This window comes from Roseateles sp. So40a (assembly GCF_048081605.1).
Lineage (GTDB): Bacteria > Pseudomonadota > Gammaproteobacteria > Burkholderiales > Burkholderiaceae_C > Roseateles.
Window position 1 is genome coordinate 3,497,151 of the sequence record NZ_CP182288.1, and the last position, 453,803, is coordinate 3,950,953.

Sequence of the window (453,803 nt, forward strand, 5' to 3'; positions counted from 1 at the left end):
CAGATGGTCTCGTTCACCCTCAAGAATGCGGGTTTCAACGTCGTGGAGGCGGTGGACGGGCAGGACGCCTGGGAGAAGTCGACGCAACGCGATTTCGACCTGGTGCTGACCGACCAGAACATGCCCCGGATGGACGGCATCAGCCTGACCAAGAAATTGCGCGACAACCCGAAGTTCAAGACCACCCCGATCCTGATCCTGACCACCGAGTCCAGCGATCAGATGAAGCAGGCGGGCCGCGCCGCCGGTGCCACCGGCTGGCTGGTCAAGCCCTTCGACCCGGCCAAGCTGATCGAGGTGATCGGCAAGGTGATCCGCTGACGTCGAGCTGGAGAGATTCATGGGAGATATGACCTCCGAAGGCGCAAACCTCGGCGCAGGCATCGACCTGAGCCAGTTCTACCAGGTCTTCTTCGAGGAAGCCGGGGAGAACCTCGACAACATGGAACAGCTGCTGCTGAACCTGGACATCGACAACCCGGACGATGAGCAGATGAATGCCATCTTCCGCTGCGCGCACTCGATCAAGGGCGGCGCGGCGACGTTCGGCTTCAACGACGTGGCCGAGCTGACGCACCAGATGGAGACGCTGCTGGACAAGCTGCGCCGCCATGAACTGGCGCCGACCTCGCCGATGGTGGACGTGCTGCTGCAGTCGGGCGACGCGCTCAAGGCGCAGCTCGCGCGTCACCAGGGCTCCGGTGCCGACGCCGTCGACACCTCGGACCTGCTGAGCAGCATCCGCACGCTGGTGGACGGCGGCACGCTGGATGGCACGCGCGCACCCGCGCCGGCCCCCGCGGCCGCGGCCCCTGCCCCGGCAGCCGCCCCCACGCCCGCGCCCGCGCCGCTGAAGTCCAGCGTGCGCCAGCTCGAGCTGCTGGTGGGCCCGCTGAGCGACGCCGCGCAGGCCGACAACCTCGTCGAGCTGTTCAAGGAAATCACCGACCTGGGCACGATCGAGCCGCTGGACGGCGGGATCCCCGCCGACGGCATGCGCCGTTTCAAGGTCCTGACCAGCAGCACCGACAACGACTTGCTGGACCTGTTCACCTTCCACGTCTCGCGCGAGCAGGTCAAGATCCTGCCGCTGGGCGAGGGCTTCGGCTTCCATGAGGGCGCGCCCGGCGCGCCGCCGGTGGAGGCCAAGGTCGAGGACCCGGGTTACGGCTTCTTCGACGATGCCCCGGGCGTGCCCGAGGCGACCGCCGCCGAGGTCAAGGCCGCGGAAGCCGCCGCTGCCGCCGCGCCCAAGGCCAACGTGCCGGCGACCGCGGCCAAGCCCGCCGCGCCGGCCCGCAACGAGGTCGCCCCGCGCGCCGCCGCGGCCGGCCCCGACCAGTCCACGCTGCGCGTGTCGGTCGAGAAGGTCGACCAGCTGATCAACCTGGTGGGCGAGCTCGTCATCACGCAGGCGATGCTGGCGCAGAACAGCCGCAACTTGGATCCGGGCCTGTATCAGCAGCTGGCCTCGGGCCTGGCCGACCTGGAGCGCAACACGCGCGACCTGCAGGAATCGGTCATGTCCATCCGCATGATTCCGATGTCGGTCGTGTTCAACCGCTTCCCGCGCATGCTGCGCGACCTGGCGGCCAAGCTCGGCAAGAAGGTCGAGCTGGTCACGCAGGGTGAAGCCACCGAGCTGGACAAGGGCCTGGTCGAGAAGATCACCGACCCGCTGACCCACCTGGTGCGCAACAGCTGCGACCACGGCATCGAGTCGCCCGCCGACCGCCTGGCCAAGGGCAAGCCCGAGCAGGGCACGATCACGCTGGTCGCCTCCCATCAGGGCGGCTCCATCGTCATCGAGGTCCGCGACGACGGCCGCGGCCTGAATCGCGAGAAGCTGATCCGCAAGGCCCGCGAGAAGGGCATCGACGCGCCCGACACGATGACCGACCAGGAAGTCTGGGGCCTGATCTTCGCGCCGGGCTTCTCGACCGCGGACCAGGTCACCGATGTCTCCGGCCGCGGTGTCGGCATGGACGTGGTGAAGAAGAACATCACCTCGCTGGGCGGCACGGTGGAGATCGACTCCGCCGAGGGCTACGGCATGAAGGTCTCGGTGCGGCTGCCGCTGACGCTGGCCATCATGGACGGCATGAGCGTGGGCGTGGGCGAAGAGGTCTACATCCTGCCGCTGTCGTCGGTGGTCGAGTCCTTCCAGGTCCAGTCCGACACGATCAAGACCGTCGGCGGCTCGGGTCGCGTGGTCGAGGTCCGTGACGAGTACATGCCCGTCGTGGAGCTCGAGCAGGTGTTCAACGTGCCCCGCTTCGACTTCGAGCACGTCAGCTCGATCATGGTCGTCGTCGAGGCCGAGGGCGGCCGCGTCGCGCTGCTGGTGGACGAGCTCCTCGGCCAGCAGCAGGTCGTGGTGAAGAACCTGGAGGCGAACTACCGCAAGGTCACCGATGTCTCCGGCGCCACCATCATGGGCGACGGCCGCGTCGCGTTGATCCTGGACGTGGGCAGCCTGGTGCGTCGCTCGCGCCATTGAGCCCCGCTGTTCGAGGGCAGGCGCCGGCCGCGCGGTCGGCGCCGAATGCATAAGAGGTAGACATGAATTTCAGCGCATTGATGCGGCAATTCAGCATCCGGACCCGCATGATCGGGGCCATCGGCATCGTGCTCGCACTGCTGATGGTGGTCGGCAGCGTCGGGCTTTTCGGCATGCAGTCGATGCGCGGCCAGACGCAGGAATTCCTGGAGAAATCCGCGACCCGCGGCCAGCGCGTGGGCGCCCTTCACGGCGCGATGGGAGAGATCCGTCGCTACGAGAAGGACATGATCATCAACTACGAGAAGCCCGAGGCCGTGAAGCAGGCCCACGCGAAGTGGGATGCATCGCGCAAGGCCGCGGCCGAGCACCTGGAAGCCGTCGCGGCGCTGAGCCCCGACGAGGACAAGGCGGTACTGCAGCAGATCAAGGCCTCGCTGGAGGGCTACGCGCAGAAGGCGTCCAACGTCGTCACGCAGCTCGAGGCGGGCGCCTATGACCATGCCGCCGTGGCCGACCGCCTGCTGGGCGCGGCCAAGGACCAGGTCGCGCAGGCCGAGAAGCAGCTCGACGAGGTCGAGAAGCGGATGCAGGTGCAGGCCGACGACATGCGCGCCGGCATCGAGAAGACCCAGGGCGGCGTGTTGTGGACCTTCGGCCTGGTGCTGGTGTTCGCCGCGATCGTCGTGGTGCCGCTGACGCTGCTGAACATGCAGACCATCTGCGCGCCGCTGGCCGAGGCTGAGGCGCTGGCCGAGGCGATCGCCGAGGGCGACCTGTCCCGCGCGATGAAGCCGGTCGAGGGTGTCGATGAAGCGTCCAAGCTGATGCGCTCGCTGCACCACATGCAGGAAGCGCTGCAGGCGATGGTCACGCAGCTGCGCACGGCTGCGGACTCGATCCGCACCGCGTCGGTGGAGATCGCCACCGGCAACCAGGATCTGTCCAGCCGCACCGAGCAGACCGCGTCCAACCTGCAGGAGGCTGCCTCCTCGCTGGTGCAGCTGACCGGCACCGTCAAGCAGACCGCCGATTCGGCGCGCACCGCCAACCAGCTGGCCTCCTCCGCCTCGGGCGCGGCGGCCAAGGGCGGCGAGGTGGTGAGCCAGGTGGTCTCGACGATGGACGAGATCAACGCCAGCTCCAAGCGCATCAGCGACATCATCGGCACGATCGATGGCATCGCGTTCCAGACCAACATCCTGGCGCTGAACGCGGCGGTCGAAGCCGCCCGCGCCGGCGAGCAGGGCCGCGGTTTCGCGGTCGTGGCCGGCGAGGTCCGCTCGCTGGCCCAGCGCAGCGCCGAAGCGGCGCGCGAGATCAAGACCCTGATCGGCGCCAGCGTCGAGCGCGTCGAGACCGGCTCGCGCCTGGTGCAGGAAGCCGGCACGACGATGAGCGACATCGTCTCCAGCGTGCAGCGCGTGACGGACATCATCGGCGAGATCACCGCCGCGTCCAGCGAGCAGAGCGACGGCATCAGCCAGGTCAACCAGGGCGTGAGCAACCTGGACCAGATGACGCAGCAGAACGCCGCGCTGGTGGAGCAGTCCGCCGCCGCCGCCGAGAGCCTCAAGGACCAGGCCGAGCGCCTGGGCGGCGTGGTCGACCGCTTCCGCGTGTCGGGCAACGCCGGCGCGCTGTCGGCCACCGCGTTCACCGCGAAGTCGACGACCCCGGCGGCCTCGTCGAGCACCGCGTCAGGCAACACGTCCTTCTCGGCCAAGCCCGCGTCGTCGCTGTCGTCATCGACGTCGTCCGCCGCGAGCTTCAAGCCCGCCGCGCCGAAGCCGGTCACGACTCCCGTGAAGTCCGCCGCGCCGAAGGCGACGGCGTCCAGGGCCGCGACGACGGCGAGCGCCAAACCGGCGGTCAAATCGGCCCCCAAGCCCGCGGCCAAGGCCGCTGCCCCGTTCACTCCCCCGCCGGCACAGCCGGCCACCACCGCCCCCGATGGCGACTGGGAAACCTTCTAATCAGCCGCACGAGGTCAAGCACATGGAAATCGTTCAACAAACCGGCACGCAAGTCGCCCACGCGAACTCCGGCGCTCTGGTCCCGCAAGGTGCCAGCGCCGCGCCCGCCAGCGGCGAGTACCTGACCTTCCGCCTGGGTCAGGAGGAATACGGCATCGACATCCTGAAGGTGCAGGAAATCCGCTCGTACGAGCAGCCGACCCGCATCGCCAACGCGCCCGACTTCATCAAGGGCGTGGTCAACCTGCGCGGCGTCATCGTCCCGATCGTGGACCTGCGCCTGAAGCTGGGTTGCGCGACGGCCGAGTACAACGGCTTCACCGTCGTCATCGTGCTGAACGTGAAGAACCGCGTCGTGGGCGCGGTGGTGGACTCGGTGTCCGACGTGCTGGAGCTGAATCGCGACGCGATCCGCCCGGCGCCGGAGCTGAGCGCCAGCACGGTCAACACCAGCTTCATCATGGGCATCGGCGCGGTCGCCGAGCGCATGCTGATCCTGATCGACATCGAAGGGCTGATGTCCAGCGCGGACATGGGCCTGATGGATGCGATGACCACTGCCTGATCGAACGAACGCCCGGCCTGACCGGGCGTTTCTTTTGATCGGTCCGCATCGGCCTGGGATCAGGCGGCGATGCGGCGGCGCGAGAGAGCGTCGTGAGAGCGGGAACGCGGGGGGAAGGTGCCGAGAGCGGGAATCGCCCGGCATGAGCCTAGGAGTCCGTGCATGTTCGACTCGATCAAGACCCGGCTGATCTCGCTGGGCGTGGGCATCGTGGCCCTGACGCTGCTGGCGATCACCATCGCCAACTACGTGACCGTGCGGGGCCACACGCGCCAGCAGGTCTCGGAGGCGCTCGATGAGCTGGCCGCCGCGCGCGCCGACGCCATCCGGCAATGGGTGCGCACGCAGCGCGACATCGTCGCCTCGCTGCAGCCCGCCGTGGCCGCCGCCGATCCCGTGCCGCTGCTGCAACAGGCGGCGAAGTCCGGCCGGCTCGAGGCCGCCTACGTCGGTTTCGCCGACAAGAAGATCGTCTTCAACACGCCGCAGAACCTGCCGGCGGATTACGACCCCACCAGCCGTCCCTGGTACACCGGCGCCGCGGGCGCCTCCGGCACCGTGCTGACGGCGCCCTACATGGACGCGTCCAAGGGCCGGCTCGTGGTGACCTTCGCGGCGGCGGACAAGAGCGGCGGCGGCACCAAGGCGGTCATCGCCACCGACGTGTTCCTGGACGACGTCGTGGCCACGGTGCAAGCGATCAAGCCGACGCCGGGCGGCTTCGCGTTCCTGATGTCCAAGGACGGCAAGATCGTCGCGCACCCCGATGCGAAGCTCGCGCTCAAGGGCGCGACGGCGGTGTCCGAGCAGCTGACGCCCGAAGGTCTGGCCACGGCGCTGGATCCGAAGGCCGGCTGGGTCGAGGCGCAGGTCGGCGGCGACGCCTTCCTCATCAGCGGCACCCCGATTCCCGACACCGACTGGCAGCTGTTCGTCGCGGCGAAGAAGGACGAGGCGCTGGCCTCGCTGAGCGCGCTGCTGCGCACGGCGGTGATCACGGCGCTCATCATGATGGCGGTGGCGGCGCTGGCGATGACCGGCACGATCACCGCGATGCTGCGCGGCGTGGACCAGGTGCGCGTGGCGCTGGACGACATCAGCGCCGGCGACGGCGATCTGACGCAGCGGCTGCCCGCGGGCGGGCGCGACGAGGTCGGCCGGATCGCGTCCTCGTTCAACGTCTTCGCCGAGAAGATCCAGCGCATCCTGCTGGACGTGCGCGCGGCCAGCAACTCGATCACGACGGCGTCCAGCGAGATCGCCATCGGCGCGCAGGACCTGTCGCAACGCACCGAGCAGACGGCCTCGAACCTGCAGCAGGCGGCGTCGTCGATGGAGGAGCTGACCGCGACGGTGCGTCAGACCGCCGACGCGGCGCAGACCGCCAACCAGCTCGCCTCCAGCGCCTCGAGCGCCGCGGCGCGCGGTGGCGAGGTCGTGGGCCAGGTGGTCTCGACGATGGACGAGATCAGCGCGAGCTCGCGGCGCATCAACGACATCATCGGCACCATCGACGGCATCGCGTTCCAGACCAACATCCTGGCGCTGAACGCGGCAGTGGAAGCCGCGCGTGCCGGCGAGCAGGGGCGTGGGTTCGCGGTCGTGGCGGGCGAGGTCCGGACGCTGGCGCAACGCAGCGCCGAGGCAGCCAAGGAGATCAAGTCGCTGATCGGCGCGAGCGTCAACAGCGTCGAGGCCGGCACGCGGCTGGTGCAGGCGGCGGGCGAGTCGATGAACGACATCGTGCACAGCGTGCAGCGGGTGACGGACATCATCGGCGAGATCACCGCGGCGTCCACCGAGCAGAGCAGCGGCATCGCGCAGGTCAACGACGCGGTGGTGCAGCTCGACCGGATGACGCAGCAGAACGCGGCGCTGGTGGAGGAATCGGCCGCGGCGGCGGAGAGCCTGAAGGATCAGGCCCACAAGCTGACCGAGATCGTGTCGGTGTTCCGGCTCGGGCAGGAAGGGCATGGCGCGCCGATGAGCGTGGTGGCGAAGAGCCACAAGCCGGTGAGCGCGCACAAGACCGCAGCGACGCCGGCGGCCGCGCCCGCGAGTCACGCGCCGATCGCGGCACATGTGGCGGCGCCGAGCCCGGCACCGAAGGCCACGCCGAAGCCGGTGGCTCGGGCGGCGTCGAATGGCGCGGCCAAGCCCGCCAAGGCAGCCGCGCCGAAGCCGGCACCCAAGCCGGTCGATCCGCCGCCGCCCAAGGCCGCTCCGTCAGCCCCGGACGGCGACTGGGAAACTTTCTGATTGCAGCGCCACTGGAAGCCCCCTCGCCCGCGGAGCGGGAGAGGGCGGGGGTGAGGGCTCTGCGCAGGGCACTTTGCCTCACCCGAGCCCTCACCCCACCCTCTCCCGCTTCGCGGGCGAGGGAGCAAGAAGACCATCGCGCGACCTCGGTGGCCGCCGCAGGACAATCCCGCCTCGTGATGGGGAAGCCCCGGACTTGATAGTCCGGGCCCTGTCCCCACGATAGAAAGCTCCCGCGCTCACGCGCGCGAAAGGCTGAGACACTGTCCCGGACTTTCGCCAGACTCACGAGGCCTGCATGACCGACACCTCCGCCGCAGCGAACCCGCTGCTCTCCCAAGCGTCGCTGCCCGACTTCGCCGCGATCGACCCGTCGCACATCCAGCCGGCGATCACCGAACTCCTGGCCCAGGCCCAGCAGGCGCTCGACCAGGTCACCGCTCCGGACGCCCCCGCCGACTACGACTTCCTCTCCCGCACGCTCAACGTCGCCTCCGAGCGCATGGGCACGGCCTGGGGCGCCGTCGGCCACCTCAACGCCGTCGCCAACACCCCTGCCCTGCGCGAGGCCTACAACGCGATGCTGCCCGCGGTGACCGAGTTCTCCACCGCGCTGGGCGCCAATGAGGCGCTCTTCGCCAAGTACAAGGCGATCGCCGCGCAACCGGGCCTGTCGCCCGAGCGCGCGCAGCTCCTCAAGCACGCCGTGCGCGACTTCGTGCTCGCCGGCGCCGAGCTCGAGGGCGAGGCCAGGGAGCGCTACGTCAAGATCCAGGAACGCGCCGCGGAGCTGGGCCAGGCCTTCTCCGAGCACGTGATGGACGCCACCGACGGCTGGAGCTACCTGGCGACCGCCGCGGAGCTCAAGGGCGTGCCGCCGGACGTCATCGCCAACGCGCGCGCCGCCGCCGAGAAGGACGGCCAGACCGACACCGACCTGCACAAGCTCACGCTGCACTTCCCCGTCTACATGCCGGTGATGCAGTACGCCGAGGACCGCGCGCTGCGCGAGCGCCTGTACCGCGCCTACGTCACGCGCGCCAGCGAGCTGGGCGACAAGCCCGACTGGGACAACGGCCCGCTGATGCAGGAACTGCTGATGCTGCGCCAGGAAGAAGCCAAGCTGCTGGGCTACGCCAACTTCGCCGAGGCCTCGATGGTGCCCAAGATGGCGAGCTCCCCGGCCCAGGTGATCGAGTTCCTGCGCGACCTCGCCGCCCGCGCCCGCCCCTACGCGCAACGCGACCTGGACGAGGTGCGCGACTTCGCCAAGGCGGCGCTGCAGCTCGAGGATCCGCAGGCCTGGGACCTGCCCTATGTGTCGGAGAAGCTCAAGGAGGCGCGTTACGCGTTCTCCGACCAGGAGGTCCGGCAATACCTGACCCTGCCGCGCGTGCTGGACGGCCTGTTCCGCATCGTCGACAAGCTCTTCGGCGTGCAGCTGGTGCCTGCGAAGGCATCGGTGTGGGACGAGTCGGTGCAGTTCTGCGAGCTGCGCCGCGACGGGCAGCTGATCGGCCAGGTCTACCTCGACCTGTACGCGCGCCCGGGCAAGCGCCCCGGCGCGTGGATGGACGAGGTGCGCAGCCGCTGGGCCCGGCCCGCGGCGTCGACCGGCGGCGCCGGCACCGAGCAGATCCCGGTGGCGCACCTGGTCTGCAACTTCCCGCAGGGCGCCGACGGCAAGCCCGCGCTGCTCACGCATGACGACGTCACGACGCTGTTCCACGAATGCGGCCACGGCCTGCACCACCTGCTCACGCGCGTGGCGGAGCTGGGCGTGTCGGGCATCTCCGGCGTCGAGTGGGACGCGGTCGAGCTGCCCAGCCAGTTCATGGAGAACTTCTGCTGGGAGTGGGAAGTGATCCAGCAGCTGTCCTCGCATGTGGACACCGGCGAGCCGCTGCCGCGCGCGCTGTTCGACAAGATGCTGGCCGCCAAGAACTTCCAGGCCGGCCTGCAGACGCTGCGCCAGATCGAGTTCGCGCTCTTCGATATGCGGCTGCATGCCGAGCCCGGCGCCGAGACCCGCATCCAGGAGGTGCTCGACGAGGTGCGCGCCGAGGTCGCGGTGCTGCCGCCGCCGGCATTCAACCGCTTCCAGCACAGCTTCTCGCACATCTTCGCGGGCGGCTACGCGGCGGGTTATTACAGCTACAAGTGGGCGGAGGTGCTCTCGGCCGACTGCTGGAGCGCGTTCGAGGAGGAAGGCGTGTTCAATCCGGCCACGGGCCGGCGCTACCTCGACGAGATCCTGTCCATGGGCAGCGTGCGCGACGCGATGGACAACTTCAAGGCCTTCCGCGGCCGCGAGCCCACCATCGACGCGCTGCTGCGGCATCAAGGGATGGCCTGAGCCCTCCGGACCCCGGCCGCGCTGATCACAGCGACGGCCGCGGCGACGGCGTCGCCGTGGGCACGATCACCATCAAGTGACCGGAGGCGGCTTCTTCCAGGGCACCGTCTGGATGAGCCGCTTCGCGTCCTCGGCCGGCAGGGCCTTGGCGAACAGCCAGCCCTGCGCGACCTGCACGCCGAGCTCTTCCAGCATCGCCGCCTGCGTCTCGTCCTCGACGCCCTCGGCCAGCGTCTGCTTGCCCAGCGCCCGCGCCAGGCCCACGATCGTGCGCACGATCTCGAGGGCCTCGCGGCCCGCGGACAGGCGCATCACGAAACTGCGGTCGATCTTGAGCGTGTCGAACGGGAAGCGGTGCAGATACGCCAGCGACGAGTAGCCCGTCCCGAAATCGTCGATCGAGAGCTTGAATCCCATCCCCGCCAGTTCCTGCAGCACCTCGGCGCTGCGCTGCGGATTGGCCATCGCCATGCTCTCGGTGACCTCGAACTTGAGCTGCGAGGCTGGCACGTCGCCCAGGGCCTTGAGCGTCTCACGCGCGTCCTCGAGCAGCTCGACATCGCGCTCCAGCTGCACGCCGGAGACGTTCACCGCGATCTCGCCCTTGAAGCCGATCTCGCGCCAGCGCCGCAGTTGCAGCGCGGCCTCGATCAGCGTCCAGCGCCCGATCTCCACGATCTGGCCGCTCTCCTCGGCCACCGGGATGAAGTCGCCCGGCATCACCATGCCGCGCGTCGGATGCTGCCAGCGGATCAGCGCCTCGAAGCCGAGCAGCGCGCGGTCCGACAGCCTCACGAAGGGCTGGTAGTGCAGCTGGAACTCGCCGGCCTGCAGTCCGCGCGCGATGTTGTCGCGCACCCAGCGGCGTGACTGCTCCACCAGCTGCTGCGCCGGATCGAAGAGCTTCGCATGGCCGGCACCGGCCGCCTTCGCCCGCGCGAGCGCGCTTTCCGCGGCGGCCAGCAGATCGTCGGGGCTGAAGTTGCCCTGACCGGTGAACGCCCAGCCCGCGCAGGCCGACAGGCGCTGCGGGCCGATGGACTCCGACGGGAACGGCTCCTCGATGCGCGCCAGCGCCCATTCGGGCACGCGATCGACCAGCGCGCCGGCCTCGATGCGGGCCTCGAAGAGCAGCCCGAACAGATCCGCGCCCAGCCGCGCGACCACGCGTCCGCCGCGCGTGTTGCGCGTCGTGCCGCCGGACAGGCGCCGCGCGCTCTCGACCAGCACCGCGTCGCCGGCGACCAGCCCATGGCGCTCGTTGAACGCGCGGAAGTCGTCCAGGCCCACCAGCGCCAGCCCGATCGGCACGCCCGGCGTCGGATGCGCGAGCCGCTGCGCGACCAGCTCCATGAACAGCGCGCGGTTGGGCAAGCCGGTGAGCCGGTCATGCAGCGCGTCATGCGCGACCTGCTCGTGCAGGCGCTCGTTCTCGCTGATGTCGGTGAGCGAGCCCGCCATGCGCGCCGGCTTCGGCGGATGGCCGGGCGTCGCGGGCTTCGCGCGCATACGCCGGCGCTTGCCGCCGCGAGCGAGCGCCTCGTCGGGCACCGCCACGCCCCGCGCCAGCAGCGCGCGCCGCTGGCCGCCCTGCTCGAAATGCAGCACATGGTGGAACTGCTGGCTGCGCCCTTGCAGGTGCGCGTCCAGGTCCGCGCGGAACAGCGCCGCGGCGGCCTCGTCCAGCGGACGCGTGAAGCGTGCCATGCCCGTGGCCTCCGCGGCCTGGCGTGCGCGATCGTCGTCGGGCATCGGCTCGCCCATCAGCGCGAGCCAGCGCGCCGAGACCTCCAGCCGGTCGCCGCCGATGTCCCAATCCCAGAGCCCGTCGTTGGCGCCGCGCGCGGCCAGCGCGTAGCGTTCCTCGCTGACGGTGAGCCGGCGCAGCGCCTCGCGCCGCCGGGATTGGTCCGCCAGCGCGCGCAGGCTCAGCGCGCCCACGCTCGCCCCGGCCACCGCCAGCAGCGGATAGGCCAGCGAGAGCACGAGGAAGAGCTCCTCGAAGGCCCACTGCGCGGCGGCGAGCCCGCCACCGATCAGCAGCGCCACGCCCAGCAGCCCGCGCCACAGCGCACCGCGCGCGAGCAGCGCCGCGCACAGCAGCGGCAGCAGGATCAGCGCGCCGAGTTCCGCCAGTGACGCCCACGCCGGCCGCGTCAGCGTGCGCCCGGTGAGGATGTTGTCGACCACCGTGGCCAAGCGCTCCATGCCCGGCAGGCCGGCATCGAAGGGCGTGGAAACAGGGTCGCCCGCGCCCTGCGCCGACACGCCCAGGATCACGATGCGGTTGTGCAGCGCGTCCTCGGGCACGCGGCCGTCGATCAGGTCGGCCAGCGAGACCGACGCGAAGGTGCCGGCCGGCCCGTAGTAGTTGACGCCCTGGCGCGAGAGCAGGTCCAGCGGCACGCGCAGCGAGCCCCAGCGCACGTCGCGGCTCCAGCGCAGCGTGGCCTCGGACCAGGGCTGGCGCATCGCGTCGCCGGCGATGTGGAGCGCGAGCGAGGGATAGACCTCGCCGTCCAGCGCCAGCGCGGGCAGGTCGTGGCGCAGGCTGCCGTCGACCTCGCGCTCGGCCTGCACATGACCCAGCGACTTCGCCGCCGACAGCAGCGGCTCGGGCGGCGCCTCGGCGCGCTCAGGCTGCAGCGCGCTGCGCGGCGCGCCCTCCGCGCGCAGGTAGGCCTGCGCGAGCAGCGCGGCCGGGACCGGCGCGCTCGCGGCCGTGCTCCCCGGGACTCCATTGGCCGGCGGCAACGCGAAGGGCAGCAGCACCGGCACGCCGCCGCGCATCGCCGCGGCGAGCGCGGCGTCGCTGTCGGGCTTGGCGTCGAGCAGCAGCATGTCCACGGCGATCAGCCGCGGCTTGGCCGCCTGCAGCCGCGTGATCGCGTCGGTCAGCAGCGGCCGGCCCGGTGCCATGCCACCGAAGCGCGCGGCGCTGGCGTCATCGAATCGGACCAGCGTGATCGGATAGGTCGTGCCCGGCGCGAGCCGGCCCCGCCATTGCGCTTGCGCGTCCTGCACGAGGCCATCCAGTCGCGCCAGCGGCCCGGCCTGCCAGCGCGAGAACCACAGCATCGCCACGGCCGCCGTGACCAGCAACGCGAGCAGCACCTGCGCCCAGGCCCAACGGGACGGCCACCGTCCTCCGGCGCTCTTCTTCGCGTGCATGCGGAACTCCCTCCTTCCATTCACGGCGGCCATCGTAGGCGATGGGACGGCGCCTGCCGCGAGGGCTTGCGAGCGATTGCGAGGCCTTGTCCGACACCAGGCCCCGACACCCGCCGACGCAGGCACGCGATTCGCCCGCATAAGCTGAAGAGAACGCTCAAAGAACGCTCAAGACAACGGCTTCGGCCTCCCGGCCGGGCGCTGGAGATCGACATGCGAGCTCATCCTCATTGGCACCTCCCTCCTTTCGGCAGGAATTCCCGGTCGGCCCACCAGGGCCCCGCTCATGGTCACGGGCACCATGGCCCCCTCTTCTGGCTGAGCCACGCCGCGCTGCTGCTCGGCCTGCTGCTGATCGCCACCGAAGTCTCCGCGCAGCAGGGCGCGGGCCTGCGCGCCCAGTACGAGCAGCTCGCCCCGCAGCTCACGCGCAGCGCCTTCCAGCGGCCCATCGTGCTGAAGTCGTTGGATGACACCGAGCGCCCCACTGGCGAGATGCATGCCGTCGTCGAGCACCCCTTCGGCACCTTGTCCGGCGCGCTGCGCAGCGCCGAGGCCTGGTGCGACCTGCTGACGCTGCCGGCCAACGTCAAGCGCTGCGCCGTCGAGGACGACACCGCCCCGGGCGCGACCCTGCACATGGCCGTCGGGCGCAAGTTCGATCAGCCCATCGAGGATGCCTACGCACTGGACTTCCGCTACCAGGTGGTGGCCGCGCAGCCGCAATACCTGCTCGTCGAGATGAGCGCGTCCAAGGGACCGATGGGCACAAGCAACTACCGCCTCACGTTCGAAGCCGTGCCGCTGGATGCGAAGCGCAGCTTCGTGCGGCTGCGGTATGCCTACGTGAACAACCTCGCCGCGCGCGTGGCCACCAGCGCCTACCTGTCGACCTCGGGACGCGACAAGGTCGGCTTCACCGTCGTGGGCCGCGACGACGCGGGCAAGCCGCGTTATGTCGGCGGCATCCAGGGCATCGCGGAACGCAACACGATGCGCTACTTCCTCGCGATCGAGTCCTACCTCGACACGCTGCCCGCGCCCTCGGAGCAACGCCTGGACCGGCGCCTGCGCGACTGGTACGCGGCCACCGAGCGCTACGCGCTCCAACTGCATGAGCAGTCGCTGGACGAGTACGTGACGATGAAGCACAAGGAAGCGCGGCGACAGGTCGCCGTGGCGCCGGGCGAGTGACGCGGGAGGCTCAGCGCGAAGGCGGCGCCTCGATCTGACGCGCGGCCCACTGCGCGCCCACCAGCACCGAAGCCATCAGCCACAGCGGCGCCGCCGCCACGCTGGCCGTGGCCAGCACGCCGAAGCCCAGCGGCATCGCCACCGTCGCGCCGTTGGCCGCGAGCATGCGCAGGCCCAGCGCCTGACCGTGGCGGTCCGGCGGCGTCACCTGGTGCATCGTCGCGAGCACCATCGGCTGCACGGCGCCCAGGGCCAGTCCCAGCACCGCCGACCCGAGCATCAGCCCGAGCGTGCCCGGCAGCCACGCGTAGACGATCAGCGTCAGCGTGGCCACACCCATCGCCGCGCGCAGGGCCTTCACCTCGTCGATGCGATGGGCCCAGCGCACGATGGCCAGCCGCACCAGCGTCGCCGCCGTGGCGAAGCTGCCCAGCACCAGCCCGATGCTGGACGCCGACAGCCCCTTCGCATGACCGACCACCGGCACGACGAAGCTGTGCGCGTCCCAGCAGGACGACATCGCCACGTTGACGATGAGCAGGTTGCGCAACCCCTTGTCCTTGAGCAGGTCCCAGGCCGGCCGCGGCTTGGCGCCGCCGACGTGGTGCGCGGGCGGATGGCGCGGCACCCGGCGCGCAACGGCCCAGGCCGCCAGCGGCAGCAGCGTCGACAGCACGAGCGCCGCGGTGAAGCCGGCCGTGTCGATGACGATGCCGGTGATCACCGGCGCCAGCGCGTTGGACAGCGCCGGCCCGAGCGCCACCCAGCTGAACACGCGCTTGAGCTGCGACGCGTCGTGCGCCATCAGGCCGGCCTCGCGCTGGATGGCGACGGCCGACACCGCGACCGCGCCGCCGCACAGCAGGCAGCCCAGCGCGAGCAGCCACAACGCGCCCAGCAGTTGCGCGACCAGCGCGATCACCGCGCCGGCGAAGGCCATCGCGACCCCGATGCCCACCGGGCGGTGGAAACCGTGACGATCCGCCAGACGTCCCGCCCACATCGACAGGCCCAGCGGCGCGACCGCGAACAGGCTCAGCAGCACGCCGACGTAGCCGCCGCCGTAGCCCTGATGCAGCACCCACAGCGTGGCCGAGACCCGCGTCGTCGCCATGCAGGCATGCACCGCCACCAGCGACGCGATGACCGCGGCGAATCCGGCGCTCAGTCCGGTGTAGCCGCCACGGCCGCTCTCGCTCGCTGGGGCGTCGTCGCTCATCCGGCCGGGCCTTCCTCATCGGCGGCCTGGCCCAGTTGCAGCACGCGCGACATCTGGTCCTCGGGCAGCGCCTCGACGGTCTTGAGCCGGCGCGTCATCGCGCGGGTGCGGACCTCCGCGGCGTCGATGGTGTTGCTGGCTTCCTCGAGCTTCTTCTTCGTCTTGGCCAGCACGTCGCCGAACTTGCCGAACTCCGTCTTCACCGCCGACAGCACTTCCCACACCTCCGCCGAGCGCTTCTCCAGCGCCAGCGTGCGGAAGCCCATCTGCAGGCTGGACAGCGTGGCCAGCAGCGTCGTCGGGCCGACCAGCATCACCTTGTGCTCGCGCTGCAGGGCTTCGGTCAGCCCGGGGCGACGCAGCGCCTCGGCATACAGGCCCTCGGTGGGCAGGAACAGCAGCGCGAAGTCGGTCGTGTGCGGCGGGCCGAGGTATTTCTCGCGGATGGACTTGGCCTCCAGCCGCAGGCGGGTCTCGATGGCCCGGCCGGCGATCTCTGCGGCCGGCGCGTCCGCGCGTTCCTGCGCCTCGAGCAGCCGCTCGTAATCCTCACGCGGGAACTTCGCGTCAATGGGCAGCCAGATCGGCACGCCGTCGTCGCGCTGACCGGGCAGCTTGAGCGCGAACTCCACGCGCGCGCCGGTGTGGGGCACGGTCTCGACGTTGGCGGCGTACTGCTCCGGCGTGAACACCTGCTCCAGCAGCGCGGCGAGCTGCACCTCACCGAAGATGCCGCGCGTCTTCACGTTGGTCAGCACGCGGTTGAGCGATCCCACGTCGCGCGCCAGCGTCTGCATCTCGCCCAGGCCGCGGTAGACCTGCTCCAGCCGCTCGGCGACCTGCTTGAAGCTCTCGCCCAGGCGCTGTTCCAGCGTCGCGTGCAGCTTCTCGTCGACGGTCGCCCGCATCTGCTCGAGCTTCTTCTCGTTGTCCTGCTGGATGGACTGCAGCCGCGCCTCGACGGTGCGGCGCGTCTCCGCGAGGCCCGCCTCGTTGCGCTGGGCCAGCGCCTGGAGCTGCTCGGTGAGCACGGTGGTCGTGCGCGAGGCCGCGGCGTCCTGCGCCTCGCGCGCGCTGGCGGCCTGCTGCGCCAGCGACTGCTGCAGCTGCGCGAGCTGCACGCGGAAGGCATCGATCTGCTCGTTCTGCGAGCGCGCGGTGTCGCCGCCCTGCGCCATCAGCGCCTGCTGGAACTGCGTGAGCGTCGCCAGCGTCTCCTGGCGCAGCCCGGCGTTGCCGCGGCCGACTTCCTCGCGCAGACCGGTGTTCACGCGGCCCAGTTCATCGCGCAGTCCGCGCTCGAGCCGCTCGAGGCGCTCGTTGGACTGCTGCATCAGCGGCTCCAGGCCGCCGGACGAGTCGCTGCGCGAGAGGCGCCGCATCACGACGGCCACCAGCACGATCACGAGGAGAAGCATCAGGGCCATGGCCACCAGGACCACGACCATCGGGAAGGACAGATTCATGCGCCGGATTCTCTCAGCGCTTGAGCACCTCGGGATTGAGCGCCGTGGGCGGCACGCCACCGGTGAGCGCGGCGATCAGGTTGTCGACGGCCAGGTCGCTCATCGCGCGGCGCGTGGCGATCGTGGCGCTGGCGATGTGCGGGGTCAGCACGACGTTCGTGCACGTCAGCAGCTCGGGATGGACGGCGGGTTCGCCCTCGAAGACGTCCAGGCCCGCGGCGGCGATCGTGCCGGCCTTGAGCTCGGCGGCCAGCGCCGCGTCGTCGACGACACCGCCGCGCGCGATGTTGGTCAGCGTCGCGGTCTTCTTCATCAGGCGCAGCTCGCGCTGGCCGATCAGGTGGTGCGACGACGCGCTGTAGGGCACGACGATGACGAGGTGATCGGCGCGCTGCAGCAGCTCGTCCTTCTCGACCCACTGCGCGCCCAGCGGCGCTTCCTGGTCGGCGGGCAGGCGCGAGCGGTTGTGATAGATCACGGGCATGCCGAAGCCGAGATGGCCGCGCCGCGCGATCGCCGCGCCGATGCGGCCCATGCCCAGCACGCCCAGCGTGGCGCCGTGGATGTCGGCGCCGGCGAACATCCGCACCGACCACTCCTTCCACTCGCCCCGGCGCAGGAAGTGTTCGCTCTCGGTGATGCGGCGCGCGGTGGCCATCATCAGCGCGAAGCCGAAGTCGGCGGTGGTCTCGGTGAGCACGTCCGGCGCGTTGGTCGCGAGCACGCCGCGCGCGGTGCACGCGGGCACGTCGATGTTGTTGTAGCCCACGGCCATCGTGCAGACAGCCTTGAGACCGGGGCAGGCGTCGAGCAGCTTCGCGTCGATCCTGTCGCCGCCGGAGATGTACGCGCCGGCCTTGCCCTGCAGGCGGCGGATCAGCTCGTCCTGGGACCAGCCGGTGTCGCTGGGGTTGACCTCGACCTCGAAGTGCGGGCGCAGCCGGTCGACGATGTCGTCGAAGGTCTTGCGGGCCACCAGGACGCTGGGCTTGCTCATGGACGCATCTCCTTGCAGGGAAGCGCCAACTGTAGGACGGCGCCCCGGGACCGCGGCGCGCGGATCGCCCACGCGCGCGCCGGCGTGTCACCTCATCGCGTCACGGCGGACCTCACTCGATGAAGCGCGTGAACGACGCGACCGGATCGCGCTCGGTGACCAGCGTGTTCTCGACGGCCGCCGGGTCGGCGTACCCCAGCGACATGCCGCACACGACCTGCTGGTCCGGCCCCAGGCCGAGCTCCTCGCCGATCACGCGGTGGAACTGCGTGAAGGCCGCCTGCGGGCAGGTGTGCAGGCCGCGGCCGCGCGCCGCGATCATGAGGTTCTGCAGGAACATGCCGTAATCCAGCCAGCTGCCCTGCTGCATGACGCGGTCGATGGTGAACATCAGCCCGACCGGCGCGTCGAAGAAGCGGTAGTTGCGGCCGTGCTGCTCATGCATGCGCAGCTTGTCGCCCTTGGTGATGCCCAGCAGGCCGTACAGGTCCCAGCCCACCTTGCGGCGGCGGTCGATGTAGGGCGAGACCCATTCGCGCGGGTAGTAGGCGTATTCCTCGATGTGCGTGGCGAGTTCCTCGGGGTCGTCGTAGACGGACTGGATGCGCGCGACGAGCCGGTCCTTGGCCGCGCCGGTGAGCACGTGCACCTGCCAGGGCTGCGTGTTGGTGCCCGAGGGCGCGCGGGCGGCGACGGTGAGCAGCTCCTCGATCAGCGCGCGCGGCACCGGCGTGGGCAGGAAGGCGCGCATCGAGTGCCGCGTGACGATGGCGGCGTCCACGGCGGCGGACTGCTCGGGCGTGGGCGCGGTGAACGGATTCAGGTGCGGATCGGGCGAGGTCATGGGAGCTCCAGCGCGCGCAGCGCGGTGACGTAGGAATCGGGCAACGCGGCCACGGGCCGGCGGGTGTCGCGGTCGACGTAGACATGGACGAAGTGGCCGCGCGCGGCGCACAGCGCTTCGCCCTCGGCGAACAGGCCGATCTCGTAGCGGACGCTGGAGCGCCCGCGGCGGGTCACGCGCAGGCCGGCCTCGACGTGCTGCGGGAAGGCCAGCGAGGCGAAGAAGTTGCAGTGGGTCTCGATGACGAGGCCGATGACCTCGCCCTGGTGCAGGTCCAGCGCGCCCTGCTCGATCAGGTAGCGGTTCACCGCGGTGTCGAAGAGGCTGTAGTAGACGACGTTGTTCAGGTGGCCGTAGACGTCGTTGTCCATCCAGCGCGTGGGTACGGGCACGAACCGGGCGAAGGCCTCGCGCGGCTCGGGCTGGGGGCGGTCGGTCGGTTCAGCGCTCATGGACGCGGATTCTTCCATCAGCGCGCGGGGTCAGGTGTCGCCCGCGCTACTGGCCTGCCAACGCGTCCAGGCCTGCTCCGCCGCGGCGAGCGTGCGCCGCTGGACCTCCACCGTCACGGCGAGGTCCTCGCCGTAGCCGCCGGCCATGCTCAGCGCGACCGGGATCCGGCGATCGCCCAGCGCGCGCAGCACGCGTTCGTCCCGGCGCAGCAGCGCGTCTGCGCTCAGCTTGAGCCGGCCCAGCCGATCGCGCTCGTGCGGATCGGCGCCGGCCAGGTAGAACGCCAGCCCGGGCGGCCGATCGGCCATGCGGCGCCAGACCTCGTCCAGCGCCTCGTCCAGCGCGTCGAGGTAGACCGCGTCGCCGCAAGCGTCCGGAAGGCCGACGTCCAGGTCGCTCGCTTCCTTGCGGAACGGGAAGTTCTTCTCGCCGTGGATCGAGAGCGTGAACACGCTGTCGTCATCGCGGAAGATGCTCGCGGTCCCATTGCCCTGGTGGACGTCCAGGTCCACGACCAGCACGCGCAGCGCGGGGCGCTCCGGATGGGCGCGGTGCCATTCGGCCTGCATCAGCCGCGCGGCCACCGCCACGTCGTTGAAGACGCAGAAGCCGCTGCCCTTGTCCGCGTACGCATGGTGCGTGCCGCCCGCCAGGCTGGCGGCGACGCCCTCCTCCAGGGCGGCGCGCGCCGCGGCGATCGTCGCGCCGACCGAGCTCAACGAGCGCCGCGGCAGTCCCGGCGCCCAGGGGAAACCGATCTCGCGCTGGGCCGCCTCGCTCAGCGTGCCGTGCATCACCGCGTCGATGTAGTCCGGCGTGTGCGCCAGCGCCAGCGTGGCGGGATCGGCCGGCTCGGTCACGCGCAGGCGCATCCGGCCGGGCTCGCGTTCCACGCGCTCGCGCAGCATCTGGTACTTGGACTGCGGGAAACGGTGCCCCGGCGGCAGGGCCAGCGTCAAATGGTCGTAATGGAAGGCGAGCATGGTGCGAGACCGTAGCAGAGCCCGCCGAACCCGTTGAATCCTCGCCGCGACGCTCCCAAAACGTCGTCTGAAGAGCGCATTTCGTACTTTTGCTGCAATGCACAAAAAGTGCTTGCAATCATGGGTGGCGGTCCTATACTGATTCCATGCTGCACCGCAACAAACGCGATGCGCCGGCGCTCAGCCTGCCGAGTGTTCCCTGGCTGACCCCCTCACACCTTCAAGGAGATCTCTCAATGCTGACCGCTGACCAAGTGCTCGACCAACAAAAGAACCTGCAAGCCTCTCTCTTCGGCCTCACCGCCAAGGCCTTCGAAGGCTACGAGAAGCTGGTCGAGCTGAACCTGCAGGTCGCCAAGACCGCGCTCGGCGAAGCCGCCGAGACCGCCCAGCAGGCGATCGCGGTCAAGGACCCGCAAGAGTTCTTCGCGCTGCAAGCCGCGCTGCTGCAGCCGTCCGCTGAAAAGGCCGTGGCCTACAGCCGCCACCTGTACGACATCGCCACCGCGACGTCCTCGGAATTCGTGAAGCTGGCCGAGTCGCAAGTCTCGGACGCGCAGGTCAAGTTCGGCGCCGTCGTCGACAACGCGACCAAGAACGCACCGGCTGGCACGGAAAATGCTGTTGCTTTGGTGAAGTCGGCGGTTGCCGCGGCCAACAACGCATACGAAAGTCTGCACAAGGCCGCCAAGCAAGCCTCCGAGATCGCGGAATCCAACTTCAACGCCGTGACCAGCACGGCGGTGAAGGCAACCCAGACCGCTTCCCGCACCGCCAAGCGCGCCGCGGCCTGAGCGATTCGACAGTTGCCGTATCGGTTGTCTCCTCGGTACCCAAGGAAGCTCGGCTTCCCAAGTGCCCTTCAAGCCCAGCATCACGCTGGGCTTTTTTTTTGCCTGGACGGCGCCGGGCCCCGCAATCCGATCAGCTGATCAGTTGATCAGTCGATGGCCCTGATCAGTCCGTCGCCCCAAGCGGGGACACGGGCACCGAGCCGGTGCTCCGCTGTTCGCCCGGATGCCCCGAGGCGACACCCGCCAGCCGGGCGTACTGGTCCGCGACGTCGCGCAGCACGCCGGTGACGGTGAACTCGCGCAGCGCCTCGCGGTCGTACAGCGGGTAACGCGGCAGCCCGATCGTCATCATCAGGAAGCCCATCGTGCGCACCGACATCTGGTCGCACATCGAGCGGATCGCCACCTCGTCGGGCTCGAAGCCGTCCGGCGCGCAGGCCGCGACCCGTTCGCGCATCAGCCCCAGCAGGCGGTTGTAGACCGGCTGCTGCGCCTGCCCGATCTCCTCGAGCGTGCCGGTCTGCGTCAGCGACATGTAGATCATGCGGAACTGCTCCGGATGGCGCTCCCAGAAGTCCAGCAGGCAGCGGGTGTGGGCCTCCAGCACCTTGCGCGCGCCGCGCTGGCCCTTGGACGCGTCCAGCAGCTCATCGGTCAGCGACTCGAAGACCTCGATCCACAGCCCGTCCAGCAGCGCCTTCTTGCTCTCGAAGTAGCTGTAGATGGCCATCGTCGAGATGCCCAGCTCCTGCGCCAGGCGTCGCATGCTGAGCGCTTCCACGCCCTCGTCGCGATAGATCTTGCGGGCGCGCTCCAGCATCTCGCGCTTGAGCGCCGCCATCTCCGCGGGGCCGCGACGCAGCCGGGGCCGTTCGCGGTCGGGGTCCTGATCGTTGTTTCGCACGGCTTGCCTGTATCAAAAGGTTATTGTCGGCGTACGTTATCTCATGCAGGGGGTCTCGTTAAATAGTCACGAACCCTGGTTGAGAGCTTCTTTACCTTCTCCGTACACGTACGACAATCGGTGCAAACGGCATGCCCGAGCCGGATCTCGACCGGGCCAACCCCCTGAAAAAGACTCCGTCATGCTCGATCGTCTGTCCGTGGGCGCCAAGCTCAGCCTGGCTTTCTGTTCCGTTCTCCTGATCACCGCGCTGCTGGGCGTGATGGCCAGCTTCCAGCTGGGCCGTGTCAACGATACCGCCACCGACATGGCCGAGAACTGGCTGCCGTCGTCGCGCGCGGCGCAGGCGATCAACCAGGACGTCACCCGTTTCCGCACCCGCGAATACCGGATGTTCCTGTCCGAGGGCAATGCGCGCGCCGCGGATGCCGACAAGATCGCGCAGAGCCGCGATTCGATCGAGCAGCGCCTGAACGGCTACGAGAAGCTGGTGTCCTCGCCGGCCGAGGGCGAGAAGCTGCGCCAGATCCGCGGCCTGTGGTCGGACTACCTGGCCCACAGCTCGAAGATGATCGACGCCGCGCGCGGCGGCGACGAGGAAACGGCCAAGCGCCTGCTGGCCGTCGAGGGCCTGCCGAAGTACGAAGCGCTGGGCAAGGCGCTGGACGAACTGGTGCAGATCAACACCGACGGCGCGAACGCCGCCGACGCGCTGGGCGACGAGATCTATGCGCGCAGCCGCTGGATGATGGCCGGCCTGAGCCTGCTGGCCGTGGCGATCGGCGGAGTGCTGGGCTTCGTCATCACCCGCAAGATCACGCGGCCGCTGGAAGCGTCCGTCCAACTGGCCGAGGCGGTGGCCGGCGGCGACCTGACGCGCTCGCTGCAGGTCCAGGGCCGCGATGAGGTGGCCCAGCTGCAGACCGCGCTGCTGCGCATGGTCGGCCAGCTGCAGTCGGTCGTGGCGCAGGTGCGCGATGGTGTGGAGTCGGTGTCCAGCGCGTCCTCGCAGATCGCGGTGGGCAACCAGGACCTGTCGGCCCGCACCGAGCAGACCGCGTCCAACCTCGAGGAAACCGCCTCTAGCATGGAACAGCTGACCGGCGCGGTCGGCCAGTCCGCCGACACGGCACGCCAGGCCAACCAGCTGGCCGGCAGCGCGGCCGAGAGCGCCACCCGTGGCGGGCAGGTCGTGGGCCAGGTCGTGACGCGGATGCAGGAGATCAGCGCCTCGTCCACCCGCATCGCCGACATCATCGGCACCATCGACGGCATCGCGTTCCAGACGAACATCCTGGCGCTGAACGCGGCGGTGGAAGCGGCGCGCGCGGGCGAGCACGGCAAGGGCTTCGCGGTCGTGGCGTCGGAGGTTCGCACGCTGGCGCAGCGCAGCGCCGAGGCGGCCAAGGAGATCAAGACGCTGATCACGCGTTCGGTGGAGACGGTCGAGGCCGGCTCGTCGGACGTGGCCGAGGCTGGTCGCGCGATGGATGAGATCGTGCAGGGCGTGCGCCGGGTGACCGACCTGATGGGCGAGATCGCCGCCGCCTCGACCGAGCAGCGCGATGGCATCGCGCAGGTGAACCAGGCGGTGGCGCACCTGGATCAGATGACGCAGCAGAACGCGGCGCTGGTCGAGGAATCGACCGCGGCCTCGAGCTCGCTGCGCGAGCAGGCGCAGCGCCTGGCGGAAGTGGTGTCGGTGTTCAAGGTGTCCTGACCGCGGACTGCACGGAGCCCTCACCCCCCGCCCTCTCCCGCTTCGCGGGCGAGGGAGCCATGCGGGCGCTGCTCCCTCGCCCGCGAAGCGGGAGAGGGTTGGGGTGAGGGCTCGCCCCTGACAGCGAGGCCCTTGGAATGTCTGCGGGCATACTCGCGCTCCATGGCCACTCGCACCCCGATCTTCTTCGCCAGCGCCGCCGAGTTCCGCGACTGGCTGGACCAGCATGCCGCCACGGCGACCGAGGTGCTGGTCGGTTTCCACAAGCGCGCCACCGGCGAGCCCAGCCTCGCCTGGCCCGAGTCCGTCGACGAGGCGCTGTGCCACGGCTGGATCGACGGCGTGCGCACCCGCATCGACGACAGGCGCTACAAGATCCGCTTCACCCCGCGCAAGACGATCTCCATCTGGAGCGCGGTCAACATCGGCCGCGCCGAGTTCCTGATCCAGGAAGGCCGCATGAAACCCGCCGGCCTCGCGGCCTTCGAGCGCCGCCAGGAGGAACGCTCGCGCGTCTACGCGTTCGAGCAGCCCAAGGAACTCGTCGAGCTCTCCCCCGCGCACGAGGTCATCTTCATGCGCAACGCGCCGGCCTGGGCCTTCTTCCAGCAGCAGCCCGACGGCTACCGCCGCACCAGCATCTGGCACATCCTCAGCGCGAAGAAGCCTGAAACGCAGCTCGCGCGGCTGGACAAGCTGATCGAGGCGAGCGCGCGCGGCGAACGGCTCTGAGTTCGCCGACCTGACGAGCAGGTCGGACCGACGGGCAGGTTGCCGCGAGCAACGACTGACCAGACCTCCCCACCACCTGGAGTTCTGATCTTGCCAACCCGCTCTTCTCCCGCATCCTGGCGCCATGTCGCGATGGTGGCGATCGTTCTTTGCGCATCGCGTGCGGCGCTCGCGGAACCTTTGGCGCTGCCGACCGAGTGGAAGCCATGGAACAGCCACCACTACCGTCTGGAAGCAGATGGTCACCTCAGCTGCTACAGGGAAAACAAAAACAAATCCTCCTGCAGCATCAACGCGCCGGATCCGGCCAAAGCCCAGCCGCTCAAGTGCAACGATCCGCGCTGGGGTGGCAAGAATCGCAAGCGCACCGGCTATGAGGTGCCGGGGCACTGGTGCAACAAGGCCTTCGCCGTGCTGTTCACGGAGTGGCGCGTCCACCCCTATCAAGACCAGAAGATTGAACTGGCAGTCCTCCCCAGCGGCGACATCATGTGCCGGTCCATGGATAGCACCACCTGCCAGGCCGCCGGCACCGCCACGCCGGGCGGGCCGGTCGATCCGCTGGTCTGCGGCCGCGCGCACAAGAAGCGTCACCAGTTCACCGGATACGAAGCGCAGCACGCGGAACACTGGTGTCAGACACCGTTCGAGGAAGTCGTCTTCAACGACATCAAGCCGACCGCGAAGCACACTGGCAGGGAAGAGGATGTCTTCAAGCTGCAGCGGCAGCCACCCAAGGAAGGAGAAAAGCGCGGGAAATCTGTCCCCGTCAAGGTTGGCAGCGTCGAGCGCCACGCATGGACCTTCGAGGGCGTCACTCCCGGTTGGGGGCCCGGCGATCAGGTCGACTGGATACTGGAATTCAATGCCGCGCAGGCGGACGGTCGAATGGGCTCGCGCCCGGAAGTCACGTTCGAGGTGTCGGGTGGCGCATGGTCCGCGACGATGCGGCAAGACGCCAAGACAGGTTTTCTCGGGGTCCGCGGCGCGGAGGACGACATCCTGCTCCCCGCGGACAAGGACAACATCATCGGGAGCGATGGCCGGTTCGCCCTGGGCATCCGCATCGATGGTGGATCCCGTGTCCGTTACTTCGCCACCGCCGGCGACGTGGAACAACTGTTCGCGCCGGAGCATGAAATCATGGACCAGCCCGACAGCATGTTGGCGGACATTCGCCAAATCACGCACCGCCAGCGTCCCGGAGCGGTCGGACAGGGGCGCGTATCGGTGATGTACAAGCCAGCCTACGGCGAGTCCGCATCCGAGCACACGATCGAACGGGTCAAGATGATCCGGCGCGCACCGGCGAGACGCGCGGCAGCAGGGACAACGCCCTGAGACCGCCGGCTTCGGAGGCTCGCGCCAGGTGCCTCAGCGCGTTTTCGCCGCGATCTTGCGCTTGATCTCCGGCAGCATCGCCGTCGCCACATCGCGGCCCAGCGCGATGGCGCGACGGCGCGTGGTGAAGTCCGACCCGCTGAAGCCGTCCAGCTTGGGCCGCAGCACCACGTCCGCGCCCTGCAGCTCGTACTGGTTGATGGACTTGCCCATGATCGAGAAGGTCTGCAGCAGCATGCGCATCGCGTCGCCGGGAATCTTCGGATCGGGCGGCTCGCCGATGTCCACGGCGATGACGAACTCCGCGCCCATCTGACGCGCGAAACGCACCGGCACCGGGGCGACCAGCCCGCCGTCCACGTACTCGCGGTTGCCGATCTTCACCGGCTGGAACACCGCCGGCACGGCGCTCGACGCGCGGACCGCGGTGCCCACGTCGCCTTGCCGGAACAGGATGGGCGCGCCGTCGCCCAGGTCCGTCGCCACGATGCCCAGCGGCAGCGGCAATTGCTCCAGGCCGCGATTGCCCGTCATCTGGCGCACGTAACGCGCCAGCGCCTCACCGCGGATCAGCCCGCGCATCGGGAAGGTCCAGTCGGTGATGGCGCCCTCGTCCATCTGCTCGGCCACGGCCTGCAGCTCCTTGCCGGTGCGCCCCGCCGCGTACAGCGCGCCCACCAGGCTGCCGGCCGAGGTCCCGCAGACCAGGTCGACCTTGATGCCGTTCTCCTCCAGCACCTGGATGACGCCGATGTGCGCGAAGCCGCGCGCCGCGCCACCGCCCAGCGCCAGGCCCAGCCGGGGCGGCTTGGGCACGGGCTTGGGCGTGACCGGCGTCGGGATCTCGGGGTCGGGCGTGGTCACCACCTGGGGTGTCGTCGGCGCCGAGCCCGGCAGCGTCGAGCAGGCGCTCAGCGCCGTCAGGCCCAGCGCGCCGGCGGCGGTCAGCCAGCGGCGTCGGGACGCCTGCGCGGGCGCTTGGAGGGCAGGCTTGGTAAGGTCGCGATCTTCTCGGGGCATGGCGCGGGATTCTAGGGAAGCTCTGTAGCAGTCCTGTTGCAAGCCGCACGCACAATCGCCGCCCGGATCTGGAGGGGACATGAAGGGAAAGAGCGCGCTTCGGCGCTGGACCGTGCGGGGCCTGATCGGGCTGCCGTTCCTGCTGGTGGCACTGGCGATCGCGATCTGGGCCGGCGTGCGCGCCAGCCTGCCGCAACTGGACGGCGACGCCGAGATCCCCGGCCTGAGCGCCCCGGTGAGCCTGGGCCGCGACGCGCTGGGCACGCTGGTCGTCGAGGGCCGCACGCGGCTGGACGTCGCGCGCGGACTCGGCTTCGCGCATGCGCAGGAACGCTTCTTCGAGATGGACCTGACGCGGCGTTCGGCCGCGGGCGAGCTCTCCGCGCTCTTCGGCGACAAGGCGCTGGAGCGCGACCGCACGCGCCGCGTGCACCGGCTGCGCGCCCGGCTGACCGATCGCTTCGAGCAGCTCTCCGGCGAGGACCGCCTGCTGCTGCTGGCCTACACGGAGGGCGTGAACGCCGGGCTGCACGGCCTGTCGATGCGGCCCTGGCAGTACCTGCTGCTGCGCGCCAAGCCGGAGGACTGGACGCCGGTGGACTCGCTGCTGGTGATCTCCGAGATGTACTTCATGCTGCAGGCCGGCAGCTACGAATCGGGCTTCGACCGCGCGCAGCTGCGCGAGCGCGCCGGCGATGCGGTCTTCGACTGGCTGAGCCCGCGCGGCGGACGCTGGGACGCGGCGCTCGATGGCAGCCAGTCGCCCGCGCCCGCGATGCCCACGCCCGCGCAGCTCGACGTGAGCCGCGCGGCCAGCGCGCCGGCGCCGTCCTCGTCCGCACCGGCCCCGAGTTCCAGTTCGCCGGCGAGCGGCGTCCAGGCCTTCCTGCGCGACGTCGCCCCGGACGCGGTCCTGGGCAGCAACAACTGGGCCGTGGCGGGGTCGCGCTCGACGCACGGCGGCGCGATCCTGGCCGATGACATGCACCTGGGGCTGGGCGTGCCGAGCATCTGGTATCGCGCGCAGTTCCAGATCGGCGCGGGGCCCTCGGGCCTGCGTGCGGCCGGCGTGACGCTGCCCGGCCTGCCCGCGCTGGTGGTGGGCAGCAACGGCACGGTCGCCTGGGGCTTCACCAACGCCTACGGCCAGTGGTTCGACTGGATCGAGGTGCCCGCCGACGCCAAGCTGACGACGCGCACCGAGACGCTGGAGGTCCACGGCGGCCCGGCCGTCACGATGGAGGTCCACGAGCTGGGCGGCGATCCGATCGTCGCCACCGAGGGCGGGCGCCGTTTCGCGCTGCACTGGATCGCGCACCAGGGCGCGGCCTACAACCTCGAACTCGACCGCATGCTGCAGGTGCGCCATGTCAGCGAGGCGCTCGCGCTGGCGCAGCGGGCCGGCATGCCGCATCAGAACCTGCTGGCCGCCGACAAGGACGGCCAGATCGGCTGGACCATCGCCGGCCGCCTGTGGGCGCAACCGGGCCTGCCCGGCGCCTACGCGCGTTTCGTCGCGCCATCGGCCGCGCGCCGCGACTGGCTCGATCCCGACCGCGCGCCGCAGGTGCTCTCGCCGTCGCAGGGGCAGCTGTGGACCGCCAACAACCGTCAGCTCGACGGCGCGCCGGGCGAGCTGCTGGGCGACGGCGGCTTCGACCTCGGCGCCCGCGCGCAGCAGATCCGCGATCGGCTCTCGGCGCGGGACAAGCACGACGAGGCCTCGATCGGCGCGATCCACCATGACGACGAGGCGCGGTTCCTGAAGACCTGGAGCGCCCGGATGCTTGCCGCGGCGCGCACCGACGCGGCCACGACTCCGACGCATCGCGCCTTCGTGCAGTTGCTGGAGAACTGGAACGGCCGCGCCGACGCCGACAGCGCCGCGTACCGGCTCGTGCGCCAGGCGCGGCTGCGCGTGCTGGACACGCTGTGGGACGCGTGGACCACGCCCGCGCTGGGCGAGCGGCAAGGCGATCCGAAACGCCGCATGCGCTGGCGCAACCAGTTCGAGTACAGCGCGGCGCGCGCGCTCGACGAGCGTCCGGCGCACCTGCTGCCGGTGGCCTATGCGGACTGGGACGCGCTGGTGCTGGCGCAGCTGGACGCGGCGGCGCGCGAGATCGCGCCCGACGGCAACCTGGGCGCGGCGACCTGGGGCGCGCAGAACGCCAGCCGCATCCAGCATCCGCTGGCCAAGGCGATTCCGGCGCTGTCGCGCTGGCTGGACATGCCGTCGGTGCCGCAATCGGGCGACAGCAACCTGCCGCATGTGGCCGGGCCGGCGTTCGGGCAGTCGGAGCGGCTGGTGGTGTCACCCGGCCGGGAGGATCACGGCTGGTTGTCCATGCCCGGCGGCCAGAGCGGCCATCCGATGTCGCCGTTCTACGGCGCGGGGCATCAGGACTGGGTCGAAGGCAAACCGACGCCGCTGCTCGCCGGTCCGGTGATCCACCGCATCACCGCGCATCGGGACTGAAAAGCCCCTCGCCCGCGAAGCGGGAGAGGGGTTGGGGTGAGGGCTCGTGTGAGGGCACGGAGCCCTTCGCCGAGCCCTCACCCCCGCCCTCTCCCGCTTCGCGGGAGAGGGGGTTATTCAGCGCGGTGTCGGCACGTTGAAGACCTGACGCAAGTACGCCAGGAAGGTCTGGTCCTCGCACATGGTCTTGCCGGGGCTGTCGGAGAGCTTGGCCACCGGCTGACCGTTCACGTGGGTGAGCTTGATGACGATGTTCAGCGTCGGCAGGCCCATGTCGTTGCTGAGCTTGGTCCCGATGCCGAAGCCCAGCTGCACGCGGTCGGCGAAATGCCGGTACAGCGCCAGCGCCTTGGGCATGTCCAGCGCGTCGGAGAACACCAGCCGCTTGGTGTTGGCGTCGATGCGCAGCTGCTCGTAATGCGCGAGCGCCTTCTCGCCCCATTCGACCGGATCGCCCGAGTCATGCCGCAGGCCGTCGAAGAGCTTGGCGAAGTACAGGTCGAAGTCGGCGAGGAACGCGTCCATGCCGATCACGTCGGTCAGCGCGATGCCCAGGTCGCCGCGGTACTCCTGCACCCAGTCCTCGAGCGCGGCCTTCTGATGGTCGCGCAGCCGCACGCCGGTGGCCTGGTAGGCCTGCAGGTACTCGTGGGCCATCGTGCCGATGGGCACCAGGCCGAGCTCCTTGGCCAGCAGCACGTTGGACGTGCCGCGGAAGGTCTCGGGCAGCTCGTCGCGCAAGGTGCGCAGCACCTCCTCATGCCAGGCGCCGGAGAAGCGCCGGCGCAGCCCGAAGTCGAAGAACTGGAACGGATGCCGGCGCGGCGCCTCGTCGCGCGAGAACGCGCGGATCGCCTCGATCTTCTGCGCCAGCCGGCGCCGGCCCTCCTCGATCGCGCTGTCCTGATCGAAGCGCCGGAAGTACAGCTCGTTGACCATCGCCAGGACGAAGATCTCGAAGGCCATCACGTGGACCTGCGGACCGCGCACGACGATCTCGAGCTTCTCGCCGTCCGCGCGCACCGTGATGAAGGCGCGCTGGAAGCGGAAGATGCGCAGCAGGTCGATGAAGTCGGGCTTCATGAAGCGCAGGCCGGCGAGATAGGCGAGTTCGTCGTCGCGGAAGGTCAGCGCGCACAGGTGGTCGATCTCGCGTTCCAGGTCCTCGACCAGTTCCGCCAGCGGGTACTGCGGCGTGTTGCGGCAGGCGAAGCGGTACTCGGCCTGCGCCTGCGGATGGCGATGCAGCATCGCCTGCCACATCGTGAACTTGTAGAGATCGGTCTCCAGCAGGCTGCGGATGACCGGAGTGGAAGGCGCGGAACGGCTCATGGGCGGGGACTGTACCCCTTGCCTCGGCGATGATCGGGGCCCGCCGAGCTCAACCCCACTCCCCGTGACCCCACGACCCTCCCTCGCCCGTCGTGCCGCCGCCGCGCTGGCGCTCGCCGCCGCGGGCGCGCATGCGCAGGTCCCCGTCGCCATCGAGCAGCCGCCCAAGCCGGACGTCGCGATGAAGATGGTCTACGGGGGCAACACCTGGCGCCACGAACGCGCCGCGGCCTTCTTCGGCGGCCGCGCGCCGACGCTCCGGGCCGAGGTCCGCGAGGTCTTCCGCCAACGCTACGTCGAGTCCGACGTCGACAAGCTGATGCTGGTCTACCAGCTCACGCCGGGCCCGCGCGACCAGTTCCGCTGCCCGGCCTGCGTGCCCGCGCTCGGCGCGGCCGTGCTGGCCGCCGACGCGCAGGGCCGATGGAAGCTGCAGGCGAAAGGCCTGCTGCTGGTGCCGGGCTCGCCGGGCTCGGGCGACGAGGACCTGCAGATGCTGCAGATCGATGAGCAGCGCTGGGTGCTGCGCAGCCGCCGCCACGATGTCGACCGCGGCCGAGAGAGCCGCAGCGAGCGCCTGATCCTCGAGCGCGACGGCGAGCTGCGGCTCGGCGCGGAACTCGGCTTCGACGACAAGCCCGGCCCGGCCGCCTGCGGCGCGGGCGCGGCCCCGCAGACCTCGGGCGTCAGCGTGCTGAGCCCCGGTCGCGGACCACGCGTGGAGATCGTGCTGCGCTTCAACGAGGGCGAGTGCCCCTCGCCGCGCCCGGTGGTCCAGCGCACGCGGCTGGAACTGCGCGACGGCACCTTCCACCTCGAACCCGACGCGCCCGAGCCGGACGACTACACGCCCGCGAGCCCGCCCGCGCCCAAACGCTGACCGCTGCGAGCCGGGGGCCGCCGCTGGCCAGGACCGCCCGTCAAGCCAGCTTGTAGGTCTGCAGGTGGATGCTGGTCTCGGTCGCGCCGATGCCCTTGATCAGGCGCACGCGCTCCAGGATCTCGGCCAGCTCGTTGAGGCTGTCCGCGCGCAGTTCGGCCAGCAGGTCCCAGCGGCCATTCGTGTCGAAGAGCCCCGCCACGCCGGGCTCGCCGGCCAGGATGCCCACGACCTCGCGCGTGCGGTTGCCCTCCACGGCGATGCTCATCCATGCGGTGATGTGCGGCGGGGCCACGTCCGCCCGCAGCTTGACCGTGTAGCCCACGATCTGCCCGCTGTCCTCCAGCCGCGTGAGGCGGTTGGTCACCGTCCCCCGCGACACCTTCAGCTTGTGCGCCAGCGTGGCGATGCTCGCCCGCGCGTCCTGGCGCAGCAGCGCGATCAGTTGATGGTCCAGCGTGTCCATGTTGGTGCACCTTGGGTCCACCCGCGCGCACAGCGCCCAGGGTTAACCCGAACATCACGTCATTTCGTCAATCGACTCTGACGAAATGCACAAGAGGCTTTGATTATTGATCAGTTGGCTGGCTTCCTGCTGACACGCCGATCCGAAGAATGGAGCCATCCCGACTGCCATGAGATTGCCGATGACGACCCGCCTGCTCCTCACCGCCGATGTCGCCCGCCTGGTGCGACATGACGGCATCGCCGAGAGCTTCCGCGCCCTGGCCGGCCACATCGCCGCCGACTATGTCCGATGGGCCGAGTTCGACAAGACGCCCCGCGTCGCCAACCACTCCGAGGACGGTGTGATCGAGCTGATGCCGATCTCCGACGCCGCGCTCTACAGCTTCAAGTACGTCAACGGTCACCCCAAAAACCACCGCGTGGGCCTGCCCACCGTGATGGCTTTCGGCGTGCTCGCCGACGTCGCCACCGGCACGCCGCGGCTGCTGTCCGAGCTGACGCTGAGCACCGCGCTGCGCACCGCGGCCACCTCGGCGCTGGCCGCGCAACGCCTGGCACGGCCCGGTTCGCGCGTGATGGCGCTGATCGGCAACGGCGCGCAGAGCGAGTTCCAGGCGCTCGCCTTCCACCACCTGCTGGGCATCTCCGAGATCCGGCTGTTCGACGTCGATCCGGCCGCCACCGACAAGCTGGTCCGCCATCTGTCGGGCATCGCCGGGCTGGCGCTGGTGCGCTGCCGCGACACCGCCGAGGCCGTGCGGGGCGCCGACATCGTCACCACCGTCACCGCCGACAAGCGCAACGCCACCATCCTGACGCCCGACATGATCGTCCCCGGCATGCATGTGAACGGCGTGGGCGGCGACTGCCCGGGCAAGACCGAGCTGCATCGCGGCGTGCTCGAGCGGGCCAGCGTGTTCGTCGAGTACGAGCCGCAGTCGCGCGTCGAGGGCGACGTCCAGCAGATGCCGGCGGACTTCCCGGTGACCGAGTTCTGGCGCGTGCTGCGCGGCGAGGCCCCGGGCCGCCGCTCGGACGACGAGATCACCGTGTTCGATTCGGTCGGATTCGCGCTGGAGGACTTCGCGACGCTGCGCTGGCTGGATGAGCGCGCCCAGGCGCTGGGCCTGGGCCAGCCGCTGGCCCTGGTGCCGGCGATGGACGATCCGAAGGACCTGTTCGGTGAACTGGCGCTGACGACGGGCACCCCGGCAGATCAGGTGGATGAGGCCGCCCTGCCCGTGGCCATCCCCGCCGGCCTGAGGGCCGCGCTCTTACACTGCGCGCCTCACCGGAAGGACGCATGGACTACGCCCCCCTCATCAAGGAAATCGGACGAGGCGCTCGTGGCGCCCGCGACCTGACGCGGGAGCAGGCGCAGGCGCTCTTCGCGGCGCTGCTCGACGGCACGGTACCCGACCTGGAACGGGGCGCGATCCTGATCGCGATGCGTATCAAGGGGGAGAGCCTCGAGGAGCTCCTCGGGTTCGTCGCGGCGATGCAGGCCGGCGCAGCGCGCGTCGCGGCTCCGGCCGGGCCGCGCACCGTCGTGCTGCCGACCTTCAACGGCGCGCGCAAGCAGGCCAACCTGATGCCGCTGGTGGCGCTGCTGCTGGCGCGCGAGGGCATCCCCGTCCTCATCCACGGCCGGCATGACTTCGACAGCCGCGTCAGCCCCTTCGAGCTGTTCGACGCGCTTGGGCTGCCCGTGGCGGCTTCGACGGCGCAGGCGGGCGAGCAGCTCGCGGCCGACCGGCTCGCCATCCTGCCCACCGCGGCCCTTCATCCGGGGCTGGACGCGATGATGGCGCTGCGCCCCCGCCTGGGCCTGCGCAACAGCAGCCACAGCGTGGCCAAGCTGCTCGATCCGATGCCCGGCCGCAGCGTGCGTGTCGTCGCGGTCACCCATCCCGAGTACGTCGACAGCATGGGCCAGGCGCTGCCGGTGCTCAGCGCCGAGGGCGGCGCCGCGCTGCTCATGCGTGCCAGCGAGGGCGAGGCTTACCTGCACCTGCGCCGCAAGGCTCATCTGCAAGGCTTCGCGGACGGGCAAGCGTTGGATCTCAATCCGGCAAGCAATGAGGATCTGGACTGGCCGCTGTCGCTGGCCTGCGAGCCGGCGGAGAACGCCGCGCTCATCCGCGCGATCCTCGCGGGGACCGCGCCCCTGCCGCCCCGGATCGCCGACCAGATCGCCGCGTTGCTGCCCCTCGCCCGCGGAGCGGGAGAGGGGTTGGGGTGAGGGCTCGGGGCGGACCACGGTGCCCTGCGACGAGCCCTCACCCCTCCCTCTCCCGCTCCGCGGGCGAGGGTGTCCGACCGAGCCTCATCGCGCTTTCCCGCTCCGCGGGCGAGGGTGTCCGACCGAGCCTCACCGTCCTTTCGCGCTTTGCAGAATCCTTCATATGCTTATCTGGCCATAAGCAATCTACGAATTTGTAGTTCTCATATATATAAAGCGTTCATAGAGTCCAGACTCCCGGCCAGCCCAGGGCGCCAGCCGCGGTGTCAGATGACGCGGCGGGCCCTTCTTGAAACCCGGCCGGATCAGCTGACGCCATGTACGCCTACACCGATTTCGACCGCCAGTTCGTCCACGCCCGCGCGGCCCAGTTCCGCGACCAGCTCGAGCGCCACCTCGCCGGTCAGCTGCCCGACGACGACTTCCGCGCGCTGCGCCTGCAGAACGGCTGGTACATCCAGCGCCACGCGCCGATGCTGCGCATCGCCGTGCCCTACGGCGTGCTCGACAGCCGCCAGCTCCGCCAGCTCGCCCGCATCGCCCGCGAGCACGACCGCGGCTACGGCCACTTCACGACGCGCCAGAACCTGCAGTTCAACTGGATCCCGCTGCCGCAGTCGGCCGACGTGATGGACCTGCTGGCCGAGGTCGACATGCACGGCATCCAGACCAGCGGCAACTGCATCCGCAACATCACCAGCGACGTCACCGCCGGCGTGGCCGCGGACGAACTCATCGACCCGCGCCCCTACGCCGAAGTGCTGCGCCAATGGTCGACGCTGCACCCCGAATTCGCCTTCCTGCCGCGCAAGTTCAAGATCGCGATCTCCGGCGCCGCCGAGGACCGCGCCGCCATCGGCTGGCACGACATCGGCCTGCAGCTGCGCAGGAACGACGCGGGCGAGGTCGGGTTCCAGGTCCTGGTGGGCGGCGGCATGGGCCGCACGCCGATCGTCGGCCAGGAGATCAATCCCTTCGTGCCGTGGCAGCACATCCTGCTGTACCTCGAGGCGATCGTGCGCACGTACAACCGCTTCGGCCGCCGCGACAACATGTACAAGGCGCGCATCAAGATCCTGGTCAAGGCCGAGGGCCAGGCCTATTTCGATGCCGTCAACGCCGAGTACCAGGCCATCCTGTCCGATGACGCCGGCAGCCACGAGCAGATCATTCCCGAGGCCGAACTCGCCCGCGTCGCCGCGAGCTTCGTCGAGCCGCAAGGCGTGACCCCGGTCCCCGCGATCGACATCTTCGACGGCGCCTCGCCGGCCTACCGCCGCTGGCTGGAGCGCAACGTCCACGCGCACCGCGTCAGCGGCTACCGCTCGGTGACGCTGTCGCTCAAGCGCGTGGGCCTGCCGCCCGGCGACATCACCGATGCGCAGATGGACGCCGCCGCCGCGCTGTCCGACCAGTTCAGCCACGGCGAGCTGCGCGTGTCGCATGACCAGAACCTGCTGCTGCCGTGGGTGCGCGAGAGCGACCTGCCCGCGCTGTACGAAGCCGCCAAGGCCGCGACCTTCGCCACGCCCAACATCGGCCTGCTGACCGACATGATCGTGTGCCCGGGCGGCGACTTCTGCGCGCTGGCCAATGCGCGCTCCATCCCCGTCGCCGCCGAGATCACCGAGCGCTTCCAGGACCTGGACGAGCTCTGGGACATCGGCGACATCGACCTGCACATCAGCGGCTGCATCAACAGCTGCGGCCACCACCACAGCGGCCACATCGGCGTGCTCGGCGTCGACAAGGACGGCAGCGAGTGGTACCAGATCACGCTGGGCGGCTCGGACGGCTCGACGCTGTCGGGCGCGGCCGTGCCGGGCAAGGTGATCGGCCCGTCCTTCGCGGCCGACGAGGCCGCCGACGCGGTCGAGGCCGTGATCGCCACCTACCGCCGCGAGCGCGCCGCCAGCGAGCGCTTCATCGAGACGGTCCGCCGCATCGGCCTGGACGCCTTCAAGCAGGCGACCAACGGCATCCGCCGCACCACCGCCAAGCAAACCACCGACTGAGCGCCGCCGCACCATGAAGTTCGTTTCCAAGGCCCAAGACCCCTGGCACACCTGCGCTGGCGAGGACGGCCCGCAACCGCATCCCGCCGCCGCCGACCACAAGCTGCTCACGCTCGAGCAATGGCACGCGGTGCGCGACACCTGGCCCGAGGGCCTGGCCACCGGTGTGATCCTGCCCAACGACATCGACGTGCTCGAGCTCAAGGCCGACCTGCCGCGCCTGGCGCTCGTCGTGCTGCAGTTCCCCAAGTGGGTGGACGGCCGCGCGTACAGCCAGGCCCATGTGCTGCGCTCGCGCCTGCGCTTCGCCGGCGAGGTCCGCGCCATCGGCGAGGTGCTCGTGGACATGCTGCCGCTGCTGCAGCGCTGCGGCGTCGACGCCGTGCAGCTGCGCGGCGACCAGAACCAGCAGGCCGCCGAGCGCGCGCTGGGTTTCTTCGCCGGTCATTACCAGGCCGACGTCAACGAGACGCGCCCACTGTTCGCTCGCGCCGGCGACAAGACCGAGGCCTGACATGGGCGCGATCGACCTCTATGCCCGCAAGACCGCCGGCTTCGACGAGCGCCTGGCGCGCACCGTCGAGGTCCTGCGGCAGGCCGCCGCGGACTTCGGTCCCGGCGCGCTGCAATCGACCTCGCTGGGCGTCGAGGACATGGTCATCACTGACCTGATCGCCCGCCACGGCCTGCCCATCGCGCTGGCCACGCTGGACACCGGCAAGCTGCACGCCGAGACGCTCGCGCTGATCCCGCGCATCCAGGAACGCTACGCGCTGGAGGTCGAGGTCTTCGCGCCGGTCCATGAGCAGGTCGTCCACTTCGTCCGCGCCAACGGCGAGGAACCGATGTACCGCAGCGTCGAGCTGCGCAAGGCCTGCTGCGGCGTGCGCAAGCTGGAGCCGCTCGCGCGCATGCTGGCCGGCCGCACGGCCTGGATCACCGGGCTGCGCCGCGAGCAGAGCGCCAACCGCGCCGACGTCCCCTTCCGAGAGGATGACGGCCAGGGCCGCGTCAAGCTCAACCCGCTGGCCGAATGGACCTGGGCGGACGTCTGGCACTACGTCCAGGCCAACGACGTGCCCTACAACCCGCTGCACGACCAGTTCATGCCCAGCATCGGCTGCGCGCCCTGCACCCGCGCGATCGCGGTGGGCGAGGACTTCCGCTCGGGCCGCTGGTGGTGGGAGGACTCGTCCAAGGAATGCGGCCTGCACGCGACCCACGGCACCGAGGACACCGCCACGGCCGCCACAGCCGCCACGTCCGAATCTGAATCCCAAGCGTCTCCCCTGACGTTCAACGCGACCACCGGAGCCCCGGCATGAACGCCCCCGTGAACCTCGAACAACTGCTGCCGCTGGCGGACCATCGCCACCTGGACCACCTCGAAGAGGAAGCGATCTTCATCCTGCGCGAGGTCGCCGCGGCCTTCGAGCGCCCCGCCCTGCTGTTCTCCGGCGGCAAGGACTCCTGCGTCGTCCTGCGCCTGGCGGAGAAGGCCTTCAAGCAGCGCATTTCGGGCAACGAGTTCAAGGGCAAGCTGCCCTTCCCGCTCGTGCACGTGGACACCGGCCACAACTTCCCCGAGGTCATCGAGTTCCGCGACCGCCGCGTCGCCGAGATGGGCGAGCGCCTGGTCGTCGGTCATCTGGAGGATTCGATCGCCAAGGGCACGATCCGGTTGGCGCATCCGCTGGAATCGCGCAACGGCCACCAGACCGTGACGCTGCTGGAGACCATCGAGGAGCACCGCTTCGACGTGCTCATCGGCGGCGCCCGCCGCGACGAGGAGAAGGCGCGCGCCAAGGAACGCATCTTCAGCCACCGCGACAGCTTCGGCCAATGGCAGCCCAAGGAGCAGCGCCCCGAGCTGTGGAACCTGTTCAACACCCGCATCCGTCCGGGCGAGCACTTCCGCGCGTTCCCGATCAGCAACTGGACCGAGCTGGACGTGTGGCTCTATATCGCCCGCGAGAACATCCCGCTGCCCTCGCTGTATTTCGCGCATGACCGCCAGGTCATCCGCCGCAAGGGCCTGCTGGTGCCGCTGACCGACGTCACGCCGCCCGAGGCCGGCGAGACCGTCGAGACCGCGCAGGTGCGTTTCCGCACCGTCGGCGACATGACCTGCACCTGCCCGGTGGAGAGCCCCGCGGCCAACGCCGCCGACATCGTCGCCGAGACGCTGACCGTCACCGTCTCCGAGCGCGGCGCCACGCGCATGGACGACCGCACCTCCGACGCCTCGATGGAGCGTCGCAAGAAGGAGGGCTACTTCTGATGTCCGCCGTCCTGAACGACCCGAGCCTGTCGAGCCCCGTGAACCCTGTGAGCGCCGTGAACAAGATCCATCAGTCCGACGTCGACACCACGCATCGCGCGCTGCGCTTCCTGACCGCCGGCAGCGTCGACGACGGCAAGAGCACGCTGATCGGGCGCCTGCTCTTCGACAGCCGCGCCATCCTCGCCGACCAGCTCGACACGCTGGCCAAGCGCGCCGCCGGCCAGCCCATCGACCTGAGCCTGCTCACCGACGGCCTGGAGGCCGAGCGCGAGCAAGGCATCACCATCGACGTCGCCTACCGCTACTTCGCGACCAAGCAGCGCAAGTTCATCATCGCGGACGCTCCGGGCCATGAGCAGTACACCCGCAACATGGTCACCGCCGCCGCCGGCAGCGACGCCGCGGTCGTGCTGGTCGACGTCACCAAGCTGGACCTGACGGTCGACGATGTGCCGTTGCTGCCGCAGACGCGCCGCCACAGCCTGCTGGCGCACCTGCTGCGCGTGCCGAGCATCGTCTTCGCGATCAACAAGATCGACGCCGCCGCCGATCCGGGCGACGCCTTCCGCAAGGTCTCGGCCGCGCTGGAGAAGTTCGCCGCCGCGGCCGGCATCCGCGTGACCGCGGTGGTGCCGGTGTCGGCGCTGCGCGGCGACAACGTCACCCAGCCGCTCGAGGCGGACTGGTACGACGGCCCGTCGCTGCTGCAGGTGCTGGAGTCGCTGCCCACGGTGCAGGAGACGGTCGAGGCGCCGCTGGCGCTGCCGGTCCAGTACGTGGCCAAGGACGGCGACGGCACGGGCAACAACCCCCGCGTGCTGTGGGGCCGCATCGCGCAAGGCCAGGTGCAGGTGGGCGATGAAGTCCAGATCCTGCCCAGCGGCCAGACCGCGATCGTCGGCGAGCTGCGCCGCGCCGGCGAGCCGGTGGCCGCCTCGGTCGCCGGAGAGTCGGCCGGGCTGCTGCTGGACCGCCAGGTCGATGTGTCGCGCGGTGACTGGATCGTCGCGCCCGGCACCGCCGCGCCCCGCCGCGCCTTCGAGGCGACGCTGGCCTGGCTCGACACCGAACCCGCCGTCATCGGCCGCAAGTACTGGGTCCGCCACGGCAACCGCTGGGTCCAGGCCCGCATCGCCGCGATCGACCACCGGCTGGACATCCAGACCCTGGCCGAGACCGAGGCGCACGAGCTGTCCGTCAACGAGATCGGCCATGTCACCCTCGAGCTGCAGGCCGAACTGCCGCTGCAGCCCTACGCGGACAACCGCGTGGGCGGCGCGCTGATCGTCGTGGACCCCACCAGCAACCGCACCAGCGGCGCGCTGCTGGTCCGCTGAACCCAGCCCTGGACATCGACCGGGAGACCGCCATGGGACGCGTCCTCTTCGTCAGCGCCGGACCCGGCGCCGCCGACCTGATCACCCTCCGCGGCGCGCGCGCGCTGGCGCAGGCGGAGGTCGTGCTGTTCGACGCCCTGACCGATCCGGCGCTGCGCGAGCTCGCGCCGCGGGCCCGGTGGCTGGACGTCGGCAAGCGCGGTTTCTGCCACTCCACCAAGCAGACCGCGATCAACGCGGCGCTGGTGCGCGAGGCGCTGGCGCATGAGGTCGTGGTCCGGCTCAAGGGCGGGGACGCGAGCGTCTTCGGCCGGCTCGAGGAAGAACTGCAGGCGCTGGCCGAGGCTGGCATCGGCTACGAGATCGTGCCCGGCGTGACCGCGGCGATCGCGGCGGCCGCGCAGACCGGCCGGCCGCTGACGCGGCGCGGCGCGGGCCGCAGCGTCGCGTTGACCACGGCGATGACCCGCGAGGGCGAGCTGCAGGCGGCCCGGTCCGCCGACACCGAGGTGTTCTACATGGCCGGGCAGCAGCTCGCGGCGCTGTCGCGCCGGCTGCTGGCCGCGGGCTGGGCCGGGGACGCGCCGGTGAGCGTCGTCTCGCGCGCGGGCTGCGCCGATGCGCTGGCCAGCGAGCACACGGTGGTGGCGCTGGGCGCCGCGTCGATGCTGCACCAGGGCCGGCCGACGGTCGTGATCGTCGGTGCCGGGGCCTCGCCGCTGGGTCAGGCGCGGGCGCTGCCCCAGGCATCGGCCACCGATCCGGGGGTGGGTTTGGGCGAATATGCGACGGATTCCGAGGCCCAAGACCTTGGGCCGCGCGGGCCTCAAGCCCAGGCGCAAACCCTGAACGTTTAAAATCTTCCGTTTTCCGTCAGCGCCGACCGAGCCGATCTGCCAGGGCAACGCTGAATTTCGAGGGCCCCAAGTCGGCCCCGCCACTAGAAGAGCCGCTATGACCCACGTCGTCACCGAAGCCTGCATTCGCTGCAAATACACCGATTGCGTCGATGTCTGTCCCGTCGACTGCTTCCGCGAAGGTCCGAACTTCCTGACCATCGACCCCGATGAATGCATCGACTGCGCGGTCTGCATCCCGGAGTGCCCGGTGAACGCGATCATGCCGGAGGAAGACGTGCCCGGCGATCAGCAGATCATGATCAAGCTGAATGCCGACCTGGCGAAGAAATGGCCCAGCATCACCAAGCGCAAGGCCGCCCTCCCGGACGCCGAGGAGTGGAAGGACAAGACGGGCAAGATCGATCAGCTGGTCCGCTGACCGATCTCCTCATCCCGCGGCGCCGCAGCCTGCCGGCGACCGCCCCACACAAGAATGGAAACGCAAGTGACTGAAGCGACCTCCGCCCCGCACGCGGGCGTGATCGAAACCGATGCCGTCATCGTCGGCGCGGGCCCGGTGGGCCTGTTCCAGGTCTTCGAGCTGGGCCTGCTCGAGATCAAGGCTCACATCATCGATTCGCTGGCCTATCCCGGCGGTCAGTGCATCGAGCTGTATCCGGACAAGCCGATCTACGACATCCCGGCGCTGCCGGTGGTGACGGGCAAGGAGCTGACCGACAACCTGATGAAGCAGATCGAGCCGTTCGGCGCGACCTTCCATCTGGGCCAGGAGGTCACGACCGTCGAGAAGCAGGAAGACGGCCGATTCTTCGTCGCGACGAGCAAGGGCACGCAGTTCCTGACCAAGACCATCTTCATCGCGGGCGGCGTGGGTTCGTTCCAGCCGCGCACGCTGAAGGTCGAGGGCATCGACAAGTACGAGGGTTCGCAGGTGCATTACCGGGTGCGCAACCCGGCGCAGTTCGCCGGCAAGAACCTGGTGATCATCGGCGGTGGCGATTCGGCGCTGGACTGGGCGCTGAACTTCTGCGGCGGCAATGCCGACGGCAACCCGCACAAGGCCGAGAGCGTGATCCTGGTGCACCGTCGTGACGGGTTCCGCGCGGCGCCGGCGTCGGTGGCCAAGATGAAGGAGCTGTGCGACGCGTACGAGATGCAGTTCATCGTCGGTCAGGTCAACGACCTGGACGAAGGCGAGGATGCGCTGAAGGGTCTGAAGATCACGGGCGGCGACGGCGTGACGCGCGTGGTGCCGGCGGATCAGGTGCTGGTGTTCTTCGGTCTGTCGCCGAAGCTGGGCCCGATCGCCGAGTGGGGCCTGGCGCTGGAGAAGAAGCAGATCCAGGTCGACACCGAGAAGTTCCAGACGAGCGTGCCGGGCATTTTCGCGGTGGGTGACATCAACACGTACCCGGGCAAGAAGAAGCTGATCCTGTCGGGCTTCCATGAAGCCGCGCTGGCGGCGTTCGGCGCGATGCCGATCATCAACCCGGAAAAGCGCGTGCACCTGCAATACACGACGACCAGCCCGAAGCTGCACAAGGTGCTGGGCGTGGAAACGCCGGTGTTCGACTGAGCGCGACAGAGCGTTCTCGCACCCGACAAAAAAGCCCGCCTGGCGCAAGCCGGCGGGCTTTTTCCTTGCGGGGTTAGCCGCTGCGGCTCAGCGCGGTGCGGAGGCGCCGGGCAGCGGCGCCGGAGCGACCGTCGTCGTCGCGGCGGGAGCCAGCGCGGCGCCCAGGCGCATCAGGTCGACGTGTTTCAGGAAGCCGGCCATGCGTTGGCCGACCGCGGGGTTGTTGGTCAGCTCCTGCATCGCGAGCTCGCCGAGCTGGCCGAACGCCGTCTCGATGCCGTTGCCGCCCTCGCGCGTCACTTCACGCGTCTGCTTCAGGCAGGACTCGGCCATCAGGCGCGTCATCAGCTGACCCATCGTGCGGTCGATGTCCGTCAGGTCGGCGTCGCTGGCCGAGGCCAGGCGCTTGATGTCAGGGTGCGCGCCCATGCCGACGAAGACCCAACGCGCCAGGTCCTTGCGGTCCTTGCCGGTGGTGTTGTCGGCGAGGCAGGCCGACAGCGCGGCCACGGCCGGGGTGGTCATGCGGGGCGTCGGCGCGGCGTGGGCCAGCGTGGCGCCGCCGATCAGCGCGGTCAGGAACAGGGCACGGGACAGGGGGCGGATCGAGATCATGGCGGTGGGCAGTTCGTCTTCGGTGAAGGCCGCGACGTTAACCGGATCCATCGACCGAATCGGCCCCGATGCGGCGCGCGCGCCACACCCTGAGGGGCTAGAGGCCCTCGCCCGCCGCGCTCCCGCCAAGGACATCACGCCCCATCAGGTGATCGACAGCGGCCACGGTGGATGCCGCCTGCAGGAAGAACGCGGTGCGCGGATGCGGGTCGAGACAGGTCGCCCGGATCGCCTCGGGGTCGCGGTGCCGCTCGAGGTAGGGTCGCACGTGGTCCTCGACGAAGGCCTGGATCTCCGGCAGCGCGAGCGCCAGTCCCTCGTGGCCGAGCACTGGCCAGTCCACGCGGTAGGACAAGGGCCACGACTTGCTGAAAGGACCGATGTTGGCGGACCACATGGCGATGGTCTGGGGCGCGTGAGGGGATGGCGTGTCCGCCGGGCCGAAAAGCGCGGCGCGGCTGCGCTCCACCGCATGGTGGGTCAGGCCGAACTCGAGTGTGAGGATGTTCTTGCCGCGCTGGACCTGGACGAAGTGATCGGCGGTCGGGTCGGCAAGATGGAAGAGGTGTTTGGCGCGCAAGTGCCGATAGCGCGGCAGCAGCGGCTGCAGGGCGTGGGCGACGGCGGCGTGGATGTCCGTCGCGCTGACGTGATCGCCGGCCGCGTAGGCGTCGCTCCATGCGACGAGGTCGTCGCCGCGATGGGCGAACGCGGGCGGCGCGGCGTTCACGGGAAGCCGGCTCAGTTCGGCTTGTTCTTCAGCTTGCCCTTGGGCATGACGGCCGTCATGGGAGCGACGGGCCGATCAGAGACGGACGAAGAGGATTCCTTGGAAGAACCGCTGTCCTTCTTCGGCTTCATCTTGGCCTTGTCGTTGCGTTGTTCACCCTTTGGCATGTTGCTGTTCCTTCAGAAGTCGATGACGTCGTCGGCCGACACCGGCGCGCGACAGCGCGGACTCTACTACCGGGCGAGCGCGCGTGGCGCGTCCTCCCACTTCCGGAGGCCTGGATGCAACGCCCCATTGGGGGAGTCGAGGCGGCAGGACGGGGACGCGCGGCTAGACTCGCGGCCATCTTTGATAGACCGATGCGCCATGGCTGGGATCTTTGCGTTCAAGTGCCGCAGCTGCGGCGATGTGCATGAGGGCTCGCCCTCCTTCGCCTTCCGCGCGCCGGATCCGTATGTGAACCTGAGCGCCGAGGACAAGGCCAGCCGAGCCACGCTCGACAGCGACGTGTGCACGATCGCCTACGAAGATCAGACGGATCGATTCATCCGGGCGGTGCTGGAGGTTCCCATCCATGGCCAGGAGGATCCCTTCCTGTGGGGGATCTGGGTATCGGTGAGCGAGAAGAGCCTCCAGCGCTATCTCGACACGCTGGATGACCCGGTGCCTGGCGATGGGTTCTTCGGGTGGCTGTCCAATCAGATCGGGATCTATCCGAGCGCGGACATGCGGCCGGCCAATGTGTTCATCCAGCAGGAGGGGGACCGCCCGAAGGTGGTGATCCACACAAACGGGCGAGAGAACGACCCGCTGGTGATCGATCAGCAGAACGGCATCTCCGTTGAGCGCGCGCAGGAGCTGGCGGAGTTGGCGATGCATGGGCAGGGGCGCGAGGAGTGAATCAGCTCATGCCAGCCTTCCAGATCGCCATCGACGGCGAAGACCTCGCCACCGTCAGCACCGACGGGCTTCGTGTGCTTGCCGTTCATCTACGCGGGGACAGGTCGGACGACGCTTTCGTGACGGTGCGACTCGACGGCACGACAACAGAATCGGAATCCCTGACGTGGCTTCACGATCTGGAGATTCGAACGGCCCAGACCGTCACCCTGCGCTTCCTGGAGACGGGTGAGACCTCGGCGCGCGGCAAGACGATCGACGAGCTGTACCCCGACGACGAGGAGGATGTCGACGAAACGGGAGACGGCGAGTCTGACGAGGAGCTCTCACCAACCGCGATGCTGGCCGATCTGCAGGCGCGACCGCTGCTCCGCGACGGATACGGTCTGAAGCTTCAGCTGGCTGAAGGCCAGTCGGTGGAGAGTCGCACCACAGCCGAGGAACACGGTTTTGGTCTGACCGTTCTCTGGAATCAGATGCGCCCGGAACGGGTCAGCGTCGCGCTGAGTTGCCACACCCTCGAGCAGGCGGTCCATCGCTCCCCGAGTCGTGAACTGGCGCGGGACTACGTGAGCGCGCCGGGGGAGATTCGGCTGCAGGTAAGAGGCCCCTGCTTGGCCTGACCGCGGAGCACATTTCGCTCAAACCCCGCTGTACTTCGATCTCGACTCAAATGGGCCTCGCATTTCTCCCGTGGGAACGACTGCCCGCCTACGTGCTGGGCGGGTTGCTCATCGCGCTGGGCGTCGTGGGATTCTGGCCCTCCGAGAATTCCGCCAAAGGCGACTGGATACTCGCCGGCGCGATGACCGTGGGCGGATGCGCGCTGATCTGGCGTCGCTATGTCACGGGCCGAGAGCCGCTCTGGAGCGACGAGCGCAATGACGCGCGATTTGGACCGATCAGGTCAGAGCAGACGCCCTCCGATCCGCAGTGAAATCACCGCGCAACATCACGCGACGCGCTCAAACCTCATCTCCCAATTCGTCTCCCACGTCTCGCCGCCATTGGCGGAGAAGGCTTGGGCCCACGTCGGCGATTCAAGATCGCGCTTGTCCCAGATGAACCGGATGCGGATGGGACGTCCATCCAGCACGTCCTCGGCGAAGAACTGGCCGACGCCATTGTCAAATCGCCCTCGCACTGGCACATCCAGCGCATGCGGCGCGCGGCCGTCGAGCCACCAGATGGCCCACTGGCCCGACGTCGGATCGAACGACCGGATCGCCGCGGCCCGATAGAGCCCGCTGGGCAGGTCGAGCTCGTTGTCCTCCACATTGCCCGCGCCGCCCAGGATGGGCCGCGTCGAGCATCGACCCTTGAAGCTCGTCCAGGTCTCGCACCCGGTCAATCGGCTGTCGAGCCGGCGGTGATGAACGATCCAGTCGCCGAATTCGAAATCGAAGTCGGCGGCGCCTGCGGAAACAGTGGTGGACATGGGAGCCTCGCGTCGTTCGTGGGAACGAGGCGAGTGTCCGGACCGTACGACCGAGTCCTGGCAGTAGGACGAAGTCTTCAAAGCGGCTTGGCGCAGCGTCAGAGGCGCGCTCTTTGGCGCCCTGCCCACTTGGCCTTAGAAGGGCGTGCGATCGAAGTTGGCGACACCGGGACCGAAGACCTCCACGGCCTTCGTCTTCACTGCTTCCAACGTCATGCGAAGCTCGATGAGGTCATTGCCATAGTCGGCGACCTCGTCTTCATCGTCCGAGGTCTGGCAGATGTTCGCCCACTTCGCGTCGAGCTCTGTGAGCGCTTCCAGAATCCGCTGCGCCTGCCAGTGCGTGAGTTCCAGCCCTAAAGTCTTCATGCTTGCTTGCCCTGCTTGAAGAAGACGCGGAATGCCTTCACGCCGACTTCCTCCAGTAGCCCCTTGAACTTGTCCATGGGCATGTTAACGGCGGGGCAGATCATGTAGTGGCCCTCGTAATCGCTGACCAGCTTGAGTCCGGAAGGCATCGGCGTGGTGGCATTGAACTGCCATACCCAGCCGCTCATGTCCCTTTTTTCCAGCTCTTTCTCGCTGAACACGCTGACACCGCGACCATTGGCGACAACGACGATGATGTCGTTGACCTTCGTCCAGTCAACGTCGCTTGGCCGCACATTCGCGATCTTGGGACTGCTGGAGTTCCCGAGCCGGAACACGTCTTCTGGGCAGATGTAGAACGATTTGGGGAACACGGGCACCTCCTTGAGGCCGCCGAGTTGATCGCTCGCTCCGATGGGAAGCCAGTGACCTAGGTCAAACGTATCTGCCTGTCACCGTAGGCTTGAGAGCACCGACCCAGCATCCAGTGAGCTGACTCGGTCAGGACCGGCGTCAGCACGGCCCACCCCACTGCGAGGATCAGCAGCGCCGATGTCTGATCGGTGAAGTTGCCGGCGCCCAGCCGAACGGCGGCGAGGTAGGACAACGGGCCGCCCACCGCCCCAAGAACCGCGGCCAGGAACGGTCTCCCGTGCAACCACGAGAGCGGCGAGCAAAGCAGCGTCGCGAACAGCGCCCAGAGCGCCAGGATCCACAGCGGCGCCAGCCATGGGAACGCACCGGGCGACGCATAACCCACGACGCCAAAGGCGATCATCGCGGTGTCCCATCCCAGCCCGAGAATCACGGCCATTGCGATCAGGGCGCACTCGATCGCTCGCGCATCGCTGAGCGCGAGATGCAGGCCGACCACCACGCCCACGCACGCCACGCCGGCAACGACCTGGCCATGCGCCGCCCCCAGCACACAGGCCAACCACGCCAGCTGAAAGACGGCGAACTGAATCACGATGCGCAGGGCGGCTCGTGCACGCATGGGCATTTCCAATCGACCTGTTCCAGGCTTGCTGAAGGACCTTCTTCTACGCATCCATGCGGGGATCGGTTCACTGCTTCTCGAGGGGGTGCGGAGGCTCCATCGCCCAACCGCTAGAATCCACAACGCTCGCCGGCCCGTCCGGCGAGTTTCGCTAGGGGTGCTGCGCCTTCGATTCATCGACGCGCGGCTGAGAAAGTCCCTTTGAACCTGTTGAGGTAATCCTCGCGCAGGGAAGCATGCCTTCGACACGCCCTCGTGTCCTCGCACGCCGCCTTCTCATCGGCGTGCCCGGTTTGCCGACCTGCCATCGTCTTCCTGGCTTCGGCACATCGATGGCAACTTCGTCCACGCTCCACTCCTTCCCGCTGCATCGCCTCGCGACCGCGCTCGTCGCCGGCGGCCTCGCCCTGCACGCGTCCGCCCAGTCGACCCCGCCCTCCCCCGCCGCGGCAGACTCCCCCTCGTCCACGCCGGCCACCTCCCCCGCCCTCCCCAGCGTGGTGGTCAAGGGCAGCGCTGACGCCCCCGTGATGGTGGGCGGCTTCGGTGACACCCCCATCGCCAAGCTCCCCCTTCAGGCGAGCGTCGTCAGCGCCGAGCGCCTTACCGACCGCGGTCTCATCAGCCTCGCCGGGCTCTCCGTGATCGACGCGAGCGTCGGCGACTCGTACAACTCGGCCGGCTACGTCTCCTACCTGAAGATCCGCGGCTACGACCTCGACAACCGCTTCAACTTCCGCCGCGATGGCCTGCCCATCAACGCCGAGACCGCCCTGCCGCTGTCCAACAAGAGCAGCCTCGAAATCATGAAGGGCACCTCCGGCATCCAGGCCGGCACCAGCGCCCCGGGCGGCCTGGTGAACCTCGTCGTCAAGCGCCCCACCGTCGAGCTCACCAGCCTGACGCTCGGCGTGAGCGAACGCGGCACCGTCGAGACCGCCATGGACTGGAGCCGCCGCTTCAGCGACGGCCACGGCAATGACAAGGCCTTCGGACTGCGCGTCAACGTCGCCGCCGCGAAGCTCCGCCCCGAGTTGCGCGACGCCGACGGCAACCGCTGGATGATGGCCGTCGCCGGCGACTGGCGCGTCACGCGCGACACGCTGGTCGAAGCCGAGGTCGAGGTCTCGCGTCAATCCCAGCCCAGCCAACCGGGCTTCAGCCTTCTGGGGGATCGCCTCCCCAATGCGAAGGACATCGACCCGCGCATCAATCTGAACAACCAGTCCTGGAGTCAGCCGGTCGTCTTCGAAGGCCGTACCGCCTCGCTGCGCATCCAGCATCAGCTCAACGCGGACTGGAAGCTGCAGGCGCATGGCGCGATCCAGCGCCTGGTCACCGATGACCGCCTCGCCTATCCGTTCGGCTGCACCGCCGGCGACGGCACGTATTACCCGAGCACCTACTGCCCCGACGGCACCTTCGACCAGTACGACTTCCGCAGCGACAACGAGCACCGCAACAGCGACGCGCTCGACCTGTCCGCGCAAGGCAAGCTGACGCTGGCCGGCATGCAGCATCAGGTGAGCACCGGCGTGCTGTTCTCGCGCTACAAGAGCCGGCTGCAAGGCCAGGCCTACAACTGGGCGGGCACCGGCAACATCTGGGGCACGCTGCCCACGGTGGCCGACCCGACGCTGGGCTCGACCAACACCAACCGCACCGAACGCAGCACCGAGTTCTACCTGCGCGACGCCGTGCAGCTCAGCGCGCAATGGCAAGGCTGGCTGGGCGTGCGCCACACGCGCCTGGATCGCGACTCGAAGCTGGTCAACGTGCAGCCGGGCAACGAGAACGCGCCCACGAGCTATCGCCAGTCCTTCACCACGCCGTGGCTGGGTCTGAGCTACGCGATCAATCCGGACCTGCTGGCCTACGCAAGCTGGGGCCAGGGCATCGAATCGGCGGTCGTGCCCAACCTGCCGGTCTACGTGAACGCCGGCCAGCCGCTGCAGGCGATCCGCAGCCGGCAATGGGAGATCGGCCTGAAATCGGGCAGCCGCACGGTGGATTGGTCGGTCAACTACTTCGACATCAGCAAGCCCGCGACGAGCGATGAGGATGTCGGCAACAACCGGCTGCGCGCGCGCCTGGATGGGGAGCAGAACCATCGCGGTGTCGAGGCGCAGGCCGATCTGAAGTGGACCGGCGGCGGCCTGATGGCCAGCGCGATGAAGCTGCATGCGCGCCGCGAGCGCGCGAGCGATGCGTCGATCAACGGGCTGAAGCCGACGAACGTGCCGGAGACGACGATCAAGCTGCAGGCGCGGCAGAGCGTTGGCGTGCCGGGGCTGGACCTGATGGCGGGCGTGGTCTACGAGGGCAAACGGATGGTGCTGCCGGACAACTCGCTGTCGATCCCGAGCTGGACGCGGCTGGACCTGGGCGCGCGCTACGAGCAGAACGTGGGCCGGCAATTGCTGATCTGGCGTGTGGGCGTGGACAACGTGACGGACCGTCGGGCGTGGCGCGAGTCGCCTTACCAGTACGGTCATGTGTACCTGTACCCGCTCGCCAATCGCACATGGCGTGCTTCGGTGGAGTGGGTCTTGTGAGCCTCTAGTTTTTCTGTGTATACTCTTAGGCTCTGATCCCCGATAGCTCAGTCGGTAGAGCGCCGGACTGTTAATCCGTAGGTCCCTGGTTCGAGCCCAGGTCGGGGAGCCAAGATCAGATGACGAAGGTCTTCGGACCTTCGTTCTTTTTAAGCCAGAGTCCGACCGAAGACACTGGCCCAAGAATTCAGATCGATAGGATCTGAGCAGACTTTTCCTCGATAGCTCAGTCGGTAGAGCGCCGGACTGTTAATCCGTAGGTCCCTGGTTCGAGCCCAGGTCGAGGAGCCAAAACTGAAGCCCCGCATCGCAAGATGTCGGGGCTTTTTCTTTGGGCGCGTCAGAGGAATCGCCTCATTCATCGAATCAACGGGACAACTGGAGAAAATCAGCGCAAACGCCAGCCGGCGCCGATCCTGCAGAAGATACGTTGATCCAGACGACCGAGCAGTCAATTCGTCGTCGCGACGACGATCAAAGGTGCAGCATCACTGCATATAAACCTTGACTGTGAACTTAACGCCGAAAGGCCCAAAGTCCGGCAGCGAAGACAACTTCACACTTTTCTCAGAATCCACTGCCGTAGCGGGATAAAGGGAGACTTTACAACCGCCATCCGCAGTTGCTCCACGCTCGACTTGTACATTCACCTGCGATGGCTGTCCATTCGACTGATCCTCGACCACCCATGCCGCAGAACACGCCTTCGGTGGTAGCGACCTGAAGAGGACGTCGTATCCGCTCCCAATCCTTACCGGTGGATCGTGCCTCGCGTTGTTAATCAGATACTTCAGATCATCGACAATCTTTGAAATATTCCTTTTAACCGGATCAAGAACATCACCAATAATATAGGTATCGAATGAGTCAAATGAGGCTCTATACGCCACCGAGGTCGACGCGTCACCAGAAGTTCTAACTGATACGACGCCGGCGCCAAGGGCAGAATCTCCGGAGATATCCGCCTTCCCTTGCATTGAAGAACTGCTGCTACTGGCATACCAAAGCATGTCCAACTCCCGAGCCACAACCGCTTCGGTGGCGCCAGAAACTCCAGACACGAGACCAGCCTCCGCAACAATTGCCCAGAGAATATCCGCTCGTACTGAAGAAGACTGCGGCAAGACTCCAGCAGGTGAGATATTCGGGTATAGGGCGATCGCTACTGGCGAGAACACCGAAGCACGCGCAACCATCATGGACTGCTTCTTATCCAGAGCACTTGAAGCGTCGACTTTCAGATTAACAACCGGAGCCCCGGCCGCCACTGCGAAATTCAAGTACCACGCGCAGTTTAAGTTGTACGCCCCGCGTGGAGATTTACTCGAGTCGACCCAGGCCAATGGAGATTCCGCCACATACCCGAGAGCCCCCACGAGCGGCTTACCAACATAGGAAGACTGACTGGCATCATTTGGATTCTTGATCACAAAAGAAACCGTATGGAGCACTGCCTGAGCCTTGGTCCCTCCTACCTTTACGGGCTTTATGGAGGAATCGATTTCAGCAAGCCTTATGACGTCTGCAGGAACAATAATCTTCTTGTCTTCCAGAAACCTCTTCATGGCGTCACTGGAAATGCAGCCATTCTTTTTGAAGAAATCAACTAGATCCGTATTAAGATTGGCTTCCTTGGGAGTTGGTTCGTTCGGTGAAGGTTGACGGACTAAACTTCGAAAGAAGTTCTGGTAAGTCGCCAAGCTAAACAGATCCACTTGGCAGAACGCTGGCTGCGACCATGCAGTCGCACACATGACCACCGCAAGTCGAAAAGCCGAATGGGCACGCATCATTACCCTCCATAGAGCGATCGCTCGATTCTTGGGGCAGGTCCGGCCAGCGCCCATGTAGGTATTCCCCGAGTTCTACGTCTCCCATCATCAATACTGATGACGAAACTTGAGTGAGGCTGATCGCCGCCAAGCCTTCTCCAAACGCAGCATCCAGCGCGCCGCCCTCGATGCCCAGACCGCAGAGACACAAGCAGTTGAACGCGCCTACGCCATCCAGAAGGTGCACCCACTGATGGCCAACATAGACCTGACGGTCGAAGACCTGTCCATGAGCGCTCTCCTAAGGCAGGCAAGAGCGCACAAGCCCATAGCCGGGGGCCACGACCACAGCGACTCTTGGAGCGGCGTGAGAACCTGACTGCGCTTAGCCTTCGATAGAGAAGGTCAGAACAGCAGCAGCTGTGCCGTCGGGTCGTCCAGCAAAGCAAGAGAGCAGCTAGAGGACGTAGGAACTTCTACCTTTAACGCCGATGAGCATTCGGGGGAACTGCTCGATCATCGAGCTCCGCTCGTTCGGCCGCAGCTAGTGCAATGCCAGCAACAGGGCGGCAATTTGCTCATCCTCGCAATAGAAGTACGCAGGCGGCGCGCTCAGCGCTTGTGCGAGAGCCTGCACTGTCTGAACCGGCGGCTTATGGGCGTCTGACTCGTAGTAGCTGATCCGCGCCCTGCTGGTCTCGGCGAGGCGAGGCGAGCACTGCCTACGCGGCCGGGGCTACGAGCGCTACCTATCCCACCGACTCAGGTCCTCGTGGTTGGCAATCTCCTTGTGAACCTTCTTGGGGATATGAGGCATCTCCGCCGAGAGCGCGTCGAGCCGCTCTCGGATCGGCGTGAGGTCCAGGAGCGTTGGCTCTGCTCCCATGGTCATTTGCTCAAGTTGACGGCCAACCGCGTTATATCTCGCGCCGGCGATTCGATGACGTTCGGCGCGATCCTGAAGCCCCATATTCGAGGCCAAAACGGCAAGTACTGCCGAGACGACGCTTAGCAGACCGGTTCCCACCTTCATCCAAAGCTCCGTCTGTCCCTGCAGCGTCACAAACACGGTCGTTCCCACAATCGCTGACAGAGCGGCAGCGCAATTGGATAGAAGCCGATGACGAGAAGCCAACAGCTCGGCCATTTTGTAATGCCCCACCGCAACGGCGGAGCTGCGCCGATACCACTCGTCCAACACGTTTGCTGGCGTTCCCAATGGCTGCTTATGTTCCGTCATGCTATGTCGCTCGGATGTTTCTATGGTCAGGATTTTGCCGTTGCGTGCAATGCAGTCAGCGAGCGAGCGACGGGAGGTCTGTTTGGCGAGGAGGTCGTCGAGTCGTGCGTTCTCGCCCTCCGCTCACCACTCGACCCAGCAAACCACACTGGCGACGACCAGCATCAGCACGCTCCACGCAGTGACCGTGATCCAGCGATACCAGAAGCCGCCGGGATCATGTGATCGCCGCACCACCCGGCCAAAGCCGGTGCCGAACTTTCCCCGCACCCAGCCCCAGAGCGGCAACAGCGCGCAACTGCCCGCCCACAGCAGCCAGATCACCGCGATCGCCGGGCGACGCCACATCCCCGCCGTCAGGCCGAACGTCACCGCGATGAACGTGGCGACAGCAGTCAGCGCGATGCAGGACATCGCAGCCCACTGGGATGCCGTCATCGCGACCGGCGAATCCAACAGACTTGGGAGATTGCTTGGTGGACGTTTCCAGGCCCTCACCGCCAGGAAGACGATGGCGCTCAGGAGAGCGAGATGCGCGAGCGCATGAGCGACCACCATCCCCGGCGCATCGGCCCAGGTGTAGGACCGTCCCGCGGAGAACCTGCCGAACTCGACCATGCGACCGTCCGCCAGCCCCATCAGCAAAGCCAGTGCGTAGACCAGCGCCAGTCCCGCGAGAGCGGCGGCGCAGAGCATGGCAAGCAGGCGACCGTGGCGCATCGCGGCGAAGCGCTTCAACCCCGCCACGCCCGCGTGACTCTCACCTGCTGAACCGCCAGCACCGCCAGCGCCAGGACATTGCGTCCCAGTGCCAGCCCATGCAGACCTCGCGCGACAAGGCCGATCAGCCCGACCCCGCCGCCCACGCGCACCATCGTGACCTGCCAGGCCAGCTTGAGGTAGCCGTTGATCGTGAGCAGGATCAAGCCCAGGCCCAGCGCGTCGCCAAGCATGAGCAAGGCGCGCAGTTCCGGGTTGGTCACCAGCAGCAACACGCCCAGGAGTGCCATCTGCGCGGATCGCGTGCGCATCAGTTGGAGGAGCTTGCGCATCACGGCCTCACCCCTTCACCACGCCCGCGTCGCGCAGCGCTCGCACCAAGCTTTCACCGAAGATCTTCCGCTTCTCAATCTTGTCCTTCTCCTGGGCTTCCTTCGTGAAGCCCGAGCCGCCCGGATACAGCCGCGTGCGGCCCTTCCACAGCGTCTCGCGCGTGGCGAGCTCGGCGATCTCGATGTTCCAGAAGAACTCCGTGCCCGTCGTCGTGCCGGACTTGGCCGACTCCATGCTCACGATCACCAGATGACTCGGCCGGATCGGCGCAGGACTGAACTCGCCGCGCTCGGACATCAGCCGGGCGCGTCCCGGAATGCCGTGCGCCACGAGCGCCTCGGCGGCGGCTTGTCGCATGTCTCCCATCGCCGACTTCAGCGCCATTTCGACGCCGTACATCGCGCCGACGTTGGTGGTCGTTGGGCCAAGAAAACCGCCCAGCCCTTGCTGCATCAACTGCGGCTGATCCGCGAAGATCACATCCACCGACTGGAATGCCACCCGCTCGCCGGACACCACCGTGCGTTGACCCGTGACTTCATTGAACGCGCAGCCCGACAGGCCCATCGCCACGACCAGCGCGGCCGCCATCAGTTTCCGAAACATGAACACTCCCTCGAGATTTGTGGGCGCGATTTTCTCAAGGGCGATGGGATTGGCCGTGTGCAGGACTGCCCACTTGAGGGGGCCCACTCCAGGGGCGTTGCGTGCTGGCGACTAGCGTTCGATCGGGGAGCCGTCAGCGCGTGTGAATCGCCGCGCTCCCCCCTCGTGATGCATCACCACGTCGTGATCGGGATAGTGGACGGTCCCTGACGAGGCTCGATGGCCGACGACGAGAACCACCGCATCGATCGCGGAGCGATTCTCCAGGCAGTGCGCCACCGGCGCCCTGGCCGCCCAGGCCGCGGCATCGCCGGCATGAAGCAATGACTCCTCATCCTCCACGAGGACCAGCTCACCGGCGAGCACGTAGACGAATTCATCCTCGGTCTCATGCCAGTGCCGATGCGAGGACCGCGAGCCCGGCGGCAGCCGCTCGAGACGAACGCCGAGTTGCGTCAAGCGCGCTTGGTCACCAAGCACCAGCTCGGCATACGGGCCATCGTTCTGCCCGGTCAGGCGATTGGCAGCACCAGGGTGCTCGGCCCAGCACGCAATGTTGAGCTTGGGCATCGCGCTTGGCTCATCGCGCTTCGATCACATCGAGCATCAAGTCGCCAAGGTGGCGCTGGGCGATCGGTATCGCCAAGCCCCGCCGAGCGCCGCCAGCCCCAGCACGAGCAGCACCGCCGAAGCGGGCTCCGGCACCGGCGGCGGCGCGACGTAATGGATGTTGGGCCCGATCACCATGCCGAAGTCCAGCGGCAGGTTCTCCGGGCCCATGGTCGTCGAGGCCCAGATGAAGTAGTTGTTCTGCCCCGACGTGTCCGGCGCCTCGGTCGACGTGAACCAGAAGTCGTACTGCGCCACCCCGGTCACCGGCGTCAGCCCCGACCACATGTAGAAGGTGCCGTTGACGTTGATGTCTTCCCGATACCAACCGCCTGACGCGATCTGCAGACGCCACCCCGTGTTGCTTCCATACGAGGGCGGTCGGGGCAGGAGCGGGTCACCGCCATGCTCGGCGAGGATCGCGAACTCGACAAAGTCCGGCGACGGCAGATCCGTCGCGTCGATCGAGTAGCGGTAGGTGTAGAGCCCGCTCTGCTGATCGAAAGTGACGCCGCTCGTCACCAGCGAGGCGGCAAACACGCTGCTGCTCAACCAGAGCAGGCCAGCCACGCAGGCACGCAGCAAGGTCATCGCGATCTCCCGAGGTTATGCGGACACTAGCGAGGCACGACTCCGGCTTCAAGCACTCGCGCGCGTGGCCGCCATGAGCAGGGCTCAAGCGGGCGGGAACAGGGGACAGGCGCGATGCCATGGGCCGATTGGCGCCTCAGCGGGCACGTGGCTCGCCCTGCCCGCCGCCGGCGATCACTCCGGTCTGAGCTCGCTCGGCGGCGTGAACGTCAGGATCTCGCGATCATCCAGGCCCACGGAGACGTTCTGAACGCCCAGCCGCTGCGCGGCGGCGAGCACGGCCATCAACGCACCGTAGTCGGTGGCCTGCGCCGGCATCACATGGACATCAGGCTGATCGCGCGGCGGCATTTCACCGATGACCTTCAACCGGGCCTCGACCGCAGCGCGGCCGACCTGCGGCTCACCGTCCCACGTCACCATGTTCTCGCGATCGATGCGCACGGTGTGGAGGGGCGGCGGCACGTAGTCGCTCGGTCGAAGCGTGCAGAGGATCAGGTAAGCCACCTCGTGCATCGGCCGCGGGATCGCGGAGATCCACACCGCCGCCAGCGCGAGCGCCACCGCGCACAGCGGCGCCATGACGACCGACGACAGCTGCATCGGCTCTGCTGAATCCGGGATCTTGATCGCGTGCATGGCGGCCCTCCCCGAGCGCTCGTGGCAATGGCCACGATCTTCTTCGAATGCAAGCGCTCTTCGCCTCCGCAGAAACCTGAAGGGATGGAGCGCGCCTGCGGTCGGTTGCTCAATGCGACAACCGACTCTTCCTCCACGCCAGGTAGCTGCCCAGCTCCTTGAATGGGAGGAAGCCCTCGTCATCGGGATCTGCGGGCGGATCGATGACCTCGACGAGGTCCACCTCCGTCGCCGCGCTCTTCTCACCGAGCGCCACGTCCAGCATCAGCAGCAGCCCGTTGGCGAAGTCCTCTTCCTGGTCGTCGTTGAATCCGGCGATCGCCATGCGCAGGCCCAGCACCTCGGGCGCGTCGGGGTCGACCAGCGGCTCGAACCAGATCTCCTCCGGGTCCAGCTCCAGACCGCGGTAGCTGATGCTGAACTCGAAGCCCATCGGCGGCTTCAACGCCACCGGCGTCCAGCCCGGCAGCTCCGGCGCTACGGCCACCATCGCCTCCACCAAAGGGAACAGCGCCCAATCGCCCTGCGCGGTGATCACCAGCTCACGTTCGGGGTCTTCCTCGCGCTTGGCGGAAACCTCGAACCATAGGCCTTCGTGCAGCGCCTGGAGCCGCGCCAGCAACTCGTCCCAGAACGGATCGTCCGGGGTCTCGAGCGCATCGAGGGACTGCTGGTGCGCGGTCAGCCAGTTCCAGAAAGCCTGGATCTGCTGGGGATTCAGGTCGACGTCGAGGGGGTCTTGCATCCCGACACTCTATAGCGGCGCACGGCGATCAGCGCGATCAGCCCCGCCACCAGCAGCGTGACACCGGCCGGCTCGGGCACCGCCGACGTGTCGGTGATCGTCAGACGGGCGCTGCCGCCGAAGGCCCAGCGATTGACGTCGTTGCCGCCGACGGTGCCGTTGTAGACACCGGCCTGCGTGAAGAAGCCGCCATCGGGCTTGCTGGCCGGCGTGAACAGCAGCGAGGAGCCATCGAAGACGAAGCGGTTGTCGGCGACGAAGCGGGCGTTGCCCGTGTCGTCGTTGAAGGCCCACCAGCCGCCGTTGCTGTTGCCGACCTTCGTCACCGAATAACCCAGCGACGTCAGCTGAGGATCACCGGCGATGGGAACAAGCGTGAACGCCGAGGCGGTGACGTAGTCCGCGAAGCTCAGCGAGATCGAGAAATCCTCGTGCCGGTCGAGATCGAAGAAGTCAAACACGTAGTTGACCGCCGCCTGCGCGGGGATCGCGGTGGTCAGCGCCAAGGCGGCGGCAAACGTCGAGAGGGCAGTCTTGAGGGTTGTCATCATTGGCGGTGGGGAAATCCAGCGGCGGAGTGTCCCCGCTCCCGGGCGACTTCCCGCGGGGGAACGCCACTCGGATGGGGGATCGCCGCCATCAAGCCCTGGCCCGTGGCTTTTCCTGTCGCGTCATGGCATCGTCTCGATGTCGTTGCCATTCGTTGCCACCGGTCTGTCAACAAGGACCGGCCCCAACGCGTTCGACGGGATTCAGGGAGACAAGCACATGCACAAGATCCATCTCGGAATGGCAGCGCTGCTGCTGGCCTTCGGCGCGACGGGCAGCGCGCAGGCGCAAGTCTGGAAATGCACGATCAACGGCAAGGTCCAGTACTCGGACCAGCCCTGCCCCACCCAGGGCGAGCAGCTCAAGTCCCACGCGCTGCAGGGCAACGTCATCGACACCTCCGCCGACCGCGCCGCCGCTGAGCGTCAGGCCGCCGAGCGCACGAAGGCCGAGGCCGGCGCCAATGGCGACCAGCCCGGCCGGCCCGGCACGGCGCAGGCGCCGGCCAACGTCTGCCCGAGCGACCGCGACCTCACGGCGATGGAGACCAAGGCGAATTCGATCTCGCTGAGCCCCGAGGCCAAGCGATTCATCCAGGACGAGGTGCGCCGCGCCCGCCAATGCCAGAAGGGCAAGGGCGTCTACACGGCGGCCGACTGGGACATCAGCAAGCAGGCCGTGGACGCGCAGGGCAACCTGACCGGCAGCGCCGACGCGCGCAGGCGCGCCGAGGGCATGCACAGCGCGGCCGATGCCGCCGAGGCCGACCGCATCGCCCGTCAGCGCGAGGCCGATCAACGCGATGCCGCCATCCGGCGCGCTCGCGGGGAGACGACGATGGGAAGCTCGCGCTGAGCCTCGCTACCCCCCTCTCCCGCTTGCGGGAGAGCAACCGTGTCAATCGGTGCGCCTCAGGCCCCCTCGCCCGCGAAGCGGGAGAGGGCGGGGGTGAGGGCTCGGGGCAGGGCTCGCTGTCGATCACGAGCCCTCACGGGCTCGCCGCCACCCGCCCGAATAGCCCGCGCCATCGCCCCCAATCCTTGACCACCGGCGGCAGCGCGAGCACGAACAGCACCGCCGCCAGCGGGATCACGCAGCCGAAGCCCAGGTGCTTGAACCCGAGCGCCCCGGCCACGCCGCCCAGCACGAAGGCCGCGAGCAGCCCGCCCGCGCGCATCGCCCGCTGACGGTCATGCCGCACCGCCACGCGCTGCGGCGCCGGATGGCGATTCCAATAAAGCATCTTGCCGAGCTCCATCCCGAGGTCGGTGATGTTGCCGGTCATGTGGGTCGTGCGCACGCTGCCGCGCGAGGTCTTGGACCCCACCGCGTTCTGCAGACCCATGATGAACGCCAGCAGCAGCACCGTCAGCGGCACCGCGAACGGCGTGTGCCAGCTCAGCGTGATCGCGCCCATCAGCCCGAACGGAAACAGCAACGCAGCCTCCAGCATCAACGGCAGCGCGTACACGCTGCGCAGCCCATGCCGGCGCGCCCAGTTCACCAGCACCGCGCACACCGCCGCGCCGGTCAGGAAAGCCAGGATCGCGCCCAGGGCATTGAGCACCAACGTGCCCTGCCCCAGCACCGCGCCATCCGCGAGCTGCGAGGCGAAGCCGGTCATGTGTGACGTGTAGCGCTGCAGGACCAGGAAGCCGCCCGCGTTCACCGCGCCAGCGTTGAACGCGAGCAGCAACCCGAGCGCGCGATTCGTCGACGGCGCGCGATGCCGGCTCGTCAGGTGCAGCAGGCGCCTCACCGGGCTGCCGTCAGCGCCCAGCGGCCCTCCGCGGACTTGCAGGCCATCCAGACCGAGGACTTCTCGGCCCGCTTCTTCGACGACACCCAGACCCGCACCCGCTTGCAGGCGCGGCCATCGGCGGTCTGGCTGCGGTTCAGTTCCTGGAAGCGCCCGGCGGCGCCGGTGGCCGGATTGCTCCAGCTGACGAGCTCCGGCGGGCCTTCCGCGTTCAGCGTCTTGCCGGCCGCGGTCAGGAACATCTGGAGGTCTTCTTCATCGAAGGATTCGGCCGGCGTGTTCTTCAGCGCGGCCACCCAGCCCGCGGCCTGCGCGGGCGCGAGGGACACCGCACCCCACATCAAGGCAGTGGCGACGGCGACGGACGGGAACGAAAACAGGCGACGTTTCACGGCTCCTCCCGGTGGCAATGGCAGTGCGGGCCATGATACGGTTCATCCATCGTTCCAGGGAGGACACGATCATGCGACTCCAAGCTTGGATGACGGCGCTCGCGGCCACCGCGGCGCTCCTGGGCACCTCGCTCGATCAGGCCGCGCTCGCCTGCACCCGCGTCGTGTACCTCGGCCCCGACGGCAACGTGATGACCGCCCGGTCCATGGACTGGAAAGTGGACGTCGCCACCAACCTCTGGATCTTCCCGCGCGGCATGCAGCGCAACGGCGAGGCCGGGCCCAACTCCCTCACCTGGACCTCGCGCTACGGCAGCGTCATCGCCAGCGGCTACGACATCTCCACCACCGACGGCGTCAACGAGGCGGGCCTCGCCGCCAACGTGCTCTGGCTGGTCGAGTCCCAGTACCCCGCCTACGACGGCAAGAAACCCGCGCTGACGCTCGCGGCCTGGGCCCAGTACGTGCTGGACCGCTTCGCCACGGTGCAGGAGGCCGTCGACGCGCTGCGCCAGGAGCCCTTCATCCCCGTCACCGACAACGTCCCCGGCGAGCAGCGCATCGCCACGCTGCACCTGTCGCTGTCGGACGCCAGCGGCGACAGCGCCATCGTCGAGTACATCGACGGCAAGCAGGTCATCCACCACGACCGCAGATACCAGGTCATGACCAACTCGCCGACCTTCGATCACCAACTGGCGCTCAACGCCTACTGGCAGCAGATCGGCGGCACGGTGATGCTGCCCGGCACGAATCGCGCGTCCGACCGCTTCGCGCGGGCGAGCTTCTACATCCACGCGATCCCGCAGTACCGCGATCCGGACCTCGCGCTCGCCGCCACCTTCAGCGTGATCCGCAACGCGTCGGTGCCCTTGGGCATCACCACGCCGGATGAACCCAACATCTCGTCCACGCGCTGGCGCAGCGTCGTCGACCACAAGCGCCGCCTGTACTTCTTCGAATCGGCGCTCACGCCCAATGCGTTCTGGGTGGACCTGCGCAAGGTCGACTTCTCCGCGCAGACGGGCCGGGTGAAGTGGCTCGCGCTCGGCGAGCATCAGAAGAACGTCTTCGCCGGCGAGGTCTCGGCGCAGTTCAAGGAGAAGGCGCCGTTCCGCTTCCTCGGGCTCTCCAAGCCGCCGGGCGCCTGAATCGGCCCGGACGATCGACCTGCGGCAGGCTCAGCTGCCCAGCGGCGCGGGCGCGCTCGACGCACCCATGAGCTTCACGCCCAACCGCGTGAGCGTCGTGTGCAGGCGGTTGAAGTCGATCGGCTTGACGAAGTACTCGTCGAAGATCAGGTCCTGCGAGGACTCGAAGTCCGTGTTCAGCGGGGTGCCGCTCACCGCGATCGCGACCAGCGCGGGCAGGCTCACCTTGAGCCGCCCCGCCAGGTGACGCCCGTCGGCATGCGGCATCGCGATGTCGGTGATGAGGATGTCCGGCTCCCATTTCAGTCCGATGCCGATCGCTTCCAGGCCGGTGCGCGCGGCGCGCAGTTCGACGTCGTAGACGGTGAGCAACTCGCTGAGCAGGTCCAGCGAGTCGGGGTGGTCGTCGGCGACGAGGACCTTCAGGCGGGACGACATGGGCAGGTTCGGGGGGCGAGGATCATGGGTCGGGCGCCGGAGGAGCCGGCGGGCGATTCTGACGTCGCCCGGGCGGAGCAATCGGCGAGCCCGGCCCCGGGAGCGTGAAATCTGCCGCTCGCGCTACGGGCAAGCCCTGCCCTGGGGCGGATGGGCGATGCTCGCGCGCTCGCGAATAATCGCGCCCATGACAAGACTTCGAATGATCGGCAGCCTCGCGCTGCTCGCAGGGATGGGGATGATGACGGCCGCGCAGGCCGAGTCACCGATGGTCGAGCAGAGCGGCCGCACGGCGCTGCGGACCTTGCAGCTCGTGCTGGCGCCCATGGCGGGCGGCAAGATCGAGGCGGCGGGACAGGCCTGCATCAATGCATTGCCCAAGGACGCTTATTACGGTCCCATGCGCCAGGCCTTCGATCGCTACAGCCTCGAGGACCAGGCCCAGCTGGACGCCTTCGCGGAATCGCCTATCGGGCGCAAGGTCGCGTTGCTCGGCGAGCTCAGGGCCTACGAGGCCATGCGCATCCCGCTGCCTGAGCCGATGGTCCCGTGGACCGCGGCGGACAAGGCCGCCCTCGAGGAGGCGCGCAAGCAGCCGGCGGTGAAGACCTATCTGGAATCGGGCGGATTCACCAACGCCCCGGACGCGAAGACGACGATCGACGCCAAGACCCGGGAGCTGGTGCGGGGGTGCAACGTGCGTGCGATCGCAGCGCCCAAGCCGGCACCGGGCGCGTCGGCGCCGAAGTATGTCGTCGCGAGTGAAAGCCGCGATGCAGCCACGGGCGCCATCGGCACCGCCAACTTCATCCAGGGCCGCCTCGCCGCGCAGTGCCTGAAGCTGCTCAATCGTCCGGAGACGCCGGAGCAGTACGTGCTGGCGTGGCGCAAGCGCAATGCGCCCTTCCCCGATGCAGCGGCGCATTACATGGACAAGCGGCTGGCGGAAGCCAAGGCGCTGGAGGGTGACGGGAAGGCCGATGCGGTGATGCGCGAGCTGATCATGTCGGTGCGTTCCAGCGGGACCAAGACCGTGGACGACATGCTGAACAGTGATCCGGATCGCACGGCCGCGTGCAAGCGGGCGATCGACCTGGCGGACGTGGGCGCGTTCGACCTCAACCAGAAGCTGCCGATCTACATCGAGCTGCGCGCGTTGGCCGAGTGGGTGAAGGCGAATCCGTGAGGGATGTCGCGGGGTGGTGATGCCAATCGCCCACGTGGTGATTGAGGCGTGAAGGCCCTGCCTTTCGTCAAGAAGCCGTCACACGAGCTGGGCAGAATGCAACGCATCCGAGGCAAACAACCGGCTGCGACATAGGGCAGAAAGCTGGAACCCGTCACCAGCGTCGCGGATACCCTCTTCCGAAGGCCACCCGATGGGTGGCCTTCTTCATTGCGGATTCCGCGCAGTAGCCGGCAATCCCCCGCCCGCAGGCTTTCGATCAGGGTTTCCACCCAGGCGCGTCGCGCCCGCCCATCACCTTCGGTAAAGAAGATTGAAAGTCAGCGCCTGCCTTCGTCACGAAACGTACAGCGTGCGATCCTTTCGTCCATTCCGCGATGTGTCCGCCTCGACACGCCCCGCGGCTCCCCCCATTTCCTCTTTCGCGCTTCCGTCCCAGCCATCGCCAGATCGGCCGCGCTTGCCCTGCCATTGCCTCACCGATGACACGCATTCGCCCCGCCCTGCATCCGCTTTCCCTCGCCCTGATGGTCGGCCTGAGCGCTCCCGCCTGGTCCCAATCCGCCCCGCCTGACTCGCCGCCCGCCAAGGCCCCGACGCCCGCGCAATCGCCGCAACGCGCGCGGCCCGCGCCGCCGCCGGCCAGCAAGGACAACGCCGACTCCCCCACCCAGCTCGACCGCGTCGAGGTCCAGGGCACCTCCCGCGACGACGACCAGCGGCGCGCCTCCACCGCCTCCAAGATCATCATCGGCCGCGATGAGATCGAACGCTACGGCGACTCCACCATCGGCGAAGTCCTCAAGCGACTGCCCGGCGTCACCACCGGCGGCCGACCCGGCCGCGGCGGCGAGGTCCGCATGCGCGGCATGGGCGGCGGCTACACCCAGATCCTCGTCAACGGCGAACGCATGCCCCCGGGCTTCTCGCTCGACGAGCTCCCGCCCGAACAGATCGAACGCATCGAGGTCATGCGCGCCCCCACCGCCGAATTCGGCGCGCGCGCCATCGCCGGCACCATCAACGTCGTCCTGCGCGAAGCCCTCCAGCGTCGCCTCAACGAGGTCCGCCTCGCCTCCACCATCGAGCGCGACCGCGTCACCCCGCACTTCAGCTGGACCCGCAACGACAAGCTCGACGACAACGGCGGCGCCTACAACCTCACCGTCAACGCGATGCAGCACAAGCGCGTCGATGACATCGACTCGCGCTCCCTCACCCAGGTCTTCGACAGCAACGGCGTCCAGACCCGCCAGACCCTGCTCACCAACCAGGGCCAGAACCGCGACGAGCGCAAGTCGCTCAACCTCACCGGCCGCGTCCAGCTGCGCCTGGACGGCGGCGACACGATCGCCATCCAGCCCTTCCTGATGGCCAATCGCGGCGAAGGCGCCAGCGCCTTCCGCCAGACCCAGACCCCGCCCATCCTCGACGACCGCGATCCGGAAGCGCTGCGCTACAACAGCGCCACCACCGACGGCAGCAGCCGCTCCAACATGGCCCGGCTCAACGTCCAGTGGAACAAGCGCATCGACGACAAGTCGCGCGTCGAGACCCGCGTGGGCATTGGCCGCATGACGATGTTCAGCAGCAGCCACCGCGAGGAGGACAACGTCGGCGCCACCTCGACGACCTTCTTCCGCACGCAGGACGACACCACCCGCAGCCGCGACACCAACTGGAGCTTCAACACGAAGCTGACCCACCAGATGGACAACGAGCACAACCTCGTCGCCGGCCTCGAGGGCGAAGGCACCAAGCGCCATCAGAACCGCGCCTGCCTGCAGAGCTACACCGAGGGCAGCCCCGGCACCGCCTGTTCCTTCCTCGCCGACTTCGGCGACAACGTCGACGCCTCCACCCGCCGCCTGGCCGCCTACGCGCAGGACGAGTGGAACGTCGGCAAGCAATGGGGCTTCTACGCCGGCCTGCGCTGGGAAGGCATCACCACCGACAGCAGCAACAACCAGGGGCCGGTGAGCAACACCTCCAGCGTGCTCACGCCGCTGCTGCACGCCGTCTACAAGCTCGACGAGAAGAGCCGCGAGCAGATCCGCGCCAGCCTCACGCGCAGCTACAAGTCGCCCAACCTCAACGACGTCATCGGCCGTCTGAGCATCAGCAACCGCTTCCCCTGCGACGACCCGCGCCTGCCCTGCAGCTACAACACCATCGACTCGCCGGACCGCCTCGGCAATCCCGACCTCAAACCCGAGATGGCCACCGGCGTGGAGATCGGTTACGAGAAATACCTTTCGAAGGGCGGCCTGCTGAGCGCGAATTTCTTCTATCGCCGCATCACCGACCTGATCCGCAGCCAGGCCGTGCTCGAGTCCGTGCCCTACGCCCCGGTGCCGCGCTACGTCGTGCGCCCACGCAACATCGGCAACGCCAAGACCTACGGCGTGGAGCTCGAGGCCAAGTTCCGGCTCGACGAATACTTCACCGACGCGCTGCCCATCAACGTGCGCAGCAACCTGTCGCTGTTCCATTCCGCGGTGGACGGCATCCCCGGCCCCAACAACAAGCTCGACCAGCAGCCTCGCTACACCGCCAACCTCGGCGCCGACTACCGCCTGCGCGCGGTCCCGCTGACGCTGGGCGCCTCGCTGAACTACACGCCCACGACGCTGCTGCAGCAGAGCGACCAGGTGCTCAGCGAGATCGACAAGAAACGCGTCATCGACGTCTCCGCGATGTGGACCTTCTCGCCCACCGTCGCCGTGCGCGTGGCCGCGAGCAACCTCGTGCCGCTGAGCTTCGGCAATGGGAGTATCGCCACCACGCCGGGCCGCATCGTCACCAGCGAGAGCACCGGCCGCAGCTTCACCGTGTGGACCGTGCGCCTGGAACTGAAGGTCTGATCGCCGCAGACGGAGCGCCACCAGGGCGCAAAAAAGGCTGCCCGAGGGCAGCCTGAAAGGTTGCGGAGCAAGAAGCCTCCGCGAGGGCGACGGGGCCGCGGATGCCGGCCCCTAGGAGTCAAACGGTTCAGCGACGCGCCTGGGCGGCCGCCTTCGAGTTGCCGAGCGCATGGCTCGCGGGGGCCCAGACCGTCGCGCCGACGCCCAGCGCCAGCAGCACCAGCACCATCCACGTCAGCGGCGAGGTGCGGCGGCGCGCGATCGGCCGCGGCGGACGCGAACCCGTGCGCGCCGGACGCAGCTGCGACGGCAGCCGGAACGCTTCCAGGCGCTGCAGCCGCACCGCCTGTTTGGTGCCGTCACTCTTGGAAACAACCTCGAAGCTCAGCCGCTCGCCTTCCTGCGGCGTCTGACCGTCCAGCGGGAAGGACGACACGTGCACGAACACGCGGTCTCCGCCCTGCTCCGGCTTCACCAGCCCATGGCCGCGCTCGGCGTACCAGCTGTCCAACGTCCCTTCGAATCGCATCTCTTGGGTCCCCCATCTTGTCGAACGCCCGGGTGCGTCGCGCCGGCTCGTGGCCCACGGAACGCGCGCCCCGGGGCGCTTCTCTCATCCGGATCAAACCGGGACAAAAGAGCCCGGCGCTTGGCCGGGCTGCTGGGGATGGATGCTGCCCAAGTTGACACGGCCCACGGCAACAGCCTGTAAACCGTGCAACTTCACACGTTTTTAATTCTTCAACCCGGGCTTCAAGTACTGGTCGAGGAATGCCAGCATGCGGCGATTCGCCTCGATCTGGTTCTTCTTCTTGGAGAAGCCATGGCCCTCGTCGTCGAAGACCACGTACTCCACCGGCACGCCGTTCTTCTTGACCGCCTCGACGATCTCGTCGCTCTCGGGCTTGATCACGCGCGGATCGTTCTTGCCCTGGATGACGAGCAGCGGCTTGCGGATCTCCTTCGCGTGGAACAGCGGCGAGGTGGCGATCAGGAAGTCCTTGTCCTTCACCGGATCGCCGATCTCCAGGTACAGCGCCTTGCGGAAGCTCTCCCAGTACGGCGGGATGGACTCCAGCGTGCGCAGCCAGTTGGAGACGCCGAAGATGTCGATGCCGACCTTGAACGCCTCCGGCCGGAAGGCCATCGCCGCCAGCGTCATGTAGCCGCCGTAGCTGCCGCCCGCGATGCCGATGCGCTCGGGGTCGATCACGCCGGTGGAGGCCAGGTAGGTCTTGGCCTCGATGCAGTCCCACAGCGGCTCACGGCCGTGCTTGCCGTCGTCGGCGGTGAAGAAGGTCTTGCCGTAGCCCGAGCTGCCGCGGTTGTTGATGCCCAGCACCGCGTAGCCGTGGTTGACCAGGTACTGGATCATCGCGGAGTAGCCCCGCGTGGTCTGCCCGCCCGGGCCGCCGTGCACCAGCACGATCGCGGGCACCTTGTTGGTCGGCGACGCTTCCTTGGGCTCGTAGTAGACCGACGGGATCACCATCCCGTCGAAGGACTTGAAGCGCACGATGCGGGCCTCGACCAGTTCCTCGGGGTCGATGTCCTTGGACAGGCTGCGCGTGAGCTGCTTCGCCTGCTTCGTGCCGAAGTCATAGACGAACAGGTTGCTCGGCGAGCGGTCGCCGTTCAGGTAGAAGGCCATGCGCTGGCTGGTGCGCGAGAAGCTCACCCCGCGCAGTTCGCCGCCGGGCAGCCGGGGCAGCGTCACCGGCTTGCCGTCGGCGGTCTGCACGATGCGCAGCTCCAGGCTGGCATCGGCGTTCACGCCGGTCACGCGATAACGGCCGTCGCGCGAGTAGCTGCTGTAGTCGATGTCCCAGTCCGCCTTCTCCAGCTCGCTGGTCTTGCCCGAGGCCAGGTCGTAGGACAGCAGCCGCTGGAATTCCGCGCCCTCGTTGGACAGCAGCAGCAAGGTCTTCGACGCCGGATCGAAGCCCGACGCGCTGAACGCGGCCACGCCCTGATGCGGCGTCAGGTGCTTGGTCGACTGGTCCTGCGTGTCGTAGAGGTAGACGTCCGAGTCGGCGGTCGTGTTGGTCTTGCCCAGCGCGATCCAGCGGCCGTCGCCGCTGACGTTGAACACGGCCATGCCGTTCTCGTTCTTGTAGACCAGCGTGCGCGCGTAGGTCTTGGCGTCGTAGCGGTAGACGTCGATGAAGCGCGGATCGCGCTCGTTGGTGGAGACGTAGAACGCGTTGCCGTCGGCGGCCCAGCCGGTGAAATCGGCCTTGACCTTCTCACCGGGCGTGAGGTCGCGCTCGGTGCCGTCGAGCTCGCGCACGATCAGGTGGAAGTTCTCGTTGCCGCCCTGGTCGCGGGTGAAGAGCACGCGATCGTCGTTGCGGAAGTAGCCCACCGCGTAATGGCTGTCGACGGTCGACGAGGTCAGCGTGACCGGCTCGCCGCCGTCCACGGAGATGCTGTAGACGTTGAAGATCCCGGTGGCATTGCTGCTGAACAGGATGCGGCGCTCGTCCTGCGAGAACGAGGCCCCGCGGATCGAGGTCGTCGCCATGAACTGCTCGATCGTGTAGGGCTTGGCGGCGCGCTTCGCTTCGGTCTTCGTCGCGGCCGCGCTCTTGGTCGAGGCCTTGGTGGAAGGTTTGGCGGCGACATCAGCGGCCATCGCGGGCGCGGCGAGCGCGGCGGCCAGCGCCAGCGTCAGCACGGAACAGGCGGCCTTCGGGAACAGCGTCGTCATCGGGGTTCTCCTCTCCTGTGGGCCCGGGACGGCCCCGGGATCCGCGGACTGTAGTCGCGGGGGTCAGCCCTTGCCCATCCCCCGAAGGATGCGCCGCAGGAGGCCGCGACGAAGCGGCGATCCCGCGGGATGGACGGTGAACCGGCTCACTTGCCCGCCGGCACCTGTCCCTCGACGCCCTTCACGTAGAACTTGATGTTCTGGAGGAACTTGTCGTCGGCGACGGCGTCCTTGGCCAGCACCTCCTTGCCGTCCTGGCCGGCGATCGGGCCCTTCCAGATCACGAAGCTGCCGTCCTTGAGCCCGGCCTTGACCTGATCCAGCTTCGCCTTCACCTCGGCGGGCACCGCCGCGTTGAGCGACACCAGGTCGATCGCGCCTTCCTTGACGCCCCACCAGCTGTGCTTGCCCGGACCGGCCGACCACGTCCCGTCCAGCGCCGCCTTCACCGTGGCGATGTAGTACGGCGACCAGTCGATCACCGCCGAGCCCAGATGCGCCTTCGGCCCATACGAGCTCATGTCAGAGTCCCAGCCGAATGCGTACTTGCCGTTCTTCTCCGCGGTCTGCAGCACCGCGCTTGAATCGGTGTTCTGCATCAACACGTCGGCGCCCGCGTTGATCAGCGTCTGCGCGGCGTTGGTTTCCTGCGGCGGGTTGAACCACTCGTTGACCCACACCACCTTCACCGTCACCTTCGGGTTGCTGCTCTGCGCGCCCAGCGTGAAGCTGTTGATGTTGCGGATCACCTCGGGAATGGGGATGGACCCGACCACACCGAGCGTCCCGGTCTTCGTCATCGCGCCCGCGACGACACCGGCCATGTATGCGCCCTCATAGGTCCGCGAGTCGTAGCTGCGCAGGTTGGCTGCCTGCTTGAAGCCGGTGGCGTGCTCGAACCTCACCTGCGGGCTGTCCGCCGCGACCTTGAGCATCGGCTCCATGTAGCCGAAGGTCGTGCCGAAGACCAGCGTGTTGCCCTGCTGCACGAGGTCGCGGAACACGCGCTCGGCATCGGCCGCCTCGGGCACCTTCTCGACGAAGGTCGTCTTGATGCGGCCGCCGAATTCCTGCTCGAGCTTCTTGCGCGCGTTGTCGTGGGCGAAGGTCCAGCCGCCATCGCCCACCGGGCCGACGTACGCGAAGGCCACGTTCAGCGGCGCGCCGCCCGTGGATGCAGCGCTGCCGGCCTCGGGCGCGGATGCGGCACCGGCGGGCGCCTCGTCCTTCTTGCCGCAGGCGGACAGCGCCAGCGCGGCGGCCGCGGTCGCGGCCAGCAGCAGGGATCGACGGAGCATCGGAACAGCGGGAGACAGGGTCATGGCAACGCTCATGAATGAGGATGGAAAGGACGCCCCAGCGAGGCCGGCATGTTGGCGCGGATGAAGCTCTCGTTGCGCGAGATCAGCACCAGCACCACGATGGTGGCCAGGTAGGGCAGCATGCTCAGGAACTGGCTGGCGACCTGCACGCCCTGCCCTTGCAGGTGGAACTGCAGCATGGTGACGCCCCCGAACAGGATCGCTCCAAGCAACACGCGTGCCGGGCGCCAGGTCGCGAAGCTCGTCAGCGCCAGCGCGATCCAGCCCTTGCCGGCGATCATGCCCTCGACCCACAGCGGCGTGTAGACCACCGAGCAGTACGCGCCCGCCAGCCCGCACAGCGCGCCGCCGGTCACCACCGCCATCAGCCGGATGCGGCGCACCGGATAGCCCAGCGCATGCGCCGATTCGGGGGATTCGCCCACCGCGCGCAGCACCAGACCCGGGCGCGTGCGCGTCAGCGCCCAGGCCAGCAGCGCGGTCAGCGCGATCGCGCCATAGACCAGCGGATGCTGGCGGAACAGCGCGGGCCCGATGAAGGGCATGTCGGCAAGACCCGGCACCGCGAAGGACGGCCGCGGTCCGAGCTTGGCCTGCACGTAGTTCTGACCGACAAACGCCGAGAAGCCCGCGCCGAAGAGGCTCAGCGCGAGCCCGGTCGCGTACTGGTTGGTGTTCAGATAAACCGCAAGCAGTCCGAAGGCCAGCGCCATCAGCGCGCCCGCGCCGATGCCGGCGAGGAAGCCCACGACATCGCTACCGCTGTGCACCGCCGCGGCGAAACCCGCGATCGCGGCCACCAGCATCATCCCCTCGGCACCGAGGTTCACGACACCCGCGCGCTCGTTGATCAGCAGTCCCAGCGCCGCCAGCGCGATCAGCGTGCCCGCGTTCAGCGTCGCGGCGATGAGCAAGGCCCAGGCTTCCATCAGCGGGCCTCCTTCGTGTCCGCGCTGACGCCTTTCATGACGCCCGCGACCCGCCGCACCCGGTAATGGATCAGCGTGTCGGAGGCCAGCAGCGTGAAGAGCAGCAGGCCCTGGAACACGCCGGTGATCGCCTTGGGCAGGCCGAGCCGCGACTGCGCCAGTTCCCCGCCGATGTAGAACATGCTCATCAGCACGCCCGACAGCACGATGCCCACCGGATGCAGCCGGCCGACGAAGGCCACGATGATCGCGGCGAAGCCGTAGCCCACCGGCACATGCGGCGTGAGCTGACCCAGCGGCCCGGCGGTCTCCAGCGCGCCGGCCAGGCCGGCGAGTCCGCCCGACAGCGCCATCGCGCCCCACAGCGCGCCGCGCGACGAGAAGCCCGCGTAGCGCGCCGCCATCGGCGCGATGCCGCCGGTCTGCAGCGCGAAGCCCGCCATCGAGCGCATCAGCAGCCACCACACGCCCGCGACCGCCACCAGCGCGATCCACACACCGATGTGCAGCCGCGTGCCGGTGAACAGCTTGGGCAGTTGCGTGGCCGGCAGGAAGGTGATCGTCTGCGGGAAGTTGTAGCCCGCCGGATCCTTCCACGGGCCGTAGACGAGGTACTGCAGCAGTAGCTCCGCGATGTAGACCAGCATCAGGCTGACGAGGATCTCGTTGGCATGGAAGCGGTCGCGCAGCGCCGCCGCGATCGCGGCCCACGCCGCGCCGCCGAGCATGCCCGCCAGCAGGATGGGCACGACGATCAGCTTCGTGCTCGACGCGTCCGCCTGCATCGCCACCCAGCCCGCAGCCAGCGCGCCGGCGATGAACTGGCCCTCCGCGCCGATGTTCCAGACATTGGCGCGGAAGGCCACCGCCAGCCCCAGCGCGATCAGCACCAGCGGCGTGGCCTTCAGCCCGAGCTCGCCCAGCGCGTAGCTGTTGCGCAGCGGCTCCCAGAAGAACATGCGCAGGCCCTGCACCGGGTCCTTGCCCAGCGACAGGAAAATGGCCACGCCGATCAGCGTGGTCAGCGCCAGCGCGATCAACGGCGAGGCGAGCGACATCGCCGTCGACGGCTGCGAACGCGGTTCAAGCCGGAGCATGGGTGTTCTCCGCTTCGGTCCACAGCCCGCTCATCCACTGGCCGATCTGAGCGACGCTCGCCTCTGCGATCGGCACCGCTGGCGACAGCCGCCCGCGCGCCATCACCATCAGGCGGTCGCTGAGCTCGAAGAGCTCGTCGAGCTCCTCGCTCAGCACCAGCAGCGCGCAACCGGCCTCGCGCAACGCGAGCAACTCGGCGCGGATCTGCGCTGCCGCGCCGACGTCCACGCCCCAGGTGGGCTGCGCGACGATCAGCGCCCTGGGCGCGGCGTCGATCTCGCGGCCCATGATGAATTTCTGCAGATTGCCGCCGGAAAGGCTGCGCGCCGCGGCCTGCGGGCCAGCCGCGCGCACGCCGAAGCGCTCGATCAGCCGGCGCGCCAGCGCGGCGGCCCTCGTCGGCGACACATGGCCGAATCGCCCGACCGCGTCACGCCGCGTCAGCAAGGTGTTCTGCGCCAGCGACATCGACGGCACCGCACCACGCCCCAGCCGCTCCTCGGGCACGTGATGCAGGCCCAGCGCGCGGCGGCGCGCGGGTCCGAGCGGGCCGAGATCGACCTCATGGGGCTGCTCGCCACCGGCACCACGGCGCAGCGTGGGATCGTCGTTGAGCCAGACAACCGTGCCAGGCGGCGCGCGCCGGTCCTCGCCCGACAGCACGCGCAGCAGCTCCTGCTGCCCGTTGCCCGACACGCCCGCGAGTCCGAGGATCTCCCCCTGGCGCAGCTCCAGCGCCAGCGCCGACAAGGCCGTGCCGTGCGGGTCCTCGGGCGCCAGGCTCAGACCACGCACGCGCAGCCGCAGCGGCGCATGCGGTCGCGCGGCGCGGGTCGCGCGGTCCTCCAGCGCCGGGGGCTCCCCGCCGATCATCAGGCGCGACAGGCTGGCGTTGCTTTCCTCGCGCGGATCGACCTCGCCGGTGACGCGCCCCGCGCGCATCACCGTGCAGCGATGGCACAGCGCGCGGATCTCGTCGAGCTTGTGGCTGATGTAGAGGATCGCGCAGCCCTGCTCCGCGAGCTGGCGCAGCGTGCCGAACAGCGCCGTGACTGCCTGCGGCGTCAGCACCGAGGTCGGCTCGTCCAGGATCAGCAGCCGCGGCGCGGTCATCAGCGCGCGCAGGATCTCCACGCGCTGGCGCTCGCCCACCGACAGCGCATGCACGGGCCGCTCCGGATCGAGCGGCAGGCCGTACTCGGCCGAGAGCCGGCGCACGCGCTCGCGCACCTCGTCCAGCGTCATCGCCTGGTCCAGGCCCAGCCAGATGTTCTGCGCCGCGGTCAACGAGTCGAACAGCGAGAAGTGCTGATAGACCATGCTGATCCCCAGCGCGCGCGCCTGCGCGGGCGAACGCACCGCCTGCGCCGCGCCGTCCCAGCGCAGCTCGCCGGCATCGGCCTGCACCGCCCCGGCGATGATCTTCATCAGCGTGGACTTGCCCGCGCCGTTCTCGCCGAGCACCGCGTGGATCTCTCCCGGCGCCACCGCCAACGACACGTCGTCATTGGCCTTCACGCCTGGGTACTGCTTGCTGATGTGGCGAAGTTCCAGGCGCGGTGCGGTCATGGGCGTGCGAGCGTCCTTACGGTCGGCGGTAGCGCGCCCGTCCCGCGACGTAGCTGGCCACCAGGTATCGATCGTCCGAGAGCGTCATCCAGGCGAAAGCCCGTTCATGCGGATCTCGCGCCAGGGCCATGCGGGCCTCGGCGACCGGCCCCGCGGCCCAGTCCCAGACACAGACGTCGGCCAGTGTAGCCACGCCGAAGTGGCCCAGTTCCTCCGACAAACCCAGGGCCTCGGCCGCGCCGCGCGTCGCCGCGTGCAGGCCCGCCCAGGCGGTCAGCCGGTGGCCCTTGAGCGCCTGCACCTTGTAGCCGTCGGCCAGCGTGCGCTGCGCCGACAGCGAGGTGCCGCCGCCCACGTCGCTCGCCGCGCTCACGCGCACGCCCGCGTCGAGCGCGCCGGGCCAGTCGAACAGCCCGCTGCCCAGGAACAGGTTGGACGACGGGCAATGCGCGATGTGCGCGCCGGTGCGCGCGAGCACGCGCCGGTCCTCGTCGTCCAGCCAGATGCCGTGGGCCAGCACCGCGCGCGGATGCAGCAGCCCGACGCGGTCATAGACATCGAGGTAGCTGCGCGCCTCGGGGAAGAGCTTCGCGACCCATTCGACCTCGCCGCGGTTCTCCGCGACGTGGGTCTGCATGTAGAGGCTGGCGTCGGCACGGCACAGCGCGCCGGCCATCGCGAGCTGCTCCGGCGTGCTCGTCGGCGCGAAACGCACCGTCACCGCGTAGGACAGCCGCTCGCGGCCGTGGTGGCGGGCGATCAGGTCCAGGCAGTCGCGCTCGGCCTGGACCACGTCGTCGCGCAGGCCGTCCGGCGCGTGGCGGTCCATCAGCACCTTGCCGGTGATCAGCCGCATGCCGCGCTCGGCGGCCGCATCGAACAGCGCGTCGGCCGAGACCTTGTGCACCGTCGGATACACGACCGCCGACGTCGTCCCATGCGCCAGCAGCGCGTCCAGGAAACGCGCCGCGCCGGCGCGCGCGACGGCGGGGTCGGCGTAGCGCTGCTCGGCGGGGAAGGTGTAGGTCTCGAGCCAGTCCAGCAGCTCCGTGCCGTAGGACGCGATCACGTCCAGCTGCGGGCTGTGCACATGCGTGTCGACGAAGCCCGGCAGGATCAGCCGGCCTGAATGGTCCTCGCGCACCCAGCCCTCGCCCGGAGCCTCGGCCTGCGCGCCGACGATGCGGCCGTCCTCGATGAGGAGCCAGTGATCGGGGCGGAAACGCACGGCGGGGTCGTCCACGCGCGCCCAGTGCGGCGTGGCGGTGAAGTCCAGCAGGTCGCCCTTCAGGGCCAGGCGTACCGGAGCGGCAAATCGGTCTGTCGTCATGCGTTCAGGAGAGAGGAAGTCGGAACCTTACTTCACGAGCTCGCGCGCGACCTCGCGCACCTGCTCGCGCAGCCAGCGCAGCGGCGCGCTGTTGTGGCTGACGTCGTGCCACAGCTGGTAATACGTCATCGGCGGGAAAGCGACCGGGCAGCGCAGCACCGTCACCGGCAGCTGGTCCAGGTAGCGGTTGCAGAACAGCCGCCCGGTGGTCAGCACCAGCAAGCTGCGCGCCACCATCTGCGGCAACTGCCCGAAATGGGCGCAGCGCACCGCGATACGGCGCTCCAGGCCCAGCGAGGCCAGATGCTGCTCGATCACGCCGGGCTGCCCCCGGCTGAGCGGCATCGGCGCGAGATGCTGCGCGTCCAGGTAGCGCTCCTGCGTCCACGCGCGCGGCGACATCCGCGCCGCCGGGTGATCCCGGCTGACCAGGCAGACGACCTCGTCCACCAGCAGCCGGCCCATGTGGAGCTCGCCGGGCGGCTCCAGCCAGTTGCCGATGACCAGATCGACCTCGCCGCGGGCCAGCGACGCGCGGTAGTCGAAATCGGCGTTCAGCGGCTGCAGGTCGAGCTGCACGCCCGGCGCCACGCGCTGCAGATGCGCCACCAGCAGCGGCAGGAACAGCGGGTCGAGGTAGTCGCTCGCGGCAATGCGCAGCTGAAGCTCGGCCGTCGCGGGATCGAAGCCGGTCTTGCGCAGCCGCGCGCCGAAGAGCTCGTCGGCCTCGCGCAGCAGGCGCTCCGCCGGGGCGAGCAGCTCCAGCGCGGTGGCCGTCGGGGTCATGCCCGCGCCGCTGCGCACCAGCAGCGGGTCGCCGGTCAGGGTGCGCAGACGCCGCAGCTGCGCGCTCAAGGCGGGCTGCGTGCTGCCGAGCCGCATGGCGGCCCTGGACACACTGCGCTCGGAAATCAAGGTATGCAGGACCCGCACCAGAAGGAGGTCGATCTTGTCGAAATTCAGCGCGTCCGACATGTGCAATAGCATATAGAGGTTATTCACTGCATCGTATAACCAGTTGCCCATCGCAGGAGTACCGTTCGGAGTAATTGCATCCTCGGGCGAACCGTGCCCGTTTCTTGCTTCCTCGCCAGCGTCTGGCCAGCTTCCGATCCGCTCTCCGCATGACTGCTCCCCGTCCGATCCGCTTCTTCCACCGAGGCCAGCTGACGTCCGTCGCCGGACTGCCGCCCACGACCACGGTGCTCCAGTACCTGCGCGAGCACGCCCACTGCGCCGGCACGAAGGAAGGCTGCGCCGAAGGCGACTGCGGCGCCTGCACGGTGCTGGTGGGCGAGCTCGACGCGGACGGCCGGTCCGTCGCGCTGCGCAACGTCAATGCCTGCATCCAGTTCCTGCCGATGCTCGACGGCAAGGCGCTGCTGACCGTCGAGGACCTGGGCACCAGCACCGATCTCGGGCCGGTGCAGCAGTCGCTGGTGGACTGTCACGGCTCCCAATGCGGCTTCTGCACGCCCGGCTTCGCGATGACGATGCAGGCCATCTACGAGCGCCATCAGGCCGAGGGCAGCCGGCCGGACCGTCAGGCGCTCGCCGACGACCTGGCCGGCAACCTCTGCCGCTGCACCGGCTACCGGCCGATCCTGGACGCCGGCGAGCGCATGTTCGACGCGCCGGCCCGGGTGATCGATCGCGCGCCCCTCGTCGAGGCGCTGCGCACGCTGCGCGACGATCCGCCGCTGCATTACGAGGCCGCGTCGCGCGCGGGCACGCCGCAGCGCGTCTTCGCGCCGCGTTCGATCGACGACTTCGCCGCGCTGCGCGAGGCCCAGCCCGAGGCGCGCCTCGTCGCCGGCGCCACCGATGTCGGCCTGTGGGTCAACAAGCAGCAGCGTGAGCTCGGCGATGTGATCCTGACCGGGCAAGTCGACGCGCTGCGCCGCATCGAGGTCTTCGACACCTCGGAGCTGGACAGCGCCCACGGCTCGCCGGCCACGCTGCGCATCGGCGCCGCGGTGACGCTGGAGGACGCCTGGGCCGCGCTGAGCGCGCGTGTCCCGGCGCTGCGCGAGCTGTGGCTGCGCTTCGCCTCGCCGCCGGTGCGCCACGCCGGCACGCTGGGCGGCAACATCGCCAACGGCTCGCCGATCGGCGACGGCGCGCCCGCGCTGATCGCGCTGGGCGCGCGCATCCGGCTGCGTCGCGGCACCGAGCACCGCGTGATGCCGCTGGAGAGCTTCTACCTGGACTACATGAAGAACGCGCTGCAGCCCGGCGAGTTCGTCGAGGCGCTGGATGTGCCGATGCCCGCGCCCGGCACGCGGCTGCGCGGCTACAAGCTCGCCAAGCGCTACGACAGTGACATCTCCGCCGTCTGCGCCGTGCTGAGCCTGCGTCTGGAAGACGGCGTGGCACGCGACGCGCGATTCGCCTTCGGCGGCATGGCCGCGATCGTCAAGCGCGCGGCGCGCGCTGAAGGCGCGGTCAATGGCCGCGCCTGGGACGAGGCCGCGTCGCTGGCCGCGGCCGCCGCGCTGGCAGAGGACTTCACGCCGATGACCGACCTGCGCGCCAGCGCCGGTTACCGCGCGCGCGCCTCAGCCAACCTGATTCGACGTTTCTGGCTGGAGACCCGCGCCAACGCGCCCGTCGCGGCCGAGTCCGCCAGCGTCTGGCAGGCGATCAACCTGCAGCGGAGCGTCGCATGAACAAGCCCGCGGACTTCCCACTGCCCCTCGATGCGGCGACGCCCGCGCTGCAGCCCCAGGTCGGCGTCAGCCGCGCGCATGAGGCTGCCCATCTGCATGTGAGCGGCGAGGCCGTCTACATCGACGACATCGCCGAGGCGCAAGGCACGCTGCACGCCGCGCTGGGGCTGTCGCCGGTGGCGCACGGCACGCTCGTGTCCATCGACCTGGACCTGCTGCGCCGCCAGCCCGGCGTCGTCGCGGTGCTGACCGCCGCGGACTTCCCCGGCGAGAACAACTGCGGCCCGCTGATCCACGACGACCCCATCCTGGCCGAGGGCACGCTGCGCTACGTCGGCCAGCCGGTCTACGCGGTGATCGCGACCGATCGGGAGCTGGCGCGCCGCGCTGCCGCGCTGGCGAAGCAGGCCGTCGTCAGCACGCCGCTGCCCGCGGTGCTGACGGCGCGCGAGGCGCATGCGATCGGCCAGTACGTGATCGCGCCGATGCACCTCACGCGCGGCGATCCGCAGGCCGCGCTGGCCGGCGCGCCGCACCGGCTCGAGGGCGAATGGGCCGTCGGCGGCCAGGAGCAGTTCTACCTGGAGGGCCAGATCAGCTACGCGCTGCCGCAGGAGAACCAGGCGCTGCTGATCCATTGCTCGACGCAGCATCCGTCGGAGATGCAGCAGCTCGTCGCGCATGCGCTGGGCTGGCAGGCGCATCAGGTCACCGTGCAATGCCGGCGCATGGGCGGCGGGTTCGGCGGCAAGGAATCGCAGTCGGCGCTCTTCGCCTGCGTCGCGGCGCTGGCCGCGCATCGGCTGCGCCGCCCGGTCAAGCTGCGTGTGGACCGCGATGACGACTTCCTCGTCACCGGCCGCCGCCACGGCTTCGATTACCGCTGGTCCGTCGGCTTCGACGACGAGGGCCGCATCCTCGGCGCCGAGATCGACCTGATCTCCAACTGCGGCCACAGCGCCGACCTGTCCGCGCCGGTGATGGCGCGCGCGCTTTGCCACTTCGACAACGCCTACTGGCTGCCGCATGTCGCGATGCACGGCTACGGCGCGAAGACCAACACGCAGAGCAACACCGCCTTCCGCGGCTTCGGTGGGCCGCAGGGCGCGCTGGCCATCGAGATGATCATGGACGGCATCGGGCGGCGGCTCGGCCTGGACGCGCTCACGGTGCGTCAACGCAATTTCTACCGCGATGGGCAGGACATCACGCCCTATGGGCAGCGCGTCGAGGACAACCAGATCCAGCCGCTGACCGATCAGCTGATCGCGTCCTCCGAGTACCACGCGCGCCGCGCCGAGATCACGGCGTTCAACGCGACGAGTCCCGTGCTCAAGCGCGGCCTGGCGTTGACGCCGGTGAAGTTCGGCATCTCGTTCAACGTCGTCCACCTGAATCAGGCCGGCGCGCTGGTGCATGTCTACACCGACGGCTCGGTGCTGGTGAATCATGGCGGCACCGAGATGGGCCAGGGGCTCAACACCAAGGTCGCGCAGGTGGTCGCGCACGAGCTGGGCGTGCCCGCGTCGCAGGTGCGCGCCAGCGCCACCGACACCAGCAAGGTCGCCAACACCTCGGCCACGGCGGCGTCGACCGGCTCGGACCTCAACGGCAAGGCCGCGCAGGACGCGGCCCGCAAGATCCGCGCGCGGCTCACGCCGCTGGCGGCGCGGCTGCTGGGCTGCGCTGAGAGCGACGTCGTCTTCGATGGCGGCGAGGTGCGCGCCGGCCACGGCGATCCCGCGGTTCCGTCGACCGCCGCCGCGATCAGCTTCCAGGAGCTGGTCGGCAAGGCCTATCTGGAGCGCATCCAGCTGTGGAGCGACGGCTTCTACGCGACGCCCGGCCTGAACTGGGACCGCGCGAAGCTGCAGGGCAACCCCTTCTTCTACTACGCGTTCGGCGCGGCGGTGGCGGAGGTGCTGGTGGACACGCTCACCGGTGAGACCCGCGTGCTGCGCGCCGATGTGCTGCATGACGTGGGGCGCTCACTGAATCCGGCGCTGGACATCGGCCAGGTCGAGGGCGCCTTCGTGCAGGGCCAGGGCTGGCTGACCAGCGAGGAGCTGGTGTGGCATCCGCAGTCCGGCCTGCTGCTCACGCACGCGCCGAGCACCTACAAGATCCCCACCGCCAACGACATGCCGCGCGACTTCCGCGTGGCGCTGTTCGACGCGCCCAACGCCAAGGACAGCATCCATCGGTCCAAGGCCGTGGGCGAGCCGCCGCTGCTGCTGCCGTTCTCGGTGTTGCTCGCGATCAAGGACGCCGTGGCCGCCTGCGGCCCCGAGCGCTGCGATCCGCCGCTGCGCGCGCCGGCCACGCCCGAGGCGGTGCTGGACGCGATCGAGGCGGTTCAGGCGCGGATGGCCGGCTGACCCTCGCCGCCTCGGCGATGATGCGAGCCCTCATGGTCTTCGCGCCCGCCGCATGCACATCCTTCTCATCGAGGACGACCTCGATCTCGGTCGCGCCCTCCAGGCCTCGCTCCGGATCGAGGGACACAGCAGCGAATGGCTGCGGCGCGCGGCCGATGCGCCCGTCCAGCTGGACCCGAACGCGCAGGACGCGGTGCTGCTCGATCAGGCCCTGCCGGACGGCGACGGCCGCCAACTGCTGACGCGCTGGCGGCGCCAGGGCAGCACGGTGCCGGTGATCGTCATCACCGCGCGCGCCGCCTTGCAGGACCGGCTCGCGGGCTTCGACGGCGGGGCCGACGACTACGTGGTCAAGCCCTTCGAGATCCCCGAGCTCATCGCCCGGTTGCGGGCCGTGCTGCGGCGCGGCGCGCAGCAGGCCGATGACTGCTGGCGGCTGGGGGCGCTGACCATCGAATCGAGCCGGCGGCGCGTGCTGCTCGAGGGCGAGGAAGTCTCGCTGTCGCCGCGCGAGTTCCAGCTGCTGCTGGAGCTGGCGCGCGAGCGCGGTGGCGTCGTCGCCAAGCATGCGCTGGCGCAACGCCTCGCGCCGCTGCACGAGCCGATGGACTTCGGCACGCTGGAAGTGCACCTGGCCAACCTGCGCCGCAAGATCGGCGCGGCGCGCATCGGCACCGTGCGGGGCGTGGGCTACTGGCTGGCCTGCACATGAAGACTCGCGTGCTTCCGGACAGCCTCGCCAGGCTTCGACACTGGCTGCGGCCCACGCTGACGCGTCGCCTCATCGGCGCGCTGCTCGTGGCGATCGCATTGCTCGCGGCCCTGGTGCTCGTGCAGGACCAGATCGACCTGCGCGAGCAGATCGCCACCAACCCCGGGATCCGTCAGATGGGGCTGCAGCTGGCCGCGGGGCTCGATGAGATCGACGACCCGGCGCAGGCGGCCAAGCTCATCGCCGGCCATGCGCGCTTCATCGAGCGCCAGCGCGAGTTGCAACGCCGACACTCCGACCTGCTGCGCGGCGAGGTGCTGCTGCAGCTGTACGACCGCGCCGGCACCCTGCTGTATGCCTCCGCCCCGACCGAGGCGATCGCGCGCGTCGGCGTGGGCGAGCAGGTGCTGCTCGGCGAGCGTCACTGGACCTGGCGCGTGGACGGACCGCGCTGGTCGCTGCGCCTGGCCGAGCCCGCCATCGACAACACGCGGCTGCTGGGCTTCGCGAGCTGGGAACTGTCCAAGCAGCTGCTGCTGGCACTGCCGCTGATGGTGCTGCCGCTGTGGATCGCGGTGCGGACCGGCCTGTCGCCCTTGCGTCGGTTCCAGCGCCGCATCGAGCGCATCGACACGGACGCCACGCTGGCGCCGCTGGACATGGACCTGCGCTACGGCGAGTTGCGCCCGCTGGCACAGGCTTTCGACACCCTGTTGCGGCGGCTGCGCGAGCGGGTCGCGCGTGAACAGGCCTTCGTCCACGACGCGGCGCATGAACTGCGCACGCCGCTCGCCGTGATCGCCGCCCAGGCCCACGTGCTGGTGCACGCGCAGACGCCCGCGGCGCGCGCCGAGGCGTCCACGGCCATGCAAGGCGCCATTGAACGCAGCGCGCATCTGTCGCGGCAGCTGCTCGACCTGGCGTCGCTGGACCCGCGCGCCGCGACCGGGATCGAGGCCGTCGATCTGGCCGCCTTGTGCGCGAACCTGCTCGCGGAGCGCGGCGCGGAAGCGCGCACGCGTGGGCTGGACCTGTCGATGGAGGCACCGGACCACCTGCCGCTGCGGCTGGATCGCGTCGCCCTCGAATCGATCCTGCGCAACCTGCTCGACAACGCGCTGCGCTACGTGCCCGCGGGCGGCCGCGTCGAGATCGGGCTGGCCGCCGACGCGTGCGACGGGCTGCGGCTGAGCGTCGCGGACGACGGCCCCGGCATCGCGACGGAGCACCGCGAGCGCGTCTTCGACCGCTTCTGGCGCGGCAAGGACCACGACGTGCCGGGATCGGGTCTGGGGCTGGCGATCGTGCGGCAGGCCGCCGAGCGCCTGGGCGGACGCCTGACGCTGACGAGCGGCCTGGACGGACGCGGCGTCCGCTTCGACCTGACCGTGCCGGTCGAGATCTTGGGCATTCCTTAAGGTTGGCGTTTCCAGAATGGCGCGGTCAATCTCGACAAGCCTTCTGAAAGCCGCAGTGAAGACGCTCCCGCACCGACTCCTCGTGACGATCCCGCTGGCCTGGATCACCTCGACGGCGCTTGCCGCCGACCCCTACGTCGGACTCTCGTTGGCCACGCCCGGAGAAGCCCGCCTGAGCGCGGGTCCCTCGCTCACGGTCAAGAACGACAACCACCCGACGGCGTTCCGGCTCTACGCCGGGGTGAGCCTGGACCCCAACTGGTCACTGGAAGCCGGCTACGGCGCCTTCGGCAGCTGGCGGTTCAAGGACCCGACGCCCGGGTCGCGCGACACGGCGCGCCTCTCCTCCAACGTCCTCACGCTCGCGGGCCGCTACACGCTGGCGTTGGACGACACCTTCTCCGCGTTCGGCAAGGCGGGGGTCGCGGTCAACCACTTCCGCTACCGCGACTCGCTGGGGCAGTCGGAGAAGGACCGGCTGGTCCGCCCGATGTGGGGCCTGGGCATCGAGGCCAGGCTCAGTCCCCAGCTGTCCGTGCCGCTGGAGTTCGAGTCCTTCGGCAGCGGACGCACGCAGCTGGGCCAGTTCCATCAGCGCAAGCTGGAGATCGGTCTGCGGCTCAGCTTCTGACCCGCGCCGGGGGCTGAGGCGCGAGGTAACCCGCCAGCAGGAACAGCGCGCCCATGCCCAGCAGGCTGCCGACGATGCCCATCGGCGACAGCGCCCAGCTGCCCAGCGACAGCAGCAGCTTGAGCATCGCGACGACGCACACCACCGCCGACACCTGCCAGGCCAGGCGGCGGTGCGCGCGGGTGCTCAGGAACAGGAAGCCCACGCCGACGGCGGCCAGCGCCACGGGCAGCAGGTAGCTGCGCCAGGCGAGCTCGAAGGCCAGGGCCGGCGACTGGATCACGCCGCGCGCGACGACGTAGGCGACCGCCACGCCCGCGCTCGCGACCAGCACCTGGCGGGCCTCGGTGGGCACGCCGTCGCCGAGACGCCACCACGTGAGCAAGGCGACATAGAACGCGCCGGCCGCGAGCAGCCAGACAGCGGTCGTCTCCGAGAGCTCCGCCGCCCACACCATCGGCACGATCGCGCAGAACATCGCGGCATGCGCCAGCAGCGACGGCGTGAGCCGAGGCTCGGCGGGCACCGTTGTCATGAAGCGCGCATGCGCCAGCACCCACGCGCACACGGCCGTGCCGGTGACCGCGAGCAGCGCCACGACAGACCATGACGACACCACCGTGTAGGCGATCAGCGCGGGCAGCAGCAGCGCGACCCAGATCCGGACCTTCGCGCCCTCCGCCGCATCCGGCGACATCGGGCGACGCATCGCCCGCCACGCGCTGATCACGCCGAAGACGACCGGTGTGATCAGCGCGGTCAGCGCCAGCGGCCGGTTGATCTCCGGCAACACCGGCAGCATCACCACCCACGCGACGGCGAGCACGATCGCGTACAGACGCCTCACCGTGAGCGGGCTTGGCTTGGCCGCGGTGGCGGCGGTGGAATCCGTCGCTGGCGTTGAGCGATCCAGCAGGTAGGCCAGCGCCGCGGCTCCCAGCATGACGAGCGTGAAGACCGCCGCGGTGGCCTCATCCCCGCCCGCGAAACGCGTCGCGCAGCGATAGGCCAGCGTCGCGGCGGCCACGACCGTCACGGCGACGGTGAGCCTGGCGTCCACGGCGCGCTGCGCGCGCGCCATCGCCAGTGACAACGCCAGGCTCGCCACCACGAGCACCGCGACCGGCCACAACACCGCGTCCGCGGTGCTGCCGATGACCGCGATCGCGCCCACGATCACGATCAGGCGCGACACCGAGCGGCGTAGCACCGAGCCCGTTGGCGTCGACAACATCAGGATCGCGCCCTCGGCGAAGAGGCTCAGCGAGGACACGGTCTCAGGCAGATCGCCCCGCTCCAGGCCGGCGGCCACGCTGAACGCGGCGAGGACCCACGCGGTCTCGCGCAGGCCGTGCGCGGGCAGCCGTCGCGCACCGAGCGCGCCCAGCACCGCCGCCGACACGAATGCCACCGCCATGAACGCGTTCCCGTCCAGCAACCACGCCTGCATCGCCAGGAAGCCGATCACCGTCATCGAGAAGCAGGCGCACAGCACCGGGATCTCGCGCGCCTGCCACCACGAGGTCGCGGCCTGGGTGGACGTCGATGGCGCATGGCGCGCGGCCCAGGTGGTCGTCCAGCCGGCGAATTGCACCAGGTAGATCGCCAGCAGGAGCTGCTGCTGCCACGCGGGCAGCCCGGGCTCGTAGCGCGACGCCGCGTAGGCGAGCACGGCCAGGCCCGCCGCGCAGGCATGCGCGTGCACGCCGATCTCCAGCCAGCGCCGCGACAGGCTCACCCACAGCGCGAAGCCGGTGACCACGACGCCGTAGCTCAGGTGGAAGAGCAGCCCCGCATGCCCGTAGAGCGCCAGCAGCGGCGCGGCATAGGCGCCCAGGAAGCCGATGGCGACCAGCACCTTGGCGTCTTCCTTCAACGCGCGCAGCACCAGCACCGCCGAGATCGCCGCGAACACCGCCAGCGACACCGTCGGTGACAGCAGCGCATAGGCGGAGCTGGCGACGTAGGTCGCGAGGTAGCCGATCGCCGCGCCGCCGCCCTGGGCCATCTGACCCCACAGCGCATTGCGCGCGCTGAGCCGCACGCCCGCCACGCCCAGCGCCACGGCCGCCGCCCACGCCAGCGACACCTTGGCCAGCGGCGACAGCAGCTGGCCCCACTCGATCGAATGGAACAGAACGACGAAGCCCAGCAGCAGCAACGCGATGCCGGCCACGGCGAACAGGTTCTTGCGCATCAACTCGACCAGCGACGCCTGCCAGGACGGGGTGGATGGCGATGGCGTCTGACGTGTGAGGGTCTCGATCGTCTTCACGGGCGGCACGGGCGGCGCGGGCGGCACGGGCGGCGGGATCGGCGCGGCGCTCACGGGCATCGACGGCGGTGCAGGCACCGCGGCCTCACGAGGCGCGGTCGTGGTCGCGGCTTTCGTCGTCGCATCGACCGCCCAGCGGGCTTCGAGATCGCGGACGCGGTCCTGGAGCTTGGACACCCGGGACCAGAGCGTGGCCACCACGGCGAGCAGGCAGAGCGTGACGAGGAAACCCATGTCGGGGAGCGCGAGACGCGCGGCGATCGAGAGGCCCGCAGTGTCGGCGAGGCACCCGCCGCGTCAAGCCGCCCGAACGGTGGGTATCGCCGCGCGCTGCCGCCGCGTCCATCCACCGCTACCGCATGCTGCGCCGCGGCATGACAGCGTACGGGACGCAGGCGTAGCATCTCCCGTCATCGCTCCCGACGAGCTTCGGTCATGGCGCTCTGGCAATTCGAGATGGCCCTCGCGCACGGTGCCGCGGCAGCCTCGTGGCAGGCGGCCTCGCGCACCGACGTCATGCACTACCTGACGGGCCGGCTGGGCCCCAGCACGCCGATGCTCGAGGGCTGGCGCTACTTCGGCGACGAGGCCGGCAACTGCATCGACATGGTGTCCGACCCGGACGGCAGCTACGAACTTCACGTGCGCCTGGACGCCGGCGCCACCGCCACCGACCGCTTCATCGACGTCGTCTGCGACGTGGCCGCCGCGCTCGGCTGCGAGCTCTTCAGCGACGAGCTCTCCGTCATCCTGCAGCCCCAGTCGCGCGCGCTCAAGGACGCGCTGCAGCGCTCCACCGCGTGGCGCTTCGCGCTGGACCCGGAAGGATTCCGGCCGCACGCCTGAGCGAAGGCCGGTCCGGGCCGCGCCCACGCGCGCCGGCCCGTGCACGTGGCGCTCAGCGCGACGGCTGCTTCAACTCCTGACGCGCGATCAGGTACTCGCGGAAGGGCACGGCCTGCGTGTCGATGACGCGCTCGAACCAGGTCTTGGCGTCCTGGCGCTTGCCCTGCGTGAGGAAGTGCTGTCCGATGTAGAAGTAGGCTTCCGCCAGGCGCAGCCGCTCGGCGTCGGCGTCGGCGCGCGCAGCCTTGAGCAGCGCATCGCGATCCACGCGGCCGGCCATGAAGCCCACGAGCGAGCCCACCCAGCTGGTGTCGCCCTCGCGCGTCTCCGACGCCAGCACCGCGCGGCCCGCGCCGGCCTGACGACGCTCCGCCGCGATCGCCAGCCACACCAGGCCGAAGCTGCGCTGATCCCCGCTGGTCGCGTCGACGTAGCGGCGCAACGAGCGCTCCGCGTCGTCATAGCGTCCGGCCTGGATCTGCGCGATGCCCAGCCACGACTCGGGCGACTTGCGCGTCGCGGACTTGTCCGCGCGGTCGAAGGCGGCGATCGCGTCGTCCAGCCGGCCCAGCCCGAACAGCGCCGCGCCGCGCGCCTGCAGCGCCGTGTCATCGTTGGGGTCGATGGCCAGCGCCGCGTCCGCGTCCTGCAGCGCGACTTCGGACTCGGCCAGGTGGTTGGACAGCGCCGCGCGCTCGGCCAGCGTGGCGCCCGCCATCGCGCTGCCCTCGGGCACCTTGGACAGCAGGATCGCGTCGCGCGCCCGGCTCGCGTTGGTCAGCAGCGCCATGCGCGACAGGCCGTCGGGCTTGCCGTACTTCTTGAGATCGGCGCCGACCAGCGCCGCCACGCGCGACTGCTCGGCCTTGCTCAGCAGCGAGAAGTTCACCGTCGAGCCCACGCCCTGGCGCGCGCGCAGCACGGCTTGGCGATATGACTCCATGTCGCCGGGCAGCACCTGATCGGCGCGGCGCTCGTAGCGGCTGGTCAGCGTCAGCACGCGGTCGGCGATCTCGGACTTCATGGTCAGACCGAAGTGGTTGTCCCCGGCCTGGCGCGTGGGCGACGGCGGAAAGTCCAGCAGCACCGGCGCGGTCACCGTGACGCGCGACTCCGCCACCAGCGGCTGATCGATCAGGAAGGGCGTGCGCCGCGTGGCCTCGGGTGGGCCGGTCATGAAGTCGAGGAAGGCCAGCTGCGGCAGGTTCAGCCGCATCGACGCCGAGCGCAGCTCGCCCGGCATCGGCGACTCGAAGCGCAGCTTGATGGCGAGCTCGTTGAACTCGCGGCTGTCGCTGAGCTCGGGCTGACCCACCGGCTTCAGGCCCGGGTACTGGCGCACATAGGCGCCGCCGAGCATCTCGCCGATGCGCTCCATGCCGGCGTTGGCGACGTAGGCGCGCCAGCGCTCCGCGCTCAGGCCCAGCATCGTCATCGACACGGTCAGCGCGGGCGTCTTCTTCAGGTCGGACAGGTCCCAGTCCTCGCGCTGACGGACCTCGTCGCGCGCGAAGGCCGGCACGACCACCGGCTGCGGGCCCTTGCCGTCGCCGACGATCAGCGCCTGGCCGTACGGGAAGAAGCCGCGCTCGCGCAGGCCGAAGCCCTGCCCGTTCATCGTGCCGTCGAGGAAGTACACCTGATCGCCGACGACCACGCGCGTGATGACGTGGTCGAACTGGTCATGCGTGGGCAGGTAATCGCCGACGCCTCGGTTGCGATGCATGGACACCAGCGCCGGCTTGGCGTCGAAGCCCAGCGCGGTCAGCAGCGTGTTGAGCAGCAGCACCTTGTCCTTGCAGTCGCCCAGGCGCTCGGCCAGCGTGCGCGCTGCGGGCTTGGGCCGGTGCGAGCTCTCGCCCAGGCTCATGCTGAAGTAGCGCACGTCGTCCTGCACGAAGCGCAGCACCTCGGCCACGAGCGCCTCGGGCGCCAGGTTGCGCGCCTTCCAGGCGGCGACGCGCTCGGCGAGCTCGCCGCTCGGCGGCACGATCGTGAACAGGCCCTGCGCCCAGCGGTCCACTTCCTGCCAGTCCCGGTACTCGCTGATCTGCAGCGCGGGGAACACCTTGAACCAGGGCGGGGTCGCGACCTCCTGCGGCACGGCGGGCACGCGCTCCTGGAACACCGTCAGCACCTCGCCGCCGCCCGGCTGCGGATCGCGGCGCACGGTCGGCGGCGTGATGGCGCCGTAACCGATCGCGCGCGTCTGCAGCACCCGCCCCTTGGGGCTGGACACGCGCACGAACGCGCGGTCGATGGGCACCTCGCGCGACAGCTGGATCAGGTCGGCGAAGCGGCCCTCGAAGATCGGGTTCTGGCCCTCGATCGAATAGGACAGCTCGACGATGTCGCCGACGCGCACGTCGTTGAGCATCAGCAGCGCCGTGCGCAGTCCGTTGAGCATCAGCTGCTCCAGGCCCTGCTCGCGGCGCATGGTCTCCACGCGCAGGCCGCGCGTGCGGTCCTGCCGCTGGCCGTCACGGATCACGACGACCTGATGGATCGCGACCTTCTGGTACTCGGGATTGAAGACGATCTGCGGCTCGGAGACCTCGCGCAGCGTGGTGCTGTCCAGCGCCTGCAGCTGCGAGCGGTAGAAGCTCACCGGGACAGCGCCGGCCAGCTGGATCTGCGTGTCCGCGAGCGGCATGCGCAGCGCCTTGCCCGGCGACACGGCCATGGCGCCCTGCCCGCCCTGCCCCACCGGCGCGGCTTGAGCCGCAGCCCCCGGCCCCCCGGCCGGCAGTCCCGCGCTGGCGAATCCGCCCAGGCCCGGCGGCGGCGCCTTGAGCGCGGCCGGCGCGGCGTCCGCCGCGGAACCGGCGGGCACGTCGACGACCCAGCTCGGGAACGGCGCGATGCGATAACCCTGGTCCGCGGCGGCCTTGTCGTTCTTCTCGCCCTTCTTGCCCACGGGATTGGCAGCGGGCTTGGCGGCCGGCTTGGCCGCCGGGGTGGTCGACGCCGCCGCAGGAGTCGCAGACGTGGCCGGCGTGGCGGCGAAGGTGGCCAGCGGAGCCAGGCTCAGGCTCACGGCCAGGGACATCAGGCCGGCGCGCGCCGGCAGGCGCTTGGAGCGCAACTGCATGGTGAGAACTCCCTCGGGATCGTCTATGGGTCTTTGGGCGCGATTGTGCGCCCGCCCAACGAGGGGAGCCTCAGGGTTACCGCCGCACCGCGCTCACTTCAGCATCAGCGCCACGTCCTGCCCCGGATCGCCGCAGCCCTCCAGCCGCAGTCTGAGGAACTCCAGGTCCATGTGCAGGTGCTCGACCAGTTCCGGCACCGCGACCTGCAGCGCCGCGATCGGATCGGCGTTCTGGTCGTTCGCGTCGGCGATGACCTCCGCCAGGTGCAGCACCGCCGCGAGCATCGAGAAGGGCTTGACCTCCAACGGCGTGTTGGCGTCCTTGAAGGCCTCGACCAGGTCGGCCGGGAAATGCCAGTGCGACGCGAGCGCCGCCGTCACGTCGGCATGCGTGCAGCCGAAACGATGCATCTCCAGCGAGAACCGGCTGCCGGGCTCGGCGGCGTGGGCCTCGACGTCCGCGACCTGTTCGGGCTCGCTCATCGCCATCATCAGCTGGCCGGTGCGCAGCATCAGCCCGGCGAGGTAGGCGGTGTCCACATCGCCCTGCAGCAGCTTGGCCAGCAGCCGCGCGTAGCCGGCCGTGCGCACGCTGTGGCACCAGAAACGCTGCCGGTCCAGACCCTTCACGTCGGGGAAGCTCGCCGAGATGCTGGCGGCCATGGCCAGGTTGCGCAGCGTCTCCAACCCAAGCGCCATGGCGGCGTCCTGCAGGTTGGCGATCGAATGCGAGGGGCTGTAGCGCGCCGAGTTGGCCAGCCGCAGCACCTTGGCGGCCAGTGTCGAGTCCTTGCCGATCAGCTCGGCGATCTGACCCAGCGAGACGCCGTCGTCGTCCAGGCTGCGCAGCAGCTTGCGGCCGACCTCGGGCATGACCGGAAGGCTGGCATGCCCTCCGAAGAATCGCTCCGCCTGGGAGCTGACAGCGGTCACTGCGGGCATGCGGGCAATCGTCACGGCGGCCTCCTCTGGACGCGACGGGGGGGTGGAGGCGAGTCTATGCCGCTCAGCGGCAGCGCGCCAGCGCCAGCAGCGCCACCCGGTCCAGCAGCACGATGCGGTAGCCCTGAACCGCCAATACGCCACGATCGGCCAGCTGGCGCAACGCGCGCGAGAAGGTCTCGGGGGAGATCGACAGCTGCGCCGCGACGTCGCGCTTGCGCTCGGCCAGCCGCAGCTCGGACGCGGCCCCGGCCTGCGTCAGCAGCCAGGCGGCGACCCGGCCGGTCGCATCCTGCGTCGTCAGCGCGTGGATGGCGTCCTGCGCGTCGCGCATCTGCGCCGAGACGGCCCGCACCAGCGCCTCCAGCACCAGCGGCTGCGATCGCAACCACATCGCCGCCACCGACATCGGCCATTCCATCAGCAGCGCCGAACCTGACCCCACCCGCACGTCGTCCTCGTAGCGGCCTTCGAGCCAGGCGGTGTGCAGGTCCAGCCAGAGCGGCCCGGTCAGCGGCCCGCGCGCGACGACCTTGCCCTCGCACAGCGCGCGCATGGCCACGGCCGCCTCGCCGCGCTGCCAGACGAGATCGCCGGCCCGGCATCGGCGCAGCCGGGTCATGCTGGTCAACGCGGACCAGCTCTCGCCGTCCAGCAGCACGTCGCCGAGCAGCGCGCGCCACGGCACGGGCGCGGTGGGCGGGGGGACCAGGCCGGAGGAAGGGACCAGCGCGGGCGCGAGCGGAGAAGAAGCGGTGGGAGCAACCGAGGGCGGAAGTGTGGGGGGCGGGTGGGCGATCACGGGGCAGTCTCGAAAGCCGGGGATGGCGGACTGTCCTCGCCCTCGAGGGAAATTGCCTTGCGACCCGTCAACATCCGATCACGCTCGGCCCCTGCTCGCCCGAGGGAGGGAGACAAGAGGGAGACGCTCCGCCTCATGACGGCGCCATGACCCCCTCCCCTCGCCCGAAAGAGCGAGATGGCAGACGCAAACGCGCACCGCTTGGTGGATCAGCAGATCAGCGGATCAACGGATCAGCAACGCGCGGAAGTCGTTGACGTTGGTCTGCGTCGGTCCGGTGATCAGCAGGTCGCCCAGCGCCTCGAAGAGCGCGTAGCCATTGTTGGCCGCGAGCAGCTCCGCCGGCTTGAGGCCCAGCGCGCGGGCGCGCTGCAAGGTGCTCGGGCTGAGGAAGGCGCCAGCGTTGTCCTCGACACCATCGATGCCGTCGGTGTCCGCCGCCAGCCCCCAGACGCCGTCCTCGCCGTCGAGCGAGATCGCACAGCCGAGCACGAACTCGCCAGCGCGGCCGCCGCGTCCGGGCTCGGGAACGAGCGTCACGGTGGTCTCGCCGCCTGACAGGATCAGGCAGGGCTTGGCGAAGGGCTCGCCGTGACGCGCCACCGAGCGCGCCAGCGCCGCATGCACGCGGCCGACCTCGCGCGACTCGCCCTCGATCTCATCGGACAGCACGTGGGCCGTGATGCCCAGCGCGCGCGCCGCCTCGGCCGCGGCGAGCAGGCTCTGCCGCGGCGCGGCGATGATGCGCTGCTCATGGCCATCGAAGCAGGCGTCGCCCGGCTTGGGCGTCTCCCACTCGCCGCGCTCCAGCGCATCGACGGCCACCTGCGGCAGCGCGATGCGATAACGGCGGCAGATCGCCAGCGCCTCGGCGCAGGTACTCGCGTCGGGCACGGTCGGGCCGGACGCGATGACCTGAGGGTCGTCGCCGGGCACGTCCGAGATCATCAGCGTCAGCACCTTGGCCGGCGCGCACGAGGCCGCGAGCCGGCCGCCCTTGATCGCGCTGAGGTGCTTGCGCACGCAGTTCATCTCGACGATGTTGGCGCCGCTGGCCAGCAGCGCGCGATTGACCGCCTGCTTGTCGGCCAGCGTCAGTCCGGGCGCGGCCAGCGGCATCAGCGCCGAGCCGCCCCCGGAGATCAGGCAGATCACCTGGTCGTCGGCGGTGGGCTGGAAGTCGCGCACGAGCTGCATCATCCGGGCCGCGGCGCGCTCGCCGGCGGCATCGGGCACCGGGTGCGCGGCCTCCACCATCTCGATGCGGCGGGGCCGGTAGTCCGGCGGGATGTGGCCGTAACGCGTGATCACCAGGCCCGACATCGGCGCCGACGCGGGCCAGGCCGCTTCCAGCGCCTGCGCCATCGATCCGCCGCCCTTGCCCGCGCCGATCACCAGCGTGCGGCCCTTGGGCGGCGGCGGCAGGTGAGCAGCCAGGATCTTGCCGGGCAGCGCGCGGTCCACCGCCACGCGATACAGGTGCTGGAGCAGCGCGCGCGGGTCGGCGCGCAGCGCGTCGTCGGGAGAAGGGCTCATGCGGCGATTGTGGGCAGGCGCCGCTCAGCCGGCGTCCGTAGTGCTACCGACCTCGTGGTTGCCCATGACTTCCAGGGCGCGCACCAGCGCCGAGTGGTCGAGCTGGTCCCAGCCCTGCGCCGCGGCGGCCTGCATCAGCTGCGCGGTGTTGGCGGTGTTGGGCAGCGCCAGGCTCATCGCCTTGGCGCTCTGCAGCGCGAGGTTCAGGTCCTTCTGATGCAGCGCGATGCGGAAGCCGGGATTGAACGTGCGCTTGATCATGCGCTCGCCATGGACTTCCAGGATGCGGCTGGAGGCGAAGCCGCCCATCAGCGCCTCGCGCACCTTGGCCGGATCGGCGCCGGCCTTGGACGCGAAGACCAGCGCCTCGCCGACGGCGGCGATGTTCAGCGCCACGATGATCTGGTTGGCGACCTTGGTGGTCTGGCCCGCGCCCGCGCCGCCCACCAGCGTGATGTTCTTGCCCATCAGCTCGAACAGCGGCTTGATGCGCGCGAAGGTCGCTTCCTTGCCGCCGACCATGATGGACAGCGTGCCGGCCTTGGCGCCGACCTCGCCGCCGGAGACCGGCGCATCCAGCCATTCGGCGCCGAGCGCCTCGATGCGTTCGGCGAAGTCCTTGGTCGCGATGGGCGAGATCGAGCTCATGTCGACCACGGTCTTGCCCGCGCCCTTGCCACCGGCGAAGGCCGCGGCGATGCCGCCCTCGCCGAAGAGCACGCGCTCGACGTCCGGCGTGTCCGGCACCATCGTGAAGATCACGTCGGCCTGCTCGGCCACGTCCTTCGCGCTGGCGCAGACGGTGGCGCCGGCGGCGGCGACTTCCGCGCGGACCTGGCTGCGGGTCTGCACGAAGAGCTGATGCCCGCCCTGCGCGAGGCGCACCGCCATGGGCGCGCCCATGATGCCCAGGCCGATGAAGCCGATCTTGATGCTCATGAGGTTCTCACTTTCATTTCATTGAAACTTGTCGCGCAGTGCCTGCGTGGCCGAGCGGAACACGCCGAGGTCGCTGCCCACGGCGACGAAGGTCGCGCCCTGCTCGATGTAGCGGCGCGCGTCGGCCTCGACCGGCGCGAGGATGCCCACGGGCTTGCCCGCCGCGCGGCACGCGTCGTAGATGGTCGCCATCGCGGCCTGCACGTCGGGATGCTGCGGGTTGCCGAGGTGGCCGTATCCAGCGGCCAGGTCCGAGGGGCCGATGAACACGGCGTCCACGCCCTCGATCGCGGCGATGTCCGCGACCGCGGCGACGCCGGCCGGGCTCTCGATCTGCACGATCACGGCGATCTGCTCGTTGATGCCCTGGAAGTAACCCGGCACCGTGCCGTAGCGGTTGTTGCGCTGCGAGACCGACACGCCGCGGATGCCCTGCGGCGGATAACGCGTGGCGGCCACGGCGGCGGCGGCCTGCTCGGCGGTCTCGACGAAGGGGATCAGCAGGTTGGAGAAGCCCGCGTCCAGCAGCCGCTTGATCTCCACGGCGTTGTTGCTGCTCGGGCGCACCACCGGCGCGCTGACGCTGTCCTTGAGCGCCATGAGCTGCGGCACGAAGCTGCTGACCTCATTGGGCGAATGCTCGCCGTCCAGCAGCAGCCAGTCGAAACCAGCCACGCCCAGGACCTCGGTGCTGATCGGGTTGGCCAGCGAGCACCAGCAGCCGATCAGGCGCTCGCCGGCGCGCAGGCGCTGGCGCAGCGTGTTGGGAAAACTCGAATAGGGCGTGGTCGGCGTCGGCATGGCGTGCTCCTGGGGGCGTCTTCAATCGAGCTTGAGGCCGCTCTTGCTGACCACGGCGGCCCACTTCTTGCGCTCGGCGTTGAAGAAGGCGTCCATCTCGGCCGGGTTCATCGTGCTGACTTCCGCGCCCTGCGCGGCCAGTCGCGCGCGCACGTCCGGCGAGCGGATGATGGTGATCAGCGCCGCGGAGAGCTTGTCGATGTGGGCCTTGGGCATGTTGGCCGGGGCGAGGATGCCCTGCCAGGTGCCGGACTCGAAACCGGTGGCGCCCTGCTCCGCGAGCGTGGGCACGTTGGGCAGCAGCGGCACGCGGGTGGCCTTGCTCACGCCGATGACCTTGAGCTTCCCCTGCTGCACGAAGGGCAGCGTCGCGAGCATGCCGTTCATGAGCACCTGCGTCTGACCGGCGATGGTGTCGGTGACGGCCTGCGAGCCGCCCTTGTACGGGATGTACTCCCACTTGGCGCCGGTCAGGCTGGCGACCTGGAAACCGGCCAGGTGCGGCGCGCTGCCCATCGCCGTCACGGCGAAGTCGATCTTGGACTTCTTGGACAGCTCGACCAGTTCCTTGAGGTTGTTGGCCGGCACCGACGGGTGGACGACCAGCATGTGCGGCGAGTACGCCAGCATCGCCACGCCCTTGAGGTCCTTGGACGGGTCGAAGGCGAGCTTGGTGTACAGCGACGGGCTGATCGCCAGCGCGCTGACGTCGCACAGCATGATGGTGTAGCCGTCGTTGGCCTTGGCGGTCTGGTCCGCGCCCATGTTGCCGCTGGCGCCGGGCTTGTTCTCGACGATGACGGTCTGCTTGAGCTGCTCCGACAGCAGCGGCGACAGGATGCGCGCGATGATGTCCGAGGACCCGCCCGGCGTGTACGGGACGATGATCTTCAGCGGCTTGCTGGGCCACTTGTCCTGGGCGAAGGCGCTCGGGGCGAAGCCGGCCATCGCGGCGGCGGCCACAGCCACGGTCAGGACGGCGCGGCGGGGAATCTTGTTCTGGGGCATGTCTCTCTCCGTTGCTTGGGAATGTCGTGGGATCTCAGCGGACCATGCAGGGCCGCTTGGGATCGAACTTCCAGTTGGGGATCAGGTGTTGCATGGCGATGGCGTCGTCGCGCGCGCCCAGGCCGTGCTTGAGATAGAGCTGATGAGCGGCCTCCACGGCCTTCATGTCCAGCGTCACGCCCAGGCCGGGCGCGGTCGGCACGGCCACCTCGCCGTCGACGATCTGCAGGGGCTTCTCGGTCAGGTATTGACCGTCCTGCCAGATCCAGTGCGTGTCGATGGCGGTGAGGCGCCCCGGCGCCGCGGCGGCCGCGTGCGTGAACATGGCCAGCGAGACATCGAAGTGGTTGTTGGAGTGCGAGCCCCAGGTCAGCCCGAAGTCGCGGCAGGTCTGCGCGACACGGACCGCGCCGGACATCGTCCAGAAGTGCGGGTCGGCCAGCGGGATGTCCACCGACTGCAGGCTCAGCGCGTGCGTGAACTGGCGCCAGTCGGTGGCGACCATGTTGGTGGCGGTGGGCAGGCCGGTGGCGCGCCGGAACTCGGCCATCACCTCGCGGCCGGAGAAGCCCTCCTCGGCACCGCAAGGATCCTCGGCATAGGCCAGCACGCCGCCGAGGTCGCGCAGCAGCCGCACCGCGTCCTTGAGCAGCCAGCCGCCGTTGGGATCGAGCGTGACGCGGGCGTCGGGGAAGCGCGCCTTCAGCGCCTGGATCGCCTCGACTTCCTCCTCGCCGCGCAGCACGCCGCCCTTGAGCTTGAAGTCCTTGAAGCCGTAACGCGCCTGCGCGGCGACGGCCTGCTCGACGATGGTCTCGGGCGTCATCGCGACGTGATGGCGCACCTTGAGCCACGCGTCGGCGGCCGCATCGCTGCCGGCCTCGTCCTCGGGCGTCTGGTAAGGCAGACCGGTCTTCGTGCGGTCGCCGACGAAGAACAGGTAGCCGAGCATCGCGACGCTGTCGCGCTGCTTGCCCTCACCGAGCAGCTCGCAGACCGGCACGCCCAGGTGCTGGCCGAGCAGGTCCAGCAGCGCGCACTCGACGGCGGTCAGCACGTGGATGGTGGTGCGCAGGTCAAAGGTCTGCAGGCCGCGGCCGCCGCTGTCCAGGCCCTTGAACTTCTCGCGGACCTGCGCCAGCAGCGCGTTCCACTTCGCGACCGGTTGGCCGACGAGCAGCTCGCCGGCCTGTTCCAGCGTCTTGCGGATGGGTTCGCCGCCGGGGATCTCGGCGATGCCGACATGGCCGGCGTCGTCTTCCAGGATCAGCAGGTTGCGGGTGAAGAACGGCGCATGCGCGCCGCTCAGGTTCATGAGCATGCCGTCGCGACCCGCGACGGGGATCGCGCGGGCGGACGTGACGAGGGGACTGCTTGCGCTCACGGAAGAACTCCTGATCGGGGATCGTTGAACGGGGCGCTCAATCGGCGGTGATCTTGCGGGTCTCGATGACCTGCTTCCAGCGCGCGAACTCGGTCTTCTGGAAGGCCTGCGCCTGATCGGCGGTATTGGCCACGGTCTCGATGCCGATATCGGTGAACTTCTGCTTCACCGAGGGCTCCTGCAGCGCGGCGGTGATGTCCTTCTGCAGCTGGGCGCGCACGGCGGGCGGCAGGCCGCGCGGCGCGGCCACGCCCTGCCAGGAATAGACGTCGGCGCCCTTGATGCCGGACTCGGACAGCGTGGGCACGTTGGGCAGCACGGCGGAGCGCTTGTCGCCGGTGACCGCGAGCGCGCGCAGCTTCCCGCCGACGATGTGCGGGAGCACCGCGTTGACGTTCTGGAACGAGGCGTCCACCTGCGCGCCGAGCAGGTCGGTGATCGCGGGCGAGCCGCCCTTGTAGGGGACATGCAGGCCGTTGGTGCCGGTCTGCAGCCAGAAGAGCTCGGCGGTGAGGTGGTCGGAGGAGCCGTTGCCGGAGGACGCGAAGGTCATCTTGCCGGGGTCCTTCTTGAGGGTGTCGACGACGTCCTTGACGCTCTTGAGCGGCGAGTTGGCGGGCACGACGAGCACGTTGGGCGCCTGGATGGCGACGGTGAGGAGGTCGATGTCCTTGAGCGCGTCGTACTGGACGGCCTTGAGCAGATGCGGGGCGATGACGAACGGGCCCAGGGAGGACACGAGCAGCGTGTAGCCGTCGGCCGGGGCGCGCTTGACCTGGCCGGTGCCGAGGGTGCCGGTGGCGCCGGGGCGGTTGTCGACGATGACGGTCTGGCCCCACTTCTTCTGGAGCTCGGCGCCCATGGCGCGGGCGAGCATGTCGGTGGAGCCGCCGGCCGGGAACGGCACGACGAGGGTGACGGGGCGATCGGGGAAGCCGTTGGCGAGGGCCAGGGGGGCGGCGCAGAGGGACAGGACGGCGGCGCCGAGGGCGGCACCGGCCTTGACGGCCAGGCGGCGGGTGAGAACGGTCATGGTTTGTCTCCGGGAAGGAACCGTGGAAGCCGCTCTTGGTGCCTCCCGGGTCTCAGCCCGGGAGTGCGTTGGCGACCTTGTTGTCAGTCATCATACAAGTTCAATCGCGGCGATGACAAGGCGGTCCGTGAGCCGTTCAGATCGGGGAAAACGCGAACAGGCGGATGCGCCTCAGCGCCGTTCCTGCAACGCCAGCGCCGCGCGGCGGCGGCGTTCGCGGCTGTTGGCCAGGTGCGTCCGCATGGCGGCGCGCGCCGCTTCGGTGTCTCGCGCCGCAATCGCGTCGAGGATGCTCTCGTGCTCCGCGTTGACCCGCAGCAGGTACTCGCGCTGCGCCAGCGGATCCTCATCCCCCGCGGCCTGCAGGCTCGCCAGACGCGCTCGCGGAATGCTCGGCGCGCCCAGCGTCGCCATCAGCTGCTCGAAGTGCGGATTGCCCGTCGCGCGGGCAATCTCCAGGTGGAACTGGAAATCGGCCGCCACCGCGTCCCGCCCGCCCTCCGCGGCCTCGCCGAAAGCCACCAGCGCGGCACGCATGTTGCGCAGCTGATCGTCCGTGCGCCGCTGCGCGGCCAGCGCGGCCGCCTCGGTCTCGATGCCGATGCGCAGCTCCAGCACCGCCACCACATCGTGCAGCGTCGCCATCTGCTCCGCACCGATGCGGAAGGGCCCGCCCTCCCCCAGCCCCAGCACGAAGGTCCCGATGCCGTGGCGCGTCTCCACCAGACCCGCCGCCTGCAGCTTGGAGATCGCCTCCCGCACCACCGTCCGGCTGACCTCGAACTCGGCCATGATCGCCGCCTCGGTCGGCAGCTTGTCGCCGTTGGCCAGCGCGCCGGCACGGATCCGGTCCTCCAGCGCCCGCACAAGGCCAAGCGCTAGGGATTTCGGGCGGGAACGGGTCAGCGAAGGATTCATCACGGGGTCAGTTGTACGACAACATCGAGGCTCACGACAACCGCGTTATCGCGGAGTCGCGTTCAAGCCGCGTGAAGCCGGGCGCGCGTCGGAGCGCGCGGGGACCGGGATTGTCCCGGATCCCCGAGGCCCCGCCGATCAGCCGCCGATCAGCCCAGGTCGAGCGGAAATCGCGTGCAGCCCAGCCGCGCCGAGATGTCCCGGCTGGCCGCCTGCAACATCGCCACGACCTCAGGCGCCTTGGCGTCGTCGTAGCGGAAAGTGGGGAAGCTCACGCTCATGCCGGCGATCGGCTGTCCCAGCCGGTCGAAGATCGGCACGCCCAGGCAACGGATGTGATCGTCGAATTCCTCGCGGTCCTCGCCGAAGCCCTGCGCCTTCACGCGTTCGAGCTCGGCCTGGAACGCGCCCGGCTCGGTGATCGTCTTGTCGCGGAATCGCTGGAACTCGGCGCCGGCCAGCACGCGGGCGCGGCGCTCGGGATGTTCCCAGGCCATCAGCACCTTGCCGATCGCCGTGCAGTGCAGCGGCGCGCGGCGGCCGATGCGCGAGTACATGCCCAGCATGTGCTTCGAATCGACCTTGTGGACGTAGATGATCTCGCTGTCGATCAGCGTGCCCAGGTGGACCGTCTCGCCGGTGGCGTCGGCCAGCATCTGCATGTGGTGCTTGGACAGGTCGACCAGGTCCGGGTACTGCAGCGCCTTCGCGCCGATCTCGAAGACCTTCATCGCCAGCCCGTAGCGCTCGCTGTCGCTCTCCTGGCGGACGTAGCCCAGCGTCTTCATCGTCTGCAGGAAGCGGTAGACGGTCGCCTTGGGCATGGCCAGGCGGACCGACAGCTCCGAGATGCCGGTCTCGCTGCGTTCCGACAAGGCCTGCAGGATGGCAAAGACCTTGAGCACCGCGGCCACCGACTCGGGCTGCTGCTTGCCATCGTTCAGATCGTCATCCATGCGCAACGTGTTCTTGTAAAGGGAAGATTTCACCACAGCCGGCCCGGGCCCGCGCCCAGGCGAACCCGGGCGGGCAGATCGGCGGCGGCATCGATGGACAGGCGGTAAGGCGGCGTCCAGCCGGCCTCCCCGGCGATCGTCCGGTCCGGGTTGGCGGCGCGCAGCAGCGCCACCAGGTCAAGGGGCTCGCCGTTGAAGCGCGAGCCGCGATCCTCGAGGCGCTCGCCCTTGAGCAGACGCACCACGCGCCCGGGCGCCACACCTGGGACGGCCTCCCAGGCGTTGGCCTCGCTGAGCACCCGGGCCTCGAGCCCGATGCCGATCGAGTAGCCGTAGGGATAGTCCCCGCCCGGCACCGCGGCGAAGACGTTGTTGGCGACGTGGACCTGGCCGAAGCGCACGCGCGGCGTCCGCTCCTTCACCTGCTCCCACAGGTTGTGGTGCAGCGTGACGCGCAGGTGGCCGCGGTCGTCCCGATGGTTGTCGCTGCCGCCGATCAGCATCGTCTTGTCGTGACGGCGGAAGACGCTCCACGACACGGTGACGAAGTCCGAGCGCCGCGTGATGTCCAGCAGGCCGTCGTGACGCTGCATCCGCTGGCCCAGCACGACCGGCTCGGCGGGATCGGGGCGCCCGCCGTCGTCGAAGGCGCAATGATCGATCCAGACCTGCGTGGCCTCGCGCAACGAGACAGTGTCGTACTCGGAGTTCCACTCGCCGTGCCCGTTGTCGTTCGGGTCCCAGGCCGGGAAGAAGTCGTAGGCATCGGAGAAACGCAGGTTCCGCAGGATCACCTGCGAGACCTTCTCCAGCATCAGCGATCCGCCGTCGAATCCCGCGTCGGGCGCGACGCCGACGATCGTCGTGTTGGACGGCACCTTGACGACGACCTGCGCAGCCTGGCGTCGTGCCGAGCGTTTGCGGGCCTCCTCGAGCGGCCCCTCGGGCGCTCGCCGTCCCCAGCTCGCCGGGTCGTACTGGCGGGCAAAGGCTGCGAGATCGAAGGCCGGATCGCGGAAGTCCTCGATGCCCAGTCGCTTCCCGCTCGCATCGGCGGCGAGGTCGATGCGCCCAGCCACCGCGATGAGCTTGGGCGTATCGCCGAGCGCGAGTGCCGCGTCCAGCTCCGCACGCGTGCGCACGACGCGGACCGCGCCGGGCGCCGCCTGCGCGCCGCCGACGGTGCCGCCGTTCATCGAGCCCCAGCCGTCGCCGGGTGCGATCGCATCGAACGCGGCGGCGGGCACGCCGACAGGCAGCCAGACGTTGCGGACTTCGGTCATGCGGTTGGCCGCGTCGCCCTCGGTGCTGTAGGGACGTCGCGACGTGGAGGCCGACCAGGTCGCGAGGTGCGGACCCAGCAGGTTCTCACGGACCAGCGCCTGTCCATTGGGCACCGACGGCGAGGCCCGCCATTCGCCGCGCGCCACGCCGCGATCCCACGCACGGCCCAGGCTGACGCTGCCCGGGGCCACGCCAGGCTCGGCCAGCCAGCGCGAGCGCTGCACCAGGAAGCCGTTCGCCACGGCCTGCGGCGTGCTCGGCGCGAGCACGTGCCCGCCATGACCGGGCGTGCGTCGGCCGGCGCGGCTGACGATCAGGCTGTCGTCGATGAGCAGCGTCGCGCCGCCGAAGATGAAATCGACATCGCCGCGGATCTCGCTGCGGCGCACGAGCACACGGGCGGCCCGCGCCGGATCCTCGCTCGCGCGCTCGGCATAGAAGGTGTCCTGATGCCCCAGCAGCCGGACCTGCTCCAGCTGCAGCCGGTCGCCGCGCGTCATGAGCGCGACCGCCTGCGCGCCGCCGCTCTCGCCCACGCCAGCGGGATAGCCCTGCCCATCGCGCACGCGGTCCATCGCATCGTTCACGACGGTGAGCCGCGCCAGCTGCGCGTCATCGCTGAACAGCATCACGCTGGCGCTGCCCGGCGTCCCATGGGTCTCCGCGTCCAGCAGCGGGAGGCACCGATGCGCGGGCTCGCCCCGGCGCTTGGGCAGCGCGTTGTAGCGGCCCTCGACGATGACGACCTCGCCCGGATCGCCCGCGCCGTAGAGCGCGAATGGCGCCTTGTCCTGGATGCACAGCGGCTCGCGGTAGGTGCCGGGCTTCACGAGCACGTAGCTGCGCACCGCACTGCCCTTCCCCATGCCCGTGCCCTTGCCCGGCAGCGCATCGATCGCCGCCTGCAGCGTGCGATGCGTGCCGCTGCCATCGGCCGCGACGACGAAGGTCGGCGTCCAGCGCGACGGGTCCAGCGGCGCGGGCGTCCAGTCGCCGAGGTGGTCCGCGCCGAGGTGTTCCGCGCCGGACGGCAAGGACATCGCGGCCAGGCCCAGCATCATCAGCACCCGCGCGACACGCATGCCTGCGCTCACAGGTCCGCCAGGTACAGGGCCGGTTCGCCCTCGGCGTCGGCGCTGAACAGCACCTGCTTCTCATCCGGCGTGAACGACGGATGCGGGTGCGTGACCTGCCGGTTGCCCTTGTAAACGCGCCACGAGCTGTCATGCCGCGCGACCCGGCGTTCGGTGCCGGCCTTCAGGTCGAAGAGATGCAGGAAGGGATCGGTCGCGATCTGATGGCTGCCGGTGTCGGCGACATCGGCCGGCGAATCGCAGCCGTCGCCGATCAGCAGCGTGCCGTCGTGGTTGCTCATCAGGTGCGAGCACGGCGGCATCCGCGTCAGCCGCCGGGACTCGAGCGTCACCGGATCGAGCGAGCAGATCCAGCGGTCCCGCTGCCCCTTCAGGTAGGACACATAGATCATGGCGGAGCCGTCCGGCACCCAGAACTCGTGCGTGCAGCTCTCGCCCGGATCGTGCCGCCGGCCGCAGCGCACATTGCGGCCGTCCTCGTCGATGAACCACATGCGCGCGTCGACGAGGTCGTGCGGTCCCTCATGGCAATAGGCGACCGTGTGGTCATCGCCCGGGCGGTACTGCGGATGGCCCAGCCAGCCCTGCTGCTCGAGGATCACCTCGCGCGCGCCGGTGGCCAGGTCGATGCGGATCAGCCGGCAGCGCGGCTTCGCATGGAACATCTGGTGGAACTTCTGCCAGTCGCTCAGCGGGAACCAGTCGCTCGCGGCGATCTCGATGCCGACCATCTTCGTGCACGCGCTGTTGGAGACCCAGGTGCCGTAACCGACCCAGCCCTCGGGCACGGTGTAGACGACCTCCTCGCTGAGGTCGGCCAGCGACAGCCGGATCAGTCGCCGTTCGGCGCGCACGAAATACAGATGGCGATCGTCCGGGCTCAGGAATCCGCCGAAGGTGTTCTCGCCGGCCTGGTCGGTGAGCTGCGTCGCGACCTGCGACTTCAGATCGAGCAGGTGGTAGTTCCAGCTGCTGCCCGGTCCGAACTCCGCGCCGAAGATCAGCCGCTCGCCGTCGTTGGTGAAGCACTTCTGATAGAAGTAGTTGCGATGGCAGGTCACGTCGGTCGGCGTGAGCCGCGTGACGCGCGCGCCGGTGTCGGGATCCTCGCGGGTGACGAATCGGAGCTGTCGTTCGTTGGATTTCATGGTCGCTTTCACTTGATCCGCTGCAGCAGCGCCTGGCCCTCGCGGACCAGACGCCGCGCGGCGTCGATGTCGGTGGTCTTGCCGTAGGCGACGGTCTCGAAGACCTCGCGCATGAACTTGTGCAGCCGCGCGTGCTCGAACAGCGGCGCCGGCCGCTTCAGCCGGCCCGACGCGCGCTGCACGCGGATCTGCTCGTGCGCCGCGACCTCCAGCGGCGGCAGCGTGCCCGCGGCCTTCAACTGCTCGAAGGGACCGCGCGCCGACGGCAGGCCGCGTGTGCGTCCGAGCAGCCGGGCGGCTTCGGGGTCGGTGAGCAGGAAGTTGACGAGCTGTGCGGCCAGCTCGGCGCGGCCGTTCTTCTCGGCATGCCGGCTGACCGCATACATCACGGTCGGTCGACCGAACATGCCGCTGTCCAGCGCGCCGGGCAGCGTCGGGAAGTCGCCGAGCACCAGCCGCTGCTGCTTGTCCAGCGTCGACGCGCGCAAGCCGATGACCGAGTCCCAGGTGTAGTTGCCCGCCCAGCGGCCGACGACCCAGTCGGGCTGCTGCTCGGTGGGCTTCTCGGCGCCGCCCAGGCTCGCGCGCAGGGGCAGCGGCGTGGCGACATGCTCGCCCACGAGCCGCTGATAGACCCGCACCCAGTCGAGCGCCGCCGACTCGCTCATCGCCACGCGCGGCTGCGCGGGATCGACGTAGGGCGTGCCGTGGCGCTGCTGCACCCAGGCCTGCGCGAGCAGCATCATGTCGTAGAGCTCGCCGTCCAGCGGATACGCCTCCTCGCCCAGCACGCGGCGGAACACGGGGCCCGCCGCGAAGAGCTCATCCCAGGTCCGGGGCAGCGCCAGGCCGGCACGCTCGAACGCGGCTTCGTTCCACAACATCACCCGCGCGCTGAAGGACACCGGCAGCGCGTTGAGCTTGCCGGCGACATCGCCGTAAGCCAGGTCCTCGCGGTCGAACTGCGCCAGGTCCAGCAGCGCCGCGTGCCGGTGCAGGTCGGCGAAGCCGTTGCCGCGCTTGCTGAACATCGCCAGCCACGCCCAGTTGATCTGCATGACCTCGGGCTCGGAGCCGCCGGCGATCTGCGTCGTCAGGCGCTCCAGGTAGCCGTTGAAGCCCATGTACTCGGCCTTCACGCGCACGCCATGGCGACGCTCGAAGAGCGCCAGCGCCTTGAGCGTGGCCTCGTGCCGGCCCGCGCCGCCCCACCACGCGAAGCGCAGCACGGCGTTGCGATCCTGCGCGCGAGGGACCGACGGCGCCGTCAGCGCGGCGGTCACGCCGGCCGCGGCGGCCACCGCGCCCGCGCCGGCCGCCAGCCCGAGCAGCTGTCGTCTCGGCAGGCTCATGCGTAGGCTCCGCCCATCGAGACCGACAGCAGGTTCACGCCGCTCGTCGCATCGAAGAGATGACAGGCCGAGAGCTGCGCGTGCAGCGTGACCGCGTCGCCGCGCGTCAGGCCATTCAGCGCCAGGGCCTGCTCGGCCGGGATGCGCGCGGTGATCGGCAACGCGCCGAGCTCGGCATGCAGGTAGACCTCCGAGCCCATGTGCTCGGTGAAGCGCAGCCGCGCCTCGAGGCGGACGCTGTCGCCTTGCGCGCGCGGCGCCAGGTGCAGGTGCTCGGGCCTCAGCCCGAAGGTCACCGCGCCATCGGCCAGGCGAGGCAGCGCGGCCAGGCCCGCCGCCTTGTCCGACGGCAAGGGCAGCCGCGCGCCGCCCACTTCCACCGCCAGCCCCGCGTCGGTGGCCAGCAAGCGCGCGTCGAGCAGGTTCATCTCGGGCGATCCGATGAAGCCCGCCACGAACGCATTGGCCGGCCGGTCATAGAGCGCGGTGGGCGTGTCGACTTGCTGGATCACGCCTTCCTTGAGCACGCAGATGCGCTCGCCCATCGTCATCGCCTCGACCTGGTCGTGCGTGACGTAGATGGTCGTGGCCGGCTGCTGGCTCTCGCGCAAGGTGCGGTGCAGCTCGGTCAGGCGCACGCGCATCGCCGCGCGCAGCTTGGCGTCGAGGTTGGACAGCGGCTCGTCGAAGAGGAACACGTCCGGCTTCTTCACGATCGCGCGTCCCACCGCGACCCGCTGCGCCTGACCGCCCGAGAGCTGCTTGGGATAGCGGTCCAGCAGGTGCTCCATCTCCAGCAGCTTCGCGGCATGGCGCACGCGCTGGTCCAGCTCGGCCTTCGGGGTCTTGGCCAGCTTCAGTCCGAAGGCCAGGTTGTCGTAGACCTTCATGTGCGGGTACAGCGCGTAGTTCTGGAACACCATCGCGATGCCGCGCTGCTTCGGCGGCAGCGTGTTGACGGGTCGATCGCCGATGCGCAGCTCGCCGCCGGTGATGCTCTCCAGCCCCGCGATCATGCGCAGCAACGTGGACTTCGCGCAGCCCGAGGGGCCGACGAACACCATGAACTCGCCGTCCCGCACCTCCAGGTCCACGCCGTGCACGGCCTTGAAGCCGTTGGGGTACACCTTCTCGACCTTGTCCAGGCTCAGTCTTGCCATGTCGTCAACCCTTGACTCCCGAGGACGTCGCGCCCTCGATGAAATGCTTCTGCGCCGCGAAGAACACGGCGATCGATGGGATCAGCGCCACCACGGAGATCGCGATGACATTGGCCCACTCGACCTCCTCGGTCGCGCCGATGCTCATCTTCAGCGCCAGTGAGACGGGGTACTTCTCGACCGACGCGAGGTAGATCAGCGGACCCATGAAGTCGTTCATCGTCCAGATGAACTGGAAGACCACCACGGAGATGATGGCGGGCTTGAGCAGCGGCACGATGATGTGCCACAGCAGCTGCAGCGCGTTGCAGCCGTCGATCTGCGCCGCCTCCTCCATGTCCCGCGGAATGCCGCGCAGGAACTGCACCAGCATGAAGACGAAGAAGGTGTCCGTCGCGAAGGCCGAGGGCACGATCAGCGGCAGGTAGGAATCGAGCCAGCCGATCTCGCGGAAGACCAGGTACTGCGGCAGCCGCAGCACGATCAGCGGCAGCATCATCGTGGCGATCATCACGCTGAAGAGCAGCTTGCGACCCCAGAACTCGAAGCGAGCGAAGGCGTAGGCCACCATCACGCACGAGATCACCGTGACGACGATGCGCGGGATCGTGATCAGGAAGCTGTTCAGGAAGTAGGTCGCGAAGGTGTACTCGGTGCTGGTCTTCCAGCCCTTGGCGTACGCGCCGAAGTCGAAGCGGTCCGGCCAGAAGCCCGCGGAGCTGAAGATCTCGGCGTTGCTCTTGAAGGACGCGCCCACCAGCCACAGCAGCGGGTAGAGCATCACGATCGCGACCGCGGCCAGCGCCAGGTAGCGCAAGGGGCGGTTGCCTCGGTCTCGGCCCAGTGTCAGGCTTGCCTCACTGCCGCGTCCGCGGCCCGTGCCCTCTCCCGCAAGCGGGAGAGGGAGTGAGTCGCGCGCCGCGTCGTCGCGACGGGCGGGAAGCGGAAGACGGCTCATCGCTTCGTCTCCTTCTCACCCGAGTAGAAGACCCAGTACTTGGAGCTCCAGAAGGACAGCGCCGCCAGGCCGCCGACCAGCGCGAACAGCACCCACGACAGCGCCGCGCCGTAGCCCAGGTTGAAGAAGCGGAAGCTCTGGTCGTAGATGTAGAGCGCGAGCACGTAGGTCGAGTGCAGCGGGCCGCCTTCGGTGATCATGTACGGGCCGTTGAACTCCTGGAACGCGTGGACCATCTGCATGATCACGTTGAAGAAGATCACCGGCGTGATCAGCGGCACGGTGATCTTCCAGAACTGCTGGGCCTTGCTCGCCCCGTCGCATTCGGCGGCCTCGTACAGCGAGATCGACACGTTCTGCAGCGCCGCCAGGAAGATCACCATCGCCGATCCGAACTGCCACGTGAACAGCAGCACGATGGTCCACATCGAGTAATGCTCGTCGGCGAGCCACGGGATGGGCTCCATCCCCAGCTTCACCAGCACGAGGTTCACCAGCCCGTGGCGCGCGAAGACGAAACGCCACAGCACCGCCACCGCGATCGATCCGCCGAGGATGGATGGGATGTAGAACGCGGCGCGGAAGAAGTTGATGCCGCGCAGCTTGAAATTGAGCACATGCGCGATGAACAGCGCGAAGCCCACGCGCAGCGGCACCGCCAGCAGCGCGAAGAGCAGCGTCACGCCCAGCGACTGCCGGAACAGCGGATCCGCGGTGGCGAGCTCCTCGTAGTTGCGCAGCCCGACGAACTGCGGCGGGTCGATCAGGTCGTATTGCGTGAAGCTGAGCGCGAAGCTCATCACGAAGGGAAAGAGCTTGAACAGCAGCACGCCCAGCACGAAGGGCAGGACGAACAGGAAGCCCAGGCGTTTGTTCTCGTACATGTGCCGTGTCTCCGTCGGCGAGCGCGCGCGGTCTCTGCGGACCGCGTCGCGCCGGATGGGCGAGGTCGGAAGGAGCCGCGCTCAGCGCGCGAGCCAGCCTCCATCGACCGCGACGGTATACCCGTTCACGTAGTCCGACGCCTTGGACGCCAGGAACACCACCGGCCCCGCGAGATCGTCCGGGTTGCCCCAGCGCCCGGCCGGGATGCGGTCCAGGATCGCGGCGTTGCGCGTCTCGTCCTGGCGCAGCGCGGCGGTGTTGTTGGTGGCCATGTAGCCGGGCGCGATCGCGTTGACGTTGATGCCGTGCGAGGCCCATTCATTGGCCATCAACCGCGTGATGCCCATCACGCCGCTCTTGCTGGCCGTGTACGAGGGCACGCGCACGCCGCCCTGGAAGGACAGCATCGAGGCCACGTTGATGATCTTGCCGCCGCCGCCCTGCGCGAGGTACTGCCGCGCCACGGCCTGCGAGAAGAAGAACACCGTCTTCAGGTTGAGGTCGACGACGTCGTCCCAGTCCTTCTCGCTGAAGCGGATCGCGTCCTCGCGCCGGATGATGCCGGCGTTGTTGACCAGGATGTCCACGCGGCCGGTCAGCGACTTGGCCTCGGCGACCAGGCCCTCGATGCAGCTGATGTCGCCGAGGTTGGCGCGCAGGTCGAGGAAGCGCCGGCCCAGCCGCTCGACCTCGGCGCGGGTCTCGGCCGGGTCGGACACGTTGACGCCGACGATGTGCGCGCCGGCCTGCGCCAGCGCCACCGCCATGCCCTGCCCGAGGCCGGTGTTGCAGCCCGAGACGATGGCCACGCGGCCATCGAGTTGGAAGTTGTCCAGGATCATCTCGTTCGTTCCCTTGCTTGGCCCCGCGCCTCAACGCAGCGTCGTCATCGGCACGTGGTCCATGTCCTTGAAGACCTGGTTCTCGCCGACCATGCCCCAGATGAAGGTGTAGGCCTGCGTGCCCACGCCCGAGTGGATGGACCAGCTCGGGCTGATCACCGCCTGCTCGTTGCGCACGACCAGGTGACGCGTCTGCGTGGGCTCGCCCAGCATGTGGAAGACCACCGCGTCGGACTTCATGTCGAAGTAGAAATAGACCTCCATGCGGCGGTCGTGCTGGTGGCACGGCATGGTGTTCCAGAGGCTGCCCGGCTCGAGCTGCGTCATGCCCATCAGCAGCTGGCAGGTCGGCAGCACGTCGGGCACGAGGTACTTGTAGATCGTGCGGCGGTTGCTGGTCTCGGGCGCGCCCAGCGTCTCGGGCGAGGCCTCGGCCAGCGTGACCTTGCGCGTCGGATACGCGGTGTGCGCCGGCGCGCAGTTGAAATAGAGCTTGGCCGGGTTGGCGGCATCGACGCTCTTGAACTCGACGATCCGCGCGCCCTGCCCGACGTAGAGCGCCTCGCGGGGGCCGATGTCGTACTGGGTGTCGTCGACGAAGACGCGGGCCGCGCCGCCGATGTTGATCAGTCCCAGCTCGCGGCGCTGCAGGAAGAAGTCGGTGCCGGTGTGCTTGCCCAGTTCCGCCGAGAAGGTCACCGGCCGGGTCACCGGCATGATCCCGCCGACGATGATCCGGTCGATCTGGCTGTAGGTCAGCGTCGCCTGATCGGGCTGGAACAGGTCCTCGACCAGGAACTGGCGGCGCAGGCCTTCGGTATCCAGCGTGCGGGCGTGCTCGCTGTGGATGGGTTGGCGGATTTCCATGTCGTCTCCTGGCTGTCCTGTGGCTTCACGAGCTCTGATGGGGTCGCAGCGTACGGGTCTGCGGACTTTCCCGGAACTATGGTTTCTATGTAGTGAACCACTGTTTCATTTTTCAACGACGTCGTTATAGTTGCTCGCAACGACGGCCGAGAACCGTCCTGATTCCAGGAGACGCCCCGATGAGCAGCCCGTACTTCCTGAACGACGCCGAGCCGTGGACCGAGCTCGGCGACGGCATCCGACGCAAGATCGTCGGCCACACGCCCGAGCTGATGTCGGTGCTGGTGCAGTTCGACCAGGGCGCGATCGGCACGCCGCACGCGCACGACGCGCATGACCAGATCGCGTTCGTGATCAGCGGCGCGTTCTCGTGCGAGGTCGGCGGCGTGAAGCGCGTGCTCAAGCCCGGTGACGCCTTCGTCGCGCCACGCCTGACCTCGCACGGCGTGGTCGCGCTGGAGCCCGGCAGCACGCTGCTGGACCAGTTCTCGCCGCGGCGCGAGGACTACCTCTAGCCCGCATTTCCCAAGGTCCGCGCGCGACGCGGATCGCAGCAGTCCGCAGTACCGAGGCGGGCGCCGCACTGCAGCGGCTCCGCTCCCTACCCTGCCGGCGCCCTGCGCGCGCCTGCGACCCCATGCCGCGAGAGCGACGGGCCAAGATCCCGCGCCCGCGGCCGCAGAAGAACCTTGGAGACAACGTCATGCCCCAACGCCATGGGACTCGCCTCGGGACGTCCGCGACGCCCCGCCTGACCCGCCTCGCCGCCTGCCTGCTGGGCACGGCGACGCTCACGCTGCCCGCCTGGAGCCAGGACCAGGCCGTGCCGGCCCCCGCTCCCGCGCCTGCTGCGTCCGAGCCCACCGGCCCCGCCGCCGAGAAGTCGCTCGAGACGGTCGTCGTGACCGGCATCCGCGCCTCGCTGGCCGCGGCGCTGAATGCCAAGCGGCAGGACCGCGGCATCGTCGACGTGATCAAGGCCGAGGACATCGCCAAGTTCCCCGACACCAACCTGGCCGAATCGCTGCAGCGCATCCCGGGCGTGGTCATCGACCGAGACGCCGGCGAGGGTCGCAACATCACCGTGCGCGGCCTGGGCGCGGACTTCACGCGCGTGCGCATCAACGGCATCGAGGCGCTGGCCACCACGGGCGGCACGGACAGCTCCGGTGGCGCCAACCGATCGCGCGGCTTCGACTTCAACGTCTTCGCCTCCGAGCTCTTCAACACGATCACCGTGCGCAAGAGCAGCTCGGCCGAGGTGGACGAGGGTTCGCTCGGCGCGACCGTCGACCTGCAGGCCGCGCGGCCTTTCGACTTCAACAAGCGCGTGATCACCGCGTCGGTGAAGGGCCGCTTCAACGACCTGTCGCGCGAGACCGATCCGCGCGCGGCCTTCCTGCTCAGCGACGTCTTCCTCGACAACAAGCTGGGCGTGCTCGTGTCGGGCGCGTACTCCAAGCGCCGCCTGTATGAAGAGGGCTTCTCCACGGTGCGTTGGGACAACGGCGCGTCCTCCGGCGGCTGGTGCTCACCGCAAGGCGTGACCCCGGGCAACCCGACGACCACTGCCACCACCTGCGGCCCCGCGGCGCAGGGCGTGCCACGCCTGCCCGCCTCGCCAGGCGCGACCACGGCCTACAACGACGCGAGCAGCTCGGCCAACTTCCACCCGCGGCTGCCGCGCTACGGCCGGCTCACGCATGACCAGGACCGGCTGGGCCTGACCGGCTCGATCCAGTTCCGCCCCAGCGACCGCACGCTGCTGACCTTCGACATGCTGTACTCGAAGCTCGACGCGACGCGCCAGGAGGACTTCCTGGAGGCCATCTCCTTCAGCCGCACCGCGAGCCAGGGCGGCAAGCCGCAGACCAGCGTCGTGGAGGCGCAGTACGCGCCCAACGGCGCGCTGCAATACGGCGTGTTCAACGGCGTCGACATCCGGGCCGAGTCGCGCTACGACGAGCTCTCGACGACCTTCCGCCAGCCCAGCCTGACGCTGGAGCAGGAGATCACCGATCACCTGAAGTTCAACGCCAAGGTCGGCCGCGCGGACTCCAAGTTCCGCAACCCGGTGCAGACGACGGTCACGCTGGACGCGCTCAACGTCAACGGCTACACGCTGGACTTCCGCGGCAATGACCGGCTGCCGGTCATCAAGTACCCCTTCGATCCCACCGCGCAGAACGGCGCGCTGCAGATCGTGGGCGTGCCGCAGGTCACGACGGGCACACAGCCCACGACGGTCACCAACACGACGACCAGCGAGATCCGCATCCGGCCGCAGGGGGCCAACAACCGCAACGACATCGCGCACCTGGACCTGGCCTGGGAAGTGATGCCTGATCAGCTCACGCTGAAGGCCGGCTACGACTACAAGAAGTACAGCTTCGACACCTACGAATTCCGGCGCATCAACCAGAACGACACGATCTTCTCGCCGGCGGCGGGCTCGGGCGTGCTGACGACGATGCTGACCAACTTCGGCCGCGGCCTGAGCCTGCCCGCAGGCACCCCGACCTCGTGGGTCATCCCCGATCTCAACGCGATCGCCGCGGCCTACGACATCTACTGCAACTGCCTCAAGAGCGGTCCTGCGGGTGGTCCGGGCGACTTCACGCTGTCCTCGATCACCAACGGCAACGCGCGCGGCAACAACCGCGCGGTGATCGAGCGCGACCGCGGCGGCTTCGTGCAGGCCGACTTCGAAGGCCGCGTGATGGGCCTGAAGATGCAGGGCAATGTCGGCGTGCGCTACGTCGTGACCGAGCAGGACGCCACCGGCTACCTGGCCACTGGCGGCGGCACCGAGGTGGTCATCGGGCAGAAGTACAAGGACTGGCTGCCGGCGCTGAACCTCTCGGCCAACCTGACCAAGGACCTGGTCGCGCGTTTCGCCGCGGCGAAGGTGATGGCGCGTCCTCAGCTCGGCAACCTGAACCCCGGCGGCACGATCAGCACGACGGGCACCTTGTCGATCACCACGGGCAATCCGTACCTGAAGCCCTTCCGCGCGAAGACCTTCGATGCCAGCCTGGAGTGGTACTTCGGCCGCAACGCCTTCCTGGGCGTGGGTCTGTTCCAGAAGAACATCAGCACCTACATCCAGAGCCTGCGCACCAACGCGCCGTACAACCAGACCGGCTTGCCGCTGTCGCTGCTGCCGTCCAACTTCACCGGCGAGGAAGTCTTCCAGCTCACCACTCCGATCAACACGCCCGGGGGCAAGCTTCGCGGGATCGAGCTCAACTACCAGCAGCCGTTCTCCTTCCTGCCGGCGTGGGGCAAGAACTTCGGCACGGTGCTCAACTACACCTACGTGAAGTCCAAGATCACCTACCTGATCTCGCCAACCAGCGATGCGGTGATCACGGACGACCTGCTGAACATGTCGCCCAAGTCGTGGAACGCGACGCTGTACTACGACGACAACACCTTCAGCGCACGGGTGTCGGCGTCCAAGCGTTCCTCGTTCCTGACGCGGGTGCCGGGGCAGAACAACAACGACGTCGAAGGGAAGAACGCCACGCTCAACGTGGATGCGTCGATCTCGTACAAGGTCAACGACCGGCTCACCATCACGCTGGAAGGCGTCAACCTCACCAACGAGGCCAACGACCAGTTCATCAGCCGCGCTCGCAACAGCCCCGTCGTCTATCACGTCACCGGACGCGAGTACCTGCTCGGGGCGAGCTACAAGTTCTAAGCTTCGGCTCATGAGAACTTCCTGGCTCGTCGCGCTGGTCGGCACCTTTCTGGCCAGCACCGTTCAGGCGCAGAGCGCGCCGCCTGCCCTCCGCGTGATCCTTGTCGGCGATTCGACGATGGCCACGAAGAGCGGCTACGGCGACGCGCTCTGCGCGCGCTTCAAGCCCGAGGTGCGCTGCGTCAACGCGGCGCGCGGCGGCCGCAGCACGAAGAGCTTCCGCGCCGAGGGCCTGTGGGACCAGGTGATGACGCAGTTGCAGGACCGCCCGGCGGGCCAGGTCGACGTGGTGCTGATGCAGTTCGGCCACAACGACCAGCCCGGCAAGCCGGGCCGCTCGACGGACCTGCAGACCGAGTTCCCCGCCAACCTCACGCGCTACATCGAAGAGGTCGCGCCCACCGGCGCGCGCTTCGTGCTGATCACGCCGCTGACGCGGCGCAGCTTCGATGCGCAGGGCCGTCTGGACAACGCACTGCGTCCCTGGGCCGAAGCGACGATCCGTGTCGCCAAGTCGCATCGCGTCCCGCTGATCGATCTCAACGCGATCAGCCACGCGGCCGTGCAGGCGATGGGCGAGACCGAAGCGGACACGCTGGCGATGGCGCCCAAGCCCATCGATGCGCCCGCGCAAGGCGCCTCCGCGCCGGAACGGGCCGGGGCGGCGAATCCCGTCTTCGACCGCACGCATCTCGGCGCCAAGGGCGCGCAAGTCTTCTCCGCGATGGTCGCTGAGCAGCTCGTCATCGCGATGCCCGAGCTGCAGCGCTGGATGCGCTGATTCGACGGAGTGACAAGCCGGGATCGCTTCCCGGCATCGATGTCAACGCAGATCGCTCATCGCCTCGATGGGCACGATGGCTCCCGGATGCTGGATCACACGCGCGGCGACGCGGTTGCCGAAGGTCGCCGCGGCGACTGCATCGCTGCCGGTCAGCCTCCGCGCCAAATAGCCCCCGGCAAAGGAATCCCCCGCCGCCGTCGTGTCGACGACACGATCCACCGCCTGCGTCGGTGCCTCACGCCAAGCGCGCTCGGCCCCCTCGCCCGCTTGCGGGAGAGGGTGGGGGTGAGGGCCAGCGGCCGCCGCACACACCAGTGTGGAAAGGGCCCCGCGCTTGATCACGATCTCAGGCACGGGCAGCGCTTGCGCATGCGCGATCGCCGCGTCGATATCGGGCAACGCGAAGAGCGCCTGATGATCGTCGACCGTCACCAGCGCGATGGTCGATAGCGAGAACGCGCGCTCGAACTCCCGCTGCGCTGCGGCCCGATCCGGCCAAAGCCGCGGCCGATAGTTGTTGTCGAAGATGACCTGGGCGCCCTGCTCTCGCATCGCCGCCATCAACGCATAGAGCCGCTCACGCCCCGCTGCTGGCAGGATCGCCAGCGTGATGCCGCTGAGATAGAGCGCATCGAACTCCCCGCGACTCGCCTCGATCGGCGTGAGCTCGATATCGAAATACGCCTTCGCCGCCGCCGTCTCCCGCCAGTAATGGAAGCTGCGCTCCCCACGCGCGTCGACCTCGATCATGTACAGCCCGGGCATGCGCCCCGCGATGCGCCGCACCAGGCGCGTGTCGATGCCCTGATCGCGCCAGCGCTCGATCAGGCCGGTGCTGAGGCTGTCCTCGCCGAGCGCGGTCGCATACGCGACCTCCACGCCGGCCGCCGCGCCGCAGCGCCGCAGGTACACCGCGGTGTTGAAGGTGTCTCCGCCGAAGCCCTGCGTCATCGACCCGAAGGCCTCGCCCTTGAGCTCGAGCATGCATTCGCCGATCACGGCCACGCGCTTGGTCATACCGGTCCTTCTTCCCAGCTATCCCTGCTATCCCTGCTCATTCCAGCAGCTTCGTCTCACTCTTGAAACGATGTTCCGGATTTTGGAATCAGAGGAAGAAGCGCGCCACCGGGCTGACCCGGAGACGTGTCAGGACCGACCTGCAGCGGACAGTGCCCACTGCTGGCAGTTCGCCGTGTCGAGCGCCGCGAAACGGCCCTCGTCATCGAAGACCATCCAGACGCCGCGGAAGAATCGCGCTCGCGGCGGCTGCGTCGACGTCCACGGCCAGCGGGCGTGCAGGCGCCCGGTCTCCAGGCAGACCAGTTCCACGCGCTGGGGCAAGGCCTCGCCGGTGGCCTCGTCCTGCTCGACGACCCAGCACGCCAACCAGCGTCCACCCAGCCCGATCACGTGACGATCCGCGAGCAGCAGTTCCGGGTATCGCTGCTTCGGATTCGACGGATTCATCGGCTGAAGCACGCGTTTGCCCGCGTCGTTGATGCCGGGACGGAAGTCCAGCAGCTCGCCGTTGCTGATCGCGACGCGATGCACCCGATCGCTGCCGTCCTTGGTCGGCATCGCCAGCGTCAACGGGTCGCGGACGAGCAAGCGGCGCGTCGGCAGGCCATAGCGCCAGTGTTCATCGGCACTCTTCGTGTCCGCACCGTCAATCCACCAGTGCTCCTGCTCCTGGCGCGTGTCGATGTCGCGCACCCGCCCCGGCAGATCCGCGACCTGCCACAGCACCTCGCCCAGCATCGGCGACAACACATCGAGCACACGCACCCGGCGGCCCTCGGCGACCGTCCACGTCTCGCCGTCGAATTGCGTCGAGAACGCATCGAATCGATGCACGCCCAGATCGACGAGCCGCTCTTCCGGCACCACCAGACGCGTGACGCGCCAGTCCTGCGCATCGCCGGATGGACGAGCCGCGAGCAGCAAGGCCGATCCGCCGTCGAAGGCGCCCACCAGCCGATCCGCTGGCACCGGCAGATGCGCGCGACGACGGCCCCGCGCATCGAGCCGCACGACGCCGGACTCGCCCAGCGCCAGCAGCCATTCGCCATCGGGCAGCGGCAACGCATCGCGCACGGGCAGGCCGCCCGCGTCGGGCATCGTGCCGAGAAGCGGCGAGGACCGCGTGCTCAGCACCTGCGGCTCGCGATCGACGATGGACCTCTTGATCGGCGGCAGGTCGGCCGCGAACGAAGGATCCCCGGCCATCCGGGTCAGCCGTGCGATCTGCTCGAAGCGCAGCGGCGGGGGATCGAGCCGGACCTGGTCCTCGAGCATCGGTCCCACCAGCATCAGCGCGAGGCGATGCGTCCAACGGCCCGTCTCGCTCAGACCCAGCAATTCATCGGCCATCGCGGCGCGCTCGACGGTGCGATCGGGCTCGTAGAGCCACTGCTCGAGCGCGTCCTGATACGCCGCCAGCGTCTCCGGCCAGCCCTGCGCGCGCCAGACGATCGCCCGTGCGGCCTCGGCCCCGCCCGCCGCTTCGACGGCTGTCAGCCAGATCGCGGCGCGCTCGCGTGCCTCGGCCTCCTGCACCGGCCAGATCACACGGATCGCCTCGCGCAGTTCGCCGCGCGCGGCCAGCGACTCGGCCCATTCCACGCGCAAGCGCCGCGCCGGATCGGGCCAGCGCTTCTCCAAGGCCACGACGGCATCGGCGAACGCGCGATCGCGCCGCGCCACGCGCACCGCCTGGCGCCAATCGCCGGCCAGCGCGTAGTAGCGCACGATCACCGCCGCGGGCATGTCCCAGCTCAGCGCGAGCTCCGCGGCCTTGGCGAGCTGCCCATGCCGCTCGAGCATGTCCAGCGCGCCTTGCTTCTCGCCGAGCAGCACCGCATGCACATAGGCCGCCTCGTCGAAGCGGCCTTGCGCCTCCAGCCGCTCGGCGGTCTTGCGATAGAGCTGGCGCAGATGCGACATGAGCTCGTCGCCGAAGACCATGCCCGCGGTGGCCGGCGTGTTGGCCGCGTTCAGCGACAGGCTGTGGCGCGCGCCGAGCAGGAAGGCCTGCCCCAGCGCGCCGTCGCCCGGGCCACCGCCCAGCGGCGGCGCATGACGCAGCGCGTCCTTGAGCTGGTCCTCGTCGAACATCCGCAGCACACGCCGCATGTAGGCCGCGTTGCGCGCGCCGATCATGGACATCAGCCCCGAGGTCGCAGCCACGCGCGCGGCCCATTGCCGCCAGGCCTGCGGACGGATGCCCGCGCGGTTCAGCCGCTCGGGCAGGCCGGTCGCGGCCAACGCGCGCGCCGCGCGGTCCACCACGCGCGCGGCCGCGCCCGCCGCGGTGCCCAGGATCGAGCGACCGCCACCACTGATGCCGACACCTCGCCCCGATCCCGCGCCATTTCCGGTCCCGGTCCCGGTCCCTGTCCCCGTCCCTGTTCCCGGGCGAACGCCTTTGCCGCGAGCGAGATAGGCGATCAGCCCGAAGAACGCCGCGCAGACGAGCACCGTGATCAGCAAGGTCCAGTCGGTCTTGAAGCTGGCGCTCGATTGACGATCCTCGGCGCACATGCGCATCACCGTGATGACCGCGGACGCGCTCAACACGATGCGCAAGGTGGTCCACCCGCCCTCGGCGCCACCGCCGTTGAACGAGCTCGGCGAGGCGCCACCGCGATCACCTGATGCGGCTGCTCCGCGGCGCGCCGACGCCGCCCCGGCCTTGCGCAGCGCCTCCAGCATCTCGCGCGTGGCGCTCGCCGTCCCACCGGGCACCTCCGGGCCGAGCACTTCGCGCAGATCGCGCGGCGCCAGCACGAACGCGGCTTCCCGCGCGGGCTGCGTCAGGTCGAAGGGCTCGATCAAGGGCGTGTCCGCGTCCAGCCATTCCGACGGATCGACGCGTCGCGCGTCGCTGAAACGCAGCGGACGCAGGCGTCCGCCTTCGGCCAGCCAGGCGTCGGCGACGAGCGGTCCATGCCCGGATCCATGGGATCCATCGGCCCCGGCGGCGCGATCGCGCCATTCCTCGCTCGACACCTGCGCGCTGCACAGCACGCCATGCTGGCGCCGCAGCGGCCACGCGCCGAGCGCGCCGCAGTCCGCCCATCGCGAGGCCGGCCAGATCAAGAGATCGCCGTCCTCGAAGCGATGCAGCGCCGCGCCCTCGCACCAGGACGCGAGCACGATCTCGCGACGTGCCGGCTCGTCATGCCACGCCGCCGGCCACCACAAGGCGTCGACGGCCTGCCGGCCCGCGAGCACCGGACGCTGGATTTCCGCGCCGCGCGTCATCGATTGCTCCCCTGCCCGGCCACGGATGCCCCGGTCGCGTGGGACGCGTCGGCCGGCTTCTCGTCGCGCGCGATCATCAGCGGCTGCCCGCTGGATCCGTCGATCACGACGAGCTCGCGGTCCCGCGTGATCACCGCGACGCGCCCGGACCACGGGCAGACGCTCGCCTGCACGATGTCGGCGTCCGCCTGGAAGATGGCTTCGGTGACGTTCACGGACACGCGCAGCAAGGCGCGCTTGCCCACGAGCACGATCAGCGACGGCGATGCTTCACCGTCCACCGTCGTGAGGCCGATGACCCGGCCACCGCTCGGCGCGCGCACCGTGGCCTCGGGCAGTTCGCCGCCCTTGTGCTGGAAGAAGAGATCTTCCTTCTCGGACGACCAGCGCATCCGCCAGGTCTCGGTGTCCGCGTCGACCCGCGCTGCCACCGCCACCGGCAGGTGCAACCAGCCCCATCGAGGCTCGAGGGGCGGCCGCACGCGCAGGGCGAGGAAGACGCGATCGGGCTGCTCCGGCAGGTCCAGCACGGCGATGCCGCCGCGATCCGGCGGGTTCAGGCCGACCTCCCAGAGCCACAGCCGTTCCTGCTTGTAGCTGAGGACGATCGCGAGGTCATCGGTGGACGCGGCCATCGCCAGCACCTCGCGACCGACGATGCGCAGATGCGCCTCCTGCGCCGTGCGCCTGCTGGGCCAGAACGACAGCTGCCGCGCGTCATCGAGCAGGAGCAACGCGCTTTGCTGCTCGTGCTTGAGCACCACCAGCGGCATCCATTTCGCCGTGCCCGGCGTGGCCTTGAACTCGTCGAGATCGGTCAGCCGACGCCCCCCGAAATCCGGCAGATGCCAGCCCTGATGCACGTCGCGGTCCGCGGCCACCTGCATCAGTCCGAACGAGGTCAGCCCGTCCACGCCGAGCGCGACGGGCGACTGCCGAGCTGACCATTGATGCGCGCGACGTTGCACGCCGCGCTTGCCGTCGGCCGCCGGTACCGAGAACACCAGCGCCGTGTGAGAGCCGTCGATCCCGGGCACCATCAGGTGATCGCCGCCCCGCGCGAATCGCGGCGCCTGCGTCATCGCCATCAAGGGCGCATGACCGCGCGGCGGTGCGCGCCGGGCCGGCCGCGCGTGGTTCACGCCGCCCGGCGCCGTCAGGGCCGGGACCGGCGTCTTGAAATCAGCCCGCAGCAGGCGCGCGGAGATGCGCTCATCGGGCAGCGGCAGTACCGCACGCCGCGTCACGCCCGGCGCCGCCAACGCGACCTCCAGCTCCGGCGTCATCAGCCGCAGTCGCAGGCTCAGCGCGCGCTCCTGTCCCGTGGGCGCTGCGAGCGCCGGCGTCGGCGCGCCGATCCACCACAGCTCCGCCTCACGCAGATCGGGGCATTCGCGGCGGCGCTTGTGCGCCGCGAGCGCGGCGATGGCCGCGCCGACACGCAGCGACGCGGACGCGTCCGGGTCACGGACCGTGCCCGCCGGCCCCTTCGCCTCCATTGCCGCAGGGTCCTCAGCGACCTCGAGCGAGACCTGCATGCCGGCGATCGCCTCGCGCCAGGCACTGCGGTGCGCATCGCTGGCGGCGACGAAGGTCCGAGCGCGCATCAGACGCGCGAGCTCGCGCACGCCGGACGCTTCGTGCAATTGCCCGGGCTCCTGCACCACGCCCCAGAACAGCGACCCGCCGAGTTCCTCGGCGCGGCGCGCCAGCAGCACCCACGCGGCCAGGTGCGCCAGTCGCGGCGCGCCCAGCTGCAGCGGGCCGGCGTCGAACAGCGCGACCACCGCGCGATCCGTCGGCGTCGCCCGCAGCGTCGGCGCGAGGAACAGGTGTTCCTGCGAGGCTGCGCGGCGCAGGAACTCCTCAGGGAGTTCCTCGGCCAGCAGCCATTCGGTGGTCAACAGCCGGTCGTACGGCCCGCGCGAGCGCAGATCCCCGAGCCCCTCGGGCTCGACGGGCGACCGTCCGGAGCGCGCCTTGGCCGGCCCGGCCAGGTCCTGCAGCCGGCGCACCAGCTCGCCCAGCGACTCGGCCAGCATCGGATCGAACCAGGCCAGCCAGCCGTGCCAGCGCTGCAACGGGGCGGGCAACGCGAAGGCCGTGCTCATGCCACGCCCTCCGCCGCAACCGTCACCTCTGTCGCGTCCTCCGTTGCCACGGGGAATGCTGCCGGCAGCCCCCAGCGCGCGGCGATGGCGCGCAAGGTCGCCTCATCGGCGGGCTGAGCGCGGTCCAGCGGCAGCACCGCCTCGGGCGCGGCCCACAGCAGCAAGGGCGTGCGCCCGTGCCGGCGCTTCAGGGCATTGAAGACCAGCCCCGCGTCGACATCGGGCGAGACATGCGTGGGCAGCCACAGCATCGGTGCCTGCGCGGCGGGCGCGGCATAGCGGATGCCATCGACCCAGGGCATCGTCGCGGGATTGCCGAGCACGACGAGCCAATCGGCCGCCGCGCTCAGGCGCAGGTCCGCGCGGCGAGCGGGCGGCAAGGCGGCCAAGGCCACCAGCAACGCGCGCGCCGGCTCGCCATGGGCGATCGCCGCCTGCGCCGCCGGAATCGGCTCCGCTGCAGCCCGCCACGCCCAGCGGCGCGGCGTCAGGGCCGCGTTGATCGCGCTCATTGCAGCGTGGTGCCGATCGTGCCGATCGTGCCGCTCGCACCCTCGACGCGCAGCCGCGCCAGCAGCTGCTCGCGCGCCGCCGCCAGCTCGGCCGGCAATTGCTCGGGGGCGAAGTTGGCGTCGATCTCACGCAGCACGCTGGTGATGGCCGGATGGCCGTTCGCCGCGTCGACCGCCGCGCTGAGGCAGGCCTGCGCCTGCGCGATCAGCCGGCCCACGCGCGACAGCGGCTGCATCGCGGCCTCCTCGACGGCGTAGCGCAGGTGCGGGTGCTCCGCGTGCGCGAGCTGCGCCTTGAGCACGTCCCGCGCCTGCAGTTGCGCCTGCTGCGTGGGCAGCACGTAACGCAGCGGCCAGAGATCCGCGGGCAGCGCCTCGAGCCGGCCCGCCAGCACGGCGGCCGCGGCGATCAGGCGCTGCGCCTTGACGATGCGCCGGTCCGACAGCCGCAGTCCCGCAGCGCGCAGCTGACGGATCGCCTCGGCCAGCACGGGCCGCACGGCGTCCATGCGGACCTCCTTGAGATGCTTGCCCAGCAGATCGAGGTGGACCATCGCGCCCGGGCCGTCGACGGCCTGGAAGTCGCTGCGCCAGCCGCCCTCGAGCAGCGATTCCAGTTGCTCATCGGGCACCGGCTCGACGAAGGCGTGCAGCAGGAAGCGATCGGCGAAGGCGGCGAGCGCCTCGTCCTCGGGCAGGCCGTTGGCTGCACCGACACACACGCGCAGCGGGCAGGCGAGCTGCGTGTGGCCGCGGCGGAAGCGGCGCTCGTTGAGCACGCCCAGCAGCGTGTTGAGGATGGCGGTGGATCCGAGGAAGACCTCGTCGAGGAAGGCCACGTCGGCCTCGGGCAGCATGCCGGTGACGTCGGTCTCGACAGTGCCCTCGCGCAGCTTGCGCAGGTCCACGGGGCCGAAGAGCTCGGTGGGCTCGGTGAAGCGGCCCAGCAGGTATTCGAAGTAGCGGCCGCCCAGCGCCTGCGCGACGCGTCGCACGACGGCGCTCTTGCCGGTGCCGGGCGGGCCGACCACCAGCAGGTGTTCCTGGGCGACGGCGGCCAGGACGATCAGCTCGGCGAGCGGCTCGCGGCCGACGAGCCCGGTGGTGGCGGCATGGAGCGCGGCGCGCAGCTCGCGCGCGGCGTCGGAAATGGCGGTCATGTCAGGTCGGCTCTGCGGCCGCGTGGGGTGGTCCCGGCTCGACGCAAGCGTCCTCCCTCCGGGCTAGGCGCGGATTATCACGTTTACAGTCGGCCACCCCGCCTCGCTCAAGGACTTCGCCATGGCATCTCCCACACCGCGTTCATCGCCTTCATCGCCTTCATCGCCTTCATCTCGTTCATCGCGTTCGCTGCGCCCGCACGCCCTGGCCCTGACCCTCGGGCTCGCGACTGCCTTCGCCGCACCGGCCCGGGCCGAAGTCGAGATCCCCGATCGCTTCCCCGAGCTGAAGATGCTGTCCGCGCCCGACGCCGCGGCGGGGATCGTGCGCTGCACGGGCCAGTCCGCGCCAGCCGAGGCGCAGGCGTGGATCGCCGCGCTGCTGGGCTCGGCGGACCCAGACGACGCCCGCGAGTTCGCACCGGCCCAGGCACCCGCGGTCGCCATCGCCGCGCGCGGCTGGTGGACCTGCGTGCAGCTCAGCCCGACGCGATTCCCGATCTATCCGCTGGAGGTCCTGTCCGAGACCATCTCCGTCGACGGCGTGGCCGCGCCCGCGATGGCCGACTTCCACCGCCGCCTGCTGCGCGCCCTGGCGGAACGCGGGCAGGCGCTCGGCCTGGTCGTGTTCCCGACCGGTCACGGCAATCAGCTGAGCTTCAAGGTGGCGCCCAACACCGCGCTGTACCTGGGCTTCACGAAGGAGTTCCTGCGCGCGGGCACCTACGTCGACAACGGCATGACCGCCGTGCTGCGCGATCCGGCGATCGGCACGCTGCGCATCACCAACATGGTCGAGGCCTCGCGCGACAACGTGAAGGGACAACTCGCCTTCCCCGCCGAGCGCGTGATGTGGCCCATGGACGGGGACTACATCCAGCCCGCGCCCGGCCCGGTCAACACCGCGCAGGTCTTCGAGGGCACCCGCTGGACCTCCACGCAGCAGACCGTCATCGCCTTCCAGCCGGGCGGTGTGGCGACGATGACCTCGCCGCGCACGACGTCCACCGGGACCTGGGAAGCGCGCGACGGCGTGGTCCGCATGAAGATCGGCAGCGGCACCTTCTACACGCTGCGCGCCTCGGCCGACGGCAAGACGCTCGCGGGCCGCGCCCGCAACACGCCTCGTCCCGCCAAGGACATTCCGCCCGGGATGGAAGCCGTCATGGGCAAGATGCGGCACTGGACCATCACGCTGACGCCGGCACCCTGACCGGCGGGGAACAGCTCGCGTCACGGCGCTTCAGATCGCTTCGGCGTTCCTCAGGGCGCGTCCTGATTCCACCCGCGGATCACGAAGCGCAGTCGGCCCTTGATGCCGGGGCTGCTGGGCTGGCGCGTGCCGTCCGCGGCGATGGTCGCGCTGTCGACCTCCACGTTGACCTCGACCGCTTCGCCCGCGATCTGCTGCGGCGTGAGCGCCGTGTCGGCCAGCGACACGCCCGCGTCCTGCCACGCGTACTTCACCTTCCACGGCGTGCCGTCCGCGCGGGGCGGCTCCATCTCCAGGATCAGCGCGTTGCGGAACAGATACCCGCCCTCGAAATGCTGGTTCAGCCACAGGCGCTGGTCGATCTCGTAGTCCGGCACCTTCACGCCCAGCGTCAGCCCATACGCCAGCGATCGCCGTCTGGGATTGACCTTCGCGCGGTTGGCCAGGAACACCGTCGACAGGTAATGCGAGCTGCTGCCGCCGCACTGCAGCCAGTCCGCGTGCGTGAGGCAGGCCACGGAGTCCTCCTCGGCCGTGCGGCGCGTCAGGTACCAGAGCTTGCCGCGCGGCGACGCCAGCATCTCGATCTGGTACAGCGCGTTGACGCGCGCCTGCTGCCCGTCCGCGGCCTTGAGCACGTCGGCCGGCAGCCGGATCTCGTCGATGTCCATCCACACGTCCACGCGCACGTCGCCGAAGAGGAAACGCGTGAGGTTCTGGAAGGCCTCCTCGCTGTTGACGATGCCGTAGAAGCCCGAATGCGAGCGGTAGGCGAAGGCCTTCGCGCAGGGCGAGCCGACGCTGCCGTCCTCGTTGAGCCCGCGCAGCGTGGCGTTCTCGATCTTCACCAGCCCGTCGCTGCCGTTGCCGACGAAGGTGCGCGACAGGCCGGCGGCGGCCTCGTAGTCCAGCCGGTTCGTGCCGACCATCGTGAACACGTTGCGCGACGGGAAACGCGACTCCGGAATCAGGTCCACCGCGTCATGGCGCGCGAAAGCCGCCTTGAGGTCGAGGTAATCGGCCATGCGCTGGCCGCGGTTGAAGTTGCTGATGTCCATCGCCGCGAACCACGACGGCACGTTCAGCCCCAGCATGTCGATGCCGTTGTGCGGCGTGGCGTAGGTGAAGAACTTGTCCACGCAGCCCGCCACCTGCTTCGGGTCGAGCGCCGCGTTCTGCAGGAAGGCCCGGCACACCAGCCCGCCCATCGAGTGCGCGACCAGGTGGCAGCGGAAGTCCTCGGGCTTGTCCACGCCGCTGCGCGGATTGGCCAGCAGCAGCTCGCGCACCTTGGCCACGAGCTCGGAAAGCCCCTTGGCGAAGTCCTCGATCGTGGGCGTCTTGCCCGTCCCGAACAGCGTCGAGGCCGGGTCGTAGTAGCGGTAGATGACGATGGACTTGCTGCCCAGCACGTTGTCAGTGGGCTTGCCGCTGGCGTCGAATTCCCAGCCGGGATCGACGATGTCCAGCCCGTCCTCGTAGACGTCGCTGTAGCCGAATTCCGAGGCGAGCCGCACGACCGGCGATTCGAAGACGAACTTGCGCGGCCGCTCCTTGTTGCTGGCCGACGCGCGCATCGTCGTCGAGCCGAGGTTGAAGCCGCAGAACGGATCGGCGGTGGTCTCGTCGATCTCGCCGCGCGTCATCGCGAAGCCGCGCACGTAGATGATCGGATGGAACGGTGCGTTGTTGTTGGCCATCAGCCGCCTCCCCGCCCCGCGCGTCAGGCGAGGCCGCGCGCAGTCTGGCGCGCGGGCGGCCAGCCGTCATTCCCACGTTCTAGGTCGGGGTCAACGCTGCTTGAACCAGCGGCCCAGCGTCGCGCGTTCCTCGTCGGTGATGCCGGTCGCGTTGTTGAGCGGCATGCTCTTTTGCACGACGACCTGCTGGTAGATCTCCGCGGCGTGCTGCTCGATCAGCTGGGGCTCGTGGAACTGGATGCGCTTGGGCGCCAGCGCCGCGTTGTGGCAGGCCAGGCAGCGCGCGTCGACGATGCGTTTCACGGTATCGAAACTCACCGGACCGGTGCCGTCGACGACGGCGGCAGTGCCTGCGGCAGCGCCGGAGGCCGGCGTGCTCACCGTGGCCGGCGCCGTCGTCACCGGCACCATCGTCGGGGTCGGCGCGAGCCAGGAGATCAGCACCGCCAGCAGCATCGCCACCGCAACCAGCAGCGGCCACGCGTCCACGCCCTTGTGGCGTTTCACGAACCAGGTCCGCACCAGCGCGCCCGCCAGCATCAGCATCACCAGCACCAGCCAGTTCTGCGGATGGCTGTAGAGCATGCCGTAGTGGTTGGACAGCATCGCGATCAGCACCGGCAACGTGAAGTAGGTGTTGTGCACGCTGCGCTGCTTGCCGCGCTGGCCGTGGATGGGATCGACGGGCCGGCCCGCGCGCATGTCCGCGATCACCTGCTTCTGGCCCGGGATGATCCAGAAGAACACGTTGGCGCTCATCATCGTGGCGATCATGGCGCCGGTGATCAGGAAGGCCGCGCGTCCGGCAAAGAGCTGGCTCGCGCCCCAGGCCGCGGCGACGATCACCGCCGCGATCAGGCCGAGCACCACGCCGTCGTTGCCGATCGAGCCATCGGCCTTGCGCCCGAAGCGCCGGCAGATCTGGTCATAGATCAGCCAGCCGCCGGCGAGGAATCCGAGCGCGCCCGCCACCGCCGCCGGCGCGCTCCAGTCGAAGACGCGCTTGTCGATCAGGTAGGTGTCGGCGTTGAAGAGATACAGCAGCGCGAAGAGCGCGAAGCCGCTCATCCACGTCCAGTAGCTCTCCCAGTAGAACCAGTGCAGGTGTTGCGGCAGGTGCGCCGGCGCGACCATGTACTTCTGCGGGTTGTAGAAGCCGCCGCCGTGCACGGCCCACAACTCGCCGTCGACGCCCTTGGCGCGGAGATCGTCGGCCTGCGGCTTGACCAGGTGGTTGTCCAGCCAGACGAAATAGAAGGAGGCGCCGATCCAGGCGATGGCCACGATCACGTGCAGCCAGCGCAGCAGCAGATTGGCCCAGTCAAGCAGGTAGCTGTCCATCAACGAACGTTGAGCAAGTTCCGGACCACCACTGCGGGCGCTGTGAACCGGCGAGCGTCGCGCTGAAGAAACCTGGGCGCCGCGGCGACGTCAAGGCGCGGAGTGTATACAGTCCTGCATCACCTGCGCCACCACCGCCAGCGCCACCAGCTCCGGCTGCTTGCCCGAGATGCCTGGAATGCCGATCGGGCAGGTCACGTGCGCCAGCTCCGGCGCGCTGAAGCCGCGGGCCTCGAGCCGGTGCTGGAAGGTCGCCCACTTGCTCTTGCTGCCGATCAGCCCGATGTAGGGCAGGTCGCGCGCCTCGCGCTGGCGCTTGAGGCAGGCGGCCAGGATGTCCAGGTCCTCGGCGTGGCTGAAGCTCATGATGAGCACGTGCGATCCAGGCGCCAGCGTCGGTACCGCGCCCTGCACCGGCTCGGACTGCTCGGCCCGCACGTTGTCGGGCAGCGGCTCAGGGAACATGCCCTCGCGGCTGTCGATCCAGTGCACGCGCGCGGGCAGGCGGGCCAGCAGGTCCACGATCGCGCGGCCCACATGGCCGCCGCCGAAGAGCGCGATCCGCCGCCAGTCGTCCTGCACGCCGAGCAGGTCCGCCAAGCCGGCGATGCGTTGCGCGTCCAGCAGGTCGAAGCTCAGCCAGACCACACCGCCGCAGCATTGCCCCAACGAGGGTCCGAGCGCGAAACGCTGGCGGGCGTCCACCACCCGGCCAGCGGCCAACGCGGCGCGCGCCTTGGCGATGGCGTCGAACTCCAGCTGGCCGCCGCCGATCGTGCCCACGACGTCCGACGCGGTCACCGCCATCCAGGCGCCGACCTCGCGTGGGCCGCTGCCCCGCAGCTCATCCACGCGCACCAGCACCGCGGGCTCGCGCGCGAGCCTCAGGGCCAGGGTCTGCCAGGGACGCATGGGCGGGGTCTCAGCTGCCGCGGTAGGTGGAGTAGGCCCACGGGCTGGCCAGCAAAGGCACGTGGTAATGCGCGCTGGCATCGGCGATGCCAAAGTCCAGCGGCACCTCGTCGAGGAAGGCAGGCTCGGGCAGCGTCACGCGACGGGCGCGGAAATAGTCGGCGACCTCGAACACCAGGCGGTAGCGGCCGGTCAGCAGCGAGGCGCCCTCCAGCAGCGGCGCGTCGGCGCGGCCGTCGGCATTCAGCGTGAGCACCTGCAGCAGCTTCGGCTCGCCGCCTTCGATCCGGTAGAGCCGGACCGCCATGCCCCCGGCCGGGCTGCCATGCATCGTGTCCAGGACGTGGGTGGTGAGTTTGCCCATCGGGATCTCAAGTGATCGGAGAGTCGAGGGGCAAAGTGTATACACTCGCGGGCACACTGAGTGCCCTGCCATGAGCCCTCACCCCAACCCCTCTCCCGCTGCGCGGGCGAGGGGCTCAAGATCACCGCCGCTCAACCCATGAACGCCCGCGACCTCGACGCCAACGCGTCCGTCACCCAGCGCATCACCGCCTCGATCACGCAGGCGATCGTCGAGCGCCGGCTGATGCCGGGCACCAAGCTCGTCGAGCAGCAGCTGGCCGACATCTTCGATTGCTCCCGCACGCTGGTCCGCCAGGCGCTGAATCAGCTCAGCCGCGACCGGCTGGTGCGGCTCGAGCCCGCTCGTGGCGCCTTCGTCGCGCAGCCCAGCGTCGAGGAAGCCCGCCAGGTCTTCGAGGTGCGCAAGATGCTGGAAGCCGCCATGCTCGCCGACCTCTGCCAGCGCATCACCCCCGCGCAGATCAAGCAGCTGCGGGCCCATCTGAAGCAGGAACGCGAGGCCATCGGACGCACCGACGTGCCCGGCCGCACGCGGCTCCTGGCGGACTTCCACGTCGTGCTCGCGCGCATGCAGGGCAACGAGGTGCTGGCCCAGCTGCTGACCGATCTGCTCTCGCGCAGCTCGCTGATCGCGCTGATGTACCAGAGCTCGCACTCCGCCGCCGAGTCCCAGGCCGAGCACGAGGCCATCGTCGACGCGCTCGAAGCGCACGACAAACGCGCCGCGCTCAAGCTGCTGGACGCGCACCTCGGCAACGTCGAATCCAACCTGCGGCTGGACCCGCGCGTGCAGGACCTGAAATCGGTCCTGCAGCCCTGAGCCTCGACCCGCGTCCGGCTCGTACTGCCCTGTCCTGCCCTGTCCCGACCCGACCCGCATCACCTGCCATGAAGCCCGTCCTCTCCCCCGGTTATCCCCGCGACCTCATCGGCTACGGCGAGCATCCGCCGCACGCGAACTGGCCGGGCCAGGCGCGCATCGCGCTGCAGTTCGTCCTCAACTACGAGGAGGGCGGCGAGAACTCCGTGCTGCACGGCGACGCCGGCAGCGAGCAGTTCCTGTCCGAGATGTTCAACCCGGCCGCCTATCCGGCGCGCCACCTGAGCATGGAAGGCATCTACGAATACGGCTCGCGCGTGGGCGTGTGGCGGCTGCTGCGCGAATTCGAGAAACGCGCGCTGCCGCTGACCGTCTTCGGCGTGTCGATGGCGCTGGAGCGGCATCCGGAGCTGGCGCACGCGCTGGTGCAGCTCAACCATGAGATCGCCTGCCACGGCTGGCGCTGGATCCATTACCAGAACATGGACGAGTCCATCGAGCGCCAGCACATGGACATCGGCATGGACATCCTGCAGCGGCTGACCGGCGAGCGGCCCTCGGGCTGGTACACCGGCCGCGACAGCCCGCACACGCGCCGCCTGGTCGCGGACTTCGGCGGCTTCGAGTACGACAGCGACTACTACGGCGACGACCTGCCCTTCTGGCTCAACGTCCGCAAGACCGACGGCGCGCTCACGCCCCACCTGGTCGTGCCCTACACGCTGGACTGCAACGACATGCGCTTCTCGCTGCCGCAGGGATTCAGCCACGGCGACGAGTTCTTCGAGTACCTGCGCGACACCTTCGACGTGCTCTACGCGGAGGGCGCCGAGTCGCCCAAGATGATGAGCATCGGCATGCACTGCCGGCTGCTGGGACGCCCCGGCCGGATGCGCGCGTTGCAGCGCTTCCTCGATCACGTCGAGCGCCACGACCGCGTCTGGATCGCACGCCGCGTCGACATCGCCCGCCACTGGCGCGCCACGCATCCGTTCGATGCGGACAAGGCCTTCGTGTGGGGCTGAGCATGATGACCCTCGATCAACTGAACGCCGCCGGCGAGGACGCCCTCGTCGCGCTGCTGGACGGCATCTACGAGCACTCTCCATGGATCGCGCGCCGCGCCTTCGCGGCCCGGCCCGCCGACGGATTCGCCAGCCTCGCGGCGCTCAAGCACGCGCTGGCGCGCGTGGTCCGCGAAGCGTCGGTCGACGAGCAGCTCGGCCTGATCCGCGCGCACCCGGAGCTCGCCGGCAAGGCGATGGTCGCCAAGACCCTGACCGCCGAGTCGACGAACGAGCAACGCACTGCCGGCCTCACCGACTGCAGCCCCGAGGAATTCGCCCGGCTGCAGCAGCTCAACGCCGACTACAACGCGCGCTTCGGCTGGCCCTTCATCCTGGCCGTGCGCGGCCCGCGCGGGCTGGGACTGACGCGGCACCAGATCATTGACACCTTCGCGCGCCGACTGAACGCGCATCCCGACATCGAGCGCGCCGAGTGCCTGCGCAACATCCACCGCATCGCCGAGATCCGGCTGAACGACAAGTTCGGCATCACGCCCACGCTGGGCAACCAGGTCTGGGACTGGGCCGAATCGCTGGCGCGCTTCTCGGATCCGGGGTTCGCCGAGAACGGTCAGCTCACCGTGCTCTACCTGACCGACGCGCATCGCGCGGCGGCGGCGCAGCTCGCGGACTGGATGCGCGAATGCGGCTTCGATGAGGTCGGCATCGACGCGGTCGGCAATGTGGTCGGCGTCTATCACGGCACCGACGCCGACGCGCCGCGGCTTCTCACCGGCAGCCATTACGACACGGTGCGCAATGGCGGCAAGTACGACGGCCGGCTCGGCATCCTCGTGCCGATGGCCTGCGTGCGCGAGCTGCATCGCCAGGGCCGGCGCCTGCGGCACGGCCTGGAGGTCGTCGGTTTCTCCGAGGAGGAAGGCCAGCGCTACAAGGCGACGTTCCTCGGCTCCAGCGCGCTGGTGGGCCGCTTCGATCCGACGTGGCTCGATCAGGCCGATGCCGATGGCGTCGTGCTGCGCGACCTGATGCGCGAGGCCGGACTGCCCGCGACGATGGACGCGATCCAGGCGCTGCGCCGCGATCCCGCGCGCTACCTCGGCTTCATCGAGGTCCACATCGAACAGGGCCCGGTGCTCAACGAGCTCGACCTGCCGCTGGGCATCGTGACCTCGATCAACGGCAGCATCCGCTACGTCGGCGAGCTGCGCGGCCTGGCGTCGCATGCGGGCACGACGCCGATGGACCGGCGCCGTGACGCCGCTGCCGCGGTGGCCGAGCTGATCCTGTACGTCGAGGAACGCGCCGGCGCGGTGCCCGAGGTCGTCGGCACCGTGGGTCAGCTGCAGGTGCCCAACGGCTCGATCAACGTCATCCCCGGCCGCTGCCGATTCAGCCTGGACCTGCGCGCCACCACGGACGAGGCGCGTGACGCGCTCGACGCCGACGTGCGCGCACGCCTGGCCGCCATCTGCGAGCGACGCGGCCTGAGCTTCACGCTGGAGCGCACCGAGGCCGCGGCTGCCGCGCCCAGCGATCCCGCCTGGCAGGCGCGCTGGGAGCAGGCGGTCGCCGCGCTCGGGCTGCCCGCGCACCGCATGCCCTCGGGCGCCGGCCACGACGCGATGAAGCTCCATCAGGCGATGCCGCAGGCCATGCTGTTCCAGCGCGGCCTGAACCTGGGCATCAGCCACAACCCGCTCGAGGCCATCAGCAACGACGACACCGAGCTCTGCGTCCAGGCCTTCCAGGCACTGCTGGACCGGCTCTGAGCCGCTGAGCACCTTCACGCCCGCTGAGCGCCCTCTTCAAGCATTCCGAGATCCCACGCGCATGACCACCTCCCGACAAGCCTTCTACGACGCGCTCGACGCCTGGATCGACGCGCACTTCGACGACGAGGTCCGCTACCTGCAGGCGCTGGTGCGCGTGCCCACCGACACGCCGCCCGGCAACAACGCGCCGCATGCCGCGCGCACCGCCGAGCTGCTCGCCGAGATGGGCCTGCATGCCGAGTCGCATCCGGTGCCGCAGGCGCAGGTTCGCGAGTACGGGCTGGAATCGCTGACCAACCTGATCGTGCGCCGCCGCTTCGGTCCCGAAGGCTCCGGCCCGGTGATCGCGCTGAACGCGCACGGCGATGTCGTGCCGCCCGGCGAAGGCTGGACGCACGACCCCTACGGCGGCGAGATCGCCGAGGGCCAGCTCTACGGACGCGCCTCGGCGGTCAGCAAGAGTGACTTCGCGAGCTACACCTTCGCGCTGCGCGCGCTGGAGTCGCTGCAAGCGTCGCTACACGCGGCGGGCACGCCGCTGGGCGGCGGCGTCGAGCTGCACTTCACCTATGACGAGGAATTCGGCGGCGAGCTCGGTCCGGGCTGGCTGCTCCAGCAGGGACTGACCAAGCCCGATTTCCTGCTCGCCGCCGGCTTCAGCTATCAAGTCGTCACCGCGCACAACGGCTGCCTGCAGATGGAGGTGACGGTGCACGGCAAGATGGCGCATGCCGCCATCCCCGACACCGGCATCGACGCGCTGCAAGGCGCGGTCACGCTGCTCAACGCGCTGTACGCGCGCAACGCGGTCTACCGCGGCATCACGTCGCAGGTCGAGGGCATCAAACACCCCTACCTGAACGTCGGCCGCATCGAGGGCGGCACCAACACCAACGTCGTGCCGGGCAAGGTCACGTTCAAGCTCGATCGTCGCATGATCCCCGAGGAGGATCCGGTCGTCGTCGAGGCCGAGATCCGCGACACGATCGCGCAGGCCGCCGCCGCCTTCCCCGGCATCACCGTGGACGTGCGCCGCCTGCTGCTGGCGCGATCGCTCAAGCCGCTGCCCGGCAACCGGCCGCTGGTGGAAGCGCTGCAGCGCCACGGTGAGGCCGTCTTCGGCGAGACCATCCCGACCTCCGGCACGCCGCTGTACACCGACGTGCGGCTGTACGGCGAGCACGGCATCCCCGCCGCGATCTACGGGGCGGGTCCGCGGACCGTGCTGGAGTCTCACGCCAAGCGCGCCGATGAACGCGTCGCGCTCGACGACCTGCGCCGCGCGACGAAGGTCGTCGCACGCACCCTGCTGGACCTGCTGCGCACCGAGTGACCGCAGCGCGGGCACTGAACTTGTGCGCGCAGAACTGTATACATACGAATGACCCGCCTGCATACATTGCGCTGAACGCGTGAAGACGGCCTCGGCCTTGCCCGACGCCGTCGCGCATACGCCGTTCGGCGTATGCGGTCGCGAAATGGCATGGTCGTTGCGTCGGTGTTCCTGTTGATTCCCAGGAGACACCAATGACGCTTCCCCGCCGCCGCGCCCTCACCGCCCCCCTGAAGGCCGCCGCGCTGACGCTGGCCCTGCTGGCCGGCGCGACCGCCTCGACGCTGGTCCAGGCCCAGGCCTCGGCCGCCGCCGTGACCCCGATCAAGTTCCAGCTCGACTGGCGCTTCGAGGGTCCGTCCGCGCTGTTCCTGCTGCCGGTGGCCAAGGGCTACTTCAAGCAGGAGAAGCTCGACGTCAGCGTGGATGCCGGCAACGGCTCGGGCGGCGCGGTGATGCGCGTGGCCTCCGGGTCCTACGACCTGGGCTTCGCCGACATGGCGGCGCTGATGGAGTTCCACGCCAACAACCCCGACGCGCCCAACAAGCCGGTGGCCGTCATGATGGTCTACAACAACACGCCTGCCGCGGTGCTCGCGCTCAGGAAGAGCGGCATCGCCTCGCTGGCGGACCTCGGCGGCAAGAAGCTGGGCGCGCCTGTCTTCGACGCCGGCCGCCGCGCCTTCCCCATCCTGGCCAAGGCCAACAAGATCGGCGCGGCGCAGTGGATCAGCATGGATCCGCCGCTGCGCGAGACCATGCTCGCGCGCGGCGATGTGGATGCGATCACCGGGTTCTCGTTCACCTCGCTGCTGAGCCTGGAGGCGCGCGGCGTGAAGGCGGGCGACGTGGTGGTCTTCCCCTACGCCGACCATGGCGTGAAGCTCTACGGCAACGCGATCATCGCGTCGCCCAAGTTCATCAAGGAGAAGCCCGAGCAGCTCAAGGCCTTCCTGCGTGCCTTCGCCAAGGGCGCCAAGGAGACGATGGCCGCGCCGGACGCGGCGATCGCCTTCGTCAAGGAACGCGACGGCATCATCAACGTCGAGCTGGAGAAGCGCCGCCTGCGCATGGCCATCGACGCGGTGATCGCCAGCCCCGACGCGCGCGCCGAGGGCTTCGGCCAGATCGCCGCGCCGCGGCTGAGCCTGATGGCCAGCCAGGTGTCCGATGCCTACGGCACCAAGACCCGCGTCGATCCGGTCGCGGTGTGGAACGGGGCGTTCCTGCCGAGCGCGGCGGAGCTCAACGTGCTGCCGCCCCGGAAGTGAGCGCCATGCACACCGCTGCTGCCGCAGATACAGGGAATGCCGTGAATGCCGTGGATGCCGCGGCCACCGCGCCCTTCGTCGAGTTCCGCGATGTCTGGCTGGCCTACAACGAAGACCTGCTCGCGCAGGGCCGCTTCGCGGTCGAGGCCATCGACCTGAAGGTCGCACGCGGCGAGTTCATCGCGATCGTCGGCCCGTCGGGCTGCGGCAAGTCGACCTTCATGAAGCTCACCACGGGGCTCAAGGCGCCCTCGCGCGGCGAGATCCGCGTGGACGGCCGCACCGTGCACGGGCCGCTGAAGATCAGCGGCATGGCCTTCCAGTCCGCCTCGCTGCTGCCCTGGCGCACGACGCTGGCCAACGTGATGCTGCCGCTGGAGATCGTCGAGCCCTACCGCTCGCAGTGGAGGACGCATCGCGCGGACTTCGAGGCGCGCGCCCGCGCGCTGCTCGCGCGCGTCGGCCTGGCGGGTTACGAGGACAAGTTCCCCTGGCAGCTCTCGGGCGGCATGCAGCAGCGCGCGAGCATCTGCCGCGCGCTGATCCATGAGCCCCAGCTGCTGCTGCTCGACGAGCCCTTCGGCGCGCTGGACGCGTTCACGCGCGAGGAGCTGTGGTGCATCCTGCGAGACCTGCAGGCCACGCAGGGCTTCAACGTCATCCTGGTCACGCACGACCTGCGCGAGTCGGTGTTCCTCGCCGACACGATCTACGTGATGAGCAGGGGCCCGGGCCGCATGCAGCTGCGCCGCGAGGTGGATCTGCCGCGTCCGCGCGATCTGGAGATCACCTACACGCCGGCCTTCGGCGAGATCGTCCACGAGCTGCGCGGTCACATCGGCGCGCTGAAGAAGCAAGGCATGGAGATCGCGCAATGACCGCCGCCGTGCCGGGCTCCCCCGTCCCCCACCGCGGCCGCCGGCTGCTGCGTCGCAACGCGCACTGGCTGCTGCTCATCGCCCTGCTGCTGGGCTGGCAGTGCGTGTGCGGGCTCTTCGACATCTCCGAGTACCTCTTCCCCAGCCCCTGGGCGATCGCGCGCCAGCTGTGGGAGCACCACGCGACGCTCCTCGCGCATGCATGGCGGAGCTACTGGGTGACGATGGCGGGCTTCTCGATCTCCATCGTCGTCGGCGTCGCGCTGGGATGCCTGATGGGCAGCTCGCGGCTCGCGTACGAGGCGATGTATCCGCTGATGACCGGCTTCAACGCGCTGCCCAAGGCCGCGTTCGTGCCCATCCTGGTGGTGTGGTTCGGCATCGGCGCGGGCCCGGCGATCCTGACCGCCTTCCTGATCAGCTTCTTCCCGATCATGGTCAACATCGCCACCGGCCTGGCCACGCTCGAACCGGAGCTCGAGGACGTGCTGCGCGTGCTCGGCGCCCGCCGGCGGGACATCCTGTTCAAGGTCGGGCTGCCGCGGTCGATGCCGCATTTCTTCGGCGCGCTCAAGGTGGCGATCACGCTGGCCTTCGTCGGCACCACCGTGTCGGAGATGACCGCCGCCAACGAGGGCATCGGCTACCTGCTGATCTCGGCGGGATCGTCGATGCAGATGGGTCTCGCCTTCGCGGGGCTGGCCGTCGTCGGGGCGATGGCCATGGCCATGTATGAACTCTTCGCCGCCGTCGAGCGCCGCCTCACCGGCTGGGCCCATCGCGGTCAGCCGTCATGACCGGCCGCGCCTGACGCCCCCAGAACCCGGGCCACGTGTCCGGGTTCCCCAGGTTCCCTTTCAGCAGTACTCCCACAACCATTCGAATCCAACCCGGAGCACTTTCATGACGCATTCCCCCCTCGCCCTGGCCCGATCGATCCTGCCTCGATCGATGACGGCCGGACCGCTCGCGGTCGCCGCCGCGCTGGCCCTGGCCGGTGGCAGCGCGCAGGCACAGAGCAGCGTGTCCCTGTACGGTCTGGTCGACATGAGCGTCGGCAGCACCAAGGCGGCCGGCACCGCGTCCTCGATCCAGGGCGTCGAGAGCGGCAAGATGAGCACCAGCTTCCTCGGCTTCCGAGGCAACGAGGACCTGGGCGACGGCCTGAGCGCCTTCTTCCAGCTGGACGCCTTCCTGCGCGCGGACGGCGGCCTGAACGGCCGTTTCAACGGCGACGCGTTCTGGGCCCGCAATGCCTTCGTCGGCCTGCGCAACAAGGCCTGGGGCGATGTGAAGCTCGGCCGCAACACGACGCCGCTGTTCGTCGCGGCGCTGAGCTACAACCCCTTCGGCGACAGCTTCGGGTACTCGCCGACGATCCGGCACATCTTCACCAACGGCACCACCACCGGCGATTCGGGCTGGAGCGATTCGGTGCTGTACACCACGCCGCTGATCGAGGGCTTCAGCGGCACGGCCTTCATCGCCGCGGGCGAAGGCGCCGGCGGGCGCAATACCGGCGCGAGCGTGCAGTACAACGCCGGCGGTCCCTTCGCGGCGTCGCTGGTCTATCAGAAGGTCGGCAAGGATGGCGCCACGCCAGTCGACGATTCCAAGACCTGGCTGGGCAGCGTGTCCTACGACGCGGGTGTGGTGAAGCTGTTCGGCCAGTACGGCAAGGTCGACAACACCACGCGGAACATCGACTACAAGCTCTACGAGGCGGGCGCGTCCGTGCCCATCGGCAACGGCAAGGTGCTGGCGCAGTACGGGCAGATCTCGCCGAGCGCCGGAGCCAGGCGCAAGACCTTCACCGTGGGTTATGACCACTGGCTGTCCAAGCGCACCGATGTCTACGCGATGGCGATGAGCGACAAGCTGACCGGTCAGGCCAACGGCAACGGCAACAGCTTCTCGGTCGGCGTGCGTCACCGGTTCTGACGATCGTCTTGTCGGAATCGGGGCGAGGGCCGCGGTGCCCCGCCTAGAATCCGCCGCATCATGCGCCCGCAGATGCCCTCCCTCGCCGCCCGCTGGATGACCGTCCTGGTCTTCTGGCTGGCGGCGTTGCTGCCCGCGGCCTCGATGGCCGCGCAGGCGCTGAACGGGGATCTGGCGCCGTGGACGCAGATCTGCCGATCCAGCGTGGTCGGCCCCCGCGCCGCGGAGCTGCGCGCGGGACTCGCGGACAGCGGCGTGGACGATCAGGATCACGCGCTCTTCCAGCACTGCGCGTTCTGCCATCTGCATCAGGACGCCCTGGCCTTCCCGCCGACGGCGGCTGCGGCGCCGCTGCGCACCGAGTTGCGCCACGGCCTGCCCGAGCGCTTCCTCAGCGCTTCCACCACCGCCCATGCGTGGCGGCACGCGCTCGCGAGAGCGCCTCCTCTGACGGTCTGAAGCCTGTCGCATCGGCCCCGCGCCGGTGCTCCCTTCTTCCGTTGGAGTTTTCCCATGCTTTGCACTTCCCGTGCGCGCAGGCTTCGTGCCGGCGCGCTGACGGCGATCGCGGCGGCCAGCGCCGCGACCACCTTCGCCGCTGTCGCCAACACGGCTTCCGATAATGCGGCTGCCAATAACGCGCCCTCTGATTCCCCTGACCGCGTCCACACGCTGGGCATCGTCCGCGTGGACGGCGCGTCGCCGACCTCGCTGCCCAGCCGCATCCCCACCTCGATGGAAGGCGTCACCGGGGAGGACATCGCCCGCGACATCAACGCCACCGACGCCGAGGACGCGCTGAAGTACTTGCCCAGCCTGCTCGTGCGCAAGCGCTACATCGGCGACTACAACCACGCGGTGCTGTCCACGCGGGCCTCGGGCACCGGCAACAGCGCGCGCTCGCTGGTCTATGCGGACGGCATCCTGCTGTCCAACCTGCTGGGCAACGGGGCGAGCTTCGCGCCGCGCTGGGGCCTGGTCTCGCCCGAGGAGATCGCTCGCGTCGACGTCATGTACGGGCCGTTCTCGGCGGCCTACCCGGGCAACGCGGTCGGTGCGGTGGTCGATTTCCAGACGCGCATGCCGACACGGTTCGAAGCCCACGCGCGCATCGGCTACAGCCATCAGGCCAGCGGTCTGTACGGGGCCCGCGCGGATGCGCGTCAGGCCAGCGCGTCCATCGGCAGCGCCGAGGGTGCGTTCTCGTGGTGGCTGCATGCCGGACGCACCGACAGCGAGGGCCCGCCGCAGACCTTCGCCAATCGGGCGTTGAGCACCACCGCGCCGGCTGCCGGTGCCGTGCCGGTGACCGGCGCGGAGACCGGCTTGAATCGCAACGACCAGCCCTGGCTGCTGCTGGCCAGCGGCACGCAATACGACACCGTGCAGGACCAGGCCAAGCTCAAGCTGGCCTATGACATCGATCCGGGCCTTCGGCTGCTGTATGTCTTCGGGCTGTGGAGCAACCGCAGCGACGGGCAGTCACGCAGCTTCCTGCGCGATGCCGACGGACGCGTGGTCGACCATCGCTACAGCGGCGGACTCACGCAGCCCATCAGCATCGACGGCAAGGGCTATCTGCTCAGCGCCAGCGACTTCCCGCAGACGCGGGACGAGCTGGAGCACCGCATGCACGCGATCTCGCTGAAGCGGCGGGTGCGCGACGGCCTGGGCTGGGAGCTGTCGGGCAGCGTCTACGACTACCTCGCGGATCGCGCGCGGGCCTATGCGCCGACCACGACGGCCACCAATGGCGGGCGATTGACCGACCAGTCCGGCACCGGCTGGAACACGCTCTCGGCCAAGCTCACGTGGACGCCGGAGGGCAGTGAACACACGATCGACGCCGGGCTGTCGCAGGAGCAGTACCAGCTGCGCACACGCGTCTTCGGATTGAGCGACTGGCGAAGTGGCGCGGCCGGCGCGATGAGCTCGCGCTTCGACGGCGACACGCGCGTGCGCGCCGTCTTCGCGCAGGACGCATGGACCTTCGCACCGGACTGGACGGCGGTGCTGGGACTGCGCGGCGAGCGCTGGTCGGCCTTCGACGGCGTGACCCAATCGACCGCGGCCACGCAGCAGCATCCCGCACGGTCGCAGACGGCCTGGTCGCCGAAGGCGGCGATCTCCTACGGGGTCAGCGATCAATGGGTGCTCAAGGCGAGCACCGGCCGCGCGGTGCGTTGCCCGACGGTGAGCGAACTCTTCCAGGGTGGCTTCAACGCGGCGGGACAGTTCATCAACAACGACCCGAACCTCAAGCCCGAGCGCAGCTGGACCAGCGAGCTCAGCGCCGAGTGGACCGGCGCCGATCGCGATGCGCTGCGGGTGACGCTGTTCCACGAGGACAGCCGCGATGCGCTGTACTCGCAGCTCAACGTGGCGACGAACGCGAACACGGTGCAGAACATCAATCGCATCCGCACGCGCGGCGTGGAGCTGAGCGGTACGGCGGGGTTGCCTCAGCGCGTGACGCTGACGGGCAGCGTGACCTTCGCGGACTCGGTGATCCTGGCCAACGCGGGCTATGCGACGAAGCCGGGCGACACGGTCGGCAAGTGGCAGCCGCGCGTGCCGCGCTGGCGGGCGACGATGCTGGCGCAATGGCAGGCGCGGGACGACGTGAGCGTGAGCCTGGGCGCGCGCTACAGCGGCAAGCAGTTCAGCACGCTGGACAACAGCGATGTGAATGGCTTCGCGTACATGGCGGCGAGCAAGTATTTCACCGTGGACACGCGGGTGCAGTGGAAGGTCGACCGTCAATGGACCTTGTCCGCGGGCATCGACAACCTCAACAACTACCAATACTGGAACTTCCACCCCTATCCGGGACGGACGTTCCAGGTGGAAGCGAGGTGGGATTACTGACCTCGACGGTCAGGCAAGCCGGCTTCGGGCCAGTGACGTGCCGAATGGATCACTCGTCGAATGATCAGGCACGGGGGCGGCGACGAATAGACCACCTTGTAGCTGCGCTTGATGGGCAGCACGCGCACGTTCTTGTTCTGCGTTTGAGAGCCGATCCCGGGCTGCAACGCAAGCAACTTGAACTTGCGGTAAAGCTCCTTGAGCAGCTTCTGTGCAGCAAACGGGTTCTCGGCCCTGATCCGGGCCACGATCTCAAGGAGATCCTGCTGCGCCCGAAGGGAGATCGCGGCGTTCAAGCTTGGGCCGGCGGTTCATCCGAACCGTCCGCTCCGAGTTCGTCCTCGATCTCCTTCATCACCTGAGCCAGCGGACGGTCTTCGCCACGAGCGCTCGATTCGAGCGTCTCGCGAATCATCCGGTACTCGTGTGCCTCTTCATTGTCGGGATCGAAGAACGCTGGACTGTTGATGAAGACAGCTTCCTTGATGAGCCATGCGACATGTTCATCAAGTGTCAGCCCCGACTCGATGGCCCCGGCCTCCAGCGTGCGCATCAAAGCGGTGTCGATGCGGATGGTCAACGTGGAGGTGTCGGGCTCAGCCATCGGCGGATTGAAATAGATCGGATCCAGAAGTGCGTTCATTCTGCACCTGCGCTTTCCAAGCCCGGTCGTTGCCGAGCCGTGTGATCGACGCGCACGATCCAGAGGACCGCCCCTTCGTTTCGGTAGACGATGCGATAGCTTCCCTTCACGCACAGCTCGCGCGTCTCTCCGTCCTCGCCCAGCGTCCCGATGCCCGGCTGGAATTCGAGCAGCGAGAACTTCTTGAAGAACTCCTCCCGCATCCTCAGCGCGGCCAGTGGCTTGTCCGCATGGATACGGCGAAGGATGTTGGAGAGGTCGGTGCGGGCGGCTTGGCTGAAAGCGACCGTCAAGGCTTGGTCGGGAAGTCCTGCGTCTTCTCCGCTCCAAGCTGATCGTCGATCGTGCGCATGACCTCCTCGAGAGACACCGTGTTCCCGAGGTGGATGTCCCTCAGCCCTTCCTCGACTCGACGAAGGTGTTGTGCGCGCTCGTTGTGCGGGTCATGGTAGTCAGGCGAGTTCCGGAACAACGCGGCACGCACCATTTGCTCCACCAGCTCGTCCACCGAGAAGTGAACTTCACGAGCACGATCCTCAAGTTCGCGCTTGAGATCGGCGGCCATGCGGACGGTCAACGTGGTCAGATCGGACATGAGGAGGCTGAAGTCGTAAGGCTCTAGAAGTGCGTTCATTCTGCACCTGCGCTTTCCAAGGAAGGGAATGCAGGATTCTGAGAACGGCTCGCCTCCGGCGGATCGAGCCAACCCGCAAAACGACTTGGACAAGTCAGCATCGGCAGTCATCTCGACCACTTTGTGCGAGCCCTTCTCGCCACACGCCGACCACGTTCGACCACGGCCTTCCCTTCGCGTTCTCCTCCGTGTTTCCCCGCCCTGACCAAAGGCACCCCCGGATCGCCCGGGCACAATCCGCGGCCACCGCCTTTCGGCTCGGCCACAAGCCCGGCGCGGGCGGGTTCCCGACTCTCAGGAGCACACCGCATGCATTCCCGTCTTTCGCTGACCGCCGCGCTGGTGGTCGGACTCGGCGCCGGCGCGGCCGCCACCGCCCAATCGACTCCGCCCGCGACCGCCCCGGCCACCGCCGCCGCCTCGCAAGGCCTGAGCTACCCCGTCACCCGCAAGGTCGACCACACCGACAGCTACCACGGCACCACCGTCGCCGACCCCTATCGCTGGCTCGAGGACGACAACGCCGCCGACACCAAGGCCTGGGTCCAGGCGGAGAACGCGGTCACCGACAAGTACCTCGCCGCGATGCCCCAGCGCCTGCCCACGCGCAAGCTCTACACCGACCTCTACAACTTCGAGAAGTTCGGTGTCCCCTACAAGGAAGGCGGCCGCTACTTCTGGACCCGCAATGACGGCCTGCAGCAGCAGGCGGTGCTCTACACCGCCCGCAGCCTCAAGGACACGCCGCAGATCGCGCTCGATCCCAACACGCTGTCCAAGGACGGCACGGTCGCGCTGACCGGCGGCGCCGTGTCGCGCGACGGCAAGCTCATGGCCTACGGCACCGCCGGCGCAGGCTCCGACTGGCAGACGTGGAAGGTCCGCGACCTGGAGACCGGCAAGGACCTGCCCGACACCATCGAATGGGTGAAGTTCTCCGGCGCGTCCTGGACGCCCGACGGCAAGGGCTTCTTCTACTCGCGCTACGACGCCCCCAAGGAAGGCGCGGCCCTCACCGGCGCCAACTACTTCCAGAAGGTCTACTACCACCGCCTGGGCACGCCGCAGTCCGAGGACGCGCTCGTCGCGCAGAGCCTCACCGAGAAGGAATGGGGCTTCAACGTCGAGGTCACCGATGACGGCCGCCTCGCGCTGATCAACGTCTGGAAGGGCTCGGCACGCAAGAACGGCCTGATGCTGCTGCCGCTGGACGACAAGGGCGGCTACGCCGGCGCCAAGGCGATCCCGCTGACCCTCGCCTTCGACGCCGAGTACAGCCCCGTCGTGCTCGACGGCCAGCGCCTGATCGTCAAGACCGACAAGGACGCGCCGCGCGGTCGGCTGATCGCCATCGACCTGGACAAGTCCTGGCAGGCCAAGGACGCCAAGACCTGGACCACGCTCGTGCCCGAGACCAAGGACGCGCTCACCGGCGCCAGCGGCGTCGGCGGCCAGCTGATCCTGAGCTACCTGCAGGACGCCTCGACGCTGGTGCGCGTGCACGCGCCCAGCGGCAAGGCCCTGCGCGACGTCAAGCTGCCCGGTGTCGGCACCGCCGCGGGCTTCGGCGGCAAGTGGAACGACCCCGAGACCTTCTTCAGCTACACCGGCCTGACCACTCCCGGCGAGATCTGGCGCCTGGACGCGAAGACCGGCCAGGCCGAGCTGTTCAAGCGCACGAAGACCGCCTTCGACGCCGACCAGTTCGAGAGCAGGCGCGTCTTCGTCACCAGCAAGGACGGCACGAAGCTGCCGATCTTCATCGCGCACCGCAAGGGCCTGAAGCTCGACGGCAGCAACCCGACGCTGCTCTACGGCTACGGCGGCTTCAACGTGCCGATGACGCCGGGTTACGGCGTCACCGCCGCGACGTGGATGAGGATGGGCGGCGTGTACGTGCTGGCCGTGCTGCGCGGCGGCGGCGAGTACGGCGCCGCCTGGCATGAGGCCGGCACCAAGCTCAAGAAGCAGAACGTATTCGACGACTTCATCGCCGCGGGCGAGTACCTCGTCGCCAACAAGTACACCCAGCCCGCGAAGCTCGCCATCAACGGCGGCTCCAACGGCGGTCTGCTGGTGGGCGCGGTGGTGAACCAGCGTCCTGACCTGTTCGGCGCCGCGGTGCCGCAGGTCGGCGTGATGGACATGCTGCGCTTCCACAAGTTCACCATCGGCTGGGCGTGGACCTCGGACTACGGCAGCTCGGAGAACGCGGACGAGTTCAAGGCGCTGCTGGCCTACTCGCCGCTGCACACGATCAAGAGCGGCCCCGACGTGCGTTACCCGGCGATCCTGGTGACCACCGGCGACCACGACGACCGCGTCGTGCCGGCCCACAGCTTCAAGTACACCGCGACGCTGCAGGCCGCCCAGACCGGCCCCGCGCCCAAGCTGATCCGCATCGAGACGCAGGCGGGCCACGGCGCCGGCAAGCCGACCTCCAAGATCATCGAGGAGCGCGCGGACATCCTGGCCTTCATCGCCAACACGTTCGGGATGGACGTGAAGTAAGGCACCGGCGTCCCAGGACGCCGCCCACGCCGGCCCGGCCCGTCATCGACGCGCCGGGCCTTTTCATGGGCGAGCGTCGCGGAGCGAACTCGGCGGGTGTCGATCGGCAACTGACTGGCCTTCCACTCGAACCTCGCGCCATGACCGGACCCATCGCCCCTTCGCCCCTCCAGATTCCTCAAACCATCGCCCGAACCGCCTCGGAGGCCGCATCGCAGGCCGATCTCGAGGACGGCTACGACCGGCTCGACGACCTCGAGGACAGTCCTTCCGGCCACTCTCCCGATGCCGAACTGGGCAAGTTCCTCGCAGCCCGCGCCCCGGGCCACGTCCTGGCCCTGAACAACGACATGAAGGCCCAGGTCCTGCGCCGCGAGATGGACGCCAGCACCCATCTCGACCGGCTGCTCGGGGCGCTCGGGGACAACGATCTGGGCTCGACCAACAACGCCGCGCCGATCTATCTGCAAGCCCTCCACGACCTGAAGGCCAGCATGCCCCGGCGCCGCCTCTTCGGCGCCCGCCCCTGGCCGGAACGCATGGTCGCGGTCGCGCTCACGTCCACTCGTCCGGCGCAGTTGACCGATTCCCTCTGGCCTGAGAGCCCGACCCGAGCGGGCGCGATCGATCGCTGGCTGTCGCGCGTGACCCAGTTCGCCTCGTTCAAGCTCATCACGCGCGACCGCGCCGTCGCGCTGATGACGGACAGCGGCTCGGCGATGCCCCTGGCGCGCAAGACGCTCGAACAGGGCGGTGCCGGACACGCCGAGTTCGCCGCCGTCCTGGACGGCTACGTGGCCGCGGCCCGGGCCGGCGTGCTCACGCACGGGGATCTGGTGCGGGTGCTCCAGTCGCCGGTGAGGCAACTCTTCCACACGGACCCGGCAAGCCAGGCCAAGACCAGGCTGACGGCCCAAGGCCAGACGATGCTCGGCGCCGTGCGGGAGACGTCCTCCCACGCGCAGGACCTCTTCCAGGCGGCCGCGCAGGCATGCCGCGTCTGCGAAGCGCTCAACGAGCGCGAGTTCCAACGCGTCATGGAGGACACCCAGGTCCCGATGCCCGCGACACCGAAAGTCCGGAAATAGGCGTGAAATCCGGCCACTTGTTTGGCCGGATTTGGGCCCTGTTCTCCGCGCCTCGGCCCGCGCCGCCGCGGCGAAGATGCGAAGCATGACGACACGCCGCACGCCCGCCTTCATGCAGACCACGCCGCCCTCGCGCCGGCGTCCCTGCCCCGGAAAGCCTGCCCCGGCGCTGCCGCTGCTCAGCGGCTGACGTCCCGCCCAATCCTCGCGCCCAGGCCGCGTCCCCTTGCGGGTCGCCCGATGGCCGGCGCACCCGCGCTTCACATTCGCAACGCCGCAGCGCCACGCCCCCGCAGTCGGGGCGTTCAGGCGGCGTCCCAGCGCTCTTGCCCGACCTCTTTCGCGAGGGGTCGGGCTTTTTTTCGTGCGGGCTGTTCGGATGTCACACGCGAACTCCGGCTCGGACGTTGGCAACTGACCTGGCTTCGCCGCCGCGCGGCGCCAGCCCTGTCCCCCATGAACCTGTTCTCCTGCCTGCCCCGGTTCGCCGCGAAGGCGCACGCCGCATCCGGCCCCGCCGATGTGCCCACCTCCGGGCCCATGAACGATCCGAACGACCGCGCCCACCGCGAGCGCATCACCACCCAACTGTCCGGTTGTCGCAAACTGGCGAGTCGTCATCCTGACGCGCGGATTCGCGAGGAGCTGTCCGCACTGCTGGGCCGAGCCCAGGATCGATTCACCCAACCCCCGCCGGACTACGGCGACGCGAGTCGCCAGATCGAGGTGGAGGAGGTCCGCGCCTACAAGCTCCAGCGAGACCTCGCGCCCCTCCTTGAACGAATCGCGCCGAAACTCGCGGATGAAGAGATCCCCCTGGAGAGCCGGATCGATGCGGCCACCGGGATCGCCGTCGTGCTGGGCGATTGGTGCCTCTACGAGCCCATCCAGAGCGCTCTGCAGGCTGTGCATGACATGATCCCCGCGCCAGATCGCCATCGTGCGGTCCGGCAGGCCGTTGCCAACGGCGACGCGAAGGGCCTGGCCGCGCGTCTGGACGACCTTCAGCGACGCAGGCCCCGGCCCGACCCCCGCGAGCTGCTCCGCCAGACCCTGCGCGGCGATCGCGACGAGAACCCGACCGTCACCTTGCTGACCCACGCCGTCATGCACGGGAACGCGGAGGTGGCGGAGGTGTTGACCAGGAAGCTGGTGTCACTGCGCCTGGCGCGGGTGATCGATGCCCGCGATCAGATCAACTACCTCAAGCAGGCCCTTCAGCCCGAGGTGCTGCACCGGGCCGCCAGTTCCGCCCACGTGGCGCTGGGCGTCAGGGCCTGCGTGGACGCGATGTGCATGGACAAGGGCCTGCAAGCCACTTTGAGACGGGCCATGCCGTCGATCATGACCGCGACGATCCAGGCCTCCGACAGCCCGGAGGGCTTCTCTTCGCTGATCTCCCAGATGAGTCAGACCCGACAGGGCCGTGCCGTCGCGGCGCATGCGCTGGAGGACCTGTCCCGCGGAGGCGTCTTCACGCGCTTGTGCCGCGGCGATGCGTCCGTGCAAGCGCTGGACGCCTACCTGCGCGGCCTCACGGTGGCCGCCAGGACCGGCGCCGTATCGGGCAAGGCGCTCGGCCGCCTGCTGCTCACGCCCGGTCCGACGGGCCGGCCCGCGATCGCCGATGCGCGGGGACAACTGCGCGCCAGCATGCGCCGAATGCTGGACAACATCGAGCCTCATCGCCTGCTCGGCGCCCAGGACCTCCGCCTCCTGCGCGCGGCCGTCGGCCCCGCCTGAGCGGGACGAAGTCGATCGCCTTCAGCGCTTGTCCAACGCATAGGCCAGCACATGGTCCCCTGGCCGCGTCCCGGTGGAACCATGCCCGCCCGCGATCACCAGCAGATACTGCCGCCCGTCCGCGCCCAGATAGGTCATCGGCGTGGCCTGGCCACCGGCGGGCAGCCGCTGCTCCCACAGCACCCGCCCATCGTTGACGTCGTAGGCGCGGACATAGTCGTCCATGCTGCCCGACAGGAAGGCCACGCCGCCGGCGGTCATCATCGGACCGCCCAGGCTCGGCACGCCGAGCTTGAGCGGCAGCGGCACCGGTGAGAGATCGCGCACGGTGCCGTTGCGGTGGCGCCAGACCACGCGCCCCTCGTTCAGGTCCACACCCGCCACCGTGCCCCAGGGCGGCGCCTGGCAGGGCACGCCCAGCGGCGAGGTGAACGGCTTCATCCGCGCCGCGAAGGGCGCGCCGAAGTTCTCGTTGAGCGCGGGCAGCGCGCCCTGCGGCGGTCCCTTGTCCTGCACGAGCAGGGCCTTGTCGTCGGTGCGCGGCACCAGCGTCGAGGTGAACGCGAGCACCGCCGGCGTCGTGAAGGCGATCCCGTGGACCGGATCGACCGCGATGCTGCCCCAGTTGAAGACGCCGAAGTTGCCCGGGTTGATCAGCGAGCCCTGCGTCGACGGCGGCGTGAAGCGGCCGTCATAGCGCAGTTGATGGAACGCGATGCGGCACCAGAGCTGGTCGAACATCGTCACGCCCCACATGTCGCGCTCGCGCAGCACCGGCGGGTTGAACGAGATCGCCGAGACCGGCTGCGTGACCGCGGTGAAATCGCCCGCCGCCGCCCCTTGCGGCGCCGGTGTCTCGGTGACGGGGAACACCGGTCGGCCATCGCGGCGGTCGAGCACGAACAGCTCCCCCTGCTTGGTCGCCTGCACCAGCGCCGGCACGCGCTGGCCCTTCACCGTCAGGTCCACGAGCACCGGCTGCGCGGGGACGTCGTAGTCCCAGAGGTCGTGGTGGACGGTCTGGAACACCCAGCGCGAGCGCCCGGTCGCCAGGTCCAGCGCGACCACCGAGGACGAATGCCGCTCCACCGCCGCCGAGCGCCGCCCGCCCCATTGGTCCGGCGGCTGGTTGCCCATCGGCAGGTAGACGAGGCCCAGGTCCTCGTCGACGCTCGCCACCGACCAGCTGTTGGGCGAGTTCGCCTTGTACTGCTGGCCCGCGCCGATCGGCGCGGTCGCCTCGGGATTGCCGGAATCCCAGTTCCAGACCAGCGCGCCGGATTCGATGTCGAACGCGCGGATCACGCCGGATTGCTCCTTCGTCGACGCGTTGTCGAGCACCGTCCCGCCGACGATCACCAGGCGCCGCGTCACCACCACCGGCGAGGTCGAGTAATACGCGCCCGGCTGCGCGTTGGGCATGCCGGCCATCAGGTCCACTGCGCCGTCGCGTCCGAAGGCGGGACAGGTCTTGCCGGTCGCCGGGTCCAGCGCGATCAGCCGCGCGTCGGCGGTCGGCATGAACAGCTTGGCCGCGCACGGCGCGGGCCGCGCGCCCGCGGCGGCCATCGCGTCCGGCGGCGGCTGGTAGGACAGTCCGCGGCAGGTCAGATGCTGCAGCGCGAGCTCGCCGCGCACCTTCGGGTCGTAGCGCCACACTTCCCGCCCGGTGGTCGCATCCAGCGCCAGCACCGTCTGATGCGGCGTGCACAGGAACAGGCGCTCGCCGACCTTGAGGGGCGTGACCTCGAAGGTGGTTTCCTCCGGATCGCCGGGGCGGCCTCGGACATCGCCGGTGCGGTAAGACCACGCGAGCTTCAACTCGCCGACATTGGCCGTCGTGATCTGCGCCAGCGGTGACCAGCGCTGGCCGAATCCGGTGCGGCCATAGGCGTGCCACTCGCCGTCGGGCAGCGCCGCGGCGCCGGAGGCCGGCGCGCCGGGCGGGCGCGCGGCGCCGTTGGCGGGCAAGGTGCCGGGCTGCGCGTGCAGGTCGCGGGTCCAGCTCACCGCTGCCACCACCACGAAGGCGCCCAGCGCCGCGGCGAGCAGCAAGGCGGGCGGACTGCGCCAGGCCACGCGGCGCGGATCGTCCAGCGGCAGATGGCGGCGCATCGTCGGCACCAGGACCAGCAGCAGCGCGCCGATCACGAAGGGCACGCCCAGCCGCGCGCCCAGCGGCCACCAGTCCAGGCCCACTTCCCACAGACTCCACCCGAGCGTGGCGAGGAAGTACAGCGCGTAGCCGATGACGGCCTCGCGCAGCCGGCCCCACATCAGCGCGCCGATGACCGCCCAGGCCAGGCCCGACAGCGCGTAGAACCAGCTGCCGCCCAGCGAGGCGAGCCACCCGCCCGCGGCGAGCATCACGAAGCCCAGGATCAGCAGCGCCGCGCCGAGGACACGAGCCAGCCATGGGACTGGTGCGGGAGAGGGAGCAAGGAGCGTCGACATGCGCACGCTCTGGCAATCCACATGCCGATTGCCCACGGCGTCTGTGGACAAGTCGTGGGAAAAGCTGAGGTCGGCGCGCCCAAGCCGTTGATCCGTCAGGACCTTTGTTGGACTGCCTCATCCTGAGGCAGTCCAGGGAGGTTCACGTGACGCTCACGCGGCGCATGGGGTCTCAGGCCGTGTCAAGCGGTCTCAGGCTGTCTCCAGCCGGCCTTCCACCCGCAGCAGCGTCTCCAGCGCCTGCGCGCGCAAGCCGTAGAAGCGCTTGATCTCGTCCAGTTGCGCGAGCAGCTCGGCGCGCCGCGCCGGGGTCGGGTCTTGCGGGCGCTTCACGGCCAGCACCATCTTGTTCTTGCTCGTGTGCTCCAGCGCGATGAACTCGATCACCTGCGTGTCGTAACCCATCAGCTCCAGCAGCAGCGCGCGCAGCGAGTCGGTCACCATCTCCGCCTCCTGGCCCAGGTGGATGCCGTGCTGCAGCAGCGGCCGCAGCGCCGCGGGCGTGGTCATCTGGGGCCGGATCTCCTTGTGGCAGCACGGCGCGCACATGATGATCCGCGCGCCGCTGCGCAGGCCGAAATGCATCGCGTAGTCGGTCGCGATGTCGCAGGCATGCAGCGCCACCATCACGTCCAGCGGCTGGTCGCCGCGCTCGCGCACATCGCCGTGCTCGAAGCTCAGGCCCGTCAACGCATGCCGCGCCGCCGCCGCGTTGCCCAGCGCCACCATGTCCTGCTTGAGCTCCACGCCCTGCACGCTCGGCGCCAGGCCTTGCGCGCGCAGCCAGTCATGCATCGCGAAGGTCAGGTAGCCCTTGCCCGAGCCGAAATCGGCCAGGCGCACCGGCGTGCCCGGCGCGTCCAGCCCGGCCTTGCGGACCGCGGCACCGAAGATCTCGATGAACTTGTTGATCTGCTTCCACTTGCGCGCCATCGCCGGCACCAGCGCGGCGTGGCCCTTGAGCTCGTGCGTCACGCCCAGATCGCGCCAGAACGGGCTCTCCACCGAGAGCTCCCGCGGCTTGGCCCGATCATGGCCCGTCGGGCCGCCCGGTGCCGCCGCGCTGTCGTCCGTCGAAGCCGTCGTCGCCGCAGTCGCCGCGCCCGCCGTGCCCGCCGTGCCCGCCCTGCGGCCCACCTGCAGCAGCGGCTTGCCCTTGCGGCTGAAGCGCAGCTGCGCTTCCTCGGCGAGCGTGTCCAGGTGCGCCTGCTGGAAGTCCTGGCCGAGCAGCTGATCGATCAGCGCGAGGCCCTCGTCCAGCGGATGGTTCTTGGTGACGTCCTTGGTTTTGTGCCGCCACAGGAAGCTCAGCGCGCGTTCGCCGCGCAGCTCGATGTCGCGCACCGTCAGGCGTTCGATCGAGGCGTCCTCGCCCTCATGCCGGTTCAGCAGCAAGCGCTGGAACTTGCGCTCCGCGAGCGCGGTGCGCAGCAGGCGCAGGAAACGCGCGCGCGCGTCGGGCGGGGCGGCGCCGGCGTCGCCGGAGGCATCGGGAACGAGGGAACTGAACATCGGACTTCCTGTGGAAGCCGCGATTGTCCCGCCAAACCGAAAGCCGGACGCCCTGTCGGGCGACGGGCCGGACCTCGCCTCAGGTCTCCGGCGCTTCCAGCAGCATCAGCATCCAGTGGCCGTCGCCGACCACCTCGGGGTCCGCCGCCACCAGCGTGAAGCTCAGGCGATGCCGGGGCGATCCCGACATCGGCGCCACGGTCAGGGACGAGGGCTGGGCCCCGGCGCGCAGCCGCAGCGCCTCGCGGTGCAGCCAGGCCAGCACCTCCGGCGGCAGCCGCGCGTGCTCCGCCCACGGCGGCGGGAAGTAGGCCGCCATCAGCGCCCGCGCCTGCGGGGTCTGCCAGACGCAATGCCCGTCGCGTTCCCGCACCGCGATGCTGGCGGTCGGCTGGCGCGGCTCGGCGGCCTTCACCGGCTGGGCGGGACGGGTCAGGCGCTCGATGCGCGCGAGCAGGTCGCTCATGCGCACCGGCTTGAACAGGCATTCCCGGGCGCCGGCCGCCACCAGCATGCCTTGCCGCACCGCGTCCCGGGGCCGGCTCAGCGTCAGCACCGGGGCGCCGCTGCCGGCCAGGCGTCGCAGCAGCTCCAGCGGCCCGTCGCCGGGCAGCTCGGGCAGGTCCATATCCATGACCACGAGCGCCGGACCGGCGTTCATCCCGTCGATCGCCGCGAGCGGATCGGCCGCGCGCAGCAGCTCGTAGCCGCTCTCCTCGAGCACCGCGGCCAGCGGCTGCACCGACAGCGCCTGCACGACGAGGAGCCGGGTGCGGGCGTCGGCGCGGGGGAGGGTCCTGTCGGCGTGCGTCGATGTCGGCATGTCGATCAACATACAAATCCCGTGCCCGCTTCTCAAGGACCATCGCGGGAACTCCCGGGTCTTCGCCCCGGTCCTGCGCGCATGGCCCGCCGCGACGCTGACGCACAATGGCCGTCGCCATGGACGATACCCCCGCCACGCCCGACGTCGACCTGTCCGCCGCGCCCACCGCCGGCGACGCGACGCTGCCCGTGTCCCCGCCCACCGCCCCTCCGGCAGCCCCCGCCACGCCGGCTGCACCCTGGGAGGGACCGTCGCCCGACGTGGTCGCGTGGCTGCTCGTGAACTGGCACAACAAGCACCCGCTGGCCCGGCGCATCGGCATCGCCGACGTGCACACGGTCGGCGCCGTGGCCCTGCCCTTCATGGCGCAGGCGCTGCCCAAGGAACCCAGCCTGGAAGGCGGCTCGCCCGCCGAGGCCGCTCCCACCCCGCCCAAGCGCCGCTGGCCGTGGCAGCGCAAGGCCGCGGCTTCGGGGCCCCGGCCGGCCTGGGTCGACGATTTCATTCCGGGTCTGAAGCGCTCCGCCGTCGCGGCGATGGCCCTGGACCACGGCTTCACCACCGGTCCTGACGAGCTGCCCCTGCGGCGCGTGGACATCGACGAGCGCGCGCTGGGCGGAGACGCGAACCAGGCTGGTGCATGGCCGATGGAATTGGTGCTGCTGAGCGCCGCCTTCGACGCCGGTCCGGCCCGCCGACGCGTCCTCGTGGGGCGCCGGGACCGCGTCCTGGGGCGCCGCGCGATGGACCCGGCCCGGCTGGGCGTCGTGGCCAGCATCGGCGCGCTGGTGCTGATCGTGGCGACCTGGGCGCTCTGGCCGTCCGGTCCGTCCAAGGAGGCGCTCGCGGCCCAGGCCGCGGCGGAAGCAGCCTCGGCGGCCTCAGCCGCTCAAGCGGCGGAAGCGGCATCGGCGGCAGAAGCCGCGCTCGCCGCCAAGGCGCAGGCGGCGTCCGAAGCCGCAGCCGCGGCATCCGCGGCGGCATCGGCAGCCTCCGCCGCGGAGACCGAAGCCTCCGCCCCATCCGCTTCGGCCAGCGCCGCCGTGCCGGGCGCCTCGGCGCCGGCGGCCACCGCCATTCCCAGCATCCGCCCCACGCTGCAGAGCGGCGTGGAGCGCGCCACGCGCGAGAAGGAAGCCGCTGCCGTGGCCGCCGCCACTGCGGGCAAGGACACGCCAGCCGCCGCGGGCAAGGACGCATCCGCCAAGGACGGCAAGGCCGCCGCGGCCTATTCCCCCACGGCCGACGAGCGCCGCGTGCCGGTCGATGAGGCCGGCCTGAGCAGCCTCATGAAGCGCGATGGCGCGCCGGCGGGCGGCAAGGTCGTCGCGCTGGTCGGTCAGCCGCACAAGACCAAGGCCGATGCCGAGGCGCAACTCGGGCGCATGCGCGAGATGATCGGCGCCACCACCGGCAACACGCCCAACGGCGAAGTCTTCCAGACCAAGGACGGCTGGCGCGCCGCGGTCTGGCCCTTCGGCACGCGCGAGGAAGCGCAGCTGATCAACGCGACGCTGCTGGCGCGCGGCATCCGGGGCACGCGCGCCGTCGACTTCTGATCAGGCGCCTGGGCCCCTCGGCGCCCTAGCGCTTCAGGAGCGGTAGTCCGCGTTGATCGTCACGTACTCGTGGCTGAAGTCGCAGGTCCAGACGGTGGTCTCGGCCGGGCCGCGGTTCAGGCCCACGCGCACGGTGATCTCGGCCTGCTTCATGACGCGCTGACCGTCTTCTTCCTTGTACTCGGGACGGCGGCCACCCTTCGTCACGACATGCACGTCGTCCAGGAACAGGTCGATCAGGCCCTGATCCAGATCGTCGATGCCGGCGTAACCGACCGCGGCCAGGATGCGGCCCAGGTTGGGGTCGCTGGCGAAGAACGCCGTCTTCACGAGCGGCGAGTGCGCGATCGCGTAGGCCGCCTTGCGGCATTCGTCCTCGGTCTTGCCGCCCTGCACCACCACCGAGATGAACTTGGTCGCGCCCTCGCCGTCGCGCACGATCGCCTGCGCCAGCTGCTGCGACACGGCCACCACCGCATCGCGCAGCGCGCGGCCCTCGGCGCTCGTCAGCGAGGTGATGCGCTCATGGCCCGCCTGGTGCGTGGCGATCAGCACGAACGAGTCGTTGGTCGAGGTGTCGCCGTCGATGGTGATGCGGTTGAAGGACTGGTCGGCGGCTTCCTTCACGAGCGGCTGCAGCAGTTCCGGCGCGATGACCGCGTCGGTGGCGACGAAGCCCAGCATCGTGGCCATGTTCGGGCGGATCATGCCCGCGCCCTTGGACACGCCGGAGATCGTCACGGTCTGGCCGCCGATCGTCAGCTGCCGCGAGCAGGCCTTGGGCAGCGTGTCCGTGGTCATGATGCCGGCGGCGGCCTCGCCCCAGTTGTCGGCCTTCAGCGCGGCGATCGCGGCCGGCAGGCCGGCGACGATGCGGTCGACGGGCAGCGTCTCCATGATCACGCCGGTCGAGAACGGCAGGATCTGCTTCGCGTCGAGCTTCAGCTCGGCGGCCAGCGCGTCGCAGGTCTGGCGCGCGCGGGCCAGTCCGTCGGCGCCGGTGCCGGCGTTGGCATTGCCGGTGTTGATGACGATCGCGCGGATCGGCTGGCCCGAGGCCAGATGCTCGCGGCAGACCTGCACCGGCGCGGCGCAGAAGCGGTTGGCGGTGAACACGCCGGCGACGCTGGCGCCCTCGTCGAGCGCGATCACGGTCAGGTCGCGGCGATTGGCCTTGCGCACCCCCGCCATCGTGACGCCCAGGCGCACGCCGGACACGGGCAGCAGGGTTTGCGGATCGGGAGCGGTCAGGTTGACGGGCATGGTGGTCGCGGAATCTGAGGGGATGAAGCCACCGGGCAGTCGACGCGCCCGGGACGAATGGGCGCGATTGTAGGAGCCTCCCTCTTCACCCGGCGCCATGAAGAACGCCCCGCGAGCGGGGCGTTGTGTCATCCATGGATCAGCGCGGGATCACCGCGGAATCAGCGCGGGATCAGCGCGCGTTCAGGGCTGGCGCTGGCGGCGCTTGCTCAGCATGAAGGCCATCAGCGCCAGGCCGCCCAGGAACATCGCGTAGCCCTGCGGCTCCGGCACCGCGCTGGCGGGCAGCACGTTGAAGGTGCCCGAGTAGCTCGCCGAGATGCCGGTCGTGCCCGCGGCCAGGTTGCCGCCGGCGTAGCCCTTGATGACCAGCGTGTAGTCGCCGGGCACCAGCTGGCGCGGCAGGCTGGCGCTGATCCAGTTCGTGCCGGCGCCGTCGCCCTCGATCGAGCCGACGCCCAGCGAGCGGCCGTTCAGCGTCGCCTCGGTGAAGCTGATCTGCTGGTTCTGGCCCGCGTAGACGGTGATCAGCGACGCGTCGACCCAGCCGGTGCCGGTGAACGTGAAGCGGAAGGTGTCGACGAAGCTGCCGGCCTCGGTGTGGATCGCGAAGGGCGCGGCGGTCAGGCCGGCGCCCGCGCCGCCCAGCGCGATGTCCTGGTCCCAGTTCGCGGCCTGCGCACCCGTGGCGGCCATGGCGAGCAGCGCCGCGGCGGCACCGGTGCGGGCCAGCGCCGCGCGACGGCGCGCCACGATCAGGCTGACGCCCAGCAGCGCGAGCACCGCCAGGGCCAGCGTGCCGGGTTCGGGCACCTGCGTGACGTTGATCGTGCCGGAGTAGCTCGCGCTGATCGGCGTGCCCGCGGTCAGGCCCTGGCCGGCGTAGCCGCGCACGGTCAGCACCAGCGGGCCGCTCAGCCGGATGTCGGGCAGCGCGGCGATCTCCAGCGCGTTGCGGTAGCCGCCCATCGTCGTGCGCGTGAAGCTGTAGGTCGCGCCGTTGAGCACCGCGCTGACGAAGTTGATATCGAACGCCGTGGACATGCCGATCGTCGTCAGGCTGGCGTTGACCACGCCCCAGCGCTCGATGTCGCTGAAGACGAAGGTGTCGATGAACTCGCCCGCGACCGAGTGGACGATGCTGAAGCCCGCCGTCTTGGTGTCGGCGTTGCTGCCTTGCTGGAGCGCGACGGATTGCTGCGCGGTCACCGGCGCGGCCACAGCGGCGGTCAGGCCGGCGGCGGTCAGGGCGAAAGCGGCGAGGAGGCGTGTCGTGAACGTCATGGCAAGGGTCCTTGGACCTCGATGACCCGCGGATGCAGGTCGATGGAGCGGACTCTATCGATGGGCTCGCGTACGGTGTCCCCCGCGCCACGGGGGTAAAAACAGCCGTCCCGGCCCTTCGCGTGAGATACCTCACAAAGAAAAACGGCGCCTCGCGGGGCGCCGTTCGTGCCAGTCCTTGCCTGGCGGCCTGGTGGCTTGATTGCCTGGAATCAGGCCAGCTTGCCGTGGCAGGCCTTGAACTTCTTTCCGCTGCCGCACGGGCAGGGATCGTTGCGACCCACATGGCCCCACTCGGCCGGAATGTCGCCGGCCACGGGCGCGGCCTCCTGCGACACCGAGCCATCCTCGTTGGGATGCGTGTAGGTCACGTTGCTGACGTTCTCGGCGCGCTGCTCGATCGCGTCGGCGGCCGCGGTGGCCTCGGCCTCCGACTGGATGCGCACGTTCAGCAGCACGCGCGTCACTTCCAGCTTCACCGCGTCCAGCAGTTGCGAGAACAGCTCGAAGGCCTCGCGCTTGTATTCCTGCTTCGGGTTCTTCTGCGCGTAGCCGCGCAGGTGGATGCCCTGGCGCAGGTAGTCCAGCGAGGCCAGGTGCTCGCGCCAGTGCTGGTCGATGCTCTGCAGCAGCACCATGCGCATGAACGGCGTGAACTGCTCCAGGCCGACGCGGTCCAGTTTGTCCTGGAACGACGCATCACCGGCCTTGAGCACGGCGTCCAGCACGTCCTCGTCGGTCAGCGTCTCGCTCTTCTTGAGCATGTCGCCCAGCGGCACCTCGAGCTTCCACTCGTCGCGCAGCACGCGCTCCAGCGCGGCCAGGTCCCACTGCTCCTCGAGCGTCTCTTCCGGCACGAAGCCGCGCACAACGTCGGTCAGCGTGCCGGTGCGCAGGTGCGAGATCTGCGCGAGCAGCTCCTCGGCCTCGAGGATCTCGTTGCGCTGCTGGTAGATGACCTTGCGCTGGTCGTTCGACACGTCGTCGTACTCGAGCAGCTGCTTGCGGATGTCGAAGTTGCGGGCCTCGACCTTGCGCTGCGCGCTCTCGATCGAGCGCGTGACGATGCCGGCCTCGATGGCTTCGCCCTCGGGCATCTTCAGGCGGTCCATGATCGCGCGCACGCGGTCGCCGGCGAAGATGCGCATCAGCTGGTCGTCCAGCGACAGGTAGAAGCGCGACGAGCCCGGGTCACCCTGACGGCCCGAACGGCCGCGCAGCTGGTTGTCGATGCGGCGGCTCTCGTGACGCTCGGTCGAGATCACGCGCAGGCCGCCGGCGGCCTTGACCTGCTCGTGCAGCTTCTGCCAGTCGGCCTTCAGCGCGGCGATCTTGGCGTGCTTGTCGGCGTCGGAGAGCGCCTCGTCGTTCTCGATGGCGACGACGTCCTTCTCGATGCTGCCGCCCAGCACGATGTCGGTGCCGCGGCCGGCCATGTTGGTCGCGATCGTGATCACGCCCGGACGGCCGGCCTGCGTGATGATGTCCGCCTCGCGGGCATGCTGCTTGGCGTTGAGCACCTGGTGCGGCAGCTTGGCCTTGGTCAGCAGCTCGGCGACCTTCTCGGAGTTCTCGATCGAGGTCGTGCCCACCAGCACCGGCTGGCCGCGCTCATGGCAGTCGCGGATGTCCAGCGTGACGGCGTCGTACTTTTCCTTGGTCGTCTTGTAGACCAGGTCCAGCTCGTCCTTGCGGACCGTCGGCCGGTTGGGCGGGATCACCACGGTTTCCAGGCCGTAGATCTCCTGGAACTCGTAGGCCTCGGTGTCGGCCGTGCCGGTCATGCCCGACAGCTTGCCGTACATGCGGAAGTAGTTCTGGAAGGTGACCGAGGCGAGCGTCTGGTTCTCGGCCTGGATCTGCACGCCTTCCTTGGCCTCGACGGCCTGGTGCAGGCCGTCGCTCCAGCGGCGGCCCGTCATCAGGCGGCCGGTGAACTCGTCGACGATGACGACCTCGCCGTTCTGCACGACGTAATGGGTGTCGCGGTGATACACGTGGTGCGCGCGCAGCGACGCGTACAGGTGGTGCATCAGCGTGATGTTGGCCGCGTCGTACAGCGACGCGCCCTCGGCCAGCAGGCCGGCCTGGCCCAGCAGGCGCTCGGCGTTCTCGTGGCCGTCCTCGGTCAGGTAGATCTGGTGGGACTTCTCATCGACGGTGAAGTCGCCGGGCTCGACCACGCCCTCACCGGTGCGCGGGTCCAGCTCGCCGATCTGGCGCTTGAGCTGCGGCGACACGGCGTTGATCGCCACGTACAGCTGCGTGTGGTCCTCGGCCTGGCCGGAGATGATCAGCGGGGTGCGGGCCTCGTCGATCAGGATGGAGTCCACCTCGTCGACGATCGCGTAGGCCAGGCCGCGCTGCACGCGGTCACGGACCTCGTAGACCATGTTGTCGCGCAGGTGGTCGAAGCCGTATTCGTTGTTGGTGCCGTAGGTGACGTCGGCGCCGTAGGCGGCCTGCTTCTCGTCGCGCGCCAGGCCCGAGTAGTTGATGCCCACGGTCAGGCCGAGGAAGCGGTACAGGCGGCCCATCCACTCGGCGTCACGACGCGCGAGATAGTCGTTGACCGTCACGACGTGGACGCCCTTGCCGGTCAGCGCGTTCAGGTAGACCGGCAGCGTGGCCATCAGCGTCTTGCCTTCGCCGGTGCGCATCTCGGCGATCTTGCCGGCGTTCAGGACCATGCCGCCGATCAGCTGCACGTCGAAGTGGCGCATCTTCAGGATGCGCTTGCTGCCCTCGCGGCAGATGGCGAAGGCCTCGGGCAGGATGTCGTCGACGGTCTCGCCGGCGGCCAGGCGCTGCTTGAATTCCTCGGTCTTGCCGCGCAACTCGTCGTCGCTCAGGCTCTCGAACTTCGGCTCCAGCGCGTTGATCTGCTGGACGACCTTGCGATAGGTCTTGAGCAGGCGCTCGTTCCGACTGCCGAAAATCTGGGTCAAAAGCTTGGGCAACATGCGGCTTGGTGATGTTCTGGATGGGGCCCGGTCGACCGGGCTCTGAGACCCGGCGGACCGCCTCGTGGGCGGGCTGAAGGGACAGCGCCGCGTGAGCGGTGCAAGTGAGGACGTCAGCCTCGGTTTGCAAGCGTCAGCGCGGAAAAAAACCGGCGGAGTTTAGCACCGGGGCCTCGTCCGACCTGTCGGCGGGCTGAGGGCCGGATCGCCGTCGGACTCCGGGTTTTCCAGCGCCGGGACTACACTGGCCGGCCATGCCGCCCCGCTACCTGCCCCCCCGCGCCAAGCCCGAGACGCCCGATCCGCTGGATTTCGGACGGGCGATGTCGCAGCACGGGATGCTCGCGCGGCTGGGTCAGCAGCTGGCGCTGTCGCAACGGCATCTCGCCGCGGTCAGCGTGGCGCTGCCCGGGGCGATGAAGCGCTTCGTGCAGGCGGGCACCCTCGACGAACAGGGCTGGACGCTGGTGGCGGACAACGCCGCCATCGCCGCCAAGCTCCGCCACCTGCAGCCCACGCTGCTGCGGCTGCTGCGCGAGGAGGGCCTGCTGCTCGAGGGCGAACTGCGGATCCGGGTGCGGCAGTCCTGAGCGACGCGCCGAGCCCGCCTCCAATGGAACAAGGGACCGCCGAGGCGGTCCCTTCGCTTTTCTGACTCTTCCGACGCGGCCCGTGAGCCGCCCGGGGTCAGGCCTTGCGACGCAGGCGGCGCGCGCCGCCCAGGCCGGCCAGCGCGATCGCGGCCAGCGCGAGCGAGCCCGGCTCCGGCACGTCGTTCTGCTGCGCGCCCTCGACGTTCAGGATGTCGAACGCCCACAGCGACGTGCGGCTGAAGCCGGCGTTGTCGCAAAACACGCCGTTGGCGCACTGGCCGACGAGGAAGTTCGGGTTGCCGTCGTGGCGGAAACCATTCGACAGGTTGGGGCCGACCGAGAAGTTGTCGAACTGCATCACCGACACCGTGTACACGCCAGCGCTCAGCGTCAGGTCCAGGCAAGTGTCCCAGGCACGGCCGCTGACGGCGTCGGTCGGCACGCTGAAGCCGCCGCAGGAGCTGCTCGTGGCGTCATCGTTCTCGCCGACGCGCTGGCCGGTCGCGTCGAACAGCGCCAGGATCGGATCGAAACCGCCCGCGGCCACGACGTTGCCATTGCTCTGCGTGCCGCCAGCGTAGCTGTAGGTGATCAGGCGCACCGACGACGAGCCGTTGGCCGTGAAGGTGAAGGTCTGGACGTCGTTGGACTGCGTGAAGCTGCCGTCGAACGAGAAATTGGTCGGGGCTGCGTGCGAGACGGCGGTCGCGCCCAGGGCGGCGACGGCGGCCAGAGCGGCGAAGCCGCGACGGAACAAGCTCTTCATGAACACTCCCGTGAATGCCGGCTTGAAAGGGAGACCGGCGTGTTGAACACGGGGGCGGCTAGAGCAAACCCTATGCCAACAGGGATTCTTCTTTCAAATCAATGACGTACGTCTGGTTACGCGATTTTGTTCACGCATCTGTCAAGCGGGGCGACACCTCCTTTGGGGGGAAGCGGCGGCGATTCGACGGCTCGGCGCCTCGGCGCCGTGGCGCTGAGCAAGCGCGAAAAGACCGAAGCCCCGGCTCGCCGGTGAGGGCAAGACGGGGCTTCGAGGGATTCGGTGGTGCCGGCTATCGGATTCGAACTGATGACCTACCGCTTACAAGGCGGTTGCTCTACCAACTGAGCTAAGCCGGCACACGGAAAACGTTGCGCCGCTGAGAGGCGGCGCGGGCTGCATTCTAGACGCAGATCCGGGTCACTTTCCCGGACATCGCCAGGTCACTTGATCCGCTTCAGCGCCGGACGCCCGCCCGAGGGGCCCGCGCCCGGATCGTCGTCGTCCGGAGACGTCGACGTGGGCGGCGCGGACGCCGGATCGGGCTTGCTCGGCTCGGTCGGCGCCGGGGCCGGCGCGTTGCCGTCCGAGGCCAGACGCAGGCCGCGCGGCGCGTTCGCCGGAGCGGGCGCGCTGCGCAGCGCGTTCGTTTCCTCCGGCGTCGGCGGCGGGAAGGCCATGCCCTGCCCGTTCTCCCGCGCGTAGATCGCCACGACGTGATCGACCGGCACGATGATCTCGCGCGCGACCCCGCCGAACCGGGCCTTGAACTGGATCAGTTCATTGCCGAGGTCCAGGTTGCTGGTCGCGTCGAAACCGACGTTCAGCACGATCTCGTTGTTGCTCACGTACTCGAGCGGCACCTGCACCATGCGATCGACGTGCACGGCGATGTAAGGCGTGAAGCCGTTGTCGGTGCACCACTCGTGCAGGGCGCGGATCAGATACGGCCGCGTCGAGCTGGCGGCGAGACCGCCGCCGTCCTTGCTGTCATCCATGGCGGGGCAGTGTATTACTTGCGCATCACCTTCTCGGACGGGGTCAGCGCCTCGATGTAGGCCGGACGCGAGAAGATTCGCTCCGCGTACTTCAGCAGCGGCACCGCGTTCTTGGACATGTCGATGCCGTAATAGTCCAGGCGCCACAGCAGCGGGGCGATCGCGACGTCCAGCATCGAGAAATCGTCGCCCAGCATGTACTTGTTCTTCAGGAAGATCGGGGCCAGCTGCGTCAGGCGGTCACGGATCTGCGAACGGGCCTTCTCCAGTTGCTTCTCGGTCGGCTTGACCGATTGGCCGCGGTTCTCCAGCACATTGACGTGGGCGAACAGTTCCTTCTCGAAGTTGAACAGGAACAGGCGCACGCGGGCGCGGGCCACCGGGTCGCCGGGCATCAGCTGCGGATGCGGGAAGCGCTCGTCGATGTACTCGTTGATGATGTGCGACTCGTACAGGATCAGGTCGCGTTCCACGAGGATGGGGACCTCGTTGTACGGGTTCATCAGCGCGATGTCTTCGGGCTTGGCGAACAGGTCGACGTCACGGATCTCGAAGTCCATGCCCTTCTCGAACAGCACGAACCGGCAACGGTGCGAGTAGGGGCAAGTGGTTCCGGAATAAAGCACCATCATGGCAGTGGACTCCTGATCGAAAGCCTCTCGGCTTCCTCGTTTTCTACAAACAACACCAGCGAAACGCTGGCGCGGTCAAAGACCGAACAAACAAACGACAACGCAGTGGGAGCCTGTTCGGCGCCCCACTGCGCTTGAGGACCCGGCCTCGGCCGAGCCATCGGTTCTTACTTGATGTCCTTCCAATAGGAGGCATTCAAGCGCCAGGCGAACACGGTGAACCCCAGCAGGAACAGCACCACGATGATGCCGAGCCGGAAACGCTGTCCTTGCGCCGGCTCGCCCATCCATTGAAGGTAGGCGACCAGATCGGCGACGGACTCGTCGTACTGCTGCGGTGTCATCGTCCCGGGCGTCACCTGGACGAAGTCCTTGAAGACATGCGTGACCTTGCTCGGGTCATGCGGGTCTTTTTGTTCCTCGAACTTGGCGGTGCGGACGCCCTGGAGTTCCCACAGCACATGTGGCATGGCCACGCTGGGGAAGGCGAGATTATTCCATCCCGTGGCCTTGGTTTCGTCGCGGTAGTACTTTCTCAAGTAGGTATACAGGTAATCCGCCCCTGTTCCCTTGGCGCCATCGGCCCGCGAACGGGCGATGACGGTGAGGTCCGGCGGGGTTGCGCCGAACCAGTCCTTGGCCTGTTTCGGGTCCAGCGAGACCTTCATCGTCTCGCCCACCTTCTCCGAGGCGAACAGCAGGTTGCCCTTGATCTGCTCCTCGGTCAGGCCGATGTCCTTGAGCCGGTTGTAGCGCATGAAATTCGCGCTATGGCAGTTCAGGCAGTAGTTGACGAAGATCTTGGCGCCGTTCTGAAGCGCGGCCAGGTCGTTCATCTTGTGCGTCGGGAAGCGGTCCCACTCGATCCCGCCTTCCGACGCGAGCGCCGTCGACGTCAGACCCGCGCCCAGGCACAGCGACGTCAGCAGCGTGGCGATGATTCTCTTCATTCGTTCGACTCCGTGACGTTGGCGGTTCAGTGCGGGTGGAAGGTGACGCGATCGGGCACCGGCTTGAACTGGCCGGCCTTGCTCCACCACGGCATCAGCAGGAAGAAGCCGAAGTAGTACAGCGTGCCGATCTGCGACACGATCGTTCCCGCGTCCGACGGCGGCTTCACGCCCAGGTAGCCCAGCACCAGGAACAGCGCCACGAAGATGCCGTAGAGGTACTTGTGCCAGTCCGGCCGGTAACGGATCGACTTGACCGGGCTGTGGTCCAGCCAGGGCAGGAAGAACAGGATGATGACCGCGCCGCCCATGACGACGACGCCCCAGAACTTCGCGTCGAAGGTCAGCAGCAGCGCGATGCCGACCACCGCGCCCACGACCACGATGCCCTTGCCCAGCGTCGACAACCCGCCTCTGAGGAGCGTGATGATCGCGGAGATCGCGATCACGCCGCACAGCACCTGCACCATCACGTCGGTGGTGGCGCGCAGCATCGAGTAGAACGGCGTGAAGTACCAGACCGGCGCGATGTGCGGCGGCGTCTTCAGCGGGTCGGCCGGGATGAAGTTGTTGTACTCCAGGAAGTAGCCACCCAGTTCCGGCGCGAAGAAGATGATCGCGGAGAAGGCCATCAGGAAGAGGCCGACGCCGAAGATGTCGTGCACCGTGTAATACGGATGGAACGGGATGCCGTCCAGCGGATGGCCGTCGGCGCCCTTCTTCGCCTTGATCTCCACGCCGTCCGGGTTGTTGGACCCCACTTCGTGCAGCGCGATGATGTGCGCCACCACCAGGCCCAGCAGCACCAGCGGCACCGCGATCACGTGGAAGCTGAAGAAGCGGTTCAGCGTCGCGTCGCCGACGACGTAGTCGCCGCGGATCAGCAGCGCCAGGTCGTTGCCCACGAAGGGCACGGCGGCGAACAGGTTCACGATCACCTGCGCGCCCCAGTACGACATCTGGCCCCAGGGCAGCAGGTAGCCCATGAAGGCCTCGGCCATCAGGCACAGGAAGATCGCGCAGCCGAAGATCCACACCAGCTCGCGCGGCTTGCGGTACGAGCCGTACAGCAGGCCTCTGAACATGTGCAGGTAGACCACGACGAAGAACGCCGAGGCGCCCGTCGAGTGCATGTACCGGATCAGCCAGCCCCAGGGCACATCACGCATGATGTACTCGACCGACGCGAAGGCCAGCGTCGAGTCGGGCTTGTAGTGCATCACCAGGAAGATGCCGGTGACGATCTGGATCACCAGCACCAGCAGCGCCAGCGATCCGAAGATGTACCACCAATTGAAGTTCTTCGGAGCGTAGTACTCCGACATGTGCTCCTTGTAGAGCTTGGATGCGGGGAACCGGTTGTCCACCCAGGTCATCAGCCGGACGCCCATCGGAGCGCCGGCGGGTGCTTCCTTGAATTCAGCCATGTCGTGGATCTCGCTCCGGGTTAAGCCTTCTTGTCCTCACCGATCAACAGCTTGGTGTCCGACAGGAACTGGTAGGGGGGCACCTCAAGGTTGTCGGGCGCGGGCTTGTTCTTGAACACGCGGCCGGCCATGTCGAAGGTCGAGCCGTGGCAGGGGCACAGGAAGCCGCCATGCCAGTTGTCGGGCAGCGAGGGCTGCGGCCCGGTCTGGAACTTGTCGCTCGGCGAGCAGCCCAGGTGGCTGCAGATGCCCACGACCACCAGGTACTCGGGTTTGAGCGAGCGCCACTCGTTCTTGGCGTACTCGGGAATGGGGAAGGCCTTGCGGTCCGACTTGGGATCGGCCAGCTCGGCATCGTTGCCCGGGAGCGCATCGAGCTGCTCCTTGGTCCGGCGGACGATCCAGACCGGCTTGCCGCGCCATTCGACGGTCAGCTTCTGACCGGGCGACAGGTTGCCGATATCCACCTCGACGGCGGCCCCGGCGGCCTTGGCGCGCTCGCTGGGATTGAAGGTACTGACGAACGGGACGGCGGTGGCCACGCCGCCTACTGCTCCCGCGCATCCCGTGGCGATGAGCCAGGTGCGCTTGCCTTGGTCCACTTGTGGGTCACTCATGAGGGTCCTTACAGGGAACTTCTGATCAGGGGGCAACCGAAGATTCTAGGTAAGAAAGTTCAGACCTGCCCCTAGGCGCTCTACCGATGTGCATCGATGCACCACGTTGACATTTGTCGTGGCGCAAACGCCGCTAGGATGCTTGCCCGGAGGCCGAACACGCCCCCGGGAAAGCGCTTGGTAGTGGGCGCCTTCGCACACGTGGAGCACAAGGAGCATGCGATGGGTTTTCTGACCGAATTCCGCGAGTTCGCCGTCAAGGGCAACGTCATGGACCTGGCGGTGGGGGTGATCATCGGCGCCGCCTTCGGCAAGATCGTCGACTCGGTGGTCAAGGACCTGATCATGCCGATCGTGGGTCGCGCGGTGGGGGGGCTGGACTTCAGCAACTACTTCATCAAGCTGGCCGACCCGCCGTCCAACTACACCGGGCCGATGACCTACGAGGCCCTGACCAAGGCCGGCGTGCCGCTGTTCGCCTACGGCAGCTTCCTGACCGTGCTCCTCAATTTCGTGATCCTGGCCTTCATCATCTTCATCATGGTGAAGCAGGTGAACCGCCTGAAGCGCGACACCCCTGCCGCGCCGGCCGAGCCCGCGGCGACGCCCGAGGACATCCAGCTGCTGCGCGAGATTCGCGACGCGCTGAAGCGTGACAAAGCGTAAAGGTCGGATCTTTCGTCATCTTTTGCGCACACGTCGGGTGGGTCCCACCCGGACGAGGGATGGCCATCGCCGATACTTGTCATGTGGTGCTGTCACCACATCGTGCTCCATGCTTCGATGAACCGTCTGAATCCCCACGTCGACGCGGCGCTGCAACGCGTGCGCCTGGCGGCGGAACAAGCCGCCGAGCGCGGCGCTGAAGGTCTGGGTCTCGCCGCACTGTCCTCCGGGCAGGCCAAGCGGCGAGATGCGCTGCTGTCCGCGCAATTCCTGTTCCGCAAGCACCAGGCGCTGTTCTCGCAGCGCTTCGACCAGTCCATGCGCCAGCAGGCCGCCGAGGCGCCGTCGGCGGGCGGAGCCACGGCCCCGTCGGCAAGATCCGCGCCCAAGGCGACCCAGTGGGACGAGCTCTCGCTGATGGACGACGACCAGGTGAACACCATGGTCGCGACCGACCGCATCGGGTTGGCGCTGGGCCACCAGAGCGAGTGGGAGCTGCGCGAGGTCAATTCCTACATGGGCGACATCCCCGGCATCGCCGAGGACCGCCACCCGCTGCGCCCGCAGGCGATCGCCCAGGCGCTGATCGAGTCGGTCAACGCCGTCACCGACGACGCCGACACCCGCCAGCTCCTCACCGACGAGCTGACCCGCGCGCTGGCGCTGGAGATGCGCGCCTGCTACGCCGACATCGCCGGCCTGTTCCGCAGCCGCGGCCTGCGGCCGCAGGACCTGCGCGTGCGGGCCACCGGCGGCGCCGGCGGGGCCCGCGGCGGCGCCTCCCACGGCGGCACGACCTCGGGCGTGCCGCTGCATGACAGCCGCTACGCCACGATGCCGGGCGCGCTGCACAGCGTGCACGGCAGCCGCTCCGGGGCGCTGCACAGCGTGGCCGGTGGCTTCCACGGCAGCGGTCACGGCGGCTACGCGAGCACCGGCGGCGGCATGGTCGGCGGTCATGGCGGCGGTCACGGAGGCGCCCTCGGCGGCTTCGGCGGCGGGACCGTCGATCCCCAGTTGATGGACCTGATGCGCCGGCTGGCCCAGAGCCCGGCCGGCGGCGGTGGTGGTGGCGGCGCTGGCGGCGGTTTCCCGGTCAACAGCCAGTGGCAGGGCTGGGAGACCGATGGCTCCTACGTCGAGGGCGGCGCGATCGCGCTCCCGCCCAACCTGATCCATCTGCACCGTGACGAGCTGCGGCAGGCCGCGACCGGCTCGCTGGACCACATGGTCATCGACGTCGTCGCCGGCCTGTTCGACCAGATCCTCGCCGACGCCAAGCTGCCCCCGCTGATGGCGCAGCAGATCGCCCGGCTGCAGCTGCCGGTGCTGCGCGCCGCGCTGGGTGACCGTTCCTTCTTCTCCTCGCGCCGGCATCCGGTGCGCCGGCTGGTCAACCGCATCGCGACGCTGGCCGCGGCCTACGACGACTTCACCGAGGATCCCGGCAAGTCCTACCTCGCGCTGGTGCGCGAGCTGGTCCAGGACGTCGTCAGCGGCGATTTCGACCGGATGGACCTGTACGAGTCCAAGCTGGACCAGCTCGAGCAGTTCATCTCCGAGCAGACCGCGCAGACGCTGAAATCGCAGGGCGACGCCGCCGCGCTGCTCGAGCGCAAGGAGACCGAGCTCCGTCTGCAGCGCCGCTACATGCAGCAGCTGCAGCAGGCGATGGCCAACGTGGACATGCGCGATTTCCTGCGCGACTTCCTGACCCAGACCTGGAGCGAGGTGCTCGTGCACGCGTCGCGCCATCCGGACCTGGACGCGGGACTGGTCGAGCGGCTGCGTCAGATGGGCCGCGACCTGGTGCTGTCGGTGCAGCCCAAGACCACGCCGCAGCAGCGCCAGGGCTTCCTGGCGTCGCTGCCGGTGCTGATGCGCACGCTCAACGAAGGCCTGGACCTGATCCGCTGGCCCGAGCCCGACCGCAAGAAGTTCTTCGCCGAGCTGCTGCCCGCGCATGCCGAGTCGCTCAAGGGTCAGGCCTTGAGCCCGCTCGAGTACAACCTGCTGGCCAAGCAGCTGGAATCGGTGTTCGGCATGGCCCCGCCGCGCGAGCAGGACCTGCCCGCGCCCAATGCGCCGGGCGCCGCGCCGCTGGACCTGGACCTGACCGAGAAGCTCTCCGACGAGGAGGCCAAGCGGCTGGGCCTGGTCGAGGAGGAGCACGTCGACTGGGACGGCCAGGTCGACATCGACCTGAGCGCCGAGGAGCAGCAGCCGCTGCAGGCCGTGGACATCAGCATCGACGGACTGCCCGCGGCCGAGGAAGCGCCGTCTCCGACGGCCGGCGAGCTGCTCATCGACCATCTGCAGATCGGCACCGCCTACCGCATGCACCGCGACGGCGACTGGATCAAGGTGCGGCTGGCCCACATCAGCGCCACGCGCAGCTTCTTCATCTTCACGCACGGCACCAAGCATCAGGAGACGCTGACGATGACCGCGCGGATGCTGCACAAGCTCTGCGAGGCCGGCCGGCTGCGGGCCTACGAGCACGCCCACCTGCTGGAGCGCGCCACCGCGCGCGCGCGTCAGCAGTTGGCGGCGCTGGGCGCCAAGGCCTGAGCCTTCCCCCTCGCCCGCTTCCGGGAGCGGGAGGGGTGAGGGCCAGCGGCCATGGCAGCCCCACAGCCCCGGGGCACGAGCGACCCGCCTGATTCCTAGCTCGCCAGCACCCGCGCCATCCGGACGGCCGCCAACATGCTGGCCGGATCGGCCCGCCCGGTGCCCGCGATGTCGAACGCGGTGCCGTGATCGGGACTGGTGCGCACCAGCGGCAGCCCCAGCGTCACGTTGACGCCCTCCTCCACGCCCAGGTACTTCACCGGGATCAGCCCCTGGTCGTGCGTCATCGCCACGACCACGTCGAACTCGCCCGGATGACGCGGCGGCGCATGGCGCGCCCGCATGAAGACGGTGTCCGGCGCGTAGGGACCACTGGCATCGATGCCCAGCTCGCGTGCCTGCGCGATGGCGGGCGCGATGTGCTCGATCTCCTCGACGCCGAACAGCCCGCCCTCGCCCGCGTGCGGGTTCAGGCCCGCCACGGCGATCCGCGGCGCGGCCAGGCCCGCGCGCCGCAAGGCCGCATCGGCGATCCGGATCGTCTGCAGGACCCGGCCCGTCGTGATCTGGTCGACCGCCTCGCGCAACGCGACGTGGATGGTCACGAGCACGACCCGCAGCTCCTCGTTGGCCAGCATCATCCGCACCGGCGGCAGCCGGCCCTGCGCGTCCGCGCACAGCGCCTGCAGCAACTCGGTGTGGCCCGGATGGTCGACCCCGGCCGCGTGCAGCGCTTCCTTGTGGATGGGCGCGGTCACCAGCGCGCGCGATCGCCCCGCCTGCTGCTCATGCACCGCCGCGACGATGCAGCGCGCCGCGGCCAGGCCGGCCTGCGCGTGGATCTGCCCCATCGGCAGCGCCGCCAGCGCCTCAGGCAGATCGGCGGGCACCCAGACCGGCAAGGCATCAGGCGGCGCCAGATCGTCGCTGCGCTCGAGCACCGCCACGGGCAGGTCCAGGCCCATGACACGCAGCGCGCGGCGGAAGACCTCAGGATCGCCCACGAGCCGCAGGTCCGCGCCGCGATCGCGGGCCCAGGCGCTCACGGCGATCTCGGGACCGATGCCGCAGGGGTCGCCCATGGTCACGAGGAGCGGACGCGAGGCAGCCGAAAGGTCAGGTGATGTGGACGCCGGGAACGTCGGGGACATCGGAGTCATCGGGGACATCGTGCTCAGGCGGGATTGGGAATGTCGATGAAGCGGACCTGCAGGCCGAGCTGCTCGCCGACCTGACGGCCCAGCGCCTGCACGCCGTAGCGCTCGGTCGCATGGTGGCCAGCGGCGATGAAGGCCACGCCGGTCTCGGCCGCGTAATGCGCCTGCGGTTCGGAGATCTCGCCGGTGATGAACACGTCGGCGCCGGCGGCGATCGCGGCCTCGAAGTAGCCCTGCGCGCCGCCGGTGCACCAGGCCACGCGCTTGAGCGGCCGCCCGTCGCCCGCGGCTCGCACCGTCGCGCGGCCGAGCCGGTCCTCGACGTGTGCGCCCAGCGATTCGATCGTGCCCAGCGCGGCCGGCAGGTCGCCGATGAAGCCCAGGTCCTGCTCGCCGAAGCGGCCATCGGCGGCCCAGCCCAGGTGTTTCGCCAGTTGCGCGTTGTTGCCGAGTTCGGGGTGCGCGTCCAGCGGCAGGTGATAGGCGAAGAGGTTGATCTCGTGCGTGAGCAGGCGCGACAGGCGCTGCTTCATCCAGCCGGTCACGCGCCCGTCCTGGCCGCGCCAGAACAGGCCGTGGTGGACCAGGATGGCGTCGGCGCCGCTCTCGATGGCGGCGTCGATCAGCGCGAGGCTGGCGGTGACCCCGCACACCAGTTGCCGGATCGTGTCGCGGCCCTCGACCTGCAGACCGTTCGGCCCATAATCCTTGAACCGCGTGGGCTCCAGTGTGGCGGCGAGCAGCCGCTCCAGCTCCGTGCGATGTGCCATGACAGGATCTCCCTTGCGTCAAACCTGGCTGATTTTCTCCCAGGCCACCACCGTGGCGCTGGCCGCCTACTTCGTCGTGGCCACGCTCAAGCCGCAATGGCTGCACGAGGCCCCTCGGGTCTTGCCCACGCTGCCTGCCGCTGCCGGCGCCCCGCCGCGCGCGGCCGTGCAGTTCAGCTTCGCCGCGGCGGCCCAGGCGGCCTCGCCCGCGGTCGTGGCGGTGCTGGCCAACAAGCCCGCGCCCAGCCAGCGCGAGATCGACGCCGACCCCTGGCTGCGCTTCCACTTCGGCAAGCGCGGCCCGCAGCAGGCGCCGCGCCCGCAGACGGGCCTGGGCTCGGGCGTGATCGTCTCGCCCGAAGGCTACGTGCTGACCAACAACCATGTGGTGGCCGGTGCGACCGAGATCCGTGTCCAACTCGCCGACGGGCGCGACATCGCCGCGCGGCTGGTGGGCACCGATCCGGAGACCGACCTCGCGGTGCTGCGCATCGCGCTGGAAGGCCCGCTGCCGGTGATCCATCCGGGCAAGGCCGGCGAGCTGCAGGTCGGCGATGTCGTGCTGGCGATCGGCAACCCGTTCAACGTCGGACAGACGGTGACCTCGGGCATCGTCAGCGCGCTCGGGCGCACGCAGCTCGGCCTGAGCACCTTCGAGAACTTCATCCAGACCGACGCCGCGATCAACCCCGGCAACTCCGGCGGCGCGCTCGTGGACGTGCAGGGGCGGCTGGTGGGCATCAACACCGCGATCTACTCGCGCACCGGCGGCGGCAGCCTGGGCATCGGCTTCGCCATTCCGGTGGACGCCGCCTATCAGGTGCTGGAAGCGCTGGTGAAGGACGGCAAGGTCTCGCGCGGCTGGCTGGGCGTGATCACCGGGGACATCAACCCCGAGGTCGTCGACACGCTCAAGCTCGCCGTCGATCACGGCGTGCTGGTCAAGGAGGTGTTCAAGGCCAGCCCCGCCGCCAAGGCCGGGCTGGAGGCCGGGGACGTGGTCACCGAGGTCGCCGGCCAGGCCGTGCGCACGCCGCGCGAGCTGGTCAACGTGGTGGCCGGGCTCAAGCCCGAGAGCCAGACCGTGATCGAGGTGCAGCGCGGCAAGAACGTGCTGAAGCTGCCGCTGCAGGTCGGCCTGCGCCAGCCGCAGACCAACGACGACACGCAGCCGGAGTGAGCCATGGATGACGATCAGCTGCTGCGCTACTCGCGCCACATCCTGCTGGACGACATCGGCGTCGAGGGCCAGCAGCGGCTGCTGGACGCCCACGCGCTGGTGATCGGCGCGGGCGGACTCGGGTCGCCCGCCGCGTTGTTCCTGGGCACCGCCGGCGTGGGCCGCATCACGCTGGTGGACCACGACCAGGTCGACGTCACCAACCTGCAGCGACAGATCGCGCACAGCCTGGCGCGCGTGGGCGAGCCCAAGGCCGTCTCGGCCGCCGCGGGCATCGCCGCGATCAATCCCGAGCCGCGCGTCCACGCCGTGACCGAGCGCGCCGACGCGGCGCTGCTGGACACGCTGGTGCCGCAGGCCGACGTCGTGCTGGACTGCACCGACAACTTCCCCACGCGCCACCTCGTCAACGCGGCCTGCGTGCGGCACGGCAAGCCGCTGGTGTCGGGCGCGGCGCTGGGATTCGACGCGCAGCTCAGCGTCTACGACAGCCGCGAGCGCCGCTTCCCCTGCTACGCCTGCCTCTTCCCCGCGGACCAGCCGCCCGAGGAGCAGCGCTGCGCGGTGATGGGGGTGTTCGCGCCGCTGGTGGGCATCGTCGGCAGCATGCAGGCGGCCGAGGCGCTCAAGCTGGTCACGGGCATGGGCTCCACGCTGCCGGGGCGGCTGCTGATGCTGGACGCGCGCCGCATGGAGTGGACCGACCTGCAGGTCGCCCGCGATCCGCGCTGCCCGTGCTGCGGCGACCGCTGAGCCTGCCGAGCCCGCTGAGCCCACCCTGCGGCCGATCACGCAACAAACCGCCGTTCTCTCCCCGCCGCGCGCAATGAGACGAACAGAAATTAAGTGCCAACGCCCCTAGAGTTCGGGGCCATCCGACCATGATCAGTACCGACAAGCTCACCGCCCGCAACTTCCCCAGCGCCCAGGAGGAAGCCGCGCAGCAGGACGCCTTCGACGCCGCGTTCGACGCCAATCCGCCCAGCGCCTACCGCCTCGCGTTCACCGACACCGACTTCCTGGTGCGGCCCGAGCTGCGCCCGGTGCGCATGCAGCTGGAGCTGCTCAAGCCGGAGCTGGTGCAGCAGGAGCTCGACATCCAGTCGACGGTGGTGATCTTCGGCAGCGCGCGCATCGCCGACCGGGAATCCGCGCAGGCGGCGGTGGACGCCGCGCGCGCCGCCAAGGACGACGCGGCGCTGCAACGCGCCGAGCGCCGCCTGGTGATGAGCGGCTATTACGAGGAAGCCCGCAAGTTCGCGCGGCTGATCACCGAGCACACCAAGGACTTCGCCCATCCGCTGTACGTCGTCACCGGCGGCGGCCCCGGCATCATGGAAGCGGGCAACCGCGGCGCGCACGAGGCCGGCGGCCGCAGCATCGGGCTGAACATCGTGCTGCCCCACGAGCAGCGGCCCAACCAGTACATCACCCCGGAGCTGTGCTTCCGCTTCCACTACTTCGGGCTGCGCAAGATGCACTTCCTGATCCGGTCGGTGGCGCTGGCGGCCTTCCCCGGCGGCTACGGCACGCTGGACGAGCTCTTCGAGACGCTGACGCTGATCCAGACCGGCAAGTGCCGCCGCCGTCCCATCCTGCTGTTCGGACGCGACTTCTGGTCGCGCCTGATCGACTTCGAGCTGCTGATCGACACCGGGATGATCAGCCCGGGCGACGAGCAGCTCTTCCATTACGTCGAGACCGCCGACGAGGCCTGGGCGCTGCTGATGAAGGAATACGACATCGGCGCGGCCCCGAACGGCAACGGCAGCGGCCACGGCGCGCCGAACGGTGCCGCGAACGGCGCCAAGCACAGCGCACAGAACGGCGCCACTGGCGACTCGACCTGACCCCCGCCCCGCCGGGCGATCCGCATTCCCAAGACCAGAGAGGTTCGACCATGACCGCAGCACGACACGTGAGCCTGATCGGCGCCCCCACCGACGTGGGGGCCGGCGCCCGGGGCGCCAGCATGGGGCCGGAGGCCCTGCGGGTGGCCGGCCTGGCCGAGGCGCTGCAGGCGCACGGCGTCGAGGTCAAGGACTGCGGCAACCTGGTCGGCCCTTCCAATCCCTGGCTGCCCCCGACCGAGGGCTACCGCCATCTGGACGAGGTCACCCACTGGAACCAGGCCGTGCACGACGCCGTGCACGCCGAGCTGAGCGCCGGGCGCATGTCCATCCTGCTGGGCGGTGACCATTGCCTGGGGCTGGGCTCAATCTCGGCGGTCGCGCGCCACTGCCGCGACACCGGCAAGAAGCTGCGCGTGCTGTGGCTGGACGCCCATGCCGACTTCAACACCAGCCAGCTCACGCCCAGCGGCAACATCCACGGCATGCCGGTGGCCTGCCTGTGCGGCTACGGCCCGCAGCAGCTGATCGAGATCGGCGGCAAGGTGCCCGCGATCGACCCGAAGTGGATCCGCCAGATCGGCATCCGCAGCGTGGACCCGGGCGAGAAGCGCTTCGTCCACGAGGTCGGCCTGGAGGTCTTCGACATGCGCTACATCGACGAGATGGGCATGCGCCACACGATGGAGCTGGCGCTGGCGACGATGGACGCCAACACCCACCTGCATGTGAGCTTCGACGTGGACTTCCTGGACCCGGACGTCGCGCCCGGCGTCGGCACCACCATCCCCGGCGGTCCGACCTACCGCGAGGCGCAGTTGTGCATGGAGATGATCGCGGACACGGGCCGTCTGGGCTCGCTGGACATCATGGAGCTGAACCCCGCGCTGGACGTCCGCAACAAGACCGCGCTGGTGGCGGTGGACCTGGTTGAATCGCTGTTCGGCAAGTCCACGCTGATGCGGAAATGATCGGCCGCTGAGCCCGTTAAGCGCCAAGTGAGCGCGGGCTAGCCGTCGACGGCAGCCCGCTGGTCAAGGAACGCGGTGGGAAGTCCAGCGATTTCTGTCACGGTTGCGACAGCGGATCACTTCCCGACACGATGGTTGCGATACCAATCGGCGAAGGGGTGAAATGAGGCAGAAATCTCCCCTATTTGGGGGAACTCTCTAGGCCGATGCCCACGATCCGTGAAGTGGCGCACGGGGCGAAGTGCGAAATTCGTGTCCAATTGATACCCAGGGACAGGCAATAGAGGCCGACGGCGGGGCGCATCGCACCGATGGTCAGCAGAGCCCGCCGAACCTGCGATGCGAAACGCTCGAAGCCTTCCAACCATGTTGTTCCGTTTGTTGTCTGCAGTTCTCGCGCGCACGGCCCTGGCAACAGGCGTCCTGCTCGCATCGATCACCACGGCCCAGGCCGCCAATCCGACCAGCGCGTCCGGCACCTTCCAGGTCGGCGCCACCATCCTCGTCGCCTGCAACGTCACCGGCAGCACGCTGACCTTCGGCGGCGCCCTCGACCCGCTGCAGACGCCCGGCCCGGTGGACGCGTCGACCACGCTCAACCTGACCTGCACCAAGACCACGCCCTACAGCATCGCGCTGAGCGCGGGCGCCAACGCGGGCAACGCATCGGCCTTCTCGTCGCGCGCGATGAAGAGCGGCAACAACAGCCTGCCGTACCAGCTCTACCTGGACTCGGGCCGCACGCAGGTCTGGGGCGACGGCAACAGCTCCGGCGTCTACACCGGCACGGGCACCGGCAGCCAGCAGCAGCTGACCGTCTACGGCCGCCTGCCCTCGCTCAACGGCATCGTGCCGGGCAACTACGCCGACACGGTCACGCTGACGATCACCTACTGAACCCGCTCACCCGCTCACCCGCGGCTGAGCTCGGCCACGCGCACCAGCGTGTGCAGCACCCGGTTGGCCGGCGTGGGAATGCCCAGCGCCTCGCCGCGCCGCACGAGGAAACCGTTCAGGTGATCGATCTCCGTGCGCTTGCCCCGGCCCAGATCCTGGGCCGTCGATGAGAACTGACCCGGCATGGTCTCGGCGATCTTGCGCACGGCCTGGCGGACGTCCCCCATCAGCGTGACGCCATCGGCCGCGGCCACGGCCAGGCCCTCGTCCACGAGCTGGTCCATCACGGCCCAGACGCCCTCCCCCTTCACCAGCTCGCCGTAAGGCTGCTGCGTCAGCGCGGACAGCGCGTTGTAGGCGCAGTTGATCAACAGCTTGGACCAGAGCGCGCCGCGCACGTTGTCCGAGATCTCCACCGGCACGCCCGCGGCGACCAGCGCCTGCGCCAGCCGCTCGGCGCCGGCGGCCGGCTCGATCACCAGCTCGCCGCGGCCGTGGTGCTTCACGTGACCCGGCCCCGCCATCTCGGTGGCGACGTACACCACCGACGCCGACACCGGCTGCGCCAGCGTCTCGCGCAGCCGCTCCGCGTTGTCCACGCCGTTCTGCATGGACAGCAGCAGCGTGTCGGCGTTCAGGTGGGGCCGCAGCGACTCGGCGGCCGAGACCGTGTCGGTGGACTTCACGCAGAACAGCACCACCTGCGCACCGCGGGCGGCGGCGGGTTCGGTGTCGGCGCGCAGGCGGACCGACTCGTCGAACATCCGCGTCTCCATGCGCAGGCCGTGCTCGCGGATCGCCTCGACATGCGCCGGCCGGCCGATCAGCGTCACGTCATGGCCCGCACGCGCGAGCATGCCGCCGAAGAAGCAGCCCACCGCGCCGGCGCCCATCACGGCGACCTGCAGCGCGGCGCTCGTGCCGAGCGAGGGAGCCACAGAAGCGGCGGTCGAAGGGGCTTCGGATCGGGTCATCGGGGTCTCCTGGAGATCTGATTGGAGCGCGGGTTGGAGCGGCTTGCCGCGGATTGGAGCGCTTCAGGCGCCGACGATCCAGCCCTCGAGCGGATCGATCGTGGCGGGCAGGCCGTAATCCGCCCGCGCGTCGGCCCAGGCCGCCAGCATCAGGCAGAGCGCGGCATCGAGCTTGTCGCCGGTGGCGTCGTCGGCGAGTTCGTCGCGCTGGGCGTGGCTCAGCTTGAGCCGCAGCCCGAGCCGGCCGCGGCCCTGCTCCAGCGCCTCGATCAGGTCCTTGCGCGCGATGAAGCGCTCCGGCGTCTGCTTGGCCCGGTCGTCGCTCTTGTAGCTGCGCGCGCCCAGCAGCTCGCGGGCGAGCAGCCCCGGGTAGGCCTCCAGCGCGACGCGGCCGGGGTCGCCCGCGTGCAGCCCGGGCAAGTGCACGCCGGCGGCCACGAGGCGCGGCACGCCCGCATGCAGCATGTAGGCGACCGGCGGGTTCACCCACTTCATGCTGGGCGACGAGCCCGCCGGGCCGTCGCAGGCGCGATGCGCGAACTTGCCGCCGACCGGCCGCGCATCGCAGAACGCGGCGAAGGTGTCCCGGATCTCGGCGCGGCTCAGGCCCGCGTAATGCGCGATCAACGCGGACCACTCGGTGGGCCAGCCCAGCGTCTGCACCAGCTCGCGCGGCAGGCCGAAGGGCAGGTCGAATCCGCCGAGCCACGGTCCGGGCTCGGCGAGCCAAGCCTCGAAGTCGGCCAGCGTGGGCAAGGCCTGGATCCGCTCCAGCTTGACGACGGCACCCCGGCGCAGGCCGATGGCCAGCCGGATCGGCTTGCGGGCGGTGGGCGCGCTGGTGAAGTCCACGCCGACCAGCGCGCGGGCGATCGCCGGGTCCGCGGCGGGCGCGGCCACCCCGTTGGAGGAAGGCGATTTCGAGACTTTTGGCATGCCCGCGACTGTATCCATCGTCCACTGGGGCGAGCCGCCATTGACGGGCGATCTGCGACAACGAATGCTCTGAGACCTCAGGTCCCCAGCCTTCCGGAGGAGAGTCCGCCTTGTTCCAACGCGAACTGGCCCGTGCCCTGCATCTGAGCCGCCGCGGCGCGTATCGCGACGCGACCGACGCGCTCGAGCTGGCGCTGGTGGCCGCGGATTCGGTGCGGGACCGCGCACGCGCGCTGATCCTGATCGCGCACAACCTGCCCCGCCAGGGCGACCTGCAGGCCGCGCTGCGCCGCGCCAGCGAGGCGGTCGCGGTGGTGCGGCTCATCGAGGGCCCCGACACCGACGCCTGGACCGCCGCGTCGCTGACCGAGCTCTGCTACGTCTTCGCGCAGTTCCAGATGGGACGCGACGCGATGCAGGCGGGCTGGCAGGCGCTGGCCGCCGCGCGCCGCGCGCAGGACCCCACGCGCGAGGCCTGGGCGCTGAACCGGCTGGCCGTCGCCTTCGCGGTGTCGGATCAGGTCGAGCAGGCCTGCCAGCACACGCTGCAGGCGCTGGAGATCGTCCAGCAGCAGGCGCCCGGTGAGCGCGAGCTGCTGCTGTCCTGCCTGAACAACCTCGCCCATTTCTGGCTGCAGGCCCATGGCGAGGCGCTGCGCGACGAAGACCGCACCGCCGCCGCCGAGGCGCTGGTGCAGGCCGAGCCCTACGCGGTGCGCGCCGCCGAACTGGTGCGCGAGGAAGGCAATCCCTTCCTCGTCGTCGTCTCGCTGTCCAACCTGGTGGAGCTCCAGCTGGGCACCGGCGCGATCGACGAGGCGCTCGCGATCACCGAGGAATACGAGCGGCTGGCGCATCGCCACGGTTATGCCGGCATGGTGCTGCAGGCGCGGGCGCAGCGGGCGCTGCTGCAGCTCAAGCGCGACGACACGGCCGGCGCGCACGACGCCCTGCCGGCGCTGGAAACGCTGCAGGACCTCGTCAGCCTGCAATCGCCGCATGCGCTGCCGACGCGGCTGCGGCGTCAATTGACGCTGGCGATCTACCGCGCCTACAAGCTGCGCGGCGACACGGCGCGCGCGCTCGCGGCGCATGAGCGGCTCTCGGCGCTGGAGCGCCAGTCGGCGCGCAACGCGATGGCGCTGCAGACCGAGGCGATGCTGATCCGGCAGGAATTCGAACAGGCCCAGGCGCGCGCCGAGCACGCGATGCAGGACGCGCGGCGCGAGCGCGAACGCGCCGACCTGGCCGAGCAGGAACAGCAGCGGCTGCGCCGCCAGGCCGCGGAGCTGGGCCGCATGGCGCATGAGGACGCGCTGACCGGCCTGAACAACCGCCGCCACGCGGAGTTCGCTCTGCCGCTGCTGCTGGAGCGCGCGCGGCAGGAGCACAAGCCGATCGCGCTGGGGCTGCTGGACATCGACCACTTCAAGCAGGTCAACGACGCCTTCGGCCACGGCGTGGGCGATCAGGCGCTGCAGAAGGTCGCGCAGGTGCTGCGCCGGCAGCTGCGCAGCGCCGACCTGCTGGCGCGGGTCGGCGGCGAGGAATTCATGCTCGTGTTCGTGGGGGTCGCGCCCGAGCGCGGGCAGGAGATCTGCGAGCGGCTGCGCGCCGCGATCGCCAACCACGACGGCTGGGGCGAACTCGCGCCCGAGCTGCGCGTGACGGTGTCCATCGGCCTGGCCGCCGGCGATCCGCCGGCCAAGCCCGCGACGCTCGTCGAGACCGCGGACCAGGCGCTCTACGCGGCCAAGCACGGCGGGCGCAACCGCGTGCAGCTGATGGGCCTGTGAACGTGCGCTGAAGTCGATGCGGGCGGTGCGGCCGCGCTGGCCGCACCGCACGTTCCGATCAGCTCAGCTTGAAGACGGCGACCGACTGCGACAGCGCGTCGGCCTGATGCTGCAGGCTCTGCGCGGCGGCGGCGGACTCCTCGACCAGCGCGGCGTTCTGCTGCGTCATCTGGTCGAGCTGGCTGATGGCATCGCCGATCTGGTTGATGCCGCCGCTCTGCTCCACCGTCGCGTGGCTGATCTCCGCGACGATGCGCGACACGCGCGTGATCGAGTCCGAGATCTCGTTCATCGTCTGCCCGGCGCGTTCCACCAGCGTCGCGCCGCTGGCCACGCTCTCGCCGCTGGCGGTGATCAGGTGCTTGATCTCCTTGGCTGCTTCGGCGCTGCGTTGCGCCAGCGAGCGGACCTCGCTCGCCACGACCGCGAAGCCCCGGCCCTGCTCGCCCGCGCGCGCGGCCTCGACCGCCGCGTTCAGCGCCAGGATGTTGGTCTGGAAGGCGATGCCGTCGATGGTTCCGATGATGTCGCCGATGCGCGACGAGGACGCGCTGATCGTGCCCATCGTGCGCACCACCTCGCCGACCACCTGCACGCCGCGCGTGGCGACGTCGGCGGCCTGCTCGGCCAGCGCCTTGGCCTCGCCGGCCGAGGACGCGTTGTGCTGCACGCTCTGCGTGAGCTGTCCCATCGCCGACGCGGTGGCCTGCAGGTTGGAAGCGGCCTGCTCGGTGCGCTGGCTCAGGTCGTGCGCGCCGGCGGCGACCTCGCGCGAGGCCGTGGCGATGCTGTCCGTGGCGCTGCGCACACCGCTGACCACGTCGCGGATCGACGCCTGCATGCCGTGCACGCCGCGCGACATCGCGGCGGTCTCATCGGCGCCGTCCGTGCGCACGGTCTCGCTCAGGTCCTTGCGCGCGATGCGCTCGGTCGTGCGCACCGCCTCGGCCAGCGGCGCGAGGATGGAACGGATGTTCAGCACCGTCAGCAGGCTGATCAGCGCCACGCCCACCAGCATCACGATGCCCAGCGCGCCGCGCACGCCCATCTCGCGGGCGCCCAGGCGGCCCACTTCCTCCTGTCCATGCTGAAGGATGACGCGCGTCATCTCCGCCACGCCGTCGTCCATCGCCTGCACCGGCGCCTTGATCGTGTCCGTGGCGCGGTTGGCCTCGGCGGCATCGACGAAGTCGGCGTTCAGGATGCGCGTGGCCAGCTCGTCGACGCCGGTCTTGTACGCGCCCAGCGCCTGCTTGAGCTTGGGCTGCAGCGCAGCGACCTCCGAGCGGGCGTCGGCACCACCTGCCCCGCCGGCACCGCTCAGGGCGTCCAGCGAGCGGATCACGCCCGCATAGGTCTTCTGCCAGTCGGCCTGCGCCTTCTTGACGGTGCCGTCATCGCCGATGTTGATCAGCATGTCCTTCTCGAACCGGCGCAGGTTGCCGAGTCCGGCACGCACCTCCGAGAGCTGGATCAGGCCGTCGACGTCCTGGGCGACGTACTGCTGGAAATCGGCGCGCGAGCTGCTCATGGCCCAGAGGCCGGCGCCGCCGATCAACAGGAGCGCGAGCACGGACAGGAGACCCAGACCCAGTAAGCGGGTCCGAATCGTGTAATTGCGCAGAGACTGCATGTTTTGCCAACTTTTCCCAACGATTGGATCGAGGGGAAAGCCTAGCAGTCGCCATGCGCCCGCCCGGGCGCGCCGCGCGTGAAACGCGTCCCGAGCGTGCAGTCCTGCCGAGTCAGCGCCGCCCGCGCGGCGCGGGCGTGCGCGGCGACAGCGTCGCGGCCCAGGCGGCGATCTCCGGGGCGAGCGCGTCGACCGCCGCGGCCGTCGCCTTGACCGCGCCCTCCGCGTTGCCGCCTGCGGGCTCGCTGCGGTCGAAGGCGCGCTGGGTGCCGTCCTCGGCGGTGGCCATGACGCGCACCTGCACCTCGCTGCGCGAGGCGCTGGAGAAGCTCTGCAGGCTCTCCTCGAGCTCCAGCGACACGCCGATCACCACCTGCGGATCCGCACCGGCGGCCACCGGCGCGCGCGCGATCTGCTGGCGCATCCGCGCGGCCACCAGCACCGGCAGCGGCGCGGCCCAGCGCGAGTCGCGATAGACCCGGCGCGCGTAGGGATCGCTGTCGGCGAGTCGGTAGGCGATTCCCGTGCCTTGCAGCGTCTCGGGCGCGCTCAGCCCCTGCAGCTCGACGCGCTTGGCCAGCGGCGCCTGCTGCGGCCACGCGGCCACCGGGCCCAGGTCCATCTGCGTGGGCGCGGGCGCGCGGCTGCCGCAGGCGCCCAGCAGCGCGGCCGCGACCGTCAGCGCGCCGATAGTCCAGGCGCGGCGGGCGCTGCCGGCGCGGTGAAGTCCTTGTGCTGCGTTCATTTCTTCGCTCCCGCGTCGAAGCCCGATTCGCCCGGACCGGGTTCACCCGGCTTGGGTCCCAGGATCAGGCTCTGCGGCTGATCGCCGATGCTCTGGGCCGCGCGTTCCAGCGCGCGCGCCGCCTGCGACAGATCCTCCAGCACCGCGCGCTGGCGCGGCTTGTCGGTCGAGCCGACCAGCGACACCTCCAGCCGGCGCAGCGTGCGCTGCAGCTGCACCGCCGCGTCGCCGAGCTGGTCGATCGCCGCGGCCTTGCCCTTGTATTCCTCGACCAGCTCGCCGCCCTGCTTGGCCAGCGTGTCGACGTTGCCCAGCGTCTGACGGCCCGCGACGAGCAGCCCGTCGGTGTTCTTCACCAGCGCGGGCAGCGCCTGTGCCGTCGGGCGCAATTCCTTCACCAGCTCATTCAGGCCGGTGGAGGCCTCGTTGAGCTGCGCCAGCGTCTGGCTGACCTGCTGCTGGTTGTTGTCGCTGAGCAGCTTCTGGACGCGCTCCATCGTGGCGAGCGCGCTGGCCGCGAGCTTCGGTCCGACGTCCTGCAGCTGATCGAGGAACCCGGGCGCGAGCGCGATCCGCCGCGTCTGCGTGACGGCGAGCTTGGGATCCGACGGCTCCGGTCCGTCGAACAGGTCGATGAACGACAGCCCGGTGATGCCCTGGTAGCCGAGCTTGGCCTGCGTGCCCGCGGCGATCGGCGCGTCGGCGTCGACCTCGATCTCCACGAGGATCTGGCGCGGGTGCTCGGGATCGAAGCGGATCGAGTCCACCTTGCCCACCTGCACGCCGCGCAGCTTCACCGGCGCCTTCACGTTCAGCCCGGGCACGCCCTGGGCGGTCACGACGGTGAAGGACTGCGTGTCGCCGCGGTCGTCGCGGAACCACAGCACGATGGCGACCAGCGCCGCGCCGAGCAGCAGCACGAACAGCCCCGTGGCCAATGCATGTGCCTTGTTTTCCATGTGCTCGCCCGAAGTCCTTTCGTTGGGGTGCGGCCGCCGCGCTCAGGCGGGCAGCTCATCGCGGTGATGCAGCGCGTCGCGGTAGCTGCGCAGGTTCTCCGCGGCGCAGCGATCCGTGTGCCCGAGGAAGAAGTTGCGGATGAACGGATGCGGCTGGTTGACGACCAGCTCCAGCGGCCCGTGCGCGATCAGGTGCTGGTCGGCCAGCACGGCCACGCGATCGGCGATCGCGAACAGCGTGTCCACGTCGTGCGTGACCATCACCACCGTGAGCGCCATCTCGCGCTTGAGGCTCTCGATCAGCTGCACGAAGCCCTTGGAGCTCGCCGGGTCCAGGCCCGCGGTGGGTTCGTCCAGGAACAGCAGCTGCGGGTCCATGATCAGCGACCGGGCCAGCGACACCCGCTTGATCATGCCGCCCGAGAGCTCGGCCGGCATCTTGATGCCGTCCTCGGGCTTGAGGCCGACCTGCTGCAGCTTGGTCATCACGAGCTCGGCGATCAGGTCCTTGGGCAGGCTCTTGAGCTCGCGCAGCGGCAGCGCGATGTTGTCGAAGACGGTCAGCGCCGAGAACAGCGCGCCCTGCTGGAACAGCACGCCCCAGCGGTGGCGCACCTGCGCGAGGTCGGTCGCCTCGCACTTGCCCAGCTTGTGGCCGAAGACGAGGACCTCGCCCTCGCTGGGGCGCTCCAGGCCCAGCATCAGCCGCAGCAGCGTGGTCTTGCCGCTGCCCGAGCCGCCGATGATCGCCAGCACCTCGCCGGCCGTGACCTCGAGGTTCAGGTCCTTGTGGATGCGCACGCCGCCCAGCACGGTGCCCACATGGCGCACCTCGATCACCGGATCGCCGGGCCGCACGTCGAGTTCGCCGACCGCTTCGGTCGAGCCGGGTTCGATGCAATCGCTCATGCCTTCAACCCCACGTCAGAGAACATCACCGCGAAGATCGCGTCGACGATGATCACCACGGTGATCGCCGCGACGACCGAGGCCGTCGTGCCGGTGCCCAGGCTTTCGCTGTTGGGCTTGATGCGCAGCCCGAAATGGCAGGCCACGAACGCGATCATGACGCCGAACACCGCGGACTTGGACAGGCCCAGCCACAGGTTGGCGACCGGGACCGCCGCGGGCAGGCCCTGCAGGAACTGCACGTACTCCAGCCCCAGGGTCGCGCGCGCGGCGATCATGCCGCCCGCCAGCACCATGCAGCTGGTCCAGGTCATCACCAGGGGCAATGAGAGTGCCAGCGCCACCATCTTGGGCAGGACCAGCCGGATCGTGTGCGAGATCCCCATCACCGACAGCGCGTCCAGTTCCTGCGTCACGCGCATGACGCCGAGCTGGGCGGTCATCGCCGAGCCGCTGCGCCCGGCCACCAGGATGGCCGCCAGCAGCGGTCCCAGCTCACGCCAGACGCTGATGCCCAGGATGTTGATCACGTAGATGTCGGCGCCGTAGCTCTGCAGCTGCTTGGCGGTCAGGTAGGACAGCGTGATGCCCACCAGCACGCCCACCAGCGCCGTGATGCCCAGCGCCTGCGCGCCGCTGCGGTACAGGTGGGCGGAGATGTCCTTCCAGGAGATCAGCGACGGATGGCGCGCGAGCCGGCCGAGGTCGCGCGTGACCTGACCCAGCAGCGCGGTAGCGTCCAGCAGGTGGCTGGCCAGGTTCTGCAGGCCCTGGCCGAACCGTCGCACGTTCTGCGCGCGCGGCGGCTTGGCGGGCTTGCCCTGCTTGCTGCCCAGCCGCGCGAACAGCGCCTGGAACATGTCCGCCAGCGGCGCCGGCGGCCAGTGCAGGTCCTCGGGCTGGCGCCGGCCCCAGGCCTGCCACAGCAGCAGGGCGCCGGTCGGATCGAGGCGCCGGACCGCGCTCAGGTCCCAGGACACATTGGCGGTGGGCACCTCGCCGAGCTCGCCGCGCAGCGCTTCCACGCGCTCGCGCAGCGCCAGCAGGGTCCAGTCGCCCTCCAGCCGCGCGCGCAGGCGGCCGCCCTCGCCGGGCTCGCGCAGCAGTCGCGGCGAGGGATCGGCGGGTGAGGCGTCCAGAGGGAGGTCCATGGGGTCAACAGCATAGCCGCGCCGCCCCGCTCCCGCGATATCGGCGCACAGGAGTTCGCCCAGTCAGACAAGACGCTGTCGCAGCCGCTCCAGGTAGGTGCGGCTGCACGGCACCCGGCTGCCGTCGCGCAGGCGCAGGTGCGCGTCGCCGGCCTCGGTGGGCTCGATCGCCTCGATCAGGCTCAGGCGCACGAGGTAGCCGCGGTGCACGCGCACGAAGTCCGACGGATCCAGGCGCTGCTCAAACGCGCCCAGGCTCGAGCGCAACGGGTAATCGTGCTGCTGGCGATGCAGGTTGACGTAATTGCCGCAGGCCTGCACCCACTCGATTTCCGCGATCGGCAACAGGAATTCCTTGCCGAGTTTCTTCACCAGGAGGCGCTCGGGCCGGTCAGGGGGATTCGGCGGGTCCAGATGTTCCGGCATCTCCGGCACCGGTGCCGAGACGGCCGCAGGCGCCGGTTGCGGGACAGCCTCAGGCGCGGGCGTGGGTTCAGGCGGCTCAGCCAGCAGGCTCGCCTCCCCTTGCCAGCGCCAGACCAGCAACCGATACGCCCCGGCGACTACCAGCACGAACGCGTAGCTGCGCACGTCCTTGAGCGCCTCGTAGAAGAACTCGAGCGGCCAGTCGCCGAAGTCGTAGACCGCATCCTGTGCGCGATAAGCCAGCTTGCGCAGCGCCACCATGCCCAGCACATGCGCCACGCTGGTCACCAGCGCGAACAACAGGTGCCACGGCAGATGGCGTCCGATCTGACCCCAGCGCAGCGGGCGGCTGTCGGCCATGCGCAGGATCCACGGGATCAGCGCCATCCACACCAGCGCGCTGGAGAACTCCCAGACCGCGGGCTCCCAGGGTTCGAAACCGAGCCCGGCGCGGCGGATGTCGAGGTTGACCGTGACCGTGTTGGCCGCCGCCGAACCCAGCAGCAGCGCGCTCCAGCCCGCGCGTTCAAGCCAGCGTCGATGGGTCAGGTACAGCCGCAGCCATTTGTCCTCGGTCATGGCGGCGCAGTGTAGGGGCGCGGCCCGTCCCGGGACGGGCCGCCCGGCCCCGATAACGGGGCGGTTCGTCACCGGGCGGGGGCGGGTCGTCACATTCCGAGACCGCATGGTCGCGCGGCCACGATGCTTGGGCGCCATGAACACCACCTTGCCCTCCTCCGCGCCGGCCGCCCCGCGGCTGACCGAGCTCGACGCGCTGCGCGTCATCGCGTTCGCGCTGCTGATCCTCTATCACTCGGCGATGTTCTACGTGAGCTGGGACTTCCATGTGAAGTCGCCACGGCTCATCCCGGCGCTCGAGGACGTGATGCTGTGGGTCAACCCGTGGCGGATGTCGCTGCTGTTCGTCATCTCCGGCGCCGCGACCGCGCTGATGATCGGCCGCGACGGCACGACGGGCCTCGGCCGGCTGCTGCGCACGCGCAGCAAGCGGCTGCTGCTGCCGCTGCTGTTCGGCATGACCGTCGTCGTGCCGCCGCAGGCTTACCTGGAGGTCGTCGAGAAGCTCCAGTACAGCGGCAGCTATCTGGACTTCCTGAAGCTCTACTTCCAGGCGTACCACGGCTTCTGCCGAGGCAACGACTGCCTGACGCTGCCGACCTGGAACCACCTCTGGTTCCTGCCCTATCTCTGGACCTACACCGCGGTGGTGCTGGTCGCGCTGATGCTGCCCGGCGCCAATCGCGTGCTCGTGCATCCGGGCTGGCGGCGGATCGTGACCGGCGGCCGGCTGCTGTGGGTGCCGTGGCTCGCGTTCGCGCTGCTGCGCCAGCATCTGCTGGAGCGCTTCCCCACCACGCATGACCTCGTCCACGACGGGTACCAGCACGGGGCCTACGCGACGATGTTCCTGCTGGGCGTGGCGCTCTGGGGCCATCGCGACGATCGCCATGGCGCCTGGGAAGCCGCGCGGCGCTGGCGCTGGGTGGCGCTGATCGGTTTCATCGCGGTGATGGGGATCTCGCAGGCGGTCACCACCGAATGGCAACGCGTGCATGGCGACGATTTCCCGCAATCGCTGCTGATGGCGATGCGCGCGCTCAACGCCGGCAAGCAATGGCTGCCGATCGTGGCGCTGCTGGGATTCGGGCGGCAGTGGCTCGCCGGTCGCGATTCACCGGCTCTGCGTTGGCTGACGCTCGCGGTGTTCCCGTTCTACATCGTCCATCAGACGATCACCGTGATCGCGGGCCACCTGCTTGCGCCGCTGCAGTGGCCGCTGGCGCTGGAAGCCGCCGCGCTGGTGGCGATCACCGCGCTGGGTTGCTGGATCGCCGCCGTCGTCGCGATGCGCATCGATGTGCTGCGTCCGTGGATGGGACTGGCCCCGCGGAGCGTTCCGCGTGCGGCGCCGGAATGCAAAAAGCCCGGCGTCTTTCGACACCGGGCTTCCTGATTCTTCTTATTAATGGTCGGGGCGGCGGGATTCGAACTCGCGACCCCTTGCACCCCATGCAAGTGCGCTACCAGGCTGCGCTACGCCCCGACTAAGCCTACGATTCTATACGCAATTCAGAGCGTCATGCAAGCAAACTCTCTCGAATCGCCAACAACTCGTCTCGCACCTGTTCCAGCGTGAGCTTCTCGAGCGAGACGGTCGTGTGCGCCGCGCCGTCGGCGACGTCCGCGGCCAGCGCGCGCGAGGCTTCGCGATGATCGCGATAGGCATCGAGCTGCGCCGCCGCGAGCGCTTCCGCGCGGAACTCCTGCGCGTTCGCGCCGGCGTGGCTGCCGGTCTCGATCAACTGGTTGCGTGCGCCGCTGATCGTGAAGCCCTGGTCATAGAGCAGATCGCGGATGCGGCGGATCAGCAGCACTTCATGGTGCTGGTAATAGCGCCGGTTGCCCCGCCGCTTCATCGGCTTGAGCTGCGTGAATTCCTGTTCCCAATACCGCAGGACGTAGGGCTTCACGCCGCACAGCTCGCTCACCTCACCGATCGTGAAGTAGCGCTTGGCGGGAATGGCGGGAAGCTGGACGTCCATGGGGATCAGCGGCTCCGGCAGCGGCGGGAAGGGTCAGACTCTACTCGAAGTCACTGCCCGTCGGCGTGTTGCCTTGGACCGCTTCTTTCAATTTGTGACTGGCATGAAACGTCACGACGTTGCGGGCCTTGATGGGGATCGCCTCGCCGGTGCGCGGGTTGCGTCCCGGTCTGGGCGCCTTGCGTCGGATGTTGAAGTTGCCGAAGCCCGACAGCTTCACCTCGCGGCCGCTGGACAGGCTCTGATGAATGATGTCGAAGAAGGCCTCGACCATGTCCTTGGACTCGCGCTTGTTCAAGCCGAGCTTGTCGAACAGCAGCTCCGCCAGCTCGGCCTTGGTCAGCGTGGGCGTCTCCAGGCTGCCGAGCAGCACCCGCGCCTGCTCCTTCAGATCGTCATCGCTCATTGGATCTTCTCCCTCATCCCCGCAGGCGCGCGCCCAGGCTCTCACCCAGCTGCGACACCACCTTCGCCACCGCTTGCTCGATGCGCTCGTCGGTCAGCGTGTTCTCGTCGTCGAGCAGCTCCAGGCGCACGGCCAGGCTGCGTTCGCCGGCCTTGAGCTCCGCCGTGGGTTGGGCCGGCTTGAAGACGTCGAACAGACGCGCCGAGCGTACCAGGGCTTCGCCGCTGGATTCGATCGCCCGCATGAGGGAGGCATAGGTCACTTGCTCATTGACGATCAGCGCCAGATCGCGTTGCACCGCCTGCAGGCGCGGCACGCCCTTGCCCTGCGGCAGCGTGCGCGCCAGCACCGCGTCCAGCGCGAGCTCGAACAGCACCGGCGCCGACGGCAGTTCGTAGCCCTGACGCCACTTGGGATGCAGCTCGCCGACCACGCCGATGTCCACGCCGTCCAGCAGCACGCGGGCGCTGCGGCCCGGATGCAGCGCCGGATGCACGACCGGCTCGAAGGCCAGCACGCGCGGCGCGAGCAGCGCTTCCAGGTCGCCCTTGACGTCGAAGAAGTCGACGGCACGGTCCTTGAGCGCCCACTGCTGCTGCTCGGCCGGGCCCCAGGCCAGGCCCGACAGGCGCATCGGCTGAGCGATGCCGGCGATCGAGGTGTCGCTTTCCTGCACCGACGCGTCGCGCAGGAACACGCGGCCGATCTCGAACACGCGCACGCGCGGCGCCTTGCGCGCCAGGTTGTTGCGCAGCGCCTGCACCAGCGAGCCCATCAGCGACGTGCGCATCACCGCCAGCGGCGCGGCGATCGGATTCAGCAGCTGGATCGGGTTGGCGTTGCCGGCCAGCTCCTGCTCCCAGCGCGCTTCGACAAAGCTGAAGTTGATCGTCTCGAAGTAGCCCAGGCCGGCCATCGCGTGGCGCAGCGCATGCGTGGCGCGGCGCGACTCCGAGCGCACCTTGCCCACGACCGGCGCCAGCGGCGGCGTCGACGGCAGCTTGGGATACCCCACGACGCGGATGACTTCCTCGATCAGGTCTTCCTCGATCTGGAGGTCGAAGCGGAACGACGGCGGCGTCACCGTGATCACGCCCGGCGTGGACGTGAACGCCAGGCCCAGTCGCTGGAACACGCCTTCGCACTCGGCCTGCGTGAGCGGCATGCCGATCACCTTGGCGGCGCGATCCACGCGCAGCGCCACCGGCTTGCGCTCGGGCAGCTGCGTGGTCTGGTCGTCCATCGGGCCCGCCTCGCCGCCGCAGATCTGCTGGATCAGCTGGGTGATGCGCTCGATGTGCTCGACGGTGCCCGCCGGATCGACGCCGCGCTCGAAGCGGTGACCGGCGTCGGTGGAGAAATTGAAGCGGCGCGAGCGGCCCATCACCGCCTTCGGCCACCAGAACGCGGCCTCGACGTAGATGTTCTTCGTGTCGTCGGACACGGCCGTCGCATCGCCGCCCATGATGCCGGCCAGCGACTCGACCTGCTCGCGGTCGGCGATCACGCCCACGGTCTCGTCGACCTCGATCGTGTTGCCGTTGAGCAGCTTGAGCTGCTCACCCGCCTTGCCCCAGCGCACGATCAGCTCGCCGTGGATCTTGTCCAGGTCGAAGATGTGGGACGGGCGGCCCAGCTCGAACATCACGTAGTTGGAGATGTCCACCAGCGGCGACACCGACCGCTGACCGCAGCGGGCCAGGCGATCGACCATCCACTGTGGCGTCTTCGCGGTCGTGTCGACGCCGCGCACCACGCGCCCCGAGAAACGGCCGCACAGGTCGGCGGCCTCGATGCGCACGGGCAGCTTCGCGTCGATGGCGACGGTCGCGGGCGTGATCGCCGGCGCGATCAGCGGCGCCCCGGTGAGCGCGGACACCTCGCGGGCGATGCCGTACACGCTCAGCGCGTGCGCCAGGTTGGGCGTGAGTTTCAGCGTGAAGAGCGTGTCATCCAGGTTCAGGTGCGCGCGGATGTCCTGGCCGATCGGCGCGTCCGCGGCCAGCTCGAGCAGGCCGCCATGGTCCTCGGACAGCTTGAGCTCGCGGGCCGAGCACAACATGCCGAAGCTCTCGACGCCGCGCAGCTTGCCCTTGCCGATCTTGAACGGCTTGCCGTCCTCGCCTGGCGGGAGCTCGGCGCCGATGGTGGCCAGCGGGACGCGGATGCCCACGCGCGCATTGGGCGCGCCGCAGACGATCTGCAGCAGCTCGGGGCCACCCGCGTTGACCTTGCAGACACGCAGCCGATCCGCGTCGGGATGCTGCGCGGCCTCGACGATCTCGGCCACCACGATGCCGTGGAACGGCGGCGCCACCGGGCGCAGCTCCTCGACCTCGAGGCCGGACATCGTCAGCAGCTCGGCCAGTTCTTGCGTGTTCAGCGCGGGATTGCAGAAGGCCCGCAGCCAGGACTCAGGGAATTGCATGGGATCTCTCTCGAACTCGTTGCGACGTCAGCGTGCTGGATTCAGCCGCTTCACTTGAACTGCGCCAGGAAGCGCAGGTCGCCGTCGAAGAACAGGCGCAGGTCGCCGACGCCGTAGCGCAGCATCGCCAGGCGGTCGATGCCCGAGCCGAAGGCGAAGCCGATGTAGCGCTCGGGATCGAGGCCCATGTTGCGGATCACCTGCGGATGCACCTGGCCCGAGCCGGACACTTCCAGCCAGCGGCCCTTGAGCGGACCGGAGCCGAACATCATGTCGATCTCGGCGCTGGGTTCGGTGAACGGGAAATAGCTCGGGCGGAAACGGATCTCCATGTCCGTCGTCTCGAAGAACTGCTGCATGAAGTTCACGTAGACGGACTTGAGGTCCTTGAAGCTGATGTTCTCGCCGACCCACAGGCCCTCGACCTGGTGGAACATCGGCGAGTGCGTGGCGTCGCTGTCGACGCGGTAGGTGCGGCCCGGCGCGATGACGCGGATCTCGGGCATCGGCTGGCCGGCGTCGATCAGCGCCTGATGCTTCTTGACGTGCTGCACCGCGTAGCGGATCTGCATCGGGCTGGTGTGCGTGCGCAGCACATGACCGCCTTCGATGTAGAAGGTGTCGTGCATCGAGCGCGCCGGATGGTCCTGCGGCGTGTTCAGCGCGGTGAAGTTGAACCAGTCGTTCTCGATCTCGGGGCCGTCGGCGACGTCGAACCCCATCGAGCCGAAGATCGCCTCGATGCGCTCCATCGCGCGCGTGATCGGGTGCAGGCCGCCGGTGCCGCGCTGGCGGCCGGGCAGCGTGACGTCCAGCGCCTCGGCCTTGAGCTGCTTGTCGAGTTCCGCGTCCGCGAGCGCCTGGCGACGCGCGGTCAGCGCGGCCTCGATGCCCTGCTTGAGCTGGTTGATCTGCGCGCCGCGGGTCTTCTTCTCCTCGACGGACAGGCTGGCCATGCCCTTCATCAGCTCGGTGACCTGGCCGGTCTTGCCCAGGAATCGGGCCTTGGCGTTCTCCAGGTCAGCGGGAGTCGTGGCGGCGGCGAAATCGCCGGTGGCCTGTTGCAGCAGTTGATCGAGGTCGTTCATCGCGGGGCGCCCACCGGGGGACAGGCGTCGTTGGCGGAAATCGAATGGCGTCGTGGAGAAATGGCGAACATCGCACCACGCCGCCGGAATGAAAAAAGGCCGAACACCGGGGTGTCGGCCTTTGAAAGCGACCGCGCCGGCCAGGCCGGAGCGGTCCGTCCGGCCGCGGGCGAGCACCCGCGAACGGACTTGGCTATCAAGCCAGAGCGGCCTTCACCTTGGCGAAGATGCTGGCGAAACCAGCAGGATCGTTGACGGCGAGATCGGCCAGGACCTTGCGGTCGATGTCGATCTGGGCCTTCTTCAGGCCGGCCACGAACTTGCTGTAGCTCAGACCCAGGCCACGGCTTGCCGCGTTGATACGGGCAATCCACAGCTGACGGAACACGCGCTTCTTGGCACGGCGGTCACGGTAGGCGTACTGGCCCGCCTTCATCACCGCCTGCTTGGCGATGCGGAAGACGTTCTTGCGACGACCACGGAAGCCCTTGGCCAGAGCCAGGACCTTCTTGTGACGAGCACGTGCGGTTACACCACGTTTGACGCGAGGCATGTTGTATCTCCTTGTCTTACTGCTGGATTACAGACCAGCGGTGGGCAGCATCGCGGCGATGTGGCCCATGTTGGTCTCATGCACGCTCGTAGAGCCACGCAGGTGGCGCTTGTTCTTCGTGGTCTTCTTGGTCAGGATGTGGCGCTTGAACGCTTGACCGCGCTTGACGGTGCCACCCGGACGAACGCGAAAACGCTTTTTCGCGCTGCTCTTGGTCTTCATCTTGGGCATGACTGCTCCTTGTATGTACGTCCCTGCGGGCGACTCCGGGGTCTCCGGAGTACTTGCCTGGCCTGCAGGAGACTAATGAACCTGTCGACGACCAGATCGACAGGCTGGATTTGCAAGAACAACGCCTTGCAAACAGAACCGGGCCGCAGCCCGGTTCTGTTTGCACCCCCGCGGGGGTGAGGACCGACCCGAAGGTCGGTCCGGCAGCACGATCAGCTGCGCTTCTTCGGTGCCAGCACCATGATCATCTGGCGACCTTCCAGCTTGGGCATGTGCTCCACGACCGCCACGTCCGCCAGCTCATCGCGGATGCGCTCCAGCATGCGCATGCCGATGTCCTGGTGCGTGATCTCGCGGCCGCGATAGCGCAGCGTGACCTTGCCCTTGTCGCCGTCCTCCGCGATGAAGCGGCGCAGGTTGCGCATCTTGATCTGGTAGTCGCCTTCGTCCGTGCCCGGACGGAACTTGACTTCCTTGACCTCGATGACCTTCTGCTTGGACTTGGCTTCCGCGGCGCGCTTCTGCTCCAGATACTTGAACTTGCCGTAGTCCATCAGCCGGCAGACCGGCGGGACCGCCGTGGCCGAGATCTCAACCAGATCGACGTCCAGGTCACCGGCCATCCGGAGCGCTTCCTGGATCGAGACGATGCCGATCGGCTCGTTCTCCGGACCATTGAGACGGACTTCAGAAGCGGTGATTTCGCGATTCAGGCGGTGCTTGCGCTCAGGAATCGCACGGCGGTCAGCAAAAGTAGCGATGGTGGTTACCTTTCAACGGGCCTTGGCAAGGGTCCAAAGTGATCAATACAACGCAAAAAGCGCCCGACTCAGGTCTTGTCCGCGATGGTCGCCGAAAGCTTCGAAACGAAGTCTTCCAGAGACATCACGCCCAGATCCTGGTTGCCTCGGGCGCGCACTGCGACGGCGCCGTTCGCCTTTTCCTTGTCACCGACGACAAGGATGAACGGCACTTTTTGCAGCGAATGCTCGCGGATTTTATACGTGATCTTCTCGTTGCGCAAATCTGCGTGGACCCTAACCCCTTGTTTTTGCAGCGATTTCACAATGCTGGAAACGTAGTCTGATTGGGCGTCCGTGATATTGGCGACAACCACCTGCGTCGGAGCCAGCCAGACCGGCAGCGCGCCGGCGTGCTGCTCGATCAGGATGCCGATGAAACGCTCGAGGCTGCCGACGATCGCGCGGTGCAGCATCACGGGCGTGTGACGCTCGCCGTCCTCGCCCACGTACTCGGCGCCGAGGCGTCCCGGCATCGAGAAGTCCACCTGCATCGTGCCGCACTGCCATTGGCGGCCGAGCGCGTCCTTGAGCGTGTACTCGATCTTCGGACCGTAGAAGGCGCCGTCGCCCGGGGCGATGATGAATTCCACGCCCGAGGCGCGCAGCGATTCCATCAGCGCGAACTCGGCCTTGTCCCACACCTCATCGGAGCCGATGCGGGCCTCCGGCCGCGTGGCGACCTTGTAGATGATCTCGGTGAAGCCGAAGTCCTGATAGACCTTCTGCAGCAGCGCCGTGTAGGCGACGCACTCGGCCAGGATCTGGTCTTCCGTGCAGAAGATGTGGCCGTCGTCCTGCGTGAAGCCGCGCACGCGCATGATGCCGTGCAGGCCGCCGGTGGGCTCGTTGCGATGGCACTGGCCGAACTCGCCGAAACGCAGCGGCAGGTCGCGGTAGCTCTTGATGCCGTGCTTGAAGATCAGGATGTGACCGGGACAGTTCATCGGCTTGAGCGCGTAGTCGCGCTTCTCCGATTCGGTCGTGAACATGTTGTCGCGGTACTTGTCCCAGTGGCCGGTGGCCTCCCACAGCGTCTTGTCCAGCAGCTGCGGGCCCTTGACCTCCTGGTAGCCGTTGTCGCGGTACACGCGGCGCATGTACTGCTCGACTTCCTGCCAGACCGTCCAGCCCTTGGGATGCCAGAACACGACGCCGGGCGCGTGCTCGTCGATGTGGAACAGGTCCAGGTCCTTGCCCAGCTTGCGGTGGTCGCGCTTCTCGGCCTCTTCCAGCATGCGCAGGTAGTTGGCCAGGTCGTCCTTGGTCGCCCAGGCCGTGCCGTAGATGCGCTGCAGCTGCTCGTTGCGGTGGTCGCCGCGCCAGTACGCGCCCGCGACCTTCATCAGCTTGAAGAACTTCAGCTTGCCCGTGGACGGCACGTGGGGGCCGCGGCACAGGTCGGTGAAACCGCCCTCGGCGTACAGCGAGACGTCCTGATCGGCCGGAATGCTCTCGATGATCTCGGCCTTGTAGGCCTCGCCGATGCCCTTGAAGTAGGCGACGGCCTCATCGCGCGGCAGCACCGAGCGCGTGACCTTCTCGTCCTTCTTCGCCAGCTCGGCCATCTTGGCCTCGATCGCGGCGAGGTCCTCGGGCGTGAAGGGGCGCTTGTACGAGAAGTCGTAATAGAAGCCGTGCTCGATGACCGGGCCGATCGTGACCTGGGCTTCGGGGAACAGCTCCTTGACCGCGTAGGCGAGCAAGTGTGCCGTCGAGTGGCGGATCACCTCCAGACCATCCGGATCCTTGTCCGTGATGATGGCCAGCGGCATGTCCTTGTCGATGAGGAAGCTGGTGTCGACGAGCTTGGCGTCCTCGCCGGCGCCCACGCGGCCGGCCAGCGCGGCCTTGGCCAGGCCCGTGCCGATGGAGGCGGCGACTTCAGCGACGGTCACCGGCTGCGGGAACTCGCGCGTGGAGCCGTCGGGCAGTTGGATAGAGATGTTCGACATGTTCTTGAACTCCAGAAAACAAAAAAGCGCGACCCTTGCCGCGCTTCATCTGGGGTGCTGACTTTTTCCGGACAGCTGAGGGATAGACGTGACGAGCCGCGGTCGCTCAAACCTTCGCAGTGGAGGTGCTAGTCCGCGGTGTCATAACCTGATCGCCTTTCCCGGTCCTTGTTGGAAAAAGAAAAAAGTGGCCGCCAGTGTAGCTCAGAGCGCCTGGATGTCGAGGGAGGGCCGGGCGCAGGCCTCGCGGAACTCGTCGCGCAGGCGCTCGCCCTCGCGCACCGCGCGCAGCCAGTCTCGGGCGCGGCCGGGCACATCGTTCAGGTAGCGCTGGAAGTCGTTGCGGTCGGGCAGCTTGCCGTTGGGCAGCGTCTTCACCCACTCGGGGTTGGGCGTGAGCAGCACCACGTTGTCCAGGAAGGCGCTGGTGCGATGCCGGTGCTTGAGCGCCTTGTCCAGCCAGCCCGGAATCACGCTCGCCTGGAAATGCGGATACAGCGCGATGCCGTCGCCCACCATCGCGGCGTAATTCAGATGCAGGTGGTAGTCGGTGATGCCGCCATCCCAGTAGGCGCCGGCGGGCGCGCCCTCGATGTCGTGCACGGCCTGCAGCCAGAACGGGATGGAGCAGCTGGCGAGGATGCTGGGCTGCAGGTTGCCGGCGTCCAGCGCGACCTGCCGGCTGCGGTAGTCGCCCAGCGGCATCGGCAGCGGCGAGCGCTTGTCGGAGAACACCACCCGCTCCAGCCAGGCGCCCATCGCGCGGCGCGACATCGCATTGGCCGCGAAGGCGCCCAGGTAGCCCAGCGGCGTGCGCAGGCGCCCTTCCCGCCCGAGCACATGCCGGCCGCGCGAGGTGAAGACATGCAGCCGGAACTGCGGATGCGAGAGCACCTCGGCCTCGCGGCCGCCGAAGATCTCGATGAGCTTGTGCGAGAACGCGCGGGAGACGGTGGCGGCGGTCGGGCGCTTGCCCGGGGCCGAGTCGTAATCCTGATGGGCGTAGTCGTGGGCCAGGCGCTCGAACTCGGCGTTGGCCTGCGTGGCGTCGCGCGTGAGGCAGGCGGTGGCCATGCGCCAGGCGCCGATCGAGGCCCCCAGCAGATGGACTTCCTGACCGCCGGACGGGAGGAACTCGCCAAAGAGATGCGCGTCGAGCGCGCTGAGGATCAGGCCCTTGGGGCCGCCGGCGGCGCCGGGAACGGCGCGCACATCGGCGGCGCGCAGGCCGTGGTCGCGCAGCCGTTGGCGCGCGCGGGGTCCGGCGAGGATCTGCAAGGCCTGCATCGGGCGGGTCGTCCTTTTCATTGAAACGACGCCCGACGCGGCCGGCCGCTCCTCACCTGCCCATCAGGCTCAGAGCTTCATTTCCAGGTTCAGCTGGAACCAGGGCTTCAGACCGCGACCTGTGGCGTAGTAGTCGCCGCCGGCCAGGGTGGTCTCGGACCGCGCGTCGAGCGGGAAGAGATTATTGGCCGAGAAGCGCATCGAGGTCTTGGGATTGAACGTCCACTGGGCGAAGACGTCCAGGCCGCGGTTGCGCGAGTACTCGACGCTCTGGCGATCGGTCTGGCGCACCGTGTAGACCGGCGTGTAGTTCAGGTTGGCGCCGGTGGTGACCGGGATGCTGCTGAAGCGGTAGTCGAAACCGAGGTTGGCGGTCCAGGGCTGCTGCTGGTCCAGGCGGTTGTCGGGACCGTCGACAGCCTTCACGCGAGAGCGGTAGACGCTCACCGAGCTGCGCAGGTTCAGCGGCAGCTTGGGCTCGAAGAGCGAGGGGAACAGCTCGCCGGCACGGCCCTTGAGCTCCATCTCGATGCCGCTGGTGGTGGCGCTGGAGAAGTTGGTCGGGCGGATCACGTAACGCGGCACCGGCACGAGCGCGCTCGCCGGGTCCAGCGTCACGACGTTGCGGATCAGCTGGCTGATGTTGCGGTGGAACAGGCCGACGCTGAAGAGGCTGCCGCCGGTGAGGTACTTCTCGTAGGCGATGTCCAGGCCGGTGGCGAGCTCGGGCTTCAGCGCCGGATTGCCGACGCGGTCGGGGCTGAGCTCATCGTTGGGCTGGCCTGGCGACGGGAACTTGCTGTTGAGCGTGTAGCGGCCCAGCATCTGCGTCAGCTCGGGCGCCTTGTAGCTGCGCGTGAGGCTGGCGCGGATCATGTCGCGGCCCTTGGGATCGAGCTTGTAGGTCAGGTGCCAGAGCGGCGACAGCACGCTGGAGCTGTTGCGGGCGTCGGTGTTGACGCCGGTGCTCGTGGTGACGATGCGCTCATGGCGCAGGCCGAAGTAGGTCGACCACTGCGGGTTGATCTCCCATTCGTCCTGGATGAAGAAGGCCTGGCGGCGGATGCGCGCGCCGAAGTTCTCGCCGTTGAGCGCGGGCAACTGATCCTGGCCGGACACGGTGGTCTCGCGGACCTCGTCGCGCTTGCGGAACTCGAGGTCCCAGCCGACGGTCAGCGTGTGTTCCTCGCCGAGGATCTGGCTGTACTTGCCGGCCTGGGTGACGTTGCGATCGCGGCTGTCGAGCAGCGCGTCGACGGGCGCCTGCGGATTCAGCGTGCGGTTCTCGATGTGGTTCTTGGCATCCTGGACACCGGCCTTGAGCTCCCACTTCTGGGTTTCGCTGAAGCGGTTGTTCCACTGCAGGTTGGCGCGCAGCATCTGCCACGTGCCCTTGTTGTCGGCGTTATCGTCCAGGCGCGGGCTCGTGTAGACCGCATCCGGCGTCAGGCGGACGGAGTTGTTCCACCAGCCCTTCTGCGCGAAGCCTTGCAGCGAGACGGTCTCGTCGTCGCTGATCTTCCAGGTGGCGCGCGGCGCGGAGTTGAAGCCGTGGCCCCAGTTGCGCATCTTGCCGTGCTGGGTCGCGACGACGGGCAGGTTGTTGGCATCGGTGCCGGGGCGCTCGGTGGAGGCCTCCATCTCCTGCAGCCACTGGAAGCCCGACACGGGCAGCGACAGCGACACCGGGCCGTAGCGCTCACCGAAGGTGAAGGTGGCGGAGGGCACCGGGTGGTTGATGTTGTAGCCCGCGCCCACGCGCAGGTCGCGCTGCGAGACGCGCGGGGCTTCCTTCAGGATGATGTTGATGGCGCCGGCGACCGCTTGCGCGCTCTGGTCGGCGCTGGGGCCCTTGGTCACCTCGATGCGCTCGACCTGCGCGGGGTCGAGCTGGTCGAGCTTGAATCCGGGCGGGGCGGGATCGCCGTTGATGAGGATCAGCGTGTAGCCCGAGCCCAGGCCGCGCATGCGGGGCGCACCATCGGAGACGTTGACGCCGGGCAGTCGCTTGAGGACATCGGCCACGCTGGTGTCGCCGTACTTGTCGAGTTCCTCGCGACCGTAGATCTGCTTGGCGACGGGAGCGCGGCGGCGCAGCTCGGAATCGGTGTTGCGGCCGGTGATCTCGACGCGGTCCAGACGCTTGCCGGCCGTGGGCTCGTTGCCCATCCCCGGAGGCGCGTCCTGCGCGAGCACGAGACCCGCCGGCAGGACGGCGGAGAGGCAGACAAGGGCACAGGCCCTGGCGATGGCGTGGGTCTTCAAGGGGGCTCCCGAGGAATTTCGTGTCGACCCCTGGCGCCAAGGTGGCTCAGCGGTCGATTTTTGTCATGAACGGTAAACGGCGCGCAGCGTAGCTGTACACCACCCGCTTTGACACCTCAGGGGCGACCGGGCGCGAAAAAAGTGGGACGAAATGCGGTTCCGCGTCGTGGGCAGCAATAGACCGAGCATCGATCCACCCAACCGGGACCCCTTTTCTCCATGTCCCCCGACCGCTCCGCGGTCTCCTCCTTGACTTCCGAAAAGCGGCCCCGGTCGGGCGGATCCCGCACGACCGGGGCGTCCCGTCAGCGCTTCAACTTCGCAAACGCCGCCGCCATCGCATTGCCGGCCGGGGCGGGCGCTGCGGTGCGATGGCCGCCCTGGCGCTCGTTGCGGCCCGCTGGGCGGTAGCTGTTGTCGGGCTTCGCTCCGCCCTTGGGCGCCTGAGCATCCAGCTTCATCGTCAGCGAGATCCGCTTGCGCGGCAGGTCCACCTCCAACACCTTCACCTTCACGATGTCGCCCGTCTTCACGACCTCGCGCGCATCGTTCACGAACTTGTTGGCCAGCTGGCTGACGTGCACCAGCCCGTCCTGATGCACGCCCAGATCGACGAACGCGCCGAACTGCGCCACGTTGGACACCGTGCCCTCCAGCACCATGCCCTCTTTCAGGTCCTTGATGTCCTCGACACCCTCGTTGAATCGCGCCACCTTGAAGTCCGGACGCGGATCGCGGCCCGGCTTCTCCAGCTCGCCCAGGATGTCCTTCACCGTGATCGCGCCGAAACGCTCGTCGGCGAACGCCTCCGGCTTCAGCGCGCGGATCACGTCGGATTTGCCCATCACGTCACCGATCGGACGCGCCACCTTCGCCAGGATGCGCTCGATCACCGGATACGTCTCCGGATGCACGCCGCTCACGTCCAGCGGGTTGTCGCCATCACGAATGCGCAGGAAACCCGCCGCCTGCTCGAAGGTCTTCGGGCCCAGGCCCGTCACGTCCAGCAGCTGCTGCCGGTTGCGGAACGCGCCGTTGGCATCGCGCCAGCGCACGATCGCGTTGGCCACGCTGCCCGACAGCCCCGACACCCGCGACAGCAGCGGCGCCGACGCCGTGTTCAGGTCCACACCGACCGAGTTCACGCAGTCCTCGACCACCGCGTCCAGCGTGCGCGCCAGCTCGCTCTGGTTGACGTCGTGCTGGTACTGGCCGACGCCGATCGACTTCGGATCGATCTTCACCAGCTCCGCCAGCGGATCCTGCAGCCGTCGCGCGATGGACACCGCGCCGCGCAGCGACACGTCCAGCTCCGGCAGTTCCTTAGACGCGAATTCCGACGCCGAGTACACCGACGCGCCCGCCTCGCTCACCACCACCTTCTCGATGACGGTGTCCGGCGAGAGCTGCTGGATGCGCTTGATCAGGTCGGCGGCGAGCTTGTCGGTCTCGCGCGAGGCCGTGCCGTTGCCGATCGCGATCAGGTTGACGCCGTGCGTCGCGCACAGCCGGCCCAGCGTGTGGATCGAGCCTTCCCAATCGCGCTTGGGTTCATGCGGGTAGACGGTCGACGTGTCCAGCACGCGGCCGGTGTCGCTCACCACCGCGACCTTCACGCCGGTGCGGATGCCCGGGTCCAGGCCCATGACGACGCGCTTGCCGGCCGGCGCGGCCAGCAGCAGGTCGCGCAGGTTCTCGGCGAAGACCTTGGTCGCGACCTTCTCGGCCTCCTCGCGCAGTCGCGCGAACAGGTCGCGCTCCAGGCTCAGCGACAGCTTGACCTTCCAGGTCCACGCCACCGTCTTGCGGATCAGTTCGTCCGAGGCGCGCTTGCCGTGGCTCCAGCCCAGGTGACGCGCGATGCGGCCTTCTGCCAGCGAAGGCTGGCCCGGCACGACTTCCTCGTCCAACGCCAGCTTGGCGTCGAGGAACTCCTGCGTGCGGCCGCGGAAGACGGCCAGCGCGCGGTGCGAGGGCACCGTGCGGATGGGCTCGGCGTAATCGAAGTAGTCGCGGAACTTGGAGATGTCCGGGTTGTTCTCGTCCTTGCCGTCCATCAGCTTGGACTTGAAGAGGCCCTCCTCCCACAGCCATTCGCGCAGCTTGCCGATCAGCGCGGCGTCCTCGGCCCAGCGCTCGGACAGCAGGTCGCGCACGCCGTCCAGCACCGCGAAGGCGTCCGCGAAACCGGCATCAGGATTGAGGAAGGCCGCCGCCTCGGTCATCGGATCCAGCGTGGGATCGGCGAACAGCTTGTCCGCGAGCGGCTCCAGGCCGGCCTCGCGGGCGATCAGGCCCTTGGTGCGGCGCTTCTGCTTGTAGGGCAGGTAGAGGTCTTCCAGCTCCTGCTTGGTCGGCGCGGCGGCGATCGCCGCGGCCAGCTCGGGCGTCAGCTTGCCCTGCTCTTCGATGCTCTTGAGCACCGCCTCGCGACGGTCCTCGAGCTCGCGCAGGTAGCTCAGCCGAGCCTCCAGCTCACGCAGCTGGATGTCGTCCAGCCCGTCGGTGGCCTCCTTGCGGTACCGGGCGATGAAGGGCACCGTGGCCCCACCGTCCAGCAGCTCGACGGCAGCGTTGACCTGAGCCGGGCGCACTTTCAGCTCGGCGGCAATCTGAAGCAGGATCTTGTCCAAAACAGCGACGGGGCCGGTGGGCCCGAGTGAACCAGGAAAGCGCGCGAGTTTAGGTCACGCGGGAAACGCCCTCTGCAACAAGCCGTCGACATTGACGCCTCCCGGGTCGAGCGCCCCCACCACCGCGCCCCAGCGCGCATCGAACCGGCTGCCGATGAACGCGTCGGCGACGAAGGCTGGCGCGTGCTCGCGCAGCAGCGCCGCCTGCGCCAACAGCACCAGCCGCGACGCGAAACGCCGGCCCAGGGCTTCCAGCTGTTCGGGCGGCGTGGCGAGCATCGCGCGCAACGCGTCGAGCTCCGCGCGGGCGCCCGGATCGCCGCTCAGCGCCTCGTCGAATTCGTCCAGCAACGCGAGGAAGGCCTGCGGATCCCGCGCGACCGCGCGCATCACGTCCAGGCACATGACATTGCCCGAGCCCTCCCAGATCGAGTTCACCGGCGCCTCACGGAACAGCCGCGCCATCACGCCGTTGTCGATGTAGCCGTTGCCGCCCAGCACCTCCATCGCCTCGCCGGTGAGCTCCACCGCGCGCTTGCAGACCCAGAACTTCGCCGCCGGCGTGACCAGCCGCATCCAGGTGCGCTCGCGCGGATCGTCCTGGTGCTCGAAGGCTTGCGCCAGTCGCAGGCTCAGCTGCATCGCCGCCTCGCTCTCCAGCGTGAGGTCCGCCAGCACCGCGCGCATCAGCGGCTGCTCCACCAGCCGCTTGCCGAAAGCGCGGCGATGACGGGTGTAGTGCAGCGCCTGCGTCAGCGCCTGGCGCAGCATCGCCGCGCTGCCCACGACGCAGTTCAATCGCGTGTAGGTCGCCATCTCGATGATGGTCGGGATGCCGCGGCCCTCCTCGCCCATCAGCACGCCGTAGGCGTTCTCGAACTCCACCTCCGAGCTGCTGTTGCTGCGATTGCCGACCTTGTCCTTCAAGCGCTGGATGTTGACCGCGTTCTTCGTTCCGTCAGGCCGCCAGCGCGGCACGAAGAAGCAGCCCGGCGCGCCGTCCGGCGTCTTGGCCACGACCAGGTGCGCGTCGCACATCGGCGCGGAGAAGAACCACTTGTGGCCCGTGAGCCGGTACTCGCCGCCGCGACCGCCCGCGCCCACCGGCTCCGCGCGCGTCGTGTTGGCGCGCACGTCCGAACCGCCCTGCTTCTCCGTCATGCCCATGCCCAGCCAGATCGAGCGCTTCTGGTCCAGCGGCACATCGCGGCCGTCGTATTCGGTGCTGAAGAGCTGATCGAGCAGCCGGTCCCACAGGGCCGGCTCGCGGCGCAGCACCGGGATGCTGGCCTGCGTCATCGTGGCGGGGCACAGCGTGCCGGCCTCGACCTGGCCATGCAGGTAGAAGCCCGCGGCCCACGCGGCCCAGCGGCCAGGCGCGGGCTGGCCGGTCCGCGGGTCCTCGCGGAACGGCATGGCCACGAGATCGGCGCCACGGTACATCGCGAGCAGCTCATGCCAGCCGGCGTCGAACTCGACGCGGTCGATGCGCCGGCCGCGCTTGTCGAAGCTGTCCAGCGTCGGCGTCACGCGGTTGATGCGCTCGGCGATGGCGAAGGTCTCGGCGCGGCCCAGCCGCGTCGCGTAGTCCGACAGGCCCGGAAGGAACGCCTGGGCGCCGACGCGCGCCAACGCCTCCTTCAACGCGGGATCGGTGTCGAGCAGCGAGTAGCCGCTGAGCTCGTCGACCTGATTCGTGATCTCGTGCGTGTGCATGGCGTGTCCTCTGGACAGGGGTCGTGGCAGTCTAGAACAGCGGCTTTCCATCGCCTAACGCGCGGGCGCCAGCGGCTGGCATGCCCAAGAAGATCGTTGCAAGGGTTACACCCGCTGTCAGTCCTGACAGGTCGATCCGGAGCGGTCTGCCTCTACATTCGCGCTGGTCGACCGGACCACCACCACGAACAGACCTCGGGACCTCCGAGGCACCGGCGACACCTCGGGACGCGGCGCCAGCCGCACCTCCAAGAACATCCGCCACGGCCACCTCACGGGTCGCAGGCGGGGAGGCCGATCCCGTTCCCATCCGAGCGACCTCGGCCATTTCTTCGGGAGATCTCACCGATCCATCACGCAAGAAAGAGGCATATGAACCAGGTTTCCACACAGGCATTCGTCGTCCGCGCGCTGCGCGCCACCCTGCTCGCCGCCGCGGCCACCGCCGCCTGCCAGGCGATCGCCGCGGATCGCGTCGTGCTCGACGACAACGCCCCCGTGAACACGCAGATGCGCGCGTCCAGCACGCCGCTCACCGCCGCTTCCGCCGCCACCGCGCTGGGCCTCGGCCCCAGCGACCTGCAGGCCGCCCGCAGCCAGGCCTACGCCAACGGCAAGGTCGTCACGCGCCACCAGCAGTTCCACCAGGGCGTGCCCGTCTGGGGCGAAGGCGTCGTCGAGCAACGCGACAACAACGCCGGCACCTCGCGCTTCTCCGGCACGATGCTGACCAACATCCAGCAGGACCTGCCCACCGTCCAGCCGAGCCTGACCGCGCAGGGCGCGCTGGCACAGGCCAAGGGCGCGATCAACGCGGTGCTGACCGAGAACGAGCAGACCAAGCTCTACGTCCGTCTGAACAACGGCAAGGCGCAGCTGTTCTACCTCGTGTCCTTCGTGCGCGAGGACACCAAGACCCCGAGCCGCCCGCACTTCATGATCGACGCCACCACCGGCGCGATCCTCGAGCGCTGGGAAGGCCTGGCCCACCGTGACGCCACCGGCCCTGGCGGCAACACCAAGACCGGCCGCTACGAGTACGGGACCAATTTCCCCGCGCTGCAGGTCACGGACTCGTGCCAGATGAACAGCGGCAACGTCATCACGGTCAACCTGAACGGCAGCACGGGCGCGAGCAACACGCCCTACCAGTTCACGTGCCCGCGCAACGAGTTCAAGCAGATCAACGGCGCCTACTCGCCGCTGAACGACGCCCACGCCTTCGGCGAGGTGATCTTCAAGATGTACGGCGACTGGTTCAACCTTCGCCCCCTGACCGGCACGCTGTACATGCGCGTGCATTACGGGTCCAACTACGAGAACGCGTTCTGGGACGGCACCGGCATGAGCTTCGGTGACGGCGGCAGCCGCTTCTTCCCGCTGGTGTCGCTAGACGTGTCCGCGCACGAGGTGAGTCACGGCTTCACCGAGCAGAACTCGGGCCTGGTGTACTCCGCGCAGTCGGGCGGCATGAACGAGGCCTTCTCCGACATGGCCGGTGAAGCCGCCGAGTACTACCGCAACGGCGGCAGCAACGATTGGCTGGTCGGCGCGCAGATCTTCAAGGCGAGCGGCGCGCTGCGCTACTTCGACGATCCGACCAAGGACGGCGCGTCGATCGGCCATGCGTCCAACTACCGCAGCGGCATGGACGTCCACTACTCGAGCGGCGTGTACAACCGCGCGTTCTACCTGCTGGCGACGACGGCGGGCTGGAACACGCGCAAGGCCTTCGAGGTGATGGTCGACGCCAACCGCCTGTACTGGACCGCCAACAGCACCTTCAACCAGGGCGCCTGCGGCGTCGAGACGGCGGCCACCAACCGCGGCTACTCGAAGGCCGACGTCACCGCGGCCTTCGCCACGGTGGGCGTGAGCTGCAGCGGCACGACGCCGCCCCCGACCGCCACCCCGCTGACCAGCGGCGTACCGGTGAGCGGCATCTCGCTGGCCAAGGGCGCGACCAAGCTGTACAGCATCAACGTGCCGGCTGGCCGCACGACGCTGACGGTCAAGCTCGCAGGCGGTTCCGGTGACGGCGACCTGTACGTCAAGCGCGGCTCCGCGCCGACGACGTCGAGCTACGACAAGCGCTCGATCGGCTCGACCAACGCGGAGACGATCACCTTCTCGGCACCGACGGCGGGCACGTACTACGTGCTGCTGAGCGCGTACGCGACGGTGACCAGCACCACGCTGACCGCGACCTACTGATCCCCGGCTGAACGCACTCCGGCGCGCCGCCCCTCGCGGGTGGCGCGCCGGCTTCGCCGTTCCCGGGAACAACACTGGAGAAGCTTCCCATGCGTCAGTTCTTCACCATCAGCGCGCTGTGCCTCGGCATGGCCGCGTTCCAGCCGGCGCACGCCGGCGAGAAGGTCTGGATCAGCCTCGGCGACGCCGCGCTGGCCCAGCTGCAGAAACACCGTCCGGCCGCCCGCGCGGTCGCCAGCGTCAAGGCCGACGCGGCGCAGGACGGTTCCGCGCTGGCCGCGAGGAGCGCCTCGGCGTCCGCGCTGGCCACGCGCAACGAGGGCCTCCACCTGGTCGAGGTCGACGAGGACGCGCTGGCGTCGCTGAGCCACTCGATCCACGAGGAGCTCAAGCGTTGCGGCGGCTACATGTACCACCCGACGAAGGCCGAGGGCCTGGCTTCGCTGCAGCGGCACAGCACGCCGGTGACGTCGCAGCGGCTGGCGGCGGCGCTGGTGGCCTCGCGGCCGAGCTACACGATCGACCAGCAGTCGGTGGTGTCGCCGATCCTGTCGCAGATGCAGTCGAGCAACATCGGCCAGACCATCGTGGACCTGTCGGCCAACACCAACCGCTACTACACGAGCAGCAGCGGCGTGGCGGCGTCCAACTGGCTCAAGCAGAAGTGGACGACGCTGGCGGGCGGCCGCAGCGACATCACGGTCGAGCAGTTCACGCACGCGGGCTGGGCGCAGAAGTCGGTGATCGCGACGATCAAGGGCACCGACAACAGCGCCGAGGTGATCGTGATGGGCGCGCATCTGGACTCGATCAACCAGTCGGGCGGCTCGGGCGAGACGATGCGCGCGCCGGGCGCGGATGACGACGCCTCGGGCGTGGCGAGTCTGACCGAGGTGCTTCGCGCGCTGGTGCAGGCGAACTACAAGCCGCGGCGCACGATCAAGTTCATGGCCTATGCGGCCGAGGAAGTGGGGCTGCGCGGCTCGCAGGAGATCGCCAACAGCTTCGCCGCGGCCAACACGAACGTGGTGGGCGTGCTGCAGCTGGACATGACCAACTACAAGGGCGCGGCCAACGACATCTACCTGTTCAGCGATTACACGGACAGCGCACAGAACACCTTCCTGGCCAACGTGATCGCGACCTACCTGCCGACGCTGAAGGTGGGAACGGACCGGTGCGGGTATGCGTGCTCGGACCATGCGTCGTGGAATGCCAAGGGCTATTTCGCGAGCATGCCCTTCGAGTCGGGCATGAGCTCGTCGAATCCGTACATCCACAGCGCCAACGACACCTACGCCAACATGGGCAGCCAGGCCGACCACGCGCTGAAGTTCGCGCGCATGGCCGCGGCGTATGCGGTGGAGCTGGGCAGTGACGGCCCAGGCACGCAGCCGCCGACGGACAAGACGGAGAACTTCAGCGGCAGCCTGACGCGGGGCGGAAGCAAGACCTTCGGTCCGTTCAAGGTGGCCAACGGCGGCAGCCTGGCGGCGAGCACGACCGGCACGGGCGACATCGATCTGTACGTGCGCAAGAGCGCGGTGCCGACGACGTCGACCTACACGTGCAAGTCGGACGGGTCGAGCTCGACCGAGGGCTGCAGCGTGACGATGACGGCCAATGGGGATGTCTACGTGCTGCTGTATGGGTACGCGGCGGGCAACTACCAGCTGAAGGTGACCTACCGGCCGCAGTGACGGTGAGGGCCTGAGGGGGATGACGGGATCAACTGCCGCAGCCGCTGCCACAGCTGCTGCCGCAGCTGCTTCCGCATCCCCCATCGCCGACGCAGCCGGCGTCACCGCCGCTGCTGCCGCAGCTGCTGCCTGAGCCGCCGTCCTGGCGGTCCTGCTCTCGACGCCGCAGGTCACCGGCCTCAGTGACACCGATGAGGCCGAAGCCGAGCAGCATCGCGGGCCGCAGCTCGTCGTGGCGCCAGAACCCGGGATGGGTTCGACCGAGCGCATCGAGGTCGCGGTGGAGGATGGTCTCGTCCGCGCGCCGCGTGTAGGCCCAGCCTTCCGGCGTGCGCAGCAGGCCATCGACGCGGAACAGCAAGGGCAAGGTGCCCCAGACCGGCCATCGCCGCTCGGCGCGGCAGGCGCGGACCAGGCAGTGGGCGAGCGCCTCGCCGGTGTCCTGGCCGGGTGCATGCTCGCGGTGCGGGATCACGCGGCCGTAGTGGGATCGCTGCCAGGCGGCCAGTCCGTCGGGGTCGGCCTCCAGCCAGACATGCCACACGAGGTCGGCGGCCCGAGACGGCAAGGCGCAGGGATGCGGCTCGGCGGCGACGCTGGCGTCGAAGAACTGGATGAGCGCGTGGGCGGCGAGTCGCCAGCCCTCGTGGCCGGGCTGCCAGCGCGGATGCTCCTGGTCGACGTGCCGGAGCCAGGCGGTCTTGAGCGCGGCGGGCAGCGGGGGGGGTCGTCGGGCCTGGCGCCGATTGGCGATCCAGCGCAGCCGGGCTTCATGCGCGCGGAGCTGGCGTTGCCAGCGCAGGCGGCGCAAGCGCCGCAGGATTCGGAGGAGAAGGCCTTCGCGTTCTCGGTGGCGGATGGAGGTCGCCGGGGGCGTTCCGCTCTTGTTCTTGTTGTGGTGTTCCTGGATGTTTGTCTCTTCTTGTTGTTGTGATGGCCGCGAGTGTGTGTCGGCCAGATGACGGCGACGTGACACCGAGCCAGGCGATGGAATCAGCGCGGCGGGATTGTTGCTGCGATCTCAACGACGCGTTCCGAAGGGAGCCATTTATGCAAAGCGGCTGGGCTTCTAACCTTCAGTCATCGGCAAACACAAACGCCGGACCGAAGCAGAAACCCCTCCGAAACGCTCTCTCAAAGGAACCCATCATGAACGCCAAGACCCTGATCGCCTCCGCCCTGATCGCCCTGTCGACCGCCGCCGTGCCGGCCTTCGCTCAGAGCTACAGCCACCTCGACCCGATCACCCAATCGCAGAAGTCCCGCGCTGAGGTGCTGGCGGATCTGCAGATCTATCGCGAATCGGGTCTGGCCGCGGTCGACCGCACGGAAGATTCCAGCCTCGAGCTGAATCAGCGCACCAAGGCGGTAGCCCGCTACGCCGAGCTGAAGGCTTCGCCCAAGTACGCGCAACTGGTCCAGCAATTCGCGGCGAAGGAAGCGGCGAAGGGCGCAGCGATTGAAGGTGTGGCAGCTCGCTGAGACTGCTGGCCTGCCACCGCCTCTGGCCCTCACCCCTTCCCTCTCCCGCAAGCGGGCGAGGGGGCAATACCCCCAACGCCGACTGGCCAGTGCCCAGTTGGCGTTTTCGCTTCAGCAACGGGCGTGCAACGGCTTCCGCTCATCCTGCATGGATGCAGTTCACGCCGTGCCGGCGGAGCTTCATCGCTTGCCGCTGGAGGACGAGAGGATCGTTGACGACACTGCATTCATCGACGCAACCAACCGCCCCAGGAGAACGACATGACCCACCGCTTCAACCTCGAATCCGCCACCAGCCGCACCATCAAGGCAGTTGCTTTCGGCGCAGTCGCAGCCGTGGTCATGGGCCTCGGCATCGCCCACGCTGAAGTGCAGCGCGAGCAACGCGCTCAGATCGTGACGCTCGACCCGGTGGTCATCACCGTCAAGCGTCAGCAGCTCCCGACCGTCTACGTGACCGGCCGCCGCGACACGTCCGCGGACGGCATCCAAGTCGCCTCGGCGCTGTGATCCCTGGAGGTTGCGCTGCATCGATGGGGACATCCATCGGCTGACGCCAAAGGATCACTTCCCCAAAACAGGACGCCTGGCTCACGCCAGGCGTTTTGCATTCCATCAGGAGACGTTCTCTGGGCTCGACTCTGGCGGGCTCGCCATGAGCGACCGAAATTCAGCTCTTGCCCGTACGACTTGCCAACATCGAATGCCGATCGACACGAGCGCATAGGCGGAAGCCGCTTTTGGACCAAGGTCCGGCTGGAGTTGATTGAGTCCCCAGGCCCCCAAGACATAGGTCAGGGGAACGAAGGGGATGTTTGGGAACAAGGCAGCACCAGCATTGGGCGGCCGGCCGTTCCTCACGTGGAGGATGTTGCTCTGCGTGATCTCCAGAACGAAGCCCAGAAAGCAAGACAGAAGAGCGAGCGCCACGATCAGTGCGTACATTCCAAAGTCGCCTGCTCCATGAATTGAACCGGCACGATATCCGAAGGCAGGACGGTGCTGCCATCTGTCCGCGAAGTCACGTAGGCGCCTCCCCATTCATCCGCCGAATCCGCATTCCACGCCGCTGTGATGTGGCTTCGTCTCCTGGTGCTGGAGGGTCGGGGTGTCGATGACGAAACTACATCCATCGACGCAACCAACCGCCCCAGGAGAACGACATGACCCACCGCTTCAACCTCGAATCCGCCACCAGCCGCACCATCAAGGCGGTCGCTTTCGGCGCAGTTGCCGCGGTGGTGATGGGCCTGGGTATCGCCCACGCCGAAGTGCAGCGCGAGCAACGCGCTCAGATCGTCACGCTCGACCCCGTGGTGATCACCGTCAAGCGTCAGCAGCTCCCGACCGTCTACGTGACCGGCCGCCGCGACACCTCCGCGGACGGCGTCCAAGTCGCTTCCGCGCTGTGATCTCTGACGGTTGCGCTGCATCGATGGGGATGTCCATCGGCTGACGCCAAAGGATCACTCCCTCAATAGAACGCCTGGCTTGTGCCAGGCGTTTTGCTTTTGCGACGGCAATTGGCGCGGTGGCCCTGCACGCACGCTCCAAGCGCAGCTCTATCGGCGGTCGTCAAGGCCAGCAACACGCTCTTCAGGCGCTGCTCATTTTGTTGTCCCGTACAGCTCGTACGCGCCGTTGTCAGCTTCCTCTATGCGCAACAACGGCGTTGAAGACTTGCTCTCAGCTGGATTGGATCCGAATTTGACCAGGTCCCGGGAAAAGGCAGGCAGTCGCACCCCTGGTGGACGTTGGCAAGACGCGTTCATGACCATGCGCTCACCGTTGAAGACCGTCAGTCCCGCGTGGTGCGAACAGTCGCCCCCCACACACTCGGTCATCAGATAGCGATAAGAGGAACGGTCGAACCAGACCTGGCTGACCCATGCCCGAGGCGACGCTGGAGCAACAGTCCCACCGAAAGTCTTGCCATTGGCCGCAGTCGCGAGAAATTCGTTCTCGACCTTTTGCCCAGTGCCGTATCGGTAGGCGAGGAGCGTCGGCGCGGCTTCCGTTGGCGACGCGCACAACGAAGCGGTCTTCTTGCCGGTAAAGCAATTGAAAACGACGACCTCCTCCGGCTTGCACATCGAGTCCGAGTTTTGATCGGAGGCCATGGCCAGCGACGGTAGCGCGAGTACGAAGCCCGCTACAAGCATCAGCCTACTCAAAGTGCTCATACGCAGTTTTGAAGTGATTCTGGCGCTCCTTGTAGCTGTGCGTGTTCGCGTTGACCACGCGCGTTACGCGGTCCACGTCACCCGCAGCGCTCCCCTTGTCGGCGAGACGATACAGCCGGTTGATCAGCCAATAGCAAATCGCCGACCGCAGAGAGTAGGGAAACACCATCAATAGATCGGGATCTCGCTCGAAGTTGACCGACGCATCGCCGAAAACTGAGGCGTGCTTGGCTGATACCGCGGCATAGTTTGCGCGCCCGGTCACCTGGATGAAGCCACGCCCTCTGTACTTCCAGCCGTCGCCGCTCTTCTCGTCGCCATTGCCGTTGCGGCTGCCATAAGCCTTGTTCGCAATATCCTCTTGGCTGGCCTTGCGCTTGTATGTGCCTTTGGGGCCTCGCTCGTAGCCGTCAGTGTCGGCTTCGTCTGGATGCTTGCCGTAGTAGCCAAACAAGCCTTTGAGCGCCGCCGGAGAGTAGGTCAGATCCTCGGTCTTCGCATCCATGGAAGGGCCCGTCTCCTCCCGAACCTGAGCAAAGAAGTGGGCGCGCCGCAGCTTGGAGTCGAGTTGGTAGACCTCAGGCTTGCGGTTCAGCTCATCCGACACCTTCGTGAGCAAGTCTGGAGGAGCCAGCTCAAACAGCCGCTTGAGCTGTCCGGACGTCATCTTGCTCGACGTCGCGAGCCGATCCGATACTGAGAGCCAGCCAGCCGTCAGAGCCGTCCCGTCCTTCGCCCTTGCCGGGTTGGCGACAAAGCCAGATTGGGCCAAGAGCGGCGGAAGCTCGGGGTCAGCAAGATCAAAAAAACCCAGCGTCCCCGGGGTGTCGCCAACTCTCGTACAAACGTCAGGATCGCCGTGGTCATTGAGGCCAAGCGGACCAGGCGTGGCAGCCGCAGGCCACTGATCTGCGGAACAAAGAGGGCCAGGAGGCCGGGAAGTTGCCATGGTGCTGCGAGACGAAAGACTGCGGCACGATGGTAAGCGGCCGATTCGCCGTGCGCACGATGACTTTGGTCAACGCGATACAAAGGGCGTATCGCCGCGCTCGCAGCTGGGGATGTCCATCGGCTGACGCCAAAGGATCATTCCCAAACAGAACGCTCGGCTTGTGCCGGGCGTTTTGCGTTTGAGGTCAGCCTCCGGCGCCTCCCGGACGCTCGTATAACGGAGGTGCGGCTTGAGGGACGAGGATTTCACGAGATCCCGATGACCGGTCCAACATCCATTCCGTCATAGCTGCCGAGCCCCAGATCTTCTGCCAGCGCATAGAACTCCGCATTGCGCGCGAGCAGCGACTCCGGGGAATGGACCTCTTCGCATTCCACGTGCAGGAAAAAGTACGGCGCCTCGCCGTCGTTGATCTCGGGCTGATAGAGATCCACAAAGCGACAGCCCTTCTTCGCGAGTTCGGGCAAAGCCCCCTCAAGCTTTTCGCGACGTTCGTCGGTGAAGAAATGGCCCCAGAGCATGGGCTTGGACATGTCCCAGTTCGGACCGGCAGCAATGCCGGCGAACATCTCTTCAAGTTGTTCGAGTTCGATCATGGCGCGCGCGTCCTCAGACGGCCAAGTCTAATGTCCGCTGCGAATCGGAACCCGCCTCCTCATCCATTCATCCAGCGATTCCGCATTCCACGCCACTTCGCTGCGGCTTCATCTCCTGCCGCTGGAGGGTCAGGTGGTTGATGACGAAACTACATCCATCGACGCAACCAACCGATCTAGGAGAACGACATGACCCACCGCTTCAACCTCGAATCCTCCACCAGCCGCACCATCAAGGCGGTTGCTTTCGGCGCAGTTGCCGCGGTGGTGATGGGCCTGGGCATCGCCCACGCTGAAGTGCAGCGCGAGCAACGCGCTCAGATCGTCACGCTTGATCCCGTGGTGATCACCGTCAAGCGCCAGCAGCTGCCGACCGTCTACGTGACCGGCCGCCGCGACACCTCCGCGGACGGCGTCCAAGTCGCCTCCGCGCTGTGACCCTGGCGGTTGCGCTGCATCGATGGGGAGATCCATCGGCTGACGCCAAAGGATCATCCCCAAACAGAACGCCTGGCTCACGCCAGGCGTCTTGCTTTTACGACCCATGTCCAACCCAACATCAGAGCCGTTGCGCGTTCTCTTCATCTGCAGTCAGAACCGTCTGCGCAGCCCGACCGCGGAACAGGTCTTCGCCACCCACCCCGGCGTTGAGACCGCCTCGGCCGGCACCAATCGGGGCGCCGATAACCCGCTGACGACCGAGCTGATCGAGTGGGCCGATCTCATCTTCGCGATGGAGAAGCAGCACCAACGCAAACTCGGAGAGCAATTCAGGGCGTACTTGCGCGACAAGCGCGTGATTTGCCTGGGCATTCCAGACAACTACGCGTTCATGCAGCCCGAGCTGATCGAACTCCTCCAAGCGAAGGTCAATCGCCACTTGCGTTGAGGCATGGTCTCGCCGAAGCTCAGCGGAGTGTCGCGCTGTGAGCCCTGCCCTTGAACGTCAACCACAGCGCAACAGCCAGCTCGCCGAAAAGCGCGGGCAGCAACACAGCCGGGAAAAGCATCTGCGCCAGCTTCGGCGCCAGCAGCAGCGCGAAGCTGTTGACGAGGTAAGCCACGCCGGCAACGCCCAGGCACCAGCCCAGCGCGCGTGGCAGCACGCCGCTCTTGGCGATCAACCCGCCACAGATGATGCAGGAGAAGCCGAAGAACACCAGGCCGATTCCCAGGCCCTGCCCATGCAGGTTCACGGCCAGCATCGCCAATGCGGCCTGTTGGCCAGGCAGGAACGCGGCGCCCACTGCCGGCGCGCCCAGCAGGTCCAGCGCGGCGAGCAGCTGCACGCGGTTGGCCACCAGCACTGCCGTCTGCACGAGATTGAGGCCGGCCGCGGTCAACGCCAGCGGCTCATTCACCGGCCGCAACAGCCGCCACATCATCACGATGATGGGCAGGTCCAGCACCTGTGTCAGCACATCGGCCATGAGCCCCAGACGCCAGAGCTGCGGATTGGCAGCGATGTTGCGTGCCGTCGCCGCGGCATCGCCGGGCACGACGAGACTGCCGCGCGCGACCGCCTCACTGAACAGGCCCAACGCGATGATCGCCAGGTAGCAGAGACCGGAGATGCGCAACTCGCGCGAGCTGACGGCGCTCATGCGGGCCTCACGACATGCCAGGCGCGACGAACGACGCTGCGCACCAGCCACGACACGACGGCAATGACGGCTCCAATCAACGTCGGCAGCACCGCGCCGAAGGTCCAGCTCATGCCCAGCACGAAGCCGAGCAGACTCTCCGGCCGGTGCGCCGGCAGCAGCAGCGCCAGCAGCATGAGACTGAAGAACAGGGTCTCGGTCAGCGTCTGCTGCTGGAAGGAGAACGCCAGCGAGAGCGCCGCTCCCAACATCAGCGGCAATGCGAAGCCCAGCGCGACCTGCCGCCTGGCGCGCGTGGTCGTCGATGCTGCAGAGCGTGCGGGCCATCGGCCGGCGGCCCAGGCCGCCAGCGCCGGCAGCACGAGCAAGCCCCACGCGTTGGACAGACCCGGCAGGTCCGCGTGCTGAAACAGGTGATGACTGACGATGCCGCCGTGCGACGCCTCCCAGCCAAGGTGCAAGCCTTCAGCCAACAGGGCGAGGGCAGCGAGCAACGCGCGAAACGACCATGTGGGCATGAGCGGCTGGCAGAGTGGGCAATGGCCGCGGAGCATAGAGCAAGGTCACGTCCCTGACGTCCCTCACGGCCCGCTCAAATCCAACCCCAAGCGCTCACCCACGCTGAGAGTCAGCAACACAAGCCCCACGACCAGCAGCACGAAGACCACGGCCACGACGCCGCTCGTGAGCAGCAACGCGCGCTGCCTCGCCGGCCCCTGCTCACGCCTCGCCTTGTCGTAATGCCACTTGACGGCGTAGAACATGCCGATGGCCAGCACGCTCACCTTGAACGCGATGAAGACGGTGGGGACCCATTCCATGATTTCTGAACTGCGCAACGATTGACGGAGTGTCGGTCGCCACTGTGCACCCGATGGCCTGAACAGTACAGATCCAGATTCTCGTAAAAACACCGGATCAGATGACGACCTGAGAGGGAATGCCCAATCGTCGGACGCTTGCCCATACAGTCCCAGCGTTCCACGCAGCCGGGCATATCAGACGCCCCCTCTCATGAAGCGCTACGAAGTCCTCGCCGATGAATGGGCGGCGTCCATCGCCGCGGGGCAGTTGCGCAGCGGAGACCGCCTGCCCTCGGTCCGCGAAGCAAGCCGGGACCGCGGCGTCAGCCCCTCCACCGTCTTCGAGGCCTATTACCTGCTCGAGGCCCGTGGCCTGATCGAGGCGCGGCCCCGGTCGGGCTACTTCGTCAGCCAGGCGGCGATCCCCCACCCCGAACCCCACGCGTCGGACCCGTTGGCCGAAGAGCGCAACGTGGAGGTATCCGAGCTGGTCTTCCAGGTCCTCGGACTGGCGCGCAACCGGGCCGTGGTTCCGCTGGGCTCCGCGTTCCCGAGCCCCACCCTCTTCCCGCTGGACAAACTCGCATTGGCGCTGGGCAAGGCCGCGCGCGGGCTCGACCCGTGGCGCACCGTCGAGGACCTCTCGCCGGGCAGCGGCGAGTTGCGACGCCAGATCGGCCTGCGTTACCTGGGCGCCGGATGCAAGGTCGATGCGGACGAGATCGTCGTGACCAACGGCGCGATGGAAGCCTTGAACCTCTGCCTGGAGGCGGTCACGCAACCGGGCGACCTCGTCGCCATCGAGTCGCCGACGTTCTACGGCGCGCTCCAGGCCTTGGAGCGCCGCGGGCTCAAGGCGGTCGAGGTCGCGACCCATGCGCGCACCGGCGTCGATGTGGCGGCGCTCGCGGCCATCCTCGATCGCCATCCCGTCAAGGCCTGCTGGCTGATGCCGACTTTCCAGAACCCGTTGGGCAGCCTGATGCCCGATGCGGCCAAGGCGGCACTCGTGGCGCTGCTGGCCGAGCGCCAGATCCCGCTCATCGAGGATGACGTCTACGGCGAGCTGTATTTCGGCGCGCGCCCACGACCCGCCAAGGGCTGGGACAAGACCGGGCTGGTGCTGCATTGCAGCTCGTTCTCGAAGTCGCTGGCGCCCGGGTTCCGCGTGGGCTGGGCGGCCGCGGGCCGCTTCGCGCGGGACGTCAGCCGTCGCAAGCTGATGAGCTCGCTGGCCACGCCGGTGCCGATGCAGGAGGGCCTGAGCGAATACCTCCGGCGAGGCGGCTACGACCGGCATCTGCGCCAGCTGCGGCAAGCGCTCGTCACCAGTCGACAAGCGATGCTGAGAACCATCGCCAAAAGCTTCCCGTCCGGCACTCGCGTCACCCAGCCGGAAGGCGGCTACTTCGTCTGGGTCGAGCTGCCCGCCGAGATCGACGCGCTCGAGTTGCATCGGATGGCGCTCTCCCATGACATCAGCATCGCGCCTGGACACCTGTTCTCGGCCGATCGCCGGTTCACGCACCACCTGAGGCTCAACTTCGGGCATCCCGACAACGCGCAGGTCGAGGGCGCGCTGAGGACCTTGGGGGAGATTGCAAAGGCGCTGGTGCGCTAGAGCTTGCCCACGCTCGCTCCGGCGACAGACGCGGTGTCCCCAGGCCGCGCCCGCTGCGCCAGGAGCCGCTTGCGCACGGCGTAGATGTTGTTGCGCAAGGCGTAGAGCTCCTCGGCGTAGGACAGCGGCACCGCGATGCGGTGCGTGACGCGATCCAGCTCATCGAGCTCATCCAGCAGCGCCTCCTGCTCACCGGTGCCGGTTTCCAGCTTGGCTTCCACCTCGCGCAGCCGCGCGTACCAGCGGAACACGCGCGAGCGCACGCGGAAGGTGTACAGCGGCGGCACCACGCGCGACAGCGGCAGCATCAGCACCAGCAGGCCGCCGACCACCAGCCACATGCGCTCCAGCAGGTTGCCGGCCCAGAACGGCAGGTACCGCGCCCACGCCGGCGGCGTGCCATTGATCGCGCGATCGCCCTCGGCGCTGACAGGGAGCTCGCTGGTGCGGGTGTTGGGGAAGTCGCGCGCGCCGTTGAACCAGCCAGCCCCGCTGTGCTGGCCCAGCGCCGCCTGCGCGAACAGCTGGCGCAGCGCCGGATGCGTCTGCTCGCGCGCGAGCAACGCGGTGGTGGTGGCCAGCAGCGGCACGTCATGCGGCGGCAGGTCGGTCGCCAGGTCCACCACGCCGCGCGGCAGCGTCACGGTGGACAGGAACGGCAGGTGGCGCGAGTACGCCTCGTTCTGCTCGAAGGCCATCAGCGCGATGGCCGGGTCGCGCAGCAGCGCGCGGATCAGGCCGGCCTGCGGCGCGGAGATCAGCACCGCCGCATCCAATCGGCCCTCGCGCAGCGCCGCGCCGGCATCGTCGGGCGGCAGGTTGGACAAGCGCAGATCGGTCGGCTTGAGCTGGTTCAGCGCCAGCAGCTTCTCGACGATCTGCGGCACGCCGCTGCCGTCCTGATCCACGTTGACGCGCAGGCCTCGCAGCTGGGTCAGGCCTCGTAGCTCGCCGCCGGGCTGGCGGCGCGCGATGCCGAGATCGCGGCGATAGAAGATCCAGATCGGCTCGTAGAACAGACTGCCCAGCGAGACGATGCCGGCTTCGGTGTCGGCCACCGGATCGGCCATGCCGCCGCGGACGAAGCCCACATCGGCCGTGCCCGCGCGCAGATGGGCGAGGTCGTCCTGCGCGCCCTCGCTGGCGATCAGCTTCACCTGGATGCGGTCGCGCGCCAGCGCCTTCGCATAACCCTCGCCGAAGCCGGCATAGGCGCTGCCGACCGGTCCGGTGGCCAGACGCACCTGGCGGGGTGGCTGCGGATCCAGCCACCAATAGGCGGCGACCAGCAGCCCGCCGCCCAGCAGCAGCAGCGGCCCCATCGAGACCATCATGTCGCGCAGCGTCTGAAGCAGCAGGCGCAGGCTGCGGGTGGCGTGCCATTGCTGGATGGGGGTCATGGATTCCGGTTGAGGAGGCGATGAGCGACCCATCGTATTCGAGGCGTGTCGCCGTCTTTCCTCGCTCGCGCGCAAGCAAGAGAAACAGAAACCGGGCCGCGCGATTGTTGCTGCGATCTCAACGACGCGTTCCGAAGAGACCCATTTATGCGAAGCGGCCGGGCTTCTAACCTTCAGTCATCGGCAAACACAAACGCCGGAACCGAAGCAAGACCCCTCCGAAACGCTCTCTCAAAGGAACCCATCATGAACGCCAAGACCCTGATCGCCTCCGCCCTGATCGCCCTGTCGACCGCCGCGGTGCCGGCCTTCGCTCAGAGCTACAGCCACCTCGACCCGATCACCCAATCGCAGAAGTCCCGCGCTGAAGTGCTCGCGGATCTGCAGATCTATCGTGAATCCGGTCTGGCAGCGGTCGACCGTACGGAGGACTCCAGCCTCGAGCTCAATCAACGCACCAAGGCCGAAGCTCGCTACGCCGAGCTGAAGGCTTCGCCCAAGTACGCGCAGCTGGTCCAGCAATTCGCAGCCAAGGAAGCCGCGAAGGGCGCAGCGACTGAAGGTGTGGCCGCTCGTTGATCGGAGGTCCTGCCACCGCCTCTGGCCCTCACCCCTTCCCTCTCCCGCAAGCGGGCGAGGGGGCAATACCCCCCAACTCGCGAGAACGCCGACTGGCCAGTGCCCGGTCGGCGTTTTCGCTTCAGCAATGGGCGTGCAACGGGCACCGCTCATCCTGTCTGGATGCAGTTCACGCCGGGCCGACGCGCCTTCGTCGCTTGACGCTGGAGGTCGAGGCGGTCGATGACGACACTGCATTCATCGACACAGCCAACCGCTTCAGGAGAACGACATGACCACCACCCGCTTCAACATGGAATCCGCCACCAGCACCACGATCAAGGCCGTCGCTTTCGGCGCCGTTGCCGTAGTGGTCACGGGCCTGGGCATCGCGCACGCCGAAGTGCAGCGTGAGCAACGCGCTCAGATCGTCACGCTCGACCCGGTGGTCATCACCGTCAAGCGTCAGCAGCTCCCGACGGTTTACGTGACCGGCCGCCGCGACACCTCCGCGGACGGCGTCCAAGTCGCCTCGGCGCTGTGATCTCTGACGGTTGCGCTGCTTCGATGGGGATGTCCATCGGCTGACGCCAAAGGATCACTCCCCCAACAGAACGCCTGGCTCACGCCGGGCGTTTTGCGTTTGAGGACGGCTTCTCCTGCTCAAACCTTGGTAGGGGTTTGACAAACCTAGCTCCGATGGTGAGGCCGTGTCGATCCTGGTGTCATGCATCAACTCCTCTCAACGGCCACCATGCTCCGCACGAACCCATCCACTGACGCGGTCTCGATGCCCAGTTCGCCTGCGAATCGCGCATCCCTGTCGAAGCTCTACCTCTGCCGCGGCCTGCTCGCGCTGCTGTGGGCAGCCGCCTTCGCCCCGGTGCACGCGACCTTGGGCCCCGCGGCGACAGCATTGCTCGTGACCTACCCGCTGATCGACGCAGTCTCATCGCTGGTCGACTACCGCGCGCTAAAGCGCGACCCGGAGCGCCGCATCACCGCCTTCAATGCGGCTCTGAGCACGCTGGCGGCGATCGCCACGGGCTCAGCGTCAGCGTACGGCCCCGCCGCCGTGCTCGCCGTCTTCGGCGCCTGGGCGGCCATCGCCGGTGCGGCGCAGTTCGCGCTGGGCATCCGCAGGCGTGGCCAGGAACTCGGTCATCAGTGGCCGATGCTCATCTCCGGCGGCCTGTCCTTCCTCGTCGGCATCACGTACTGCATCCGGGCCGCAGGGCCCATGCCGTCCCTGGCCGTGCTGTCGGTCTACGCGACCGGAGGCGGCGGATTCTTCGTCATCCAGGCAGGTCTGCTGGCATGGCGCTCGCGCCGTCAGCGCTGATTGCACGACCCTTTCAGCACGCCATCCGCCTCCACGCCGGAGCAATCAAGGGACACCCCATGCACAAGCAACCCATCTCGACATCCGATGCGCCGACTGCCATCGGCATCTACTCGCAAGCTGTTCGAGCTGGCAGCACCCTCTGGCTATCGGGCCAACTCCCGTTGGATCCGCGGACCAACAAGATGGTCGAAGGCAATGCCGAGTCGCAGATCCGGCAGGTCTTCGAGAACCTGCGCGCGGTCGTCGCGGCAGCTGGCGCGACCTTCGACAGCGTCGTGAAGGTCAATGTCTACCTGACCGACCTGGCCCATTCCGCGCTCCTCAACAGCGTCATGTCGGAGTACTTCCAGAAGCCCTACCCCGCACGCGGCACGGTCGGCGTGGCGGCTCTCGCGGGCGGGGCGGTGGTCGAGGTCGAGTGCATCGTCGCGCTGTGAGGCGCCAGATCCCGTCCAGGAGGAATACACCATGGCCGAACTCTGGCGGCTTCCCGCGACCGAGCTTGCGCGGCTGGTGCGGCTGCGCAAGGTCTCCGCTCGGGAAGCTGCGGCGGATGCATTGAAGCGACTGGACCAGGTCAATCCGCGGATCAACGCGGTGGTGGCGCATCGACCCGAACTGGTGCTCGCGCAGGCCGATGAGGTGGACCGCAGGATCGGACGTGGCGAGGACGTGGGGCCATTGGCTGGCGTCCCGGTGACGGTCAAGATCAACGTCGACATGGCGGGCTTTCCGACGACGAACGGGACCCACCTTCAGAAGGCCTTCGTCGCCAAGGTGAACAGTCCCGCGGTCGAGAACCTGGTGCGTGCCGGCGCGGTGCTCCTGGGACGCAGCAACGCGCCGACCTTCGCGCTGCGCTGGTTCACGAGCAATTCGCTCGACGGCTCCACCCGCAATCCGCGCAGTTCCGCGCTGACCCCGGGCGGCTCGTCGGGCGGGGGTGCCGCCGCGGTCACCGCCGGCATCGGACACCTCGCCGTAGGGACGGACATCGGCGGATCGCTGCGCTATCCGGCCTACGCGTGCGGCGTCCATGGCTTGCGGCCCACGCTCGGTCGGGTTCCCGCCTACAACGCGTCCTCTCCTGAGCGCCCCATCGGCCCTCAGATGATGTCGTCCACGGGACTGATGGCCCGAACGATCGACGACCTTCGGATCGGCCTCGCGGCCATGGCGGCGCCCGATGTGCGCGATCCCTGGTGGGTGCCGGTGCCCCTTGATGGGCCCGAGACGCCGCGGGTGGCGGCGATGTGCCTTCGCCCTGGGGGAATGGAGATAGACGGGCACGTCGAAGCGGCCCTGCTGGACGCGGCGCGACGTCTCTCTGACGCCGGTTGGACCGTGAAGGAGATCGACGATGTGCCGCTCATGCGCGAGGCGGCTGAGGTGCAGATGCAGCTGTGGCTCGGCGACGGCTTCGCCAGCCTCGTCGATGCCGCTCGGCGCGACGGCGATACCGCAGCGCTCGCCGTGGTCGATGCGGTCAGGGGCATGGCCGAGGCGCTGCCTGGCGATGTCGTCAGCCGCGCATTGGTGTTGCGCACCACCGTGCAACGGGCTTGGCGGCTGATGTTCACCGAGTACCCGGTCCTGCTCCTGCCGGTCTCCGGCGAATTGCCTTTCCAGGACGGACTCGATCTACAGGGACAGGCAGGATTCGAGCGCGTCTGGCGAGCTCAACTTCCCATGAGAGCGCCGCCGGCACTTGGCCTGCCTGGGCTTGCTGTCTCCACCAACCTGGTCGGCTCGGTCCCCGTCGGCGTGCAGATTCTCGCGAGTCACTACAGGGAAGATCTGTGTCTCCTGGCCGGCAAGGCCATGGAGGCTCGCGGGACACCTGTTTCGCCCATTGATCCGATCGTCTGAGCGAGGGGCGTCGATGTTTCCCTCAGTTGACGCCAAAGGATCACCTCCCCCGACAGAACGCCTGGCTAGTGCGCGGTCGGCGTTCTCGCTTGCACTGGCAGCAGCACGAACCCCAAGACCCCGGCCAGCGCGTAGCCCGCCACGCTGCCGATGCTGGCCATACCGGAAAGACCGAGCATGTCCAGCACGGGTATGCCGGTCTTCTGCATGTTGAGATAGAGCCCGAACAGGAACAGCGCCAGGAAGGTCCGCGAGCCCTGTGTCATCCGGCCCAACAGCGTGGCGGCCGCGCTGAGGAAAAGCAGCCCCGCCAGGCAGGCTATCGCTGACCGCGGCGCCGATGTCGACCAACGAAGCAGCGCCGGTGCGGTGAACAGCCAGCCCAGCCCGAGAGCGACGAGCGCCTGACGCCAGCCGCGCTCACGCGCGCCACCGGGAGCAGCGCTCACCAACGACAGCGTGCCGCTCTGCAGATCACGCGAGCTGACGTCCGCGACAGCCATTCCCCAGGCCGCCAGCAGACCCGCCAGCACCGCCGGCAGGTGCACTGCGGGGACCACCGCGGTGGCCACGCTGCAACCCAGCATCACCAGAGTCAGCAACGGTTGGCTCAGCAGCATCAGGCTCGCGTCCGCCAGCCAGCGGCCGCGCAAGCCAGGCAGCCCGGCGCTGGCGCGCATCAGCTGACGCAGCGCCCAGGTCAGCGGGCGCATCACAGGCTGCAGCAGCCATTGCAAAGCCCGCACCATGCGCGATCGACCGCTCGCATGGCGAGGCTTCACGTGGTCCGGCGAATAACGATGAAACAGCAGCACCGCCGGGATCAATGGCAGCAAGGCCAGCAGCATGGAGCCCACGCGAAGCGTCACCAGCTCGGCGTTCCACAGACCGGCGGGCATGCGCAGCACGGGCAGGCTCGAGTCGAAGGGACCGCCCCCCACGCTGATGCTGCTGACATCGAGCAGGCGGCTGACGCCGACGAGCAGCGGCGATGCGCCGTTGATGTCGAACACCTGCCAGGCATGCATGACGATGGGCTTCTGCCCGAGCGCGGCCGGAAGGAAGGCGAACTGCGCGATCCAGAAGAGCCAGTAGAGCGCATCGCCCCGCTTGCCCATCAACGGCGCCCAGGCATCGGCCAGCACGGCCAGGCTGGCGCAGAACATCAGCCCAGGTGCCAGGCCGAGCACGAGCATCTGCAGATAAGGCAGCGGTTGCAGCGGCCCCTCGCCGCGCACCAGTTGCAGCACCCAGATGGTCAGCATCACCGCCGTGCCGAGGGACAGCAGAAAACCAAAAGCCCCCAGCCATCGCGCGCCGAGCAACTGGGCATTGCCCACCGGTGTAGCGGCCAGCGCGGCGGCCGTCCCGCAGCGCAGGTCCTCCTGGCTGCGCCCGCGCGCGAGGTAGAAGCTCATCAGGCCGAACAGCAGCGAGGCGATCAGCGTGGTGGCGAAGGCCAGCGCCTGGCTGTCATAGGCGAAGCGCTGGCCCTTGCTGACCATCATGGCCGAGCCGGTCGCCGGGTCCAGCACCATGAGCCAGCTCAAGGCCACCACGGCCAGCAGGATCACGAGGCTGCTGAGGCGCCGGCTGCGCAGCCGCCACTCGTTGAGGACCAGGGCCCGGAAGAGCGCGCCGTTCATGCGACCCACCGCGCATCGGCATAACGTTGCGCCATCAGGGCTTCTTCCAGGCTGGCCTGCGCCGGCTCGGCCTCGGCGCACGGCCGTGAGCCATGAGCCATGCGCACCTGCACATGCGCCTTCAGCGGCTGCGCCTGCAGCACATGCACCGCGGCCTCCTCGCGCAAGGCCTCATAGGCCGCGGGCGAGAGCAGCGCCGTCCAGACGGTGCCTTCAGCTCGCCTCAACACGGCGTCGGGCGATTCGAAGGCCACCAGTCGACCTTGACGCAGGACGGCCAGGTGAGACGCCATGTTCTCGACGTCCGACACGATGTGCGTGGACACGATGACCAGTCGCTTGCGGCCCAGGTCGCCGAGCAGGTGGCGGAAGCGCAGACGTTCTTCCGGGTCGAGTCCGGCGGTGGGCTCGTCGACGATGAGGACATCGGGGTCGTTCAGCAGCGCTTGCGCGATGCCCAGACGCTGTCGCATGCCACCCGAGAAGCCGGCGGCCGGACGATGCGCCTGCTCATGCAGGTTCACCAGCTCGAGCAGGTGCTGCAGGCGATTGGGGTCTCGCACGCCCTTGAGCGCGGCGAAGTACTGCAGGAACTCGAGCGCCGTGAGGTGGGGATAGACGCCGAAGTCCTGCGGCAGATAGCCGAGGCGGCGGCGCATCAACTCGGGCTTGGCGACGATGTCCTGGCCGTCGAGCAGGATGCGGCCACGCGTCGGCGCCGTGAGCGTGGCCAGCATCTGCATCAGCGTGCTCTTGCCCGCGCCGTTGTGGCCGATCAACCCGACCACGCCGGGCGTGAGGTCCAGCGAGACGCTGTCCACGGCGTGGGTCTTGCCAAAGGTCTTGGTGACGTCTTGAATCTGCAGCACGGTCGCTCCCTCTCTTGGAATGGCGCGCAGCGTAGGGAGGCGGACGATGACGCTCAGCGCGTTTGCGACAGACCGTCGAACTTGCGGTTCAGGGTGACGGATGCGCTGGCCGGGCCGAGGCCCGCATCGGGTGCGCCACAGGCCTCACACCCCCCAAGAATCCGGGGCAGAAATCGCCAACAATTCGCCCCTAACACTTCGCCTTCAGGGATTCACCATGGAAAAACTATTCATTGAATTGCTGGTCAGTTGGGGTCCGATGCTCTTGCTCATCGGGGTCTGGGTGTTCTTCATGCGCCGCATGCGTGGCACCCAGCAGAAGCAGCAGGACTACATGGCCGCGGTCAACGCCTACGTCTCCGAGCACTTGGCGGAGACCCGGCGCTTGAATCAGAACCTTGAGCGAATCGCCGATGCGCTGGAGCGCCGGCAGCCCTGACCATCTGCTCCACGCTTCAGATCACCCAGCCAAAGGGCATTTCATGCGCATCGTTCTTCTCTGTTTCGTTCTTCTCATGAGGCGCTTGGGCCGTTCGAGGGTCACGAAATCATTCGCGAGCACGAAGTGACGCCGAGGGTCCGGTTCATCTTCTCCACGATGAACTACGGCAAGGGCCCGGTCTATGCTCGGATCACGGCGTACCGCTTGGCGGGTGGCGAATGGATCACGTACTACTTCAACTTCAACACCGATCCGAATGAGATCGTGCCTGCGCAGGTGATGTGCAAGGACTAGCGTGGACCGCACCAGGTGAACGACCGGTCTAGCAATCAGACCGGACGGCCGGAGCTTGAATTCCGTTGCCCGCGTGGGCCAATGCGAGGAGAAGCAACCGACCGCAACGAGGCGCAGGATTCGGGCAGACGAGCGTGACCTTGCCGGTCTAAGGTCAAGTCCCCGAAGTCTCCGGCACGGCGACGACAACAAGCCGCATCGAGTGTCGCCCGCGCCGGGCGACCCAGGCACTCTTCTGGAGAACACCCCATGGCCACACCGTGCAGACATCTCGACCAGATCGCCGTCACCACCACCGACACGCGCGTCTGCGAGGACTGCGTGAAGCTCGGCGATGACTGGGTGCACCTGCGCTTGTGCATGAGCTGCGGCCACGTCGGCTGCTGCGACTCGTCGAAGAACCGCCACGCTACGCGGCATTTCCAGCGCACCGGCCACCCACTCGTGCGCTCCATCGAACCCGGCGAGCACTGGATCTGGTGCTACGCAGACGGGGTCATGCCGGGCGAGCTGGCGGACTGACGCCGGGCCGGGCCTCACTGTCCCGGCAGCTTGGCCGCCAGAACGTCGACCTTCTCGATGGACGGTGGCGTCGAGAACAGCTCGCCTGCCTGCGCCATCAGGGCAGCGGCGACCTTGCCGGTCAGATGGGCCTGACGCCCCGCCTCATCGGGAAAGGCGTCGAAGATGCCGAACGTGGACGGCCCCAGACGAAGACCAAACCACGCCGTGGTGGCAGGCTCCGCTTGGACCAGCGGAAGCCCGCCCAGCAGAAACTTCTCGACGTCCTCTTCTTTTCCCGCCTTCGCTTCCAGGCGGACGAACAACGCAACCTTGACCATGACACGCTCCTTGGGTTGAGAGACAGCCTCGCTGTCATCGGAAGTACGGGTGAACCTCATGCATCCCGGTGACCGCGTGGTCTCAGGCCATCCACACGGCAGGAACTCGGCCATCCGGCGCAGCGCCGTCGCGCGAAGCGCGGAGCTCGGGGTGAATCGCTTCAATGCCCATGCAGCGATCCTCGTGCATCGCGCCTCGGCCATCTTCCCGGAGCCTGCGGTGGTTGACGGCAAGCTGCGGTCGGCCATGACCGCGTGCTTGAACGGGCTCGCCCGGCTGTCGATACTGGACCCATGAAGCTAATGACCTTCCCCAGTGGACTGCGTGTGCCCGCGCTCGGCCAGGGCACCTGGCACATGGGCGAGCACAAGGACAGGTATGCGGAGGAAGTCGCGGCCATCCGCCTCGGCATCGAGCTCGGCCTAACGCTGATCGACACCGCCGAGAGGTACGGCGAAGGACGGGCGGAGAAGCTGGTCGGCGAAGCGATAAAGGGCCTGCGCGACAAGGTCTTCATCGTCACGAAGGCCTACCCCCATCACGCTTCGCGCACGGAAATGCATCGCGCCTGCAACAACAGCCTGCAACGGCTGCAGGTCGAGACCATCGACCTGTACCTGCTGCACTGGCCGGGCGGCGTGCCGATCGATGAGACCGTGCAGGCCTTCGAGGCGCTGCAACGCGAGAACGCCGCGGAGCTGGAGCATCGCCTGACCACAGCGCATCTGCGCGAGCTCGACGCGCTGTTTCCCCCGCCCCGCGGCCCGAGCCCCCTGGCGATGATTTGACTCGCGTGTCCACTGAAGCTTCAAGCCTCGATGCATGCCGGCGCTCCGCACCAGCCGCGCGAAGCGCAAGGCACCGACAGCACGCCGCCAGAATCTGAAAGACGTGCCGTCGCGGGCTGGCTAAGGTGCCGACACCCCTTGACGAGGAGTTTGTGATGGTCACCCTTGACGATGCAAAGCGAATCATTGCCGCCGCCGAGAAGATGGCGACGACCATTGGGCAACCGATGAACGTCGCCGTCGCCGACGCTGGCGGGAACCTGGTCGCCCATGTGCGGATGGACGGCGCCTGGATGGGCAGCGTGGATATCTCGATCAAGAAGGCCTTCACCTCGCGGGCGTTCGACATTGCCACCAAGGACCTGGCGGAGCTGTCCCAACCGGGCAGACCGTTTTTCGGGATCCACGCGTCCAACGACGGTCGCGTGATGATCTTCGCGGGCGGCATCCCGCTTGAGCGCGACGGCAAGGTCGTCGGCGCCATCGGGGTCAGCGGGGGATCTGGTGAGCAGGATCATGCCGTTGCTCAGGCGGGGGTCGCCGCCTTCAAGTGAGCCCGTGGGCGCGCAGGAAGCGCCGGCCAGCGGGAACGCCACCAGCGCCACCGCCCACGCGGTCGCGCCCGGCGCCGTGCGCGCCGCCATGACCGCCTCGGCCGCGGCGAGCAGGCCGAGCAGCTGCACGAGCGCCGCGAGCCAGCCCATCATCCGAGCTCGCGGCAGCGCGAAGGACTCATGCCGCGGCCTTGTGCTCGACCTCCTGCGCGATCCGCACTTCCCGGGTTGCGGGGTCGTACGACAGCATGGCCTCGGAGCCTGGCCGCAAGTCGCCCTTGAGCAGGGCAGTGGCCAGCCGCGATTCGACCTCGCTTCTCACCTTGCGCTTGAGCATGCGCGCGCCGAACTCCGGGTCGTAGCCGACCTCGGCCAGGTGGTCAACCAGCGAGGTGTCGAAGTTCAGGTGCAGGTCCTGCTGTTCCGCCGTGCGCGCCACCCGCTGCAGCTGCAGCTCGACGATGGCGCGGATCTGCTCGCGGCCCAGCGCATGGAAGACGACCACCTCGTCGACCCGGTTCAGGAACTCGGGGCGGAAGTGGTGGCGCAGCATCTCCATCAAGCGGTCGCGCAGCGCGGGGTAGTCGAGCATGTCGCGGTCCTTGGCCGTCAGGTTGCGCTGGATCACGTCGGAGCCCAGGTTGCTGGTGGCGATGACGACGGTGTTCGTGAAGTCGACCACGCGGCCCTTGCCGTCCGTGAGCCGGCCTTCATCGAAGAGCTGCAGCAGGATGTTGTGCACCTCGCTGTGCGCCTTCTCGATCTCGTCGAGCAGCACCACGCTGTAGGGGCGACGGCGCACGCGTTCGGTGAGCTGCCCGCCCTCCTCGTAGCCCACATATCCCGGCGGCGCACCCACCAGCCTCGCCACCGTGTGGCGCTCCGCGTATTCGCTCATGTCGATGCGCACCAGCGCCTCCTCGCTGCCGAACACGGTGGCCGCGAGGGCCTTGGCGAGCTCGGTCTTGCCCACCCCCGTGGGCCCGAGGAACAGCAGCGTGGCCGTCGGCTTGCCCGCTTCCTTCAGACCGGCGCGGGCCAGGCGCACGGCCTCGGAGACCGCGTGCACGGCTTCCTCCTGGCCGACCACCCGCTCGCGCAGCCGGTCCTCCAGGCGAAGCAGCTTCTCGCGATCCTCCGAAGTCAGCTCGGACACCGGAATGCCGCTCAGCGAGGCCACGATCTCGGCCACGTCCTGGACCGTCACGACCTCGGAACTCGTGCCGCGCTGCTTCTTCCACTTCGCGGTCTCGTCGTCGAGCTTCTTCTGCTCCGCCTTGGCCCGGCCTTCGAGCTCCTTGGCCTTGTCGTACTGGCGCGATGCGCCCGCCGCGTCCTGCTCCTGGCGCAGGCGCCGGATCCCTTCATCGATGTCGTGCAAGGCCTTGGGCCGCGAGCTGGCGCGGATGCGCACGCGCGCCGCGGCCTGGTCGACGAGGTCGATCGCCTTGTCGGGCATGAAGCGCTGGGTGATGTAGCGGTCGGCCAGCCTGGCCGCCGCGGAGATCGCCTCTTCCGTGATCTTCACCTTGTGGTGAGCCTCGAAGCGGTCGCGCAGGCCGCGCAGGATCTCCACCGTCTCGTCCACGCTGGGCTCGGGCACGTTCACGGGCTGGAAGCGGCGCTCCAGCGCGGCGTCCTTCTCGATGTGCTTCTGGTATTCGTTGAGCGTGGTGGCGCCGATGAGGTGCAGTTCCCCGCGCGCCAGCGCCGGCTTGAAGGTGTTGGCGATGTCGAGCCCTCCCTCGCCGCCGCCCTGGCCGGCGCCGACGATGGTGTGCAGCTCGTCGATGAAGAGGATCAGGTCGTTCTGATTGGCGATCACCTCGTCGAGCATCTGCTTGACGCGCTCCTCGAACTCGCCGCGGTACTTGGAGCCGGCAACCATGCTGTTGATGTTCAGCTCCACCAGCCGTTTGCCGCGCAGCACCTCGGGCACCTGCTCGTTGATGATGCGCTGCGCCAGGCCCTCGACGATGGCAGTCTTGCCGACGCCCGGTTCGCCGATCAGCACCGGGTTGTTCTTCTTGCGCCGCGCCAGCACCTCGATCGTCGTCTCGATCTCCTTGGCGCGGCCGATGACGGGATCGAGCTTGCCCTGGCGCGCCAGCTCCGTCAGGTCGCGCGCATGCTTGTCGAGATGGGGCGTGCTGCTGCGCCTTTGCACCTTGCCTTCCTCGGCGCCCTTGCCGACCACCTTCACCGTCTTCTGGCGCAAGGCCTCGCGCGTGAGACCGAGCTTGCGCAGGGCATCGCCCGCGAAGCCGTCCTCTTCCTCGACGAGGCCGATGAGCAGGTGCTCGGGCCCGACGTAGCTGTGGCCCAGCTCCCGGGAGGCGATCAGCGCGTTCTCCAAGGCGCTCTTCGCGCGGGGCGAGACGCCGACGCGCGGGGTCTCGTCCTCGGCCGGCCGGTACTCGCCGCGCGGTGCGTTCTCGTCGATCTGCTGCTTCAGGTCCGCGGCGTCGAGCTTGAAGTCGCGCAGGATCTCCTGCACCACTTCGTGGTCGGCGAGCGCATGCAGCAGGTGCTCGGTGTCCACTTCATCGCGGCCGAACTCCACGGCCTTTTCGGCCGCGGCCTGCAGGCGGTCCATCGCCGCCTGGTTGAGGAAGGACTTCAGGTCCACGGCCTCGCGCGAACGCTGCCGGCGCTGCGGCAGGCGCCGCACCGTGGTGCCGGTCGGGTCGGACGAGCCCGGCCAGCCGTCGCCGAAGAACTGGTTGAACAGGCTGCTACCGAACAGCGATTCCAGCGGCGAGGCGGACATGCGGGTCTGTCCCATCGCCTCGGCGTAGTGCTCTTCGCACAGCGCGATCTGCTCGGTGCGGCCGTCCTGCCGCATCGTGACCTGGGCGGTCGCCGGGCGGCCGCAGATTCTGCATTTGGCCATGGGAGGCTCCTGTGGAAAGTCGTTGCTCTCTGGTGCGATCGGTGCGGCACGCCTGGGCCGGCGCCGTGTTCAGGCCGTCCCGTGCATGCCGCAACTGCGCCGAGCAGGCTGCCCTTGCTGGACCTGCTCGGCAGACTGCTGCCGCGGTCCGGTTGACGGGGGAAACTCAGGGGGAAACGACGATGCGGTTGTCGACGGTCATCACTCCGGGCGCCCGCCAGGCTGCGCGCTCGGCCTCCTGGCGCTCGACCCAGGCCCGCACCGTGCCCTTGAGCGTGACCTTGCTGCCGTCAACTTCGACGTTGATGCGCCCGGCGTCGGTCTGCGCGCTGCGCACCAGCGCCTGCTCGACCTGCTTCTTGATCTCGGCAGGCTCCGCCTTGGGCTTGACCTCGATCAGGTTGCTGACGCCCTTCACGCCTGCCAGGTTGCGCAAGACACGCTCGGCCTCGTGCTTCTTGTACTGCCAGTCGACCGTGCCCCGCAGCGTGAGCCAGCCCTTGGAGACGGTGACATCGATCTTCTCCGGCACCAGCACCGCGTCCCATTGCAGGGCGCGCACGGCGGCCGCGGCGATCTTCGGGTCGGTGCGCTCACCCCCCGCACTCAGCCGAACCTCGATGTCGTTGGCAACCGCCTTCACGCCTCGCACGCGACGCGCAGCCTCCTCGGCGGCCCAGCGCTTGGTGTAGGAGTCGACAAAGCCGGCCAGCGTCACGACGCCGTCCTTCACGGCCACGCCAATCTCCGTGGCCTGCACGCGCGGCTCCCATTTCAGCTCGGACAGCACTTCGGACTGGATCTCGGCGTCCGAGCGCAGGGTGGTTGCAATGGTCATGGTGGCTCCTCTGTCTGAGCCCGCTCGAGTGGGAATCGCAGCCGACCGTGGCGGGCGAGCACGGACGATGCGAAAGACGGGGTCGTCTTGCAGCCGGCGTTCAGACGTACTCGAACTTCGGCAGGGCCTTCAACTCGTCCTTGGTGGCCTTGGGCAACACGGCCTTGGGCGCGAAATGGGTGAACTGCTTGACCGGGATCGCCACCAGGTGCTTGCCCATCCCGAGGAAGCCGCCGACGTTCACGATGGCGGTGGACAAGGTGCCGTCGGGAGCCAGAACGAGATCGTCGACCGAGCCGATCTTTTCGCCCTTGTCGTTGTAGACGTCCTGCTTGAGCAGCTTGGTGGCGCGGAAGCCCGTCGCGAGCAGTTGCGTCTCGGCGACGGTCACGCCGATGACGGCCCTCGCCGCGACGGGCACCGTCGCCCCCGAGGCGGCCTGGCCGCGGGCAGGATCCGCCACGAGCAAGGCCAAGGTCGCGCAGGCGATGCCTGCATGGATGACGATTCTGGGATTCATGGAACCACTCCTGGTTGGCGGGTGAGGGAGCCGATGAGCTTTCGGTCGGGATGGCTTGCCGTGGTCACCCCTCATCACGAGGTTAGGTGCCGCCCCGCCTGGCGTATTGCCCGATCCTGCCGACCTGTTCCGCAAAGCTGCGTCCGGGCGCCGTGCCGCGGCGAGTCGCAGTCCTTGGGCAGGCTTGCGCAGCAATCGGGAATACCGGTGCGCGCACGCTGCGTAGGCTTGTCGACATCGAACCGGAGGGCGCATGCTGACAGTCAATCCGCTGACCACCGCCATCGACGCCCCGGGCTTTCGGCGCATGTTCCGCGCTGGCCGCCTCACCCTCGGGCTCTTCTTCCCGATGGAAGCCTTCAAGGGCGATGAGCCGGCCATGCGCGACCAGGAGCGGCTGGCGCAGCGCGCCCAGGCCCTGGGCTTCGCCGCCCTGTGGGTGCGCGACGTGCCGCTGCGCGATCCGAGCTTCGGCGACCTCGGCCAGATCCACGATCCCTGGGTCTACCTCGGTTGGATGGCGGCCCACACGCAGACGATCGCGCTGGCCACCGGCGCCATCGTGCTGCCGCTGCGCCACCCGCTCCATGTGGCCAAGGCGGCGGCCTCGGTCGACCAGCTGTCAGGCGGACGCCTGGTGCTGGGCGTGGCGTCGGGCGACCGGCCGGTGGAGTTCCCGGCCTTCGGTGTCGACATCGAACGGCGCGCCGCGCTGTTCCGCGAACGCTTCGACGTGATCCGCGAGGTGCTGGAGCGCGAGTACCCGACGGTGACCTCGACGGCCGGCGTGCTCACTGGCAACGCCGACGTGGTTCCCAAGCCGCTCGGGCGGCTGCCGATGCTCGTCACCGGACACAGCGGCCAGCCCCTGCCCTGGATCGCCGCGCATGCCGATGGCTGGATCACCTATCCGCGTGGCATCGAACGCCAGGCCGAGGTGGCCGCGAGCTGGCGCGGCGAGGTCCTGGCCGCCGGGCGGGACGCCTTCAAGCCGCTCGCGCAATCGCTCTACATCGACCTCGCCGACGACCCGGACCTGCCGCCGACGCCCATCCACCTCGGCTTCAGGGCGGGGCGGCGGTTCCTGCTGCGCTTTCTGGAGGCGCTGCGCGTCGCCGGCGTCAATCACGTCATCCTCAATCTCAAGTACGGCTCGAGGACGGCGTCCGAGGTGCTGGAGGAGATCGGCACCGAGGTGCTGCCGCCGCTGGCCGCCGCACAGGGCGACAAGCCTGCCGGCGGCGCGCTGGAGAAGAGCGACGCCGAGGTTCAGCACTGAGCCAGGCCCACAGGAGCGCAGCCATGAAACGCATATTTCTCTTCCTCGCCACCAACCTCGCGGTGATGGGTGTGCTGTCGGTCACGCTGCGCGTGCTCGGCGTCGATCGCTACCTGACGGCGAACGGCCTCGACGTGGGCGCGCTGACGGTCTTCTCGCTGGTGGTCGGCTTCGCCGGGTCAATCATTTCGCTGCTGATCTCCAAACCACTGGCCCGGTGGTCCACGGGTGCGCGCGTGATCGACACGCCGCGCACCGCCGAGGAAGCCTGGCTGCTGTCGACCGTGCAGCGGCTCGCCCAGCGCGCCGGCATCGGCCAGCCGGACGTGGCGATCTACGACGGCGCACCGAATGCCTTCGCCACCGGCGCGTTCCGCGATTCGGCGCTGGTCGCCGTGTCCACCGGACTGCTGCAGGGCATGGGCCGCGACGAGATCGAAGCGGTGCTCGGACACGAGGTCGCGCACGTGGCCAACGGCGACATGGTCACCCTGGCGCTGGTGCAGGGCGTGGTGAACACCTTCGTCGTCTTCTTCGCGCGCGTCGTCGGCTATCTCGTCGACAGCCTGGTCTTGCGCCGTGACGACGACGAGCAGCACATCGGCACAGGGCCGGGCTTCTACGTCACGGTCTTCGCCTGCGAGATCGTCTTCGGCCTGCTCGCCTCGATGATCGTCGCGTGGTTCTCGCGCCAGCGGGAGTTCCGTGCGGACGCCGGATCGTCCCGGCTGCTCGGCACCCCGATGCCGATGATGGCCGCGCTGTCCCGCCTGGGGGCCATGCAGGCCGGCGGCCTGCCGCAGTCGCTGCGCGCCTTCGGCATCACTGACATGCCGGCCTGGCTGGGCCTGTTCGCGAGCCATCCGCCGATCGAGGCCCGCATCGCGGCGCTGCGCGACCCCCGCCAGGCCACCTCCTTGATGGCACGCCGAGGCTGACATGACCGGAACCCGCAAGCACGAGGACAAGCGATCGGACGACGTGCTCCCGGCGCCCCCCAGCGACGATCCGGTCGACGCGTTGATCGACGAAGCGCTGGCTGAAAGCTTTCCCGCCAGCGATCTGCCGGCGTGGACCCTGGGCGCGGACCCATCCCGCGGCGAGCCTTCATCGTCGCACGGGCCGCCGCTGGTGAAGGTCTACGGACGCCTCGGCAATGCCTCGGCTTATGCGATCCGCGACTTCCTCCACCGGTGCGACGTGCCCTTCGAATGGGTGCCGCTGGGCAGCGACCAGGCCGCGCGCGAGCAGGCCGATCTCGGGAACCTGCGAGACGAACGGCTGCCGGTGTGCGTCTTCCCCGACGGCTCGCGGATGGAGATGCCGACGATCCGCCAGCTCACCGAGCGGCTCGGCTGGTTCAGGAATCCCTCGCGCGCCGAGTACGACCTGGCCATTTATGGCGCGGGGCCGGCCGGTCTGAGCGCGGCCCTCTACGCCGGTGCCGACGGCCTGTCCACCGTGCTGGTCGAGCGCTGGGCCATCGGCGGGCAGGCCGGCAGCAGCTCGAAGATCGAGAACTACCTCGGCTTTCCCGGGGGTATCAGCGGCACCGAGCTGGCAGAGCGGGCGCGTCAGCAGGCCGAGAAGTTCGGCGTCGAGATCCTGCTTGCCCGCGAGGGCGTGAGCGCCCAGCTGCAGCCGGGCCGGGGTGTCGGCGTGCTCGAGGACGGCACGAGGATCGTCGCCCGCGCATCGATCTGCGCGACGGGCGTGACCTACCGATGCCTGGGCCTGCCTGACGAGTCGCGATTGCTGGGCGCGGGCCTCTACTACGGCGCCGGTGCGAGCGAGGCGCCGCTGACCGCGGGCGAGCATGTCGTCATCGTCGGCGGCGGCAACTCCGCGGGCCAGGCCGCGATGCATTTCGCGCCGCACGCCCGGCGGGTCACCATGGTCGTTCGCGGCGATTCGCTGAAGAGCAGCTTGTCGCACTACCTCATCCAGCGCATCGAGACGACCGGCAACATCGAGGTGCTCACCCACACGGAGGTCACGGCGCTGCACGGGGACAAAACGCTGCGCGAGGTCACGCTGCGCCAGGCCGCCACTGGCCAGGAGCGCCGCCTGCCGACGCGCTGGCTGTTCGTCTGCATCGGCGGCGACCCGCAGACGCAGTGGGCCAGCGCTATCGGCATGGTGCGCGACGACGCGGGCTACCTCGTCACCGGCAGCGACCTGCTTCGCGACGGCGCGCGGGCGCCGGGCTGGCCGCTGGACCGGGAACCCTACTTCCTCGAGACCAACATCCCCGGCGTGTTCGCTGCCGGTGACGTGCGCCACGGCGCGGTACGCCGCTGCGCATCGGCCGTGGGCGAGGGCGCCATGGCGGTGGCCTTCGTGCATCGCGTGCTCGACGAGTCCTGACCCGGATCGTCACGGCCGACGCGCGACTGCCGCTTCACCCACTTCTTTACCCGGGCACGGATGTGCACTTGTTGAATTAGATCGGCTGTCGCTTCGATGTGGGCGCAGACTCGAGACAACAAGGTGATCCTGATGCCCAAAGACTCTCGCGACGCAGACGACCGCTCTTCGATGGCTCCCGCGACGGCGGGACCAGCAGTCCCATCGATGAGCATCGCCTACCTCGACGCCGCGGACCTCGGCGGCGCGCGGCTGCGCAATTCGGTCGACATCCTCATCCCGACGGACACCGCCAACCTGTCCGCGACCTACCGCATCGGACAAGGGCGCGAGCGGATCGCCGTGCTGCGCGCGCCGCTCGTGTCCATCCTCCCGCCGGCGCTGCCGCATTCGCTGTCCGACCGGCCGGGGTCGAACACCCTGCTCCTGAGCATCGCCGCACCGTTCTTCGACCGGGTGGCACGCGCCGTCGGTGTCGACCCTGCTGTCCTTTTCGAGCCGCATGCGACCGCCGACCCCTTGATCCGCGAAATGGGCGACGCCGCCGAACGGGATGTTCGCGTCCAGCGTCCGCCGGATCCGGACTACATGGAGTCGCTGGCCATGGTGCTGGCGGCGCATGTCGCGCGGAACTACGTGATCGCAAAGACGACGAATGTCGCGTCCTGCGGGGGGCTTTCGCCCCACAAGCTGCGCTGTGTCCGCAACCACATCTGCGAGCATCTCGGCGAGACGATCCGGGTCGGCCAACTGGCCGAGGCGGTGCACTTGAGCCCCTTCCACTTCGCACGGATGTTCAAGCAGTCGACCGGCCAGTCGCCCCATCTCTACGTGCTGATGCAACGGATCGAGCGGGCCAAGGAACTGCTGGCCGAGACCGAGACCGCGCTGGTCGATGTCGCGGCGAACGTGGGCTTTCGCACCCAGGGCCACTTCACCGGCGTGTTCCACCGCTACGCGGGCTTCACGCCCGGGGCGTTCAGGCTCAACGCTCGGGAAACGACGGGGTCCGAAGCACCGGTCGCCCGCGTTCCCGCCGACGGGCAGCCATGAATCACGCGCGATCGCGCATTTCCCTCAGCGTCTGGTCCGGCGGAACGAAGAACGGGTGCTGCTTCTTTCGTTGCAGAGGCGCGATGACAACGCTCGTCATCCCTTCGACACACGCGCTCCCTAGGGTGCCGCGTTTTCTCTTCCGGCACGCGCGACATGTCTGCTTCCCCGCGTCTTCCCTTCGTCCTGCGCCCCTTGTCTCTCGCCGTGCTCACGGTTTCCCTCACAAGACCCAGGGGTCGGATGCGCCCCTAAGCAATGCCTAGGCGCTGTTCAATGCCTTTGAGTTGGGTCACATCCGTTTTCGGCCAAGCCGTGTTGGGATGGTTCCCGGTTTCGACGCTTCGAATCAACCGGCAAAGCGGGGCGAGGATGGCGCTCTGAGGGCCGACGATATGCAGTGCCTGTTTTCCGTCGTTCCCCTCTAAGGAATCACGACAAAGAGTCAGACGGAGCGAAACGCGCTGGTCATCTGGCACAAGGTCCAACACAAAGGCACCGGGCTCAAGGAACCATCGGATAGAAGCGGAGTTGCCGCGCAAGACGTCGTCTAGTGCGGCCACTAGGTCCTGAAGCGGGTTGTTCAGTGCATCGGAGGCATCGACCTCGACGCTCGCTTCCGGAGTAACGAATCTGACTGTCAACCAGCCATGCATCGGCGGCGAGTGGGTAACGTCGAGAAGCATGCAGCGCGGTCCTAGTTCTCCGAGAAGGTGCACGATATCCCGGTTCGGAACTATGGCCGCTTTCGCTGCAAAGCAGTCCTTGCAACTCCCATTCATCCGTCTCGAATGCATTCCACGCCGCTGCGCTGCGGCTTCGTCTCCCGGTGCTGGAGGGTCAGGTCGTCGATGACGAAACTACATCCATCGACGCAACCAACCGCCCCAGGAGAACGACATGACCCGCCGCTTCAACATCGAATCCGCCACCAGCCGCACCATCAAGGCGGTCGCATTCGGCGCCGTCGCCGCGGTGGTGATGGGCCTGGGCATCGCTCACGCTGAAGGCCAGCGGGAAGCACGCGCTCAGATCGTGACGCTCGACCCGGTGGTGATCACCGTCAAGCGTCAGCAACTGCCGACGGTCTACATCACCGGCAAGCGCGATACGTCCGCCGACGGCATCCAAGTCGCTTCCGCGCTGTGATCCCCGACGGTTGCGCTGCATCGATGGGGACATCCATCGGCTGACGCCAAAGGATCCACTCCCCAACAGAACGCCTGGCTTGTGCCAGGCGTTTTGCGTTTGAGCTTCGACTTGATCACCCATCCGTCGACCGGCTGACCTTTTCCCACTCGGAGATCTCCGCGCTCATGGCGCTGAGCTTGTCGCGGACCAAGGCCAACGCATCGCCTCCCAGCAGCAGATGCGCCGGCGGCGCCGCGCTCTCGATCAATTGCAGCATCGCGGCCGCCGCCTTCTCCGGATCGCCCAGTTGCTTGCCGCTCTTGGCCTCCCGACCAGCGCGGATCGGGTCGAAGATGGCGTCGTAGTCGGCGATGCTCCGCGGCGCGCGCACCATCGACCGGCCCGCCCAGTCCGTGCGGAAAGACCCCGGCGCCACCGCCGTCACCGCGATCCCCAGCGGCTTGACCTCCTTGCCAAGCGCTTCGGAGATCCCCTCCAGCGCGAACTTGCTGCCGCAGTAGTACGCGATCCCGGGCATCGTGATGAAGCCGCCCATCGACGTGATGTTGATGAGGTGGCCGCGTCGCCGCTCACGCATGAATGGCAGCACGGCCTTCATCATCGCCACGGCGCCGAAGACGTTGACATCGAATTGCCGCCGCATCTCGTCCAGCGGCGATTCCTCCATCACCCCTTCATGACCGTAGCCGGCGTTGTTCACGAGCACATCGATCGGGCCCACGCTGGCTTCCACCTCGGCGATCACGGCCGGGATGGCGTCGAAGTCGGTGACGTCCAGGATGCGGCCGAAGGCATGCCCGACATGCGATAGCTCGAAGGTCTCCTTCGCTTCGAGCGACCTCACCGTGCCGACGACACGATGCCCTTCGCTCAAGGCGCGCTTCGCCAGCGCGCGGCCGAAGCCGCTGCTGACGCCGGTGATGAACAGAACTTTCTTGGTTGCCATGCTGAGGACCCTTCATTGGAAGGAGGGCAGAATATTCTTCGAACCTCAGCCATTCGAGGCTGGATCTTCTGGATTCATTGCCTGTTCTTATGAAACAACCCGGCGCCCGGCACACTCCCGAAACGGACGTCATCCACTTGGTGCGCGCTTTGGCGCTGCGCGAGGGCTACAACCTGACCGCGCTGCCGGACGTGCGCGTGCTGCGGTCCGACCGCCCGTTGTCCGACACGCCCGTGCTCTACGACCCCGGCATCGTGATCGTGCTTCAGGGGGCCAAACGTGGCTTCTTCGGCGAGGAGGTCATCGTCTACGACAGCGATCACTACCTCGCGGTCGCCGCCCCCGTGCCCTTCACCATGCAGTCCGACGGCAGTCCGGAGCAGCCGTTGCTGGCGCTGTATCTCCACCTCGATTTCCAACTGGCGGCCGAGCTACTGATCGAGCTCGACCGCGAAGGCAGTGACGCGACGGGCGAGTCGGCCAGGAGCCTGATGTCGAGCCCGATGGACGAGGACATGCGGCGATCGGTCGCGCATCTGCTGAGGGTGCTCACGCGTCCGCTGGAGGCGGCCGTGCTGGGGCGCGCCGCCGTGAGGGAGCTGTACTTCCGCGTGATGACGGGGCCGCAGGGTCGATCACTGCGGGCGGCGCTGCGGCAACAAGGGCAGTTCGGCAAGATCGGCAAGGCGTTGCGACGCATCCATCGAGACTACGCCGATCGGCTCGATCTGGGGATGCTGGCGCGCGAGGCGGGCATGAGCGTGCCGTCGTTCCACGTGCACTTCAAGGCGGTCACGCAGAGCTCGCCGATGCAATATCTGAAGTCGACGCGGCTGCATCAGGCGCGGTTGCTGATGGTGCGCGAAGGCATGACGGCCGCCGCGGCCTGTCACGCCGTGGGCTACGAGAGCACCTCGCAGTTCAACCGCGAGTTCAAGCGGCTGTTCGGTCTGGCGCCGGCAGCGGAGGCGCGACGCATGAAAGCCAGTTACGCTGTGCCGCCCGCGCATGCGGGGTCAGGGTTTGTTTCGTCGCATTGAGGAGGTGCAAGCAGCTATGCCAACCATCACCGTTGCATGCCGCGGCCTTTTGGAAGCCGAAGGTTCCGTGCTCCCCGAATCGATGCTGTTGGAGTTCTCGCATCGCCCCTGGAATTCGTCGATCAAGTGCGAGTGGGATGCAGGCGTGCTCCGATTGACGGCCACCAACGATCACGACGAAGACGGCCAAGCGCTGCTCGACGAGTTTGGGGACGCCGTCATTGCTTACTGCAGCCCGGCCAACACCATCAGTTTCTCCGTCGAATCCATTTCTTGAGACTTCATCGTGCTCGACTCTGCCAACGCCTGGTTCTTTGATTCGGCCTCTCATGGCCTGGACGGTGCGCTGACCATTCGACTTGTCGAAGGGATCAAGGACGCCGAATCCCAGCTTGTGGACATTGACGGCACGATGCTCGGGCCGTATTTCGCCGTGAGGGTGCTTGCGACGAGTCGGTGCGTCGCAGTCACCTTCGAACGCGCGCTCGCGTTCTTCGTGTACGACGAGTCCTATGACGCCGCGGACATTGAGCTCAAGAAGGACGCCGGCCGATTCCTGTTCTCAGCGGCTTCGTCGTCATTCAGGAAGTTCACTGAAGCGAGAACCACGCTGGCCGAGCTCCATCAGCAGCCCTATCAAGAGTTCATGCTCTGCTGCGAAGACCGCATCTTCCACGTTCTCTCGACCGCCGCGCCCGAAGTGCTGCTTCTGGACGAGCGGCCGGATCTCAACGTAGAACGCACGGGTACCTGGTCCGCCGGCTAGCCTTGCTGCTTCGAGGCGACGTTTCCCACGTCACCCTGCGCTTCACTTCAATCGAGGCGTCCTCACCTGACCGAGGCCCGCATCGTGCGAGCCCTTAGGCATGACGATCTGACGGACGACGGGGCCGTCCATGCCTTTGCTCGTGGCGTCCACGATGTCGTAGACGAAGGTGGAGCCCTTGGCGATGGCGCGGGTCCGATATTCGTGTCCGTCGAGCATGTCCAAGGTGACCCAGGCGGTCGACCAGTTGGAGGTCGACGGGCCGATCGCCGCGGAGATCTGCAAGGTGACCTTGCCCGGCGCGAAGCATTGCCGGTCGTAGCCGCCGACCACGTCACCATCCTTGAGCAGCGGCGCATGAACGGCGTTGTCCATCACGATGGCGCCAGGACTTGCCATCGCCCCCTTGATGCAGCTCTGACCGGCGACGGGCGCGGGAATCGATGTGGCGCAACCGCTGAGCATGACGAGGCAGAGCGCGCTTGTCAGCGTCGTGATGACGGGGGACGTCTTGAAATTCATGGGTTGCCAGCGAGGATTGAACCGGGCCGGATCATAGGGATTCGTTGGCGGATGGCTTCTACATGAGGGTCGGTTTCAGCTCTAATGCGCCGGCTCGATCCGCCAGCAGTAGCACGACATCCGGACAAAGCTCGCTCATCAAAGATCACCAGGCCAAAGGGCATTTCATGCGCATCGTTCTTCTCTGTTTCGTTCTTCTATTTGGTCTTGCATCAACGGCAGATGCCGCGGATAGCGGCGCGCGTGTGCTACTGGATCGCGGAATGGCTGTCTACAAATCGAGCGGGGCCTCGGCGGGATTCAACGCGCTCACCAAGAACGGACCATTGGCCGGGGAAAGGACATTGAGCGCCGTGCTCAACAACCTGAGAACCGTGGAAGAGGCGCTTGGGCCGTTTGAGGGTCACGAAGTCATTCGCGAGCACGAAGTGACGCCGCGGGTCAGGTTCATCTTCTTCACGATGAACTACGGCAGGGGCCCTGTCTACGCTCGGATCACGGCCTACCGTTTGGCGAGCGGCGAATGGATCGCGTACTACTTCAACTTCAACACCGATCCGAATGAGATCGTGCCGGCGCAGGTGATGTTCAAGGAGTAGCGACTGGACCGCGCCAGTCGAGCGGGTGCGATAGTCACCTCATGAACCTCGACGTCGAGACCTCACGCTTCTACGACGCGTACTCGTCCAAACTCGCTGAGGGTGGTGAATCCCCCAGAAGCGCCATGCTGGCGTTCGTTCTCGACGAACTGCGTGCAGGCGCGGCAGTTCTGGATGTGGGGGCTGGGTCGGGACGCGATGTCGCCGCCATGCTTGGACACGGCCTCGATGCATATGGCGTCGAACCGAACGCCTCCATGCGGGCTAGGGCCCTGGCGTCATTCCCTCAGCTCGCCGGTCGCATCTTGAGCGGTTCCCTTCCAAGACTGGGGCGCCCGTTCGACCAAGTGCGTCCCGGGGGATTTGACGCCGTCGTTTGTAGCGCGGTGCTGATGCACCTGAACGGCGAAGCGCTGCCACACGCGATAGCGGAACTCGAGCAACAGCTCCGCGGCCCTCATGACCCATCGAGTTTGCCGAGGTTCATTTTCATTTCTCTCCCGGAGCTGAATCCATCGAAGCTCTCGAAGAACCGGGACCAGGACGGCAGACAGTTCTTCAACCATGACCCGGCTCACGTCCAGGAGCTGCTTCGAGGCAAAGGGATGGTGATGAAGCGCTGGGAGACCAGCGAGGTTGCGCTGCAAAGCACTGGCACGCTGTGGCACACGCTGGTATTCGAGGGCCGCGGCTGAAGAAGGAAGTCTGGGTTGCGAGGGCCGCTTCAGGCTGGTCTGAGTCATTCGAGGTTCAAGGCCTGAGCGACAGCTGCTGCCAATACCGGTTGCTACGCGCCGCTGGCCTGACCTGCACCTTCACTCTCGGAAACGGCCGTTCGCGCCCGGTTCCTGCTGAACGGCTGCTTACGCGCTGCGCGACGGCGCTCGACCAGACACTGCCGAGATGTCCCGCCTCTTGGCAGGCTGCGGCCTCCTGCTGGGCTAGTACAGGCTTTGGCTATCTGTCACGGGACTCGCACGACAACAGCGCGAGACATCAGCGCTACCAGGCCGGAGGCAGCCAACAGCAGGACCGTGCTAGCCGCAAACGTGCTCATGTAGCCAAGCCCGTCGAACAACAGGCCGCCGACTGTGGAGCCCAATGCGATGGCAAGCTGGACCACCGCCACCATCAGTCCTCCTCCGGCTTCGGCGTTGCCTGGAATCGTTCTGGCCAGCCAAGTCCACCAGCCGACTGGCGTGGCGGTCGAAATCAAACCCCAGGCGCAAAGCAATGCCACCACAGCCGCCGTGGAAGCGCCCAGACCCATCAACGCCAGAGCGATCCCAGCCATCAGCAGAGGAGCGACCGTCAGCGTCCAATAAAGGCTGCGCTGGATCGCCTTGCCGATGAACAGCGTGCCGATCAGCCCCGCGACGCCGATTGCCAGCAGGATGAAGGACAGCGATGACACATCCACCTGCGTTACGGTTTCCAGGAACGGCCGCAGGTAGGTGAACAGCATGAACTGACCGGCGAAAAACACGCCCACTGCCAGCATGCCGAGGGCGACGCGGCGGTCACCGAGCAAGAAGACGACATGGCTGCTGCGAGCCGCACGAGGCTGCACTGGCAGCGACGGCAGGCTGGCCCACAGCCATCCGAAGGCAACCAGCGATGTCGGCACCAGGCACAGGAACGCACCACGCCAGCCGATGACCGCGCCGAGGTAGCTGCCCAGGGGGGCCGCCAGCACCGTGGCCAGCGCGTTGCCGCCGTTGAAGATGGCCAGCGCACGCGGCACCTGAGGCGCAGGGACGAGGCGCATGGCGGTGGCCGCCGACATTGACCAGAAGCCCCCCACCACGACGCCAATGAGAGCGCGGCCCACGATGTAGACGGTGTAGCTCTGAGCGAGCCCGATGACGGCGCCGGACAGGCACATCAACGCGGTGAGGCCAAGCAGCAGCGCCTTGCGATTCGTTCGGCCCGCCAGCGCGGAGATGAACAGGCTGGTGAGCACCGCGAACGCCCCGGAGATGGCGATGCCCTGACCCACCAGCCCCTCGCTGATCCGGAGGTCGTTCGCGATGGGCGTCAGCAGGCTGACGGGCATGAACTCGGACGCGATCAGCGCAAAGACGCAGAGCGCCATGGCAAAGACGCCGCCCCAGTGCGCAGGCGAGTCGGCCGTGAGGCCCACCGGCGCTTGGATGACCTGTGCTGCCATGGCGAATTCAGCCCAGATGGCGGTTGAAGAACTCGGTGAGCTTGGCCCACGGGATCAGGTCCACGCGGTCGTACAGGTCGACGTGGCCCGCGCCGGGAACGAGGTGCAGTTCCTTGGGCTCGGCGGCCCGTTTGAATGCGTCCTCGCTGAACTCCTTGGAGTGCGCCTGGTCGCCCGTGATGAACAGCATCGGGCGTGGCGAAATCGTCTCGATGTCGTTGAACGGATAGAAGTTCATGAACTTCACGTTGCTGGTCAGCGTCGGGTGCGTGGTGGTCAGCGCCGAGCTGCCCTTGGGCGTGTACTCGCCGCGCGGCGTGCGGTAGAAGTCGTAGAACTCGCGCTGGATCGGGTGTGTGTCGGCGGTCAGCTCATGCACCGTGCCGCCGGTGTACTGGATGGCACCACCCCGGAACTCCGCGTCGCGCTGCGCAGCCGCCGCGGCAATGATCTGCTGGCGCTGCTCCGGCGTCTGCGAGTGGTTCAGCGCGTTGCGGTTGGCGGCGCCCATGTCGTACATGCTGACCGTGGCGATGGCCTTCATGCGCGGGTCGATCTTGGCGGCGCTGATGACGAAGCTGCCGCTGCCGCACACACCGATGGCGCCAACACGCTCGCCGTCCACGAAGGCCTGGGTGCGCAGGAAATCGACTGCGGCGCTGAAGTCCTCGGCATAGATGTCGGGCGACACCGCATTGCGCGGCTGGCCGTCGCTCTCGCCCCAGAAGGACAAGTCCAGCGAGAGCGCGACGAATCCGCGCTCGGCCATCTGGGTTGCGTACAGGTTGGCGCTTTGCTCCTTCACGGCGCCCATCGGGTGCCCGACGGCGATGGCTGCTGCCTTCGCGTTCCGGTCCAAGCCCTTGGGCACGAACAGGTTGCCAGCCACGTTCATGCGGTACTGGTTCTTGAACACGACTTTGCGCATCACGACCTTGTCGCTGCGGTAGAAATTGCTGGCGCCGCCTGGCGCGGGTGAAGCCGCCAGGGCTGGACCCGTGGTCGACAGCAGACTCAGCGCGGCAGCGCCGGCAGTGGCTTGGACGAGGAACTCACGGCGATCCGCGACGTGGCCGTTTTCTTGAGAGGCGTGCATGGCTGATGCTCCGGTAAAGGATGGGGGGAAGTTGTGGGGGCGGGAGGCACTCTGGCGCTCCCTGACGGCTGGGTCGCCGGGTCAGTCAGTGACCCGCTCGATGCGAACCTTGAACGGGCCGGGCGCTGAAGGGCCGTCATTCCGGCGTCCACTTGGCCCAGTCGCACCAGGCCGTGCGCATGCACGTTGCCGTCGAGGAAGATGGCCAGATTGCCCCAGGGGGCGTAGTAGGTGAGCTCGCCCGCCCTGGGCGCGTGACCGGCAGGCGCGCCCGCGACGGACAGCTTGCGCGGCAGGCCGGCGATGCGCTCGATACCGGCGTAGTCCGTCAATGTCAGGGACAGCGGCAGCAATCCAGCGAAGTCTCGCGCCGCGGCGGTGTCATCGAGGGTGGCGGTGGCAACCTGGCCATCGACGTGCAGGCGAACTTTCATGGATTGACCTTGTGCGAGGACGTGCGTGCAGCTCAGCGCAGCCACCAAGGACAGCGCGATAGCTGGCCGAGCCGGCTTGGCGTTCGGCGCTGCAGCGGGTTGGAGGCGTCGTTTCATGTGCAGCAGTTTGCGCACCAACGCCTTCACTGACTAGATAATGAATGCCAAATGGGTCTATTAGTTGAGCTAATCAATGGAGGCGCGGTGAGGCATGGCGCGACGCAATCTCAATGACCTGCTGGCTTTCGTGACCGTGGCCCGCGAGGGCAGCTTCACGCGCGCGGCAGCCACGCTGGGCGTGACGCAGTCGGCGCTGAGCCAGACGATTCGGGGGTTGGAGGAGCGGCTGAAGATCAGGCTGCTGACGCGCACGACGCGAAGTGTTTCAACCACGCCCGCGGGTGAGCGGCTGATGAACGCCATCGGACATCGCTTCGACGAGATTGAGGCCGAGCTCGACGAGCTGACCGCCTTGCGCGACAAGCCCGCAGGCACCGTGCGCATCACATGCGGCGACAACGTCATGCACTCCATCCTGCTGCCCAAGCTCATGCCGTTGCTGCACAAGAACCCGGACATCACGCTGGAGTTCGACATGAACTACGGCTTCCGCGACATCGTCGCCGACCGCTTCGACGCCGGCGTGCGCATGGGCAACACCATCGACAAGGACATGATTGCGATTCCCATCGGCCCGCCGCTGCGCATGGCCGTGGTGGCTTCACCCGGCTACTTCGCCGCCCACCCGGTGCCGAAGACGCCGCATGACCTGACGCAGCACCGCTGCATCAATCAGCGCATGCCCACGTCCGGCGGACTCTATGTGTGGGACTTCGCCCGCAGGGGCAAGCAGGTCAATGTGCGGGTGGACGGCCCGCTGATCTTCAACACGGCACCGCCCCAGGTCGACGCCGCGCTGGCAGGCCTGGGTATCACGTTGCTGCCCGAGGATGAACTGGCGTCGCATCTCGATGAAGGGCGCCTGGTGCGAGTGCTGGAAGACTGGTGCCCACCGTTTGCCGGCTACCACCTCTACTACCCAAGCCGGCGGCAGCCGTCTCCAGCGTTCACCCTGGTGCTGGAGGCGTTGCGGCTGGGCTGACGGGCGCAGGTCGTTGAGCCTCAGCTTCAAGTCAATCAAAGCCACCCGGCGCGCCCTGGGCGGGCAGCCGAAGGGATGCGGTCTGGGCAGTTGACTTTCAAGACGGTTGTTGAGCAGGTGCCTTAGCGCTGTGACAGCGGTAGGGCGCTACCGATTCAGCCTCGTGCCGGAGTTTCTTCTTGGCCGCTGTCAGTCGCAATGGGCACGACAGCGGTCATCGCTGCCGGCACGACGACGGGCGAGCCGACGACGGCTTCATGGACCTGAGCGTGAACCCGGCAACTTGCAATGGAAGACCGCAATCGCTGCAAAGGAGTCATTCACGGCTCCCATTCATCCGCCGAATCCGCATTCCACGCCGCTGTGATGTGGCTTCGTCTCCTGGTGCTGGAGGGGCGGGGGCTCGATGACGAAACTACATCCATCGACGCAACCAACCGCCCCAGGAGAACGACATGACCCACCGCTTCAACCTCGAATCCGCCACCAGCCGCACCATCAATGCGGTCGCATTCGGCGCCGTCGCTGCAGTGGTGATGGGCCTGGGCATCGCGCACGCTGAAGGTCAGCGCGAGCAACGCGCCCAGATCGTGACGCTCGACCCGGTGGTGATCACCGTCAAGCGTCAGCAACTCCCGACGGTCTACGTGACCGGCCGCCGCGACACGTCCGCCGACGGCATCCAAGTCGCTTCCGCGCAGTGATCCCTGACGGTTGCGCTGCATCGATGGGGATGTCCATCGGCTGACGCCAAAGGATCACTCCCCCAACAGAACGCCTGGCTCATGCCGGGCGTTTTGCGTTGGAGGACGGATCAGCCCGCACTTGGCGAAGCCTGATAAACCACTTTGAATCTTTCGCAGGCGAGCAACATCTTCTTGTCAAACCGTCGTCCGGCTCGCTCGCATTCATGCTCGAAGTACCGCTGATGGCTCTCAAGCCAGTGGGCCAGCGACCCATCTCCCTCACCTTCAATGGCGGCAAACTCCGCGCTGACCTCGTTGTAGGGCACGACATCGACGGCTTGCGTCTCAATGATGCAGAGCGGCTGACCTGACCAGTCCGTGACGATGCTGAGGTCGCCTGGCCTCGGGATCCGTATTCCCTGGTCCTCATACGACCACAACGAGCCTGCGGTTGCCCGCTTGATGCCGCGCATCACCAGCCCAGCCAATTCGTCGGCCAACTCTTCGCTGTCTCCAAAGACGCAGACGTCGTAGTAGCGGCCATCGTCGACCGCGCAGGTGGCAAGCAGGAACTCGTTCCAGAACGGAAGCAGGTGTGAGGGAACTGGCATGAGTGGATGGGTGGCCAAACGACCGAAGGGTCAGGGGTGAATGGCGCAAACAGCGGTCTCCCCAAGCGGATGAGGATGACGCCTGGGGCGTGCACCCGAGCAGTGTCTGAGAGCGGAGCAGACATGCCAAAAGAAGTCTCGCGAGCGCGCAACAGCACGCAAGTCGCTTCGGCGCTGTGATCCGCGGCGCCTCCGCCTGCGTCAGTTCTTGTCGGCCTCCGCAGCCCACTGCACGGCGTCAGCACCGGCGGGGATGCGGAACGGTGCATTGAGATCGGTTGCGGCCACCCACACCGCTTCAGCAACGTCCTTCGCCCGTGTCCCAGGGCCAGTCGATGCCTGCATGCGTGCGATGGCGGTCTTCATGAAGTCGCCATAGGTTGCATCGTCGATGCCTCGCAGGTTTGCCCGCGCCGTGTCTCGGAAACGCGTCTCGCCCGAAGATCCAGGCAGCACCAGACGCACGCGGACGCCAAACTGAGCGACCTCCGTCTCCAAGGACTCGGAAAACGCGTTCACGGCCGCCTTGGCCGCCCGATAGATGCCGACCAGGGGCAACGCCTTCAGCGTGACGCTCGAGCTCACGTTCACGATGACGCCCGAGCGGCGTTCACGCATTTGAGGCAGGACCGCCTGCGTGACCGCGATCGTTCCGAAGGTGTTGGTCTCAAACAGCTCGCGAATCATTTCCTGGCTCATCAGTTCGATAGGAGCCGGGGCTCCAAAGCCAGCGTTGTTGACCAGGACGTCGATCGGGCCGGCGGCGCTGATGGCCGCATGGATGCTTTTCGCGTCTGTGACATCAAGCTGCAGCAAGCGCAGTCGCTCAGATCGCGGGAGCACATCCTCTCGGGGGGTCCGCATGGTGGCCACGACCTGCCAGCCACGTTCCAGGAATTCGCGGGCGGTTTCCAAGCCGAAGCCGGAGGAGCATCCGGTGACGAGTACGGTTTTCATGGAGGCTGTTCCTTCAGAGGGTGTCAACGCCTCCACGATAGGGCGCCAAAGCCGTACTCGCTACACTCCGTAGTCCGCGTTTCATTTGCGAGAGTACGACCGTGGTCGATCCGCTTGCCGAGGTCGTGCTGCTCCTGCAGCCGACCGCGCGCTTTTCCAAGAACGTCATCGGCGCTGGCGCGTGGCGCGTCCGCCGCTCGGACGCTGGCCAGCCGTTCTACTGCGCCGTGCTTGAGGGCCGCTGCCGCCTGACGCTCGATGGGCGGGAGCCGCTCGTGCTTGAAGCGGGCGACTTTGTCCTGGTTCCCGCGGCGTTCGGCGTCACCATGTCCAGCCTTGAGCTGCCCACCGATACCGCCAACTCCCTGCCGGTGGAGGTGAGCCCGGGTGTCTTCAGAGTCGGACAGGCGGACGAGCCCATCGACCTGCGAATCCTGGCCGGCCATTGCAGCTTCGGCTCGCAGGACGCTGCGTTGCTCGTCTCGTTGCTGCCAGAGCTCGTCCACGTCCGCGGCGAGGGTCGGCTCGCGACGCTCGTGCATCTTGTCGGCGAGGAATCACGTGAGCAGCGGCCGGCGCGTGAGGTCATCCTCACTCGTCTGCTCGAAGTCCTGCTAATCGAAGCCTTGCGTTCGAACGCCAGCGCCGCGTCGCCTCCTGGGCTGGTGCGCGCGCTCACCGACGTGCGTCTCGCAGCGGCGATCCGGGCGATGCACGAGGAGCCCCCCAGGTCGTGGACGGTGATGGATCTTGCCAAGGAGGCGGCACTTTCTCGCACGACATTCTTCGAGCGCTTCAATCGCGCGGTGGGCATGGCGCCAATGGAATACCTGCTGGCATGGCGGATGGCGCTCGCGAAGGACATGCTTCGTCGACGGGACGTGGCGATCGCTGATGTGGCGGAGCGCGTGGGGTACGCGTCGGCAAGCACGTTCAGCGTCGCATTCTCAAGACATGTGGGCAAGCCTCCGACGCAGTACGCGCGAGAGTCGGAAGGCGCCAGGCCAAGCTAGTTCGGCGGCCTTGGGCGTGCGTCGAAGCATGACGGGGCACCTTGGTCGTCGAGGGCTGCGAGCGGGTCGCCCTTTGCTTCTGAGGTCTGCTTGAGGCTGGAAGCGGACGCTGGTGAACGGCCGGGGCACTCGGCAACGAGCACGGGAGTATCACTGCCTTAAACGAGGCAGCGCACCGAAGAGTTGGGCAAGAATCGCTGCGATTGCTACGTACGCTCAGCCTCGGAATCTGCGAAATGCGCCACCAGTACCGGCTCACCAAGTACAACCCCGCATCGCGAGGAGCGGACGGTGCCTATCTTCTGGATGAGTGGACCTCTTTTTCTGACATTGGGCGGTCATTTGCGGGTGTAGCTCTTACGGAGACGGAGTACCTAAGGGTCGAGGCTGACTACCTAACGTCTCTTGAAGAGTTCCTGGCCGAAGCTGGCATCACGAGCCTTCGCATCACTGGGCTCGAAACGCAGCAATCCGGAGACATTCCCACTTTCATCGTGCCGGGTCGCGAACTGAACCTCGCCGAATGCATTGAATTCTCAAGACTCGCGCTGCGCGAAAAAATCTGGGGCAAGCTGGTCCGGCCAGGTTTAGCCTACGTGCACTTTGGATATGACTATTACGTGTACCTCGGCCTACCGAGAGCGTGCCACGCTGCATTGAAGAATGCTCGCGCCAACGGCTTGTTTGCAGAGGCTATGCGTTCGCCGTACCTCAGGGCGCAGCCGACCTGAACGAATGCGGTGGCTGCGGGCGACGCATTGCACGCGGAGGGGATGTCTGCTCTTGCGAACGAACGCAACGGGTAGCCAGTGTCCGCATCCGCTGCAGAGCTGGCGCCGTCCCCCAGGCCGAAGCGGTCATCGCCAGCTGATTCGGGTCTAGTCGTAGAAGGATTCTGGATGGACTTCTGCCTCGGCCAATGCAATGGCGCGCTTCAACTCAGCGAGCGGAAAGGAGACGTAGTCAATGCCATAGAGTTCGACCTGCATGCCCAACTGCTCGTCAGCACGGAACGTGATGAACGGCGCCGTCGGGTTGCTGGGGCGGCCTGTCGCTTCGAGATGCATGCCGTCACCGGCAGCCGAGAATTTCTGTAGCCGCAAAGTCGTTACGAACTCAGGTTGGGGTGCATTCATGCGCAGACTCTAGCCGAGCGGTGCGAGACGTCCGCTTCCGCTGCAAAGCGGAGCTCGCCTCCTCATCCATTCATCCGCCGAATCCGCATTCCACGCCGCTGCGCTGCGGCTTCGTCTCCTGGTGCTGGAGGGCCAAGTCGTCGACGACGAAACTACATCCATCGACGCAACCAACCGACCCAGGAGAACGACATGACCCACCGCTTCAACCTCGAATCCGCCACCAGCCGCACGGTCAAAGCGGTCGCTTTCGGCGCAGTCGCAGCGGTGGTCATGGGCTTGGGCATCGCCCACGCTGAAGGCCAGCGCGAAGCACGCGCTCAGATCGTCACGCTCGACCCAGTGGTCATCACCGTCAAGCGCCAGCAACTCCCGACGGTCTACGTGACCGGTCGCCGCGACACCTCCGCGGACGGCACCCAAGTCGCCTCCGCGCTGTGATCCCTGACGGTTGCGCTGCATCGATGGGGACGTCCATCGGCTGACGTCAAAGGATCACTCCCTCAACAGAACGCTTGGCTCATGCCGGGCGTTCTGCTTTCCGAAGGCCAAGCTCACTGCTTGTCGCCCGGCTCCCGCCGACGCTTGATGTCTTCCTTCAACTTCTCGTTCAGGGCCAGGTACTCGCGAAAGAGCTTGGCGAACGGCGGCTCCGCGCCTGCGAAGTAGCCGATCTGACCGATGAAAATCGAATCCCCGCGTTGCTCCGGCTTGCGTGCGATCCAGGCGGGGTGAGCCGGATGCCCAGGCTTCGTGAAGCCGTAGATCGTGGCAGTCGCCGTGTCGGTGTAGACCAGGAGCTTCTGATCCTCAACGTCCTGCACCGTGGCACCGTGCTTCTCGCGCACCTCATCGAAATAGGCCTGCCATTGGGCCTCCGTGATGTTCGCGCGAGGGTAAGGCTTGAACTCCTGCGCGTGAGCAGCAGCAGCGAGCAGCAACACGGACAGGACGGCGGCACGGGTGGGGAATTTCATGGTGACGCCACTCTGCCAGCAGCCCGCCCGCGCGGCTACGGTGGGAACGCTCGGAGCCGGCTGTGGAAGCGGGCCAGCCCATCGTCAATTCTGTGGACGTCGCAGCATCCCGTGCCAGGCTTTCGCGCCCTCGCCCAGCAATACTGGCCTCATCCAAGGCGGCGCACCTTCAACCGCTGTCCTTGCAGTGAGCTGGTGGCGTCACAACGAGGGACTTCATGGGTGTCAATCACAAGGGATCGACGACATCGACCTGCAGATACGAGGAGAAGCCGAAGGAGCCCGCGGACACCACATTGATCGTCGCGAAGTGGCTGGTCCCCACCGCGGGCGTGCTGTTCGGTCTGGTGGGATACGTCATCGACAGTGCGCAGCGGTCCTTGCTCGCTTTTCCCACCGACAACGCCCGGTTGGACGACGGCGGCCGCGTTCAGGACGCTGCTGACTTTCTTCGCTTCTTCTTCACGCTGGTCGGTGATCGGCTCCTCACCCTCGGGTCGCGGACCTCGTTCTCGCTGGGCGGGCACTGGCTTCTGCTCGCATGCCTCACCGCATTGACCGTTGCCGTGCTCTTGTCTTGCGTTCTCCGGAAATCCAATGCCTCTCATGGCCGGAAAACAGCCATCGTGCTCCTCGCGGCCAGCCTGCCCTGGTGGGTGGTCGCGCTCATCACCGTCAAGTTCGTCTACTTCGACGCACCGGTGATGCGGCTCGAGGCCGTCATCGTCGAACGCGGCGTCGCCGAAGAGGCCGTGAGGCGGGCGGCAGATCGGCCCTTGGCAGCGAGCTCGGCAAGCGCTGCGACACCAGGCGCCGCGGTCACTGCGCCGTTGAAGACTCGCCTCGTGCCAACGACCTTGGGCCCCGTCGGTACAACGGTGTCCGATCGGGCTTTCCAGCTCTGGCGCTTGATCGCGTGTTCCCGCATCGGCGGTGACACCTTGCCTCCCGAAGCCGTCCTGGCACGCAGCGCGAACTGCACCGATCCGGTTGACGCGTTGCCGAAGAAGAAAGCCGCTGCGGAGCTTGCCGGCGAGTTCGACGCTTCACTTTGGCTGGCCGCGCTGATCTCGGCGGGGGCGGTCGGTTTGCTCGCGCGACGCACCGCGTATGCGACCGCGCTCGGCATCCTCGGGCTGGCCTACCTGTTGACCGTGCCCTACGCCTGGGGAAAGCTGCTCAAGCCCGTCGACTTCTCCTATGCCGTCGTCCGGGCCGCGGACGAGACCTTTCAAGTCGCGGGGCCCCGAGGCGGGCTGCCGCTCAACGTGAAATCCACCTACGCGTTCGTGCTGGGCCGCGACTCTTCCGCCGTCACGCTGCTGCAAGGCGTCGAGGAGCCTTGTCATCCCACCAGCGGCCGGGTATTGCGGTTCTCCTCAGTCCCGGCCTCGAGGATCGTCGCGATCGAACAGATCTTCCGATTGGACGTGATCGAGTGGGCGCTCCGGACTCAGAGCGATTGCCCCATCACGGAAGATCGGCCCACGCCGTGATAAGGAGCGAAAAGTGAATATTCAAACCTTGGCATCCCGCGCCCTCGCCACGGCGCTGTGCGGCTTCTGCGTCGCGGTTCAGGCCGCGCCCTCCAACTTCAGCCCCGGCGAGCTCTCCGTCTTCGCCCACGCTCAGGTCGTGGCACCGGGATTGAACCCAAGGGTCTACGTGGGGAACCCTGTCCAGGTCAGCAAGGCTTCGACGCTCTCGTTCAAGGAACGTGTCTCGGTGCGGGTGTTCGCGCTTCCCGCGAAGTCGGACATCCCGGTCAGCTGGGCCAGATTCGAACCGTGCCTGGTCTACTGGTCGACGCTCTATCAGGTGAGGTTCGGCCCGGACGGTGTGGTCACGCTCTTCAACCCAGGGTTGGGATGGCTCCAGCTCACGGATGGCGGCCAGTTGGAGACACAGCGATATCTGCTGGTGTTCGAACAAGGCGATGGCGATGGGGATCACATGGTCCGCATTCGAAACGACCAGGTCAACGACTACTTCTCAAAGGGCCTGGTCATCTCGATCGAATCCGTTGGCGACTATCCCGGCGCCGATCGCGACGAGATGCTCAGAAAGCGCAAGGCCCAGGCCGCCGCCTTGCAAGCAGCAGCGGACGACAACGTGAAGAAACATCGCTGCTACGTCGTGAAGGCGCCCCAGCTTGCGAACGCGTCGACCCAACCCGCTGGAGGCGTCGCCGAGAATGTTCCGATGGGCCCGACGATCTACGCGATGAACGACTGCGAACCCGAGGTGTCCTTGCCCTGAAGCAGGCCAAAGGATCATTCCCCCGACAGAACGCCCGGCTCGTGCCGGGCGTTCTGCTTTTCAGGTCCGCTTGCGCTCAAGTCAGAATGCGCGGCGCGTCCATGCGCCATGCAGAACAACACGACGAGGGATTCCATCCATGCTGGTCAACATCATCGGCAGCTTCACCTTCGAGCAGCGAGGCGATGCCCTGTTCGTAGGCACCGAGGAGTCAGCCGCCCTGGTGGCGGACGGCCAGGCGCGACTGGCACCTCCCGAGCCCACCTTCCTCGCGTTCAAGGGTCCGGGCGTCACCGCTCATGTGCCCTATGGCGATGGCCCCACCGTCATCCACCACGACAGCAGGCCGTGGAGCAGCGACGACTGCCTGCTGGGCGGCACCGACCTCTACGGCGTCTGGCTCGCCGACGATGCGGACGGGAAGTCGGTCAGCATCGTCCGCGATTGGAGCAACAACGTCCTCGCGACCCTGCCGTACCTCGTCGGCCCCAGGCACTTTGCCAGCCAGGCCATGGTGCAGGCCGACGACAACACGGCCCTGGTCCACAGCCCCAAGGGCGAGTTGATCGCAGACTTCAGCCTGCAAGCGCAGGGCGCGGGCATCCAGTCGCCGGCGCATTTCGCCGGGTCATGGGCCTTCCTGCGGACGCATGGCGAGGCGTCCGCCTGCCAGGTCTTCGATCTGCACCGGCTGGCAGTGATCGCCACACTTCGCGTGGCCGTGGCGATCTTCGGCATCTGCGCCCTGCCCGATGGCCGCATCCTGCTGGCGGACGCCGACGGTCTCCATCGGTGGGACGCGGCTTCTCCGGACACCTTGCACACGCTGCACGACTTCGACTCCGCGCTGGATGCTGGGGAAGTCCAGATGCTGCTCTGGCACGATCCGCATCACGCCTACGTGTCCATCGACCACGATCACGCGCGCGACCGTCACAGCCTGCTGGCCGTGCCCTTGGCGGGCAGCCCTGGGGTCCCGGTGCAGTCCTTGCACTGGTCGAGCGCCTGGGCCACCACGATCCATGGCGGCTTCCTCGCCGGGCAGAACTTCCTGTCGCTCAAGCGCAAGACGCTTCTGGCCGACAACGCGGTACTGGTCTGGACACCCGGCCAGCCGCTGTCGGCGGATCTCTTCCAGCCCGCTGACCACGCCACCGTCGAGGTCGAATCCATCCGCTCCACGGCCAAGGGCAAGCATGGTTACCGGGTGCGTGTCGAGGACGACGATGCCAACCGCGCCGTGCGCCTGGCCGCCCTCGAGCTGGGTCGTCTGCTCGGCGAGACCTGCAAGGGTCCGTACGTCCAGGTGGATGAGGTGGCGGACCGCCAGTTCGATGGCGCTTTCCAGGTGCACATCGTCGGCGCTGGCGTGCCGTCCGACTTCGAACGCGGCTTCCTGCCCGCCTACCTGGACTACTTCCGGGACGAGGGCTCCCTGCAGCCGGCCGGCAGCAAGGCACGCCTGTCGGTCGCGGTCACCTGGGCTTCGGACCGGCCGACACAGGCTCCTGGCATCTGATTCACTGCCTCCCCACCTCGACCCGCAACGCCCCCGGCGCCGCCACCGCACCGCTGTGCAACGCGTGATCCCACGCCTCGGAGCGCAGCAGCAGCCGCTGCATCGCTTCCATCCTCGGCTCGATCAGCGTCTCGAACTCCGGTGAATACAGCTGGCAGCCCAACGCGCGCGCCAGCGCGCAGACCTGCCGACTGAACCGCACCGTGCCGTGCTCCGGCACCACCTGCACGTGAAGCTGCCACTCGTCGACGTCCTCGCAGATCAGCTCGATGCAGTGCCCCTCCACGCTCGTGTACACCGCCCAGCCTTCATCGACCGCCATCGGCTCACCCAGGTGCTCGCCCAGCCAGGATCGGGTCGACGACAACCACCGGGGCGCCAGGTAGAAGTCCTCGTCGAGTTGGCAGAACACCAGGTGAAAAGGGCTTGCACACATGCGCGTCGACTCCAGGACACGCCACCACGGCGCGAGTCCTGGCATTGCATCCCAGAGCGCATCGCACCGCGTCTCCTGTTTGCAGTAGACGCGATTGCCTCCATCCGCCAAGCCGCGGCATCCACCGACGGCAGCCCGATCCCTTCAAGGATCGCCGGCCAGCTCACCCGCCAGCTCCCCCAGCACGCGCAACGCGGCACCCCGACGCTCATCCAACGCGTGCCCCGCGGTGAGCCGCAGGCAATCGTCGAAGTCCCCGCCGATCGTGAACACCGGCCCGGGGACGAAGTTGATGCCCCTTTGCCGAGCCCGCGCCAGCAACGCCAGCGCGCTGAGGCCACCCGGCAACCTCACCCACAGCTGATGGCCCAGCGGACCGTGATGCACCTTCGTCCCCGCCGGCAGGCACGCGAGCGCGGCCTCGCGCCACGCCCGCACTCGTCGCCCGAGTTGCTGTCGAAGCCGGCGCAGATGCCGATCAGCCGCGTCGCTGCCCAGGAAGTCCGCGAGCACCTGATCCGTCAGCGCCGGCAGCAGCTCGCCCTGCACCGCCCGCGCCGCGCGCATCTGCAGCCGATGACGTCCGCTCGCGATCCAGCCGACGCTCATGCCGGTGCCGGTCACGCAGTCCAGGCTCGCGCAATGGAGCACGCGATCGTCCTCATCGAAAGCCTTGAGCGGCCTGGGGTACTCCGCGCCGATCGGCAGCTCGCCGAGCAGGTCGCATTCGATCAGCGGCAGCGCGTGCCGAGCGCAGACCGCGACCAGCGCGGCACGGGCCGTGTCCGGCCAGGCCGTGCCCATCGCGCCGGACAGCCCCAGATTCGCGATGCACACGGCGATCGGCGTCGAGCGCGACAGCGCCTCCAAGGCTTGCGCGACCTCCTGTCCATCGCTGGCGGCGGGGAGTTCCCCCACCATGAGCCCCATGCTGAGCAGGACCTCCAGCGTTCTCAGCGACACCGGCTTCGTCACGGCCACCCGGTCGCCAGGACGCGTCAGTTCACGCAGGCAGAGCTGCAGCGATTCGCCCTCGCCGTGCGTGACGACCACGTCCTCCGCGCCGACGCGACATCCGCGCTGCACCAGCCGCTCCGCGAGCGCGGCGCGCAGGGCCGGTGAGCCGGCGACCGAGCCCTCGGCCCAACCGGACTCGCGCAAGCGCGCCTGCGTCAGACGACGCAGCGCCGCCACCGGCAGCAGCTCCGCGGGCAGCGCGAGATGGCCCAGCGAGAGCAGCTCGTCCTGCGAGGCGGCGAGCGCCATCAGCCGCTCGCGCCGCAGATCGAGCGCGTCGGCGACGCGCGGCGCTGCTGAGGACACAGGTACGACCGGCGCGGCGGCTCGCACGAAGAAACCCAGCCGAGGACGGGCCTCGATCAGGCCGGCGTCCTCCAGCCGATGCAGCGCATGCGTGACCGTCGCCAGGCTGGCGGCGTGCAGTTCGCACAGGCTGCGGACCGAGGGCATCCGCGCGCCGGCGGCAGGACGGCCATCGCGCAGCTCCTTGGCCAGTTGGTCGGCCAGCTGCTGATAACGGAAGGGGGAATCCTCGGGACAGGCGCTCACGGTCTGGGTCGGCGTGGATCAGCGGGGGTTGGCGTGGTTCGGCATGGGCCGGATGCAGGGCGCGCAACGATACCGCGTCACGCGCACCCTGTATCGATCCAACGAGCGTCTCGCGGCATGGATACAGAACCCGGCCGGTCTGTATCCATGCGACGCGCTCACGCCTGGGTCTGCCGCGCTCGGACGACGCTGCCTAGAGTGCCGCCGCATGCGCTTCGACCCCAGCCTTCGCTCCGCTCTGCCACGTCGACCCTCCGGCCGCCGTCTTGGCCGATTTCCAGGTTCACTCCTGCATCGGCTCCGCCGCCCGCTTCGTCGCCTGCGCATGCGCGGTGGCGTCGCCGCGCTGCTGCAGGCGGAGATGACGACGCTCCTGGCCAGCAGCGTCGGACACGGGGCCGCGCTCTGGTGGCTGGCCGGCCACGCCGGCGCGCGCGGGTTGACGATCTACAGCGCACTGATGGCCGTGCTGGCGCTGATCAGCCTGCCGCTGCTGTCGCCGCTGGGTGACCGCCTCTGCCGGCGCCGGCTGATCCTCTGGGGCCAGGCCCTGCTGGTGGTGGAGGCGGTCGCGCTCATGGGGCTCGCGCTGGCCGGCGGATTGAGCGTGTCGACGCTGTGCGCCTGCGGCGCGCTCGCGACCTGGGCGCAAGCGATCGTCCAGCCCGCGCGGACAAGCCTGCTGCTCGACCTGTTGCCCGCCTCCCGCGTCAGCGCCGCGATCCGCGTGCGGCGGGGCATCCAGGCTCTGGGCACGTTAGGCGGTCCCGCGCTGGGCGGGCTGGCGTTGAGCGGAGGCGGCGTCGGCGTGGCATTCACGCTGCAAGCGCTGCTGGCCGTCGCGGCCTGCGGCCTCGCGCTCAGGACCCGGCCTCACGCGCCGTCATCGCCGAAGCGCTCGATCGAATCCTGGCGCGCCAGCCTGCTCGCCGGGCTGCGCGCGAAGTGGCAGGTGCGCGTCGATCGATGGTGGAGCCTGACCGGCGCCCTGATGATGATCTTCTTCCTGCCCGCCACCGGCCTGCTGCTGCCGCTGCGCCTGCAGGCGATCGGCGCGTCGCCGATCTGGCTGGGCCTGTGCGGCAGCGCCTTGTCGTTGGGCGTGCTGGCCGGGGTCCTGGGTCTTGCTGACCGCTGCATGACTCGACTGGGACGACTGCGTGCGATGTTCGCGGCCATCGCGGTCTGCGGCCTGAGCGTGGGCCTCATCGGCGCGCTCGAGCGCCCATGGGCATTGACGATCTGCTTCGGCGTGATCGGGATGTGCGTGTCCATCACGCAGTTGATGGGGCAGACCCATCGCTCGCTGGCGGTGCCGGAGGACTTCCGCGCGCGCATGGCGTCGGCGCAGCTGACCCTGTCGCACCTGGCCGCGGCGATGGCGCCGCTGATCGCGGGCCTGTGCCTGCGGCAATGGCCGGTCGAGCAGGTCTACGGCCTGATGAGCGCCGGCTTCCTCGTCAGCGGCCTGGCGCTGCTGCTGGTGCCGGACCTGCGGTCCTTCCTGGCCGCATCGACGAAGGAGGCCAGCGGCTGGTATCAGCGGCGGTATCCGGAGGCGTTCAGGCGCGCCGAATCCGCAGTCGCTCGAACGGACCGCTGAGTTGCTTGAGGTCGCCCCTCATTGCTCTCCCGCATTGGCCCGCTCTTCCAGCCAGAGCGTCGCGATCAGTGCCGCGGAAGCCGCATCAGCATCCAGAACGAGATGGCCTGGCACCTTGTCAGTGAGGTCATCGAAGAGCGGCCAGGTTCCCGAGCTCCACAACTTGAGTTCATGGCGGAGCGTATGTCCGAGCGTGAAGTGCAAGCGCCACCCGGCCTCTTCCTGGGACGACGTCCGGAGCACCTCTCGGTCTGCTTCGGTCAACAGCGCCCTGGCCGAGACCAACGCTTCTTCCAAGGTTCTCGGAGGCAGCGCGGGCGCCGACACCGAATCGTCGGCCTTGTTCATGAGTTGGCCAACGACCACACGAACGTCAAGTCACCGCAGATGCCGTCGTTCACGCCGGTACCGAGGTAGCCGTGAGCATCGAACGCCTCTCGGAAGACGCGCTCGACAGAAAGACGGTCTCCTGGCGTCAAGGTCGGGCCTTCGAAGATCCGGACCACGTCCCCCAGGTCGACCAACGCTGCATGAAAAGCCCAGCAGCCATGTCTGAACGCATAGTTGTGGGGATACGGGCTCTCGGGGGCCGCATCGGGAACCCTCACCAAGTAGCTGTCCTCACTCACGGCAAACATCTCCGCGATGTCTGATCGATGGTCACTGCGAACATGGCTCTTCCAGCTCGAGCCGTGGCCAGGAAAGTCGCGACACAAACGCTCAAAGTCCTCCAGGGTGAATGGCACCAACTGGAAATTCAGACCCGAATGCACCCTGCTCTCCCCCATGTGCCGCGGCTCCCCGTTCTACCGCTCCACCACCACCTCGCTGATCTGCATCAGCGGCTCGATGTCGGTGTAGTTCTTGACGTCCCCGGTGATCGTCTTGGCGTGCGGCGCGAACGCCGCGCCGAAGCTCTCCACGGAGTCGCTGTAGATGTGGCACATCGCGACGAACGGCGCCTCCTGTCCCGGTGCACCGCCACCCAGTCCACGGTCCACCGAGTAGCCGCGGCAGCCCTCCCCCAGCAGCTGCTGCACGAGCGGCATGTGCTTGTCCCGGTAATACGCGTGGTCGAAACGGGCACCGGGCTTGTTGGGATAGATCACGCTGACCTTGATCATGGGAGCTCCTTCAATAGAGTCGTCCATTAGACCGCCGACCTGCCCGCGAGCAAGGCCTCGGTGACCTCGTCCGAGAACTGAGAGACGTGATCGCCCATCAGCACGAGCTCAGCGTCGTCCGGATGGGGTCGCGCGTCGGGGATCCCATGCGCCATCAGCGCCTGCGCGCAGCCCACCCAGTCGCCATCCGCGACCGGTTCGTTGAGCGAGGCCCAGGACAGCGTGCCCATCGCGTTGTCGCCGAAGCCATGCTCGGTGCGCCAGTCCGCGCCGTGCTCGAGCAGGAAACGCGTCAGCGCGGCATCGCCTCGGAACACCGCCATGTTCAGCGCCGTCGCAGACCAGTCGCCGCCGCGCGTCTCGATCGGCCATCCCAGCTCGACCATCAGCCACACCGCCTGATCGCAGCCCTCTGCCGCGAGCTCCGGCAACCATCGCCGTTGGCGCTCGTCCAGGCCGTCGATCAGGCCGGGGTGTCGCGACAGCACGGTCCGCGCTCCCGCCTCATTGCCCGCCGCGCAGGCAGCGACGAAGGTGTCGACGTCAGACATCGGCTCGCTGCCCGCGCCGGCGGCACGCAGCAGCTCGGCCACGTCGATCAGGCCAAGTCGCGAGGCCATCAGGAACGCCGACGTGCCATCGCGCGTGCGGGCATGCGGATCGGCGCCCGCCTCCAACAGCGCCGCGATGTGCGCGGTCGAACGCCGCCGACGGATCGCCCACAGCAAGGGCGAGCCCCAGTCCGACGTCGGCGCGCCCAGCGGCGCCTCGTTGGGATCACCGCCAAACGCCAGCAACAGGCGCAGCGCCTCGATGGCATCGAGGTCCAGCACGCGATACATCGCATTGGTCCCGCTCACGCGCGCGCCCGCCTCGAGCAGAAGCCGCGTGCACGCGACGCTCTCGAGCGAGTGATACAGCGACTCGCCGTCGTTGGGATCGGCTCCGGCCGCCAACAGCAAGGCCGTCAGTTCCGAGTCGTGATGTTGACCCGCCGCGCCGTAGAGCGCCGACAGCGGATGCGCCTCATCGCTGTCCGTCTCGCTTGCATCCAGGCCCTCACCGCCCTCGCGGCCCCACCGGCTGATCACCGATTGATTGGGCGATGCGCCCGCCGACAGCAGGAATCGCGCGCAAGCATGCAGGCGCTCGCGCCAAGCCGGCAGTTTCAACAAGCCCGAATGCGTGACCGCCACGAGCGGCAGCAGGCGCAGCGGCCCGCCGTCGCGATGGAGCCAGGACGGGTCACGCGCGGTCGCCTCGCGCAGCCGCGCTTCGTCGCCGAACGCGCAAGCGACGTAGGGATCGCCGCTCGCCAGGTCGGGGTGATCCTCCAGCAGATGCAGCGCGACGGCCGGCCGCGAGCGGTTCATGCCGCCGACGAGATCTCCCGCGTAGACGTGGCGCAGCAGGTCGATGTCGCGCTGGTCAGGATCACGATTCAAGGCGGCCTCCGTGCATCAGATGCCGGAGATGTTAGCCGCCGGCTCGGACGGCGACAGCCGCCTCCCGCCGCCTACTTCCGCTTGTTCACCACGTCCACCCACACGGCCGCGAGCAGCACCAGCCCCTTGATCACCTGCTGGTAGTCGATGCCCACGCCGAGGATGGACATGCCGTTGTTCATCACGCCCATCACGAACGCGCCCACCACCGCGCCCATGATCTTGCCCACGCCGCCCGACGCCGACGCACCGCCCACGAAACACGCGGCGATGACGTCGAGCTCGAAGCCCAGCCCAGCCTTCGGCGTCGCCGTGTTCAGGCGCGCCGCGAAGACCAGGCCCGCGAGCGCCGCCAGCGCGCCCATGTTCACGAAGGTCAGGAACGCGATGCGCTGCGTGCGCACGCCCGACAGCCGCGCGGCCTTCTCGTTGCCGCCCACCGCGTACACGCGACGGCCCAGCGTCGTGCGACCGGCGATGAAGTCATAGGCCAGCGTCAGCCCGACCATCACCGCCATCACCGTCGGCAGCCCCTTGTAGGACGACATCAGCCAGCTCATCGCCCCGATCGCGCCCACCAGCACCGCCTGACGCGCCCAGAAGACCACGCCCGGCTCCGTCTCCATGCCGTGCTGCCGCGCCGCCGCGCGGTGCCGCCACGACACCACCAGCGACACCGCCGCCAGCAGCGCGCCCAGCACCAGCGTCGTCGGCCGCGGATCGTCCTGCCCGACGAGCTCGGGCAGGAAGCCCGCGCTCAGCGCCTGGAAGCTCTCCGGGAACGGGCCCAGCGACTGGCCCTGCAGCAGCGCCAGCGCCAGCCCCTTGAACACCAGCATCCCGGCCAGCGTCACGATGAATGACGGGATGCCGAGGTAGGCAATGAACCAGCCCTGCGCCGCGCCGATCGCCGCACCCGCCACCAGGCACACGAGCGCGGCGGGCAGCGCGCCCCAGCCCTGCTGCACCATCAGCACCGCCGCCAGCGCGCCGATGAAACCGCTCACCGAGCCCACCGACAGGTCGATGTGCCCGGCCACGATCACCAGCAACATGCCCAGCGCCATGATGACGATGTAGCTGTTCTGCAGCACCAGGTTGGTCAGGTTCAAGGGCTCCAGCAAGGTGCCGTCAGTAAGCACCTCGAAGAGCGCCATGATCGCCACCAGCGACAGCAACATGCCGTAGTCGCGCAGGTGGCGCTTGAGGAAATGGCCCAGCCCGGCGGCCTCGGCGCTTGCCGCGCCGCGCGGGCTCATCGACGCCGAGCTCGGCGCCACGATCGGTTCAGACATCAGCAGTTTCTCCGGCGCCCACGATGGCGCCCATGATCCGGGCCTGCGTCGCTTCGGCGGCGGGGAACTCCGCCACCAGCCGCCCCTCGTTCATCACATGCAATCGGTCGCACATGCCCAGCAGCTCTGGCATCTCCGACGAGATCAGCAGGATCCCGCACCCGCGCGCGGCCAGGGCCGCGATCAGGCTGTAGATCTCGTACTTCGCGCCGACGTCGATGCCGCGCGTGGGCTCGTCCAGGATCAGCAACCGAGGCCCGGCGAACAGCCATTTCGCCAGCACGACCTTCTGCTGATTCCCGCCCGACAGGTGCATCACCCGCTGGTCCACGCCCGCGCAGCGCGTGCCGAGCTGCCGGCGGAAGTCCTGCGCGACCTGATGCTCGAGCGCCGCGTCCAGCACGCCGCCGCGTGACACGCCGGCCAGGTGCGCCAGCGTGGTGTTCACCGCGATCGACTCCTCCAGCAACAGCCCCAGCGACTTGCGGTCCTCGGTGACGTAGGCCAGTCCGGCCGCGATCGCCTTGGGCACAGAGGACACGTCCACCTCGCGTCCGTCCATCCACGCCGAACCGCGGATGCGGCGTCCGTAGCTGCGCCCGAAGACGCTCATCGCGAGTTCGGTCCGACCCGCGCCCATCAAGCCCGCGATGCCCACGATCTCGCCGCGGCGCACCGTCAGGTTGACGCCCTTGACGACCTCGCGCCCGGCCTGCGTCGGATGCTCGGCATGCCAGTCGCGCAGCTCGAAGAGCACCTCGCCGATGTCAGGCGTGCGCGGCGGATACCGCTCTGCCAGATCGCGCCCCACCATCGCCTGGATGATGCGCGACTCGGAGATGCCGCCCTCCTCCGTCTCGTCGCAGTCCGCGCTCAGGATCGACCGCCCGTCACGCAGCACCGTGAGCCGGTCCGCGACGCGCGTCACCTCCTTGAGCTTGTGCGAGATCAGGATGCAGGCGATGCCCTGCGACTTGAGCTCCAGCAGCAGGTCCAGCAACGCGTCGCTGTCGGTCTCGTTGAGGCTGGCGGTGGGCTCATCGAGGATGAGCAGCCGCACGCGCTTGGCCAGCGCCTTGGCAATCTCCACCAGCTGCTGCTGACCCACGCCGAGCTCGGCCACCGGCGTCTGCGGCGAGGCGCGCAGCCCGACGCGCGCGAGCAGCTCGATCGCGCGATCGTGCATCGCCAGCCGGTCGATCACGCCGAAGCGCGACGGCTCGTGGCCAAGGAACAGGTTCTCCGCGATCGAGAGCTGCGGCACCAGCGCCAGCTCCTGGTGAATGATGATGATGCCCAGGCGCTCGCTGTCGGCGATGCCGGCGAAGCGGCGCGTCTCGCCTTCGAAGCGCAGCTCGCCGCCGTAGTCGCCGCCGTGGTCGGGGTGCGGGTACACGCCCGACACGACCTTCATCAACGTGGACTTGCCGGCGCCGTTCTCGCCGCACAGCGCGTGGATCTCGCCGGCGCGCACGTCCAGCCGCACGTTCTCCAGCGCCGCGACGCCGGAGAACCGTTTGGTGATGCCGTGCAGCGCCAGCAGCGGGACCGCGTCCCCGCCCTCGCGGTTGGTGTCGCTCATGGACTCGTCTCGACGCATCGCGTCGATCAACGCAGCTGCGTGTCCTTGTAGTACCCGCTGTCCACGAGGATCGGCTTCCAGTTGGCCGCATCCACCGACACCGGCTTGAGCAGCACGCTGGGCACCACCTTCGCGCCGTTGTTGTAGGTCTTGGTGTCGTTGACCGCGGCGGGCGTCTTGCCTTGCAGCATGTCGTCGCTGAGCGCCGCGGCGGCCTGCGCCAGTTGGCGCGTGTCCTTGAACACGGTGCTGGTCTGCTCGTGCTTGAGGATGGACTTCACCGAGGGCAGCTCCGCGTCCTGGCCCGTCACGATGGGGCACGGCTGCTTGGCGCTGCAGTAGCCCGCGCCCTTGAGCGAGGACAGCACGCCGATGCTGATGCCGTCATACGGCGAGAGCACCGCGTGCAGCGGCTCCTTGCCGTAGAAGGCCGACAGCAGGTTGTCCATGCGGGCCTGCGCGGTGGCGGCGTCCCAGCGCAGCGTGCCGACCTTGGCCATGCCGAACTGCTTGCTGCGCACGACGAGCTTGCCGCTGTCGATGTAGGGCTTGAGCACGGACAGCGCGCCGTCGTAGAAGAAGGTGGCGTTGTTGTCGTCGGGCGATCCGCCGAAGAGCTCCAGGTTGAACGGGCCCTTGCCCTGCGCCAGGCCGAGCTTGTCGATGATGCTCTGGCCCTGCATGACGCCGACCTGGAAGTTGTCGAAGGTGACGTAGTAGTCGACGTTCTTCGTGCCGCGGATGAGGCGGTCGTAGGCGACGACCTTGATGCCGCGCTCCGCGGCCTTCTGCAGCACCGGCGAGAGCGCCGAGCCGTCGATCGGCGCGATCACCAGCACCTTCACCTTGCGGGTGATCAGGTTCTCGATCTGGGCCAGCTGATTGGGGATGTCGTCCTCGGCGTATTGCAGGTCGGTCTTGTAGCCCTTGGCCTGGAAGGCCTTGACCATGTTGTCGCCGTCAGCGATCCAGCGCGCCGAGCTCTTGGTCGGCATCGCGATCCCGACCAGGCCCTTGTCCTGCGACTGGGCCTGCGCGGCCCAACCGCCCAGCATCGCCAGCGCCACGCCGCCCAGCATCAGACATGTGCGGACGAGCGCGGTCCGTCGGACTGAACCTGTATGAAACATTGTTGTCTCCTGAATGTTTTATGAACGACGGTTTTTACTGCTGCGCGCGGGCTTTGTCGAATCTCGTTTTCGATATCGCGCGCCTCCCGGCGGTTATCGGTCCGTCGTTTTTGTATCCAGACAAGACATGCGTGCGGTGCCGCACCGTCAGGATCGCGGCCGACGTCAGAGTCGTGCGACGTCCGGCGGGGCGCCGACCAGCCACGCGCGCGAGAACGCGCGGCGCGCGGTCGCCTCGGCCTTGGCATTGCCTTGTCGGCGATGGACCTCCACGAGGCCCGCGAGCGCCCAGCCGTTGCCGCGCACCCGGCCGAGTGAATCGCGCAACGCGCGCTCGGCGTCGTCGAGGCGGCCCTGGCGCAGGTAGACCGAGCCCAGCGACTGACGGATCGGGTAGTACCAGAACGGCGGCTCGGTGTAGGACAGCGTGTCCTCGATCGCGATGGCGGACTCGTAGGCGCGGACGGCCGCGTCGAGATCGCCCTGGGCATCGGCCAGACGCGCGATCGCGACCCAGCGCGCGGTCTGCACGATCTCCTTGCCGGGCACGCCCCAGTCGGCATAGGGCTTGAAATCGGCCTGCTGCTCGAGGGCCGCGATGGCGTCGATCTCGCGCTGCGCGTCAGTCGCCTGACGCTGCTCGGCGAAGGCGAGCGCGCGCGTGTAATGCGCGAGCGCGCTGACAAGTACCTGCGAGGCCGGTGGCGCCTTCAACGCGAGGATGGTGGCCGGCGGGCTGAAGCGCGCGTGGGCCAGATGCGGCGCGGCCTTGATCGGCTCCAGGACGGGGAACTGCGCGACGACCTCGTCGCCCACCGCGGCATCGAGCTTGGCCGCCGCGTCGATCGCGGTGGGACCGTCGCCGCCCATCTGCGCGGACACCAGCACGAAATGGATGTTGTGCGGGTAATAGGCCGATCGATACATCGGGTCCGACGGCGAGGTGGCGAAGTACCGCTCATCCACGGCCATCGCGCGCTTGTTGATGTCCAGCGATTCACGGAACAGGCCGACGCGGTAGTAGATGTGGGCGGGCATGTGCACGATGTGGCCCGCGCCCGGCATCAGCGCGGCCAGCCGCCGCGCGTGGGGCAGCGCGCGCTCGGGCGTCGTCGACGCCTCGACCGCATGGATGTAGAGGTGGATCGCGCCCGGGTGCTCGGGCCGGCGCTTGAGCACGGTCTCCAGCGCGCCGAGCATCTCGCCGGCCCGCCCCTTGGGACGCGTGCCGCCGGCTTCCCAGTAGTCCCAGGGCTGCGTGTCCATCACCGACTCGGCATAGAGCGTGAGGATGGTTTCATCGCGAGGATGCGCGGCGGCGACGCGCTTCATCGCGTCCGCGTAGGCAGCATCGAGCGTCGCGCGCTCCACGTTCGCGTCGGCCGAGTAGCGCGTGGCCAGTGCCGCGATCAACGCGCGGTCCTTGGCGGGTGCGTCGGGTGCGAGCGCCACGGCGCGGGACAAGGCCGCGAGCGCCGGGGCCTGCGCGTCGGGCAGCATCGGTGCGTTGATGTTGGGGCCGAGCACGAGCGCCTCGCCCCACCAGGCGAGCGCGAAGCGCGGATCGAGCCGCTGCGCGGTCTGGAACGCGCGTTGCGCCTCGGCGTGGTTGAACGCGAAGGCCAGGCGCAGGCCCTGGTCGAAATAGGCCTGCGCGCGCGGATCGCGCGTGCCCGCCTTGAAGCTCAGGTCACCGAGGTCGCGGTACAGCGGCACGTCCCCGCCGGCGGCCTGCATCGGCTGTGGGCGGAACGGCCGGGTCTCGGGCTGCGCGAGCGCGAGGCGTTGCAGGAGGACGGAGCCGCCCGGCGCGGCCGAGGCGCAGACGGCGTTCGGGTCGTCCAGCAGCGGATCGAAGTCGGGATCGGTGGGCACGGCGGCGCCTGCCAGCAGCAGCACACCGGCCGCGATCGCGGTGAATACAGGCACGCGTGGCGTCATGGCGATCTCCCTTGGAGAGCGCGATGTTGCGCGCGCGGCGCGCGTGCGTCCAGGTTCGTTCGTGGGGGTCGCGCCTAGCGCGATCAGGCGGCGTGCGTGCGCTGCGAAGGCTGCTCGCCTTGCCCGCGCGATGGCACGGCGATCGCCCAGCTCAATCCATCGGGCAGCCGTGCCGGTCCGAACACGACATGCAGCACACGCCGCCGGCTCGTGCCGGTGGACTTGGACGACGCATGCAGCGCCAGGGGCCGCAGGACGAGCGCGTCGCCGACATTTGCCGTGCAGACGGCCTCGCCGAGGCGCTCGCGGGTCTCGATGGCCTGCTGCGGGCTCTGAACGCCCGAGCGGTGCGAGCCCGGCACCACGCGCAGCGGCCCGTCCTGCTCGCCGCAGGGGTCCAGGTGCCAGCGCACGGCGACGAGTTGCTCGAGCACCTCGACCGGTGCCTGGACGAAGGTCGTGCCTTCCTTCTCCGACCAGCCGCGCCATCCGCGCTCGTCGGGCACCTCCACGCGTCGCGCGACGGGGATGCTCAGGTCCTGATGGATGGGGACGAGCCAGTTGCGATCGCTGGACTTCTCGAAGTAGGTGCACTGGACGGCCACGTGACCGTCCGGGATCAGCGTGCGTAGCGTCGGGTGCTCGCGCAGCGCAAGGGCCATGTCGACGACCGCCGGCTGGTCCAGCAGGCAGCGGGATCCGCCGACGGCGCCCGCGCGCAAGGTCGGCGGCGACCAGTCGGCCCAGCGCGCGGAGTTCAGCGCGTCGCGGACCAAGGCGAAGCCCTTCGCGTTGAAAGCGTTGAGAGCATTGAAGGCATCGAGCGATGAGAGGGTGTCGGTCATGAGCGAGGTGCCCGGCCTTGTTGATGACTTTCGCGCGAGGGCCGGCGATCGATTATGGTGCGGCGTTGTCCGCCACCTTTCCCCTGATCGGAAGCTTCCATGAGCATCGCGCGTTTCTATCCCATCGGCACTCCCGGCGTCCCCTGGGGCGATTCGGACAAGGTCGCCTGGCGTGAGCGCCAGGTGCGCTCGCGCAGCTATCAGGACGACGTGGTGATGCGCGTCCAGGCCCTCGCCGATCGATTCGTTGTCGAGCAGTACGGCCAGCTCAACTACGGCGGCGATGTGTTTCCGCTGCTCGCGCTCAAGAGCAAGTCATGGGATCCGACGCGTCCCGTCGCGCTGGTGACCGGCGGCGTGCATGGCTACGAGACCAGCGGCGTGCTGGGCGCGCTGCGCTTCGCCGAGACCCGCGCGGCTGACTACGCCGATCGCGTCAACGTGATCATCGTGCCGTGCGTCAGCCCCTGGGCCTATGAGCGCGTGTGCCGCTGGAATTTCCATGCGGTCGATCCCAACCGGCAGTTCGGCGCGCAGCGTGGTGCCGAGGAGTCCAGCGCGTTGATCGCGCTGCTCGAGCCGCACGCGGGGAAGTTCCTCGTGCACATCGACCTGCATGAAACGACCGACACCGACGCGAGCGAGTTCCAGCCTGCCAAGGCCGCGCGCGACGGGCAGCCGCATCACAGCGAGGAGATCCCCGATGGCTTCTACCTCGTGGGCGACAGCGAGACCTCGCGGCTGGACTTCCAGGAGTCGATCATCGCGGCGGTCGAGCGCGTCACGCACATCGCGCCGCCTGACGCGGCCGGCCACATCATCGGTTTCCCGCTGAGCACGCGCGGCGTCATCGAGTTCCCGGTCCGCTCCTCGGGTCTGTGCGCGAGCTTCACGCACGCGAAGTTCACGACCACGACCGAGGTCTATCCGGACAGCGCCCGCACCAATCCCGAGGAATGCGTCGTGGCGCAGGTCGCGTCGGTGCAGGCGGCGTTCGACTTCGCGATCGCGATGAAGTAGCGCGAGGCCTTGCCGACGCCCTGCACGCGCAGTTGCCTCGCCGCGACCATCTCTGCGAGGTCGCGGGTGGCGGTCGCCTTCGACACGCCGGTCATCTTCATGTACTTCTCGGCGTTGAGCCCGCCTAGGAACCCGCCGTCGCCGTCGTTGAGCAGCCGCTGCAGCACCTTGCGCTGCCGGGCCGACAAGGCGCTCGCGGCATGGGTGTCCCAGAAGCGGCGCTTCTCGATCGCGGCGTCCATCAGCGCGCCCGCCGCGTCACAGGCCGCGGTGTACTGGCGCGCGAACCATTCGACCCACTCGGACACCTCGAGCTCGCCGCGCGAGGCCCGGTTCAGCGCGTCGTAGTAAGCGCCGCGCTCGCGCATCAGCTGACGCGACAGACTGTGCAGCCGCATCGGCGGGCGCAGGTGCTGGGCCATCGCCAGATCGACGATGGCGCGGCCCAATCGCCCATTGCCGTCCTCGAACGGGTGGATGCATTCGAACCAGAGATGCGCGATCGCGGCCCGCGCGAAGCCGTCGAGCCGGGGGCCATCCAGCGACGGCGCCTCCCCGCGACGCGGCGTCGTCGCCGAGAACCAGTCGAGGAAGCGCGCCATCTGCGCGGGCACCTCGCGGGACGCCGGCGCCTGGTAGTGCACGACCTCGCGTCCCGGCCGCCCGCTGACAATCTGCATCGGGTCCTCGTGCGACCGATACCGGCCCACCTCGATCCGGCGCAGACCCGAGGCGCCATCGGGGAACAGCGCGCCATGCCAGCGGCACAGGCGCTCCTCATCGAGCGGCTCGCCCGGACGCTTGCACGCATCCGCGATCACGGCCACAAGACCGTCGACGTGTCGATCGACGGGCCCTTCCCCGCTCAGGCCCATCTGCCGCAGCACCGAGGACTGCACGGCACTCGGCGCCAGGCGCTCGCCCTCGATCTCCGCGGTCGCCACGACCTCGTCGGAGAACAGGTCCAGGATGATGGGGCTGTCCACGCTCAGGCCGATCGCCACGGCCTTGCCCTCGAGCGAGCCGTGGACCAGGTAGGCCTCGGCCAGCGCCGGCGCCACCTGGCTGGCGTCATAACGGAACGCGGGCCAGTCCGATCGTTGCCAGACCCAGGAGGGGACAACGGAAATGGGACGCTGGCGGCGAGTCATGAGCCGCATTCTGGCCGATACGGCTCAGTAATTGAGCCGTATCTCGTCAAATGCGGCTCATGGGACCGGTTTGGGCTGGCTCAGCCGACGAACGCCGCGGCGCCGTCGCCGGCCACGAGGCCGCTGGCCATGGAAGCCGTGAGGAGGTAGCCGCCGGTCGGAGCTTCCCAGTCCAGCATCTCGCCCGCCACGAAGACCCCAGGCCGCGCGCGAAGCATCAGGCGCTCGTCCAGCGACGACCACGTCACGCCGCCGGCCGTGCTGATGGCCTCGGCCACCGGACGCGCGGCGGCCAGGCGCAAGGGCAGCGCCTTGAGCGTGCGGGCCAGGGTCGCCGGATCGGCGTACTCGTCCTTGGTCAGGACCTCGTGCAGCAGGCCGGCCTTCAGGCCCTCGATGTTCAGCCGGCTCTTCAGATGCGACGACAACGAGCGCGAGCCGCGCGGATGCGCGACCTGCTCGGTCACCCAGGCGGCATCGCGGCCGGGCAGCAGGTCCAGATGGAGGAGCGCCTCGCCGTCGCGGGCGATGCGCTCGCGCAGCAGCGCCGAGGCGGCGTAGACCAGCGAGCCCTCGATGCCGGTGGCGGTCACCACGAACTCGCCCTGGCGCGAGAAGCGTTGCCCATCGACGCCGTCGACCGTCAGCGCGACCGGCTTGATCGGCTGGCCGGCGAACTTGTCGGCGAAGAACGGGGTCCAGCCGGGTGCAGCCCCAGCGCGCGAGCTGCCGAGGTCGAAACCGCAGTTGGCGGCGCGCAGCGGGGAGACCTCGGCGCCGGCCTCGGCCAGCAGCGGGACCCAGGCGCCATTGGAGCCCAGTTGGGGCCAGGAGGCGCCGCCAAGCGCGAGCACGACGACGTCGGCGGTGGCGGAGATCTCACCGTCGGGCGTGGAGAAGCGAAGTGCGCCGGCGTCGGTCCAGCCGGTCCAGCGATGGCGCATGTGGAAGCGCACGCCCTGTGCGCGCAGGCGGGAGAGCCAGGCGCGCAGCAGCGGGGCGGCTTTCAGGTCCTTGGGGAAGACGCGGCCGGAGGTGCCGACGAAGGTATCGACGCCGAGGGACTGGGCCCAATCGCGGAGGGCTTGGCTGTCGAAGCGGTCGAGCCAGGGGGCGATGTTGGCTTGGTGTTCGAAGTAGCGCGAGTCGAAGTCGGGTCGCGATTCGGAGTGGGTGAGGTTGAGGCCGCCCTTGCCGGCGAGGAGGAATTTTCGGCCGACGGAGGGCATGGCGTCGTGGAGGTCGACGGAGAGGCCGGCGAGTGCGAGTCGTTCGGCGGCCATGAGGCCGGCGGGGCCGCCGCCGATGACGATGGCGGAGCGGGGTGTGGGGGCGGAGGCGGACATGTGTGGGAGGGTACTGCGCAGGGCGCGCAGTGTGCCAGAGGGTGGGGAGCTCGATGAATCGGGCCGGACGGCTCGACGACGGGCGCGATGGTGGCGGGGGATCAGATCGGCCGGGTGCGCCCGACCGAAGTCAAGGGGGAATTTGGCATCCGGGGAGGATGCCAAAGGAGGACATGAGGGCGGGGGTACCCGGCTGAGCTGATCCTGGGCTGGGTCTAGGCGGACAGGGGAACAGAGGGCAGCTCAAGCGTGAAGCGCGAGCCTTGACCGGATTCGCTATCGACGAGGATGCGGCCGCCCATGCGTTCCATGAGTTGCTTGCAGATGACGAGCCCGATGCCGTGGCCGGGCTGTTCCACGCGCCCCAGCCGATTGAAGGGCTGGAAGAGTTGTGCCCGTTGCTCGGGGGAGAGTCCGATGCCGTTGTCCTGGACTTCGATGCGGAAGCCGCGGGCTTCGGCGCTGGCGTTGATCTTGACCCAGCCGCCGCGGCGGTTGTACTTGATCGCGTTGGAGATCAGGTTGTGGAGGACTTGCTCGAGGCGGATGGGGTCGGCCTGGACGAGAGGGAGGGTGTGGTCTTCCTCGGGGGTGAGGCCGAGGCGGAGGTCGATGCCGGCGGCTTCGGCGGCGGGCTGGGCGAGTTCGGCCACGCGGCGCAGGAGGGGGCCGGCCTGAAGGGGGAGCGCCTGGACGGTGAGCGTGTTGGACTCGACGCGCGAGAGGGTCATCATGTCCTCGATCAGCACGAGGAGGTGCTTGGCGGCCTCGTCGATGTGGCGGATGCGGGAGCGTTGGACGTCGTCGAGGGGGCGTTGGGGGTCGTGGGCGAGGAGTTGGCTGAAGCCGAGGACGGCGTTGAGCGGGGTGCGCAGCTCATGGCTGGCCTGGGAGAGGAATTCGCTCTTGGTGCGGCTGGTGACTTCGGCGAGCTCGCGCGCGCGGTCGGCGTCCTGCAGCCGCATGCGTTCGCCGAGTTCGCGCTTGAGCAGCTCGCCGCGGAGCCGGACCTGGCGTTGCAGCGCGCGGTTCCAGAGCAGCGTCACGCCCAGTCCGACGAGCACGAGGGCGAGCGCGACGCCGATGCCCCACAGCGCGCGGCGTTGCCAGCGCATGCTGGCGGTGTCCTGGGTGATCCAGCGGTCGGCGATGGCTTGCCGCTCGTTGTCGCCGATGCGGGTGAGGGCCTTGTCCAGGATGCGGCCCAGCATCGGCCAGTCGCGGCGATAGCCGATGCCCAGCGCGTAGGAGAACCCGATGTCCTCGACCACGCGCAGGTTGCCGATGCCGTCGCGACGCATCTGATGGGTGGCGCCGGCCAGGTCGAGCACCGCGGCGCTCACCTCCCCGCCGGCCAGCCGGCGAAGCACGGCGCGATCGTCGGCTTCCACGCGCACCGGGTTGGTGGCGTAGCGCTCGCGCAGGAACTCGGCGACCGCGTAGCCGCGCGACACGGCCACGGTCTCGCCGGGCCGCAGCGGATCGTCCCCGGCGCCGGCGCGGCGCAGCAGCACCGCCGGCACCGTGATGTAGGGCCGCGTGAAGCCGAAACGCTCCGCGCGCTCCGGCGTCTCGCGCATGGACATCTGCACATCGAGCTGGCCGCTGGCCAGGTCATCCAGGTTCTCGGCGAAGGTCTGCGGCGGCTGGAACTCGAAGCGCAGGCCGGTCAGCTCGGACAGGCGCCGGGCGTAGTCCAGCGACAGGCCGGCATTGCGGCCCTCCTCGTCGACGTAGGTGAAGGGGCCGTAGCCCGCGGACCCGCCCACGCGCAGCACAGGATGCTGCGCGACCCAGGCGCGTTCCTCGGCGGTGAGCCAGTCGCGCGGGTCGGCGTGCCCTTGCCCCACCAGCGCCAGCCACGCCGCGACCGCCGCCGCCAGGATGGGCAGCAGCCGCGTGAGCACGCGCGCGAATCGAGGGAGGAGGAGCGGGACCACCGGACCATTGTGGGCCCGGGATCCCTGACAGGACAGGGGCGATCTCCCGCATCCGGGGTGGGTCCCCTGTCAGATCTTTCAGGGTGTGCGCAACGATTCACGCAGCCGCGCACCGATCTCGGGCTTGTCCTGGAAGGGATCGGTCGGATTGCGCAGTTGCATCACGTCTTCCAGCCGCGTCTGCACGCCCTTGAGCGCCTGCGGGTGGCTGAAGATGTAGAAGCGTTCCTCGTCCATCGCGTCGAAGACCATGCGCGCCACGTCCGCCGCGGTCAGCTTGCCGGAGCTCACGGCCTTGTCCGTCATCGCCTGCGAGATCATCTGGCTGCGCGTCGGCTTGTCGGCGCCCAGCTCGCCCGGACGGTTGCGATGGCTCTGCGTGATGCCGGTGGGCACGAAATACGGGCACAGCACCGACGCGCGGACCTGGTCCGTCACCAGCGCCAGGTCCTGGTACAGCGTCTCGCTGAGCGACACCACCGCGTGCTTGGAGACGTTGTAGACGCCCATGTTGGGCGGATTGAGCATGCCCGCCATCGACGCCGTGTTGACGATGTGGCCCTGCCAGGCGGGATCGCGCTGCGCGGCTTCCAGCATCATCGGCGTGAACAGCCGCACGCCGTGCACCACGCCCATCAGGTTCACGCCCAGGACCCATTCCCAGTCCGCCAGCGTGTTCTCCCAGATCAGGCCGCCCGAGCCCACGCCCGCGTTGTTGAACACGAAGTTCGGCGCGCCGAAACGGGCCTGCACCTCGGCGGCCAGCGCCTCCATCTGGTCGACCTTGGCCACGTCCACGCGGCGCGCCAGCACCGGATGCGCGGCGAACTCCGCGGCGGCCTTGTCGAGCGCGTCCTGCTGCACGTCGCACAGCACGAGGTTCATGCCGCGCGAAGCCGCGATGCGTGCGACCTCCAGGCCGAAGCCCGAGCCCGCGCCGGTGATGACCGCGGTCTTGCCTTGATAGTCCTTCATGCCCTTGTCTCCTTTGGAATCGTTGTCGTGGCAGCTTCCGCGGCGGCGATCAGTCCCGGGGAACGTGCCTGAGCGAATAACGGATGCGCGGGAAGTGCACATGCACGTGCCCGGCGCGCTCGTCCTCGCGGGCCAGCGTCACCGTGCGGCAGCTCAGCCCCACCAGCGTGCCGGCCACCGCGTCGCGCGCGTAGTCGTACGGCGTGACCGTCACCGCGTCACCCGCGGTGAAGCCCAGGCCCTCCTCGACCAGCGCCGGACGCGGCGTCGAGCGCCGCGCCAGCTCGATCGCCTGCGCACCGTCGAGCTTGCCGGCGCGCTCGCCGTGGCCGATGCCGGCCACGCGGGCCATCCACGCGCGCAGCGCGGCGTGCGGCTCCAGGACCGCGGCCAGCGGGCCGGTCTTCGTGATGAACCACAGCGGGTGGTAGACGCTCAGGTCGGCGATGCACGGCGCCTCGCCCAGCAGCCAGGGCCGTCCGTCGGACAGCGTCGCCGACAGCCAGTCCAGGTACTGCGTCAGCGCCGCGCCCGCGTCCGGTCCGCGCATCTGCGGCATGCCCTCGCTCATCGCCTTGCGGTCGGCGACGAAGATCTTGAGCATGTCCGGCGGCGCGCCGGCGAAGAGCGCGGTCGCGCCCGCCGGTTGCATCGCATAGGGCAGCGCGGTCCAGAACAGGTCGGTGTCGGCCCATTGCGCCAGCGTGCGCGCCTGACCGGCAATCGCCGTCGGGAACAGGCTGGGCGTCGGCCGGCGTCCCTCGAGCACCTCGGCGATCAGCGCGGTGTCGCAGTAGATGTCGGCACCGACCTGCAGGAAGGGCGTGCGGCGATAACCGCCAGTCAGCGCCGTCACGTCGGGCTTGGGCATCACCATCGGCACCGTCACCGAGTGCCAGGCCAGGCCCTTGAGGCCCAGCATCAGCCGCGCCTTCTCGGCGAAGGGCGAGCTGCTGTAATGGTGGAGGATCAGGTCCTCGCCGCCGGGCATCTGGGAAGCGTCGCTCATGGCGTGGGCTCCTTGCGCATGTCGATGTGGGGGATGCCGTCCTCGTCGTAGACGTCGGAAATCGGCGTGAATCCGAAGCTCGCGTAGAACTCGCGCAGGTGGGCCTGCGCGCCGAGCTCGATCGGCTGACCGGGCCACAGCCGCTGGCATTCGCGCACGGCCTGGCTCATCAGCGCGCGGCCCAGGCCGCCGCCGCGCGCGGTGGCCGCGGTGATCACGCGGCCGATGCGCGCGCTCCCGTCCCCGATCGACGGCGGCAGCAGGCGCGCGTAGGCGAAGAGCTCCTCCGTGCCGTCCACGCCCTGCCCCAGTCCCTGCAGGTGCCAGGCGTGCTCGTCGAGCCCGTCGGGATCCAGGTAGATGCAGCGCTGCTCGATCACGAACACCTGCGAGCGCAGGCGCAGCGCGCGGTACAGGCCGCGCGCGCCGAGTTCATCGAAGGTCTGGCAGGTCCAGCGCGGCGCGGCCATCAGATCAGCTTCACCAGCTGCTTGCCGAAGTTGCGGCCCTTGAGCAGGCCCAGGAAGGCCTCGGGCGCGTTGTCCAGGCCCTGGGCGACGCTCTCGCGGAACTTCAGCTTGCCGGTGGCCACCAGCGTGCCGAGTTCCTTCAGCGCCTCGGGCCAGACCTGCATGTGCTCGGAGACGATGAAGCCCTCGATCTTCATGCGGTTGACCAGGATGAGCTGCGGCGCGCTCAGCGGGATCGGCTCGCCGTTGTAGCCGGCGATCATGCCGCACATGGCCACGCGGCTGAACGCGTTGGCGCGGGACATCACCGCGTCCAGGATCATGCCGCCGACGTTCTCGAAGTAGCCGTCGATGCCGTTCGGGCAATCCGCCTTGAGCGCGGCCGACAGCGACTTGGCGTCCTTGTGCTGCTTGTAGTCGATGCAGGCGTCGAAGCCGAGTTCCTCCACGACGTAGCGGCACTTGTCCGCGCCGCCGGCGATGCCCACCGCGCGCGCGCCGCGCGCCTTGGCCAGCTGGCCCACCGCGCCGCCGACCGCGCCGCTGGCGGCGCTGACCACGACGGTCTCGCCCGGCTTCGGATCGATGATCTTCACCAGCCCGTACCAGCCGGTCACGCCGGGCATGCCCACCGCGCCCAGGTAGGCCGACAGCGGCACATGCGTCGTGTCCACCTTCTGCAGCACACCGCGCTGGTTGGCGTCCACGAGCTGGAACTCCTGCCAGCCGCCCATGCCCACGACCTTGTCGCCGACGGCGAAATGCGCGTTCCTCGACGCCACCACCTCACCGACGGTGCCGCCGATCATCACTTCGTTCAGCGGCTGCGGCGTCGCGTAGCTCTTGCCGTCGTTCATGCGGCCGCGCATGTAGGGATCCAGGCTCAGGTAATGGTTGCGCACCAGCACCTGACCGTCGGCCAACTCGGGAATCTGCTGTTCGACCAGCTTGAAGTTGTCAGCGGTCGGCTCGCCGGTCGGGCGGGAGGCCAGCAGGATCTGGCGATTCACTTGGCTCATCGAGGGCTCCTTGAACTAGTCAGTCCATGTCAGTGCATGGCTCATGAAGAGGATCGGCGGGTCGGGACCCGTCCGCGATCCGTGACGGAATGCCGGCGATTGAACCACGCCCGCCCCTCCCCCTCACGTCCCTCGGGTGACAGAAAAGAACGGTCGTGCTTTTCCCGGTGTCGAACGCAAACCTACCGATTTGAGTCAGGAACAGCGTCATGAAGGGCACACGACTGACCTCGCTTATTCCACTCGCGAACTCGCTGACCGCCATGCAGATCTTTCGTCGTTCCCATCTCCCGTCCTGGCTGGGGTCTGCGCAACGCCCCCCGGAGGCGCCCCACGACGCCCAGGTGCGCGCCTGGATGAAGCGCGAGACGCTGCCCAGGAGCCTGACGGAGCCGCTGGCCCGCACACTCGAGAAGGCCCTGGCCCGTCACCCCGACACCCTGGATCTGTCCGCCGCGGATCCCCGCGCGATGGAGAACCTGTCGGTCAGCCTGCTGCTGCGGCTGAAAGGGCCGACGAAGACCCTGGTGATGCCGGCCGACTGCCCACTCGCGATCGCCTCGCGGTTGATGCTGGAGATCGGCGCCGACCGTGTCGAACCCCAGGCGCTGATGGAACAGCTGGAGAACTCCTGGCGCGGCCCGCGCACGCCCAAGCCGAGATCGCCGCCGCCGAGCCCCCAACCCTCCGCCAGTACCGGCAGCAGCCCCTACATCGAGCCGGTCGAGCCTCCCTACAACGCGTCGGCCGACTCCATCCGGGGGCCGGGTTCCGACGCCGCCCGCCGCGCGCGGGCTCAACGCGACCTGATCGAAGCCCGACAGCTCCCGCGCACGCAACTCGCGAGTGTCCAGGATGTCGACCACGCCCTCGGCGCGATGCGCGCGCTCAATGCCTGGCTACGCACCCGCGCCGACAACGAGGGCCAGCATCCGCGCTGCGCGGTCTCCTCGCAGGACGCCGACTCGATCGCCCGCGCGCTCCGCGACGTGCCAATGTCCGCGCTCAAGTCACATGAGCGCACGTCGATGGTGGCGGCGCATGCCGTGCTGGCCTCGCGCCGTCCCGGCGCCACCTTGCAGGTCGACCCCGACACCATCCGCCACCTGGGCGCGGCCCTCGACGCCGTGCGCGTCCTGACCGCCGAGACGGGCGACGGCGCGCCCGCGTTGCCGGAGCGTCGTCGGCGCGCGGGCGGCTGACGCGGCGGTCCGGCGATCCGCCGGCAGCCAAACGGGCGCTCAGCCCTCGTTGCGCTGCAGCGCATTGAGGCTGCGGCCCTTCCCGGGCAGCGCCTTCAGGTACTTGAAGGTCCCGGTCGAATGCGCGCACAACTTGCCGTCCTCACCGAAGACCGAGCCTTCACAGAAGGCCATCGTCGTCGAGCGATGCAGCAGCTTGCCGACCGCGCGCAGCGCGCCCTCGCCGGGGCGCATGAAGCTCGTCTTCATCTCCACCGTGACCACGCCGGGCCCGAAGCCCGGCTGATCGCGGTGCACGCTGCGCGCCGCATGCGCCATCGCCACGTCCAGCAGCGTCATCAGCACCCCGCCATGCGCCACTTCCCACGAGTTCAGGTGCAGCTCGCGGATGTCCACCCGCAACTCGGCCTCGGCCTCGTCGATGCGCACCAGCTCGAAGCCCAGCTGCTGGACGAAGGGGATGTGGACGGGAAACTTCAGCGGTTCGGACATGGATCGACGGGGACGGCGGAGGGACGCAGGCGACAGCCGGTCAGCTGCCGTGCACGGCGGACACGCCGCCATCGACCGCGAGGATCTGCCCGGTGATGTGCTTCCCGGCGCGGCTCGCGAACAGCAGGGCGGCGCCCTTGAGGTCCTCATCATCGCCGATGCGCTTGAGCGGCGCGTGCTCGGCCAGCTTGTCCTCGCCGATCGCGGCCATCAGGCCCTTGGTCATCTTGCTCGGGAAGAAGCCCGGCGCCAGCGCGTTGACGGTGATCCCGTGCACGCCCCATTCGCCGGCCAGCGCGCGGGTGAAGTTGACCGCGGCGCCCTTGCTCGTGTTGTAGGCGATCGTCTTCATCATTCCGCTGTTGCCGCCCAGGCCCGCGATCGAGGCCACGTTGATGATGCGGCCCGACTTGCGCGGGATCATGCTGCGGCGGGCGACCTCCTGGCTCATCACGAACAGGCTGCGGATGTTCAGGTCCATCACCTTGTCCCAGGCCTCGACCGGATGGTCCTCGGCCGGCGCGCCCCAGGTCGCGCCCGCGTTGTTCACGAGGATGTCGATCTGGCCGAGCTTCGCGATCGTCTGCTCGACGATGCCACGGGCCTGCGCCTCGTCCGACGCATCAGCGGCGACGTACTGCGCCGCGATGCCGCGCGCGTTCAGATGGGCGACGGCCTCCTCCAGGTCGGCCGCCTTTCGCGAGCTCAGCATCAGCGTCGCGCCGGCCTCGCCCAGCGCCTCGGCGATCTGCAGGCCCAGCCCGCGCGATCCGCCGGTCACCAGCGCCACCTGGCCGGTCAGGTCGAAGAGGTCTTGCACCTTGCTGCTCATGTCGTCTCCTTGATGTGTCGTTGGATGTCGAAGGCACCGCAGATGGCATCGATGGCGCCGCCAATGTCGATCAGAACCAGCTGTCCTGCATCTCGCGGGTGAGGGATTCGCGCCGCGCCACCGCGCCCAGCCAGGCCTGGACCTTGGGCAGCTCATAGGCGAAGAAGTAGCGCTGCGCGGCGCGCTTGCCGTGGGCGAAATCGCAGTCGGCACCGGCGTGGCCCTCGAGCGCCAGCACCACCTCCAGCCAGATCCACGCCAGCACCGTGTGCCCGAAGGCCTGCAGGTAGGGCGTGGCGTTGGCCAGCGCCTCTTCGGGCTCGCCGGTGGCCCAGGCCTTCTTGGTCGCGCCGCCGACCGCGGCCAGCGCCGCGCCCAGCGCGTTGGCGGATTCCGCCAGGCCGGCCACCTGCCCGGCGCGCTGCGCGGTGTCGCTGATGCGCTCGGCCAGCGCCATCAGCGCCTTGCCGCCGTCCATCACGACCTTGCGTCCCAGCAGGTCCAGCGCCTGGATGCCGTGCGTGCCCTCGTGGATCATGTTCAGGCGGTTGTCGCGCCAGTACTGCTCGACGGGGAAGTCGCGCGTGTAGCCGTAACCGCCCAGCACCTGGATCGCCAGCGAGTTGGCTTCCAGGCACCACTCGCTGGGCCAGCTCTTGGCGATCGGGATCAGCACTTCCAGCAGTTGCTTCGCGGCGGCGGATTCGTCGGCCGAGCCGGTGTGCTGCTCGTCGACCAGCCGCGCGCAGAACAGCTCCAGCGCCAGCCCGCCCTCGACGAAGCTCTTCTGCGCGAGCAGCATCCGCTTCACGTCCGCGTGCTCGATGATCGGCCGCTGCGGCTGCGACGCGTCCTTGCCCGCGGCCGTCATCGGCCGGCCCTGCGGCCGCTGGCGCGCGTACTCGAGCGAGGCCTCGTAGCCCGCGTAACCCAGCATCACCGCGCCGAGGCCGACGCCGATGCGGGCCTCGTTCATCATGTGGAACATGCAGCGCAGGCCCTCGCCCGGCTTGCCGACCAGATAGCCGATCGCGCCACGCCGGCCGCCCGGCGTGTGGCGGCCCTCGCCGAAGTTGAGCAGGCAGTTGGTCGTGCCGCGATAACCGAGCTTGTGGTTGAGCCCGGCCAGCGCGACGTCGTTGCGCTCGCCGGTCAGGCGGCCCTGCGCGTCCACGAGGTGCTTGGGCACGATGAACAGCGAGATGCCGCGCGTGCCCGGCTGCGGCTTGCCGTCGGGGCCGGGGATCTTGGCCAGGACCAGGTGGACGATGTTCTCGGTGATCTCGTGCTCGCCGCCCGAGATCCACATCTTGTTGCCCGTGAGCCGATACCGAGGGCCGAGCGGATCGGCCTCGAAGTCGCGCCCGTCGGTCACATCGGGCTCGGCGCGCGTGGCCACATCCGACAGCGACGAGCCCGCCTGCGGCTCGGACAGGCACATCGTGCCGAACCAGCGTCCGGAGAACTCGTTCATCGCGAAGACCGCGCGCTGCGTGTCCGTGCCGTGCGCCATCAGCAGGTTGGCGTTGCCGTTGGTCAGCATCGCGTAGCCGCCCATGGCCACGCTGGCCTTGCTGAAGAAGCAGTTGGCGGCCATCTCCACGACGCAGGGCAGCTGCATGCCGCCGTGCTCGTAGTCCTGCGCGGCGGCGAGCATGCCCGACCCCACGTAGGCGGTGAGCGCCTCGTGCGTCGCTCGGGGCAGATGCACGCGCTCGCCGTCGAAGCGCGGCTCCTCGGTGTCGGCGAGGCGGTTGAAGGGCGCGAACTTCTCGCGGGCGATCTTCTCGCAGGTGTCGAGGACCGCATCGAAGGTCTCCCGCGAGTGCTCCGAGAAGCGCTCGCGCCGGCCGAGGTCCTGCACCTTCAGCCAGTCGTAGAGCAGGAATTCCAGCGTCTGGCGCATGCGGACCTCAGCGGTTGGGGGCAACGATCAGAGGACTTCGAACACGCCGGCGGCACCCATGCCGCCGCCGATGCACATCGTCACGCAGACCCGCTTGGCGCCGCGGCGCTTGCCCTCGATCAGCGCGTGGCCGGTCAGGCGCTGGCCCGACAGCCCGTACGGGTGACCGATCGCGATCGCGCCGCCGTTGACGTTGAGCCGGTCCATCGGGATGCCGAGCTTGTCCGCGCAGTACAGCACCTGCACGGCGAAGGCCTCGTTGAGCTCCCACAGGTCGATGTCCGACACCTTCAGCCCCAGCCGCGACAGCACCTTGGGCACGGCGTAGACCGGACCGATGCCCATCTCGTCAGGCTCGCAACCGGCGACCGCGAAGCCCAGGAAGCGGCCCAGCGGCTTGAGGCCCTTCTTCTCGGCATACGACTCGCTGACGATGGCGCAGGCGCCCGCGCCGTCGCTGAACTGGCTCGCGTTGCCCGCGGTCACCACACCGCCCGGCAGCGCCGTGCGGATGTCCTTGATGCTCTCGTAGGTCGTGCCCACGCGCAGGCCCTCGTCGACGCTGACCGTGACCTCGCGGGTCATCATGCCGCGCACCTTGTCGGCCACGCCGGCCATCACGGTGATGGGCACCATCTCCGCGTTGAACAGCCCTTCGGCCTGCGCCGCGCAGGCCTTCTGCTGGCTGGCCGCGCCGTAGCGGTCCATGCGCTCCTTGGGGATCTTGTAGCGCTGCGCCACGTTCTCCGCCGTCTGCAGCATCGACCAGTAGATCTCGGGCTTGTGCGCCGACAGCCAGCTCTCGTGGATCATGTGGCGGTTGGCCTCGTTCTGCACGCAGGAGATGCTCTCCACGCCGCCGGCCACGAAGACGTCGCCCTCGCCCGCGATGATGCGCTGCGAGGCGGTCGCGATGGTCTGCAGCCCGCTCGAGCAGAACCGATTGATGGTCTGCCCCGAGACGCTGACCGGCAGGCCGGCGCGCAGCGCGATCTGGCGCGCGATGTTGCTGCCGGTGGCGCCCTCGGGCGTCGCGCAGCCCATCAGGACGTCCTCGACCTCACCGCCCTCGATGCCGGCACGCTCCAGCGCCGCGCGCACCACGTGGCCGCCCAGCGTCGCGCCGTGGGTCATGTTGAAGGACCCCTTCCAGCTCTTGGCGAGCGGGGTGCGGGCCGTGGAAACGATCAATGCCTTGCTCATGTCTTGCTCCTGTTGCGGTCCGCGGGGTCAGTCGTTGAAGCCCTTGCCCTGGTCGGCCAGACGCTTGAGCAGCGGGGCCGGTTCCCAGAACTTCGCGTCATCGTGCGGGTTCTTCGCGAATCGCTTCATCGTCTGCACCACGTTGTACAGGCCGACCGAGTCGGCGTAGCACATCGGGCCGCCGCGCCACAGCGGGAAGCCGTAGCCGGTGAGGTAGACCATGTCGATGTCGGAGGCGCGCAGCGCGATGCCCTCCTCCAGGATGCGCGCGCCCTCGTTGACCAGCGCGTACACGAGGCGATGCACGATCTCCTCGTCGCTGATCTTGCGCGGCTCGATGCCCAGCGCGCCGCGGTGCATCTCGATCATGCCCAGCACGGTCTTGGACGGGATCGCGTCGCGCTTGCCCGGCTGGTAGTCGTACCAGCCCGCGCCGGTCTTCTGGCCGAAGCGGCCCATCTCGCACAGCAGGTCCGCGGTCTTGGAGTAACGCAGGTCCGGCTTTTCCAGGTAGCGGCGCTTGCGGATGTACCAGCCCACGTCGTTGCCGGCCAGGTCGCCCATGCGGAACGGTCCCATCGCGAAGCCGAAGCGCTCCGCGGCCTTGTCCACCTGCTGCGGCGTGCAGCCTTCCTCGAGCAGGAAACCCGCCTGGCGGCTGTACTGCTCGATCATGCGGTTGCCGATGAAGCCGTCGCACACGCCCGAGACCACGCAGGTCTTGCGGATCTTCTTGCCCAGCGCCATCACGGTGGCGAGCACGTCCTTGGCGGTGGCCGCGCCGCGCACCACCTCCAGCAGCTTCATCACGTTGGCCGGGCTGAAGAAGTGGGTGCCGATGACGTCCTGCGGGCGCTTCGTGAAGGCGGCGATCTTGTCGACGTCCAGCGTCGAGGTGTTGGACGCCAGGATCGCGCCGGGCTTCATCACCTCGTCGAGCTGCTTGAAGACCTGCTCCTTGACGCCGATGTCCTCGAAGACGGCTTCGATGACGATGTCGGCCTGACCGATGTCGGCGTAGTTCAGCGTGGTCGACAGCAGGCTCATGCGCTGCGCGTAGCGGTCTTCCTTGAGCTTGCCCTTCTTGACCTGCGCCTCGTAGTTCTTGCGGATGGTGGCGACGCCACGATCCAGCGCGTCCTGCTTCATCTCGAGCACGGTCACCGGGATGCCGGCGTTGAGGAAGTTCATCGCGATGCCGCCGCCCATCGTGCCGGCGCCGATGATGGCGACCGATTCGATCTTGCGCAGCGGCGTGTCCTCGGGCACGTCGGGGATCTTGGACGCGGCGCGCTCGGCGAAGAACGCATGGCGCAGCGCCTTGGACTCGGGCGTGAGCATCAGTTGCTGGAAGGCGTCGCGCTCGGCGCGCATGCCGTCCTCGAACTTCATCGACACCGAGTTGGCGACCGTCTCCACGCACTGCAGCGGCGCGGGGAAGTTCTTGGCCATCGCGCCCACGGTGTTGCGCGCGAACTGGAAGAAGGCCTGCGACTCGGGATGCTGGGCCTTGATGTCGCGCACGCGCGGCAGCGGGCGCTTGTCGGCGATCTCCATCGCGTACTGGACGGCGCCGTCGATCAGGTCGCCGTCGATGACCTTCTGGAACAGCACCTGGCCGGGGACCTGCGCGAGCATCTCGCTGGCCACCGGCTCGCCGCTGACGATCATGTTGAGCGCGGGCTCCACGCCCAGCGCGCGCGGCAGGCGCTGCGTGCCGCCGGCACCGGGCAGCAGGCCCAGCTTGACCTCGGGCAGCGCGATCTTGGCGCCCGGCGCGGTGACGCGGTAATGGCAGCCCAGCGCCAGTTCCAGCCCGCCGCCCATGGCCACGCTGTGGATCGCGGCGACGACGGGTTTGGTGCAGGACTCGACACGGTTGATCAGCGAGCCCAGGTTGGGTTCGGCCAGCGCCTTGGGCGAGCCGAACTCGCGGATGTCGGCGCCGCCCGAGAACGCCTTGCCGGCGCCGGTGATGACGATGGCCTTGATGGCGGCATCGTTCTCGGCCTTCTCGACGCCCTCGGCGACGGCGAGTCGCGTGGCGTGGCCCAGGCCGTTGACGGGCGGGTTGTTGAGCGTGATCACCGCGATCTGGCCGCGGACTTCGTAGCTGGCACCCATGTGTGTTCCTTCCAGTGGGGGTAGACGCCTCGCCGCCGGTGCGATATCTCCTCGGACACCGGGGGCGAAAAGAACGATCGTTCGATTCTAGGCAGCGCCGGTGCGCGATGCTTGTCTCTGCTGTGACAGGGCGTCAACAGGGACGTGCCGCGAGCGTGCGGGCAGTGGCCTCGGCGCGCGCGGCGCGAGGAGGTTTTGCGGTCCGTCTCCCGACGGACGCGACGGTCAGAACGGCTTGTCGAGCTGCGTCGGCATGAAGCCGCGCGAGTTGGGGCCGTCGGTGTCCTGGATCTCGGTGCGGGCGAAGCCGCCCTCGGCGGCGCGTTCGCGGCGCGATTCCTCGCGCTCGAGCGCCGCATCGACGCTGGCGATCGAGGGCGCGCGGGATTTTTCGGGCGTTCGCAGTTCAGGATGCGCCGGGGCCAGCGCCTCCAGCGGCAGGATCGATTCGGGGCCGTCGGCGCTGTCATGCGGCATTGACGCGATCGCGGCCTTGCGCCGCATGCGCTCCGCGATCAGGCGCAGCTCGCCGAGTTCCAGCTGCATGCGCTCGATCTGACGCCGGGCCTGGGTGGTCTGCTCGTTGAGCAATTGGCGGGACGCCTCGATGCGGTCGATCAACCGGCGCGCCCGCTTGAGCCGCGCCCACCACCAGCCGCTTGCCGCGGCCACGCCGACCGCAGCGCCCGCGACCGTCCCGACGATCACCATCCAAGGCTGCACCGACATCATGGGCGGCTCCCTGTTCTTGTTGCCTGGCCGCCACTGTAGTTCGGCGTCCGTGCGGCGGGGAGACCCGCGCCACCCGGATCAGGGGACGCCGCCACGCGCGTCGGACCTTCGAACGTGGGGGGCATCAATGTCGGGAAAGCGCAGGGCGCGCCAGCGCACCTGGCGCCACTGACCTGGCCTCCCCGCCACCGGTCAAGGACATGTTCCCTCACGCCCTCTTCACCTCGCCGGCCGCGCTCCCCACCGCCTCCGGCCACCCGGCTCCCGACACGCCGCCTTCCGGTCACCTGGACCGGGCCTCCGGGCCAGGCCGCCAGACGCTCGACCGGTGGCCGCTCCCGACCCCGGCGGCGGCACCGGAGACCGCGCCCTGGCGCGACGTGGGCCGCTGGCGCATGAGCCTGCGCGACGCGATTCATGGCCGCGGCACGCTGTCCGGCAAAGGGCCGCGGCTGGGCGTCTCCGACGCGGTCGCGATCCGCACCGCGTTGAAGGCCATCCCCGCTGCCGCGCTGCTGCCGGGCGAGGACGGCCTGCGCCGGGCGGCGATCGCCGCCTTGAAGCTCAAGCCCCTCGACCGCCTCCGCCGCCACCACGATCTGCCCCCCGCGCAGAGTCACCTGGTCAAGGAGGCGCTGCTGCTGGGAGACGCCTGCATGTGCTGCGGCCCGATCGACCAGCGACGGCCACGGTCCACGGACGAGATGGCGGCCTTGCAACGCCTGACGGCCTGGGCCGGCATCGGTCCGCAGGACCGTCAAGCTGCCGGCCTGGTGGCGGCCGTGCGCTCGCCCGTCTATCGCGACGGCGTCCCGGTGGTGCAATGGCAGGAGCCCTGCTCCGACGCCGACCTGAAGCCGCTGGCCTTGCCACCCGAAGCGCTCCTGGCGCCGCTGCTCCTCGCGGAAGGCGCGCGGCCGCGGCTCGAGCTGAGCACCCACACCCTGCGGGCCGATGCGACCGTCGACGCCGAATCGCCGCTCTTTTCATGGCGAACGCTCAAGCCGCAACGACTGCCACGGCTCGCGGACCTCGCCGATCTGCCCACGCGGGTCGAAGGCCTCGACCTGCGGGGCCTGAAGCCGGACCTGCAATGGCCGGACATCGCGCCTCTCCTCGAACGACTGCCCGATCTGTTGCGGATCGAGGTGAATGACGAGCAGCTGATGCAGCCGCCGCCACCGGGATGGCGTCTGGACGTCGAGCTGGGACAGGCGCGCTTCGTTCGTATCGGCGCGGTGATCGAGGATCCGCCTCACGCGTCGTTCAACGAGTTCAGGCAGACGCTCGAGCGGCAGCTCCAGGGGCTGGACCTCAACGGCAGGTCGCTGATGGCGCGCGAGCACCTGGGCCGGCTGAAGCGGCTGCAACGGCACATGACCGAGCAGCCGATGGCGCCTCACGAGGTGATGGCGATCCTTCAGCGGGAGACCGGCAACTGCCTGGATGCCAATCTGATGCGCCTGGACGAGCTGGAGCTGCTCACCCGGCTCGGGGGCCGTCCCAGTATCCCCGACGTCGCGCTCCTCACGCTGCGCCAGGCGCTGACCCGCCGGGCACATCAGACGTCGGCGCATAGCCACCCTCTGAATGGCGAGAACCTGGAGATCGGTGTCGGACTGGCCTGGGCCGTCGATCGCCGGCTGGTGACGCTGTTGAACCTCGACGAGCGAGTGAGCCGTCCCGCCTACCCCAGCCTGGCGCGGCTGCCCGGTGTCGTGCTGGACGGCGGTCCGGTGAATGACCGGGCAGCGGCGGACGCGCTCATCGCCGCCGAGGTGCGTGATGGCTTCCCGACCCTCGCCCTCCTGCTGTGCTGGGACGCCCGGCTCGCCGAACCCGTGGCCGCCGTGCTCGATCGGGATGCCGACTTCCGGTCGACACGTACCGCCATCGAATCGGCCTTCCAGCGCGAATACGAACAGGCGGTCGAGCGCTCGGATGACCCGCTGGCCACAAGCGAAGCGTTCCAGCGCAAGGAGGAAGCGCTACAGCGGGCCCGGCTCGACCATCTGGTGGGCGCCTTGCAACCGGCATTGAGCCGGTTGCGTGCCGGCGGTGTCCTGCCCGTCGACGCGGCATTCACTGCGACCGGCGAGCACACCCGGCTCTGACCGTGAGCGCGCGGGCCTTCAGACCTCCAGCCACTCCTTGCGCACGTAGGCGTTGGCGCGGAGGTCCGCGGGCGTGCCTTCGAACACGATGCGGCCGTGCCCCATCACGTAGCAGCGCTCGGAGATCTCCAGCGCGATCGCCAGCTTCTGCTCCACCAGCAGCACCGACACGCCGCGCCGCTTGAGTTCCTTGAGGTACTCCGCGACCAGCTCCACGATCTTGGGCGCCAGGCCCTCGGTCGGCTCGTCGATCATGATCAGGTCCGGATCGCCCATCAGCGTGCGACACAGCGTCAACATCTGCTGCTCGCCGCCGGAGAGCACACCGGCCTCGGTGTGCTGGCGCTCCTTGAGCCGCGGGAACATCGCGTACATGTCGTCGAAGCTCCAGCGCGGCCCGGATCCGTCCCGGCCGCGCCGACCGCCCTTCTCCCCGAGCATCAGGTTCTGGTGCACGGTGAGCTTGGGGAAGATGTCGCGGTTCTCGGGCACGTAGCCGATGCCGCGATGCGCGATCTCATACGCCTTGCGGCCGAGCAGCTCCTGCCCGCCCCAGGCGATCGAGCCCGTCCCGTCGACCTGTCCCATGATGGTCTTGACCGTCGTCGAGCGCCCCGAGCCGTTGCGTCCCAGCAGGCTCACGATCTCGCCCGGTTTCACTTCCATCGACACGCCGTGCAGCACATGGCTCTTGCCGTAGAACGCGTGCACGTTGTCCAGCACCAGCGCCCGCGTGGAGACCTTGCCGGCCGCGCCGGTGCTCGCGGCGCGCATCGCGCCGACGTTGCTGTCATTGATCGCCACCGTCATGCGTGCGCTCCCGCGGCCTGCGATTCGGCCAGCACCGAACCGAGATACGCCTCCTGCACGCGCGTGTTGGCGCGCACCGCCTCGGGCGTGTCGAAGGCGATCACCTCGCCGTAGACCAGCACCGCGATCTTGTCGGCCAGGCCGAACACCACGCCCATGTCGTGCTCGACCGTCAGCAGCGTGCGGCCTTCCGTGACCTGGCGGATGAGCTGGATGAAGCGCTTGGTCTCGCTCTTGCTCATGCCCGCGGTCGGCTCGTCCAGCAGGATCACCTGCGAGCCGCCGGCGATCGTGATGCCGATCTCCAGCACGCGCGCCTCGGCATAGGTCAGGTTGACCGCCGGCACGTCGCGCTTCTTGTCGAGGTGCAGCATCTCCAGCAGTTCCTCGACGCGGTCGTTGACGTCGTCCATGCCGGCCAGGAATTTCCAGAACGCGTACTTGTGGCCCATCGACCAGAGCAGCGCGCAACGGATGTTCTCGAACACCGACAGCCGCGTGAACAGGTTGGACACCTGGAAGCTGCGCGACAGTCCGCGCCGGTTGATCTGGTAAGGAGACAGGTGATCGACGCGTTCGCCGAAGAGGCGGATCTCGCCGCTGGTGGGCGCGAAGCGGCCGCTGATCAGGTTGAACAGCGTGGACTTGCCCGCGCCGTTGGGGCCGATGATCGCGATGCGCTCGCCGGGTTTCACCGCGAGTTCCGCGCCGCGGATGATCTCGCTCTTGCCGAAGCTCTTGCGCACGGACTTCAGCTCCAGCGCGTAGGCCGTGTTCGGGACGTTCGCGCTCACAGGCTCTCCCTCCGCTTGATCTCTTTCTCGATCTCTTCCTGGGCGTGATCCCATTCGGCGCGGAACTGGCGGCGCAGCAGCTCGAAGAGCCCCAGCCCCGTCAGCAGCACGAAGCCCGCGCCGAACCAGGACTCCACGCTCCTGGCGTTCAGCGCCATGCCCAGGTATTTCATCTGCGGGCCGAGCGCCTCGTTGAGCTGCAGGTGATAGAGCATCTCCACCATCGCCGAGCCGCCGACCAGCATCGTCAGCGCCGCGCCGGCCAGGCCCAGGTAGGACGGCCACAACGCGCGCAGCTTGCCGAAGGCCGCCAGGCGCAGGTTCATCATGATCAGCGAGGCGATGCCGCCCGGCGCGTACATCACCATGAATAGGAACACGAGGCCGAGGTACAGCAGCCAGGCCTTGGTCAGCTCCGACAGCAGCACCAGCGCCACGACCATCAGCACCGCGCCGATGATCGGCCCGAAGAAGAAGGTCGCGCCACCCAGGAAGGTGAACAGCAGATAGGCGCCCGAGCGCGCCGCGCCGACGACCTCGGCGGTGACGATCTCGAAGTTCAGCGCCGACAGCCCACCCGACACGCCCGCGAAGAAGCCCGCGATCAGGAAGGCCAGGAAGCGCACCCACTGCGTGTCGTAGCCGATGAACTCGACGCGCTCGGGGTTGTCGCGCACCGCGTTGAGCATGCGGCCCAGCGGCGTGCGGGTGAACGCGAACAGCAGCGCCGTGCACACGAAGGCATAGATCGCGATCAGGTAATAGACCTGGATCTGCGGCCCGAAGCTGATGCCCCACACCGCCTTGCCCACGACCCGGTTGGAGGAAATGCCGCCCTCGCCGCCGAAGAACTCCGGCAGCATCAGCGACATCGACCAGATCAGCTCGGCCAGGCCCAGCGTGATCATCGCGAAGGGCGTGCCCGATTTCTTCGTCGACACGTAGCCGAACAGCGCCGCGAAGAACAGCCCCGCGAAGCCGCCGACGATGGGCACCAGGCTCACCGGCAGCGCGAGCTGGCCCGCGCCGACGACGTTCAGCGTGTGGATGGCCAGGTAGGCGCCCAGGCCGCTGTAGACCGCGTGGCCGAAGCTCAGCATGCCGCCCTGCCCCAGCAGCAGGTTGTAGGACAGGCACGCGATGATCGCGATGCCGATCTGCGACAGCATCGTCTGCGCCAGGCTGCTGGTCCACATCAGCGGCGCCACGATCAGCACCAGCGCGTAGAAGCCCCAGATCAGCCAGCGGCCGACGTTGTGCGGCTTGAAGTGATAGGTCTCGCCGCGCCGGGCGCGCGGCGGGCGGCCGGCCGCCGCGCCGCCGGGGGTGGCGCTGGCGTTGGCCGCGATGGTGGCATTGACCGCGGTGGTGACCGCCACGGTCGCCGCGGTGGTGGCCACGGTGGGGGGAATGACAGCGGCCATCGTTCAGCCCTCCCGCGTGCCGAGCAGGCCCTTGGGCCGGAAGATCAGGATGAGGACCATCAGCAGGTAGGGCAGGATGGGTGCGACCTGCGCCAGCGTGAGCTTGAGCAGCGGGTAGCCGAAGGTGTCGGGGCCGAGCTTGAACGCCTGCGCCAGCGACACGTCCACGGTGAGCGGCAGCGTCTGCAGCAGCCCGATGACGATGGAGGCGACGAAGGCGCCGGCCAGCGACCCGATGCCCCCGACCACCACGACGACGAAGATGATGGAGCCGACGATCACCGCCATCGCGGGCTCGGTCACGAAGGTGATGCCGCCGATCACGCCCGCGAGCGCGGCCAGCGCGCACCCGCTGCCGAAGACCAGCATGAACACGCGGGGCACGTTGTGGCCCAGCGACTCGACCATCTCGGGATGCGTCAGCGCCGCCTGGATGACCAGCCCGATGCGCGTGCGCGTGAGCAGCAGCCACAGCGACAGCAGCATGAACAGCGCCACCAGCATCATGAACGCGCGCGTCATCGGGAACTTGGAGCAGCTGGCCGCGGCGCACATCGCGGTCGAGGCCTCGCCCCAGACGAGCTGCAGCGCCTGACCGGGCGCATGCACCAGCGTGAAGGCGGCGCCCTGCAGCGAAGGCGGCGGCGAGAACGGCACCGCCGTGCGGCCCCAGATCAGCTGCACGACCTCCAGCACGACATAGGACAGGCCGAAGGTGATGAGCAGCTCCGGGACGTGTCCGAACTTGTGCACGCGCCGCAGCGCGCCCCGCTCGAACAGCGCCCCGCAGCCGCCCACCAGCAGCGGCGCGATCAGCAACGCGGGCCAGAACCCGATCCACCCGGCGATGGAATACGCGAAGTACGCGCCCAGCATGTAGAAGCTCGCATGCGCGAAGTTCAGCACGCCCATCATGCTGAAGATCAGCGTGAGGCCGGAGCTCAGCATGAACAGCAGCAGTCCCGAGGACAGGCCGTTCAGCAGGTTGATCAGGATCTGTTCCACGTCGTGATGCCCTTGCTGCCCTGGCTGCTCTTTAGGAAGGACGCTTCATCTGGCAGCTGGTCGGCGTGCTCGACACATACGCGTCGTAGGTCTTCACCGGGGCGAAGTTGAAGCCTGTGTTCTCGACGTTGTACGGATGCTTCGCGTCGACCTTCTCCCAGCGCGAGATGTAGATCGGCTGCTGCAGCTGGTGGTCGTTCTTGCGGATCTCGACGTCGCCGTTGAAGCTCCTGAACTTCAGACCTTCCAGCGCCGCGGCCACCTTCACCGGGTCGGTGCTCTTGGCCTTGGCCATCGCCGCGCCCAGCGCCGAGTAGATGTGGATGACGCTGCCGGTGTAGAAGTCGTCGTTGAACTTGGCCTTGAACTCATTGGCCCAGGTGTCCATCTGGCCGCCCATGTTGTTGTAGTTGTAGGCCGCCTGGTACACGCGTCCCGCGCCCGCCGCGCCGATGGCGGTGGGCGTGCCGGTGACGCCGGCGTAATACGTGTAGAACTTGCCGTTGTAGCCGGCCTCGGACGCCGCCTTCACCAGCAGCGCCAGGTCCGAGCCCCAGTTGCCGGTGATGACCGTGTCGGCGCCGCTGGCCTTGATCTTGGCCACATAGGGCGCGAAGTCGCGCACCTGGGCCAGCGGATGCAGGTCCTCGCCGACGATCTGCACGTCGGGCCGCTTGCGCGCCAGGCCTTCCTTGGCGTACTTGGCCACCTGATGGCCGTGCGCGTAGTTCTGGTTGAGCAGGTAGACCTTCTTGACGTCGGACTGGTCCTTCAGGAAGGTCGTGATCGCTTCCATCTTCATCGACGTGTCGGCGTCGAAGCGGAAGTGCCAGTAGCTGCACTTGCTGTTGGTCAGGTCCGGGTCCACCGCGGAATGGTTGAGGTACACGACCTCCTTGCCGGGATTGCGCTCGTTGTGCTTGTTGACCGCGTCGATGATGGCCAGCGCCGCGCCCGAGCCGTTGCCCTGCGTCACGTAGCGCACGCCCTGGTCGATGGCGGACTTCAGCGCGTTGAGCGACTCGGCCGGGCTCAGCTTGTTGTCGATCGGGATGATCTCGAACTTCACGCCGGCCGGATTGGTGGCGTTGAACTTCTCGGCGAAGAACTGGAAGGACTTCACCTGGTTCTGACCCACCGGCGCCATCAGGCCCGAGAGCGGATCGATCCAGGCGATCTTCACCACCTCGCCCTTCTGGGCATGCGCGCCAACGGCGGCGAACAGCGCGCCGAAGGCGACGGCGGCGAGCACCGTTCGGCGGGGCGTGACGATCGAGGACTTGCGGATCTGGTTCATGTCTGTCTCCGGAGATGTTGTTGATGTAGGACGCTGAACAGCAAGGAAATCGCAGAGATCCCGATGACGCGCGGGGTCGCGGGAAGACGGGGGCTCAGCAGCCCGGCAGCTTGTGGGCCTTGAACTGCTCGCGCAACTTGAGCTTGAGCATCTTGCCGGTGGCGGTGTGCGGAATCTCCTCGACGAACACGACGTCGTCGGGCACCTGCCACTTGGCGATCTTGCCCTCGTAGAAACCGAGCACCGACTCGCGTGTGAGCGCCGCGCCGGCCTCGCCGGGCTTGCGCACCACCACGAGCAGCGGGCGCTCGTCCCACTTGGGATGCGGCACCGCGATGACCGCGGCCTCGTGGATCGCGGGATGCGCCATGGCGATGTTCTCGACGTCGATCGAGCTGATCCACTCGCCGCCGGACTTGATGACGTCCTTGCTGCGGTCGGTGATCTGCATGAAGCCGTCGGCGTCGATCGCGGCGACATCCCCGGTGGGGAACCACGGGCCCGCGTCGCGCCCGTCCTCGCCGGTGACGCGGATCAGCGGCGAGCCCGCATGGCCGAAGTAGCTGTCGATGACCCAGGGGCCGCGCACGACCAGGTTGCCCGAGGTCTTGCCGTCCCAGGGCAGCGCGCGGCCGCCGTCGTCCACCACGGCCATGTCGACGCCGTAGATCGCCTTGCCCTGCTTCTCCAGCAGGTGGCGCTGCTGGTCCTTGGGCAGCGTCAGCTGGCGGCTGTTCAATCGAGACAGCGTGCCCAGCGGCGACATCTCCGTCATGCCCCAGGCGTGGATGACGTCCACGCCGTAATCGTCCATCAGCGTGCGCAGCATCGCCGGCGGGCAGGCCGAGCCGCCGATCACCGTGCGCTTGAAGCTCGAGAACTTCAGCCCGTTCGCGCCGACGTAGTTCAGCAGCCCCAGCCAGACGGTGGGCACACCGGCGCTGAAGGTCACCTGCTCGCTCTCGAAGAGCTCATAGAGCGACTTGCCATCCAAATGCGGCCCAGGCAGCACCAGCTTGCAGCCGACGAGCGCCGTGCTGTACGGCAGGCCCCACGCGTTGACGTGGAACATCGGCACCACCGGCAGGATCACGTCGCGGCGCGAGGCGGCCATCGCGTCGGGCAGCGCCGCGCCGTACGCGTGCAATACCGAGCTGCGGTGGCTGTAGACGGCGCCCTTGGGATGGCCGGTCGTGCCGCTCGTGTAGCAGATGCTGGAGGCGGTGTTCTCGTCGAACTCCGGCCAGACGTAGTGCCCGTCCTCGGCGTCGGCCAGCTCGTCGTAGCAGCGCAGGTTGGGGATCGCGCTCTGCGCCGGCATGTGGGCGCGGTCGGTCATGAGGATGAAGTCGCGCACCTGCGTGAGCTGCGGGGCGATCTTCTCCACCAGCGGCAGGAAGGTCAGGTCGAAGCACAACGCGCGATCGGCGGCGTCATTGACGATCCAGGCGATCTGCTCGGGGAACAGCCGCGGGTTGATCGTGTGGCAGACCAGGCCCGAGCCCGAGGTCCCGTAATAGAGCTCCAGGTGGCGATGGCCGTTCCAGGCCAGCGTGCCGACGCGCTCGCCGGGTTGCAGGCCCAGCCGCGCGAAGGCCTGCGCGAGCTGGCGGGCGCGGAACTCGACCGCGGCCCACGTGGTGCGATGCAGGTCGCCCTCGACCCGCTTGCTCACGATCTCCGTATCCCCGGAATGCCGCGCCGCATGCTGGATCAACGATGAGATCAGCAGGGGCATCGACATCATCTGGCCCATCAGCGCCATGTCGTCTCCTGGATATTGTTCCGGCGTCTCTGGGGCGCCTTGATTTCGGCTGTTCGAGTCAGTCTATCGACCGCTTCGGGCTCCTCGCGTCACCCTAGTGACGCGGCGGCGTTTTCGGCATAGGGGATTACACGGGACCACCGCGAGCGCAGGGGCTCTTGGCAGCGCCGGCCCGCGATGCTCAGAATCGGTGCGTCCAGGCCCGTTCATCGAAAAACCAGAACCTCACGACAAGGAGACATCGATGCGACTCAACGACCTTCCCCTGGCCAGCAAGCTCAACGGCGCGATCGTGCTGCTCATCGTGGCGATGCTCGTCGTGGGCACGCTCACGCTGTGGCGCAACGACCGGATCACGAGCGAGGCGACGGCGGCGATCAACGACGCGCAGGACCTGATCCGCAAGTCCGTGCAGTGGCAGGGCATGACGCAGACGGCGGTGGCGCGCAGCATGGCCAGCGCGATCAGTTCCGACCCGGCGGTGGGCGAGCTCTTCAAGGCCAACATCGCCAACGACGCGCCCGAGGTCGCCAAGCTGCGCGAGCAGATCGCCACGCAGGCCCAGCGCCCCGAGGACCAGGCCAAGCTCAAGGAGATCGTCGGGCTGGGCCAGACGCTGCTGGCCGCCAGCAAGAAGGCCCGCGAGGCCGGCGCGGCCGGGGACTGGAGCGCCACCAGCCGCATCGTGCAGAACGAGTACGTGCCCTCGGTGAAGGTCTACCTGGACGCGATCGGGCAGTTCGTCGTGATGCAGGAGCAGCGCGCCGATGCCGCGCGGCAGATGGCCGCCGATGCGCGCGCGTCGCTGCGCTGGCAGGCGGCCTTCGGCGCGGTGGTGATCGCGGCGCTGGGGCTGGTCACCGCGTGGCTGCTGATCCGCGCGATCGTGCAGCCGATGGCGCAGGCGGTGAAGGTGGCCGAGGCGGTGGCCGCGGGCGACCTGCGCTCCGACATCCAGCCGTCGAGCCGCGACGAGACCGGCCAGTTGCTGGACGCGCTGCAGCGCATGAACCAGAGCCTCACGGGCATCGTCGGCCAGGTGCGGCTGAGCAGCGACTCGATCGCCACGGGCGCCGGCGAGATCGCCACCGGCAATGCCGACCTGTCGCAGCGCACCGAGCAGCAGGCCGCCAACCTGCAGGAGACCGCGGCGTCGATGGAGGAGCTCACCGCCACCGTCAAGCAGAACGCCGAGACCGCGCGCACGGCGACGCAGCTCGCGCAGACGGCGTCCACCGTCGCGATCGAGGGCGGTCAGGCGGTGCAGCAGGTGGTGGCGGTGATGCGTCAGATCGACGAGAGCTCGCGCCGCATCAACGACATCATCGGCACCATCGACGGCATCGCCTTCCAGACCAACATCCTGGCGCTGAACGCCGCGGTCGAAGCCGCCCGTGCGGGCGAGCAGGGTCGCGGGTTCGCGGTCGTGGCTGGGGAGGTGCGCGCGCTGGCGCAGCGCAGCGCGGCCGCGGCCAAGGAGATCAAGACGCTGATCGGCGACAGCGGGGAGAAGGTCGAGACCGGCTCGCGCCTGGCGGGCTCGGCCGGCGACACGATGGGGCAGATCGTCGAGCAGGTGAAGCGCGTGTCCGACCTGATCTCGGAGATCAGCGCGGCGAGCGCCGAGCAGAGCCAGGGCATCGACCAGATCGGCGATGCGATCAGCCAGCTCGACCAGGTCACGCAGCAGAACGCGGCGCTGGTCGAGGAATCGGCCGCCGCGGCAGAGAGCCTCAAGCAGCAGGCGGCCCAGCTGAACCAGGCCGTCGCCGTGTTCCGGCTCTGAATCGGCAAGCACACGGCGATCGCGCGGGGCCGCGTGGCGCCGTGGTCGCCGCGTGGTGGATCAGCTCAGCTTGAACACCGCCACCGACTGCGACAGCGCATCGGCCTGATGCTGCAGGCTCTGCGCGGCGGCGGCGGACTCTTCCACGAGCGCGGCGTTCTGCTGCGTCATCTGGTCGAGCTGAGAGATCGCTGTGCCGATCTGGTTGATGCCGCCGCTCTGCTCGACGGTGGCGTGGCTGATCTCCGCGACGATGCGTGACACGCGCGTGATCGAGTCGGAGATCTCGTTCATCGTCTCGCCGGCGCGTTCGACGAGGGCGGCGCCGCTGGCCACGCTCTCGCCGCTGGCGGTGATCAGCTGCTTGATCTCCTTGGCCGCCTCGGCGCTGCGCTGCGCCAGCGATCGGACCTCGCTGGCCACGACCGCGAAGCCCCGGCCCTGCTCGCCCGCACGGGCGGCTTCCACGGCCGCGTTCAGCGCCAGGATGTTGGTCTGGAAGGCGATGCCGTCGATGGTGCCGATGATGTGGCCGATCCGCGAGGAGGACTCGCTGATCTTGCCCATGGTCTGCACGACCTCGCCCACGACGCTGACACCGCGTCCGGCCGCGCCGGCCGCTTCTTCCGCCAGCGCGTTGGCCTGCCGCGCGGAATCGGCGTTGTGCTGCACGCTGGCGGTGAGCTGCTCCATGGCCGAGGCGGTCTCCTCGAGGTTGGAGGCGGCCTGCTCGGTGCGGTAGCTCAGGTCGTGCGCCCCGGCGGCGACCTCGCGCGACGCGGTGGCGATGCTGTCGGTGGCGCTGCGCACGCCGCTGACGACCTCGCGGATCGAGCTCTGCATGCCCTGCACGCCGCGCATCATCGCGGAGGTCTCGTCGGTGCCGTTCACCTCGAGGCGTTCGCTCAGGTCCTGGCGCGCGATGCGTTCGGTCGTGGTGACGGCCTGCGCCAGCGGCGTGAGGATGGAGGCGATGTTGAAGAAGGTGAAGGTGCCGATCACCAGCACGCCCACGAGCATCACACCGCCCAGGGCCATGCGAATGCGGGTTTCCTCGGCGTCGATGCGTTGCACCTCCTGGTTGCCGCGCTCCATGATGGCCTTGGTCATGTCGCCGAGCTGCTTGTCCATCTCACGGACCGGGCCCTTGATGGGCTCCGTCTGGCGGTTGGCCTCGGCGGAGTCGGTGAACTCCTGCTTGAGGATGCGCGCCACGATGCCGTCCAGGCCGGCGCGGTAGCTGGCCAGCGAGCTCTTCATCGCCGGCGGCATGGACTTGATCTCGGGGAGGATGTCCAGGGCGGCGATGGCGTCCAGGTTCTTGTTGACGTTCTCGAAGGTCTTGCGCCATTCCTCGTGATAACGCTTGATGGCGTTGTCGTCGCCGATGTTGATCAGCATGTCCTTCTCGTAGCGGCGCAGGTTGCCGACGCCGGCGCGGACCTCGGAGAGCTGGACGAGGGATTCGACGTCCTGCTGCACGTAATGCTGGAAATCCTTCTTCGTGCGGGACATGGCCCAGAGGCCGTCGCCGCCGATGAGCAGCATGGCCAGCACCGAGAGGAGTCCGAGCGCCATGAGGCGCGTCCGGATCGTGAAGTTACGCATGGACCACATGGCATTCCCAACGTTCAAGGAGGAATGGGAAAAGCCTAGCAGCCGGCGTGCCAGCCGCACACCCTGTGGAAAAGGGGGGATGGGGCCAGGGGGCCTCAGCCCCAGAGCGCCTTCATCGTCCCGATGAAGCGCTCACGCCGTCCAGCGTCGTCGATCGCGCGGCGCTGACCGGCGACGTAGACCTGCTGCCAAGCCGCGCCCTGGCTGGCGAACACCAACCCGTCCAGCAGCGCCGCATCCGGCAGCCCCGCCAGCCCGCTCGCACCGCGATCCAGCACCAGGAAGTCCGCCCGCGCGCCGACGCGCAGCCCCCACTCGCCCAAGCCCGCTGCCCGGGCGCTGCCCGCGACGCAGGCATCGAACAAGCGCGCCGCCGTCGACGCCTGCACCCCCGGCCGCGCCGCGACATTGCGCCGCTGCAACCCCAGCCGCTGCCCGTATTCCAGCCAGCGCAGCTCTTCCACCCAGCCCCGGGTGACGTGGCTGTCCGACCCGACCGTCATCGGCACGCCCGCGGCCAACCACCCCGGCAGGTCCGCCAGCCCGTCGCCGAGATTGCCCTCGGTACCCGGACAGATGACCACCCCCGCGCCGCTCGCCGCGATCGCGGCGATCTCCTCCGGCCTGCTGTGCGTCGCATGCACCAGTTGCCAGCGCGGATCCAGCCCGTAGCCGGCGAGCAGCTCGATCGGCCGCCGCCCGGTGGCAGCGACGCAATCCCGGACCTCCTGCTGCTGCTCGGCCACATGGACGTGGATGGGCACCGGCGCATCTCCGACCAGCGCCTGCAGCGCGCGGATGTCCGCCTCATGCGCCGCGCGCAGCGAATGCACCGCCACGCCCGCGCGCACCAGCGGCAGACCCGCCGCGTTGATGCGCTGACACGCGCGCCAGACCCAGGCCGCATCAGTGCCGAAACGCCGCTGCGTCTCGCGCAGCCCCGTCTGGCCGAAGCCCGCATGCGCGTACAGCACCGGCAGCAGCGTCAGCCCGATGCCGACCTCCTGCGCCGCTTCGGCCAGCGCCATGGCCATCGCGTGTTCGTCCTCGTACGGCGTGCCGTCCTCGCGATGGTGCAGGTAATGGAACTCGCACACCTGCGTGTAGCCGCCGGCCAGCAGCTCCGTGTAAAGCTGCGCGGCGATGTCCTTGAGCTGCGCCGGCGTCACGCGCAGCGCCACGCCGTACATGCGATCGCGCCAGGACCAGAAGTCGTCGCTGTCGCTGTCGCGCTGCTCCGCCAGGCCTGCGAACGCGCGCTGGAACGCGTGGCTGTGCGCGTCCACGAGCGTCGGCAGCACAGGCCCCTCCAGACGCACCGCCTCGGCCGGGACATCCGCGCCGACCTTGATCGAGGCCCACTGCCCCTGCGCATCCACGCGCATCAGCACCTCGCGCTGCCACTGCCCGTCGATCCAGGCCAGCGGCGCATGGAAGGTCCTGTCGCTCACGCCGCACCTCGCGACGGATTGGCCAGCAGGTAGCCCTGCAGCAGCATCGTCAGCACCGGCCGCACGCGCTCCACGCAGGCGCTGTCGAGCTCATACCCGGTGAAGCCCATGTCGTTCTCGACCATGTAGCAGCGATAGCACATCTCGAGCTGCACGGCCTGCTGGCCCAGCTCCGGCTTGCCGTACTGGCGCGTGATGTAGCCGCCCTTGAAGCGGCCGTCCACGACCCAGCTGAACGCGTCCTGCGCCTGCAGCACGATCTCCATCGCCTGACGCGTGACCTGCTTGCAGCTCTTGCCCTCGACGGTGCCGATGTTCAGGTCGGGCAGCTGCCCCTCGAAGAGCCAGGGCAGCTCGGAGCGGATGCTGTGGGCCTCGAACAGCAACGCGAGGCCGTGTTCCTGACGCAGCCGTTGCAGCTCGCCCTGCAGCGCCTGGTGGTACGGCGCCCAGTACTGCTCGATGCGGCGCTGCTTCTCCTCGGCATCCGGCGCCTGCCCGTCCTTGTAGAGCGGCTCGCCGGTGAAGAAGCGCGTCGGGCAGAGCTCGGTGTTGGACGCGCCCGGGTACATCGGCGTGTCCTCGGGCGGGCGGTTCAGGTCGATCAGGTAGCGCGAATAACGCGGGATCAGCAGCCCCGCGCCGAGCTGCTCGGCGATCGGCGCGTACAGCGGCTCGAGGTGCCAATCGGTGTCCTCGCTGCCCAGCGCGCGCTCGACATAACGGCCCTGCTGGTCCGCCGGGATCTCGCGGCCCACGTGCGGCATGCTGATCAGCAGCGGCGTGCGGCCGCGCCGCAGTTCAAAGACGTCGTGTTTCATCGGTCCATCCTCCTGACGCCGCCCACCACGGTCTGACGCAGCGGATTGCGTCCGAACCAGTAGGCCAGCTCGCGCGGATGCGCGGCGTCCCACAGGCAGAAATCGGCGCGCTGGCCGGCCACGAGCCGGCCGCGATCGTGCAGGCCCAGCGCCCGCGCCGCGTTCACCGTCATGCCGCGCAAAGCCTCCTGCGGCGTCATGCGGAAGAAGGTGCAGGCCATGTTCAGCATCAGCAGCAGCGACAAGCCCGGCGAGCTGCCCGGGTTGTGGTCGGTCGCCAGCGCGATGGGCACGCCCGCGTCGCGCAGCGCCTGAATGGGGGGCAACTTCGTCTCCCGCAGGAAATAGAAGGCGCCAGGCAGCAGCACCGCCACCGTGCCCGCCTGCTTCATCGCGGCGATGCCGGACTCGCTCAGCCATTCCAGGTGATCGCAGGACAACGCGTTGAACTCGGCGGCCAGCGCCGCCCCGCCCTGATCGCTCAACTGCTCCGCATGCAGCTTGACCGGCAGGCCCAGCGCGCGGGCGGCCTCGAAGACGCGGCGCGTCTGCGCGGGCGTGAAGGCGATGCGCTCGCAGAAGGCGTCGACCGCGTCCACCAGTCCCTGGCGCTTGAGCTCCGGCAGCCAGGCGCAGACGGCATCGACGTACTCGTCCTGACGGCCCTCGAATTCAGGCGGCAGCGCATGCGCGCCGAGGTAGGTCGTGCGCACCGTCAGGCCGAGCTCACCGAGCTTGCGCGCCACGCGCAGGCACTTGGCCTCGGCCGCGAGCGACAGACCGTAGCCGGACTTCACCTCCAGCGTCGTCAGCCCCTCGGCCATCAGCGCGCGGGCGCGCTGCACCGCGAGCACATGCAGCTCGTGCTCGCCAGCCAGCCGCGTCGCGGCCACCGTCGAGCGGATGCCGCCGCCGGCGCGGGCGATCTCCTCGTAGGTCGCGCCCTGCAGGCGCAGCTCGAATTCCGCCGAGCGCTCGCCGCCGTAGACCAGGTGCGTGTGGCAGTCGATCAGGCCCGGCGTGATGAGCGCCCCGTCCAGGTCGTGCTCCTCGACGACATCGGCGCGCAGCGCATCGGGCAGCTCGGCGGCCGGGCCGACCCAGCGCAGTTGCTCGCCCTCCACCACCATCGCGCCGCGTTCGACCAGGCCCCAGTCCGCGTTGCCGCCCGGGGCGTGCTCCCCCTCGGCCAGCGTGGCCAGGGTGGCGTTCGTCCACAGGGTGCGGCGGGCACCCGGTCGTTCCAGATTCATTCCTCGCTCCAGATCAGCCACCAGGCGGGGCCGTGTTGATCGCCGTCGTCGAAGACGCAGCTGTGCGCGGCCGGCGCCTCGCACCAGGCCAGCGTGTGCGGGGCCAGCGGCACCGAGCGGTGCCCGTGGATCAGCGTGCCGCCCTCCTGCGTGAACAGGCCCAGCCACTGCGCGCCGTGCGGGATCACCGGCCGGTCCGCGGGCTGCACCCGGAACACGCCGGCACCGCGCCGGTGCATCGCATTGAAATCCTGCGTCGGTCCGCCGATGAGCAGGCAGTTGGGCGCGTCCTCGCCGGCGAACTGCACGATGCCTTCGTTGGGCTTGATCGCGCGGCCGCGCAGGATCACGCCGTCGCCCGAGAGCACGCCGAACCAGCGGTCCACGCCGGGAAAGGCCGAGAACGGCCCGTCGCGGTCGATGTCCGCGATGCTGATGCGGACCTTCCAGTCCGCCACGTGCGGCCACGCGAGCAGCTCGCGCGTCCGTCCTCCTCCATTGCGCCACGGGGTCGGGGCGACCTCGTCCGCGGTGATCCTCATCCAGCTCATGGGGTCCGACTGATCGTTGGTGTTGTGCCAGGGCGGGATTCTCAGAGAGTCATTCATCGCGTCACGTCACCAATCGTCACACCGGGCCGCGCCAGGCTCAAGCCTGGAAGCTGCCTTCGAGGATGTAGCGGCTCGCCGGATGCACCAGTCGCACGGCGGTCACCGTCTTGCCCTGGCTGGATGTGGCACGTTTCACGACCAGGCAGGGTTCTCCCCGTGGCATGCCCAGCAGCCGGGCCTCCAGCGCGTTGGGCATGGCGGCCTCGATGGTGTAGCGCGCTTCCGACAGCGGTGCCACTTCCAGCAGGTAATGCGTCGGGGTGACGCGCTCGAAATCCTGGTCCATGTAGGCCGGCGCGCAGGCCGGATTCACGAGCCGGTCCTCGCACTGGATGGCGACGCCGTTCTCGCGATGGACGATGACGCTGTGGAACAGCGTCGCGCCGGTGCGAAGCCCGAGCTGCGCCGCCTGCCCCGCGCTGGCCTTGAGCGTCTCCAGCACATGCACCCTCGCCTCGTGGCGGTGCCCGCGCTCGGCGATCTCCTCATGCACGTCACGCACCGTCAGCGTCGAGGCGATGCGGTGCAGTTGCGCCACGAAGCTGCCCACGCCCTGCACGCGCTCGACCAGTCCCTCCTGATGCAGCTCGCGCAGCGCGCGGTTGACCGTCATGCGGCTCACGCCGAAGGCCTCGGTCAGCTCTGACTCCGAGGGCAGGCGCTCGCCCGGGCGCCAGCGGCCGCTGGCGATGCCCTCGCGCAGATGCGTCTTGACCTTCAGGTACTGCGGCGAGGGGCCGCCGGTCGCGATCGAGGAAGGGGTCACCATGGGCCGGCATCCTACTTGACTGTACTTGTATAGACAACTCAGGAAACCGCTCCTATGATCGCGCCCCATCGACCCATGCAGACCCAGGAGACCTCGATGACCGCTCCCGCTTCCTCCGCCCAGCCGCGCCCGGTGCGCGCGCCCACCGGCACGCAGCTGAGCTGCAAGAACTGGCTGATCGAGGCCGCCTACCGGATGATCCAGAACAACCTGGATCCGGCCGTCGCCGAGAACCCCGATGCGCTCGTGGTCTACGGCGGCATCGGCAAGGCGGCGCGCAACTGGGACTGCTTCGAGCAGATCCTCACGTCGCTGAGGAACCTCAACGAGGACGAGACGCTGCTGATCCAGTCGGGCAAGCCGGTGGGCGTCTTCCCCTCGCATGTGGACGCGCCGCGCGTGCTGCTGGCCAACTCCAACCTGGTGCCCGCGTGGGCCAACTGGGAACACTTCAACGAACTCGACCGCAAGGGTCTGATGATGTACGGCCAGATGACGGCCGGCTCGTGGATCTACATCGGCTCGCAGGGCATCGTGCAGGGCACGTACGAGACCTTCGCCGAGGCCGGCCGCCAGCACTTCGGCGGCGACCTCGTCGGCCGCTGGGTGCTGACCGCGGGCCTGGGCGGCATGGGCGGCGCGCAGCCGCTGGCGGCGACCTTCGCCGGCGCGTGCTCGCTGACGATCGAGTGCCAGCAGTCGCGCATCGACTTCCGCCTGAAGACGCGTTATGTCGATGAGCAGGCGGCCGACCTGGACGACGCGCTCGCCCGCATCGCCAAGTACACCGCCGAGAAGAAGGCCGTCTCCATCGCGCTGCTGGGCAACGCAGCGGAGGTGCTGCCCGCGCTGGCCGCGCGCGTGAAGGCCGGCAGCGCGATCAAGCCGGACCTGGTCACCGACCAGACCTCCGCGCATGACCTGATCAACGGCTACCTGCCGGTGGGCTGGAGCGTCGAGCAGTGGAAGGCCGCGTCGGCCGATCCGGCCAAGCACGCCGACCTGAAGGCCGCCGCCGCGCGCGGTTGCGCGGTGCATGTGCAGGCGATGCTGGACTTCCAGGCGATGGGTATTCCCACCGTCGACTACGGCAACAACATCCGCCAGGTCGCCTTCGACCAGGGCGTGAAGAACGCCTTCGACTTCCCCGGCTTCGTGCCCGCCTACGTGCGCCCGCAGTTCTGCGAGGGCCGCGGCCCGTTCCGCTGGGTCGCGCTGTCCGGCGATCCGGAGGACATCTACAAGACCGACGCCAAGATCAAGGAGCTCTTCCCGCACCATGCGGGCGTGCACCGCTGGCTGGACATGGCGCGCGAGCGCATCGCCTTCCAGGGCCTGCCCGCGCGCATCTGCTGGCTGGGCCTGGGCGAGCGCCACAAGGCCGGCCTGGCCTTCAACGAGATGGTCCGCACCGGCGAGCTGAAGGCCCCGATCGTGATCGGCCGCGACCACCTGGACTCGGGCTCGGTGGCCAGCCCCAACCGCGAGACCGAATCGATGCAGGACGGCTCGGACGCGGTGTCCGACTGGCCGCTGCTCAACGCGATGCTCAACACCGCCGGCGGTGCGACCTGGGTGTCGCTGCACCACGGCGGCGGCGTGGGCATGGGCTACTCGCAGCACAGCGGCGTGGTGATCGTGTGCGACGGCACCGAGGCCGCCGACAAGCGCCTCTCGCGCGTGCTGTGGAACGACCCCGGCACCGGCGTCATGCGCCATGCCGACGCGGGTTACGAGCTCGCGCAGCAGACCGCGCAAGAGCGCGGCCTGAAGCTGCCGATGCTGGGCCGCTGAGGCCTGCCGCGTTCTCCGCAGCGTTCTCCGCCGCGTTCCCCGCCCCCGACTTCCATTCGACGACCCATGACGACTTCCCTTGAACTCATCCCCGGCCGCCTGACGCTGGACCAGCTGCGCCGCATCCGCGCCGGCGGCGTGACGCTCGCGCTGCACGCCGACGCCTGGCCCGCGATCCGTCGCGGCGCCGCCGTCGTGCAGGCCGCCGCCGCGGGCGACGACCCGGTCTACGGCGTCAACACCGGCTTCGGCAAGCTCGCGTCCAAGCGCATCGGCAAGGACGAGCTGGCCGCGCTGCAGCGCAACCTGATCCGCTCGCACTGCGTGGGCGTGGGCGCGCCGCTGGCGCCGCCGGTCGTGCGGCTGATGCTGGCGACCAAGGCGGCCTCGCTGGCGCGCGGCTTCTCCGGCGTGCGCGAGTCCGTCGTGCAGAGCATCCTCGACGCGTTCAACGCGGGCCTGGTGCCCTACGTGCCGGCGCAGGGCTCGGTGGGCGCCTCGGGCGACCTCGCGCCGCTGTCGCACATGACGCTGGCGCTGATGGGCGAAGGCGAGATGCTGGTCGACGGCGAGCGCAAGCCCGCGCTGGCCGAGCTGGAGAAGGCCGGCCTGAAGCCGCTGGTGCTGGAAGCGAAGGAAGGCCTGGCGCTGATCAACGGCACGCAGACCTCGACGGCGCTGGCGCTGGAAGGCCTGCTGCGTTTCGAGACCGTCTATGCCGCGGCCGTTGTCAGCGGCGCGCTGAGCCTGGACGCGGCGCGCGGCAGCGACGGCCCCTTCGATCCGCGCATCCACGAAGTGCGCGGCCAGCCCGGCCAGATCGAGGCCGCCGCCGCGTATCGCGCGCTGCTCGCGGGCAGCCCGATCCGCCAGTCGCATCGCGATGGCGATGATCGCGTGCAGGATCCCTACTGCCTGCGCTGCCAGCCGCAGGTGATGGGCGCGTGCCTGGACCAGTCGCGCTACGTGCGCGACGTGCTGCTGCGCGAGGCCAACGCGGTGACGGACAACCCGCTGGTGTTCGCGCCGGAGAACGGCCCGGCGGCGATGGTCAGCGGCGGCAACTTCCACGCCGAGCCGGTGGCGCTGGCCGCCGATGCGCTGGCCTGCGCGATCGCGGAAGTCGGCGCCATCGCCGAGCGCCGCATCGCGATGCTGATCGACACGGGCGTGTCGCGCCTGCCGGCCTTCCTGACCGAGAACGCCGGTTTGAACTCGGGCTTCATGATCGCGCACGTCACCGCCGCGGCGCTGGCCAGCGAGAACAAGTCGCTCGCGCATCCGGCCAGCGTGGACAGCCTGCCGACCTCCGCGAACCAGGAGGACCATGTGTCGATGGCCACGTTTGGCGCGCGCCGGCTGGGTCCGATGCTGGACAACACGGCGCACATCGTCGCCATCGAGCTGCTGGCCGCCGCGCAGGGCATCGAGTTCCTGCGTCCGCTGCGCAGCTCGGCCCCGCTGGAGGACGTGCACGCGCTGCTGCGCGAGCGCTGCCCCGCGATGCCCAGCGATCACTACCTGGCGCCTGACATCGAGCGCGCGTTCACGCTGGTCAATGACGACGGCCCGCGCGGTCCGGCCGCGCTGCTGCGCGCGCGCACCGAGATGGTCGTGCTGGACTGATCGTGCTGGACTAATATCCGGGCCTTGGGGCGGACACGCGTCCGCCCCCTTCTCATCCCGGCGAGTCCCTCATGCCTCACCCCGCCCTCACGGCGCGCCCTTCGCGCGCCGTTGTCGTTTCCGCCCAGGCCGTGGCGGATCGTGCTTCGCCCCACCTTGTGCGCTTCGTTGCCGCGCTGTTGCTGCTGATCGCGGCGATGCTGGTCGCGCCGCGCGCGTTCGCCGCCACGAAGGTCGTCTTCGACATCGACCTGCGCGAGGAAATCGCCGCGGGCCGGTTCGATCCGGCCAAGGACATGGTCGGCGTGCGGGGCGGCGCGGCGCCGCTGAGCTGGTCGCGCTCGCTGATCGCGCCGGCCGCGGGGCTGGGACGCGACGGCTGGTACAGCGTGACGGCGGTCTTCGAGCGCGTGCCCGCCGGCGGCACGGTGCTCTACAAGTTCCGCGTGGAGCGCTCCGGTCAGGGCGAGGGCGACGCGGGGTGGGAGACCGGCGGCAATCGCGCGATCGAACTGGTGTCGGACGAGGTCCGCGTGACGCGCGCGTTCAACGCGCCGGGCGCGCCGATCTCGCTGAGCCGCGCCGGGACGATCGAGCGGCTGGACCCGCTGCCCGCGAAGTTCGTCGGCGAGCGCGCGGTGCAGGTCTGGCTGCCGCCGAACTACGAGCGCGACACGCAGCGTCGTTATCCGGTGCTCTACCTGCATGACGGTCAGAACGTGTTCGACGCGGCGGCGGCCGGGGCGGAGTGGCAGGTCGACGAGACCGCGCAGCGGCTGACGGTCGACGGGCAGATCCAGGCGATGATCATCGTCGGGGTGAACAACACGGCCAAGCGGATGGACGAGTACACCCCGACGGCGATGAGCCGCGACGGACACACGCAGGGCGGCCAGGGGCCGGCGTATGCGCGGTATCTGATCGAGCAGCTCAAGCCCGCGATCGACGCGCGGTATCGCACGATGCCCGATGCGGCGCACACGGCGGTGGGAGGATCGTCGCTGGGCGGAATCATGAGCCTGTGGCTGGCGATGCATCACGGGGATGTGTTCGGCGCGGCGCTGGTGGTGTCGCCGTCGCTGTGGTGGGATGACGAATTCCCGATCCGGGATGTGGCCCGCACGCCCTTGCCGATGAGCGTGGACCGTCCGCGCCTGTGGCTGGACATGGGCACCAACGAGGGTCCGCAGGCGATCACGCAACTGCGCAAGCTGCGCGCTCAGCTGTTCGCACGCGGATGGCAGCGCACGACCTTGAACTACGTCGAGGTCGCCGGCGGCACCCATGACGAGGGAAGTTGGGCGGCGCGTGTCGAAGACATGCTGCGCTTCCTGGACCGGCAGGTCTGGAACGAGCAGGGCCGCAAGGAGCCGGCCGTTGGTCAGGATCCTTATCCGACCGTCCAGGTCCCGGACATCTACAAGCCTCGCCGCTCCTCGCAGTACTGACGCAAACGGGCGAGGGAGTATGCAGAGCACCCACCGATCGCCCTCTCCTGCGAAGCGGGAGAGGGAGGGGTGAGGGCTCTGTGAAGGGCACGGCGAACTGACAAGAGCCCTCACCCCAACCCCTCTCCCGCTCCGCGGGCGAGGGGCTTCAAGACTTCAATACCGCCCGGTCAACCCCGCCACGCGCAGATAGACATAAGCGACCCACGCCACCAGCGCCCGCCCGAGGAACCCACGCAGCCCCTGCGCATCCGGCCGTTCGACCTTGCGCGACTTCGACACCGCCGCGTCGAACTCCCGCGCGACGTCGCCCGCGAACGGCGCGTCACGCACCACGATGTTGGCCTCGAGGTTGAGCAGCAACGACAGCGGATCGATGTTGGAGCTGCCGATCGTGGCCCAGTCGTTGTCCACGACGCAGATCTTGGCGTGCAGGAACGCCGGCGTGTACTCGTAGATCTGCACGCCGTGCCCCAGCAGCTCGTCGTAGAGCGCATGAGCCGCCATCGCCGCGATCTTGTAGTCGACCTTGCCCTGCAGCAGCAGCCGCACCTGCACGCCGCGTTTGGCCGCGTCCTTCAACGCGCGCCGGAAGCGCTGCCCCGGATAGAAATACGGCGTGACCAGATCCACCCGCGCCGTCGCGCCGCGGATCGCCTCGACATACGCGCGCTCGATCGTCCGCCGCTGCCGCAGGTTGTCGCGCAGCACGAAGGCCGCGCGCACCGGCGCCAGCCGGCTCGGATCCCGCCGCCGATGCTCGCCCCGCGGCATCCGGATGCGCCGCATCAACCGCCTGGCCCGCCGCGCCGGTGAGGCGCTGCGGATCATCGCGCGCATCTCGTCGCCGAAGTCATGCCCCAGCCACGCGCGCGTCCACACCGCCCGCGCGGCCTGCTCGATCGCGCGCACCGCCGGCCCGCCGACGCTCACCGCGAAGTCCAGCCGCGGCGTCTCGGTGCGGCCATGGTGCAGGTCCACCCGGTCGTCGATCACATTGATGCCGCCGACGAAACCGATGCGCCCGTCCACCACGCACAGCTTCTGATGCAGCCGGCGCAACTGCCCGGGGTTCAGCCAGTTCCACCAGCGCCGGATCGGCCGGAACACCGCCAGCGCCACCGGCGCGCCCTCGAGCTGTCCCTGCAGCCACGCCAGGCTGCCCTTGCTGCCGAAGCCGTCGACGACCACGCGCACCCGCACGCCGCGCAGCGCCGCGCGCCGCAGCGCCGCGGCGGTCGCGGCGCCGGCCTCGTCGTCATGGAAGATGTAGGTCGCGAGCCAGACCTCGTGCTCCGCGCGGTCGATTGCCTCGATCTGCGCCGGGAACAGCGCGTCCCCGCCGCACAGCAGGCGCACGGCATTGCCGCCCGTGAAGCTGGGCTGCGACCCGAGGGTCCAGGGAAACAGCGATTCCGGCGGCCGTTTCAAGATTCCAGGACGAGTTCCGCCAGCAGCGGCAGGTGATCGGACATGCGCGCCCAGGTCGGACCGCGCGGCACCTTCATGTCCACGCAGCGCAGGCCGCGCGTGTAGATGCGATCGAGCGAGAACACCGGCACACGCGACGGGAAGGTCGGCAGCGAGCGCTTGGCCCCGGGCAGCATCGCGCGGCTCAGCCCGCCCAGCCGCATCGGATCGTCCAGCCGCTCGCCCCAGTCGTTGAAGTCGCCCGCGACGACCAGCGGCGCGTGCCGCGGCACGTGTTCCTCGATGAACGCCGACAGGCGCTGCACCTGGCGGAGGCGGCTGCCGTGGATCAGCCCCAGGTGCGCGACCACCGCGTGCACCTCCTGCCCCTGCCAGCGCACCGGCACATGCAGCAGCCCGCGCTGCTCGAAGCGGTGGTCCGAGACATCGTGATGGCCGACATCCCCGATCGGGTAACGCGACAGCAGCGCGTTGCCATGCTCGCCATGACGCGTGACCGCGTTGGTGCGGTAGGCCACCTCGTAGCCGTCCGGCGCGAGGAACTCCGCCTGGCCCTGCTCGGGCCAGCCGAACCAGGTGCGCTCGAACTGGCGCGCCTCGCGGTGATGGAACAGCCGCACCTCCTGCAGGAAGACGAGGTCCGCGTCCAGCGCCTGCACGCCCATGCCCAGGTTGTGGATCTCCAGCCGCTTGCCCAGGCCCATCCCGCGCACACCCTTGTGGATGTTGTAGGTCGCCACGCGCAACCGCCCCGCGCTCTGCGCGGGCGAGGTGTCGGTGGTCGCGGAATTGGCGATGGCCGCGTGACGGGGCGTCGGGCGGATCATGACAAGGTACCTCCGGCCAGGCGCGCGCGCTCGCGCTGCGCGGGCAGTTGCAGGATGGCCTCGGCGTTGGACGGCGAGAAGCACAGGTCCGCCGCCTCGCGCCATGGCAGCCAGCGATGGCGCAGGTGCTCGCGCGGCGCCAGCGTGACGGCGATGCCCGCGGGCACGGTCAGCCCGAAGACGTGCTCGGTGTTGCGCGTCACGCCCGGCGCGTAGCGATGACGCCAGACCGGGTAGATGTCGTAGACGTTGACCAGCGCCCAGTCCTGGAGCGCCTCCGGGGCCAGGTCTTGCACGCGGATGCCGGTTTCCTCCAGCACCTCGCGGCTGGCGGTGTCGGCGAGCGTCTCCGCGAGCGTGTCCTTGGAACCGGTCACGCACTGCCAGAAGCCGGGTTTGTCCGCGCGCTCCAGCATCAGCACGTCCAGGGCGGGCGTGTGGATCACGACCAGCACCGATTCGGGGATCTTGTAGTCGTGGACGGCGTCAGACACATCGCTCATAGCGGGCAAGCATACCCCGGCGACATGACGCAACCGGTCTGTGCCGGACCCGGCACACGGCTGACATGGGCAAGCCAACATCGGACAACTGACTGACAAGTTGGGGCGCATCGCGCCGTCTGACACGCGACCTGCCGCCGCCGGCAATGCTTGTTCACACACGCCGAACACGTCGGTCGGCAGATGTGCGGCAAGACATGTCGAACGCCAATGGAGCGCGGCGGCATCACCGGTCATGGAGGCATGCGGCGTGCCGGCCCTCGGAACAATGACCTCACCGCAACACCACCCCGGAGGGGTCATGACCACGGTCTCCAGCACCAACGGCACCGGCAACGCGCTGGTCGCCTCCCGCCAACTCGTCAGCCGCCCCAGCGGCAGTTATGAGATCAACGCCCGCGAGTACGGCACCGTCGCCGCCGGCGCCATCGGCCTGGCGCAAGCCGCCTATCAGGGCGGCGAGAACGCCGTCAGCACCGTCGTCCATTGGAGCGAGGAAGGCCTGCAGGCGCTCGAGGACGGCGCCAAGTCCGTCGGCCACGCGATCTCCACCGGCATGTCCGAGGTGAAGGAGCTCGCCACCGACCTCAAGGACGCCGTGGCCAGCGGCACCACCACGGTGCTCAAGGAAGCGGGCGACATCGGCAGCACCGTCGGTGGCTACCTCGCCGCCGGCGCGGTCGCCGGCAAGGCGCTGATCGACGAGATCCTCTGACCATGCGCGCCGCCGCCCTTCTCCTGGTCACGGCCGCCGCCTGGGCGCTGGGTGGCTGCACGCTGCTGAGCCCCATGCCTACCGTGGAACTCGTCAAGGCCACGGCCGGCATGGCGACGGTGGCGATGGGCCAGGGGCCCACGCACGCGACGCAGACGGTGTTCCACGACGCCGCGCTGCCTGAGCGCGTGTGCATCGAATACAACCGCTCGCTGGCCCTGCCCGAGTTCGTGCCGGCGCTGATCGCCGAGCTGCGCGAGCACGAGGTCCAGGCCCGCGTCTTCGAGCCCGGCGTGCGCCCCGGCGACGAGGCCTGCCCCGCCTGGGTCCGCTATCAGGGGCTGCAGCAGTGGGACAAGCCCCCGCTGTCGGACCAGATCCGGCCCTACCTCGCGCAGGCCACGCTGAGCCTGCACGACGCGGGCGGCCGGCTGATGGCCGCCAGCAGCTACCGCGCCGACGACGCCACGATGGGCCTGGGCCGCTGGGCCAGCACCCGCAACAAGCTCGCGCCTGTCGTGCGCGCGCTGCTCACCGGATTCGAGGGCTGAGGCCCCGGGAGGAGAACCCATGTCCAACACGCCCCGCACGTCACGCACGTCCATCGCGTCCACCACCCTGCGCCGCCTGCTGATCCAGGTGACCGCCCCCTCGCTCACCCTCCTCGGTGCGTTGATCGGCGCGCTGATCCTGGCCGCGGTGAGCGGCTGCGCCTCGCGCGAGCCGATGCTGGTGCAGGGCCCGGTGCAGGTGATGCCCGCGCCGGACGGTGCCTACGTCGAGCGCGTCAACAACGGCGCGATCTACCAGCCGGGCATGTCCGCCGCCTCGCTCTTCACCACCGAACGCCGCGCGCGCCAGGTGGGCGACTCGCTCAAGATTGCGATCAGCGAGTCGCTGAGCGCCACGCAGAAGAGCAAGACCGACACCAGCCGCGACAACAAGCTCGCGGTGAAGGGGCCCGGCGGTTCGAGCAACGTCGGCCTCATCGACCGCCTGCTCAAGGCCGACGCTACCGCCTCCGGCAGCGATTCGTACAAGGGCAGCGGCGACACCGAGGCCAGCGGCAGCCTGAGCGGCCAGATGGCGGTGTCCGTGATCAACGTCCTGCCCAACGGCCATCTGGTGGTGGCCGGCGAGCGCAGCATCGCGATGAATGGCGGGCTGCAGACGCTGCGCTTCTCCGGGGTGGTCAACCCGCAGGACATCCGCACCGGCAACCAGGTCGCATCCGCGGACGTCGTGAATGCCCGCATGGAGATCGCCGGCAAGGGCGAGGTGTCCGATGCCGCCCGGCGCAGCTGGCTGCAGCGCGTGCTGACGTCCAGCCTGGCGATCTGGTGAAAACCTTGATCGGTTCCATGCGGCATCGACGACGACCTGCATTCGCGCAGAGGTTGACCGACTCCAATTTGCTAGTTCGCGGCTAGTTCCCGTTGTTTTCGGTCATCGCTCGAACGGTTCGGAATTTGGAGACTGCGGGGATCGTCCCTCAACCGCTCACGTCTCATGCCGAACTCCCCCATCGACCCGCGCACCCCGGCCGCCGCTCCGGCCTCCTCGACCCACCCCACGACCTCCGCCGCGCCGCCCATCGACAGCCCGTCGGGACGGGCGCAGCTCCACGCCGCCGCGACCCGCGCCAAGGCGCTTCGTGACGAGGACGACGTGCTGCCCTCCCCGGCCGACGCCCACGAATCCGCCGCCCCCGCGGACCCCGCCGCTCCCACGACCGTCGACGCGGCTCCCGCGACGAGCGACTGCCCGAACTCGGCCGACACCTCCTCGGAGAACAACGTCGCAGCGAGCGAGGCCTGCGGCCACGACCCGTTGGCCGTCGCCGCGCCGCAGGCCTCGACCGATCGCCCCAGCGGATGGGTCTGGATGGGTGTCGGGCTGATGGCGGCCGGCGTCGCGGGCGCGGCCTCAGGTGGCCACGACCACGCACAGGGCGCCCCGAACCCACCGGTGCAACCGATCGAGCCTGTGCATCCGGTGGATCCTGGCCATCCCTCGGATCCCGGCCATCCCAATGATCCGGAGCATCCGGTTGATCCGGCTCACCCCGTTGATCCGGAGCATCCGGTTGATCCGGAACATCCTGTCGACCCGGAGCACCCCGTCGATCCGACGCACCCGGTCGATCCGGAGCATCCCGTTGATCCGGAGCATCCCGTTGATCCGGAGCACCCCGTTGATCCGGAGCACCCCGTTGATCCGGAACATCCCGTTGACCCGGAACATCCCGTCGACCCGGAACACCCCGTCGACCCGGAACACCCCGTCGACCCGGAACATCCCGTCGACCCGGAACATCCCGTCGACCCGGAACACCCCGTCGACCCGGAGCACCCCGTCGACCCGGAACACCCGGTCGATCCGGAGCATCCCGTCGATCCGGAACATCCAGTGGATCCCGAGCACCCCGTCGACCCGGAGATCCCACCGCCGCCTGCCCCGCTCACCGTCAAGCTGACCGACGACACCGGTCTGTCGAGTTCGGACCACCTCACCCGCGACGCGCGTCTGACCGTCGAGGGTCTGGCGCAGGGCGCCACCTGGGCGTTCAGCCTGGACGAAGGTCAGACCTGGCAAGACGGCGCCGGCACCTCGATCGACGCGGCCCTCTTCGCCCAGGACGGCCGCCACGCCGTGCAAGTCCGGCAGACCAACGCCAACGGGACCAGCGACCCGGCCACCTTCAGCTTCACGCTGGACACGCACGCCGACACGCTCGACCTGTCCTCCCAGCCGGGTCTGCAGACCCGCGTGGACGCCACCATCGACGACAACGCCTTCCTGACGGGGCTGGCCCTGACCGCCACGCAGGATGCGCTGACCACCGACAGCCTCCACGAATTGCGGCTGCAGCTGGGCGGTGACGGCCTTGATCGCGCGCAGGACCGGCTGCTGCTGGACACCTGGATCGAGCTGTCCACCGCGCGCGAGCGCGACGACATCAACCTCTGCGGCATCGAGGGCCTCTCGTACCGGTATGACCCCACGGCCGCCCAGCTCACGATCTGGCGCGCGGATGGCGAGCCGATGTCGGGCTCCGACGCCGCCGCGTTGACCAACGCGATCCGGCTGGGCAGTCCGCAGGCGCTGCCGGGCGACGGCACGCGCACCGTCACGCTGAGCATGCTCGACGCCGCCGGCAACGTGAGCGCCGCATCGACGGTGTCGATGACGGTGGACACGCGCCGGCCGGTGCTGGACTTCAACGGCACCAGCGCTGGCGTCGACGCCGCCACCTATAGCGCCAGCCTGGCCGCGCCGATCCTGCTGCTGTCGGGAACGTCCGGGCTGACCCACGCCAACCCGGACGCCAGTTTCCAGCAAGTGGATATCGACCTGGGCGGCACCGCCATCAGCCGCAACGACCAGTTCGGCATCGTCGAGAACGGCATCCTGACCGCCTTCGGCGCGGGTCAGTCCACGTTCTCGCTGGGAGGCACGGACTGGTCGGTCAGCCAGGCGGGTGGCCATTACACCCTCGCACGCACGGACGGATCGCTGGCGGATCTCGCGCAGACGCAGGCGCTGTTGAAGGCCCTGGGGATGCAGAACACCTCCGCCTCCGCGCCGGAGGGCCCCCGGACCTTTGCGATCCAGGTCACCGATCAGTTGGGAAGAACGGCATCCGCGACCTCGAGCATCTCGCTCGACAAGACCCCGCCGGTCGTCGACCTCGACGGCTCCACGCCTGGCCTGGATCACGCGATCACCGCGGTGGCGGGCGTGCCCACGAGCTTCCTCGTCGGCGCCAGGCATCAGACCCGGGTGGACGAGGCCAGCGGCATCCAGAAGCTGGTCTTCACGCTGAGCAGCAACGTCCCCGGTGCCATCGACGGCCACGACTTCGCTGCGGAGGAACGCTTCGGGCTCGCCGAGCCGGGGGATCCGTCGAACTTTGTCCGGATGTCCTCGATGGGCCGGCCCGACGATTACCTGATGCCCATGGGCTTCAAGGGCCTCATGTTCGCCGTCACCATCGAGGTGGATGCCAAGGGCACCACGACGCTGACCTATGACGCCAACATGCCGATGAGCGCGGACACCGTGCAGCAACTGATGGAGCGGCTGGCCTACTACTGCGCGGCCGGCTCGGTCCCGGGCGAACGGCAGGTGTCGATCTCCGCCGTCGATGTCGCCGGCAACGTCAGCACCGTGCTCGCCCACGCGACCATCGATGTGCGACCGGCGGGCACCCCCACCGTCTCGTTGTCCGCCGCGACCGACACCGGCCGGTTCGACGACGACGCGATCACCTCGGCCAACGGCGGCGCGAACGCGCCGCTGACGCTGGAAGGATTCGCCCGCGCAGGCGATACGGTCACCGTGTTCCGCGACGCCAACGGGGACGGGACATCGCAGGTCAACGAGGTCCTGGGCACCGCCACGGCGGATGCCCATGGACGCTGGACCTTCACGGTCGACCAGACGGCGCTCGCGGACGGCGTCCATCGCTTCGGCGCCGTCGCCAACGGTCTGACGTCAGGCATCACGGAGATCACCGTCGACACCACGCGCCCCGCCAGCGTGCTGTCGATCGGCGACACGGTGAGCGCGCGGCCGGTGTTGAGCGGCTCGACGGAAGCCGACATCGACGTCACGGTCGAGATCGACACCGACAACGACCTGACCAACGGCTACGAGGTGAGCTACGTCACCCGGACGGACGAGCTCGGCCATTGGCGCCTGGACACGGCCACCGCGCAGACCGCGCAAGGCACGCCGCATCGCTTCGAGTCAGGCGACACGGTCAACGTCCGCGTGTCCGCGACGGACCATGCCGGCAACACGACTACGCAGACCGCCACCGGCACCACCGCCAGCGCGCAGTACAGCATCTCGGATTCCCACGTGATCGAGGGCGAGGACGGCACGCGCGAGATGGTGTTCATGGTCACGCGCAGCGGAGACCTGAGCGAAGCGGGCAGCGTCCACTATGCGGTGGACCGCTCGGCCAGCTCGGCCGGTGACAACGCGGCGTCGTCGCCCTCGAACGCGGACTTCAGCGGTCCCACCGCCGGCACGCTCGACTTCGCGGCAGGCGAGACCAGCAAGCTGGTCCGCTTCACGGTCCAGGGGGACCATTACCGCGAGGTCAATGAGAAGGTCGCGGTCCGGCTGGATCAGGCCCAGGGCGGTCAGGTCGACGACGGCCTGGGCATCGGCAACATCAACGAGATCGACATCACGCGCCTGCAGGCCGCCTACGGCCTGCGCGACCTCAACCCCCGCAGCAACGACTTCGCCGTGCGCGTGCGGCGCTCGTCGGACAACGCGGAGCAGGACATCGGCTTCGACGCCAATGGCGAGCTCGACCGCAAGGCACTGCTGGACTTCGTTGGCCGGAACGCCACCGACAAGGGCTTCGTGTCGCGTTGGTACGACCAGTCCGGTCACGGCCGCGACATGACGCAGACGGATACGGGCAAGCAGGGCGTGATCGTGGACGGCGGCGCGGTCGTCACGCGCGCGGACGGGTCCGTCGGCATCAGCTTCAATGCCGGCCGCAATGGCACCAACAACGACTTCATGGAGGCCAACGGACCTGCTGCCACGGACTGGAAGAGCGTGGCGGTGTATGCGAAGGTGCAGTCGGAAGGCTCGGCGAGCGGGTCATTGTTCAACCTCGGCGAAGCCAACGTGGGCAGGCTGAGCAGTTGCTATCCGGAGTCCGGCCGGGGTTACGTCTTCGATGTGCAGACCTACGGTTCAACCGGACGTCTGCAACGTGCGCTGGACCCGGGTGTGACGCTGACAGGCCGAGCCAACGACGTCGTGTTCGAGGCGCACGCCGGCAACATCGATGCCGGCACAGCGGAGCTCAACTACACCGACGCCAAGCAGGCGATCTTCGAGAACGGCGTGCGCGTCACGTCCGACGGCACGCTGGATAGTCAGTTCTCCACCGTCTCGCAATGGAAACTCGCGTGGCACGGTGCCTACGGCTCGAGTGACAGCAATTACTACCAGCAAGCCATGTACAACGAGTTCCTCGTCTACCTGGCCAAGGACAACAGCATGCCGACGATCCAGTCGCTGCAGGGCACCGCCGGCAACGACGTGCTGACCTACTCCGGCGAGACCGGTCTGACCGGCATCGACGGACTGGCCGGTCAGGACATGCTGTATGTCTCCGGCGCCGTGGACCTGGACTTCGGCGCTTTCGCCAACGGCGTGAAGGGCATCGAGACCGTGTGGATGGACAACGGTGCAGCCAACACGCTGACCTTGACGTCAGCCACGCTGGCGGCGAACGTCAACGGGCCGCTCGTCGTGCAGATGGGTGCCGGCGACAAGGTGGTGCTCGACGGCAAGACCTTCTCCTACGACGAGGGCCACACGCAGACCCTGGTCATCGGCCAGAAGCTCAACGACGTCGTCGTCGCCACCTCGCGCAACGATGTGCTGATCGGCGGCGAGGGCTCCGACACCTTCCTGTGGCTGAATGGCCAGACCGGTCACGACACGGTCCTCGACTACAGCCAGGGGCAAGGCGACCGCATCGACCTGACCCAACTCCTGCGAGGGTTCACCGAAGGCAACGAGGCGCGCTTCATCCAGCGTTCCATCGACGCGGACGGGAACGTCGAGCTTCGGATCGATGCGCATGGCAACGGAGACTTCGCCCACGCCGAGATGACCATCACGCTGCTGGACGTGAAGGCCTCCGACGCCATCACGGTCGTGACCGCCACGGGTCATCAGTCGGTGCTCTGACCGCGCAGCGGCGGCAGGCGCCGCCGCTCGGTATCAGCTCAGGCGCGCCGCCAGCCGGCGCGCCAGCTGCAGGGCCTCGGCCAGCTCGTTGGAGCCAGCCGGCGCGGCCGGCGCCGCGACCAGGTGCTCCAGCGCTGTCACCAGCGACTGGGCCAGCGCGCGTTGCTCGGCCTGACCTGCACGCTGGGCGGCATCGTCCTGCGGCGCTCGCTCGGAAGCGTCGGCCTGGCCGGCGCCCGAGGGCAGCGCTCCCTGCACAGGCACCTGCGCGATCAGCCGCTGCAGCCACCCGGCCAAGCGCTCCGCGCGGCTGCGATCCGCGCGCGACCACACCGCCCCCGCCGGGCGCGTCAGCACGATCGCGCCGACCGCCGACCCGCCGACATCCCGCAGCGTCACCGACTGCGACGATCGATCGCCGCGCGCCGCCTCGGACGTCGCCGTGCCGCCCGCGTGCCATCGCAGGTCGAGGCCGCTCAGCGCCAGGGCCTCGATCAGCCGCGGGCGCGCCTGCTGCCACTGCGCCTCCACGTCGCCCATCGTGCCGACGGTGACCGCCGTGCGGCCCAGGGCCAGCAGCAGACCCTCGGCGCCATGTGGGTCCGTGTCGAAACGGGCCAATTGCTCCAGGCGAGCCGGCAGCTCGGTCTGACCCAGCGTGGCTTCCAGGCGCTGCCGCTGCTGCTGGTGGTACCAGCTCGGGCCGAGCTGTTCCTGCTCCGCCATCAGCTGGCCCAGCCGCGCATGCGCGGCGGCCTGCAAGGACCGCGACTGGATCGCCTCACCCAGCGCGAGCGCCTGCTGCGCGGGCGCGACCGCCTCGGCGCCGCGCCGCAGCTCGCTGATCAGCAACAAGGTCTGCGCCTGCAGCCAGCGATATCGGCAACGCCGGGCCAGGTCCTCGGCCTCGGCCGCCAGCGTCAGCGCGTGGTCCAGCGCGCCGCTGTCGCGCGCGCACCGGGCGTGGTGCCACATTGCCTCGGCTTCGTAATCGCGATGGCCGACCGCGCGTGCATCGGCACGCGCCTCGTCCAGGCGTGGCAGCGCGGCCTGCGGCCCTTGGGTCGCTCGCAGCGAGACCGCGCGGTTGAGCGCGATCTTGGACCGCATGTAGGGATCGTCACCCAGTTGCGGGTAATGCAGCTCGGCCTGGTCGAGCACCCGCCCGCCGCGCGCCCAGTCCCCCAGCGCGAAGCACAGATGCGCCAGGCCGATCCGCGCGAGACAGGCCCAGCGCGTCTCGTCATCGGCCAATTCCAGCGTCTGGCTCCAGGCGTTGCAGGCCTGGACATAGTCGCCGCGCTGGTAATGCATGCGGCCCAGCGCCTCGCTGAGCTCGGCGGCCTCTTCCAGCAGCCGGTGCTGCAGCGCGCGCGCCAATGCGCGTTCCAGCTCCGCCTGCAGCTCGGGCCCGCGGCCCCAGCGCTCCAGGATGAAGAACGCGCCCAGCAGCGCCTGGAAGGACGGTTCGGACTCGCGCGCGATCAGCCGCTGCAGCCTCGGCAGGGCCAACCCGGGCCGGCGCATCACCAGCCGTTCCCAGCGCGCCTGCGGCGTCAAGGCCGCCCGCGCGGTGGCGGCGGCACCGCGCCGCGCCCCACGCGCCCGTCCACTCCTGGCCTTGCCGTCGCCCTCGCCTCGCTCGCCGATCGCCATGTCCATCCCGTCTGAGATCACCCCTCCTGGGGGGAAGCCGGAAGCATAAACGCCCCGACGGATCACTCCTTCGGGGCGTTCATTCACGTCCGGTTCAGCCTCGGTTCAGCCCCGGTTCAGCGACCGAGGCGCGTGCCGGTCGCCGATCAGGCGGCCGCGCCCGGGTTGCGCAGGCGGATGTGCAGCTCGCGCAGCTGCTTCTCGTCGACGAACGACGGCGCGCCGGTCAGCAGGCACTGCGCGCGTTGCGTCTTCGGGAAGGCGATCACGTCGCGGATGGACTCGGCCTTGGTCATCAGCGTCACCAGGCGGTCCAGGCCGAAGGCCAGGCCACCGTGCGGCGGTGCGCCGTACTGCAGCGCGTCCAGCAGGAAGCCGAACTTCACGCGCTGCTCCTCGGGGCTGATGTTCAGCGCCTCGAAGACCTTGGCCTGCACGTCCGCGCGGTGGATACGCACCGAACCGCCGCCCAGTTCCCAGCCGTTGAGCACCATGTCGTAGGCCTTGGCCACGCACTTGCCCGGGTCGGTGACCATCAGGTCCTCATGACCGTCCTTGGGCGCGGTGAACGGGTGATGCACCGCGGCCCAGCGCTTGTTCTCCTCGTCTTCCTCGAACATCGGGAAGTCGACGACCCACAGCGGCGCCCACTTGTCCTCGAACAGGCCGCTGGTCTTGCCGAACTCGCTGTGACCGATCTTCAGGCGCAGGCCGCCGATCGCGTCGTTGACGATCTTGGCCTTGTCGGCGCCGAAGAAGATCAGGTCGCCGTCCTGCGCGCCGGTGCGCGACAGGATGTCGGCGACGGCCTTGTCGTGCAGGTTCTTCACGATCGGCGACTGCAGGCCCTCACGGCCCTTGGCCGTCTCGTTGACCTTGATCCAGGCCAGGCCCTTGGCACCGTAGATCTTCACGAACTCGGTGTAGCTGTCGATCTCGCCGCGGCTCATCGTCGCGCCGCCCGGCACGCGCAGCGCGACCACGCGGCCGCCCGGCGTCGTGGCCGGCGTCGAGAAGACCTTGAAGTCGACGTCACCCATCACGTCGGTCAGCTCGGTGAACTCGAGCTTGACGCGCAGGTCGGGCTTGTCCGAGCCGAAGCGGTGCATCGCCTCGGCGTACTTCATGACCGGGTAGTCGCCCAGCTCGACGTTCAGCGCCTTGCGGAAGACGTGGCGGATCATGCCCTCGAACATCGCGCGGATCTCTTCCTCGCCCAGGAACGAGGTCTCGATGTCGATCTGCGTGAACTCGGGCTGGCGGTCGGCGCGCAGGTCCTCGTCGCGGAAGCACTTCGTGATCTGGTAGTAGCGGTCGAAGCCCGCCACCATCAGCAGCTGCTTGAACAGCTGCGGCGACTGCGGCAGCGCGAAGAACATGCCGTCATGCACGCGCGAGGGGACCAGGTAGTCCCGCGCGCCTTCGGGCGTGCTCTTGGTCAGCATCGGGGTCTCGATGTCGACGAAGCCGTGCTCGTCCAGGAACTTGCGCGCTTCCATCGCCACGCGATAACGCAGCATCAGGTTGTTCTGCATGTACGGGCGGCGCAGGTCCAGCACGCGATGCGTCAGGCGCGTGGTCTCGGAGATGTTCTCGTCGTCCAGCGGGAAGGCCGGCGTCACCGACGGGTTCAGCACTTCCAGCTCATGGCACAGGACTTCGACCTTGCCGCTGGCGACGTTGCTGTTCTGCTTGTCGGCCGGGCGCGCGCGCACCTTGCCGACGACCTTGATGCAGAACTCGCTGCGCACGCTCTCGGCCACCTTGAACATCTCGGGGCGGTCGGGGTCGCAGACGACCTGCACCAGACCTTCGCGGTCGCGCAGCTCGATGAAGATGACGCCACCGTGGTCGCGGCTTCGATGGGCCCAGCCCATCAGGGTCACGGTCTGGTCCAGCAGCTTCTCGCTGACTTGGCCGGCATAGCAGGTACGCATGGGGTTCTCCGGAAATTTCAATGTTCGTTGCGGCGGCGGCCGGGCGTCGATGCGGATCGGGGCGCTCACGGCCGGCGCGGCCAGGGATTCAGCTGATCAGGGAATGGGCGTTGGCGGGGTCCCGCGGGACCCTCAGGACTGAGCGCTTGCCGGGGCGCTCAGCCCGGTCAATTTCGGGCGGACTCGCTCGCGAGGACGATCGCGGGATCCCCCTGGGGCGCGACCACCCCCATCGAGATGATGTATTTCAGCGCCTCGTCGACGCTCATCGCCAGAGGCCGCAATTGCGCCCGGGGCATCATCAGGAAGAAGCCCGAGGTCGGATTGGGGGTCGTGGGCACGTACAGCGAGACATGCTCCTCGGCGTCCGCGCCGCTGAGCGTGCCCAGTTGCTGGGCCACCTCGCCGGCGGGCTTGCCGGTGACGAAGGCGATCGTCCAGGAACCCTGATGCGGATACGGCACCAGCACGGCTTCGCGGAAGGCGTTGCCGCTGGAGGAGAACAGCGTGTCGGAGACCTGCTTGACCGAGCTGTAGATGCTCTTGACGATGGGGATCTTGTAGAGCAGCTTGTCCCACTGGCGCAGCCACCACTGGCCGAAGATGTTCGCCACGAACATCCCGGTGAGCATCAGCAGCGCGACCATGACGACCACCCCGAGGCCCGGGATGTCGTGCAGCTGCTTGAGCGAGGTCTGCGCCGACAGCGGCAGCACCGCGCCGACCGCCGACAGCAACCACACGAAGACGCCGTCGATCATGCCCAGCACCCACAGCAGCACCCACACGGTGATCGCCAGGGGCAGCCAGACCAGCAGGCCGGTGATGATGTACTTTCTCATGCCGTGGTCCGGGCCTCGACGTCAGTGGCAGGCGCAGCCGCCGCCACAGGACGTGCCCGTGGACGAGCTCGAACTGGCGCTCGAGTCGGAGGACGCGGAGGTCGCGGAGGAAGGGGCCGCCGGTGCCGCGGCGCCGGTGTCGCCACCGCTCACCGGACCGGTCGCGGGGGCCGAGGTGCCGGCCACGCTGGCCTCCTTGGCGTCGCCCGAGCCGCTGGCGCTGCCCGCGCCGCCCGAACCGCCGCGGAAGTCCGTCACGTACCAGCCCGAGCCCTTGAGCTGGAAACCGGCGGCGGTGACTTGCTTCGAGAAGCTCTCCGCGCCGCAGGCGGGGCAGACGGTCAGCGGGGCGTCGGACAGCTTCTGCAGCACGTCTTTGGCGTGGCCGCAGGCGCCGCAGCGGTAAGCGTAGATCGGCATGGCGAGGGGACTACCGGGTCAAAAACCCGAAATTATATAGAGGGACCCGATCAGGCCCCACCGGCGAGCCGGTGGTGCGATCCATGCGAATCACGGATCGCCTGCGGACCCAGCGAGCCGATCAGCATGCCCACGATGCCCGCCAGCAGCCCGGCGAGCTGTGCCGGGAAGCGTTCGCCGGCCGGGGTCAGCAGGAATAGCAGCCAGGTCAGCACGCCCAGCACGATCGCGAAGATCGCGCCTTGCGTGGTCGCGCGCTTCCAGTACAGGCCGAACACCAGCGGGACGAAGGCGCCGACCAGCGTGACCTGGTAGGCGCTGGACACCATCTCGTAGATCGACGTGCCCTGCAGCGCGATCGCGTAGGCGCACACGCACACCGAGAACAGCAGCACGGCGATGCGCATCGTGCGCAGTTCCTGCTTGTCGGAGACGCGCGGGAAGAATTGGCGCCAGATGTTCTCGACGAAGGTCACCGACGGCGCCAGCAGCGTGGCCGAGGCGGTGGACTTGAGCGCCGAGAGCAGCGCGCCGAAGAACACGACCTGCATCACGAAGGGCATCTTGTCGATCACCAGCGTCGGGATGACCTGCTGGGGATCCTCGGCGATCAGCTGCTTGGCCTCGGTGGGCATGATGATCAGCGCGCTGACCACGATGAACATCGGCACGAAGGCGAACAGGATGTAGCAGATGCCGCCGATGACCGGACCGCGCGTGGCCGCCTTCACATCCTTGGCCGACATCACCCGCTGGAACACGTCCTGCTGCGGGATCGAGCCCAGCATCATCGTGATGGCCGCGCCGAGGAAGAACACGATGTCGTGGAAGCTCGGCTCGGGCAGGAAGCGGAACATGTCCTGGCTGCTGGCCAGCGCGATGACCTTGTCGGCACCGCCGGCCATGTCCGCGGCGAACCACGCGATCAGCGACAGGCCGACCACCAGGATGATCATCTGGATGAAGTCCGTCACGGCCACGGACCACATGCCGCCGAACAGCGTGTAGGCCAGGATCGACGCGGTGCCGATCATCATGCCCACCGGGATGCTGATCGCGCCGCCCGACAGCAGCTTGAAGACGAGGCCCAGCGCCGTGACCTGCGCCGCCACCCAGCCCAGGTAGGACAGGATGATGATGAAGCTGCAGACCACCTCGACCACGCGGCCGTAGCGCTCGCGGTAATAGTCGCTGATCGTCAGCAACGTCATCTTGTAGAGCTTGGCCGCGAAGAACAGACCGACCAGGATCAGGCACGAACCCGCGCCGAAGGGGTCCTCGACGACGCCGTTCAGCCCCGACTGGACGAACTTGGCCGGAATGCCCAGCACGGTCTCGGAACCGAACCACGTGGCGAAGGTGGTCGTGATGATCATCACCAGCGGCAGGTGTCTGCCGGCGATGGCGAAGTCCGCCGTGTTCTTCACCCGCCTGGCGGCCCACAGGCCGATCGCGATGGTGACAAGCAGGTAGAGGATGACCAGGGTCAGGAGCATGGCAGCGGGCCTTGGGAATGCGGGGGACGCAGAAACGGGGGAGTCCGGGACACAAAAAAGCGCGCGGATTATCCCCGGAATGTCAAGGTTTGCCGCCGAGGGTCCTCCCGCCCCCGAGAACTCGCCCGGAACGCCCCCCTACTGATCGCTCCAGCGCGACAGCGCTTGTTTAAAAGGAGTCCACGATGATCGGTTCGATGATCCAAGGCATTGGCGGCATGGCCAACGGCGCGCTGAACAGCGCAGCTCAGGTCCAGAACCAGATGGCGAAGGCCGGAGCCACGATGCAGCAGATGCAGAACACCCAGGAACAGATGGAGAAGATGCGTCGCGAGAGCGACATCAAGGTCTTGAACGGCTACGTCGAGACGGTCGGCCAGATTCGCATCTGACGCCATCCATCCCACGCAGAGCCTCGGCCCGGTGCCGACCTCGGGCGCGGCTCCGCCCCCCTCACCAGATAGAAAAGGAAACCCCATGGGCGCTTCTTCCGCCACCGTTGAAAACGCATACCTGCGCGGTCGGATCGAACAGACCGATCGCTCGCAGGAACAGATGATGAAGATGCTGAATTTCCAGCAGAAATCCCACTTCATGAACACCTGCGCCAACCGGATGCTGGGCATGAGCGCCTGCCACATGCAGCAAAGCTACGCCCGCTTCGGCTACTGACCCCAACAACCACGGCCCGCGCGCGTCTCGCGCGGGCCGCTCCCCCCTTACTCCAATGATCGATCTCGCCCCCACCCCCACCTATATCCAGGAAAAGCGCGCATGCATTGCGGCCTTCATGGATGCATACCCCGACATTTTTGCGGCCCCCACTCAAGCCGTCTCCTGGAGCGGCTTCGTCGAACAGGCGACCCCTCCGGACGAGCGCGAGGAGCGCATCCTCGACCAGGCCACCGGACGCATCGTTCAGGCCATCCGCTCGGCGCAGGACCGCACCCCCTCCGACTTCGACATGAAATCCATGCTCGACCAGGCCAAGGACGAAGGTTTCGGTGAACTGCAGGCCGATCCCGGTGTGCTGGAGATCGCCGCCGGTGAGCACCTCGACGAGGACGTCGCCACCATGGCCCGCGCGATGACGCTCTACAAGGAAGCGGTCAAGATGGGCATGGCCGAAGGCGGTGAACTTCAGCAAACCATCGAATCGAGTTTCGGCGGGCTGCCCGCCGAGACGCCGTTCATGCGGGATCTGCTGTCGACTGCCAAGCAGATCGTGCTGATCGACCTCAGCCACGCGATGCGCGCGGCCTGACGGAGTCGGGACGATGGTCACCTCACTGTCCACGGCGCGCCGCGTCGACGCGATCCCCGACGCCGCGCCGGCCTCGGGCGGAACCCGCTTCGCCAGGGCGATGGAGGAAGTCGGTCGCATCGACCCGGGCTCGCTCATCAACGCGCGGCATCGCCAAGGCTCGGCCTGGGTGCCCAACCTCGCGCGCAACGAGAAGCAAGTGGACCGGATGCAGCGCGACGTGCAACGCAGCGGTCGGATCGACGGCCTGGTGAAGATCGCCATGCGCGTGCAGGAAGACGCTGCCCGAACCACGCTGTTCGCCCGCACCCTGTCCAAGGCGACCTCCACGATCAAAGAGATCGCGTCGGCGGCGTGATGAACGCCGCACGCATCCTGCCGGCCCTGGCCCTCTCGGCGCTGCTGCTGGCGGGATGCGGCGGTGCCGTCGACCTCTACAACGGCCTCAACGAGAAGGACGCCAACGAGATCACGGCAGAGCTCGATCGGCACGGAATGGAAGCCGAGAAGGTCGCTGCGGGCAAGCAGTTGTTCATCGTCCGCGTCCCGCAGGACCGCTTCGCGGCGTCCGTGGCGGTCCTGCAAGCCGCAGGACTGCCACGCAACGCCTTCAGCCGCATGGGGGACGTGTTCAAGAAGGACGGGATGATCTCCACCCCGACCGAGGAACGCGCCCGTTTCCTCGCGGCGCTGTCGCAGGAGTTGGAGAACACGCTGTCGCAGATCGACGGCGTGGTGCTGGCCCGGGTCCACCCCGTGCTCCCTGAACGCGTCGTGCCGGGTGAACCGGTGCTGCCCTCCTCCTGCTCCATCCTGATCAAGCATGTCCGCGGATGGAATGCGGCCGCCTATGAACCGATGATCCGCAAGCTGGTGCTGGCCGGCATCCCCGGCCTGGCCGGAGCGCCGGACAAGGTCGCGGTGATCTTCGTTCCGGCTGAAACCTTCGTGCAGGACGCTCGACGCCCTCCCGCGACATCCTCCGGCGCCTCGACCTCGCTGCCCTTGCTGAGCGGTGCGCTGGCGGTGTTCCTCGGGATAGGCGGCCCGGCCGGCTGGTGGCTGTGGCAAAGACGCCGCTCCCGGGATGCCGACGATCGGGGTCCCGGCGATGCCGAACCGGAAGCCAGGATGGAACCGGACCTCGACGACGATCCGCTGGGGCTTGACGCGGCCGAGGTGCACGCGGACGGAGCACCGCGATGACCGGCGCCCCGCGAGACCATGTCGTGCTGCTGCGTGACTGGGCGGAGCTCTGGTACGAGCCATGGCGACGGATGCACCCCGCCTGGATCGACCAGCGGAGCGCAGACCGGGACATCCCCGAGCCCTTCGGCGACGGCGAGGACCGGTCCGGCCGGAGCTGGCTCCGACGCTTCGCGGACTCGCGTCGCCCCGCGGTGGTGTCGCCGGCATTGCGTCTCGGATACCACTGGTTCTGCGGGAGATTCGGGATCGATGCCTCCGCGCCACTTCCGTTGGATCAATTGGACGGATTGCCTGACCACGTCCCGCTGGATGAAGCCGGGCTGGACCGCGCCGCCCTGGCGTTGGGTCGAATCGCCCACGTCAGCCATTGCATGGCGGCCGCGCCTCGTGGCCTCGCCCAACTGTTCTCCGCCGGAGGCGGCGCCGCCGATGAATGGCGGGATGCGCTGCGTGTGGCCAGGGCTCGTCCGCTGCACGGCGTCGGCACCGCGCCGCCGCGAGACGGTGACAGCACGGCCTTGCGGCGCTGGGCCCTGCCCGTGATGGGGCGCCTCATCGAGGACGTGCTCCCCGGCGCCTGGCCACGTCTGCGCCTGCGCTGCGATCCCGCGCTCGTCGGCACCACGATCCTTCCGCCCGCCACGCTCAACGCCGCCCCCGCCGTGCGCCGCCTCGTCTGGCGGATCTGGCGCACGAGCACGCCCCCGCCAAACCCCTTCGCTGCATCGCGATGACTCCGACTCACCCTCCCAGATCGACTTGCGACCCCACGGCGCCCCAGTGGCGGCCGGCCCGCACCTCCGACGCCGAACACCTCATCCGCATCTACAACGAGTCGGTGGCCGGCGGGGGTCATTCACCGACACTGACCGATGGCACCGTGCAGGAGATGCTCGCCATCCTCGCGCTGTCCCGGCAAAGAGGCTGGCCGGTCTGGGTCATGGCCGTTCCCGATCCCGACGGCACTGGGACGATCCCCGTGGGGTGGGCACATGTCCGACCCATCGTCTGGGCGCCGCAGGCCTGTCGCAGCGCGGGCGATCTCTGGCTGTATGTCGCGCGCGATTGGCATGGCACCGGCTTGGCCATGCGCATGTTGCACCGGGTCGGGCGCGAGTCTCTGCGCTTCGGATTCGACACGATCACCTGCTGGATCCTGGACAGCAACCGCCGCAGCCTGTCGCTGGCACGCGCATGTCGGCTGGATCGATGGGCCTTGATGCCCCAGGTGGTCGATTACGGCGGCCTGCGCTTCAACCTCGAGATCTGGGGGTGTCGTCTCGATGATCCGGTCTGGCGCGCGCACATGGAGCGCCTGGAACGACGCCAGCACGGTCTCGCGCGACTGCGCGACGCTCGCCGTGGCGCACCGCAGCCAGCCATCGTCGGGTGACCGGATCACCGGCCATGCCGACGTCCATTCCTCTGACCTGGCTGGCGCTCGTCCAGCTGATGACCTTGTCGATGGCTCGCGCCGCGGGCATGGTCGTCTTCCTCCCGTTCCTGGCTCGCCAGCAGGCCTCGGCTCTCGTGCGAGGCGCGGTGTGCCTGGCGCTGTCGCTGCCTGCGGCGGTGGCGTTGTGGCCGCGATTCGGCGCCGCTCCGCTGCCGCTTGAACTGATCCTTGCCTTGGGCATCAAGGAAGCGCTGCTCGGCGCGCTGCTGGGCATGCTCGTCGCCATTCCGTTCTGGGCCGTGCGCGGCATGGGCACCTTGATCGACAACCAGCGAGGTGCCAACGCCGCGCAAATGGCCAACCCCGCGCTCCAGGCCGACGCCACGCTGCTGGGCGAGCTGTCCGAGCGGGCCCTCGTCGCCTTGCTGATCGACCTCGGCCTGCTGCAGTCCACCTTCACGGTGCTCTCGGTCAGCCACGCGCGATGGCCCGCGCTCGAGCTGTTTCCCATCCTGGACCTGGCGCATCAGCACGCCTTGCTGCAGGCGCTGGCCGGCACCTTGACCCAGGCCTTGCTGCTCGCCGGCCCTGCCCTGCTGCTGCTCCTGATGATCGAACTTGGCCTGGCCATCACCAGCACGGCAGTGCAGGGCTTCGACGTGTACGCCTCGGCGATGGCGGTGAAGACGCTCAGCGCGTTGGCGATCGTCGTGGTCATCGCCGTGCCGATGTTCGACAAGGCGGTGGACGACGCGGTCGGCTGGTGGCGCGAAGGCGTCCTGGATGTGCTCGGCCTGCTGCCGGCGCCGACGTCGGCGCCGCCCGTTGCCGGCCCCTCGTCGCCCTGAACGGGGGGCTTCCAGTCCCGCATCGCGATGTCAGAGAAGAACCTGCCCCCGACCGAATCCCGTCTGCGCAAGTCCCGCGAGGACGGCCAGCTCGGTGTCAGCCAGGACTCGCTGAAGATCCTGAGGTTGCTGCTGATGGCTGAGCTGGCCTTCGCCGCGGAGCCGATCTGGCGCGGGGTCTTCAGCGGTCTGCTCGACACCGCCATGCGCCTGGTGGCACACCCGTTGGACTTCAGCCTTGCCAACAGCGGCAACTCGATGTTGCCCGTCCTCGTCATGATCCTGGTCATGGCGGTGTTGCCGGCCATCGTGGCCGTCATCGGCACGCTCGCCCAGACACGATTCAACATCGCGGTCGGCGCGCTCGCCAAGGGTGTCGACAAGCTCAATCCCGGCAACAACCTCAAGGGGCTGATCTCCGGCCAGAAGCTGATGATGGCGGTGATCGGCCCGGTGCGCGGCCTGGCGCTGCTGAGCGTGGCATGGCTGGAACTCGAGGAGCGGCTGCCCGAGGTGGCTCAGACCTTTCGCCTGGATCCGGCACATGGATGGACGCTCTCGCTGGCGCTGCTGCAGTCGATCGAGCGACGCTGCATCGTGGTGCTGGTGCTGCTGATCGTCACGGACATCCTCCTGCAGCGCTACCTGACCTACCGGCAGCTGCGCATGGACATCAGCGAGGTCCGCCGCGATTACAAGCAGAACGAGGGGGACCCCATGATCAAGGGCACTCGCAAGCAGATCGCCAAGGAAATCGTCATGTCCGACAGTCCGCCGCCCTCGCAACGTCCCAGTGCGGTCGTCGTGAATCCCGAGCACATCGCGGTCTCGCTGTACTACGACCCGGAGATCACCGATGTTCCCCTCGTGCTGGACAAGCGCAGCGACGAGGAAGCGCTTGCCTTGCGTCAGCAGGCGCGCGAGGCAGGCGTTCCCATCGTGCGCTACGTCGGACTGGCGCGCCACCTGATGGCGTCCGGCACCGTCGGCCAGGGCGTCCCCGACCACACGCTGCGCGCCGTGGCGCTGCTGCTGCGAGTGATCGAGAAGTACGAGGAGATGGCGCCCGACGTGCTCCATCCGCAGCCGGATCTGGAGGCGGACGAATCACGCGTGGCGCTCGCCAGCGTCGATGACGAACTCGGTGACCGCATGCTGGATCTGAGCTGATCGCGGATCCGCGCGCGGGCAGGCACCGCGGCGCCGCGCCCGCGCCTCAGGCCTCGTCGCGCAACTGCTCCTCGATCGACACGTACTTCTCCCGCCTGCGCGCCAGCGCTCGATGACGGTCCGACGCCTCGCCCAGTGCGAGATCCGCTGCCTCGCGCGCCTGCTCGCGCGCCTGCAGTTCGGCCCGGGCCACGGGGATCCGCTCCAGTTGCTTCTGGTCGGCGTGTCGCCAGCGATTCAAGGTCGGCGCGCCGCCCGATTCGGCCTGACACGCCGCCCGCAGCGCGTCTCGCTGCACCGACACGTCCTCGATGCACGCCTGCAACGCCTGCCTGGCCGCCACCACGTCCTGATGCGCCTGCTCGGCGGCGCGCTTGACGCGGGCCAGCTCGGCCTCGGCCAGCGCGGCGCGCCGCTGGGCCAGCGCGCCAATCCGGCGCACGGCCGGCAGGCGGGGATCAGGCGGCGGAGACGACTCGGGCTCATGCGGCCCACGGCGCGGCGCGGGCCGCTCGTCGCGGGGCTGCCCATTGGCGACGGCCTTCAACACGAGCTCACGTCGCGTCTCACGACGCCACCGTGGTCAGCTGGTTCAGCCGGCCAAGACTGTCCTCCCACGCCGCGGGCGTGCGCGTGTCCTGACGCAGGAAATCGATGACCCGCGGATAGTCGGCCACGATGCGATCGGTCTCCGCGTCGAGGCCGGGCCGGTACTCGCCCAGCCGCACCATCAGCTCCATGTCCCGGTACCCGGACAGCACCTGGCGGATCCGATTGGCGGCGCGCCCGTGCTCGCGCGGGACGATGTTGGACATCACCCGGCTGAGGCTCGCCAGCACATCGACGGCGGGGTACTGCCCCTGTTCGGCCAGCTTGCGCGACAACACGACGTGGCCGTCCAGCAAGGACACCGCTTCCTCGCTGATCGGGTCGGCGCGCAGCTCGCCCTCGAGCAGGACCGTGTAGAACGCGGTGATGGAGCCGCCCGCGGCATTGCCGGCGCGCTCGATCAGGCGCGGCAACAGCGCGTAGACCGAAGGCGGGAAACCCGCGCGAGCGGGCGCTTCGCCGGCGGACAGCCCGATCTCGCGTTGGGCCCGGGCCAATCGGGTGAGCGAGTCGATCATCAACAACACGTTCAGTCCTTGATCTCGCAGGCCTTCCGCGATGGCGGTCGCCGTGAAGGCGGCCCTCACCCGTTCGATCGACGTGCGGTCCGAAGTCGCGCACACCATGACCGTGCGGGACATCAGCTCGGCATCGAATTCGTGCTCGGTGAACTCGCGCACCTCCCGGCCGCGCTCGCCGATCAGACCGACGACGATCGCATCGGCGGGACTGCCGCGACCGATGGCGGCCATCAGCGTCGTCTTCCCGCAGCCCGGACCGGCGAACAGCCCCACGCGCTGGCCTTGCCCCACCGTGAGCATCATGTCCAGGCTGCGCACGCCCGTGGGGAATCGATCCTTGATGCGCCATCGCTCGACGGGCGGCGGCGCATCGGCGATCACCGGGCGCATCACCACGCCGTCGGTGCCCGGTGTCAACGCGGGGCCGCGGTCCAGCGGCAGCCCGAACCCATCGAGGATCCGGCCCAGCAGCGGCCGGCCGACGGCCACATGGTGCACGGTGCGCAAGGGTCGGATCACGCAGCCGCCCGAGATGCCTTCCAACGCCATCAGCGACGAGAGCAGCACGTTCGCCCCCGTGAAGCCGACGACCTCGCACCGCCAGAGCCGCTCGGGGGTCTCGGGGTGGAAGACCTCGCACAGCTCGCCGATGCTCGCGCCCGGCACCGTGCCTTCGATCAGCATGCCCAGCACGCGGTGCACGCGTCCTAGCGGGCGTGTCAAGGTGACGCCGGCCATGGCCGAGTGACTGCGCTGTCCGAGACGTTCCGCGAGGTCCTGCGGGTTCACCATGCCACCTGCACCTTTCGCGGTCCGTCAAAGACCAGAACGCCGCGCTGGATCGCCACGAGGCGCCACGGCCCGACCCGGTCGCCCGGATGAAGACGCCGTCCGTCGCTCAGGATGACGTGGCTGGAGAGCCCCATCAGCACCTCGGCAATGTCGAACGGCAGGACCACGTCGTCCTCGCCCGGTATCTGGACGACCAGGCCCTTGCCGATGGGCTCGGGGCTGTCGTCGGAAGCAGTGGGGGTCGACATCGGAGGCGGGACGGGTGACGACCCCGCGTCCGAGGCCGAATCCGAAATCGGGGTTGGGGTTGGAGTCGGCGCCGAGGCCGGACTCTCGGCGGGGGCCGTGGCGGCGGCGCCGTCGGAACGTTCCGTCCCCGAGGCCTGGCGCACGAGCGCCGCGACGCCCAGCATCGTGCTCAGCAGGCCGGCCGCCACGATGAGGCTGCCGATCACGCGCACCCGCCCGGCCGGCAGCGCCAGTCGCCGTCGCGGCGCGGCGTTCTTCCGCCCCGAGGCGCCTGTGCGCCGACGCCTCGCCGACGGCACCGTCTCCCCGGGCTTCACGGCCGCGGTTTCATCGGGCAAGGAGGGCTCGTCGCGTTCCTCCGCCTGCATGTCGCCGGACACCGTCGGTTCGGATGAGCGGGCCTGCGGGAGCGGCGGCGTCCAAGGCGCCCAAGGCGCGTCGTCCGGCTGCACCATGAGCCATGCCGGGCCGATCTGAAAGGGCTGACCTGGCAGCAGGGTGAGCGAGTCCCCCGATGCCAGCCGTCGGCCGTCCTGCAGGACCACGTCGTTGGCCAGGACCTCGAGGCGGATGTCGCCGTCCGCCCCGAGGGACAGACGTGACTGCGCTTGCGCGATGCCCTCGTCCAGGAGCAGCAGATCGGCCTCCTCGCCGGAGCCCACCAGCAAAGGCTCCTCCAGCGGCAAGGCCGCACCGGACTGCAGACCGGTGAGAACCCGCAGCTCGAGCGCGAGGGCCACTTCGGTCGCCATCACATCAATAGAGCTCGGGGGCCGGATGGCCGTCCAACGGCACGCTGATCACGGCACGCACGCTGACGCGGAAATCCGGCGGCAGCTCGGACATGCCGATGACCGCCAGCTGAGGAATGCGGTCGGCCAGCAGCTTGCGCGCGTGGGGCCGGATGTCCTGCGCGCAGATCATCACCACGGGAGCGTCGTCAGCAGCGTTCAGGTAGGCGGCCGACGTCTCATCCATGATCGCGTCGGTGAGGTCGGCATCCAGCGCCAGGAAGTCGCCGTACGCGGTCTGACGGACCGAGGCGCGGATCTGCGCTTCCAATTCGCTGTCGAACATCAGGGCCCGCAGTTCCTTGCGCACGGCGTGGGCATCGCAGATCTCGCGCTGCAAGGCCGCGCGGACGCATTCCGTCAGCACCCCCGGATCACGCTCGCGCGGGCCCCAGTCGATCAAGGCGTTCACGATCATCGGCAGGTTGCGGATGCTGACGTTCTCGGTCAACAGGCGCCGCAGCACGTCGGCCATCCGGGCCACCGGCACCGCCCGCTCCAGCTCCTTGGCCACCTCGGGCGTCTTGCGACCGCACCAGGCGGCGATCTTCTGGGTCTCCTCCATGCCGAAGTACATCGGACCGACGCGAAGGAGCGTCTCCTCGCACAGCGACTCCAGCCGTGCCCAGCAGTCCTGAAGATCCTGCGGCACCGGAGACAGGGCCAGCGCCTGTGCCTCCGGCAACCACACCCGCGGGGCGCACGCCCGCCCGCCGCGCAGTTCGACGCGTTCCTCGGGAAGCCCCAGATCGAGGACATCGCCCTGGGTCCAGGTGCAGGTACGCAAGGTCTCGTCCAGCGACATCGAGAAGACGCGGACCTCGCCATGACAGAACTCCAGATCGGCGTCCGGGAGGTCGACGTCCACGTCGCAATCGATGGGCGGGGTCACCAGCGCCAGGCGGCGCACCAGTCCGTTCCGGACATGTCTGCAGACGCTGAGCGCCCGGTGCGCCCGTACCGGATCGATCCGGCTGCTGACGCGCAGCGCGAAGGCGCGCACGACGTCGAACTCACGCGTGGCCTCGATGTGGAACTCGCGATTCTGCGCTTCCTCGCGCTCGCGCTTGAGCTTGCGGTGCATCGTGGACAGTCCGACCGCGGCCGAGCCCGCCGCCAGCGCGGCAAACGCCGGCAACGGCATGCCGGGCAAGAGCCCGAAGGCGAGCATGGCACCGCTGGCCGTGACCCAGGCCTTGGGCTGATGGAGCAGCTGACTCGTCAGCTCGGTCCCGATGGCCGCACCGCCTGTCGGTTTGGACACGCGCGTCACCAGCAGGCCGGCCGTCATCGACATGAGCAGCGCGGGAATCTGCGCCACGAGCCCGTCGCCGATCGTCAGGATCGCGTAGACCTGCAGCGCGTCGGCTGCGGGCATGCCTCGCTGCACGACGCCGATGGAGAGCCCTCCGAGCAGGTTCACCAGCACGATGACGATGCCCACGATCGAGTCGCCCTTGGCGAATTTCATCGTGCCGTCCATCGCGCCGAAGAACTGGCTCTCCTCGGTCAGCGCGTCGCGCTGCGCCTTGGCTTCCTCCTGCGTGATGCCTCCGGCCTTGCGTTCCATGTCGATCGCCATCTGGCGGCCCGGCATCGCGTCCAGCGAAAAGCGCGCACCGACCTCCGCGACCCGCTCCGACCCTTTGGTGATCACGATGAACTGCACCACGGTCAGCACGAGAAAAACCACCAGGCCGACAACGAGGTTGCCTCCGACCACGATCTCGCCGAAGGCCTCGATGATGTGGCCGGCTTCCGCGTTGAGCAGGATCTGGCGCGTGCTCGCCACGCTGAGCGCCACGCGGAACAGGGTCGTCACGAGGAACAGCGAGGGGAATGCCGAGAGACCGGTGGTCTGCCGCACCTGCATCACGAGGACGATCAGCAGCGCGGAGACGCACAGGTTGATCGCGATGAGCAGGTCCAGGAGCCAGGTCGGCACCGGCAGCAGCATCGCGAAGATGACAGCGACCACCAACGCGGTGACGACGACTTCGGCCCGTTCACCGCGAGGTGCGATCTGGTGGACCAGGGTCAGGGCCGGGGAACCGGCGGGGCGTGCGGGAGGGGCGGTCATGGTGGCGGATCAGTCGAGCATGGGAGGGTGAGGTTCGCCACCTGAATCTGCTGGCGTGACAAGTGCCACGCCAGCGGCGCGTCAGCCCGCGCGGCGCACCATCCCTTGGCGGTTCAACAGGCCGCGACTCTCCAGGTCATGCGCGCACGCGAAGGAGAGTTCCTGGCGGACCAACTGCTTCGTGTCGCCGTTCAGCCAGATGCCCGACGGCAGCTCCGGCAAGGCGCGTTGCAAGTGCCGGCGCGCGCTCGCGAGTGCGTCGCCGTTGACTCGCAGCACCGTGGGCATGCGCGCCAACGTCGCCTGCGGCGACATCGCGAAGGTGGTCGCGATGAGCCATTCCGCGCATTTGTGCGCATCTTCCGGTTTGCCCGCGCCCGGGCATGGCCCTGCCTTCAGCAGTCGCTGCGCCTGCGTCTCCACCACGCGAACCTGCTGGATCGCGCGCAGCAGCGACAGCGACAGGAAGACCTCCGTGCCGCGCGATCGGCGCGGATCGACCCGGCCGCGCGGCACCGCCATGGCCGCCAGCCGGTCCAGGCCCCGCTCGCCCATGGCGGCCTTCGCGTCGAGCACCAGCTTGGGCGTCGGCGGCGACTGCAGCAGCGAGTACAGCGGCGAGCCGGGCGCCATGGCATCGCCGCTGGCGGCTCCGCGGCCCGTCGACGCGGCCGCCCGCATCCAGGCCTGCACGGTGACCGCGTCGGTCGCCTCCCCTTGATCCTCCTGAAGCCGCGCCTTCAGTTCCTCCGCGCGCGCACCGGGGGCCAGGTGCTTCAACGCCAACGTCATCAGGGCCTCACGCTCGTCGCTTCGGAACGTGTCGACATCCAGGGACGCGGTGGCCTCGGCGTCCCGGCCTTGCGCCCAGAGCGAGGCGAATCGCTCCGCGCGCTGGCGGATCGACGCGAACTGGTGGTCTCCGGCCAGCTGGCGCAGCATCGTCTGGATCGCATCGATCCGCATCATGGCTCGGGCCTGCTCGACCTTCGCGGACTGCGCATCGCGGGCGTCGTCGTGCGCCTCGATTTCCTCTCGCTCGCTGGTGCCGAAGGTGATCTCCTCGGCGCTCTCCCCCAGGCCGGCGCTGTTGGCCGAGGCCTGCAGGAAGTCTTGCCGGGCCTCCGCCCTGGCGGCGCGCCGCTCGGCGATGCGTTGCGCTTCAGCGTGCGCCGCCTCGACGGCGCGATCCTGTGTCGGCGCGCGCCACGGCCCGCGTTCGGCGCCCTGCGTCCCTGAGAGACGGTTCCGGATCGGGTCCTCGGGGGGCGGCGTGAAGGGGCCGTGGCCGGCGCGGGCAACGAGGGACGTCATGGGGCTCTCCACGAAAACAGGCGTTGAGGAAAGGAATCAGCGCGCAAGGGCAGGCGGTGGTCAGGGCAGCGCGCGGGCCGTCACGATGAAGAGCCGTTCACGTTCGTCGTTGCTGGTGGCATCGCTGCGAAACAGCGCGCCGATCAGTGGGATCCCCGCCAGGCCCGGCACTCGACTGTTGCTGACGCGTCGATCCTGCCGGCGGTACCCGCCGACCACGAGCGATTCGCCCGGCCGCACCAGCGCCTCGGTGCTGACGGCGCTGTTGCCGACGCGGGGCGTACCCGCCGCGGTCGTGCTGGGCGAGAGCTGGCCGTCCTCGATGTCCAAGGTGACGCGGATGCCTCGATTGTCTGGCTCGGCGCTGTCGGGCCGTGGGGGACCGCGCGGCGGATCGTCTCCCACGATGCTCGGTGTCACCTTGAGCAAGGTGCCCGCGGTGATCGTGCGCAGATCGGTGGCGCGTTCGCCCACGAGCTTCACGTATTCGGACTGATTCATGTCGAGCAAGGCGCCGACGTTGTTCATGGTCAGGATCGACGGACGGGACAGGACCTGGGCCTGGCCGCGGGACTCGAGCGCGCGCAGCCGCACCTCCAGCCGATCCGAGGCCCACAGGGCCATGGTCGAACCCGGGACGCCCGTGGAAGAGCCGTCCGAGTTCGCGCCGACCCGCCCTGCCGCACTGAACCCCCACCGCCCGATGTCGGAACCGCCTTGCACGTCGACCGACCAGTCTCGCAGCGCGTTGGCGCTGACATCCAGGATGGTGACGTTGATCTCGATCAGCCGGCTGGGCTGGTCCAGCTCCTCGACCAGCGCGCGGTACTCCTCGCGGCGGGAGGGCAGGTCCCACACGAGGATGGCATTCAGCGGCGCGTAGGCCGCCAGTGAGGGCGTGAAATCGACCGTGGTGTCTGTCCCCCGACTGCGGCTCGGGCGCCCGCTCGCGGGTTCCGCGAGCGCGGTGGACCACGCGCCGCCAGTGGCGGATTCAGCGACCGGTGTCGCCGGGCGCGGGGAGTTGCGAACCGCCTCAGGCAGCCGCGCCGCGGAAAGGCTGGGCAGACCCAACAGGCCGGACAGACCCGGGCTCGCCTCGACGCCGTCCTGCGCGGCCGCCGCGTTGCGCGCCATCTCCGCGGCGACCCCCGCCCAGGGGTCGGTGCTGGTCGAGGCGGGGCTGTCTGACGGGGACCGGTCGGCCGAGGGCCCCGATTTCAGATTGACGGTGCGACTGTGGGTCAGGATCTGATTGAGCGTCGTGACCAGGCCCGGCACGATCGTGCTCCGGTCCCGCGTGCGCATCTCCCGATCCGAAGCGGACGCATGGCGCAGGCGAAAGACCATCAGCCGAGGACGCTCGCGCGGCGCCGCCGTCTCGACGGGGAGCGCGAGCACCCGGCGCACGATCTCCACATAGGCGGACGGCCCGGACACGAGCACGCTCGGCGGGTCCGTGTCGAACTCACCCCAGCCGAAACGGGGTTCGAACAGGCCCAGTCCGATCAGCGCGTCCTTCACGTCGGCCGGTGTCTGCGATCCCAGCAGGATGCGCGCGCTGGTCGAGGACGCGCGCGCGGACACATGAAGCACCCCCTGATAGACGAACCAGTCCAGGCCCTGAGCCTCCGCGATCCGGTCCAGGTAGGCCGCCGGCGCGGTGCCCTTGCCACCGACGCGAACCGTGCGGGACGCGAGCGAGCGATCTGCCAGCTTGACCTGCAATCCCATCGCCGCGGCGAAGCGGTCCAGGGTCTGACCCAAGGTCGAGGGTTCATCCGCGCGATGGCTGTAGAGCGCGTCGCGCCAACTGTCGGGCGGAACGGCGGCGGCGGGCGTCACGGCCGGTCCGATCGGACCAAGCAGGCCGACCACGCACAGTGCCGCGCCCACCCATCGGGCATCCAGGGGACAAGCGTGTCTCATGTCAGCGCATTTCTTCAAGGATCTTGCGTTGCGTCAGCCAATGACGCTGCATCGTCAGCTTCATCGAGGCCGACCTGGCCTGATGTTGCAACTGCATCTCCACCGCGCGGTCGATGTCCGCCGCATTGAGGGTCTTCATCGCCTCCGACAGCTTCTTCGTCTGCGATTGCGCGGTCTGCATCAGGCGGTGGGTCGTTGAGATCGAGGTCATCTGGAGGCTCCTGGGAAATGTGAGGCGGGGGAAGGGAATTCGCGGCCGATGTCGGCGGCGATGCGGTCTCCGATGCCGTGGCGTCCGTCGCCACCACATCGATCAATGCGCCCACGTTGTCGCGGTAGGACGCATGCAGGCTGCCCATCGGGTGCTCCAGCACGCAGTGGCCGGTCTCGAGCGTCGAATCCGGTGTCAGCGTCCAACCGGTGTCGGCAGCGAACCCGCCCAGCACGGCGGCATCGTCGGGATGCGCGCGGAGCCGGCCATCGCCTTCGCCGCGTGAGGCGCGCCATTCGTCCAGCAACAACCTGGCGCTGGATCGCGCCGCGAGATCGCCCGGCAGCTCGATCAACAGCCGGCGGGCCGCCGCATGCGCGATGGTGGTCATGAGGGTCTCGATGCCCGCTTGCAGCGCGGCGCGCTCGCCGGTCAGCGCCGACGCGATCCGTGCGACATCGGTCAAGGTCTCGCGTCGCAACGCCTCGATCTGGTCAAGGGCCTGGCGGTTCAACGCCTCCCGCTTCTGCGCGCGCCAGCGCGTTTCCCGTTGACGGGCCTGTCGAAGCCGGCTCGCGCAGCGCCGACGCGCGGCCCGCACGAGCTCCGAGGCCTCGCGGATCACCGCGAGGGACTCTCGCGCCACAACGACGGCGGCCTCGCCGGTCTCGACATCCTGGTCGAGGCGAAGGGCGAGGCCGTTGAGCGTGAGGCGTTCGGCAATCCAGGCGGGGTGCATGGGCGCGCTAGTGCGATGGCAGGACCTGCCGGTTCGCCCCGCAGGCGTCGCCAGAAGAACGCATCGCTTCGCGCCACGCACTGACCGCCCGATCCGCGTCGCCCTCCCTGACTTCTCCTCTCGCCCGCCACGACGGGTGCTCGCCCATGACATCCGCCATCACCCACGCCCCCCTCCCGCTCGTCTGCACGGCGCCGCCGGATCCGGTCACCACGTTCCAGACACCCGCGCGCTTCCCTTCGCGCGATGCCGTCCGGGTCCGGCTGGAACGGACGCTGCGACGTGGATTGAGCTGGAAGGTGCCTGATCTCGATGAGGAACTCGCGGACGGATCGCCTTGGTCCGCCCTGCATCTGACGCTGTCAGGCGCGGCCGACGGCTCCGACGCGAATCCCGACCCGCGAGCGATGAAGGCGCCGTGCATGCAGCGAGGGAGCGTGACGCTTCGCGGCGCGCATGGCGATCTGCGACTTCCTGACGATCGCCTGATCGCGCTGCTCACCGGGGTGGCGCTGCCCCCGGCGGCCGACACCTCCACGCGGGACGGTCTGCTGAACCTGGCCTGCGCGCTCTGGCCGACATCGATCGCCGACGCCCTGGGTGGAGCGCTGGCGGTCGCCACCGGATCCGACATCGGTCAAGAGACGCTGCAAGCTCCAATTCGCGCCGCGCTCACCTTGATCGCACGGGATGGCTCCCGTCACACGGTCGGTATCGAGGCCACGGCCGAGAGCTGGTCGGCCATCGCCGGGCTTGCGGGCTGGGTGCCGATGCCTCTGACGCATCCGCTGCCGCCGGCCCTGGCCGCCGTGACGCTCCCCATGGGCCTGCACCTGGGCCGAGTGACCGTCTCGCGCTCGACGGCGTCCCGCCTTCGTGTCGGCGACGCGCTGTGGCTCCCCGCGGACAACCCGTCAGAAGTCCGCCCGCTCTGCTTCATATCGGGGAGGCAACTGCTTCATTTAGGTCAGGTGAACCACCTCTCACGCGAGTTCCAGGGATGGGGCCCGAAGGGGGGCCGGGGCTCCAATTCCCCCCATGCCTTGCCACCCCCAACGGAGCCCCGCAACGTGGATGCCTTGACCGTAGATCTGGACTTCATCGTCGGCCGCGTCGCCCTGACCGTCGGCGAACTCAGCGCCCTGGCTCCGGGCCACGTCATCGAGCTGGAATCCACCACCCCCGCCCACGTGCGCATCGTCGCCCACGGCACCGAGCTGGGCTCGGGCCAGCTGGTGGATGTCGACGGGCGCCTCGCCATCGAGATCCTGCAGTGGGGGAGTCCGCGGTGAATGTCGGCAACCTCGATCCCGTCGCGCTGGCCGTCCTGCTCGGGGGGCTGACGCTGCTGCCCCTGCTGCTGGTCTGCACGACGAGCTACCTGAAGATCTCGGTGGTGCTGATGATCGTGCGCAACGCGCTCGGCGTGCAGCAGGTACCGCCGACGATGGCGCTGAACGGCATGGCGCTCGCCGCCACGCTGTTCGTGATGGCGCCGGTGCTCAACGAGGTCGCCTCGAGGTTGCACATCAATTCGCCCGCCGCCAGCGGCTCGGCGTCGTTCGAGGCGTCCGGCACGTCGCGTGTCCGCCCGTCCTCGAAACCCCTCGGCCTGCCCGAACTGGCCCATGCGTCCGAGCCGTTTCGCGGCTTCATGCTCGCCAACACGCTGCCGGAGAAGCGACAGAAATTCGTCGATCTCGCCCGGCAGCAGTGGAGCGAATCGGGCCTGGCCGCCCCCGCCGACAGCGATTACGTCGTGCTGATTCCCTGCTTCGTGGTGAGCGAGCTGGAGCTCGCGCTCAAGGCCGGGTTCGTGCTCTACGTCCCCTTCGTCGTCATCGACCTGCTGCTGTCCAACCTGCTGCTGGCGCTGGGCATGCAGATGGTGTCGCCGATGGTGGTGTCGCTGCCGCTCAAGATCCTGCTGTTCGTCCTGCTTGACGGCTGGGCGCGGCTCTTCGACGGCCTGGTCCGTTCCTACGCATGAGGGCCGCGGCGTGATCGAAACCATCGCGTTTTTCCAGAAGGGCCTGTTGCTGGTCATCTGGCTCACCCTGCCGCCGCTCGTCGTGGCGGTCATTGCTGGCGTGATCGTCTCGCTGGTGCAGACCGTCCTGTCCATGCAGGACCAGAGCATTCCCTTCGCCGTGAAGCTGCTCGCCGTCGGCCTGGTCCTCGCGATGACCGGCCGCTGGATGGCCTTGCAGCTGCTCGCGCTGGGCGACCTGGCCCTGTCGGCATTGATCACCTTTGGAGGCCGCCATTGAGCGCGCGCCTCGACTTCCCTTTCCTCATGCGCCCGGCGCGGCGTGCCCTTGTCCTCCCCACTCCAGGGAGCCCCCGGCTCCGGAACATCCCCGTCGGGCGCGCGCCCGCTACCGAGCCCAACGGGGACCCGGACCATCTTCGAGTCTGTCCATGAACCATTCCTACGAAGTTCCGGAGCCCGCGGACGCCGCCCCTCCCAGCGCGGCCGTTGAAGCGGTCGATGCCGACAGTGGGACGGCAGCCCCCACGGACGCCGCTCCGGTCGAACGGGTCCACTCGGTCGAGCCGGTCGAGCCGGTCGATCCCGAGCTCGTCCGCCAGCGTCAGCAACTGGTCCTGGCGCACATCGTGAAGATCGCCCGCGAGTCCCGCAGCGACTCCAGCAAGCTCAAGCGTTTCCTGCGCCGGTATGAGCGCTCGCCGGGCGAACTCGACGACATCATCCAGGACGCGATGCTCGAGGCCACGCGATGCGCTGATCGTTTCCAGGCCCGTTCCACGGTGGAGACCTGGTTCTTCGGCATCGCGGCGAACGTGGCACGCAACCACGTCGCGCGCTGTTCCAAACGCAGCAGCCAGATGACCAGCCTGGACGAGTCGCCGCACATCATGGACGTCGAGTCGGCCCATCGCCCCCGAGATGGATCGGTGGACGTCAGCCAGCAGGTGGCGTATCGCCAGTTGGCGGGCATCGTGGATGTCACCCTGTCCGGGCTCTCGCCGGACCTGCGCGGCACCTTCGACCTGGCCTGCCTGCAGGAGGAGTCCTATCGGGACGTGGCCGAGATCCAGGCCATCCCCATCGGCACGGTGCGATCACGGGTGAACCGGGTCCGCACGCTGCTGCGCTCGCGGCTGAAGCAAGGTTTCGCCGACTACGCGACCTGACAGTGCCACCTGATGGCGCCACCTGACGACGCCGAACGTCACGTGTCGTCTCCCAAAGACAAACCGCCCCTTGAAGGGCGGTTTTGTGTTTCCAGACGTTGCGACTACGTGGCGACAACGTGGCGAGCTCAGTCCCACCAGCGCAGCGCGAGCTGCGTCAGCACCAACGCCACCATGAAGCCGCCGACGCCCCACAGCAGTGCCTGCAGCAAGTGATTGGTGCGGCGCTGCTCAGTCAGCAGCTGGCGGGTGAGGTCGGCATGGCCATCCTCGGCGCGCTGGCGCAGCACCTCATGCATGAGTCTCGGGAACTCCGGCAGGATCTGCGCGTAACGCGGCGCTTCCTTCTTGAGGTGGTTCACGAAGGCTCGCCAGCCCACCTGCTCGTCCATCCAGCGCTCCAGGAACGGCTTGGCCGTCGCCCAGAGATCCAGTTCCGGATCGAGCTGACGACCCAGACCTTCGATGTTGAGCAGCGTTTTTTGCAGCAAAACCAGCTGCGGCTGAATCTCGACGTTAAATCTTCGCGAGATCTGAAACAGGCGCATCAGCACCTGGCCCAGCGAGATGTCCTTGAGCGGCTTGTCGAAATGCGGCTCGCAGACCGTGCGCACCGCGCCTTCGAGCTCATCGACCCGCGTCTCGGGCGGCACCCAGCCGGACTCGATGTGCAGCTCGGCCACGCGCTTGTAGTCGCGGCGGAAGAAGGCGATGAAGTTCTGCGCGAGGTAGTCCTTGTCGACCTGCGTCAGCGTGCCGATGATCCCGAAGTCCAGCGCCACGTAGTTGCCGAAGGTCTTGGGGTCCAGGCTGACCTGGATGTTCCCGGGGTGCATGTCGGCATGGAAGAAACCGTCCCGGAACACCTGCGTGAAGAAGATCGTGACGCCGTCGCGGGCCAGCTTCTTGATGTCCACGCCCGCTTCGCGCAGCCGCTCCAGCTGCGAGATCGGCACGCCGCGCATGCGCTCCATGACGATGACCTCGCTCTTGCAGAGCTCCCAGATCATCTCCGGCACCAGCACCAGGCGCAGGTCCTGCATGTTGCGGCGCAGTTGGGCCGCGTTGGCGGCCTCGCGCACCAGGTCCAGTTCGTCGTGCAGGTAGGTGTTGAACTCGCCGACCACCTCGCGCGGCTTGAGCCGTCGGCCATCGGCGGAGAAACGCTCCACCCATCCTGCCAGCGTGCGCATCAGCGCGAGGTCGTCCTCGATGATGTCCAGCATGCCCGGGCGCAGCACCTTGACGGCCACCTCGCGGCCGTCGGGCAGGGTCGCGAAGTGCACCTGCGCGATGGACGCGCTCGCCACCGGCTCGGCCTCGAAGCTCGCGAAGATGTCCTCGATGCGCCGTCCGAAGGCGCGCTCGATGAGCTCGCGTGACAAGGCGGCGGGGAACGGCGGGACGTTGTCCTGGAGCTTGGACAGCTCCTCGATCATGTCCGGCGGGACCAGGTCCCGCCGGGTCGACAGCAGCTGACCGAACTTGACGAAGATCGGCCCCAGCCGCTCCAGCGCGAGCCGCAGCCGCACGCCGCGCGGCTGGTCCCAGGCGCGGCCGACCGAGATCAGCCGGCGCAGGAAGCGGAATCGACGCCGCTTGAGCGTGGACAGCGCCAGCTCATCCAGCCCGAATCGATACAGGGTCCAGACGATGACCAGCAGGCGGGACAGATACCTCATGAGCTCATGCCCGGCCTGCGCCGTCGGGCATGAAGCGGCCCGCCTGACGGGCCAGGGCCGCCAGCGCGCCGGCCGCGGCGCGGCCGAAACGGCCGAGCTGGTGCGCCACGGCGGGTCCGGTGATCGCGGCGAGGTCGTCCTCGATGTCCCAGCGCACGTGGTCGATCAGCCAGTTGAAGTCGCCGGCGAGCTGGGCATCCCCTTCCACGCGCACGTCCGGACGCGCGCCTGACAGCGCCGCGAAAGCCGCGGCCGCGGGGTTGGACGCGTCCAGCTCGATGAGCAGGTCCGGTTCTTGCCTAGGGGCATCCTCGTCGGCCAATCGTTCCAGGAGACCGGCGGGGGTGATGCGCAACCGCAGGTCTGGCGCCGCGGGCAGCAGCGCCGGCCAGCCGGCCAGGCGCAGTCGCAGCGTCTTGCCCGTGTGCGGGGCCAGGCGCGCGGTGGCGACAGGCTCGCGGGACATGACATGGTTGAGCAACAGCGTGATGCGATCCTGGACCGCGGGGGCCAGGAGCAGGGACCATTCTTGGAGCATGGGACGGATTGTAGGCAGGCCGCGAGAGCGGTCCGGGGCGCGACGAAACCGGTGACAAGCTAGGGGGGCCGGTTACGAGTGCGCGAAATGAATTGAGCGAGAATTTCCGGCTGTTTGCCGGGGAAGGACCACTGGGTGATGTTTGAGGATCGGAATTACAAGAGAACCTTCTACAGCGCGCCGCAATCGGTCCAGTCGTTCATCGCGGCCTTCCTGGAACCGACCCTGATCGTCGGGGTCTACCTGGCCCTGCTGGCGTGCTTCGACGAGCCCGTGATGCGCTCGACCTACACGCTGTGCATGCTGGTGTTCGCGCTGACCTTCCCGGGACGCAACCGCTTCACCGACCATCCGGCCAGCGCGTTCACCGACATCGTCGGGTCGTGGCTGATGCTGTTGCTCATCCTGGGCATGTTCGCTTACGCGACCAGCAGCTTCCATTACTTCGAGCGGCCGGTGCTGCTGTGGTGGGCGCTGCTGACGCCGCTGGCGCAGATCATCGCGGTCGAGATCGGCCGGCGCGTGCTGCGCTGGCGCTCGCGCCAGCCCTGGATCCGCCGCACCGCGGTGATCGTCGGCGCCGGGCCGCTGGGGGCCAAGGTCGCGCGCGCGCTGGAATTCGGCACGGCCGGCGGCGCCGAGTGCCTGGGCTTCTTCGACGACCGCACCGCCGACCGGCTCCACGACGACTGCACGGACCGCATCCTGGGCAGCCTGCCGCAGCTGAGCGACTACGTGCGCGCCCACGGCGTGCGCGAGGTCTACATCACGCTGCCGCTGGGGTCGCAGCCGCGCATCCTGCAGCTGCTCGAGCAGTTGCAGGGCACGACCGCGTCGCTGTTCTTCGTGCCCGACGTCTTCGGCATCAGCATCATCCAGGGCCGCCTGCAGGACGTGAACGGCGTGCCGGTGGTGGGCATCCTGGAGACGCCGTTCACCGGCGTCAACGAGGTGGTCAAGCGGATCAGCGACATCGTGCTGGCCGCGATGATCCTGGTGCTGATCTCGCCGATCCTGCTGATCCTGTCGATCGGGGTGAAGATGAGCTCGCCCGGACCGGTGATCTTCAAGCAGCGCCGCAACGGCCTGGATGGCGAGGAGATCATCGTCTACAAGTTCCGCTCGATGCGCTCGATGGACAACGGCGCGGTGGTCAAGCAGGCCACCAAGGGCGACCCGCGCATCACGCCGTTCGGCGCCTTCATCCGCAAGACCTCGCTGGACGAGCTGCCGCAGTTCATCAACGTGCTGCAGGGCCGTATGAGCATCGTCGGTCCGCGCCCGCACGCGGTCGCGCACAACGAGGAATACCGCCAGATCATCAAGGCCTACATGGTCCGCCACAAGGTCAAGCCGGGCATCACCGGCTGGGCACAGGTGAACGGCCTGCGCGGCGAGACCGACACCGTGGACAAGATGAAGGCACGCGTCGAGTACGATCTGGAGTACCTGCGCAACTGGTCGCTGGGCCTGGATCTCCAGATCATCGTTCGGACCGTCCGGCTGATGCTGTTCGATCGCCACGCGTATTGACGACGGATGACGGCCGAATCACGACGGGATGACGACAACAAGGGGACTCCACCGATGACGCGACACCACCGACTGACCCTGCCCCGGGCGCTCCCGCTGGCACTGCTGGCCGCTGCCGCCCTGCCCGCCTGGGCCCAGAGCGACGTCGGCAGCCCCTGGTACCTGGGCGCCTCGCTGGGCCATTACTACACCGACAACGTCTTCCGATCCAACGCCGCGTCGAACAGCGACCGGCTGACCTCGCTGAGCCTGCTGGCCGGCGCGGACACGCGGCTGGGCCGCCAGCGCGTGCATGCCGACGCGCGCTTCAACGACACCCGCTATCAGGAAAACAGCCGGCTGGACAACCGCGGCTACAACATCGACGCCGGGCTGGACTGGGAGACCGTGGGCAACCTGTCGGGCACGGTGGACTACACCACCGCCCGCACGCTGGCCGACTTCAACAGCAACACGGGCATCGCGCCCACGACCGAGCGCAACCTGCAGACCGACCGCAGCCTGGGCGGCAGCGTCCGGCTGGGCCTGCCCAACCTGTCGCCGTTCACCGTCGAAGGGACGTTCTCCCGGCGCGAGCGGGACTATTCGCTGGCGCTGTGGGACTCGCAGGAATACCGCCAGAACATGTCCTCGCTGGGCCTGCTCTACAACGCGAGCAGCGCCTGGCGCTTCGGCGTCGCGGGCCGCTACACCAAGGGCCGCGTGCCGTCCAACGGCTTCGAGTGGGACCGCAAGGACGTCGACCTGACCGCGCTGTGGCGCGCCACCGGCTCCAGCAGCCTGAACGCGCGGATCAGCCGCAGCACCTCGGATTCCTTCACCGGCGTGACCGGCGCGCTGAGCTGGACCTGGGCGCCGGGCGGCCGCTGGACGCTCAACACCAAGCTCTCGCGCGACACCGGCGTCGAGGCCTATTACCTGGGCATCAACAACGGGCTGGCCGACTTCAACCGCGTGCAGACGGCGCTGCAGACGCAGTTCAGCTACCGCCTCACCGGCAAGATCACCGCGACGGCCGGCCTCGGCATCACGCGCCTGAGCCGCAACGGCGACATCGCCCTGCCCGGCGCCGGCGCGAAGGACAACTCCAAGCAGTACAGCCTGGGCCTGGCCTGGGAGGCGCTGCGCAACGTGACGGTGGGTTGCTCGTACACGCGACTCGACCGCGACACGTCCAACGTGCTCTATTCCTACAACGCCTACACCGCCGGCTGCTACGTGCAGGGCATGATCCGCTGACACCGAAGATCCCATGGCCAACGACACCATCCTGCTGACCGGCGCGACCGGCTACATCGCCTCCCACACCTGGCTCGCGCTGCAGGCGGCGGGTTACCGCGTCGTCGGCGTGGACAACTTCAGCAACAGTTCGCCCAAGGTGCTGGAACGCCTGGCCGAGCTCAGCGGGCAGACCCCGCTGTTCGAGAAGCTCGATGTCTGCGACGGCGCCGCGCTGGAAGCGGTCTTCGCCGAGTACCAGCCCGCGGCGGTCGTCCACTTCGCCGCCTACAAGGCCGTGGGCGAGTCCACCACCAAGCCGCTGAGCTACTACCGCAACAACCTCGACGGCCTGCTGACGGTGTGCGAGACGATGCGCCGGCACAACTGCAAGCGCATCGTGTTCTCCTCCAGCGCGACGGTCTACGGCCAGCCCAAGTCGCTGCCGCTGCGTGAGGACGCCGACCTGATGGCGGTCAACCCGTACGGTGCGACCAAGCTGATCGGCGAAGGCATCCTGCGCGACCTCGGCGCCTCGGACCCGAGCTGGCAGACCGCCTGCCTGCGCTACTTCAACCCGGTGGGTGCGCACGAGAGCGGCCGCATCGGCGAGGACCCGCGCGGCATCCCCAACAACCTGATGCCCTACGTGACGCAGGTCGCGGTGGGCCGCCGCGCCAAGCTGTCGGTCTTCGGCGGTGACTACGACACCCCGGACGGCACCGGCGTGCGCGACTACATTCACGTCGTCGACCTGGCCGAAGGCCACGTGGCGGCGCTGAACTTCCTGCTGCGCGGCGACGAGTCGATCTGGGTCAACCTGGGCACCGGCCGCGGCTACAGCGTGCTGGATCTGGTCCAGGCCTTCGCCAAGGCCAGCGGCCAGCAGATCCCCTATGAGATCGTGGACCGGCGACCTGGCGATGTCGCGGCCTGTTATGCCGATCCGGCGCTGGCCCGGGACAAGCTGGGCTGGAGCGCGCGCTTCGACCTGGACCGCATGTGCGAGGACAGCTGGCGCTGGCAATCGGCCAATCCGAATGGTTTTGAGAGTTGAGAGAGAGGGAGCAGTAACTTGAGCAAGATCGATACGCAACCGGTGATCATGGCGGGCGGCAGCGGCACGCGCCTCTGGCCCTTGTCCCGCGCCGGTTATCCGAAGCAGTTCCTCGTGCTGAACGGCAACACCAGCCTGTTCCAGCAGGCCGCGGACCGTTTGTCCAGCCTGGGCGCCGAGGACATCGCCGTGATGGCCCCGATCGTCGTGGGCAACGAGGAGCACCGCTTCATGGTGCTGGACCAGCTTCGCGAACTCAAGCTGACGCCGAGCGCCGTGCTGCTGGAGCCCGTCGGTCGCAACACGGCCCCGGCGATCACGCTGGCCGCGCTGCAGGCGCTGGAAGCCGGGCAGGATCCGGTGCTGGTGGTCACGCCGGCCGACCAGACCGTCACCGACGGCCCCGCCTTCACCGCCGCGCTGCAGGACGCCGTGCGTCAGGCGCAGGACGGCGCCATCGTGATCCTGGGCATCACGCCGGACCGTCCGGAAACGGGCTACGGCTACATCCGCTCCGCCGTCGAGGGCACGGGCCTGCGCGTCGAGGCCTTCGTCGAGAAGCCCGATGCCGCGACCGCCCAGAAGTACCTCGACCAGGGCGCCTATTACTGGAACAGCGGCATGTTCGTGCTGCGCGCCAGCGTCTGGCTGAAGGCGCTGGGCCAGTTCCGTCCCGACATCGAGCAGGCCACGCGCGTGTCGTTCACGGCCAAGGCGGTGGACGGCGCGTTCGTGCGTCCGGCCAAGGAATCCTTCGCCGCGGTGCCGGCGGAATCGATCGACTACGCCGTGATGGAGCGCTGCCCCGGCAGCCCGATCGCGCTGCGCATGGTCCCGCTGGATGCCGGCTGGAACGACCTGGGCGCCTGGGAAGCCGTGTGGCAGGTCGCCGAGAAGGACGCCTCGGGCAACGCCAGCCGTGGCGACGCGATCATCGCCGACAGCCGCAACACGCTGGTCCATGCCACGAGCCGGCTGGTGTCGGCGGTGGGGCTGGACAACATCGTCGTCGTGGAGACGCCCGACGCGGTGCTGGTCGCCGACCGCAGCAAGAGCCAGGACGTCAAGAAGATCGTCAACCAACTGACCGCGTCGCAGCGCGACGAGCAGAACCTCCATCGCAAGGTCCACCGCCCCTGGGGCTGGTACGACAGCATCGACATGGGCGAGCGTTTCCAGGTCAAGCGCATCATGGTCAAGCCCGGCGCCTCGCTGAGCCTGCAGATGCACCACCACCGCGCCGAGCACTGGATCGTCGTGCAGGGCACCGCGGAGATCGTCAACGGCGACAAGACGCTGCTGCTGACCGAGAACCAGTCGACCTACATCCCGCTGGGCCAGGTCCATCGCCTGTCCAACCCGGGCAAGGTGCCGCTGGAGATCATCGAGGTCCAGTCCGGCTCCTACCTCGGAGAGGACGACATCGTGCGTTACCAGGACACCTACGGGCGGAACTGATGCACGAACGCCCCCGGTCCCGACCCTCACCCGGGGGTATGGGGTCGGCGGCGACTGAAAAGTCGGATACAAAGCCGTCCTCGGAAAAGTACAGGAGAAGGCCGTGTCCGTGATTGCCGTCGTCGGGTTGGGATATGTGGGACTGCCGCTGGTGGTCGAGTTCGGCAAGCACGGGCGGACCATCGGCTTCGACATCGCGGTGGACAAGGTCGCCAAGTGCCGCGCCGGCACCGACCCCTCGCGCGAGTTGAGCGACGAGGACGTGCGCGCGGCCGTGCACGCCGAGTACCACAGCGATCCCGCCTGCCTGGCCGAGGCCGACGTCATCATCGTGGCCGTCCCGACCCCGGTGGACGATGCCAAGATCCCCGACTTCCGTCCGCTGATCGGCTCGTCCACGAGCGTGGGCCGGCACATGAAGCGCGGCGCGGTCGTCGTGTACGAGTCGACCGTCTACCCCGGTGCCACCGAGGAAGTCTGCATCCCGGTGCTGGAGCGCGAGTCCGGCCTGAAGTGGAAGCAGGACTTCTTCGTCGGCTACAGCCCCGAGCGCATCAACCCGGGCGACAAGGACCACACGCTGACGAAGATCCTCAAGATCGTCTCGGGCGACACGCCGGCGACGCTGGACATCGTCGCGAAGACCTACGAGCAGATCATCGTGCCGGGCGTGCACCGCGCCTCCAGCATCAAGACCGCCGAGGCCGCCAAGGTCATCGAGAACACGCAGCGCGACCTCAACATCGCGTTGATGAACGAGCTGGCGATCATCTTCGAGCGCCTCGGCCTGGACACCTCCGAGGTGCTGGAAGCCGCGGGCACGAAGTGGAACTTCCTGAAGTTCAAGCCGGGCCTGGTCGGCGGCCACTGCATCGGCGTGGACCCGTACTACCTGACGCACAAGGCCGACATGCTGGGTTATCACCCGCAGGTCATCCTGGCGGGCCGGCGCATCAACGACGGCATGGGCAAGTTCATCGCCGAACAGACCATCAAGCAGATGATCGCCTCGGGCTCGCCGATCAAGGGCGCCAAGGTCAACGTGCTGGGCCTGACCTTCAAGGAGGACTGCGGCGACCTGCGCAACTCCAAGGTGATCGACATCATCCGCGAACTCAAGACCTACGGCGTGGAGGTCTTCGTCACCGATCCGGCGGCCGAGGCCGACGAGGCGATGCATGAGTACGGCGTCGCGCTGCACGCCTTCGAGGACCTGCCGCGCGCCGACGCCATCGTCGCCGCGGTGGCCCACCGCGAGTACAAGGCCTTGCCGGTGGAGGCGCTGGGCGCCAAGCTGGTGCCCGGCGGCGCCTTCATCGACGTCAAGGCCGCGTTTAACGGCGACAATCTGCGCGCCGCCGGACTCCGGGTCTGGCGCCTGTGACGACAGGGGGCGCCCCGGCGCCCTTCGCTCTCCAGGCCCCTCCCCGGCCCGACCGCGGCTCTCACAGACATCTCAGGGAAGTTTCATGACGATCCTCGTCACTGGCGGCGCCGGTTTCATCGGCAGCAATTTCGTGCTCGACTGGTTCAAGACCTCCGACGAGCCGGTGGTCAACCTCGATGCGCTCACCTACGCGGGCAACCTGGAGAACCTCGCGTCGTTGAAGGACGACGCGCGCCACGTCTTCGTCCAGGGCGACATCTGCGACCGCGCGCTGATCGATCAGTTGCTGGCCACGCATCGCCCGCGCGCCATCGTCCACTTCGCGGCCGAGTCGCATGTGGACCGTTCCATCCACGGCCCGGGCGCGTTCATGCGCACCAACGTCGAGGGCACCTTCACGCTGCTGGAGGCCGCTCGCGGCTACTGGTCGGCGCTGGAGGGCGAGGCCAAGGCGGGCTTCCGCTTCCACCACGTCTCCACCGACGAGGTCTATGGCTCGCTCAAGCCCGAGGATCCGCCCTTCGCCGAGACGAATGCGTACGAGCCCAACAGCCCGTACTCGGCGTCCAAGGCCGCGAGCGACCACCTGGTGCGCGCCTGGTTCCACACCTACGGGCTGCCGGTGGTCACGACCAACTGCAGCAACAACTACGGGCGGTATCACTTCCCCGAGAAGCTGATCCCGCTGATGATCGTCAACGCGCTGGCCGGCAAGCCGCTGCCCGTGTACGGCGACGGCCAGCAGATCCGCGACTGGCTCTACGTCACCGACCACTGCTCGGGCATCCGCGCGGTGCTCGCCGGCGGCACGCTGGGCGAGACCTACAACATCGGCGGCTGGAACGAGAAGGCCAACATCGACATCGTGAAGACGGTGTGCGCGCTGCTCGACGAACTGCGTCCCGACCCGGCCGGCCCGTATGCCCGCCTGATCACCTACGTGAAGGACCGCCCCGGCCACGACCGCCGCTACGCGATCGACGCGCGCAAGATCGAGCGCGACCTGGGCTGGCGTCCGGCCGAGACCTTCGAGACCGGCATCCGCAAGACGGTGCAGTGGTACCTGGCCAACGAGGACTGGTCCTCGCGCGTGCTCTCGGGCGCGTACCGCGAGTGGGTGTCCAGGCAATACGGCGGTTGAGCGGTCATGCGGATCCTGCTGCTCGGCAAGAACGGCCAGCTCGGCTGGGAACTGCAGCGCGCGCTCGCGCCGCTGGGTGAGCTCGTCGCGCTGGACCGCCATGAGGGCGGCGACCTCGGCGACAGCGACGCGCTGCGCGCCACGGTGCGCCGCGTCGCGCCCGACGTGATCGTCAATGCCGCGGCCTACACGGCCGTCGACAAGGCCGAGAGCGACGCCGACGCCGCACGCCAGATCAACGCGGTGGCGCCCGGCGTGCTGGCCGAGGAAGCCAAGGCCCTGGGCGCGCTGCTGGTGCATTACTCGACCGACTACGTCTTCGACGGCAGCGGCAGCGACTGGCGTTTCGAGGACGCGCCGACCGCCCCGCTCAGCGTCTATGGCCGGACCAAGCTGGACGGCGAACAGCGCATCGCCGCGTCCGGCGCAGACGCCCTGGTGCTGCGCACCAGTTGGGTCTACGCGGCGCGCGGCGGCAACTTCGCCAAGACGATGTTGCGGCTGGCCGCGGAGCGCGACCAGCTCAAGGTCGTGGCCGACCAGTTCGGCGCGCCCACCGGCGCGGACCTGCTGGCCGATGTCACCGCGCACCTGATCCGCGCGACGCACCCTGACCGCGCGCGCTGCGGCGTGTATCACGCCGTCGCGAGCGGCGAGACCAGCTGGCACCAGTACGCCCAGCATGTGCTCACGCGCGCCCGCGACAAGGGCGTCGCGCTGAAGGTGACGCCCGAGCAGGTCGAGGCGCTGGCCAGCAGCGCCTACCCGACCCCCGCGCCACGGCCGCTGAACTCGCGCCTGGACAACCACAAGCTGCAGGACCGCTTCGGGCTGGTCCTGCCGCACTGGCAGACCGGCGTGGACCGGCTGCTCGACGAGATCCTGTGACCGGAGGCTCCACGATGGGCAACACCACCCGCAAGGGCATCATCCTGGCCGGAGGCTCCGGCACCCGGCTGCACCCGGCCACGCTGGCCATCAGCAAGCAGCTGCTGCCGGTCTACGACAAGCCGATGGTCTATTACCCGCTCAGCACGCTGATGCTGGCGGGCATGCGCGACATCCTGCTGATCAGCACGCCGCAGGACCTGCCGCGCTTCGAGGCGCTGCTGGGTGACGGGTCGCGCTGGGGCATCAACCTGCAGTACTGCGTGCAACCGAGTCCGGACGGTCTCGCGCAGGCCTTCATCCTGGGCAAGGACTTCATCGGCGGCGATCCGAGCGCGCTGGTGCTGGGCGACAACATCTTCTACGGCCACGACTTCGCCGGGCTGCTCGGCAGCGCCGACGCGCAGGACGACGGCGCCACCGTCTTCGCCTACCACGTGCAGGATCCCGAGCGATATGGCGTGGTCGAGTTCGACGCCGCCAGGCGCGCCGTCAGCATCGAGGAGAAGCCCAAGGTCCCCAAGAGCAACTACGCGGTGACCGGCCTGTACTTCTACGACCGCCAGGTCTGCGACATCGCCGCCGACATCCAGCCCAGCCCGCGCGGCGAGCTCGAGATCACCGACGTCAACGCGCGTTACCTCGCGCAGCAGCAGCTCAACGTCGAGATCATGGGTCGCGGCTACGCCTGGCTGGACACCGGCACGCACGACAGCCTGCTGGAGGCCGGTCAGTTCATCGCCACGCTGGAGAAGCGCCAGGGCCTGAAGGTCGCCTGCCCCGAGGAGATCGCCTTCCGCCAGGGCTGGATCAGCGCCGAGCAGCTGGAGCGCCTGGCGCAGCCGATGCTCAAGAACGGGTATGGCCAGTACCTCAGGCAGGTGCTCGGCGAGAAGGTGCTCTGATGAAGGTGATCCCGACCGCGCTCCCGGAAGTGCTGATCATCGAGCCCAAGGTCTTCGGCGACGCGCGCGGCTTCTTCATGGAGAGCTGGACCGAGCCGAAGTTCAACGCGGCCTGCGGCCACGACGTGCATTTCGTGCAGGACAACCATTCGCGCTCGAGCAAGGGCGTGCTGCGCGGCCTGCACTTCCAGCTCCACCCGCATGCGCAGGGCAAGCTGGTGCGCTGCACCGCCGGCGCGGTGTTTGATGTCTCGGTCGACATGCGCCGCTCCAGCCCCCGGTTCGGGCAGTGGGTCGGCGTCGAGCTGACGAGCGAGAACCATCGCCAGCTGTGGATTCCGCCGGGCTTCGCGCACGGCTTCCTGGTGCTGAGCGACACGGCCGACTTCCTCTACAAGACGACCGACCTGTACGCGCCGCAGGCCGAGGGCTCGGTGCGCTGGGACGATCCGGCCATCGGCATCGTCTGGCCGACGCTGGATGTCGAGTTCAAGCTCGCCGAGAAGGACGCGAAGGCGCCGCTGCTCGCCGACGCCAAGTCCTTCGAATAAGCCGGCGATGGCCGCACCGCTGATCCATCTGATTGCCGGGGCTCGGCCCAACTTCATGAAGCTCGCGCCGCTGGTGCGGGCGCTGCGCGCGGACGGCCGGCTGGCGTGGAAGCTGATCCACACCGGCCAGCACCATGACACCGCGATGAGCGGCGTGTTCTTCGATGAACTCGGCCTGCCGCCGCCGGACGTCTCGCTGGACTGCCATGGCGGCGGCCACGCCCAGTTGACCGCGCGGATCATGCAGGCCTACGAGCCGCAGGTGCTCGCCGACCGGCCTGCGGCCTGCGTGGTCGTCGGCGACGTGGATTCCACGCTGGCCTGCGCGCTGACGGCGCGCAAGCTCGGCGTGCCGGTCGCGCATGTGGAGGCCGGCCTGCGCAGCGGCGACATGACCATGCCCGAGGAGATCAACCGCCGCGCCACCGACGCGATCGCGGACTGGCTCTTCACGACCGAGCCGAGCGCCGCGGCGCATCTGCGCCGCGAGGGGCATCCCGAGACACGCATCGTCGAGGTCGGCCATGTGATGGTCGACAACCTGCTGTTCCAGCTGGCGCGGCTGGACGCGGACGACGCGCCTGCCCGTGCCGCGCTGGCCGCTGCTCGGTTGGCGCTGACGGACGCTGGCGCGCCGGCGCTGCTGGACGACGCCGAACCGCGCTTCGGCGTGGTGACGCTGCACCGGCCGGGCAACGTGGACGATCCTGGGCAGCTCGCGGGGTTGATGGACGCGCTGGGGACTCTGTCGGCGCGGCTGCCGTTGCTGTTCCCGGTGCATCCGCGCACGCGCGCGCGCCTGGCCGAGCTGAGCCGGGCGACGGCGCCGGGGCTGCATCTGCTGCCGCCCCTGCCCTATCAGCCCTTCCTGGCGCTGTGGCGCCGCGCGACGCTGGTGCTGACCGACAGCGGCGGGCTGCAGGAAGAAACCACCGCGCTGGGCATCCCGTGCCTGACGTTGCGGGAGAACACCGAGCGGCCGGTCACGGTCGACCTCGGCACCAACGAGATCGCCGGCACGAACCCGGCCCGGATCCTCGAACTGGCCCTGAAACGACTGGCGGCCTGCGAAGGCCAAGCCCTGAAGGCCGTCCGCCGTCCCCCGCTTTGGGACGGCCACGCCGCCACGCGCATCGTGGCGCGGCTCGCCGACGACCTCCTCCGCTGACCCACCCCCCCGCATTCCAGGGGGCTGCCAGAAGGATCCGCTTACAGACTCGACACCTCCAATTTGGGCGGGAAGCGTACATTTTCACGCTCAGACGCCCGAAGAGGCGTTCCGCACATGCAGGAGGAGGTAAGCATGGACCGCCGTATCGCGCGCCCGTCGGGCGCGTCTCGCCTTGCCGTCGCCGATCGATCCGTCTCGGCTGCCGGCCCCGCGAGCCCATCCTTCCCGGACCTCTGTCGCGACCTGGACCTCGACCGCATCCGCGCCACGCTGATGCTGCTGGGGGTCGTGCTGCATGCCGCCGACGTCTTCCTGACCACCGGCGACTGGCTGGTCGCGGACCGCCACCGCAGCGTCGTCTTCGACGCGCTGGTCGCGATGATCCACAGCTTCCGCGTGCCCGGCTTCTTCCTGCTGTCGGGCCTGCTCTTCGCCGGCAGCCTGGGCCGGCACGGCGCGCCGGAGCTGCTCGCTCGCCAGTTGCTGCGCCTGGGCCTGCCGCTGCTGGCCTGCTGGACGCTGCTCAACAGCCTGCAGATGGCGCTGATGGCCTGGCACCGCGGTGCCGACCCGTGGGAGGCCGTCTTCTCGCTGAACACGCCGATGTACCACCTCTGGTTCCTGCGCGACCTGCTGGTGCTGGACGTGCTGGTGCTCGCGGGCGCGATGCTGCTGGGCAGCTCGACCCTGCGCCATGGCCGTGCCGCTGGCCCGCTGCGGCGACTCGCCCAGCGCTGGAACCAGGCGGTGACCACGGGTCTGACGCCCCGCCTGGCCGGCCTCGGCCTGCACGGCCCGGCGCACTGGCTGGGCGTGGCGCTGGCGGGCGCGCTGTTGCACCAGGTGCTGCTGATCGCCGTGCGGCTGAGCGGCGTCGCCTACGACATCGGCCCCGGTGGCCTGACGCTGTTCAGCCTGTTCTTCTACGCGCCGATGTTCTTCGCCGGCCTGGCGATGTGGCATCGGCCCGCCTGGCTGAACGCTTGGTTGCGCACGCCGCTGTGGCTGCTGCCGGTGGCCGCCTTCCTGGCCGACTGGGGCGACGGCGCGAGCAGCACCCTGTCCGGCGCCTTCGCCCGCGAGGCCGCGTTGACGGTGCAGCTGCTGGGCTTGTGGGTCGCCACGGGAGCGGCGGTCGGCGCGCTGGGACGGATGCGGCGCGGGGCGCGCAGCCCGTTCGGCCGCCTGCTGTCCGACGCGAGCTACACGATCTTCCTGGTCCATCACCTCGCCGTGGTGGCGCTGGCCCTGGCGCTGCTGCCGATGGACTGGCCCGCGGCGCTGAAGTTCAGCCTGATCGCCGCTGGCGCCCTCGCCTTCAGCCTGGCGGTGCACCTGTGGGTGGTGCGCCCGTCCGGGCTGATGCGGCTGGTCTTCAACGGGCGTCCGCCCGTGGCGGAAGCGCCCTCTCCGGCGACCGCCGAACCGCGTCGAGCCTGAGGTCCTCCCGGGCCCCAAGCTACATCAGCTCGAGATCACGTCGCGATCAGCTCGCGATCAGTCGCTGATCAGTTCGTGTCCAGGGCCGGCAGGCGCTTGACCAGGTCGTCGATCGCCTTGACCTGCTCCAGGAAGGGCTTGAGCTGCGACAGGCGCAGCGCGCTGGGGCCGTCGCACAGCGCCTTGGCGGGATCCGGGTGCGATTCCAGGAACAGTCCCGCCAGCCCGATGGCCATGCCCGCGCGGGCCAGCTCGGTGACCTGACCGCGACGGCCGCCGGACGCGGCGGCACCGGACTCGCGCTGCTGCAGCGCATGGGTCACGTCGAAGATCACCGGCTTGTTGCCGCTGACCTGCTTCATCACGCCGAAGCCCAGCATGTCCACGACGAGGTTGTCGTAACCGAACTGCGCGCCGCGGTCGCAGAGCATCAGGTTCGGATTGCCACCTTCCTCGAACTTCTCGACGATGTTCTTCATCTGCGGCGGGCTGACGAACTGCGGTTTCTTGATGTTGATGACGCGCCCGGTCTTGGCCAGCGCGATCACCAGGTCGGTCTGCCGCGCCAGGAAGGCCGGCAGCTGCAGCACTTCGCACACCGCTCCGACCTCGGCCGCCTGATGCGGCTCATGCACGTCGGTCAGCACCGCCACGCCGTGCGCCTTCTTGACCGCCTCGAAGATCTTCAGGCCGGCGTCCAGGCCCGGGCCGCGGTAGCTCTTGATCGAGGAGCGGTTGGCCTTGTCGAACGACGCCTTGAAGACGTAGGGGATGCCCAGTTCCTGGGTCACCCGGACGTACTCGCCGCAGACGTCCACGGCGAACTGCTCGGACTCCAGCACGTTGACGCCGCCGAACAGCACGAACGGCTTCGCGTTGTCGACCTCGATCCCATTGATCTTGACCATCTCGATTCCCTCAAACGAAGCGCGAAGTATCCCACAGCGCCCTCGCCGCGCTCGTTCGTGACGCTCTTCGCATTTCGGTGCGCATCGTGATATTGAGTTTCTATTTGCGAACTCGAATATCCACGCGTCCGCTCGCCCCAATATCGGGAAGTATGTAACGGTCGGTGATAACCCCGCCAACTGCGACTTCCTTGGGCTTGTCAATCCTCAAGCCGGATGTTTCAAACCGTACGGTCTCGGGGGTGTCGACTATTCCCGGAATCGAGGCACGAGTCCGATGCCTGCAGTGGAAAAACGCGACACCGGTTCCCCATACTGAATCGTGGCTGCAACACCTGCCCCGGCAGGGAGGAATCCAGGCAGCCACTTTCCGGGGCGCCAACATCCAGTAACAAGAATCCCGCCCGGTGAATGGAAACCCCTCACCGGCGCGCAAGAAGAAGAGATTGAAGGCAGTCGATCGTCAACGCGCACTTCGCGCATTCGTAGTTGTTTGAATCACCATGACGAATATCTCTGCTTCCTTGCGAGTTTCTGCCTGCCTGAGCGCCTGCGCGCTCGCCTCGTCGCTGCTGCTGAGCGGCTGCGGCGGTGGTGGCGGCGCCCAGGCCGGCGCGGTCGCCGGCACCCAGTCGCTGGAAACGCCGCCGACGGCGGCTTCCACTCCCGCGGTCACTGCCGCCGCACTGCCCGCCTCTGACGCCGTCGCCGGCGTCAGCACGCAGCTCGTGGCTGGCGACGCCGACAGCGGCAGCAGCGCCGCGGCCGTCTGCACGGCCGGCAACTTCGGCAGCTTCCAGCGCCCGTTCAGCCCGGACTCGCCGTGGAACAGCCGCCCGGTCAACCCGGTGCTGGGCACGGCGGTCATCCCGGCGTCGACCTACTACCCGTCCGTGGCCGGCGGGGCCTGGTCGACGGCCGCCTTCGAGGCGTCGCCCGAGGACGCGCCGATGATCGTCACCGGCACGAACGCGCAAGGCGTGTGGGACCCGGACAGCGAGGTCTACCGCCCGACCATCACCATCCCGCACTGGCCGGCCGAGACCCAGCCCGCCACGGGCAGCGACGGCCATGCGGAGATCATCGACACCGCCGCCGGCGTCATCCATTCGTTCTGGGGCCTCAAGCAGGTCAATGGCGCGTGGGTCACCAACCAGTACGCGTGGACGCCGCTGGCCGGTCGCGGCATGGGCGATCCGTCGCATTACTACCAGGGCGCGCGCGCCGCGGGCGTGTCCACGATCGGCGGCCTGATCCGCATCCACGAGGCCAATGACGGCGCCGCGATGTACAAGCACGCGCTGGCCATGTCGCTGGACTTCACCGGTCTGAGCGCCAGCCCGACCTACCAGTTCCCGGCGACCTCGGCGGACTCGAATGCCGCCACGACCAACTCGGGCCAGATCCCGATGGGCGCGCGGATGATGCTGCCCGCGACCTTCAACGCGCAGGCGCTGGCCACGCCGGAGCTGCGCAAGATCGCGGAGACGCTGAAGGCCTACGGCGCCTACGTCGTGGACCGCAACACCGGCACGCCCTTCGTCATCTACGTGGAGATCGGCGCCGACTTCAAGCTGCACAAGAACGGCTGGAGCAACGCCACGGCCGCCGACCTGGACACGATCCGCGCGGCGCTGCGTCCGATGCAGAGCGCCTCGTCCTGGCTGGACGGCAACAACGCGCCGAGCACGACGGTGACGGCCACGGCGCTGAACCTGCTGTCCATGCGCGGCGCGTGGTGGCGCACCAAGGGCACGGTCAGCGGCGAGTTCGACACCTGGCGCCAGGCGCTGGTCTTCCCGGCCACGTCGACGCTGATCGAGCAGGCCAACGCGACCGGCCGCGCGATGAATCCGGTGAGCTGGGCGCTGCCCGCGGCGGGTGAGAGCTATCGGCTGTCGCTGGCGGCCACCGGTGGCGCGACCTTCCGCATGACGGTCGCGGACAAGGTGACCGGCGTGATGGTCTACGACAGCGGCTACCTGGCCGACGGTGACGTGGTGAACTTCACCTGGCCGGCGGGGACGAGCTTCAAGGTCACGACCTGGGGCCGCAGCGGCACGGCCAACGTCGAGTCGACGCTGCGCCCGACGCTGGTCAAGACCGGCGTCACCGCCGCAAGCGTCTGCGCGTCCTGATTGCCTCCCCTCGCCCGCGGAGCGGGAGAGGGGTGGGGGTGAGGGCTCGTGTGGGGGCACAGTGCCCTTCGAAGAGCCCTCACCCCCGCCCTCTCCCGCTTCGCGGGCGAGGGGGCCAGAAGGGCTCACTGCACCGTCGGCGAGTGGGTCGGAAGGCCTCACTGCACCGTCGGCGAGGGGGTCGGAAGGCCTCACTGCACAGTCGTCGAGGGGACCAGAAGGGCTCACTCCGGCTTGCGCGTCCCCCGCCCGATGGCGTGGTGTTCAATGCCGAGGGTGACCATCAGCGATGGCTCATACAGGTTGCGGCCGTCGAAGACCACCGGCTCCTTGAGCTCGCTCTTGATCCGGTCGAAGTCCGGCGTGCGGAACTCCTTCCACTCGGTCACGATGACCAGCGCGTCGGAGTCCGCCAGCGCGTGCTCGGCGCGCTCGCAGAAGCTCACGCCCTGGAACTGCGCCAGCAGCTTGCCGGCCTCGTGCATGGCCACCGGGTCATAGGCCGCGATCGCGGCGCCGCGCTTGACCAGCTCCTCGATGATCACCAGCGACGGTGCCTCGCGCATGTCGTCGGTGTTGGGCTTGAAGGCCAGGCCCCACAGCGCGAAGCGCTTGCCCGACAGGTCCTCGCCGTAACGCGCGACGATCTTGTCGACCAGCACCAGCTTCTGGCGGTCGTTGGCTTCCTCGACGGCGTTGAGCACCTTGAGCTCCTGGCCGTACTCGCGCCCGGTGCGCACCAGCGCCTTGACGTCCTTGGGGAAGCACGAGCCGCCATAACCCGCGCCCGCGTACAGGAACTGATACCCGATGCGCGGATCCGAGCCGATGCCGCGGCGCACCAGCTCGATGTCGGCGCCGACCTTCTCGGCCAGCAGCGCCAGCTCGTTCATGAAGCTGATGCGCGTGGCCAGCATCGCGTTGGCGGCGTACTTGGTGAACTCGGCGCTGCGCACGTCCATCACGAAGAGCCGGTCGTGGCTGCGGGTGAACGGCGCGTACAACGCGCGCATCATCAGCGTGGCCTGCTCGTCGTCGGAGCCCACGACGATGCGGTCGGGCTTCATGAAGTCCTCGATCGCCGCGCCTTCCTTCAGGAACTCGGGGTTGGACACGACCGCGAAGCCGACCTTGGCATCGCGCTTGGCCAGCTCGTCGGAGATCGCGGCGCGGACCTTGTCGGCCGTGCCGACGGGGACGGTGCTCTTGTCGACGACGACCTTGTAGTCGGTCATGCGCTGACCGATGGAGCGCGCCGCGGCCAGCACGTACTGCAGGTCGGCCGAGCCGTCCTCGCCCGGGGGCGTGCCCACGGCGATGAACAGGATGGTACCGTGGTTGACGGCGGCGTCCACGTCGGTGGTGAACTGCAGGCGGCCGGCCTCGACATTGCGCTTGACCACCGCGTCCAGGCCCGGCTCATGGATGGGGATGCCGCCCTCGTTGAGGATGCGGATCTTCTCGGCGTTCACGTCCAGGCAGACCACGTGGTTGCCCATCTCGGCCAGGCAGGCGCCGGTGACCAGGCCCACATAGCCGGTGCCAATCGTCGTGACTTTCATTCCCACTCTCCTCGTTGATTCATGGAAGGCGGGCCGGGGCATGCTCGCCCGGCCGGGCCTTGGATGTCATTGCTGGCAGCTCACTGCTGGCAGGTCATTGCTGGTCGGTGACTGCTGGCCGGTCACTGCTGGTAATAGTCGCGGTACCAGGCGACGAAGCGCCGGATGCCCTCGGGCACCGGCATCGCGGGGCGGAAGCCGGTCCAGTCGGCCAGTTCCTCGACGTCGGCATGCGTGGCCGGCACGTCGCCGTCCTGCAGCGGCAGGAACTCCTTGATCGCCTCCTGGCCCACGGCCTGCTCGATCGCGGCGATGAAGTCCATCAGCGGGATCGGCGCGTGGTTGCCGATGTTGAACACGCGGTACGGCGCGTTGGAGCGCGCCGGGTCGGCCTTCAGCGGGTCATAGGCCGGATCGGCGGTGGCGGTGCGGTCGAGCACCCGCACCACGCCCTCGGCGATGTCGTCGATGTAGGTGAAGTCGCGGATCATCTTCCCGTGGTTGAAGACCTTGATCGGCTCGCCCGCCAGGATCGCCTTCGTGAACAGGAAGAGCGCCATGTCGGGCCGGCCCCAGGGGCCGTACACGGTGAAGAAGCGCAGGCCCGTCGTGGGCAGGTTGAACAGATGGCTGTAGGTGTGCGCCATCAGCTCATTGGCCTTCTTGGTCGCCGCGTACAGGCTGACCGGGTGGTCCACGCCGTGGTGCTCGCTGAACGGCATCAGCGTGTTGCCGCCGTAGACGCTGGAGCTCGAGGCGTAGGCCAGGTGCTGCACCTCGGTGTGGCGGCAGCCCTCGAGGATGTTGGTGAATCCGACGATGTTGGATTCGATGTACGCATGCGGGTTGACCAGCGAGTAGCGCACGCCGGCCTGCGCGGCCAGGTGCACGACGCGGTCGAAGCGGTGCTTGGCGAAGAGGTCGGCGATGCCCTGGCGGTCGGCCACGTCCATCTGGACGAACTCGAAGCCGGGCTTGCCGGTCAGGCGCGCCAGGCGGTCGTGCTTGAGCCGGGGGTCGTAATAGTCGTTGAGGTTGTCCAGGCCGACCACCTGGTCGCCCCGCGCCAGCAGGATCTGGCTGACGTGCATGCCGATGAAGCCGGCGGCGCCGGTGACGAGAACTTTCAAACCTGCTCTCCGGGGATGAGGCGTTGCGAATCGGCGCTGATTCTCACCCAGCCGGATGACTCTGAAGAGTCGAGCCCCCGCTCAGTCAGGGGTAGGCACGCGAGGCCGGACGCTGGGCGCCCGGCGCTTCCGGGGCCGGCGCGGGGGTGGCCGGCGGCGGCCGCAGCGCCCGCTTGAGCCGGGTCAGGCCCTGGTAGGCGCATTGCGGCAGCAGGCTCATGCGCAGCAGCCGGCGGCGCTCCTCGGCGAAGGCGCGGGTGTCGCAGGCGCGCAGCACGGCCCGGCCGGCGGCCTTGTCGCCCCACTTGATCTGGTGGTGGGCATGGCTGATGCGGAAGAAGTTGTGGAATTCCTCCATGTCCGCGCCGACCTGGACCGCCTGCGGGTGGGCGCGGCGCCAGGTCTCGCCGGTGTCGAAGAACACGTAGCGGGCCGGCGGCGCGTGCCGCACCAGCGCCCGGTCGTCGCCGTCGGCGTGGTAGCGGGCCCCGGGCTGGGGATCGAAGGCGATAGAGCCGCTGAACAGCAGCCGGATCCAAGTGTCGAGGTCCTCGCCCAGCCGCACGCCGACCGGAAAGCCGCCGGCCTCCAGCAGCGCGACCTTGTCCACCATCACCGCCGAGGAGCACACCGGCGAGCCCTGCAGCGCGATGCGATAGAAGTTCTCGGGGGTCAGCACGACGCGGGCGGACGAGTCCAGGCGCACGCCGGGCGTGCGCCGGCCATCGGGCTCGACGATCTCGTAGTTGGCGGCCCAGGCGACGGCATCGGGGACGGCCAGGCGGGAGCGCCACAGGCGTTCGAGGTGGTCGGGCAGCCAGGCATCGTCGGCGTCCAGGAAGGCCACCAGCGGGCTGCGCGCCAGCGCCACGCCCTGGTTGCGCGCCGCGGAGACGCCGCCATTGGGCTGGCGGTGCAGGCGCACGCGCGGGTCGGGGCAGGCCTGGACGACGGCCGCGCCGTCATCGGTGGAGCCGTCGTCCACCACGATGAGCTCGAAGTCGCGCACGGTCTGCGCGAGCACCGAATCCAGCGCGCGGGCGATCTGGCCGGCCTTGTTGTAGAGGGGAATGACGACGGACAGGCGGGGATGGTCGATCGGCGCGGCAGCGGCGGACGTGGTGCTCATGGAAGTCCCGGTGGCGGTTGGAACGCGGGACCGGGAGCCCGTGAGCCCGGTTGGGGCGCCGGCAGTCCCCAAGGACATCCACGGGAAGGGGGTGAGAGAGGATCCGCCCCGGTCTGGTGCCGATCTACGCCGTACGCACCAAAAAGCTTAACGCCGCACCAACACGGTGTCTTGCGCGGGCTGTCCCTGAAGGACGGCTCGGCGACCCGCGATCAGTTGGGGTCAGCCGGCCGCCACGGGACGGCCAGGCCGCGCGGCGGGGGATCCCGCCAGGCGCTGGCGCCAGGCCTTGGGCAGCTCGAAGAGCGCCATCCCGGCGCGTCCCTGCACGGCGCGCCAAAGCGCCCACGGCAGCAGTGTGCCCAGCACCAGGCCGGCGATCAGGTGGATGGGGGGGCTGGTCAGGCCCAGGCCCTTGATCAGCACGATGCGCACGCCGCTGGCGACCAGGATGTGGGCCAGGAAGATCGCCATCGAGGCCCGGCCCAGCGCGGCCAGCGTCGCGCCGACCGGTCGGGTCCGGGTGGACGTCGCGAGTTGGATCGCCAGCCAGGCCGCGGCGGACACGCCCAGCGTCGCGCCGGCGAGCTTGAGCAGCTTGGGCCAGGCGACCGCGACCGGCGGCTGGGACATCAGCGCCGCGAGCGCGCAGGCGCCGATCAGGACCCCGGCGATCGCGAGCCGCGAGACGGTCGACGGGTTCAGCGCGCGGCTGCCCAGCCAGGCGCCGATGGCGAAGTACATCAGATGGCTCGCGACGAGCGCGGCGGGCATGGGCCAGTCGCGCTGCTGCACTGCGAGGAGCAGCGCGCCGGTGACGGTCAGCGCGGCCACGCCGGCACGCGGATGGCGCCAGCACATCAGCAGCGCGATCACGCTGATCAGGAAGAGCGCGTACAGGAACCAGAACTGCGCGCGCGGCGCCCAGCCGAGCGCCAGCACGGCGGACAACTGCAGCGGGTTGCTGGTGTAGCGCGACATCAGCAGCTCGATGCCGCCTTGCAGCAGCGACCACAGGACGTAGGGATAGAGGACGGTGGCGACGCGGGTGGCGAGGTAGTCGCGCGGCCCGCGGCGGGTCATCGAACCGAGGAAGAACCAGCCCGAGAGCAGGAAGAAGAGCGGCATGTGGAAGGCGTAGATCGCCGAGTCCACGGTGGTGAACCACGTGCGGTCCATCGTCACACCGCCGTTCATCAGGCCTCGCGCCACATGACCGTACACCACCAGCAGGATGCCGAGGCCCTTGGCGACGTCGATCCAGTCGGAGCGCGCGGTCGAGGCCGGCGCGTTGGCGGGGCTCGTCATCGGTACTGCATTCATCTGGAATCCGATCAGCGCTTGTCGAGCACCTCGCGCTTGCGCAGCCCCTGCGACTGCTTGAGCGACAGGTAATGGCGCCCGCCGTCGACCATGGCGCGGAACGCGTCCATGTCGCGCGTGCCGATCTGCACGGCCGGGTTGCCGCCCAGGATCGCGCCCGCCGGGTGCGACTTGGTGACCACGGCACCGGCACCCACGATCGTGCCCTCGCGCAGCGTCACGCCGGGCAGGATCATCGCGCGCATGCCGACCCAGACGAAGTTCTCGATGGTCACCGGGCGCAACAGGTCGACCTCGTCGTACGGGACCATGGTCGCGTCCTTGTAGCGATGCATGGACGTCATCACCGCCACGCCGGGCGCGAAGATCACGTGGTCGCCGATGGTCAGGCCGCCCTGGCCGTTGAAGTAGCCCTTGCCTTCGATGTGCACGTGCTGGCCGAGCGTGATGCGTTCCGGGAACACGAAGTCGTTGCCCGGCGCGATGCCGCAGCCCTCGCCGCGCGCCTTGAACGCGACCTGCGGCGCCGGTCGTCCCAGCAGTCGCCGCAGCAGGCTCGAGAGTCGTCCCATGTCTTGTTTCTCCGTTGAGCTCACGCCGCGCGGCGGAGCTTGCCGCGCAGCTTGCCGAGCACCGCCTGGCGGTCCTCGCGGCGCAGGAACACCGTCCACAGCAGCAGCACGCCGCCAGCACCGACCGCGCATCCGGCCAGCGCCAGCGCCAGCCACGAGTTCGGCGCGGCCAGCCGCGACACGGCCAGCGAGGCGCCGAACACCAGCGTGGCCATCGCCAGGATCGGCAGCGCCTCGCGGGCGAAGGTCCACCACGGCCGCGACAGGATGTGCGCCGCGTACAGCGGCGTGAAGACCAGGTTGCGCAGCAGCAGCACGAGCCCGCCCGCGATGGCGATGCCGTACAGGCCCCAGGCCTTGGCCATCGCGATGGCCAGCGCCAGGTTCACCACGCCGGCCAGCACCTGCGTGATGCCGGGCACCTTCACATGATTCGTCGCCAGGCTGACGTTGTGCAGCGGCAGGTAGGCCAGGTTGAGCGCCAGGTGCGCGGTCGCCAGCACCATCACGCCCCACAGCGGCGCGAACGCCGGTCCGAGCCAGACATGCAGGATCGATTCCGAGAAGCCGCAGACGATGCCGATCGGGATCGCCATCACCAGGCCCAGATGGCGGACCGACGCGCGCGCGTAGTCGATCATCTCGTCGAGACGGCCTTGCGCGTGCAGCGTCAGGATGGTCGGCCCGAACACGCCGGACACAACCAGCGCGAAGTTGCGCAGCAGCATGGACCACTGCAGCACCAGCGCGTACTGCCCGCCCGCGGCGGCGCCGACCACCTTGTTGGCCACCAGCAGGTCGATGTTGATCAGCAGCAGCGTGCCGATCTGGCTGATGAAGACCCAGCCGCCGGTGCCGCCGAGTTCCTTCACCATCGGCCACGAGAAGCCGTCCAGGCGCGGCCGCAGCGCCGGCGCCAGCCGCCGGGACGCCACGATGACCACGGCGATCGTGGCCAGCGCGGCGCACAGCACGCTCGCGCCCACCTGCCAGAGCTTGGGCAGTGTGAAATGGAACAGCGCGAGCACGACCACCACGCGGGCCACCAGACCGAGGATGTTGCCGAGGTTCTGCAGGTCGAAGCGGTTCCGGCTGTAGACCACGGCCTGGAACGGCGTGCCCAGCGTGGTGACGGCCAGGCCGCCCACCGTCAGGAAGAACAGCCAGCCCGCGTCGCTTTCCCAGCCGGCGGGTACCTCGATCCACTGCGCGATGTGGGTCAGCAGCGGCAGGCCCAGCACGCACATCAGCAGCCCGACCAGCGCCGAGGCCCACAGCGACGAGTTGAAGATGCCGTTGGCGCGCACGGTGTCGCCGCTGCTCATCGCCACCGTCAGATGCCGCCCCACCGCGGCATTGAGCCCGGCGGTGATCACATTGAAGTAGCCGGCGACGGTGACCGCGAGCGGCACCAGGCCATACGCCGCCACCCCCAGGTGTCGCACCAGGTACGACACCAGCCACAGCGACACGACGATGTTCAGCGCGAAGAACGCGACATTGCTGACCAGGTTGGCCCCGAGCTTCCCCTGCCCCACGTCAACCCCGCGCGTCCGGTGCCGACGCCGACGCCGTCGCCGGTGCTGCCGGCGCGGCCGCTCGCCGCCGCAGCACCGCCTGCACCCGGCCCAGCGCCCGGTACACCGGCTGCGGCAGGCGGCTCATGCGCAGCAGCCGGTCCCGCTCCTGCGCGAAGACCGGCGCGTGGCACTGCTTCAGCACCGCGCGACCCGCCGCCTTGTCGCCCCACTTGATCTGGTGATGCGCATGCACCAGCCGGAAGAAATCGTGGAAGGCCTCGATGTCCTGTGCCACCTGCGTCGCTTCCGGATGCGCGCGCACCCAGGCCTCATCGGTATCGAAGAACACATAGCGCGCCGGCGGCGGATTGCGCACCAGCGCCCGGTCGTCGCCATCGGCGTGATAGAACGCGCCCGGCTTCGCATCGAAGGCGATCGGGCCCGAGAACAGCAGCCGGATCCACGTGTCCAGGTCCTCGCCCAGCCGCACGCCCGCGGGGAATCCGCCCACGCGCTGCAACGCCGCGCGATCCACCGCCACCGCCGACGAGAACACCGGCGTCCCATGCCGCGCGATGCGGAAGAAGTTCTCCGGCGTCAGCACCACCCGCGGCTCGGTCACCACCGACACGCCGGGCGTCAACACGCCCGCCAGGTCCACCACGTGATAGTTGCGCGCCCAGGCCACCGTGCCGGGATAGGCCTGACGCAGCTGCCACAGGCCCTCCAGGTGATCCGGATACCAGGCATCGTCGCCATCAAGGAAGGCGACCACCTCCGCCCTCGCCTGCTCCACGCCGCGATTGCGCGCCACCGACACGCCGGCATTGGCCTGCCGGTACAGCCGGATGCGCGGATCCGAGTAGGCCGCGACCAGTTCCGCGCCGCGGTCCTTGGAGCCGTCGTCGATCACGACGATCTCGAAGTCCTGGAAGGTCTGGCCCAGCACGGACGCGAGCGCCCGGGCGATCTGCCCTTCCTTGTTGTAGAGCGGGATGACGACGGAGATCAGGGGCATCGAAGCAGCGGACATCAGCGACGGCCCTCGCTGTACGGGGCCGCGGTGAAGTTCAAGCGCGCCATCTCGCACGAATCCTGGATCGAGCGCGACCACGGCGGCGCCGCGCGTCCGCCGATCGCCAGCTTGGCCACGCGCCGCGCGGCCTCGACCGGATCCTCGGTCGCGTCACCGACGCGGCCCTCGGGCCGATAGCCGATCTCGTCCAGGAAGTCGCCGCACTTGCGGTGGTACTCGACCAGGATGAAGGGCACGCCCGCCGTGTAGGCCAGGATGCACGCATGCAGCCGCACGCCGAAGATCGCGTCGCAACGCGCCAGCTCCGCGTAGACCCGCTTGGGATCGGGGTCGTAGGCCAGCCGCTCCACATGCGGATACCCGTCCAGCGACGCGATCACCTCATCGGTCACCGCATCGTCGCCCGAGGACGCATGGCCGTTGAACACGAAGAAGCGCAGCGCGAAGCCCTCCTCGGCCAGGGCCTTCACCGTCGCCTTGACCGAGGCCACGCGACGGCGTTCGTTCTCGAGATTGCCGTTGCCGTAGTAGCGCTCGACGTTGCACACGCTGACGCCGATCACCGGCCGGCCCGCGGGCCGCTCCGGCAGCGCCGGCGCGGGGCTGTCAGTCATCACGTCCAGCATCAGCAGCGCCGGATCGAAGGCCTGGATCACCGGCGTGTCCACGTTCATCGCCTTCACGATCTCGAAGGACGCGCGGTCGCGCACCGCGATGTAGCTCATCTCGCCGATCAGCTTGCGGATCTCGCGCTCGCCCTCGGTCGACTTGAACGGACCCACCGACACGCCCGCCGCGGCGATGGACTTGCGACCCACCTTCTGCACCAGCGACTGGCGCAGCAGGTTGACCCACAGCTCCTGCGGCGAGTGCAGCGTGGAGCCGCCGAAATAGACCATGTGCCGCGCGCCCAGCCCCGACAGCGTGCGCGACAGCGTCTGCTGGCCCGGGTAGCGGCGCTCGGTCGGGATGATGGCCTGCGCGGGCTGGCTCAGCACCGGCAGCTCGGTCGCGACGAACGCGAGGTCGCGCGCGCCCCAGTACTTGCGGCTGCCCCAGTCCGCGACGACGCAGAACACGTCATCGCCAGTGTTGCGGTAGCCGTAATAGCCGTTGAACAGGAAGTCGGTCATGCGGAATCCGAAGAAGGGGACCAGGTCGAGGGCCGTGGGGGGCGGGACGGGAATCGAGGGAATCAGGATCGAGCGAACAGGGAACGAGGGATCGGCGTCGCGCGCTCAGACGGCGGAGCCGCGTCCGCGCCGCGTGGCCGATCGCCACAGCAGGCCGGCCGCGAACGGGATGCCGTCCACCAGGTAGCGCCGCGCCAGCCGGCCCGGCTCCTGGACCAGGCGATGCACCCATTCCAGGCCGCTGCGCTGCATCCAGCCCGGCGCGCGTTTCACGTCGCCGGCCACGAAGCTGAAGCTCACGCCCACGCCCAGGTACCAGGCGCGCGGCGCCAGCGCGCGCAGCCGCGCGATCAGCTTCTCCTGCTTGGGCGAGCCCAGTCCGATGAACACGATCTGCGGCTGCCAGCTGGTCAGCAGCGTCTCCAGCCGCGCCATTTCCTCGGGCTTCTGCTCGAAACCGAAGGGCGGGCACAGGCATCGCACGCGGCCCGCGGCCACCGCCTCGGGAATCAGCCGCGCGGCGGCGGCCTCGGCCGTGCCCTCGTTGCCGCCGATCAGCGCGATGCGCAGGCCGGCGTCCGCCGCCGCGGCCATCAGCGCGACGAACAGGTCCGAGCCCGTCAGGCGCGTGGGCAGCGGCGTGCCTTGCAGCTGGCTGGCCCAGACGATGGGGCGGCCGTCGGCGGTGAAGATCGTCGCGTCGGCCACCAGCGCGCGGAACGCGGGATCCACGCGCCAGCGGCGCAGGATGTCGATGTTGGGCGTCACCACCCAGCCGCCGCGCGCGGCGCCGGCCTCACCGACGATGTGCGCGGTCAGCTGCGGCACGGTGCTCGCGACGAAGGGCAGCCCGTCCACCTGGATCGTGGGCAGCGAGGCCGCCGCACCGGCGCTCGCGCTGGCTGCGCTGGAGGCGGTCGTTGAAGTGAAGGTGCTCATCGGATCAGACATCTCGCTTGGTTCTCACCCAGTCCACCTGCCGCTTCACGACGAAGCGCAGGTAGAGCGGGACCTTGGCCAGCAGGATCAGCGGCGCGCGCGCCAGCTCGCCCAGCGTCAGCAGGTCGCCGGCCCAGCGCCGCTGCGCCAGCACGATGGCCGCCATCAACGCGCCCAGGCCCGCCAGCGCCACCGCCAGCGGCGCCGTCCAGCCCAGCCACACCGCGAGCAACAACTGGACCAGCGTCCAGCCCACCAGCAGCATGCCCAGCAGCGCCAGCGGCGGGACCAGCATGTCCATCACCTGCAGCAGCTGCGCGCCGCGGCCCGGCCGCATCGATTGCCACAGCAGCCGCGGGCCCTCGCCCACCAGCATCGCCAGGTGACCGTGCTCCCAGCGCGTGCGCTGGCTGGCCTCGCCCTCGTTGCTCTTGGCGAAGACGCTGGTGACCAGCGCGTCCTCGCACAGCAGCGGCGGCGCGCCCAGTTGCGCGAGCCGCACGCCCAGCTGCATGTCCTCGGCCAGATGGCCGCTGGCCAGCGGTGCCTGCACCGCCACGTCCCACGGGAAGGCCATGCCGGTGCCGTACAGCCCGCAGGGCAGGCCGACCTGGTGCATGCCGCGCGGGCGCACCAGGTTCTTCACGCGCATCGCGAATTCCGCCACGCGCGCCTTCAACCCGTCATTGGCCGCGGACATCAGGTAGGTCGCCTGCACCGGCCGGCCGGTGGCGTGCGCCACCGCGGCGATGCGCGTCAGCAGCCGCGGCCCCAGCAGGCAGTCGGCGTCCAGGATGATCACGACATCGGGCGCGTGGCCGGTCTCCAGCGCCAGTCGCTCCAGCGCGCGCACGCCGAAGTCCAGCGCGTAGCCCTTGCCGCGCTCGGTCGCATGGCTGCGCTCGACGACGGTCACGTCGAACTCGCGCGCCTGCGCGGCCGTGTCGTCGCTGCAGTTGTCGGCCACGACCACGATGCGGTCCATCGGCGTGAGCTGCGCCAGCGCCTGCATCAGCGTCGGACGCAGGCCGCGGCCCTCGTTGTGCGCGGGCATCACGACAGCGATGCGCGGCGGACGTTCGAACTCGGGCAGCGCCCGGCGGTCCGGCAGCAGTGCCAGCACCACCTGCGTCAGCACCAGCAGCGCCGGCACCGCGACCAGCACGCTCAGCCCCAGCACGATCAGCCACGGCAGCCCCAGCAGCGATGCGGTCAGCAGCTCAGGCATGTGCGTTCTCCTTGGAGCCCGTCGCCTCGCGGTGCGCCGAATAGGTCTTGGCCGGCGACGCGTACTCCTCGAAGAGCGCGACCAGCTTGGCCGCCTCGCGGTCCACGTCGTGGCGCTCGAGCGCCGAGGCGCGGGCACGCTGGCCGACGCGGGCCAGTTGCTCATCGTCCAGTCGCAGGCAATCGAGCATCGCGCGCGCCAGCGCGTCGGCGTCGCCCGCGGGCAGCAGCCAGCCGTTCTCGCCGTCGCGGATCAGCTCGGGGATGCCCGCGATGCAGGTGCTGACGCAGGGCCGGCCCAGCGCCATCGCTTCCATGATCACCACGGGCAAGCCCTCGGCGAAGCTCGCCAGCACCAGCGCGCGCGCCGCGAGCAGCTCCTCGCGCACCGTGTCGCTGGAGATCCAGCCGGTGATGCGCACATGGCGCTGCAGGCCGAGCTGCGCGATGCGCTGCTCGATGGTCTTGCGCAGCTCGCCGTCCCCGGCGAGCACCAGCTCGAAATCAGGCACCTGGCGCGCGACCTGCGCCGCCGCCTCGATCAGCAGCAGGTGGCCCTTCTGCTCGGTCATGCGGCCGATGCTGATCAGCCGCTTGCCGCGCGGCGCGGGCGCCTCGACGGCGTGGAACTCGGGATCCAGCCCGCAATGCACGATGCGCAGCTTGGGCCACTCGGTGTAGGGCACCCAGCGCGAGAGCTGGCTGCGGCAGAACGAGGTGATCGCGGCGACGAAACGCGCGCCGCGGATCTTGGCGCCCAGGTGCAGGAAGTCCGGCCGGTCGAACTCCTCCGGACCGTGCACCGTCATGCTGTAGCCCGGACCGCCCAGCGCCTCGATCAGCATGCCGACCTCGGCCGGGTTGGTGCCGAAGTGGATGTGCAGGTGCTCGATGCGCGCGGCGGTCAGCACCGGCATCGCGGCGCAGGCCTCCATGAGGTAGACCAGATGGAAGGGCCAGGGCCGGTCGGCGCGGCGGCTCAGGCGCAGCGCCAGCTTCAGCGCCGAGAGGAACTTGCCCGGCGCGCGCGCGGCCTGCGCCAGCGTCGCCTTCACCAGGCCCAGCGAGCCGTCCTTGAGCAGGTAGTGCGTGCGCGACTTCTCGGCCTGGTCGACCGGATCGGGCGCGTCGTCGTCCCAGCCGCGGATGGCCAGGCGCAGCACGTCCAGGCCCTGCTGCTCGACCGCGAGGATCTCGCGGCGGATGAAGGTATGGCTGACCTTGGGGTAATGGTTCACCAGGTAGGCCACGCGCGGGCGCGGGCCGGCCGAGGGCTGGCCATGGACCTCGGGCGAGGTCTGAGGGGCTTGGTCATCCAACTGCTTCATGATCAATCGTTCCTCCCGGGTACTGCGCTTCGCTGTCAGGTCGACACCGGCATGAGCTCGCCGCGGGCCCAGCCATCGCCGGACGCCGTGGCGCGCACCACCAGGCGCGAGCCTGCGAATTTCTCGGGCCACTCGAAGGTGACCGACTTGCCGTCCGCCAGATCGCCGCTGTCGTAGGCCACGCCTCCGCGCGCGCCCTGGTCGCCGCCGCGGATCTGCAGGCGCAGCGTCGCGCCGTTGCCGGTGCGCGCGGTCAGGCGCAGCTTCTGGCCAGGCTGCGGCTTGGCCCAGGTCACCGCGGTGATGTGGCGCCCGGCGTTGTTGATGAGGGCCAGCCCCGGCTTCGCGTCCTTGAACACCACGGCCTGCTGCCAGGTGTCGAATCGCGGTTGCGCCTGGGCCTGCAGCTCGTCGCGATCGGCGCGCCAGGCGCCGCGCATCGACAGCAGGTTCAGCGGCTGGCGCAGCTCCACCGGCTTGCCGTGACCATCGAGCCAGCCCTTGGCCGAGCTCACCCGGCGCAGCGCCAGGCGCATGCGCTCCAGGTCGCTCGCGGCGCGGCTGTTCCAGATCTTGGCCGTGTGCAGCTTGGCGTTGCTGCCGATCTCGCAGTACACGACGAAGGGCGTGCCCACGTTGCGGTCCACGACGTAGCCACCGTAGACCTTCAGCGCGTCGGCGATGCGGCGCAGCCGCGCGTCGTCGATCTTCGAGGTGTCGAAGTCCGGCGGCAGCATCAGCAGCGCGCCCTCGGGGATGCGGCCGTTGTTGTTGTTCAGGCCCGCGTCGGCGGACGTCGCCGGGAACACATAGCCCGGGTCCGCGCTCAGGCCGTTGAAGGTCAGCGAGATCGCCAGCGCGTGGCGGATCGGACCGGCGCCCTCCTCCAGCTCGTGACGCCGCACCAGGCCGCCCATCGTCGGCACGGCAGCCGCGCGCGCGCCCTGGAAGTAATGCGCCGGATCGCCCCAGCCGCGGCCGTCCAGCCGCGTCCAGGCGTACTGCTTGGCGCACCAGCGGTCGTCGACGCGGGTGAGCTTGTAGAAGGAATGGATGATGCCGGCCTCGGGATCGACGATGTCGGCGTGGCCGTCCAGGCCCTCGGCCGGATCGACGCTCGCGGGCCAGTGCGGCAGCACGACGTCGGGCCGCGTGGATTCGGCGTCCGGGTCCCACACGCCGGGCTGACCCGGCAGGCCGACGACACGCATCGGCGGGTCGCTCGGCGCGCACACGAAGACCCCGGTCGACCATCTGCCCGACTCGAGCGCCGGGGCATAGGACGCCTTGGGAATCTCCCAGTCATCGAGCACCGGATCGACCGGGCGGCTGTTCCAGGGCGATTGCGCGGAGAAGGGACGCAGCACGGTGCCGAAGGCGGCGGCCTTGTCGGCCTTGTCGCCCTTCTCCACCGCGGCGCGCAGCGCGGCCGGCAGCGTCGAGACCGTCAGTCCCAGGCTCGTGGCGGCACACCAGTGGCGTCGATTCCAGGCCATGGCGTCAGTCCTCCATCATGGCGAGCGGCGCCTCGGCCGGCGCCATCGCGGGTTCGATGATGCGCGCCGGATTGCCCACCGCGGTCGCGCCCGCGGGCACGTCGCGCAGCACCACCGACATCGCGCCGACCTTGCAGCCCGCGCCCAGTCGCACGCCGCCGAGCACCTGCGCGTACGCGCCCAGTTCCACGCCGTCCTCCAGCACCGGGCACGAGCCGCCCTCGACGCGGTTGCCCAGCGTCACGCCCTGGCGCAGCGTGCAGTTCGCGCCGATCACGGTGCCCGGGTTCACGAAGATGCCGCCGAAGTGCCAGATCCGCAGGCCGGGGCCGATGCGGCAGTCCTTGGGCAGGCTGATGCCGGTCAGCGTCTCCACCGCGCGGAACGCGAGCCAGTACCACCGCGTGTGCCAGCGCCGGGCGCTGCCCTCGGGCATCGCGTCCACGCGCCGGCCGTAGCGGTACACCCGCAGCGCCCACAGCGACTGCTCGCGGCGCAGCGCGGACGCGCCGCCGCAGCGGGCCAGGTCGGCCTGCCAATCGGCGTCTTCGCGAGCGTTGCGCGGGCTGCGAGCGTTCTGGGGCGCGTGGTTCATCGCAGCCCCTCCTGTGGTGCCGGGGTCGCGCGCCGCCCGGCGCCCACGCGCTTGGCGAGATCGTTGAAGCGGCGCTCGATCTGGAAGGTCGACACATGGGCGACCGCGAAGAGCACCAGCAGCAGCAGCGGCCGCTTGAGGTACTTGGTGACGACGTCGCCGCTGCCCAGCCAGGTCGCGGCCAGCGGCAGATGCCAGATGTAGAGCGCGTAGGAGACCGTCGCGATGTAGGCCAGCGTCGAGCCGCCCAGCACGCGCGACAGCGGATGCGCGGGTTGCGCCATCAGCGTCGCGACGAAGGCCGCGGCCACGTAGGGGCGCAGGAAGCTCAGCGGATTCAGGCCCGGATGCGGCAGGAAGCTGCACGCGAGCAGCGCGATCAGCAGCAGCGGCACCAGGCCGGCGCGCGCCAGCTGCGCCTTCACCGCGACCCAGTGCCGCGAGTGCATCATCAGCGCCAGGCAGGCGCCGGCGAGCAGGTCATCCGCGCGGAACCAGGTGATGCTGGACGCGGTGACCTGGTGCCCGATGCGCAGCGCCGTGATCGCCAGCAGCAGCGCGGGGAACAGCCACCAGATCGCGCGCACGCGCAGCCACAGCATCAGCGCGGCGAGCATGTAGAACTGCACCTCGACGCACAGGCTCCAGAAGTGGTCGGTCGGCGGCACCAGGCGCTGCGGCGGCAGGTTGGCGTAGAAGAGCAGGTAGCTCAGCGCTGTGTCCAGCCCCACCGGCCACATCCACCACACCAGCGCCAGGCAGATCCACGCGGCCGGCACCACGCGCAGCAGCCGCCGCGCGACGAAGGAGGACACCGGCGGCTGCTTCAGCAGCTGCCCGGTGATCAGGTAGCCCGACAGGATGAAGAACAGCGCCATGCCGAAGATGCCCAGCGACTCGTTCAGCGGGATGCCGCCCACGCGCAGCGGGAACAGGTGGGTCCACAGCACCGCCAGGATGCTGATGGCGCGCACGCCGTCGAGCACCGGCTGGCGTTCGCTGCCGGCGCCCGGTGCGGGGGTGGCTGTCGCTCCGACGCTCATCGCGCGCCTTCCCAGCCGCTCATCGGCATCGTGGCCGAGAACTCGCTCACGCGCGGCAGCGTCGCGGGGAACTCGCTGTGCGCCGGCTTGCCGTGTGCCGCAGGCGGACGGTAGCGGCTGGGGCGGATGCCCCAGGGCCGGCGCTGGCGGGGATCGGCCGCGCCGGCGATGCGGCAGGACAGCGCGCACACCGCGCCCATCGTCAACCAGAAGTACCAGTTGTAGATGAGGTACGACAGCATGTTGTCGGACAGCGAGACCAGGAAGTTGGACACCAGCAGCGACAGCGCGATCAGCGCCAGCAGGAAACGCACGCGCAGCAGCGGGCGCAACATGCGCGCGGTCGACAGGTAGACCCAGCCATACGCCGCCACGCCCAGCACGCCGTACTCGAAGAAGACCTGCACCACGGCGCTGTGCGCGCCCCAGCTGCGACCGCCGGCCATCGAGAAGAAGGTCGACGAATGGAAGATGAAGGACTCCGCGCCGTAGCCGAAGAAGTAGCGGTACTTGGCCATCCACGACAGCGCGTCGGCCCACAGCAGCTTGCGCCACGCGAAGGAATTCAGCTTGGCGTACTGCACGACCTGGTTGCCCTCGGCCAGCCCGGCGACCCGCTCGCGGACCTCGGGAATGAGCATCGCCAGCATCCCGCCGATGACGAGATAGATCAGGTAGCGCCGCTCACGGAACACGCCGTAGACGATGAAGATGAACAGCACCGAGATCCACGCGCTGCGCGTCTTGGTCGCGAACAGCAGCCCGACCAGCAGCAGCATGTAGAGCACGACCGTCGCGGTCGCCAGCGGACCACGGCCAGCCAGACCGCTCTTCCAGCGATAGAAGATGACGCCCACGGACAGCACGAGATAGAACGCCAGGATGTTGGCGTGAGGGAACGGACCGCCGTACCGGCTGGCCGCGGATTCGAAGCCGTCCACGCTACCAGCCGTTTTGCCCAGGCCGATGTAAATCAGGGTGACAAGTGCGACGGGCACTGAGGACCAGGTGACCAACTTCAGCATCTTGTTCAGATCCGCTTCTTCCCTCACGAGATAGAAGCTGACCAGGAACAGCGCCACCACCGACAGCTGGCCCAGGTACAGGCGCACCGCCTGCACCTTGTCCGGCGAATAGACGAGCCCCAGCGCCTGCACCGCGATGAAGGGCAGCCACACCATCCACGCGATGCGCGGCACGCGCTTGGGATCACGCGCGATGATGATCGCGGCCAGCACGAGGATCAGCGCGTTGAGCAGCCCGCCCAGGCCGCCGATGGCCGCAAGACGCGTCTCCTCGAAGACCGGATTGGCGCCCGCGCGCACCAGCAGCACCACGAGCAGGAAGGCCTCGCGGCTGTACAGGAACAGGAAACCGGTCACCAGCATCAGCGGCAGCACCGCGAGCATCACCGGCTTGTCCGCGGCGGCGCCACCGACCATCACCGTGATCAGCCCGATGGCCACGGCGCCGCTCAGCAGCCCGATCAGGCCGAGCAGGGACACGCCCTCCAGGCCGTCCCGCCACTGGCGCCACGCGCCTGAAATCCGTCCCACCGCGCTCATCGCTGTCATCCCATCACCCCATGCACCCCGGCGCCGGCCTCATCGCACCAGCATCGTCCGCGTGCCCGCGGGCACGGCGGCGACCAGCTCGCGCAGGAAGCCTTCCATCACGACCTGCGACTGCGGCGCGCTCTCCGCCTTGCCCAGGCGCTGCGACGCGCGCACCAGCATGCCGTCGGGAACGCGGCCGCGGAATCCCTCGTTGAGGATGTACCAGCGCGCGGCCATGCCGTCGCCGCCGTACTGGTCGCCGATGCGGATCCAGTAGCGCACCGCCTCGAAGCCGCCGCCACGGGCTTCGGCCAGCAACTGCGTGGTGGGCACCGGCGCCGCGCGTCCGGACGTGGCCACGGGCTGGCCGTCGCCGAGGCGGCGCACCAGGAAACCTTGCGCCGGATAACAGACCTCGGGCCGATGGACCTTCACGTCCTGGCGTTGACGCTCGCCCCAGGCCAGCGCGAGCTGCACCTGCTCGCCGTGGCTGTTGACGTAGGTGCGCATCACCGTCTGGTCATAGGGCTGTTCCTGGACCGTCTCCACGCCCTGCGACACATCCACCTGCGCGATGCTGTCCGCGATCACGCGCCAGTCGCCGAAGGCCTTGGGCACGGTCGCGTCGAGGTTGGGCGCGCCCTGCATCGCCTGCAGGCGCGGCGTGGCCACCCACGCGCCGGCCGCCGCGGCGGCCATCAGCGCGAGGCCCGCGGCGCACACCGCCAGGGACAGGCGCGGCAGGCGGATCGGGCCGTTGGAGGGCGCGCCGGAAGGCGTACCCGTGGGTGTACCGGAGCCCGGAGGCGTCGATGAAGACGAAGACGTGGATGTCGACGTGGACGGGATGTTCATGCGGCCTCCTTGCCGCGCGCGCGGCTCCAGCGCAGGGACAGCGTGCGCAGCAGGCCGTCCACGACGACGATCAGCATCAGCGCGGTCAGGAACAGCGCCATGCCCGAGAACTCATGCATGAAGCCCTGCCCCACGTCGTCGCCGAAGTGGTAGGTCAGCAGCGCCAGGATCAGGATGCGGATCACGTTGGAGCAGTAGGAGATCGGCACGATCAGGATGGCCAGCGCGATGTTGCGGAACACCGATTCATGGCGCACGACGTTCATGTAGAGCAGGCCCAGCGCCTCGAGCGTGAACAGCGAGTTCAGGCCCGCGCAGGCATCCGCCACCATCAGCTGGTAGGGACCGATCTGCAGGATCACGCCGGCACGCGCGATCGGGTAGCCCAGCGTGTACATCAGGAACTCGGCGCCCCAGGACGCGGCCAGCTTCATCGGCTGCGTGATGACGTCGACGATGGACGCCGGCAGCGGCACCGCGAAGAGCAGCAGGAAGAACGCGAACCAGTAGCGGCGCGCGATCGCCGGGCCGGCCAGCAGCAGCGCGAGTCCGAGCAGCACCGGCAGCAGCGAGCCCAGCTCCAGCAGCGCCAGCGACTGCGAGCGTCCCACCACGTAGGCCAGCAGGCCCAGCACCAGCACGGTCCAGCCCGCCACCGGCGCGGGGCGGACCTGGAAGGTCTCGCCCTGCGAGGCGAGGCGCCGCGTCTGGAAATAGAAATACCAGGCCGACAGCGCCAGAACGATGGGGCCGTGGGAATTGCGGTCGCCGCGCCACGGACCATGGATGAAATCGATGATCGTGGGCACGTACAGCACGGCCAGGCCCAGCGCCAGCGCCAGCAGCGCCATGCGGTTGGCCGCCCAGAAACCGGGGGCGAGACGGTCGCCGGGTCCGGCGAAGAGATTGCGCGACATCACTTTCACTGCGATCCCTGCTCAAGCGTCAAGACAAGCGAAGACCCGCCGGCCGAGGCCGGACGTGTCTCCTGCGAAGGCTCTGCGGCCCTGACTCAATATTGGTTCATGACGGTCCCCACCAGCGTCGTGGTGACGCCGTCGAGACTGTCGGTGAGGTCCTGCAGCGCGGTGACCCGCGACTTGTTCTGGCGCGCCAGGACCAGCGCCGCCCCGCAACGCGAGGCCACGATCGCCGCATCGGCGCCGTACTGGCCGGCGGAGGTGTCCACCAGCACATGGTCGAACTTGCCGGCCAGCTCCCGCATCAGCATCCCGAACGCGGGCCGCTCCAGCAGCTCCACCGGGTTGGGCGGCACCGCGCCCACGGGCAGGATGAACAGGCTGCTCAGCCCTTCCACCTGCTGGATGACGCGCGGCTCGCTGCGTCCCGACAGGATCGAGGACAGGCCCGCCTGGTTGTTGACGTCGAAGATCTCGTGCTGGCGCGGGCGGCGCAGGTCCGCGTCCACCAGCAGCGTGCGCCCGCCCAGTTGCGCCAGCGTGACCGCCAGGTTGGCGGTGAAGTAGCTCTTGCCGTCCAGCGAGTCGGGGCTGATCACGGCCAGCGCGCGGCGCGGTTCGCCCTCGCGGTACAGCCGCATCGTGATCTGGCTGCGGATCGCGCGGAAGACTTCCGACTGCGACGAGAACGGCTGGTTCAGCGCGACCAGCTCGGGGCTGCGCGACTTGCGCTCATTGGGCGCGTACGGGTAGTGGAACTGCTTGGACAACGCCTCCAGCACGTCCTCGGCGTTGGCGTAACCCAGCGCCACCGCGGCCTCGCCGAAACGGATGCCGCGCTCGCGCTGGTACTGCAGCACGCGCTCGACCTGGTCGGCGCTGAGGTTGCGGGTCTCGGCGATGATCGCGCCGATCGAGCGGTCATGCACGCCGGTGCCGGGGGGCTTGTTGAGGGTTCCGTCCACGGATGAGCCTTGCGCCTGAGAAGCCTTGGAAGCTGGGGACATGGGTTCGTGCAGATAGGACATCAGGCGGCTCCTCGCGGTGCGCTGGCCGAGTGTCCGAGCAGTCTGCGCTCGGCCCCGGGCAGCGCCGAGGCGCGCTTGCCCGGCGCGGGCAGCACGCCCAGCATCGGCAGCGGCAGCACGGCCATGACGTCGTCGGCATCGCGCACCTTGCGGTCACGCATCTCCAGCAGCAGCGCCAGGCCCACCGCCAGGATCACGCTGACGACGAAGGCCAGCGCCGTGTTCAGCAGCAGCTTGGGCGACGAGGGCTTGAGCGGGGCCACGGCCTCGGTCAGCACGTTGACGTTGCTCTGCGTGGTCTGGCTTTCCAGGCTGGTCTGCGTGAGCCGCGTGGTGATGTTCTCGTAGGCGCGCTGGGCGCTCTCGGCCTCGCGCATCAGGCCGCTGGCGTCGTCGCGCGCGGCCTTGAGCTTGGCGACCTTCTCGCGCTGCGCCTCGAGCTGGGCGCGGATGTCACCCTCGCGCTGGCGGTTGATGTTGTTGGCGACGGTGACGCCGCCGCTCACGCGGCCGATCTCCGCGCGCAGCTTGCTGCGCACGTCGGCCACCGAGGCCTTGGCCTCGATCACCTGCGGGTGGTTGTCGCCGTAACGCGTGCCCAGCTCCTGGAGCTTGGCCTCGGCGCGGCTCAGGTCGGCCTTGAGCTGCATCACCACCGGGTTGGCCAGCACGTCGGGCAGCTGGTCCGCGCCGCGCGCGGCCTGGCCCTGGCGGCTGCTGGACTCGGCCGACAGCCCCTGCAGCGCCACCAGCTGCGAGGACAGCTCCGACAGCCGGTTGTTCTCGACGTCCAGGCGCTCGTCGCTGGCGATGATCCCGTGCTCGCGCTCGTAGTTCGAGAGCTTGGCGCGCGTGGCCTCGAGCTTCTCCAGCGCGACCTTGGCCTGCTGGTCGAAGTAGCCCGCGTACTGGCGCGCCGGCTCGACGCGCAGGTCCAGCGTCGTGGACACGTAGGCCTTGACGAAGGCGTTGGCCAGCGTGGCCGCGAACTGCGGATCGGGCGCGCGGTAGGCCACCGTCAGCACGTTGCTCTCCTTGGAGGGCTTCACGTCCATGTTGGCCTGCAGGAAGGTGATGAGCCACTGCTCGATCGTGCCCTCGCCGCCGGTGGAGGTCTGCCACTGCTCGCGGATCGCGGGCACCTCCGACAGGCGCAGGTCGCGCACCACGCGCAGCGCCACGCGGTCGCTGGCGATGACGTCGACCTGCGTGTTCATGAAGGCCGGCGAGGCCAGCCCCGGGTAGATCAGCGCGGAGATCGGATCGGGCTTGGCGTCCACCACGACCGAGGCCGTCGCCACGTACTTCTTGGGCAGCACGAGGCTGACGGCGAACGCGGTCAGCGTGGTGAGCAGCACCACGAGCACGACCATGGACCAGCGCGCGCGCAGGATCGAAAACAGTTTGCTAGGCGTCACGGGACCTCCTCGGTCGGGCCGGCGGGCCCGACATCACACAACTCAGAACAGGCTCTCGCGGACGAAGATCACGTCGCCGTCCCGCAGCGCCTCGTCCATCGCGGGCTTGATCTCCTGCACCTTGCCGGCGGTGTCCTTGCGATGCACGCGGATGCCGCGGTCGGTGCCGCGCAGCGTCAGACCGCCGCCGGCGGCCAGGCCCTGCAGCAGCGTCATGCCGCGCTCCAGGCGGATCTGGCCGGGCTTCTGGACCTCGCCGTAGATGTAGATCATCGGGAAGCGGTCCACCCACAGCACGTCGCCGTTGAGCACCACCACGTCCTGCTCGCGGCCATTGGGGCCGAACAGCGTGGGCAGGTCCACTTCCAGGCGGAAGGGCTTGCCGCCGCGCACGCCGGTCAGCACGACCTGGTCGCCGCCGGTGGCCGCCACGCCGCGCGCGTTGGCCAGCAGGTCGGTCAGACGCGTGTCCGCGACCTCCAGCGGATAACGGCCCGGCTGGTTGACCTGGCCCAGCACGCTGGCCTGGTTGCCGGTGACCTTCAGGACCACGATGGTGACCTGCGGCTGCTTGACGAAGTTGCCCTTCTTCAGGCCGTCGGCGATGCGGGCTTCCGCGTCGCTGATGGACAGGCCGCCGATGCGCACCACGCCCAGCAGCGGGAAGGTGATCGTGCCCGCTTCCGACACGCGCGTCTCGAGCAGCATGTCCGGGTTCTGGAACACGTTGATGCGGATGGCGTCGCCCGATCCCAGGCGGTACTCGGCGGCCGCACCGGTGGACAGGCCCGCGGGCGCGGGTGTCGCGGCGGGACGCGCGGGCGTCTGCGCGACGGCACCGCCGGCGGCGAGCGAGGCGGCCAGCAAGGCCGAGGCGGCCGTGGTGGCCAGCGAGAGGATCGGGAAGCGACGCAGGTTGATCATTTGATGCCGAGGCCCTTGGCCAGGTTGTTGTCCACCGGGCCACTGGCGCCGGCGGGGCTGTCGGACGCAGCGGGCGCGGGCGCCGGTGCTGCGGGCGTAATCGGTGCGGCAGGCGCGGACGCCGCGCCGGGCGCGGCCTCGGCGAACTTGCCGACGTATTCGATCTTGGCGTTGTCGCGCATCGCCTTGAGGTCCTTGGCGACCAGCTCGTTGCGGCGCTGGTTCAGCAGGAACATCTCGATGGACGCGCGGGCCTGCGCCTCGGAGGCGGGCTGGCGCTGCGAGCCGGCCAGGAACAGCACGGTCAGGCCCGTGGGGCTGCCGTTCATGATGAACTGGCCGTCCTTCAGACGCGAGATCGCGTCGAGGTTGTTCAGCGGGATCTGCTCGGCGGAGCGCACGACCTGCGTGCCGACGAACTTGAAGTTGTCGCTCTTGAGCGTCTCGAGGAACTCGGGCAGGGTCTTGGACCCCTGCAGCTTGGCGCGGATCGTCTCGAACTGATCCGGCTTCGCCTCGATGTTGATTTCCTGCAAGTTGTAGATGCGACGCTCGGCAAAAAGTGCCGGCTTGTCGTTGTAGTACTGCTTGATTTCCTGGTCGGTCGGCTTGGTCACCGTCTCGCCCAGGTGGTCAGCATAGGCCCTGGCGATGATCTCCCGCTTCGCGGTTTCGATCTGTTGCACCACCCGCGGATCGCGGTCGAGCTTGAGGTCCTGCGCCTTCTGCACGGCGAGTTCCTGGTCGATCAGGCGCTCCAGGATCTGGCGCGACGCGGCATCGGCCTGCTCGGGCTTGACGTTGGGCTGACGCTGCAGGACGAAGTTGATCTGGTGGACGGTGATCTCTTCCTTGTTGACCTTGGCCGCGGTCTGCGAGGCCTTGGCACCGCTGCCGCCACCGCAGGCGGCGAGCAAGGTTGCGGCAACAACGGCGGCGAGCACAGAAGAAACGGCAACGGCCGGGCGGGCCTGTCGCGCTTGATGTCCTTGAACCCGATTCCTCATCTCATGCATGTTGTCGACCTTGGTGTTATGTCTGTGCGGCAGCCCGTCTCACAGGCCGGCAACGCGTGAAGCGCGGTCGGCGAGTTTAGCCCTGCACCATGACGGCACTGCCCCGTTCCTGGCTGTCCGAAGGCCTCCATCCCGGGTTCGAAGGGGTCCATAGCAAGAATGGGTCCTGCCCCCGCCCGCCGCGGGCGCCGAGCCCCCGCGAACAAGGGGGAAACCCGCAGGAAATCGGCCTCGAAACGCTCTTTGCAACGGCTTGCAAAAACCGTCAGCAAGCGCCTCGCGCGGCGACAGTCCCACGCAGGCCCTTCCCTCGACCTTCCCTCGCCCTGGCCTCGTGCGCGGCAGGCACCGCCAAGGCGCGAAAGCGGAAAAAAAGGCCGCCACCCTTGCGGGCGGCGGCCTCGTTCAGCCGGCGTGAAGAACGGATCAGGGGATCTTGTTCAGCGCGTTGACCGCGTCGATCAGCCCGAAGCCGTCATACAGGCTCCAGCCCTTGACCGCGCCAGCGCCCGAGAACGGGATCACGCGCGCCGCGGGCGTCGTCTGCAGGATGCTCTTGATCTGCTTGGGCGTGAGCGTGCCGGGGCCGCCCGCCTTCTGCAGCATCAGCGCGGCGACACCCGCCGCGTGCGGCGCGGCCGCGCTGGTGCCGAAGAAGTTGTTGAAGCCGTCGCCCTCGTAATCCGAGTTGGGGAAGAAGAAGGTCGTGTTGCCGCCGTCCGGCGCGGCGAAGTCGGGCTTCTTGCGGGTCTCGGGCACGGCCAGGCGGTTGCCCGCGGCGTCGAAGGCGATCGTCACCGGGCCGGGGCTGCTGAAGCTCTCGAAGGCCGGGGTGAACGGGCTCTGCTGCGCGGCAGGGAAGGTGTAGCGGTAGGCGGCCACGCTGTTGGCCCCGGCCGCGGCGCTGTGGCCGAAGGTCGTCGGACCCGAGCGCACCTGGAACGGCGCGCCGCCCCAGCCCTCGAGGCTGACGATGCGCACGCGCGAGGCGAGCTTGGTGCCGGCGCTGGTGCGGCCGACCATGATCCGGTACGTGCCGCTGGCGCCGCCCGACAGGCCCACGATCTCCTCGGCGTAATCCGCGGCGATGTTGTTGGACGCGAAGGTGAAGACGCAGTTGCCCGCCGCGTTGATCAGGTAGAAGTTCAGGTCGGTGGTGACCTTGCCCTGATAGAAGAGGTCGTCCCACTGCAGCAGCAGCGTGGAGCCCGAGCCGCTGTAGGTCACCGGCAGCGCGTACACGCCGCCGCCGAAGTCCAGGAAGCCGCCGGCCTGGTTGGCCTTGGTGCTGCCCGAGGACGGCGAGCTGGTGCAGGTGTTGAGCGAGGCCAGGTTGACGTTGCCCAGGTTGGAGGGCGTCGTCGAGAACGTCGCCACCGGCACGTCGATCGCGCCGCCGCCGCCGGCCGAGCCCTGGTTGCCCGCCGAGGAGAAGTAGGCGACCTGACGGCCCGCCAGCGTGGTGCTGTTGGCCACGTCGTTGACGGCCTGCGCGACCTGGCCGTCGGAGAAGAAGGGCTCGTCGTAATAGAAGACGTCGTCGACGATCACGTCCGCGCGGCAGGCGGCGTTGGTGCGCAGCGTGCGGATGTTGTCGGCGAAGGCGGCCTCGCCGGCGAACGCGGTGGCGAAGCACAGGTCCGCGCCCGGGGCCACGTCCTGCACGATCTGCATCATCGCGCGGCCCTCGTCGGTGTTGCTCGGATCGGCGCTGAGGTCGATGACGAACTTGGGCGGACGCAGGTCACCGCTGGCGATGTCGTTGGCCGCGCGGATCGTCGTGAAGGATGAGGGGGACGCGTCATACGAATCCGACAGCACGCCCACCGTGATGCCCGTGCCGATCCAGCCGGAGGCGTTGGCGACGTTGCTGCGCATCACCGGCCCGCCCTGCGAGGTCGTGACGCCGACGTTCTTGTGCGGGCGGCGGGTCAGCTTGGCCAGGTGCAGGCCGCTGGTGGAGGACAGCCCCGCGAGCGCCGAGGTCGGCACGTAGGCCGAGATCGCGCCGTTGCCGAACGCGCGGTTCACGCCGGTCACCTTCGCGCCCGAGGCCTCGAGCGAGGCCTTGAAGTCGTCGATGGAGGTGCCGGCCTCGAGGTAGATGTCCACGAGCACCCGACCTTGCGCGTCGCTCATGGACTTGACGTTGGCCTTGATCTCGTCGGTCTCCACGGAGAGCGAGCGGAACTGGCGGCGGGCCTGCTGGTCGACGAGGTCGGACAGCGCGCCGTCCAGGCGTGCGTGCTGGGCGCTCGCGGCGCCGCAGGCGGCGAAGGCGAGCAGCGCGGTCAGGGTGCGCAGGCGGGGAGTGATCTTGGAAGTCGTCATGGCGCGGCTCCTCAGGCGTCTTGGCGGATGTCGGGGGTCGCGGCCTTGCGGCGGCGGATCAGGCCGGCCGCGCCGAGCGCGGCGCCGGCCAGCAGCAGGCTGCCGGGTTCGGGCACATCCGAGGCGGCGGCCGACACGGCGGCGCCGGTCAGCACGATCTCGTAGTCGCCGAACTCGCTGGTGAGGCTGCTCCAGCCGGTCAGCGCGCCCGCGCCGGGATTGGCCGCGACGTTGCCGCCCTGCCCCAGCAGCGACGGGAAGATCGCCGAGCCGCCGCTCACCGGCGTGTAGCTCGCGCCGGTGATGGCCAGGTAGTACAGGCCGGTGACGGTGGGCATGTAGTTGCTCAGCGTGGACTGCGAGCCGCCGACGTTGCCGTCGTCGTCGTTGCCGATCAGGCCCTTGCCGGCGGCGTCGAACAGGTACAGCACCGTGTCGAAGAAGTTGAAGTCCAGGCCCGAGGCGGTGGTCGTCGCGGAGAACGCGGTGCCGGCGGTCAGGTAGATGGCGAACAGGTCGGCGTCGCCGTCGATGGAGCCCTGGATCGCGTCGAGCGCGCCGGTGCCCGAGAAGGCGGTGGCGGTGCCCAGCGTCTGGCCGGCATCGGCGCCTTCGACATAGACCGCGGCCGAGTGCGCCGAACCGGCCGCGCCCAGCAGCAGCGCGGCGATCGGCAACCAGGGGGTCTTGAAGCTCTTGTCTCGCGTGAACATCGAGGATCTCCGTCAGAAGTGGTGGACACGTCGCGGGATGGGCCCGCGCTGCGTGCGGTACTGAACGGAGCGCCTCGATGCGAAACGCATGCCACGGCCAAGCTTCAAACTAGGGGGACGCGCGCAAGTGCCGATGCCATCGGCGATATCCCGCACCGTGCGCCGTACACCCCGATCCATGGGGGATCCCCGCGACGCGGGGCTGTAAAGCGGGCCGACTCCGGGTTAGCCCGGAATGTGAAGCTCGCGTGACAGCGAGCGCCGCAAGGCGCCCGGCGGCTGGCCGACGATGCGCTTGAACGCGCGGCTGAACGAGGCCTCCGAGTCATACCCCAGCCGGTCCGCGGCGACGGCCACGCGCATGCCCTCCTGCGCGATCCAGCGCCGGGCCTGGAACATCTTGACCTTGGCGACGTATTTGGCCGGGCTCTCGCCGACGGTGCGGGTGAAGGCCTCGGCGAATCGCGAGCGCGACGCGCCCATCAGCCCGGCGAGCTCGGGCACGCGCCAGTCGCGTTCGGGTTCGGCGTGGATGGCGGCGATGACCTTGCCGATGCTGGGGCACTGCACGGCCGCGATCCAGCCGCTGGCATCGTTGCAGGCGCATTCGACCCAGGCGCGGATGATGCTCGCGGCGAGCACGTCGGCGAGTCGCGCGAGGATGCCGCAGGCGCCGATGCGATCGAGCGCGACCTCCCGCTCCATCGCCTCGAGCAGCGCCGGCACCGACGGATCGCGGCGAGCGAGGTCGTTGGCGCGCATCGCGTCGGGCATCATCGCCAGCAGCGGGTGCAGCGGATCGAGGTTGAAGCGCATCGCGCCGCAGAACATCACGTCGGGCGGCGTGTCGTCGTGCTGGTCCACCTTCCCGCCTGGATCGGTGGCGGCCGTGGCCGGATCGGCGAGGTGTTCCGAGCCGACGAGATAGATGTCCTCCGCGACCGCCCGGCGCGACAGCGAATCGATGTCCACCGCGGGCAGGTCGGGCGCGCTGGCCAGCACGTGCAGGCTGCCGCGCGGCAGCAGCACCGCGTCGCCGGCATTGAGCCGGACCCAGTCGCTGCCCGGCGTGCGCAGCCAGCAGCCGCCGCGCGCGACGAAGTGGAAACGCGCTTCCTGCCGGGCCGGGAAGGCCACCGCCCAGGGCGCGCGCAGCAGGCAGCGGCCGTACTCGACGCCCTCCAGCCGCAGCCCCAGCAGGATCTGCGTGAGCAGGTCAGCGGGCTTCAGCGGCGTCGGGGGCAACGGAGACGGCGGCGCGGACGGCAGCGCATCTCTGGAGGAATCGTCATGCATTTCGGCTCTTCCGACATGGAAACGCCGGGATGCTATCCCTAAGCTCAAAGCCATTCCCATCTCCGCGCCTTTGCGCCGCCCAACGTGACCTCACCCTGCACCGATTGCCTGGATGCCCGCCTCGCGGGCCAGGCACCTGCCTCGTCCTCACCGGGTGCCGCCCCGCCCCACCACCCCGACCCCGCCGAGCTCGCAGCCGCCGCGGCGGCCCACAGCGCCGAGCGGCCGCACTGGGTCGCGATCGGCGCGTTGACGCTGGGCGTCTTCGGGCTGGTGACCGCGGAGTTCCTGCCCGCCAGCCTGCTCACCGCGATGGCCTCCGACCTGGGCATCAGCGCGGGCGCGGCCGGCCAGACGGTGACCGCCACCGCGCTGGTGGGCGCGGTCGCCGCGCCGTCGATCCCGCTGCTGACCAGACGGCTGGACCGGCGGCTGGTGATGCTGGCGCTGACCCTGCTGCTGATCCTGTCCAACGTGCTGGCGGTGACGGCCTCGAGCCTGGGCGTGCTGCTCGCGGCCCGCGTCATCCTGGGCGTGGCGCTGGGCGGGTTCTGGTCGATGGCCGCGGCGCTGGCGATGCGGCTGGTGCCGGAGCGCCTCTTCGCGCGGGCCATGTCCGTGATCCTGACCGGCGTGTCGGTGGCCACCGTGTGCGCGGCGCCGATCGGCGCGTGGATGGGTGAGGTCTGGGGCTGGCGCAGCGCCTTCGTCGCCGCTGGCGTGCTGAGCGTGGTGACGCTGGCCGCGCAGCTGCTGACCATGCCGCGATTGCCGCCCAAGGACAACCCCGACCTGCGCGTGCTGGGCGAGCTGCTCACGCGCCCCGGCGTGCGCGTGGCGCTGCTGGCGGTGCTGCTGGTCATCTCGGGCCACTTCGCCGGGTTCACCTACATCCGGCCTCTGATGGAGAACGTCACCCACCTGCCGGTGCCGGCGATCTCGGCGGTGCTGCTGGGTTACGGCATCGGCGGCTTCTTCGGCAACCTGGCGGGCGGCTTCCTGGCCGAGCGCAGCGAGCGCCGCGCGATCGTCGCGGGCGGCTCGCTGATCGTGGTGCTCGCGGCCAGCCTGCTGATGGCGGGCGAATCGGCGTGGGTGACCACGGTGGCCGTGGTGCTGTGGGGCTTCGCCTTCGGTGCCTTCCCCGTCGGCTTCCAGACCTGGATCGTGCGCGCCGCGCCGGACCAGGCCGAGGGCGCGGGCGGTCTGCTCGTGGCGGCCTTCCAGATCGCGATCGCCAGCGGCGCGATCGGCGGCGGCATGCTCGTCGACCACATCGGCGCGCTGGGCGGTCCGACCTTCGCCGCCGCGGCGATCACGCTGGGCACGCTGCTGACGCTGCGGCATGGACCTCGGATGAAGACCTCGGCCTGAGACTGGAGACCAGCCGCCCCTGGGCCTCGTCTCGAGGCGGACGGGGGCGGCTGATCGGAACGGGCTGAAAAGTCCGGTCCGGTCTCAGGCCAGCCGGAACCGTGCCACCGACTGCACCAACGCGTCCGCCTGCTGCCGCAAGCTCTCCGCGGCGGCGGCGGACTCCTCGACGAGCGCGGCGTTCTGCTGCGTCACCTGGTCCATCTGGTTCACCGCCTCGCCGACCTGGTGCACGCCCTGCGACTGCTCGCGCGTGGCGCTGCTGATCTCGCCGACCACATCGGTCACGCGACCGATGGCGGCGACGATCTCGGCCATCGTCGCACCGGCCTGATCGACCTGGCCGTTGCCCTCCTCCACCCGCGACACGCTCGCCGCGATCAGCGACTTGATCTCGCGCGCGGCCTCGGCGCTGCGTCCGGCCAGCGCGCGCACCTCCGAGGCCACCACCGCGAAGCCCTTGCCGTGCTCGCCCGCGCGCGCCGCTTCCACCGCCGCGTTCAGCGCCAGGATGTTGGTCTGGAAGGCGATGCCGTCGATCGTGCCGATGATGTCGGCGATGCGGCGGCTGCTCTCGTCGATGCCGCGCATGGTCTCGACGAACTGCGCCACCACGACGCCGCCCCGCTGCGCCACCTCGCTGGCGGACCGCGCAAGCCGATCGGCCTGCTGCGCGTTCTCCGAGGTCTGCTGCACCGTCTCGCCGAGCTGCGTCATCGTGGCCGCGGTCTGCTCCAGCGCGCTGGCCTGCTCCTCGGTGCGCTGGCTCAGATCGCCGTTGCCCATCGCGATCTGCGCGCTCGCGCTGGCCACCGACTCGCTGCCCACGCGCACGCCGCCCACGACCTGGCGCAGGCTCAGCTGCATCTCGGCAAGCGCCGCGATCAGGCTGCGCTGATCGCCCGGGCGCACGCGGATCTCGCCGCTGAGATCGCCCTGCGCGACCTGACGCACCAGCCGCGCCGCCTCCGCCGGATCACCGCCCAGCAGACGGCGCACATGGTTCATCAGGAACAGCGCCAGCGCCACGGCCACCGCGATGGCCACCGTGGTCAGCGAGAGGCTCCAGCCGTGGCCGGCCGCGAAGTCGGCCTCGGCGTCCTTGCGCGACTGCTCGCTGCCCGCGGCGTTGTAGTCGGCGGTGCGCTCGATGGCCTTGACCCAGTTGTTGAAGCTGGTGCGCGACTCCCCACGGAAATGCGCCCGCGCCTGCGCGTCCTCGGCGTCGTTGCGGGAGAGATGCAGCAGCTTCTCCTGCGCCGCGAAGTAGACGTCGCGCGCGGCGACGACCTCGGCATACAGCCGGCGTTCCTCGTCGTTGCTGATGTAGGGCTGGTAGGCCTTCTCGGCCGCGGCCAGCTCCTGGCGGGCGCGAGTGATGTTGCCCTCGATCTGGGCGCGCTCCTGCGCATCGTCGGACAGCAGGTGATCGGGCTCCATGCGCCGGATCTGATTGGCCTTGACGCGGATCGCGGCCATGCTCTGGATGCTGGGCAGCCAGTCGTCGGCGATCTCGGTCGTGTTGTCGTGGACGCGGTTGAGCTGCAGCAGCCCCATCCCGCCGACCAGCGCGCACAGCGCCACCAGCACCACGAAGGACACGGTCAGCTGCGTCGACAGCCGCCAGGTTGCGATGTTCATGTGTTCTCCCCAAAACGCTGAACTCACGCCGCCGCGGTACCGCTGCCTACCGGCCTTCCCGCCTCGACGGCTCCCAGGACATCGGTGGATGTTGCCTCGGACTGGCCCGGCGCGGCACACCCCAGGCGCGGGACGGGCGGGCTGTCACCCATTGCGGGGACCGCGCTACCGAACATGTCATGCCGCCACCGCCCATTCGGAATGCACGTGACCGGCGATCTGGATCTGACCCTTGCCGGTGCGCTTGACCGCGTACATGGCCTCGTCCGCCGCGTGCAGCAGGTCGCGGCAGTTGTCGCCGCCGCCGCCGACCACCGCGCCGATGCTGGCGCCCACCGAGACCTTCTCGCCGCTGTCCAGCGTGATGCGGCGCTGGATCGAGAACAGGCAGCGCTGCAGCGTCTGCTCGACATCCTCGGGACGCGTGACGCCGGAGAGCAGGATCGCGAATTCGTCGCCGCCCAGGCGCGCCACCACGTCGTTGCCGCGCACCAGGTCCTGCAGCCGCTGCGCGACCTCGGTCAGGACCTCGTCGCCGGCCTCGTGGCCGTGCTGGTCGTTGATCGCCTTGAAGCCGTCCAGGTCCAGGTAGCAGACCGCGAAGCCGCGGCCGCTGCGGCGCGCGCCGTTGATCGCGTCACCGACCTTCTCCTCGAAGAGGCGCCGGTTGGGCAAACCCGTCAGCACGTCGCGCAGTGCCAGGTGCTGCGCCTGTTCCTCGCTGCGCTTGAGGCCGTCGATGTCCACCAGCATCCACATCGATTCGCTCTCGTTGAGCACGGTGCCGTGCAGGTCGACCCAGAACTCGGCGCCATCCAGGCGGCGCATGCGGATCTGCGTGTGGAAGCGGCTGCCCGGGCGCATCGTGGCCTGGCTGACGTCGCGCACGCGCGCATGGTCCTGCGGGCTGAGGAAGAGCTCCCGCGCGGGCTTGCCGATCATCTCGCCGGCGCCGAAGCCAAACATGCGCTCCAGCGCCAGGTTGGTCCACACGGCGTGGCTGTCGCGGATGCGGACCATGCCGATCAGGTCGTTCTGCAGCATCGCGTCCTGCTCGCGCGCCAGTTGCTGGAGCGAATCCTTGGCGCGGCGCTCACGGCGGTGCGTGCGGTGCAGCAGCGCGGACGCCGCCGCGATGGCCAGCGCCACGAGCGCGGCCAGCGCCGACTGCTGCACGACCTGCGTGCGCCAGCCCGCCAGGAAGTAGTCGCTGCTCATGCCGGTGAACAGCGTCATCTGGTAAGCGGGCACCTTGCGGTAGGCGGTGATGCGCTCGACCTTGTCCAGCGCGGTCGGGGTGATGTACACGCCGCGTTCGCGGTTCTGCTCCAGCGAGCGCAGCGCCTGCTCCGACAGCGACTTCTGACCGAAGCCCTTGGTCGACGAGGGTTCGCTGGCGGAGTAGCGCGCCACGAGGTTCATGCCGTCCGAGCGCAGCGAGACCGCGCCCGACGGGCCGAGCGCGACGCCGCTGAAGCGCTCGACGAAATGCTTGGCGGTGACGACGCCGTAGACGATGCCGGCGAAGTTGCCGTCGTGGTCGATCAGCCGGCGGGCCAGGATGATGCACCAGTGGTTCTGGGCACGGCTGTTCAGCGGCTCGGAGATCACCATCGCGTCGGTGTTGCGGGCCTGCGCGAAGTAGTCGCGGTCGCCGACGTTGAAGGGGCGCTCATCGGGCATCAGGCCGGTGGTGACGGTGCCGTTGACATCGGTGATGCGCAGCGCGGCGACCTGCGGCAGCAGGCCGCGTTGCTCCTCCATCAGCCGGGCGACCATGGCCAGCTGCTCCGGCGACTGGCGCGCGCTGCGGTAGCGCAGCGCGATGGTGGCCAGCGCGTTGTCGGTGTTGCGCAGCTCGGCGCCGACCTCCACGGCGATGTTCTGCGCCAGGTTCTCGACGACGTCGCGGGCGCGGTCGGTCTCGGTGGCGCGGTGGCTCCACAGGCTCAGCGCCGTCATGGCCGCCAGCGCGACGATCACCGCCACGTTGAAGGCCACCAGCCAGGACGACAGCGCGCCGCGCGGCAGCCACGAGAACGCGGGCATCCGCGGCCATGCGGGCAGCGTCAACTGGCGGAGTGAAGGCAGGGTCAGCGCGAACTTCATGGCGGTCCTCCCGGGGCGTCGGTGCGTTCCGGCGCGTCGTTGCGCGCTCAGCCGTTGGCCACGGCCCGCTGGCCATGGCGCATCGGATGCAGCGGTCCATTGGCCGCGGCGCGCTTGCACAGATCGTGCAGGTCGCTCAGCAGCTGCTCGAAATCGAAGGCCTTGTCATAGAAGGCGTCGGCGCCATGACGGCGGCAGGCGGCGGCGTGGGTGCCGGCGTCCTCGCCGCTGAGGACGAAGACCTGGCCGGCATAGTCCTGGTCGCGCAGACGGTTCAGCACGGACAGGCCGGTGCCTTGCGCCAGGCGCAGGTCCAGCAGCACGACGTCGGGGACGGTGGCCAGGACGGCGTCGACGGCCTCGTCCTCGCCGGAAGCCTGGGCGACGACGCGCAGGCCGTCGAGCTTCTCGGCACGGCGGACGAGCAGTTGGCGCACGGGCAGGTGGTCTTCGATGACAGCGACTTTCATGGCTGTCATCGTCGTTGCCCGGCGGGTCGATCACCAGCCTGCGGCGCCCTCACGCGATGAGCGCCAGTTGCGGCAGCCGGTGTAGGCGCTTGACCTACACGGGCAGGCACTCGTGAAGGACTGCGCGGAATCCCCTCGCCCGCGCAGCGGGAGAGGGGTGGGGGTGAGGGCTCGGGGAGGTGCTCGGTGCCCTTCGCAGAGCCCTCACCCCCCGCCCTCTCCCGCTTCGCGGGCGAGGGAGCCGAAGGGGCGGATCGCGGCGTCGACCTTCCCTGCCAGATCGATCAGCGTGCGCGCCAGCACCAGCGCCCACAACGCGATCAGCGCGGCGCCCATCGCGGTTCCCAGCGTGGCCAGCGCGGCGAAACCGGTCACCTTGGCCAATTGCAGCGTGGCCAGCGTGTAGACGCCCAGCGGGAAGGTGAAACCCCACCAGCCGAGGTTGAACGGCAGCCCGTCGCGCCAGCCGTCGCGCAGGTAATGCCGCGTGAACATCAACGCGCAGGCCAGCCACCACAGCCCGGCGCCCCACAGCAGCAAGGCACCGACCAGACCCAGGTCGCGCGCCGCGCCCATGGCCTCGGCAAGCGGCGTGGCGGCGAAGGCGTGGGCGGCGGCGTCGCCCAGCGTGAGCAGTCCCAGCGCGCCGGTGCCGATCGGCCCCAGCGTGAGCCAGCTCGTCACGCCGAGCTCGCGGGCCGGCAGCTTGTGCAGGATCAGCCGGATCAGCACCAGCGTCAGGATCGAGAACGCCAGCGGCACCGAGATCCCCCAGAGCACGTAACCGGCGCCGGTGACCCACTGCGCCGTCGCGGCGGGCAGATGTGGCGCGAGCACCGCGGCGCTCGAGGCCGCCACCTCGGGCGCCACGACCGGCAGCAGCAGCGCGGCGGTGACGCGCTCCAGGCGATGGTCCTGGCGCGTGATCACCCAGAAGGGCACGCCCACGGCGACGACCACGGCCAGCACCGCGTCGGCGATCCACAGCGCGAGCGCCCAGGACACGACGGCCGGGGAAGTGGCACCCGCGGCGCCGGCGCCCTCGAACAGCACCAGCCCGTTGATCACCGGCACCAGCCCCATCGGCAGCGCGCCGAAGAACATCGACTGCAGCGGATGGGCGAGCAGCTCGTCCAGCGCGCGCCGATCCAGCATCAGCCGCGCCAGCAGCAGCATCACGAACACCGCGTAGACCAGCGCGTCCAGCAGCCACAGCGCGTGGGCGGCGGCATGCAGCACGCGGCCAGGTTCGCCGCCCACCGGCAGCGCCGCCAGCACGAGCGCGGCGGCGCCGGTGCCCATGGTCAGGGCGAACCAGTTGGGCGTGAAACCGTGGATGACGCGGAGCAGCAACTTCATGGCCGCTATTGTGGAAATCGCATAAGGATATGAAAAATACATATTTCTGATTCAATCCATGCCTGGCGTGCATGTCACGCGAAGAATCGCCCCGACACGATCACCCCGCCTGGACGCACGCGATGAACTTCACCCACCTCGCCGCCTTCCAGGCGGTCGTCGAGACCGGCAGCGTCACCGCGGCCGCCCTGCGGCTGCATGTCAGCCAGCCGGCGCTCACGCGCGAGATCCGCGCGCTGGAGGAGCGCCTGGGGGTCGCGCTCTTCGACCGCTTGCCGCGCGGCATGGCGCCCACCGAGGCCGGCCGGCTGCTGGCGGGCTACGGCGCGCAGATCTTCAAGCTGGCCGACGCGGCGGAGGCCGCGGTCGAAGAGCTCGCCGGACTGCGGCGCGGGCACCTGGCGCTGGCGGCCAGCCGCACCACCGGCGCCTACGTGCTGCCGGCGATCCTGGACGAGTTCCGGCAGCGCCATCCGGACGTGTCGCTGGCCCTGTCGGTGTCCAACACCGACCAGGTGCAGGCCGAGGTCCGGGCGATGGAAGCGCAGCTCGGCCTGATCGAGGGCCCGCATGACACCGACACCTTCGAGGCCTTGCCGCTGGGCGAGGATGAGATCGTGGCCGTCGCCGGCGCCACCCACCCGCTGGCGCGGCGTCGTGGATTGACGGCGGCGGCGCTGGGCGAAGCGGAGCTCGTCATGCGCGAGCCGGGCTCGGGCACGCGCGAGGTCGTCGCCCGCGCGTACGCGTCGCTGGGGCTGACGCTGTCGCCGAGGCTCTCCATCGGCAGCCCGGACGCGATCAAGCGGCTGCTGCGGTTGGGGAACGCGGTGTCGTGGGTGTCGCGCCGATCCATCGAGGAGGAACTCGCGGCAAAGGTGCTCGTCGTGCTGCCGGTGCGCGATTTGCGCATCGTGCGCGAGCTCTCCATGATCTGGCATCGCGATCGCACGCCCAGTCCGAGTGCGCTGGCCTTTCGCGCGTTGGCGCAGGCGATCGCGGCTGCCTGAAACGGGGCGCCGCCGAGGCAAACCCCGTACCCATCGGGGCCATTTCGGCCTCCTGATTTCCCTCATGGCGGTGCGCGCGCGGACCGGCATAGTCGGCGGGCTTCATGCCCACAGAGTCGCGACCAGCGACCACCCGACCTCGGGATCAAGGAGACAAGACATGACCCTGGCCCTTCCCCACCGGCGAGGCAAGACGGCGTTCGTCCGCGCGATGATCGCGGCGTTGAGCGCCTGCGCGACGCTCGGCGCGCACGCGCAGACGACGACGCTGGGCACCCGCGGCACGCTGGCCGCGCCCAACCCGGCAGTCACCGACAACGCCGGAGCCACGTGGCCCTCGACGGCCTACACGCGCGGACCGGACTACCCGAGGGCGGTCACGCTGCCGCTGCAGTTCATCAAGCTGTCCTCGGGCAAGCAGCTCGCGGTGCTGGTGTCCAAGCCGGCGGACCTGCTGGGCTTTCCGAAGTCCGGGCGCTTCCCGGTGGTGCTGACGCAAACGGCATATCGCATCGACGTCGGCCAGTTCCTCGGCGTGTTCACGCCGGCAGGCGGCAACACGCTGCTCATCGGTGGACTGGACCAGTACATGGTCCGCCGCGGCTACGTCACGGTGGCCATCGACGCGCACGGCACCGGCATGAGCGGCGGCGTCACGCAGCTGATCGGCGAGGAGGAGCAGCAGGCCTATCGCGAGGCCGTCGAGTGGGTGACGCGCCAATCGTTCTTCAACGGCAGCATCGGCGTGGCGGGTACGTCCTACCTCGGCATCAGCTCGCTGCTGACCGCGGGCCAGCAGCATCCGGCGGTGAAGGCCGCCTTCGCGCAGGTGCCCATGGGCGATGCCTACCGCGGCGTGGCCGCGACGGGCGGGATGTTCAACGCGCAGTTCCTGAGCACCTGGCTGCCGCTGACGCAATCGCTGAGCGTGGCCAACGCGCCCGAGCTGCTGCTCAATCCGTGGTTCGCGAGCCAGATCAACGCGGCGACGGCGGACCACGTCGCAGCGATCGGCACCTGGTACGCGCCGACCTTCGACGGCTTCGTCGGGGGCACCAGCGGCATCGCCACTGATGACGGCAACTTCTGGGCGTCGCGCTCGCCGGTGGAGAGCGCCGGGAAGATCCGCGTGCCGACCTTCATCGTGGGCGCGTCGCTGGACATCTTCCAGCGCGACCAGCCGCTGCTGTACGAGCAGCTCAAGCGCAACGTCACGGCCAAGCTGGCGATCCTGCCGGGCGCGCATCTGCAGTCGGTGCAATCGGGTATGAGCGGCTACGGCGGCGCGCCGTCGTACGGGCCGCCGAGCACGACCTCGCTGCTGCTGCAGTGGTTCGACCGCTACCTGCAGGGGCGCGCGAGCGGCGCGGAGGCGTTGCCCACGGTCACGCAGTTCGTCGATGGTTACGGGAGCGGCGGCAAGGCGCGCTTCGCGACCGCGAGCGACTGGCCGCATCCGCGCATGGCGCCGCAGCGCTGGTACCTGCAGCCCGACGGCAGCTTGTCCTCGCGCCAGCCGGCGGTGGCGGCGGGCTGGACGGTGACCGAGCCGCCCGCGCCGACGGCCACGCGCGGGTCGGTGCTCGGCACGGTGTTCACCGCGAGCGTGCAGGTGCGCGACCACAGCGACTGCTCGGCCAGCCAGGTGCAATGGACGCTGGGCCTGGCGGGGCTGCTGCCGCTGCCGTGCTACTCCGACAGCGCGCGGGTGGAGTCGCTGCAGGGCGCGGTGGTCTACGAGACCGCGCCGCTGGCGCAGGACCTCTACCTGAACGGACCGATCCAGGCCGACCTGTGGATCTCGGCGACGCGCACGCAGGCGGCGCTGTCGGTGCGGGTGGATGACGTGGACCCCGCGACGGGAGCGGTGAAGCCGCTGACGCACGGGTTGATGTCGGCGGCGCATCGGGCGGTGGATCCGAGCCGCTCGCGTTTCGTCAACGGCACGATGATCCAGCCCTGGCATCCGTTCACCGCGTCCACGGCGCAACCGGTGGTGGCCAACGAGCCGATGCTGGTGCCGGTGGAGGTGTTCCCGGTGGCGGCGCTGGTGCGCGCAGGTCACCGGCTGAGGATCGCGATCAGCGCGAGCAACCAGGCGCAGGGCATCTGGCCGACGCCGCTGCAGCGTCAGGCCGACGGCAACGTGACGACGATCCACGCCAGTCCGCAACGGCCGTCGAGCATCGTGCTGCCGGTGGTGCCGGCGTCGGAGCTCAATTGAGCTGACACACGCGCGATGTCATGCGACAGCGGGGTCGGCAAGTCCTGACCCCGCGAACGTCCATGGCTTCTATCGGTATGCGAGGGGGGACCGGCCTACTCGGATCAGTCTCCCCCATCGATGCGCTCTTCGGAGGGAGTGTCTTTCGCGCCTCGCCTGCCGACACTGCTGGTCATTCGAATGAATCTGCAGCGTGAAAGGAGCAGAGATGAATGCGGTAATGCGTGATGTACCGAAGCGGCCAACGCCATCAGGGCCCGTCTTGGCAACGATGCCGGCGAAGTTCAATGAGAGCTCCCCCGACTTCTGGACTGCCGGTCTGGACATCCTGATCCACGAGATGAATCACCCCGAGGAGCTCTTCGGCGCGCCCGCCGATCGTGCCGCCTTGAGTCGATATGGATCCATCCATCCGGGAACGGTAGAGGAGTTCCGAGACTATTTCCGCAGGCATGAACAACGATGCATGGATGGATACGCCATGCTCCGCGTCGCGGGTGGTGTGCTGTCCATGTCAAGGATGAAGGCGTGCCGAGGGCCGTTGGAGGCGCGGATCTGGTACGACGACGCCGACGACTGCCACATCCAGGTGTTCGTTAGCGTCGACGCCGACGCGATGCAGGTCGAGCAATTGAACCGCGACCTGATTCGTCGATCGGTGGCCGCTGGCTTGACCATCGGCTACCTCGATGTGTCCTATGTATCGGTCCTGGAGCCCGAGCCGCCTGGACGGACGGGACACCTTGAGCTCGACATGGACCGATGCGGAGAGAGCAACCATGGCGATTGAAGCGCATGACCTGCTCCGGCTGGCCAACAGCTATGGTGCTCAGGTGGGCGATGAGGCTTCTCGGCGGTCAACGATCTCAAGGGCGTACTACGCGTCGTATCACCGCTGCCGGCGATGGGAGAAGACGCTGCCGGAGCGCGGACGGGCCAGGACGCCAGGCGGGGTGCATGACCGTCTCATTCAGAGGCTGCGCTACCCGAATGCGCAGTGCGACGAGCAGCAGAAGGAGCGATCCATCGCCGTGTCGAAATTGCTGGAGGCGTCCTTTGATCGGCGCATATCGGCGGACTATGAGCTGTGGAAATGCATCGATGAGAAGACCGTGATTCAACAGCTTGAAGCCACACGCCAGGTGTTCGAGCAGTGCGCCGGCGCTGACTCGTAACAAGCTGCCATCCCCTATGCTTGCGCCATCCGGCCGCCTCCGCGGCCGGTCTGACTTGCCCATGGATGGTCTTATGCGCCACAACGTCCCGCGTTTCTCCCTTGCCCTGGCCGCCTCGGCCGCCCTCACCGCGCTCGGCCTGGCCTCGCTGCCCGCCCGCGCCGACAGCATCGTGACCTCCGCGTCCAGCGCCGGTTCGGTCTCTTCCAAGCAGCTGTCCGACTCGATCGGCCAATCCAGCGACAGCTCCAGCAAGGACCGCAAGGTCGCGCAGGGCGAATACAAGGTCCTGGCCGTCGAGGACGCCGCCGACCGCGCCGACACGACCCGCCTGCACCTGCAGCCGGTGCGCGCCGAGGGCGGCACCGACTTCTTCCTCTACGTGCCCAAGCAGGCCATCGCCGGCCAGCCGCTGCGCGTGGGCGACCACGTCCTCGCGCAGGAACGCGAGTACGGCTACGAGTTCGCCCGCGCCGAGAACCGCCAGGCCTTCCTGCTGGCGCTCAAGGACGACTGGCATCGCGAGCTCGAATCGCGTCCGGTGACGCTGTGATCGGGACCGGGCCGCACGCGCGGCCCCGTTCGATCCGACGTGGATTCGCGGCGCTGAGTCTCTCGGCCAGCGCACTCGCCGGACTGGGCATCACAGCGAGCGCGCATGCTGCGACCTTCTGCGATCGCGGCGGCGAGGTCAGCGCCACCGAGCAGGACCGCCAGCTGCAACTCGTCGCCGCTGCACGCCGCGTACTCGAGGGCAGCGGCGTCACCGCGGCGCTGGTGTCGCGCTCAGGCACCGACCTCAGCCGCTTTCAGCTGCTGTACTCGCACAGCGGCCTCGCGCTCAAGGACAGCCGCAACGGCCCCTGGTCCGTGCGCCAGCTCTATTACGCCTGCGACGAATCCCGCGCCCGGCTCTATGACCAGGGGCTCGCCGGCTTCCTGCTCAGCGCGGGCAAGACCGCGCCGATCCGCCTGTCCATCGTCACGCTGCCCGATGCCGAGGGTGCGTCGCTCGCCGCCAGCGCGCTGGACAACCGGCTGGCGCTCGCGCTGCTGTCCTCGCGCTACAGCGCCAGCGCCTATGCCTTCGCGACGCGTTATCAGAACTGCAACCAGTGGGTCGCCGAGATGATGGGCTTCGCCTGGGGCCCGCGCGCGCCCGAGCCCACCCGGGCGCAGGCGCAGCTCGGCCTGCAAGCGCTGGGTTACGACCCCGCGCCGGTGATCGTGCCTTCGCACGCCGTGATGTTCGCGGCGCAGTTCGTGCCGCTGGTCCACAGCGACGATCACCCGGTCGACGACCTCTACGCGATGCGGCTGAAGGTCTCCACGCCGGCCGCGCTGGAGGACTTCGTCCACCGCCGCCTGCCCGGCGCGCAACGCATCGAGTTCTGCGCCGCCGGCCGCCACATCGTCGTGCGCCGTGGCTGGACACCCCTGCCCGCCGACTGTCAGGCGGGCGAAGCCGACGAGGTCCTGCCGCTGTCCTGAACGCCGCGCGACGCGCGACGCGCATCCAGGTGTAAGACCTGTTTCATGGGACGGCCCCGCCCGCGGCGATCATCAAAGTTTCATCCGTAGGCGCCTACCCTTCGCTCGCCTCACGTCTTTCTCACGCGACCTTCACATCGCGCCGACCGACACCGAACGAAGGAGACCTCCGCATGAAGCTGCTGCGTACCACCCTGCTTGCCGCGATCGCGGCTGCGTCGCTGGCCACGACCGCCTGCGCGCACGACTCGACCGCCGCCTCGCGCGGCAAGGAACCGCTGCTGATCGCGCACCGCGGCGCCAGCGGTTATGTGCCCGAGCACACGCTGGCCGCGTACTGGCTCGCCATCGAGCAAGGCGCCGACTACGTCGAACCCGACCTGGTGCTGACCAAGGACGGCGTGCTGGTGGCGCGTCACGAGAACGCGATCGCGATCCTCAATGCCGACGGCTCCGTCCGCGAGGCGACGACCGACGTGGCCGAGCGCCCCGAATTCGCGTCGCGCAAGACGACGAAGGCCATCGACGGCGTGGCCATCACCGGCTGGTTCACCGAGGACTTCACGCTGGCGGAACTCAAGACACTGCGCGCCCGCGAGCGCATTCCGCAGATCCGTCCGGGCAACACGCGTTTCAACGACATGTTCGAGGTACCCACCTTCGAGGAGGTCCTGCAGCTGGTGCAGCAGGCCAACGAGCGCCGACGCGAGGAGGCGGGCAAGCCGGGGCATGGGCATGGTGATGGCCGTGGCCATGGCGGACGCAGGCTCAAGCCGATCGGTGTGTATCCCGAGACCAAGCATCCGACCTACTTCGCCGGCATCGGCAAGCCGCTCGAGGAGCCGCTGGTGCGCCTGCTCCACAAGTACGGCTATCGCAGCCCGGATGCGGCGGTGTTCATCCAGTCCTTCGAGGTGGGCAACCTGCGCAAGCTCAATCGGATGACGCGGGTGCCGCTGGTGCAGCTGCTCAACGGCTCGGGCCAGCCGTATGACTTCACGCTGAGCGGCGACAAGCGCACCTATGCCGATCTGGCCAAGCCCGCCGGTCTGGCCGAGATCGCCAGCTACGCGCAGGGCATCGGCGCCAACACGAATCTCATGATCCCGCTGGTGGCGGGCCGGCTGGGCACGCCGACGACGCTGGTCAAGGACGCGCACGCGGCCGGTCTGATCGTGCATGGCTGGACCTTCCGCGCGGAGAACACCTTCCTGCCCAACGAGTTCGACAGCAGCGACGATCCGGCGGCGCTGGGCAACCTCGCGGGTCAGATCGACGCCTTCCTCAAGCTGGGCATGGACGGCCTGTTCAGCGACCAGTCCTTCCTGGCGCGCAAGGCGATCGATGCGTATGTGAAGCGCTGAAAGTCCGAAGCGGACCCGGAGCCGGCCCCCACCGGCTTCGCTAGACTCGCCCCATCCCACTGGAGCTGTCCCGCATGTCCGCTTCCGCGCCCCTGCTGCTGCCCCCGCCCGAACTCAAGGGCGTCGATCAGGTCGTCGCCGATCCGCTGCGCTTCAAGGCGAAGCTCGCGATCGGCGAGGCCGCCTACGCCTCGCTGCGCATGATCAACCGCGGCCGCGAGGTCTGGGACGTGCTCGGCGCCGCGGGCGCCGGCGCGGCCGTTGCCAAGACCGGCATGGTCGCCTCGCTGCTGGGCGCGTCCGCCACGCCCATTGGCTGGGTCGCCTTCGCCGCGCTCGCCTCGGGCGGCGCCTGCTACGGCATGTACCGGCTGCTCAGCTCCACGAAGGGCGATCGCGTCATCGAGATCCCCAAGTACCTCAACACGCCGCTCGACACGCTGGGCCTCGCCCTGTTCGACCTGATCGCGCCGCTGTCGCTGCGGCTGGCCGCCGTCGACGGCGCCGTCGAGCCCGGCGAGCGCCAGTACCTGATCGACCACCTCATCAGCGACTGGGGCCTCAACCGCGCCTTCGTCGAGCAGTCCGTCGCCGCGGTCGAGGCGCGCCTGGCGGGCGCCGATCTCGAGGCCATGGCCATCGAGGGCGCCGAGTTCCTGCACCTGAACCCCGACTGCAACCACGCCGTGATCGGCAAGGACCTGGGCGTGTTCATGCGCGGCATGCTCGAGGCCGGCGGTCCGTTGAGCGCCGAGGAGTCCGAGGCGCTCGAGACCGTCGTGCGCCTGCTCGCCACGGCCCCGCCGGGAGAGCTCTCCAAGCGCTGGAACCAGACCGTGACACTGGCCGGCGGCGCGGCCGGACAGGTCCGGACCGTGCTCGTCGACGCGGCCGACTGGACGCAGCAGCGACTGCCCAGTGCCGATCAGGTCCGCGCCACCACCGGCACCGCCGCCACCCAGGCCTGGGAGGCCGCGCGCAAGGCGGCGGACTGGACCCAGCAGCAGCTGCCCAGCGCGGAACAGGTCCGCGCGCAGGCGGACGTCGCCGCCGCGCAGGCCGCCGAGGCCGCGAAGCAGGCAGCGAAGGTCGCCAAGGACGCCGCCAAGGATGCCGCGACATGGACGCAGGAACGCCTGCCCAGCGCCGAGCAGGTGCGCAACACCACGGCCGAGGCGGCGACGCAGGCGATGGGCGCGGCCAGGAAAGGCTTCGCCTGGGCCAAGGACCTCACCACGCGCGCTGCCGACGGCACGAGCGCCGAGGTCGACAAGCTGCTGCGCCGCGACGATCCGCCGACGAAGTCCTGAGCCCGCGTCAGTCCAGGTCCGACAGCTCCCGGCGCCGGATCAGCGTCAGCCCGATCAGCCGCGACACGACGGCCGCGAGGTACATGACGCCGACGAACATCTCGACGGTCGTCACCGCGCGCGCCAACGGCTTCACCGGGATCACGTCGCCGATGCCGGTGCTCGACAGCAGCGCGAAGCTCAGGAACATCAGCTCGGTCCAGGTCCGCGGCGACTGCGGATCCACCGCCGCGGCGAAGCTGCCCGGCTGCAGCGCCTGCACGACCACGAACACATGCGCGAAGCCCCAGGCGATCAGCGTGAAGGTCGCGCCCGCGGCGAAGAGCTCGTCGGTCGTCGCATGCCAGTCGCTCATCATGTAGGCGGTCAGGCTGGCGGCGGCGTAGAAGTAGAACAGCGCTTCGAACGCCGAGGACCACAACAGCAGATCGTCGCGCCCCCAGAACGCCTGCAGCACCAGCAGCGCCACCGCCGGCAGCGCGATCGTCACGCTGATCCACGTCAGCCCCGGCGTGCTGCGCACCATGCGCGTGGTGAAGATCAGCACCACGATCCCGAAGGCGCCCAGCGCCAGCGGCGCGGACCGGCTGGATTCCAGCAACGGATACAGCAACAGCCCGAGCAGCTGCACCAGCAGCAGGATCGCGGAGGGATGGCGCCGCGTCAGGGCGAGGACTCGGAGGACACGCATCGCGGCATTCTCGCCCCGACCGACACCGCGATGCGGCGCCGTCCTACGTGCGCCAGCGCACACCCGCGCTCCAATGAGCGCCGTATCCCATCCACAACGAACTGGAGGACGTCATGGGCGGCATTCGAATCATCGGAGTGATCCTGATCATCGCGGGCGTGCTCGGCCTGGTCTACGGCGGGTTCTCGTACACGAAGGAGAACACCGCGGCCAAGGTCGGCCCGATCGAGCTCAAGGTCGAGGAGACCAAGCGCGTGAACGTCCCGCTGTGGGCCGGCATCGCCGCCATCGCCGTCGGCGGCGTGGCGCTGCTGGGCGCGGGCCGCCGCTGAGCGGTCGCGCCGAGGGCGCGCCGGCGCCCTTCTCTCAGGACCGGCCGGCGCGCGTTCAGCGCCGGCCGAGGTTCATCAGCGCCGTGCCCGCGATGGCCATCGTGCCGCCGACCAGCAGCGACGCGTCCACGACCTCGCCCAGCCACAGCGCCGAGAACACCACGCCGAACACCGGCACCAGCGTGATGTAGCCGGCCGCCGCGCCGGCGCCCAGCGCCTTCACGCCGTCGAAGTACCAGGCGTAGGCCAGCGCGGTGGATCCCACCGTGATGCCGGCCATGCACCACCACGCCTTCGCGGGCGCGGCCAGCACGCCGGCCATGCCGGCGCCGCCGTCCACGATCAGCGTCAGCACCAGCAGCATCAGCGCGCCGATCGCTGCGGTGACCGCGGTCGTCGTGAGCGCGTCCACGCCGGCCATCACCTTGCGGCCGATCAGCGTGTAGGCCACCCAGCACGCCACGCAACCCAGCAGCAGCACTTCGCCGATGCCCACGCGTCCGTCGAGCACATGCCAGGGTTCGCCGCGCGTGATGACCACCGCCGCGCCGACCGCCGCCATCGCCATGCCCAGCCCGATGCGCTTGTTCAGCCGCTCATGGAAGATCCACGCGGCCAGCAGCAGCGTGATGACCGGATTGAGCGTGATGACCAGCGCGCCCTTGCCGGCGGGCACATGCTTGAGCCCGCTCATGAAGAAGGTCGCGTAACCGAAGACGCCGAAGCTGGCCGCGAGCACCATGCCGCCCCAGCGTGACGCGCTCCAGCCGCGCAGTGCATCGAGCCGCCCGGTGCGCCACGCCCAGAGCATCAGGATCGTGCCGGCGATCAGGAAGCGGCAGGCGGCCGCGGCCAGCGGTGGCATCGACTGCGCGAGCACCCGGCCCCAGGGCCAGGACGCGCCCCAGAGCACGGCCATGCCGACGAGGCGCAGGTGGGTGGAAAGATGGGAAGAGGTCGGGGAACCTGGGGAGGACGGGGCGGTGGTCATGCTCAATGCGGATACGCCAGGCGCTTCTCCATCCACTTCTGGACCTGCTCGAAGGCGAAGCTCAGCAGCCAATAGATCGCGGCCGCGGCCATGTACAGCGGGAACGGTTGGAAGGTGGTCGAGATCAGTTCCTTGGTCGCCAGCATCAGCTCGGTCACCGCGATCACCGACACCAGCGAGGTGTCCTTGATCAACGAGATCAGGCTGTTGGACAGGCTGGGCACCGCCGCGCGCAGCGCCTGCGGACCGACGACGTAGCGCAGCGTCTGGCGCCGGCTCAGGCCCAGCGAGGTGCCGGCCAGCCACTGGCCCTGCGCCACCGCGCCGATCGAGCCGCGCAGCGTCTCGCTCATGTAGGCGGCCACGTTGAGCGTCAGGGTCAGCACGCCGGCGACGAGCGGGGAAAACTCGATGCCGATGCTCGGCAGCCCGTAATAGACGATGAACACCTGCACCAGCAGCGGCGTGCCGCGCATGGCGCTCACGTAGACGGCCATCACCTGGTCCAGCACCGGCAGCTTGAGCACGCGGATCAGCGTGATCAGGCCCGCCAGCGGCAGGCCCAGGATCATCGCCATCACCGCGAACAGCAGCGTGTAGCCGGTGCCCTTGAGCAGCACCGGCCAGGCCATCTCGGCCAGGGAAAGCAATGACGGGAGGTCCATGGAGTTCTTCTGCAGGCACGCCTCGCGGCGGAATGCGCGATGTTGCCATCTCCTGGACTTCCATCACCGAGCGCGGGCTCTCCGCGCGTCCATGCACCCTGCGTCAATACACCAGCGCGTCGGCCTTGCCCCAGAACACGCGATAGGCAAACAGGCTGTAGGCCAGGATCACCGGCAGCGTGACCGCCGCGCCTACCAGCAGGAAGCGCAGCGACTCGTCCGCCGCCGCGGCTTCCCAGATCGTCAGCTGGTCCACGACGACGAAGGGATAGAGGCTGTAGGAGAGCCCGAAGAAGCTCAGGCTCAGCACGACCACCATCAAGGCCAACGGCGCCCAGCACAGCTTGCCCAGCACGCGATGCGAGTTGAGCAGGCCGCGGAGGGCGGCCATCGCCAGCAGCGCCATCAGCGGCAGCGGTGCCAGCGCGATCGCGCCGGGCAGGTCGAACCAGCGCGCCCGCACCGTCGCGTTCAGCCAGGGCGAGGCGATCGACACCAGCATCAGCCCCGCCAGCACCGCCGGCCAGGCGCGCTTGCCCCAGGCCACGGCGCGGCGCTGCAACGCACCGTCGGTCTTGATCAGCAGCCAGCCCGCGCCGAGCAGCGCGTAGCACGCGGTCAGCGCGATGGCGATGCCCGCGGCGAAGACGAGCGCGGCGATGCCCTCCTCGAAGCCGGTCACGTAGCGCCCGAGCATCCAGCCCTGCGACAGCGCGGCCAACGCGGATCCGGCGCCGAAGGCCAGGTCCCAGGCACGCTGGTGGGCCGGGTCGCCCTTCGCGCGGAAGTCGAAGGCCGCGCCGCGCAGGATCAGTCCGAGCAGCATCAGCACGACCGGGCCATACAGCGCGGTCAGCACCACGCCCTGCGCCTTCGGGAAGGCGATCAGCAGCAGCCCGACGGCCAGCACCAGCCAGGTCTCGTTGGCATCCCAGAACGGGCTGATGGACGCGATCATCCGGTCGCGGTCGGACGCTGCGGCGGTCAGGGACAGCATCCCCACGCCCAGGTCGTAACCGTCCAGCACGACGTAGATCAGCAGCGACAAGCCCATCAGGGCCATGAAGATCACGGGCAGCGCGCCGCCCTCGGCGGTGCCGACTGCCCCCATCACGAGCGGGTTCATGCGAAGGTCCTTGAGATGACGGGCGCGGGGCGCGCGACGGGGGTGATCGGGTCGGCCGATGGCGGTGGATCGACCTTCTCCGCCATGCGCTTGATCGCCGCGATGTAGGCCACGAGCAGCGCGAGGTACACGGTCGCGTAGCCGGCGAGCGACGCGGCGATCATCGACCCCGGGTTGTGCGCGGCGACCTCCTGCGTGCGCAGCAGGCCATAGACGATGAAGGGCTGGCGGCCGATCTCGGTCACGTACCAGCCGGCGACCGTCGCGATCCAGCCGGAGAAGCTCATGCCCGCCAGGCCCCACAGCCAGGCGCGCGGCAGCGTGGTCCAGCCGGAGCGCCGGTACAGCCACACGCCGCCCCAGGCGAAGGCCAGCATCAGCACGCCGACGCCCACCATCACGCGGAAGCCGAAGAACAGCGGCTTCACCGGGGGATGCGCACCGGCGAATTCGTCCAGGCCGCGGATCTCGCCGTCGGCGTCGTGGGTCAGGATCAGGCTGGCCAGGCGGGGAATGCCGATCGCGAGCCGGTTCTCGCGCGCCTGCTCGTCGGGCAGCGCGAAGAGCAGCAGCGGTGCGCCGCGCTCGGTGGTCCACACGCCCTCCATCGCGGCGATCTTGGCCGGCTGATGCTTGAGCGTGTTCAGGCCGTGCAGGTCGCCGGCGAGGATCTGCAGCGGGATCAGCACCGCGCCCAACGTCAGGCCGAGGCGCATCACGCGCGGGGTCTCGGCGCGAGCGACGCCCTTGAGCATCTGCCAGGCGCTGACGCCTGCGAGCAGGAAGGCCACGGTGAGGCCGGAGGCCAGCAGCTTGTGGGCCAGGCGGTACGGGAAGGAGGGGTTGAAGATCACGGCCCACCAATCGACGGCATGCATGACGCCATCGCGGATCTCGTGGCCGGCGGGGGTCTGCATCCAGGAGTTGAGGCTCAGGATCCAGAAGGCGCTGAGCGTGGTGCCGAAGGCGACGGTCGCGGTGGCGATGAAGTGCAGGCGCGGGCTCACGCGCTCGCGGCCGAACAGCATGACGCCGAGGAAGCCGGCCTCGAGGAAGAAGGCGGTGAGGACCTCGTAGCCGAGCAAGGGGCCGGCGATGTTGCCGGCGCGCGCCATGAAGCCTGGCCAGTTGGTGCCGAACTGGAAGCTCATCGTGACGCCGCTGACCACGCCCAGCGCGAAGCTCAGCGCGAAGACCTTGGTCCAGAAGCGGTAGGCGGCGAGCCAGGGCGCGTCGCCGGTGCGGCGCCAGCGCCAGAGCATGAAGAGCACCACCCAGCCCAGCGCGATGGTGATCGTCGGGAAGAGGATGTGAAAGGTGATGTTGAGCGCGAACTGCGAGCGCGCGAGCAGCAAGGGGTCCATGGCCGCGCAGTGTTGCGAAGTCGGCGTCGGCGCGGAAGGGACAGATCGTCCTAGGACAAGCTGCCCAAGGACAAATCGTCCTAGGACAAATCGCCTCGGGCCAGTGGCCTACCAACCTCCACCGTCATCCTCGCGATGCGGCTCGAATCGCGCGAGCAGGAAGTCCACCAGCGCCCGCGTCTTCGCCGACAACTGCGCGCGCGGCGGATAGATCAGGTGGATGTCCGCCGACGGCAGCTCCCACTCCGCCAGCACCGGCCGCAGCCGCCCCGATCGCAGCATCGGCGCGGCCTCCCACACCGAGCGCATCAGCACGCCGTGCCCATCGAGCCCCCACGCCAGCACGCTCTCCCCATCGTTGGCCGCCAAGGGCCCGCGCACCTTCACCGTCTCCTTGCGCGCGCCCTGCCGCAGATGCCAGGTCCCGAAGGTCTCGTCGCTTTCTCGAATGAACAGACACGCATGCCGCGCGAGCTCCCTCGGCGTCGCCGGTTCCCCCGCGCGTTTCAGATAAGCGGGCGACGCGCACAACACCCGACGGTTGCGCGCGAGCAGCCGCGCGGTGAGCCGCGCGTCCGGCGGCTCGCCGACATGCACCTGCAGATCCAGGCCCTGCTCGATCAGGTTGACCGGCCGATCGGTGAGCGCGAGCTGCACCTCCACATCCGGAAACTGCCGCGCGAACTTCGACAGCGCCGGCGCGATGTGCTTGCGCCCGAAACCGAAACTCGCCGACACCCGCACCAGCCCCTGCGGCGCGGCGTGGCTGCCCGCCACTGTGCGTTCCAGCGCCTCGAGCTCCTCCAGCACGCGCGCGCCGTCGACGAGGTAGGTCTCGCCCTCGGGCGTCAGCCCGATGCGCCGCGTCGTGCGCTGCAGCAGCCGCACGCCCAGGCGGCGCTCGATCGCCGCCAGCCGCTTGCTGACCGCCGGCGGCGTCACGCCCAGCTGCTGCGCCGCCGCCGCCAGGCTGCCCTGCTTCACCAGCAGCGCGAAGAAAGCCAGATCGGAGAAGCCGTCCATTGATGAACCTCCGGAACGAAAGAACTGCCGAATCGGAAATTATGTTCGTGCAATTCACTTCCAGAATCCGTATCAACGAGACCCTCCCGCCGCCGACCACCCATGGTCGTTCGCCGGGATCCGCATCCAGGAGCCCGCATGTACGCCCCGTCCCCCGTCGGCGACGACGCCTCGCCCGCGCTGACCTCGCTGTTCCCCGGCTGGCACCACCTGCGCGTGCCGACCGCGGACGGCGTGAGCATCCCCATCACCACCGGCGGCACCGGCCCGGCGCTGCTGCTGCTGCATGGCCATCCGCAGACGCGCGCGATCTGGCATCGCATGGCCCCGGCGCTGACCGAGCGCTTCACCGTCGTCGCCGCGGACCTGCGCGGCTACGGCGACGCATCCAAGCCCGACCGCTCGCCGAGCGACGACCACGCGCCCTACAGCAAGCGGACGATGGCCGCGGACATGCTCACCGTGATGCGCGCGCTGGGCCACACGCGTTTCGACGTGCTGGCCCATGACCGCGGCGCGCGCGTCGCGCATCGCCTCGCGATGGACGCACCCGATGCGGTGCGACGCCTGGCCCTGCTGGACATCGCGCCGACTCTGGACATGTACGACGGCGCGAGCGACGCCTTCGCGCGCGCCTACTGGCACTGGTTCTTCCTGATCCAGCCGGCGCCGCTGCCCGAACGCCTGATCGAGGCCGACCCGACGGCCTACATCCGCGACGTCATGGGCCGGCGCAGCGCGGGCCTCGCGCCCTTCCACCCGCTCGCGCTCGCCGAGTACCAACGCTGCGCCGCCCTGCCCGGCACCGCGCGCGGGATCTGCGAGGACTACCGCGCCAGCGCAGGCATCGACCTCGTCCACGACCGCGAGGACCGCGCCGCCGATCGCCGCCTGGCGATGCCGCTGCTGGTGCTGTGGGGTGCGCAGGGCGTCGTGCATCGCTGCTTCGACCCGCTGGCGCTGTGGCGCCGCGTGGCCGACGACGTCCGCGGCGAGGCCCTGCCCTGCGGCCATTACCTGCCCGAGGAGGCGCCCGAGCTCGTGCTCGATCGCGTCCTGCCCTTCCTCACCGACAAGGATCCCCAGCCATGACCGAGCCGTCTCCCCTGGCCGCGGCGACCGGGCCGCGCACGCTGTACCGCAAGCTCGTCGACAGCCACACCGTGGCCGTGCTCGACGCGCAGAACGTGCTGCTGTTCTGCGACCTGCATCTGATGAACGAGTACACCAGCCCGCAGGCCTTCACCGGTCTGGACGAGCAGGCGCGCGGCGTGCCGATGCCGGGCCAGAACGTGGCGGTGGTGAGCCACATCATCCCGACGCATCCGGTCGCGCCGAAACTGCGCGTCATCGCCGACCCGCCGTCCGCGCTGCAGGCGACCAATCTCAAGCACAACTGCGACAAGCACGGCATCCGGCTCTTCGACACGACCGACGCGATGCAGGGCATCGAGCACGTCGTCGCGCCCGAGCACGGCATGATCCGCCCCGGCATGGTCGTCATCTGCGGCGACAGCCACACGACGACCTACGGCGCGCTGGGTGCGCTGGGTTTCGGCATCGGCACGACCGAGGTCGAGCACGTGCTCGCCACGCAGACGCTGGTCTACCGCGTCGCGCGAGACATGCGCATCCAGGTCGACGGGCGCCTGCCCGAGGGCACCACGGCCAAGGACCTGGTGCTGGCGATCATCGGCCGCATCGGCGCGCAGGGCGCGCGCGGCTATGTCGTGGAGTTCCGCGGCGAGGCGATCGACGCGCTGTCCGTCGAGGCCCGCTTCACGCTGTGCAACATGGCCGTCGAGGCCGGCGCGCGCGGCGCGCTGATCGCGCCCGACGCGACGGCCATCGACTACGTGCTCGCGCGCTGCACCGATCTGGCCGGTGATTGGCGCGAGCCCGCCCTCGCCCTCTGGCGCACGCTGCGCAGCGACGAGGGCGCGGTCTTCGAGGTCGAGCACCGCTTCGATGCTGCCGACGTCGCGCCGCAGGTCACCTGGGGCACGAGCCCCGACCAGGTCGCGCCGATCGACGCGCGCGTGCCCGATCCCGCCGCGATGGCGGACGGCCCCACGCGCGCCAGCGCCGAGCGCGCGCTGCGTTACGCGAGGATGGAGGCCGGCGCGCCGCTGGCCGGCACGCCGATCCAGCACGTGTTCATCGGCTCCTGCACCAATGGCCGCATCGAGGACCTGCGCGCCGCCGCCGCGGTGCTGCGCGGGCGCCATGTCGCGCCGGGCGTGCGGGCGATGGTGGTGCCCGGTTCGGGCGCGGTGCGCGACATGGCCGAGGCCGAGGGGCTGGACCGCGTGTTCCTCGATGCCGGCCTGGAGTGGCGTCAGCCGGGCTGCTCGATGTGCCTGGCGATGAACGACGACGTGCTCGGCGACGGCGTGCGTTGCGCCTCGACGACCAACCGCAACTTCGAAGGCCGCCAGGGCCGCGGCGCGATCACGCACCTGATGAGCCCCGCGATGGCCGCCGCCGCGGCGGTCACCGGCCAGTTGACCGATGTGCGCCGCCTGGCGCCGCAGGAGAGCGCGCGATGAATCCCGTCCGTCACCTCGAGGGCCGCAGCGCCGCGCTGCGTCTGGAGAACCTCGACACCGACCAGATCATGCCCAAGCAGTTCCTGCGCGGCATCGACAAGCGCGGCCTGCGCGACGGGCTGCTGTATGACCTGCGCTTCGACGCGTTGGGCCAGCCGCGTCCGGACTTCGTGTTGAACCGGCCCGAGTACGCCGAGGTGTCCATCCTCATCGGCGGCAACAACTTCGGCTGCGGATCGAGCCGCGAGCACGCGGTGTGGGGCCTGCAGCAGGCCGGCTTCCGCGCCGTGATCGCGCCGAGCTTCGGCGAGATCTTCTATTCGAATGCGATGGGCAACGGGCTGCTGCTGGTCACGCTGTCGGAAGCCGACGTGCGCCGGCTGATGGATGAAGCGGATGCGGGCGCCGGTCAGGCGGTGGCCGGGAACACCGTGCGCATCGACGTTGAGGCGCTGACGCTGAGCAGCGCAGGCGGCGTCGAGGCGTGCTTCGAGATGCTGCCGCGCCATCAGCGCATGCTGCTCGAGGGACTCGACGCGATCGGGCTGTCGATGACCTACCGCGACCGCATCGACGCCTTCGCCCAGGCGCACTGGGCGGCGCAGCCGTGGCTCAAGGACGTGGCGCGTCGCTGACGTTCACCTCGTCCTCGAATCGGGATAGGGCTCCGTGCCCTCCCACGAGCCCTCACCCCAACCCCTCTCCCGCTTCGCGGGAGAGGGGCTTCCAGCGCCAGTTCCACCACCGCTGCGATCAAAGCCTGAATGCCCCCTCGCCCGCGAAGCGGGAGAGGGGCTTCCAGCGCCAGTTCCACCACCGCTGCGATCAAAGCCTGAATGCCCCCTCGCCCGCGAAGCGGGAGAGGGCGGGGGGTGAGGGCTCGTCGAAGGGCACGGAGCGCTCACACCACGAACGGCAAGCTCCTCAACCGCTTCCCGGTCAAAGCCGCGACCGCGTTGGCGATGGCCGGCGCGATCGGGGGCACGCCGCATTCGCCCATGCCCGTGGGCGGATCGGCCGAGGGCACGATGTGCACCGCCACCTGCGCCGCCTCCATGTGCACCGGCACGCGGTAGTCGTGCCAGTTGCTCTGCTCCACCTCGCCATTCTTCAAGGTGATCGCCGCGCCCGGCAGCGTCATGCCCAGGCCCATCACCAGCGCGCCCTGCACCTGCGCCTCGATCGAGCGCGGATTCACCGCGAGGTTGCAATGCACGCCCGCCGTGACCCCATGCAGCACCGGCCGCTGGTCCTTGATCGACACCTCGGCCACGTAGGCGACCACCGTGTTGAAGGACTCATGCACCGCCACGCCCCAGGCGCGCCCCTTGGGCAGCTCCGTCTTGCCGTAGCCCGAGCGCTCCACCGCCAGGTTCAGCGCCGCGAGATGACGCGGATGCTTGGCCAGCAGCTGCCGCCGATACTCGACCGGATCGACCTTCCCGGCCTTGGCCAGCTCGTCGACCAGCGTCTCCATCACGAAGGCCGTGTGCGTGTGCCCGACCGAGCGCCACCACAGCACCGGCACGTTGACCTTCGGGTGATGGACCTCCAGCGCGATCGGGAATGGGTAGGCGCTCTCGGCGACGCCTTCGGTCATCGTCGTGTCCGCGCCGCCCTTGACGGTGAAGGCCTCGAACACCGTGCCCATCGTCAGCGACTGCCCCACGATCACATGCTTCCACGCGAGCACGCCACCGTGCCCGTCATGCGCGATCTCCACGCGATGCAGGTGCGTCGGGCGGTAGTAGCCGCCGCGCACGTCGTCCTCGCGCGTCCAGATCATCTTCACCGGTCCGGTCTTGCCCGCCGCGAATCGCGCCTTCGCGACCTGCGCGGCCTCCACCAGATAGTCCGAGCTCGGCACCGCGCGCCGCCCGAATCCGCCGCCCGCGGTCATCGTGTTCAAGGTGACCTGCTCGGGCTTGAGGCCCAGCGCGCCGGCCACCTGCGCCTGATCGACGGTCTGGAACTGCGAGCCCACCCACACCGTGCAGCGGTCGCCACGAAAGTCGATGGTGCAGTTCAGCGGCTCCATCGGCGTGTGGGCCAGATAGGGGAAGTGATACTCCGCGCTGATGCGGCGTGAGGCCGGCGTCGAGGCCAGTGCCGCGGTGTCGGCCTTCTGCACGGCGATGCCGGGCTGCCCCGCCAGCGCGCGGTACTGCGCGAGCTGCGCGACGCTGTCCACGCGTTCCAGCCCGCTCAGGTCCCACTCGACCTTCACCAGCTCACGCGCCTTGCGCGCCGGCCAGAACCCGTTGGCGACGATGGCCAGCCCGCTGGCGCCACCGCTCTGCGGGACACGAATCACCTCTTCCACACCGGGCACGGCCAGCGCCGCCGCCGCGTCGAAACGGGCAACCTTGCCGCCGAACACCGGCGGATGGACCATCACCACGGTGCGCAGGTCCGGCAGCTTGACATCGATGCCGAAGTCCTGACGGCCGCTGGACTTGGCGCGCGCGTCGAGCCGGTTGGTCGGCTTGCCGATCAGCGTGAAGCGCGACGGATCCTTCAGGATCACCGCCGTGGGCACCGGCTCGGCGAAGGCGGTCTGCGCCAGCGCGCCGTAGCCGATCCGCCGCCCGTCCGGCGCGATCACCTGGCCGGACTCGGTGCGCAGTTGCGCGGCCGGCACCTGCAGCTGCTTCCCCGCCGCCGCGACCAGCATCGCGCGCAGCCGCGCGCCGATCTCGCGGTACTGCATCCACGAGGCCTTCATGCTGGTGGACCCGCCCACCATCTGGATGTGGAAGAACGGATCCTTGTAGGCGTCGCCGGCCGGCGCGAGCTCGCAGCGGACCTGGCTCCAGTCCGCATCCATCTCCTCGGCCACCAGCATGGGCAGCGCGGTCTGCACGCCCTGACCGAAATCGAGCTTGCCGATGGTGACCGTGACCACGCCCTGTGCGTCGATCGCCACGAAGGCCGACGGCTGCTGGAAGGGCTTGAGCGGCTCAGGCGCGCCGGGCGCGGATCCGCCGACCGACGCATCCGCGGCACCGGCGGCCCCCGCGTAGAGCGCGAAGCCCGAGGCGAGGCTGAACTTGAGGAACACGCGGCGGCCAAGCACGCCGGAATGCGCGTCGGAACGCACGCCGTCGACAGCAGGATCGCTCAGAACCGCGTCGTCATCGAGGTGCGCGGGCAGCTCGCCGTTCAGGTACTGGAACATGGGGCGCATGGCGGGCTCCTTCAGGCGAGCGCCTCGGCGGCGTCCTTGACGGCGGCATGGATCCGCACGTAGGTGCCGCAGCGGCAGAGGTTGGCGCTCATCGCGGCGTCGATGTCGGCGTCGGTGGGCTTGGGCTTGACCTTGAGCAGCGCGACGGCGGCCATCACCTGACCGCTCTGGCAGTAGCCGCACTGCACGACGTCGTGCTTGACCCACGCATCCTGCACGGCCTGGCCGACGCGGTCGGTGGCGATGGCCTCGATGGTCGTCACCCGCTGGCCGGCGACGGACGCGATCGGCGTGACGCAGGCGCGGCGCTGCTGGCCGTCGATGTGCACGGTGCAGGCACCGCAGACGGCGATGCCGCAGCCGAACTTGGTGCCGGTCATGCCGAGCGTGTCCCGCAGCACCCACAGCACCGGGGTATCGCCCGGGACGTCGACTTGCTGCGGCTGGCCGTTCAGGCGAAACGAGATCATGGCTGGCTCCTGGTCGCGCCGAGGCCGGCGGGCGTGGCGTTGAGGGGGATGGCGGGCGTCGTGTCGGCGGCGAGCGCGCGCAGGTGGTCGACCACCTCGCGGGTCGAGGCCGCCTTGGTCGTTCCGATCGACTTGCGCAGCGGCTCGGTGCGGTCGCACGGCGCGCCGTTGCGGATCCACGCGCGGACCTGCTCGTCGAAGGCGGCCTTGTCCAGCGGCGGCAGCGCGCGGCCCGGACCCGGCTGCCAGCCCCAGGCGACCAGGTGATCGGTCACCAGGTGCTGCTCGATCATCGCCAGCGAGCGATGGCCGTTGGTGCCGGGCTCGCGGAACACCTTGCACAGTGCCGCGCCCTTCAGGCCGAGCCAGGACATCTTCATCGACTCGGGCGGCATGTGCCAGCCGGGCTTGCCGTCGGTCTCCAGGCCCGGCGGCGCATGCGGCAGCGGGCTGTTCTGCGTCGAGTGGCAGGTCGCGCACTGCAGCGGCGCGACGCCCTTTCCGTCCGCGCCGCGCTGCACCGGCGGGTAATGGACGCGGCTGAAGTCGCCTTGCAGCGGCGCATTCGGCACATGGCAGTTCAGACATCGCGGATGCAGCAGCACGCGCTCCAGTTGCGCGAACGCGTCCAGACCGGCCTGCCGGTTGGGCGTGGCCGAGATCGGCGTGGGTTGGAAGCCGCCCGCGCCCGGCGAGTCGGCCGCTTGCGCCAGGGGCGTGGCCAAGGCGGCGAGGCCCAGCACCGCGGTGCAGGCCCACGCGCAAGGCGATGGCATCGAGAAGGCCCCCGAGGAGCCTATGAACGGAGCACCCATGTCGACCTCCTGATGGCTGCGTCGGGTTGCCCAGGAGTCTAGGAAGGGGGCTGGCGACGCGGCTTGCCTGATACGACGGGAGACTTGCCCGATCCGCCAGCGCTCAGCGAGGCCGCGAGAAACGCCGGGCCCCGGCGACGCATCCGATGACGGCGACGGTGACCGCGAGCATCGCCGGACTCACCGATTCGCGCAACAGGCCCGCCGCCAGCGCCAAGCCGAACAGCGGCTGCAGTAGCTGCAGCTGGCCGACCGCGGCGATGCCGCCCTGCGCCAGCCCGCGGTACCAGAACACGAAGCCGATCAGCATGCTGAACAGCGACACGTACGCGAGGCCCAGCCACGCGGGCAGCCCGACGCCGTCGAAGCCCGCCGGCCAGCGCGCGGCCATCAGCGCCAGCATCACCGGCAGCGACACGACGAGCGCCCAGCAGATCACCTGCCAGCCGCCGAGCGCGCGCGACAGCCGTGCGCCTTCCGCGTAACCGAGCCCGCACACGACGATGGCCGCGAGCATCAGCAAGTCGCCGACGGGCGACGCGCGCAGCCCCTGCGCGGCGGCGAAGCCGATGACGAACAGGCTGCCCAACACCGAGAACAGCCAGAACGCGGCCCGGGGGCGCTCGCCGCCGCGCAGCACGCCGAAGGCGGCGGTGGACAGCGGCAGCAGCGCGATGAAGACGGTGGAATGCGCCGAGGTCACGTGGCGCAGCGCCATCGCCGTCAACAGCGGGAAACCGACGACGACGCCGGCCGCGACGATGAGCAGCCGCCGGGCCTGCTCGCGGGTCGGACGCGGCGCTCGCAGCAGCGCGAGCACGGCGAGCGCGATCAGCCCCGCAATCGCGGCGCGCGCGGCGGTGAGGAAGACCGGATCGAAGTCCGCGACCGCGACGCGGGTGGCGGGCAGCGAGCCGCTGAAGATCAGCACGCCGATGAAGCCGTTGAGCCAGGCGCGCGACGCGGTGTCCATGGACGTGATCCCGTGAAAGTGATGGAGCGGCCAGCCTATCGCGCAGTATCAATACAATCAAAGAATTGTCATGGATACAGGCAGTGGCGCATGGCGGAACCTCGATACAAGGCCGTGGTGGACCGGTTGGCCGCGGAGATCCGTTCAGGCGCGCTGCCCGCGGGCACGCGTCTGCCGACGCATCGCGTGCTCGCCGAGCGTGAGGGATTCGCGCTGGTGACGGCGACCCGTGTCTACGCGGAGCTGCGCGACATGGGCCTGGTCAGCGGCGAGACCGGCCGAGGGACCTTCGTCAAGGAGGTGGCGCTGGCCGAGGGTCAAGGCGTCGGGCTGGACGCCGTGGCGGCCGACATGGTCGACCTCAGCTTCAACTACCCGTCCCTGCCCGGTCAGGCCGAGCTGCTGCGCGGGGCCTTGCGCCAGCTCGCCGGCGCGGGCGATCTCGAGGCCTTGCTGCGTTATCAGCCGCATGGCGGGCGGATGTCCGACCGGGTGGCGGTCGCGCGGCATCTGCAGCGCCGCGGCCTGTCGGTCGAGGGTGAGCGGGTGCTGATCGTCGACGGCGCGCAGCACGGGCTCGCCGTGACGCTGATGGCGCTGCTCGCGCCGGGGGACGTGGTCGCGGTCGATGCGCTGACCTATCCCGGGTTCCGGCTGCTGGCACAGATGCACCGGCTCGAGCTGGTGGCGATCCCTGCCGCCGGAGCCGGTCCCGACCTGGACGCGCTGTCCACGCTGTGCCGGCGACGCCGCGTCAAGGCGATCTACACGATGCCCACGCTCAACAACCCGCTGGGCTGGGTGATGGCCGCGTCCCGCCGGCGGGAACTGGTCGCGCTGGCGCGCCGCCATGGTCTGCTGATCGTGGAGGACGGCGCCTACGCCTACCTCGCCGAGGACGCCCCGCCGCCGCTCGCGGCGCTGGCACCGGAGCGCACGGTCTATGTCTCGGGCTTCTCCAAGAGCGTGGCCGCGGGCCTGCGGGTGGGCTTCGCCGTGGCGCCGGCGGATCAGGTGCCGGCGCTGGAGCAGGCGATCCGCGCCACGACCTGGAACACGCCCGGCGTGATGACCGCGATCACCAGCGCCTGGCTGGAGGACGGGACGGTCGATCGGCTCGAGGCGCACAAGCGCGAGGACGCCCGGCAGCGCCAGCGCCTGGTGGCCGAGCACTTGGGCACGACGCGTCGCATCGGGCATCCGTCGTCCTACTTCGTGTGGCTGCCGCTGGGGGAGGACGTGCGCGCGGACCAGGTGGCGATGGCGCTGCAGCGCGAGCGGGTGTCGGTATCGACGGCGGAGCCCTTCGCCACGACCCGGCATGTGCCGCATGCGATCCGATTGGCGCTCGGGTCGGTGGAGATCGGACGGCTGCGCGCGGCGCTGGACAGCGTCAAGGCGGCGATCGACGCGCGGACCTTCTGAGCGCGTGTTCCGTCGCGCTCAGCCGGTCAGCCGGTTAGCCGGTCAACCCGTCCGGCGGTAGACCAGCACCTTCAGCGCGCGCTCGTCCGACACATCGGCGAAGGCGTCGGGGTTGGCCACGCGTTCGACGAATTCAAGCTCTGGCGCTTCGGTGGCGAGCGTGTCGCGGAGGAAGGCGGTGTCGAGCTTCGGCGTGTTCAGGCAGACGAGCGCGTGGCCGCCGGGGGCGAGCAGCTCGGGCAGTTTGCGGGCCAGGCGCGCGTAGTCCTTGGTCGCGACGAAGCTGCCCTTCTGGTAGCTCGGCGGGTCCAGCACGACGAGGTCATACGGCGCGCCGCGTCGGATCTTTCCCCAGGAATTGAAGATGTCGTGGGCGTGGAAGGCCGCGCGGTCCTGCACGCCGTTGAGCTGGTGGTTGCGCCGGCCGGCCGCGAGCGGACCGCGCGCCATGTCGTAGTTCTCCGCGTGAGCCGCTCCGGCGTGGGTCGCCACGACGGAGAAGGCGCAGGTGTAGGCGAAGAGATTGAGCACGCGGCCGCCCGGATTCGCCTGCGCCCAGCGGCGGACCCAGCGGCGGCCCTCGGCCATGTCGAGGAAGAAGCCGTGGTTCTGACCATGCGCGAGCTGCACCTGGAAGCGCAGGCCGTCCTCGTGGACGACGTGGTCCTCGGGGATGGCGCCGGCCATCAGGCGGTTGGTCGGCCGGTTCTCGTCGCGGTGCTGGAACATCCAGTTCAGCGGCTCGCCCGGGGCGATCTCGGCCCAGCGCGCGGCGAGCGCATCGCCGATGCGGGCGAGTTCCTCGTCGGTGACCGGGGCGAAGCTGGTCAGCAGCCAGACCGGCGGATAGACGTCGAGCGCCCATTGCTCGCAACCGGGGAAACGGCCGCCGCGACCGTGGAAGACGCGGCAGGCGTCGGTGGGGCGGGACAGCGTGGCGATGACGTCGAGGAGCGCTTGCATGGGGGATCCGGTGAGGGGCGACAGTGTAGAGAGCTCCGTCGCCCCCTTCCCGCCCCGCACGTTCGCCAATCGGTCATGTCGCCGGATCCGCCTTTCTGCGACACGTCATCGGCTTGACGAAGCTTTACCGCCGCCGCATGAAGCGCAGCACATGGGGGAGCGATCCTTCGGGCTCCACTTCAGCGGAGTAGCCCCATGAAAGCAGTCCTGACCGCGACGGCCGGTGCCGTGATCGCGACCTTGGCCCTCATCGCCCTGCCCGTCCAGGCCCAGACCCAGGGCGGCAAGGCAGCGCAGAAGCTCGAGGAACGGTTCAACGCCGCCGACAAGGACCACGACGGCAAGCTCACCAAGGCCGAAGCCCAGGCCGGCATGCCCCGCCTGGCCAAGCACTTCGACGAGATCGACACCCAGAAGGCCGGCTCGCTGACGCTGGATCAGGTCAAGCAGTACGCGGCGCAGCAGATGAAGGACCGCAAGCAGTAACGCATGCGCCGCGCGGCTCGCGACGAGCCCGCGTTCCTCTCCCCGCTTCACCTCTGCGGCGCCCCGCCTTTACCGGCGTGGGCGCCGCGCCACATCGGCGACCCCACTTCTCGCCATGCCCGACGGCGGCACTGGCCCATGTTGATTAATGAGCCTGTGGGGTTTGTTGAATCCATGCGCCGGCTCGCGCCGTCTCGCCAGCTTTCACCTGCGCAGGACTGACTTCTCGAAGTCGGTCGACTGACCCGACCTCAGCAATCCCGTTCGCGGATTGCCAGCACCAGCACGCTTCGCCGTGCGGCGCAATCCTCAAGAGGTGCTCCCACTCCGCTTGCCGATCGACACGTCGAACCGGCAAAAGAATCTGCGCTCTGGCCGCTGCGGCGGCGTCGACAGGCAGGGTGCGGAAGATGTTTCGAGCGGCGGTCACAGCGTCTCAACAAGCCTCGTGGATGGGCGCCATCCGCGTGGCGCAGCGGCCGGCGTTCGCCGTCGTCGCGGCGATCGCGGTGGCGCTCGCGATCGCGTTGATCGCGTTCGCGCTGATCGGGCAGGTCACGCGCAAGGCTCGAGTTCCGGGCCTGCTCATGCCGCCCGGCGGGCTGCTGCAGGTCACGTCGCCGTTGCAGGGACATGCGCATGAGCTGCTCGTCGGCGAGGGCGAGGAAGTCCGGCGCGGGCAGCCCTTGATACGCGTGCGCAGCGAGCGCATCGTCGACGGCGGCGACATGACGGCGCTCACGCTGCGCGCGATCGAGGCGCGCGGGCGCAGCCTGGCGCAGGAACAGCGGCTGCAGCGGCGACAGGCCGAGGAACGTCGGGAGACGATCACCGCGCGGCTGCACAGCCTGCGCGCCGAGGCGGAGCAGGCGGGCGAGGAACTGGCGCTGATGCGCGAACGGGTGGGACTCGCGCGGCGCAGCAGGGAGCGTTACGCGTCGCTGGCGGAGAACGGCTTCGTGTCGGAGACACAGCGCCAGCAGAAGGACGAGGAGCTGCTGGACCTGCGGGCGCGCGAGCGCAACGGGCAGCGCGCGCTGGAGGCGATCTCGCGGGAGGCGCGATCGTTGGAGGCGGAGCTCGGCGCGATTCCGACTTCGCTGGCGACGGCGCTCGCGCAGCTCGATCGCGGGGTGGCGCAGCTGGCGCAGGAACGCTCGGAGATTGAAGCCCGGGCCGGTGTGGCCGTCACCGCGCCGCGCGCTGGCCGCGTGAGCGCGATGCCCTTGCACGCCGGACAGGCGGTGCAAGCGGGACAGACGCTGGTGACGCTGGTGCCGCACGACGAGACGCCTCGCGATGCGCGCGATCCACGCAATCCACGCGATCCGCGGTCGGCGCCGCGGCTGGTCGCGCAGCTGTACGCGCCGAGCCGGACGGTGGGATTCGTGCAGCCGGGACAGGCGGTGTGGCTGCGGTATGCGGCGTATCCGTATCAGAAGTTCGGCATGGCCAAGGGCGAGGTCGAGCACGTGAGCCCCACGCCGATTGCGCCGCAGGACTTACCGGCAGGTCAGGCGCAGGCGCTGGTGAGCGCGGCGCAGGCCAACGAGCCGCTGTACCGCATCGACGTGCGACTGGACCGGCTGTCCATCGACGCCTACGGCCGCGAGGTCCCGCTGCGCGCGGGCATGGCGCTCGACGCCGACGTGAGCCTGGAGCACAGGCGCATCTGGGAATGGCTGCTGGAGCCGCTGCTGGCGACCGCCAGGCGGATCTAGCGCGACAGGCTTTCCTGCGTCGAGCGATCGGCACGGGGAAAACGGCGGCCGACCGGTTTCGGCCAATTTGTCTCAAGGAAATGGAAATGACTGAACTTACCCAAGACGAGATCGATCAGGTGCATGGCGGGATCGGCCCATTCGGGATCTATCTCGCGTTCGTTGCCCTCTGCTACTGGTGGCAAGGCGAAGGCGGCGAGGCGTCGGGCATCTGGTGACACCAGCTCCTCACCGAGGGCTTGATGCCTGAGGAGTGATGCCGGACGGCGGCCGACGTCCGGCATCTCCAGAAATACCAGCCCATTCCAGGATGGGCTCTTCCCTTCCCGACTATGAAACGCTCGCTTCTAACGGCACTCGCTGCCGTGGTTTCTGCTGCGATGAATCACGCGGCAGTCGCAGATGAACTCTTAGAGACCTCCCCAACGCCAATTACGACCACGATGCTGCCGCGCGTCGAGCTCCATGCCCCCTCGACCGGCAACGGAGAGGAACACTGGTCTTTCCCGTACGGGCGCACGCGCAGCGTGACAGAGCAGTTCCGCGACTTTCCGCGGCCTCATGAACTCGTTCGTTTCAGCTTCTTCCTGGAGGCGACGGACAAGTCTTCTTTTACCTACGAGGGCCTGCGCTTCTCGCTCGAGGACGACGAGCAGGCGTTGCCACTGCCGCATCACCTCGGATGGGGAGACCTGCCCACAGACCCGCCACTGGACGTATCCCGCGCGCGCTTCCACATCAACCGGCCGATGGGAAGCGTGGTGCTCCGTCGGCGGGTGAGCGTGGCGCTGAGGGCTGATGGCACCTACGTTCGCGCCTACTTGGAGAAAGGGTGTGAACAGGCCTTCGACGTCCTCCGGCATCACTCCTTCGTCCATCAAACAGCCTACCTGGGAAAACGCTGCGACGGCATCGCTGTCGTGCCACTGGTGCCGGATGTGACCGTGACCTTCGTCGACAGCGCAGGCCAGGAGACGCGGTTCAAGGTCGACAAGACCGGCGATCGAGCGCGACGCGAAATCCGTTGGAGCTCCGATGTGCAGGCCATTCGCATCGATCCACCGGCCAGTCCGCACATCCTCGGAATCCTTGTCCGATGACCTCCACGTCCATGCCCAGCTGCCGCCGTCATTCCTCACATTGCATCGTCACCATGAAACGCTCGCTCTTCATCATCATCCTCGCCATCGCCTGCGCGGCCACGCCCGCGATCGCTGCCGAAGACATGACCGACTTCGGACCTGCGACGCCTTTGCCCCAAGTGGATGTTCAGCAGAACGCCGATGCGGACCACTGGTCATTCCCCTATGGGCGGACGCGCGAGGTCACGGACCACATCCGCAAGTTCCAACGACCCACCAACCTCATCCGGTTCGGCTTCTACCTGGAACCCAGGGAGCGCACGTCGTTTTCCTACGAAGGCCTGCGCTTCTCGCTCGAAGACGACGAGCACATCGTGCCGCTGCCCCACCACCTGGGCATCGGCGATCTGCCGATGAATCCCGCGCTCGACGAAGCCCGCGCACGCTTTCACATCAATCGACCCGAGGGCAGCGTCATCCTCCGTCGGAGGATCTCGATCGCCTTGAAGCCGGACGGCCTGTACACGCGCGACTATCTGCACGCCGCCTGCGGACAGGCTGTCGACCTCCTTCGCAGCGCCACGTTCGTCCACAAGGCGATGCTTGCCTGGAAGCAATGCGCCGGCGCCTCCGTCGTCCCGCTGCAGCCCGGTTCCACCATCACGATGACCGACAGCCAAGGCCGCGAGACCCGCTTCACCAACGACACAGCCGGCCGTGCCGCGCGACGTGAAGTCCGTTGGGATTCGGACATCCAGACCGTCCGCGTCGAACCCGCGTCCAGCGCCTACATCCTCGGCATTCTTCTGCGTTAACCCCGATGCCCCGCCCCTCCCCCATCCTCCAATCCGAGATCGCCGAATGCGGCCTCGCGTGCCTGGCGATGATCGCCGCCGCGCACGGGTCGCCGGTGACGATGCCCGACATGCGGCGGCGCTTCCCCTCCGCGCTCAAGGGCATGAAACTGAGCGACCTCATCGAGGTCGCCGCGGGGCTGGGCTTCTCCGCGCGGCCGCTCAAGCTGGACATGCAGCACCTGCGCCAGCTCACCCTCCCCTGCGTCCTCCACTGGGACCTCAACCACTTCGTCGTCCTCACCCAGGTCCATCGCCGCTCGGTCACGCTGCTCGATCCCGCCGTCGGCGAGCGCAGCCTCACCCTCGACGAGGTTTCCGCCCATTTCACCGGCGTGGCCGTCGAACTCTCCCCCACCTCCGACTTCGCCCCCGCCGCGCCGCCGCCCCGCGTGTCGCTCTCCGCGCTCACCGGCCGCGTGCTCGGCCTGCGGCGATCGCTCACGCAGATCCTGCTCGTGGCGCTGGTACTGGAGCTCTTCGCCATCGTCGCGCCGCTGTGCAATCAGCTCATCGTCGACGACGTCCTCACCTCCGGTGACCGCGAGCTGCTCAAGGTGCTGCTCATCGGCTTCGGCCTGCTGCTGCTCACCCAGACCGCGCTCGGGCTGGCGCGCTCATGGATGCTCATCCTGCTCACGCAGACGCTCTCGCTGCAATGGCGCGGCAACGCCTTCGCCCACCTGCTGCGACTGCCCGTCGCGTTCTTCGAGCGCCGCCATCTGGGCGACATCAGCTCCCGCTTCGGCGCCGTCGACGCCATCCAGAAGACCCTCACTACCGCCGCGGTCGAGGCCATCCTCGACGGCCTGATGGGCGTGGCCGCGCTCGTCATGATGCTGGTCTACGCGTGGCCGCTCGCGCTGGTCGTGATGGGCGCCGTCGCGCTGTACGCGTTGCTGCGCTGGATCGCCTACCGGCCGCTGCGCGACGCCTCCGCCGAACGGCTCATCGTCGCCGCCCGCGAGCACACGCACTTCCTGGAGACGCTGCGCGCGATCACGCCGCTCAAGCTCTTCGGCCGCGAGCAGGAACGCCGCGCGCAGTGGCAGAACCTGATCGTCGAGGTCCAGAACCGCGATGTGCGCACCGCCCGCATCGGCCTGGCCATGAGCACCGCCAACGCCTTCGTCTTCGGCGTGGAGAACCTGCTCGTGCTGTTCCTCGGCGCGAGCCTGATCATCGACAGCCAGACCGCCGGCTCACTCGCGGGCCCGCACACCGGCACGGTGACGATGACCGTGGGCATGCTGTTCGCGTTCATCAGCTACAAGACGCAGTTCACCGGGCGGGTCTCGGCGCTGATCGACTACGCCGTCGAGCTGCGCATGCTGACGCTGCACGCCGAGCGGCTCGCGGACGTCGCGCTGGAGCCGCCCGAGCCCGACGAGGCACCGGTCCATGACCTCGCGCACCTGGATGCCAGCCTGGAGCTGCGCGACGTCAGCTTTCGCTACGGGGAGCGCGAGCCCTGGATCCTGCGCCATGTCTCGCTGCACGTGCCAGCCGGCGAGAGCATCGCCATCACCGGGCCCAGCGGCTCGGGCAAGACGACCTTGCTGAAGGTGCTGCTGGGGCTGCTCGAACCGAGCGAGGGCGAGGTGCGTTACGGCGGTCAGCCGATGCGCCAGCTGGGGCTGCGCAACGTGCGCCGCCAGATCGGCACGGTGATGCAGGAGGACGCGCTGCTGACCGGCTCGCTGGCCGACAACATCGCCTGCTTCGACACCCAGCCCGATGCGGACCGCGTGGCCGCCTGCGCGGCGATGGCGCGGATCGACGAGGACATCCGCCGCATGCCCATGGGCTATCAGACGCTGGTGGGCGACCTGGGGAGCGGGCTGTCGGGCGGGCAGAAGCAGCGGGTGCTTCTCGCGCGGGCGCTGTACCGCGGACCGCGGGTGCTGGCGCTCGATGAGGCGACCAGCCACCTGGATGTCGAGCGCGAGCGGGCGGTGAGCGCGGCGCTCGCGCGATTGCCGCTGACGCGGCTGATGATCGCGCACCGGCCGGACACGATCGCCGGCGCGGAGCGCGTGGTGAGACTGGAGGGCGGCGCGCTCAGCGAGCAGCCGCCCGATCCGCTCACTTGTTGTCGATCGGCTTGCTGACGTCGCGCTCGAACCACTTGGTCGAGATCTTGGCGTAGGTGCCGTCGGCCTGCAGGTCGGCGATGGCCTTGTCGATGGCGACCTGGAACTTCGGGCTGCCCTTGCGGAAGGGAATCGCGTTGGTGGCGGGCTTGCCGATGGCGGCGCCGGCCTTCACCGGCAGCTTGGTCTTTTCCTTCAGATAGGGAATGAGCAGGCTGTCGTTGAGCGCGGCGTCGATGCGGCCGGTGGCCAGGTCCTGCAGGTACTCGGTGGCACCGGGATAGGTGCGCACTTCCGCGCCGTCCCAGGTCTTGGCGAGGTCCGCGAAGTTGCTGCCCTGGCCCACGCCGATCTTCTTGCCCTTCAGGTCGGCCGGCGTGTTCAGCGCGCGGGTCTCGCTGGTGCGGATGATCAGCTGCGGGTAGGAGGTGACGTAGGGCGCGCTGAAGTCGAAGGTCTTGCGGCGCTCGTCGGTCGCGGCGACCTGGTTGACGATGACGTCGTACTTGCCCGCCTGCAGGCCGGCGAGGATGCCGCTCCACTCGGTGGTGGTGAACTCGGGCTTCACGCCGAGCTTGGCGGCGATGGCCTTGGCGATGTCGACGTCGAAGCCGTCGAGTTGGCCCTTCGGGTCCTTGAAGTTGAACGGGGGATAGGTGCCCTCGACGGCGATGCGCAGCGTGCCGCGCGCCTTGACGTCGTCGAGCAGGTCCGCGGCATGGGCCGCCAGGGAAGCGCCGGCGAGCAGCGCGGCTGCGATCAGGGAAGTGCGGAGAGCTTTCATGAGGCCCCTCGTTGTTCGTAGGAAGGGCCGATGTTGCCACCAGTCGCCCCCGCATCCCGGCATATGGATATGCCGCAGGGCCATGAGGCGGGCAATGCCCCGGCCGCCGTCACCGACGGTGCGGCCCCGCAGCAGACGCGGTGGACGCGGCGGACGCAGCTGCGGCCGTGGTGAATCAAGTGCTCAGGTGCTCTTTCAGGAAAGCGATGGTGCGGTTGTTGGCGAGCGTGGCAGCCTCGGGCTCGAAATGCTGCCCGCCTCGACGCGCGAAGGCGTGGGAGCGCCCGGGATAGGTGTGGATCTCGATGTTCGGGTTGCCGGCGAGCGTGTCGCGGATGAGCTGCTGGGCCTCGGCGGTCATGTACTCGTCGCTGCCGGCCAGGTGCATCAGCAGCGGCGACGCGATGTCGCGGCCTTCGGTGACGTAGCGCTCGGTGGCGCCGCCGTAGTACGCGACAGCCGCGTCGCTCGTGCCGGGTGCGGCACGCGCGGTGGTGAGGAAGGTCAGCAGGCCGCCGAGGCAGAAGCCCATGATCCCGACCTTGCCGTTGCATCCGGGCAGGCCGCGCAGGTGCTGCATCGTGGCTTCGGAGTCGACGACGCCGGTGTCGATGTTGAACGCGGTGTAGAGCGCGAAGCCCTTCTTCCATTCCGCCTCGGTGCCGTCGGACATCTCGACGCCGGGCTCCATGCGCCAGAACAGGTCGGGGCAGGCGGCGATGAAGCCGTTGGCGGCGAGCCAGTCGCAGGTCTCGCGCATGTCCTGGTTGATGCCGAAGATCTCCTGCATCACCGCGACGGCGGGCGCGTTCGCGGCGGCGGGCCGGGCGAGGTAGGCGCCGAAGGCGCCGTCGGGGGTCGTGATGGTGATGCGTTCGCCCATGACGGCGCTCCTTGCGGGTGGGGATGAAGGAGCATCGCGCCGGGCCCCGGGTCGCGGCGTCTCCCGAGTGGTGCGGTCGCCTCCCTCCCCAAGGGAGGGGCACACTCCGCCCCGAAGGGGGTCCACGGCAGAAGGTCGGCGGGTTCGAAGGTCGGCCGGTCAGAAGCTCAGAAGCTGTGCCGCAAGCCCAGCGCGACGACGGTGGGCTTCTCGCCGATGCCGACGCCCAGCGGATTGATCGCGAAGTCGTAGGCGGCGCGAGCCTGGTTGTCGATGCGCGAGACGTAGGCGTAGAGGCCGGTGCGCGGCGACAGCGTGTAGTCCGCGCCCAGGGTCCACTGGCGCGATCCGGTGTCGGCGCCCGCATTGACGAAGCCGACCCGCGCGCCGGCCGGTCCGCGGCCATCGGCCGCGTGGGTGAAGCTCGCGCGCAGGTTGAAGCGCTGGATCTGCCAGGTCGCGGCGATGAAGAACGCGTCCCGCGTGAGCGCGCCCAGCGGGGTCTCGTAGCGCAGATGCTCGAAGGCGCCGGCCAGGCGGCCCTGGCCGAATCGGTAGGCCGCGCCGAGCTTGGTGGCGGAGTCGGTCAGGCCCGGGCCCTGGTAGTCGCGGTGCGCTTCGTGCGCGAGCGAGAGGTTCCAGGGGCCCTGATCCCACGCGACGGAAGCGGACCAGAGATCGGGCCGCGAGCCGTTAGGACCGACCTCACCGTCGTTGAGCGCATAGGCGATGCGGCCGGTGACGCCGTTCCAGGCGGGGGTCCAGTACTGGACGATGTTCTGCTGACGCCGGTCGAAGGAGGCCGTGTTGCTGGTGTGGCTGACGGTGGGACCGGAGCCGTTGGCCATCAGCGCCATGTAGCCCGCCGTGGTGGGATACCAGGGATCAAGCGTGCTGGTGGCGAGCAGGTAGGGCGTGCCCCAGTGACCGAGGAAGACCAGCCCGTAGGGGGATTGCAGGCCGACGCGCGTGTCGCGGTTGGCCAGCGAGGGGCCGACACCGGTGTCCAGCGCGAGCGAGCCCTCGATCTGGAAGACCGCCTGCAAGCCGTCGCCCAGGTCCTCGCTGCCGCGGAAGCCGATGACGGAGCGGTTGTTGGACTCGCGGTCGATCGAGCGGTCACGCGGCGAGCGGCTGGCATCGGCGTGTTCGAGCGAGACATTGAGCCGGCCATAGATCGTCACCGAGGACTGCGCGTGCGCGGTGCCGGCGCTCAGCGCCAGACAGGCGAGCGCGGCGGCGGTCCGGCGATGGCGAGGGCTACGGAGGCCTCGGAGGCCCTGAAGGCATCGCGGCGTCGGGGAAAGAGGGTGAAGGCGGTACTGCATCGGTCGAGCGCGAGGCGCGGGGTGAGGTCACACCGATGTTGGCTCGACGGCGCCGATCGCGGCTCTCTCATTCGGGGGATCGAGCTCGGCGCGGCGTGCGCGCCAGCGCAGGTCGAAGACGAGGGCCAGCACGAGCAGCGACACCCCATGCAGCGGCGCGACGTAGCTCTGCAGCTTGGGCGGCAGCAGCGCGAGGCCGGTGAAGGAGGCGCTGGTGAAGAACTCGCGGGACAAGTGGATGGCGAGGCTGAGGATGGCGCTGCTGACGAGGGAGCGCGTGCGCATGAAGACGATGGCAACCAGCAAGGTGGCGGGCAAGGCGATGGCGATGTCGGTCCGCACCCAGATGAACATCAGCCCGCTGCTGAGCACGCCGATCCATGGACCGAAGCAGGAGGTCCACAAGGACTGCCAGATCGCGCGGGCGAGGCCTTCGCCGATCACGGTGCCGATGACCAGCGGGATCCAGAGCAAGGCCCATTGGGGCGAGCTCAGCGCGGCGGCGCCGACGCTCGCCAGGTGGCCGTCGAGGAAGGCCTGCGGATTGGCCGACGCGGCGAAGACGACGGCGATCGTGAGCACACCCAGCGACAGGCCCAACGTGGATCGCCAATGGGGCGCGATCAGCGTGGACCAATCGTGGGCGCGTTCCAGACGTTGAAGCAGGAAGAGGCACGCGAGCATCCCAGGCAGCATGGCGAGCGTCGTTGCCAAGTCCGCGGTGAGCCAGGGCGCGATGCCCCGCAGCGAATCCTGGGCCAGCATCAGCGGGCCTGAGACGACCAGCGTCGCGGCGCACAGAACGAGCGCAAGCCCGATGAACACGAGGATCTTCTTGATGAGCGAGGGGAGCTGCATGGCAACGGAGGGAGTGAGGAAGCTGCGGCTCAGCATAGGGAGGGAAGTTCGCGCGGGGTATTCCTTTGATGCGCTAGCTCATTGATGTGAATGGCCGAGCGGTCCGGGATGTGCTTGGCCGACTTCCTCGCCAGGGCAGGCACGCCACGCCGATCGCGAGCCCCACCAGCGCGAGTCCCAGCGGCAGCCGCATCGCATCGATCGCCTCGTCGCCGAGGAAGCTCGACACCATGAAGTCCGCGCCGTGCAGCGCGCCGAGCGACACGTTGAGCGCCACGTGCAGCGCGGTCGTGCATACGATGGACTGCGTGCGCAGGAACACGACGCCGAAGAGCAGCGCGCCGCAGGCGATGAAGGGCGCATGGCCGAGCGGATGCCAGAGCGTGAACTGCGCGGCGGCGATCAGCAACCCAAGCCACGGACGCCCGAACACGTGGCTGAACAGCGTCTGCCAGAGCGCGCGATGCCAGAGTTCCTCGCAGAAGGCGCGCAGGACCAGCGTGCCCATCGCGAGCGCCCAGTGCTCCGGATGGACAAGCGGATGCACGGGGAAGAAGTCGTGCTCGAAGGCTTCAGGCGAGACGAGGAAGGCGGCCCCGAAGGTCAAGGCGACGGCGCTGATCACCAGCGCGGCGGTCGCGAGCAGCCGGGGGTGAAACAAGCTTCGCCAGGAGGGCCCGATCCGGCAAGCGAGGACGAGCGCGAGCGCGATCAGACCGATCAGGACGCGCTCGGCGACGGCGGCGAGCCAGGCGACCTTGTCGGAAGGGGCGACCCAGAAGCGCTGCCAGAGGCAGGGCTCGTCCATGAAGAACGGCGCGTAGGCGAGGACGGCGATCAACGCGAGCAACAACGCCGAGGTCCAGATCGAATGTCGACGCGGGGTTGTGGATTCGAGTGAGCGAGGAGGCAGCGGAAATCGGGACATTCGACGCGAATATTGGAAATTGAATCCACATATTCACCGAATGAAATGGCGGTCGGCCAGCCCGCAGTTTCCCGATCACTTGGTTTTGTCGCCCACCTACTTATCCTTGGGAGTAGCCGACTTGAATTAATAAAAAATCGCGTTGATTGCAATGCCACCAGTTCCAGTTATTTCCTGGCGAAGCTGCGGAATCTATATTTCGATCCATGGATGCACGGCATTCATCTGCTCCGGGCGGATCCCGGGCTTGAAGGAAATAGACGATGCAAGTTCTGACGATGGAAGAAGCGGATCTGGTGTTTGGCGGCGATCGCTGGGCGGGAACGCCGGAGGGCCGTGCGCCGGCGGATTCGGGAAAGGCTGATTCGGATTCGGGTGACGCGAAACCCCGCTCGAAGCGGGAAATCTTCGCCGACTGCATGGTGGATCCGGCGGTGGTGAAGGGCTCGCAAGGTCGCGCGGAAATCGCGGGCACCTATTGCGGTTTCCGCTCCTTCTTCACCTGGATGCAAACATGGGGAGCCTGAGAAGACCCGGAATCAACGGGAGGAAAGCTGAGAGAAGACGAAGGGCGCTGAAGGGCGCCCTTCCCTTTTGCGCCCCCACCAAGCCAGGCCGATGACGAACAGCCAGGAGAGCCCGAGATAAACCGGCGTGGCGGTCTCGTGGAACGCGTCGAAGGAGATGAACTCGGACACGGTGAATTCGTCCCCGTACAGGAAGTCCCTCGACAGATTGAGCAGGATGTGCAGAACGGTCGTGCAGACCACGGACTGGGTGTGCATGAACGCGATGGCGAGGATCAAGGATCCCGGCATCAGGAAGGCCCAGTTTTCTGAAGGGTGCAGAGACACGAATGCCCAGGTGCTGATCAACGCGCCGGCCCAGGCGCTGCACAGCACGCGGCTCAACAAGGGCTGCACGCAGGCGCGAAACACCAGCTCCTCCGAGAACGCGTTGATGGCGACGGGAAAGACGCTGACCCGCCAGATCTCCACGCTCGTGAACAAGGACGGCCTGAGCTCGAAGTGCCCGCCGAAGAATTCATTCCGCAACGCGATGACGGCGGCCAGCCAGGGGATCAGCGCCGTGATCAGGCCCAGGATTCCGGTTACTCGGAAACGTGGGGCGAAGAGATCGCGTAGCGCAGGACCCCATCGGAACCGAGCGAGCACGATCGCGGTGATGAGGAAGTGCGCGCCGAGCTGCACCTTCCAGATGAAGGACGGATTCAGCCAATCCGTCATCGCGACCGCGGCACGCCCCACTGGGGCCAGCAGCTTCTCGAGGATGAGGTTGAAGAAGAACACGCCAACGAGCAGGCACAGGTTGAGGCCAAGCGCCTTGTGTTGGCGGATTTGATGCGGGGCTCGACGGTGTCGCATCTCGAAGATGGCTGCGGCTATCAGTAGCCCGGTGGAAACGAGGCGGTCGGGGCGCACCATCGCCGACGGATTCACGAGACTGGCGACCATGAAGGTGCCGCCATACAGGACTCCCATCGTCAGACTGAAAACGATGTGCAGCGCCGTGGTGCAGAACAAGGACTGCGTGCGATGGAACACGATGCCCAGGAAGAAGGACAGGCAGAACGTATCGGCCCCATGGCCGGGCTGCAGATAGGCGCCAGCCGCTGCGGAGATCGCGATGGAGAGCCATCGATTGGCGAGGACGCGCGTCAGCGAGGTTTGGAGCAGCGCGCGAAACCAGATCTCCTGCTGAATAGCGCCGAGCAGGAGCGCGAGGATCGAGATGGACCAGGTGACTGGCTGAGCGACCGGATTGATGGGTTTGAAGGCGGCCAGCGAGCGGGCGCTGGGATCGACGAGAAGCCCGGCGGTCAACGCCAACGCGGCGATCAGCAGGCCCAGGAATGTGGTGATTCGCCGCGTCGGGCGCAGCAGGATCGCCCAGTTGGACAACGCGCCCCATCGAATCGCCGCGGCCAACACGAGCACGCCAACCGACGCCAGCTCGAGATTCGCGTAGAGGCGGAATTCGCCGCGATATCCGAAGTCGAGGAACGACGAGAGATGGAGGCCGTCGAATGCGATCACGCTTCGGCCTCCTCGGGGCCCTGCCCTTTCGCGCTCCACGGATACGGCCGGCGATGAAACTGCCGATGCCAGCAGTCGTACGCGATGGCGAGCAGCACGAGGGCGATACCGATGAACGGCCGCATGGCGATCAGTTCCTCGCGGCCGAGATATGCCGAGACCGTGAGGCCGTTGCCGGCCAGCAGCGCGAGGACGACATTCATCGCGAGATGCAGCACGGTCGTGCAGAGGATGGAGCCGGTGCGCATGAACACGATGCCGAAGAGCAGGCCGGCGGGGAGAACGAGTGACCAACTCGCCGGGTCGTGCATGCAGGTGAACACGACCGCGCTGATGAGGAGTCCGATCCAGGCGTTGGCAAACAGACGCGTGGCGAGCTGCTGCAGCAAGGCGCGGAACATGAGCTCTTCGTAGAAGGCGGCCGCGACCAGCGTGGCCACGGCTCGCGTCCATTCGCGCGGATGGATGAATGGGTCGATGGGATGGAAGCCGTTGGCGGCCATCTCGGCGGCGTTGACGAGGACGGCGCAGAAGAGGATGAGCGCGGATGCGGCGACGGACAGGATCAACGTCGTGCTGGCCTTGACGCGGAAGAACGCGTGCAGCGGCTCGATCCATTTGAAGCTCGCCAAAAGCCAGAGCGCGGCGAGCATCTGCAGGCAGCCGCTCAGCAGGTAGAAGAGATGCGCGTCTGGGGCTGCGGGTTCACCGAACAAGGCGGTGGCGAGGAGGCTGATGGCTTTGCCGCAGAGATAGATGGCGGCGATTGCAAGGGCGAAAACGAGCAGATTCGAGAGGAACGATTTGGCGCGAACCTTGGCAGGTGCGAGCGCCTCAGAAACCTTATCCATACGGTGCAGTTGGTTTGTCGTTATTACTCGACAAATCCTACCGAGCCCGATTACCCAAGCAACGGGTGGCTTCCCGATTACCTATTTTGCTGGCAGATGACCGCTCAGAGGCGGGGAAGCCCGAGAAACGGGCTCGCCTGCTAGCAACTATGGGCTACTGTTTGCAGGCAATTTTCAATCAGAACTTTGAGGGCTAAGGTTTCGCCCATGGACGAGAGCCGTTCATTCGCGCCGAGCGAAACTCGGAATCATAGAAAGACGATCATGCAAGTTCTGACCAATGAAGAGATTGATATGGTGTTTGGCGGCACGGGTGGTGGGACGCCAGACAAGAAGGACACCAAGCCAAAAGAGGACAAATCAGAGAAGCCTTTTAGTTTCCCGGGTTGCGTCGATGATCAAAAGAGGAAGGGCATCGATGAAAACAGCGCAATGATCAATTGCACTGGCCAATTCATCATGTCGCTCTTCAACTTTGGAACGGAGTGATCGAGCAAGAGGCCGAATAAGGACCGATTTGTAAACTCCGAAGGGATTTCTCCAGAGCAGAAAGCCCCGTAGCGGAAGCTGCGGGGCTTTTTTCGCCCCTGTGCCCAGGGGTGGCGCCCGGACAGCGACCTTGCGCATACTTCTCCCGCTCGATGGGAGGTGCCAGATGCCAAGAAGAAGACAACGAACCAGCCCCGACGAGGGTTTTGTACATGCGGCCGCGAAACTGCCGTGGTGGTTATGCATCCTGCTCGCGGTGCTGAGCTATTTGCTGCTCCACGCTTTCACCGCGTCGTCGGTGCCGAAGCCGGTGTTTGGACCTCGTGGGGTGAGCTACACGCCGTTGATGCTGGATGCGATGACACGCGGGGTGGCCGGCGTCCTGCAGTACCTCTTGCCCTTCTTGCTCCTGCTCGCCGGCGTGCGGTCGGCCGTAACGGCGTATCGGCAGCAGCGTTCGGGCGAAGACGATGCGCTGGATCTGACCGCGGTCAGCGTCGACGGCATGACCTGGCACCAGTTCGAGCTCTTGATTGGCGAGGTCTTTCGCCGCAAGGGTTATGAGGTGGTCGAAACCGGCGGCGGCGGAGCCGACGGTGGCATTGACCTCGAACTGAGAAAACCCGCCACCAACGGCAGCGAGATGTTCCTGGTCCAGTGCAAGCACTGGAAGGCGTATCGCGTTAGCGTGAACGTCATCCGCGAGTTGTACGGCGTGATGGCGGCCCGCGGAGCCGCGGGCGGATTCGTCGTCACGTCCGGACGATTCACTTCGGAAGCGGCCGACTTTGCTCGCGGACGAAACGTGGAGCTGATCGACGGGGAGCATTTGGTCCGTTTGCTCTCTGAGATCCGGCCCCGACATGACGCCGCGCGCGTCGAGCCAGTGATGGAGTCGCCTAAGACGGGTCAACCGGGACCCAGCTCCGCGCCGGCCTGCCCCCTCTGCGCCGCGCCCATGGTGCGGCGAGTGGCGAAGCGAGGACCAGGCGCTGGCGACTACTTCTTTGGGTGTTCGACGTATCCGGCGTGCAGAGGGACGAGGCGCGTTTGATCAATCGTCCGAGTCACTGGCCAGCAACTGCGCTCTGAAGGAAGTGGGAATGAGCTCGAGAACCTCTTTCGCATCGCCCTTGAGCACATACAACCCCGCCTGATCCGTTTCGCCACGCAGCTGGAACACTCGGTAGATCCGGTACTCGTCCTGATACTTTTCAGACGCACGCACTTCGTTCGCCGAAATGAAAAACGGCGTCGACTTCGGGCCTGACGTCGTTTTCACTTCGATGCGAAGCACGCTGCCATTGGGTTCGAACGATTGAATGTCGTAGCCAGCGCTGCAGTCGGTCGCGGCCACATGCATCACCAGCTTCGCAAGGTCCTCTCGCCCGGCGTCGGTGAGCTTCATTCGTTCGTGATGGAGAACGAGCTTCTCCCCCCGATCGCCCAAGCTTCGATTGCGCTGATCGCGCAGGGCCCAATCGACCTCATTGCCCGATTGGCTCTCAGAGCCTCTAGACGTCGTCGCCCCACTCGGTTTGGAGCGATTGCTGCGCCGCGGAGGTGGCGCTACCTCCACCAGTTTGACATCGCTGATGGGGAGCGGCGTTTGAACCGTCACCGGCATCAAAGGCGGCGCGAAGGGCAGGCCCATGCTGGCCAGATCCGCCCCCGACAAATCCCAATGCATCACGCGCCAAACGAACTCGCAGGGGTTCTGTTTCTCCGGGTCGTGCGTCACGTACTCGAGAAGACCGAAGTACACGTACTTGGGCTGCTTGTCGGCTCGGATGAAAAGGTGAATGTTCCGCGCCTCTGGATCATGCGCAATGAATCGCTGGATAGCAGCCGTGCCCAGGTGTTGCTGATCCTGCGACTTCCAGCGGAGGTAGCCATCCTCGTAGAGGACATCGTCATAACGCCCACCGTCGAGCGTCACGAGGAAAACATAGTTGCCGCTGTCCTTGGGCGTTTGAACAATGCCGCTTTGCCAAGGACCACCAAGCCCACCTTGCGTGGCCGGTTCAAAAATCCCGCGGATGCTCAATCGGTCGTATGTGCCGCGCAGCTCCAACTGAGCCGTCGCCTGTGGTTCGATCGCAGTCACATCCCTCCCGAGGACGATTTTTTTCGGCGGATTCTGCCACCCGGAAATTTAACGAGCCCCCCTCACCCCACCGCATACGGCTCCCCCGTCCTCTCGTTCTCATCGATCCTGAGCCGTTTCCCCAGCGAGGGGAACGCCCGTTGCGCGCAGCCTTCCCGCTCGCACAACTTGCATCCTGGCCCGATCGGCGTGGCGCTCTCCGGATCTCCCAGATCCAGCCCCTTCGCATACACCAACTGCCCCGCATGCCTCAGATCGCAGCCCAACCCGATCGAGAACTCCCTCGCCGGCGAGCCATACCCGCCCGTCTCCCGCACCTCGCAATGCGCGATCCACAGGTAGCTCCGCCCATCCGGCATGCTCGCCACCTGCGTCAGCACCCGCCCCGGCTGCCCAAACGCCTCATACACATTCCACAGCGGACACGTCCCTCCGCTCCGCGAGAAATGGAAGTCCGTCGCTGACTGCCGCTTCGAGATATTCCCGGCCCGGTCCACCCGCACGAAGAAGAACGACACCCCGCGCGCCTCGCGCCTTTGCAGCGTCGACAGCCGATGGCACACCGTCTCGAAACTCACGTTGAATCGCTTGGCGAGCAACGCGATGTCATGACGCAGCTCCTGCGCCGCGCCGAGGAACCGCCGATACGGCAGCACCAGCGCGCCGGCAAAGTAGCTCGCCAGCCCTATACGCGCCAGCGCCGCCGCCTCGGCGCTGAAATCGGCGGTCGCGATCAGCGCGTCGATCTCGGCATCGCATTCGAGATAGGCCAGCTGCGTCGCCAACTGGAACGCCCGCTGCCCCGGCGACAAGGCCTCCGACAGCAGCAGCAGCTTGCGCGCCGGCTCGAAGTGGCGCAGCCGCTCGTCGGGCAACACCTGGACCTGCACGCGGTGCCTCGCCAGCAGATGCGCCTCCAGCCGCTGCGCCAGGTCTTGCCCCGTCGCGCCGCCCTCGGCCCACAACGCGTCCGACAGCGCCTCGGCCGCACGGTCCAGCCCATCGATGTGGTTGTGATGCGCGTAGAAGAAGTCCCGCACCTCCTCATGCGGCCCAGGCCCTGAGACCCCCTCCCCGCCTCGCTCTCCGCCACCCAGGTTGCTCACCCGCTGCTCCGCGCCGCGCGCGCGGCCGTGCAGCCGCAGCATCAGCTGCGCCATGCCCGGCATCTGCTGCACCAGCGTCCGCAATTCCGCGTCCGGCACACCGCCCGGCACCGGCGTCTCCGCCACGATCTCGTGCAGTTGCGCGAAGAGCCGCGCCTCGTCGTCCTCCGAGAAGAACTGCAGGTCCACCCCCAGCGACGACTGCAGCCGCAGCAGCACCGCCACGCTCAAGGGCCGCTCGTTGTTCTCGAGCTGATTCACGTAGCTGGGCGACAGCTTCAGCACCTGCGCCAACGCCGCCTGCGTCAGCCCCCGCTGCTCCCGAAGAGTCTTGAGCTTCACGCCGAGGAATGTCTTGCGCATCGGAACCCTGTTCTTTGCAAACTTCGCAAACCCAACGAATCACCTTCGCAATTCATTGCCAATTCAGTCATTGAGCGCAACGCCGCTGGCTGCAAACATTGCGAACTTCGCACTATCCCACGTCACCACGGACCCGATCAAGGCCCTGGCCGACTCGGATCGCCGCAGCCCCTCTGGAGAAGCCATGAGCGAGATCCTCGCCACCCCGCCCGCCTCGGCCACCGCCATCGCCCCCACCCTTGCTCCCGCCTTCAAGCCGAAGAAATCCGTCGCGCTGTCCGGCGTCGCCGCCGGCACCACCGCGCTGTGCACCGTCGGCCGCAGCGGCAACGACCTGCACTACCGCGGCTACGACATCCTCGACCTGGCCGAGTCCTGCGAGTTCGAGGAAGTCGCCCACCTGCTCGTCCACGGCAAGCTGCCCAACCCCGCCGAGCTCCGCGCCTACAAGGCCAAGCTCAAGGCGCTGCGCGGCCTGCCCGCCAGCGTCAAGGAATCGCTCGAGCGCCTGCCCGCCGGCGCCCATCCGATGGATGTGATGCGCACCGGCGTCTCCGCGCTCGGCTGCGTCCTCCCCGAAAAGGACGACCACAACCTCCCCGGCGCCCGCGACATCGCCGATCGGCTGATGGCCTCGCTCGGCTCGATGCTCCTTTACTGGTACCACTGGGCCACGCAAGGCCGCCGCATCGAGGTCGAGACCGACGACGACTCCATCGGCGCGCACTTCCTCCACCTGCTCCACGGCAAGCCGCCCAGCGCCTCGTGGGAACGCGCGATGCACACGTCGCTCATCCTCTACGCGGAGCACGAGTTCAACGCGTCAACCTTCACCGCGCGCGTCATCGCCGGCACGGGCAGCGATGTCTACTCGGCCGTGGCCGGCGCCATCGGCGCGCTGCGCGGCCCCAAGCACGGCGGTGCCAACGAGGTCGCCTTCGAGGTGCAGAAGCGCTACGACTCGCCCGACGAGGCCGAGGCCGACATCCGCCGCCGCGTCGACGCCAAGGAAGTCGTGATCGGCTTCGGCCACCCGGTCTACACCGTCAGCGACCCGCGCAACGAGGTCATCAAGAAGGTCGCCCGGCAGCTCTCCGCCGAGGCCGGCACGACCAAGATGTTCGACATCGCCGAGCGCCTCGAGCGCACGATGTGGGACGCCAAGAAGATGTTCCCCAACCTCGACTGGTTCAGCGCGGTCAGCTATCACATGATGGGCGTGCCCACTGCGATGTTCACGCCGCTCTTCGTCATCGCGCGCACCAGCGGCTGGGCCGCGCACGTCGTCGAGCAGCGCCAGGACAACAAGATCATCCGACCCAGCGCCGTCTACACCGGCCCCGAAGACCAGCGCTTCGTGCCCCTGTCCGACCGCCAGTGATCGCGTGATGCCAGCCTCCCGACCCACCGCGTCGATGCACGCCCACGCCCTCCCGAGCACCATCGCCTCGGACATCCCGCTCAACACCCGCTGGCGCAAGCCGCTGCCGGGCACCGCGCTCGACTGGTTCGACGCGCGCGCCGCCGTCGAGGCGCTGCGCCCCGGCGCGTGGAACCGCATGGCCTACACGGCGCGCGTCCATGCCGAGAACCTCGTGCGACGCTGCGATCCCGCGGCGCTCGACGCGTGCCTGCTGCAGCTCGCCGACGGCAAGGCCGATCGCGACTTCCCGTGGTATCCGGCGCGCGTGGTCTGCCACGACATCCTCGGCCAGACCGCGCTCGTGGACCTCGCCGGCCTGCGCGACGCGATCGCCGATCAGGGCGGCGATCCGTCGAAGGTGAACCCGGTCGTGCCGGTGCAGCTGATCGTCGACCACTCGCTCGCCGTCGAGTGCGGCGGCTCCGATCCTCACGCCTTCGAGAAGAACCGCGCCATCGAGGACCGCCGCAACGAGGATCGCTTCCACTTCATCGAGTGGTGCCGCACGGCCTTCCACAACGTCGACGTGATCCCGCCGGGGAACGGGATCATGCATCAGATCAACCTGGAACGAATGTCGCCCGTCGTGCACGTGGATCGCGGCGTCGCCTATCCCGACACCTGCGTCGGCACTGACAGCCACACGCCGCATGTCGACGCGCTCGGCGTGATCGCCGTCGGCGTCGGCGGACTGGAAGCAGAGAACGTGATGCTGGGCCGCGCCTCGTGGATGCGCCTGCCCGACATCGTCGGTGTCGAGCTCACCGGCCGCCGTCAACCCGGCATCACCGCGACCGACCTGGTGCTCGCGCTCACCGAGTTCCTGCGCAAGGAAAAGGTCGTCGGGGCCTACCTGGAGTTCCACGGCGAAGGCGTCGCCGGCCTCACGCTGGGCGACCGCGCCACCATCTCCAACATGGCGCCCGAGTACGGCGCCACCGCCGCGCTCTTCGCCATCGACGAGCAGACGCTGGACTACCTGCGCCTCACCGGGCGAGAGGACGCGCAGGTGCAGCTCGTCGAGATCTATGCGAAGTCCGCCGGCCTGTGGTCCGGCGAAGGGAACACGCTGTCCGGCGTCGTCTACCCGCGTGTGCTGCGCTTCGACCTCGGCAGCGTCGTGCGCAACATGGCGGGGCCGTCGAATCCACATCGGCGCTTGCCGACCTCCGCGCTCACCGAGCGCGGCATCGCCGGACCGTGGACCGAGGAACCCGGCCGCATGCCCGACGGCGCCGTGATCATCGCGGCCATCACCAGCTGCACGAACACGAGCAATCCGCGCAACGTCATCGCCGCCGCGCTGCTCGCGCGCAATGCCCGACGCCTCGGCCTGACGCGCAAGCCGTGGGTGAAGACCTCGCTCGCGCCGGGCTCGCGCGCGGTCACGCTCTACCTCGATGAAGCCGGCCTGCTCGGCGACCTGGAGGCGTTGGGCTTCGGCGTCGTCGCTTATGCCTGCACCTCATGCAACGGCATGTCCGGTGCGCTCGATCCCGCCATCGATCGCGAGATCGTCGAGCGCGATCTCTACGCCACCGCTGTGCTCTCGGGCAACCGCAACTTCGACGGCCGCATCCATCCGCGCGCGAAGCAGGCCTTCCTCGCTTCGCCGCCGCTCGTCGTCGCCTATGCGATCGCGGGCACCATCCGCTTCGACATCGAGCGCGATGTGCTCGGTGTGGTCGACGGCCGCGAGATCCGATTGAAGGACCTCTGGCCCGACGACGACGAGATCGACGCGCTCGTGCGCGCGAGCGTCAAGCCCGAGCAGTTCCGCCGCGTCTACGAGCCGATGTTCGCGATCACCGCGGCGGCGGCCACGACGACCGAGCCGCTCTATGACTGGCGCGCGCAGTCGACCTACATCCGCCGTCCGCCGTATTGGGAGGGCGCGCTGGCCGGCGAACGCACGCTGCGCGGCCTGCGCGCGCTGGCCGTGCTGCCGGACAACATCACCACCGACCACCTGTCGCCGTCCAACGCGATCCTGCGGGACTCGGCCGCCGGCGAGTACCTCGCCCGCATGGGGCTCCCGGAGGAGGACTTCAACTCCTACGCCACCCACCGCGGCGACCACCTGACCGCGCAGCGCGCGACCTTCGCCAACCCGACACTGAAGAACGAGATGGTCCGCGATGCCGACGGCCACGTGATCGCCGGCTCGCTCGCGCGCCTTGAACCCGAAGGCAAGGTCATGCGCATGTGGGAAGCGATCGAGACCTACATGGCCCGCCGCCAGCCGCTGATCGTCATCGCCGGCGCGGACTACGGGCAGGGCTCGTCGCGCGACTGGGCGGCCAAGGGCGTGCGCTTGGCCGGCGTCGAGGCCATCGCCGCCGAGGGCTTCGAGCGCATCCACCGCACCAACCTGATCGGCATGGGCGTGCTGCCGCTGGAATTCATGGCCGGCACGACGCGGCTGACGCTCGGCCTCGACGGCTCGGAGACCTACGATGTCGCCGGTGCGCGCTCGCCGCGCGCGACGTTGAGCCTGATCGTCCATCGTCGCAACGGCGTGCGCGTCGAGGTGCCGGTGCGCTGCCGGCTCGACACCGCCGAAGAGGTCGCGATCTACCAGGCCGGCGGCGTGCTGCAGCGCTTCGCGCAGGACTTCCTGGCGTCGACAGCGACGCGGACCCCGGTGGAGACCGTATGAGATTTCTCCCACAAGTGAAGATCGCCGCCACGTACATGCGAGGCGGCACGAGCAAGGGCGTGTTCTTCCGCCTGCAGGATCTGCCCGACGCCGCGCGCGTTCCCGGCGCCGCGCGCGACCGGTTGCTGATGCGCGTCATCGGCAGCCCCGACCCCTACGGCAAGCAGATCGACGGCATGGGCGGCGCGACGTCGAGCACCAGCAAGGCAGTGATCGTCTCGCGCAGCACGCGGCCGGGTCACGATGTCGATTACCTCTTTGGTCAGGTCGCCATCGACACCGCGCTGGTCGACTGGTCCGGCAACTGCGGCAACCTGTCGGCGGCGGTCGGTCCGTTCGCGATCCACGCGGGCCTCGTCGACATCGACACGCTGCCGCGCGACGGCCTCGCCACGGTGCGCATCTGGCAGGCCAACATCGGCAAGACCATCGTCGCCCAGGTGCCGATGCGCGACGGCCAGGTGCAGGAGAGCGGCGACTTCGAGCTCGACGGCGTGACCTTCCCGGCCGCGGAGGTCGAGCTCGCCTTCCTCGACCCCGGCAATGACGACGCGGACGGCGACGGTGCCGGCGGCGCGCTGTTCCCGACCGGCAAGGTCGTGGACATGCTGTCGCTGCCGGAGGCGCTCGTCCCCGGCGGCCAGCTGCGCGCGACGCTGATCAACGCGGGCATCCCGACGGTCTTCGTCGACGCGAGGGACCTGGGCTACACCGGCACCGAGCTGCAGGACGCAGTCAACGGCGACGCCGCAGCGCTGAAGCGGCTCGAAGCAATCCGAGCGCACGCGGCGCTGCACATGGGCCTGATCCAGACGCTCGAAGAGGCGAAGACGCGGCAGCACACGCCGAAGCTGGCCTTCGTCGCGCCGCCGTCGAGCTACCGCGCATCGAGCAGCAAGGCCGTCGAGGCCCGCGACATCGACGTGCTGGTGCGCGCGATGTCCATGGGCAAGCTGCACCACGCGATGATGGGCACGGCGGCCGTGGCCATCGGCACGGCCGCCGCGATCCCCGGCACGCTGGTGTGCGAGGCCGCGGGCGGTCGGCCGCTGCCGGCGGTGCGCTTCGGCCACCCGTCGGGCACGCTGCGCGTCGGCGCGGAGGCCGTCCAGGACGGCAGCGCCGGCGGCGCGTGGCGAGTCACGCAGGCCGTGATGAGCCGCAGTGCCCGCATCCTGATGGAAGGCCACGTGCGCGTGCCCGCCGAGGCGCTCTGAACCGCCGCCTTCCAACAAGGGCAACAAGACCAACGAACAGATCGAAGAGATCGAAGAGATCGAAGAGAGCAGACATGACTTCTCCCCGCAAGACACTGCGCGCGCTGGTGAACGAACGCCGCGGCGTGCTGGTGCCGGGCGCCTTCAACGCGCTGTCCGCCAAGGTGATCGAGGACCTCGGCTTCGAGGCGATCTACGTGACCGGCGCCGGCGTGACCAACATGTGGTTCGGACTGCCGGACCAAGGCTTCATGGGCCTGTCCGAGATCGCCGACCACACCGCGCGCATCCGTGACGCGGTCGAGCTGCCGCTGATCGTCGATGCCGACACCGGCTTCGGCAACGCGCTGAACGTGCGTCACACGGTGCGCGTGCTGGAGCGCGCCGGCGCTGACTGCATCCAGCTCGAGGACCAGGTGGCGCCCAAGCGCTGCGGTCACTTCTCGGGCAAGGAGGTGATCTCGACCGAGGAAGCGGTGAGCAAGATCAAGGCCGCGGTGGATGCACGCCGTGATCCGGACTTCCTCATCATGGCCCGCACCGATGCCTGCGCCACGCAGGGCTTCGAGGCCGCGATCGAGCGCGCGCAGCGCTTCGCCGAGGCCGGCGCGGACCTCCTGTTCGTCGAGGCGGTGACGAAGCCGGAAGAGATCCGCGCGCTGCCGCAACGGCTGTCGACGCCGCAGCTGATGAACATGGTGATCGGCGGCAAGACGCCGATCACCGATGCGGGCGAGCTCCAGCAGATGGGCTACGGCATCGTGCTGTACGCCAACGCGGCATTGCAGGGTGCCGTGGCCGGCATGCAGAAGGCGCTGGGCGTCCTGAAGACGCAGCGCCGCATTGACGAGGACCCCAACCTGGTGGTTCCCTTCGCCGAACGCCAACGCCTGGTCGGCAAGCCGGCGTGGGACGAGCTGGAGCGGCGGTACACCTGAGGATCAGCTCGGCCCGACCGGGCTTCAAGCGGCTTCAAGCCCCGGCGAGCCGCTCCCTCGCCAGCTTCGTCCCTTCCGCCAGCGCCTTGAGCTTGCGCCAAGCCACGTCCCGGCCCATCGGCGCCAGGCCGCAATTCGTGCAGGGGAACAGCCGCTCCTTGGGCACGAACTGCAGCGCCACGCCGATGGCATCGGCGACCTCCTCCGGCGTCTCAACGACATCGCTGGCCACATCGATCACACCGACCATCACGTCCTTGCCCGCCAGCAGCTTCATCAGGTCGGGCGGCACGTGGGAGTGGATGCATTCCAGGCTCACCTGGTCGATGCGGCTCTTCGCGAGCGCAGGGAACACCGCCTCGTACTGGCGCCATTCATCGCCCAGCGTGCGTTTCCAGTCGGTGTTGGCCTGGATGCCGTAGCCGTAGCAGATGTGCACGGCCGTCGTGCAGGTGAGGCCCTGCGCCGCACGCTCCAGCGCCTGCACGCCCCAGTCGGCCGCGTCCTTCATGTAGACATTGAAGGCGGGCTCGTCGAACTGGATGATGTCCACGCCATCGGCCTGCAGCGCCAGCGCCTCCTGGTTGAGCAGCTCCGCGAACGCGAAAGCCAGCTTCACCTTGTCGCCGTAGAAGCGGTCCGCCACGGTGTCGACGATCGTCATCGGGCCGGGCAGCGTGAACTTCAGCTTCTTCTTCGTGTGCGCCCGCGCCAGCTGCGCCTCGAAGGCGTGCACGCGCCCCTTCAAGCGCAGCGCGGACACCACCTGCGGGACCATCGCGTCATAGCGGTTGTCGCGGATGCCCATCTTCACCTTGTGCTCGAAGTCGATGCCGTCGACCTGCTCGAGGAAGCCGTGCACGAAGTGCTGACGCGACTGCTCGCCGTCGCCCACGATGTCCAGCCCGGCGTCCTCCTGGGCCTTGATCCACAGCAGCGTCGCGTCGGCCTTGGCCTGCAGCAGCGCATCGCCTTCGGCCCGCCATTGCGGCCAGAGCTTGTTGGTTTCCGCGAGCCAGGCGGGTTTGGGCAGACTGCCGGCGATGGAGGTTTCAAACATCAGGAGATTCCTTCGAAGCAAAAGGGATGAGGTGCGCGGTCAGGCCGCGAAGTTGGCGGCCCATTGGTCCAGCACCTGCTTGTAGGGCTTGATGAAGTGCTCTTCGGTGAACCTGCCCTGCTTGACCGCCAGCTGGCTGCGCTCTTCCCGGTCGTAGACGATGCGGGTCGACGAGTAATCCGCGTTCTTCAGGCTGGGCTGATAACGGGTCCCCGCCGCGGAGTTGGCGTTGTAGATCTCGGGCCGGTAGATCTTCTGGAAGGTCTCCATCGTGCTGATCAGGCCGATGAGTTCCAGGTTGCTGTAGTCGGCCAGCAGGTCGCCGCTGAAATAGAACGCCAGCGGCGCCACGCCATTGGGCGGCATGAAGAAGCGGACCTTCAGCCCCATCTTCGCGAAGTACTGGTCCGTCGCCGAGGCAGCGTCCTGCTGGTACTCGACGCCCAGGATGGGATGCCGGTTCTCGGTGCGCTGATAGACGCGGCTGCTCGCGGCGCTGATGCAGATCACCGGCGGCTTGCCGAAGCGCTCGCGGTAGGCGCGCGACTGGACGAAGTGCTTGAACAGCTTGCCGTGCAGGTCGCCGAAATCCTCCGGCATGCTGAATCCCTGCGACGGCCCCTGGGCCTGGGCGTTGTGCTCCTGCAGCCGGACGCTGAAGTCGTAATCGCGGACGTACGAGGAGAAGTTGTTCCCCGCGATGCCCTCGATGCGCTCGCCGGTCTGCCGGTCCAGGATCCAGGTCTGCAGGATCTCGATCAGCGGGAACGGCGTCCGGCCGCCCTCGCCGCCCTCGCCCGCCGCGAGATCCAGCGCGACGGACACGATCTCGAGCTCGACGGCATATCGGTCGCCGCGCGGGTTGTCCCAATACGCCAGGTCGTTGAATCGGTTGTCGATCATGCGCAGCGTGTTGCGCAGGTTGTCCTGGCGGCGCTCGCCGCGCGCGAGGTTGGCGAAATTCGTCGTGATGCGCGTGCTGTCCGAGGGCAGGTAGTGCTCGTCGAAACGCAGGCTCGTGATCTCAAACGCGAGGTCGTGGCTCATGGCAATGCGGGGCTGGGGTGCAATGGCCACGGATGCTAGTGAAATGAACCCATGACGTAAAATGGTCAAATTTCAACGATCCATGAAAATGGCTCATTCATATGCTGGAGCGCATCCATCTCAGCATCGTGCAGCAGGTCGAGAAGCAGGGATCGCTGACCGCCGCCGCGGGCGTGCTGAACCTGACCCAGTCCGCGCTGAGCCACAGCATGCGCAAGCTCGAGCAGCAGCTGGGCACCGACATCTGGCTGCGTGAGGGTCGCAGCCTGCGCCTGACGCAGGCCGGTCAATACCTGCTGGCCGTGGCCAACCGGGTGCTGCCGCAGCTGGACCTGGCCGAGGAGCGCCTGGGCCAGTTCGCGCAGGGCGAGCGCGGCGCGCTGCGCATCGGCATGGAATGCCACCCCTGCTACCAGTGGCTGCTCAAGGTGGTGTCGCCGTATCTCAAGTCTTGGCCCGACGTCGACGTGGACGTGAAGCAGAAGTTCCAGTTCGGCGGGATCGGCGCGCTCTTCGGCTACGAGATCGACCTGCTGGTGACGCCCGATCCGCTGTTCAAGCCCGGGCTGAAATTCGTGCCGGTGTTCGACTACGAGCAGGTGCTCGTCGTGGCCAAGGGCCATGCGCTGGCCTCGGCCTCGTACGTGAAGCCGCAGCAGCTGACGCAGGAGGTGCTCATCAGCTACCCCGTGGACATCGAGCGGCTGGACATCTACAGCCAGTTCCTGCTGCCGGCCGGGGTCACGCCGCGCCGCCACAAGACCATCGAGACCACCGACATCATGGTGCAGATGGTCGCCAGCGGGCGAGGCGTGGCCGCCCTGCCGCGCTGGCTGGTCGACGAGTACGCCGCCCGCATGGACGTCGTGCCGGTGCGCCTGGGCGCTCGCGGCATCCCCAAGCAGATCTTCCTGGGGGCGCGCGAGGCGGAGACCGGCATCGACTACGTGCGGGCCTTCATCGAGCTGGCGCGCCAGCCCGGGTCCTGATCAGGCTCAGAAGCCCTTCATGTCGTAGCGCACGCCGATCCAGGCCTGACGGCCCAGCGCCTGGTAGTCGCGCACCGGCTGCACGTCGCGGTCGCCGACGTTGAGCACCTTCGCTTCCAGGCGCCATTGCGGCAGGAAGCGCCACGCGGCGCGGACATCGACCGTGCCATAGCCGCCGAGCTGGCCGCCATCCGGCCGCGCGCCCACGAACACCAGCGACGAGCCGACGCTCCACACGCCGGTGTCGTAATCGGCGGAGACGCTTTCCTGATGCGCCGCGCGGCGGATCAGGCGCGAGCCGGTGTCGTCGTCCGTCGCGTCGAGGAAGTCGACGGTCGCGCGCAGCTTCAGATTGCCCAGGCGATGCGCGCCATCGAGCGTCACGCCCTGCAGCGTCGCGCGCGAGGTGTTGCCCGCGCAGCCGTACTGGTACCCCGCCGGGCATTCGGTGCCGTTGACGATGGGCTGGTAGCCGATCAGGTTGCGCACCTTGTTGCGATAGACGGTCACGCCCGCGCTGCTGTTGGCGGACGCCCAGTTCAGGCCGACCTCGACGCTGCGGCCCTTCTCCGGCTGCAGCGTGGACACGCCGTAGCCGGGGAAGTACAGGTCGTTGTAGGTCGGCGCGCGGAAGGTCGTGCCCGCCAGAGCGCGGACCTTCAGCGAGGAGCTCAGCGCGTAGCTCGCGCCGATGCCGCCGGTCGTGTTGGTGCCGTAGGCCGAGTTGTCGTCGCTGCGCAGGCTGGCCTCGATGGCGGCCGGGCCGAACTCGCCGGTGTAGCCGGCGAAGACCGCCTTGTTGGTGCGCTTGGGCGAGCCGATGTAGTTGTCGGTCTCGACGCGGTCCTTCAAGTGCTCATAGGCCACGACGACCTGCTGGCCGCGTGCCACATGCAGCGTGTTCTGCCAGGTGATCTGGTCGCGCTCGGTCTTGTAGCGGCTCATGAAGCCGGGGCTGCCCGAGTCCGAATCATCCGTGCTGCGCGCGACCTGCAGCGAGGTCGTCCACAGGGCCGACAGCTCGCCGCGGTAGTCCGCCGCCAGCACCCTCGTCTTGAGGTGGTTGCGGAAATCGGGCGTCGCGTCGGACGTGAAGTCCGGCAGGAAGTTGCTGCTGTCGTACTGGCTGTTGAGCTTGCTGTAGGTCGCGCTCAGGCCGATGCGATGGCCCTTCGCGGGCGTGAAGCCCACGCGGCCGGTGGCCACGGTGCGGCCGAAGCCGTCGTCGTCCGGGTTGTAGTTGCCGAAGCTGTCGTTGGGACGGATCACCGAGGCGCCGTCGCTGGTCTCGCGGCCGATGCTGGCCGCGTAGTCGAAGCCGGCCTGCTCGCCGGACACGCCCACGCTCAGGTCGCGCGAGCCGTAATCGCCCACGGCGGCGTTGGCCGTCAGGTTGAACGGGCCCTGGCCGCGCTTGGTGAAGATCTGGATCACGCCGCCGACGGCGTCCGCGCCGTACAGGCCGGAGGCCGGGCCGCGCAGGACCTCGATGCGGTCGATCTGGTCGATGCTGAGCGCCTCGAACGAGGCCTGGCCCAGCGAGGCCGAACCCACGCGCACGCCGTCCACGAGCACCACGGTGCTGTTGGTGCCGACGCCGCGCAGCAGGTAACCGGACGCGTGCCCGGGGCCGCCGTTCTTCAGCATCTGCAGACCGCCGAAGCGCTGCAGCGCGTCCTCGATCGTGGTGACGCCGCTGTCGCGCAGCGTCTTGTTGTCGATGAGGGCGATGTCGGAGATCGCGCTGCGCAGGGACTGGGCCTCGCGCGTCCCGGTGACGACGACCGGGTCAAGAGCGCCATTGACGGACGACTCGGCGGACGACTGGGCGCTCGATTGGGCATGGACCGCGAGCGGCAGGAAGGAGGTGGCGCCCGCGAAGGCAAGCGCGGCGGCGCGCGGCAGCGCGCGCAGGGGGAATCGGGTCATGGCGAAGGCAGTGCGACAAGAGGCAGTCGGCTGCTTCCCCGCAGCCGCCTGCGATATGGATCGAGCGCCGCCTGGGACGGACGCGATCCTCCTGTTGGCCGGTATCCGGGCTGACGAAAGATCTCCCATGGGGCCTTCCCGGACAGGTGTCCAGTGGCGGGGGCATGGGCCGCGTGACGGGCTCCGTGGAGGAGTCCTCACGCCTTCCGCTTACCGTTGCGGGGGCAGCTCAGGTGGGGGCCATGGCCGCGGGGGCGCGGCCCTTCCTGATTCCCGTTGAACTGTGCCGGCCAGACGGCCGCGCACGAGCACCAACGGGCGCGATCATATCGGCTCGGTCATCGCCCCCTCATGGCTCGGTCATCGCTGGCTCACGGCGAGAAGCGATACGACACCAGCGATTCGCTGTTGCTGTCGGCCAGCAGCGTGCGTCCCGCCGGCGGGAAGGCGCGCTGCACGCAATGCTCGCGGGGACACACGCGGCAGCCCGGCCCGATCGGCACCGCCTGCGCCGCCACGGCCGGCGCGCCGAGGTCCATCCCGTCCGCGTAGACCAGCTCCCGCGCATGCGCGAGGTCGCAGCCCAGCCCCACCGCGAAGAGCTTTCGTCGCGATCGGAAACCGCCGCCGCCCTGGCGCTCGATGGTGCGCGCGATGCCGAAGTAGCGGCTGCCATCGGGCATCTCGGCGATCTGCGTCAGCATGCGGCCGGGTTGCGCGAAGGCCTCGTGCACGTGCCACAGCGGACACGCGCCGCCGTGACGCGCGAAGTGGAAGCTCGAGGCGCTCTGGCGCTTGGAGAGGTTGCCCGCCTGGTCCACCCGCACGAAGTAGAACGGCACGCCGAGCGCGCCAGGCCGCTGCAGCGTCGACAAGCGGTGGCACACCGTCTCGACACCGACCTGGAAGCGCTGCTGCAGCTGCTCGATGTCATAGCGGCTCGCGCGCGCCGCGGCGAGGAAGGCGCCATAGGGCAGCAGCACCGCGCCGGCGAAGTAATGCGCCAAGCCCTGGCGCGCGAGCGCTCGCGTGGCCTCGTCGACGAAGCCCGCCTCGCGCAGCTCGGCCTCGATGGCCTCGGCCTGCACAAGCAACGCGTACTGCGTGGCGAGCTGGAAGGCCTGTTGCGCATCGCTCAGATGGGCCGGCAAGCGCAGCCGGCGCCGACGCGCGTCGAAGTCACGGAGCAAGGTCGGATCCGCTGCGCCATCCGTGGCGGACGTCGCCTCGGCCAGTTCCACGCTGACGCCGCATGACCGCGCGAGCGCCTCCCGCAGCGCCTCCATGCGGCGTCCGGGCTGCAGCGCGAGCGACGCGGCCAAGGCCTCGGCCTGCGCGTCGAGCGTCTCGATGTGGTTGTTGCGGCGGTTGAAGTGGTCCCGCACGGCCTCGTGCGGTGGCGGCTCGCCCCAGCTGGCCGCGACCGCGGCGCGGCCGCCCTCCTCGCCGTAGACGCGCTCGAGGAGCTCGGCGTGCTCGGCCTTCAATCGCAGATGCCGCTGATGCAGCGCCACGAAAGCCTCGGCGAGCTCAGGCACTTGCTCGACCAGCCGCGACAGCTGCGCCGGTGCGACGCCGCCGCGCGGCGCCTCCGGCGCGCGGTCCCGCAGCGCCGCGTCCAGGTCGGCCAGCAGCTGCTGATCGAGCTCCTGCGAGAACTGCCCGATGCCGCCACCGAAGACTTCCGCCAGCTTCAGCAGCACCGCGGCGGTGACCGGCCGTTGGTTGGTCTCGATCTGCGACACGTAGCTCAGCGACAAGCCCAGCCGCGCGGCGAGCTGGCTCTGGTTCCACTCGAGTTGCTCGCGCAGGCGCCGCACGCGCGGGCCGACGAACAGCTTCCGGGTGCCGGTGCCGGAGGTCGGCGCGGGCTTTGCAAAGTTCGCTGATTTCACTGGATGCTTGCGAAGTGATTTGCAGGTTTTCCTTTTCACATCAAGCACTTGTGGCTTTCTGTGAAGCGTGTGGATAGATTCTGTGTGAAACATCCCGAGGACACAAATCCATGAGCCACAGCCTCTCGACGGCCGACACGAATCGCGACGTCCCCCGCATCCCGCTGCTGATCAACGGCGAGTACGTCCAGTCCCGCACGACCGAGTGGCGCGACGTGATCAACCCCGCGACGCAGCAGCGCCTGGCGCGCGTGCCGATGGCCACGCCCGATGAGGTGAACGCCGCGATCGCGGCCGCCCACGCGGCGTTCAAGGCCTGGCGCCTGGTGCCGATCGGCCAGCGCGCGCGGATCTTCCTGAAGTACCAGCAGCTGATCCGCGACCACATCAAGTCGCTCGCCGCGACGCTGACCGCCGAGCAGGGCAAGACGCTCGCGGACGCCGAGGGCGACGTGGTCCGCGGCCTGGAGGTCGTCGAGCACGCGGCCAACATCGGCTCGCTGCAGATGGGCGAGCGCGCGCACAACGTCGCCGGCGGCGTCGACACCTACACGCTGCTGCAGCCGCTGGGCGTGTGCGCCGGCATCACGCCGTTCAACTTCCCCGCGATGATCCCGCTGTGGATGTTCCCGATGGCCATCGCCTGCGGCAACACCTTCGTGCTCAAGCCCTCCGAGCAGGACCCGATGGTCACGATGCGCCTGGTGGAACTGGCGCTGGAAGCCGGCATTCCGAAGGGCGTGCTCAACGTCGTGCACGGCGGCGAGGACGTCGTCAACGCGCTGTGCGATCACGTCGACATCAAGGCCATCTCCTTCGTCGGATCGACCCGCGTGGGCACGCTGGTCCACGACCGCGCGACGAAGGCCGGCAAGCGCGTGCAATGCATGATGGGCGCGAAGAACCACGCCGTCGTGCTGCCCGACGCGCACAAGGCGCAGACGCTCAACGCGCTGGTCGGCGCGGCCTTCGGCGCGGCCGGTCAGCGTTGCATGGCGGTGTCGGTGGCGGTGCTCGTGGGCGCGGCGCGCGACTGGCTCCCTGATCTGATCGAGAAGGCCCGCGGCCTGAGCGTCGGCGCCGGCGATTCGGCGACGACGGATGTCGGGCCGCTGATCTCCTGCGCGGCGCGCGACCGCGTCGAGCGCCTGATCGAGCAAGGCATCGCGGACGGCGCCACGCTGGCGCTCGACGGCCGGCTGCCGCCGCTCAGCGGGCAGCTCAAGGAGGGCAACTTCGTCGGCCCGACGATCTTCAGCGGCGTGAAGCCCGGCATGACGATCTACGAGCAGGAGGTCTTCGGCCCGGTGCTGTGCGTGGCCGAGACGGCGACGCTGGACGAGGCGATCGCGATGATCAATGCCAATCCCAACGGCAACGGCACGGCGGTGTTCACGCAGTCCGGCGCTGCGGCGCGCCGCTTCGAGTCGGAGATCGACGTCGGCCAGGTCGGTATCAACGTGCCGATCCCCGTGCCGGTGCCGCTGTTCTCGTTCACGGGCTCGCGGGCGTCCAAGCTCGGCGACCTCGGGCCCTACGGCAAGCAGGTGGTCCTTTTCTACACGCAGACGAAGACGGTGACCGCGCGCTGGTTCGACGACGCGTCCACGGGCGGCGTCAACACGACGATCAGCCTGCAGTGAGCCGGAGCCGGCCATGGACTTCGAGCTGAGCGAGCAGCAGCTGGCCTTCCAGCGCGCCGCGCGCGACTTCGCCCGCGACGAGATCGCCCCACGCGCGGCCGAGTGGGACGCGCAGGCGATCTTCCCGCGCGACACGCTGCGCCATGCCGGTGAACTCGGCTTCTGCGGGCTCTACGCGCCGGAATCGGCGGGCGGTCTGGGCCTGCCGCGTCTGGACGCCACCATCGTGTTCGAGGAACTCGCCGCGGCCTGTCCGTCGACCACGGCCTTCCTGAGCATCCACAACATGGCGACGTGGATGGTCTGCAGCCAGGGCTCGCCGGAGGTCGTCCGCCGCTTCGGCCCGTCGCTGTGCAGCGGAGAGCGGCTCGCGTCGTACTGCCTCACCGAGCCGGGTGCGGGCTCCGATGCGGCCTCGCTGCGGACGACGGCCCGCCGCATTACCGATGGCCACGGCGATGGCGAGGGCGACGCCTACGTGATCGACGGCAGCAAGGCCTTCATCTCGGGCGCAGGATCGACGGACGTGCTGGTCGTCATGGCGCGCACGGGCGGCGCGGGCGCTGACGGCATCTCGGCGTTCCTCGTTCCTGGGGACGCGCCCGGCCTGCAGTACGGCCGCAAGGAAGAGAAGATGGGTTGGAACAGCCAGCCCACGCGCGCGATCGCCTTCGACGGCGTGCGCATTCCCGCCTCGCACCGGCTGGGTGAGGAAGGGCAAGGCTTCCGCATCGCGATGCAGGGGCTGGACGGCGGCCGCATCAACATCGCGACCTGCTCGGTCGGGGCGGCGCAAGGCGCGCTGGGCGCCGCGCAGCGCTACATGCACGAGCGCCGGCAGTTCGGGCGCGCGCTCGCGGACATGCAGGCGCTGCAGTTCAAGCTGGCCGACATGGCCACCGAGCTCGTGGCGGCACGCCAGATGGTGCGACTCGCGGCGTCCAAGCTCGACGCGGGATCGCCGGACGCGCAGGTGTACTGCGCGATGGCCAAGCGCCTGGCGACGGACATCGGCTTCACCGTGTGCAACGAGGCGCTGCAGATCCACGGCGGCTACGGCTACATCCGCGAGTACCCGCTGGAGCGTTACCTGCGCGACGCGCGCGTGCATCAGATCCTGGAAGGCACCAACGAAATCATGCGCGTCATCGTCGCGCGCCGGATGCTCCAGGACCACGCGCCCGAGGCGATCCGGTGAGCTGCATTCACTTCCCCCCACCCATGCTTTCCATGATCGAAACACTCGATACGACCACTCCCTACCCCGGCCTGCGCCTCGAACGCCGAGGCCACACCGCCCTCGTCACGCTGACGAATCCGCCGGCCCACACCTGGACTTCGGAGCGCCTCACCGCGCTGACTCGCCTGATCGGCGACCTGAACCTTGATCGCGACATCTACGCCCTGGTCATCACCGGCGAAGGCAACAAGTTCTTCAGCGCCGGCGCGGACCTGAAGCTCTTCGCCGACGGCGACAAGGGCGTCGCGGCCACAATGGCCCGGCGCTTCGGCGAGGCCTTCGAGGCGCTCGCCGCTTTCCGCGGCGTGAGCATCGCCGCGATCAACGGCTACGCAATGGGCGGCGGTCTTGAATGCGCGCTGGCCTGCGACCTGCGCATCGCGGAGTCTCACGCGGTCATGGCCTTGCCCGAAGCCACGGTCGGACTGCTGCCCTGCGCCGGCGGCACGCAATGGCTGAGCTGGACCGTCGGTGAGAGCTGGGCCAAGCGCATGGTGCTGTTGGGCGAGCGCGTGGACGCGGAGACCGCCCTGCTCATCGGCCTGGTGGACGACCTGGTGGCCAAGGGCGAATCGCTGGTCCGCGCGCTGCAGTGGGCCGAGCGCGTCCAGGCCCAGAGCCCGACCAGCGTGAGCGCCTGCAAGCGGCTGATCCAGGGCGCGCGCACCGCGCCGCCTCAATCGCAGCTCGTGGCCGAGCGCGAGGCCTTCATCGGCCTCTTCGACACCGAGGACCAGCGCGAGGGTGTGCAGGCCTTCCTCGGCAAGCGCAGCCCGGCGTGGCGCAATGGTTGAGGGCACGACGATGACCGCCCGCCCCGCCCTGCCCGTCGCGACGACCTCGAACGATGAGGCGCCTGTGCTCTTCCGCACGATCGTCACCGCGTCAGGCCATCGCTTCGGCCACGCCACGCTGAACGCACCGGCCAGCCTCAACGCGCTGACGCTGCCCATGGTCGACCTGCTGCAGACGCGCTTGAGCGCCTGGGCCGAGGACCCGCAGGTGGCGGGTGTGATCCTCGATGGCCAGGGCGAGAAGGCGTTCTGCGCGGGCGGCGACGTCGTCGGCCTGTACGGGGCGATGCGCGCCGCCGGCGCGGGACAGGTCCCCCGCGACGCCGCCGATTTCTTCGAGCGCGAGTACCGGCTGGACCACGCAATCCATCGCTACCCCAAGCCGCTGCTCGTCTGGGGGCACGGCATCGTGATGGGCGGCGGGATCGGGCTGATGGCGGGCGCGTCGCACCGCGTGGTGACCCCGCGCAGCAGGCTCGCGATGCCGGAGATCACGCTGGGGCTCTATCCCGATGTCGGCGGGAGCTGGTTCCTGTCGCGGCTGCCGGGACGCACCGGGCTGTTCCTCGCGTTGACCGGCGCGCCGCTGAACGCGGCGGACGCGCTGTGGGCAGGCCTGGCCGATCGCGCCGCGCGCGCCGAGGACCACGGCCTGCTGCTCGAGACCATCGCGAACGCACGCTGGCACGGCGATCAGGCGACGGATGCGGAGCAACTCGACGACCTGCTGCGCACCCTGCCCGCCGTGGATCTCGCGCCCGGCCAGCTGGCCCCGCACCGCGAGCGCATCAACGCGCTGATCGGGCCGCACGACACGCTCGCGACGATCGCGCCGCGGCTGAGGTCACTGGCCTCCGAGTCCGATCCCTGGCTGGCCGCGGCCGGGTCAAGCTTCCAGAAAGGCTCGCCGACGTCGGCGGCCCTGGCGATCGCGCTGCAGCGCCGGCTCCGTCACGCCTCGCTGGCGGAGGTGTTCCGCCTCGAATACCAGGCCTCGGTCGGCTGCTGCGTGCTGCCCGATTTCGCCGAGGGCGTGCGCGCGCTGCTGATCGACAAGGACCGGATGCCCCGCTGGCAAGGCGCCGCGCAAGACGATGGCGCCCAGGCGATGCTGGAAGCCTTGCTCGCGCCCAGGTTCACCGGCGCGCATCCGCTGGCGGACTTGCGCTGAGCGCCCCCGAGCCCCCGTAAGCGCGTCTGATCGACCACAAGGAGACAACACGATGAACACCACGAACACGATGAACGCCTGCGAGCGCATCGCCTTCATTGGCCTGGGGCACATGGGCGGACCGATGGCGGCGAATCTGGTGAAGAACGGCTTTTCCGTTTCAGCCTTCGACCTGAGCGGGGCCGCGCTGAGCGCCGCGCGCGCCGCCGGCGTGACCATCGCCCCCTCGGCCGCGGCTGCGGTGGAGGGTGCGTCCGTGGTCGTCTCGATG

At 68.8% G+C, this 453,803-nt stretch carries 408 protein-coding genes, 4 tRNA genes, 1 pseudogene and 2 riboswitches (2 of these 415 cut by a window edge); of the genes and pseudogenes, 174 read left to right on the top strand and 239 right to left on the bottom strand.

Annotated features, from left to right (window positions below):
• The 6 genes from ACNI65_RS15930 to ACNI65_RS15955 all read left to right on the top strand — a co-directional run.
• Positions 1–321, top strand: the 3' portion of a protein-coding gene (locus ACNI65_RS15930) for a response regulator (RefSeq protein ID WP_058934514.1). Its footprint begins 42 nt before the window's first position; 321 of the gene's 363 nt are visible here — the last part of the coding sequence; the start codon falls outside the window, past its left edge; it ends in the stop codon at positions 319–321.
• 19 nt (positions 322–340) lie between these two features.
• On the top strand, positions 341–2,500 hold the full coding sequence (locus ACNI65_RS15935; protein WP_416757890.1) for a chemotaxis protein CheA: 2,160 nt from the start codon (positions 341–343) through the stop codon (positions 2,498–2,500).
• A 62-nt stretch (positions 2,501–2,562) separates the two neighbouring features.
• Positions 2,563–4,476 (top strand): methyl-accepting chemotaxis protein, encoded by a 1,914-nt coding sequence (locus ACNI65_RS15940; protein ID WP_416757891.1) that lies wholly within the window; start codon positions 2,563–2,565, stop codon positions 4,474–4,476.
• Positions 4,477–4,498: 22 nt separating this feature from the next.
• Positions 4,499–5,041: a chemotaxis protein CheW gene (locus ACNI65_RS15945; protein WP_416757893.1), complete on the top strand. Its 543-nt coding sequence runs from the start codon at positions 4,499–4,501 to the stop codon at positions 5,039–5,041.
• Positions 5,042–5,203: 162 nt separating this feature from the next.
• Positions 5,204–7,300 carry a methyl-accepting chemotaxis protein gene (locus tag ACNI65_RS15950; protein ID WP_416757894.1) on the top strand — a complete coding sequence of 699 codons (2,097 nt, stop codon included), beginning with the start codon at positions 5,204–5,206 and terminating at the stop codon, positions 7,298–7,300.
• A 298-nt stretch (positions 7,301–7,598) separates the two neighbouring features.
• Complete coding sequence (locus ACNI65_RS15955) at positions 7,599–9,656, top strand: M3 family metallopeptidase (protein ID WP_416757896.1); 2,058 nt, start codon at positions 7,599–7,601, stop codon at positions 9,654–9,656.
• Positions 9,657–9,728: 72 nt separating this feature from the next.
• On the opposite strand, the gene ACNI65_RS15960 is transcribed toward ACNI65_RS15955, so the two are convergent.
• Positions 9,729–12,827 (bottom strand): EAL domain-containing protein, encoded by a 3,099-nt coding sequence (locus ACNI65_RS15960; protein WP_416757897.1) that lies wholly within the window; start codon positions 12,825–12,827, stop codon positions 9,729–9,731.
• A 213-nt stretch (positions 12,828–13,040) separates the two neighbouring features.
• Between ACNI65_RS15960 and ACNI65_RS15965 the strand changes: the two genes are divergently transcribed.
• Positions 13,041–14,021, top strand: a complete 981-nt coding sequence (locus ACNI65_RS15965; RefSeq protein WP_416757898.1) for a hypothetical protein — start codon at positions 13,041–13,043, stop codon at positions 14,019–14,021.
• Positions 14,022–14,031: 10 nt separating this feature from the next.
• Here the strand turns inward: ACNI65_RS15965 and ACNI65_RS15970 are convergent, their stop codons facing one another.
• The 6 genes from ACNI65_RS15970 to ACNI65_RS15995 all read right to left on the bottom strand — a co-directional run bounded on the left by ACNI65_RS15970 (position 14,032) and on the right by ACNI65_RS15995 (position 19,983).
• The gene (locus tag ACNI65_RS15970) at positions 14,032–15,240 is read right to left on the bottom strand and encodes an MFS transporter (RefSeq protein ID WP_416757899.1); all 1,209 of its coding nucleotides are present in this window, start codon (positions 15,238–15,240) and stop codon (positions 14,032–14,034) included.
• Complete coding sequence (locus tag ACNI65_RS15975; RefSeq protein WP_416757900.1) at positions 15,237–16,706, bottom strand: DNA recombination protein RmuC; 1,470 nt, start codon at positions 16,704–16,706, stop codon at positions 15,237–15,239. The genes ACNI65_RS15970 and ACNI65_RS15975 overlap by 4 nt, the downstream gene beginning before the upstream one ends.
• A gap of 13 nt (positions 16,707–16,719) precedes the next feature.
• Entirely contained in the window at positions 16,720–17,703 is a 984-nt protein-coding gene (locus ACNI65_RS15980) for a 2-hydroxyacid dehydrogenase (protein WP_416757902.1), read from the bottom strand.
• Positions 17,704–17,815: 112 nt separating this feature from the next.
• Positions 17,816–18,547 (bottom strand): nitroreductase, encoded by a 732-nt coding sequence (locus tag ACNI65_RS15985; protein WP_416757903.1) that lies wholly within the window; start codon positions 18,545–18,547, stop codon positions 17,816–17,818.
• Entirely contained in the window at positions 18,544–18,999 is a 456-nt protein-coding gene (locus ACNI65_RS15990) for an acyl-CoA thioesterase (RefSeq protein ID WP_416757904.1), read from the bottom strand. Before ACNI65_RS15990 ends, ACNI65_RS15985 begins: the two co-directional genes overlap by 4 nt.
• Positions 19,000–19,029: 30 nt before the next feature.
• Entirely contained in the window at positions 19,030–19,983 is a 954-nt protein-coding gene (locus ACNI65_RS15995; RefSeq protein WP_416757905.1) for a histone deacetylase, read from the bottom strand.
• A gap of 236 nt (positions 19,984–20,219) precedes the next feature.
• On the opposite strand from ACNI65_RS15995, the gene phaP reads away from it, so the two are divergent.
• Complete coding sequence (gene phaP / locus ACNI65_RS16000) at positions 20,220–20,777, top strand: TIGR01841 family phasin (protein WP_416763639.1); 558 nt, start codon at positions 20,220–20,222, stop codon at positions 20,775–20,777.
• A 163-nt stretch (positions 20,778–20,940) separates the two neighbouring features.
• On the opposite strand, the gene ACNI65_RS16005 is transcribed toward phaP, so the two are convergent.
• A complete protein-coding gene (locus tag ACNI65_RS16005) occupies positions 20,941–21,681 on the bottom strand; it encodes a TetR/AcrR family transcriptional regulator (RefSeq protein ID WP_416757906.1) in 741 nt (246 codons plus the stop codon).
• A 181-nt stretch (positions 21,682–21,862) separates the two neighbouring features.
• On the opposite strand from ACNI65_RS16005, the gene ACNI65_RS16010 reads away from it, so the two are divergent.
• The 3 genes from ACNI65_RS16010 to ACNI65_RS16020 all read left to right on the top strand — a co-directional run bounded on the left by ACNI65_RS16010 (position 21,863) and on the right by ACNI65_RS16020 (position 25,474).
• The gene (locus ACNI65_RS16010; protein WP_416757907.1) at positions 21,863–23,401 is read left to right on the top strand and encodes a methyl-accepting chemotaxis protein; all 1,539 of its coding nucleotides are present in this window, start codon (positions 21,863–21,865) and stop codon (positions 23,399–23,401) included.
• A 162-nt stretch (positions 23,402–23,563) separates the two neighbouring features.
• Complete coding sequence (locus ACNI65_RS16015) at positions 23,564–24,133, top strand: YdeI/OmpD-associated family protein (protein ID WP_416757908.1); 570 nt, start codon at positions 23,564–23,566, stop codon at positions 24,131–24,133.
• Between the two features lie 132 nt (positions 24,134–24,265).
• Positions 24,266–25,474: a hypothetical protein gene (locus ACNI65_RS16020; protein ID WP_416757909.1), complete on the top strand. Its 1,209-nt coding sequence runs from the start codon at positions 24,266–24,268 to the stop codon at positions 25,472–25,474.
• Positions 25,475–25,507: 33 nt separating this feature from the next.
• Here ACNI65_RS16020 and ACNI65_RS16025 read toward each other — a convergent pair whose 3' ends face one another.
• Entirely contained in the window at positions 25,508–26,494 is a 987-nt protein-coding gene (locus tag ACNI65_RS16025) for a patatin-like phospholipase family protein (protein ID WP_416757910.1), read from the bottom strand.
• 79 nt (positions 26,495–26,573) lie between these two features.
• Between ACNI65_RS16025 and ACNI65_RS16030 the strand changes: the two genes are divergently transcribed.
• Complete coding sequence (locus ACNI65_RS16030) at positions 26,574–28,973, top strand: penicillin acylase family protein (RefSeq protein ID WP_416757911.1); 2,400 nt, start codon at positions 26,574–26,576, stop codon at positions 28,971–28,973.
• A gap of 117 nt (positions 28,974–29,090) precedes the next feature.
• Here the strand turns inward: ACNI65_RS16030 and pncB are convergent, their stop codons facing one another.
• Positions 29,091–30,305 carry a nicotinate phosphoribosyltransferase gene (pncB, locus tag ACNI65_RS16035; RefSeq protein WP_416757912.1) on the bottom strand — a complete coding sequence of 405 codons (1,215 nt, stop codon included), beginning with the start codon at positions 30,303–30,305 and terminating at the stop codon, positions 29,091–29,093.
• A gap of 64 nt (positions 30,306–30,369) precedes the next feature.
• On the opposite strand from pncB, the gene ACNI65_RS16040 reads away from it, so the two are divergent.
• Complete coding sequence (locus tag ACNI65_RS16040; RefSeq protein WP_416757914.1) at positions 30,370–31,185, top strand: hypothetical protein; 816 nt, start codon at positions 30,370–30,372, stop codon at positions 31,183–31,185.
• Between the two features lie 40 nt (positions 31,186–31,225).
• Here ACNI65_RS16040 and ACNI65_RS16045 read toward each other — a convergent pair whose 3' ends face one another.
• Entirely contained in the window at positions 31,226–31,651 is a 426-nt protein-coding gene (locus ACNI65_RS16045) for an Lrp/AsnC family transcriptional regulator (protein ID WP_416757915.1), read from the bottom strand.
• A 181-nt stretch (positions 31,652–31,832) separates the two neighbouring features.
• Here ACNI65_RS16045 and ACNI65_RS16050 point away from each other — a divergent pair, with 181 nt between their 5' ends.
• The 10 genes from ACNI65_RS16050 (at position 31,833) to ACNI65_RS16095 (ending at position 41,967) form a co-directional block, all read left to right on the top strand.
• Entirely contained in the window at positions 31,833–33,017 is a 1,185-nt protein-coding gene (locus ACNI65_RS16050) for an ornithine cyclodeaminase (RefSeq protein ID WP_416757917.1), read from the top strand.
• On the top strand, positions 32,957–33,895 hold the full coding sequence (gene ybiB / locus ACNI65_RS16055) for a DNA-binding protein YbiB (RefSeq protein ID WP_416757919.1): 939 nt from the start codon (positions 32,957–32,959) through the stop codon (positions 33,893–33,895). The genes ACNI65_RS16050 and ybiB overlap by 61 nt, the downstream gene beginning before the upstream one ends.
• Before the next feature lie 317 nt (positions 33,896–34,212).
• Entirely contained in the window at positions 34,213–35,910 is a 1,698-nt protein-coding gene (locus ACNI65_RS16060; RefSeq protein WP_416757920.1) for a nitrite/sulfite reductase, read from the top strand.
• 13 nt (positions 35,911–35,923) lie between these two features.
• On the top strand, positions 35,924–36,424 hold the full coding sequence (locus ACNI65_RS16065) for a DUF934 domain-containing protein (protein WP_416757922.1): 501 nt from the start codon (positions 35,924–35,926) through the stop codon (positions 36,422–36,424).
• 1 nt (position 36,425) lies between these two features.
• A complete protein-coding gene (locus ACNI65_RS16070; RefSeq protein ID WP_416757923.1) occupies positions 36,426–37,235 on the top strand; it encodes a phosphoadenylyl-sulfate reductase in 810 nt (269 codons plus the stop codon).
• Positions 37,232–38,191: a sulfate adenylyltransferase subunit CysD gene (gene cysD / locus ACNI65_RS16075; protein ID WP_416757924.1), complete on the top strand. Its 960-nt coding sequence runs from the start codon at positions 37,232–37,234 to the stop codon at positions 38,189–38,191. The genes ACNI65_RS16070 and cysD overlap by 4 nt, the downstream gene beginning before the upstream one ends.
• Positions 38,191–39,531 (top strand): sulfate adenylyltransferase subunit 1, encoded by a 1,341-nt coding sequence (locus ACNI65_RS16080; protein WP_416757925.1) that lies wholly within the window; start codon positions 38,191–38,193, stop codon positions 39,529–39,531. The genes cysD and ACNI65_RS16080 overlap by 1 nt, the downstream gene beginning before the upstream one ends.
• A 32-nt stretch (positions 39,532–39,563) precedes the next feature.
• The gene (cobA, locus tag ACNI65_RS16085; protein WP_416757926.1) at positions 39,564–40,388 is read left to right on the top strand and encodes a uroporphyrinogen-III C-methyltransferase; all 825 of its coding nucleotides are present in this window, start codon (positions 39,564–39,566) and stop codon (positions 40,386–40,388) included.
• Between the two features lie 97 nt (positions 40,389–40,485).
• On the top strand, positions 40,486–40,809 hold the full coding sequence (gene fdxA / locus ACNI65_RS16090) for a ferredoxin FdxA (protein ID WP_416757927.1): 324 nt from the start codon (positions 40,486–40,488) through the stop codon (positions 40,807–40,809).
• 66 nt (positions 40,810–40,875) lie between these two features.
• A complete protein-coding gene (locus tag ACNI65_RS16095; protein WP_416757928.1) occupies positions 40,876–41,967 on the top strand; it encodes an NAD(P)/FAD-dependent oxidoreductase in 1,092 nt (363 codons plus the stop codon).
• 87 nt (positions 41,968–42,054) lie between these two features.
• Here the strand turns inward: ACNI65_RS16095 and ACNI65_RS16100 are convergent, their stop codons facing one another.
• Both ACNI65_RS16100 and ACNI65_RS16105 read right to left on the bottom strand, forming a co-directional pair.
• Positions 42,055–42,633 carry a hypothetical protein gene (locus ACNI65_RS16100; protein ID WP_416757929.1) on the bottom strand — a complete coding sequence of 193 codons (579 nt, stop codon included), beginning with the start codon at positions 42,631–42,633 and terminating at the stop codon, positions 42,055–42,057.
• 46 nt (positions 42,634–42,679) lie between these two features.
• Positions 42,680–43,312: a hypothetical protein gene (locus ACNI65_RS16105; protein WP_416757931.1), complete on the bottom strand. Its 633-nt coding sequence runs from the start codon at positions 43,310–43,312 to the stop codon at positions 42,680–42,682.
• A gap of 366 nt (positions 43,313–43,678) precedes the next feature.
• Between ACNI65_RS16105 and ACNI65_RS16110 the strand changes: the two genes are divergently transcribed.
• From ACNI65_RS16110 to ACNI65_RS16120, 3 genes are read left to right on the top strand one after another with little or no spacing between them, the layout of a single operon-like run.
• Entirely contained in the window at positions 43,679–44,212 is a 534-nt protein-coding gene (locus tag ACNI65_RS16110) for a DUF2199 domain-containing protein (protein WP_416763640.1), read from the top strand.
• An 8-nt stretch (positions 44,213–44,220) separates the two neighbouring features.
• Positions 44,221–44,835, top strand: coding sequence for a hypothetical protein (locus ACNI65_RS16115; protein WP_416757933.1), 615 nt, complete (start codon positions 44,221–44,223; stop codon positions 44,833–44,835).
• 50 nt (positions 44,836–44,885) lie between these two features.
• Positions 44,886–45,149, top strand: a complete 264-nt coding sequence (locus tag ACNI65_RS16120; RefSeq protein WP_416757935.1) for a hypothetical protein — start codon at positions 44,886–44,888, stop codon at positions 45,147–45,149.
• Between the two features lie 15 nt (positions 45,150–45,164).
• On the opposite strand, the gene ACNI65_RS16125 is transcribed toward ACNI65_RS16120, so the two are convergent.
• The 4 genes from ACNI65_RS16125 to ACNI65_RS16140 are packed head-to-tail and all read right to left on the bottom strand — an operon-like array spanning position 45,165 to position 47,016.
• On the bottom strand, positions 45,165–45,731 hold the full coding sequence (locus ACNI65_RS16125) for a DUF1579 domain-containing protein (RefSeq protein WP_416757936.1): 567 nt from the start codon (positions 45,729–45,731) through the stop codon (positions 45,165–45,167).
• 54 nt (positions 45,732–45,785) lie between these two features.
• On the bottom strand, positions 45,786–46,019 hold the full coding sequence (locus tag ACNI65_RS16130) for a hypothetical protein (protein ID WP_416757937.1): 234 nt from the start codon (positions 46,017–46,019) through the stop codon (positions 45,786–45,788).
• Entirely contained in the window at positions 46,016–46,393 is a 378-nt protein-coding gene (locus tag ACNI65_RS16135) for a hypothetical protein (RefSeq protein WP_416757938.1), read from the bottom strand. The genes ACNI65_RS16130 and ACNI65_RS16135 overlap by 4 nt, the downstream gene beginning before the upstream one ends.
• 56 nt (positions 46,394–46,449) lie before the next feature.
• Positions 46,450–47,016: a DUF2878 domain-containing protein gene (locus tag ACNI65_RS16140; protein WP_416757940.1), complete on the bottom strand. Its 567-nt coding sequence runs from the start codon at positions 47,014–47,016 to the stop codon at positions 46,450–46,452.
• Positions 47,017–47,162: 146 nt separating this feature from the next.
• Positions 47,163–47,269, top strand: a riboswitch (TPP riboswitch).
• Between the two features lie 82 nt (positions 47,270–47,351).
• On the opposite strand from ACNI65_RS16140, the gene ACNI65_RS16145 reads away from it, so the two are divergent.
• The 3 genes from ACNI65_RS16145 to ACNI65_RS16155 all read left to right on the top strand — a co-directional run bounded on the left by ACNI65_RS16145 (position 47,352) and on the right by ACNI65_RS16155 (position 49,865).
• On the top strand, positions 47,352–49,574 hold the full coding sequence (locus ACNI65_RS16145; protein WP_416757942.1) for a TonB-dependent siderophore receptor: 2,223 nt from the start codon (positions 47,352–47,354) through the stop codon (positions 49,572–49,574).
• A gap of 36 nt (positions 49,575–49,610) precedes the next feature.
• Positions 49,611–49,686 (top strand) — tRNA-Asn (locus ACNI65_RS16150).
• Between the two features lie 103 nt (positions 49,687–49,789).
• Positions 49,790–49,865 (top strand) — tRNA-Asn (locus tag ACNI65_RS16155).
• Between the two features lie 197 nt (positions 49,866–50,062).
• On the opposite strand, the gene ACNI65_RS16160 is transcribed toward ACNI65_RS16155, so the two are convergent.
• From ACNI65_RS16160 to ACNI65_RS16205, 10 genes are all read right to left on the bottom strand, one after another.
• The gene (locus tag ACNI65_RS16160) at positions 50,063–51,139 is read right to left on the bottom strand and encodes a hypothetical protein (protein ID WP_416757944.1); all 1,077 of its coding nucleotides are present in this window, start codon (positions 51,137–51,139) and stop codon (positions 50,063–50,065) included.
• Positions 51,140–52,091: 952 nt separating this feature from the next.
• The gene (locus ACNI65_RS16165) at positions 52,092–52,586 is read right to left on the bottom strand and encodes an SLATT domain-containing protein (RefSeq protein ID WP_416757945.1); all 495 of its coding nucleotides are present in this window, start codon (positions 52,584–52,586) and stop codon (positions 52,092–52,094) included.
• A 123-nt stretch (positions 52,587–52,709) separates the two neighbouring features.
• Positions 52,710–53,324, bottom strand: coding sequence for a hypothetical protein (locus ACNI65_RS16170; RefSeq protein WP_416757947.1), 615 nt, complete (start codon positions 53,322–53,324; stop codon positions 52,710–52,712).
• On the bottom strand, positions 53,321–53,638 hold the full coding sequence (locus ACNI65_RS16175; protein WP_416757948.1) for a hypothetical protein: 318 nt from the start codon (positions 53,636–53,638) through the stop codon (positions 53,321–53,323). Before ACNI65_RS16175 ends, ACNI65_RS16170 begins: the two co-directional genes overlap by 4 nt.
• A gap of 7 nt (positions 53,639–53,645) precedes the next feature.
• Positions 53,646–54,332: a hypothetical protein gene (locus ACNI65_RS16180; protein WP_416757949.1), complete on the bottom strand. Its 687-nt coding sequence runs from the start codon at positions 54,330–54,332 to the stop codon at positions 53,646–53,648.
• A 24-nt stretch (positions 54,333–54,356) separates the two neighbouring features.
• Positions 54,357–54,815, bottom strand: a complete 459-nt coding sequence (locus tag ACNI65_RS16185) for a cupin domain-containing protein (protein WP_416757950.1) — start codon at positions 54,813–54,815, stop codon at positions 54,357–54,359.
• A 36-nt stretch (positions 54,816–54,851) separates the two neighbouring features.
• Positions 54,852–55,445: a PEP-CTERM sorting domain-containing protein gene (locus tag ACNI65_RS16190; RefSeq protein WP_416757951.1), complete on the bottom strand. Its 594-nt coding sequence runs from the start codon at positions 55,443–55,445 to the stop codon at positions 54,852–54,854.
• Positions 55,446–55,619: 174 nt separating this feature from the next.
• Entirely contained in the window at positions 55,620–56,084 is a 465-nt protein-coding gene (locus ACNI65_RS16195; protein WP_416757953.1) for an ExbD/TolR family protein, read from the bottom strand.
• A 109-nt stretch (positions 56,085–56,193) separates the two neighbouring features.
• Entirely contained in the window at positions 56,194–56,829 is a 636-nt protein-coding gene (locus ACNI65_RS16200) for a hypothetical protein (RefSeq protein ID WP_416757954.1), read from the bottom strand.
• Positions 56,802–57,380, bottom strand: coding sequence for a VPLPA-CTERM sorting domain-containing protein (locus ACNI65_RS16205; protein WP_416757955.1), 579 nt, complete (start codon positions 57,378–57,380; stop codon positions 56,802–56,804). The genes ACNI65_RS16200 and ACNI65_RS16205 overlap by 28 nt, the downstream gene beginning before the upstream one ends.
• 217 nt (positions 57,381–57,597) lie before the next feature.
• On the opposite strand from ACNI65_RS16205, the gene ACNI65_RS16210 reads away from it, so the two are divergent.
• Entirely contained in the window at positions 57,598–58,233 is a 636-nt protein-coding gene (locus ACNI65_RS16210) for a DUF4124 domain-containing protein (RefSeq protein ID WP_416757957.1), read from the top strand.
• A 133-nt stretch (positions 58,234–58,366) separates the two neighbouring features.
• Here ACNI65_RS16210 and ACNI65_RS16215 read toward each other — a convergent pair whose 3' ends face one another.
• Together ACNI65_RS16215 and ACNI65_RS16220 are read right to left on the bottom strand one after the other, a co-directional pair.
• Positions 58,367–59,137: a YoaK family protein gene (locus ACNI65_RS16215; protein ID WP_416757959.1), complete on the bottom strand. Its 771-nt coding sequence runs from the start codon at positions 59,135–59,137 to the stop codon at positions 58,367–58,369.
• The gene (locus ACNI65_RS16220) at positions 59,134–59,529 is read right to left on the bottom strand and encodes an RT0821/Lpp0805 family surface protein (RefSeq protein ID WP_416757961.1); all 396 of its coding nucleotides are present in this window, start codon (positions 59,527–59,529) and stop codon (positions 59,134–59,136) included. The genes ACNI65_RS16215 and ACNI65_RS16220 overlap by 4 nt, the downstream gene beginning before the upstream one ends.
• An 89-nt stretch (positions 59,530–59,618) precedes the next feature.
• Here ACNI65_RS16220 and ACNI65_RS16225 point away from each other — a divergent pair, with 89 nt between their 5' ends.
• Positions 59,619–60,680, top strand: coding sequence for a linear amide C-N hydrolase (locus ACNI65_RS16225; RefSeq protein WP_416763641.1), 1,062 nt, complete (start codon positions 59,619–59,621; stop codon positions 60,678–60,680).
• Between the two features lie 30 nt (positions 60,681–60,710).
• Here the strand turns inward: ACNI65_RS16225 and ACNI65_RS16230 are convergent, their stop codons facing one another.
• Positions 60,711–61,118, bottom strand: a complete 408-nt coding sequence (locus ACNI65_RS16230; protein WP_416757963.1) for a response regulator — start codon at positions 61,116–61,118, stop codon at positions 60,711–60,713.
• Positions 61,119–61,305: 187 nt separating this feature from the next.
• Between ACNI65_RS16230 and ACNI65_RS16235 the strand changes: the two genes are divergently transcribed.
• Both ACNI65_RS16235 and ACNI65_RS16240 read left to right on the top strand, forming a co-directional pair.
• Positions 61,306–62,304, top strand: a complete 999-nt coding sequence (locus ACNI65_RS16235) for a hypothetical protein (RefSeq protein WP_416757964.1) — start codon at positions 61,306–61,308, stop codon at positions 62,302–62,304.
• Between the two features lie 482 nt (positions 62,305–62,786).
• Entirely contained in the window at positions 62,787–65,168 is a 2,382-nt protein-coding gene (locus ACNI65_RS16240; RefSeq protein WP_416757965.1) for a TonB-dependent receptor plug domain-containing protein, read from the top strand.
• 127 nt (positions 65,169–65,295) lie between these two features.
• On the opposite strand, the gene ACNI65_RS16245 is transcribed toward ACNI65_RS16240, so the two are convergent.
• From ACNI65_RS16245 to ACNI65_RS16280, 8 genes are all read right to left on the bottom strand, one after another.
• On the bottom strand, positions 65,296–65,697 hold the full coding sequence (locus ACNI65_RS16245; protein ID WP_416757967.1) for a cold-shock protein: 402 nt from the start codon (positions 65,695–65,697) through the stop codon (positions 65,296–65,298).
• A gap of 204 nt (positions 65,698–65,901) precedes the next feature.
• Positions 65,902–67,878, bottom strand: a complete 1,977-nt coding sequence (locus ACNI65_RS16250; protein ID WP_416757968.1) for a prolyl oligopeptidase family serine peptidase — start codon at positions 67,876–67,878, stop codon at positions 65,902–65,904.
• 146 nt (positions 67,879–68,024) lie between these two features.
• Positions 68,025–69,176 (bottom strand): BMP family ABC transporter substrate-binding protein, encoded by a 1,152-nt coding sequence (locus ACNI65_RS16255; RefSeq protein ID WP_416757969.1) that lies wholly within the window; start codon positions 69,174–69,176, stop codon positions 68,025–68,027.
• Between the two features lie 32 nt (positions 69,177–69,208).
• A complete protein-coding gene (locus ACNI65_RS16260) occupies positions 69,209–70,129 on the bottom strand; it encodes an ABC transporter permease (protein WP_416757970.1) in 921 nt (306 codons plus the stop codon).
• A complete protein-coding gene (locus tag ACNI65_RS16265; RefSeq protein ID WP_416757971.1) occupies positions 70,129–71,226 on the bottom strand; it encodes an ABC transporter permease in 1,098 nt (365 codons plus the stop codon). The genes ACNI65_RS16260 and ACNI65_RS16265 overlap by 1 nt, the downstream gene beginning before the upstream one ends.
• On the bottom strand, positions 71,213–72,796 hold the full coding sequence (locus ACNI65_RS16270) for an ABC transporter ATP-binding protein (RefSeq protein WP_416757972.1): 1,584 nt from the start codon (positions 72,794–72,796) through the stop codon (positions 71,213–71,215). The genes ACNI65_RS16265 and ACNI65_RS16270 overlap by 14 nt, the downstream gene beginning before the upstream one ends.
• Positions 72,797–72,812: 16 nt before the next feature.
• Positions 72,813–74,126 (bottom strand): guanine deaminase, encoded by a 1,314-nt coding sequence (guaD, locus tag ACNI65_RS16275; protein WP_416757974.1) that lies wholly within the window; start codon positions 74,124–74,126, stop codon positions 72,813–72,815.
• Positions 74,127–74,153: 27 nt separating this feature from the next.
• Positions 74,154–75,101 (bottom strand): LysR family transcriptional regulator, encoded by a 948-nt coding sequence (locus ACNI65_RS16280; RefSeq protein WP_416757975.1) that lies wholly within the window; start codon positions 75,099–75,101, stop codon positions 74,154–74,156.
• 149 nt (positions 75,102–75,250) lie between these two features.
• Between ACNI65_RS16280 and xdhA the strand changes: the two genes are divergently transcribed.
• From xdhA to ACNI65_RS16305, 5 genes are all read left to right on the top strand, one after another.
• Complete coding sequence (gene xdhA, locus ACNI65_RS16285; protein WP_416757976.1) at positions 75,251–76,795, top strand: xanthine dehydrogenase small subunit; 1,545 nt, start codon at positions 75,251–75,253, stop codon at positions 76,793–76,795.
• Positions 76,792–79,173, top strand: coding sequence for a xanthine dehydrogenase molybdopterin binding subunit (gene xdhB / locus ACNI65_RS16290; protein WP_416757977.1), 2,382 nt, complete (start codon positions 76,792–76,794; stop codon positions 79,171–79,173). The genes xdhA and xdhB overlap by 4 nt, the downstream gene beginning before the upstream one ends.
• A 52-nt stretch (positions 79,174–79,225) precedes the next feature.
• Positions 79,226–79,885 carry a response regulator gene (locus tag ACNI65_RS16295; RefSeq protein ID WP_416757978.1) on the top strand — a complete coding sequence of 220 codons (660 nt, stop codon included), beginning with the start codon at positions 79,226–79,228 and terminating at the stop codon, positions 79,883–79,885.
• Positions 79,882–81,303: a sensor histidine kinase gene (locus ACNI65_RS16300; RefSeq protein ID WP_416757979.1), complete on the top strand. Its 1,422-nt coding sequence runs from the start codon at positions 79,882–79,884 to the stop codon at positions 81,301–81,303. Before ACNI65_RS16295 ends, ACNI65_RS16300 begins: the two co-directional genes overlap by 4 nt.
• Before the next feature lie 82 nt (positions 81,304–81,385).
• Positions 81,386–81,934: an outer membrane beta-barrel protein gene (locus ACNI65_RS16305; RefSeq protein ID WP_416757980.1), complete on the top strand. Its 549-nt coding sequence runs from the start codon at positions 81,386–81,388 to the stop codon at positions 81,932–81,934.
• On the opposite strand, the gene ACNI65_RS16310 is transcribed toward ACNI65_RS16305, so the two are convergent.
• Positions 81,924–84,443 carry a DUF2339 domain-containing protein gene (locus ACNI65_RS16310; RefSeq protein WP_416757981.1) on the bottom strand — a complete coding sequence of 840 codons (2,520 nt, stop codon included), beginning with the start codon at positions 84,441–84,443 and terminating at the stop codon, positions 81,924–81,926. The two genes, ACNI65_RS16305 and ACNI65_RS16310, sit on opposite strands and share 11 nt — an antisense overlap.
• A 201-nt stretch (positions 84,444–84,644) precedes the next feature.
• Between ACNI65_RS16310 and ACNI65_RS16315 the strand changes: the two genes are divergently transcribed.
• Positions 84,645–85,055 carry a hypothetical protein gene (locus ACNI65_RS16315; protein ID WP_416757983.1) on the top strand — a complete coding sequence of 137 codons (411 nt, stop codon included), beginning with the start codon at positions 84,645–84,647 and terminating at the stop codon, positions 85,053–85,055.
• A gap of 52 nt (positions 85,056–85,107) precedes the next feature.
• On the opposite strand, the gene ACNI65_RS16320 is transcribed toward ACNI65_RS16315, so the two are convergent.
• From ACNI65_RS16320 to kduI, 19 genes are all read right to left on the bottom strand, one after another.
• Positions 85,108–88,146 carry a DUF3857 domain-containing protein gene (locus ACNI65_RS16320; protein ID WP_416757984.1) on the bottom strand — a complete coding sequence of 1,013 codons (3,039 nt, stop codon included), beginning with the start codon at positions 88,144–88,146 and terminating at the stop codon, positions 85,108–85,110.
• A 93-nt stretch (positions 88,147–88,239) separates the two neighbouring features.
• Complete coding sequence (locus tag ACNI65_RS16325) at positions 88,240–89,103, bottom strand: HDOD domain-containing protein (RefSeq protein WP_416757985.1); 864 nt, start codon at positions 89,101–89,103, stop codon at positions 88,240–88,242.
• Positions 89,104–89,152: 49 nt separating this feature from the next.
• On the bottom strand, positions 89,153–89,776 hold the full coding sequence (locus tag ACNI65_RS16330) for a Crp/Fnr family transcriptional regulator (RefSeq protein WP_416757987.1): 624 nt from the start codon (positions 89,774–89,776) through the stop codon (positions 89,153–89,155).
• A 339-nt stretch (positions 89,777–90,115) separates the two neighbouring features.
• Positions 90,116–91,426 carry a glycerate kinase type-2 family protein gene (locus ACNI65_RS16335; protein ID WP_416757988.1) on the bottom strand — a complete coding sequence of 437 codons (1,311 nt, stop codon included), beginning with the start codon at positions 91,424–91,426 and terminating at the stop codon, positions 90,116–90,118.
• A gap of 24 nt (positions 91,427–91,450) precedes the next feature.
• Positions 91,451–92,365: a 2-hydroxy-3-oxopropionate reductase gene (gene glxR, locus ACNI65_RS16340; RefSeq protein WP_416757989.1), complete on the bottom strand. Its 915-nt coding sequence runs from the start codon at positions 92,363–92,365 to the stop codon at positions 91,451–91,453.
• Positions 92,366–92,383: 18 nt separating this feature from the next.
• Positions 92,384–93,166 carry a 2-dehydro-3-deoxyglucarate aldolase gene (gene garL / locus ACNI65_RS16345; RefSeq protein ID WP_416757991.1) on the bottom strand — a complete coding sequence of 261 codons (783 nt, stop codon included), beginning with the start codon at positions 93,164–93,166 and terminating at the stop codon, positions 92,384–92,386.
• A gap of 21 nt (positions 93,167–93,187) precedes the next feature.
• Positions 93,188–94,174: a Bug family tripartite tricarboxylate transporter substrate binding protein gene (locus tag ACNI65_RS16350; protein WP_416757992.1), complete on the bottom strand. Its 987-nt coding sequence runs from the start codon at positions 94,172–94,174 to the stop codon at positions 93,188–93,190.
• 34 nt (positions 94,175–94,208) lie between these two features.
• Positions 94,209–95,495 carry an enolase C-terminal domain-like protein gene (locus tag ACNI65_RS16355; protein WP_416763642.1) on the bottom strand — a complete coding sequence of 429 codons (1,287 nt, stop codon included), beginning with the start codon at positions 95,493–95,495 and terminating at the stop codon, positions 94,209–94,211.
• A 100-nt stretch (positions 95,496–95,595) separates the two neighbouring features.
• Positions 95,596–96,591: a Bug family tripartite tricarboxylate transporter substrate binding protein gene (locus tag ACNI65_RS16360; protein ID WP_416757994.1), complete on the bottom strand. Its 996-nt coding sequence runs from the start codon at positions 96,589–96,591 to the stop codon at positions 95,596–95,598.
• 171 nt (positions 96,592–96,762) lie between these two features.
• Positions 96,763–97,509 carry a FadR/GntR family transcriptional regulator gene (locus ACNI65_RS16365; RefSeq protein ID WP_416757995.1) on the bottom strand — a complete coding sequence of 249 codons (747 nt, stop codon included), beginning with the start codon at positions 97,507–97,509 and terminating at the stop codon, positions 96,763–96,765.
• A 149-nt stretch (positions 97,510–97,658) separates the two neighbouring features.
• On the bottom strand, positions 97,659–98,465 hold the full coding sequence (gene kdgR, locus ACNI65_RS16370; RefSeq protein WP_416757996.1) for a DNA-binding transcriptional regulator KdgR: 807 nt from the start codon (positions 98,463–98,465) through the stop codon (positions 97,659–97,661).
• A 29-nt stretch (positions 98,466–98,494) separates the two neighbouring features.
• Positions 98,495–100,831 (bottom strand): pectinesterase family protein, encoded by a 2,337-nt coding sequence (locus ACNI65_RS16375; RefSeq protein ID WP_416757997.1) that lies wholly within the window; start codon positions 100,829–100,831, stop codon positions 98,495–98,497.
• 8 nt (positions 100,832–100,839) lie between these two features.
• The gene (locus tag ACNI65_RS16380; RefSeq protein ID WP_416757998.1) at positions 100,840–101,991 is read right to left on the bottom strand and encodes an oligogalacturonate lyase family protein; all 1,152 of its coding nucleotides are present in this window, start codon (positions 101,989–101,991) and stop codon (positions 100,840–100,842) included.
• Positions 101,992–101,999: 8 nt separating this feature from the next.
• Positions 102,000–103,343, bottom strand: coding sequence for an ABC transporter substrate-binding protein (locus ACNI65_RS16385; protein WP_416758000.1), 1,344 nt, complete (start codon positions 103,341–103,343; stop codon positions 102,000–102,002).
• On the bottom strand, positions 103,340–104,503 hold the full coding sequence (locus tag ACNI65_RS16390; protein ID WP_416758002.1) for an ABC transporter ATP-binding protein: 1,164 nt from the start codon (positions 104,501–104,503) through the stop codon (positions 103,340–103,342). Before ACNI65_RS16390 ends, ACNI65_RS16385 begins: the two co-directional genes overlap by 4 nt.
• 4 nt (positions 104,504–104,507) lie before the next feature.
• Positions 104,508–105,320 (bottom strand): carbohydrate ABC transporter permease, encoded by an 813-nt coding sequence (locus tag ACNI65_RS16395; RefSeq protein WP_416758003.1) that lies wholly within the window; start codon positions 105,318–105,320, stop codon positions 104,508–104,510.
• 137 nt (positions 105,321–105,457) lie between these two features.
• A complete protein-coding gene (locus tag ACNI65_RS16400) occupies positions 105,458–106,345 on the bottom strand; it encodes a carbohydrate ABC transporter permease (RefSeq protein ID WP_416758004.1) in 888 nt (295 codons plus the stop codon).
• Positions 106,346–106,426: 81 nt separating this feature from the next.
• A complete protein-coding gene (kduD, locus tag ACNI65_RS16405; protein WP_416758006.1) occupies positions 106,427–107,188 on the bottom strand; it encodes a 2-dehydro-3-deoxy-D-gluconate 5-dehydrogenase KduD in 762 nt (253 codons plus the stop codon).
• Between the two features lie 30 nt (positions 107,189–107,218).
• Positions 107,219–108,055 carry a 5-dehydro-4-deoxy-D-glucuronate isomerase gene (kduI, locus tag ACNI65_RS16410; protein ID WP_416758008.1) on the bottom strand — a complete coding sequence of 279 codons (837 nt, stop codon included), beginning with the start codon at positions 108,053–108,055 and terminating at the stop codon, positions 107,219–107,221.
• A 179-nt stretch (positions 108,056–108,234) separates the two neighbouring features.
• Here kduI and ACNI65_RS16415 point away from each other — a divergent pair, with 179 nt between their 5' ends.
• The 3 genes from ACNI65_RS16415 to ACNI65_RS16425 all read left to right on the top strand — a co-directional run bounded on the left by ACNI65_RS16415 (position 108,235) and on the right by ACNI65_RS16425 (position 112,542).
• Positions 108,235–108,570 (top strand): cupin domain-containing protein, encoded by a 336-nt coding sequence (locus ACNI65_RS16415; protein ID WP_416758009.1) that lies wholly within the window; start codon positions 108,235–108,237, stop codon positions 108,568–108,570.
• Positions 108,571–108,758: 188 nt separating this feature from the next.
• On the top strand, positions 108,759–111,761 hold the full coding sequence (locus tag ACNI65_RS16420; RefSeq protein WP_416758011.1) for a TonB-dependent receptor: 3,003 nt from the start codon (positions 108,759–108,761) through the stop codon (positions 111,759–111,761).
• 10 nt (positions 111,762–111,771) lie between these two features.
• Positions 111,772–112,542: a rhamnogalacturonan acetylesterase gene (locus tag ACNI65_RS16425; protein WP_416758013.1), complete on the top strand. Its 771-nt coding sequence runs from the start codon at positions 111,772–111,774 to the stop codon at positions 112,540–112,542.
• A 42-nt stretch (positions 112,543–112,584) separates the two neighbouring features.
• Here the strand turns inward: ACNI65_RS16425 and ACNI65_RS16430 are convergent, their stop codons facing one another.
• From ACNI65_RS16430 to ACNI65_RS16450, 5 genes are all read right to left on the bottom strand, one after another.
• The gene (locus ACNI65_RS16430; protein WP_416758014.1) at positions 112,585–113,550 is read right to left on the bottom strand and encodes a sugar kinase; all 966 of its coding nucleotides are present in this window, start codon (positions 113,548–113,550) and stop codon (positions 112,585–112,587) included.
• A gap of 141 nt (positions 113,551–113,691) precedes the next feature.
• On the bottom strand, positions 113,692–116,808 hold the full coding sequence (locus ACNI65_RS16435; protein WP_416758016.1) for a bpX6 domain-containing protein: 3,117 nt from the start codon (positions 116,806–116,808) through the stop codon (positions 113,692–113,694).
• Positions 116,805–118,919, bottom strand: a complete 2,115-nt coding sequence (locus ACNI65_RS16440; RefSeq protein WP_416758018.1) for a hypothetical protein — start codon at positions 118,917–118,919, stop codon at positions 116,805–116,807. The genes ACNI65_RS16435 and ACNI65_RS16440 overlap by 4 nt, the downstream gene beginning before the upstream one ends.
• Positions 118,916–119,431, bottom strand: coding sequence for a hypothetical protein (locus tag ACNI65_RS16445; protein ID WP_416758019.1), 516 nt, complete (start codon positions 119,429–119,431; stop codon positions 118,916–118,918). The genes ACNI65_RS16440 and ACNI65_RS16445 overlap by 4 nt, the downstream gene beginning before the upstream one ends.
• Complete coding sequence (locus tag ACNI65_RS16450) at positions 119,428–120,591, bottom strand: AAA family ATPase (RefSeq protein WP_416758021.1); 1,164 nt, start codon at positions 120,589–120,591, stop codon at positions 119,428–119,430. Before ACNI65_RS16450 ends, ACNI65_RS16445 begins: the two co-directional genes overlap by 4 nt.
• Positions 120,592–120,883: 292 nt before the next feature.
• On the opposite strand from ACNI65_RS16450, the gene ACNI65_RS16455 reads away from it, so the two are divergent.
• Positions 120,884–121,804, top strand: coding sequence for a hypothetical protein (locus tag ACNI65_RS16455; protein WP_416758023.1), 921 nt, complete (start codon positions 120,884–120,886; stop codon positions 121,802–121,804).
• Positions 121,805–121,854: 50 nt separating this feature from the next.
• Here ACNI65_RS16455 and ACNI65_RS16460 read toward each other — a convergent pair whose 3' ends face one another.
• The 4 genes from ACNI65_RS16460 to uraH form a co-directional block, all read right to left on the bottom strand.
• Positions 121,855–123,504, bottom strand: coding sequence for an esterase/lipase family protein (locus ACNI65_RS16460; RefSeq protein WP_416758025.1), 1,650 nt, complete (start codon positions 123,502–123,504; stop codon positions 121,855–121,857).
• A 90-nt stretch (positions 123,505–123,594) separates the two neighbouring features.
• On the bottom strand, positions 123,595–124,845 hold the full coding sequence (locus ACNI65_RS16465) for a urate hydroxylase PuuD (protein ID WP_416758026.1): 1,251 nt from the start codon (positions 124,843–124,845) through the stop codon (positions 123,595–123,597).
• A gap of 90 nt (positions 124,846–124,935) precedes the next feature.
• Positions 124,936–125,757, bottom strand: coding sequence for a xanthine dehydrogenase accessory protein XdhC (gene xdhC / locus ACNI65_RS16470; protein WP_416758028.1), 822 nt, complete (start codon positions 125,755–125,757; stop codon positions 124,936–124,938).
• A 10-nt stretch (positions 125,758–125,767) separates the two neighbouring features.
• Positions 125,768–126,121, bottom strand: a complete 354-nt coding sequence (uraH, locus tag ACNI65_RS16475) for a hydroxyisourate hydrolase (protein ID WP_416758030.1) — start codon at positions 126,119–126,121, stop codon at positions 125,768–125,770.
• 138 nt (positions 126,122–126,259) lie between these two features.
• On the opposite strand from uraH, the gene ACNI65_RS16480 reads away from it, so the two are divergent.
• The 10 genes from ACNI65_RS16480 (at position 126,260) to ACNI65_RS16525 (ending at position 138,037) form a co-directional block, all read left to right on the top strand.
• Positions 126,260–126,943, top strand: a complete 684-nt coding sequence (locus ACNI65_RS16480) for a GntR family transcriptional regulator (RefSeq protein WP_416758031.1) — start codon at positions 126,260–126,262, stop codon at positions 126,941–126,943.
• A 68-nt stretch (positions 126,944–127,011) separates the two neighbouring features.
• On the top strand, positions 127,012–127,968 hold the full coding sequence (gene puuE / locus ACNI65_RS16485) for an allantoinase PuuE (RefSeq protein WP_416758032.1): 957 nt from the start codon (positions 127,012–127,014) through the stop codon (positions 127,966–127,968).
• Between the two features lie 2 nt (positions 127,969–127,970).
• A complete protein-coding gene (gene uraD / locus ACNI65_RS16490; RefSeq protein WP_416758033.1) occupies positions 127,971–129,743 on the top strand; it encodes a 2-oxo-4-hydroxy-4-carboxy-5-ureidoimidazoline decarboxylase in 1,773 nt (590 codons plus the stop codon).
• A 61-nt stretch (positions 129,744–129,804) separates the two neighbouring features.
• Entirely contained in the window at positions 129,805–131,079 is a 1,275-nt protein-coding gene (locus ACNI65_RS16495; protein WP_416758034.1) for a M20 family metallopeptidase, read from the top strand.
• Positions 131,080–131,273: 194 nt separating this feature from the next.
• Positions 131,274–132,350: an ABC transporter substrate-binding protein gene (locus tag ACNI65_RS16500; protein ID WP_416758036.1), complete on the top strand. Its 1,077-nt coding sequence runs from the start codon at positions 131,274–131,276 to the stop codon at positions 132,348–132,350.
• A gap of 5 nt (positions 132,351–132,355) precedes the next feature.
• Positions 132,356–133,228, top strand: coding sequence for an ABC transporter ATP-binding protein (locus ACNI65_RS16505; protein WP_416758037.1), 873 nt, complete (start codon positions 132,356–132,358; stop codon positions 133,226–133,228).
• Entirely contained in the window at positions 133,225–134,025 is an 801-nt protein-coding gene (locus ACNI65_RS16510; RefSeq protein ID WP_416758038.1) for an ABC transporter permease, read from the top strand. Before ACNI65_RS16505 ends, ACNI65_RS16510 begins: the two co-directional genes overlap by 4 nt.
• A 106-nt stretch (positions 134,026–134,131) precedes the next feature.
• Positions 134,132–135,169 (top strand): porin, encoded by a 1,038-nt coding sequence (locus tag ACNI65_RS16515; RefSeq protein WP_416758039.1) that lies wholly within the window; start codon positions 134,132–134,134, stop codon positions 135,167–135,169.
• Between the two features lie 72 nt (positions 135,170–135,241).
• Positions 135,242–135,628 (top strand): DUF2946 domain-containing protein, encoded by a 387-nt coding sequence (locus ACNI65_RS16520; RefSeq protein WP_416758041.1) that lies wholly within the window; start codon positions 135,242–135,244, stop codon positions 135,626–135,628.
• Between the two features lie 54 nt (positions 135,629–135,682).
• Positions 135,683–138,037 carry a TonB-dependent receptor gene (locus ACNI65_RS16525; RefSeq protein ID WP_416758043.1) on the top strand — a complete coding sequence of 785 codons (2,355 nt, stop codon included), beginning with the start codon at positions 135,683–135,685 and terminating at the stop codon, positions 138,035–138,037.
• On the opposite strand, the gene ACNI65_RS16530 is transcribed toward ACNI65_RS16525, so the two are convergent.
• From ACNI65_RS16530 to ACNI65_RS16545, 4 genes are read right to left on the bottom strand one after another with little or no spacing between them, the layout of a single operon-like run.
• Entirely contained in the window at positions 138,031–138,333 is a 303-nt protein-coding gene (locus tag ACNI65_RS16530) for a type II toxin-antitoxin system RelE/ParE family toxin (protein WP_416758045.1), read from the bottom strand. The two genes, ACNI65_RS16525 and ACNI65_RS16530, sit on opposite strands and share 7 nt — an antisense overlap.
• Complete coding sequence (locus ACNI65_RS16535) at positions 138,330–138,680, bottom strand: hypothetical protein (RefSeq protein WP_416758046.1); 351 nt, start codon at positions 138,678–138,680, stop codon at positions 138,330–138,332. The genes ACNI65_RS16530 and ACNI65_RS16535 overlap by 4 nt, the downstream gene beginning before the upstream one ends.
• Complete coding sequence (locus tag ACNI65_RS16540; protein WP_416758047.1) at positions 138,677–138,973, bottom strand: type II toxin-antitoxin system RelE/ParE family toxin; 297 nt, start codon at positions 138,971–138,973, stop codon at positions 138,677–138,679. The genes ACNI65_RS16535 and ACNI65_RS16540 overlap by 4 nt, the downstream gene beginning before the upstream one ends.
• Positions 138,970–139,275, bottom strand: a complete 306-nt coding sequence (locus ACNI65_RS16545) for a hypothetical protein (RefSeq protein WP_416758048.1) — start codon at positions 139,273–139,275, stop codon at positions 138,970–138,972. Before ACNI65_RS16545 ends, ACNI65_RS16540 begins: the two co-directional genes overlap by 4 nt.
• 348 nt (positions 139,276–139,623) lie before the next feature.
• On the opposite strand from ACNI65_RS16545, the gene ACNI65_RS16550 reads away from it, so the two are divergent.
• From ACNI65_RS16550 to ACNI65_RS16560, 3 genes are all read left to right on the top strand, one after another.
• Positions 139,624–141,825 (top strand): prolyl oligopeptidase family serine peptidase, encoded by a 2,202-nt coding sequence (locus tag ACNI65_RS16550; RefSeq protein WP_416758050.1) that lies wholly within the window; start codon positions 139,624–139,626, stop codon positions 141,823–141,825.
• Positions 141,826–141,965: 140 nt separating this feature from the next.
• On the top strand, positions 141,966–142,913 hold the full coding sequence (locus tag ACNI65_RS16555) for a hypothetical protein (protein WP_416758052.1): 948 nt from the start codon (positions 141,966–141,968) through the stop codon (positions 142,911–142,913).
• A 456-nt stretch (positions 142,914–143,369) separates the two neighbouring features.
• Positions 143,370–144,656 carry a hypothetical protein gene (locus ACNI65_RS16560; RefSeq protein WP_416758053.1) on the top strand — a complete coding sequence of 429 codons (1,287 nt, stop codon included), beginning with the start codon at positions 143,370–143,372 and terminating at the stop codon, positions 144,654–144,656.
• 21 nt (positions 144,657–144,677) lie between these two features.
• Here the strand turns inward: ACNI65_RS16560 and ACNI65_RS16565 are convergent, their stop codons facing one another.
• The 3 genes from ACNI65_RS16565 to ACNI65_RS16575 form a co-directional block, all read right to left on the bottom strand.
• Positions 144,678–147,110, bottom strand: coding sequence for a membrane-bound PQQ-dependent dehydrogenase, glucose/quinate/shikimate family (locus tag ACNI65_RS16565; protein ID WP_416758054.1), 2,433 nt, complete (start codon positions 147,108–147,110; stop codon positions 144,678–144,680).
• Positions 147,111–147,302: 192 nt separating this feature from the next.
• Positions 147,303–148,622, bottom strand: coding sequence for a class I SAM-dependent methyltransferase (locus tag ACNI65_RS16570; RefSeq protein WP_416758055.1), 1,320 nt, complete (start codon positions 148,620–148,622; stop codon positions 147,303–147,305).
• A 79-nt stretch (positions 148,623–148,701) separates the two neighbouring features.
• Complete coding sequence (locus tag ACNI65_RS16575; protein ID WP_416758056.1) at positions 148,702–149,445, bottom strand: response regulator; 744 nt, start codon at positions 149,443–149,445, stop codon at positions 148,702–148,704.
• Positions 149,446–149,564: 119 nt separating this feature from the next.
• Here ACNI65_RS16575 and ACNI65_RS16580 point away from each other — a divergent pair, with 119 nt between their 5' ends.
• Positions 149,565–151,007: a hypothetical protein gene (locus ACNI65_RS16580; protein ID WP_416758057.1), complete on the top strand. Its 1,443-nt coding sequence runs from the start codon at positions 149,565–149,567 to the stop codon at positions 151,005–151,007.
• 33 nt (positions 151,008–151,040) lie between these two features.
• Here the strand turns inward: ACNI65_RS16580 and argJ are convergent, their stop codons facing one another.
• The 3 genes from argJ to secA all read right to left on the bottom strand — a co-directional run bounded on the left by argJ (position 151,041) and on the right by secA (position 156,517).
• Positions 151,041–152,270: a bifunctional glutamate N-acetyltransferase/amino-acid acetyltransferase ArgJ gene (gene argJ / locus ACNI65_RS16585; protein ID WP_416758058.1), complete on the bottom strand. Its 1,230-nt coding sequence runs from the start codon at positions 152,268–152,270 to the stop codon at positions 151,041–151,043.
• Between the two features lie 183 nt (positions 152,271–152,453).
• Positions 152,454–153,554 carry an FxDxF family double-cut PEP-CTERM protein gene (locus ACNI65_RS16590; protein WP_416758059.1) on the bottom strand — a complete coding sequence of 367 codons (1,101 nt, stop codon included), beginning with the start codon at positions 153,552–153,554 and terminating at the stop codon, positions 152,454–152,456.
• Positions 153,555–153,766: 212 nt separating this feature from the next.
• Complete coding sequence (gene secA / locus ACNI65_RS16595; RefSeq protein ID WP_416758061.1) at positions 153,767–156,517, bottom strand: preprotein translocase subunit SecA; 2,751 nt, start codon at positions 156,515–156,517, stop codon at positions 153,767–153,769.
• 254 nt (positions 156,518–156,771) lie between these two features.
• Here secA and ACNI65_RS16600 point away from each other — a divergent pair, with 254 nt between their 5' ends.
• The gene (locus tag ACNI65_RS16600) at positions 156,772–157,107 is read left to right on the top strand and encodes a hypothetical protein (protein ID WP_416758063.1); all 336 of its coding nucleotides are present in this window, start codon (positions 156,772–156,774) and stop codon (positions 157,105–157,107) included.
• A gap of 97 nt (positions 157,108–157,204) precedes the next feature.
• On the opposite strand, the gene ACNI65_RS16605 is transcribed toward ACNI65_RS16600, so the two are convergent.
• From ACNI65_RS16605 to petA, 7 genes are all read right to left on the bottom strand, one after another.
• The gene (locus ACNI65_RS16605) at positions 157,205–157,876 is read right to left on the bottom strand and encodes a DVUA0089 family protein (protein WP_416758065.1); all 672 of its coding nucleotides are present in this window, start codon (positions 157,874–157,876) and stop codon (positions 157,205–157,207) included.
• 283 nt (positions 157,877–158,159) lie between these two features.
• Positions 158,160–158,235: transfer RNA gene (locus tag ACNI65_RS16610), tRNA-Thr, on the bottom strand.
• An 84-nt stretch (positions 158,236–158,319) separates the two neighbouring features.
• On the bottom strand, positions 158,320–158,874 hold the full coding sequence (locus tag ACNI65_RS16615; RefSeq protein WP_416758066.1) for a ClpXP protease specificity-enhancing factor: 555 nt from the start codon (positions 158,872–158,874) through the stop codon (positions 158,320–158,322).
• 14 nt (positions 158,875–158,888) lie between these two features.
• Positions 158,889–159,506 carry a glutathione S-transferase N-terminal domain-containing protein gene (locus ACNI65_RS16620; protein WP_091721758.1) on the bottom strand — a complete coding sequence of 206 codons (618 nt, stop codon included), beginning with the start codon at positions 159,504–159,506 and terminating at the stop codon, positions 158,889–158,891.
• A gap of 167 nt (positions 159,507–159,673) precedes the next feature.
• A complete protein-coding gene (locus ACNI65_RS16625; protein WP_416758067.1) occupies positions 159,674–160,456 on the bottom strand; it encodes a cytochrome c1 in 783 nt (260 codons plus the stop codon).
• A 26-nt stretch (positions 160,457–160,482) separates the two neighbouring features.
• The gene (locus tag ACNI65_RS16630) at positions 160,483–161,883 is read right to left on the bottom strand and encodes a cytochrome b (protein ID WP_416758069.1); all 1,401 of its coding nucleotides are present in this window, start codon (positions 161,881–161,883) and stop codon (positions 160,483–160,485) included.
• A 20-nt stretch (positions 161,884–161,903) separates the two neighbouring features.
• Positions 161,904–162,500, bottom strand: coding sequence for a ubiquinol-cytochrome c reductase iron-sulfur subunit (gene petA / locus ACNI65_RS16635; protein ID WP_416758071.1), 597 nt, complete (start codon positions 162,498–162,500; stop codon positions 161,904–161,906).
• A gap of 222 nt (positions 162,501–162,722) precedes the next feature.
• On the opposite strand from petA, the gene mscL reads away from it, so the two are divergent.
• Complete coding sequence (mscL, locus tag ACNI65_RS16640) at positions 162,723–163,166, top strand: large conductance mechanosensitive channel protein MscL (protein WP_416758073.1); 444 nt, start codon at positions 162,723–162,725, stop codon at positions 163,164–163,166.
• A 117-nt stretch (positions 163,167–163,283) separates the two neighbouring features.
• Positions 163,284–165,737 carry a DUF1631 family protein gene (locus tag ACNI65_RS16645; protein ID WP_416758074.1) on the top strand — a complete coding sequence of 818 codons (2,454 nt, stop codon included), beginning with the start codon at positions 163,284–163,286 and terminating at the stop codon, positions 165,735–165,737.
• Between the two features lie 95 nt (positions 165,738–165,832).
• Here ACNI65_RS16645 and pdxA read toward each other — a convergent pair whose 3' ends face one another.
• Both pdxA and ACNI65_RS16655 read right to left on the bottom strand, forming a co-directional pair.
• Positions 165,833–166,819 carry a 4-hydroxythreonine-4-phosphate dehydrogenase PdxA gene (pdxA, locus tag ACNI65_RS16650; RefSeq protein WP_416758076.1) on the bottom strand — a complete coding sequence of 329 codons (987 nt, stop codon included), beginning with the start codon at positions 166,817–166,819 and terminating at the stop codon, positions 165,833–165,835.
• A 92-nt stretch (positions 166,820–166,911) separates the two neighbouring features.
• Positions 166,912–167,664 carry a Nif3-like dinuclear metal center hexameric protein gene (locus tag ACNI65_RS16655; RefSeq protein ID WP_416758077.1) on the bottom strand — a complete coding sequence of 251 codons (753 nt, stop codon included), beginning with the start codon at positions 167,662–167,664 and terminating at the stop codon, positions 166,912–166,914.
• Positions 167,665–167,677: 13 nt separating this feature from the next.
• Between ACNI65_RS16655 and ACNI65_RS16660 the strand changes: the two genes are divergently transcribed.
• The 5 genes from ACNI65_RS16660 to ACNI65_RS16680 all read left to right on the top strand — a co-directional run bounded on the left by ACNI65_RS16660 (position 167,678) and on the right by ACNI65_RS16680 (position 172,562).
• Positions 167,678–168,844 (top strand): trypsin-like peptidase domain-containing protein, encoded by a 1,167-nt coding sequence (locus tag ACNI65_RS16660; RefSeq protein WP_416758078.1) that lies wholly within the window; start codon positions 167,678–167,680, stop codon positions 168,842–168,844.
• A gap of 3 nt (positions 168,845–168,847) precedes the next feature.
• Positions 168,848–169,597: a HesA/MoeB/ThiF family protein gene (locus ACNI65_RS16665; RefSeq protein WP_416758079.1), complete on the top strand. Its 750-nt coding sequence runs from the start codon at positions 168,848–168,850 to the stop codon at positions 169,595–169,597.
• A 128-nt stretch (positions 169,598–169,725) separates the two neighbouring features.
• Positions 169,726–170,694, top strand: coding sequence for an LOG family protein (locus tag ACNI65_RS16670; protein ID WP_416758080.1), 969 nt, complete (start codon positions 169,726–169,728; stop codon positions 170,692–170,694).
• A gap of 50 nt (positions 170,695–170,744) precedes the next feature.
• Complete coding sequence (rocF, locus tag ACNI65_RS16675; RefSeq protein WP_416758081.1) at positions 170,745–171,665, top strand: arginase; 921 nt, start codon at positions 170,745–170,747, stop codon at positions 171,663–171,665.
• A 366-nt stretch (positions 171,666–172,031) separates the two neighbouring features.
• Positions 172,032–172,562, top strand: a complete 531-nt coding sequence (locus tag ACNI65_RS16680; protein ID WP_416758082.1) for a spore coat U domain-containing protein — start codon at positions 172,032–172,034, stop codon at positions 172,560–172,562.
• Positions 172,563–172,576: 14 nt separating this feature from the next.
• Here ACNI65_RS16680 and ACNI65_RS16685 read toward each other — a convergent pair whose 3' ends face one another.
• On the bottom strand, positions 172,577–173,470 hold the full coding sequence (locus ACNI65_RS16685; protein WP_416763643.1) for a ketopantoate reductase family protein: 894 nt from the start codon (positions 173,468–173,470) through the stop codon (positions 172,577–172,579).
• A 129-nt stretch (positions 173,471–173,599) separates the two neighbouring features.
• Complete coding sequence (locus ACNI65_RS16690; RefSeq protein WP_416758084.1) at positions 173,600–174,472, bottom strand: DUF429 domain-containing protein; 873 nt, start codon at positions 174,470–174,472, stop codon at positions 173,600–173,602.
• Positions 174,473–174,582: 110 nt separating this feature from the next.
• On the opposite strand from ACNI65_RS16690, the gene ACNI65_RS16695 reads away from it, so the two are divergent.
• Positions 174,583–176,268: a diguanylate cyclase gene (locus tag ACNI65_RS16695; RefSeq protein ID WP_416758086.1), complete on the top strand. Its 1,686-nt coding sequence runs from the start codon at positions 174,583–174,585 to the stop codon at positions 176,266–176,268.
• 58 nt (positions 176,269–176,326) lie between these two features.
• Here the strand turns inward: ACNI65_RS16695 and ACNI65_RS16700 are convergent, their stop codons facing one another.
• From ACNI65_RS16700 to ACNI65_RS16725, 6 genes are all read right to left on the bottom strand, one after another.
• Entirely contained in the window at positions 176,327–177,901 is a 1,575-nt protein-coding gene (locus ACNI65_RS16700) for a methyl-accepting chemotaxis protein (RefSeq protein ID WP_416758087.1), read from the bottom strand.
• 112 nt (positions 177,902–178,013) lie between these two features.
• Complete coding sequence (locus ACNI65_RS16705; protein WP_416758088.1) at positions 178,014–178,646, bottom strand: ABC-type transport auxiliary lipoprotein family protein; 633 nt, start codon at positions 178,644–178,646, stop codon at positions 178,014–178,016.
• Positions 178,643–179,605 (bottom strand): MlaD family protein, encoded by a 963-nt coding sequence (locus ACNI65_RS16710; protein ID WP_416758089.1) that lies wholly within the window; start codon positions 179,603–179,605, stop codon positions 178,643–178,645. The genes ACNI65_RS16705 and ACNI65_RS16710 overlap by 4 nt, the downstream gene beginning before the upstream one ends.
• Positions 179,606–179,647: 42 nt before the next feature.
• Positions 179,648–180,514, bottom strand: coding sequence for an ABC transporter ATP-binding protein (locus ACNI65_RS16715; RefSeq protein WP_416758090.1), 867 nt, complete (start codon positions 180,512–180,514; stop codon positions 179,648–179,650).
• Positions 180,511–181,665: an ABC transporter permease gene (locus ACNI65_RS16720; RefSeq protein WP_416758092.1), complete on the bottom strand. Its 1,155-nt coding sequence runs from the start codon at positions 181,663–181,665 to the stop codon at positions 180,511–180,513. The genes ACNI65_RS16715 and ACNI65_RS16720 overlap by 4 nt, the downstream gene beginning before the upstream one ends.
• A gap of 63 nt (positions 181,666–181,728) precedes the next feature.
• A complete protein-coding gene (locus tag ACNI65_RS16725) occupies positions 181,729–182,670 on the bottom strand; it encodes a LytTR family transcriptional regulator DNA-binding domain-containing protein (protein ID WP_416758093.1) in 942 nt (313 codons plus the stop codon).
• 136 nt (positions 182,671–182,806) lie between these two features.
• Here ACNI65_RS16725 and ACNI65_RS16730 point away from each other — a divergent pair, with 136 nt between their 5' ends.
• Positions 182,807–184,066, top strand: coding sequence for an acyltransferase family protein (locus ACNI65_RS16730; RefSeq protein WP_416758094.1), 1,260 nt, complete (start codon positions 182,807–182,809; stop codon positions 184,064–184,066).
• Between the two features lie 13 nt (positions 184,067–184,079).
• Here the strand turns inward: ACNI65_RS16730 and ACNI65_RS16735 are convergent.
• The 13 genes from ACNI65_RS16735 to ACNI65_RS16795 form a co-directional block, all read right to left on the bottom strand.
• Positions 184,080–184,156, bottom strand: a tRNA-Pro gene (locus ACNI65_RS16735).
• Positions 184,157–184,190: 34 nt separating this feature from the next.
• On the bottom strand, positions 184,191–184,655 hold the full coding sequence (locus ACNI65_RS16740; RefSeq protein WP_416758095.1) for a MerR family transcriptional regulator: 465 nt from the start codon (positions 184,653–184,655) through the stop codon (positions 184,191–184,193).
• Positions 184,656–184,695: 40 nt separating this feature from the next.
• Complete coding sequence (locus tag ACNI65_RS16745) at positions 184,696–185,061, bottom strand: integration host factor subunit alpha (RefSeq protein WP_416758096.1); 366 nt, start codon at positions 185,059–185,061, stop codon at positions 184,696–184,698.
• A 13-nt stretch (positions 185,062–185,074) separates the two neighbouring features.
• Positions 185,075–187,489 (bottom strand): phenylalanine--tRNA ligase subunit beta, encoded by a 2,415-nt coding sequence (gene pheT / locus ACNI65_RS16750; RefSeq protein ID WP_416758097.1) that lies wholly within the window; start codon positions 187,487–187,489, stop codon positions 185,075–185,077.
• Between the two features lie 50 nt (positions 187,490–187,539).
• A complete protein-coding gene (locus ACNI65_RS16755) occupies positions 187,540–188,577 on the bottom strand; it encodes a phenylalanine--tRNA ligase subunit alpha (protein WP_416758098.1) in 1,038 nt (345 codons plus the stop codon).
• A 196-nt stretch (positions 188,578–188,773) separates the two neighbouring features.
• Entirely contained in the window at positions 188,774–189,130 is a 357-nt protein-coding gene (rplT, locus tag ACNI65_RS16760; RefSeq protein WP_058934277.1) for a 50S ribosomal protein L20, read from the bottom strand.
• A 27-nt stretch (positions 189,131–189,157) separates the two neighbouring features.
• Positions 189,158–189,361 (bottom strand): 50S ribosomal protein L35, encoded by a 204-nt coding sequence (gene rpmI, locus ACNI65_RS16765; protein ID WP_279759857.1) that lies wholly within the window; start codon positions 189,359–189,361, stop codon positions 189,158–189,160.
• Between the two features lie 212 nt (positions 189,362–189,573).
• A complete protein-coding gene (gene infC / locus ACNI65_RS16770) occupies positions 189,574–190,122 on the bottom strand; it encodes a translation initiation factor IF-3 (RefSeq protein WP_416763644.1) in 549 nt (182 codons plus the stop codon).
• A gap of 68 nt (positions 190,123–190,190) precedes the next feature.
• Positions 190,191–192,116 carry a threonine--tRNA ligase gene (thrS, locus tag ACNI65_RS16775; RefSeq protein WP_416758100.1) on the bottom strand — a complete coding sequence of 642 codons (1,926 nt, stop codon included), beginning with the start codon at positions 192,114–192,116 and terminating at the stop codon, positions 190,191–190,193.
• Positions 192,117–192,320: 204 nt separating this feature from the next.
• Complete coding sequence (locus ACNI65_RS16780) at positions 192,321–193,403, bottom strand: phospholipase (protein WP_416763645.1); 1,083 nt, start codon at positions 193,401–193,403, stop codon at positions 192,321–192,323.
• A gap of 69 nt (positions 193,404–193,472) precedes the next feature.
• Positions 193,473–195,668, bottom strand: a complete 2,196-nt coding sequence (locus tag ACNI65_RS16785; RefSeq protein WP_416758101.1) for a TonB-dependent receptor plug domain-containing protein — start codon at positions 195,666–195,668, stop codon at positions 193,473–193,475.
• A gap of 305 nt (positions 195,669–195,973) precedes the next feature.
• Positions 195,974–198,301: a Tex family protein gene (locus ACNI65_RS16790; RefSeq protein ID WP_416758103.1), complete on the bottom strand. Its 2,328-nt coding sequence runs from the start codon at positions 198,299–198,301 to the stop codon at positions 195,974–195,976.
• 54 nt (positions 198,302–198,355) lie between these two features.
• On the bottom strand, positions 198,356–200,017 hold the full coding sequence (locus tag ACNI65_RS16795) for an acyl-CoA dehydrogenase family protein (RefSeq protein ID WP_416758104.1): 1,662 nt from the start codon (positions 200,015–200,017) through the stop codon (positions 198,356–198,358).
• A gap of 372 nt (positions 200,018–200,389) precedes the next feature.
• On the opposite strand from ACNI65_RS16795, the gene ACNI65_RS16800 reads away from it, so the two are divergent.
• A complete protein-coding gene (locus ACNI65_RS16800; RefSeq protein ID WP_416758105.1) occupies positions 200,390–202,231 on the top strand; it encodes a M4 family metallopeptidase in 1,842 nt (613 codons plus the stop codon).
• An 89-nt stretch (positions 202,232–202,320) separates the two neighbouring features.
• Entirely contained in the window at positions 202,321–203,931 is a 1,611-nt protein-coding gene (locus tag ACNI65_RS16805; RefSeq protein WP_416758106.1) for a M20/M25/M40 family metallo-hydrolase, read from the top strand.
• Between the two features lie 28 nt (positions 203,932–203,959).
• Here ACNI65_RS16805 and ACNI65_RS16810 read toward each other — a convergent pair whose 3' ends face one another.
• A complete protein-coding gene (locus ACNI65_RS16810; protein ID WP_416758108.1) occupies positions 203,960–204,742 on the bottom strand; it encodes a hypothetical protein in 783 nt (260 codons plus the stop codon).
• A gap of 338 nt (positions 204,743–205,080) precedes the next feature.
• Here ACNI65_RS16810 and ACNI65_RS16815 point away from each other — a divergent pair, with 338 nt between their 5' ends.
• Together ACNI65_RS16815 and ACNI65_RS16820 are read left to right on the top strand one after the other, a co-directional pair.
• On the top strand, positions 205,081–205,413 hold the full coding sequence (locus ACNI65_RS16815; protein WP_416758109.1) for a DUF4148 domain-containing protein: 333 nt from the start codon (positions 205,081–205,083) through the stop codon (positions 205,411–205,413).
• Positions 205,414–205,674: 261 nt separating this feature from the next.
• Positions 205,675–205,923, top strand: coding sequence for a hypothetical protein (locus ACNI65_RS16820; protein WP_416758111.1), 249 nt, complete (start codon positions 205,675–205,677; stop codon positions 205,921–205,923).
• A 105-nt stretch (positions 205,924–206,028) separates the two neighbouring features.
• Here the strand turns inward: ACNI65_RS16820 and ACNI65_RS16825 are convergent, their stop codons facing one another.
• Positions 206,029–206,358, bottom strand: a complete 330-nt coding sequence (locus ACNI65_RS16825; protein ID WP_416758112.1) for a hypothetical protein — start codon at positions 206,356–206,358, stop codon at positions 206,029–206,031.
• A gap of 218 nt (positions 206,359–206,576) precedes the next feature.
• Between ACNI65_RS16825 and ACNI65_RS16830 the strand changes: the two genes are divergently transcribed.
• Complete coding sequence (locus ACNI65_RS16830; protein ID WP_416758113.1) at positions 206,577–206,825, top strand: hypothetical protein; 249 nt, start codon at positions 206,577–206,579, stop codon at positions 206,823–206,825.
• Between the two features lie 195 nt (positions 206,826–207,020).
• On the opposite strand, the gene ACNI65_RS16835 is transcribed toward ACNI65_RS16830, so the two are convergent.
• The 3 genes from ACNI65_RS16835 to ACNI65_RS16845 all read right to left on the bottom strand — a co-directional run bounded on the left by ACNI65_RS16835 (position 207,021) and on the right by ACNI65_RS16845 (position 209,144).
• On the bottom strand, positions 207,021–207,533 hold the full coding sequence (locus tag ACNI65_RS16835) for a hypothetical protein (RefSeq protein WP_416758115.1): 513 nt from the start codon (positions 207,531–207,533) through the stop codon (positions 207,021–207,023).
• A 46-nt stretch (positions 207,534–207,579) separates the two neighbouring features.
• Positions 207,580–208,368 (bottom strand): glycoside hydrolase family 19 protein, encoded by a 789-nt coding sequence (locus ACNI65_RS16840; protein WP_416758117.1) that lies wholly within the window; start codon positions 208,366–208,368, stop codon positions 207,580–207,582.
• A 425-nt stretch (positions 208,369–208,793) separates the two neighbouring features.
• A complete protein-coding gene (locus tag ACNI65_RS16845) occupies positions 208,794–209,144 on the bottom strand; it encodes a ribonuclease E inhibitor RraB (protein ID WP_416758119.1) in 351 nt (116 codons plus the stop codon).
• Positions 209,145–209,333: 189 nt separating this feature from the next.
• Between ACNI65_RS16845 and ACNI65_RS16850 the strand changes: the two genes are divergently transcribed.
• Together ACNI65_RS16850 and ACNI65_RS16855 are read left to right on the top strand one after the other, a co-directional pair.
• Entirely contained in the window at positions 209,334–209,582 is a 249-nt protein-coding gene (locus tag ACNI65_RS16850) for a hypothetical protein (protein WP_416758121.1), read from the top strand.
• A gap of 130 nt (positions 209,583–209,712) precedes the next feature.
• Positions 209,713–210,033, top strand: a complete 321-nt coding sequence (locus tag ACNI65_RS16855) for a low molecular weight protein tyrosine phosphatase family protein (RefSeq protein WP_416758123.1) — start codon at positions 209,713–209,715, stop codon at positions 210,031–210,033.
• A 19-nt stretch (positions 210,034–210,052) separates the two neighbouring features.
• On the opposite strand, the gene ACNI65_RS16860 is transcribed toward ACNI65_RS16855, so the two are convergent.
• The 3 genes from ACNI65_RS16860 to ACNI65_RS16870 form a co-directional block, all read right to left on the bottom strand.
• Complete coding sequence (locus tag ACNI65_RS16860) at positions 210,053–210,748, bottom strand: DUF4386 domain-containing protein (protein ID WP_416758125.1); 696 nt, start codon at positions 210,746–210,748, stop codon at positions 210,053–210,055.
• Complete coding sequence (locus ACNI65_RS16865) at positions 210,745–211,221, bottom strand: hypothetical protein (RefSeq protein WP_416758127.1); 477 nt, start codon at positions 211,219–211,221, stop codon at positions 210,745–210,747. Before ACNI65_RS16865 ends, ACNI65_RS16860 begins: the two co-directional genes overlap by 4 nt.
• 108 nt (positions 211,222–211,329) lie before the next feature.
• Positions 211,330–211,569 (bottom strand): hypothetical protein, encoded by a 240-nt coding sequence (locus tag ACNI65_RS16870; RefSeq protein WP_416758129.1) that lies wholly within the window; start codon positions 211,567–211,569, stop codon positions 211,330–211,332.
• A gap of 193 nt (positions 211,570–211,762) precedes the next feature.
• Here ACNI65_RS16870 and ACNI65_RS16875 point away from each other — a divergent pair, with 193 nt between their 5' ends.
• Entirely contained in the window at positions 211,763–213,172 is a 1,410-nt protein-coding gene (locus ACNI65_RS16875; RefSeq protein ID WP_416758130.1) for a PLP-dependent aminotransferase family protein, read from the top strand.
• Here the strand turns inward: ACNI65_RS16875 and ACNI65_RS16880 are convergent.
• On the bottom strand, positions 213,169–214,572 hold the full coding sequence (locus tag ACNI65_RS16880; RefSeq protein ID WP_416758131.1) for a TAXI family TRAP transporter solute-binding subunit: 1,404 nt from the start codon (positions 214,570–214,572) through the stop codon (positions 213,169–213,171). The two genes, ACNI65_RS16875 and ACNI65_RS16880, sit on opposite strands and share 4 nt — an antisense overlap.
• Before the next feature lie 246 nt (positions 214,573–214,818).
• Here ACNI65_RS16880 and ACNI65_RS16885 point away from each other — a divergent pair, with 246 nt between their 5' ends.
• From ACNI65_RS16885 to ACNI65_RS16905, 5 genes are all read left to right on the top strand, one after another.
• Positions 214,819–215,151: a DUF4148 domain-containing protein gene (locus tag ACNI65_RS16885; RefSeq protein WP_416758132.1), complete on the top strand. Its 333-nt coding sequence runs from the start codon at positions 214,819–214,821 to the stop codon at positions 215,149–215,151.
• A gap of 271 nt (positions 215,152–215,422) precedes the next feature.
• The gene (locus ACNI65_RS16890) at positions 215,423–215,674 is read left to right on the top strand and encodes a hypothetical protein (protein WP_416758133.1); all 252 of its coding nucleotides are present in this window, start codon (positions 215,423–215,425) and stop codon (positions 215,672–215,674) included.
• A 183-nt stretch (positions 215,675–215,857) separates the two neighbouring features.
• Positions 215,858–216,472 carry a DUF308 domain-containing protein gene (locus ACNI65_RS16895; RefSeq protein WP_416758135.1) on the top strand — a complete coding sequence of 205 codons (615 nt, stop codon included), beginning with the start codon at positions 215,858–215,860 and terminating at the stop codon, positions 216,470–216,472.
• A gap of 59 nt (positions 216,473–216,531) precedes the next feature.
• Positions 216,532–216,912, top strand: coding sequence for a Rid family detoxifying hydrolase (locus ACNI65_RS16900; RefSeq protein WP_416758137.1), 381 nt, complete (start codon positions 216,532–216,534; stop codon positions 216,910–216,912).
• 31 nt (positions 216,913–216,943) lie between these two features.
• Positions 216,944–218,344 (top strand): amidase family protein, encoded by a 1,401-nt coding sequence (locus tag ACNI65_RS16905; protein ID WP_416758139.1) that lies wholly within the window; start codon positions 216,944–216,946, stop codon positions 218,342–218,344.
• Positions 218,345–218,409: 65 nt separating this feature from the next.
• On the opposite strand, the gene ACNI65_RS16910 is transcribed toward ACNI65_RS16905, so the two are convergent.
• Together ACNI65_RS16910 and ACNI65_RS16915 are read right to left on the bottom strand one after the other, a co-directional pair.
• Positions 218,410–219,990: a hypothetical protein gene (locus ACNI65_RS16910; RefSeq protein WP_416758140.1), complete on the bottom strand. Its 1,581-nt coding sequence runs from the start codon at positions 219,988–219,990 to the stop codon at positions 218,410–218,412.
• Positions 219,987–220,859, bottom strand: coding sequence for an ABC transporter ATP-binding protein (locus ACNI65_RS16915; RefSeq protein ID WP_416758141.1), 873 nt, complete (start codon positions 220,857–220,859; stop codon positions 219,987–219,989). Before ACNI65_RS16915 ends, ACNI65_RS16910 begins: the two co-directional genes overlap by 4 nt.
• A gap of 217 nt (positions 220,860–221,076) precedes the next feature.
• Between ACNI65_RS16915 and ACNI65_RS16920 the strand changes: the two genes are divergently transcribed.
• The 3 genes from ACNI65_RS16920 (at position 221,077) to ACNI65_RS16930 (ending at position 222,117) form a co-directional block, all read left to right on the top strand.
• Positions 221,077–221,298: a hypothetical protein gene (locus ACNI65_RS16920; protein ID WP_416763708.1), complete on the top strand. Its 222-nt coding sequence runs from the start codon at positions 221,077–221,079 to the stop codon at positions 221,296–221,298.
• Positions 221,299–221,424: 126 nt separating this feature from the next.
• Entirely contained in the window at positions 221,425–221,595 is a 171-nt protein-coding gene (locus ACNI65_RS16925) for a hypothetical protein (protein WP_416758143.1), read from the top strand.
• A gap of 249 nt (positions 221,596–221,844) precedes the next feature.
• A complete protein-coding gene (locus ACNI65_RS16930) occupies positions 221,845–222,117 on the top strand; it encodes a UBP-type zinc finger domain-containing protein (RefSeq protein ID WP_416758144.1) in 273 nt (90 codons plus the stop codon).
• Positions 222,118–222,131: 14 nt separating this feature from the next.
• On the opposite strand, the gene ACNI65_RS16935 is transcribed toward ACNI65_RS16930, so the two are convergent.
• Positions 222,132–222,437, bottom strand: coding sequence for a putative quinol monooxygenase (locus tag ACNI65_RS16935; RefSeq protein ID WP_416758146.1), 306 nt, complete (start codon positions 222,435–222,437; stop codon positions 222,132–222,134).
• 49 nt (positions 222,438–222,486) lie between these two features.
• Here ACNI65_RS16935 and ACNI65_RS16940 point away from each other — a divergent pair, with 49 nt between their 5' ends.
• The 3 genes from ACNI65_RS16940 to ACNI65_RS16950 all read left to right on the top strand — a co-directional run bounded on the left by ACNI65_RS16940 (position 222,487) and on the right by ACNI65_RS16950 (position 223,780).
• Positions 222,487–222,735 carry a hypothetical protein gene (locus tag ACNI65_RS16940; RefSeq protein WP_416758147.1) on the top strand — a complete coding sequence of 83 codons (249 nt, stop codon included), beginning with the start codon at positions 222,487–222,489 and terminating at the stop codon, positions 222,733–222,735.
• Entirely contained in the window at positions 222,732–223,226 is a 495-nt protein-coding gene (locus tag ACNI65_RS16945; RefSeq protein WP_416758149.1) for an aldo/keto reductase, read from the top strand. The genes ACNI65_RS16940 and ACNI65_RS16945 overlap by 4 nt, the downstream gene beginning before the upstream one ends.
• A gap of 155 nt (positions 223,227–223,381) precedes the next feature.
• A complete protein-coding gene (locus ACNI65_RS16950) occupies positions 223,382–223,780 on the top strand; it encodes a GlcG/HbpS family heme-binding protein (protein WP_416758150.1) in 399 nt (132 codons plus the stop codon).
• 178 nt (positions 223,781–223,958) lie between these two features.
• On the opposite strand, the gene ACNI65_RS16955 is transcribed toward ACNI65_RS16950, so the two are convergent.
• From ACNI65_RS16955 to ACNI65_RS16965, 3 genes are all read right to left on the bottom strand, one after another.
• Entirely contained in the window at positions 223,959–226,673 is a 2,715-nt protein-coding gene (locus ACNI65_RS16955) for an ATP-dependent Clp protease ATP-binding subunit (protein ID WP_416758151.1), read from the bottom strand.
• A gap of 166 nt (positions 226,674–226,839) precedes the next feature.
• Positions 226,840–227,511 (bottom strand): BON domain-containing protein, encoded by a 672-nt coding sequence (locus ACNI65_RS16960; RefSeq protein ID WP_416758153.1) that lies wholly within the window; start codon positions 227,509–227,511, stop codon positions 226,840–226,842.
• A gap of 100 nt (positions 227,512–227,611) precedes the next feature.
• Positions 227,612–228,031 (bottom strand): PRC-barrel domain-containing protein, encoded by a 420-nt coding sequence (locus ACNI65_RS16965; protein WP_416758154.1) that lies wholly within the window; start codon positions 228,029–228,031, stop codon positions 227,612–227,614.
• 253 nt (positions 228,032–228,284) lie between these two features.
• Here ACNI65_RS16965 and ACNI65_RS16970 point away from each other — a divergent pair, with 253 nt between their 5' ends.
• The 4 genes from ACNI65_RS16970 to ACNI65_RS16985 all read left to right on the top strand — a co-directional run bounded on the left by ACNI65_RS16970 (position 228,285) and on the right by ACNI65_RS16985 (position 232,730).
• Positions 228,285–229,310, top strand: a complete 1,026-nt coding sequence (locus ACNI65_RS16970; RefSeq protein ID WP_416758155.1) for an LLM class oxidoreductase — start codon at positions 228,285–228,287, stop codon at positions 229,308–229,310.
• Between the two features lie 23 nt (positions 229,311–229,333).
• Positions 229,334–230,248, top strand: coding sequence for a protease HtpX (gene htpX / locus ACNI65_RS16975; RefSeq protein ID WP_416758156.1), 915 nt, complete (start codon positions 229,334–229,336; stop codon positions 230,246–230,248).
• A gap of 1 nt (position 230,249) precedes the next feature.
• On the top strand, positions 230,250–231,677 hold the full coding sequence (locus ACNI65_RS16980; protein WP_416758157.1) for an FAD-dependent oxidoreductase: 1,428 nt from the start codon (positions 230,250–230,252) through the stop codon (positions 231,675–231,677).
• Between the two features lie 207 nt (positions 231,678–231,884).
• A complete protein-coding gene (locus tag ACNI65_RS16985) occupies positions 231,885–232,730 on the top strand; it encodes a helix-turn-helix transcriptional regulator (RefSeq protein WP_416758158.1) in 846 nt (281 codons plus the stop codon).
• Positions 232,731–232,981: 251 nt separating this feature from the next.
• On the opposite strand, the gene ACNI65_RS16990 is transcribed toward ACNI65_RS16985, so the two are convergent.
• Positions 232,982–233,416, bottom strand: coding sequence for a hypothetical protein (locus tag ACNI65_RS16990; RefSeq protein ID WP_416758159.1), 435 nt, complete (start codon positions 233,414–233,416; stop codon positions 232,982–232,984).
• Positions 233,417–233,630: 214 nt separating this feature from the next.
• On the opposite strand from ACNI65_RS16990, the gene ACNI65_RS16995 reads away from it, so the two are divergent.
• A complete protein-coding gene (locus ACNI65_RS16995) occupies positions 233,631–233,879 on the top strand; it encodes a hypothetical protein (RefSeq protein ID WP_416758160.1) in 249 nt (82 codons plus the stop codon).
• Between the two features lie 115 nt (positions 233,880–233,994).
• On the opposite strand, the gene ACNI65_RS17000 is transcribed toward ACNI65_RS16995, so the two are convergent.
• A complete protein-coding gene (locus tag ACNI65_RS17000; protein ID WP_416758161.1) occupies positions 233,995–234,828 on the bottom strand; it encodes an oxidoreductase in 834 nt (277 codons plus the stop codon).
• A gap of 89 nt (positions 234,829–234,917) precedes the next feature.
• Here ACNI65_RS17000 and ACNI65_RS17005 point away from each other — a divergent pair, with 89 nt between their 5' ends.
• The 3 genes from ACNI65_RS17005 to ACNI65_RS17015 are packed head-to-tail and all read left to right on the top strand — an operon-like array spanning position 234,918 to position 236,634.
• Positions 234,918–235,868, top strand: coding sequence for an AraC family transcriptional regulator N-terminal domain-containing protein (locus tag ACNI65_RS17005; RefSeq protein WP_416758162.1), 951 nt, complete (start codon positions 234,918–234,920; stop codon positions 235,866–235,868).
• A gap of 16 nt (positions 235,869–235,884) precedes the next feature.
• Positions 235,885–236,145, top strand: coding sequence for a hypothetical protein (locus ACNI65_RS17010; RefSeq protein ID WP_416758164.1), 261 nt, complete (start codon positions 235,885–235,887; stop codon positions 236,143–236,145).
• Between the two features lie 9 nt (positions 236,146–236,154).
• Positions 236,155–236,634: a hypothetical protein gene (locus ACNI65_RS17015; RefSeq protein ID WP_416758165.1), complete on the top strand. Its 480-nt coding sequence runs from the start codon at positions 236,155–236,157 to the stop codon at positions 236,632–236,634.
• Positions 236,635–236,676: 42 nt separating this feature from the next.
• On the opposite strand, the gene ACNI65_RS17020 is transcribed toward ACNI65_RS17015, so the two are convergent.
• Positions 236,677–237,156 carry a hypothetical protein gene (locus ACNI65_RS17020; protein ID WP_416758167.1) on the bottom strand — a complete coding sequence of 160 codons (480 nt, stop codon included), beginning with the start codon at positions 237,154–237,156 and terminating at the stop codon, positions 236,677–236,679.
• A 167-nt stretch (positions 237,157–237,323) separates the two neighbouring features.
• Between ACNI65_RS17020 and ACNI65_RS17025 the strand changes: the two genes are divergently transcribed.
• On the top strand, positions 237,324–237,755 hold the full coding sequence (locus tag ACNI65_RS17025; protein ID WP_416758169.1) for a hypothetical protein: 432 nt from the start codon (positions 237,324–237,326) through the stop codon (positions 237,753–237,755).
• Between the two features lie 41 nt (positions 237,756–237,796).
• Entirely contained in the window at positions 237,797–238,450 is a 654-nt protein-coding gene (locus ACNI65_RS17030; protein WP_416758170.1) for a class I SAM-dependent methyltransferase, read from the top strand.
• 269 nt (positions 238,451–238,719) lie between these two features.
• Here ACNI65_RS17030 and ACNI65_RS17035 read toward each other — a convergent pair whose 3' ends face one another.
• From ACNI65_RS17035 to ACNI65_RS17045, 3 genes are read right to left on the bottom strand one after another with little or no spacing between them, the layout of a single operon-like run.
• A complete protein-coding gene (locus ACNI65_RS17035) occupies positions 238,720–239,925 on the bottom strand; it encodes an MFS transporter (RefSeq protein ID WP_416758172.1) in 1,206 nt (401 codons plus the stop codon).
• 7 nt (positions 239,926–239,932) lie between these two features.
• Positions 239,933–241,021, bottom strand: coding sequence for an alpha/beta hydrolase (locus ACNI65_RS17040; protein ID WP_416758175.1), 1,089 nt, complete (start codon positions 241,019–241,021; stop codon positions 239,933–239,935).
• Positions 240,940–241,455, bottom strand: a complete 516-nt coding sequence (locus ACNI65_RS17045) for a cyclophilin-like fold protein (RefSeq protein WP_416758177.1) — start codon at positions 241,453–241,455, stop codon at positions 240,940–240,942. The genes ACNI65_RS17040 and ACNI65_RS17045 overlap by 82 nt, the downstream gene beginning before the upstream one ends.
• A gap of 211 nt (positions 241,456–241,666) precedes the next feature.
• On the opposite strand from ACNI65_RS17045, the gene ACNI65_RS17050 reads away from it, so the two are divergent.
• The gene (locus ACNI65_RS17050) at positions 241,667–242,557 is read left to right on the top strand and encodes a LysR family transcriptional regulator (RefSeq protein WP_416758178.1); all 891 of its coding nucleotides are present in this window, start codon (positions 241,667–241,669) and stop codon (positions 242,555–242,557) included.
• 455 nt (positions 242,558–243,012) lie between these two features.
• Entirely contained in the window at positions 243,013–243,261 is a 249-nt protein-coding gene (locus tag ACNI65_RS17055) for a hypothetical protein (protein WP_416758179.1), read from the top strand.
• Positions 243,262–243,371: 110 nt separating this feature from the next.
• On the opposite strand, the gene ACNI65_RS17060 is transcribed toward ACNI65_RS17055, so the two are convergent.
• Positions 243,372–243,854, bottom strand: coding sequence for an ASCH domain-containing protein (locus tag ACNI65_RS17060; protein ID WP_416758180.1), 483 nt, complete (start codon positions 243,852–243,854; stop codon positions 243,372–243,374).
• A 201-nt stretch (positions 243,855–244,055) separates the two neighbouring features.
• Entirely contained in the window at positions 244,056–244,811 is a 756-nt protein-coding gene (locus ACNI65_RS17065) for an SDR family oxidoreductase (RefSeq protein ID WP_416758182.1), read from the bottom strand.
• 101 nt (positions 244,812–244,912) lie between these two features.
• On the opposite strand from ACNI65_RS17065, the gene ACNI65_RS17070 reads away from it, so the two are divergent.
• A complete protein-coding gene (locus tag ACNI65_RS17070) occupies positions 244,913–245,824 on the top strand; it encodes an AraC family transcriptional regulator (protein ID WP_416758183.1) in 912 nt (303 codons plus the stop codon).
• A 236-nt stretch (positions 245,825–246,060) separates the two neighbouring features.
• Positions 246,061–246,555 carry a hypothetical protein gene (locus ACNI65_RS17075; protein WP_416758184.1) on the top strand — a complete coding sequence of 165 codons (495 nt, stop codon included), beginning with the start codon at positions 246,061–246,063 and terminating at the stop codon, positions 246,553–246,555.
• A 147-nt stretch (positions 246,556–246,702) separates the two neighbouring features.
• On the opposite strand, the gene ACNI65_RS17080 is transcribed toward ACNI65_RS17075, so the two are convergent.
• On the bottom strand, positions 246,703–246,960 hold the full coding sequence (locus ACNI65_RS17080) for a hypothetical protein (protein WP_416758185.1): 258 nt from the start codon (positions 246,958–246,960) through the stop codon (positions 246,703–246,705).
• 192 nt (positions 246,961–247,152) lie between these two features.
• Here ACNI65_RS17080 and ACNI65_RS17085 point away from each other — a divergent pair, with 192 nt between their 5' ends.
• Positions 247,153–247,401 carry a hypothetical protein gene (locus ACNI65_RS17085; protein WP_416758186.1) on the top strand — a complete coding sequence of 83 codons (249 nt, stop codon included), beginning with the start codon at positions 247,153–247,155 and terminating at the stop codon, positions 247,399–247,401.
• A gap of 113 nt (positions 247,402–247,514) precedes the next feature.
• Here the strand turns inward: ACNI65_RS17085 and ACNI65_RS17090 are convergent, their stop codons facing one another.
• Positions 247,515–247,937, bottom strand: coding sequence for a hypothetical protein (locus tag ACNI65_RS17090; RefSeq protein ID WP_416758187.1), 423 nt, complete (start codon positions 247,935–247,937; stop codon positions 247,515–247,517).
• 218 nt (positions 247,938–248,155) lie between these two features.
• On the opposite strand from ACNI65_RS17090, the gene ACNI65_RS17095 reads away from it, so the two are divergent.
• From ACNI65_RS17095 to ACNI65_RS17105, 3 genes are all read left to right on the top strand, one after another.
• On the top strand, positions 248,156–249,433 hold the full coding sequence (locus tag ACNI65_RS17095; RefSeq protein WP_416758188.1) for a hypothetical protein: 1,278 nt from the start codon (positions 248,156–248,158) through the stop codon (positions 249,431–249,433).
• 13 nt (positions 249,434–249,446) lie between these two features.
• A complete protein-coding gene (locus ACNI65_RS17100; RefSeq protein WP_416758189.1) occupies positions 249,447–250,196 on the top strand; it encodes a hypothetical protein in 750 nt (249 codons plus the stop codon).
• 139 nt (positions 250,197–250,335) lie between these two features.
• Positions 250,336–251,715 (top strand): hypothetical protein, encoded by a 1,380-nt coding sequence (locus tag ACNI65_RS17105; RefSeq protein WP_416758190.1) that lies wholly within the window; start codon positions 250,336–250,338, stop codon positions 251,713–251,715.
• Position 251,716: 1 nt separating this feature from the next.
• Here the strand turns inward: ACNI65_RS17105 and ACNI65_RS17110 are convergent, their stop codons facing one another.
• A complete protein-coding gene (locus ACNI65_RS17110; RefSeq protein ID WP_416758191.1) occupies positions 251,717–252,151 on the bottom strand; it encodes a hypothetical protein in 435 nt (144 codons plus the stop codon).
• Positions 252,152–252,295: 144 nt separating this feature from the next.
• On the bottom strand, positions 252,296–253,720 hold the full coding sequence (locus ACNI65_RS17115) for a PLP-dependent aminotransferase family protein (RefSeq protein ID WP_416758193.1): 1,425 nt from the start codon (positions 253,718–253,720) through the stop codon (positions 252,296–252,298).
• A gap of 325 nt (positions 253,721–254,045) precedes the next feature.
• Here ACNI65_RS17115 and ACNI65_RS17120 point away from each other — a divergent pair, with 325 nt between their 5' ends.
• A complete protein-coding gene (locus ACNI65_RS17120) occupies positions 254,046–255,323 on the top strand; it encodes an MFS transporter (RefSeq protein ID WP_416758195.1) in 1,278 nt (425 codons plus the stop codon).
• 18 nt (positions 255,324–255,341) lie between these two features.
• Here the strand turns inward: ACNI65_RS17120 and ACNI65_RS17125 are convergent, their stop codons facing one another.
• The 9 genes from ACNI65_RS17125 to ACNI65_RS17165 all read right to left on the bottom strand — a co-directional run bounded on the left by ACNI65_RS17125 (position 255,342) and on the right by ACNI65_RS17165 (position 264,685).
• Entirely contained in the window at positions 255,342–255,671 is a 330-nt protein-coding gene (locus ACNI65_RS17125) for a DUF6794 domain-containing protein (RefSeq protein ID WP_416758196.1), read from the bottom strand.
• Positions 255,668–256,096 carry a hypothetical protein gene (locus ACNI65_RS17130; RefSeq protein ID WP_416758197.1) on the bottom strand — a complete coding sequence of 143 codons (429 nt, stop codon included), beginning with the start codon at positions 256,094–256,096 and terminating at the stop codon, positions 255,668–255,670. The genes ACNI65_RS17125 and ACNI65_RS17130 overlap by 4 nt, the downstream gene beginning before the upstream one ends.
• Positions 256,097–256,129: 33 nt before the next feature.
• Entirely contained in the window at positions 256,130–256,447 is a 318-nt protein-coding gene (locus tag ACNI65_RS17135) for an EthD family reductase (protein ID WP_416758199.1), read from the bottom strand.
• 26 nt (positions 256,448–256,473) lie between these two features.
• Positions 256,474–257,892 carry an ankyrin repeat domain-containing protein gene (locus ACNI65_RS17140; RefSeq protein ID WP_416758200.1) on the bottom strand — a complete coding sequence of 473 codons (1,419 nt, stop codon included), beginning with the start codon at positions 257,890–257,892 and terminating at the stop codon, positions 256,474–256,476.
• A 71-nt stretch (positions 257,893–257,963) separates the two neighbouring features.
• Positions 257,964–259,187 carry a multiple monosaccharide ABC transporter permease gene (gene mmsB, locus ACNI65_RS17145; RefSeq protein WP_416758201.1) on the bottom strand — a complete coding sequence of 408 codons (1,224 nt, stop codon included), beginning with the start codon at positions 259,185–259,187 and terminating at the stop codon, positions 257,964–257,966.
• The gene (locus tag ACNI65_RS17150; protein WP_416758202.1) at positions 259,180–260,769 is read right to left on the bottom strand and encodes an ATP-binding cassette domain-containing protein; all 1,590 of its coding nucleotides are present in this window, start codon (positions 260,767–260,769) and stop codon (positions 259,180–259,182) included. The genes mmsB (ACNI65_RS17145) and ACNI65_RS17150 overlap by 8 nt, the downstream gene beginning before the upstream one ends.
• A gap of 26 nt (positions 260,770–260,795) precedes the next feature.
• Positions 260,796–261,848: a multiple monosaccharide ABC transporter substrate-binding protein gene (gene chvE, locus ACNI65_RS17155; protein ID WP_416758203.1), complete on the bottom strand. Its 1,053-nt coding sequence runs from the start codon at positions 261,846–261,848 to the stop codon at positions 260,796–260,798.
• A gap of 216 nt (positions 261,849–262,064) precedes the next feature.
• Complete coding sequence (locus ACNI65_RS17160) at positions 262,065–263,840, bottom strand: hypothetical protein (RefSeq protein ID WP_416758204.1); 1,776 nt, start codon at positions 263,838–263,840, stop codon at positions 262,065–262,067.
• Positions 263,841–263,923: 83 nt separating this feature from the next.
• Positions 263,924–264,685 (bottom strand): phytanoyl-CoA dioxygenase family protein, encoded by a 762-nt coding sequence (locus ACNI65_RS17165; RefSeq protein ID WP_416758205.1) that lies wholly within the window; start codon positions 264,683–264,685, stop codon positions 263,924–263,926.
• 99 nt (positions 264,686–264,784) lie between these two features.
• Here ACNI65_RS17165 and ACNI65_RS17170 point away from each other — a divergent pair, with 99 nt between their 5' ends.
• Complete coding sequence (locus ACNI65_RS17170; RefSeq protein WP_416758206.1) at positions 264,785–265,705, top strand: M14 family metallocarboxypeptidase; 921 nt, start codon at positions 264,785–264,787, stop codon at positions 265,703–265,705.
• Here the strand turns inward: ACNI65_RS17170 and ACNI65_RS17175 are convergent.
• The 7 genes from ACNI65_RS17175 to ACNI65_RS17205 all read right to left on the bottom strand — a co-directional run bounded on the left by ACNI65_RS17175 (position 265,609) and on the right by ACNI65_RS17205 (position 273,615).
• Positions 265,609–266,856 carry a Fic family protein gene (locus ACNI65_RS17175; protein ID WP_416758207.1) on the bottom strand — a complete coding sequence of 416 codons (1,248 nt, stop codon included), beginning with the start codon at positions 266,854–266,856 and terminating at the stop codon, positions 265,609–265,611. The genes ACNI65_RS17170 and ACNI65_RS17175 overlap by 97 nt on opposite strands.
• 80 nt (positions 266,857–266,936) lie before the next feature.
• Entirely contained in the window at positions 266,937–268,202 is a 1,266-nt protein-coding gene (locus ACNI65_RS17180; RefSeq protein WP_416758208.1) for a TIGR03862 family flavoprotein, read from the bottom strand.
• A 215-nt stretch (positions 268,203–268,417) separates the two neighbouring features.
• On the bottom strand, positions 268,418–270,142 hold the full coding sequence (locus tag ACNI65_RS17185; RefSeq protein ID WP_416758209.1) for an ATP-binding protein: 1,725 nt from the start codon (positions 270,140–270,142) through the stop codon (positions 268,418–268,420).
• Between the two features lie 78 nt (positions 270,143–270,220).
• Positions 270,221–271,117, bottom strand: a complete 897-nt coding sequence (locus ACNI65_RS17190) for an SDR family oxidoreductase (RefSeq protein ID WP_416758210.1) — start codon at positions 271,115–271,117, stop codon at positions 270,221–270,223.
• Between the two features lie 49 nt (positions 271,118–271,166).
• Positions 271,167–272,126 carry a glutathione S-transferase family protein gene (locus ACNI65_RS17195; protein ID WP_416758211.1) on the bottom strand — a complete coding sequence of 320 codons (960 nt, stop codon included), beginning with the start codon at positions 272,124–272,126 and terminating at the stop codon, positions 271,167–271,169.
• Positions 272,123–272,596, bottom strand: a complete 474-nt coding sequence (locus tag ACNI65_RS17200; protein WP_416758213.1) for a GNAT family N-acetyltransferase — start codon at positions 272,594–272,596, stop codon at positions 272,123–272,125. Before ACNI65_RS17200 ends, ACNI65_RS17195 begins: the two co-directional genes overlap by 4 nt.
• Complete coding sequence (locus ACNI65_RS17205) at positions 272,596–273,615, bottom strand: NADP-dependent oxidoreductase (protein WP_416758214.1); 1,020 nt, start codon at positions 273,613–273,615, stop codon at positions 272,596–272,598. The genes ACNI65_RS17200 and ACNI65_RS17205 overlap by 1 nt, the downstream gene beginning before the upstream one ends.
• 263 nt (positions 273,616–273,878) lie before the next feature.
• Between ACNI65_RS17205 and ACNI65_RS17210 the strand changes: the two genes are divergently transcribed.
• The gene (locus tag ACNI65_RS17210; RefSeq protein WP_416758215.1) at positions 273,879–274,817 is read left to right on the top strand and encodes a hypothetical protein; all 939 of its coding nucleotides are present in this window, start codon (positions 273,879–273,881) and stop codon (positions 274,815–274,817) included.
• A gap of 39 nt (positions 274,818–274,856) precedes the next feature.
• On the opposite strand, the gene ACNI65_RS17215 is transcribed toward ACNI65_RS17210, so the two are convergent.
• The 6 genes from ACNI65_RS17215 to ACNI65_RS17240 all read right to left on the bottom strand — a co-directional run bounded on the left by ACNI65_RS17215 (position 274,857) and on the right by ACNI65_RS17240 (position 282,106).
• Entirely contained in the window at positions 274,857–275,309 is a 453-nt protein-coding gene (locus tag ACNI65_RS17215) for a PaaI family thioesterase (protein ID WP_416758216.1), read from the bottom strand.
• A 40-nt stretch (positions 275,310–275,349) separates the two neighbouring features.
• Entirely contained in the window at positions 275,350–276,141 is a 792-nt protein-coding gene (locus tag ACNI65_RS17220) for an SDR family oxidoreductase (RefSeq protein ID WP_416758217.1), read from the bottom strand.
• Positions 276,142–276,211: 70 nt separating this feature from the next.
• On the bottom strand, positions 276,212–278,047 hold the full coding sequence (locus ACNI65_RS17225; protein ID WP_416758218.1) for an acyl-CoA dehydrogenase: 1,836 nt from the start codon (positions 278,045–278,047) through the stop codon (positions 276,212–276,214).
• A gap of 27 nt (positions 278,048–278,074) precedes the next feature.
• Complete coding sequence (locus ACNI65_RS17230; RefSeq protein WP_416758219.1) at positions 278,075–279,250, bottom strand: acetyl-CoA C-acyltransferase; 1,176 nt, start codon at positions 279,248–279,250, stop codon at positions 278,075–278,077.
• 27 nt (positions 279,251–279,277) lie between these two features.
• The gene (locus ACNI65_RS17235; protein WP_416758220.1) at positions 279,278–281,374 is read right to left on the bottom strand and encodes a 3-hydroxyacyl-CoA dehydrogenase NAD-binding domain-containing protein; all 2,097 of its coding nucleotides are present in this window, start codon (positions 281,372–281,374) and stop codon (positions 279,278–279,280) included.
• Positions 281,375–281,599: 225 nt separating this feature from the next.
• On the bottom strand, positions 281,600–282,106 hold the full coding sequence (locus ACNI65_RS17240; protein ID WP_416758221.1) for a hypothetical protein: 507 nt from the start codon (positions 282,104–282,106) through the stop codon (positions 281,600–281,602).
• 395 nt (positions 282,107–282,501) lie between these two features.
• Here ACNI65_RS17240 and ACNI65_RS17245 point away from each other — a divergent pair, with 395 nt between their 5' ends.
• Positions 282,502–284,220, top strand: a complete 1,719-nt coding sequence (locus ACNI65_RS17245) for a hypothetical protein (RefSeq protein ID WP_416758222.1) — start codon at positions 282,502–282,504, stop codon at positions 284,218–284,220.
• Positions 284,221–284,238: 18 nt separating this feature from the next.
• On the opposite strand, the gene ACNI65_RS17250 is transcribed toward ACNI65_RS17245, so the two are convergent.
• From ACNI65_RS17250 to ACNI65_RS17275, 6 genes are all read right to left on the bottom strand, one after another.
• Positions 284,239–284,994, bottom strand: coding sequence for an ABC transporter ATP-binding protein (locus tag ACNI65_RS17250; RefSeq protein ID WP_416763646.1), 756 nt, complete (start codon positions 284,992–284,994; stop codon positions 284,239–284,241).
• Positions 284,995–285,026: 32 nt separating this feature from the next.
• Complete coding sequence (locus ACNI65_RS17255) at positions 285,027–285,824, bottom strand: ABC transporter ATP-binding protein (RefSeq protein ID WP_416758224.1); 798 nt, start codon at positions 285,822–285,824, stop codon at positions 285,027–285,029.
• Positions 285,821–287,248: a branched-chain amino acid ABC transporter permease gene (locus ACNI65_RS17260; protein WP_416758226.1), complete on the bottom strand. Its 1,428-nt coding sequence runs from the start codon at positions 287,246–287,248 to the stop codon at positions 285,821–285,823. The genes ACNI65_RS17255 and ACNI65_RS17260 overlap by 4 nt, the downstream gene beginning before the upstream one ends.
• Positions 287,249–287,251: 3 nt before the next feature.
• Complete coding sequence (locus tag ACNI65_RS17265) at positions 287,252–288,196, bottom strand: branched-chain amino acid ABC transporter permease (RefSeq protein WP_416763647.1); 945 nt, start codon at positions 288,194–288,196, stop codon at positions 287,252–287,254.
• An 88-nt stretch (positions 288,197–288,284) separates the two neighbouring features.
• Positions 288,285–289,550 carry a branched-chain amino acid ABC transporter substrate-binding protein gene (locus ACNI65_RS17270; protein ID WP_416758228.1) on the bottom strand — a complete coding sequence of 422 codons (1,266 nt, stop codon included), beginning with the start codon at positions 289,548–289,550 and terminating at the stop codon, positions 288,285–288,287.
• A gap of 94 nt (positions 289,551–289,644) precedes the next feature.
• Positions 289,645–291,315 carry a 3-(methylthio)propionyl-CoA ligase gene (locus ACNI65_RS17275; protein WP_416758229.1) on the bottom strand — a complete coding sequence of 557 codons (1,671 nt, stop codon included), beginning with the start codon at positions 291,313–291,315 and terminating at the stop codon, positions 289,645–289,647.
• Positions 291,316–291,559: 244 nt separating this feature from the next.
• Here ACNI65_RS17275 and ACNI65_RS17280 point away from each other — a divergent pair.
• Positions 291,560–293,098 (top strand): annotated as a pseudogene (locus tag ACNI65_RS17280) (methyl-accepting chemotaxis protein); the annotation flags it as partial.
• 63 nt (positions 293,099–293,161) lie between these two features.
• Here ACNI65_RS17280 and ACNI65_RS17285 read toward each other — a convergent pair.
• The 6 genes from ACNI65_RS17285 to hutC all read right to left on the bottom strand — a co-directional run bounded on the left by ACNI65_RS17285 (position 293,162) and on the right by hutC (position 299,623).
• Complete coding sequence (locus ACNI65_RS17285; RefSeq protein ID WP_416758230.1) at positions 293,162–294,718, bottom strand: methyl-accepting chemotaxis protein; 1,557 nt, start codon at positions 294,716–294,718, stop codon at positions 293,162–293,164.
• Positions 294,719–294,813: 95 nt separating this feature from the next.
• Complete coding sequence (gene hutF / locus ACNI65_RS17290; RefSeq protein ID WP_416758231.1) at positions 294,814–296,169, bottom strand: formimidoylglutamate deiminase; 1,356 nt, start codon at positions 296,167–296,169, stop codon at positions 294,814–294,816.
• Positions 296,166–296,990: an N-formylglutamate deformylase gene (gene hutG / locus ACNI65_RS17295; protein WP_416758233.1), complete on the bottom strand. Its 825-nt coding sequence runs from the start codon at positions 296,988–296,990 to the stop codon at positions 296,166–296,168. The genes hutF and hutG overlap by 4 nt, the downstream gene beginning before the upstream one ends.
• A complete protein-coding gene (gene hutI / locus ACNI65_RS17300; RefSeq protein ID WP_416758234.1) occupies positions 296,987–298,243 on the bottom strand; it encodes an imidazolonepropionase in 1,257 nt (418 codons plus the stop codon). Before hutI ends, hutG begins: the two co-directional genes overlap by 4 nt.
• Entirely contained in the window at positions 298,240–298,794 is a 555-nt protein-coding gene (locus ACNI65_RS17305; protein WP_416758236.1) for a HutD family protein, read from the bottom strand. Before ACNI65_RS17305 ends, hutI begins: the two co-directional genes overlap by 4 nt.
• A gap of 97 nt (positions 298,795–298,891) precedes the next feature.
• Positions 298,892–299,623, bottom strand: coding sequence for a histidine utilization repressor (hutC, locus tag ACNI65_RS17310; protein WP_416758237.1), 732 nt, complete (start codon positions 299,621–299,623; stop codon positions 298,892–298,894).
• Between the two features lie 75 nt (positions 299,624–299,698).
• Between hutC and hutU the strand changes: the two genes are divergently transcribed.
• From hutU to ACNI65_RS17325, 3 genes are all read left to right on the top strand, one after another.
• Entirely contained in the window at positions 299,699–301,417 is a 1,719-nt protein-coding gene (hutU, locus tag ACNI65_RS17315) for a urocanate hydratase (protein ID WP_416758238.1), read from the top strand.
• A 66-nt stretch (positions 301,418–301,483) separates the two neighbouring features.
• Positions 301,484–303,043 (top strand): histidine ammonia-lyase, encoded by a 1,560-nt coding sequence (gene hutH, locus ACNI65_RS17320; protein ID WP_416758239.1) that lies wholly within the window; start codon positions 301,484–301,486, stop codon positions 303,041–303,043.
• Positions 303,044–303,201: 158 nt separating this feature from the next.
• Complete coding sequence (locus ACNI65_RS17325) at positions 303,202–304,491, top strand: alpha/beta hydrolase (RefSeq protein WP_416758240.1); 1,290 nt, start codon at positions 303,202–303,204, stop codon at positions 304,489–304,491.
• 156 nt (positions 304,492–304,647) lie between these two features.
• Here the strand turns inward: ACNI65_RS17325 and clsB are convergent, their stop codons facing one another.
• Genes clsB through nudB form a run of 3 tightly spaced genes read right to left on the bottom strand, consistent with a single transcriptional unit; the run spans position 304,648 to position 307,252 of the window.
• Positions 304,648–305,922, bottom strand: coding sequence for a cardiolipin synthase ClsB (clsB, locus tag ACNI65_RS17330; RefSeq protein ID WP_416758241.1), 1,275 nt, complete (start codon positions 305,920–305,922; stop codon positions 304,648–304,650).
• Positions 305,919–306,749, bottom strand: a complete 831-nt coding sequence (locus ACNI65_RS17335) for an endonuclease/exonuclease/phosphatase family protein (protein WP_416758242.1) — start codon at positions 306,747–306,749, stop codon at positions 305,919–305,921. Before ACNI65_RS17335 ends, clsB begins: the two co-directional genes overlap by 4 nt.
• Positions 306,746–307,252, bottom strand: coding sequence for a dihydroneopterin triphosphate diphosphatase (gene nudB, locus ACNI65_RS17340; RefSeq protein ID WP_416758243.1), 507 nt, complete (start codon positions 307,250–307,252; stop codon positions 306,746–306,748). Before nudB ends, ACNI65_RS17335 begins: the two co-directional genes overlap by 4 nt.
• A gap of 301 nt (positions 307,253–307,553) precedes the next feature.
• On the opposite strand from nudB, the gene ACNI65_RS17345 reads away from it, so the two are divergent.
• Genes ACNI65_RS17345 through ACNI65_RS17355 form a run of 3 tightly spaced genes read left to right on the top strand, consistent with a single transcriptional unit; the run spans position 307,554 to position 309,311 of the window.
• Positions 307,554–307,967 (top strand): hypothetical protein, encoded by a 414-nt coding sequence (locus tag ACNI65_RS17345; RefSeq protein WP_416758244.1) that lies wholly within the window; start codon positions 307,554–307,556, stop codon positions 307,965–307,967.
• Between the two features lie 2 nt (positions 307,968–307,969).
• On the top strand, positions 307,970–308,518 hold the full coding sequence (locus tag ACNI65_RS17350; RefSeq protein ID WP_416758245.1) for a cell division protein FtsI: 549 nt from the start codon (positions 307,970–307,972) through the stop codon (positions 308,516–308,518).
• 19 nt (positions 308,519–308,537) lie between these two features.
• Positions 308,538–309,311, top strand: coding sequence for a flagellar basal body L-ring protein FlgH (locus tag ACNI65_RS17355; RefSeq protein ID WP_416758246.1), 774 nt, complete (start codon positions 308,538–308,540; stop codon positions 309,309–309,311).
• A gap of 582 nt (positions 309,312–309,893) precedes the next feature.
• Here ACNI65_RS17355 and ACNI65_RS17360 read toward each other — a convergent pair.
• Positions 309,894–310,373, bottom strand: a complete 480-nt coding sequence (locus tag ACNI65_RS17360) for a hypothetical protein (protein ID WP_416758247.1) — start codon at positions 310,371–310,373, stop codon at positions 309,894–309,896.
• Between the two features lie 3 nt (positions 310,374–310,376).
• On the opposite strand from ACNI65_RS17360, the gene ACNI65_RS17365 reads away from it, so the two are divergent.
• Positions 310,377–314,699 carry an Ig-like domain-containing protein gene (locus ACNI65_RS17365; RefSeq protein ID WP_416758248.1) on the top strand — a complete coding sequence of 1,441 codons (4,323 nt, stop codon included), beginning with the start codon at positions 310,377–310,379 and terminating at the stop codon, positions 314,697–314,699.
• A gap of 33 nt (positions 314,700–314,732) precedes the next feature.
• Here the strand turns inward: ACNI65_RS17365 and ACNI65_RS17370 are convergent, their stop codons facing one another.
• The 5 genes from ACNI65_RS17370 to ACNI65_RS17390 all read right to left on the bottom strand — a co-directional run bounded on the left by ACNI65_RS17370 (position 314,733) and on the right by ACNI65_RS17390 (position 321,050).
• On the bottom strand, positions 314,733–316,355 hold the full coding sequence (locus tag ACNI65_RS17370) for a hypothetical protein (RefSeq protein ID WP_416758249.1): 1,623 nt from the start codon (positions 316,353–316,355) through the stop codon (positions 314,733–314,735).
• Positions 316,356–316,501: 146 nt separating this feature from the next.
• Positions 316,502–318,292 (bottom strand): aspartate--tRNA ligase, encoded by a 1,791-nt coding sequence (gene aspS / locus ACNI65_RS17375; RefSeq protein WP_416758250.1) that lies wholly within the window; start codon positions 318,290–318,292, stop codon positions 316,502–316,504.
• 167 nt (positions 318,293–318,459) lie between these two features.
• Complete coding sequence (locus ACNI65_RS17380; protein ID WP_416758251.1) at positions 318,460–319,134, bottom strand: DUF502 domain-containing protein; 675 nt, start codon at positions 319,132–319,134, stop codon at positions 318,460–318,462.
• Between the two features lie 21 nt (positions 319,135–319,155).
• Complete coding sequence (locus tag ACNI65_RS17385; protein WP_416758253.1) at positions 319,156–319,554, bottom strand: FmdB family zinc ribbon protein; 399 nt, start codon at positions 319,552–319,554, stop codon at positions 319,156–319,158.
• A gap of 50 nt (positions 319,555–319,604) precedes the next feature.
• Positions 319,605–321,050: a sodium:solute symporter family protein gene (locus tag ACNI65_RS17390; protein ID WP_416758255.1), complete on the bottom strand. Its 1,446-nt coding sequence runs from the start codon at positions 321,048–321,050 to the stop codon at positions 319,605–319,607.
• A 185-nt stretch (positions 321,051–321,235) separates the two neighbouring features.
• Here ACNI65_RS17390 and ACNI65_RS17395 point away from each other — a divergent pair, with 185 nt between their 5' ends.
• The 9 genes from ACNI65_RS17395 (at position 321,236) to ACNI65_RS17435 (ending at position 326,937) form a co-directional block, all read left to right on the top strand.
• Positions 321,236–321,442, top strand: a complete 207-nt coding sequence (locus tag ACNI65_RS17395; protein ID WP_416758256.1) for a hypothetical protein — start codon at positions 321,236–321,238, stop codon at positions 321,440–321,442.
• Positions 321,443–321,527: 85 nt separating this feature from the next.
• The gene (locus tag ACNI65_RS17400) at positions 321,528–321,722 is read left to right on the top strand and encodes a hypothetical protein (protein ID WP_416758258.1); all 195 of its coding nucleotides are present in this window, start codon (positions 321,528–321,530) and stop codon (positions 321,720–321,722) included.
• A 55-nt stretch (positions 321,723–321,777) separates the two neighbouring features.
• Positions 321,778–322,314, top strand: coding sequence for a hypothetical protein (locus ACNI65_RS17405; RefSeq protein WP_416758259.1), 537 nt, complete (start codon positions 321,778–321,780; stop codon positions 322,312–322,314).
• Between the two features lie 13 nt (positions 322,315–322,327).
• Positions 322,328–322,672 carry a hypothetical protein gene (locus ACNI65_RS17410; protein ID WP_416758260.1) on the top strand — a complete coding sequence of 115 codons (345 nt, stop codon included), beginning with the start codon at positions 322,328–322,330 and terminating at the stop codon, positions 322,670–322,672.
• Positions 322,672–323,520, top strand: coding sequence for a type III secretion system inner membrane ring lipoprotein SctJ (gene sctJ, locus ACNI65_RS17415; protein ID WP_416758261.1), 849 nt, complete (start codon positions 322,672–322,674; stop codon positions 323,518–323,520). Before ACNI65_RS17410 ends, sctJ begins: the two co-directional genes overlap by 1 nt.
• Positions 323,517–324,257 carry a hypothetical protein gene (locus ACNI65_RS17420; RefSeq protein WP_416758263.1) on the top strand — a complete coding sequence of 247 codons (741 nt, stop codon included), beginning with the start codon at positions 323,517–323,519 and terminating at the stop codon, positions 324,255–324,257. Before sctJ ends, ACNI65_RS17420 begins: the two co-directional genes overlap by 4 nt.
• Entirely contained in the window at positions 324,254–324,916 is a 663-nt protein-coding gene (locus ACNI65_RS17425) for a GNAT family N-acetyltransferase (protein WP_416758264.1), read from the top strand. Before ACNI65_RS17420 ends, ACNI65_RS17425 begins: the two co-directional genes overlap by 4 nt.
• A gap of 14 nt (positions 324,917–324,930) precedes the next feature.
• On the top strand, positions 324,931–325,767 hold the full coding sequence (locus ACNI65_RS17430; protein ID WP_416758266.1) for an EscT/YscT/HrcT family type III secretion system export apparatus protein: 837 nt from the start codon (positions 324,931–324,933) through the stop codon (positions 325,765–325,767).
• Between the two features lie 27 nt (positions 325,768–325,794).
• The gene (locus tag ACNI65_RS17435; protein WP_416758268.1) at positions 325,795–326,937 is read left to right on the top strand and encodes an EscU/YscU/HrcU family type III secretion system export apparatus switch protein; all 1,143 of its coding nucleotides are present in this window, start codon (positions 325,795–325,797) and stop codon (positions 326,935–326,937) included.
• 46 nt (positions 326,938–326,983) lie between these two features.
• Here ACNI65_RS17435 and ACNI65_RS17440 read toward each other — a convergent pair whose 3' ends face one another.
• The 7 genes from ACNI65_RS17440 to ACNI65_RS17470 all read right to left on the bottom strand — a co-directional run bounded on the left by ACNI65_RS17440 (position 326,984) and on the right by ACNI65_RS17470 (position 336,172).
• A complete protein-coding gene (locus tag ACNI65_RS17440) occupies positions 326,984–327,487 on the bottom strand; it encodes a hypothetical protein (RefSeq protein ID WP_416758270.1) in 504 nt (167 codons plus the stop codon).
• 16 nt (positions 327,488–327,503) lie between these two features.
• Positions 327,504–328,859, bottom strand: coding sequence for a FliI/YscN family ATPase (locus ACNI65_RS17445; protein ID WP_416758272.1), 1,356 nt, complete (start codon positions 328,857–328,859; stop codon positions 327,504–327,506).
• Positions 328,853–329,860 carry an FHA domain-containing protein gene (locus ACNI65_RS17450; RefSeq protein ID WP_416758273.1) on the bottom strand — a complete coding sequence of 336 codons (1,008 nt, stop codon included), beginning with the start codon at positions 329,858–329,860 and terminating at the stop codon, positions 328,853–328,855. Before ACNI65_RS17450 ends, ACNI65_RS17445 begins: the two co-directional genes overlap by 7 nt.
• A 4-nt stretch (positions 329,861–329,864) precedes the next feature.
• Entirely contained in the window at positions 329,865–331,979 is a 2,115-nt protein-coding gene (locus ACNI65_RS17455) for an FHIPEP family type III secretion protein (protein WP_416758275.1), read from the bottom strand.
• A gap of 81 nt (positions 331,980–332,060) precedes the next feature.
• The gene (locus tag ACNI65_RS17460; protein WP_416758276.1) at positions 332,061–333,293 is read right to left on the bottom strand and encodes a hypothetical protein; all 1,233 of its coding nucleotides are present in this window, start codon (positions 333,291–333,293) and stop codon (positions 332,061–332,063) included.
• A gap of 60 nt (positions 333,294–333,353) precedes the next feature.
• Positions 333,354–335,189, bottom strand: a complete 1,836-nt coding sequence (locus ACNI65_RS17465; protein WP_416758278.1) for a secretin N-terminal domain-containing protein — start codon at positions 335,187–335,189, stop codon at positions 333,354–333,356.
• A gap of 47 nt (positions 335,190–335,236) precedes the next feature.
• Entirely contained in the window at positions 335,237–336,172 is a 936-nt protein-coding gene (locus ACNI65_RS17470; RefSeq protein ID WP_416758280.1) for a hypothetical protein, read from the bottom strand.
• Positions 336,173–336,318: 146 nt separating this feature from the next.
• On the opposite strand from ACNI65_RS17470, the gene ACNI65_RS17475 reads away from it, so the two are divergent.
• From ACNI65_RS17475 to ACNI65_RS17490, 4 genes are all read left to right on the top strand, one after another.
• Entirely contained in the window at positions 336,319–337,464 is a 1,146-nt protein-coding gene (locus tag ACNI65_RS17475; protein WP_416758282.1) for a FliM/FliN family flagellar motor switch protein, read from the top strand.
• On the top strand, positions 337,461–338,162 hold the full coding sequence (gene sctR / locus ACNI65_RS17480; RefSeq protein WP_416758283.1) for a type III secretion system export apparatus subunit SctR: 702 nt from the start codon (positions 337,461–337,463) through the stop codon (positions 338,160–338,162). Before ACNI65_RS17475 ends, sctR begins: the two co-directional genes overlap by 4 nt.
• 10 nt (positions 338,163–338,172) lie before the next feature.
• A complete protein-coding gene (gene sctS, locus ACNI65_RS17485; protein WP_416758284.1) occupies positions 338,173–338,442 on the top strand; it encodes a type III secretion system export apparatus subunit SctS in 270 nt (89 codons plus the stop codon).
• A gap of 151 nt (positions 338,443–338,593) precedes the next feature.
• The gene (locus tag ACNI65_RS17490; protein ID WP_416758285.1) at positions 338,594–339,331 is read left to right on the top strand and encodes a sigma-70 family RNA polymerase sigma factor; all 738 of its coding nucleotides are present in this window, start codon (positions 338,594–338,596) and stop codon (positions 339,329–339,331) included.
• 128 nt (positions 339,332–339,459) lie between these two features.
• Here ACNI65_RS17490 and ubiB read toward each other — a convergent pair whose 3' ends face one another.
• A complete protein-coding gene (gene ubiB / locus ACNI65_RS17495; RefSeq protein WP_416758286.1) occupies positions 339,460–341,013 on the bottom strand; it encodes a ubiquinone biosynthesis regulatory protein kinase UbiB in 1,554 nt (517 codons plus the stop codon).
• Between the two features lie 4 nt (positions 341,014–341,017).
• Positions 341,018–341,551: a hypothetical protein gene (locus tag ACNI65_RS17500; RefSeq protein ID WP_416758287.1), complete on the bottom strand. Its 534-nt coding sequence runs from the start codon at positions 341,549–341,551 to the stop codon at positions 341,018–341,020.
• A 138-nt stretch (positions 341,552–341,689) separates the two neighbouring features.
• On the opposite strand from ACNI65_RS17500, the gene ACNI65_RS17505 reads away from it, so the two are divergent.
• The 11 genes from ACNI65_RS17505 (at position 341,690) to ACNI65_RS17555 (ending at position 354,300) form a co-directional block, all read left to right on the top strand.
• Positions 341,690–343,084, top strand: a complete 1,395-nt coding sequence (locus ACNI65_RS17505; protein WP_416758288.1) for an undecaprenyl-phosphate glucose phosphotransferase — start codon at positions 341,690–341,692, stop codon at positions 343,082–343,084.
• A gap of 54 nt (positions 343,085–343,138) precedes the next feature.
• The gene (locus ACNI65_RS17510) at positions 343,139–344,323 is read left to right on the top strand and encodes a hypothetical protein (RefSeq protein ID WP_416758289.1); all 1,185 of its coding nucleotides are present in this window, start codon (positions 343,139–343,141) and stop codon (positions 344,321–344,323) included.
• A gap of 13 nt (positions 344,324–344,336) precedes the next feature.
• Entirely contained in the window at positions 344,337–345,359 is a 1,023-nt protein-coding gene (gene galE, locus ACNI65_RS17515; protein ID WP_416758290.1) for a UDP-glucose 4-epimerase GalE, read from the top strand.
• 48 nt (positions 345,360–345,407) lie between these two features.
• Complete coding sequence (locus ACNI65_RS17520) at positions 345,408–346,817, top strand: mannose-1-phosphate guanylyltransferase/mannose-6-phosphate isomerase (protein WP_416763648.1); 1,410 nt, start codon at positions 345,408–345,410, stop codon at positions 346,815–346,817.
• 103 nt (positions 346,818–346,920) lie between these two features.
• A complete protein-coding gene (locus tag ACNI65_RS17525) occupies positions 346,921–348,201 on the top strand; it encodes a nucleotide sugar dehydrogenase (protein WP_416758292.1) in 1,281 nt (426 codons plus the stop codon).
• A gap of 85 nt (positions 348,202–348,286) precedes the next feature.
• Entirely contained in the window at positions 348,287–349,345 is a 1,059-nt protein-coding gene (gene rfbB, locus ACNI65_RS17530; protein ID WP_416758293.1) for a dTDP-glucose 4,6-dehydratase, read from the top strand.
• A 6-nt stretch (positions 349,346–349,351) separates the two neighbouring features.
• Entirely contained in the window at positions 349,352–350,233 is an 882-nt protein-coding gene (rfbD, locus tag ACNI65_RS17535; RefSeq protein ID WP_416758295.1) for a dTDP-4-dehydrorhamnose reductase, read from the top strand.
• 14 nt (positions 350,234–350,247) lie between these two features.
• Entirely contained in the window at positions 350,248–351,138 is an 891-nt protein-coding gene (rfbA, locus tag ACNI65_RS17540; RefSeq protein ID WP_416758296.1) for a glucose-1-phosphate thymidylyltransferase RfbA, read from the top strand.
• Positions 351,138–351,689 (top strand): dTDP-4-dehydrorhamnose 3,5-epimerase, encoded by a 552-nt coding sequence (gene rfbC / locus ACNI65_RS17545; RefSeq protein ID WP_416758297.1) that lies wholly within the window; start codon positions 351,138–351,140, stop codon positions 351,687–351,689. The genes rfbA and rfbC overlap by 1 nt, the downstream gene beginning before the upstream one ends.
• A gap of 7 nt (positions 351,690–351,696) precedes the next feature.
• Positions 351,697–352,857, top strand: coding sequence for a non-hydrolyzing UDP-N-acetylglucosamine 2-epimerase (wecB, locus tag ACNI65_RS17550; RefSeq protein WP_416758299.1), 1,161 nt, complete (start codon positions 351,697–351,699; stop codon positions 352,855–352,857).
• Positions 352,858–352,992: 135 nt separating this feature from the next.
• On the top strand, positions 352,993–354,300 hold the full coding sequence (locus ACNI65_RS17555) for an acyltransferase family protein (protein ID WP_416758300.1): 1,308 nt from the start codon (positions 352,993–352,995) through the stop codon (positions 354,298–354,300).
• A gap of 68 nt (positions 354,301–354,368) precedes the next feature.
• On the opposite strand, the gene kdsA is transcribed toward ACNI65_RS17555, so the two are convergent.
• Complete coding sequence (gene kdsA, locus ACNI65_RS17560) at positions 354,369–355,208, bottom strand: 3-deoxy-8-phosphooctulonate synthase (RefSeq protein ID WP_416758301.1); 840 nt, start codon at positions 355,206–355,208, stop codon at positions 354,369–354,371.
• Positions 355,209–355,732: 524 nt separating this feature from the next.
• Here kdsA and ACNI65_RS17565 point away from each other — a divergent pair.
• Positions 355,733–357,346: an Atrophin-1 multi-domain protein gene (locus tag ACNI65_RS17565; RefSeq protein WP_416758303.1), complete on the top strand. Its 1,614-nt coding sequence runs from the start codon at positions 355,733–355,735 to the stop codon at positions 357,344–357,346.
• Between the two features lie 224 nt (positions 357,347–357,570).
• Here ACNI65_RS17565 and ACNI65_RS17570 read toward each other — a convergent pair whose 3' ends face one another.
• The 24 genes from ACNI65_RS17570 to ACNI65_RS17685 form a co-directional block, all read right to left on the bottom strand.
• Positions 357,571–358,908, bottom strand: a complete 1,338-nt coding sequence (locus ACNI65_RS17570) for a UDP-glucose dehydrogenase family protein (RefSeq protein ID WP_416758304.1) — start codon at positions 358,906–358,908, stop codon at positions 357,571–357,573.
• A gap of 122 nt (positions 358,909–359,030) precedes the next feature.
• Positions 359,031–360,038, bottom strand: coding sequence for an NAD-dependent epimerase (locus ACNI65_RS17575; RefSeq protein ID WP_416758305.1), 1,008 nt, complete (start codon positions 360,036–360,038; stop codon positions 359,031–359,033).
• A gap of 85 nt (positions 360,039–360,123) precedes the next feature.
• Positions 360,124–361,167, bottom strand: a complete 1,044-nt coding sequence (locus ACNI65_RS17580) for a glycosyltransferase family 2 protein (protein WP_416758307.1) — start codon at positions 361,165–361,167, stop codon at positions 360,124–360,126.
• Between the two features lie 222 nt (positions 361,168–361,389).
• A complete protein-coding gene (locus ACNI65_RS17585; RefSeq protein ID WP_416758308.1) occupies positions 361,390–362,475 on the bottom strand; it encodes an acyltransferase family protein in 1,086 nt (361 codons plus the stop codon).
• A 26-nt stretch (positions 362,476–362,501) separates the two neighbouring features.
• Positions 362,502–363,062, bottom strand: coding sequence for an acyltransferase (locus tag ACNI65_RS17590; protein WP_416758309.1), 561 nt, complete (start codon positions 363,060–363,062; stop codon positions 362,502–362,504).
• A 20-nt stretch (positions 363,063–363,082) separates the two neighbouring features.
• Positions 363,083–364,600, bottom strand: a complete 1,518-nt coding sequence (locus tag ACNI65_RS17595; protein WP_416758311.1) for a lipopolysaccharide biosynthesis protein — start codon at positions 364,598–364,600, stop codon at positions 363,083–363,085.
• Between the two features lies 1 nt (position 364,601).
• Positions 364,602–365,600 carry a glycosyltransferase family 2 protein gene (locus ACNI65_RS17600; protein ID WP_416758312.1) on the bottom strand — a complete coding sequence of 333 codons (999 nt, stop codon included), beginning with the start codon at positions 365,598–365,600 and terminating at the stop codon, positions 364,602–364,604.
• A 14-nt stretch (positions 365,601–365,614) separates the two neighbouring features.
• Positions 365,615–366,751, bottom strand: coding sequence for a polysaccharide pyruvyl transferase family protein (locus ACNI65_RS17605; protein WP_416758314.1), 1,137 nt, complete (start codon positions 366,749–366,751; stop codon positions 365,615–365,617).
• Between the two features lie 105 nt (positions 366,752–366,856).
• Entirely contained in the window at positions 366,857–367,690 is an 834-nt protein-coding gene (locus ACNI65_RS17610; protein ID WP_416758315.1) for a WecB/TagA/CpsF family glycosyltransferase, read from the bottom strand.
• A 4-nt stretch (positions 367,691–367,694) separates the two neighbouring features.
• Positions 367,695–368,918, bottom strand: a complete 1,224-nt coding sequence (locus ACNI65_RS17615) for a glycosyltransferase family 2 protein (RefSeq protein ID WP_416758317.1) — start codon at positions 368,916–368,918, stop codon at positions 367,695–367,697.
• The gene (locus ACNI65_RS17620) at positions 368,911–370,245 is read right to left on the bottom strand and encodes a glycosyltransferase family 4 protein (RefSeq protein ID WP_416758318.1); all 1,335 of its coding nucleotides are present in this window, start codon (positions 370,243–370,245) and stop codon (positions 368,911–368,913) included. Before ACNI65_RS17620 ends, ACNI65_RS17615 begins: the two co-directional genes overlap by 8 nt.
• Before the next feature lie 35 nt (positions 370,246–370,280).
• Positions 370,281–371,741 carry an Atrophin-1 multi-domain protein gene (locus tag ACNI65_RS17625; RefSeq protein ID WP_416758319.1) on the bottom strand — a complete coding sequence of 487 codons (1,461 nt, stop codon included), beginning with the start codon at positions 371,739–371,741 and terminating at the stop codon, positions 370,281–370,283.
• A gap of 4 nt (positions 371,742–371,745) precedes the next feature.
• Positions 371,746–372,336, bottom strand: coding sequence for a serine acetyltransferase (locus ACNI65_RS17630; RefSeq protein ID WP_416758320.1), 591 nt, complete (start codon positions 372,334–372,336; stop codon positions 371,746–371,748).
• Positions 372,333–373,379 carry an acyltransferase family protein gene (locus tag ACNI65_RS17635; RefSeq protein ID WP_416758321.1) on the bottom strand — a complete coding sequence of 349 codons (1,047 nt, stop codon included), beginning with the start codon at positions 373,377–373,379 and terminating at the stop codon, positions 372,333–372,335. Before ACNI65_RS17635 ends, ACNI65_RS17630 begins: the two co-directional genes overlap by 4 nt.
• Positions 373,376–374,944: an O-antigen ligase family protein gene (locus ACNI65_RS17640; RefSeq protein WP_416758322.1), complete on the bottom strand. Its 1,569-nt coding sequence runs from the start codon at positions 374,942–374,944 to the stop codon at positions 373,376–373,378. Before ACNI65_RS17640 ends, ACNI65_RS17635 begins: the two co-directional genes overlap by 4 nt.
• A 39-nt stretch (positions 374,945–374,983) precedes the next feature.
• Positions 374,984–375,790 (bottom strand): exosortase C-terminal domain/associated protein EpsI, encoded by an 807-nt coding sequence (locus ACNI65_RS17645; RefSeq protein ID WP_416758323.1) that lies wholly within the window; start codon positions 375,788–375,790, stop codon positions 374,984–374,986.
• The gene (gene xrtB, locus ACNI65_RS17650; protein ID WP_416758324.1) at positions 375,787–376,707 is read right to left on the bottom strand and encodes an exosortase B; all 921 of its coding nucleotides are present in this window, start codon (positions 376,705–376,707) and stop codon (positions 375,787–375,789) included. Before xrtB ends, ACNI65_RS17645 begins: the two co-directional genes overlap by 4 nt.
• Positions 376,708–376,802: 95 nt before the next feature.
• Positions 376,803–377,675 (bottom strand): polysaccharide biosynthesis tyrosine autokinase, encoded by an 873-nt coding sequence (locus ACNI65_RS17655; protein ID WP_416758326.1) that lies wholly within the window; start codon positions 377,673–377,675, stop codon positions 376,803–376,805.
• Positions 377,676–377,737: 62 nt separating this feature from the next.
• Positions 377,738–379,156 (bottom strand): chain length determinant protein EpsF, encoded by a 1,419-nt coding sequence (epsF, locus tag ACNI65_RS17660; RefSeq protein ID WP_416758328.1) that lies wholly within the window; start codon positions 379,154–379,156, stop codon positions 377,738–377,740.
• 42 nt (positions 379,157–379,198) lie between these two features.
• Positions 379,199–380,080 (bottom strand): polysaccharide export protein EpsE, encoded by an 882-nt coding sequence (gene epsE, locus ACNI65_RS17665; RefSeq protein WP_416758329.1) that lies wholly within the window; start codon positions 380,078–380,080, stop codon positions 379,199–379,201.
• Positions 380,077–381,096, bottom strand: a complete 1,020-nt coding sequence (locus tag ACNI65_RS17670; RefSeq protein ID WP_416758330.1) for an EpsD family peptidyl-prolyl cis-trans isomerase — start codon at positions 381,094–381,096, stop codon at positions 380,077–380,079. Before ACNI65_RS17670 ends, epsE begins: the two co-directional genes overlap by 4 nt.
• 426 nt (positions 381,097–381,522) lie before the next feature.
• Positions 381,523–383,427, bottom strand: a complete 1,905-nt coding sequence (locus ACNI65_RS17675; protein ID WP_416758331.1) for a S8 family peptidase — start codon at positions 383,425–383,427, stop codon at positions 381,523–381,525.
• Positions 383,428–383,438: 11 nt separating this feature from the next.
• Positions 383,439–384,140, bottom strand: a complete 702-nt coding sequence (locus ACNI65_RS17680; RefSeq protein ID WP_416758332.1) for a PPC domain-containing protein — start codon at positions 384,138–384,140, stop codon at positions 383,439–383,441.
• A 225-nt stretch (positions 384,141–384,365) separates the two neighbouring features.
• Positions 384,366–385,436, bottom strand: coding sequence for an AraC family transcriptional regulator (locus ACNI65_RS17685; protein WP_416758334.1), 1,071 nt, complete (start codon positions 385,434–385,436; stop codon positions 384,366–384,368).
• A gap of 84 nt (positions 385,437–385,520) precedes the next feature.
• On the opposite strand from ACNI65_RS17685, the gene ACNI65_RS17690 reads away from it, so the two are divergent.
• Positions 385,521–386,810 carry an MFS transporter gene (locus ACNI65_RS17690; protein WP_416758336.1) on the top strand — a complete coding sequence of 430 codons (1,290 nt, stop codon included), beginning with the start codon at positions 385,521–385,523 and terminating at the stop codon, positions 386,808–386,810.
• Between the two features lie 84 nt (positions 386,811–386,894).
• Here ACNI65_RS17690 and ACNI65_RS17695 read toward each other — a convergent pair whose 3' ends face one another.
• The 4 genes from ACNI65_RS17695 to ACNI65_RS17710 all read right to left on the bottom strand — a co-directional run bounded on the left by ACNI65_RS17695 (position 386,895) and on the right by ACNI65_RS17710 (position 392,389).
• On the bottom strand, positions 386,895–388,451 hold the full coding sequence (locus tag ACNI65_RS17695) for a methyl-accepting chemotaxis protein (protein WP_416758338.1): 1,557 nt from the start codon (positions 388,449–388,451) through the stop codon (positions 386,895–386,897).
• 177 nt (positions 388,452–388,628) lie between these two features.
• Positions 388,629–390,560: a diguanylate cyclase domain-containing protein gene (locus ACNI65_RS17700; protein ID WP_416758339.1), complete on the bottom strand. Its 1,932-nt coding sequence runs from the start codon at positions 390,558–390,560 to the stop codon at positions 388,629–388,631.
• Between the two features lie 47 nt (positions 390,561–390,607).
• Positions 390,608–391,030, bottom strand: coding sequence for a response regulator (locus ACNI65_RS17705; RefSeq protein WP_416758340.1), 423 nt, complete (start codon positions 391,028–391,030; stop codon positions 390,608–390,610).
• A gap of 204 nt (positions 391,031–391,234) precedes the next feature.
• Positions 391,235–392,389 carry a C4-dicarboxylate ABC transporter gene (locus tag ACNI65_RS17710; RefSeq protein ID WP_416758342.1) on the bottom strand — a complete coding sequence of 385 codons (1,155 nt, stop codon included), beginning with the start codon at positions 392,387–392,389 and terminating at the stop codon, positions 391,235–391,237.
• Positions 392,390–392,511: 122 nt separating this feature from the next.
• On the opposite strand from ACNI65_RS17710, the gene ACNI65_RS17715 reads away from it, so the two are divergent.
• The 8 genes from ACNI65_RS17715 to ACNI65_RS17750 all read left to right on the top strand — a co-directional run bounded on the left by ACNI65_RS17715 (position 392,512) and on the right by ACNI65_RS17750 (position 400,963).
• Positions 392,512–393,399, top strand: coding sequence for a LysR family transcriptional regulator (locus tag ACNI65_RS17715; RefSeq protein WP_416758343.1), 888 nt, complete (start codon positions 392,512–392,514; stop codon positions 393,397–393,399).
• Positions 393,400–393,559: 160 nt separating this feature from the next.
• Positions 393,560–395,623, top strand: coding sequence for a CocE/NonD family hydrolase (locus tag ACNI65_RS17720; protein ID WP_416758344.1), 2,064 nt, complete (start codon positions 393,560–393,562; stop codon positions 395,621–395,623).
• Positions 395,624–395,885: 262 nt separating this feature from the next.
• Complete coding sequence (locus ACNI65_RS17725; RefSeq protein WP_416758345.1) at positions 395,886–396,413, top strand: hypothetical protein; 528 nt, start codon at positions 395,886–395,888, stop codon at positions 396,411–396,413.
• Positions 396,403–396,798: a hypothetical protein gene (locus ACNI65_RS17730; protein WP_416758346.1), complete on the top strand. Its 396-nt coding sequence runs from the start codon at positions 396,403–396,405 to the stop codon at positions 396,796–396,798. The genes ACNI65_RS17725 and ACNI65_RS17730 overlap by 11 nt, the downstream gene beginning before the upstream one ends.
• Before the next feature lie 73 nt (positions 396,799–396,871).
• Positions 396,872–397,351, top strand: coding sequence for a hypothetical protein (locus ACNI65_RS17735; RefSeq protein ID WP_416758347.1), 480 nt, complete (start codon positions 396,872–396,874; stop codon positions 397,349–397,351).
• Positions 397,348–398,289: a DUF2145 domain-containing protein gene (locus ACNI65_RS17740; RefSeq protein WP_416758348.1), complete on the top strand. Its 942-nt coding sequence runs from the start codon at positions 397,348–397,350 to the stop codon at positions 398,287–398,289. The genes ACNI65_RS17735 and ACNI65_RS17740 overlap by 4 nt, the downstream gene beginning before the upstream one ends.
• Before the next feature lie 173 nt (positions 398,290–398,462).
• A complete protein-coding gene (locus tag ACNI65_RS17745) occupies positions 398,463–399,653 on the top strand; it encodes a glycerophosphodiester phosphodiesterase (protein WP_416758349.1) in 1,191 nt (396 codons plus the stop codon).
• A 74-nt stretch (positions 399,654–399,727) separates the two neighbouring features.
• Positions 399,728–400,963 (top strand): hypothetical protein, encoded by a 1,236-nt coding sequence (locus ACNI65_RS17750; RefSeq protein ID WP_416758350.1) that lies wholly within the window; start codon positions 399,728–399,730, stop codon positions 400,961–400,963.
• Positions 400,964–400,970: 7 nt separating this feature from the next.
• Here the strand turns inward: ACNI65_RS17750 and ACNI65_RS17755 are convergent, their stop codons facing one another.
• Positions 400,971–401,654: an ion channel gene (locus tag ACNI65_RS17755; protein ID WP_416758351.1), complete on the bottom strand. Its 684-nt coding sequence runs from the start codon at positions 401,652–401,654 to the stop codon at positions 400,971–400,973.
• Positions 401,655–401,767: 113 nt separating this feature from the next.
• Here ACNI65_RS17755 and ACNI65_RS17760 point away from each other — a divergent pair, with 113 nt between their 5' ends.
• The gene (locus ACNI65_RS17760; protein WP_416758353.1) at positions 401,768–401,986 is read left to right on the top strand and encodes a hypothetical protein; all 219 of its coding nucleotides are present in this window, start codon (positions 401,768–401,770) and stop codon (positions 401,984–401,986) included.
• Positions 401,987–402,041: 55 nt separating this feature from the next.
• On the opposite strand, the gene ACNI65_RS17765 is transcribed toward ACNI65_RS17760, so the two are convergent.
• The 5 genes from ACNI65_RS17765 to ACNI65_RS17785 all read right to left on the bottom strand — a co-directional run bounded on the left by ACNI65_RS17765 (position 402,042) and on the right by ACNI65_RS17785 (position 407,155).
• Positions 402,042–402,977, bottom strand: coding sequence for a DMT family transporter (locus ACNI65_RS17765; protein ID WP_416758354.1), 936 nt, complete (start codon positions 402,975–402,977; stop codon positions 402,042–402,044).
• A gap of 2 nt (positions 402,978–402,979) precedes the next feature.
• Positions 402,980–403,642 (bottom strand): amino acid ABC transporter permease, encoded by a 663-nt coding sequence (locus tag ACNI65_RS17770; protein ID WP_416758355.1) that lies wholly within the window; start codon positions 403,640–403,642, stop codon positions 402,980–402,982.
• Between the two features lie 103 nt (positions 403,643–403,745).
• Positions 403,746–404,768 carry a cytochrome d ubiquinol oxidase subunit II gene (locus tag ACNI65_RS17775; protein WP_416758356.1) on the bottom strand — a complete coding sequence of 341 codons (1,023 nt, stop codon included), beginning with the start codon at positions 404,766–404,768 and terminating at the stop codon, positions 403,746–403,748.
• Positions 404,765–406,132 carry a cytochrome ubiquinol oxidase subunit I gene (locus tag ACNI65_RS17780; protein WP_416758358.1) on the bottom strand — a complete coding sequence of 456 codons (1,368 nt, stop codon included), beginning with the start codon at positions 406,130–406,132 and terminating at the stop codon, positions 404,765–404,767. The genes ACNI65_RS17775 and ACNI65_RS17780 overlap by 4 nt, the downstream gene beginning before the upstream one ends.
• 108 nt (positions 406,133–406,240) lie before the next feature.
• Entirely contained in the window at positions 406,241–407,155 is a 915-nt protein-coding gene (locus ACNI65_RS17785) for a LysR family transcriptional regulator (protein ID WP_416758359.1), read from the bottom strand.
• A 138-nt stretch (positions 407,156–407,293) separates the two neighbouring features.
• Here ACNI65_RS17785 and ACNI65_RS17790 point away from each other — a divergent pair, with 138 nt between their 5' ends.
• From ACNI65_RS17790 to leuD, 3 genes are read left to right on the top strand one after another with little or no spacing between them, the layout of a single operon-like run.
• Positions 407,294–408,247, top strand: a complete 954-nt coding sequence (locus tag ACNI65_RS17790) for an alpha/beta fold hydrolase (RefSeq protein ID WP_416758360.1) — start codon at positions 407,294–407,296, stop codon at positions 408,245–408,247.
• Positions 408,244–409,704, top strand: coding sequence for a 3-isopropylmalate dehydratase large subunit (gene leuC, locus ACNI65_RS17795; RefSeq protein WP_416758361.1), 1,461 nt, complete (start codon positions 408,244–408,246; stop codon positions 409,702–409,704). Before ACNI65_RS17790 ends, leuC begins: the two co-directional genes overlap by 4 nt.
• Complete coding sequence (leuD, locus tag ACNI65_RS17800; protein WP_416758362.1) at positions 409,701–410,339, top strand: 3-isopropylmalate dehydratase small subunit; 639 nt, start codon at positions 409,701–409,703, stop codon at positions 410,337–410,339. Before leuC ends, leuD begins: the two co-directional genes overlap by 4 nt.
• 266 nt (positions 410,340–410,605) lie before the next feature.
• Here the strand turns inward: leuD and ACNI65_RS17805 are convergent, their stop codons facing one another.
• From ACNI65_RS17805 to ACNI65_RS17820, 4 genes are all read right to left on the bottom strand, one after another.
• Entirely contained in the window at positions 410,606–412,891 is a 2,286-nt protein-coding gene (locus ACNI65_RS17805) for a molybdopterin cofactor-binding domain-containing protein (RefSeq protein WP_416758363.1), read from the bottom strand.
• A gap of 11 nt (positions 412,892–412,902) precedes the next feature.
• A complete protein-coding gene (locus ACNI65_RS17810) occupies positions 412,903–413,361 on the bottom strand; it encodes a (2Fe-2S)-binding protein (protein ID WP_416758365.1) in 459 nt (152 codons plus the stop codon).
• Entirely contained in the window at positions 413,358–414,176 is an 819-nt protein-coding gene (locus ACNI65_RS17815; RefSeq protein ID WP_416758366.1) for a hypothetical protein, read from the bottom strand. Before ACNI65_RS17815 ends, ACNI65_RS17810 begins: the two co-directional genes overlap by 4 nt.
• Before the next feature lie 103 nt (positions 414,177–414,279).
• Entirely contained in the window at positions 414,280–415,149 is an 870-nt protein-coding gene (locus ACNI65_RS17820) for a DMT family transporter (RefSeq protein WP_416758368.1), read from the bottom strand.
• A 90-nt stretch (positions 415,150–415,239) separates the two neighbouring features.
• Between ACNI65_RS17820 and ACNI65_RS17825 the strand changes: the two genes are divergently transcribed.
• The gene (locus ACNI65_RS17825) at positions 415,240–416,574 is read left to right on the top strand and encodes a PLP-dependent aminotransferase family protein (protein WP_416758369.1); all 1,335 of its coding nucleotides are present in this window, start codon (positions 415,240–415,242) and stop codon (positions 416,572–416,574) included.
• A 42-nt stretch (positions 416,575–416,616) separates the two neighbouring features.
• Here the strand turns inward: ACNI65_RS17825 and ACNI65_RS17830 are convergent, their stop codons facing one another.
• Complete coding sequence (locus ACNI65_RS17830; protein WP_416758370.1) at positions 416,617–417,537, bottom strand: class I SAM-dependent methyltransferase; 921 nt, start codon at positions 417,535–417,537, stop codon at positions 416,617–416,619.
• A gap of 195 nt (positions 417,538–417,732) precedes the next feature.
• Here ACNI65_RS17830 and ACNI65_RS17835 point away from each other — a divergent pair, with 195 nt between their 5' ends.
• From ACNI65_RS17835 to ACNI65_RS17860, 6 genes are all read left to right on the top strand, one after another.
• Positions 417,733–418,023 carry an EF-hand domain-containing protein gene (locus tag ACNI65_RS17835; RefSeq protein WP_416758371.1) on the top strand — a complete coding sequence of 97 codons (291 nt, stop codon included), beginning with the start codon at positions 417,733–417,735 and terminating at the stop codon, positions 418,021–418,023.
• Positions 418,024–418,475: 452 nt separating this feature from the next.
• Positions 418,476–419,744 carry an HlyD family secretion protein gene (locus ACNI65_RS17840; RefSeq protein ID WP_416758372.1) on the top strand — a complete coding sequence of 423 codons (1,269 nt, stop codon included), beginning with the start codon at positions 418,476–418,478 and terminating at the stop codon, positions 419,742–419,744.
• Positions 419,745–419,830: 86 nt separating this feature from the next.
• Positions 419,831–419,962 (top strand): hypothetical protein, encoded by a 132-nt coding sequence (locus ACNI65_RS17845; protein WP_416758374.1) that lies wholly within the window; start codon positions 419,831–419,833, stop codon positions 419,960–419,962.
• A 225-nt stretch (positions 419,963–420,187) separates the two neighbouring features.
• Positions 420,188–420,844, top strand: coding sequence for a hypothetical protein (locus ACNI65_RS17850; RefSeq protein ID WP_416758376.1), 657 nt, complete (start codon positions 420,188–420,190; stop codon positions 420,842–420,844).
• A gap of 53 nt (positions 420,845–420,897) precedes the next feature.
• Positions 420,898–421,641 carry a hypothetical protein gene (locus ACNI65_RS17855; RefSeq protein WP_416758377.1) on the top strand — a complete coding sequence of 248 codons (744 nt, stop codon included), beginning with the start codon at positions 420,898–420,900 and terminating at the stop codon, positions 421,639–421,641.
• 5 nt (positions 421,642–421,646) lie between these two features.
• On the top strand, positions 421,647–423,791 hold the full coding sequence (locus tag ACNI65_RS17860) for a peptidase domain-containing ABC transporter (protein ID WP_416758378.1): 2,145 nt from the start codon (positions 421,647–421,649) through the stop codon (positions 423,789–423,791).
• Here ACNI65_RS17860 and ACNI65_RS17865 read toward each other — a convergent pair.
• The 5 genes from ACNI65_RS17865 to ACNI65_RS17885 all read right to left on the bottom strand — a co-directional run bounded on the left by ACNI65_RS17865 (position 423,766) and on the right by ACNI65_RS17885 (position 428,479).
• Positions 423,766–424,557: a transporter substrate-binding domain-containing protein gene (locus ACNI65_RS17865; protein WP_416758379.1), complete on the bottom strand. Its 792-nt coding sequence runs from the start codon at positions 424,555–424,557 to the stop codon at positions 423,766–423,768. The two genes, ACNI65_RS17860 and ACNI65_RS17865, sit on opposite strands and share 26 nt — an antisense overlap.
• 175 nt (positions 424,558–424,732) lie before the next feature.
• Entirely contained in the window at positions 424,733–425,440 is a 708-nt protein-coding gene (locus ACNI65_RS17870; protein ID WP_416758381.1) for a dienelactone hydrolase family protein, read from the bottom strand.
• Between the two features lie 167 nt (positions 425,441–425,607).
• A complete protein-coding gene (locus ACNI65_RS17875; protein WP_416763649.1) occupies positions 425,608–426,663 on the bottom strand; it encodes a porin in 1,056 nt (351 codons plus the stop codon).
• 132 nt (positions 426,664–426,795) lie between these two features.
• A complete protein-coding gene (locus tag ACNI65_RS17880) occupies positions 426,796–427,626 on the bottom strand; it encodes a hypothetical protein (RefSeq protein WP_416758383.1) in 831 nt (276 codons plus the stop codon).
• Between the two features lie 73 nt (positions 427,627–427,699).
• Positions 427,700–428,479: a CPBP family intramembrane glutamic endopeptidase gene (locus ACNI65_RS17885; protein ID WP_416758385.1), complete on the bottom strand. Its 780-nt coding sequence runs from the start codon at positions 428,477–428,479 to the stop codon at positions 427,700–427,702.
• Between the two features lie 338 nt (positions 428,480–428,817).
• On the opposite strand from ACNI65_RS17885, the gene ACNI65_RS17890 reads away from it, so the two are divergent.
• Positions 428,818–429,081 carry a hypothetical protein gene (locus ACNI65_RS17890; RefSeq protein WP_416758386.1) on the top strand — a complete coding sequence of 88 codons (264 nt, stop codon included), beginning with the start codon at positions 428,818–428,820 and terminating at the stop codon, positions 429,079–429,081.
• A gap of 12 nt (positions 429,082–429,093) precedes the next feature.
• On the opposite strand, the gene ACNI65_RS17895 is transcribed toward ACNI65_RS17890, so the two are convergent.
• Positions 429,094–430,611, bottom strand: a complete 1,518-nt coding sequence (locus tag ACNI65_RS17895; RefSeq protein WP_416758388.1) for a CPBP family intramembrane glutamic endopeptidase — start codon at positions 430,609–430,611, stop codon at positions 429,094–429,096.
• Complete coding sequence (locus ACNI65_RS17900) at positions 430,608–431,462, bottom strand: CPBP family intramembrane glutamic endopeptidase (RefSeq protein WP_416758390.1); 855 nt, start codon at positions 431,460–431,462, stop codon at positions 430,608–430,610. The genes ACNI65_RS17895 and ACNI65_RS17900 overlap by 4 nt, the downstream gene beginning before the upstream one ends.
• Positions 431,463–431,726: 264 nt before the next feature.
• On the opposite strand from ACNI65_RS17900, the gene ACNI65_RS17905 reads away from it, so the two are divergent.
• Together ACNI65_RS17905 and ACNI65_RS17910 are read left to right on the top strand one after the other, a co-directional pair.
• Positions 431,727–431,951 carry a hypothetical protein gene (locus ACNI65_RS17905; RefSeq protein ID WP_416758391.1) on the top strand — a complete coding sequence of 75 codons (225 nt, stop codon included), beginning with the start codon at positions 431,727–431,729 and terminating at the stop codon, positions 431,949–431,951.
• Between the two features lie 166 nt (positions 431,952–432,117).
• Entirely contained in the window at positions 432,118–433,005 is an 888-nt protein-coding gene (locus ACNI65_RS17910) for a restriction endonuclease (protein WP_416758392.1), read from the top strand.
• Here the strand turns inward: ACNI65_RS17910 and ACNI65_RS17915 are convergent, their stop codons facing one another.
• A complete protein-coding gene (locus tag ACNI65_RS17915) occupies positions 433,006–434,058 on the bottom strand; it encodes a DUF3427 domain-containing protein (protein ID WP_416758394.1) in 1,053 nt (350 codons plus the stop codon). It abuts the gene before it with no gap.
• A gap of 62 nt (positions 434,059–434,120) precedes the next feature.
• Positions 434,121–435,527 (bottom strand): short-chain fatty acyl-CoA regulator family protein, encoded by a 1,407-nt coding sequence (locus ACNI65_RS17920; protein WP_416758396.1) that lies wholly within the window; start codon positions 435,525–435,527, stop codon positions 434,121–434,123.
• A 184-nt stretch (positions 435,528–435,711) separates the two neighbouring features.
• On the opposite strand from ACNI65_RS17920, the gene prpC reads away from it, so the two are divergent.
• The 4 genes from prpC (at position 435,712) to ACNI65_RS17940 (ending at position 441,764) form a co-directional block, all read left to right on the top strand.
• Positions 435,712–436,908: a bifunctional 2-methylcitrate synthase/citrate synthase gene (gene prpC, locus ACNI65_RS17925; RefSeq protein WP_416758399.1), complete on the top strand. Its 1,197-nt coding sequence runs from the start codon at positions 435,712–435,714 to the stop codon at positions 436,906–436,908.
• 34 nt (positions 436,909–436,942) lie between these two features.
• Entirely contained in the window at positions 436,943–439,609 is a 2,667-nt protein-coding gene (gene acnD, locus ACNI65_RS17930) for a Fe/S-dependent 2-methylisocitrate dehydratase AcnD (RefSeq protein WP_416763650.1), read from the top strand.
• Positions 439,606–440,826: a 2-methylaconitate cis-trans isomerase PrpF gene (gene prpF / locus ACNI65_RS17935; protein ID WP_416758401.1), complete on the top strand. Its 1,221-nt coding sequence runs from the start codon at positions 439,606–439,608 to the stop codon at positions 440,824–440,826. The genes acnD and prpF overlap by 4 nt, the downstream gene beginning before the upstream one ends.
• Positions 440,827–440,900: 74 nt before the next feature.
• Positions 440,901–441,764, top strand: coding sequence for an isocitrate lyase/PEP mutase family protein (locus tag ACNI65_RS17940; RefSeq protein ID WP_416758402.1), 864 nt, complete (start codon positions 440,901–440,903; stop codon positions 441,762–441,764).
• A 34-nt stretch (positions 441,765–441,798) separates the two neighbouring features.
• On the opposite strand, the gene ACNI65_RS17945 is transcribed toward ACNI65_RS17940, so the two are convergent.
• Together ACNI65_RS17945 and ACNI65_RS17950 are read right to left on the bottom strand one after the other, a co-directional pair.
• Positions 441,799–442,824 carry a methionine synthase gene (locus ACNI65_RS17945; RefSeq protein WP_416758404.1) on the bottom strand — a complete coding sequence of 342 codons (1,026 nt, stop codon included), beginning with the start codon at positions 442,822–442,824 and terminating at the stop codon, positions 441,799–441,801.
• Between the two features lie 39 nt (positions 442,825–442,863).
• Positions 442,864–443,871: a DUF1852 domain-containing protein gene (locus ACNI65_RS17950; RefSeq protein WP_416758405.1), complete on the bottom strand. Its 1,008-nt coding sequence runs from the start codon at positions 443,869–443,871 to the stop codon at positions 442,864–442,866.
• 101 nt (positions 443,872–443,972) lie between these two features.
• On the opposite strand from ACNI65_RS17950, the gene ACNI65_RS17955 reads away from it, so the two are divergent.
• On the top strand, positions 443,973–444,860 hold the full coding sequence (locus ACNI65_RS17955; protein WP_416758406.1) for a LysR family transcriptional regulator: 888 nt from the start codon (positions 443,973–443,975) through the stop codon (positions 444,858–444,860).
• Between the two features lie 6 nt (positions 444,861–444,866).
• Here the strand turns inward: ACNI65_RS17955 and ACNI65_RS17960 are convergent, their stop codons facing one another.
• Complete coding sequence (locus ACNI65_RS17960) at positions 444,867–446,789, bottom strand: TonB-dependent receptor domain-containing protein (RefSeq protein ID WP_416758407.1); 1,923 nt, start codon at positions 446,787–446,789, stop codon at positions 444,867–444,869.
• Between the two features lie 78 nt (positions 446,790–446,867).
• Positions 446,868–447,120, bottom strand: a riboswitch (cobalamin riboswitch).
• Between the two features lie 40 nt (positions 447,121–447,160).
• A complete protein-coding gene (locus ACNI65_RS17965) occupies positions 447,161–448,684 on the bottom strand; it encodes a helix-turn-helix domain-containing protein (protein ID WP_416758408.1) in 1,524 nt (507 codons plus the stop codon).
• Positions 448,685–448,794: 110 nt separating this feature from the next.
• Here ACNI65_RS17965 and ACNI65_RS17970 point away from each other — a divergent pair, with 110 nt between their 5' ends.
• The 5 genes in view from ACNI65_RS17970 to mmsB (ACNI65_RS17990) are tightly spaced (at most 52 nt apart) and all read left to right on the top strand, a layout consistent with a single transcriptional unit that may run on beyond the window.
• Complete coding sequence (locus ACNI65_RS17970) at positions 448,795–450,327, top strand: CoA-acylating methylmalonate-semialdehyde dehydrogenase (protein ID WP_416758409.1); 1,533 nt, start codon at positions 448,795–448,797, stop codon at positions 450,325–450,327.
• Positions 450,328–450,340: 13 nt separating this feature from the next.
• Complete coding sequence (locus ACNI65_RS17975) at positions 450,341–451,525, top strand: acyl-CoA dehydrogenase family protein (RefSeq protein ID WP_416758410.1); 1,185 nt, start codon at positions 450,341–450,343, stop codon at positions 451,523–451,525.
• A gap of 32 nt (positions 451,526–451,557) precedes the next feature.
• Positions 451,558–452,361 (top strand): enoyl-CoA hydratase, encoded by an 804-nt coding sequence (locus ACNI65_RS17980; RefSeq protein ID WP_416758411.1) that lies wholly within the window; start codon positions 451,558–451,560, stop codon positions 452,359–452,361.
• A gap of 10 nt (positions 452,362–452,371) precedes the next feature.
• On the top strand, positions 452,372–453,532 hold the full coding sequence (locus ACNI65_RS17985) for an enoyl-CoA hydratase/isomerase family protein (protein WP_416758412.1): 1,161 nt from the start codon (positions 452,372–452,374) through the stop codon (positions 453,530–453,532).
• 52 nt (positions 453,533–453,584) lie between these two features.
• Positions 453,585–453,803 carry the start of a 3-hydroxyisobutyrate dehydrogenase gene (gene mmsB / locus ACNI65_RS17990; protein WP_416758413.1) on the top strand. 699 nt of this gene lie beyond the right edge of the window, so the window shows 219 of its 918 coding nt (coding positions 1–219); it begins with the start codon at positions 453,585–453,587; its stop codon lies beyond the right edge, outside the window.

Excerpts from the sequence above, each read along its gene's own strand:
- chvE (WP_416758203.1), bottom strand. The coding sequence starts at position 261,848 with ATGCTGGGCGGCGTGGCGCTGGCGATGCTGGGCGGTTGGGCCGCGCAG.
- ACNI65_RS16280 (WP_416757975.1), bottom strand. The coding sequence starts at position 75,101 with ATGTCGGACGCGCTGAATTTCGACAAGATCGACCTCCTTCTGGTGCGG.
- ACNI65_RS16995 (WP_416758160.1), top strand. The coding sequence starts at position 233,631 with ATGACCCGCCGCTTCAACATCGAATCCGCCACCAGCCGCACCATCAAG.
- ACNI65_RS17845 (WP_416758374.1), top strand. The coding sequence starts at position 419,831 with ATGACTGAACTTACCCAAGACGAGATCGATCAGGTGCATGGCGGGATC.
- ACNI65_RS16010 (WP_416757907.1), top strand. The coding sequence starts at position 21,863 with ATGCTCGATCGTCTGTCCGTGGGCGCCAAGCTCAGCCTGGCTTTCTGT.
- ACNI65_RS15955 (WP_416757896.1), top strand. The coding sequence starts at position 7,599 with ATGACCGACACCTCCGCCGCAGCGAACCCGCTGCTCTCCCAAGCGTCG.
- ACNI65_RS16510 (WP_416758038.1), top strand. The coding sequence starts at position 133,225 with ATGACCGCCGCCGTGCCGGGCTCCCCCGTCCCCCACCGCGGCCGCCGG.
- ACNI65_RS17405 (WP_416758259.1), top strand. The coding sequence starts at position 321,778 with ATGATCGATCTCGCCCCCACCCCCACCTATATCCAGGAAAAGCGCGCA.
- ACNI65_RS17230 (WP_416758219.1), bottom strand. The coding sequence starts at position 279,250 with ATGAGCAAGGCATTGATCGTTTCCACGGCCCGCACCCCGCTCGCCAAG.
- ACNI65_RS16565 (WP_416758054.1), bottom strand. The coding sequence starts at position 147,110 with ATGTCGACGCTCCTTGCTCCCTCTCCCGCACCAGTCCCATGGCTGGCT.
- kdsA (WP_416758301.1), bottom strand. The coding sequence starts at position 355,208 with ATGGTCAAGATCAATGGGATCGAGGTCGACAACGCGAAGCCGTTCGTG.
- ACNI65_RS17005 (WP_416758162.1), top strand. The coding sequence starts at position 234,918 with ATGAAACAACCCGGCGCCCGGCACACTCCCGAAACGGACGTCATCCAC.
- ACNI65_RS16970 (WP_416758155.1), top strand. The coding sequence starts at position 228,285 with ATGCTGACAGTCAATCCGCTGACCACCGCCATCGACGCCCCGGGCTTT.
- ACNI65_RS16745 (WP_416758096.1), bottom strand. The coding sequence starts at position 185,061 with ATGAGCGATGACGATCTGAAGGAGCAGGCGCGGGTGCTGCTCGGCAGC.
- ACNI65_RS17450 (WP_416758273.1), bottom strand. The coding sequence starts at position 329,860 with ATGGCGACCGAAGTGGCCCTCGCGCTCGAGCTGCGGGTTCTCACCGGT.
- ACNI65_RS17730 (WP_416758346.1), top strand. The coding sequence starts at position 396,403 with ATGGCGATTGAAGCGCATGACCTGCTCCGGCTGGCCAACAGCTATGGT.
- ACNI65_RS17410 (WP_416758260.1), top strand. The coding sequence starts at position 322,328 with ATGGTCACCTCACTGTCCACGGCGCGCCGCGTCGACGCGATCCCCGAC.
- ACNI65_RS16070 (WP_416757923.1), top strand. The coding sequence starts at position 36,426 with ATGGGCGCGATCGACCTCTATGCCCGCAAGACCGCCGGCTTCGACGAG.
- cysD (WP_416757924.1), top strand. The coding sequence starts at position 37,232 with ATGAACGCCCCCGTGAACCTCGAACAACTGCTGCCGCTGGCGGACCAT.
- ACNI65_RS16625 (WP_416758067.1), bottom strand. The coding sequence starts at position 160,456 with ATGAAGAGAATCATCGCCACGCTGCTGACGTCGCTGTGCCTGGGCGCG.
- ACNI65_RS17260 (WP_416758226.1), bottom strand. The coding sequence starts at position 287,248 with ATGGCCGCTGTCATTCCCCCCACCGTGGCCACCACCGCGGCGACCGTG.
- ACNI65_RS16860 (WP_416758125.1), bottom strand. The coding sequence starts at position 210,748 with ATGAGCGCCGTCAGCTCGCGCGAGTTGCGCATCTCCGGTCTCTGCTAC.
- ACNI65_RS16720 (WP_416758092.1), bottom strand. The coding sequence starts at position 181,665 with ATGGACCTCCCTCTGGACGCCTCACCCGCCGATCCCTCGCCGCGACTG.
- ACNI65_RS17135 (WP_416758199.1), bottom strand. The coding sequence starts at position 256,447 with ATGATCAAGGTCAGCGTGATCTATCCCAACAAGCCCGGTGCCCGTTTC.
- ACNI65_RS16965 (WP_416758154.1), bottom strand. The coding sequence starts at position 228,031 with ATGAATCCCAGAATCGTCATCCATGCAGGCATCGCCTGCGCGACCTTG.
- ACNI65_RS17215 (WP_416758216.1), bottom strand. The coding sequence starts at position 275,309 with ATGTCCGAACCGCTGAAGTTTCCCGTCCACATCCCCTTCGTCCAGCAG.
- ACNI65_RS16080 (WP_416757925.1), top strand. The coding sequence starts at position 38,191 with ATGTCCGCCGTCCTGAACGACCCGAGCCTGTCGAGCCCCGTGAACCCT.
- ACNI65_RS16480 (WP_416758031.1), top strand. The coding sequence starts at position 126,260 with ATGAACGCCCGCGACCTCGACGCCAACGCGTCCGTCACCCAGCGCATC.
- ubiB (WP_416758286.1), bottom strand. The coding sequence starts at position 341,013 with ATGAGGTATCTGTCCCGCCTGCTGGTCATCGTCTGGACCCTGTATCGA.
- cobA (WP_416757926.1), top strand. The coding sequence starts at position 39,564 with ATGGGACGCGTCCTCTTCGTCAGCGCCGGACCCGGCGCCGCCGACCTG.
- uraD (WP_416758033.1), top strand. The coding sequence starts at position 127,971 with ATGATGACCCTCGATCAACTGAACGCCGCCGGCGAGGACGCCCTCGTC.
- ACNI65_RS15940 (WP_416757891.1), top strand. The coding sequence starts at position 2,563 with ATGAATTTCAGCGCATTGATGCGGCAATTCAGCATCCGGACCCGCATG.
- ACNI65_RS16140 (WP_416757940.1), bottom strand. The coding sequence starts at position 47,016 with ATGCGTGCACGAGCCGCCCTGCGCATCGTGATTCAGTTCGCCGTCTTT.
- ACNI65_RS17010 (WP_416758164.1), top strand. The coding sequence starts at position 235,885 with ATGCCAACCATCACCGTTGCATGCCGCGGCCTTTTGGAAGCCGAAGGT.
- ACNI65_RS16400 (WP_416758004.1), bottom strand. The coding sequence starts at position 106,345 with ATGTACGAGAACAAACGCCTGGGCTTCCTGTTCGTCCTGCCCTTCGTG.
- ACNI65_RS17615 (WP_416758317.1), bottom strand. The coding sequence starts at position 368,918 with ATGCCTGAGCTGCTGACCGCATCGCTGCTGGGGCTGCCGTGGCTGATC.
- ACNI65_RS16575 (WP_416758056.1), bottom strand. The coding sequence starts at position 149,445 with ATGCCGACATCGACGCACGCCGACAGGACCCTCCCCCGCGCCGACGCC.
- ACNI65_RS16870 (WP_416758129.1), bottom strand. The coding sequence starts at position 211,569 with ATGGAATGGGTCCCCACCGTCTTCATCGCGTTCAAGGTGAGCGTGCTG.
- ACNI65_RS17830 (WP_416758370.1), bottom strand. The coding sequence starts at position 417,537 with ATGCAAGCGCTCCTCGACGTCATCGCCACGCTGTCCCGCCCCACCGAC.
- ACNI65_RS17920 (WP_416758396.1), bottom strand. The coding sequence starts at position 435,527 with ATGCGCAAGACATTCCTCGGCGTGAAGCTCAAGACTCTTCGGGAGCAG.
- ACNI65_RS17200 (WP_416758213.1), bottom strand. The coding sequence starts at position 272,596 with ATGGCCGCGCCGCGCTGGACCTGCCAGACCTTCGATGAACTCGGCGCG.
- ACNI65_RS17835 (WP_416758371.1), top strand. The coding sequence starts at position 417,733 with ATGAAAGCAGTCCTGACCGCGACGGCCGGTGCCGTGATCGCGACCTTG.
- ACNI65_RS16300 (WP_416757979.1), top strand. The coding sequence starts at position 79,882 with ATGAAGACTCGCGTGCTTCCGGACAGCCTCGCCAGGCTTCGACACTGG.
- ACNI65_RS15980 (WP_416757902.1), bottom strand. The coding sequence starts at position 17,703 with ATGAGCAAGCCCAGCGTCCTGGTGGCCCGCAAGACCTTCGACGACATC.
- ACNI65_RS17985 (WP_416758412.1), top strand. The coding sequence starts at position 452,372 with ATGACCGCCCGCCCCGCCCTGCCCGTCGCGACGACCTCGAACGATGAG.
- ACNI65_RS16355 (WP_416763642.1), bottom strand. The coding sequence starts at position 95,495 with ATGCTCATGAACCTGAGCGGCGCGCATGCGCCGTTCTTCACCCGCAAC.
- ACNI65_RS16225 (WP_416763641.1), top strand. The coding sequence starts at position 59,619 with ATGACGGCGCTCGCGGCCACCGCGGCGCTCCTGGGCACCTCGCTCGAT.
- ACNI65_RS16375 (WP_416757997.1), bottom strand. The coding sequence starts at position 100,831 with ATGCGTGTCGCGCGGGTGCTGATGATGCTGGGCCTGGCCGCGATGTCC.
- ACNI65_RS17210 (WP_416758215.1), top strand. The coding sequence starts at position 273,879 with ATGCAGATCTTTCGTCGTTCCCATCTCCCGTCCTGGCTGGGGTCTGCG.
- kduI (WP_416758008.1), bottom strand. The coding sequence starts at position 108,055 with ATGGAAATCCGCCAACCCATCCACAGCGAGCACGCCCGCACGCTGGAT.
- ACNI65_RS17810 (WP_416758365.1), bottom strand. The coding sequence starts at position 413,361 with ATGATCTCGTTTCGCCTGAACGGCCAGCCGCAGCAAGTCGACGTCCCG.
- ACNI65_RS16885 (WP_416758132.1), top strand. The coding sequence starts at position 214,819 with ATGAACGCCAAGACCCTGATCGCCTCCGCCCTGATCGCCCTGTCGACC.
- ACNI65_RS17425 (WP_416758264.1), top strand. The coding sequence starts at position 324,254 with ATGACTCCGACTCACCCTCCCAGATCGACTTGCGACCCCACGGCGCCC.
- ACNI65_RS17720 (WP_416758344.1), top strand. The coding sequence starts at position 393,560 with ATGACCCTGGCCCTTCCCCACCGGCGAGGCAAGACGGCGTTCGTCCGC.
- ACNI65_RS17275 (WP_416758229.1), bottom strand. The coding sequence starts at position 291,315 with ATGGCGCTGATGGGCCAGATGATGTCGATGCCCCTGCTGATCTCATCG.
- ACNI65_RS16380 (WP_416757998.1), bottom strand. The coding sequence starts at position 101,991 with ATGAAATCCAACGAACGACAGCTCCGATTCGTCACCCGCGAGGATCCC.
- ACNI65_RS16835 (WP_416758115.1), bottom strand. The coding sequence starts at position 207,533 with ATGGCCTCCGATCAAAACTCGGACTCGATGTGCAAGCCGGAGGAGGTC.
- ACNI65_RS17625 (WP_416758319.1), bottom strand. The coding sequence starts at position 371,741 with ATGGCCTGGAATCGACGCCACTGGTGTGCCGCCACGAGCCTGGGACTG.
- ACNI65_RS16315 (WP_416757983.1), top strand. The coding sequence starts at position 84,645 with ATGGCGCTCTGGCAATTCGAGATGGCCCTCGCGCACGGTGCCGCGGCA.
- ACNI65_RS16690 (WP_416758084.1), bottom strand. The coding sequence starts at position 174,472 with ATGCCAAAAGTCTCGAAATCGCCTTCCTCCAACGGGGTGGCCGCGCCC.
- ACNI65_RS17750 (WP_416758350.1), top strand. The coding sequence starts at position 399,728 with ATGTCCGCTTCCGCGCCCCTGCTGCTGCCCCCGCCCGAACTCAAGGGC.
- ACNI65_RS17195 (WP_416758211.1), bottom strand. The coding sequence starts at position 272,126 with ATGAGCGACGCTTCCCAGATGCCCGGCGGCGAGGACCTGATCCTCCAC.
- ACNI65_RS17590 (WP_416758309.1), bottom strand. The coding sequence starts at position 363,062 with ATGGGACGACTCTCGAGCCTGCTGCGGCGACTGCTGGGACGACCGGCG.
- glxR (WP_416757989.1), bottom strand. The coding sequence starts at position 92,365 with ATGAGCATCAAGATCGGCTTCATCGGCCTGGGCATCATGGGCGCGCCC.
- ACNI65_RS16710 (WP_416758089.1), bottom strand. The coding sequence starts at position 179,605 with ATGGAAAACAAGGCACATGCATTGGCCACGGGGCTGTTCGTGCTGCTG.
- rfbC (WP_416758297.1), top strand. The coding sequence starts at position 351,138 with ATGAAGGTGATCCCGACCGCGCTCCCGGAAGTGCTGATCATCGAGCCC.
- hutI (WP_416758234.1), bottom strand. The coding sequence starts at position 298,243 with ATGAATCTGGAACGACCGGGTGCCCGCCGCACCCTGTGGACGAACGCC.
- ACNI65_RS17770 (WP_416758355.1), bottom strand. The coding sequence starts at position 403,642 with ATGGACCTCCCGTCATTGCTTTCCCTGGCCGAGATGGCCTGGCCGGTG.
- ACNI65_RS17475 (WP_416758282.1), top strand. The coding sequence starts at position 336,319 with ATGACATCCGCCATCACCCACGCCCCCCTCCCGCTCGTCTGCACGGCG.
- ACNI65_RS17075 (WP_416758184.1), top strand. The coding sequence starts at position 246,061 with ATGCGCCACCAGTACCGGCTCACCAAGTACAACCCCGCATCGCGAGGA.
- ACNI65_RS16165 (WP_416757945.1), bottom strand. The coding sequence starts at position 52,586 with ATGACGGAACATAAGCAGCCATTGGGAACGCCAGCAAACGTGTTGGAC.
- ACNI65_RS16260 (WP_416757970.1), bottom strand. The coding sequence starts at position 70,129 with ATGGAAGCCTGGGCCTTGCTCATCGCCGCGACGCTGAACGCGGGCACG.
- ACNI65_RS15985 (WP_416757903.1), bottom strand. The coding sequence starts at position 18,547 with ATGACCTCGCCCGATCCGCACCTGAATCCGTTCACCGCGCCCACGCCC.
- ACNI65_RS17020 (WP_416758167.1), bottom strand. The coding sequence starts at position 237,156 with ATGAATTTCAAGACGTCCCCCGTCATCACGACGCTGACAAGCGCGCTC.
- ACNI65_RS16295 (WP_416757978.1), top strand. The coding sequence starts at position 79,226 with ATGCACATCCTTCTCATCGAGGACGACCTCGATCTCGGTCGCGCCCTC.
- ACNI65_RS17825 (WP_416758369.1), top strand. The coding sequence starts at position 415,240 with ATGGCGGAACCTCGATACAAGGCCGTGGTGGACCGGTTGGCCGCGGAG.
- ACNI65_RS17670 (WP_416758330.1), bottom strand. The coding sequence starts at position 381,096 with ATGCATGAGATGAGGAATCGGGTTCAAGGACATCAAGCGCGACAGGCC.
- ACNI65_RS17420 (WP_416758263.1), top strand. The coding sequence starts at position 323,517 with ATGACCGGCGCCCCGCGAGACCATGTCGTGCTGCTGCGTGACTGGGCG.
- hutH (WP_416758239.1), top strand. The coding sequence starts at position 301,484 with ATGACGACTTCCCTTGAACTCATCCCCGGCCGCCTGACGCTGGACCAG.
- rpmI (WP_279759857.1), bottom strand. The coding sequence starts at position 189,361 with ATGCCCAAGATGAAGACCAAGAGCAGCGCGAAAAAGCGTTTTCGCGTT.
- ACNI65_RS16570 (WP_416758055.1), bottom strand. The coding sequence starts at position 148,622 with ATGTTCAGTTCCCTCGTTCCCGATGCCTCCGGCGACGCCGGCGCCGCC.
- ACNI65_RS16320 (WP_416757984.1), bottom strand. The coding sequence starts at position 88,146 with ATGCAGTTGCGCTCCAAGCGCCTGCCGGCGCGCGCCGGCCTGATGTCC.
- ACNI65_RS17040 (WP_416758175.1), bottom strand. The coding sequence starts at position 241,021 with ATGCACGCCTCTCAAGAAAACGGCCACGTCGCGGATCGCCGTGAGTTC.
- ACNI65_RS17505 (WP_416758288.1), top strand. The coding sequence starts at position 341,690 with ATGTTTGAGGATCGGAATTACAAGAGAACCTTCTACAGCGCGCCGCAA.
- ACNI65_RS16175 (WP_416757948.1), bottom strand. The coding sequence starts at position 53,638 with ATGCGCAAGCTCCTCCAACTGATGCGCACGCGATCCGCGCAGATGGCA.
- ACNI65_RS17105 (WP_416758190.1), top strand. The coding sequence starts at position 250,336 with ATGCTGGTCAACATCATCGGCAGCTTCACCTTCGAGCAGCGAGGCGAT.
- ACNI65_RS16050 (WP_416757917.1), top strand. The coding sequence starts at position 31,833 with ATGACGACCCGCCTGCTCCTCACCGCCGATGTCGCCCGCCTGGTGCGA.
- ACNI65_RS17635 (WP_416758321.1), bottom strand. The coding sequence starts at position 373,379 with ATGAGCGTCGGAGCGACAGCCACCCCCGCACCGGGCGCCGGCAGCGAA.
- ACNI65_RS16630 (WP_416758069.1), bottom strand. The coding sequence starts at position 161,883 with ATGGCTGAATTCAAGGAAGCACCCGCCGGCGCTCCGATGGGCGTCCGG.
- ACNI65_RS17360 (WP_416758247.1), bottom strand. The coding sequence starts at position 310,373 with ATGTTCCGGATCGACGGGATGCTCCGGATCGACCGGGTGTTCCGGGTC.
- rocF (WP_416758081.1), top strand. The coding sequence starts at position 170,745 with ATGACCGCAGCACGACACGTGAGCCTGATCGGCGCCCCCACCGACGTG.
- ACNI65_RS17695 (WP_416758338.1), bottom strand. The coding sequence starts at position 388,451 with ATGAACATCGCAACCTGGCGGCTGTCGACGCAGCTGACCGTGTCCTTC.
- ACNI65_RS16615 (WP_416758066.1), bottom strand. The coding sequence starts at position 158,874 with ATGGATGACAGCAAGGACGGCGGCGGTCTCGCCGCCAGCTCGACGCGG.
- ACNI65_RS17630 (WP_416758320.1), bottom strand. The coding sequence starts at position 372,336 with ATGAACCACGCGCCCCAGAACGCTCGCAGCCCGCGCAACGCTCGCGAA.
- petA (WP_416758071.1), bottom strand. The coding sequence starts at position 162,500 with ATGAGTGACCCACAAGTGGACCAAGGCAAGCGCACCTGGCTCATCGCC.
- ACNI65_RS17685 (WP_416758334.1), bottom strand. The coding sequence starts at position 385,436 with ATGCATGACGATTCCTCCAGAGATGCGCTGCCGTCCGCGCCGCCGTCT.
- ACNI65_RS17270 (WP_416758228.1), bottom strand. The coding sequence starts at position 289,550 with ATGAACCAGATCCGCAAGTCCTCGATCGTCACGCCCCGCCGAACGGTG.
- ACNI65_RS17355 (WP_416758246.1), top strand. The coding sequence starts at position 308,538 with ATGTCCAACACGCCCCGCACGTCACGCACGTCCATCGCGTCCACCACC.
- ACNI65_RS17370 (WP_416758249.1), bottom strand. The coding sequence starts at position 316,355 with ATGGCGATCGGCGAGCGAGGCGAGGGCGACGGCAAGGCCAGGAGTGGA.
- acnD (WP_416763650.1), top strand. The coding sequence starts at position 436,943 with ATGCACGCCCACGCCCTCCCGAGCACCATCGCCTCGGACATCCCGCTC.
- pheT (WP_416758097.1), bottom strand. The coding sequence starts at position 187,489 with ATGCAATTCCCTGAGTCCTGGCTGCGGGCCTTCTGCAATCCCGCGCTG.
- ACNI65_RS16705 (WP_416758088.1), bottom strand. The coding sequence starts at position 178,646 with ATGAACGCAGCACAAGGACTTCACCGCGCCGGCAGCGCCCGCCGCGCC.
- ACNI65_RS16700 (WP_416758087.1), bottom strand. The coding sequence starts at position 177,901 with ATGCAGTCTCTGCGCAATTACACGATTCGGACCCGCTTACTGGGTCTG.
- wecB (WP_416758299.1), top strand. The coding sequence starts at position 351,697 with ATGGCCGCACCGCTGATCCATCTGATTGCCGGGGCTCGGCCCAACTTC.
- ACNI65_RS17890 (WP_416758386.1), top strand. The coding sequence starts at position 428,818 with ATGCAAGTTCTGACGATGGAAGAAGCGGATCTGGTGTTTGGCGGCGAT.
- ACNI65_RS17000 (WP_416758161.1), bottom strand. The coding sequence starts at position 234,828 with ATGGCAACCAAGAAAGTTCTGTTCATCACCGGCGTCAGCAGCGGCTTC.
- ACNI65_RS16420 (WP_416758011.1), top strand. The coding sequence starts at position 108,759 with ATGCCCCAACGCCATGGGACTCGCCTCGGGACGTCCGCGACGCCCCGC.
- ACNI65_RS17025 (WP_416758169.1), top strand. The coding sequence starts at position 237,324 with ATGCGCATCGTTCTTCTCTGTTTCGTTCTTCTATTTGGTCTTGCATCA.
- ACNI65_RS16160 (WP_416757944.1), bottom strand. The coding sequence starts at position 51,139 with ATGAAGAGGTTTCTGGAAGACAAGAAGATTATTGTTCCTGCAGACGTC.
- ACNI65_RS15960 (WP_416757897.1), bottom strand. The coding sequence starts at position 12,827 with ATGCACGCGAAGAAGAGCGCCGGAGGACGGTGGCCGTCCCGTTGGGCC.
- xrtB (WP_416758324.1), bottom strand. The coding sequence starts at position 376,707 with ATGTCGCGCAATCTCTTCGCCGGACCCGGCGACCGTCTCGCCCCCGGT.
- ACNI65_RS16605 (WP_416758065.1), bottom strand. The coding sequence starts at position 157,876 with ATGAAGAGCTTGTTCCGTCGCGGCTTCGCCGCTCTGGCCGCCGTCGCC.
- ACNI65_RS17970 (WP_416758409.1), top strand. The coding sequence starts at position 448,795 with ATGAGCCACAGCCTCTCGACGGCCGACACGAATCGCGACGTCCCCCGC.
- ACNI65_RS16955 (WP_416758151.1), bottom strand. The coding sequence starts at position 226,673 with ATGGCCAAATGCAGAATCTGCGGCCGCCCGGCGACCGCCCAGGTCACG.
- ACNI65_RS17945 (WP_416758404.1), bottom strand. The coding sequence starts at position 442,824 with ATGTTTGAAACCTCCATCGCCGGCAGTCTGCCCAAACCCGCCTGGCTC.
- ACNI65_RS17870 (WP_416758381.1), bottom strand. The coding sequence starts at position 425,440 with ATGGGCGAACGCATCACCATCACGACCCCCGACGGCGCCTTCGGCGCC.
- aspS (WP_416758250.1), bottom strand. The coding sequence starts at position 318,292 with ATGCGTACCTGCTATGCCGGCCAAGTCAGCGAGAAGCTGCTGGACCAG.
- ACNI65_RS16200 (WP_416757954.1), bottom strand. The coding sequence starts at position 56,829 with ATGCAAGACCCCCTCGACGTCGACCTGAATCCCCAGCAGATCCAGGCT.
- ACNI65_RS16515 (WP_416758039.1), top strand. The coding sequence starts at position 134,132 with ATGACGCATTCCCCCCTCGCCCTGGCCCGATCGATCCTGCCTCGATCG.
- ACNI65_RS17950 (WP_416758405.1), bottom strand. The coding sequence starts at position 443,871 with ATGAGCCACGACCTCGCGTTTGAGATCACGAGCCTGCGTTTCGACGAG.
- ACNI65_RS17160 (WP_416758204.1), bottom strand. The coding sequence starts at position 263,840 with ATGACGCCACGCGTGCCTGTATTCACCGCGATCGCGGCCGGTGTGCTG.
- ACNI65_RS16015 (WP_416757908.1), top strand. The coding sequence starts at position 23,564 with ATGGCCACTCGCACCCCGATCTTCTTCGCCAGCGCCGCCGAGTTCCGC.
- ACNI65_RS17980 (WP_416758411.1), top strand. The coding sequence starts at position 451,558 with ATGATCGAAACACTCGATACGACCACTCCCTACCCCGGCCTGCGCCTC.
- ACNI65_RS16115 (WP_416757933.1), top strand. The coding sequence starts at position 44,221 with ATGCCAGCCTTCCAGATCGCCATCGACGGCGAAGACCTCGCCACCGTC.
- ACNI65_RS16460 (WP_416758025.1), bottom strand. The coding sequence starts at position 123,504 with ATGGCCAACAACAACGCACCGTTCCATCCGATCATCTACGTGCGCGGC.
- ACNI65_RS16755 (WP_416758098.1), bottom strand. The coding sequence starts at position 188,577 with ATGAACGACCTCGATCAACTGCTGCAACAGGCCACCGGCGATTTCGCC.
- ACNI65_RS17500 (WP_416758287.1), bottom strand. The coding sequence starts at position 341,551 with ATGCTCCAAGAATGGTCCCTGCTCCTGGCCCCCGCGGTCCAGGATCGC.
- ACNI65_RS17850 (WP_416758376.1), top strand. The coding sequence starts at position 420,188 with ATGCTGCCGCGCGTCGAGCTCCATGCCCCCTCGACCGGCAACGGAGAG.
- ACNI65_RS16335 (WP_416757988.1), bottom strand. The coding sequence starts at position 91,426 with ATGAGCCCTTCTCCCGACGACGCGCTGCGCGCCGACCCGCGCGCGCTG.
- ACNI65_RS17345 (WP_416758244.1), top strand. The coding sequence starts at position 307,554 with ATGACCACGGTCTCCAGCACCAACGGCACCGGCAACGCGCTGGTCGCC.
- ACNI65_RS17050 (WP_416758178.1), top strand. The coding sequence starts at position 241,667 with ATGGCGCGACGCAATCTCAATGACCTGCTGGCTTTCGTGACCGTGGCC.
- ACNI65_RS17705 (WP_416758340.1), bottom strand. The coding sequence starts at position 391,030 with ATGAAAGTCGCTGTCATCGAAGACCACCTGCCCGTGCGCCAACTGCTC.
- ACNI65_RS17090 (WP_416758187.1), bottom strand. The coding sequence starts at position 247,937 with ATGAAATTCCCCACCCGTGCCGCCGTCCTGTCCGTGTTGCTGCTCGCT.
- ACNI65_RS16780 (WP_416763645.1), bottom strand. The coding sequence starts at position 193,403 with ATGCAGGCCTTGCAGATCCTCGCCGGACCCCGCGCGCGCCAACGGCTG.
- ACNI65_RS17240 (WP_416758221.1), bottom strand. The coding sequence starts at position 282,106 with ATGATGTCGGTGCAGCCTTGGATGGTGATCGTCGGGACGGTCGCGGGC.
- pncB (WP_416757912.1), bottom strand. The coding sequence starts at position 30,305 with ATGAGCCGTTCCGCGCCTTCCACTCCGGTCATCCGCAGCCTGCTGGAG.
- ACNI65_RS16545 (WP_416758048.1), bottom strand. The coding sequence starts at position 139,275 with ATGTCCGATCTGACCACGTTGACCGTCCGCATGGCCGCCGATCTCAAG.
- ACNI65_RS17900 (WP_416758390.1), bottom strand. The coding sequence starts at position 431,462 with ATGGATAAGGTTTCTGAGGCGCTCGCACCTGCCAAGGTTCGCGCCAAA.
- ACNI65_RS16030 (WP_416757911.1), top strand. The coding sequence starts at position 26,574 with ATGAAGGGAAAGAGCGCGCTTCGGCGCTGGACCGTGCGGGGCCTGATC.
- ACNI65_RS16365 (WP_416757995.1), bottom strand. The coding sequence starts at position 97,509 with ATGAATCCTTCGCTGACCCGTTCCCGCCCGAAATCCCTAGCGCTTGGC.
- ACNI65_RS16670 (WP_416758080.1), top strand. The coding sequence starts at position 169,726 with ATGATCAGTACCGACAAGCTCACCGCCCGCAACTTCCCCAGCGCCCAG.
- ACNI65_RS17490 (WP_416758285.1), top strand. The coding sequence starts at position 338,594 with ATGAACCATTCCTACGAAGTTCCGGAGCCCGCGGACGCCGCCCCTCCC.
- ACNI65_RS16815 (WP_416758109.1), top strand. The coding sequence starts at position 205,081 with ATGAACGCCAAGACCCTGATCGCCTCCGCCCTGATCGCCCTGTCGACC.
- ACNI65_RS16025 (WP_416757910.1), bottom strand. The coding sequence starts at position 26,494 with ATGCCCCGAGAAGATCGCGACCTTACCAAGCCTGCCCTCCAAGCGCCC.
- ACNI65_RS17715 (WP_416758343.1), top strand. The coding sequence starts at position 392,512 with ATGAACTTCACCCACCTCGCCGCCTTCCAGGCGGTCGTCGAGACCGGC.
- ACNI65_RS17430 (WP_416758266.1), top strand. The coding sequence starts at position 324,931 with ATGCCGACGTCCATTCCTCTGACCTGGCTGGCGCTCGTCCAGCTGATG.
- ACNI65_RS17235 (WP_416758220.1), bottom strand. The coding sequence starts at position 281,374 with ATGGGTGCCAGCTACGAAGTCCGCGGCCAGATCGCGGTGATCACGCTC.
- prpC (WP_416758399.1), top strand. The coding sequence starts at position 435,712 with ATGAGCGAGATCCTCGCCACCCCGCCCGCCTCGGCCACCGCCATCGCC.
- ACNI65_RS17225 (WP_416758218.1), bottom strand. The coding sequence starts at position 278,047 with ATGCGCCAGACGCTGGAATTCCTGCTCTACGACTGGCTGAAGGTGCAG.
- ACNI65_RS17710 (WP_416758342.1), bottom strand. The coding sequence starts at position 392,389 with ATGAAGTTGCTGCTCCGCGTCATCCACGGTTTCACGCCCAACTGGTTC.
- ACNI65_RS16895 (WP_416758135.1), top strand. The coding sequence starts at position 215,858 with ATGCATCAACTCCTCTCAACGGCCACCATGCTCCGCACGAACCCATCC.
- ACNI65_RS17510 (WP_416758289.1), top strand. The coding sequence starts at position 343,139 with ATGACGCGACACCACCGACTGACCCTGCCCCGGGCGCTCCCGCTGGCA.
- ACNI65_RS16100 (WP_416757929.1), bottom strand. The coding sequence starts at position 42,633 with ATGGATCCGGTTAACGTCGCGGCCTTCACCGAAGACGAACTGCCCACC.
- ACNI65_RS15975 (WP_416757900.1), bottom strand. The coding sequence starts at position 16,706 with ATGAATCTGTCCTTCCCGATGGTCGTGGTCCTGGTGGCCATGGCCCTG.
- ACNI65_RS17860 (WP_416758378.1), top strand. The coding sequence starts at position 421,647 with ATGCCCCGCCCCTCCCCCATCCTCCAATCCGAGATCGCCGAATGCGGC.
- ACNI65_RS16465 (WP_416758026.1), bottom strand. The coding sequence starts at position 124,845 with ATGGACAGCTACCTGCTTGACTGGGCCAATCTGCTGCTGCGCTGGCTG.
- rplT (WP_058934277.1), bottom strand. The coding sequence starts at position 189,130 with ATGCCTCGCGTCAAACGTGGTGTAACCGCACGTGCTCGTCACAAGAAG.
- ACNI65_RS17125 (WP_416758196.1), bottom strand. The coding sequence starts at position 255,671 with ATGAACAAGGCCGACGATTCGGTGTCGGCGCCCGCGCTGCCTCCGAGA.
- ACNI65_RS17620 (WP_416758318.1), bottom strand. The coding sequence starts at position 370,245 with ATGAAGCAGTTGGATGACCAAGCCCCTCAGACCTCGCCCGAGGTCCAT.
- ACNI65_RS17585 (WP_416758308.1), bottom strand. The coding sequence starts at position 362,475 with ATGACGAGCCCCGCCAACGCGCCGGCCTCGACCGCGCGCTCCGACTGG.
- ACNI65_RS15950 (WP_416757894.1), top strand. The coding sequence starts at position 5,204 with ATGTTCGACTCGATCAAGACCCGGCTGATCTCGCTGGGCGTGGGCATC.
- rfbB (WP_416758293.1), top strand. The coding sequence starts at position 348,287 with ATGACGATCCTCGTCACTGGCGGCGCCGGTTTCATCGGCAGCAATTTC.
- mscL (WP_416758073.1), top strand. The coding sequence starts at position 162,723 with ATGGGTTTTCTGACCGAATTCCGCGAGTTCGCCGTCAAGGGCAACGTC.
- galE (WP_416758290.1), top strand. The coding sequence starts at position 344,337 with ATGGCCAACGACACCATCCTGCTGACCGGCGCGACCGGCTACATCGCC.
- ACNI65_RS17610 (WP_416758315.1), bottom strand. The coding sequence starts at position 367,690 with ATGAGCACCTTCACTTCAACGACCGCCTCCAGCGCAGCCAGCGCGAGC.
- ACNI65_RS17165 (WP_416758205.1), bottom strand. The coding sequence starts at position 264,685 with ATGACCGACACCCTCTCATCGCTCGATGCCTTCAATGCTCTCAACGCT.
- ACNI65_RS16560 (WP_416758053.1), top strand. The coding sequence starts at position 143,370 with ATGAACCTGTTCTCCTGCCTGCCCCGGTTCGCCGCGAAGGCGCACGCC.
- ACNI65_RS16910 (WP_416758140.1), bottom strand. The coding sequence starts at position 219,990 with ATGAACGGCGCGCTCTTCCGGGCCCTGGTCCTCAACGAGTGGCGGCTG.
- ACNI65_RS16620 (WP_091721758.1), bottom strand. The coding sequence starts at position 159,506 with ATGATGGTGCTTTATTCCGGAACCACTTGCCCCTACTCGCACCGTTGC.
- kdgR (WP_416757996.1), bottom strand. The coding sequence starts at position 98,465 with ATGGATGACGATCTGAACGATGGCAAGCAGCAGCCCGAGTCGGTGGCC.
- xdhC (WP_416758028.1), bottom strand. The coding sequence starts at position 125,757 with ATGCGTCCCTGGCAGACCCTGGCCCTGAGGCTCGCGCGCGAGCCCGCG.
- ACNI65_RS16435 (WP_416758016.1), bottom strand. The coding sequence starts at position 116,808 with ATGACGCGCGGCGCGGAAATCCAGCGTCCGGTGCTCGCGGGCCGGCAG.
- ACNI65_RS16820 (WP_416758111.1), top strand. The coding sequence starts at position 205,675 with ATGACCCACCGCTTCAACCTCGAATCCGCCACCAGCCGCACCATCAAG.
- ACNI65_RS17785 (WP_416758359.1), bottom strand. The coding sequence starts at position 407,155 with ATGGACGGCTTCTCCGATCTGGCTTTCTTCGCGCTGCTGGTGAAGCAG.
- epsE (WP_416758329.1), bottom strand. The coding sequence starts at position 380,080 with ATGATCAACCTGCGTCGCTTCCCGATCCTCTCGCTGGCCACCACGGCC.
- ACNI65_RS16440 (WP_416758018.1), bottom strand. The coding sequence starts at position 118,919 with ATGAGCACGGCCTTCGCGTTGCCCGCCCCGTTGCAGCGCTGGCACGGC.
- ACNI65_RS17110 (WP_416758191.1), bottom strand. The coding sequence starts at position 252,151 with ATGTGTGCAAGCCCTTTTCACCTGGTGTTCTGCCAACTCGACGAGGAC.
- ACNI65_RS16880 (WP_416758131.1), bottom strand. The coding sequence starts at position 214,572 with ATGACCCCCATCCAGCAATGGCACGCCACCCGCAGCCTGCGCCTGCTG.
- leuC (WP_416758361.1), top strand. The coding sequence starts at position 408,244 with ATGACCGAGCCGTCTCCCCTGGCCGCGGCGACCGGGCCGCGCACGCTG.
- ACNI65_RS16245 (WP_416757967.1), bottom strand. The coding sequence starts at position 65,697 with ATGCGATTCGAAGGGACGTTGGACAGCTGGTACGCCGAGCGCGGCCAT.
- ACNI65_RS17095 (WP_416758188.1), top strand. The coding sequence starts at position 248,156 with ATGGGTGTCAATCACAAGGGATCGACGACATCGACCTGCAGATACGAG.
- ACNI65_RS16655 (WP_416758077.1), bottom strand. The coding sequence starts at position 167,664 with ATGGCACATCGCACGGAGCTGGAGCGGCTGCTCGCCGCCACACTGGAG.
- ACNI65_RS16060 (WP_416757920.1), top strand. The coding sequence starts at position 34,213 with ATGTACGCCTACACCGATTTCGACCGCCAGTTCGTCCACGCCCGCGCG.
- ACNI65_RS16730 (WP_416758094.1), top strand. The coding sequence starts at position 182,807 with ATGAACACCACCTTGCCCTCCTCCGCGCCGGCCGCCCCGCGGCTGACC.
- ACNI65_RS15995 (WP_416757905.1), bottom strand. The coding sequence starts at position 19,983 with ATGCTCGCCTTCCATTACGACCATTTGACGCTGGCCCTGCCGCCGGGG.
- ACNI65_RS17775 (WP_416758356.1), bottom strand. The coding sequence starts at position 404,768 with ATGAACCCGCTCGTGATGGGGGCAGTCGGCACCGCCGAGGGCGGCGCG.
- ACNI65_RS16110 (WP_416763640.1), top strand. The coding sequence starts at position 43,679 with ATGGCTGGGATCTTTGCGTTCAAGTGCCGCAGCTGCGGCGATGTGCAT.
- ACNI65_RS17645 (WP_416758323.1), bottom strand. The coding sequence starts at position 375,790 with ATGAACATCCCGTCCACGTCGACATCCACGTCTTCGTCTTCATCGACG.
- ACNI65_RS15970 (WP_416757899.1), bottom strand. The coding sequence starts at position 15,240 with ATGAGCGACGACGCCCCAGCGAGCGAGAGCGGCCGTGGCGGCTACACC.
- ACNI65_RS17605 (WP_416758314.1), bottom strand. The coding sequence starts at position 366,751 with ATGACCGACTTCCTGTTCAACGGCTATTACGGCTACCGCAACACTGGC.
- ACNI65_RS17085 (WP_416758186.1), top strand. The coding sequence starts at position 247,153 with ATGACCCACCGCTTCAACCTCGAATCCGCCACCAGCCGCACGGTCAAA.
- ACNI65_RS16240 (WP_416757965.1), top strand. The coding sequence starts at position 62,787 with ATGACACGCATTCGCCCCGCCCTGCATCCGCTTTCCCTCGCCCTGATG.
- ACNI65_RS16825 (WP_416758112.1), bottom strand. The coding sequence starts at position 206,358 with ATGTACGCACTGATCGTGGCGCTCGCTCTTCTGTCTTGCTTTCTGGGC.
- ACNI65_RS16725 (WP_416758093.1), bottom strand. The coding sequence starts at position 182,670 with ATGACCGAGGACAAATGGCTGCGGCTGTACCTGACCCATCGACGCTGG.
- ACNI65_RS16990 (WP_416758159.1), bottom strand. The coding sequence starts at position 233,416 with ATGCTTCTCGACGTTACCCACTCGCCGCCGATGCATGGCTGGTTGACA.
- ACNI65_RS17180 (WP_416758208.1), bottom strand. The coding sequence starts at position 268,202 with ATGTCCGCCTCCGCCCCCACACCCCGCTCCGCCATCGTCATCGGCGGC.
- ACNI65_RS16520 (WP_416758041.1), top strand. The coding sequence starts at position 135,242 with ATGCCCTCCCTCGCCGCCCGCTGGATGACCGTCCTGGTCTTCTGGCTG.
- guaD (WP_416757974.1), bottom strand. The coding sequence starts at position 74,126 with ATGACGACAGACCGATTTGCCGCTCCGGTACGCCTGGCCCTGAAGGGC.
- ACNI65_RS17675 (WP_416758331.1), bottom strand. The coding sequence starts at position 383,427 with ATGACGACTTCCAAGATCACTCCCCGCCTGCGCACCCTGACCGCGCTG.
- ACNI65_RS17220 (WP_416758217.1), bottom strand. The coding sequence starts at position 276,141 with ATGAGCAGCAAGGTGCAAGACCTCTTCGACCTGACCGGCCAGGTGGCG.
- ACNI65_RS16525 (WP_416758043.1), top strand. The coding sequence starts at position 135,683 with ATGCTTTGCACTTCCCGTGCGCGCAGGCTTCGTGCCGGCGCGCTGACG.
- ACNI65_RS17755 (WP_416758351.1), bottom strand. The coding sequence starts at position 401,654 with ATGCGTGTCCTCCGAGTCCTCGCCCTGACGCGGCGCCATCCCTCCGCG.
- ACNI65_RS16890 (WP_416758133.1), top strand. The coding sequence starts at position 215,423 with ATGACCACCACCCGCTTCAACATGGAATCCGCCACCAGCACCACGATC.
- leuD (WP_416758362.1), top strand. The coding sequence starts at position 409,701 with ATGAATCCCGTCCGTCACCTCGAGGGCCGCAGCGCCGCGCTGCGTCTG.
- ACNI65_RS17400 (WP_416758258.1), top strand. The coding sequence starts at position 321,528 with ATGGGCGCTTCTTCCGCCACCGTTGAAAACGCATACCTGCGCGGTCGG.
- hutU (WP_416758238.1), top strand. The coding sequence starts at position 299,699 with ATGCAGACCCAGGAGACCTCGATGACCGCTCCCGCTTCCTCCGCCCAG.
- ACNI65_RS17305 (WP_416758236.1), bottom strand. The coding sequence starts at position 298,794 with ATGAGCTGGATGAGGATCACCGCGGACGAGGTCGCCCCGACCCCGTGG.
- ACNI65_RS17175 (WP_416758207.1), bottom strand. The coding sequence starts at position 266,856 with ATGACTCGCCGCCAGCGTCCCATTTCCGTTGTCCCCTCCTGGGTCTGG.
- ACNI65_RS16500 (WP_416758036.1), top strand. The coding sequence starts at position 131,274 with ATGACGCTTCCCCGCCGCCGCGCCCTCACCGCCCCCCTGAAGGCCGCC.
- ACNI65_RS16960 (WP_416758153.1), bottom strand. The coding sequence starts at position 227,511 with ATGACCATTGCAACCACCCTGCGCTCGGACGCCGAGATCCAGTCCGAA.
- ACNI65_RS17940 (WP_416758402.1), top strand. The coding sequence starts at position 440,901 with ATGACTTCTCCCCGCAAGACACTGCGCGCGCTGGTGAACGAACGCCGC.
- ACNI65_RS17150 (WP_416758202.1), bottom strand. The coding sequence starts at position 260,769 with ATGAGCGACACCAACCGCGAGGGCGGGGACGCGGTCCCGCTGCTGGCG.
- ACNI65_RS16235 (WP_416757964.1), top strand. The coding sequence starts at position 61,306 with ATGACAAGACTTCGAATGATCGGCAGCCTCGCGCTGCTCGCAGGGATG.
- ACNI65_RS17190 (WP_416758210.1), bottom strand. The coding sequence starts at position 271,117 with ATGAAGGACTATCAAGGCAAGACCGCGGTCATCACCGGCGCGGGCTCG.
- ACNI65_RS16255 (WP_416757969.1), bottom strand. The coding sequence starts at position 69,176 with ATGCTCCGTCGATCCCTGCTGCTGGCCGCGACCGCGGCCGCCGCGCTG.
- ACNI65_RS16145 (WP_416757942.1), top strand. The coding sequence starts at position 47,352 with ATGGCAACTTCGTCCACGCTCCACTCCTTCCCGCTGCATCGCCTCGCG.
- ACNI65_RS17790 (WP_416758360.1), top strand. The coding sequence starts at position 407,294 with ATGTACGCCCCGTCCCCCGTCGGCGACGACGCCTCGCCCGCGCTGACC.
- ACNI65_RS17975 (WP_416758410.1), top strand. The coding sequence starts at position 450,341 with ATGGACTTCGAGCTGAGCGAGCAGCAGCTGGCCTTCCAGCGCGCCGCG.
- ACNI65_RS16920 (WP_416763708.1), top strand. The coding sequence starts at position 221,077 with ATGGAAAAACTATTCATTGAATTGCTGGTCAGTTGGGGTCCGATGCTC.
- ACNI65_RS17640 (WP_416758322.1), bottom strand. The coding sequence starts at position 374,944 with ATGAGCGCGGTGGGACGGATTTCAGGCGCGTGGCGCCAGTGGCGGGAC.
- ACNI65_RS17805 (WP_416758363.1), bottom strand. The coding sequence starts at position 412,891 with ATGCGCCCCATGTTCCAGTACCTGAACGGCGAGCTGCCCGCGCACCTC.
- ACNI65_RS16580 (WP_416758057.1), top strand. The coding sequence starts at position 149,565 with ATGGACGATACCCCCGCCACGCCCGACGTCGACCTGTCCGCCGCGCCC.
- ACNI65_RS17035 (WP_416758172.1), bottom strand. The coding sequence starts at position 239,925 with ATGGCAGCACAGGTCATCCAAGCGCCGGTGGGCCTCACGGCCGACTCG.
- ACNI65_RS16535 (WP_416758046.1), bottom strand. The coding sequence starts at position 138,680 with ATGAACGCACTTCTGGATCCGATCTATTTCAATCCGCCGATGGCTGAG.
- argJ (WP_416758058.1), bottom strand. The coding sequence starts at position 152,270 with ATGCCCGTCAACCTGACCGCTCCCGATCCGCAAACCCTGCTGCCCGTG.
- ACNI65_RS17385 (WP_416758253.1), bottom strand. The coding sequence starts at position 319,554 with ATGCCGATCTACGCTTACCGCTGCGGCGCCTGCGGCCACGCCAAAGAC.
- ACNI65_RS16130 (WP_416757937.1), bottom strand. The coding sequence starts at position 46,019 with ATGAAGACTTTAGGGCTGGAACTCACGCACTGGCAGGCGCAGCGGATT.
- ACNI65_RS17855 (WP_416758377.1), top strand. The coding sequence starts at position 420,898 with ATGAAACGCTCGCTCTTCATCATCATCCTCGCCATCGCCTGCGCGGCC.
- ACNI65_RS15945 (WP_416757893.1), top strand. The coding sequence starts at position 4,499 with ATGGAAATCGTTCAACAAACCGGCACGCAAGTCGCCCACGCGAACTCC.
- puuE (WP_416758032.1), top strand. The coding sequence starts at position 127,012 with ATGAAGCCCGTCCTCTCCCCCGGTTATCCCCGCGACCTCATCGGCTAC.
- ACNI65_RS16590 (WP_416758059.1), bottom strand. The coding sequence starts at position 153,554 with ATGACGTTCACGACACGCCTCCTCGCCGCTTTCGCCCTGACCGCCGCC.
- ACNI65_RS16805 (WP_416758106.1), top strand. The coding sequence starts at position 202,321 with ATGCGTCAGTTCTTCACCATCAGCGCGCTGTGCCTCGGCATGGCCGCG.
- prpF (WP_416758401.1), top strand. The coding sequence starts at position 439,606 with ATGAGATTTCTCCCACAAGTGAAGATCGCCGCCACGTACATGCGAGGC.
- ACNI65_RS17060 (WP_416758180.1), bottom strand. The coding sequence starts at position 243,854 with ATGCCAGTTCCCTCACACCTGCTTCCGTTCTGGAACGAGTTCCTGCTT.
- ACNI65_RS17455 (WP_416758275.1), bottom strand. The coding sequence starts at position 331,979 with ATGACCGCCCCTCCCGCACGCCCCGCCGGTTCCCCGGCCCTGACCCTG.
- ACNI65_RS16455 (WP_416758023.1), top strand. The coding sequence starts at position 120,884 with ATGCTGTCCGCGCCCGACGCCGCGGCGGGGATCGTGCGCTGCACGGGC.
- ACNI65_RS15935 (WP_416757890.1), top strand. The coding sequence starts at position 341 with ATGGGAGATATGACCTCCGAAGGCGCAAACCTCGGCGCAGGCATCGAC.
- ACNI65_RS17390 (WP_416758255.1), bottom strand. The coding sequence starts at position 321,050 with ATGCTCCTGACCCTGGTCATCCTCTACCTGCTTGTCACCATCGCGATC.
- ACNI65_RS17905 (WP_416758391.1), top strand. The coding sequence starts at position 431,727 with ATGCAAGTTCTGACCAATGAAGAGATTGATATGGTGTTTGGCGGCACG.
- ACNI65_RS16800 (WP_416758105.1), top strand. The coding sequence starts at position 200,390 with ATGAACCAGGTTTCCACACAGGCATTCGTCGTCCGCGCGCTGCGCGCC.
- xdhB (WP_416757977.1), top strand. The coding sequence starts at position 76,792 with ATGAACAAGCCCGCGGACTTCCCACTGCCCCTCGATGCGGCGACGCCC.
- ACNI65_RS17760 (WP_416758353.1), top strand. The coding sequence starts at position 401,768 with ATGGGCGGCATTCGAATCATCGGAGTGATCCTGATCATCGCGGGCGTG.
- ACNI65_RS17350 (WP_416758245.1), top strand. The coding sequence starts at position 307,970 with ATGCGCGCCGCCGCCCTTCTCCTGGTCACGGCCGCCGCCTGGGCGCTG.
- ACNI65_RS16875 (WP_416758130.1), top strand. The coding sequence starts at position 211,763 with ATGAAGCGCTACGAAGTCCTCGCCGATGAATGGGCGGCGTCCATCGCC.
- ACNI65_RS16845 (WP_416758119.1), bottom strand. The coding sequence starts at position 209,144 with ATGATCGAACTCGAACAACTTGAAGAGATGTTCGCCGGCATTGCTGCC.
- ACNI65_RS17815 (WP_416758366.1), bottom strand. The coding sequence starts at position 414,176 with ATGGGTGCTCCGTTCATAGGCTCCTCGGGGGCCTTCTCGATGCCATCG.
- ACNI65_RS17065 (WP_416758182.1), bottom strand. The coding sequence starts at position 244,811 with ATGAAAACCGTACTCGTCACCGGATGCTCCTCCGGCTTCGGCTTGGAA.
- ACNI65_RS17245 (WP_416758222.1), top strand. The coding sequence starts at position 282,502 with ATGAGCCTGCGCGACGCGATTCATGGCCGCGGCACGCTGTCCGGCAAA.
- ACNI65_RS16645 (WP_416758074.1), top strand. The coding sequence starts at position 163,284 with ATGAACCGTCTGAATCCCCACGTCGACGCGGCGCTGCAACGCGTGCGC.
- ACNI65_RS16045 (WP_416757915.1), bottom strand. The coding sequence starts at position 31,651 with ATGGACACGCTGGACCATCAACTGATCGCGCTGCTGCGCCAGGACGCG.
- nudB (WP_416758243.1), bottom strand. The coding sequence starts at position 307,252 with ATGAGCGATGTGTCTGACGCCGTCCACGACTACAAGATCCCCGAATCG.
- ACNI65_RS16680 (WP_416758082.1), top strand. The coding sequence starts at position 172,032 with ATGTTGTTCCGTTTGTTGTCTGCAGTTCTCGCGCGCACGGCCCTGGCA.
- ACNI65_RS17955 (WP_416758406.1), top strand. The coding sequence starts at position 443,973 with ATGCTGGAGCGCATCCATCTCAGCATCGTGCAGCAGGTCGAGAAGCAG.
- ACNI65_RS17265 (WP_416763647.1), bottom strand. The coding sequence starts at position 288,196 with ATGCTGAGCTCCGGCCTCACGCTGATCTTCAGCATGATGGGCGTGCTG.
- ACNI65_RS17820 (WP_416758368.1), bottom strand. The coding sequence starts at position 415,149 with ATGGACACCGCGTCGCGCGCCTGGCTCAACGGCTTCATCGGCGTGCTG.
- ACNI65_RS17700 (WP_416758339.1), bottom strand. The coding sequence starts at position 390,560 with ATGAAGTTCGCGCTGACCCTGCCTTCACTCCGCCAGTTGACGCTGCCC.
- ACNI65_RS16265 (WP_416757971.1), bottom strand. The coding sequence starts at position 71,226 with ATGCTCCGGCTTGAACCGCGTTCGCAGCCGTCGACGGCGATGTCGCTC.
- ACNI65_RS17520 (WP_416763648.1), top strand. The coding sequence starts at position 345,408 with ATGGCGGGCGGCAGCGGCACGCGCCTCTGGCCCTTGTCCCGCGCCGGT.
- ACNI65_RS16120 (WP_416757935.1), top strand. The coding sequence starts at position 44,886 with ATGGGCCTCGCATTTCTCCCGTGGGAACGACTGCCCGCCTACGTGCTG.
- ACNI65_RS17080 (WP_416758185.1), bottom strand. The coding sequence starts at position 246,960 with ATGAATGCACCCCAACCTGAGTTCGTAACGACTTTGCGGCTACAGAAA.
- ACNI65_RS16230 (WP_416757963.1), bottom strand. The coding sequence starts at position 61,118 with ATGTCGTCCCGCCTGAAGGTCCTCGTCGCCGACGACCACCCCGACTCG.
- hutG (WP_416758233.1), bottom strand. The coding sequence starts at position 296,990 with ATGAAACACGACGTCTTTGAACTGCGGCGCGGCCGCACGCCGCTGCTG.
- secA (WP_416758061.1), bottom strand. The coding sequence starts at position 156,517 with ATGTTGCCCAAGCTTTTGACCCAGATTTTCGGCAGTCGGAACGAGCGC.
- pdxA (WP_416758076.1), bottom strand. The coding sequence starts at position 166,819 with ATGGGCGACCCCTGCGGCATCGGTCCCGAGATCGCCGTGAGCGCCTGG.
- mmsB (WP_416758201.1), bottom strand. The coding sequence starts at position 259,187 with ATGTCTGAACCGATCGTGGCGCCGAGCTCGGCGTCGATGAGCCCGCGC.
- ACNI65_RS16600 (WP_416758063.1), top strand. The coding sequence starts at position 156,772 with ATGCCGCCCCGCTACCTGCCCCCCCGCGCCAAGCCCGAGACGCCCGAT.
- hutC (WP_416758237.1), bottom strand. The coding sequence starts at position 299,623 with ATGGTGACCCCTTCCTCGATCGCGACCGGCGGCCCCTCGCCGCAGTAC.
- ACNI65_RS16270 (WP_416757972.1), bottom strand. The coding sequence starts at position 72,796 with ATGACCGCACCGCGCCTGGAACTTCGCCACATCAGCAAGCAGTACCCA.
- ACNI65_RS16360 (WP_416757994.1), bottom strand. The coding sequence starts at position 96,591 with ATGACCGTTCTCACCCGCCGCCTGGCCGTCAAGGCCGGTGCCGCCCTC.
- ACNI65_RS16190 (WP_416757951.1), bottom strand. The coding sequence starts at position 55,445 with ATGACCTTGCTGCGTGCCTGCGTGGCTGGCCTGCTCTGGTTGAGCAGC.
- ACNI65_RS16985 (WP_416758158.1), top strand. The coding sequence starts at position 231,885 with ATGAGCATCGCCTACCTCGACGCCGCGGACCTCGGCGGCGCGCGGCTG.
- ACNI65_RS16505 (WP_416758037.1), top strand. The coding sequence starts at position 132,356 with ATGCACACCGCTGCTGCCGCAGATACAGGGAATGCCGTGAATGCCGTG.
- ACNI65_RS17840 (WP_416758372.1), top strand. The coding sequence starts at position 418,476 with ATGGGCGCCATCCGCGTGGCGCAGCGGCCGGCGTTCGCCGTCGTCGCG.
- ACNI65_RS17460 (WP_416758276.1), bottom strand. The coding sequence starts at position 333,293 with ATGACGTCCCTCGTTGCCCGCGCCGGCCACGGCCCCTTCACGCCGCCC.
- ACNI65_RS16550 (WP_416758050.1), top strand. The coding sequence starts at position 139,624 with ATGCATTCCCGTCTTTCGCTGACCGCCGCGCTGGTGGTCGGACTCGGC.
- ACNI65_RS17170 (WP_416758206.1), top strand. The coding sequence starts at position 264,785 with ATGAGCATCGCGCGTTTCTATCCCATCGGCACTCCCGGCGTCCCCTGG.
- phaP (WP_416763639.1), top strand. The coding sequence starts at position 20,220 with ATGCTGACCGCTGACCAAGTGCTCGACCAACAAAAGAACCTGCAAGCC.
- ACNI65_RS17120 (WP_416758195.1), top strand. The coding sequence starts at position 254,046 with ATGCGCGGTGGCGTCGCCGCGCTGCTGCAGGCGGAGATGACGACGCTC.
- rfbD (WP_416758295.1), top strand. The coding sequence starts at position 349,352 with ATGCGGATCCTGCTGCTCGGCAAGAACGGCCAGCTCGGCTGGGAACTG.
- ACNI65_RS16980 (WP_416758157.1), top strand. The coding sequence starts at position 230,250 with ATGACCGGAACCCGCAAGCACGAGGACAAGCGATCGGACGACGTGCTC.
- ACNI65_RS17580 (WP_416758307.1), bottom strand. The coding sequence starts at position 361,167 with ATGAGCACCACGTCCGCCGCTGCCGCGCCGATCGACCATCCCCGCCTG.
- ACNI65_RS16445 (WP_416758019.1), bottom strand. The coding sequence starts at position 119,431 with ATGAGCGCGATCAACGCGGCCCTGACGCCGCGCCGCTGGGCGTGGCGG.
- ACNI65_RS17765 (WP_416758354.1), bottom strand. The coding sequence starts at position 402,977 with ATGACCACCGCCCCGTCCTCCCCAGGTTCCCCGACCTCTTCCCATCTT.
- ACNI65_RS16850 (WP_416758121.1), top strand. The coding sequence starts at position 209,334 with ATGACCCACCGCTTCAACCTCGAATCCTCCACCAGCCGCACCATCAAG.
- ACNI65_RS16210 (WP_416757957.1), top strand. The coding sequence starts at position 57,598 with ATGCACAAGATCCATCTCGGAATGGCAGCGCTGCTGCTGGCCTTCGGC.
- ACNI65_RS16185 (WP_416757950.1), bottom strand. The coding sequence starts at position 54,815 with ATGCCCAAGCTCAACATTGCGTGCTGGGCCGAGCACCCTGGTGCTGCC.
- ACNI65_RS16495 (WP_416758034.1), top strand. The coding sequence starts at position 129,805 with ATGACCACCTCCCGACAAGCCTTCTACGACGCGCTCGACGCCTGGATC.
- ACNI65_RS16555 (WP_416758052.1), top strand. The coding sequence starts at position 141,966 with ATGACCGGACCCATCGCCCCTTCGCCCCTCCAGATTCCTCAAACCATC.
- ACNI65_RS16900 (WP_416758137.1), top strand. The coding sequence starts at position 216,532 with ATGCACAAGCAACCCATCTCGACATCCGATGCGCCGACTGCCATCGGC.
- ACNI65_RS17470 (WP_416758280.1), bottom strand. The coding sequence starts at position 336,172 with ATGCACCCCGCCTGGATTGCCGAACGCCTCACGCTCAACGGCCTCGCC.
- ACNI65_RS17250 (WP_416763646.1), bottom strand. The coding sequence starts at position 284,994 with ATGCGCGCCGCGAGCACCGGCGCGGCCGGCAAGGTCTCCACGCGGGCG.
- ACNI65_RS16935 (WP_416758146.1), bottom strand. The coding sequence starts at position 222,437 with ATGGTCAAGGTTGCGTTGTTCGTCCGCCTGGAAGCGAAGGCGGGAAAA.
- ACNI65_RS16065 (WP_416757922.1), top strand. The coding sequence starts at position 35,924 with ATGAAGTTCGTTTCCAAGGCCCAAGACCCCTGGCACACCTGCGCTGGC.
- fdxA (WP_416757927.1), top strand. The coding sequence starts at position 40,486 with ATGACCCACGTCGTCACCGAAGCCTGCATTCGCTGCAAATACACCGAT.
- ACNI65_RS17030 (WP_416758170.1), top strand. The coding sequence starts at position 237,797 with ATGAACCTCGACGTCGAGACCTCACGCTTCTACGACGCGTACTCGTCC.
- ACNI65_RS16195 (WP_416757953.1), bottom strand. The coding sequence starts at position 56,084 with ATGCACGCGATCAAGATCCCGGATTCAGCAGAGCCGATGCAGCTGTCG.
- ACNI65_RS17880 (WP_416758383.1), bottom strand. The coding sequence starts at position 427,626 with ATGCAGCTCCCCTCGCTCATCAAGAAGATCCTCGTGTTCATCGGGCTT.
- ACNI65_RS17865 (WP_416758379.1), bottom strand. The coding sequence starts at position 424,557 with ATGAAAGCTCTCCGCACTTCCCTGATCGCAGCCGCGCTGCTCGCCGGC.
- ACNI65_RS16795 (WP_416758104.1), bottom strand. The coding sequence starts at position 200,017 with ATGCACACGCACGAGATCACGAATCAGGTCGACGAGCTCAGCGGCTAC.
- ACNI65_RS17960 (WP_416758407.1), bottom strand. The coding sequence starts at position 446,789 with ATGACCCGATTCCCCCTGCGCGCGCTGCCGCGCGCCGCCGCGCTTGCC.
- xdhA (WP_416757976.1), top strand. The coding sequence starts at position 75,251 with ATGACTGCTCCCCGTCCGATCCGCTTCTTCCACCGAGGCCAGCTGACG.
- ACNI65_RS17380 (WP_416758251.1), bottom strand. The coding sequence starts at position 319,134 with ATGAGAAAGTACATCATCACCGGCCTGCTGGTCTGGCTGCCCCTGGCG.
- sctJ (WP_416758261.1), top strand. The coding sequence starts at position 322,672 with ATGAACGCCGCACGCATCCTGCCGGCCCTGGCCCTCTCGGCGCTGCTG.
- ACNI65_RS16905 (WP_416758139.1), top strand. The coding sequence starts at position 216,944 with ATGGCCGAACTCTGGCGGCTTCCCGCGACCGAGCTTGCGCGGCTGGTG.
- ACNI65_RS16020 (WP_416757909.1), top strand. The coding sequence starts at position 24,266 with ATGGTGGCGATCGTTCTTTGCGCATCGCGTGCGGCGCTCGCGGAACCT.
- ACNI65_RS17435 (WP_416758268.1), top strand. The coding sequence starts at position 325,795 with ATGTCAGAGAAGAACCTGCCCCCGACCGAATCCCGTCTGCGCAAGTCC.
- htpX (WP_416758156.1), top strand. The coding sequence starts at position 229,334 with ATGAAACGCATATTTCTCTTCCTCGCCACCAACCTCGCGGTGATGGGT.
- ACNI65_RS16415 (WP_416758009.1), top strand. The coding sequence starts at position 108,235 with ATGAGCAGCCCGTACTTCCTGAACGACGCCGAGCCGTGGACCGAGCTC.
- ACNI65_RS17395 (WP_416758256.1), top strand. The coding sequence starts at position 321,236 with ATGATCGGTTCGATGATCCAAGGCATTGGCGGCATGGCCAACGGCGCG.
- thrS (WP_416758100.1), bottom strand. The coding sequence starts at position 192,116 with ATGTCGAACATCTCTATCCAACTGCCCGACGGCTCCACGCGCGAGTTC.
- ACNI65_RS17335 (WP_416758242.1), bottom strand. The coding sequence starts at position 306,749 with ATGATCCGCCCGACGCCCCGTCACGCGGCCATCGCCAATTCCGCGACC.
- ACNI65_RS16390 (WP_416758002.1), bottom strand. The coding sequence starts at position 104,503 with ATGGCAAGACTGAGCCTGGACAAGGTCGAGAAGGTGTACCCCAACGGC.
- ACNI65_RS16950 (WP_416758150.1), top strand. The coding sequence starts at position 223,382 with ATGGTCACCCTTGACGATGCAAAGCGAATCATTGCCGCCGCCGAGAAG.
- ACNI65_RS16450 (WP_416758021.1), bottom strand. The coding sequence starts at position 120,591 with ATGACCGCCATTTCCGACGCCGCGCGCGAGCTGCGCGCCGCGCTCCAT.
- ACNI65_RS17045 (WP_416758177.1), bottom strand. The coding sequence starts at position 241,455 with ATGAAAGTTCGCCTGCACGTCGATGGCCAGGTTGCCACCGCCACCCTC.
- ACNI65_RS17910 (WP_416758392.1), top strand. The coding sequence starts at position 432,118 with ATGCCAAGAAGAAGACAACGAACCAGCCCCGACGAGGGTTTTGTACAT.
- ACNI65_RS17285 (WP_416758230.1), bottom strand. The coding sequence starts at position 294,718 with ATGTGGTCCATGCGTAACTTCACGATCCGGACGCGCCTCATGGCGCTC.
- ACNI65_RS16945 (WP_416758149.1), top strand. The coding sequence starts at position 222,732 with ATGAAGCTAATGACCTTCCCCAGTGGACTGCGTGTGCCCGCGCTCGGC.
- ACNI65_RS16310 (WP_416757981.1), bottom strand. The coding sequence starts at position 84,443 with ATGGGTTTCCTCGTCACGCTCTGCCTGCTCGCCGTGGTGGCCACGCTC.
- ACNI65_RS17445 (WP_416758272.1), bottom strand. The coding sequence starts at position 328,859 with ATGGTGAACCCGCAGGACCTCGCGGAACGTCTCGGACAGCGCAGTCAC.
- ACNI65_RS16740 (WP_416758095.1), bottom strand. The coding sequence starts at position 184,655 with ATGGACGTCCAGCTTCCCGCCATTCCCGCCAAGCGCTACTTCACGATC.
- ACNI65_RS17780 (WP_416758358.1), bottom strand. The coding sequence starts at position 406,132 with ATGGACCCCTTGCTGCTCGCGCGCTCGCAGTTCGCGCTCAACATCACC.
- ACNI65_RS16930 (WP_416758144.1), top strand. The coding sequence starts at position 221,845 with ATGGCCACACCGTGCAGACATCTCGACCAGATCGCCGTCACCACCACC.
- ACNI65_RS15990 (WP_416757904.1), bottom strand. The coding sequence starts at position 18,999 with ATGAGCGCTGAACCGACCGACCGCCCCCAGCCCGAGCCGCGCGAGGCC.
- ACNI65_RS16665 (WP_416758079.1), top strand. The coding sequence starts at position 168,848 with ATGGATGACGATCAGCTGCTGCGCTACTCGCGCCACATCCTGCTGGAC.
- ACNI65_RS16715 (WP_416758090.1), bottom strand. The coding sequence starts at position 180,514 with ATGAGCGATTGCATCGAACCCGGCTCGACCGAAGCGGTCGGCGAACTC.
- ACNI65_RS17735 (WP_416758347.1), top strand. The coding sequence starts at position 396,872 with ATGCGCCACAACGTCCCGCGTTTCTCCCTTGCCCTGGCCGCCTCGGCC.
- ACNI65_RS16425 (WP_416758013.1), top strand. The coding sequence starts at position 111,772 with ATGAGAACTTCCTGGCTCGTCGCGCTGGTCGGCACCTTTCTGGCCAGC.
- ybiB (WP_416757919.1), top strand. The coding sequence starts at position 32,957 with ATGGACTACGCCCCCCTCATCAAGGAAATCGGACGAGGCGCTCGTGGC.
- ACNI65_RS17680 (WP_416758332.1), bottom strand. The coding sequence starts at position 384,140 with ATGTTCACGCGAGACAAGAGCTTCAAGACCCCCTGGTTGCCGATCGCC.
- ACNI65_RS17205 (WP_416758214.1), bottom strand. The coding sequence starts at position 273,615 with ATGAGCCAAGTGAATCGCCAGATCCTGCTGGCCTCCCGCCCGACCGGC.
- uraH (WP_416758030.1), bottom strand. The coding sequence starts at position 126,121 with ATGGGCAAACTCACCACCCACGTCCTGGACACGATGCATGGCAGCCCG.
- ACNI65_RS17055 (WP_416758179.1), top strand. The coding sequence starts at position 243,013 with ATGACCCACCGCTTCAACCTCGAATCCGCCACCAGCCGCACCATCAAT.
- ACNI65_RS16350 (WP_416757992.1), bottom strand. The coding sequence starts at position 94,174 with ATGCCCCAGAACAAGATTCCCCGCCGCGCCGTCCTGACCGTGGCTGTG.
- ACNI65_RS17600 (WP_416758312.1), bottom strand. The coding sequence starts at position 365,600 with ATGCCCCTGATCTCCGTCGTCATCCCGCTCTACAACAAGGAAGGGCAG.
- garL (WP_416757991.1), bottom strand. The coding sequence starts at position 93,166 with ATGCCGACGCCGACCACGCCCTATTCGAGTTTTCCCAACACGCTGCGC.
- ACNI65_RS17555 (WP_416758300.1), top strand. The coding sequence starts at position 352,993 with ATGGACCGCCGTATCGCGCGCCCGTCGGGCGCGTCTCGCCTTGCCGTC.
- rfbA (WP_416758296.1), top strand. The coding sequence starts at position 350,248 with ATGGGCAACACCACCCGCAAGGGCATCATCCTGGCCGGAGGCTCCGGC.
- ACNI65_RS16205 (WP_416757955.1), bottom strand. The coding sequence starts at position 57,380 with ATGATGACAACCCTCAAGACTGCCCTCTCGACGTTTGCCGCCGCCTTG.
- ACNI65_RS15965 (WP_416757898.1), top strand. The coding sequence starts at position 13,041 with ATGCGAGCTCATCCTCATTGGCACCTCCCTCCTTTCGGCAGGAATTCC.
- ACNI65_RS17745 (WP_416758349.1), top strand. The coding sequence starts at position 398,463 with ATGAAGCTGCTGCGTACCACCCTGCTTGCCGCGATCGCGGCTGCGTCG.
- ACNI65_RS16830 (WP_416758113.1), top strand. The coding sequence starts at position 206,577 with ATGACCCACCGCTTCAACCTCGAATCCGCCACCAGCCGCACCATCAAG.
- ACNI65_RS16250 (WP_416757968.1), bottom strand. The coding sequence starts at position 67,878 with ATGACGACGCTGTTCCCGAAGGCCGCCTGTTCCGTGCTGACGCTGGCG.
- ACNI65_RS16385 (WP_416758000.1), bottom strand. The coding sequence starts at position 103,343 with ATGAGCCTGCCGAGACGACAGCTGCTCGGGCTGGCGGCCGGCGCGGGC.
- ACNI65_RS17570 (WP_416758304.1), bottom strand. The coding sequence starts at position 358,908 with ATGAAAGTCACGACGATTGGCACCGGCTATGTGGGCCTGGTCACCGGC.
- kduD (WP_416758006.1), bottom strand. The coding sequence starts at position 107,188 with ATGATCCTGGACAACTTCCAACTCGATGGCCGCGTGGCCATCGTCTCG.